The 457,783-nt window shown below is 61.0% G+C and carries 443 protein-coding genes, 5 tRNA genes, 1 other RNA gene and 1 pseudogene (2 of these 450 only partly in view); 233 read left to right on the forward strand and 217 right to left on the reverse strand.

The features are described from left to right. The 6 genes from K3177_RS06895 to K3177_RS06920 form a co-directional block, all read left to right on the forward strand. Positions 1-484, forward strand: partial view of a malonic semialdehyde reductase gene (locus K3177_RS06895; protein WP_221597673.1) — the 3' portion only. The gene continues 125 nt to the left of window position 1, outside the view; 484 of the gene's 609 nt are visible here — the last part of the coding sequence; its start codon lies beyond the left edge, outside the window; its stop codon occupies positions 482-484. A gap of 36 nt (positions 485-520) precedes the next feature. Further along, positions 521-1,129 (forward strand): tRNA (adenosine(37)-N6)-threonylcarbamoyltransferase complex dimerization subunit type 1 TsaB, encoded by a 609-nt coding sequence (gene tsaB, locus K3177_RS06900; RefSeq protein ID WP_221597674.1) that lies wholly within the window; start codon positions 521-523, stop codon positions 1,127-1,129. Then, positions 1,129-1,581: a GNAT family N-acetyltransferase gene (locus K3177_RS06905; RefSeq protein WP_247714320.1), complete on the forward strand. Its 453-nt coding sequence runs from the start codon at positions 1,129-1,131 to the stop codon at positions 1,579-1,581. The genes tsaB and K3177_RS06905 overlap by 1 nt, the downstream gene beginning before the upstream one ends. Positions 1,582-1,698: 117 nt before the next feature. Further along, the gene (locus K3177_RS06910; RefSeq protein WP_196846474.1) at positions 1,699-2,139 is read left to right on the forward strand and encodes a Ros/MucR family transcriptional regulator; all 441 of its coding nucleotides are present in this window, start codon (positions 1,699-1,701) and stop codon (positions 2,137-2,139) included. A 74-nt stretch (positions 2,140-2,213) separates the two neighbouring features. After that, complete coding sequence (locus tag K3177_RS06915) at positions 2,214-2,636, forward strand: Fur family transcriptional regulator (RefSeq protein ID WP_103023122.1); 423 nt, start codon at positions 2,214-2,216, stop codon at positions 2,634-2,636. After that, the gene (locus tag K3177_RS06920) at positions 2,608-3,513 is read left to right on the forward strand and encodes a lysophospholipid acyltransferase family protein (RefSeq protein WP_221597675.1); all 906 of its coding nucleotides are present in this window, start codon (positions 2,608-2,610) and stop codon (positions 3,511-3,513) included. The genes K3177_RS06915 and K3177_RS06920 overlap by 29 nt, the downstream gene beginning before the upstream one ends. On the opposite strand, the gene K3177_RS06925 is transcribed toward K3177_RS06920, so the two are convergent. The 4 genes from K3177_RS06925 to K3177_RS06940 form a co-directional block, all read right to left on the reverse strand. Then, entirely contained in the window at positions 3,510-4,394 is an 885-nt protein-coding gene (locus K3177_RS06925; RefSeq protein WP_103023120.1) for a LysR substrate-binding domain-containing protein, read from the reverse strand. The genes K3177_RS06920 and K3177_RS06925 overlap by 4 nt on opposite strands. Before the next feature lie 68 nt (positions 4,395-4,462). Beyond that, the gene (locus tag K3177_RS06930; RefSeq protein ID WP_234003095.1) at positions 4,463-5,329 is read right to left on the reverse strand and encodes a hemolysin family protein; all 867 of its coding nucleotides are present in this window, start codon (positions 5,327-5,329) and stop codon (positions 4,463-4,465) included. 72 nt (positions 5,330-5,401) lie between these two features. Then, positions 5,402-5,887: an rRNA maturation RNase YbeY gene (gene ybeY, locus K3177_RS06935; RefSeq protein WP_221597676.1), complete on the reverse strand. Its 486-nt coding sequence runs from the start codon at positions 5,885-5,887 to the stop codon at positions 5,402-5,404. A gap of 83 nt (positions 5,888-5,970) precedes the next feature. Next, positions 5,971-7,014 (reverse strand): PhoH family protein, encoded by a 1,044-nt coding sequence (locus tag K3177_RS06940; protein ID WP_221597677.1) that lies wholly within the window; start codon positions 7,012-7,014, stop codon positions 5,971-5,973. Positions 7,015-7,240: 226 nt separating this feature from the next. Here K3177_RS06940 and K3177_RS06945 point away from each other — a divergent pair, with 226 nt between their 5' ends. Continuing rightward, positions 7,241-8,164 carry a hypothetical protein gene (locus K3177_RS06945; protein WP_221597678.1) on the forward strand — a complete coding sequence of 308 codons (924 nt, stop codon included), beginning with the start codon at positions 7,241-7,243 and terminating at the stop codon, positions 8,162-8,164. A gap of 240 nt (positions 8,165-8,404) precedes the next feature. Beyond that, a complete protein-coding gene (locus K3177_RS06950; protein WP_221597679.1) occupies positions 8,405-9,343 on the forward strand; it encodes a hypothetical protein in 939 nt (312 codons plus the stop codon). Here K3177_RS06950 and miaB read toward each other — a convergent pair. Beyond that, positions 9,332-10,681: a tRNA (N6-isopentenyl adenosine(37)-C2)-methylthiotransferase MiaB gene (gene miaB / locus K3177_RS06955; RefSeq protein ID WP_221597680.1), complete on the reverse strand. Its 1,350-nt coding sequence runs from the start codon at positions 10,679-10,681 to the stop codon at positions 9,332-9,334. The genes K3177_RS06950 and miaB overlap by 12 nt on opposite strands. 93 nt (positions 10,682-10,774) lie before the next feature. After that, positions 10,775-11,236 carry a peptidylprolyl isomerase gene (locus tag K3177_RS06960; RefSeq protein WP_221597681.1) on the reverse strand — a complete coding sequence of 154 codons (462 nt, stop codon included), beginning with the start codon at positions 11,234-11,236 and terminating at the stop codon, positions 10,775-10,777. A 101-nt stretch (positions 11,237-11,337) separates the two neighbouring features. Between K3177_RS06960 and mgtE the strand changes: the two genes are divergently transcribed. Beyond that, positions 11,338-12,792, forward strand: a complete 1,455-nt coding sequence (gene mgtE / locus K3177_RS06965) for a magnesium transporter (protein WP_221597682.1) — start codon at positions 11,338-11,340, stop codon at positions 12,790-12,792. A 9-nt stretch (positions 12,793-12,801) separates the two neighbouring features. Here mgtE and K3177_RS06970 read toward each other — a convergent pair whose 3' ends face one another. After that, positions 12,802-14,523: a serine hydrolase gene (locus K3177_RS06970; protein WP_221597683.1), complete on the reverse strand. Its 1,722-nt coding sequence runs from the start codon at positions 14,521-14,523 to the stop codon at positions 12,802-12,804. Positions 14,524-14,653: 130 nt separating this feature from the next. Here K3177_RS06970 and K3177_RS06975 point away from each other — a divergent pair, with 130 nt between their 5' ends. Together K3177_RS06975 and K3177_RS06980 are read left to right on the forward strand one after the other, a co-directional pair. Beyond that, positions 14,654-15,043 (forward strand): DUF1489 family protein, encoded by a 390-nt coding sequence (locus K3177_RS06975; protein ID WP_103023108.1) that lies wholly within the window; start codon positions 14,654-14,656, stop codon positions 15,041-15,043. Between the two features lie 58 nt (positions 15,044-15,101). Further along, the gene (locus tag K3177_RS06980; RefSeq protein WP_221597684.1) at positions 15,102-15,347 is read left to right on the forward strand and encodes a hypothetical protein; all 246 of its coding nucleotides are present in this window, start codon (positions 15,102-15,104) and stop codon (positions 15,345-15,347) included. A 16-nt stretch (positions 15,348-15,363) separates the two neighbouring features. On the opposite strand, the gene K3177_RS06985 is transcribed toward K3177_RS06980, so the two are convergent. From K3177_RS06985 to K3177_RS06995, 3 genes are all read right to left on the reverse strand, one after another. Continuing rightward, on the reverse strand, positions 15,364-16,047 hold the full coding sequence (locus tag K3177_RS06985) for a DsbA family oxidoreductase (RefSeq protein WP_221597685.1): 684 nt from the start codon (positions 16,045-16,047) through the stop codon (positions 15,364-15,366). Next, positions 16,044-16,826 (reverse strand): NAD(+) diphosphatase, encoded by a 783-nt coding sequence (gene nudC, locus K3177_RS06990; RefSeq protein WP_221598096.1) that lies wholly within the window; start codon positions 16,824-16,826, stop codon positions 16,044-16,046. The genes K3177_RS06985 and nudC overlap by 4 nt, the downstream gene beginning before the upstream one ends. Before the next feature lie 78 nt (positions 16,827-16,904). Beyond that, complete coding sequence (locus K3177_RS06995) at positions 16,905-18,215, reverse strand: serine hydrolase domain-containing protein (protein WP_221597686.1); 1,311 nt, start codon at positions 18,213-18,215, stop codon at positions 16,905-16,907. A 111-nt stretch (positions 18,216-18,326) separates the two neighbouring features. Here K3177_RS06995 and K3177_RS07000 point away from each other — a divergent pair, with 111 nt between their 5' ends. After that, entirely contained in the window at positions 18,327-18,548 is a 222-nt protein-coding gene (locus tag K3177_RS07000; RefSeq protein WP_103023102.1) for a hypothetical protein, read from the forward strand. Here K3177_RS07000 and mutY read toward each other — a convergent pair. After that, positions 18,545-19,567: an A/G-specific adenine glycosylase gene (gene mutY / locus K3177_RS07005; RefSeq protein ID WP_221597687.1), complete on the reverse strand. Its 1,023-nt coding sequence runs from the start codon at positions 19,565-19,567 to the stop codon at positions 18,545-18,547. The two genes, K3177_RS07000 and mutY, sit on opposite strands and share 4 nt — an antisense overlap. Positions 19,568-19,581: 14 nt before the next feature. Here mutY and K3177_RS07010 point away from each other — a divergent pair, with 14 nt between their 5' ends. The 6 genes from K3177_RS07010 (at position 19,582) to K3177_RS07035 (ending at position 27,927) form a co-directional block, all read left to right on the forward strand. Then, positions 19,582-20,127, forward strand: a complete 546-nt coding sequence (locus K3177_RS07010; RefSeq protein ID WP_221597688.1) for a DUF721 domain-containing protein — start codon at positions 19,582-19,584, stop codon at positions 20,125-20,127. Beyond that, the gene (locus K3177_RS07015; RefSeq protein WP_103023099.1) at positions 20,124-20,828 is read left to right on the forward strand and encodes a thioredoxin domain-containing protein; all 705 of its coding nucleotides are present in this window, start codon (positions 20,124-20,126) and stop codon (positions 20,826-20,828) included. The genes K3177_RS07010 and K3177_RS07015 overlap by 4 nt, the downstream gene beginning before the upstream one ends. Before the next feature lie 109 nt (positions 20,829-20,937). After that, on the forward strand, positions 20,938-21,678 hold the full coding sequence (locus tag K3177_RS07020) for a thioredoxin domain-containing protein (RefSeq protein ID WP_221597689.1): 741 nt from the start codon (positions 20,938-20,940) through the stop codon (positions 21,676-21,678). 27 nt (positions 21,679-21,705) lie between these two features. Beyond that, positions 21,706-25,128, forward strand: a complete 3,423-nt coding sequence (locus K3177_RS07025; protein ID WP_221597690.1) for an AAA family ATPase — start codon at positions 21,706-21,708, stop codon at positions 25,126-25,128. Between the two features lie 39 nt (positions 25,129-25,167). Further along, positions 25,168-26,535: a M24 family metallopeptidase gene (locus K3177_RS07030; protein WP_247714321.1), complete on the forward strand. Its 1,368-nt coding sequence runs from the start codon at positions 25,168-25,170 to the stop codon at positions 26,533-26,535. Positions 26,536-26,703: 168 nt separating this feature from the next. Continuing rightward, positions 26,704-27,927, forward strand: a complete 1,224-nt coding sequence (locus K3177_RS07035) for a hypothetical protein (protein ID WP_221597691.1) — start codon at positions 26,704-26,706, stop codon at positions 27,925-27,927. A 152-nt stretch (positions 27,928-28,079) separates the two neighbouring features. On the opposite strand, the gene K3177_RS07040 is transcribed toward K3177_RS07035, so the two are convergent. Next, positions 28,080-28,448, reverse strand: a complete 369-nt coding sequence (locus K3177_RS07040; RefSeq protein WP_221597692.1) for a hypothetical protein — start codon at positions 28,446-28,448, stop codon at positions 28,080-28,082. A 194-nt stretch (positions 28,449-28,642) separates the two neighbouring features. Then, positions 28,643-29,158, reverse strand: a complete 516-nt coding sequence (locus tag K3177_RS07045; protein WP_221597693.1) for a hypothetical protein — start codon at positions 29,156-29,158, stop codon at positions 28,643-28,645. 165 nt (positions 29,159-29,323) lie between these two features. On the opposite strand from K3177_RS07045, the gene K3177_RS07050 reads away from it, so the two are divergent. Beyond that, entirely contained in the window at positions 29,324-29,482 is a 159-nt protein-coding gene (locus K3177_RS07050; RefSeq protein ID WP_221597694.1) for a hypothetical protein, read from the forward strand. Between the two features lie 10 nt (positions 29,483-29,492). Here the strand turns inward: K3177_RS07050 and K3177_RS07055 are convergent, their stop codons facing one another. From K3177_RS07055 to rpmF, 5 genes are all read right to left on the reverse strand, one after another. After that, complete coding sequence (locus K3177_RS07055; RefSeq protein ID WP_221597695.1) at positions 29,493-29,861, reverse strand: MerR family transcriptional regulator; 369 nt, start codon at positions 29,859-29,861, stop codon at positions 29,493-29,495. Between the two features lie 10 nt (positions 29,862-29,871). Beyond that, the gene (locus K3177_RS07060; RefSeq protein ID WP_221597696.1) at positions 29,872-30,177 is read right to left on the reverse strand and encodes an integration host factor subunit alpha; all 306 of its coding nucleotides are present in this window, start codon (positions 30,175-30,177) and stop codon (positions 29,872-29,874) included. 120 nt (positions 30,178-30,297) lie between these two features. Continuing rightward, positions 30,298-31,263 (reverse strand): beta-ketoacyl-ACP synthase III, encoded by a 966-nt coding sequence (locus K3177_RS07065; protein WP_345725368.1) that lies wholly within the window; start codon positions 31,261-31,263, stop codon positions 30,298-30,300. Further along, entirely contained in the window at positions 31,260-32,297 is a 1,038-nt protein-coding gene (gene plsX, locus K3177_RS07070; RefSeq protein WP_196846500.1) for a phosphate acyltransferase PlsX, read from the reverse strand. Before plsX ends, K3177_RS07065 begins: the two co-directional genes overlap by 4 nt. Positions 32,298-32,324: 27 nt before the next feature. After that, on the reverse strand, positions 32,325-32,504 hold the full coding sequence (gene rpmF / locus K3177_RS07075; protein ID WP_067464131.1) for a 50S ribosomal protein L32: 180 nt from the start codon (positions 32,502-32,504) through the stop codon (positions 32,325-32,327). Positions 32,505-32,746: 242 nt separating this feature from the next. Here rpmF and K3177_RS07080 point away from each other — a divergent pair, with 242 nt between their 5' ends. Beyond that, the gene (locus K3177_RS07080) at positions 32,747-33,145 is read left to right on the forward strand and encodes an MAPEG family protein (protein WP_221597697.1); all 399 of its coding nucleotides are present in this window, start codon (positions 32,747-32,749) and stop codon (positions 33,143-33,145) included. 40 nt (positions 33,146-33,185) lie between these two features. On the opposite strand, the gene K3177_RS07085 is transcribed toward K3177_RS07080, so the two are convergent. The 3 genes from K3177_RS07085 to K3177_RS07095 form a co-directional block, all read right to left on the reverse strand. Beyond that, complete coding sequence (locus tag K3177_RS07085; protein ID WP_196848128.1) at positions 33,186-33,827, reverse strand: MBL fold metallo-hydrolase; 642 nt, start codon at positions 33,825-33,827, stop codon at positions 33,186-33,188. Between the two features lie 90 nt (positions 33,828-33,917). Next, positions 33,918-34,253 carry a hypothetical protein gene (locus K3177_RS07090; protein ID WP_221597698.1) on the reverse strand — a complete coding sequence of 112 codons (336 nt, stop codon included), beginning with the start codon at positions 34,251-34,253 and terminating at the stop codon, positions 33,918-33,920. Between the two features lie 142 nt (positions 34,254-34,395). Further along, complete coding sequence (locus K3177_RS07095; protein ID WP_221597699.1) at positions 34,396-35,085, reverse strand: LexA family transcriptional regulator; 690 nt, start codon at positions 35,083-35,085, stop codon at positions 34,396-34,398. A 139-nt stretch (positions 35,086-35,224) separates the two neighbouring features. Between K3177_RS07095 and K3177_RS07100 the strand changes: the two genes are divergently transcribed. Both K3177_RS07100 and K3177_RS07105 read left to right on the forward strand, forming a co-directional pair. Then, a complete protein-coding gene (locus K3177_RS07100; protein ID WP_103024814.1) occupies positions 35,225-35,443 on the forward strand; it encodes a hypothetical protein in 219 nt (72 codons plus the stop codon). After that, positions 35,433-35,786 carry a hypothetical protein gene (locus K3177_RS07105; RefSeq protein ID WP_221597700.1) on the forward strand — a complete coding sequence of 118 codons (354 nt, stop codon included), beginning with the start codon at positions 35,433-35,435 and terminating at the stop codon, positions 35,784-35,786. Before K3177_RS07100 ends, K3177_RS07105 begins: the two co-directional genes overlap by 11 nt. 22 nt (positions 35,787-35,808) lie before the next feature. On the opposite strand, the gene K3177_RS07110 is transcribed toward K3177_RS07105, so the two are convergent. From K3177_RS07110 to K3177_RS07150, 9 genes are all read right to left on the reverse strand, one after another. Continuing rightward, the gene (locus K3177_RS07110) at positions 35,809-37,242 is read right to left on the reverse strand and encodes an aldehyde dehydrogenase family protein (protein WP_221597701.1); all 1,434 of its coding nucleotides are present in this window, start codon (positions 37,240-37,242) and stop codon (positions 35,809-35,811) included. Positions 37,243-37,291: 49 nt separating this feature from the next. After that, the gene (locus K3177_RS07115; protein WP_221597702.1) at positions 37,292-38,230 is read right to left on the reverse strand and encodes a D-2-hydroxyacid dehydrogenase; all 939 of its coding nucleotides are present in this window, start codon (positions 38,228-38,230) and stop codon (positions 37,292-37,294) included. A 37-nt stretch (positions 38,231-38,267) separates the two neighbouring features. Further along, positions 38,268-38,588 carry a DUF559 domain-containing protein gene (locus K3177_RS07120; protein WP_158246665.1) on the reverse strand — a complete coding sequence of 107 codons (321 nt, stop codon included), beginning with the start codon at positions 38,586-38,588 and terminating at the stop codon, positions 38,268-38,270. Then, positions 38,576-40,021 carry a cysteine--tRNA ligase gene (cysS, locus tag K3177_RS07125; protein ID WP_221597703.1) on the reverse strand — a complete coding sequence of 482 codons (1,446 nt, stop codon included), beginning with the start codon at positions 40,019-40,021 and terminating at the stop codon, positions 38,576-38,578. Before cysS ends, K3177_RS07120 begins: the two co-directional genes overlap by 13 nt. Positions 40,022-40,047: 26 nt before the next feature. After that, the gene (locus K3177_RS07130) at positions 40,048-40,722 is read right to left on the reverse strand and encodes a nitroreductase (protein WP_221597704.1); all 675 of its coding nucleotides are present in this window, start codon (positions 40,720-40,722) and stop codon (positions 40,048-40,050) included. A 269-nt stretch (positions 40,723-40,991) separates the two neighbouring features. After that, a complete protein-coding gene (cobT, locus tag K3177_RS07135) occupies positions 40,992-42,815 on the reverse strand; it encodes a cobaltochelatase subunit CobT (protein ID WP_221597705.1) in 1,824 nt (607 codons plus the stop codon). Then, entirely contained in the window at positions 42,816-43,475 is a 660-nt protein-coding gene (gene fsa / locus K3177_RS07140) for a fructose-6-phosphate aldolase (RefSeq protein WP_221597706.1), read from the reverse strand. Continuing rightward, complete coding sequence (locus tag K3177_RS07145; protein WP_221597707.1) at positions 43,472-44,317, reverse strand: sugar phosphate isomerase/epimerase family protein; 846 nt, start codon at positions 44,315-44,317, stop codon at positions 43,472-43,474. Before K3177_RS07145 ends, fsa begins: the two co-directional genes overlap by 4 nt. Positions 44,318-44,362: 45 nt before the next feature. Next, positions 44,363-45,058 (reverse strand): DUF4197 domain-containing protein, encoded by a 696-nt coding sequence (locus K3177_RS07150; RefSeq protein ID WP_221597708.1) that lies wholly within the window; start codon positions 45,056-45,058, stop codon positions 44,363-44,365. A gap of 65 nt (positions 45,059-45,123) precedes the next feature. Here K3177_RS07150 and K3177_RS07155 point away from each other — a divergent pair, with 65 nt between their 5' ends. After that, positions 45,124-47,289, forward strand: coding sequence for a primosomal protein N' (locus K3177_RS07155; protein ID WP_221597709.1), 2,166 nt, complete (start codon positions 45,124-45,126; stop codon positions 47,287-47,289). Here K3177_RS07155 and K3177_RS07160 read toward each other — a convergent pair. Further along, a complete protein-coding gene (locus K3177_RS07160) occupies positions 47,286-47,672 on the reverse strand; it encodes a winged helix-turn-helix transcriptional regulator (RefSeq protein ID WP_345725369.1) in 387 nt (128 codons plus the stop codon). The genes K3177_RS07155 and K3177_RS07160 overlap by 4 nt on opposite strands. 80 nt (positions 47,673-47,752) lie before the next feature. On the opposite strand from K3177_RS07160, the gene K3177_RS07165 reads away from it, so the two are divergent. The 3 genes from K3177_RS07165 (at position 47,753) to K3177_RS07175 (ending at position 51,110) form a co-directional block, all read left to right on the forward strand. Further along, positions 47,753-48,349 carry an FMN-dependent NADH-azoreductase gene (locus K3177_RS07165; RefSeq protein WP_221597711.1) on the forward strand — a complete coding sequence of 199 codons (597 nt, stop codon included), beginning with the start codon at positions 47,753-47,755 and terminating at the stop codon, positions 48,347-48,349. Between the two features lie 34 nt (positions 48,350-48,383). Continuing rightward, complete coding sequence (locus K3177_RS07170) at positions 48,384-49,949, forward strand: cryptochrome/photolyase family protein (RefSeq protein ID WP_221597712.1); 1,566 nt, start codon at positions 48,384-48,386, stop codon at positions 49,947-49,949. Positions 49,950-50,204: 255 nt separating this feature from the next. After that, positions 50,205-51,110 carry an OmpA family protein gene (locus K3177_RS07175; RefSeq protein ID WP_221597713.1) on the forward strand — a complete coding sequence of 302 codons (906 nt, stop codon included), beginning with the start codon at positions 50,205-50,207 and terminating at the stop codon, positions 51,108-51,110. Between the two features lie 70 nt (positions 51,111-51,180). Here K3177_RS07175 and K3177_RS07180 read toward each other — a convergent pair whose 3' ends face one another. Both K3177_RS07180 and K3177_RS07185 read right to left on the reverse strand, forming a co-directional pair. Next, complete coding sequence (locus K3177_RS07180; protein ID WP_221597714.1) at positions 51,181-51,942, reverse strand: siderophore-interacting protein; 762 nt, start codon at positions 51,940-51,942, stop codon at positions 51,181-51,183. A gap of 70 nt (positions 51,943-52,012) precedes the next feature. Continuing rightward, positions 52,013-53,056 (reverse strand): bifunctional transcriptional activator/DNA repair enzyme AdaA, encoded by a 1,044-nt coding sequence (locus K3177_RS07185; protein ID WP_221597715.1) that lies wholly within the window; start codon positions 53,054-53,056, stop codon positions 52,013-52,015. 83 nt (positions 53,057-53,139) lie between these two features. On the opposite strand from K3177_RS07185, the gene K3177_RS07190 reads away from it, so the two are divergent. Then, positions 53,140-54,684 carry a S1 family peptidase gene (locus K3177_RS07190; RefSeq protein ID WP_221597716.1) on the forward strand — a complete coding sequence of 515 codons (1,545 nt, stop codon included), beginning with the start codon at positions 53,140-53,142 and terminating at the stop codon, positions 54,682-54,684. A 4-nt stretch (positions 54,685-54,688) separates the two neighbouring features. Here the strand turns inward: K3177_RS07190 and K3177_RS07195 are convergent, their stop codons facing one another. Continuing rightward, entirely contained in the window at positions 54,689-55,519 is an 831-nt protein-coding gene (locus K3177_RS07195) for a TauD/TfdA dioxygenase family protein (RefSeq protein WP_221597717.1), read from the reverse strand. Positions 55,520-55,726: 207 nt separating this feature from the next. Here K3177_RS07195 and K3177_RS07200 point away from each other — a divergent pair, with 207 nt between their 5' ends. From K3177_RS07200 to K3177_RS07235, 8 genes are all read left to right on the forward strand, one after another. After that, positions 55,727-56,281 carry a F0F1 ATP synthase subunit delta gene (locus K3177_RS07200; RefSeq protein WP_103024831.1) on the forward strand — a complete coding sequence of 185 codons (555 nt, stop codon included), beginning with the start codon at positions 55,727-55,729 and terminating at the stop codon, positions 56,279-56,281. A 12-nt stretch (positions 56,282-56,293) separates the two neighbouring features. Further along, positions 56,294-57,823: a F0F1 ATP synthase subunit alpha gene (atpA, locus tag K3177_RS07205; RefSeq protein WP_221597718.1), complete on the forward strand. Its 1,530-nt coding sequence runs from the start codon at positions 56,294-56,296 to the stop codon at positions 57,821-57,823. 30 nt (positions 57,824-57,853) lie between these two features. Continuing rightward, positions 57,854-58,732: a F0F1 ATP synthase subunit gamma gene (locus K3177_RS07210; RefSeq protein ID WP_103024834.1), complete on the forward strand. Its 879-nt coding sequence runs from the start codon at positions 57,854-57,856 to the stop codon at positions 58,730-58,732. 59 nt (positions 58,733-58,791) lie between these two features. After that, complete coding sequence (locus K3177_RS07215; protein WP_103024835.1) at positions 58,792-59,127, forward strand: hypothetical protein; 336 nt, start codon at positions 58,792-58,794, stop codon at positions 59,125-59,127. A gap of 32 nt (positions 59,128-59,159) precedes the next feature. Next, positions 59,160-60,617, forward strand: coding sequence for a F0F1 ATP synthase subunit beta (atpD, locus tag K3177_RS07220; protein ID WP_103024836.1), 1,458 nt, complete (start codon positions 59,160-59,162; stop codon positions 60,615-60,617). Between the two features lie 4 nt (positions 60,618-60,621). Next, positions 60,622-60,879 carry an ATP synthase F1 subunit epsilon gene (locus K3177_RS07225; protein ID WP_196846525.1) on the forward strand — a complete coding sequence of 86 codons (258 nt, stop codon included), beginning with the start codon at positions 60,622-60,624 and terminating at the stop codon, positions 60,877-60,879. Positions 60,880-61,165: 286 nt separating this feature from the next. Next, positions 61,166-62,476 carry an ArnT family glycosyltransferase gene (locus K3177_RS07230; protein ID WP_221597719.1) on the forward strand — a complete coding sequence of 437 codons (1,311 nt, stop codon included), beginning with the start codon at positions 61,166-61,168 and terminating at the stop codon, positions 62,474-62,476. Positions 62,477-62,549: 73 nt separating this feature from the next. Next, positions 62,550-64,667, forward strand: coding sequence for a prolyl oligopeptidase family serine peptidase (locus tag K3177_RS07235; RefSeq protein ID WP_345725370.1), 2,118 nt, complete (start codon positions 62,550-62,552; stop codon positions 64,665-64,667). A gap of 12 nt (positions 64,668-64,679) precedes the next feature. Here K3177_RS07235 and K3177_RS15625 read toward each other — a convergent pair whose 3' ends face one another. The 3 genes and pseudogenes from K3177_RS15625 to glmU form a co-directional block, all read right to left on the reverse strand. Continuing rightward, a complete protein-coding gene (locus K3177_RS15625) occupies positions 64,680-64,973 on the reverse strand; it encodes a methyl-accepting chemotaxis protein (protein WP_255548849.1) in 294 nt (97 codons plus the stop codon). Between the two features lie 54 nt (positions 64,974-65,027). Then, positions 65,028-65,345 (reverse strand): annotated as a pseudogene (locus tag K3177_RS15630) (PAS domain-containing protein); the annotation flags it as partial. Positions 65,346-65,572: 227 nt separating this feature from the next. Then, entirely contained in the window at positions 65,573-66,934 is a 1,362-nt protein-coding gene (glmU, locus tag K3177_RS07245) for a bifunctional UDP-N-acetylglucosamine diphosphorylase/glucosamine-1-phosphate N-acetyltransferase GlmU (protein WP_221597721.1), read from the reverse strand. 61 nt (positions 66,935-66,995) lie between these two features. Between glmU and K3177_RS07250 the strand changes: the two genes are divergently transcribed. Next, positions 66,996-67,667 carry an HAD hydrolase-like protein gene (locus K3177_RS07250; RefSeq protein WP_221597722.1) on the forward strand — a complete coding sequence of 224 codons (672 nt, stop codon included), beginning with the start codon at positions 66,996-66,998 and terminating at the stop codon, positions 67,665-67,667. A gap of 116 nt (positions 67,668-67,783) precedes the next feature. Further along, complete coding sequence (locus K3177_RS07255) at positions 67,784-68,713, forward strand: SDR family NAD(P)-dependent oxidoreductase (RefSeq protein ID WP_103024841.1); 930 nt, start codon at positions 67,784-67,786, stop codon at positions 68,711-68,713. A 56-nt stretch (positions 68,714-68,769) separates the two neighbouring features. On the opposite strand, the gene K3177_RS07260 is transcribed toward K3177_RS07255, so the two are convergent. Genes K3177_RS07260 through K3177_RS07275 form a run of 4 tightly spaced genes read right to left on the reverse strand, consistent with a single transcriptional unit; the run spans position 68,770 to position 71,742 of the window. Further along, a complete protein-coding gene (locus K3177_RS07260) occupies positions 68,770-69,120 on the reverse strand; it encodes a DUF2794 domain-containing protein (protein ID WP_196846529.1) in 351 nt (116 codons plus the stop codon). Further along, entirely contained in the window at positions 69,120-69,821 is a 702-nt protein-coding gene (gene epsC / locus K3177_RS07265) for a serine O-acetyltransferase EpsC (protein ID WP_221597723.1), read from the reverse strand. Before epsC ends, K3177_RS07260 begins: the two co-directional genes overlap by 1 nt. Positions 69,822-69,848: 27 nt before the next feature. Further along, a complete protein-coding gene (locus K3177_RS07270; RefSeq protein WP_103024844.1) occupies positions 69,849-70,463 on the reverse strand; it encodes an HdaA/DnaA family protein in 615 nt (204 codons plus the stop codon). A gap of 10 nt (positions 70,464-70,473) precedes the next feature. Then, the gene (locus K3177_RS07275) at positions 70,474-71,742 is read right to left on the reverse strand and encodes a heavy-metal-associated domain-containing protein (protein WP_221597724.1); all 1,269 of its coding nucleotides are present in this window, start codon (positions 71,740-71,742) and stop codon (positions 70,474-70,476) included. A 69-nt stretch (positions 71,743-71,811) separates the two neighbouring features. On the opposite strand from K3177_RS07275, the gene purM reads away from it, so the two are divergent. The 3 genes from purM to K3177_RS07290 are packed head-to-tail and all read left to right on the forward strand — an operon-like array spanning position 71,812 to position 75,080. Further along, positions 71,812-72,921 (forward strand): phosphoribosylformylglycinamidine cyclo-ligase, encoded by a 1,110-nt coding sequence (purM, locus tag K3177_RS07280; RefSeq protein ID WP_221597725.1) that lies wholly within the window; start codon positions 71,812-71,814, stop codon positions 72,919-72,921. Beyond that, positions 72,914-73,879, forward strand: coding sequence for a phosphoribosylglycinamide formyltransferase (purN, locus tag K3177_RS07285; protein WP_221597726.1), 966 nt, complete (start codon positions 72,914-72,916; stop codon positions 73,877-73,879). The genes purM and purN overlap by 8 nt, the downstream gene beginning before the upstream one ends. A gap of 4 nt (positions 73,880-73,883) precedes the next feature. Next, on the forward strand, positions 73,884-75,080 hold the full coding sequence (locus tag K3177_RS07290) for a sulfotransferase family protein (protein ID WP_221597727.1): 1,197 nt from the start codon (positions 73,884-73,886) through the stop codon (positions 75,078-75,080). 58 nt (positions 75,081-75,138) lie between these two features. Here the strand turns inward: K3177_RS07290 and ndk are convergent, their stop codons facing one another. From ndk to K3177_RS07310, 4 genes are all read right to left on the reverse strand, one after another. After that, positions 75,139-75,561: a nucleoside-diphosphate kinase gene (ndk, locus tag K3177_RS07295; protein ID WP_103024849.1), complete on the reverse strand. Its 423-nt coding sequence runs from the start codon at positions 75,559-75,561 to the stop codon at positions 75,139-75,141. A gap of 82 nt (positions 75,562-75,643) precedes the next feature. Then, on the reverse strand, positions 75,644-76,186 hold the full coding sequence (locus tag K3177_RS07300; protein WP_221597728.1) for a hypothetical protein: 543 nt from the start codon (positions 76,184-76,186) through the stop codon (positions 75,644-75,646). A 31-nt stretch (positions 76,187-76,217) separates the two neighbouring features. Next, positions 76,218-76,667 carry a DNA polymerase III subunit chi gene (locus tag K3177_RS07305; protein WP_221597729.1) on the reverse strand — a complete coding sequence of 150 codons (450 nt, stop codon included), beginning with the start codon at positions 76,665-76,667 and terminating at the stop codon, positions 76,218-76,220. Between the two features lie 63 nt (positions 76,668-76,730). Next, complete coding sequence (locus K3177_RS07310) at positions 76,731-78,191, reverse strand: leucyl aminopeptidase (RefSeq protein ID WP_221597730.1); 1,461 nt, start codon at positions 78,189-78,191, stop codon at positions 76,731-76,733. A gap of 100 nt (positions 78,192-78,291) precedes the next feature. Here K3177_RS07310 and K3177_RS07315 point away from each other — a divergent pair, with 100 nt between their 5' ends. From K3177_RS07315 to rsmA, 4 genes are all read left to right on the forward strand, one after another. After that, positions 78,292-80,679, forward strand: coding sequence for an LPS-assembly protein LptD (locus tag K3177_RS07315; RefSeq protein WP_221597731.1), 2,388 nt, complete (start codon positions 78,292-78,294; stop codon positions 80,677-80,679). Positions 80,680-80,808: 129 nt separating this feature from the next. After that, positions 80,809-82,155, forward strand: coding sequence for a peptidylprolyl isomerase (locus tag K3177_RS07320; RefSeq protein WP_234003259.1), 1,347 nt, complete (start codon positions 80,809-80,811; stop codon positions 82,153-82,155). An 8-nt stretch (positions 82,156-82,163) separates the two neighbouring features. After that, a complete protein-coding gene (pdxA, locus tag K3177_RS07325) occupies positions 82,164-83,171 on the forward strand; it encodes a 4-hydroxythreonine-4-phosphate dehydrogenase PdxA (protein ID WP_221597732.1) in 1,008 nt (335 codons plus the stop codon). 74 nt (positions 83,172-83,245) lie between these two features. Next, a complete protein-coding gene (gene rsmA, locus K3177_RS07330; RefSeq protein ID WP_196846540.1) occupies positions 83,246-84,070 on the forward strand; it encodes a 16S rRNA (adenine(1518)-N(6)/adenine(1519)-N(6))-dimethyltransferase RsmA in 825 nt (274 codons plus the stop codon). 12 nt (positions 84,071-84,082) lie between these two features. Here the strand turns inward: rsmA and K3177_RS07335 are convergent, their stop codons facing one another. Then, positions 84,083-84,676 (reverse strand): DnaJ domain-containing protein, encoded by a 594-nt coding sequence (locus K3177_RS07335; RefSeq protein WP_196846541.1) that lies wholly within the window; start codon positions 84,674-84,676, stop codon positions 84,083-84,085. A gap of 84 nt (positions 84,677-84,760) precedes the next feature. Between K3177_RS07335 and K3177_RS07340 the strand changes: the two genes are divergently transcribed. Genes K3177_RS07340 through K3177_RS07360 form a run of 5 tightly spaced genes read left to right on the forward strand, consistent with a single transcriptional unit; the run spans position 84,761 to position 88,352 of the window. Further along, positions 84,761-85,009, forward strand: coding sequence for a BolA family protein (locus K3177_RS07340; protein ID WP_196848132.1), 249 nt, complete (start codon positions 84,761-84,763; stop codon positions 85,007-85,009). Then, positions 85,006-85,737, forward strand: a complete 732-nt coding sequence (locus K3177_RS07345; RefSeq protein WP_345725371.1) for a glutathione S-transferase — start codon at positions 85,006-85,008, stop codon at positions 85,735-85,737. Before K3177_RS07340 ends, K3177_RS07345 begins: the two co-directional genes overlap by 4 nt. After that, positions 85,734-86,624, forward strand: a complete 891-nt coding sequence (locus K3177_RS07350; protein ID WP_196846542.1) for a pirin family protein — start codon at positions 85,734-85,736, stop codon at positions 86,622-86,624. The genes K3177_RS07345 and K3177_RS07350 overlap by 4 nt, the downstream gene beginning before the upstream one ends. Before the next feature lie 10 nt (positions 86,625-86,634). After that, positions 86,635-87,447 carry an SDR family NAD(P)-dependent oxidoreductase gene (locus K3177_RS07355; RefSeq protein WP_196848134.1) on the forward strand — a complete coding sequence of 271 codons (813 nt, stop codon included), beginning with the start codon at positions 86,635-86,637 and terminating at the stop codon, positions 87,445-87,447. A 2-nt stretch (positions 87,448-87,449) separates the two neighbouring features. Beyond that, positions 87,450-88,352, forward strand: coding sequence for an alpha/beta fold hydrolase (locus K3177_RS07360; protein ID WP_221597733.1), 903 nt, complete (start codon positions 87,450-87,452; stop codon positions 88,350-88,352). A 3-nt stretch (positions 88,353-88,355) separates the two neighbouring features. Here the strand turns inward: K3177_RS07360 and K3177_RS07365 are convergent, their stop codons facing one another. After that, positions 88,356-89,447 carry a DUF2332 domain-containing protein gene (locus K3177_RS07365; protein ID WP_221597734.1) on the reverse strand — a complete coding sequence of 364 codons (1,092 nt, stop codon included), beginning with the start codon at positions 89,445-89,447 and terminating at the stop codon, positions 88,356-88,358. A gap of 36 nt (positions 89,448-89,483) precedes the next feature. Between K3177_RS07365 and hisG the strand changes: the two genes are divergently transcribed. The 9 genes from hisG to K3177_RS07410 all read left to right on the forward strand — a co-directional run bounded on the left by hisG (position 89,484) and on the right by K3177_RS07410 (position 100,480). Beyond that, complete coding sequence (gene hisG / locus K3177_RS07370) at positions 89,484-90,140, forward strand: ATP phosphoribosyltransferase (RefSeq protein ID WP_196846545.1); 657 nt, start codon at positions 89,484-89,486, stop codon at positions 90,138-90,140. After that, on the forward strand, positions 90,140-91,429 hold the full coding sequence (gene hisD, locus K3177_RS07375) for a histidinol dehydrogenase (protein ID WP_221597735.1): 1,290 nt from the start codon (positions 90,140-90,142) through the stop codon (positions 91,427-91,429). The genes hisG and hisD overlap by 1 nt, the downstream gene beginning before the upstream one ends. Beyond that, the gene (gene nusB, locus K3177_RS07380) at positions 91,426-91,878 is read left to right on the forward strand and encodes a transcription antitermination factor NusB (protein WP_103024864.1); all 453 of its coding nucleotides are present in this window, start codon (positions 91,426-91,428) and stop codon (positions 91,876-91,878) included. Before hisD ends, nusB begins: the two co-directional genes overlap by 4 nt. A gap of 23 nt (positions 91,879-91,901) precedes the next feature. Then, positions 91,902-92,735, forward strand: coding sequence for a thiamine-phosphate kinase (thiL, locus tag K3177_RS07385; RefSeq protein ID WP_221598099.1), 834 nt, complete (start codon positions 91,902-91,904; stop codon positions 92,733-92,735). 147 nt (positions 92,736-92,882) lie between these two features. Beyond that, the gene (locus tag K3177_RS07390; RefSeq protein WP_221597736.1) at positions 92,883-95,048 is read left to right on the forward strand and encodes a sodium-translocating pyrophosphatase; all 2,166 of its coding nucleotides are present in this window, start codon (positions 92,883-92,885) and stop codon (positions 95,046-95,048) included. A 198-nt stretch (positions 95,049-95,246) separates the two neighbouring features. Then, positions 95,247-97,316, forward strand: coding sequence for an alpha/beta hydrolase family protein (locus K3177_RS07395; RefSeq protein WP_221597737.1), 2,070 nt, complete (start codon positions 95,247-95,249; stop codon positions 97,314-97,316). 127 nt (positions 97,317-97,443) lie between these two features. After that, positions 97,444-98,619: a GNAT family N-acetyltransferase gene (locus K3177_RS07400; protein WP_221597738.1), complete on the forward strand. Its 1,176-nt coding sequence runs from the start codon at positions 97,444-97,446 to the stop codon at positions 98,617-98,619. Next, the gene (locus K3177_RS07405) at positions 98,616-99,494 is read left to right on the forward strand and encodes a cupin-like domain-containing protein (RefSeq protein WP_221597739.1); all 879 of its coding nucleotides are present in this window, start codon (positions 98,616-98,618) and stop codon (positions 99,492-99,494) included. Before K3177_RS07400 ends, K3177_RS07405 begins: the two co-directional genes overlap by 4 nt. 56 nt (positions 99,495-99,550) lie before the next feature. Then, positions 99,551-100,480, forward strand: coding sequence for an acyl-CoA thioesterase (locus tag K3177_RS07410; protein ID WP_221597740.1), 930 nt, complete (start codon positions 99,551-99,553; stop codon positions 100,478-100,480). 89 nt (positions 100,481-100,569) lie between these two features. Here K3177_RS07410 and K3177_RS07415 read toward each other — a convergent pair whose 3' ends face one another. The 5 genes from K3177_RS07415 to K3177_RS07435 form a co-directional block, all read right to left on the reverse strand. Next, positions 100,570-102,693: a hypothetical protein gene (locus K3177_RS07415; protein WP_221597741.1), complete on the reverse strand. Its 2,124-nt coding sequence runs from the start codon at positions 102,691-102,693 to the stop codon at positions 100,570-100,572. 241 nt (positions 102,694-102,934) lie between these two features. Beyond that, positions 102,935-103,693 (reverse strand): anti-sigma factor, encoded by a 759-nt coding sequence (locus tag K3177_RS07420; RefSeq protein ID WP_221597742.1) that lies wholly within the window; start codon positions 103,691-103,693, stop codon positions 102,935-102,937. Further along, positions 103,686-104,246 carry a sigma-70 family RNA polymerase sigma factor gene (locus tag K3177_RS07425; protein ID WP_221597743.1) on the reverse strand — a complete coding sequence of 187 codons (561 nt, stop codon included), beginning with the start codon at positions 104,244-104,246 and terminating at the stop codon, positions 103,686-103,688. Before K3177_RS07425 ends, K3177_RS07420 begins: the two co-directional genes overlap by 8 nt. An 85-nt stretch (positions 104,247-104,331) precedes the next feature. Continuing rightward, a complete protein-coding gene (locus K3177_RS07430) occupies positions 104,332-105,345 on the reverse strand; it encodes a phytase (RefSeq protein ID WP_221597744.1) in 1,014 nt (337 codons plus the stop codon). Further along, entirely contained in the window at positions 105,345-108,233 is a 2,889-nt protein-coding gene (locus K3177_RS07435; RefSeq protein WP_221597745.1) for a TonB-dependent receptor, read from the reverse strand. The genes K3177_RS07430 and K3177_RS07435 overlap by 1 nt, the downstream gene beginning before the upstream one ends. Positions 108,234-108,500: 267 nt before the next feature. On the opposite strand from K3177_RS07435, the gene K3177_RS07440 reads away from it, so the two are divergent. After that, positions 108,501-110,414 carry a DEAD/DEAH box helicase gene (locus K3177_RS07440; protein ID WP_221597746.1) on the forward strand — a complete coding sequence of 638 codons (1,914 nt, stop codon included), beginning with the start codon at positions 108,501-108,503 and terminating at the stop codon, positions 110,412-110,414. Positions 110,415-110,484: 70 nt separating this feature from the next. Then, entirely contained in the window at positions 110,485-112,161 is a 1,677-nt protein-coding gene (locus tag K3177_RS07445; protein WP_221597747.1) for a M28 family metallopeptidase, read from the forward strand. Positions 112,162-112,233: 72 nt separating this feature from the next. Here the strand turns inward: K3177_RS07445 and K3177_RS07450 are convergent, their stop codons facing one another. Continuing rightward, positions 112,234-112,731 (reverse strand): hypothetical protein, encoded by a 498-nt coding sequence (locus tag K3177_RS07450; RefSeq protein WP_221597748.1) that lies wholly within the window; start codon positions 112,729-112,731, stop codon positions 112,234-112,236. 149 nt (positions 112,732-112,880) lie between these two features. Further along, entirely contained in the window at positions 112,881-113,195 is a 315-nt protein-coding gene (locus K3177_RS07455) for a hypothetical protein (RefSeq protein ID WP_103024879.1), read from the reverse strand. 136 nt (positions 113,196-113,331) lie between these two features. On the opposite strand from K3177_RS07455, the gene K3177_RS07460 reads away from it, so the two are divergent. Next, on the forward strand, positions 113,332-113,949 hold the full coding sequence (locus tag K3177_RS07460) for a hypothetical protein (RefSeq protein WP_221597749.1): 618 nt from the start codon (positions 113,332-113,334) through the stop codon (positions 113,947-113,949). Positions 113,950-114,067: 118 nt separating this feature from the next. Here K3177_RS07460 and K3177_RS07465 read toward each other — a convergent pair whose 3' ends face one another. Then, complete coding sequence (locus K3177_RS07465; protein WP_221597750.1) at positions 114,068-114,583, reverse strand: hypothetical protein; 516 nt, start codon at positions 114,581-114,583, stop codon at positions 114,068-114,070. Positions 114,584-114,660: 77 nt separating this feature from the next. Continuing rightward, entirely contained in the window at positions 114,661-116,619 is a 1,959-nt protein-coding gene (uvrC, locus tag K3177_RS07470; protein WP_221597751.1) for an excinuclease ABC subunit UvrC, read from the reverse strand. 64 nt (positions 116,620-116,683) lie between these two features. Between uvrC and K3177_RS07475 the strand changes: the two genes are divergently transcribed. Beyond that, positions 116,684-117,970 carry an APC family permease gene (locus K3177_RS07475; RefSeq protein ID WP_221597752.1) on the forward strand — a complete coding sequence of 429 codons (1,287 nt, stop codon included), beginning with the start codon at positions 116,684-116,686 and terminating at the stop codon, positions 117,968-117,970. A 1-nt stretch (position 117,971) separates the two neighbouring features. Further along, entirely contained in the window at positions 117,972-119,156 is a 1,185-nt protein-coding gene (locus tag K3177_RS07480; protein WP_221597753.1) for a BaiN/RdsA family NAD(P)/FAD-dependent oxidoreductase, read from the forward strand. 28 nt (positions 119,157-119,184) lie between these two features. Here K3177_RS07480 and K3177_RS07485 read toward each other — a convergent pair whose 3' ends face one another. After that, complete coding sequence (locus K3177_RS07485; RefSeq protein WP_221597754.1) at positions 119,185-122,133, reverse strand: TonB-dependent receptor plug domain-containing protein; 2,949 nt, start codon at positions 122,131-122,133, stop codon at positions 119,185-119,187. Between the two features lie 204 nt (positions 122,134-122,337). Between K3177_RS07485 and infA the strand changes: the two genes are divergently transcribed. The 8 genes from infA to purC all read left to right on the forward strand — a co-directional run bounded on the left by infA (position 122,338) and on the right by purC (position 128,292). Next, entirely contained in the window at positions 122,338-122,583 is a 246-nt protein-coding gene (gene infA, locus K3177_RS07490; RefSeq protein ID WP_007163491.1) for a translation initiation factor IF-1, read from the forward strand. Positions 122,584-122,589: 6 nt separating this feature from the next. After that, on the forward strand, positions 122,590-123,165 hold the full coding sequence (locus K3177_RS07495; protein ID WP_196846561.1) for a Maf family protein: 576 nt from the start codon (positions 122,590-122,592) through the stop codon (positions 123,163-123,165). Beyond that, positions 123,119-124,111 (forward strand): ribonuclease E/G, encoded by a 993-nt coding sequence (locus tag K3177_RS07500; protein WP_345725372.1) that lies wholly within the window; start codon positions 123,119-123,121, stop codon positions 124,109-124,111. The genes K3177_RS07495 and K3177_RS07500 overlap by 47 nt, the downstream gene beginning before the upstream one ends. Continuing rightward, the gene (locus K3177_RS07505; protein WP_221597755.1) at positions 124,101-124,289 is read left to right on the forward strand and encodes a DNA gyrase inhibitor YacG; all 189 of its coding nucleotides are present in this window, start codon (positions 124,101-124,103) and stop codon (positions 124,287-124,289) included. The genes K3177_RS07500 and K3177_RS07505 overlap by 11 nt, the downstream gene beginning before the upstream one ends. 92 nt (positions 124,290-124,381) lie before the next feature. After that, positions 124,382-124,456 (forward strand) — tRNA-Phe (locus K3177_RS07510). A 361-nt stretch (positions 124,457-124,817) separates the two neighbouring features. Then, positions 124,818-125,936, forward strand: a complete 1,119-nt coding sequence (locus K3177_RS07515; RefSeq protein ID WP_247714322.1) for a DUF2279 domain-containing protein — start codon at positions 124,818-124,820, stop codon at positions 125,934-125,936. A gap of 130 nt (positions 125,937-126,066) precedes the next feature. Continuing rightward, the gene (locus tag K3177_RS07520) at positions 126,067-127,374 is read left to right on the forward strand and encodes a cation:proton antiporter (RefSeq protein ID WP_196846562.1); all 1,308 of its coding nucleotides are present in this window, start codon (positions 126,067-126,069) and stop codon (positions 127,372-127,374) included. 114 nt (positions 127,375-127,488) lie between these two features. Further along, entirely contained in the window at positions 127,489-128,292 is an 804-nt protein-coding gene (gene purC / locus K3177_RS07525) for a phosphoribosylaminoimidazolesuccinocarboxamide synthase (RefSeq protein ID WP_103024888.1), read from the forward strand. Here the strand turns inward: purC and K3177_RS07530 are convergent, their stop codons facing one another. After that, the gene (locus K3177_RS07530) at positions 128,293-129,174 is read right to left on the reverse strand and encodes a diacylglycerol/lipid kinase family protein (protein WP_221597756.1); all 882 of its coding nucleotides are present in this window, start codon (positions 129,172-129,174) and stop codon (positions 128,293-128,295) included. 124 nt (positions 129,175-129,298) lie between these two features. Between K3177_RS07530 and K3177_RS07535 the strand changes: the two genes are divergently transcribed. Beyond that, positions 129,299-132,175, forward strand: a complete 2,877-nt coding sequence (locus tag K3177_RS07535; protein ID WP_221597757.1) for a M16 family metallopeptidase — start codon at positions 129,299-129,301, stop codon at positions 132,173-132,175. Positions 132,176-132,232: 57 nt separating this feature from the next. On the opposite strand, the gene K3177_RS07540 is transcribed toward K3177_RS07535, so the two are convergent. Then, positions 132,233-134,443, reverse strand: a complete 2,211-nt coding sequence (locus tag K3177_RS07540) for a TonB-dependent receptor (protein WP_221597758.1) — start codon at positions 134,441-134,443, stop codon at positions 132,233-132,235. Positions 134,444-134,714: 271 nt separating this feature from the next. On the opposite strand from K3177_RS07540, the gene purS reads away from it, so the two are divergent. Further along, on the forward strand, positions 134,715-134,948 hold the full coding sequence (gene purS / locus K3177_RS07545; protein WP_221597759.1) for a phosphoribosylformylglycinamidine synthase subunit PurS: 234 nt from the start codon (positions 134,715-134,717) through the stop codon (positions 134,946-134,948). Continuing rightward, the gene (purQ, locus tag K3177_RS07550) at positions 134,948-135,625 is read left to right on the forward strand and encodes a phosphoribosylformylglycinamidine synthase subunit PurQ (protein WP_221597760.1); all 678 of its coding nucleotides are present in this window, start codon (positions 134,948-134,950) and stop codon (positions 135,623-135,625) included. The genes purS and purQ overlap by 1 nt, the downstream gene beginning before the upstream one ends. A 32-nt stretch (positions 135,626-135,657) precedes the next feature. Here the strand turns inward: purQ and K3177_RS07555 are convergent, their stop codons facing one another. After that, positions 135,658-138,021 carry a putative bifunctional diguanylate cyclase/phosphodiesterase gene (locus tag K3177_RS07555; RefSeq protein ID WP_345725373.1) on the reverse strand — a complete coding sequence of 788 codons (2,364 nt, stop codon included), beginning with the start codon at positions 138,019-138,021 and terminating at the stop codon, positions 135,658-135,660. 70 nt (positions 138,022-138,091) lie between these two features. Next, on the reverse strand, positions 138,092-139,915 hold the full coding sequence (gene glmS / locus K3177_RS07560; protein WP_221597761.1) for a glutamine--fructose-6-phosphate transaminase (isomerizing): 1,824 nt from the start codon (positions 139,913-139,915) through the stop codon (positions 138,092-138,094). A gap of 246 nt (positions 139,916-140,161) precedes the next feature. Here glmS and K3177_RS07565 point away from each other — a divergent pair, with 246 nt between their 5' ends. After that, a complete protein-coding gene (locus tag K3177_RS07565) occupies positions 140,162-141,688 on the forward strand; it encodes a TadA family conjugal transfer-associated ATPase (RefSeq protein ID WP_221597762.1) in 1,527 nt (508 codons plus the stop codon). A 13-nt stretch (positions 141,689-141,701) separates the two neighbouring features. Here the strand turns inward: K3177_RS07565 and K3177_RS07570 are convergent, their stop codons facing one another. After that, positions 141,702-141,932: a hypothetical protein gene (locus K3177_RS07570; protein ID WP_221597763.1), complete on the reverse strand. Its 231-nt coding sequence runs from the start codon at positions 141,930-141,932 to the stop codon at positions 141,702-141,704. A gap of 116 nt (positions 141,933-142,048) precedes the next feature. Between K3177_RS07570 and K3177_RS15460 the strand changes: the two genes are divergently transcribed. Beyond that, positions 142,049-142,177, forward strand: coding sequence for a hypothetical protein (locus K3177_RS15460; RefSeq protein WP_255407954.1), 129 nt, complete (start codon positions 142,049-142,051; stop codon positions 142,175-142,177). 47 nt (positions 142,178-142,224) lie between these two features. Here K3177_RS15460 and K3177_RS07575 read toward each other — a convergent pair whose 3' ends face one another. From K3177_RS07575 to K3177_RS07640, 14 genes are all read right to left on the reverse strand, one after another. Further along, positions 142,225-142,830: a DUF938 domain-containing protein gene (locus K3177_RS07575; protein ID WP_221597764.1), complete on the reverse strand. Its 606-nt coding sequence runs from the start codon at positions 142,828-142,830 to the stop codon at positions 142,225-142,227. Continuing rightward, positions 142,827-144,377 carry a fatty acid--CoA ligase gene (locus tag K3177_RS07580; protein ID WP_221597765.1) on the reverse strand — a complete coding sequence of 517 codons (1,551 nt, stop codon included), beginning with the start codon at positions 144,375-144,377 and terminating at the stop codon, positions 142,827-142,829. The genes K3177_RS07575 and K3177_RS07580 overlap by 4 nt, the downstream gene beginning before the upstream one ends. Positions 144,378-144,448: 71 nt before the next feature. Beyond that, a complete protein-coding gene (locus K3177_RS07585; protein ID WP_221597766.1) occupies positions 144,449-144,898 on the reverse strand; it encodes an ABA4-like family protein in 450 nt (149 codons plus the stop codon). An 18-nt stretch (positions 144,899-144,916) separates the two neighbouring features. Beyond that, complete coding sequence (locus tag K3177_RS07590) at positions 144,917-145,618, reverse strand: NAD(P)H-binding protein (RefSeq protein WP_221597767.1); 702 nt, start codon at positions 145,616-145,618, stop codon at positions 144,917-144,919. Then, positions 145,611-146,771 carry a deoxyguanosinetriphosphate triphosphohydrolase gene (locus K3177_RS07595; protein WP_221597768.1) on the reverse strand — a complete coding sequence of 387 codons (1,161 nt, stop codon included), beginning with the start codon at positions 146,769-146,771 and terminating at the stop codon, positions 145,611-145,613. The genes K3177_RS07590 and K3177_RS07595 overlap by 8 nt, the downstream gene beginning before the upstream one ends. A gap of 114 nt (positions 146,772-146,885) precedes the next feature. Next, positions 146,886-147,575, reverse strand: coding sequence for an aspartate/glutamate racemase family protein (locus tag K3177_RS07600; protein WP_103022664.1), 690 nt, complete (start codon positions 147,573-147,575; stop codon positions 146,886-146,888). A 171-nt stretch (positions 147,576-147,746) separates the two neighbouring features. After that, positions 147,747-148,775, reverse strand: a complete 1,029-nt coding sequence (locus tag K3177_RS07605; RefSeq protein ID WP_221597769.1) for an SO2930 family diheme c-type cytochrome — start codon at positions 148,773-148,775, stop codon at positions 147,747-147,749. Continuing rightward, positions 148,772-149,965: a parallel beta-helix domain-containing protein gene (locus tag K3177_RS07610; protein WP_221597770.1), complete on the reverse strand. Its 1,194-nt coding sequence runs from the start codon at positions 149,963-149,965 to the stop codon at positions 148,772-148,774. The genes K3177_RS07605 and K3177_RS07610 overlap by 4 nt, the downstream gene beginning before the upstream one ends. A gap of 53 nt (positions 149,966-150,018) precedes the next feature. Beyond that, positions 150,019-150,363 (reverse strand): hypothetical protein, encoded by a 345-nt coding sequence (locus K3177_RS07615; protein ID WP_221597771.1) that lies wholly within the window; start codon positions 150,361-150,363, stop codon positions 150,019-150,021. A 1-nt stretch (position 150,364) separates the two neighbouring features. Continuing rightward, entirely contained in the window at positions 150,365-151,915 is a 1,551-nt protein-coding gene (locus tag K3177_RS07620) for an NAD(P)(+) transhydrogenase (Re/Si-specific) subunit beta (RefSeq protein ID WP_221597772.1), read from the reverse strand. Beyond that, positions 151,915-152,199, reverse strand: a complete 285-nt coding sequence (locus K3177_RS07625) for an NAD(P) transhydrogenase subunit alpha part 2 (protein WP_006833497.1) — start codon at positions 152,197-152,199, stop codon at positions 151,915-151,917. Before K3177_RS07625 ends, K3177_RS07620 begins: the two co-directional genes overlap by 1 nt. Before the next feature lie 125 nt (positions 152,200-152,324). Continuing rightward, positions 152,325-152,909 (reverse strand): fasciclin domain-containing protein, encoded by a 585-nt coding sequence (locus K3177_RS07630; RefSeq protein ID WP_221597773.1) that lies wholly within the window; start codon positions 152,907-152,909, stop codon positions 152,325-152,327. 86 nt (positions 152,910-152,995) lie between these two features. Next, entirely contained in the window at positions 152,996-154,123 is a 1,128-nt protein-coding gene (locus K3177_RS07635) for an NAD(P) transhydrogenase subunit alpha (RefSeq protein ID WP_221597774.1), read from the reverse strand. Between the two features lie 4 nt (positions 154,124-154,127). Beyond that, positions 154,128-154,253, reverse strand: a complete 126-nt coding sequence (locus K3177_RS07640) for an aa3-type cytochrome c oxidase subunit IV (RefSeq protein WP_196846581.1) — start codon at positions 154,251-154,253, stop codon at positions 154,128-154,130. A gap of 186 nt (positions 154,254-154,439) precedes the next feature. Between K3177_RS07640 and K3177_RS07645 the strand changes: the two genes are divergently transcribed. Continuing rightward, positions 154,440-155,858 carry a sigma-54-dependent transcriptional regulator gene (locus tag K3177_RS07645; protein WP_103022658.1) on the forward strand — a complete coding sequence of 473 codons (1,419 nt, stop codon included), beginning with the start codon at positions 154,440-154,442 and terminating at the stop codon, positions 155,856-155,858. 19 nt (positions 155,859-155,877) lie between these two features. Here K3177_RS07645 and folP read toward each other — a convergent pair whose 3' ends face one another. The 5 genes from folP to K3177_RS07670 all read right to left on the reverse strand — a co-directional run bounded on the left by folP (position 155,878) and on the right by K3177_RS07670 (position 161,829). Next, a complete protein-coding gene (gene folP, locus K3177_RS07650; protein WP_221597775.1) occupies positions 155,878-156,993 on the reverse strand; it encodes a dihydropteroate synthase in 1,116 nt (371 codons plus the stop codon). A 314-nt stretch (positions 156,994-157,307) separates the two neighbouring features. Continuing rightward, a complete protein-coding gene (locus K3177_RS07655; protein ID WP_247714323.1) occupies positions 157,308-158,630 on the reverse strand; it encodes a chloride channel protein in 1,323 nt (440 codons plus the stop codon). A 133-nt stretch (positions 158,631-158,763) separates the two neighbouring features. Continuing rightward, a complete protein-coding gene (locus tag K3177_RS07660; protein ID WP_221597776.1) occupies positions 158,764-159,753 on the reverse strand; it encodes a GGDEF domain-containing protein in 990 nt (329 codons plus the stop codon). Positions 159,754-159,852: 99 nt separating this feature from the next. After that, positions 159,853-160,992: a site-specific DNA-methyltransferase gene (locus K3177_RS07665; RefSeq protein WP_221597777.1), complete on the reverse strand. Its 1,140-nt coding sequence runs from the start codon at positions 160,990-160,992 to the stop codon at positions 159,853-159,855. A 210-nt stretch (positions 160,993-161,202) separates the two neighbouring features. After that, complete coding sequence (locus K3177_RS07670; RefSeq protein ID WP_103022652.1) at positions 161,203-161,829, reverse strand: ribonuclease HII; 627 nt, start codon at positions 161,827-161,829, stop codon at positions 161,203-161,205. Here K3177_RS07670 and K3177_RS07675 point away from each other — a divergent pair. The 6 genes from K3177_RS07675 (at position 161,828) to K3177_RS07700 (ending at position 166,734) form a co-directional block, all read left to right on the forward strand. Continuing rightward, positions 161,828-163,015: a PQQ-dependent sugar dehydrogenase gene (locus tag K3177_RS07675; RefSeq protein WP_221597778.1), complete on the forward strand. Its 1,188-nt coding sequence runs from the start codon at positions 161,828-161,830 to the stop codon at positions 163,013-163,015. The two genes, K3177_RS07670 and K3177_RS07675, sit on opposite strands and share 2 nt — an antisense overlap. 50 nt (positions 163,016-163,065) lie before the next feature. Next, complete coding sequence (locus tag K3177_RS07680) at positions 163,066-163,593, forward strand: GNAT family N-acetyltransferase (RefSeq protein ID WP_103022650.1); 528 nt, start codon at positions 163,066-163,068, stop codon at positions 163,591-163,593. A 27-nt stretch (positions 163,594-163,620) separates the two neighbouring features. Further along, on the forward strand, positions 163,621-164,169 hold the full coding sequence (locus K3177_RS07685; RefSeq protein WP_221597779.1) for a DUF1285 domain-containing protein: 549 nt from the start codon (positions 163,621-163,623) through the stop codon (positions 164,167-164,169). Further along, on the forward strand, positions 164,166-164,765 hold the full coding sequence (locus K3177_RS07690) for a CoA pyrophosphatase (RefSeq protein ID WP_221597780.1): 600 nt from the start codon (positions 164,166-164,168) through the stop codon (positions 164,763-164,765). The genes K3177_RS07685 and K3177_RS07690 overlap by 4 nt, the downstream gene beginning before the upstream one ends. Beyond that, a complete protein-coding gene (locus tag K3177_RS07695; protein WP_221597781.1) occupies positions 164,765-165,943 on the forward strand; it encodes a CCA tRNA nucleotidyltransferase in 1,179 nt (392 codons plus the stop codon). The genes K3177_RS07690 and K3177_RS07695 overlap by 1 nt, the downstream gene beginning before the upstream one ends. A gap of 230 nt (positions 165,944-166,173) precedes the next feature. Continuing rightward, positions 166,174-166,734 carry a hypothetical protein gene (locus tag K3177_RS07700; RefSeq protein WP_196846591.1) on the forward strand — a complete coding sequence of 187 codons (561 nt, stop codon included), beginning with the start codon at positions 166,174-166,176 and terminating at the stop codon, positions 166,732-166,734. Between the two features lie 124 nt (positions 166,735-166,858). On the opposite strand, the gene parC is transcribed toward K3177_RS07700, so the two are convergent. Further along, positions 166,859-169,159 carry a DNA topoisomerase IV subunit A gene (gene parC, locus K3177_RS07705; RefSeq protein ID WP_221597782.1) on the reverse strand — a complete coding sequence of 767 codons (2,301 nt, stop codon included), beginning with the start codon at positions 169,157-169,159 and terminating at the stop codon, positions 166,859-166,861. Positions 169,160-169,256: 97 nt separating this feature from the next. On the opposite strand from parC, the gene K3177_RS07710 reads away from it, so the two are divergent. Then, complete coding sequence (locus tag K3177_RS07710) at positions 169,257-169,814, forward strand: type 1 glutamine amidotransferase domain-containing protein (protein ID WP_221597783.1); 558 nt, start codon at positions 169,257-169,259, stop codon at positions 169,812-169,814. Positions 169,815-169,911: 97 nt separating this feature from the next. Here K3177_RS07710 and K3177_RS07715 read toward each other — a convergent pair whose 3' ends face one another. The 5 genes from K3177_RS07715 to K3177_RS07735 all read right to left on the reverse strand — a co-directional run bounded on the left by K3177_RS07715 (position 169,912) and on the right by K3177_RS07735 (position 175,417). Further along, positions 169,912-170,544, reverse strand: coding sequence for a hypothetical protein (locus K3177_RS07715; protein WP_221597784.1), 633 nt, complete (start codon positions 170,542-170,544; stop codon positions 169,912-169,914). 331 nt (positions 170,545-170,875) lie between these two features. Further along, positions 170,876-172,732 (reverse strand): DUF885 domain-containing protein, encoded by a 1,857-nt coding sequence (locus tag K3177_RS07720; RefSeq protein WP_221597785.1) that lies wholly within the window; start codon positions 172,730-172,732, stop codon positions 170,876-170,878. A 104-nt stretch (positions 172,733-172,836) separates the two neighbouring features. Beyond that, a complete protein-coding gene (locus K3177_RS07725; protein ID WP_221598104.1) occupies positions 172,837-173,145 on the reverse strand; it encodes a 2Fe-2S iron-sulfur cluster-binding protein in 309 nt (102 codons plus the stop codon). A gap of 14 nt (positions 173,146-173,159) precedes the next feature. Beyond that, on the reverse strand, positions 173,160-174,236 hold the full coding sequence (locus K3177_RS07730) for a cysteine desulfurase family protein (RefSeq protein WP_221597786.1): 1,077 nt from the start codon (positions 174,234-174,236) through the stop codon (positions 173,160-173,162). An 86-nt stretch (positions 174,237-174,322) separates the two neighbouring features. After that, positions 174,323-175,417 carry a cysteine desulfurase family protein gene (locus K3177_RS07735; protein ID WP_282099640.1) on the reverse strand — a complete coding sequence of 365 codons (1,095 nt, stop codon included), beginning with the start codon at positions 175,415-175,417 and terminating at the stop codon, positions 174,323-174,325. Between the two features lie 77 nt (positions 175,418-175,494). Here K3177_RS07735 and K3177_RS07740 point away from each other — a divergent pair, with 77 nt between their 5' ends. After that, positions 175,495-176,151 (forward strand): alpha/beta hydrolase, encoded by a 657-nt coding sequence (locus tag K3177_RS07740; protein WP_103022639.1) that lies wholly within the window; start codon positions 175,495-175,497, stop codon positions 176,149-176,151. A gap of 150 nt (positions 176,152-176,301) precedes the next feature. After that, positions 176,302-176,961 carry an energy transducer TonB gene (locus K3177_RS07745; protein ID WP_221597787.1) on the forward strand — a complete coding sequence of 220 codons (660 nt, stop codon included), beginning with the start codon at positions 176,302-176,304 and terminating at the stop codon, positions 176,959-176,961. A 2-nt stretch (positions 176,962-176,963) separates the two neighbouring features. Here K3177_RS07745 and K3177_RS07750 read toward each other — a convergent pair whose 3' ends face one another. Next, positions 176,964-177,212: a hypothetical protein gene (locus K3177_RS07750; RefSeq protein WP_247714324.1), complete on the reverse strand. Its 249-nt coding sequence runs from the start codon at positions 177,210-177,212 to the stop codon at positions 176,964-176,966. Positions 177,213-177,264: 52 nt separating this feature from the next. Between K3177_RS07750 and K3177_RS07755 the strand changes: the two genes are divergently transcribed. From K3177_RS07755 to K3177_RS07770, 4 genes are all read left to right on the forward strand, one after another. Beyond that, complete coding sequence (locus K3177_RS07755) at positions 177,265-177,666, forward strand: DUF3597 domain-containing protein (protein WP_103022637.1); 402 nt, start codon at positions 177,265-177,267, stop codon at positions 177,664-177,666. A 37-nt stretch (positions 177,667-177,703) separates the two neighbouring features. After that, positions 177,704-179,557 carry a DUF885 domain-containing protein gene (locus K3177_RS07760; protein ID WP_221597788.1) on the forward strand — a complete coding sequence of 618 codons (1,854 nt, stop codon included), beginning with the start codon at positions 177,704-177,706 and terminating at the stop codon, positions 179,555-179,557. 72 nt (positions 179,558-179,629) lie between these two features. Next, positions 179,630-180,562 (forward strand): DUF1570 domain-containing protein, encoded by a 933-nt coding sequence (locus K3177_RS07765; protein WP_221597789.1) that lies wholly within the window; start codon positions 179,630-179,632, stop codon positions 180,560-180,562. Beyond that, positions 180,563-181,189: a hypothetical protein gene (locus tag K3177_RS07770; protein WP_221597790.1), complete on the forward strand. Its 627-nt coding sequence runs from the start codon at positions 180,563-180,565 to the stop codon at positions 181,187-181,189. Positions 181,190-181,220: 31 nt separating this feature from the next. Here K3177_RS07770 and K3177_RS07775 read toward each other — a convergent pair whose 3' ends face one another. Together K3177_RS07775 and K3177_RS07780 are read right to left on the reverse strand one after the other, a co-directional pair. Then, a complete protein-coding gene (locus K3177_RS07775; protein WP_247714325.1) occupies positions 181,221-182,066 on the reverse strand; it encodes a glutaminyl-peptide cyclotransferase in 846 nt (281 codons plus the stop codon). 140 nt (positions 182,067-182,206) lie between these two features. Beyond that, positions 182,207-183,805: a phosphoenolpyruvate carboxykinase gene (locus K3177_RS07780; RefSeq protein WP_272019898.1), complete on the reverse strand. Its 1,599-nt coding sequence runs from the start codon at positions 183,803-183,805 to the stop codon at positions 182,207-182,209. Positions 183,806-183,994: 189 nt separating this feature from the next. Here K3177_RS07780 and K3177_RS07785 point away from each other — a divergent pair, with 189 nt between their 5' ends. The 7 genes from K3177_RS07785 to K3177_RS07815 all read left to right on the forward strand — a co-directional run bounded on the left by K3177_RS07785 (position 183,995) and on the right by K3177_RS07815 (position 189,246). Next, positions 183,995-184,741 (forward strand): response regulator transcription factor, encoded by a 747-nt coding sequence (locus tag K3177_RS07785; protein ID WP_103022743.1) that lies wholly within the window; start codon positions 183,995-183,997, stop codon positions 184,739-184,741. After that, positions 184,741-186,306, forward strand: coding sequence for a sensor histidine kinase (locus K3177_RS07790; RefSeq protein ID WP_221597792.1), 1,566 nt, complete (start codon positions 184,741-184,743; stop codon positions 186,304-186,306). The genes K3177_RS07785 and K3177_RS07790 overlap by 1 nt, the downstream gene beginning before the upstream one ends. After that, the gene (locus K3177_RS07795; RefSeq protein WP_221597793.1) at positions 186,303-186,743 is read left to right on the forward strand and encodes an HPr kinase/phosphorylase; all 441 of its coding nucleotides are present in this window, start codon (positions 186,303-186,305) and stop codon (positions 186,741-186,743) included. The genes K3177_RS07790 and K3177_RS07795 overlap by 4 nt, the downstream gene beginning before the upstream one ends. A gap of 11 nt (positions 186,744-186,754) precedes the next feature. Next, entirely contained in the window at positions 186,755-187,651 is an 897-nt protein-coding gene (gene rapZ, locus K3177_RS07800; protein ID WP_221597794.1) for an RNase adapter RapZ, read from the forward strand. Positions 187,652-187,722: 71 nt separating this feature from the next. Beyond that, the gene (locus K3177_RS07805; RefSeq protein ID WP_103022631.1) at positions 187,723-188,148 is read left to right on the forward strand and encodes a PTS sugar transporter subunit IIA; all 426 of its coding nucleotides are present in this window, start codon (positions 187,723-187,725) and stop codon (positions 188,146-188,148) included. Beyond that, complete coding sequence (locus K3177_RS07810; RefSeq protein ID WP_103022630.1) at positions 188,145-188,423, forward strand: HPr family phosphocarrier protein; 279 nt, start codon at positions 188,145-188,147, stop codon at positions 188,421-188,423. The genes K3177_RS07805 and K3177_RS07810 overlap by 4 nt, the downstream gene beginning before the upstream one ends. Before the next feature lie 19 nt (positions 188,424-188,442). Beyond that, a complete protein-coding gene (locus K3177_RS07815; protein WP_221597795.1) occupies positions 188,443-189,246 on the forward strand; it encodes a TrmH family RNA methyltransferase in 804 nt (267 codons plus the stop codon). 13 nt (positions 189,247-189,259) lie between these two features. Here K3177_RS07815 and K3177_RS07820 read toward each other — a convergent pair whose 3' ends face one another. The 5 genes from K3177_RS07820 to recR all read right to left on the reverse strand — a co-directional run bounded on the left by K3177_RS07820 (position 189,260) and on the right by recR (position 193,698). Beyond that, a complete protein-coding gene (locus K3177_RS07820; RefSeq protein ID WP_103022629.1) occupies positions 189,260-189,622 on the reverse strand; it encodes a response regulator in 363 nt (120 codons plus the stop codon). Next, entirely contained in the window at positions 189,619-190,692 is a 1,074-nt protein-coding gene (locus K3177_RS07825; RefSeq protein ID WP_221597796.1) for a PAS domain-containing protein, read from the reverse strand. Before K3177_RS07825 ends, K3177_RS07820 begins: the two co-directional genes overlap by 4 nt. A 108-nt stretch (positions 190,693-190,800) precedes the next feature. Next, positions 190,801-192,252, reverse strand: a complete 1,452-nt coding sequence (locus tag K3177_RS07830; RefSeq protein WP_221597797.1) for a DNA recombination protein RmuC — start codon at positions 192,250-192,252, stop codon at positions 190,801-190,803. 220 nt (positions 192,253-192,472) lie between these two features. Continuing rightward, a complete protein-coding gene (locus tag K3177_RS07835; protein ID WP_196846607.1) occupies positions 192,473-193,039 on the reverse strand; it encodes a peptide deformylase in 567 nt (188 codons plus the stop codon). Between the two features lie 62 nt (positions 193,040-193,101). Next, on the reverse strand, positions 193,102-193,698 hold the full coding sequence (gene recR, locus K3177_RS07840) for a recombination mediator RecR (RefSeq protein ID WP_221597798.1): 597 nt from the start codon (positions 193,696-193,698) through the stop codon (positions 193,102-193,104). A gap of 53 nt (positions 193,699-193,751) precedes the next feature. Between recR and fmt the strand changes: the two genes are divergently transcribed. The 3 genes from fmt to K3177_RS07855 all read left to right on the forward strand — a co-directional run bounded on the left by fmt (position 193,752) and on the right by K3177_RS07855 (position 196,602). Further along, the gene (gene fmt, locus K3177_RS07845; RefSeq protein ID WP_221597799.1) at positions 193,752-194,660 is read left to right on the forward strand and encodes a methionyl-tRNA formyltransferase; all 909 of its coding nucleotides are present in this window, start codon (positions 193,752-193,754) and stop codon (positions 194,658-194,660) included. Further along, a complete protein-coding gene (gene truA, locus K3177_RS07850) occupies positions 194,657-195,406 on the forward strand; it encodes a tRNA pseudouridine(38-40) synthase TruA (protein WP_221597800.1) in 750 nt (249 codons plus the stop codon). Before fmt ends, truA begins: the two co-directional genes overlap by 4 nt. An 83-nt stretch (positions 195,407-195,489) precedes the next feature. Further along, positions 195,490-196,602, forward strand: a complete 1,113-nt coding sequence (locus K3177_RS07855; RefSeq protein WP_196846610.1) for a zinc-binding dehydrogenase — start codon at positions 195,490-195,492, stop codon at positions 196,600-196,602. Between the two features lies 1 nt (position 196,603). Here the strand turns inward: K3177_RS07855 and K3177_RS07860 are convergent, their stop codons facing one another. Beyond that, positions 196,604-197,581, reverse strand: a complete 978-nt coding sequence (locus tag K3177_RS07860; protein ID WP_221597801.1) for an asparaginase — start codon at positions 197,579-197,581, stop codon at positions 196,604-196,606. Between the two features lie 86 nt (positions 197,582-197,667). On the opposite strand from K3177_RS07860, the gene K3177_RS07865 reads away from it, so the two are divergent. Continuing rightward, positions 197,668-197,743: transfer RNA gene (locus tag K3177_RS07865), tRNA-Val, on the forward strand. Positions 197,744-197,809: 66 nt separating this feature from the next. Next, complete coding sequence (locus K3177_RS07870; protein ID WP_345725381.1) at positions 197,810-199,051, forward strand: FAD-dependent oxidoreductase; 1,242 nt, start codon at positions 197,810-197,812, stop codon at positions 199,049-199,051. On the opposite strand, the gene K3177_RS07875 is transcribed toward K3177_RS07870, so the two are convergent. Continuing rightward, complete coding sequence (locus tag K3177_RS07875) at positions 198,994-199,569, reverse strand: TlpA family protein disulfide reductase (protein ID WP_196846612.1); 576 nt, start codon at positions 199,567-199,569, stop codon at positions 198,994-198,996. The two genes, K3177_RS07870 and K3177_RS07875, sit on opposite strands and share 58 nt — an antisense overlap. Between K3177_RS07875 and argH the strand changes: the two genes are divergently transcribed. From argH to K3177_RS07895, 4 genes are all read left to right on the forward strand, one after another. Beyond that, positions 199,568-200,944, forward strand: coding sequence for an argininosuccinate lyase (gene argH, locus K3177_RS07880; RefSeq protein ID WP_221598109.1), 1,377 nt, complete (start codon positions 199,568-199,570; stop codon positions 200,942-200,944). The genes K3177_RS07875 and argH overlap by 2 nt on opposite strands. Then, positions 200,944-201,180 (forward strand): LPS translocon maturation chaperone LptM, encoded by a 237-nt coding sequence (gene lptM / locus K3177_RS07885; RefSeq protein WP_196846613.1) that lies wholly within the window; start codon positions 200,944-200,946, stop codon positions 201,178-201,180. Before argH ends, lptM begins: the two co-directional genes overlap by 1 nt. Before the next feature lie 62 nt (positions 201,181-201,242). Beyond that, complete coding sequence (lysA, locus tag K3177_RS07890; RefSeq protein ID WP_221597802.1) at positions 201,243-202,505, forward strand: diaminopimelate decarboxylase; 1,263 nt, start codon at positions 201,243-201,245, stop codon at positions 202,503-202,505. Between the two features lie 65 nt (positions 202,506-202,570). Then, positions 202,571-203,275 (forward strand): precorrin-2 dehydrogenase/sirohydrochlorin ferrochelatase family protein, encoded by a 705-nt coding sequence (locus tag K3177_RS07895; RefSeq protein WP_247714327.1) that lies wholly within the window; start codon positions 202,571-202,573, stop codon positions 203,273-203,275. Here K3177_RS07895 and K3177_RS07900 read toward each other — a convergent pair. The 3 genes from K3177_RS07900 to K3177_RS07910 form a co-directional block, all read right to left on the reverse strand. Then, on the reverse strand, positions 203,272-204,243 hold the full coding sequence (locus K3177_RS07900) for a helix-turn-helix domain-containing protein (RefSeq protein WP_221597804.1): 972 nt from the start codon (positions 204,241-204,243) through the stop codon (positions 203,272-203,274). The two genes, K3177_RS07895 and K3177_RS07900, sit on opposite strands and share 4 nt — an antisense overlap. A gap of 130 nt (positions 204,244-204,373) precedes the next feature. Next, positions 204,374-204,907 carry a L,D-transpeptidase family protein gene (locus K3177_RS07905; RefSeq protein ID WP_221597805.1) on the reverse strand — a complete coding sequence of 178 codons (534 nt, stop codon included), beginning with the start codon at positions 204,905-204,907 and terminating at the stop codon, positions 204,374-204,376. Between the two features lie 8 nt (positions 204,908-204,915). Continuing rightward, positions 204,916-206,205: an adenylosuccinate synthase gene (locus K3177_RS07910; protein WP_103022615.1), complete on the reverse strand. Its 1,290-nt coding sequence runs from the start codon at positions 206,203-206,205 to the stop codon at positions 204,916-204,918. 182 nt (positions 206,206-206,387) lie between these two features. On the opposite strand from K3177_RS07910, the gene K3177_RS07915 reads away from it, so the two are divergent. Genes K3177_RS07915 through K3177_RS07925 form a run of 3 tightly spaced genes read left to right on the forward strand, consistent with a single transcriptional unit; the run spans position 206,388 to position 208,824 of the window. Continuing rightward, positions 206,388-207,206 (forward strand): aldo/keto reductase, encoded by an 819-nt coding sequence (locus tag K3177_RS07915; RefSeq protein WP_221597806.1) that lies wholly within the window; start codon positions 206,388-206,390, stop codon positions 207,204-207,206. Positions 207,207-207,260: 54 nt separating this feature from the next. After that, positions 207,261-208,223 (forward strand): oxygen-dependent tRNA uridine(34) hydroxylase TrhO, encoded by a 963-nt coding sequence (gene trhO, locus K3177_RS07920; RefSeq protein WP_345725374.1) that lies wholly within the window; start codon positions 207,261-207,263, stop codon positions 208,221-208,223. Next, the gene (locus tag K3177_RS07925) at positions 208,216-208,824 is read left to right on the forward strand and encodes a glutathione S-transferase (RefSeq protein ID WP_221597808.1); all 609 of its coding nucleotides are present in this window, start codon (positions 208,216-208,218) and stop codon (positions 208,822-208,824) included. Before trhO ends, K3177_RS07925 begins: the two co-directional genes overlap by 8 nt. On the opposite strand, the gene K3177_RS07930 is transcribed toward K3177_RS07925, so the two are convergent. From K3177_RS07930 to K3177_RS07940, 3 genes are all read right to left on the reverse strand, one after another. Beyond that, entirely contained in the window at positions 208,821-209,933 is a 1,113-nt protein-coding gene (locus tag K3177_RS07930) for an ATP phosphoribosyltransferase regulatory subunit (RefSeq protein ID WP_221597809.1), read from the reverse strand. The genes K3177_RS07925 and K3177_RS07930 overlap by 4 nt on opposite strands. A gap of 28 nt (positions 209,934-209,961) precedes the next feature. Next, entirely contained in the window at positions 209,962-211,545 is a 1,584-nt protein-coding gene (serA, locus tag K3177_RS07935) for a phosphoglycerate dehydrogenase (protein WP_221597810.1), read from the reverse strand. A 93-nt stretch (positions 211,546-211,638) separates the two neighbouring features. Continuing rightward, positions 211,639-212,796 (reverse strand): phosphoserine transaminase, encoded by a 1,158-nt coding sequence (locus K3177_RS07940; RefSeq protein ID WP_221597811.1) that lies wholly within the window; start codon positions 212,794-212,796, stop codon positions 211,639-211,641. Positions 212,797-212,970: 174 nt separating this feature from the next. Between K3177_RS07940 and K3177_RS07945 the strand changes: the two genes are divergently transcribed. After that, on the forward strand, positions 212,971-214,137 hold the full coding sequence (locus K3177_RS07945; protein WP_103022607.1) for a glycosyltransferase family 4 protein: 1,167 nt from the start codon (positions 212,971-212,973) through the stop codon (positions 214,135-214,137). Position 214,138: 1 nt separating this feature from the next. On the opposite strand, the gene K3177_RS07950 is transcribed toward K3177_RS07945, so the two are convergent. Both K3177_RS07950 and K3177_RS07955 read right to left on the reverse strand, forming a co-directional pair. Continuing rightward, complete coding sequence (locus K3177_RS07950) at positions 214,139-214,561, reverse strand: hypothetical protein (RefSeq protein WP_221597812.1); 423 nt, start codon at positions 214,559-214,561, stop codon at positions 214,139-214,141. Between the two features lie 73 nt (positions 214,562-214,634). Then, positions 214,635-215,393, reverse strand: a complete 759-nt coding sequence (locus K3177_RS07955; protein ID WP_221597813.1) for a PadR family transcriptional regulator — start codon at positions 215,391-215,393, stop codon at positions 214,635-214,637. Positions 215,394-215,490: 97 nt separating this feature from the next. Here K3177_RS07955 and K3177_RS07960 point away from each other — a divergent pair, with 97 nt between their 5' ends. Further along, positions 215,491-216,813, forward strand: coding sequence for a replication-associated recombination protein A (locus K3177_RS07960; protein WP_221597814.1), 1,323 nt, complete (start codon positions 215,491-215,493; stop codon positions 216,811-216,813). Beyond that, positions 216,800-217,678 (forward strand): hypothetical protein, encoded by an 879-nt coding sequence (locus K3177_RS07965; RefSeq protein ID WP_221597815.1) that lies wholly within the window; start codon positions 216,800-216,802, stop codon positions 217,676-217,678. The genes K3177_RS07960 and K3177_RS07965 overlap by 14 nt, the downstream gene beginning before the upstream one ends. A gap of 17 nt (positions 217,679-217,695) precedes the next feature. Here K3177_RS07965 and K3177_RS07970 read toward each other — a convergent pair. The 25 genes from K3177_RS07970 to K3177_RS08090 all read right to left on the reverse strand — a co-directional run bounded on the left by K3177_RS07970 (position 217,696) and on the right by K3177_RS08090 (position 243,871). Further along, positions 217,696-217,771: transfer RNA gene (locus tag K3177_RS07970), tRNA-Ala, on the reverse strand. Between the two features lie 86 nt (positions 217,772-217,857). Further along, on the reverse strand, positions 217,858-218,757 hold the full coding sequence (locus tag K3177_RS07975; RefSeq protein WP_247714328.1) for a hypothetical protein: 900 nt from the start codon (positions 218,755-218,757) through the stop codon (positions 217,858-217,860). 172 nt (positions 218,758-218,929) lie between these two features. Further along, positions 218,930-219,670 (reverse strand): Bax inhibitor-1/YccA family protein, encoded by a 741-nt coding sequence (locus K3177_RS07980; RefSeq protein ID WP_221597816.1) that lies wholly within the window; start codon positions 219,668-219,670, stop codon positions 218,930-218,932. 134 nt (positions 219,671-219,804) lie between these two features. Beyond that, on the reverse strand, positions 219,805-220,308 hold the full coding sequence (locus tag K3177_RS07985) for a type III secretion system chaperone family protein (RefSeq protein WP_103022601.1): 504 nt from the start codon (positions 220,306-220,308) through the stop codon (positions 219,805-219,807). Positions 220,309-220,455: 147 nt separating this feature from the next. Continuing rightward, on the reverse strand, positions 220,456-222,051 hold the full coding sequence (locus tag K3177_RS07990; RefSeq protein WP_221597817.1) for a tetratricopeptide repeat protein: 1,596 nt from the start codon (positions 222,049-222,051) through the stop codon (positions 220,456-220,458). Positions 222,052-222,100: 49 nt separating this feature from the next. Further along, the gene (gene ftsZ / locus K3177_RS07995) at positions 222,101-223,816 is read right to left on the reverse strand and encodes a cell division protein FtsZ (protein WP_221597818.1); all 1,716 of its coding nucleotides are present in this window, start codon (positions 223,814-223,816) and stop codon (positions 222,101-222,103) included. A gap of 134 nt (positions 223,817-223,950) precedes the next feature. Next, positions 223,951-225,237, reverse strand: a complete 1,287-nt coding sequence (ftsA, locus tag K3177_RS08000; RefSeq protein WP_103022598.1) for a cell division protein FtsA — start codon at positions 225,235-225,237, stop codon at positions 223,951-223,953. Beyond that, positions 225,237-226,145, reverse strand: coding sequence for a cell division protein FtsQ/DivIB (locus K3177_RS08005; RefSeq protein WP_221597819.1), 909 nt, complete (start codon positions 226,143-226,145; stop codon positions 225,237-225,239). Before K3177_RS08005 ends, ftsA begins: the two co-directional genes overlap by 1 nt. Continuing rightward, a complete protein-coding gene (locus tag K3177_RS08010; RefSeq protein WP_221597820.1) occupies positions 226,138-227,112 on the reverse strand; it encodes a D-alanine--D-alanine ligase in 975 nt (324 codons plus the stop codon). The genes K3177_RS08005 and K3177_RS08010 overlap by 8 nt, the downstream gene beginning before the upstream one ends. A gap of 9 nt (positions 227,113-227,121) precedes the next feature. Next, the gene (murB, locus tag K3177_RS08015; RefSeq protein WP_247714388.1) at positions 227,122-228,048 is read right to left on the reverse strand and encodes a UDP-N-acetylmuramate dehydrogenase; all 927 of its coding nucleotides are present in this window, start codon (positions 228,046-228,048) and stop codon (positions 227,122-227,124) included. Between the two features lie 44 nt (positions 228,049-228,092). Next, positions 228,093-229,517, reverse strand: a complete 1,425-nt coding sequence (gene murC, locus K3177_RS08020; protein ID WP_221597821.1) for a UDP-N-acetylmuramate--L-alanine ligase — start codon at positions 229,515-229,517, stop codon at positions 228,093-228,095. Further along, the gene (gene murG, locus K3177_RS08025) at positions 229,514-230,734 is read right to left on the reverse strand and encodes an undecaprenyldiphospho-muramoylpentapeptide beta-N-acetylglucosaminyltransferase (protein ID WP_221597822.1); all 1,221 of its coding nucleotides are present in this window, start codon (positions 230,732-230,734) and stop codon (positions 229,514-229,516) included. Before murG ends, murC begins: the two co-directional genes overlap by 4 nt. Next, positions 230,731-232,008 carry an FtsW/RodA/SpoVE family cell cycle protein gene (locus K3177_RS08030; RefSeq protein WP_234003058.1) on the reverse strand — a complete coding sequence of 426 codons (1,278 nt, stop codon included), beginning with the start codon at positions 232,006-232,008 and terminating at the stop codon, positions 230,731-230,733. The genes murG and K3177_RS08030 overlap by 4 nt, the downstream gene beginning before the upstream one ends. Before the next feature lie 5 nt (positions 232,009-232,013). Next, the gene (gene murD / locus K3177_RS08035; RefSeq protein ID WP_221597823.1) at positions 232,014-233,306 is read right to left on the reverse strand and encodes a UDP-N-acetylmuramoyl-L-alanine--D-glutamate ligase; all 1,293 of its coding nucleotides are present in this window, start codon (positions 233,304-233,306) and stop codon (positions 232,014-232,016) included. Next, a complete protein-coding gene (gene mraY / locus K3177_RS08040; protein ID WP_103022591.1) occupies positions 233,303-234,373 on the reverse strand; it encodes a phospho-N-acetylmuramoyl-pentapeptide-transferase in 1,071 nt (356 codons plus the stop codon). Before mraY ends, murD begins: the two co-directional genes overlap by 4 nt. Before the next feature lie 18 nt (positions 234,374-234,391). Next, positions 234,392-235,858: a UDP-N-acetylmuramoyl-tripeptide--D-alanyl-D-alanine ligase gene (locus K3177_RS08045; protein ID WP_221597824.1), complete on the reverse strand. Its 1,467-nt coding sequence runs from the start codon at positions 235,856-235,858 to the stop codon at positions 234,392-234,394. Beyond that, entirely contained in the window at positions 235,855-237,327 is a 1,473-nt protein-coding gene (locus K3177_RS08050) for a UDP-N-acetylmuramoyl-L-alanyl-D-glutamate--2,6-diaminopimelate ligase (protein ID WP_221597825.1), read from the reverse strand. The genes K3177_RS08045 and K3177_RS08050 overlap by 4 nt, the downstream gene beginning before the upstream one ends. Beyond that, the gene (locus K3177_RS08055; RefSeq protein ID WP_221597826.1) at positions 237,324-239,027 is read right to left on the reverse strand and encodes a peptidoglycan D,D-transpeptidase FtsI family protein; all 1,704 of its coding nucleotides are present in this window, start codon (positions 239,025-239,027) and stop codon (positions 237,324-237,326) included. The genes K3177_RS08050 and K3177_RS08055 overlap by 4 nt, the downstream gene beginning before the upstream one ends. A gap of 62 nt (positions 239,028-239,089) precedes the next feature. Then, positions 239,090-239,599, reverse strand: a complete 510-nt coding sequence (locus tag K3177_RS08060) for a hypothetical protein (RefSeq protein WP_221597827.1) — start codon at positions 239,597-239,599, stop codon at positions 239,090-239,092. Continuing rightward, positions 239,599-240,537: a 16S rRNA (cytosine(1402)-N(4))-methyltransferase RsmH gene (gene rsmH / locus K3177_RS08065; RefSeq protein WP_221597828.1), complete on the reverse strand. Its 939-nt coding sequence runs from the start codon at positions 240,535-240,537 to the stop codon at positions 239,599-239,601. The genes K3177_RS08060 and rsmH overlap by 1 nt, the downstream gene beginning before the upstream one ends. Next, positions 240,534-241,037: a division/cell wall cluster transcriptional repressor MraZ gene (locus K3177_RS08070; RefSeq protein ID WP_221597829.1), complete on the reverse strand. Its 504-nt coding sequence runs from the start codon at positions 241,035-241,037 to the stop codon at positions 240,534-240,536. The genes rsmH and K3177_RS08070 overlap by 4 nt, the downstream gene beginning before the upstream one ends. A gap of 348 nt (positions 241,038-241,385) precedes the next feature. Beyond that, positions 241,386-242,075, reverse strand: coding sequence for a DUF4350 domain-containing protein (locus K3177_RS08075; protein ID WP_221597830.1), 690 nt, complete (start codon positions 242,073-242,075; stop codon positions 241,386-241,388). Positions 242,076-242,097: 22 nt separating this feature from the next. Next, positions 242,098-242,463, reverse strand: coding sequence for a hypothetical protein (locus tag K3177_RS08080; RefSeq protein WP_221597831.1), 366 nt, complete (start codon positions 242,461-242,463; stop codon positions 242,098-242,100). A 31-nt stretch (positions 242,464-242,494) separates the two neighbouring features. Further along, positions 242,495-243,511 carry a cysteine synthase A gene (locus K3177_RS08085; RefSeq protein WP_221597832.1) on the reverse strand — a complete coding sequence of 339 codons (1,017 nt, stop codon included), beginning with the start codon at positions 243,509-243,511 and terminating at the stop codon, positions 242,495-242,497. 42 nt (positions 243,512-243,553) lie between these two features. Then, a complete protein-coding gene (locus K3177_RS08090; RefSeq protein WP_196846691.1) occupies positions 243,554-243,871 on the reverse strand; it encodes a 2Fe-2S iron-sulfur cluster-binding protein in 318 nt (105 codons plus the stop codon). Between the two features lie 92 nt (positions 243,872-243,963). Here K3177_RS08090 and K3177_RS08095 point away from each other — a divergent pair, with 92 nt between their 5' ends. Beyond that, a complete protein-coding gene (locus tag K3177_RS08095; RefSeq protein WP_221597833.1) occupies positions 243,964-244,581 on the forward strand; it encodes a DNA-3-methyladenine glycosylase family protein in 618 nt (205 codons plus the stop codon). Positions 244,582-244,603: 22 nt separating this feature from the next. Continuing rightward, positions 244,604-245,410: an SDR family oxidoreductase gene (locus tag K3177_RS08100; protein ID WP_221597834.1), complete on the forward strand. Its 807-nt coding sequence runs from the start codon at positions 244,604-244,606 to the stop codon at positions 245,408-245,410. Between the two features lie 6 nt (positions 245,411-245,416). Here the strand turns inward: K3177_RS08100 and K3177_RS08105 are convergent, their stop codons facing one another. After that, positions 245,417-245,710, reverse strand: a complete 294-nt coding sequence (locus tag K3177_RS08105) for a 4a-hydroxytetrahydrobiopterin dehydratase (protein WP_221597835.1) — start codon at positions 245,708-245,710, stop codon at positions 245,417-245,419. Positions 245,711-245,768: 58 nt separating this feature from the next. Between K3177_RS08105 and ccmA the strand changes: the two genes are divergently transcribed. Beyond that, positions 245,769-246,350: a heme ABC exporter ATP-binding protein CcmA gene (gene ccmA / locus K3177_RS08110; protein WP_221597836.1), complete on the forward strand. Its 582-nt coding sequence runs from the start codon at positions 245,769-245,771 to the stop codon at positions 246,348-246,350. Beyond that, positions 246,347-247,000 (forward strand): heme exporter protein CcmB, encoded by a 654-nt coding sequence (locus K3177_RS08115; protein WP_221597837.1) that lies wholly within the window; start codon positions 246,347-246,349, stop codon positions 246,998-247,000. The genes ccmA and K3177_RS08115 overlap by 4 nt, the downstream gene beginning before the upstream one ends. Here the strand turns inward: K3177_RS08115 and map are convergent. Beyond that, positions 246,997-247,824 carry a type I methionyl aminopeptidase gene (gene map, locus K3177_RS08120; protein ID WP_221597838.1) on the reverse strand — a complete coding sequence of 276 codons (828 nt, stop codon included), beginning with the start codon at positions 247,822-247,824 and terminating at the stop codon, positions 246,997-246,999. The genes K3177_RS08115 and map overlap by 4 nt on opposite strands. A gap of 40 nt (positions 247,825-247,864) precedes the next feature. Next, positions 247,865-248,692: a DUF3298 and DUF4163 domain-containing protein gene (locus tag K3177_RS08125; protein ID WP_221597839.1), complete on the reverse strand. Its 828-nt coding sequence runs from the start codon at positions 248,690-248,692 to the stop codon at positions 247,865-247,867. A gap of 45 nt (positions 248,693-248,737) precedes the next feature. Here K3177_RS08125 and K3177_RS08130 point away from each other — a divergent pair, with 45 nt between their 5' ends. The 8 genes from K3177_RS08130 (at position 248,738) to K3177_RS08165 (ending at position 255,960) form a co-directional block, all read left to right on the forward strand. Next, positions 248,738-250,126 (forward strand): leucyl aminopeptidase family protein, encoded by a 1,389-nt coding sequence (locus K3177_RS08130; RefSeq protein WP_221597840.1) that lies wholly within the window; start codon positions 248,738-248,740, stop codon positions 250,124-250,126. A 74-nt stretch (positions 250,127-250,200) separates the two neighbouring features. Then, a complete protein-coding gene (locus K3177_RS08135; RefSeq protein ID WP_221597841.1) occupies positions 250,201-250,548 on the forward strand; it encodes an SH3 domain-containing protein in 348 nt (115 codons plus the stop codon). Next, the gene (argC, locus tag K3177_RS08140) at positions 250,545-251,483 is read left to right on the forward strand and encodes an N-acetyl-gamma-glutamyl-phosphate reductase (protein ID WP_221597842.1); all 939 of its coding nucleotides are present in this window, start codon (positions 250,545-250,547) and stop codon (positions 251,481-251,483) included. Before K3177_RS08135 ends, argC begins: the two co-directional genes overlap by 4 nt. A gap of 210 nt (positions 251,484-251,693) precedes the next feature. Further along, positions 251,694-252,032: a P-II family nitrogen regulator gene (locus K3177_RS08145; protein WP_103022570.1), complete on the forward strand. Its 339-nt coding sequence runs from the start codon at positions 251,694-251,696 to the stop codon at positions 252,030-252,032. A 52-nt stretch (positions 252,033-252,084) separates the two neighbouring features. Beyond that, on the forward strand, positions 252,085-253,494 hold the full coding sequence (gene glnA / locus K3177_RS08150; protein ID WP_103022569.1) for a type I glutamate--ammonia ligase: 1,410 nt from the start codon (positions 252,085-252,087) through the stop codon (positions 253,492-253,494). A 134-nt stretch (positions 253,495-253,628) separates the two neighbouring features. Continuing rightward, the gene (locus tag K3177_RS08155; RefSeq protein ID WP_221597843.1) at positions 253,629-254,207 is read left to right on the forward strand and encodes a lysozyme; all 579 of its coding nucleotides are present in this window, start codon (positions 253,629-253,631) and stop codon (positions 254,205-254,207) included. Positions 254,208-254,296: 89 nt separating this feature from the next. Then, a complete protein-coding gene (locus K3177_RS08160) occupies positions 254,297-255,382 on the forward strand; it encodes a hypothetical protein (protein WP_221597844.1) in 1,086 nt (361 codons plus the stop codon). Positions 255,383-255,393: 11 nt separating this feature from the next. Further along, positions 255,394-255,960, forward strand: coding sequence for a fasciclin domain-containing protein (locus tag K3177_RS08165; RefSeq protein ID WP_221597845.1), 567 nt, complete (start codon positions 255,394-255,396; stop codon positions 255,958-255,960). Between the two features lie 9 nt (positions 255,961-255,969). Here K3177_RS08165 and K3177_RS08170 read toward each other — a convergent pair whose 3' ends face one another. The 4 genes from K3177_RS08170 to K3177_RS08185 form a co-directional block, all read right to left on the reverse strand. Next, a complete protein-coding gene (locus K3177_RS08170; RefSeq protein ID WP_221597846.1) occupies positions 255,970-260,181 on the reverse strand; it encodes a translocation/assembly module TamB domain-containing protein in 4,212 nt (1,403 codons plus the stop codon). After that, positions 260,181-262,406: an autotransporter assembly complex protein TamA gene (locus tag K3177_RS08175; RefSeq protein WP_221597847.1), complete on the reverse strand. Its 2,226-nt coding sequence runs from the start codon at positions 262,404-262,406 to the stop codon at positions 260,181-260,183. Before K3177_RS08175 ends, K3177_RS08170 begins: the two co-directional genes overlap by 1 nt. Beyond that, the gene (locus K3177_RS08180; RefSeq protein ID WP_103022735.1) at positions 262,321-263,163 is read right to left on the reverse strand and encodes an arginyltransferase; all 843 of its coding nucleotides are present in this window, start codon (positions 263,161-263,163) and stop codon (positions 262,321-262,323) included. Before K3177_RS08180 ends, K3177_RS08175 begins: the two co-directional genes overlap by 86 nt. Before the next feature lie 173 nt (positions 263,164-263,336). Then, positions 263,337-264,590, reverse strand: a complete 1,254-nt coding sequence (locus K3177_RS08185; protein WP_221597848.1) for a threonine ammonia-lyase — start codon at positions 264,588-264,590, stop codon at positions 263,337-263,339. Between the two features lie 110 nt (positions 264,591-264,700). On the opposite strand from K3177_RS08185, the gene K3177_RS08190 reads away from it, so the two are divergent. After that, a complete protein-coding gene (locus tag K3177_RS08190) occupies positions 264,701-266,350 on the forward strand; it encodes an amidohydrolase (protein ID WP_221597849.1) in 1,650 nt (549 codons plus the stop codon). On the opposite strand, the gene tatC is transcribed toward K3177_RS08190, so the two are convergent. The 9 genes from tatC to K3177_RS08235 all read right to left on the reverse strand — a co-directional run bounded on the left by tatC (position 266,335) and on the right by K3177_RS08235 (position 273,539). Continuing rightward, positions 266,335-267,129, reverse strand: coding sequence for a twin-arginine translocase subunit TatC (tatC, locus tag K3177_RS08195; RefSeq protein WP_173829939.1), 795 nt, complete (start codon positions 267,127-267,129; stop codon positions 266,335-266,337). The genes K3177_RS08190 and tatC overlap by 16 nt on opposite strands. Before the next feature lies 1 nt (position 267,130). Next, positions 267,131-267,565, reverse strand: a complete 435-nt coding sequence (tatB, locus tag K3177_RS08200; protein ID WP_221597850.1) for a Sec-independent protein translocase protein TatB — start codon at positions 267,563-267,565, stop codon at positions 267,131-267,133. A 23-nt stretch (positions 267,566-267,588) separates the two neighbouring features. Then, positions 267,589-267,816 (reverse strand): twin-arginine translocase TatA/TatE family subunit, encoded by a 228-nt coding sequence (gene tatA / locus K3177_RS08205; protein ID WP_103022561.1) that lies wholly within the window; start codon positions 267,814-267,816, stop codon positions 267,589-267,591. A 60-nt stretch (positions 267,817-267,876) separates the two neighbouring features. Further along, positions 267,877-268,494, reverse strand: coding sequence for an SMC-Scp complex subunit ScpB (gene scpB, locus K3177_RS08210; RefSeq protein ID WP_221597851.1), 618 nt, complete (start codon positions 268,492-268,494; stop codon positions 267,877-267,879). Beyond that, entirely contained in the window at positions 268,494-269,303 is an 810-nt protein-coding gene (locus K3177_RS08215) for a segregation and condensation protein A (protein WP_221597852.1), read from the reverse strand. Before K3177_RS08215 ends, scpB begins: the two co-directional genes overlap by 1 nt. Next, positions 269,300-270,322: a beta-N-acetylhexosaminidase gene (nagZ, locus tag K3177_RS08220; RefSeq protein ID WP_221597853.1), complete on the reverse strand. Its 1,023-nt coding sequence runs from the start codon at positions 270,320-270,322 to the stop codon at positions 269,300-269,302. Before nagZ ends, K3177_RS08215 begins: the two co-directional genes overlap by 4 nt. A gap of 80 nt (positions 270,323-270,402) precedes the next feature. Continuing rightward, entirely contained in the window at positions 270,403-271,098 is a 696-nt protein-coding gene (locus tag K3177_RS08225) for an SPOR domain-containing protein (RefSeq protein WP_221597854.1), read from the reverse strand. 2 nt (positions 271,099-271,100) lie between these two features. Continuing rightward, a complete protein-coding gene (gene argS / locus K3177_RS08230; protein ID WP_221597855.1) occupies positions 271,101-272,840 on the reverse strand; it encodes an arginine--tRNA ligase in 1,740 nt (579 codons plus the stop codon). A gap of 45 nt (positions 272,841-272,885) precedes the next feature. Then, positions 272,886-273,539, reverse strand: coding sequence for a hypothetical protein (locus tag K3177_RS08235; RefSeq protein WP_196846714.1), 654 nt, complete (start codon positions 273,537-273,539; stop codon positions 272,886-272,888). Positions 273,540-273,635: 96 nt separating this feature from the next. Here K3177_RS08235 and ispH point away from each other — a divergent pair, with 96 nt between their 5' ends. The 3 genes from ispH to rnhA are packed head-to-tail and all read left to right on the forward strand — an operon-like array spanning position 273,636 to position 276,016. Then, a complete protein-coding gene (ispH, locus tag K3177_RS08240) occupies positions 273,636-274,619 on the forward strand; it encodes a 4-hydroxy-3-methylbut-2-enyl diphosphate reductase (RefSeq protein WP_221597856.1) in 984 nt (327 codons plus the stop codon). Further along, positions 274,620-275,576, forward strand: a complete 957-nt coding sequence (gene thrB / locus K3177_RS08245; RefSeq protein ID WP_221597857.1) for a homoserine kinase — start codon at positions 274,620-274,622, stop codon at positions 275,574-275,576. After that, entirely contained in the window at positions 275,573-276,016 is a 444-nt protein-coding gene (gene rnhA, locus K3177_RS08250) for a ribonuclease HI (RefSeq protein ID WP_221597858.1), read from the forward strand. Before thrB ends, rnhA begins: the two co-directional genes overlap by 4 nt. A 13-nt stretch (positions 276,017-276,029) precedes the next feature. Here rnhA and K3177_RS08255 read toward each other — a convergent pair whose 3' ends face one another. Then, on the reverse strand, positions 276,030-277,130 hold the full coding sequence (locus K3177_RS08255; protein ID WP_221597859.1) for an NAD(P)/FAD-dependent oxidoreductase: 1,101 nt from the start codon (positions 277,128-277,130) through the stop codon (positions 276,030-276,032). Next, positions 277,127-278,092, reverse strand: coding sequence for an alpha/beta fold hydrolase (locus K3177_RS08260; RefSeq protein WP_221597860.1), 966 nt, complete (start codon positions 278,090-278,092; stop codon positions 277,127-277,129). Before K3177_RS08260 ends, K3177_RS08255 begins: the two co-directional genes overlap by 4 nt. Before the next feature lie 85 nt (positions 278,093-278,177). Between K3177_RS08260 and K3177_RS08265 the strand changes: the two genes are divergently transcribed. The 7 genes from K3177_RS08265 to K3177_RS08295 all read left to right on the forward strand — a co-directional run bounded on the left by K3177_RS08265 (position 278,178) and on the right by K3177_RS08295 (position 285,646). Then, entirely contained in the window at positions 278,178-278,894 is a 717-nt protein-coding gene (locus K3177_RS08265; protein WP_221597861.1) for an A24 family peptidase, read from the forward strand. 91 nt (positions 278,895-278,985) lie between these two features. Then, positions 278,986-280,053 carry a Flp pilus assembly protein CpaB gene (cpaB, locus tag K3177_RS08270; RefSeq protein ID WP_103022548.1) on the forward strand — a complete coding sequence of 356 codons (1,068 nt, stop codon included), beginning with the start codon at positions 278,986-278,988 and terminating at the stop codon, positions 280,051-280,053. A 41-nt stretch (positions 280,054-280,094) separates the two neighbouring features. Further along, the gene (locus tag K3177_RS08275; RefSeq protein WP_221597862.1) at positions 280,095-281,639 is read left to right on the forward strand and encodes a type II and III secretion system protein family protein; all 1,545 of its coding nucleotides are present in this window, start codon (positions 280,095-280,097) and stop codon (positions 281,637-281,639) included. A 14-nt stretch (positions 281,640-281,653) separates the two neighbouring features. Then, the gene (locus K3177_RS08280; protein ID WP_221597863.1) at positions 281,654-282,307 is read left to right on the forward strand and encodes a CpaD family pilus assembly protein; all 654 of its coding nucleotides are present in this window, start codon (positions 281,654-281,656) and stop codon (positions 282,305-282,307) included. A gap of 6 nt (positions 282,308-282,313) precedes the next feature. Continuing rightward, positions 282,314-283,606, forward strand: a complete 1,293-nt coding sequence (locus K3177_RS08285; protein ID WP_221597864.1) for a pilus assembly protein CpaE — start codon at positions 282,314-282,316, stop codon at positions 283,604-283,606. Positions 283,607-283,655: 49 nt separating this feature from the next. Continuing rightward, positions 283,656-284,627: a type II secretion system F family protein gene (locus K3177_RS08290; RefSeq protein WP_221597865.1), complete on the forward strand. Its 972-nt coding sequence runs from the start codon at positions 283,656-283,658 to the stop codon at positions 284,625-284,627. A gap of 20 nt (positions 284,628-284,647) precedes the next feature. Continuing rightward, positions 284,648-285,646, forward strand: a complete 999-nt coding sequence (locus tag K3177_RS08295; protein ID WP_221597866.1) for a type II secretion system F family protein — start codon at positions 284,648-284,650, stop codon at positions 285,644-285,646. Positions 285,647-285,688: 42 nt separating this feature from the next. Here K3177_RS08295 and K3177_RS08300 read toward each other — a convergent pair whose 3' ends face one another. From K3177_RS08300 to K3177_RS08315, 4 genes are all read right to left on the reverse strand, one after another. Next, complete coding sequence (locus K3177_RS08300; RefSeq protein WP_103022542.1) at positions 285,689-286,159, reverse strand: MarR family winged helix-turn-helix transcriptional regulator; 471 nt, start codon at positions 286,157-286,159, stop codon at positions 285,689-285,691. 68 nt (positions 286,160-286,227) lie between these two features. After that, on the reverse strand, positions 286,228-287,103 hold the full coding sequence (locus tag K3177_RS08305) for a crotonase/enoyl-CoA hydratase family protein (protein ID WP_221597867.1): 876 nt from the start codon (positions 287,101-287,103) through the stop codon (positions 286,228-286,230). Between the two features lie 179 nt (positions 287,104-287,282). Continuing rightward, on the reverse strand, positions 287,283-288,068 hold the full coding sequence (locus tag K3177_RS08310; protein WP_103022541.1) for an SDR family NAD(P)-dependent oxidoreductase: 786 nt from the start codon (positions 288,066-288,068) through the stop codon (positions 287,283-287,285). A gap of 109 nt (positions 288,069-288,177) precedes the next feature. After that, a complete protein-coding gene (locus K3177_RS08315) occupies positions 288,178-289,350 on the reverse strand; it encodes an acetyl-CoA C-acetyltransferase (RefSeq protein ID WP_221597868.1) in 1,173 nt (390 codons plus the stop codon). Positions 289,351-289,726: 376 nt separating this feature from the next. Between K3177_RS08315 and K3177_RS08320 the strand changes: the two genes are divergently transcribed. The 5 genes from K3177_RS08320 (at position 289,727) to K3177_RS08340 (ending at position 300,572) form a co-directional block, all read left to right on the forward strand. Then, on the forward strand, positions 289,727-292,780 hold the full coding sequence (locus K3177_RS08320; RefSeq protein WP_345725375.1) for a TonB-dependent receptor domain-containing protein: 3,054 nt from the start codon (positions 289,727-289,729) through the stop codon (positions 292,778-292,780). Positions 292,781-292,855: 75 nt separating this feature from the next. Continuing rightward, positions 292,856-294,376 carry a putative 2OG-Fe(II) oxygenase gene (locus tag K3177_RS08325; RefSeq protein ID WP_221597869.1) on the forward strand — a complete coding sequence of 507 codons (1,521 nt, stop codon included), beginning with the start codon at positions 292,856-292,858 and terminating at the stop codon, positions 294,374-294,376. Between the two features lie 143 nt (positions 294,377-294,519). After that, positions 294,520-296,250 carry a tetratricopeptide repeat-containing sulfotransferase family protein gene (locus K3177_RS08330; protein ID WP_221597870.1) on the forward strand — a complete coding sequence of 577 codons (1,731 nt, stop codon included), beginning with the start codon at positions 294,520-294,522 and terminating at the stop codon, positions 296,248-296,250. Between the two features lie 114 nt (positions 296,251-296,364). Continuing rightward, positions 296,365-297,231: a hypothetical protein gene (locus K3177_RS08335; protein WP_221597871.1), complete on the forward strand. Its 867-nt coding sequence runs from the start codon at positions 296,365-296,367 to the stop codon at positions 297,229-297,231. A gap of 155 nt (positions 297,232-297,386) precedes the next feature. After that, a complete protein-coding gene (locus K3177_RS08340) occupies positions 297,387-300,572 on the forward strand; it encodes a TonB-dependent receptor domain-containing protein (protein WP_221597872.1) in 3,186 nt (1,061 codons plus the stop codon). 79 nt (positions 300,573-300,651) lie between these two features. Here the strand turns inward: K3177_RS08340 and clpB are convergent, their stop codons facing one another. From clpB to K3177_RS08355, 3 genes are all read right to left on the reverse strand, one after another. Further along, complete coding sequence (gene clpB, locus K3177_RS08345) at positions 300,652-303,228, reverse strand: ATP-dependent chaperone ClpB (protein WP_221597873.1); 2,577 nt, start codon at positions 303,226-303,228, stop codon at positions 300,652-300,654. 213 nt (positions 303,229-303,441) lie between these two features. Continuing rightward, entirely contained in the window at positions 303,442-303,780 is a 339-nt protein-coding gene (locus tag K3177_RS08350; protein ID WP_221597874.1) for a tRNA-binding protein, read from the reverse strand. 31 nt (positions 303,781-303,811) lie between these two features. Then, entirely contained in the window at positions 303,812-305,257 is a 1,446-nt protein-coding gene (locus tag K3177_RS08355; protein WP_221597875.1) for an ATP-binding protein, read from the reverse strand. Between the two features lie 119 nt (positions 305,258-305,376). Between K3177_RS08355 and K3177_RS08360 the strand changes: the two genes are divergently transcribed. From K3177_RS08360 to K3177_RS08370, 3 genes are all read left to right on the forward strand, one after another. Continuing rightward, positions 305,377-307,605 (forward strand): acylase, encoded by a 2,229-nt coding sequence (locus K3177_RS08360; protein WP_221597876.1) that lies wholly within the window; start codon positions 305,377-305,379, stop codon positions 307,603-307,605. Positions 307,606-307,678: 73 nt separating this feature from the next. Beyond that, positions 307,679-310,543, forward strand: coding sequence for a M16 family metallopeptidase (locus K3177_RS08365; RefSeq protein WP_420493670.1), 2,865 nt, complete (start codon positions 307,679-307,681; stop codon positions 310,541-310,543). A gap of 89 nt (positions 310,544-310,632) precedes the next feature. Next, complete coding sequence (locus K3177_RS08370) at positions 310,633-310,938, forward strand: hypothetical protein (protein WP_103022534.1); 306 nt, start codon at positions 310,633-310,635, stop codon at positions 310,936-310,938. An 87-nt stretch (positions 310,939-311,025) separates the two neighbouring features. Here K3177_RS08370 and K3177_RS08375 read toward each other — a convergent pair whose 3' ends face one another. Together K3177_RS08375 and K3177_RS08380 are read right to left on the reverse strand one after the other, a co-directional pair. Further along, positions 311,026-311,874: a hypothetical protein gene (locus K3177_RS08375; RefSeq protein ID WP_221597878.1), complete on the reverse strand. Its 849-nt coding sequence runs from the start codon at positions 311,872-311,874 to the stop codon at positions 311,026-311,028. 96 nt (positions 311,875-311,970) lie between these two features. Beyond that, on the reverse strand, positions 311,971-314,151 hold the full coding sequence (locus K3177_RS08380; protein ID WP_221597879.1) for a S46 family peptidase: 2,181 nt from the start codon (positions 314,149-314,151) through the stop codon (positions 311,971-311,973). 209 nt (positions 314,152-314,360) lie between these two features. Between K3177_RS08380 and K3177_RS08385 the strand changes: the two genes are divergently transcribed. After that, positions 314,361-314,633, forward strand: a complete 273-nt coding sequence (locus tag K3177_RS08385; RefSeq protein ID WP_196846733.1) for a hypothetical protein — start codon at positions 314,361-314,363, stop codon at positions 314,631-314,633. 32 nt (positions 314,634-314,665) lie between these two features. Here K3177_RS08385 and gatB read toward each other — a convergent pair whose 3' ends face one another. From gatB to rpsU, 7 genes are all read right to left on the reverse strand, one after another. Then, positions 314,666-316,162 (reverse strand): Asp-tRNA(Asn)/Glu-tRNA(Gln) amidotransferase subunit GatB, encoded by a 1,497-nt coding sequence (gene gatB, locus K3177_RS08390; RefSeq protein ID WP_221597880.1) that lies wholly within the window; start codon positions 316,160-316,162, stop codon positions 314,666-314,668. Continuing rightward, positions 316,155-316,295, reverse strand: a complete 141-nt coding sequence (locus K3177_RS08395) for a hypothetical protein (protein ID WP_158246564.1) — start codon at positions 316,293-316,295, stop codon at positions 316,155-316,157. Before K3177_RS08395 ends, gatB begins: the two co-directional genes overlap by 8 nt. Further along, entirely contained in the window at positions 316,292-317,773 is a 1,482-nt protein-coding gene (gene gatA, locus K3177_RS08400; RefSeq protein ID WP_221597881.1) for an Asp-tRNA(Asn)/Glu-tRNA(Gln) amidotransferase subunit GatA, read from the reverse strand. The genes K3177_RS08395 and gatA overlap by 4 nt, the downstream gene beginning before the upstream one ends. After that, entirely contained in the window at positions 317,773-318,075 is a 303-nt protein-coding gene (gene gatC / locus K3177_RS08405) for an Asp-tRNA(Asn)/Glu-tRNA(Gln) amidotransferase subunit GatC (RefSeq protein ID WP_196846737.1), read from the reverse strand. Before gatC ends, gatA begins: the two co-directional genes overlap by 1 nt. Before the next feature lie 49 nt (positions 318,076-318,124). Then, complete coding sequence (locus K3177_RS08410; protein ID WP_221597882.1) at positions 318,125-319,795, reverse strand: DUF4153 domain-containing protein; 1,671 nt, start codon at positions 319,793-319,795, stop codon at positions 318,125-318,127. Between the two features lie 18 nt (positions 319,796-319,813). Then, entirely contained in the window at positions 319,814-320,389 is a 576-nt protein-coding gene (locus tag K3177_RS08415) for an FKBP-type peptidyl-prolyl cis-trans isomerase (RefSeq protein ID WP_103022528.1), read from the reverse strand. A gap of 80 nt (positions 320,390-320,469) precedes the next feature. Then, complete coding sequence (rpsU, locus tag K3177_RS08420; protein WP_011413239.1) at positions 320,470-320,676, reverse strand: 30S ribosomal protein S21; 207 nt, start codon at positions 320,674-320,676, stop codon at positions 320,470-320,472. Between the two features lie 227 nt (positions 320,677-320,903). Here rpsU and crcB point away from each other — a divergent pair, with 227 nt between their 5' ends. From crcB to K3177_RS08450, 6 genes are read left to right on the forward strand one after another with little or no spacing between them, the layout of a single operon-like run. Further along, entirely contained in the window at positions 320,904-321,314 is a 411-nt protein-coding gene (gene crcB, locus K3177_RS08425; RefSeq protein WP_103022527.1) for a fluoride efflux transporter CrcB, read from the forward strand. Further along, positions 321,311-322,432, forward strand: a complete 1,122-nt coding sequence (locus K3177_RS08430; RefSeq protein ID WP_103022526.1) for an RluA family pseudouridine synthase — start codon at positions 321,311-321,313, stop codon at positions 322,430-322,432. The genes crcB and K3177_RS08430 overlap by 4 nt, the downstream gene beginning before the upstream one ends. Continuing rightward, positions 322,432-323,031, forward strand: coding sequence for an FMN-binding negative transcriptional regulator (locus K3177_RS08435; RefSeq protein ID WP_221597883.1), 600 nt, complete (start codon positions 322,432-322,434; stop codon positions 323,029-323,031). The genes K3177_RS08430 and K3177_RS08435 overlap by 1 nt, the downstream gene beginning before the upstream one ends. Further along, a complete protein-coding gene (locus K3177_RS08440; protein WP_221597884.1) occupies positions 323,028-323,687 on the forward strand; it encodes an HAD-IA family hydrolase in 660 nt (219 codons plus the stop codon). The genes K3177_RS08435 and K3177_RS08440 overlap by 4 nt, the downstream gene beginning before the upstream one ends. Beyond that, positions 323,674-323,883: a hypothetical protein gene (locus K3177_RS08445; RefSeq protein WP_103022523.1), complete on the forward strand. Its 210-nt coding sequence runs from the start codon at positions 323,674-323,676 to the stop codon at positions 323,881-323,883. The genes K3177_RS08440 and K3177_RS08445 overlap by 14 nt, the downstream gene beginning before the upstream one ends. Continuing rightward, positions 323,865-324,584 (forward strand): ATP12 family chaperone protein, encoded by a 720-nt coding sequence (locus K3177_RS08450; protein ID WP_345725377.1) that lies wholly within the window; start codon positions 323,865-323,867, stop codon positions 324,582-324,584. Before K3177_RS08445 ends, K3177_RS08450 begins: the two co-directional genes overlap by 19 nt. On the opposite strand, the gene K3177_RS08455 is transcribed toward K3177_RS08450, so the two are convergent. From K3177_RS08455 to K3177_RS08470, 4 genes are read right to left on the reverse strand one after another with little or no spacing between them, the layout of a single operon-like run. Further along, positions 324,581-325,174 carry an ABC-type transport auxiliary lipoprotein family protein gene (locus K3177_RS08455; RefSeq protein ID WP_221597885.1) on the reverse strand — a complete coding sequence of 198 codons (594 nt, stop codon included), beginning with the start codon at positions 325,172-325,174 and terminating at the stop codon, positions 324,581-324,583. The genes K3177_RS08450 and K3177_RS08455 overlap by 4 nt on opposite strands. Before the next feature lie 11 nt (positions 325,175-325,185). After that, a complete protein-coding gene (locus K3177_RS08460; protein WP_103022520.1) occupies positions 325,186-326,136 on the reverse strand; it encodes an MlaD family protein in 951 nt (316 codons plus the stop codon). 10 nt (positions 326,137-326,146) lie between these two features. Continuing rightward, on the reverse strand, positions 326,147-327,049 hold the full coding sequence (locus K3177_RS08465) for an ABC transporter ATP-binding protein (protein WP_103022725.1): 903 nt from the start codon (positions 327,047-327,049) through the stop codon (positions 326,147-326,149). Continuing rightward, entirely contained in the window at positions 327,049-328,161 is a 1,113-nt protein-coding gene (locus K3177_RS08470; protein ID WP_103022519.1) for an MlaE family ABC transporter permease, read from the reverse strand. The genes K3177_RS08465 and K3177_RS08470 overlap by 1 nt, the downstream gene beginning before the upstream one ends. A 102-nt stretch (positions 328,162-328,263) precedes the next feature. Between K3177_RS08470 and K3177_RS08475 the strand changes: the two genes are divergently transcribed. The 3 genes from K3177_RS08475 (at position 328,264) to K3177_RS08485 (ending at position 333,399) form a co-directional block, all read left to right on the forward strand. Beyond that, positions 328,264-330,981 carry a valine--tRNA ligase gene (locus K3177_RS08475; protein ID WP_221597886.1) on the forward strand — a complete coding sequence of 906 codons (2,718 nt, stop codon included), beginning with the start codon at positions 328,264-328,266 and terminating at the stop codon, positions 330,979-330,981. A 238-nt stretch (positions 330,982-331,219) separates the two neighbouring features. Then, the gene (locus tag K3177_RS08480; RefSeq protein ID WP_221597887.1) at positions 331,220-331,954 is read left to right on the forward strand and encodes a 7-carboxy-7-deazaguanine synthase QueE; all 735 of its coding nucleotides are present in this window, start codon (positions 331,220-331,222) and stop codon (positions 331,952-331,954) included. Next, complete coding sequence (locus K3177_RS08485; RefSeq protein WP_247714330.1) at positions 331,951-333,399, forward strand: MATE family efflux transporter; 1,449 nt, start codon at positions 331,951-331,953, stop codon at positions 333,397-333,399. The genes K3177_RS08480 and K3177_RS08485 overlap by 4 nt, the downstream gene beginning before the upstream one ends. Before the next feature lie 15 nt (positions 333,400-333,414). Here the strand turns inward: K3177_RS08485 and K3177_RS08490 are convergent, their stop codons facing one another. The 5 genes from K3177_RS08490 to K3177_RS08510 all read right to left on the reverse strand — a co-directional run bounded on the left by K3177_RS08490 (position 333,415) and on the right by K3177_RS08510 (position 339,666). Next, entirely contained in the window at positions 333,415-335,346 is a 1,932-nt protein-coding gene (locus K3177_RS08490) for an ATP-binding protein (RefSeq protein ID WP_247714331.1), read from the reverse strand. 98 nt (positions 335,347-335,444) lie between these two features. After that, a complete protein-coding gene (locus tag K3177_RS08495; RefSeq protein ID WP_375245302.1) occupies positions 335,445-336,197 on the reverse strand; it encodes a TIGR02186 family protein in 753 nt (250 codons plus the stop codon). Further along, positions 336,194-337,099 (reverse strand): sulfite exporter TauE/SafE family protein, encoded by a 906-nt coding sequence (locus K3177_RS08500; protein WP_196846745.1) that lies wholly within the window; start codon positions 337,097-337,099, stop codon positions 336,194-336,196. Before K3177_RS08500 ends, K3177_RS08495 begins: the two co-directional genes overlap by 4 nt. 46 nt (positions 337,100-337,145) lie before the next feature. Further along, positions 337,146-338,267 carry a hypothetical protein gene (locus K3177_RS08505; RefSeq protein ID WP_221597889.1) on the reverse strand — a complete coding sequence of 374 codons (1,122 nt, stop codon included), beginning with the start codon at positions 338,265-338,267 and terminating at the stop codon, positions 337,146-337,148. Then, positions 338,260-339,666: a glycosyl transferase family protein gene (locus K3177_RS08510; RefSeq protein ID WP_221597890.1), complete on the reverse strand. Its 1,407-nt coding sequence runs from the start codon at positions 339,664-339,666 to the stop codon at positions 338,260-338,262. Before K3177_RS08510 ends, K3177_RS08505 begins: the two co-directional genes overlap by 8 nt. Positions 339,667-339,748: 82 nt before the next feature. Between K3177_RS08510 and nhaA the strand changes: the two genes are divergently transcribed. Beyond that, positions 339,749-340,960, forward strand: coding sequence for a Na+/H+ antiporter NhaA (nhaA, locus tag K3177_RS08515; protein ID WP_103022721.1), 1,212 nt, complete (start codon positions 339,749-339,751; stop codon positions 340,958-340,960). A gap of 6 nt (positions 340,961-340,966) precedes the next feature. Here nhaA and K3177_RS08520 read toward each other — a convergent pair whose 3' ends face one another. Beyond that, positions 340,967-341,404, reverse strand: a complete 438-nt coding sequence (locus K3177_RS08520) for a VOC family protein (RefSeq protein ID WP_221597891.1) — start codon at positions 341,402-341,404, stop codon at positions 340,967-340,969. A gap of 125 nt (positions 341,405-341,529) precedes the next feature. Between K3177_RS08520 and K3177_RS08525 the strand changes: the two genes are divergently transcribed. Continuing rightward, positions 341,530-342,246, forward strand: coding sequence for an SIMPL domain-containing protein (locus K3177_RS08525; RefSeq protein ID WP_247714398.1), 717 nt, complete (start codon positions 341,530-341,532; stop codon positions 342,244-342,246). A 55-nt stretch (positions 342,247-342,301) separates the two neighbouring features. On the opposite strand, the gene K3177_RS08530 is transcribed toward K3177_RS08525, so the two are convergent. Then, the gene (locus K3177_RS08530) at positions 342,302-343,057 is read right to left on the reverse strand and encodes a TorF family putative porin (protein WP_221597893.1); all 756 of its coding nucleotides are present in this window, start codon (positions 343,055-343,057) and stop codon (positions 342,302-342,304) included. 269 nt (positions 343,058-343,326) lie between these two features. On the opposite strand from K3177_RS08530, the gene K3177_RS08535 reads away from it, so the two are divergent. Beyond that, positions 343,327-344,130, forward strand: a complete 804-nt coding sequence (locus K3177_RS08535) for a metallophosphoesterase family protein (RefSeq protein WP_221597894.1) — start codon at positions 343,327-343,329, stop codon at positions 344,128-344,130. A 242-nt stretch (positions 344,131-344,372) separates the two neighbouring features. Here K3177_RS08535 and K3177_RS08540 read toward each other — a convergent pair whose 3' ends face one another. Together K3177_RS08540 and rnpB are read right to left on the reverse strand one after the other, a co-directional pair. Beyond that, entirely contained in the window at positions 344,373-344,576 is a 204-nt protein-coding gene (locus tag K3177_RS08540) for a hypothetical protein (protein ID WP_221597895.1), read from the reverse strand. Between the two features lie 113 nt (positions 344,577-344,689). Further along, positions 344,690-345,099, reverse strand: an RNA gene (gene rnpB, locus K3177_RS08545) — RNase P RNA component class A. 177 nt (positions 345,100-345,276) lie between these two features. Between rnpB and K3177_RS08550 the strand changes: the two genes are divergently transcribed. Next, positions 345,277-345,705: a hypothetical protein gene (locus K3177_RS08550; RefSeq protein ID WP_221597896.1), complete on the forward strand. Its 429-nt coding sequence runs from the start codon at positions 345,277-345,279 to the stop codon at positions 345,703-345,705. Positions 345,706-345,736: 31 nt separating this feature from the next. On the opposite strand, the gene K3177_RS08555 is transcribed toward K3177_RS08550, so the two are convergent. From K3177_RS08555 to K3177_RS08590, 8 genes are all read right to left on the reverse strand, one after another. Then, positions 345,737-346,270, reverse strand: coding sequence for a hypothetical protein (locus K3177_RS08555; protein ID WP_221597897.1), 534 nt, complete (start codon positions 346,268-346,270; stop codon positions 345,737-345,739). Then, positions 346,267-346,836, reverse strand: a complete 570-nt coding sequence (locus K3177_RS08560; RefSeq protein ID WP_221597898.1) for a JAB domain-containing protein — start codon at positions 346,834-346,836, stop codon at positions 346,267-346,269. The genes K3177_RS08555 and K3177_RS08560 overlap by 4 nt, the downstream gene beginning before the upstream one ends. Positions 346,837-346,844: 8 nt before the next feature. Further along, positions 346,845-347,279 carry a hypothetical protein gene (locus tag K3177_RS08565; protein WP_221597899.1) on the reverse strand — a complete coding sequence of 145 codons (435 nt, stop codon included), beginning with the start codon at positions 347,277-347,279 and terminating at the stop codon, positions 346,845-346,847. Between the two features lie 38 nt (positions 347,280-347,317). Continuing rightward, positions 347,318-347,653, reverse strand: a complete 336-nt coding sequence (locus tag K3177_RS08570; protein WP_221597900.1) for a hypothetical protein — start codon at positions 347,651-347,653, stop codon at positions 347,318-347,320. Positions 347,654-347,694: 41 nt separating this feature from the next. Next, a complete protein-coding gene (locus K3177_RS08575) occupies positions 347,695-348,198 on the reverse strand; it encodes a helix-turn-helix domain-containing protein (RefSeq protein WP_221597901.1) in 504 nt (167 codons plus the stop codon). Between the two features lie 118 nt (positions 348,199-348,316). Beyond that, on the reverse strand, positions 348,317-348,955 hold the full coding sequence (locus K3177_RS08580; RefSeq protein WP_103022718.1) for an N-acetylmuramoyl-L-alanine amidase: 639 nt from the start codon (positions 348,953-348,955) through the stop codon (positions 348,317-348,319). A gap of 107 nt (positions 348,956-349,062) precedes the next feature. Beyond that, positions 349,063-349,722, reverse strand: a complete 660-nt coding sequence (locus K3177_RS08585; protein ID WP_103022507.1) for a histidine phosphotransferase family protein — start codon at positions 349,720-349,722, stop codon at positions 349,063-349,065. Between the two features lie 34 nt (positions 349,723-349,756). Further along, complete coding sequence (locus tag K3177_RS08590) at positions 349,757-350,152, reverse strand: M67 family metallopeptidase (protein WP_221597902.1); 396 nt, start codon at positions 350,150-350,152, stop codon at positions 349,757-349,759. A 16-nt stretch (positions 350,153-350,168) separates the two neighbouring features. On the opposite strand from K3177_RS08590, the gene K3177_RS08595 reads away from it, so the two are divergent. After that, complete coding sequence (locus K3177_RS08595; RefSeq protein ID WP_221597903.1) at positions 350,169-351,113, forward strand: RluA family pseudouridine synthase; 945 nt, start codon at positions 350,169-350,171, stop codon at positions 351,111-351,113. Positions 351,114-351,235: 122 nt separating this feature from the next. Continuing rightward, positions 351,236-352,141 (forward strand): RNA polymerase sigma factor RpoH, encoded by a 906-nt coding sequence (rpoH, locus tag K3177_RS08600; protein WP_173829937.1) that lies wholly within the window; start codon positions 351,236-351,238, stop codon positions 352,139-352,141. A gap of 74 nt (positions 352,142-352,215) precedes the next feature. Here the strand turns inward: rpoH and K3177_RS08605 are convergent, their stop codons facing one another. Further along, positions 352,216-352,959, reverse strand: a complete 744-nt coding sequence (locus K3177_RS08605; RefSeq protein ID WP_221597904.1) for an SDR family oxidoreductase — start codon at positions 352,957-352,959, stop codon at positions 352,216-352,218. A 99-nt stretch (positions 352,960-353,058) separates the two neighbouring features. Between K3177_RS08605 and K3177_RS08610 the strand changes: the two genes are divergently transcribed. The 3 genes from K3177_RS08610 (at position 353,059) to K3177_RS08620 (ending at position 355,242) form a co-directional block, all read left to right on the forward strand. Then, the gene (locus tag K3177_RS08610) at positions 353,059-353,439 is read left to right on the forward strand and encodes a winged helix-turn-helix transcriptional regulator (protein WP_103022503.1); all 381 of its coding nucleotides are present in this window, start codon (positions 353,059-353,061) and stop codon (positions 353,437-353,439) included. A 45-nt stretch (positions 353,440-353,484) separates the two neighbouring features. Further along, a complete protein-coding gene (gene mtgA, locus K3177_RS08615) occupies positions 353,485-354,147 on the forward strand; it encodes a monofunctional biosynthetic peptidoglycan transglycosylase (protein ID WP_221597905.1) in 663 nt (220 codons plus the stop codon). Between the two features lie 183 nt (positions 354,148-354,330). After that, on the forward strand, positions 354,331-355,242 hold the full coding sequence (locus K3177_RS08620) for a cation diffusion facilitator family transporter (protein ID WP_221597906.1): 912 nt from the start codon (positions 354,331-354,333) through the stop codon (positions 355,240-355,242). Between the two features lie 71 nt (positions 355,243-355,313). Here K3177_RS08620 and clpX read toward each other — a convergent pair whose 3' ends face one another. Beyond that, a complete protein-coding gene (gene clpX, locus K3177_RS08625; protein WP_221597907.1) occupies positions 355,314-356,585 on the reverse strand; it encodes an ATP-dependent Clp protease ATP-binding subunit ClpX in 1,272 nt (423 codons plus the stop codon). A 190-nt stretch (positions 356,586-356,775) separates the two neighbouring features. Further along, complete coding sequence (locus K3177_RS08630) at positions 356,776-357,483, reverse strand: ATP-dependent Clp protease proteolytic subunit (RefSeq protein ID WP_103022499.1); 708 nt, start codon at positions 357,481-357,483, stop codon at positions 356,776-356,778. 233 nt (positions 357,484-357,716) lie between these two features. Between K3177_RS08630 and K3177_RS08635 the strand changes: the two genes are divergently transcribed. Further along, positions 357,717-359,816, forward strand: coding sequence for a TonB-dependent receptor plug domain-containing protein (locus K3177_RS08635; RefSeq protein WP_247714333.1), 2,100 nt, complete (start codon positions 357,717-357,719; stop codon positions 359,814-359,816). A gap of 42 nt (positions 359,817-359,858) precedes the next feature. Continuing rightward, the gene (locus K3177_RS08640) at positions 359,859-361,349 is read left to right on the forward strand and encodes an amidase (protein ID WP_221597908.1); all 1,491 of its coding nucleotides are present in this window, start codon (positions 359,859-359,861) and stop codon (positions 361,347-361,349) included. Between the two features lie 74 nt (positions 361,350-361,423). Here the strand turns inward: K3177_RS08640 and tig are convergent, their stop codons facing one another. Further along, positions 361,424-362,989 carry a trigger factor gene (tig, locus tag K3177_RS08645; protein ID WP_221597909.1) on the reverse strand — a complete coding sequence of 522 codons (1,566 nt, stop codon included), beginning with the start codon at positions 362,987-362,989 and terminating at the stop codon, positions 361,424-361,426. A gap of 60 nt (positions 362,990-363,049) precedes the next feature. Beyond that, positions 363,050-363,134: transfer RNA gene (locus tag K3177_RS08650), tRNA-Leu, on the reverse strand. A gap of 133 nt (positions 363,135-363,267) precedes the next feature. Between K3177_RS08650 and K3177_RS08655 the strand changes: the two genes are divergently transcribed. Genes K3177_RS08655 through K3177_RS08665 form a run of 3 tightly spaced genes read left to right on the forward strand, consistent with a single transcriptional unit; the run spans position 363,268 to position 363,989 of the window. After that, positions 363,268-363,462 carry a hypothetical protein gene (locus tag K3177_RS08655; RefSeq protein WP_221597910.1) on the forward strand — a complete coding sequence of 65 codons (195 nt, stop codon included), beginning with the start codon at positions 363,268-363,270 and terminating at the stop codon, positions 363,460-363,462. A gap of 23 nt (positions 363,463-363,485) precedes the next feature. After that, positions 363,486-363,665 carry a hypothetical protein gene (locus K3177_RS08660; protein ID WP_221597911.1) on the forward strand — a complete coding sequence of 60 codons (180 nt, stop codon included), beginning with the start codon at positions 363,486-363,488 and terminating at the stop codon, positions 363,663-363,665. A gap of 39 nt (positions 363,666-363,704) precedes the next feature. Further along, the gene (locus K3177_RS08665; RefSeq protein WP_103022494.1) at positions 363,705-363,989 is read left to right on the forward strand and encodes a DUF3297 family protein; all 285 of its coding nucleotides are present in this window, start codon (positions 363,705-363,707) and stop codon (positions 363,987-363,989) included. A gap of 2 nt (positions 363,990-363,991) precedes the next feature. Here K3177_RS08665 and K3177_RS08670 read toward each other — a convergent pair whose 3' ends face one another. Then, positions 363,992-364,570, reverse strand: coding sequence for a CHAP domain-containing protein (locus K3177_RS08670; RefSeq protein ID WP_247714334.1), 579 nt, complete (start codon positions 364,568-364,570; stop codon positions 363,992-363,994). Between the two features lie 113 nt (positions 364,571-364,683). Here K3177_RS08670 and der point away from each other — a divergent pair, with 113 nt between their 5' ends. The 3 genes from der (at position 364,684) to K3177_RS08685 (ending at position 366,912) form a co-directional block, all read left to right on the forward strand. Then, entirely contained in the window at positions 364,684-366,084 is a 1,401-nt protein-coding gene (gene der / locus K3177_RS08675) for a ribosome biogenesis GTPase Der (RefSeq protein WP_221597912.1), read from the forward strand. A gap of 5 nt (positions 366,085-366,089) precedes the next feature. Then, positions 366,090-366,587, forward strand: a complete 498-nt coding sequence (locus tag K3177_RS08680) for a DUF2721 domain-containing protein (protein ID WP_345725378.1) — start codon at positions 366,090-366,092, stop codon at positions 366,585-366,587. A 118-nt stretch (positions 366,588-366,705) separates the two neighbouring features. Continuing rightward, positions 366,706-366,912 (forward strand): hypothetical protein, encoded by a 207-nt coding sequence (locus K3177_RS08685; RefSeq protein WP_196846772.1) that lies wholly within the window; start codon positions 366,706-366,708, stop codon positions 366,910-366,912. 17 nt (positions 366,913-366,929) lie between these two features. On the opposite strand, the gene bfr is transcribed toward K3177_RS08685, so the two are convergent. From bfr to K3177_RS08700, 3 genes are all read right to left on the reverse strand, one after another. Continuing rightward, positions 366,930-367,421 (reverse strand): bacterioferritin, encoded by a 492-nt coding sequence (bfr, locus tag K3177_RS08690; protein WP_103022490.1) that lies wholly within the window; start codon positions 367,419-367,421, stop codon positions 366,930-366,932. Positions 367,422-367,801: 380 nt separating this feature from the next. Beyond that, a complete protein-coding gene (locus K3177_RS08695; RefSeq protein ID WP_247714336.1) occupies positions 367,802-369,091 on the reverse strand; it encodes a DUF418 domain-containing protein in 1,290 nt (429 codons plus the stop codon). A 59-nt stretch (positions 369,092-369,150) separates the two neighbouring features. Next, positions 369,151-370,197 carry an SPOR domain-containing protein gene (locus tag K3177_RS08700; RefSeq protein WP_221597913.1) on the reverse strand — a complete coding sequence of 349 codons (1,047 nt, stop codon included), beginning with the start codon at positions 370,195-370,197 and terminating at the stop codon, positions 369,151-369,153. 239 nt (positions 370,198-370,436) lie between these two features. Here K3177_RS08700 and K3177_RS08705 point away from each other — a divergent pair, with 239 nt between their 5' ends. The 3 genes from K3177_RS08705 to K3177_RS08715 are packed head-to-tail and all read left to right on the forward strand — an operon-like array spanning position 370,437 to position 373,083. Then, on the forward strand, positions 370,437-371,153 hold the full coding sequence (locus K3177_RS08705) for a ParA family protein (RefSeq protein WP_221597914.1): 717 nt from the start codon (positions 370,437-370,439) through the stop codon (positions 371,151-371,153). Positions 371,154-371,177: 24 nt separating this feature from the next. After that, positions 371,178-371,738 carry a hypothetical protein gene (locus tag K3177_RS08710; RefSeq protein WP_196846774.1) on the forward strand — a complete coding sequence of 187 codons (561 nt, stop codon included), beginning with the start codon at positions 371,178-371,180 and terminating at the stop codon, positions 371,736-371,738. A 37-nt stretch (positions 371,739-371,775) separates the two neighbouring features. Then, positions 371,776-373,083, forward strand: a complete 1,308-nt coding sequence (locus K3177_RS08715) for an SPOR domain-containing protein (protein ID WP_221597915.1) — start codon at positions 371,776-371,778, stop codon at positions 373,081-373,083. A 70-nt stretch (positions 373,084-373,153) separates the two neighbouring features. Here K3177_RS08715 and K3177_RS08720 read toward each other — a convergent pair whose 3' ends face one another. Then, entirely contained in the window at positions 373,154-374,383 is a 1,230-nt protein-coding gene (locus K3177_RS08720; protein WP_221597916.1) for a dihydroorotase, read from the reverse strand. Then, positions 374,380-375,405: an aspartate carbamoyltransferase catalytic subunit gene (locus K3177_RS08725; protein ID WP_221597917.1), complete on the reverse strand. Its 1,026-nt coding sequence runs from the start codon at positions 375,403-375,405 to the stop codon at positions 374,380-374,382. The genes K3177_RS08720 and K3177_RS08725 overlap by 4 nt, the downstream gene beginning before the upstream one ends. A gap of 102 nt (positions 375,406-375,507) precedes the next feature. Between K3177_RS08725 and sppA the strand changes: the two genes are divergently transcribed. The 10 genes from sppA (at position 375,508) to K3177_RS08775 (ending at position 386,104) form a co-directional block, all read left to right on the forward strand. Next, a complete protein-coding gene (gene sppA, locus K3177_RS08730; protein ID WP_221597918.1) occupies positions 375,508-377,388 on the forward strand; it encodes a signal peptide peptidase SppA in 1,881 nt (626 codons plus the stop codon). A gap of 81 nt (positions 377,389-377,469) precedes the next feature. Further along, a tRNA-Val gene (locus K3177_RS08735) sits at positions 377,470-377,544 on the forward strand. 211 nt (positions 377,545-377,755) lie between these two features. Next, entirely contained in the window at positions 377,756-378,409 is a 654-nt protein-coding gene (locus tag K3177_RS08740; RefSeq protein WP_221597919.1) for a hypothetical protein, read from the forward strand. 170 nt (positions 378,410-378,579) lie between these two features. Further along, on the forward strand, positions 378,580-378,990 hold the full coding sequence (locus K3177_RS08745) for a DUF2946 family protein (RefSeq protein ID WP_221597920.1): 411 nt from the start codon (positions 378,580-378,582) through the stop codon (positions 378,988-378,990). 74 nt (positions 378,991-379,064) lie between these two features. Further along, the gene (locus K3177_RS08750) at positions 379,065-379,505 is read left to right on the forward strand and encodes a DUF2244 domain-containing protein (RefSeq protein ID WP_221597921.1); all 441 of its coding nucleotides are present in this window, start codon (positions 379,065-379,067) and stop codon (positions 379,503-379,505) included. 271 nt (positions 379,506-379,776) lie between these two features. Next, the gene (locus K3177_RS08755; protein WP_221597922.1) at positions 379,777-380,298 is read left to right on the forward strand and encodes a copper chaperone PCu(A)C; all 522 of its coding nucleotides are present in this window, start codon (positions 379,777-379,779) and stop codon (positions 380,296-380,298) included. Beyond that, on the forward strand, positions 380,291-380,926 hold the full coding sequence (locus tag K3177_RS08760) for an SCO family protein (RefSeq protein WP_247714337.1): 636 nt from the start codon (positions 380,291-380,293) through the stop codon (positions 380,924-380,926). The genes K3177_RS08755 and K3177_RS08760 overlap by 8 nt, the downstream gene beginning before the upstream one ends. Before the next feature lie 19 nt (positions 380,927-380,945). After that, a complete protein-coding gene (locus K3177_RS08765; protein ID WP_221597923.1) occupies positions 380,946-383,063 on the forward strand; it encodes a TonB-dependent siderophore receptor in 2,118 nt (705 codons plus the stop codon). Next, on the forward strand, positions 383,063-384,043 hold the full coding sequence (locus K3177_RS08770; protein WP_221597924.1) for an alpha/beta hydrolase: 981 nt from the start codon (positions 383,063-383,065) through the stop codon (positions 384,041-384,043). Before K3177_RS08765 ends, K3177_RS08770 begins: the two co-directional genes overlap by 1 nt. Before the next feature lie 42 nt (positions 384,044-384,085). Beyond that, positions 384,086-386,104 carry a TonB-dependent receptor family protein gene (locus K3177_RS08775; protein ID WP_221597925.1) on the forward strand — a complete coding sequence of 673 codons (2,019 nt, stop codon included), beginning with the start codon at positions 384,086-384,088 and terminating at the stop codon, positions 386,102-386,104. A 110-nt stretch (positions 386,105-386,214) separates the two neighbouring features. Here K3177_RS08775 and K3177_RS08780 read toward each other — a convergent pair whose 3' ends face one another. Further along, complete coding sequence (locus K3177_RS08780) at positions 386,215-386,967, reverse strand: TorF family putative porin (RefSeq protein ID WP_221597926.1); 753 nt, start codon at positions 386,965-386,967, stop codon at positions 386,215-386,217. A gap of 244 nt (positions 386,968-387,211) precedes the next feature. On the opposite strand from K3177_RS08780, the gene kdpF reads away from it, so the two are divergent. From kdpF to K3177_RS08810, 6 genes are read left to right on the forward strand one after another with little or no spacing between them, the layout of a single operon-like run. Then, positions 387,212-387,301 carry a K(+)-transporting ATPase subunit F gene (gene kdpF, locus K3177_RS08785; protein WP_197635597.1) on the forward strand — a complete coding sequence of 30 codons (90 nt, stop codon included), beginning with the start codon at positions 387,212-387,214 and terminating at the stop codon, positions 387,299-387,301. Beyond that, positions 387,301-389,325, forward strand: a complete 2,025-nt coding sequence (kdpB, locus tag K3177_RS08790; protein ID WP_221597927.1) for a potassium-transporting ATPase subunit KdpB — start codon at positions 387,301-387,303, stop codon at positions 389,323-389,325. The genes kdpF and kdpB overlap by 1 nt, the downstream gene beginning before the upstream one ends. A gap of 20 nt (positions 389,326-389,345) precedes the next feature. After that, positions 389,346-391,004 (forward strand): potassium-transporting ATPase subunit KdpA, encoded by a 1,659-nt coding sequence (kdpA, locus tag K3177_RS08795; protein ID WP_221597928.1) that lies wholly within the window; start codon positions 389,346-389,348, stop codon positions 391,002-391,004. A gap of 28 nt (positions 391,005-391,032) precedes the next feature. Continuing rightward, a complete protein-coding gene (gene kdpC, locus K3177_RS08800; protein ID WP_221597929.1) occupies positions 391,033-391,587 on the forward strand; it encodes a potassium-transporting ATPase subunit KdpC in 555 nt (184 codons plus the stop codon). 12 nt (positions 391,588-391,599) lie between these two features. Next, positions 391,600-394,245 (forward strand): sensor histidine kinase, encoded by a 2,646-nt coding sequence (locus tag K3177_RS08805; protein ID WP_221597930.1) that lies wholly within the window; start codon positions 391,600-391,602, stop codon positions 394,243-394,245. Next, positions 394,238-394,936, forward strand: coding sequence for a response regulator transcription factor (locus K3177_RS08810; protein ID WP_221597931.1), 699 nt, complete (start codon positions 394,238-394,240; stop codon positions 394,934-394,936). The genes K3177_RS08805 and K3177_RS08810 overlap by 8 nt, the downstream gene beginning before the upstream one ends. A 169-nt stretch (positions 394,937-395,105) precedes the next feature. Here the strand turns inward: K3177_RS08810 and K3177_RS08815 are convergent, their stop codons facing one another. Both K3177_RS08815 and K3177_RS08820 read right to left on the reverse strand, forming a co-directional pair. Then, positions 395,106-395,444, reverse strand: coding sequence for an ArsR/SmtB family transcription factor (locus tag K3177_RS08815; RefSeq protein ID WP_221597932.1), 339 nt, complete (start codon positions 395,442-395,444; stop codon positions 395,106-395,108). Next, positions 395,441-396,100 (reverse strand): peroxiredoxin, encoded by a 660-nt coding sequence (locus tag K3177_RS08820; RefSeq protein WP_221597933.1) that lies wholly within the window; start codon positions 396,098-396,100, stop codon positions 395,441-395,443. Before K3177_RS08820 ends, K3177_RS08815 begins: the two co-directional genes overlap by 4 nt. A gap of 83 nt (positions 396,101-396,183) precedes the next feature. Here K3177_RS08820 and K3177_RS08825 point away from each other — a divergent pair, with 83 nt between their 5' ends. The 13 genes from K3177_RS08825 (at position 396,184) to K3177_RS08885 (ending at position 406,521) form a co-directional block, all read left to right on the forward strand. Continuing rightward, positions 396,184-397,113: an MBL fold metallo-hydrolase gene (locus K3177_RS08825; RefSeq protein ID WP_221597934.1), complete on the forward strand. Its 930-nt coding sequence runs from the start codon at positions 396,184-396,186 to the stop codon at positions 397,111-397,113. Further along, complete coding sequence (locus K3177_RS08830) at positions 397,110-397,556, forward strand: YeeE/YedE family protein (RefSeq protein ID WP_221597935.1); 447 nt, start codon at positions 397,110-397,112, stop codon at positions 397,554-397,556. The genes K3177_RS08825 and K3177_RS08830 overlap by 4 nt, the downstream gene beginning before the upstream one ends. After that, positions 397,556-397,975 (forward strand): DUF6691 family protein, encoded by a 420-nt coding sequence (locus K3177_RS08835; protein ID WP_221597936.1) that lies wholly within the window; start codon positions 397,556-397,558, stop codon positions 397,973-397,975. The genes K3177_RS08830 and K3177_RS08835 overlap by 1 nt, the downstream gene beginning before the upstream one ends. Next, positions 397,972-398,385, forward strand: a complete 414-nt coding sequence (locus K3177_RS08840; protein ID WP_221597937.1) for a protein tyrosine phosphatase family protein — start codon at positions 397,972-397,974, stop codon at positions 398,383-398,385. The genes K3177_RS08835 and K3177_RS08840 overlap by 4 nt, the downstream gene beginning before the upstream one ends. Positions 398,386-398,409: 24 nt before the next feature. Next, positions 398,410-399,642, forward strand: coding sequence for an NAD(P)/FAD-dependent oxidoreductase (locus K3177_RS08845; protein WP_221597938.1), 1,233 nt, complete (start codon positions 398,410-398,412; stop codon positions 399,640-399,642). A gap of 6 nt (positions 399,643-399,648) precedes the next feature. Beyond that, positions 399,649-400,425, forward strand: a complete 777-nt coding sequence (locus tag K3177_RS08850; RefSeq protein WP_221597939.1) for a sulfite exporter TauE/SafE family protein — start codon at positions 399,649-399,651, stop codon at positions 400,423-400,425. A 155-nt stretch (positions 400,426-400,580) separates the two neighbouring features. Beyond that, a complete protein-coding gene (locus tag K3177_RS08855) occupies positions 400,581-402,035 on the forward strand; it encodes a cytochrome ubiquinol oxidase subunit I (protein ID WP_221597940.1) in 1,455 nt (484 codons plus the stop codon). Further along, a complete protein-coding gene (gene cydB / locus K3177_RS08860; protein WP_221597941.1) occupies positions 402,025-403,032 on the forward strand; it encodes a cytochrome d ubiquinol oxidase subunit II in 1,008 nt (335 codons plus the stop codon). The genes K3177_RS08855 and cydB overlap by 11 nt, the downstream gene beginning before the upstream one ends. After that, entirely contained in the window at positions 403,032-403,154 is a 123-nt protein-coding gene (locus tag K3177_RS08865; protein ID WP_221597942.1) for a DUF2474 domain-containing protein, read from the forward strand. Before cydB ends, K3177_RS08865 begins: the two co-directional genes overlap by 1 nt. 194 nt (positions 403,155-403,348) lie before the next feature. Then, positions 403,349-403,978, forward strand: coding sequence for a peroxiredoxin (locus K3177_RS08870; protein WP_221597943.1), 630 nt, complete (start codon positions 403,349-403,351; stop codon positions 403,976-403,978). A gap of 89 nt (positions 403,979-404,067) precedes the next feature. Continuing rightward, positions 404,068-404,586, forward strand: a complete 519-nt coding sequence (locus K3177_RS15580) for a GNAT family N-acetyltransferase (RefSeq protein WP_221597944.1) — start codon at positions 404,068-404,070, stop codon at positions 404,584-404,586. An 80-nt stretch (positions 404,587-404,666) separates the two neighbouring features. After that, positions 404,667-406,019 (forward strand): MBL fold metallo-hydrolase, encoded by a 1,353-nt coding sequence (locus tag K3177_RS08880; protein WP_221597945.1) that lies wholly within the window; start codon positions 404,667-404,669, stop codon positions 406,017-406,019. After that, positions 406,012-406,521, forward strand: a complete 510-nt coding sequence (locus K3177_RS08885) for an SAM-dependent methyltransferase (protein WP_221597946.1) — start codon at positions 406,012-406,014, stop codon at positions 406,519-406,521. The genes K3177_RS08880 and K3177_RS08885 overlap by 8 nt, the downstream gene beginning before the upstream one ends. A gap of 79 nt (positions 406,522-406,600) precedes the next feature. Here K3177_RS08885 and K3177_RS15465 read toward each other — a convergent pair whose 3' ends face one another. The 3 genes from K3177_RS15465 to K3177_RS08895 all read right to left on the reverse strand — a co-directional run bounded on the left by K3177_RS15465 (position 406,601) and on the right by K3177_RS08895 (position 407,842). Continuing rightward, a complete protein-coding gene (locus tag K3177_RS15465; RefSeq protein ID WP_282099641.1) occupies positions 406,601-406,729 on the reverse strand; it encodes a hypothetical protein in 129 nt (42 codons plus the stop codon). Positions 406,730-406,892: 163 nt separating this feature from the next. Next, positions 406,893-407,165 (reverse strand): hypothetical protein, encoded by a 273-nt coding sequence (locus K3177_RS08890; RefSeq protein WP_221597947.1) that lies wholly within the window; start codon positions 407,163-407,165, stop codon positions 406,893-406,895. A 53-nt stretch (positions 407,166-407,218) separates the two neighbouring features. Then, positions 407,219-407,842: a TetR/AcrR family transcriptional regulator gene (locus K3177_RS08895; protein ID WP_221597948.1), complete on the reverse strand. Its 624-nt coding sequence runs from the start codon at positions 407,840-407,842 to the stop codon at positions 407,219-407,221. A 126-nt stretch (positions 407,843-407,968) separates the two neighbouring features. Between K3177_RS08895 and K3177_RS08900 the strand changes: the two genes are divergently transcribed. Beyond that, positions 407,969-410,290, forward strand: a complete 2,322-nt coding sequence (locus K3177_RS08900; RefSeq protein WP_221597949.1) for a TonB-dependent receptor — start codon at positions 407,969-407,971, stop codon at positions 410,288-410,290. Positions 410,291-410,351: 61 nt separating this feature from the next. Here the strand turns inward: K3177_RS08900 and K3177_RS08905 are convergent, their stop codons facing one another. Continuing rightward, on the reverse strand, positions 410,352-411,656 hold the full coding sequence (locus K3177_RS08905) for a sulfotransferase family protein (RefSeq protein WP_247714339.1): 1,305 nt from the start codon (positions 411,654-411,656) through the stop codon (positions 410,352-410,354). A gap of 125 nt (positions 411,657-411,781) precedes the next feature. Between K3177_RS08905 and serS the strand changes: the two genes are divergently transcribed. Genes serS through K3177_RS08920 form a run of 3 tightly spaced genes read left to right on the forward strand, consistent with a single transcriptional unit; the run spans position 411,782 to position 414,993 of the window. Next, positions 411,782-413,062 carry a serine--tRNA ligase gene (gene serS, locus K3177_RS08910; protein ID WP_221597951.1) on the forward strand — a complete coding sequence of 427 codons (1,281 nt, stop codon included), beginning with the start codon at positions 411,782-411,784 and terminating at the stop codon, positions 413,060-413,062. Further along, positions 413,062-413,826, forward strand: a complete 765-nt coding sequence (gene surE / locus K3177_RS08915; protein ID WP_221597952.1) for a 5'/3'-nucleotidase SurE — start codon at positions 413,062-413,064, stop codon at positions 413,824-413,826. Before serS ends, surE begins: the two co-directional genes overlap by 1 nt. 48 nt (positions 413,827-413,874) lie before the next feature. Then, positions 413,875-414,993, forward strand: coding sequence for a potassium channel family protein (locus tag K3177_RS08920; protein ID WP_103022462.1), 1,119 nt, complete (start codon positions 413,875-413,877; stop codon positions 414,991-414,993). A gap of 1 nt (position 414,994) precedes the next feature. Here K3177_RS08920 and K3177_RS08925 read toward each other — a convergent pair whose 3' ends face one another. Continuing rightward, positions 414,995-415,393 (reverse strand): DUF1761 domain-containing protein, encoded by a 399-nt coding sequence (locus K3177_RS08925; RefSeq protein ID WP_221597953.1) that lies wholly within the window; start codon positions 415,391-415,393, stop codon positions 414,995-414,997. Between the two features lie 77 nt (positions 415,394-415,470). Here K3177_RS08925 and rimO point away from each other — a divergent pair, with 77 nt between their 5' ends. The 8 genes from rimO (at position 415,471) to K3177_RS08965 (ending at position 426,099) form a co-directional block, all read left to right on the forward strand. Continuing rightward, a complete protein-coding gene (gene rimO, locus K3177_RS08930; RefSeq protein WP_221597954.1) occupies positions 415,471-416,847 on the forward strand; it encodes a 30S ribosomal protein S12 methylthiotransferase RimO in 1,377 nt (458 codons plus the stop codon). Positions 416,848-417,180: 333 nt separating this feature from the next. Further along, positions 417,181-419,451, forward strand: a complete 2,271-nt coding sequence (locus tag K3177_RS08935) for an EAL domain-containing protein (protein ID WP_221597955.1) — start codon at positions 417,181-417,183, stop codon at positions 419,449-419,451. Between the two features lie 196 nt (positions 419,452-419,647). Beyond that, on the forward strand, positions 419,648-420,445 hold the full coding sequence (locus K3177_RS08940; RefSeq protein ID WP_221597956.1) for a transglutaminase-like domain-containing protein: 798 nt from the start codon (positions 419,648-419,650) through the stop codon (positions 420,443-420,445). A gap of 82 nt (positions 420,446-420,527) precedes the next feature. Next, positions 420,528-421,970, forward strand: coding sequence for a glucose-6-phosphate dehydrogenase (zwf, locus tag K3177_RS08945; protein ID WP_221597957.1), 1,443 nt, complete (start codon positions 420,528-420,530; stop codon positions 421,968-421,970). Next, entirely contained in the window at positions 421,960-423,777 is a 1,818-nt protein-coding gene (edd, locus tag K3177_RS08950) for a phosphogluconate dehydratase (RefSeq protein ID WP_196846797.1), read from the forward strand. The genes zwf and edd overlap by 11 nt, the downstream gene beginning before the upstream one ends. Positions 423,778-423,779: 2 nt before the next feature. Continuing rightward, complete coding sequence (glk, locus tag K3177_RS08955) at positions 423,780-424,751, forward strand: glucokinase (RefSeq protein WP_221598119.1); 972 nt, start codon at positions 423,780-423,782, stop codon at positions 424,749-424,751. Continuing rightward, the gene (gene eda, locus K3177_RS08960; protein WP_221597958.1) at positions 424,748-425,359 is read left to right on the forward strand and encodes a bifunctional 4-hydroxy-2-oxoglutarate aldolase/2-dehydro-3-deoxy-phosphogluconate aldolase; all 612 of its coding nucleotides are present in this window, start codon (positions 424,748-424,750) and stop codon (positions 425,357-425,359) included. Before glk ends, eda begins: the two co-directional genes overlap by 4 nt. 83 nt (positions 425,360-425,442) lie before the next feature. Further along, positions 425,443-426,099 (forward strand): L,D-transpeptidase family protein, encoded by a 657-nt coding sequence (locus K3177_RS08965; RefSeq protein WP_221597959.1) that lies wholly within the window; start codon positions 425,443-425,445, stop codon positions 426,097-426,099. 9 nt (positions 426,100-426,108) lie between these two features. On the opposite strand, the gene tilS is transcribed toward K3177_RS08965, so the two are convergent. The 5 genes from tilS to K3177_RS08990 form a co-directional block, all read right to left on the reverse strand. Further along, positions 426,109-427,029 carry a tRNA lysidine(34) synthetase TilS gene (gene tilS / locus K3177_RS08970; RefSeq protein WP_221597960.1) on the reverse strand — a complete coding sequence of 307 codons (921 nt, stop codon included), beginning with the start codon at positions 427,027-427,029 and terminating at the stop codon, positions 426,109-426,111. 64 nt (positions 427,030-427,093) lie between these two features. Continuing rightward, positions 427,094-428,023 (reverse strand): tetratricopeptide repeat protein, encoded by a 930-nt coding sequence (locus K3177_RS08975; protein ID WP_103022451.1) that lies wholly within the window; start codon positions 428,021-428,023, stop codon positions 427,094-427,096. Between the two features lie 104 nt (positions 428,024-428,127). Further along, positions 428,128-428,955: a helix-turn-helix domain-containing protein gene (locus K3177_RS08980; RefSeq protein WP_221597961.1), complete on the reverse strand. Its 828-nt coding sequence runs from the start codon at positions 428,953-428,955 to the stop codon at positions 428,128-428,130. A 142-nt stretch (positions 428,956-429,097) separates the two neighbouring features. Beyond that, positions 429,098-431,368 carry a phosphoenolpyruvate--protein phosphotransferase gene (ptsP, locus tag K3177_RS08985; protein WP_221597962.1) on the reverse strand — a complete coding sequence of 757 codons (2,271 nt, stop codon included), beginning with the start codon at positions 431,366-431,368 and terminating at the stop codon, positions 429,098-429,100. Between the two features lie 71 nt (positions 431,369-431,439). Continuing rightward, positions 431,440-431,595, reverse strand: a complete 156-nt coding sequence (locus K3177_RS08990) for a YdcH family protein (RefSeq protein ID WP_103022448.1) — start codon at positions 431,593-431,595, stop codon at positions 431,440-431,442. A gap of 165 nt (positions 431,596-431,760) precedes the next feature. Between K3177_RS08990 and K3177_RS08995 the strand changes: the two genes are divergently transcribed. Both K3177_RS08995 and K3177_RS09000 read left to right on the forward strand, forming a co-directional pair. Continuing rightward, on the forward strand, positions 431,761-431,970 hold the full coding sequence (locus K3177_RS08995; RefSeq protein ID WP_103022707.1) for a YdcH family protein: 210 nt from the start codon (positions 431,761-431,763) through the stop codon (positions 431,968-431,970). A 94-nt stretch (positions 431,971-432,064) separates the two neighbouring features. Further along, positions 432,065-432,520: a DUF1465 family protein gene (locus K3177_RS09000; RefSeq protein ID WP_221597963.1), complete on the forward strand. Its 456-nt coding sequence runs from the start codon at positions 432,065-432,067 to the stop codon at positions 432,518-432,520. Here K3177_RS09000 and K3177_RS09005 read toward each other — a convergent pair whose 3' ends face one another. Continuing rightward, complete coding sequence (locus K3177_RS09005) at positions 432,521-433,984, reverse strand: glycerol kinase (protein ID WP_221597964.1); 1,464 nt, start codon at positions 433,982-433,984, stop codon at positions 432,521-432,523. A gap of 62 nt (positions 433,985-434,046) precedes the next feature. Between K3177_RS09005 and K3177_RS09010 the strand changes: the two genes are divergently transcribed. From K3177_RS09010 to K3177_RS09035, 6 genes are all read left to right on the forward strand, one after another. Then, complete coding sequence (locus K3177_RS09010; protein ID WP_221597965.1) at positions 434,047-434,919, forward strand: MBL fold metallo-hydrolase; 873 nt, start codon at positions 434,047-434,049, stop codon at positions 434,917-434,919. Beyond that, positions 434,904-435,590, forward strand: coding sequence for a DUF4230 domain-containing protein (locus K3177_RS09015; RefSeq protein ID WP_103022444.1), 687 nt, complete (start codon positions 434,904-434,906; stop codon positions 435,588-435,590). The genes K3177_RS09010 and K3177_RS09015 overlap by 16 nt, the downstream gene beginning before the upstream one ends. A 90-nt stretch (positions 435,591-435,680) precedes the next feature. Next, positions 435,681-436,457, forward strand: a complete 777-nt coding sequence (locus K3177_RS09020; RefSeq protein WP_221597966.1) for a hypothetical protein — start codon at positions 435,681-435,683, stop codon at positions 436,455-436,457. 70 nt (positions 436,458-436,527) lie between these two features. Continuing rightward, positions 436,528-437,514: a quinolinate synthase NadA gene (gene nadA, locus K3177_RS09025; protein ID WP_103022442.1), complete on the forward strand. Its 987-nt coding sequence runs from the start codon at positions 436,528-436,530 to the stop codon at positions 437,512-437,514. Between the two features lie 24 nt (positions 437,515-437,538). After that, entirely contained in the window at positions 437,539-439,656 is a 2,118-nt protein-coding gene (locus K3177_RS09030) for a prolyl oligopeptidase family serine peptidase (protein ID WP_221597967.1), read from the forward strand. A 59-nt stretch (positions 439,657-439,715) separates the two neighbouring features. Continuing rightward, the gene (locus K3177_RS09035) at positions 439,716-441,032 is read left to right on the forward strand and encodes a DUF2254 domain-containing protein (RefSeq protein ID WP_221597968.1); all 1,317 of its coding nucleotides are present in this window, start codon (positions 439,716-439,718) and stop codon (positions 441,030-441,032) included. A 2-nt stretch (positions 441,033-441,034) separates the two neighbouring features. Here the strand turns inward: K3177_RS09035 and K3177_RS09040 are convergent, their stop codons facing one another. Beyond that, positions 441,035-441,943 carry a DMT family transporter gene (locus K3177_RS09040; protein ID WP_221597969.1) on the reverse strand — a complete coding sequence of 303 codons (909 nt, stop codon included), beginning with the start codon at positions 441,941-441,943 and terminating at the stop codon, positions 441,035-441,037. Positions 441,944-441,997: 54 nt separating this feature from the next. On the opposite strand from K3177_RS09040, the gene K3177_RS09045 reads away from it, so the two are divergent. Continuing rightward, the gene (locus K3177_RS09045) at positions 441,998-443,110 is read left to right on the forward strand and encodes an alkene reductase (protein WP_221597970.1); all 1,113 of its coding nucleotides are present in this window, start codon (positions 441,998-442,000) and stop codon (positions 443,108-443,110) included. Positions 443,111-443,132: 22 nt separating this feature from the next. On the opposite strand, the gene K3177_RS09050 is transcribed toward K3177_RS09045, so the two are convergent. Both K3177_RS09050 and lipB read right to left on the reverse strand, forming a co-directional pair. Beyond that, entirely contained in the window at positions 443,133-443,456 is a 324-nt protein-coding gene (locus K3177_RS09050; RefSeq protein WP_221597971.1) for a hypothetical protein, read from the reverse strand. Continuing rightward, complete coding sequence (lipB, locus tag K3177_RS09055; RefSeq protein ID WP_221597972.1) at positions 443,453-444,124, reverse strand: lipoyl(octanoyl) transferase LipB; 672 nt, start codon at positions 444,122-444,124, stop codon at positions 443,453-443,455. Before lipB ends, K3177_RS09050 begins: the two co-directional genes overlap by 4 nt. 58 nt (positions 444,125-444,182) lie before the next feature. Between lipB and K3177_RS09060 the strand changes: the two genes are divergently transcribed. Continuing rightward, positions 444,183-445,007, forward strand: coding sequence for a glycerophosphoryl diester phosphodiesterase membrane domain-containing protein (locus K3177_RS09060; protein ID WP_221597973.1), 825 nt, complete (start codon positions 444,183-444,185; stop codon positions 445,005-445,007). Here the strand turns inward: K3177_RS09060 and K3177_RS09065 are convergent. Beyond that, on the reverse strand, positions 445,004-445,612 hold the full coding sequence (locus tag K3177_RS09065) for a class I SAM-dependent methyltransferase (RefSeq protein ID WP_345725382.1): 609 nt from the start codon (positions 445,610-445,612) through the stop codon (positions 445,004-445,006). The two genes, K3177_RS09060 and K3177_RS09065, sit on opposite strands and share 4 nt — an antisense overlap. A 121-nt stretch (positions 445,613-445,733) precedes the next feature. Between K3177_RS09065 and K3177_RS09070 the strand changes: the two genes are divergently transcribed. Then, entirely contained in the window at positions 445,734-447,098 is a 1,365-nt protein-coding gene (locus tag K3177_RS09070) for an MFS transporter (RefSeq protein WP_221597975.1), read from the forward strand. Here K3177_RS09070 and arsC read toward each other — a convergent pair. The 3 genes from arsC to K3177_RS09085 are packed head-to-tail and all read right to left on the reverse strand — an operon-like array spanning position 447,095 to position 448,797. Then, positions 447,095-447,439 (reverse strand): arsenate reductase (glutaredoxin), encoded by a 345-nt coding sequence (arsC, locus tag K3177_RS09075; protein WP_221597976.1) that lies wholly within the window; start codon positions 447,437-447,439, stop codon positions 447,095-447,097. The genes K3177_RS09070 and arsC overlap by 4 nt on opposite strands. 22 nt (positions 447,440-447,461) lie before the next feature. Beyond that, positions 447,462-448,007, reverse strand: coding sequence for a (2Fe-2S)-binding protein (locus K3177_RS09080; RefSeq protein WP_103022433.1), 546 nt, complete (start codon positions 448,005-448,007; stop codon positions 447,462-447,464). 22 nt (positions 448,008-448,029) lie between these two features. Next, positions 448,030-448,797, reverse strand: coding sequence for a class II aldolase/adducin family protein (locus tag K3177_RS09085; protein ID WP_196846818.1), 768 nt, complete (start codon positions 448,795-448,797; stop codon positions 448,030-448,032). 119 nt (positions 448,798-448,916) lie between these two features. Here K3177_RS09085 and K3177_RS09090 point away from each other — a divergent pair, with 119 nt between their 5' ends. The 8 genes from K3177_RS09090 to K3177_RS15355 form a co-directional block, all read left to right on the forward strand. Beyond that, positions 448,917-450,284 carry an MATE family efflux transporter gene (locus K3177_RS09090; protein ID WP_221597977.1) on the forward strand — a complete coding sequence of 456 codons (1,368 nt, stop codon included), beginning with the start codon at positions 448,917-448,919 and terminating at the stop codon, positions 450,282-450,284. 44 nt (positions 450,285-450,328) lie between these two features. Continuing rightward, complete coding sequence (locus tag K3177_RS09095; RefSeq protein WP_247714341.1) at positions 450,329-452,716, forward strand: chemotaxis protein CheA; 2,388 nt, start codon at positions 450,329-450,331, stop codon at positions 452,714-452,716. Beyond that, a complete protein-coding gene (locus K3177_RS09100; protein ID WP_221597978.1) occupies positions 452,713-453,147 on the forward strand; it encodes a chemotaxis protein CheW in 435 nt (144 codons plus the stop codon). Before K3177_RS09095 ends, K3177_RS09100 begins: the two co-directional genes overlap by 4 nt. 57 nt (positions 453,148-453,204) lie before the next feature. After that, positions 453,205-453,570, forward strand: a complete 366-nt coding sequence (locus K3177_RS09105; RefSeq protein ID WP_103022429.1) for a response regulator — start codon at positions 453,205-453,207, stop codon at positions 453,568-453,570. Between the two features lie 11 nt (positions 453,571-453,581). Beyond that, on the forward strand, positions 453,582-454,676 hold the full coding sequence (cheB, locus tag K3177_RS09110) for a chemotaxis-specific protein-glutamate methyltransferase CheB (protein WP_247714342.1): 1,095 nt from the start codon (positions 453,582-453,584) through the stop codon (positions 454,674-454,676). After that, positions 454,667-455,530 carry a CheR family methyltransferase gene (locus K3177_RS09115; RefSeq protein WP_221597979.1) on the forward strand — a complete coding sequence of 288 codons (864 nt, stop codon included), beginning with the start codon at positions 454,667-454,669 and terminating at the stop codon, positions 455,528-455,530. The genes cheB and K3177_RS09115 overlap by 10 nt, the downstream gene beginning before the upstream one ends. Before the next feature lie 145 nt (positions 455,531-455,675). Beyond that, positions 455,676-457,175 carry a putative bifunctional diguanylate cyclase/phosphodiesterase gene (locus K3177_RS09120; protein ID WP_247714343.1) on the forward strand — a complete coding sequence of 500 codons (1,500 nt, stop codon included), beginning with the start codon at positions 455,676-455,678 and terminating at the stop codon, positions 457,173-457,175. Beyond that, positions 457,172-457,783 carry the 5' portion of a methyl-accepting chemotaxis protein gene (locus K3177_RS15355; protein ID WP_247714344.1) on the forward strand. It continues 1,191 nt past the right edge of the window, so only the first 612 of its 1,803 coding nucleotides appear in the window; its start codon is at positions 457,172-457,174; the stop codon falls past the right edge of the window. Before K3177_RS09120 ends, K3177_RS15355 begins: the two co-directional genes overlap by 4 nt.

Consider the following 457,783-nt stretch of genomic DNA (forward strand, 5'->3'; position numbering starts at 1 on the left):
CGAATTGATGAAGATGGGCCCGACATCGGCCAACATGCAGCCTGCGCGTATCGTTTGGGTGAAGTCGCAGGAAGCCAAAGGCAAGCTTGCCGCGCTGGCGTCCGAAGGAAATCGGGACAAGATCAAGACTGCTCCCGTCACGGCTATCGTTGGCTATGACATCGATTTCCACGAGGAACTGCCGTGGCTGTTTCCTCATACCGACGCCAAAAGCTGGTTCGAAGGTAACGAGAACGGGCGCCAGGAAGGCGCGTTTCGCAATTCCTCCTTGCAGGGCGCCTATCTGATCATCGCTGCCAGAGCTGTTGGGCTGGATTGCGGCCCGATGTCCGGGTTCGACAATAAGGCTGTCGACGAAGAATTCTTCGCCGACGATCCGCGCACTCGCAGCAATTTTATCTGCTCCATCGGGTACGGCGATCCCAGCAGCATCTTCGATCGCAGCCCTCGACCCGATTTCGACAGGTTCAACCGCATCGCCTGACTTGCAGGCCGGCTTTGCCTGAGGCAGTGCGCATTCATGCGCATTCTGGCCATTGAAACTGCAACCGAAGCCTGTTCGATCGCCCTGTTCGATCAGGGGCAATTGATCGACGCCCGCCACGAAGTGCTTGGTCGCGGCCATGCCGAACGGCTCGTTCCGATGATCGCGGAACTGCCGGACAAAGGCCATGCAGAGCAGATCCGCATCTCCTTAGGTCCGGGAAGTTTTACCGGCGTGCGTATTGGCCTAGCCGTGGCTCGTGCCTTGGGTGTGGCCTGGAAAATCCCGGTACGCGGCTACCCTACTCTAGCTCTGGTCGCTGCCATGGCGCGCGCCGGTACGGACCGGGCCGTTACGGTCTGCATGTCCGGGGGCCACGGCGAGTGGTTCGTGCAGGATTTCGGCACTGATGGAATACCATTGGATGATGTCGCCTCGTTGTCTCCAGATACCGCTGCCATGCGCAGGACACAGGACATACTGGCAGGCACGAGAGCGGAGGACCTTGGCGCCTTGATTGGCGTTGCAAGTGCGCCGATCATTCTGCCGAATGCGAGCGATGCCCTTCTTGTGCCCGACGCCCTGCTGTGGGACCAGTTGTCCCCGCTTTATGGCCGGGCGCCCGACGCAAAGCTTCCCACGTAATGACGGACCTCGATCACATTATGAGCGTAATGGATGCTGCGTTCGATCCCCACTGGCGCGAAGCCTGGACGCGGCAGCAGGTCGAAAATTCGCTGGTCATGCCACACACCTATGCAATTATTTTCGATAAACACGCGCGGTTACTCGCACCGGAACGCGAAGCGGCAGGGTTCATTCTGGCGCGGCGCGCGCCTGGCGAAGAAGAACTTCTGCTGATCGGCGTTAGGCCCGAAGTAAGAAATAACGGTGTAGGCCGCGCGCTCATCGAATATTTTTCCGATGTCGCCCGAAAAGAAGGAGCGGAGCGGGTATTCTTGGAGATGCGTGCAAATAATCCAGCTGAGAAATTGTACCTGTCCTGCGGTTTCGAGCCAATCGGCCGTAGAGCGAATTACTACCGCACGCTGGATGGCACGCTGTTGGATGCAATCACCTTCGCACAAAGATTATAGCTAAGCGCCGATAATAAAACCTGGCGAAATACTTGCAATTTTTTGTCGTTTTCATACAATGTCCGGAAGAACGGGTCGCGACGTTCAACGATATCCCTCAAAATAAAAGGGAAAGTAATGGAAAAATTTGAAACAGACATGTCCGAGACACTTATCACTCTCACCTCGGATATCGTCGCAGCGCATGTCAGCAACAACAGCGTATCCGTAGACGACGTCCCGACATTGATCTCGAATGTGTATTCTGCGCTGTCGGGCCTCAACGGGGAAACAGCCACCAGCGAAGCGCCGCTAGAACCTGCCGTACCGATCCGTTCGTCGGTCAAGAAGGATTACATCATCTGCCTCGAAGACGGCAAGAAGATGAAAATGCTCAAGCGCCACCTCAAGACGGCCTACGACATGACGCCTGACGAATACCGGGCGCGTTGGAATCTGCCGTCCGATTATCCTATGGTCGCGCCAAGCTATGCCGAAAAGCGCCGCGAACTGGCCGTGAAGATTGGCCTAGGCCGCAAGCCCGGTCAGAAGCGGGGCCGGAAGAAGAAGACGGCCTGAACGCTCCGGTTCGCCTTGAGCAAAACGTCCCGGCCCGATAAGGGTGCGGGGCGTTTTTCATTCGGGAATCCATCTTGCACCAGAAAATCGATCTTGAACAATTGTGCGCCGACAAGGGCCTGCGCATTACCGAACAGCGGCGCATAATCGCACGCGTGCTGTCGGAAAGCGACGATCACCCCGACGTCGAACTGCTTCACGAACGGGCTAACAAGATCGATTCGGGGATTTCCATTGCCACGGTCTATCGTACCGTCCGGCTGTTCGAAGAGGCGGGCATTCTCGATCGCCATGATTTTGGCGATGGCCGTGCCCGTTACGAAGCCGCGCCGGAAGCCCATCATGATCATCTGATCGACGTGGAAACCGGCAAAGTCGTGGAATTCGTCGACCCGGAAATTGAAGCCCTGCAGAAACAGATCGCTGCCAAGCTCGGTTATCGCCTGGTCGACCACAGGCTGGAACTCTATGGCGTCCGCCTCGACCGCGAAAAGTGAGCGCAAGCTTGCGAAATATACCGCCAAGCGACTGGCGGCAGCGAGAGGCGAGAAAGTACCGCTAACGGTCGCTGGCTGGGTCCGCTTCGCCCTGCGCGCATTCGGCATCCTGCTCCTGCTGTTGGTGTTCGTGCCGCTGCATTACCTCTACCGGATCTTCGCCTACGGATCCCCCTTCCCCATGCTCTTCTTGCGCTTTACCGCATGGATCGTAGGTGCGCGCGTCAAGATCGTCGGAACGCCGTTGCGGCGCGACGTCTTCTTCATCTCTAACCACATCAGTTGGGTCGACATTCTCAGCATGGCTGGCGCCAGCGGTACGGCCTTTGTCGCAAAGCAGGAATTGTCCGAAGTGCCCGTGATCGGGTGGTTATGCGGGCTCAATCGCACCGTGTTCGTCAAACGCGAAAACCGTATGGGCGTGGCCGAGCAGATTAATGCGCTGAGAGAAGCTTTACAGGACAATTGGTCGGTAACGGTTTTTCCCGAAGGCACTGTGACCGACGGCCATTCGCTTCTTCCGTTCAAATCCAGCATGATATCCGTGCTCGAACCGCCTCCTGCGGGCGTGATGGTGCAGCCGGTCGTGCTGAATTACGGACAAAATGCCGAGGATATCGCCTGGATCGGCGAGGAAAGCGGATTGCACAATGCGATGCGGGTCATGGCGCGCGAAGGCAGTTTCCGGCTCTCGCTACACTATCTCGAGCCGTTCAGCCCGGTGGATTACAGAGGTCGCAAGGCGGTGGCCGCAAAGGCTAGAGAAGAGATCGAGCGGCAACTGGTCGCTAACCTCGGCGGACCATTGCGCGACTTCCAGCATCTCGTCGAAGCCGTGCGTTATCGTCCAAAAGCGAGCACCGAAATCTCGGACTAAAGCCCCGCCTTTACCAACCAATCGTGAAACAAACGCACCGGTCTTTCTTCCAGCGCGGTTGGCTTGCACACGAACCAGTAACTATAGGGGCTTTCCACCTCTACCTCGAAAAGTCTGGCTAGCCGGGTATCGGCAGCCCGGCGCATGTGATCGTCATGCATAATCGCAATGCCGAGGCCTTGCGCGGCTGCTTCCAGCATGATCTGCCCCGAATCGAAATGGTCGATCGCGGTGGGTTCAAGATCGCCCATACCAATCTCGCGGCGCCACGCATTGAAGCTCTCCGGAAGCTCGTTATGGATCAGGAATGTCTGCTTCATCAGAAGCGACGCATCGGGAGTGGATCCCAAACGCTCTGCAAGATCGCGGCTGCAGATTGCGTGGACCTTGTTGTAATCGAGCCGAACTGCGTGCAGCCCGCGTGAAGGGCCGCGGGATAAGATGATGGCAGCATCGAGCACGTCGCCGACCCGATCTTCCAGATGCGCCCCGGTATCGATATCGATATGAAGAAGCGGGTGCCGCTCGCGCAATTCTCCAAGCCGCGGGAATAGACGTTGAGTGCCGAACAGCGGCAAGACGCCCAAATGCAAACGCAAGACGGAAAGGTTTTCCGACTGGCTTTCAACAGCGCGGGCCAATGCCTCGAGCTGCGGGTTCACTGCTTCGAAAAATGCGTGGCCGTCATCGGTCAGCTTCATTGACTGACGGGCACGTGTGAACAGCTTCTTTCCCACGAATTCTTCGAGATTGCCGATCCGTCGTGAAAGAGCTGACGGGCTCAGACCGAGTTCGTCGGCCGCCGCGCGCGCAGAGCCGAGCCGAACCGTGCGAACGAAGGCCTCCAGCGCTCGAAGTGGGGGTAATCGCCGTGTTGCCATGATGGTTGCACGCTATTGACGCAAATCACGCCTGTCGAGCGCGAATGTGCAAAAATCTGCAACAGTTGTCACACGGTGGTCGCATCCGGTTCGGGGGCGTGCAGGCGAAGACGCTTCACATGCGTTTCATCGCCATCGGTCACTTCGATGCGCCATCCGCTGGGATGCTCGAGTATACGGCCAACCTCCGGAACCTGCTCTGCCAGCACGAAGGCGAGACCGCCAAGCGTGTCGACAGATTCCTCAACTTCAGCAAGCGCCGGCGAGACGTTCTCGGCCACATCGTCAAGTTCGGCGCGGGCGTCACAATCCCACATTCCCTCGCCGATATCGACAATCCATTCTTCGGGCGCATCATCGTGCTCATCCTCGATATCGCCGACGATTTCCTCCACCAGATCTTCGATGGTGATGAGCCCGTCGGTGCCGGAGAATTCGTCCACCACGATAGCCAGATGCATGCGCTGCGCACGCATATCGGCCAGCACGTCCAGAGCGTTGCGCGTTTGCGGAACATAGAGCGGCTGTCTCATCAACACGGTCCAGTCGCGCGGAGGCTGTTCGCGGCGCGCGAGGATGGGGAACACGTCCTTGATGTGGATCATGCCGATCACGTCGTCGAGCTGATCGCGATATACCGGCATGCGCGAATGGCCGTGCTCGGCGAACGTATCGACCAGTTCGTCCCAGCTCGCCTTGGCATCGATCGCGATGATCTCGCCGCGCGGCACGGCTACGTCGTCCGCATCGTGTTCGGAGAAGTGCAACAGATTGCGTAGCATCTGCCGCTCGACCAGCGACAGATCGCCGGTGCCGCTGTTTTCAGGCGCCTCTTCGCCGTTCTCACCCTCATGCTCGTCGATCGCTTCTTCCAGCTGCGCGCGCAGCGAGCGTTCGCCGTGATCGGGGTCGAAGAATTTCCGGATTGCGAGCATCAGCCCGCTGCTACTCTCCGCGTCTCCCGCGGGTGATGACGAATCGGGCATGGCCCTAACAATGCACTCCAGTCAGTTGCGATCCCCATATGGGTCCGCGATGCCTAATTTTGCAAGCGCTGCGATTTCACGCGCCTCCATCGCTTCGGCCTGTTCGTCGGAATCGACATGATCATGACCGGCAAGATGGAGCAGCCCGTGGACGATCAGATGGGCCGCGTGATCGGAAAGCGATACGTTCTTGTCGCGCGCCTCGCTGGCGCATGTCTCGTAAGACAGCGCGAGATCACCAAGCATTTCCGGCGGCCCATCCTTCGATAGATCGAGCAGATCGTCGCGCTCAAGCATGGGAAATGACAGGACGTTGGTCGGCTTGTCCTTATGGCGCCACTGCTTGTTCAGCGCGTGAACTTCCTCGTCAGTCGTGAAGAGAAGCGATGCGGTCAGGCGTTCGTTGATTAACGTTGGTTCGACCGCTGCAGCAGCCGCACCGGCACGCCCCGCCAAAGCGCGCCAGTCTCCCTCCGGCCAGCCGTCGATCTCGATGTCCAGCTCCATGGTATCCTTCCTCTCATTGCGAGCACGGTGAACCATCCAAGCCCCGTTCCATGGGCTGGTTGAATGGGCTAGCAATGACCGAATTAACTGGTGGGCCCCTCGTAAGCTTCGACAATACGGCCAACTATCGGATGGCGGACAACGTCGGCAGCGGTGAAGCGAATGGTGCCGAAACCATCGACACCTTCCAGCTTACCCACTGCATCGGCGAGGCCGCTCATCCCGTCGCCGCCCGGAATGTCGACCTGCCGTGGGTCTCCGCAAACGACCATGCGGCTATTCTGGCCGAAGCGGGTAAGAAACATCTTCATCTGTTCGCGCGTGGTGTTCTGCGCTTCATCGAGGATGACGAAGGCATCGGCCAGTGTGCGTCCGCGCATGAAGGCGATCGGCGCAATTTCGATCTCACCAGAAGCTAGCCGCCGCTCAACCTGTTCGGGCGGCATGCAGTCGTAAAGCGCGTCGTAGAGCGGACGCAGATAGGGATCGACTTTTTCCTTCATGTCGCCGGGCAGGAAGCCGAGCTTTTCACCGGCTTCCACCGCAGGCCGGGACAGGATCAGGCGCTGGACGCTGCCATTGATCAGTTGCGCCACCGCCTGCGCCACTGCGAGATAGGTCTTGCCTGTTCCTGCAGGCCCGAGAGCGAAGATGATATCGTCGCGCACCAGGCTGCGCATGTAGGTTGCCTGCATTGCGCTGCGCGGCACGATCGTCTTGCGCCGCGTGCGGATCATGATCGGCGGCCCGCCTTTGCCATTGCCCGGTTCGGCATCGACGATCCCATCGAAAGTCGGTTCGTCGGACATTGCGATCAAGGCTTCGATCGCGCCTGTATCGAGGTCCTGACCGATCGATAGCTTGTCGTACATGCCCTTCAGCACGTCGCGTGCACGGGCCACGCTGTCTTCCGGCCCTTCGATATGAAGCTGATTGCCGCGCGCCGAGATGAATACGCCCAGGCGGTTCTCGACTTGTACCAGATTGGCATCGAATTGCCCGAACAAGGCGCCCAGCAAGCTCTGATTATCAAAGCCTATGTCAACCTGGGCGCGGCGCACTTCGCGTTGCGGAGAGGGCGGCGGGGTGAAAGACCGGGTGTCCTTCTGTGCGGGTTTACGGGCCATAGGCTCCTTTCGTCTACGACTCGGAATGTAAGCCTCATCGCTCCGGAGGCAAGCTGTTCGCCGCACGATGACGGTGGAAAGTAATAAGATCGCAATTTATAGCAGCCGATGCGACCATGTGGAGGAACCCAGTCTCCTCTAGTCCTATTTCCTCGAGACTACTAGCTCTGGATTCGAGCCAGATTAAAGCCTTTCCTTCAAATCGCATTCGTGGCAGTAAGATAACATGTTTAGGCATTTGAGTTACTTGCTGGCGTTCAGCGCTTTCACAACCTCTGCGGCACTTTCTGCGCAAGACGATGATACCAATCATTCTGAAGCACCAGAAAATCAGATTGTCGTTACCGGCGAACGAGAGAAAGAAGCGCAGCAACGGGTCAACGAAATGACAAAGGCCATCACGCGGCGTCCGAAAATTGATAAGCCTATCGCGCGACAGTATGGTGATATTTGCGTCGGCGTCTTCGGCATGAGCGCCGATTATGCCAACGGGATTATCGGACAGGTTGAAGAGAACGCGCGCGCTTTAGGCATCCGCGTTTCGCCGGAGGGGTGTCGCGTAAATACATTAATCGCATTTGTACGCGATGGTCACGCCGAGCTGGAGGATTTGCGGAAGAGCGCACCATGGCTTTTCGAATCTTTGCTTGATTACGAGTATAAGCGCATTCTTCGCGGCAGCGGTGGCGCTTTCGCTTGGCATTCGACGAAAGTTAAAGAAGTCGACGGCAAGGAAATGGCAATGATGTCCTTTGGAGATCCACCTCGCGACGTCGTCGTTTCCGATCCTTTCACAGCTTCGAACATTTCACAACAGATCCGCGTTGATATGATCGGTTCGGTAGTGTTGATTGAAAAGTCCTTGGTTCCGGGTAAGACCATCCGTCAATTAGCCGACTACATTTCGATGCGCAGCTTTGCGTCTGTGGATGATATGGCTAGTGATGGCCCCAATACAACGTCAACCATCCTGTCGCTTTTCACAAGTAATGGCCAGGCCGCCGAAGGAATGACCGATTTCGACTGGTCCTATCTCGAAGCGCTCTACAAGCTCCCCAGCACCGCACACGGTTCGACGGTGCATGATGCTGCGTGGTCCGCATATCGTAAGCGTGCTTTGAAAATCGACGACGACCGCACCTCGGACTAAGCCGGGCCACCTTAGACACATTTGGTGATTTCTTTCAGCGATTTTATTTTGACGCCTGTATGATTGAATAATCAATGATCAATGATGATAGAGTGAGGAAAATATCGTAATTGCGGGTTTTAATATCCCAGGACTTTTATAAAGTACTGTTGTTCACAGCCCAGGCTATTTTCTTTTCTTAGAATGATACCGGAGTTCATGGATTAAATTTTTTTGCGCATCTGGGAAAGGGACTTGAATGTGAGCCAATCTATTCGCTTCGCTGTGGCACTGAGCACACTAGCGCTTCCATCGATCCTCGTTGCGCAACCAAACTCTGATGATCGTTTCGACGCAGCTGACGAAAGCATCTTGGTGCTAGGAGAGCGCGAGAAAGAAGCGCGGCAGCGCATTAATCACATAACTGAGGTCATCGTGCGTGACCCGCGCATCGACCAGCCGATCGCCAGACAATACGACGCCATTTGCATCGGCATATTGGGGATGAGTGCGGAATATGCCGAGGCACTCATTTGGCAGATGGAAGACAACGCGCGCGCATTGAAGATCCGCGTTGCGCCTGAAGGATGCCGCGTCAATACCCTGGCAGCATTTGTGGAAAATGGCCAAGCGGAGGTCGAGGGCTTACGAAAGTCTGCTCCGTGGTTATTCGAAACTTTACGAGACTACGAATTCAAGCGCATCCTGAACGGCAACAACGGCACGTATGCCTGGCACTCCACCAAGGTCAAAGAGGTCGATGAAAAAGACTTCACTGTTAAAGTACTTAAATGTTTTCCAAGTTGTCCGCCACGAGAAGTATATACGGCAGACCCCTTCATGGCGACACGCATGGCCCAACAGATCAGGGTCGATATGATTGGTTCGGTGGTGATCATTGAAAAGTCACGTGTCCCTGGAAAGACTGTGCGCCAACTGGCCGACTATGTGTCCATGCGCAGTTTTGCATCCGTGAACGATATACCAGCGGGCGAACCACACACTACGCCGACGATCCTGTCTTTATTCAACAATGGCGGTCTGGCACCGGATGGACTGAGCCAATTTGACTGGTCCTATCTTAAGGCACTGTATAACCTTCCTCGCACTGCGCGAGGTGCACAGATTCATGATGCAACATGGTCTGCCTACCGCAAGCGTGCCTTGAAACTCAACGCAGAACCAAGCTCAGACGAATGATCTTACCTGATTGCGCAGCCTAGCGCTCAGCGAGTTGGGGCCTGCTTCGAGCAATTCCACCTCGACCAGATCGCCGATCGCCACGTCGCCTTCGAACCAGGCGCTTTGCAGCCAGGGGGTTTTGCCGAGCCACTGGCCCGGCAGCTTGCCCTTGCGCTCGACGAGGACCTGGCAGGTCTTTCCAACGCTTGCCTCGTTGAATGCGAGCTGATCACGGTTGAGAGCCGCCTGCAGGCGCTGGAGGCGTTCGTCCATGACCTCTTTTGCCACCTGCCCGTCCATCGTGGCGGCGGGCGTGCCGGGGCGCGGCGAATATTTGAAGCTGAAGGCCTGCGCATATTTGACCTCGTCGACCAGCGCGAGGGTTTCTTCGAACTCTGCGTTGGTTTCGCCGGGGAAGCCTACGATGAAATCGCCCGACAGCGCAATATCGGGGCGCGCGGCGCGCATATCTTCCAGCAGCCGCAGGTAGCTGTCTGCCGTGTGACTGCGGTTCATCGCCTTGAGCACGCGGTCCGATCCGCTCTGCACCGGCAGGTGCAGATAGGGCATCAGCTTTTCGACCTCGGCATGACACCTAACCAGCCCTTTTTCAAAATCGTTGGGATGGCTGGTCGTGTAGCGAATACGCTGCAATTCCGGTATCTTGGCAAGCTCTCTTATCAACCCGTCCAGCCCGCAACTGTCACCTTTCGTATCCACACCGCTCCACGCGTTGACGTTCTGCCCAAGCAGCGTGATTTCACGCGCGCCGCGCTCCGCCAGACGGTGCGCTTCCTTTACCAGATCGGCGAAGGGGCGGGAAATCTCCGCGCCACGCGTATAAGGCACGACGCAATAGGTGCAGAACTTGTCGCAGCCCTCCTGCACCGTGAGGAAGGCTGTAGGAAAGCGTTTTGTCCGCTCCGGCAAGGCCGCGAACTTGGCAATGGCAGGCATGTCCGTATCCGTGGCCCGTTCGCCCTGGACCGCCTTGTCCAGCATGTCGGGCAGGCGGTGATAGGCCTGCGGGCCGACGACCATGCTGACCGCCGGGCTGCGAGCCATGATCTCCTCGCCTTCGGCCTGTGCGACGCAGCCTGCTACCGCGATCAGAGGTTCCTTGCCGACCTTGCGCCCCGCCTTGGTCAGGCGCCCGATGTCCGAATAGACTTTCTCTGCCGCCTTTTCGCGTATGTGGCAGGTGTTGAGGACCACGAGATCGGCTTCCTCGCCCTCAGGCGCCGGCACGATCCCGCGCTTGTCCAGCATGTCGGCAATGCGCTCGCCGTCATAGACGTTCATCTGGCAGCCGAAGCTCTTGACCCTATAGGTCTTGGGGGCGGTAGTCGGTTTCATAGCAGGTGTGCGCCAATAGCGAAGAAGAGGGGTTCCTTCAATGAGAAGGGCGGCACATGGCCGCCCTTCCCGTCTAATTGCTGACCGGAACGGTTACGAGATGGTCGCCTTGACGATCTTGCCCGGTTCACGCGGCGGTTCGCCCTTGGGCAGCGCATCGATATGCTCCATGCCGCTCTCTACCTGGCCCCAGACCGTATACTGGCCATCGAGGAATTCGGCGTCGTCGAAGCAGATGAAGAACTGGCTGTTCGCGCTGTCGGGCACCTGGGTGCGGGCCATCGAGCAAGTGCCGCGAGTGTGCGGTTCGCTGTTGAATTCGGCCTTCAGGTCGGGCTTGTCGCTGCCGCCCATGCCGGTGCCGGTCGGATCGCCGCCCTGCGCCATGAAGCCGGGGATGACGCGGTGAAAAACGACGCCGTCGTAGAATCCTTCACCGACGAGTTCGGTGATCCGCTCGACATGGCCCGGAGCCAGATCGGGGCGCAGCTTGATTACCACGTCCTTGTTTTCGCCGTCGCCGGTGTCGAGTGTGAAGGTCAGCTTGTCAGCCATGTGTCGTGTCTCCTGTAAATCGATCGGCGCCTACATAGGGATTGTGCAGAGCGTGTCACCCTCTGCTTGCAATCCCATGGCGGGTGCCTAGAGCGATGCTCATGTCGGAGAGCGACCGCCCCCTCGATGAAGACGGATTCCTGCTCGCGCACGAGCCGGCCGAGGAAGGCCGTCCAGACGACCGCATCGACGACGAGCGCATGGACGAGGAAAATACGTTCAAGCCGGAGTTCGTCCGGGCCGTCGAGGATGCGCTCGAGGAGGGCGACACCAAGGCGGTCTACGAACTGGTCGAGCCGCTTCACCCGGCCGACATTGCCGACCTTCTCGAGCTTCTCGAACGGCAGGAACGCTACCAGCTAGCCGCCGCCATTACCGATCTGATGACGTCGGAGGTGGTAGCCGAGCTGAACGATTATGTCCGCGAGGACATGATGGAAGCGCTGCCGCCCGAGGCCGTGGCGCAGATCGTCGACCAGCTCGAGACCGACGACGCCGTCCAGCTGATCGAGGATCTGGACGAGGCCGACCAGCGCGCCATTCTGGCCGAGGTCGAGCTGGAGGACCGGATCGCAATCCAGTCCGCCCTGTCATATCCCGAGGAAACCGCCGGCCGTCTGATGAGCCGCGAGTTCGTGGCCGTGCCCGAACATCTGACGGTGGGCGACCTGATCGATTACCTGCGCGACGGGCGCGACCTGCCCGACGAATTCTTCGAAGTGTTCGTGGTCGACGAAAAGCATCATCCGGTCGGAACCTGCGCCCTGTCATGGGTGCTGCGTGCGCCGCGCAATGTGGCGCTGGCGGACGTGATGAAGCGCGATCAGACGCTCATCCCGGTCATGCTCGACCAGGAAGAGGTCGGCCTGATGTTCCAGAAATACAATCTGATCAGCGCTGCCGTGGTCGACGAGAACGATCGGCTTGTCGGCCAGATGACGGTCGACGACGTGGTCCACATCATTTCCGAAGAAGCGGGCGAAGACGCACTGCTGATGTCGGGTGCGGGTGATGGCGACATCAACGAACCGATCCGCGAAGCCTATTCCGCGCGTGTCCGCTGGCTGATCGCCAATCTGGGCACGGCGTTGGTCGCATCGCTCATCATCGCCATGTTCGGCGCAGCGATCGAGCAACTGGTTGCCCTTGCCGTGCTGATGCCGATCGTCGCCAGCATCGGTGGCAATGCGGGCACGCAGACCATGGCAGTGACCGTCCGTGCAATTGCCACCAACCAGCTGACGCGCAGCAACACGCGGCGCATCCTGCTGCGGGAAATGCGCGTGGCAGTACTCAACGGCATGACCATCGCGGTGCTCATCGGGCTGGCAACTGGCGCAATCTTCAGCCCGATGCTGGGCGGCGTCATCGCCCTTGCCATGGTGATCAACGTGGTCATCGCCGGGCTCGCCGGCGTGCTGGTGCCGGTGATCTTCGACAGGCTCGATCAGGACCCGGCAGTCGCCAGCAGCGTCTTCGTGACCATGATCACCGATTCCATGGGCTTCTTCGCGTTTCTCGGTCTTGCGGTGGCCAGCGGCATCGTCGGCAGCTGACCGGCGGCATTATTCTTTCACGAGCGGCGAACTGGCCCCGTCCTGGGTGAAGGTCGCACTCGTGACGATCCCGTTGTCCTCTGCAAACACTACCTCAGCGTTTACGGCTCGCCAGAAGAATTCCGTTTCCGAACGCGGGAAGATCGGCAATGCGCCCTGCCCCGTGATCGCAGCCATAAGCTGATCGCCCTTCCGCGTGACGACGAGGGCAAGATCGGGGTTGAACCGATAGGTGCCGGTGACCCGGTCCAGTTGCTCCTGCGACAATTCCACATCCGTGCGGTCCACGCCCGTAGGCGCTTCGGGAACGGCCTTCGCCTCCGCGATCGGCGCACCGATCAGGACGTGAAGCGCGATATCCTGCGCGGACGGTTCGGCAGCGGAATTGGTCAGAGCCACGACCCCGCGACCGGTGGCCGGCTGCAGACCCATGTAGGAGCGGAAACCACCCGTCCCGCCGCCGTGCCCGATCACTTCGCCCGCCGGGGCCATTGTGATCATCCAGCCAAGACCGGCCTTGAATCCCGGCCACTGCCTCGTCTCGCCCAGCGTCAATTTCATGGCCGGAGCGATGGGAGATTCCGGGTCGAGAGCTGCCTTGAGAAAGATATCCATGTCGTGCGCCGTCGAGCGCAATCCACCAGCCCCGGCGAGAACCGCCAGATTCCAAGCACTGGTGGGCCGCATATATTCGTCGAACCCGCCGATAAACCGAGCCTGCTGATCGGGCGTGAGCGTAATGGCGGTATCCTCCATTCCCAGAGGATCGAGGATGCGGGTTCGCAGCAGGGTTTCGAAATCGCTTTTCGCCGCGCGGGCCAGAACATAACCGAGCAAGCCGACGCCCAGGTTCGAATAGCCATACTGACTGCCGATTTCTCTGGGCAATTCATAGGCGGCGAGAAAACCGAGCAGGTCCGCCTCGGTATAATCCGCATAGGGATCCGTGACATCGGACGGGCTGAGATTGTCGGGCAAGCGCGGCAAACCCGAATCCTGCTGCGACAGATTTCGCAGAGTGATCTGCCTGCCATCACGCCGGGGCATTGTGGCGCCGTCGGGAAGGTAACTCTCGACCGGATCATCGAGGGAAACCGTCCCATCGAGCACCATGTCGGCCAGCAGAAGCCCGGTGAAAACCTTCGTCATCGAGCCGATCTCGAACAAGGTTCGCGCATTCACGCTCGCTTCGTCGCTGGAAATCGTGCGCGCGTTCGCCGCTTCCACCGTACCGACGATCATTCCGGCACCGGGTCTGCCGGCAAGCCGATCGGTTATGGCTGTCCGGATGGCGTCGTCAGCCGGCATTTCCCAATCGTCCGGGAGGGATGGCTGTTTGACCTCGGCGGTCCGTTCGGGAGGCTGGCCGGCGCTCAGGGTCAGCGGAAACTGCATTCCTGCCTGGCTGAACACGCCTTGCCAGGCTTCGGCCTCGGCATCCCACGTGCCCGAATAGGCTGCCCCTATGGCGGGGACGGAGAAGGATAGTGTGTCGGCATCAGCCACCACTTCCGAAAGCGGGATGTCGAAGGCTTTCTGATCCGGACTGTCGAGCGTACCCACTAGGGCCCCGTCCGCCGCTCGCTCGAGAGCGACGCCGATCGTCAGACTGGTGCCGTTGAGGTCGAGATTGCCGCGCCAATAGCCGTCCGCCTGCTGCGCTACTGCCGGCGCTGCAGCGACAAGCGCTGCGACGATACCGGCATTTCCGATGTGGCTTCTGATGTTCAACGCACGCTCCCCTGGCGAAATTGCCCGGGCATTCTTACGCCTGATGCCAATCAGATCAATGTCGCGATGCTTTTGGGACTATCGGCAAAATGCACTTGAGTGCGGCGCCCCATCATCCCATCTGGTCCCCATGCCGCTCAATCTGACCAAGATCGCTTTCGGGGCGCAAAGCTATGGCGATATCGAAAGCTGGTATGCGCAGCGGCGTAGCCCTAACCTGACCACGCGTTATCGCCCGACGAAGTGGGAAGAGTGCATCGGCGGATCGCTTTACTGGATCCATCAGCACAGCATCGTGGCACGCAGCGAAATCATCGGATTTTCCGAGACGGCTGACGGGCGCTGGTCGATCGACCTCAAGCCCGAACTCGTCCGAGTGCATCCCCGCCCGAAGCGCGCGCATCAGGGCTGGCGTTATCTCAAGGGAGACGTGCCGCGCGATCTGGCCGAAGGGGAGGACATTGGCGACGCGCTCCCGGGGAAACTGGCAGGCAAGTTGGAGCGCCTTGGACTGATATAGATGATTTCGGAACAGGCCCCCTCCCTCGCCCATTGATTCGGCAAAGGAGAATGTACCAATGCCCGAACGCCAATCGCGTCATCCCGACAACGAATTTATCGAGGAAATCACCGAAGGCGACACGCCATCGCAGCAGGGTTCCGCTGGCGGTGAAGTCAACCGCCGTGTGGGCAAGCGCGGCGAAGAAAACAGCGCTACCGACCCTGCCAACCGCGAGCCGGAAACAGGCTCGGACAATCCCGATCAGGATGCTCGGAAAGGCGAAAAGACGCTTTCCGCCATGCAGAATTCGCGCAGCAGCTAGATCGGCACAGCAGCGATCAGGCCGGAATCTTCGCCGCCACCCGTCGCAGTGCATCCGCGTAGGCTTCGGGCGGCTGCGCGCCGGGGATCATGAACTTGTTTTCTACGATCATTGCCGGAACCCCGGTGATGTTCAGATCCCAGGCAGCGCTCTCTTCCGCGCGAACCTTGTGGGCCAGGTCTTCGCTCTTTAGCGCAGCTTGCGCTTCGGAACGGTCGAGACCCACGCTTTCGGCGATATCCATCAGGACCTGATGATCCGCAATGCGGCGACGCTCGTTGAAATGCGCCTTGAACAGTGCAAGTTTGAGTTCGGTCTGCTTTTCGGGTCCGAACTGCTCGCCAGCCCATGTCAGCAGCTTGTGCGCATCGAAAGTGTTCCACATCCAGCGCTGCGGCTCGGGATCGGGCCCTTCATAATCCAGCGACACGCCAGCGCCTTGGGCCGCTTCGCGCATTCGGCCCTGTACCGCCTTGGACTGTTCGAGGGTGGAGCCATATTTACGCGCGATATGCGCGGCGCTTTCTTCCCCTTCGGCCGGCATGTCGGGATTGAGTTCAAAGGCGTGCCAGCGCACATCGGCCTCGATCTCGCCGTCGAGCAGTGCCAGCCCTTTCTGAAGCGCGCCCCAACCGACCAGGCACCAGGGGCACATCACGTCGGACCATATGTCGATCCGCAAGGTTCGCGGGCTGTTCATCGATCTATCCACCACTGCATCAGGTGATGCGCTATAGCATGCGGCGGAGGGGCAACGAAGCGGCCGTTTCCCGCCAGTGCCGCCTCAACCTCCTCACGCGTGTACCAGTCGATTTCGGCCATCTCGGTTTCGTCGATGGTAAGTTCCTCGCTATCGGCATGGCTGTGGCAGCCGATCATCAACTGGCTCGGAAACGGCCAGGGCTGGCTCGCGATATAGGTTACATCGCGCACTTGCACGCCCGATTCTTCCAGCACCTCCCGCGCGACAGCCTCTTCAATGCTCTCACCCGGCTCGACAAAACCGGCGAGTGCCGAAAAGCGGCCCTCGGGCCAGCCGAGACCGCGGCCCAGCATCAGCCGTCCTTCGTGTTCGACCAGCATAATCGTGACGGGGTCGGTGCGCGGGAAATGGCTGGCACCGCATTGCCTGCAGTCGCGCTGCCAACCACCCTTGGCCAGTACCGTCTCACCGCCACAGGCGGCACAGAACCGATGGCGCGCATGCCAGTCGATCAGGCTGCGAGCACCGCCATACAGCGCGAGATCGTCGGGCTGCAGTGTCGCCATCAACGACCATAGTTGCGGGTTAGCCATTCGCGGAGCCGCGTCTCCGCGCGGCGGAACCGCCGCGAAACAGGCCTTTCCGTCATCGAGTCCCAGAAAGCACAGCTCCGCATTCTCGGGCGCATCGGCCAATGTGCCGAATGCCAGCCGCCCGTGATCGTCCAGTGACGGCATCAACCCGTCCAGCGCCAGCAACCGCGCTTTCCAGTTCATATAGCCGCTAAGCCGTTCCGGATCGGCGCGGACATGGTCGGCGCGGTCAAGGCGCGAGCCAGTGAAGGAAAGCACGGGCTAGCTCTTCGCTCCCTGCATAACGGCAAGGTCTTCCAGCACCGCCTTTGGAAAGGCGTCGTGGACCGGGTAGGCTTCGGACGGCATGTATTGCGTCATCAGATTGGCGCGCAGACCGACCTTGTAGCTTACCAGGGCGACCGTACCGGCAGCCCCGCCCCAGCCGTAGGCACCGTCGCTTACGCGCCCGCCCGCGCCGAAGCCCTGGCCTTCGATCCACGTACCCTTGGTCGTGGCGGTTTCCGGAAGAAGGTCCGAGGTGCCAAGCTTCACGGCCTTTTCGCTCATCACGCGCCGTCCGTCGATGACGCCGTATCCCAGCAGCATTTCAAGAAAACGATCATAATCGCGCGGGCTCGATACCAGCCCGGCGCCACCGAACGGGAATGGCGGTTTGTCGAGGAAGATCGACGCCCGCGCCGGGTCCATCGGCAGCGGCGAGCCGTTCATGATCCCATAATTCGTCGTCAGACGGCCGATTTCGCTTTCTGGCACGGTGAACCAGGTACTGGTCATGCCGGTGGGTTCGAAAATCTGCGTGCGCAGGAATTCATCGAACTTCATGCCCGATGCCACTTCGATGACGCGGCCCATCAGATCGAGCCCGACAGAATAGCTCCATTTCGAACCCGGCTGCAGCACCAGCGGCATCTTGGCCAGCCGGTCCGCGAAGACATCCAGTCCCTTTACTGCCGTCGCGCGACCGAGGCCGGGAAGCGGAAGACGGCTGACCTGACCCGGGATCAGGCCCTGTTCGGTATAGGCCGCCGCGATCGGGCCTTTCTGCACGATGTTGTAACCAAGGCCTGCAGTGTGGGTAAGCAGCTGGCGCACCGTGATCGGGCGTTCGGCCGGGACAACGTCGGTGATGGAGCCGTCATAGGTCTTCTGCACCATCATGTTGGAATAAGCCGGGAGCAGTTCCGCGATGGGCTGATCGAGCCCGAGCTTGCCTTCGTCAATGAGGATCATCGCTGCCATGCCGGTGATCGGCTTGGTCATGGAATAGATCCGATAGAGACTGTCGGCATCGGCCTTGACCGTTCCGCCCAATGCCAACGTGCCGCGAGCGATATAGAGAGGCTCCTTGTCGCCCCATCCAAGTGTCGCGACCATGTTCGCCACCTTGCGTTCGGTCACGTATTTCTGGACCATCGCGCTGACGTTCTTCCAGTCCGCAGCAGCTTCGCGAGCGAAAGCCATGCGGCCCATCGGAGCACCCGCCAGCGCCGCCCCTGCGGTAAGCCAGGCGCCCCCGCGCAGCAACGCGCGGCGGGACATGCTGGGGGTGTCGAACTCGCGATAGGCCATTCGTCTCTCTCCGATACTCTGTCTACGAAGGTTTGTGCGTGAGCGGCGCAGGGCCGTCAATTGCGAATTGAAACTGTTGCATTGCCCCGGTGCTTTACCCATACCGAACACATGCTGAACCTTCTCTCAATCCTGTTCGGACTCGTGTCCCTCGTCGTCGTCATTCCGGCGACTATTCCTCTTCTCGGCTGGGCCAACTGGTTCGCACTGCCGCTGATCGTGATCGGCGTGGTGCTTGGCCAGTTTTCGTCGAGCAACGGGGGCAGGAATTTCTGCCTCATCGTTCTGCTGATTGCAGCGATCCGGCTGTCGCTTGGCGGCGGGCTTATCTAACCCGACTTCGCCACCCGGGCAGCCTTGGCAAACAAGGTCGGCAGACCTGCTTCGTCGAGGCTGTCGATCGGCCACCATTCGCCTTGGCCTTCAGGCTGGCTCGCCCCGAGGCTGGTGAGGACCGTCAGCTCGAGCGAGAAATGGGTGAAGGTGTGGCGCACGACGCCGGCGCTCTCCCATATCCCCGGTGATGGCGTTTGCATCGAACCGCTGGAGCGGGCGTTCCAGCCATCGTCAGGCAAGGCGCGCATGCCGCCGAGAATGCCGGTGCCGGGACGCCTGACAAGCCACACGGCCCCATCGTTTTCCATCCAGTAGGCCTGCCCCTGTCGCACCGGTTTCGCCTTCTTCGGGGCCTTGACCGGCAATCGTCCCGGATCGCCCTCGGCCCTTGCCTTGCAGGCGTTCGACAAGGGGCACAGGAGGCATCTGGGATCGCGCGCGGTGCAGATCGTCGCGCCCAGGTCCATCATGGCCTGCGCAAAGTCGCCGGCACGCATATCGGGTGTGATGGCATCGGCTGCTGTGCGAATGGCCTTGCGGGCGGCCGGCAGCGGTTCCTCGATAGCGAACAGTCGCGCGACGACGCGCTCGACATTGGCATCGACCACCACGGCACGTTTTTCAAATGCGATCGCTGCGATTGCCGCAGCGGTATAGGCCCCGAGGCCCGGCAATCTGCGAAGGTCGCTTTCCGTTTCGGGAAAGTGCCCCAGTTCGGCCACGACCCGCGCGCATTTCACGAGATTTCGCGCCCGCGAGTAATAGCCCAGCCCCGCCCACGCCGCCATGACGTCTTCTTCGGGCGCTGCCGCAAGCGCCTCCACATTGGGCCAGCGCGCGAGGAACGCTTCGAAATAGGGTTTCACCGCGGCGACAGTGGTCTGTTGGAGCATGACTTCCGACAGCCAGACGCGGTACGGTTCCGGCGAAGGCGTTCCCGGCTGCGCGCGCCATGGCAGTTCGCGAGCATGCGCGTCATACCAGTCGAGCAAATTGTCAGAGACAGTGGCGGCCACCGCCCGCCTATGGCATGGAGCCAGGCGATATGGGAAGCGACAAGACAAAATCCGAGGCGAGACACTACCGGCGTCCACGCGGCGGCGTAGCCAAGCCTATCAGCGACCTCATGCCGCAGATCGGACGCAGCGCGTTTCGCCGTTACGGCTTCGTCCAGAGCTCGGTCGTCAGCCGCTGGCCTGAAATCGTGGGCGAAATACACGCCCGGACATGCACACCCGAAATGATCCGTTTCCCGCCGGGCGAGAAATCCGAAGGCATCATGCATCTGGTGGTCAAACCTGCACATGCGCCGCTGGTCCAGCAGGTCATTCCGGAAATAATCGAACGGGTGAACCGGTTCTTCGGATATTGTGCCGTCGCCCGGATCAAGCTGCGGCAAGGCGAGGTTAAGCCACCACCGGGAAGAGAGGCGCAGAAAGCGCCGCCTTCGCTCAAACCGATTCCGATGGAATTGGGTGACAGTCTGCGCGATATCGGAGACCCGGAATTGCGTACGGTGCTGGAATCGCTGGCGCGCAGCATCGGGTCTCGAGAAGACGGGGATGACATAAAGTGAAAATCAAATCGTTGGCCATGGCAGCGCTCGCGCTGGTCGGTGCGAGCACGCTGGCTCTTGGCGCAAATGCGCAGGAACGCTTGATGAAGCCCGGCGGCAACTGGGCCGGCATGCTGCAGGCATCCGATGGCGGGCATCTTTTCGGCAACCCGGAAGCCGAAAAGAAGCTGATCGAATTCATGAGCTACACCTGCTCTCACTGCGCGGAATTCGCGCGCAAGGGCGATGCGGCAATCAAGCTGTCCTACGTTCCCACCGGCAAGATCAGCTATGAAGTCCGCCACTTGATCCGCGACCCCGTCGATCTGACCGCCGCGTTGCTGACCCACTGCGGCGATGAAAAGAAGTTCGGCGGCAATCACGAAGCGATCATGTATCGTTTCGACGAATGGATGGACAAGGCGCGCAATGCGACGCAGGCGCAGCGTTCGCGCTGGCAGTTCGGCACGAATTCGGCGCGGTTCCAGGCGATCGCCAGCGACCTCGATTTCTACGAAATAATGGAAACCCGTGGCTACCGCCGGGCCGATCTCGACCGGTGCCTGTCCGACGAAGCGAAAGCGAAGGCTCTGGCCGATACTTCGGCAGCCGATGTTGCGAAGTACCAGCTTACGGGCACGCCGAGCTTCGTGCTCGATGGCAAGCTGCTCGAAGCGCATGACTGGCCTTCGCTCGAAAAACGTCTCAAGGACGCAATCTGAAGACCGCTAACCCGTTTTTCGGGGGAAAGCCCTGTGGATACGCATAATAGCGCCTTTCCTTGGGGACATCCCCCGGCATAGCCTCCCCAGCATAGATACGAGGATTTTCATGACCAAGACCTTGCGTTTCGCCCTTGCCGCTCCGCTTGCCCTGGCGCTGGCCGCCTGCGGATCGGGTGCAGAGGAAACCGGTGAAATCAAGGGCGATGCCATTGCCGCCATCCCCGCACCCGCAGGTACGGAATGGCGCAGCACGGCAGTCATGACCGACGATGGCGGCGTACTCGTCGGCAATCCCGACGCCCCGCTCAAATTGATGGAATACGGCTCGCTCACCTGCCCGACCTGCGCACGGTTCGCGGTGGAAGGCAGCGAGCCCTTGATGGAATATATCGACAGCGGCGTCGTCAGCTTCGAACTGCGCCAATACGCCATCCATGGCCCGCTCGACCTGCTGCTTGGCCGGCTGACCCAATGCGGCCCCGTAGAAGCGGTCCTGCCGCTATCGGACCAGGTCTGGATGAATTACGAAACTATCATGCAGCCGATCCAGACCAATCAGGCCGCTTTCGAAGCAGCGATGCAGCGCCCGATGCAGGAACGCTTCGTGGTGGCCGCGGAACAGATGGGCTATCTCGACTTTTTCGCCGCACGCGGGATTAGCGAAGATCAGGGACGTCAGTGCCTGGCCGATACCGCCAAGCTGGAAGAACAGGCGAACTTCACCCAGCGTTACGGCAGCGAATTCGACATTACCGGCACCCCGACCTTCAAGCTGAACGGCCGCGATGTCGATGCCAACACCTGGGCCGGGCTTGAACCGATACTGCAGCGCGCCGGCGCCAGGTAAAGCTGGCAACGGGGGGCCGGGACAGGAATGGAGATCTCGAAGCTCAAGCTGAGTGGCTTCAAGAGCTTCGTCGAGCCCTCCACCTTGCATATCGAACCGGGGCTGACGGGTGTCGTCGGCCCCAACGGTTGCGGCAAATCCAACCTGCTCGAGGCGATCCGCTGGGTGATGGGCGAAAACTCGCCCAAGTCCATGCGCTCGGGCGGGATGGAAGACGTCATTTTCGCCGGTACGCAAAGCCGCCCGCAGCGTGATTTCGCCGAAGTCGTTCTCAACGGCGCGGACGATGACGGCGACGAGATGGAAGTCGTCCGGCGGATCGAACGCGGCGCCGGCAGCGCCTATCGCCTGAACGGGCGCGACGTGCGCGCGAAGGACGTGGCGCTGATCTTCGCGGATGCGGCCACCGGCGCGCACAGCCCTGCCCTCGTCAGCCAGGGCAAGATCGCGCAGGTCATCGCCGCCAGGCCCACCGAACGGCGCCAGATGCTCGAAGAAGCCGCGGGCATCGCGGGCCTCCACGTGCGGCGGCGCGATGCCGAAAGCAAACTGCGGCAAACCGAAACAAACCTCGAACGGCTCGAAGACATCATGGCCGGGCTCGACAGCCAGATCGCCTCGCTGCGGCGGCAGGCCAAGCAGGCGGAACGCTATCGCAAGCTGTCCGACGAGATAAAGACCGCCGAAGCGCGGCTGGTCTTCGCCCGCTGGCGCGACGCGGCGGCGGCTGCGGAAGAGGCGAAGAAAGCGGCGGCGGCTGCCGAAGCCAGGGTAAGTGAAACGCAGAAGGCTGCGGACGAGGCGCAGAAGGCGCAGCGGACGGCCGCCGAAGCGCTGGCGGAAGCGCGCGAGGAACAGGCGGACCGCCGGGACGATGCGAGCGCGCACGGGCACCGCATGGCGGCGCTGAGCACTCAGCTCGAAGCTGCCGAGCAGCGGCTCGCCGATCTCGACCGGCAGAAGGCGCGGCTCGAAGCCGACAAGGGCGATGCAGACCGGCTGACGCGGGATGCCGCAGAGGCGCTTTCGAAGCTGGAGCGCGACCTGGCCGAGAGCGAGAAGGCTCTCTCCACGGACGAGGAACGCCGCCCTGCCCTCGAGCGCGCGCAGGAACAGGCCGAGCGGGACAGCCGCACGGCCGAACTCGCGCTGGCCAAGGCGACAGCGGACAACGCCGGGGTCGAGGCGGAGTGGCGCGTGGCCGAAGCCGAGATCGCCCAGGCGAAAGCCCGCCTCGAACGGGCCGAGGCGGAAGCACGCCGCATGGCGCAGCAGCGCGCCGCGCTGGCCGGTGAAGATCCGGATGCCGATGTCGATGCTGCCAAAGCCGCAGCCGAAGACGCGGGGTCATTGCTTGCGAGCCTTCGCGCACAGCTGGAGGGCATGCAGGCGCGTAAGGCGGAGCTACAGGCCGAGCGCGACGAGGCATCCTCGCACCTCGCCGAAGCCAGGGCCGAGCTGTCGGGCGTGCAGCGCGAGTGGGAAGCGCTGAAGCGCGACCGGGAGGCGCGCGAGCGGGCTATGTCCAAGCGTAGCGGGCGCCAGCAGGCGATCGACGGCGTGCGGGCCGCCAAGGGATACGAGCGCGCCGTCGCCGCGGCGCTGGGCCGCGATGGCAAGGCGCTGCTGGGCGTGCCGGACGGCGATGCGGAGGGGCGGTACTGGACCGGGGCCGATGCGCCGTCGCCCGTGGAGGACAGCCTGTCGGCCCATGTCGAGAGCTGTCCCGCGGAACTGCGCGCTTTGCTGGCACTGGTGCATGTCGCGCAAGAGGACGATGGGCGCGCGCTGAAGCCGGGCCATGCGCTGGTGACGATGGCGGGTCAATTGCGCCGCTGGGACGGTCTGGTGGTGCGCGGCGAAGGTTCCGCGGAGGCCGCGCGGCTGGAGGCGGAGAACCGGTTTGTCGAACTCGAGCAGCGCCTGCCTCCCCTGCAAGACGCTGCGGCACAGGCCAGTGAGACGCTCGATCGGGCTGCCGGGCAGCTGACGGATGTCCAGCGCGATCTGATCGCCGCGGAACGCGAACTGGCCGGCGCCGCCGATGCGGAGCGTCAGGCGCTGCGCGCACTGGATCAGGCCGAAGCCGCGCGCGAGAGACTGGCGGCGCGGCTGGAAGAGCTCGACCGCAGCGAGGCCGAGCATGGCGAAGTGATCGCCTCGGCCAAGGCCGATCTCGCATCTGCCGAGGCCAAGCGCGATGCCCTGCCCGATCCCGCAGCCGGTCGCGCATCGCTGGAAGCCGCACGTGCCAGAAACGAAGCGTCCCGGTCGAACCTGCAGGCCCGCGCGGCAGAACTGGCCGCCCACGACCAGGCGCTGGCCGTGGCGCGCGAGCGGGCATCGGCCCAGCGCAGCGACATGGCTAACTGGCAGGCCCGCAGCGGCGATGCCGCACGGCGCCTGTCCGAGATGGAAATCCGGGCGGAGGAAATCGAGGAAGAACGCGCGATCGTCGCCGCCAAGCCGGAAGGGCTGATACGCGAGATCGAACAGGGCGATCAGGTCCGCGACCGGCTGACCCGCGAACTTGCCGCAGCCGAACAGGCGGTGGCCGAGGCAGGGAGCGCCGCACAGGACGCCGACCGCACCTTTGCCGCAGCGAACGAAGCGCTGGCCGATGCGCGCGAGAACCGCGCTGGCCTTGCCGCCCGCGCGGAAAATCAGGACAGCCGCCGGATCGAGATGACTCGCATCTCGGGCGAGCGGTTCCAGTGCCCGCCGCCGCTGCTGCCCCAGCGCTTCGAATTCGACGAGGACGCCATCCGGGCCGCCGAGGCCGAGAGCGAGGAGATGGACCGCCTGACCGCCAGCCGCGAGCGCATCGGCCCGGTCAATCTCGTCGCCGCGGACGAGCTGGAGCGGATCGAGAGCGAGCATGGCACCAATGCCGCCGATCAGGAGGAACTGCGCGAGGCGGTCAGCCGGCTGCGCGGATCGATCGGCAATCTCAACCGCGAAGGGCGCGAGCGGCTGCGCACGGCGTTCGAGCAGGTCAACGATCACTTCCAGCGCCTGTTCAACCGGCTGTTCGAAGGGGGCGAGGCACATCTTGCGCTGATCGACAGCGACGATCCGCTTGAGGCCGGGCTGGAAATCTTCGCCCAGCCGCCGGGCAAGAAACTGCAATCGCTGACCCTGCTTTCGGGCGGCGAACAGGCGCTGACCGCCACCGCGCTGATCTTCGGCCTGTTCCTCACCAACCCGGCACCGATCTGCGTGCTGGACGAAGTCGACGCGCCGCTGGACGATGCCAATATCGACCGGTTCTGCGACCTGCTGGACGCGATGGTGCGCGAAACGCAGACCCGTTATCTGATCGTCACCCACAACGCCGTGACCATGAGCAGGATGCACCGCCTGTTCGGCGTGACGATGATCGAAAAGGGCGTCAGCCGTCTCGTCAGCGTGGACCTTGGCGGAGCAGAGGAATTGCTGGCCGCGGAATAGGCTGGCCGGCCCGAGGGGAGAATTTTTCCGACAATGTTAATGCGTTTTCCGATCAGGGCCGCCCTGCTGTGCGCCGCCCTTGCCGCATCGCCATCCCATGCGCAGGACGCCGCGCCGCCGCAGATCGCCATGAGCGATAGCGAAGAGGCCGCCCCGGACATGCCGGAACTGCTGTCGATGCGGGAGCGTGCCGAGGTCATCGACCGCATCCTGGCCAAACGGCTCGACACGGTAGTGCCGCAGATCATGCGCGAAGAGGGCATCGACATGTGGGTGCTGATGGCGCGCGAATATTTCGAGGAGCCCGTCATCGCGACCATGCTGGACGGGCAGAGCATGAGCGCGCGGCGCCGCACCATCCTGGTCTTTTACGATCCGGGCGAAGGCCAGCCGGTGGAGCGGCTGACCGTGAGCCGCTACGGGCTCGGCGATCTGTTCGAAGCGGCATGGGAGCCGGGTACGCAACCCGACCAGTGGCAGGCGGTGGCGGATATCGTGGCAGAGCGCGATCCACAGAAGATTGCGATAAACTTTTCCGACCTTAGCGCCTTTGGCGACGGGATGACGCTGAGCCAGTACCGGCTGATGAGCGCGGCGTTGCCGCAAACCTACCGCGATCGCATCGTGTCGGGGGAAACGCTGGCGACACGCTGGCTCGAGCACCGCATTCCGGAAGAGATGGAAATCTATCCCGGCATCGTGCGGACCGCGCATGCGCTGATCGCCCGCGCCTTTTCCCGCGAAGTCATCACGCCCGGAGCCACCACCGCGGCCGATGTCGAATGGTGGTACCGCGACACGTTGGCGTCGCTGGGCCTGACACCCTGGTTCCACCCGTCGGTCGGCATCCAGCGCGAAGGCGCGGAAGTGATGCTGCGCGGCGACACGGTGATCCAGCCGGGCGATCTGCTGTGGACCGACTTCGGCATCACCTATCTGCGGCTGAACACCGATACGCAGCATCTGGCCTATGTGCTGAAACCGGGCGAAACCTCCGCCCCGCAAGGGCTGACAGACGGCCTTGCCGCGACGAACCGCGTGCAGGATGCGCTGCTGGAATCGTTCGAAACCGGGCTGAGCGGAAACGAGATCCTGTCACGCGCGCGCGCCAAGGCGATCGCACAGGGACTGATGCCGTCGATCTATTCGCACCCCATCGGTTTCCACGGACACGGCGCGGGAACGCCCATCGGTTTCTGGGACAATCAGAACGGCGATCCCCGCGGCGAATACGCCCTGCGCCCCGACACCGCCTGGTCGATCGAACTGACCAGTTACAATGCCGTACCCGAATGGGGCGGACAAATGGTGGACTTCCGGTCCGAGGAAGACGCCTGGTTCGACGGTGAAAAGGTGCGGTTTCTGGATGGCAGGCAGACGGAGCTCACGCTGATCCCGTCGGAGTGATGCGAGGAGTAGGGAGTGGTTTTGGCGAGGAAAGGTGGAGCGCCAGAGGGCCGCTGCTGGGTGCATTTTCAAGCGTCGCTATCAGCTGCTTTTGGGGTGGGAAGCTGACTGGCGGCTTTGCGACACGTCTTACTGGAACGTCGTCATTAGTTACGCTAGCTTTATCCCATGCTGAATTTTCGACCTGTGACGTTTGGTGACGTCTTTATCAGCTTGTTGCTGACTGGATGCATGACCACGCAGCCTCAAGGCGGTTCGGCACGGGAGCGGGACGTATCGGTCCGGTCGTCCGAGTTTGTCACACTTCCTCCGGCAAATTCTATGTTGGGATACAAGTTTGCCGCGCTGGGTGAAATCAACCCCTCCAATCCGTTGGCAGAAGAGACGGCGGGGCAGATACTCAGCCTTTTTGGCAGGGAAGATCTGATCGCCGATACCAGCGATGACTATCAGGCAACCGGATGCTCGCCTGCGGCGTCAATGCGCGATGTTTTCGCCGAAATAGAAGATCGAGCGCGCGAGACGTCGATCGTCATTATCAACGAGAGCCATGAGCGCTCAGAGCATCGCGGTTTTACTGCCGAAGTTCTAAAGCGGCTACGCCCACTTGGTTACAACACCCTCGCGATGGAGGCGCTGGCCAATCCACTTCCTGACACGCCCGAGCGGTATTTGCCCTCGTTCTTGAGAACACCAGATTTGCCTTATTTTGAGGATGAAGATGGATACTATCTTTCGGAGGCGGCATTTGGTCGCCTTGGGAGGTTAGCAAAGGCGAAGCAATATCAAGTCCTTCCTTATGAAGCTCGCCACCGAGAGAACGAGGAAACTCTATCTGTGGATGAGCAGATTGCTCTTCGCGAGGAAGGGCAGGCAAGCAATCTCTCAAATTTTTTACGTGACCATCCCGGCACCAAGTTGATCGTGCATGTTGGTTACTCTCACGCGGTAGAAGTTCCAAAGCAAAGCGGCGCGCGTTGGATGGCTGCCCGCCTGAAAGACATGACTGGCATTGACCCGCTTACCATTTCGCAGACAACATGCCGTGGCGGGAGCGAGGGTCTTCGTTTCGCCGAGCTACCTGCAGATCAACCTGTGGGAGGCTTCGATCTTGTGGTCGATCATCCAGATGCGCAATTCGAGGGGAAGCGTCCACTCTGGCGCAAGCAGGCAGGCGATAAGGCTGTCCCCATCCAAGCGAACTTGTATCCTTCAGAAGGTTGGCGAGTAATTGAGGCGCGTCCTGTCGGCGAAAACCTCGCATCAATTCCCGTAGACCGGGTCGCTATCCGCCCCGATGAAGAGGTCGTACTGATGTTGCCACCCGGCCAGTACGACCTGAGAATTATTGACGTGCCATCCACGGTACCACCAAGCACTGGGATAGAGTAACCGTTTCAGGGAAATCTGGCGAAACGCTTCTATGTCCGCAATGGCGTCGTTAGCTAAATTTCCGCTCCTGGCCAAAACAAGCGCGAAGCTGCTAGTCCGCTATGGGGCACAGTCGCCAACAGCTGGAACGGCTGAAATGGGGTGGGGAGCGGTCATTGCGGAGGGATCGTGGGCAAGCCCTTTTCCAGAAGGGCGGCCCGCCGCTTTTCCATGTAACCGTCAAATCCCTCGCCAATCAGCCATGGCGACGTTTGCGTAAGCTGTTCGGGACGAAGCACTACCTTTCCATCCTTGTAGGACAAACGCCCCCTCACCTCGAAGTCGGCAACTGCTAGGTGGCCAGACCAGTCTTCGGAAGCGGAGTAGAGGTTCGGAATTGTGTCAGGATCGAGTTCGATGTTTACGCCACACCTGTAATCGGTGAAGTGTATTCTACCCCCGTGAGGAGGGGCCATGACGTCGATGACCTCGCCGCTCCATGCCACTTCTACTCCCTGCCAGAAGTGCCGGTTCTGTGGCATTGCGCAAATAGAGGAAGGTGCCGGTGAGCATCCGACGCAAGCTACCATTAAGAGAGCAGACGAAGCATGTTTGAGATACCCCACATGCAAAGCTTAGCTGACTGATGGACGTCTGCAATGGGTTCGTTAGCCGATCGTCCACTCTGACCGAAATTGGGGTGGAATGCGGACATGAAGACGAGCCCAATCGGGGGCTAAAATGCGCAATTTAAGAATAAACCTTCGGGGCCGCTTAGCTTGGCGGCAAATTTATGGCCATTTATTATCGTGAAAATCTCATCCACTCCCACTCCCGGTCGGTAGTGATAACCGTTTATGTCGCCAAAGATATTGACGCAGGACACTTCGGATGACGACGTAGTTTGGTCGCGCGACGCCCTGCAATCCAGCCCATTGCCTGTCCATTCTTTCCCTTGAAGCAGGCGAGCGTTGATGGCGCCGTAATTCCGAACGAAGACATCTACTCCACTCCTAGTTGCGTGGAAGAAGAGGTGATCAACATCCGCCGAGTGAATGCCTGGCCCAGATACGGTATATCCATCATCTTCATCGAGTATTGTGATGACAGTGCCAGCCGCATCAACATAATGAAAAGCTTTACCCGTAACATCACAGGCTTCATCACCTAGCGAACGATTATAGCTATGTTCGCAACTGGTCGTCAGGACGACCCCAACCAACGCAACACAAAGCTTCCAAATCGCTTCCATAAAATCCCCCTAGAGAGCGGTAGGCTAGCGATAGACGCCGATAGTCCGCAATCGGGTCGTTTGCTGACTGTCCGCTCTTGGCAAGGTGCTAAACTGTCGCGAATTGAGGTCGGAAGCAGGCATCTTGCTCGACAGCACTTCGCGGTCAAGCGAATGAAAATGTGGATGAACTTGCTTCTTTGTTCCGCCGTTCTCTCGGCAGTGCTCGTTGCAATTCGCGAGCCATCTTCGGTGATCGAAGAAGATCCCGAGGCCCCCTATTCGGGCCGACTTTACCTCGGCACGGCAACCACGGCATCGCGGCCCTACGCTCCGGAGCCGTGAGAAATCGGTTTCAGGCCGCGAGGGCTGCCTTGAGATCGTTGCGGATTGCTTCGAGTTGGCGGAGTAGGTCAGCGGCTGGCGGCGATTCCGGCGCTGCCGCTCCCTGCGGTGCCGCCTGCTGATCGGACGCGCCGCGCAAGGCGGCTTTCGCGCCTTTCAGCGTATAGCCTTCGCGATTGACGAGGCGCTCGATGCGTTCGACCAGTTCGATATCTTCGGGCCGGTAATAGCGCCGCCCGCCGCTGCGGGTGAGCGGCCTGAGCGTGGGGAACTGCTGTTCCCAATAACGCAGCACATGCGGTTTGATGCCGGTGGCCTTGGCGACTTCGCCGATGGTGCGCAGAGCGCCGCTGTCCTTACCGTCGTCGAAACTCGCCATGCGGATATCCTCAGCCGTTCGCGATCCGCTCTTTCAGGAGCTGACTGGCGCGGAAGGTCATCACGCGGCGCGGCGTGATCGGCACTTCGACCCCGGTCTTGGGATTGCGGCCGACCCGTTCCGACTTGTCGCGCAGAACGAAGCTGCCGAAACCGGAGATCTTCACGTTTTCGCCATCGGACAGAGCATCGCAGATCTTGGCCAGGATCGCTTCGACCATGTCGAGCGATTCAGCGCGGCTGAGACCCATCTTGCGGTTGATGGTTTCAGCGAGGTCGGCCCGTGTCAGTGTGCCTACGGAACGCGTAATATTCATTCTTTCTTTCCCCCCAGATGCGACCCTGAGCGAGAATGCGACCCAAATTCAAACTTCGCCAAGCAATATAGAGGTTTGCCGCAGTTCTGGCAAATCGGCTCGGCGTATTTTTGGCCGCACCTACATACGTGCGAGCGATGCGCCCCATGTGAAGCCGCCACCCATCGCTTCGAACATGACGAGATCGCCCTGTTTGATGCGACCGTCCTGCACGGCCGTGTCGAGCGCCAGCGGCACGGACGCGGCCGAGGTGTTGGCGTGACGATCGACGGTGACGACCACCTTTTCGGATGGCAAATCGAGTTTGCGCGCGGTGGCATCGAGAATGCGGGCATTGGCCTGATGCGGCACCACCCAGTCGATGTCCGCGGCATTCATACCGGTTTCTTCGAGCACTTCGCGCAGCACATCGGCCAGATTGACCACGGCGTGGCGGAAAACCTCGCGGCCCTTCATGCGCAGCTTGCCGACGGTACCCGTAGTGGACGGTCCGCCGTCGACATAGAGCATGTCCTTGTGCGCGCCTTCTGCATGGAGGCGGCTGGCGAGGATGCCCGGGCCGTCTTCGGCCACGTCCTTCGCCTCGAGCACGATTGCGCCCGCGCCATCACCGAAGAGTACGCAGGTCGTGCGATCGTCCCAGTCGAGAATGCGGCTGAAAGTTTCGGACCCGATCACCAGCGCCTTCTTCGCCATGCCGGTCCGCAGCAGCGAATCGGCTGTGGCCAGCGCGTAAAGGAAGCCCGAACACACGGCCTGGACGTCGAAGGCGACACCGCCGCCGCAACCCAGAGCCGCCTGAACCTGCGTGGCCGTGGCGGGAAAGGTATGGTCGGGCGTGGCCGTGGCCAGAATGATCAGGCCGATTTCGCCAGCGTCGACCCCTGCCGCAGCAAGCGCCTTGCGCGATGCGTCGATAGCGAGGGTGGAGGTGGTTTCGCCTTCACCAGCGATGTAGCGTTGGCGGATACCCGTGCGCTCGACGATCCAGTCGTCGCTGGTATCCACACGTTCAGCCAGATCGGCATTGCTGACGCAATTGGCCGGCAGCGCCGAGCCGGTTCCCGTGATTACGGAGCGGATCACTTGGCTGCCAATCCTTCTGTGCCGACTGCGGCAAGATCGTGTTTGATGCGGTTGGTAATGTCGTCCTCCAGCAGCCGGGCAGCAACCTCGACAGCGTTGGCGACGCCCTTGGCATTGGCGCTGCCGTGGCTTTTCACCACCACACCGTTGAGGCCGAGGAAGACCGCGCCATTGTGATTGTTGGGATCGAGATGGTGGCGCAGCAATTCGGTGGCAGGGCGCGACACGAGGAAGCCGATCTTGGAACGCACGCTGGAAGTGAATGCCTGGCGCAGCAGATCGGTCACGAACCGTGCCGCCCCTTCGATGGCCTTGAGAGCGATATTGCCGGAAAAACCGTCACACACGACCACATCGCATTCGCCGCGATTGATCTTGTCAGCTTCGACATAGCCTTCGAAGTCCATGGCAAGACCGGTCGCGGCGCGCAGCGCTTCGGCGGCGGCCTGGATATCTTCGGTGCCCTTGGTTTCTTCGGTACCGATGTTGAGCAGGCGCGTGCGCGGCCGTTCACGCCCCGTAACGACGCGGGCATAGGCAGCCCCCATGATGGCGAACTGGACCAGATTGCGCGCATCGCATTCGCGATTGGCGCCAAGGTCCAGCATGACCACATCATTATCGGTAAGCGTCGGGAGCAACGCGGCAAGCGCCGGCCGATCAAGACCGGGCATGGTGCGCAGCGCAAGCTTGCTCATCGCCATCAGCGCGCCGGTATTGCCGGCACTGACCGCAGCGCCGGCATCGCCCTGCTTCACGGCATTGACCGCCAGACCCATGCTGGTGGTCTTTGCGCGGCGCAAGGCGCGGCTCGGCAGCTCGTCGCCGCCGACCACGTCGTCGCTGTGCAGGATCTCGGAGGCCCCAGCCATGCCGGGATGGGATTCGAGCGCGGCCTTGATCCGCGCTTCGTCACCCACCAGCAGGAACTTGAACTTGTCATGGCGGCGCCGCGCAAGCGCAGCCCCTTCGACCATGACGCGCACGCCTTCATCACCGCCCATCGCATCAACGGCGATACGCGGCAGACTCATGCGGATTCTCCGGCTTTGCTGACGGTCTTAAAGACCGACGGCGATGATTTCGCGACCGTTATAGTAGCCGCAGTGCGGGCACAGATTGTGCGGACGCTTGAGTTCACCGCAGTTCGAGCATTCGTGATGCGCTTCAACCTTGAGCGAATCATGCGCACGGCGATTGCCGCGACGGTGGGGCGATACTTTCCTCTTGGGGACGGCCATGGCGGCACCTGTTCCTCAAACAATTTCAATCAATTTCGGTGGCCGCCCTAGGGGATGGTCCGGCACCGCACAAGAGCGCGTGAACCCGAATATCCCGACCGTGGCGGTGAAGGCGCGCGCTATAGCGAAATTCACAGGGGATGCAACCCGTCTCGCTGCCTGATCGGCATTGCGCGGCGCGAACCATCACCCTAGCACCCCAGATGGGTCTCCGGTGGAGAGATCGCAAGGGAAGGACAAACATGGGCGTTATCCTGCCGGTTACACTGACCGCGGCTGCAGCAGCGGCAATCATAAATCTCTGGCTGAGCATTCGCGTAGGCCAGATGCGCATGGCGACGAAGATTTCCGTCGGCGACGATGGCGGCGGCCCGCTGACCGCCCGGATGCGGGCGCAGCTCAACTTCGTGGAGAATACGGCCTTCGTACTGGTGCTGGTCGCGGGCATAGAACTGGCAGGCCGCGGGAATCCCTGGCTGGCCTGGGTGGTTGCCATCTACATGCTGGGCCGTGTCGCCCACGGTTTCGGTATGGACGGAGGGACGCTGGGCAAAGGTCGCTCCATCGGGACGATCATGACGATGGTGACACAGCTCGGACTGGCGGCGGTAGCCGTGCTGATCGTGCTTGGCGTGATGTAGATTCTGCAGGCCGGGACATGCCTCCCGGCCCGGCACAGTATCAGGAGAGCGCGTAGTCGCTGACGAAGGCGTTGGTCTTGCGTTCCTGCCCGAATGTGCTGGTGGGGCCATGACCGGGGATGAAGGTCACATCGTCGCCCAGTGGCCAGAGCTTCTGCGTGATCGCATCGATCAGGTCCTGGTGATTGCCCATGGGGAAATCGGTACGCCCGATGCTGCCCTGGAAGAGAACGTCGCCGACGACGGCAAACTTGCTGGGGCGATGGAAGAAAACCACGTGGCCGGGCGTGTGGCCGGGGCAGTGGATGACCTCCAGCGTCAGATCGCCCACAGTAACGGTGTCGCCATCTTCGAGCCAGCGGTCGGGTTCGAAAACCTGACCGTTCACGCCGTATTTTGCGCCGTCATCATCCAAGCGGCTGATCCAGAAACGATCAGCTTCCTGCGGCCCTTCGATGGGCAGGCCGAGTTCCTTGGCCAGCACCCCGGCTTCGCCGCAGTGGTCGATATGACCATGAGTGATGAGAATCTTTTCCAGTTCGACACCGGTCTTTGCCACGGCGGCCTTCACCTTGTCCAGATCGCCGCCCGGATCGATCAGCGCGCCCTTGTTGGTCGCAGTGCACCAGATCAGCGAGCAATTCTGCTGCAGAGGGGTGACCGGGACGATACCGGCTTTCATCGGGGGCTTGCTTGCAGTGTCGGTCATGCGGGCTGAAATGGCTGCGCGCCTACCCTTTTGCAAGCGCGCATTGCCATTGCCGCCCGCGTATCAGAGGCGACGGAAATCGGTGATCCGACCGCTTCTGTCGAAGGTGCAGCCGAAGCGATCGCGATCGCCACGGCGCGTTTCCATACGCCCGGTGACCACTACCCTATCGCGGCTTTCCTGATTGACAGAGTTGATCGAAACTCGCCCGTAGCGCGAAGCTTCACGCCCGCAGGCGTTGACAGCGGCGCGTTCGAAATCGTCGCGACCATTATAGCCATATCCGTAATCGGAACCGTAGCCATCCGAGCCGCCGCCAATTCCGCCGAGGCCGTAACTTGCGCAACCGGACAGCGACAGTGCGCCGGCGATAGCGATGGGAAGTAGAGCCTTGCGCATACGATGTCTCCTCGTGTGATGTCCCTGCCACATCCACCGGAGCGCCAGGAGTATGGGAGTTACGTCGTCACCCGGCGTTTGTTCCATTTGCGCATGCTCGCCACCCTGGACACCACGATCCACAGAGGAGTTAGGCATAGGGTCAAAGCCTGCCCCCTTTCCACACGACCCGACCGATGACCTCGATTTCGTCGCGCGCCAGTTCGATCGGCGCATAGGCATCGTTGGCGCTGATCAGCGCGATGTCGCCGGGACCGCGGGACTGGACCTGCTTGACGTGAAGCGCATCGCCGATGCGGACCACGAACACTCCCTCCCCGCCCCGCTTGTTGCGATCGACGAAGATCTCGTCACCCGAACGTAGCAGCGGTTCCATGCTGTCGCCTTCGACCCGGATAGCGGTCAGGTCGGCGCCCTCCAGCCCCATCTCGCGCAGCCAGCGGCGGGAGAACTGAAAGGAGTCATAGGAAATTTCCTCTGCACTGAAGGCACCCGGCCCGGCCGAAGCCTCCAACGGCAGGCGCGGCACCTGCACGAAGCCTTCAGTGTCGCCCGAGTCCTGCATTCTCGAGGAGCGGGGCCGGACGATCTCCCGCGTGGCGATCACCTCGTGATCGACGCCCAGGAATTCGGCAATCTTCATCAGGTCCGGCTCGTCCAAATGCCGGGGGCTACCACGACCGACATATTGGTGCAGATAGGCCGGATTACGCCCGATCAGGCGGGCCAGGGCCGACAGACTGTGACCCTTCTCACGGATGATCTCCCGCAACCGTGCGCGGGCATAGCGTTCCTCGGGCTCGTACCGATCGAGCGGTTCGACAAAGTCCATGACCGGCCTCCTTGTTGGTTGGTTCGCGGAAAAATCCTATATCATAGTATTTTTCCTAGACAAGTAGGATTTCGATTGGAACAAATACGGAACACGGCGAGCGATTCGTCTGTCAGACCAGCCTACCGGGAGCCTTCGCATGCTGATCCGATCCGTCGAGAAATTCCTCAGGCAGCACAAAATGCCGGCCACCAAATTCGGCCGACTGGCCATTCAGGACCCGCGATTCGTGCTCGATTTGCGGATGGGTCGCGAACCGCGCGACCGCACCGAGCAACGCATCCGCGGGTTCATGGCAGGCTTCGAAGCTGCCCGCACTGTCACCCCCGCCGCCCAGGAGACTGCCCATGTTGCTTGAGAGTAATTCAGCCAGATCGCCCCGGCCCCGCCGGACGGCTGCGGATCGTGTTCGCAAGGCTCTCGCCGAACTGCATGGCGGCCACGGGGAAGCACTCACCCATATGGAGAAAGCGTGGGCGAGCATCACTTTCGCTGGCACCCGCCATTCGCTCAAGCTTGTGTTCGCGGGAGCGGACGCCGTCGCGACTGGCGAAGTGCTCGTCGCGGAACTGCCAGAACACGAATTTGCCATTCCCGGCCAGATCGTTGCGGACGCAGCGATATTAGAGGTCGAGCATCGGCTGATACCCGAGCCGCGGCTGATGGTGCAGTGCGAACTGCTGTTGCTGGAGGAGAGTTGATTCGTCCGGCAACGCGACGGGGTCAGTTTCGGCGGACGACGAGATTCCTGATTTCGGTCATGTCTTCCATGGCGAATTTGATCCCTTCGCGGCCCAGACCCGAATCCTTCACGCCGCCGTACGGCATGTTGTCCACCCGGTAGCTGGGCACGTCGTTGATAACCACACCGCCCACTTCGAGCCGGTCCCACGCATCGAACATCTTGAACAGGTCCCGCGTGAAGAGGCCCGCCTGCAGACCGAACGTGCTTCGGTTAACCTCTGCCAGCGCATCGTCGAAGTCGGAGAATTTCTGGAGGATGGCAAGCGGGCCAAAGGCTTCTTCGTTGAGCGCCTTGGCATCCTTGTGCACGTTTTCGAGCAGTGTGGCTTCGAGCATGTTGCCCTTGCAGCCGCCGCCGGTCAGCAGGCTGGCGCCGCCATCGATGGCATCGTCAATCCACCCCTTGAGCCGGCTCGCTTCCTTTTCCGAGATCATCGGTCCGATAAAGGTATCGCGGTCCTTGGGATCGCCCGCGACCAGACTCTTGGTCTTCTCGACCATCATATCGCGGAACCGGTCGTACACGTCTTCGTGAATGATGATCCGCTGGACGCCGATGCAGCTCTGCCCGCTCTGATAGAATGCGCCGAAGATGATCCGTTCCAGCGCGTCATCCAAATCGGCATCCCGGTCGACAACGACCGCAGCATTCCCGCCGAGTTCGAGCACCACCTTCTTCTTGCCCGACTTGGCCTTGAGCGCCCAGCCAACGGCAGGCGAGCCAGTGAAGCTGAGCAGCTTCAGCCGCTCGTCTTCGGTAAACATATCGGCGCCGTCGCGATGGGCTGGCAGAATCGAGAAGGCCCCTTCCGGCAAATCCGTTTCCGCCAGAACTTCGCCCATGATGATGGCGCCAAGCGGGGTCATGCTGGCAGGCTTCATCACGAACGGGCAGCCCACGGCGATGGCGGGGGCAACCTTGTGTGCAGCGAGATTCAACGGGAAATTGAACGGCGAGATGAAGCTACAGGGCCCGACCGGAACGCGTTTCCAGATCGCCTGATAGCCCTTCGCCCGTTCTGAAATGTCGAGCGGCATGACTTCGCCATACATCCGCACCGATTCTTCGGCCGCGATACGGAACGTGTCGATCAGGCGCGTGACTTCGCCTTCGCTGTCCTTGATCGGCTTGCCCGCTTCGACGCAAAGGGCATAGGCCAGCTCGTCGAAGCGTTCCTTGAAGCGATCGACACAGTGCTGCAGCACCGCCTGCCGTTGGTAGCTGGCGAGCTTCGCCATCGGTTCCGTGGCCTGCACCGCCCCCGCGATCGCCTGATCGATGATTTCGGGCGTCGCCAGGGCGGTCCGGAAGGCGACCTTGCCGGTGAACTTGTCCGTCACCTCGAGATCGGTGTTCGGCTGCTGCGCCTTGTTGTTCAGATAGAGCGGGTAGGTTTCCTTGAGGCTGGGCATGTGATCTCCTGTTCGGAGCATCAACGGCGCGACAAGCGGGAGCGTTCCGTCAGTAGCCGAGCTCGAGGTCGAGCTGCGGCTGGACGGGTTCGCCCTTGTGCCAGCGTTCGAGGTTTTCGATGAAGCGATCGGCGGACCGCTGGAACATCTTCGTCTGCGCCCTGCCAGACAGGTGCATGGTGACCTGCGCATTGCCAAGTTCCCACAAGGGGTGATCTTCGGGCAGTGGTTCGGGATCCGTCACGTCGAGCAGTGCCGCTTCGATCTTTTCTTCCCTCAGGGCAGCGACCAGTGCTTCCTGATCGACGACATCGCCGCGGGCGATGTTCACCAGCACACCGTTCGGGCGCATTGCAGCAAGTTCCAGCGCGCCGATCATGTGCTTCGTTTCGGGAGTGGATGGCACGGCCAGCACGACCCAGTCGAATTCGCCCAGTTTCTGGCGCCATTCGCCCGGACGAAGCGCACCGTCGGCACCCGAACGGCGCACGGGAACGACCGTCATGTCGAAGGCTTCGAGGCGTGTCTTGATCAGCGAACCGATGGCGCCCATGCCGAGCAGAAGCACACGCTCGCCCGACAATTCCCGCTTGCCCGGACTGTCACGCAGCCATTCATGACGATCCTGCGCCCGCACCACATCGCGATATCCCTTGGCATGGGAGAGCATGAGCATGACGACATATTCGGCGATGGTGATGGCATTGATGCCGACCCCGTTCGTGACGACCACACCGCGTTCTTTCAGAATGTCGAGAGGCATGAAGTCGAGCCCGGCATAGATCGAATTCAACCATTTGAGGTTGGTCGCCGCCCGGGCAATTTCGATCATGGGTTCTTTTTCATTGAGATCGAACCAGCCGATCGCTGCCTGCGGCGCGAAATCCAGCGCCTGTTCCTTGCTGGTGAACCACAGCGGCTCGACCCATTCGGGAAGGCGCGGTTCGACCAGTGGGCGGATCATGGCGGACAGGGCGGCTTTGGTCATCGATTTCTCCTCGACGCCTGTCATTGCCGCTCAGAAACTATTTCGCAAACCGTTCCTTGCGACGGGTAGCGATGTCGAGGATTGCTTCCGCAACTTCGCCGGCATTGCGCAGCACGTGGCTGGGCGGAACCTGCATGATGTCGACCTTGTGCCGATCCTGCCATCGTTCGCGCGCGGCATCGTCCCGTGGGCGGAACGGATCGTCATCCACTTCGATGGCGAGATGCGCCTCTTCGCAATAGAACGGCAGAACGAAATCCTCTGCCGGATGGTCGCGGACGAAAAACAAGCCCTGCGGCGTGTCTTTCAGATGTTGCCACAGGAGTGCTTGCGGATCGGCCTTCGTCAAAGCTTCCATTCCCATCCGAGAGGATCACCATCCATAACCTCTACGCCACCGTCTGCAAGACTTTCCCGAATCGCGTCCGACGCGGCGAAATCCTTGGCTACGCGCGCTTCCTTGCGGCGGAACAGTTCGGCCTCGATCTCGGCTTCGGTAATCCGGGCATCGCTGGGGCGAATGCGAAGATCTGTACGGGTCAGGCCGAACAGGCCCAGTCCCAGGACCCGATCCATCTCTTCGATGACAGCGCGCTTTACACTGGCGTCGACCTTTTTCATCGCCAGCGTCTCTTCCAGAGCGACCAGGGCGACCGCCGTGTTCAGATCATCCGACATGGCGGCTGCGAACTTGTCCCGCACGGCTGCAAATTTCGGGTGCGAAGGATCGCCTGCGGACGCGTCCTGCAGCTTTTCCGCCGCCATGACGATCCGCTTCAACCGCGTGAGGGCGGCCCCAAGCCCCTCCCACGAAAACTCCAGCTCGCTGCGGTAATGCGCCTGGAGGCACATCATGCGGTAGGCGAGCGGGTGGTAGCCCTTGTCGATCAGCAATTGCAGACGCAGGAATTCTCCCGAGCTTTTCGACATCTTCCCCGACCGTTCGACGAGGAAGTTGTTGTGCATCCAGATCTTCGCGCCCGAATGGGTCGCCACGTCGAGCCCGCCACAACCGCAGAAGGCCTGGTTCTGCGCGATCTCGTTGGGGTGATGGATTTCGCGGTGATCGATGCCTCCGGTATGGATATCGAAGGGGAAGCCGAGCAGCTTTTCGCCCATGACCGAGCATTCGAGATGCCAGCCGGGCGCGCCCTTGCCCCACGGACTGTCCCATTCCATCTGCCGTGTCTCGCCCGCAGGTGTCTTGCGCCAGATGGCGAAATCAGCCGCGTTGCGCTTGCCCTCTACTGTTTCGATCCGGCCCTCACCCTCTTCGGTCACCGCGCGAGCAAGCCTCCCGTAATCGGCGACTGTCGACACGTCGAAATAGAGGCCGGTGTCGAGTTCGTAACAATGCTTGTCGGCAATTCCCTTTGCGAAATCGATCATCTCGTCGATGTAATCGGTCGCCACCGACCACTTGGTCGGCTCGCGGATGTTGAGCGCCTTCACGTCCGCCCAATAGGCTTCGGTGTAATGCTTGGCGATGTCCCAGATCGACTCCGCCTTGGCCGCAGCCATCTTTTCCATCTTGTCTTCGCCCGCATCGCCATCATCGGTCAGATGACCCACGTCGGTGATGTTGATGATGTGGGTGAGCTCGTAGCCCTTCCAGCTCAGCGTGCGGCCAAGGACATCGGCAAAGACGTAGGCGCGCATGTTGCCGATATGGGGATAGTTGTAGACCGTCGGCCCGCAGCTGTAGACGCGCGCTTCCCCCTCGTGAACGGGCCGGAATTCCTCCAGTTTGCGGGTGAGCGAATTGAACAGCTTCAGGGGCGCGTCGGTCATGAAACGCGCATTAGGTGGCGGCACGCCTACTGCCAACCCTCCCAGCGCACGCTCTCGTCGGTCCCGGCGCGTTTGACGTCGAAATTGTTCACCGGCGCTTCTGTATCGCGGTAGCCGATTGCCATGCCGCAGAAGAAGATGTGGTCTTCGGGAATGTCGACCACTTCGCGGATCTGCGGCGAATAGACCGCCCAGGCTTCCTGGAAGCAGCAATCGAGCCCTTCCTCGCGCAGCAGCAGGGCGATGGTCTGCAGCCACATACCGATATCACTCCACTGTGGAGGCCCCATGTATTTCGGCGTGTGGACCAGCATCAATACGGGTGCCCCGAAGGCCTGGAAATTGCGTGCGAACCACATCAGGCGCTTGGCCTTCTCCTCACGGGAGATTTCGAGCGCGCCGTACATATCTTCGCCCACCCCGCGGCGGCGTTGTTCGTAGGCGCCATCCAGTTCGGGGGGATAGACGTGATATTCGGGCGCATGCGCCGCGCGGCCCTTGGGAAATTCCTCCGCAATCCGGTCGAACAACTTTTGCAGCGGATCGCCGGTCAGGAGGATGCCGTGCCACGGCTGGGTGTTGCCACCCGACGGTGAACGCTGCGCCTTTTCTAGGATACGTGCCAGCATTTCACGCTCGACAGGCGTGTCGAGAAATGCGCGGACGGAACGGCGCGACTGAACGGCTTCGGTGACGTTCATCTGAATGCTGAAATCACGATCAGTATTGCCCCAATGCTCATACCCACAAGGCTGACAGCACGTAACTTTGTGATTGTTGCATGTTCTGGTGGAGGATACGCCTCCAATTGCCGCCGTTCTTCAAAATAGCTTTCGGACGCACCGGCCTTTAATTCGTTCAGCCTCTTCCGCCACCCTTCTACGCTAGCGACATTTTTCTCAGGCCGCCAAAGACCGGATAAAGACCAAATAATTATTAGCATGCCGGTGAGTGCTAGCGTCCAATCCATTCAGCCGTCCACCTCGAACAAATCCGCCAACTGCTCGATGATGGTCCCGCCAAGCTGCTCCACATCCATGATCGTCACCGAACGCTTGTAGTAACGGGTGACGTCATGGCCGATGCCGATCGCGGCAAGCTGGACGGGGGACTGCTTCTCGATCCAGTCAATGACCTTGCGCAAATGTCCCTCGAGATAACCGGCCTGGTTTACGCTCAACGTGCTGTCGTCGACCGGCGCGCCATCGGAAATGACCATCAGGATGCGGCGGTCCTCGGGGCGGCGCAGCAGGCGATCATGCGCCCACAGCAGCGCTTCGCCGTCGATGTTCTCTTTCAGCAGACCTTCGCGCATCATCAGGCCGAGATTGCGGCGCGCACGGCGCCAAGGCTCATCCGCCTTCTTGTAGAGAATATGCCGTAGATCATTGAGGCGACCGGGATTGGCAGGCCGCCCATCGGCCAGCCACATCTCGCGGCCCTGCCCGCCCTTCCAGGCGCGGGTTGTAAAGCCCAGAATTTCGGTCTTCACGCCGCACCGCTCCAGCGTGCGCGCAAGTATGTCGGCACTGATTGCGGCAATGGAAATCGGCCGACCACGCATCGAACCCGAATTGTCGATCAGCAGCGTGACGACCGTGTCCTTGAACTCGGTATCGCGCTCCATCTTGTAGCTAAGTGCGTGACCGGGGCTGACGACCACCCGCGTCAGACGCGCGGCATCGAGCAGGCCTTCTTCCTGATCGAAATCCCAGCTGCGGTTCTGCTGCGCCATGAGGCGGCGCTGTAGGCGATTGGCAAGACGTGTAACCACGCCCTGCAATCCGGCGAGCTGGCTGTCGAGATAGGTCCGCAACCGGTCGAGTTCTTCGTTATCGCACAGTTCCGGTGCTTCGACGATCTCGTCGAATTTCTCGGTGTAGGCCTTGTATTCGAAAGTATCGGGAAGATCGGTCCATGGCCGATTTGGCCGGACGGGCTGCATGCCTTCTTCGCCGTCGTCCGAAGGGTCGCCGTCGGCCATTTCCTGCTCGCCATCGACTTCCTGATCGGCATCCCCTTCCGCCTCACCGTCGGTGACTTCGCTGCGCGCATCGGCAGCCTGCGGCTCGGCCCCGCCTTCGTCTTCCTCGTCGGCTTCCTGTTCTTCCGGGTTTTCGCCTTCTTCGTCCTCGCCATCTTCGGCATCGGTCGGTTCGGGACTATCGGGAAGGGTAAGGTCGAGATGCCGCAGCATATCGAGCGTCAGATCCTGGAAGGCGCGCTGATCGTCGAGGGCATCGGCGAGCCCGTCCATATCGGTGCCGATCTTTGCAAGAATATCGTCTCGAACCAGATCGACGGCCGCTTGAGCCCGTTCGGGGATCGCCTCGCCGGTCAAAGCCTCGCGCAGCATCAGCGACAGCGCCGTGGGAAGCGGTACGTCTTTCGCTTCGTCCGCGCGCACTATCGGATCCGACGCCGTACGGAGCTTTACTGCCGAATTCAGATTATCGCGAATGCCTGCATAGTGGGTCGAACCGATCGCCTCATAGCGAACTTGTTCGACGGCATCGTAACAAGCGCGTGCGATGGGCTCTGGCGGCGCGCCCTTGTTATGAAGCGCCTCGTTATGATGGCGCAGCTTCAGCGCGAAGCTGTCAGCGAAACCGCGCGCCTCGATCGCCTGATCACGGGGAAGATTTCGGCCAGGCAGCGGGACACGGAAATTCTTACCCGATTGCGCAGGAGCATCCGCGCTCCACGCCACCTCGACCTCAGGCTCGTTCGCGAGCGCGCGCGACGCGCTCGTCAGCGCCTGTTTGAAACGGTCGAGGGGCGTCTGGTCGGTCATTTACTGCGTCGGAATGCTTTGACCGGTCTTCGCCCAGTCGGCGACGAAGCCCTCGATGCCCTTGTCGGTCAGGATATGCTTGAACAGACCCTTGATTACGGCAGGCGGCATGGTGGCGACATCGGCCCCGATCAGCGCGCTCTTGAGCACGTGAACCGGGTTGCGAACCGAGGCGACGAGAATTTCCGTCGCGAAATTGTAGTTGTTATAAATCTGGCGAATATCGGCGATAAGCTCCATGCCGTCGAAGCCATTATCGTCATGCCGCCCCACGAAAGGCGAAACGAAGGTCGCCCCCGCCTTGGCTGCGAGCAGCGCCTGATTGGCCGAGAAACACAGCGTGACGTTGACCTGTGTGCCGTCGCCGGTCAGCTTCTTGCAGGTCTTCAGGCCGTCGATCGTCAGCGGAACCTTGATACAGACATTGTCGGCGATCTTTCGCAGCGTTTCCGCTTCCTTCATCATCGTGTCGTGATCGAGCGCGACGACTTCAGCACTCACCGGCCCATCCACGATGTCGCAGATTTCCTTGGTCACTTCCATGAAATCGCGGCCCGACTTTGCGATCAGCGACGGATTGGTGGTGACGCCATCGAGCAGGCCGGTGTCGGCCATTTCCCTGATGTCGGCGATGTCGGCAGTGTCGACGAAGAATTTCATGGATTCGCGCTCCGGAAGGCGTTTGAAGTTGTGTCCTGCTGCAAGGGCATAGCGCGCAGCGAGTCAAGACTTGCGGCTAGGCTGGCCCACGGATCGGATGCATCGTCGCGCTCGACCAGAAAGTGTCGCACACCCTGTCGCTGCGCCTGAATGATGATTTGAGCCAGCGGCAGCGTGCCTTCGCCCACATCGGCCATGCTTCCGTCACCCGCCATATCCTTGAGATGAAGATGGGTGACCCGATCGGCATGCCGTCGAAGGAAACGCAGAGAATCTTCGCCCGCATAGGCCAGCCAATATGTGTCCAGTTCGAAGCCGATACGCGGATCGAGCTCGTCCATGAGCAGATCGATGGGACGGATCCCGTCTATCTCTGCAAACTCGAAATCATGGGCGTGATACGCGATCCGCACGCCTTCCCGCTCTGCCAGGTCGGCGATCAGGTTCAGTTGTTCCACCCAGTCTCGCCATTGAGCCAAGGTTTGACGCTGATCTTCAGGCAACCAGGCGAGAATGAGTGTATCGCTGCATAGCGCCCTGGTTTCCGCGATTGCAGCCGCCGGATCCGTACGCAGCAACGGCCAATCTGCATGCACAGCCGCAACTCGCAGTTCCAGCGCACGCGTTTGCTGACAAATCGCCTCAGGCTTGGCCCCGAAGGTCCCGGCAATTTCCACCTCGCGATACCCCAGATCGGCAACGCGACGCAGCGTTGCGAGAGGATCGGCCGCCATGCTTTCACGCACCGTGTAAAGCTGCGCGCCGACGATCGGGCCGGGCTCGATCACAGGTGTGCTACAGGCTGTGGTGCCCAGAAGGAAAGCGGCGAGAAGGGTTCGCATGGATGTTCTATGCCATTCCGCGCCCGGCGCGCCCAGCCGTCTAGATCAATATTGCGCAGCGGCTCCAAACACGCCGATGATCAGAGGATCACGTGTCGCCCTCGGATCACGGCGGATCGCCGCTTCCTCCGCACCGATTTCCCGCCAGATCGTGTTGTCCAGACTGGTCGCGAAACGATTGGTCGCCCCAGCGAAATCAACACCCGTCAGCCCCTGGATGAGTTCGCCGACCAGAGGGTCCTGCGAAATGCGTATCGCCTGGCCCAGTTCCGGCACCATCGCTTCCACCAGCGTGGCCCCCATCGAACCGCGCAGGAACGTGGTCGCCGCCGTCGGCCCGCCGCGCACAAGGTCGAGAGCATTGTTGATGCCAATTACACGAACGGCATCGGTAACCAGCGGTGCGGCCCGCGCTGCTCCATCATAGGCGATGTCGCCGAATGCGCGGTCCAGCCGATCCTTGAACAGGGCCGAGGTCAGTATCCGCGACAGGACATCCCCGCGGGCGCCCAGCAGATTATTGAAACCGACCTGTGCAACCTGCTGGTCCCAGAACCCGTCCGCCTGCAGCATGCGTGCGAAGGCCCGCTCGCTCGACAGGAACAGCATACGCTGCACGGCATCGACGAGACTGAAGCGCGGCACCGACGTACAGGCCGGCAGCAAAAGCAGCCCGCCCGATGCCGCCATGCCGCCAAGCAGGGCACGTCGCCCGGTGGGTTTCACGAGAATATCATTCATATTGTTGGTCCTCATTTCATCCCACCCTTGTTTCCATAGCCTTGCGCCGCCCATATGGCCGAGCGATGAACCGCGTGCGCTGCCTTGTCCTCAATGCTGCCTTGGGCCCCCTTGATTACAAGGTGCCGGAAGGCCTTAGGGTCGAACCCGGATCGGTGGTCGAATGCCCGCTCGGACCGCGGACAGTGATCGGAATCGTCTGGGAGGCCGAACGGCTGCCGGGAACCGAGGTTCCGGCCGAAAAGCTGCGACCGCTACGCGGTATACTACCCGTCCCGCCGCTTTCGGCCCCTCTGCGCCGCCTGATCGAATGGACAGCCGATTACTACGTCGCTTCTCTCGCCGGGGTGGCAAGAATGGCGCTGTCGTCCGGGGGCGCGCTGAAGGGCCCGGCGACGATGACCGAATATCGCCTCACCGGCGGCTTGCCGGAACGCATGACGCCCCAGCGCCAGGCAGCCATCGACGCACTGGACGGCGAGCAGGCCAATATCCGCGAACTGTCGGGCATTGCAGGCGTGTCCGAAGGAGTCCTGCGCGGGCTGGTCAATCAGGGCGTGCTCGAACCTGTCGAGGTGGATTGCGACCGGCCTTACGACACTGCACGCCCGGATTTCGTACAGGTCGATCTGAGCGCTGAGCAGCAGGCTGTCTCCGACGTGTTCTCCGCTGCGGTGCGCAAGCGGGACTTCGCACCGTTCCTGCTCGATGGGGTAACCGGATCGGGCAAGACGGAAACCTATTTCGAACCTGTGGCGGAAGCCTTGCGCATGGGGCGGCAGGTGCTTGTGCTGCTGCCCGAAATCGCCTTGACCGAGAACTTCCTCCACCGGTTCGAAGAACGCTTCGGCGCTGCCCCCATCCTGTGGCATTCCTCGCTCAAGTCGACCGAGCGCAGGCGTGCCTATCGCGCGGTTTGCGAAGGCTCGGCGCAGGTGGTGGTCGGCGCGCGTTCTGCCCTGTACCTGCCGTTCGCAAAGCTCGGGCTGATAGTCGTCGACGAAGCGCATGAGACGAGTTTCAAGCAGGAAGACGGCGTGCGCTACAATGCGCGCGATGTCGCCGTTATGCGCGGCCATTTCGAAAAGGTGCCCGTCATTCTCGCAAGCGCCACCCCGGCGCTGGAAAGCCTTCAGATGGCAGAAAGCGGGATTTACGAGAAGGTCGATCTACCCAGCCGCTTTGGCGGCGCGGAATTGCCGGCGATCGAGTTGATCGATCTGACCGAAGAAAAGCCGCCTCATGGCATGTGGCTGGCGCAGCGGCTGGTCGACGGGATCGAGGAACGGCTGGAGCGCGGCGAACAATCGCTGCTGTTCCTGAACCGGCGCGGCTATGCACCGCTGACCTTGTGCCGCAATTGCGGCTTCCGGTATCAATGCCCCAATTGCAGCGCCTGGCTGGTCGAGCATCGCTTCACCCGCCGGCTGGCCTGCCACCATTGCGGGCACGAGGCGCTTGCACCGCAAGCCTGCACCGAATGCGGCGAACCCGATTGCCTCGTCGCCTGCGGCCCGGGCGTGGAACGGATTGCCGACGAAGTGGCCGAACGGCTCTCGCAGGCCCGCGTATTCGTGGCCACGTCGGACACGCTCAATTCACCGGGCCGTGCCGCAGAATTTATCGCTGCGGTCGAAGCGCGTGAAATCGACGTGATCGTCGGCACCCAGCTTGTCACCAAGGGGTTCCATTTCCCCGAGCTGACGCTGGTCGGCGTCGTCGATGCCGATCTGGGGCTGGAAGGTGGCGATCTGCGCGCAGGCGAAAGGACGTATCAGCAGGTGGCCCAAGTCGCCGGGCGTGCCGGACGCGGTTCAAAGCCGGGTGAAGTCCTGATCCAGACGCGCCATCCCGAAGCCCCGGTGATCGCCGCACTCGCTGCGGGGGACCGGGACGCTTTCTATTCTGCCGAAACCGAAATGCGGCGCGAGGCCGGCGCTCCGCCGTTCGGTCGCTGGGCCTCGATCATCATATCGTCGGAAGACGACGGCGAAGCGCGTGAGGCGGCCAATCGCCTTGGTGCTTTCCGGCCGGATGTGGCGGACTGCATGATCCTGGGACCGGCCCCTGCCCCCATGGCCCTGCTGCGCGGGCGCTATCGCTATCGTTTTCTCATCAATGCCCGTCGCAGTGTGCAACTACAGCACGTCATACGGCGGTGGCTGACACAGGTCGATCACCCCGCAGGCGTGCGCGTGGCGGTCGATATCGATCCCTACAGTTTCGTCTAATCCTGTTCGCTGTCGAACACGGCGCGAGCGGCTTCTACCTTGCCGATGTTGGCGATAGCCCAATTGCCGAGCTGGGCGACCGGGTTGCACAAGGATTTGCCGAGCGCGGTCAGCGCGTAATCGACACGGGGCGGCACGGTCGGCGTCACTGCGCGACTGACGAGCCCATCCCGCTCCAACCCGCGCAGCGTCCGGGTCAGCATGCGCTGGGAAATACCGGGAATTTCGCGCCGCAATTCATTGAACCGCCGCGATTCCCCGGTCAGCGCCATCACCACGCGCACGGACCATTTATCCCCGACACGGGCGAGAATGTCGTTCACGGCTGTACATTGCGGCGCGTCGTGAACTTCAAGGGTTACACCGGTGTCCCTATCGGACACAAAAGTGCCTTCTTGTGCAAGTCGGGTTGTAGTTTCCATATAGCCTCCAAGTTATCGATAGTAACTACGGAGTTTCAATAGTGCAAATCCTTCGCATCGACAGTTCGACCACCGGCGATCAATCGATCAGCCGCAAGCTGACCGACGAGCTGGTCGCTCACTTCACGGCCAAACATCCCGATGCCACGCTCGTCACCCGCGACCTCGTCGCAGAACCGCTCGCTCATATCGACCCGATCACCACCAAGGCGATCCGCACTGCGCCCGACACGCATGAAGAAGCCGTTGCGGCTGCCTATCCCGACCAGCGCGCGGTGCTCGACGAATTTCTCGCGAGCGACATCGTCATCGTTGGCGCGCCGATGTACAATTTCACCATCCCCTCGCAGCTCAAGGCATGGCTCGATCGCCTCGGCGTGCCAGGCGTCACGTTCCAATATTCGGAAGCTGGACCGGAAGGCTTGGCGGGCGGTCGCAAGGTCGTGATCGCATCGGCGCGTGGCGGCGAATATTCCAACGATCAGATGGCGGAAAACCAGGAAAGCCTGCTGACGACTTTCTTCGGTTTTATCGGGGTGGACGACCTTCATTTCGTGCGCGTCGAAAAAGCTGGCTTCGGTCCCGAGGCGATCGCCGCTGGAATGGAAGCGGCAAAAGAAACGATCGCGAAACTCTGAGGCACCAAGACGGACGCCGGGCATTGAAACGGCAATGCCCGGCCCCGTTCTCGTTCCCATACTCGGCGATCAGCTGAGTCGCCAAATCGCGTCGATCCGTGGTTGCGCCAAGGACGACACCATCATCCTGATGATGGAGGTCTGGGACGAGGCAACATACGTCAAACATCACAAGCAGAAGATCGCCCTGATCTTTTCAGCCATGCGCCACTTCGCCGACGAGTTGCGCGAAGCCGGCTGGACGGTGGATTACGTCAAGCTCGACGACAAAGACAATGCGGGCAGCTTTACTGGCGAACTGGCCCGCGCGGTCGAAGACCATGCACCGCGCCTGATCAGGGTCGTGGAAGCGGGCGAATGGCGGGTCCGCCAGGACATGGAACAATGGCCCGATAAATTCCCCTGCGACGTGCAGATCCTGCGAGACGACCGCTTCATCTGCCCCCAGCCGGAATTCGATGAATGGGCCGAAGGCCGCACCGAATTGCGGATGGAGTTCTTTTATCGCGAAATGCGCCGAAAGACCGGCCTGCTGATGGATGGGAACAGGCACGAAGGCGGAGAATGGAACTACGATAGCGAAAACCGCCAGCCACCTAAGGAAGGCCTTGCCGCGCCGGAACGCCCGAAGTTCGAACCAGACCAGATCACACAGCAGGTCATCGAACTGGTCGAAGATCGATTTCGCGATCATTTCGGCAGCCTCGAGAAATTCGAATGGCCCGTCACGCGCGAGGAAGCAGAAGACGCTGCCGACGCGTTTTTCGCCGAACGGATCGAATGCTTCGGTCCCTATCAGGATGCAATGGTCGCGGGCGAGGACGACCTGTTTCACTCTATGCTGTCCACCAGCCTCAATCTCGGGCTGCTCGACCCGCTCGATCTCTGCCATCGCGCCGAGCAAGCCTATCGTGACGGCAAGGCGCCGCTCAATTCGGTGGAAGGCTTCATCCGGCAAATCATCGGCTGGCGAGAATACGTGCGCGGCTTCTATTGGAACCAGATGCCGCATTTGCAGACTGCCAATGAACTCAATGCGCAACGGGGGCTGCCCGAATTCTACTGGACAGGCGAAACCGACATGGCCTGTCTTGCCGACTGTATCCGTTCGACGCGCGATAACGCGCATGCGCACCATATCCAGCGCCTGATGGTGCTCGGCAATTTTGCATTGCTAGCGGGTATAATTCCGCGCGACGTACAGGACTGGTTCCTTGTTGTTTATGCCGATGCTTACGAATGGGTCGAACTGCCCAATGTGTCGGCCATGATCCTTTATGCCGATGGTGGGAAGCTCGCGTCCAAACCATACGCCGCCAGCGGAAACTACATCAACAAGATGAGTAATTACTGTGCGGGCTGTGCATACTCGCCGACCAAGAAGACCGGCGACGGCGCATGCCCGTTCAACCCACTATATTGGCACTTTATGCACCGGCACCGTGACCGGCTGGAAAAGAACCGGCGGATCGGCCGGATTTACGCCAATTGGGATCGGATGGGGTCTGAAAAGCAGCGGGACTATCTGCGCAGTGCAGATCGCTTCCTCGACACGCTGACTCAGGCCCGTTCGGGCTGGGCTCGCCGCAAAGATGGTTAACGCTGCGACCTCCTGAACGTCGCTTCACCGCATATTGAGGTCAGATTGACGACTCGTTTGGAGACAAATGGGGGGACGTTCATTTGCGCATAAGGTCGACCTGCACACCGGTGCGGACCCGCGGCCGTGTGCCGCATGTGATTGATGATGGACAAAGGGGGCTCATTTGCCCGCATATGCTTAACGGAGGGGGTGCACCGGACAGGTTTGGTCCGGGCACATGGCACATGCGGTTGACGGTTTAAGGAGAAGATTATGACTGCCATTTCCAAAAGTTCGAAGACATTGGCCATAATTGCCGCACTGACTCTGCCTGTGACCGGTAGTGTCTACGCACAAGAAATCGCACCGCAGGACGGTCAGGACGGTGAAGTTCTAACCACTGTCACCGGCACCACTCCCAGCGATCTGTCCGGCATGCCCGATGGCCCGACCGTCGAAGGCGTCATTTCCGCTCGCACGGACGACAAGATGCAGGTTACCACTGTCGATGGCGCGCGCACCATCGTAGCGATCAGCCCGGCGACTGAAATCCGCAGCAGCGGCGGCTTCCTCGGCCTTAACAAGGATACCCTGCCCCCTGCGGATCTCCTGAATGGTCTGCCTGTCGAAGTGCAGACGGTCGAATGGGCCAATCGCGGTCTGATCGCGACCAAGGTCGCGCTCAAGAGCAAGGACCTCAAGACGGCGCGGATGATTCATAACGGAACGGATCAGCGCTTTGCTTCCAACGAAGCCGCCACCGAGGCTTTGCGTGGCCGGGTCGCCAATATCGACGAATACAACGTGAAGGGCGTCACCAACGTCTATTTCGACACGGGCAAGTACACCCTGTCGGATTCCGCGCGGGCCGAACTGTGTCAGGCCGCTGGCCAGGCAGATGCAACATCGAACGCCCTGCTCCTCGTCGTCGGCTACACCGATTCGACCGGCGATTACGAGTTCAACCAGGAACTCAGCGAAAAGCGCGCGGCGCGCGTCGTCAACTTCCTCCAGCAGGAATGCAAGTGGGCCCCGTATCGCATGATGACGCCGACCGGCATGGCCGAGGCGGATCCGGCGGCGGATAACACGACCGAAGCCGGCAAAGCGCAGAACCGCCGCGTTGCCGTCAACATCCTCGTCAGCAAGAGTGTAGACGGGATGGGTTCCGGGTTCTGATCCGAACCGATCTGTCAGCGAAAAGGGCGGGCCTCACGGTCCGCCCTTTTTCTATCGGTCGTTCATGCAGTCAGGATACCAGCTGAGCATCTGCATCCGCCCGCTTGATCTCTTTGTGTTCGTCTTCGATCAGTCCGTGCTTCCAGTAACTCGAGATATAAAGATCGTCCCCGCCAAGGCCCATCTGACCGCGCAGGTAATCGCGCAGTTTCCGCATCGAGGTGAATTCGCACGCTGCCCACGCGGCGATCTTTCCTTCAGGCTGCCCGATCGATCGCAGCGCGTCGACCAGGAGATCGGGATACCGTCCCGGTTCCGGATTGATAAGCCAACGGATCCGCATCCCTTCGGGAGCGATGATGTCCGGTCGGTCTGCCTCATCCTGTATCTCGATGACGGCTAATCCCCGAGCATTCGCAGGAAGAGCAGAAAGGTTGACGCTGATGGCTGGCAAAGCGGTCATATCACCAGCGACAAGATAGAAGTCGCGATCTTCCGGCAGGGGCTTGGGCAATCCAGGCCCTCCGACCAGGACGGTATCACCCGGCTTTGCCGATAGGGCCCAGCGTGTCGCTGGCCCTGCGGCTTCTCCTCCATGCAATGCGAAATCGACGTCGATGGCATCACTGCGTTGATGGCGGATCGTATAGGTTCGAATCACCGCTTTCGATGTTGCAGTCGGTGGCGACAGAATGAGTTTGACATAACCGCCTGCAAAGCCGGTGGGAAAGTCTCTCAGCTCATCGCCGCCCAGCGTGATGCGGATCATCGATGGGGACAGGCGCTGGCTGGATTGGACTGTAAGGGTTCGCGGGCTTGGTCTCGTGCTCATCGACCTCAGTTAATGCGAATCATTCGCAGTTCAAGCCCGATCGTTCCGCCTGTTCTCAAGGCGACCGCCCTTACCTCCGTTCCCGCTTCAGCAATTCGCGCTTGATATCGGGGCCATAAGCATAGCCGCCCAGGTCGCCGCCCTTGCGCACGACGCGGTGGCACGGGATCAGAACGGCCACATTGTTCTTTGCATTCGCGCTCCCTGCCGCGCGTACGGCCTTGGCATTGCCTGCCGCCGCGGCGATTTCCGAATAAGTGCGCGTTTCGCCGGGAGGGATCGCACGCAGCGCGTCCCAGCACGCCTCCTGAAAAGCGGTTCCTTTCACGTCCAACGGGATATGCGAAAAATCACCCGGTGCCTCGACGCTGGCCACGACCTCGGCGAGCAATTTTGCGAACGCGTCGCCGCCTTCCACAAGCTCGGCCTTCGGGAACCGGTGTGCCAGCTCGCTCTCGTCCTCGCCGAACGACAGGCGGCAGACGCCCTTCTGCGTTGCTGCGACGAGCATCGGCCCCATGCTCGTTTCGACCACCGCCCAGTTGATCGTCACGCCCGCTCCGCCGTTCGCCCATGCACTTGCCGTCATTCCCAGCCGTCCTTTCGTATCTTCGTAAAAGCGCGATGCCGATCCATAGCCGGCCTCATAGATTGCGCCGGTCACGCTTTCACCGGCCGAAAGGGAATTGCGCGCACGTTCTTCGCGCAGGGCCCGGGCGTAGCTCGCCGGCGAAAGACCGATCGCGCGCTTGAAGATGCGCTGGAAATGCGTCGGCGAATAGCCGGTCAACTCGGCCAGAACCGCGAGCGAAGGGACGTCTTGCGCATTGCGGATCTCGTCGATCGCGGCCAGGACGGCTGCCTCGTCCCGCCCGACATCGTCCGGCAGACAGCGCTTGCACGCCCGCAAGCCCGCCGCCCGCGCCGCCGCACAATCGGTAAAGAAGCGCACATTGCCCCGGTCCGGATGTCGCGCGGCGCAGGATGGCCGGCAATAGATACCCGTGGTCAGCACGCCGGTGACGAAGCGCCCGTCATAGGTTCGGTCGCGCCGCATGACGGCGGCCCAGGCAATGTCGTCGGTGATGGTCACGGCAGCCTCCCTATAGCGCATGGAACGCCGATGTGCGCCAGTCCCCCGCGCGATGCATCCCGCATCTTGCGATCAAAGCCAATGATCTTCACAAGGCGGCTCCGATGGGACGCCTTCCACTCCTCCTTGCCGCCTTGCTCACGCTCTTCGCGCCGGCGATGGCCCATGCGGATCCTGCCGATATCGATGCGGCCGCCCGCGGTGTGGTGCGCGTCGTCATCATCGGCGAAGAGGATGGCGAGCTGTTCCCGATCAGCCACGGCACGGGCTTCGCCGTCGCCCCGGACAAGGTCGTGACGAACGCCCATGTCGTGCGCGACGCGCTGCGTGACGAGGTGATGAAGATCGGCATCGTCCCCACTGGCGGGGGCGAGGCGGTCTATGGCCAGCTTATCGCCGTTTCGACGCGCAACGATCTGGCGCTCATACGGATCACGGGCGATCTGCGCCTGCCCCCACTGGCGATTGCCGGCGGGCTGCCGCCCGACAGTGGCGAGGTAACCAGCGTCGGTTATCCGATGAATGTCGACCGCGCCCAGGGGCTCGACATCAGCGACATCTTCCGCAGCCAGCCTCCGGTGAAAAGCCGCGGCTTCATTTCGGGCGCGCGCCCCAGCCGTCAGTTCGACACCATCCTGCACACCGCCCCCATCGCGCGCGGAAATTCCGGCGGCCCCCTGCTCGACGCCTGCGGCCGCGTGGTCGGGGTGAACAGTTTCGGGGCCGACAACGATGGCGGCGATGCGGAATTCTATTTCGCCGTCTCCAATCGCGAGCTTCTTCCCTTCCTGCGCGAAAACGAGGTCGAGCCCCGCGTCAACAATACCACCTGCCGTTCCATGGCCGATCTCGACGCGGCCGAGCGGGAACGCATGCAGAGCGAACAGATGGCGGCGCGCGCCGATCTGGCCGAACGCACCGAAGCCACGCGTGCCAGGCGCGAACGCGCCCAGATCGAAGCGCAGCAGGCCGTCATCATGGAGCGTGAAGACCGGGTATTCCTTGCCTTCGTGCTCCTGCTCGTTGCCTTCGGCCTGGGCCAGTGGGCGCTCGCCCTGTGGCAGCAGGACGCAGGCGAGCGTGACGAGAAGCGTCTGCGTATCGTCGGCGGCGCGACGGCCGTCGTCGTTCTGATCGCCCTCGCCGCCTATCTGACCCGCCCGGGCCTCGATGAAATCGACCGCCGCGTCGCGGCATCTATGCAGGAAGGCGCCGATGGGTCCGATGCGGAACCTGGCGAGGCCAAGGATCTGGCCCTGCTGTGCACGCTCGTGCCCGAACGCAGCCGTATCACCAGTGCGGATACGCAGGACGTGGAATTCGACTGGACCGCCGATGGCTGTGTCAACGAACGCACGCAATATGGCTTTGCCGGCGGTTCGTGGAGCCGCGTGTTCGTACCCAACGACGAGGCGGCGGTATCGGTCAACAGCTTCGATCCCGACCGGCGCATCTTCCGCAGCGAACGGTATCTTCTTCCCCGCAGCGAAATGAGCGAAGCGCGCGAAGCCCGGGCCAAATTCGAAGCGCCCCAGTGCGGCAGCGAAGGTGCTGCCTCCCGGCTCGGCGAACTGCAGAGCGAAGTGCTCGGCAAGCTGCCGCAGCAGGCGAACGAACGCCTGGTCTACGAATGCAAGGCGCGTAACTGACGGATCAGGCTGCCAGCGGTTCACCCGTCAGCGTGATGCGGTGCATTTCGCGGGCATGTCCCTGATAATCGTTCGACGCGAAATGCCAGGTCGTGCGGTTGTCCCAGATCGCCACCGACCCCGCTTCCCACGCAACGCGGCAGACATTGTCGGCCTGCGTCGCGGCTTCGTATAGACGTTGCAGCAACGGCAGGCTTTCCTGCCGTGTCCGGCCCACGATATTGATCGTGAAGGCGCTATTTACATACAGCAGTTTGCGCCCGGTCTGCGGGTGGCGGATTACGATGGGATGGGTCGCACCCGTCTTCAGCCCCTGGCCGCGCAAATCGCTGCCGATGTCGGTCTGCGCGTATAGGCCGCCTTCTTCATATATGTGGTCGGCGGTGTGGAACGCCTCCAGCCCCTCGATCTCCTGCTTCAGTTCGTCGGACAGCGCATCATAAGCCTCGCCCATATGCGCCCACAGCGTATCGCCCCCGCTTGGGGGCAGCGTGCGCGCGACCAGGATCGATCCCATCGCAGGGATCTGGTCGTAGGAATGATCCGTGTGCCATCCGCCGCCGATATTGGTGACCTGATCCGCCCGTTTGCGCACTACTGCGATTTCCGGGTGATCGTCTGTCAGCGGGAAGTAGTTGTTGATGTCGGTACCGCCCCACCTCCTGGCAAAGGCGATATGCGCGTCAGGTGTGAAATCGTCCTGCCCGCGAAACAGGGCGACACCGTGCGTGAAGATCGCCTGCTTTATGCTATCCAGTTCCCGGCCATCCACACTGGCCAGATTCACACCGGTAATTTCGACCCCGCACTTCGGCGCCAGCGGTACGGTCTCCATCGCTTCTCTCCCGTGCGATTGGTTTCTTTGTGCCACGTAATTTACGCTCTTTAACAACGGAGTCCAGATTCCCGGTCCGGAGTCGGCTTGCCATTGACGGGGGGCTTTGCTAGGCGCGCGCCGACCTTGCCGGGGCGACTCCTGTCTGCCCGCGAACGGCTCGGCTCGCACAGACTTTTCTTCCGGACCCGAGAGGACCTCAAGCGCGTGGATATTTCCGCCGGTATTCAGGCTAGCCTGGCAGGGCGTTACGCTTCGGCCCTGTTCGACCTCGCCAGCGAAAACGGGACCGTGACAGCGGTCGAATCGGACCTCGACAAGATCGAGGCCGCGCTCGGCGAATCGCCCGAGCTCGCTGCCGTCACGACCAACCCCAAGGTGTCGCGCGCCAATGCGCAAAAGGCCTTGTGGGGCGTGTCCGCCCTTCTGGGCGTTTCCGAGCTGACACAGAACTTCCTTGGCGTGCTGGCACAGAACCGCCGCCTGTCGCAGCTTCCGCAGGTAATTCGCGCATTCCGCGCCATCGCCGCCGCACAGCGCGGGGAAGTCACTGCAGAAGTGACCAGCGCGCATGCGCTCAGCGATGCGCAGCTCGCCGATCTGAAAGCCAAGCTGACGGCCCGCGAAGGTCGCACCGTAAAACTTTCCACGAACGTCGACCCCGATCTGCTGGGCGGCCTCGTCGTCACCATCGGTTCGAAGCGCCTCGATGCCTCGATCCGCACCCGTCTCAATTCGCTTTCCCAGGCCATGAAGGCTTAAAGGACACACATCATGGATATCCGCGCCGCAGAAATCTCGAAGGTCATCAAGGACCAGATCGCCAATTTCGGTACTGAAGCCGAAGTCAGCGAAGTCGGTACCGTGCTGTCGGTGGGTGACGGTATTGCCCGCATCCACGGCCTCGATAACGTGCAGGCCGGCGAAATGATCGAATTCGCCAATGGCGTTCAGGGCATGGCACTCAACCTCGAAGCCGACAACGTCGGTGCGGTTATCTTCGGTTCCGACCAGGAAATCGGCGAAGGCGACAGCGTAAAGCGCACCAACACCATCGTGGACGTTCCCGTCGGCAAGGCCCTTCTTGGTCGCGTGGTCGATGCTCTCGGCAATCCGATCGATGGCAAGGGGCCGATCGAAACGACCGAGCGTCGTCTGGTCGAACAGAAGGCTCCCGGCATCATCCCGCGTGAATCGGTCAGCGAGCCTGTGCAGTCGGGCCTCAAGGCCATCGACGCCCTCGTCCCGGTTGGCCGTGGCCAGCGCGAACTGATCATCGGCGACCGTCAGACCGGTAAGTCGGCTGTCGCGATCGACACCTTCATCAACCAGAAGGAAGCCAATCAGTCCGACGATGAAGGCAAGAAGCTTTACTGCATCTACGTCGCCGTCGGCCAGAAGCGTTCGACCGTTGCACAGATCGTGAAGCAACTCGAAGAAAACGGCGCGATGGAATACACCATCGTCGTGGCCGCAACCGCTTCGGAACCGGCTCCGCTGCAGTACCTCGCACCCTACACCGGCGCTGCGATGGGCGAATTCTTCCGCGACAACGGCATGCACGCCGTCATCGTGTACGACGACCTTTCCAAGCAGGCCGTTGCCTATCGTCAGATGTCGCTGCTGCTTCGTCGTCCTCCGGGCCGTGAAGCCTATCCGGGCGACGTGTTCTATCTCCACAGCCGCCTGCTCGAACGTGCGGCCAAGATGAACAAGGTTGAAGGCGGCGGCTCGCTGACCGCACTGCCGATCATCGAAACGCAGGCCGGCGACGTCTCGGCCTACATTCCGACCAACGTGATCTCGATCACCGACGGCCAGATCTTCCTCGAAACGGACCTGTTCTATCAGGGTATCCGTCCCGCCATTAACGTGGGTCTGTCGGTTTCGCGTGTGGGCGGTGCCGCTCAGACGAAGGCGATGAAGAAGGTCTCGGGCTCGATGAAGCTCGACCTCGCACAGTACCGCGAAATGGCTGCCTTCGCGCAGTTCGGCTCGGACCTCGACGCCGCAACGCAGAAGCTCCTCAACCGCGGTGCGCGCCTGACCGAACTGCTCAAGCAGCCGCAGTTCTCGCCGATGCCGTTCGAAGAGCAGACCGTGTCGATCTTCGCTGGCACAAACGGCTACATCGATGATGTTCCGGTGGACCGCGTGACCGATTACGAAGCCCAGATGCTGAGCTTCATGCGGTCCGAACATGCTGGCGTGCTCGAAGAAATCCGCACCACCGGCAAGTTCGAAGACGACACCAAGAACAAGGTCGTCGACGCGCTGAAGACCTTCGCCAAGCAGTTCGCCTGAGTCCACGAGACACTAAGATAGGGAGCCGAAATGGCTAGCCTCAAGGAACTCAAGGGTCGGATCAACTCGGTCAAATCGACCCAGAAGATCACCAAGGCCAAACAGATGGTCGCAGCGGCCAAGCTGCGTCGCGCTCAGGCTGCGGCTGAAGCTGCACGCCCCTATGCCGAACGGCTATCGGGTGTCATGGCTTCGCTCGCCGGCAAGGTCAGCGGCGACAGCGCACCCCGGCTGCTGGCCGGCACCGGGAATGACAAGCGTCACCTTCTGGTGGTCGTCAACACCGACAAGGGTCTGTGCGGCGGTCTGAACTCCAACATCGTCAAGGCCGCCAAGATCAAGGCCCGGGCGCTTATTGCCGAAGGCAAGGACGTGAAGTTCTACCTCGTCGGCAAGAAGGGCCGCGCCCCGATCAAGCGCGATTTTGCCAGCAGCATCGAAAAGCATTTCGATACCTCGGCCGTGCGCAATATCGGGTTTGAAGAAGCAGAGGCTATTGCCGATGATCTGATTGCGCGTTTCGAGAATGGCGAATTCGATGTCGCGCACCTCATCTATCCGATCTTCAAGTCTGCACTGGCGCAGGATCCGACGGTCGATCAGCTGATCCCGGTCCCTTCGCCTGCTCCTGCAGCAGCGTCCACCGGCGGCGATGCCGTCGTCGAATACGAACCGGGCGAAGAGGAAATTCTCGAGGAATTGCTTCCACGGTATGTGAAGACCCAGCTGTTCGGTGCGTTGCTGGAACGCGAAGCTTCCGAACAGGGCGCTTCGATGACCGCGATGGACAATGCCACGCGCAATGCCGGCGATCTGATCCAGAAGCTCACCATTCAATACAACCGCAGCCGTCAGGCCGCGATCACGACCGAACTGATCGAAATCATTGCCGGCGCGGAAGCGCTGTAAGATATAAATGGAGAGGATGCCGGAAAGTGTCGCAGAACGCTGACCGGAGCCATACTACGATGATCAAGACTATCCCCGCCCTCGCCGCTCTCGCCCTGCTTGCTGCATGTGGCAACGAACCGGCTGAACAGCCCGTGGCAGAAGTCGCGACGCCCGAACCGGTCGAAACGCTGCCCGCCCCCGATCAGGAACTGTTTTCGGTCAAGTATGCAGAAGCTTGCCCCGACGAAAAGCCCGTCAACACTGCAGTCTGCAAGCGCTCCGGCATGGGTTCTCCGGACGTCGTCTGCGAATTCGGCCTCGGTGACGACGAATACCTGCGTAACAAGGCAACACTCACTGCTGGCGAAGGCGAATGGACCTTTGCCGATCCGGAAAATGTTTGCGTCGGCTAAGACGCGATAAACCCCAAGTCAGGACATAGATCATGGCCACCGCTCCCGTACTCAACCAATCGCCCAATGGCACCATCAGCCAGGTTATCGGCGCCGTCGTCGACGTGCAGTTCGAAGGTGAACTGCCCGGCATCCTGACCGCGCTGGAAACGAAGAACGGCGATAACACGCTGGTTCTCGAAGTCGCGCAGCACCTCGGTGAAAACACCGTTCGCACCATCGCGATGGACGGCACCGACGGCCTCGTTCGTGGCCAGGAAGTCGTCAACACCGGCGCACAGATCACGGTCCCGGTTGGACCGAAGACGCTCGGCCGCATCATGAACGTCATCGGCCAGCCGATCGACGAACGCGGCCCGATCGGCGCAGACCAGACGATGCCGATCCACGCGGAAGCCCCGCTGTTCATCGACCAGTCGACCGAAGCGGCCATTCTTGTCACCGGCATCAAGGTGATCGACCTTCTCGCTCCCTATGCGCGTGGCGGTAAGATCGGCCTGTTCGGCGGTGCCGGCGTTGGCAAGACGGTTCTGATCCAGGAACTGATCAACAACATCGCCAAGGGCCACGGCGGCGTGTCCGTCTTCGCCGGCGTGGGTGAACGTACCCGCGAAGGTAACGATCTCTACCACGAATTCCTCGACGCTGGCGTCATCGCCAAGGACGCGGACGGCAACGCAACGTCCGACGGTTCGAAAGTGGCGCTCGTCTTCGGTCAGATGAACGAACCTCCGGGCGCCCGTGCCCGCGTCGCTCTTTCGGGTCTGACGATGGCGGAATACTTCCGCGACGTGGAAGGCCAGGACGTGCTGTTCTTCGTCGACAACATCTTCCGCTTCACACAGGCGGGTTCGGAAGTGTCGGCTCTGCTCGGCCGTATTCCTTCGGCCGTGGGCTATCAGCCCACCCTGTCGACCGACATGGGCAATCTGCAGGAACGCATCACCTCGACCACCAAGGGCTCGATTACCTCGGTCCAGGCCATCTACGTTCCCGCCGACGACCTTACCGACCCGGCCCCGGCAACCTCGTTCGCCCACTTGGACGCAACGACCACGCTGAGCCGTGCGATCTCGGAACTGGGCATCTACCCGGCCGTCGATCCGCTCGACTCCACCAGCCGCGTGCTCGAACCCCGCGTCGTCGGCCAGGAACACTACGAAACGGCCCGTAAGGTCCAGGAAACACTGCAGAAATACAAGAGCCTGCAGGACATCATCGCCATCCTCGGTATGGACGAACTCAGCGAAGAAGATAAGCTGACCGTCGCCCGTGCCCGCAAGATCCAGCGCTTCCTGTCCCAGCCGTTCCACGTCGCCGAAGTGTTCACCAACATTCCGGGCGTGTTCGTCCAGCTCGAAGACACCATCAAGTCGTTCAAGGCCGTCGTCGAAGGCGAATACGATCACCTGCCGGAAGCCGCTTTCTACATGGTAGGCGGCATCGATCAGGCGGTCGAGAAGGCCAAGAAGCTGGCCGAGGAATCGTAAGCATATGGCCCTCCACTTCGAACTCGTCACACCGGCCAAGCTGGTCCGCTCCGAAAACGTCCACATGGTCGTCGTCCCCGGAGCGGAAGGCGAATTCGGCGTGCTCGAGGGTCACGCGCCCTTCATGTCCACGATCCGCGACGGCGCCGTGCAGGTCTACAAGACCGAAGGGGCCGCACCGGAAAGCATCGAGGTGCGCGGCGGCTTTGCGGAAGTCAGCGAAAAGGGACTGACGGTGCTCGCGGAGCATGTCGAAGGCTGAAGCTCATACGACAGAATAAACAGGAAGGGCGGCCCACGGGTCGCCCTTTTTCGTTTCGGAGCAGACTTGGCACTGAGGAGCGTGGTTACGCGTAATTTAACCATTGCCGGGACATATGCTTGTCATGAGTTCGCTCCCCCAAACCGAGCCGATCAGGAAATCGAGGCGCGCCGATGTCGCCGCGTGTATCGTCCTGCTGCTGGCGGTAATCGCGGTTCGCGCGCCGTGGATCGGGAATGCAAATGCCGACGTCGACGAGCAGCTCTATTCTCTCATCGGCAATGCGATGCTCGACGGCAAACTACCATTTGTCGATCTGTGGGATCGAAAACCGTTCGGCCTGTTTGCACTCTTCGCTCTGGCCCATGCCGTCGGCGGTCCGGCGGCTGCTTCATATCAGGTCCTCGCCGGATTATTCACATTAGCTGGCGCGGTGATGATGTATGTACTGTCCCGTGTTCTCGTCGACCGGGTGACAGCCTCCGGCGCCGGGTTGCTCTATGTGGTGTTGATGTCGACTTACGGCAGCCATTCCGGCCAGTCGGAGGCGTTCTATGTTCCCATGATGCTGGCGATGGCACTGCTGGTACGCGATCCTGCCCATCCTCGGGCCTTTCGCCGCGCGCTCGCAGCGATGCTGATCGGCGGGTTGGCCTTGCAAGTGAAATACACTGTCGTTCCGCAATGTATCTTTTTTGGTATGTGGGCGCTTTGGGGGCAGTACAAACTTGGCGCGCCGGTGCCTAAACTCTGGCGGCCAGGGATTGCATTCGCCGCTCTGGGCCTATTGCCAACAATCGCCGTAGGCGCCTTCTACACTGGCATCGGTCACTTCGATGCTTTCCTGTTCGCCAATTTCACGTCGTTTTTCGATCGCCTGCCTTCTCCAAGTGGCAGACTCGATATAGATCACACCGCATTTGTATCGCCGCTCGTCGTCCTGATCGTTCTCGGCGGTTACGCAGCGATCCGATTAAGTCCACCGCGCGAACGCCAAACCTATATCTTTATTCTTTTCTGGCTTTTCGCGTCTCTTGCGACGGTCTTTCTGCCCTCGACCGTCTATCGGTATTATTACGCGGCATTGGTTCCAAACGCGGTCCTGGTAGCCCTTCCGCTCATCGACTGCCGGACAAAAGCACGCTGGATACCGTTGGCAATCGTCCTTGCAGGTGCAGCAGCTACGCTGTCCTTGCCGCAACAATACGCAAAGTCGCAAGAACAGAGCGCAACGCTGAACAGGCTGTCACGAGCCATAGCGCCGAATGTCGACAATAAGACCGAATGTCTGTGGGTCTTCGACGGACCGACATCGCTCTACACGCTCAGCGGTAGCTGCCTGCCCACCCGCTACATCTACCCTGATCACTTGAATAACGCTCTAGAGCGAAATGCCCTCGGCGTAGAGCAGACCGACGAGGTGGCACGCATTCTTGCGAACCGGCCGCCGATCATCGTGACCGCTGATACAAAATTCACGATCCAAAACGAAGATGCAGGGCAGCTCGTCGAGCGAGCGGTAACAGACCATTATCGCGAATTGACCAATGGCGTCCTCCACGGACGCACAATCAGAGTATGGAAGCGGATCGACTGACAATCGGAAGCTTGAATTTCCGGTGACGAGCCGTCACTCTGAGGTCATTCCAAGCTTCTTCGGAGACATGCCCTTGAAACTCGTATCTGCGCTGGCCATTGCGGCTGCCATGACGTTTGCAACGAACACTCCCGCAATTGCTCAAGATGGCATTCCCGGCCCTGAGGAAGACAGCTACATCTGGCTCGAAGAAGCGCGCAGCGACAGGGCTCTTGATTGGGTGCGGGCGGAAAACGAACGCACTACGGAGTTGCTGGCGGGCGACCCTCGTTTCGACACCGTCAAGGCCGAAGCGCTTGCAATCTACGATAGTGAAGATCGCATTCCCTACGTGTCGATCCGGCCCGACGGACTGTACAATTTCTGGCAGGACAAGCAGAATCCACGCGGGCTTGTCCGCCGCACCACATTGGAAAGCTATCGAACCGACAATCCACAATGGGAAACCGTTCTCGATGTGGATGCACTCGCCAAGGCCGAAGGCCGGGAGTGGGTCTACAAAGGTTACGATTGCCTGCCGCCAGAAGAGCGCCTCTGTATGATCGCGCTATCCGACGGCGGCGAGGACGCCACCGTGCTTCGCGAATTCAATATGTCGACCAAGTCCTTCGTCGATGGAGGCTTCGTCCTGGATCAAAAAAGCCAAGGCGGCATCCAATGGCTGGACAAGGATACACTGCTCGTCAGCCGCGATTTCGGTGAAGGCACACTCACGGAAAGCCAGTATCCACGGACCACACGCGTTTGGAAACGCGGAACGCCCATCGACCAAGCCGAAGAAATCTGGCGCGGCGAGGAAGCGGACGTTTGGTCGGGAGCAACGCTGCTGCGCGATCATACCGGCACTGTACATGGCACGTATGCATTCCGCGCAACCAGCTTCCACGAAACCGAATACTTCTGGCAGAAAGACGGCGAGTGGCTGCGCCTCGACATGCCGCTCAAAGCAGCGCCCTATGGCCTGATAGACGGCCAGTTGCTCTTTTCGACCGATGTGGATTGGGAAACGCAGGGTCAGACATTCCCAGCGGATGCCTTGATTTCCGTCGATCTGGAAGAGTTCAAGGCCAACCCGAATGGCGCGACCAAGGCGCTCGTCTGGGCGCCGGAAGCGAAGCAGACCAAACAAGGCGCGGCGAATACGGCAGAAAGCCTCTATGTAAGCCTTCTCGACAATGTTCGAGGCAGGGTTCTCAAGTTCGACTATGTGGACGGCAAGTGGGTTTCCACAGAAATCGCGCTACCGGATAATTCGACACTCGGGGTAGCGGCGGCTTCCGATGGGTCCGACGAGATCATGTATTCGGTGACCGATTTCCTCACCCCGTCGACCCTCTACTATTCCGACGGCAGTGGCGCGCCCGAAGTGATCAAGACTTCCCCGAGCAACTTCGATGCGACCGGGATGGAAGTCGAGCAGTTCGAAGCGACTAGCGCAGATGGGACGAAGATTCCGTACTTCCTCGTCAAACCCGAGGGCATGGTAATGGATGGCACCAATCCTACCTTGCTGACCGGCTACGGCGGTTTTCAGGTTCCGCGCCTACCGTCTTACCTCGGTTCGATCGGCAAGATCTGGGTTGAGCGTGGCGGAGCCTACATCCTCGGCAACATGCGTGGGGGCGGCGAATTCGGCCCGAACTGGCACCAGTCGGCAATTCGCGAAAACAAGCAGCGCACCTGGGACGATTTCATTGCTATCGCGGAAGACGCGATCGCACGCGGCATCACCAGTCCCGAGCACCTCGGTATCCAGGGTGGCTCGCAGGGCGGATTGCTGGTTGGCACGGCCTTCACCCAGCGACCTGAGCTATTCAACGCGGCAATCGTCCAGATCCCGCTGTTCGACATGCTGCGCTATCACGAGATTGGACGCGGCGCGTCGTGGATCGGCGAATATGGCGATCCACGCATTCCAGAACAGCGCGCCTGGATCGAACCCTATTCTCCCTATCAGAAACTGCTGGAAGGCAAGGATTACCCTGCTCCATTCTTCTGGGCGTCGACTGCGGACGATCGCACCCATCCTGCCCATGCTCGCAAGGGCGCTGCACGGGTTAAGGAACTGGGACAGGATTATTATTATTTCGAAGACACCACCGGTGGCCATTCCGGCGGAGTGGACAACGAACAGCGCGCCAGACTTCAAGCGCTGCAGATGATCTATCTGCTGCAGCGACTGGCCGACTGATAAGCGGGCAGCTTAGGCGACCAATTTAATCCGTCCCTCCGGCCTGGCCGGGGTGGACGGATTTTTGGATTCAAGGGCATTTTTCATCAGACCCTCGGCCTGCCTCGTCGCCTCGCCGATCGTGAGGGACAGTTTCTTGACCTCATCGGCGACGACGGCAAAGCCGCGGCCCGCTTCACCAGCCCGCGCAGCCTCTATCGATGCATTCAGTGCCAGAAGGCGCGTCTGGTCAGCGACAGCCTCGATCGTGCGAACGATCTTGCCGATGTCCGAAATGGTCGCTTCCTTGATGTTGGAAGCCTCCACCAGTTCCTTTCGCAGCCGCTCGCTGTCGCGTAGGCGGTCGTCGAGTTCCAGTTCGAGCTCCGTCTGTCGCGTTATATCGGTCGCGATCTTGAGCACTCGGGCAGGCTTGCCATCGGCATCGAAGATGGGCGTGTAGACTGCCTGAAGCCACAGGGTGCCGCCATTACGATGTTCGCGCTTGAAGCGATTGGCCATCGTCAGACCCTCGCCCAGCTGTGCCCAGAACTTACGATACTCGTGCGACTGCGCATAAGTATGATCGCACAACATGCGGTGGTGAAAACCAACCACCTGCTTTTCGCGATATCCGAAGATCTCGAGAAACTTTTCGTTTGCTGCGGTGATGATCCCGTCGAAGGTCATCTGGACCATACCGAACGATTGCGTTGTCGCAGCCCATACCGCCTTATACTCGGCCAGCTGGCTAGACTTTTCCGTATCCAATGTCGGGGCTCCCGATTAACCTCCACCGCCGGCTAAAGGAACATGGTAAACGAGCTGTAAACGAATAGGGATGGCTGACCGACTTTCGGCCCGCCGCTGCCCGTGATTTTCGAAAAATCGACCCTACAAGAATCGTACGACCAAAGTGGGAAAGCTCAGTCCTTCTTCTCGGCCGCTTTTTTCTTCTTCATCGCATCGTGAAAGCGGTCGGCCCAGCCAGGCTTCACGCTCTGCTCGCCGCGGACCACCCGAAGATCGCCTGCACCGACGTCCCGGCTGACGGCACTTCCCGCGCCGACTATTGCATCCGCGCCGATCGTGACGGGAGCGATGAGAGAACTGTTGGAGCCGATGAAGGCGCGCTCCCCGATCACGGTTTTGTACTTGAAATAGCCATCGTAATTGCAGGTGATCGTGCCCGCGCCGATATTGGCATTAGCGCCTATTTCAGCATCTCCGAGATAGGAGAGGTGGCTTGCCTTGGCACCTTCGCCCAGCACCGCCTTCTTCATTTCGACGAAATTGCCGACAAAACTGTTCTTTCGCATAACGGCGCCGGGCCGCAGGCGCGCGTAGGGCCCAACCGAACAGTCTTCTCCGATAGTTGCCCCTTCGAGGTGGCAAAAGCTCTTGATATGAGCGCCCCTCGCGATGGTCACACCAGGACCGAACACCACGTTCGGGTCGATCGTGACGTCGGCTGCCAGCTTGGTATCGTAACTGAAGAATACGGTTTCCGGAGCCCTCAGAGTGACCCCTTCGCTCATCCAGTAATCGCGCTGATCATCCTGCCATTGCGCTTCCGCCGCCGCCAGTTCAGCCCTGCTGTTGATGCCCGCGACTTCAGCCGCATCGGTTTCCACCACGGCAACCCTATCGCCCCGCGCGATGGCGCCCGTCGCGACATCGGGCAGGTAATATTCACCCTGCGCATTGTCATTGCCGACCCCATCCAGCAGCGCCCACATGTCGTCCGAATGCGCAATGATGAGACCGGAATTGCAAAGGTCGCACGCCCTTTCGTCTTCCGTTGCATCCTTATATTCCACCATCTTCGCCACCCGGCCATCGCGATCGGCAATGATGCGGCCATATTGCAGTGGGTCATCGGGGCGGAAACCGAGCACCGCAACCTTGGCTCCATCGTCCAGCGCAGCGACCAGTTTGCGAACGGTAGCCGCCTTGACCATCGGGCAATCGCCAAAACACACGAGAATGTTACCAGTGAACCCGGCCAACGCTTCGCGCGCCTGTAGCGCAGCGTGGGCCGTGCCAAGCTGGGGTTCCTGAAGAGCGGTCGTGATATCGCGATCCGACAGCGCGGCATCCAGCTGCTCGCGCTTGTCCCCGACCACAACCACGGTGCGCTGGAATTCCAGTTCCGCAAGGCTGTCGAGCAGATGCATCAGCATCGGGCGTCCAGCAATCGGATGAAGCACCTTGTGCAGGGTGCTTTTCATGCGGGTTCCCTTGCCGGCAGCAAGAATTATGGCGGCGAAATCGCGATCGGTTTTCATGATTAAGGCCCTTGCCATCATTCCCTTGCAGTTTGAAGGCGCATACTGCACCGCCCGTCGCATGAGCCAACTGCCATTTCAGATTATCGGTTTCGACCTCGACGGGACACTGCTCGAAACCCACCGGGACCTCGGCGCAGCCGTCAACCACGCCCTCGAGCTTGGCGGGTTTGAGAAGGTCCCCGCCGATCATGCCAGCGACCTCATCGGCGGCGGTGCGAAGATCATGCTGATGCGCGCGGTAGACGAACAGGGCGGCCTGCCCGAAGAGGAATTCCGCAAGCTCTACAAAGCCATGCTGGCTTTCTACGCAGAGAATAACGCAGTCCACACACGGCCGTACCCCCACGCCGCCGAGGTACTGGCCGACCTTGATGATCGTGGCATCGCCATGGTCGTGGTGACGAACAAGTTCGAAAGCTTCGCCTCGCAAATCCTGGAATCGCTAAGTCTGCGCGATCGCTTCGCCGGCGTCATCGGCGGCGATACCATGGGCAAGGGACGATCCAAGCCTGCACCGGACCCGATCTTCGAAGCCATCAGGCGTGGCGGTGGGGGGTCGCTCGCCTTCGTGGGCGACAGTTCATACGACGTGAAAGCGGCTCGCGCGGCCAATGTGCCGGTGATCGGCGCACGCTATGGATATTGCGACAAGCCCCGCGGCGAACTGGGTGCGGATGCGGAAATCGATTCGCTGTCCGAACTCATACCGGCTCTCGCGCGCCTCGGCTGAACAGTCCGCCGCTACGGAATGGCGGTCCGCCATGCCCCCTGTTGCAACTGCGAGGGGATCGTGCCACCTCGCAGCCACATTGACCTTTACGTAAACGACATAGCAGGAGCAGTTCCATGAGCATCGATTTCAAGGACAAGGTAGCAATCGTCACCGGCGCTGGCGGCGGTCTGGGCCGTGAATACGCGCTGGAGCTCGCGCGTCGCGGCGCAAAGGTCGTCGTAAACGATCTGGGAGGCTCACGCGACGGTACCGGCCATTCGGATATGGCTCTGCAGGTAGTCGAGGAAATCGAAAAGGCCGGCGGCGAAGCGGTTTCGAACGGCGGTTCGGTCACCGAATTCGACCAGATGGAAAAAATGATCGCCGACGCGAAGCAGAAGTGGGGCGGCGTGCATGTCGTCATCAACAACGCCGGCGTTCTGCGCGACAAGACCTTCGCCAAAATGACGATGGATGATTTCGAATTCGTCGTTGACGTTCACCTCAACGGTTCGGCCAATGTCGCCAAGGCAGCTTGGGAAACCATGCGCGAGCAGGCCTATGGCCGTATTCTCATGACTGCGTCCTCGACCGGTCTGTTCGGCAATTTCGGCCAGGCGAACTATGGTGCGGCCAAGCTGGGTCTGGCTGGCCTGACCAAAACGCTGCAGCTCGAAGGTGCGAAATACAACATCAAGGTCAACACGATCTCGCCTGTGGCAGGAACGCGCATGACCGAAGATCTCTTCCCCGAAGAAGCTTTCAAGCTGTTCGATCCGGTCAATGTGGTTCCGGCCGCGCTTTTCCTCGTTAGTGAAGATGCGCCGACCAATGCCATCGTCGGCGCCGGCGCTGGTGGTTTCCATTCCGCCTGGACGGTTATGAACGATGCAGTCTGGCTGAAGGACGAAGATCGCACGGTCGAAGGTTTCGCTGCCAACTGGGACAAGATCAGCGAATTTTCGAACCTCAAGGCCCCGCAGTCCGGTAGCGAACAGTCGGGCGCTATCCTGACCGCAATGCAGAAAGTAACCGGTACAGGGCCGAGCAGCGCTCGCAGCTGATACTGACCGACAGCTTACAAAGGGGCTCGCATCAAATGCGGGCCCTTTTTTATGTCCTAATCGTCGATCGCTTTCAGCAAGCGACGTTCGACAGGGGCAATGACGCCGGGCAGTTCGTGTCCGCGTTTCAATATCTGGCCGTGCTCACCGAAGAGCGTCCACATGCCCTGCTTATTGCGCAATGCCGGCCGTTTTTCGATCCGCGCCTGCGGCCTTTCCGCTGCGCGTCGGAAAGCTGCGAAAACGGCTACGTCGCGCGTGAAGTCCATGGCATAATCACGCCACTCCCCCGCAGCGACCATGCGTCCGTAAAGATCGAGTATTCGGGTCAGTTCATCGCGACCGAAGCCCACTTGCTGCGGTTTACGCCCGGGGAAAGCGACCACCGTGTCGCCGAGATAGCTCATCAATCTTCGGTCCCGCTGCGTCGGACCGGTTCCCGTTCGGCACGCAGGGCAGTGACTTCCGCCCGCAGCTGCTTAAGCTCGTTCTCGAGCTTTTCGATGCAATCACGGCCGAGCTCACGCGTGCTTTCGCACGGATCATCGCAGGGGGTGCCATAGGGAATGAATTCCTTCACCCACTCCTCGGCCGGCACCAGTGTGCTGCGGGCCTTCAGACCAATCATGGTCGCACCCTCTGGCACTTCATCCGTGACGACCGCATTGGCACCGATACGCGCGCGCCGACCCACAGTGATCGGGCCGATCACCTGCGCCCCCGAACCGATGATGACATCATCCGAAATGGTCGGGTGACGTTTGCCGCCCTTTCCATTCGTCGGGTTCGTCCCGCCCAATGTGACGCACTGATAGATGGTCACATTGTCGCCAATCTCGGCGGTTTCCCCGATCACCGAAAACCCGTGATCGATGAAGAAGTTCTTTCCGATCTTCGCACCTGGATGAATGTCGATCGCCGTGAACATACGGCTCCAGTGATTCACCAATCGGGCGAGAAAAAACAGTTCCGCCTCGAACAGCCAATGCGCGATGCGGTGATACCCGACGGCCCAGACACCGGGATATGTCAGCACCTCCCAGCGGCTGCGGGGGGCCGGATCGCGTGCCTTCACGCTGTCGAGATAGGCGACAAGCCGTTCCAACATTGGCACTATTCTCCCACTCGCGGGCGGTTAAATCAAGCGGCCCTGTTCGGGGCCCTGCACCGCTTCCAGCGCGTCTCGCCATACAGATAGGGTTGCCGGAACCTGCCGTTCAAGGCTCAGCCGGTCGATTTCCGACACGATTTTCTCAATTGCTGCATAGCTGCGCTCCATCCGGGGGATGAGATAGGCAGGTGCCCCCTCTCCCAGGACGAGGCCGCGCTGCAACGCGTGGTTGCGCATGAGTTCGGCGGCCATATCGTCGTCCGGGGCACCAATCTCGAGTTGCAGGGCAGCCCCCATACGGCTGCGCAAGTCGGGAAGAGTAATCGTCCAGTTTTCGCCATCAACCACAATCAGCAGCGGGAAACCGTCTTCCTGGGCCCTGTTCCAGCTATGGAAGACCTCGGTTTCATCAAGCGCCTCCACGCCGTCGATCACCCCTCCCGCATGCCGGTTGGCAAACCAGCGCGCCAGAAGCGATTTGCCAGAGCGCGGTGGGCCGTGGAGAATGGCGGTGCGAAACGGCCAGTTTTCAGGTGCGGCAAGCGCTTCTGCAACCGCACGGTTGCCGGATCCTATGGCGATGGATGCCGGATCTCTCGCACCTGCCGGAATCAGCGGGAGCGCAATCTGCGACGTCATCGCCTGCGTCTCAGCGACTGATGGCGAGCGCGTTGCTGCCCTGGCTGACGGTAAAGCCCCGTGCGCGTAGGGCATCCGCCAGTTGCGCAATCGTGCCGGAATAGCTGACCGTCATCACCGACGTCCCACCGATAGCGGTGCTACGGATACCCGTATTGCGGACACCGGGCGTGCCCCGCACCGAACTGACGGCTGTATCGAAAGCAGATGCATCGGGGGTCGCGACCTGCACAGTATACAGCGCGACGGAACCTTCGGGCGGAGGCGTGCGGATCGGCGCAGCCGTGATTGCATCGCCGCTCTCGGTCGTCGGCTCTGCAGTTGCTGCGGCCTGATCCTGCGCACGGACCGATCGTCCGAGTTCGAGCAGGCGCTGCAGCGCCGGGCTGAGTTCCGGAGTCCCGATGTTGAGCGTCGGATCGGGTTTGAGCGTGCCATTGGCCAGCGCGGTTTCGAACAGACGATTGAAGCGGACAACGGCCTTATCCAGCATGGCCGGCAGTTCGGCGGGCGACGCTGCCGTCATTTCGAAGCTACCCAGGAAGTAGTCGTCCGGCCCGAACCTTGCGGTGAACGTACCTTCGACGGGACCGCCCGGATAGGTATACCGCAGATTGGCGATGGGCACGAGCACATCGGCGGCGCCGAACTGGTCAAGTGCATTGCGCCACCACGTGCGGCTGCGCCGGCCAGTCTGTCCATAGGTCAGCAAAAGCGAATCGCCGCCGGCGCCTGCGGGCCTCACGTAATCGATCCGGCTCTGGCCCGCCTGGTATTCAGCCCAGGCCCGTTGCCATGGATTGCGCTGCTCGTAGATCATCTGCGTGCCTGCCGAAACGGTTACCGGCAGGAGCAGCATGGGTGCGGAACGGGTCGCCTCGCCTTGCGCCCCAAGATAGCGGGATGCCCGTTGACGATCGAAAACCACGCCGAGCGTGGCGATATACCGCTTGGGACCCAGTCGCTCGCGTTCGATGACGATGGCTGACACGAGCCCTTCGATCTGCGAATCGCTCAATTCGGGTCCGTCGAGACGCTCCCAAGCCTTTCGCTGCGCTTCGACCCAGGCTTTCTCGCGGGCTTCGGTACCGGTGTCGGCATGTACATCCACTTCGACACCCGAAACCTGGATATCGCTGGTCGACGCGACCGGCGCGATACCACGTTCACCCCCGACTTGCGCCCATACGGCGACGCCCAGCGCGCAGAAAGCGGCCAGCATGATCGCCAATATGGCGGGACGGCGAAGGGCGTGCTGAAGGGAGATAGCTTGGCTCATGGGGAAAACAGGGCGCCTTTTGCCCAAAGGCAACTGGAAATCCAAGCGCGAATGCGTAAGGCGGGTGTCATGAGTGACGAACCGCGCCAGAACACCCCGTCTTACACCTACGAACAGGCAGGTGTTTCAATCGAGGCGGGCAATGCTCTCGTCAAGGCCATCGGGCCTCTGGTGAAGGCCACCATGCGCCCGGGTGCCGATGGCGAAATCGGCGGGTTCGGGGGCTTTTTCGATCCCAAGGCTGCGGGCTATAAGGATCCGCTGCTGGTGGCAGGCAACGATGGCGTCGGCACCAAGCTGAAGCTCGCCATCGATAGCGGCAAACATGACACGGTCGGAATCGATCTCGTTGCCATGTGCGTCAACGATCTGATCGTTCAGGGGGCCGAACCGCTTTTCTTCCTGGACTATTTCGCCACCGGCAAGCTCGAGAATGGCGTGGCCGAGCGGGTGATTGCCGGCATTGCCGAAGGCTGCAAGCAGGCAGGTTGCGCGCTGATCGGTGGTGAAACGGCGGAAATGCCGGGCATGTATGCCGCCGGCGATTACGACCTTGCCGGTTTCTGTGTCGGCGCAGTCGAGCGCGGGGAGCAGTTGACGGGCGAGCGTGTCGCGCCGGGACATATCCTTCTCGGTCTCGCGAGTTCGGGAGTGCATTCCAACGGCTATTCGCTGGTTCGCAGGCTCGCAGAAGACAAGCTGTGGAATCTCCACCGCCCTGCCGTATTCGATCGGGACCGGCTGCTTATCGACGCGCTTATCGAGCCGACGCGGATCTATGTGAAGACGCTGCTGCCCTTGGTGCGCGACGGGCTGATCGATGCGATGGCGCATATTACCGGTGGCGGCCTGCTCGAGAACATTCCCCGCGTGCTGCCTGCTGGCGCGCATGCGGAAGTCGATGCGGATGGATGGGAGCAACCGGGACTCATGGCTTTCCTTCAGGCCCAGGGGAATATCGAGCCGGCCGAGATGGCGCGCACGTTCAACTGCGGCGTCGGCATGGTGCTGGCCGTCGAACCCGCCAATGTCGAAATAGTACGCGACCGCCTTGAAAAAGCAGGAGAAACCGTCCTTGCCGTGGGGCGCATCGCCGAAGGTGACAAGGGCTGTACGGTGAAAGGTTCGGCCGGCACCTGGTCGGCGCGCGATAGCTGGTCGGCGACGCATAATGCCTGACAAGGCGCGGGTCGCGGTCTTCGTTTCCGGACGGGGGACGAATATGGCGGCGCTGCTTTATGCGAGCCGGTTGCCGGGGTGTCCTTACGAGATCGGCCTGGTGGCATCGAACGATCCGGAAGCCGAGGCGCTGACGCTGGCTGAGGCCGAAGGCGTTGCGACTTTCGCGCTGTCCCACAAGGGGATGAAGCGCGCCGAGCATGATGCGGCGATGGAACAGGCGGCGTTGGATGCCGGGGCGCAATATATTGTTCTTGCTGGATATATGCGCATCCTGACCCCCGAGTTCGTGAGACGCTGGGAAGGCCGGATGCTCAATATCCACCCGTCCCTGCTACCCAAATATCCGGGTCTCGACACGCATGCGCGGGCCATTGCGGCAGGCGATTCGCATGGCGGAGCGAGCGTGCATCTGGTCACCGAAGAGCTCGATGCGGGCGAGGTACTGGGCCAGATCAAAGTGAAGATACATGTCAATCATACGTATGATTCGCTTGCCGAACACGTCCGACACGCCGAACACCAGCTCTATCCCCGGGTCCTGGCCGATTACGTTTCCCGAGGGAGCGACCCGGAGTGGCTGCTGGGCCGCGTCCGCGAACTGGCGCTGGCCCTGCCCGAAACGCACGAACGCGAAAGCCACGGTTCGCCCGGCTTCCGGGTGGGCACGGAAAAGTCGGGCAAGTTCTTCGCCTATTTTTCCGACCAGCATCACGGCACACCGCATATTTCGCTGCTGGTGAAATGTTCGAGCATGGACGAGCTTGAAGGCCTCGTCGAAGCGCAGCCGCAAGCCTATTACAAACCCGCCTATTACGGCGCGGCAGGATGGATCGGCGTGATCCTGAACCGGCCCGGCGTCGACTGGGAGAGTGTCGCAGACTGGCTTCAGCGAAGCTGGCGTGCTGTCGCGCCCAAGAGCGTGACCCGCCTGCTCGACGTAGCGGACGAATTCTGACCGCATGGCCAGCCCGCCCCGCCCCCACCCGCTCGCCCGCGCAAAGCCTGCCATATGGGCCGACCGGGCGGTCCAGGCACTGTGGGATGGCGGTGTCACGGCGAAACCCCCGCTCGAGCCGGAGTTCCTGTGGTCGGTTGGCAGCCGGGGCTTCGACAGCGAAGACGAGCATGCGGGCCGCAGCGAAGCCGAGGTCGAGGATTTCCGCACCCGGCTGGATCGGCTTTGCACAAGCCTGAGAGGTGAGGCGAATTTGAGCGCGCTGGGTCACACCATGGCATATGGGCAACTGACGTCCGCCATCCGCAAACGCCATGCACTGGGCCGCATCTGGCGCGAGAGCCCCGAGCTTGCCACGACACAGATTGCCCCGCCGATCCTTATCGTGGGGCAGATGCGAACGGGCACGACCCGCATTCACCGGCTGATCGCCGCCGATCCGCGCCATACCGGCACCCGGTTCTGCAACAGCCATTATCCCGTGCCGGCCAAGCCCGACCTGCGCCCACTGAAGGCGGGTGCCGCACTGGCCATCGCGCGGCGCATCAATCCCTGGCTGGACACGCTGCATCCGTTCGGCGCCACGCGCATCGACGAGGAAATCGGCTGGCTTGCCGCCGCCCTGTCACCCGCCACGTTCGAAGCGCAGTGGCACATTCCCGAGTTCGTCCGCTGGAGCGAGGCGCGCGACCCTGGACCGGTCTATGCGGAGTTTGCGCGCATCCTGCGTACCGATGCCGCCACCATGGGCGACGAGGCCCTGCCCCGCGCGATCAAGTGCCCGCAGTTTTCGGAAGACCTGCCTGCCCTGCTGGCGCAGTTTCCCGAGGCGCGCGTGGTCGTGACACATCGCGACAGTCAAGCGGTGCTGGACAGTTCCGTGTCGCTGATCGCCAGTCAGATGGCATTCCAGAGCGGTCAGGCCGACCTTGCCACGATACAGGCCGAATGGGGGCGCAAGCTGGCCCTGCGAGACGAGCGGATCGAGCAGGCGCTGAGCGAGTTCGAGGGGCACGTTGCCCGCGTCGAATTCGATGCGCTGGGCGCAGACTGGCGCCGGGAAATCATCCGTATCTATGCCGCGCTGGAGATCGAACAGCTCCCCGCCGCACTGGCCGAGATCGAGCGCGAATACGAACGGTCGAACACCGGGGCGCATCGCGAGCATCGATCGCAGATCGCCCGCTTCGCCGAAGCCTAGATACGACAAGGCCCCGCCGCATCGCTGCGACGAGGCCTGTCATCGTCCAGCGGAAAAATCAGCCGACGATTTCGTCTTCGTTGAAGAAGAATTCGATTTCGATCTTGGCGTTTTCGTCGCTGTCCGAACCGTGGACCGAGTTTGCTTCGATCGATTCGGCGAAGGCCTTGCGGATGGTGCCTTCGTCGGCATCGGCCGGATTGGTGGCGCCCATCACGTCGCGGTTGCGCTTTACAGCGTCTTCACCTTCGAGAACCTGCACGACGACCGGACCCGAGATCATGAAGTCGACCAGTTCACCGAAGAAGGGGCGTTCCTTGTGGACCGCGTAGAAGCCTTCGGCCTGTTCGCGGGTCATCTGGATGCGCTTCGAAGCGACGACGCGCAGGCCGGCTTCTTCCAGCATCTTGGTGACGGCGCCGGTCAGATTACGACGGGTGGCGTCGGGCTTGATGATCGAAAAGGTGCGGGTAACCGCCATGGGACTGTTCCTTGCGTAGGGATTTTATGGGGAGAGAGTTCTCGCGCGCGCCCCTAGCGCCGCGCGCGCGACCCGGCAAGATTCATTCGAGGCCGCGCCCGATGGACAGTTGCGCCCTGGTGGTATCCCGATCCCGCGTAGCGGTGAGCGAGAAGCTGGTGCCATCCCCGTTTTCGCCGCCGATCATCGTCATCGGTCCGGACTGCAACGAGGTCGCGACGTCGATCCCGGCGGCATCGGCTTCGTTGCGGTAATAGCCCACCAGCTCGTCGAGCGGGGCGTCCGTTTCCAGATTGATGAGGACGAGAAGGCCATCCGCCTGTTCCACCCGGGTGTTGTTGGTGATCGTCGCGTCCGGATAGACGGTGAAGCCGGAAGGCAGGCGAACGGGGACCTTTTCCCCGGAACGCATGGTGGTGGTGGTGCCATCGTTATCGGTGAAACGCGCCCGCGTTTCCCCGGTTTTGCGGTCGATGTCGTAAGACCCGCGCGGCTGGACCGACTGGGCGGCATCGCCGGTTCCTGACGCGCCATCATCGCCCTTCTCGCTGCTGCAGGCGCCCAGCGCCAAGACTGCGAGGATCGTGGCGGCGACGTTCGGGGCATGCGGGAATCGGTTCATCATCAACCGATGCACGACTGGCCGAAGAGTTCCGTCAGCGCCCTTCGCGCCAAGCGCCGTTTTCGTCCTGCTTGTTGATCCGGTTGTCGATCGCATCGTCTTTCGCGAAGCGCCGCCACAGATCCGCCGCCGCATCGCGCTGCGCGGCATCGAACATCAAGAGCACGCGATCGAAGGCCAGCGCTTCGTCACGCCAGCGCCCGTCGACGATCATCGCCATGCGCGCTTCATTGGGAGCATCGCAATTTGCCGAGAGCAGGATCGGCTGGCGCGCCGCATGCGGGCTGTCGGCCATGCCATTGGCGAGAAAGGCCGCGCCCCCCTGCTCCCACAGGACCTTGGACAAGCGGGTGCGCTGGTCTTCGTCTTCACTGACGACGACCAGCCGTTCGCCCGCCTGCAGCACCTTGCGCGCAAGCTTCGCTACGGTCACGTCCACCGGATCGCGGCTGAGCTGGTAGAAATCGACGCGGGTCTGGCTCATCGGGGTCCTGTCGGTTCGATCGGCGGGCGCAATGTGCAGCCGCCGATCGAGGATTGGGCTGTCCTATTTCTCCAGCGTGTCGCGCACGAAGCGGTCGACGAGACGCACGCCATAGCCGGTCGCGCCCTTGTTCCAGATCCGGCCCGGCTTGTCGGACCATACCATGCCCGCAACATCGACATGCGCCCAAGGCGTATCGTCGGAGATGAAGCGCTGGAGGAACTGCGCCGCCGTGATCGATCCGGCCGCGCGGCCACCGATGTTCTTCATGTCGGCAATCGGGGAATTGATCAGCTTGTCGTAAGCGCGGTCGATCGGCATGCGCCAGTTGCGATCGCCGGTGATTTCGCCGGCATCGTGCAGGTCTTTCGCCAGCTTGTCGTCATTCGAGAACACACCGGCAAATTCATTGCCCAGCGCGATGATCATGGCGCCGGTCAGGGTGGCGAAATCGATGATGCGTGCAGGCTGGAATTCTTCCTGCGTCCAGTGCAGCGCATCTGCGAGCACCAGACGGCCTTCGGCATCGGTATTGAGGACTTCGATGGTCTGGCCGCTCATCGAGGTGACGACGTCACCGGGGCGCTGGGCCTTGCCGTCGGGCATATTCTCGACGAGGCCGACGACGCCCACGACATTGGCCTTGGCCTTGCGACCGACGAGAGCGAGCATCGCCCCGGCGACCGCTCCGGCGCCGCCCATGTCCCATTTCATGTCTTCCATACCCGGTCCGGGCTTGATCGAGATACCGCCCGAATCGAAGGTGACGCCCTTGCCGACGAGCGCGGTGGGGGCTTCATTACTTGCGCCGCCATTCCAGCGAATGGCGAGGATGCGCGATTCCCGATCCGAACCGAGACCGACGCCGAGCAGCGAGCCCATGCCGAGCTTTTCCATCTGCGCTTCGTCCAGAACGATCAGTTCCGCGCCGGTGCCTTCGAAGCGCTGCTGGCAACGTTCGACGAAGGTTTCCGGATAGAGGATGTTTGCCGGTTCGGTGATGAGTTCGCGCGTGAATTCAACGCCGGTAGCGACATGAGCCATGTCTTCCCACGCGGCTTGCGTTCCCTCGGGCGCGCCGACCACGGTGACCTTGGCCAGCGTGACCTTCTGGTCGTCCTTCATCTTGGTGCGGTAGATATCGTAGCGCCAGTTGCGCAGGCGCAGGCCGAACAGGACGCTGGCGGCTTCTTCGCCGGAAAGATTGCTGTCCGACAGGTCGAGCACGAGTTCATCGTTGCCGATCGACTGGTATTTGGCTGTCAGCGCGGCGCCGGCCTTTTCGAGATTGGCGAGGCGCGCATCATCCTTGGCGTCGCCCGCACCGGCGATCGCCAGGCGAAAAACCTGACCGTCGCGATCGACGAACCCGTCAAAGACCTGCCCGGTATTGCCCTTGAACCGCGCAGCTTCCATGCCTTCGGTCATCGCCTTATCGAGACCGACAGGAACCTTGCCCTTGTCGGTGACTTGGGCAACAAGGCGCGCGCTCTGCGGACGGGACTGGGTGAACTGAATTTCCATGGGATCTCCCAAAACAATTTCTGGTGGGGCTGGCGCAATTGGCAGCCGGCCTGCAAGGATGGCGATTGCGATTAGGCGTGGGCGGTGCGATAGGCAAGTGATGCTCCCGCCTGCCGAGTCAGCCAAACGAGCCAGCCGGGTGGCCATTCGTCCAGTGACACTGGCGGCGACAGCGCTGATCCTGTGCGCATCGGCACCGCTTGCAGCCCAGGCCGCGGCGGACGATGTCGGCACGGTCGAAGACCCGAAGGGCGAGCCGGGCAGCGAGCAGCCCACTGTCGATACAGCGGAAAATGTCGACGAGCTGCTGACGATACCCGAACCCAATGCCGGCCTCGACACACCCCCGCCCCCCACCGGCGCGGATGGCATCAATGCCGCCGGCGAACGCGAGATCGGGTTCGAGGCGGACATTCTCGAATACAGTTCGGAAAGCGACGTCGTTACGGCCAGCGGCAATGTCGTGCTGCGCAGCGGCGACCGTTCGCTGCGCGCCGATTCGGTCACCTGGAACGAGGATACGGGCGAGATCGTCGCCAACGGACGCGTCCGTTTCGTGGACGAGAACGGCAATCAGCTGTTTTCCGAACGCGTCGAGCTGACCGACGAGTTCGAAGCCGGGGCGATGGACAATCTGCTGCTGGCGCTGCGCCAGGGCGGCCGGCTGGCCGCCAATCGCGGCGTGCGCGAAAACGACGGCACGGTCGCGCTGGAAGATGCCGCCTACAGCGGGTGCGACGTGGTGACGCCCAAGGGTTGCCCCAAGGAACCGAGCTGGCGGATCACCGCAGAACGGGTGGTCTACAACCCCGACGAACAGCGTATCCGTTTTACAGGCGCCTATCTGGAACTGTTCGGGGCGCGCATCCTGCCTCTGCCGGGCCTGGCGCTGCGGACCGATGGCGGGCCGGTTTCCGGCTTCCTCGTGCCCGATCTGCGCGTGTCGCAGAGCAATGGCGTGGAAGTATCGGGCAGCTATTACATCCGGTTCGCGGAGAATCGCGACCTGACGCTGACCACCCATCTCTATACCCAGGCCGCGCCGATGCTGGCCGGGCAATGGCGGCACCTGACCGACCGCGGCGCCTATCAGGTTACCGGTTATGCCACGCACAGCCAGCGCATATCGACGCGCACCGGCGACCTGGTCGGGGAAGAGGAATTCCGCGGCTATCTTTTCGCCAACGGCAAGTTCCAGCTGAGCCCGAACTGGAGCCTGACCGGATCGATCCGCCGCGCGACCGACCGCACCTTCCTGCGCCGGTACGATATCAGCCGCGACGACCGGCTGCGGTCGATGGTCGAGCTGGAGCGGATCGGGAAACACAGCTACATCTCGCTCGCCGGCTGGGCCACGCAGACGCTGCGCCTGGATCAGCCGCAAGGCGAAGTGCCTATCGCGCTGCCGGTGTTCGACGCCCGCTGGCGTCCCGAAACCCCGATCATGGGCGGGCAGCTCGAACTGCAGGCCAACACGCTCGCCATCACGCGCGACATCGGGCAGGACACCCAGCGCGCCTTCGCCCGCGCGCAATGGGACCTGCGCCGCGTGACCGGCATGGGCCAGGTCGTGACGCTGACCGGCATGGTGCGCGGCGACGTCTATCATTCGGACGAGAACTTCCTCACCCAGACGCCGAGCTATCGCGGCAATCCCGGCTGGGAATATCGCGGTGTGGCGCTGGGCGCGGTGGATGTGCAGTGGCCCTTCGTGGGCGAAGCGTTCGGCGGAACGCAGGTCTTCACCCCGCGCGTCCAGTTCGTGGCGACGCCGCCGATCAGGAACCTCGCGATCCCCAACGAAGATGCGCGGGCGATCGATCTGGAAGATTCCAATCTCTTCGCGCTCAACCGCTTCCCGGGATACGACCGGGTGGAGGACGGGGCGCGTGTGACATACGGCGTCGACTGGTCGCTGCGGGTGCCCGACTGGGAAGTGAAGAGCACGATCGGCCAGTCCTACCGGCTCGACAACGATCGGGAGATATTCCCCGACGGGACGGGCCTGTCGGAAAAATTCTCCGATTTCGTCGGCCGGACGGAAGTGCGGTACCAGAATTTCGTCAAGTTTACGCACCGTTTCCGGCTGGACAAGGACAGCTTCGCCATCCGCCGCAACGAAATCGACGCGGCGGTCGGGTCGAGCAAGACCTATGCGGAACTGGGCTATGTCCGCCTCAATCGCGACATCACGCAGGTCGAGGATCTTCAGGATCGCGAGGAATTGCGCGGCGCGGTGCGCGTGGCCTTCGCCAATTACTGGTCGATCTTCGGATCGGGCGTGTTCAATCTGACCGACCGCGAGGAGGACCCGACCTTCGATTCCGACGGGTTCGATCCGATCCGCACCCGGCTCGGCGTCGCCTATCAGGACGACTGCCTCGAAATCGGGGTGACGTGGCGCCGCGACTACATCAGTTCGGGCGATGCGGAACGCGGCGATACCTTCCAGTTCTATTTCAGTCTGAGAAATCTGGGCTTCCGCTAGGCGGCGCTTGTTGGCACCTTGCGCCAAACACGCTATCCGGCGAGCGATTATCAGCTTCCGTTAAGCCGCATCCCTTCATGGCGACCGGCATATTGGCATCCAGACGTTGCCGTTAGATAGGTTCGACACGTGACTGCAAACATAATTTCCCGACTGCTTTCCGCTGCCGCTGCTGCCGGGCTGGCTACCGCGCCGATCGCGGGGCAGGCCCAGGACGCGATGGCGCAGGGCGACCTTCTCGGTCTGCCGAGCGACCTCAGCATGCTCACGAACAGCGACCCGAACAAGCGCGTCGCGACGGCAGTGGTGAACGGTTTCGTGATCACCCAGACCGACATCGACCAGCGCGTCGCGCTGCTCCTCGCCGCGAACGAACGCCCGGTGAGCGAACAGGAAATGATCCGCGTGCGCATGCAGGTGCTGCGCAATCTGATCGACGAAACGCTGCAGATCCAGGCGGCCCTCTCGCAGGAAATCGAAGTCTCGCAGGCCGAGGTCGACCAGACCTATGCCCGCGTTGCCGCCCAGAACTTCGGTCAGGAGCCGGGGAAGATGGACGATTATCTTACATCGATCGGCTCTTCGCCCGCAGCGCTGAAGCGCCAGATCACGGGCGAGCTGGCGTGGAACAATCTGCTGCGCCGCAACGTGGCCCCGTTCGTCAACATTTCGACCGACGAAGTGAACGAAATGATCGAACGCATGGAAGCCTCGCGTGGGACGGAAGAATACCGTCTTGGCGAGATCTACCTGTCGGCGACGCCCGAAACGTCATCCGCGGTTGAGGACAATGCCCGCAAGATCGTGGAACAGCTGCGTCAGGGTGGCAGCTTCGTCGCCTATGCCCGTCAGTTCTCCGAAGCATCGACCGCAGCGGTCGGCGGCGACCTCGGCTGGATCCAGCTGCCTCAGCTGAAGAACGAGCAGCTCGAACAGGTAGCCAGCGAAATGACCCCCGGTCAGCTCGTCGGGCCGATCGCTATTCCGGGCGGCTATTCGATCCTTTACCTGATCGACCGGCGCCAGGTGCTGATGGCCGATCCGCGCGATGCCGTTCTCAGCCTCAAGCAGATCCAGATCGGATTCGATCCGGGTACGACCGAGGCAGCGGCCCAGCAGCGCGTCGCCCGCTTCACCGAAGGCGTGCAGAAAATCCGTGGCTGCGGTGACGCAGAAAACGTCGCCGCCGAACTCGGCGCGAATGTCGTGACCAATGATCAGATCCGCGTCCGTGCCCTGCCGGAGCAGCTGCAGAACATCATCCTGCAACTGCAGGTCGGCCAGTCCACCCCGCCCTTCGGCTCGTTCGAAGAAGGCGTCCGGGTGCTCATGCTGTGCGGCCGGGACGATCCGAAATCGGCTGCCGGTCCGGACTTCAACCAGATCATGGGCCAACTCGAAGAAGATCGCATCGAAAAGCGTGCCCAGCGTTATCTGCGCGACCTGCGCAACGACGCCTACATCGAGTATAACTGACACCGATCATGGCTCCCCTCGCCGTTTCCCTTGGCGATCCGGCGGGGATCGGGCCTGAGATCATAGCGGAAAGCTGGGCGCGGCGTCAGGAATCTGGCATCGCGCCCTTTTTCGTGGTCGGGGGTGCAAGCGTACTGGCCGAGGCAGCCCGAAGGCGTGGCCTCGCTGTCGAAATCGAAGTCATTTCGGATCCTGCGAAGACGGCCCTTGTCTTCAACCGGGCGATACCCGTTCTTGGTACCGAAGATGTGGCTGCCACGCCGGGAAAACCCGACGAGCCTGGTGCCGCGCTGGCGCTGCATTCACTCGCCGAAGCGACGCGATACTGCCTGCTGGGTGCGTCCGCCGGTCTGGTGACAGCTCCCATCGGCAAGGCGCAACTGGCCAAGGTCGGTTTCGAATATCCCGGACAGACCGAATTTCTGGCAGAAGTCTGCGGACTGGCTCCGGATGAAGCCGTGATGATGCTGGCCGGTCCGAGCCTTCGCGCAGCTCCGCTGACCGTCCATTGCGCGCTGGCGGATGTGCCCGGACGGCTGTCGCAGGAACTCATCACGCGCCGCGCCCGGATCGTGGCTGCGGCACTGGCCCATGATTTCGGGATTGCAGACCCTCGGATCGCCGTGTGCGGCCTCAATCCGCATGCGGGCGAAAACGGCCGCTTCGGGGACGAAGAAGCGCGCATAATCGCGCCGGCCATCGAAACGCTGGTGGCAGAAGGTATCGCCATCACCGGCCCTCATCCGGCGGATGCGTTGTTCACGCTCCGTGCGCGCCAGACATTTGACGCGGCGCTGGCCATGTACCACGATCAGGCCCTGGTGCCGCTGAAGGCGCTGGATTTCGACGAGGGGGTCAATGTCACGCTCGGCCTGCCGATCGTGCGCACCAGCCCCGACCATGGCACCGCTTTCGATATTGCCGGTCGCGGCCTGGCCGAGCCGGGCGCGATGATCGCGGCCATGAAGATGGCCGGTGAAATCGCCGCCCGCAGGAAGCATGCGCTCGCAGGCTGAGCTTGTCGAAGGCGGCAGGATGGGGCAAGCGTCCCGGCTATGCTTCCACGAGCTCAGCAGAGCGGATTTAGCGCATGACCGCTCTCCCCCCCCTTCGCGAGGTGATCGCCCGCCACGGACTTTCTGCGTCCAAGGCCTTGGGGCAGAATTTCCTCTTCGACGAGCATCTTCTCGACCGGATCGCGGCCGTTCCCGGCGACCTTTCAGGCAAGCAGGTGCTGGAAGTCGGGCCGGGCCCCGGAGGGCTGACCCGCGCCTTGCTGCGTGCCGGCGCCCGCGTCACGGCGATCGAGATGGATCGTCGTTGCCTGCCCGCGCTTGCCGAACTGGGCGAGGCGTTTCCGGGACAGCTGCGCGTGATCGAAGGCGATGCGCTGAAGCTGGATCATGCGGAGTTGATGGGAGGCGAGCCTTTCGCCGTCCTGTCGAACCTGCCTTATAATGTGGGCACTGCGCTGTTCGTACGCTGGTTGGGCGGGGAACATTGGCCGCCCCTGTGGACCAGCCTCACACTGATGTTCCAGCAGGAGGTCGCCCAGCGGATTGCGGCCGAGCCAGGCGGTTCTGCTTACGGCCGCCTTGCCGTGCTGGCCCAGTGGCGCAGTACGGCAAAGCTGGCGATGAAGGTCCATCGCAGCGCCTTTACCCCGCCGCCGAAGGTGATGAGCGCGATCGTGCATGTCGAACCCACCGCCATGCCCGAAGGGGTGAGCGCGCGCATGCTGGAGCGTCTGACCGAAGCCGCGTTCGGCCAGCGCCGCAAAATGCTGCGTCAGAGTTTGAAATGCGTACCGGGCGCGGTCGAGGCGCTGGAAAAACTGGGCATCGATCCGCAGCGCAGAGCAGAGACGGTAACGGTCGCGGAATTCGTGGAACTCGCCCGGTCGCTGGGGCGCTGAGAGACCTGCAACCTATGCGATAGCGCGCGATTTGCGCAGCAGTTGGTACGCTTCCACCACGCGGCCAAGCCGGCTTTCGTATTGCCGATCCCCGCCATTGCGGTCCGGGTGATAGCGGCGCACCAGTTCCGAATACCGACGGCGCAGACGCCGCCGATCCGTGTTCAGACCCAGACCCATCGTTTCCAGCGCTTCTGCCTCTTCGCGACTGAAGCGGCCGTCCATCGCCATTTCTGCCTCGCGCCGGGCACGGCTCTTGATGCCAGCAGCGCGCGCGGAGATGGCTTCCAGCGGATCGTCGAAATCGGACCAGCGCGGCATCCCATCGACGCCCGCGGTTGGACGAAAACTGGGACTTTCGGTCCGCCAGCCCGCCCCAGGGGCCTGTGCGTTGTAGATTTCTTCGGCGCTCATCCCTTCGAACCAATCGTAGCCCGCATTGAACTCGCGCACATGCTCAAGGCACAGCCAGCGCCATTCACCCGGTCCGTCGAAACCATGCCCTCCGCCGCCCGGAGCGCGGAATTCGCCCGGTTCTTCGCAGGATGGATGGGCGCATACCCGCCCGGTGTCTTCGTATCGTCCGTGAAACTTTGTCTGGCGCATTCGTTCTAGGATGGGGAGCGAAGTGCGCTAAGGAAACCCCCGAAAAGGAGATTCGAACCCGTGGCAGGATCAGTCCAGCAGGAAATGGAAGACCTTCTGAAAGAAGCCTTCAGCCCCACGCGGCTTGAGGTAATCAACGACAGCGCAAAGCATTCCGGCCATGCCGGAGACGATGGTAGCGGCGAATCGCATTTTACCGTGGTCATCGAAGCGCCCGCCTTCGCCGACAAGTCCCGCCTCGAACGCCAGCGCATGGTCAACCGCGCTCTGGGCGACATTCCCGGTGAACGTGTCCATGCCCTCGCCATTCAGGCCTCGGCCCCGGTAACGTGAGCGGGGCCGACTACGATCTGTGGTACTGGCCCTCTATCCAGGGCCGCGGAAAATTCGTTCGCCTGTTGATGGAAGCGGCGGGGATTACCTATCGCGACCGCGCACGAGACGATGGCGTCGAAGCTCTGGTCGACGATATGGAACGACGCAGCAAGTCAGATGAATTTGCACCTTATGCGCCGCCCTATCTGGTCGAACGGGAGAGCGGGTTTGGGATCGCGCAGGTCGCCCATATCGTCACCTGGCTGACCGATCGCCACGGTCTGGGCGCGGGTGACGGGTCGAAGGACCTTCATCTGATCCAGCTGCAGCTGACCATTTCCGACATGGTGGCCGAGGTGCACAATGTGCACCATCCGATTGCAGGCGGCCTGTATTTCGACGATCAGAAGGATGCGGCGATCAGGGCTGCCGAGGCATTTCGTGAGGAGCGCATTCCCAAATTCTTCGATCATTTCGAGACCGCCCTCGGCATTTGCGACGGTCCGTTCGTTGCCGGCACGAAGTGGTCGCATGTCGACACATCGTTATTTCAGCTGGTTGCAGGGCTGCGTTATGCGTTCCCCAATCGGATGGCTGCGGTGGAGAGCGACTACCCCCGTCTGATAGCCTGCAGCAATGCAGTCTCGACTATCGAAGGGATTGCAGCTTATCTGGCAAGCGATCGGCGTATCGCATTCAACGAAGACGGTATCTTCCGTCATTACGAGGACCTCGACCCGGCATGAGCAATTTCGAGCAGACCCTAACCCCGACCACTCACGATCTGGGCCAGTTCGAAGTTCGACGGGTCTTGCCGGCCAAGACCCGCAGCATGGTGGGTCCGTTCATCTTCGTCGACCAGTTCGGCCCGGCGCAGCTCGATCTGGGTTCGGGAATGGATGTCCGGCCCCACCCGCATATCAATCTCGCCACGGTGACCTGGCTGTTTGAAGGCGCCATCGACCACCGTGACAGCATCGGCAGCTTTGCCACGATCCGCCCGGGTCAGGTCAATCTGATGACGGCCGGCAAGGGTATCGTTCATTCCGAACGTTCCCCCGAAGCGGAGCGCAAGGCCGGCCCCAGGCTTTATGGCATGCAGACATGGCTCGCCCTGCCGGACGGGCGCGAGGAAATCGATCCGGCTTTCGAAGCGGTGACCGATCTGCCGGTAATCGAGGACGGACATGCCAAGGCCATCGTTATCATGGGAGAATTGTGGGGCGAACGTGCGCCGACCACGACGCATGCCGACACGATCTACGCCGAAATCATTCTGGAGCCAGGCGGCATGATCCCGCTGGAGGAAGATGCCGACGAACGCGCGGTGATGCTGGTCGGCGGCGAAGCGTCGGTCGATGGGCACGCGCTGACGTTATACCAGCTTGCCGTGTTGCAGCCGGGCCGCGAAATGACTCTGGAGAGCAGGAGCGGCGCGCGCGTCATGCTGATGGGCGGCGAGGCGTTCACCACCAAGCGCCACGCCTGGTGGAACTTCGTCAGTTCAAGCCGCGAACGCATCAACCAGGCCAAGGACGACTGGCGCGAAGGGCGTTTCGGCACGGTGCCGGGCGAAGACGGGGAATTCATTCCCTTGCCTGACGGCGCGCCCAAGACGGTGACCTATCCATAAGGGGGATATGATGAGCTTCGAAGGCAAGACCGCCTGGATTACGGGCGCCAGCAGCGGCATCGGTGCAGCGCTGGCACGTGAATGGGCAAGCCGGGGCGCCAATATCATTCTGTCGGGCCGGGATGAAGCGAGACTGGCCGATGTCGCAGGCACGTTGCAGAACGAATCCCTGGTCCTGCCTTTCGACGTGCGCGACGATACGGCGATGCAGGCCGCGACAGAGCGCGCAATCGCCTGGAAGGGCGTGGACATTTTCGTGGCCAACGCCGGCGTGTCGCAGCGCAGTGCAGCCGTCGACACGGACATGAGCGTCTATCGCGAGATCATCGATATCGACCTGACCGCGCAGATCGCGGCAACACAGGCGCTGCTGCCGCATGTAACCGCGCGTGGCAGCGGGCACCTGCTGTTCATCAGTTCCATTGCGGGCAAGGTCGGCGTGCCCATGCGTACCGCCTATTGCGCGGCAAAGTTCGGGCTGGTCGGCTATGCCGATGCTCTGCGCGCCGAACTGTCGCAATCGGGCATTTCGGTCCACGTGGTCTGCCCGGGTTCCGTCGCCACCGACGTGAGCCGCAATGCGCTGACCGCGGATGGCAGCAAGCGCGGGCGCAGCGACAAGGTGATCGATAACGGCATCGATCCGGCCGAAGCGGCCAGTCGCATCGTCAGCGCAGTCGAGGCGAACCAGCGAGAAATCATCGTGGCGGAAGGCAGGGAAGAAGCGATGGGCGAATTGCGCCGCACGCCCGACCAGTTGCTCGATCAGGTCGCGGGCATGGTTGCCGCCGGTTACATGGAGAAGATGAAAGCGGAGGAGTGACCATGGGGCTGGAACAGAAGCGGATTGCGCTGGGCAATGGAATCGAACTCGATGTGGTCGATGAAGGGCCTCGCGACGCGCCGGTGCTGATCTTCCTGCACGGCTTTCCCGAGAGCCACCGCACCTGGCGCCATCAGATCGCGCATTTTTCCGACCGCTTCCGCTGCATCGCGCCGGACCAGCGCGGCTATCGCGGATCGTCCAAGCCGCAGGCGGTGGCCGACTATTCGCCCGACAAGCTGGTAGGCGACATCTTCCTGCTGGCCGCTGCGCTGGGCGTTAGGGACTTCACCATCGTCGGGCATGACTGGGGCGGCGCGATCGCATGGGGTGTAGCACTGGCCGGCCAGGATACGGGCCGCGTGACCCGCGCGGTAATCGCCAACGCACCGCATCCGCAGGTCTTCCAGAAGCTGCTCTACACCAGCAAGGTTCAGCGCGAAGCCAGCCAGTACATGCGTGGTTTCCGCGATCCGGCGAACGACGCGCTGGTGCGCGAACACGGGCTGGGGGGGATCCTGATGCAGGAAATCAAATGGGATGCGCCCGACCGGATGGAGCCGGAAGAACGCGCGATGCTGCTGGAGGACTGGCAGGACCGTGATGCCGCCTTTGCCATGCTCAACTGGTATCGCGCCAGCCCGATCGACGTGCCCCCGATGGATGCGCCGTTCGGATTGCCCGAAGGCTGGACCGCCCCCGCCCTGCCCAAGTTGCGCCTGCCGACCCTGGTTATCTGGGCGCAGGACGATCTGGCCCTGCCGCCGGAAAATACGGCAGGTATGCGCGAGTGCATTGAAGATTTCACGCTGGTCGAGGTGCCCGACTGCGGCCACTTCGTACCATGGGAAGCGCCGCTCGCCGTCAACGAGGCGATGGAGACGTTCTTGACGCGTACGGCATAGTGGTCAGCCCTCCCACTCAATCCACGATCCATGGGGGTGGGCCGTGGCGAGCTTATGCCACGCCTGCCCGCCGGGCCAATATCGCACGGTCAGTTCATGGCGGTGCGTATCGCGATTGGCTTCCAGGCTGATCCAGGCAAGTGGCTTGTCCTTACCCGCCTCTTGGCCGGCCTGTTCCATCATCTCCACGATCCCTTCCCGCTCTTCTTGCGGGATATACTGCCAGACCACCGAATGCATCAGGACGCGGGTCGTACCCTCCTGCTGAGGCCGGGCAAGGCGATCGCGCAGGAAATCCGCTGCGCGCATTCGTGCCACCTCGGGCGGGAAGGTATTAGCCGCCGCGATTGCAGCGTCCATCCGGGCGAACCGTTCGGTGAATTCGGGCCAGATGAACGCCTTGAGGCGCAGCGCCTGCCTATCATCGGTCAGATCGACCGGTGCAACATCGCAACCTTCGGCGGCGATGATATTGAAATCGCGATCCGGCGGAGGTTCGCCGCGCCACTCCGGCGTCAGGTGAATACGCGAAGACTTCGGTCCTACAGCCACTCCGCCCAGATCGTAGCGATAACGGCGCATCATCAGATTTATTCCCGCGCTCGAACCAATTTCAAGTAGGTCGAACTCGCCGGGAAGCCCGTGATCGACCAACCACAGAAATGCCGCCGCATATCCGGCAGACCGGCCCGCCTCATTGGTCTGCGGGGGCCCATCGAGCCACGGCATCAAATATGGTTCGTGCCGCTCTATGGTATCGGCGATCAATTCAGCCGCATTGTTCGGCCCAAGCCCTTCGTATATCGGCGCAAGACGCGGTTCCTCGCCGCTCAGATGAAGCGCGTGCAACCCGCCAGCCAATCTCAGTGGCAGGGCATCGGCCAGCGCCGGCCCCGCCCATCGTCGCGCTCGGCGCATTACCGCACCGCCGCGTTCGGTGTCGATCAAGTCACGCAAGGCCTGGCATACCGTGGCCGTGATGGCAGCGTTGCTGGACCGGCAATAGGCAACTTGGTTTTCGAAAGCCCGCGCAACCGCATCCGGGCCCGTAGCTTCGGGATCGCTCGCGACATATTCCGCTTTGTCGATCGTCATTGCCCTTTGGCCTCCTGCTGCCTATTTGCGCAGCCCATGAACGACAGCCTGACCTTCGCCGTTCCCAAGGGGCGGATCCTCGACGAGGCCCTGCCTGTCATGGCGCGTGCCGGCGTGGTGCCCGAAGATGCCTTTCACGACAAGGCCAACCGCTCGCTGACTTTCGCGACGACGCGCGACGATATGCGGCTGATCCGCGTGCGCGCATTCGACGTGGCGACTTTCGTCGCGCATGGCGCTGCGCAGATGGGCATCGTCGGGTCGGACGTGATCGAGGAGTTCGATTATGCCGATCTTTATGCGCCGGTCGATCTCGATTTCGGACATTGCCGGCTGTCGGTTGCCGAGCCGAAGGAAGGCGCAGCCAGTGTCGACGGGGCCAGCCACCTGCGTGTCGCGACCAAATACCCAAACCTGACACGCCGTCATTTCGAACGGCAGGGTATCCAGGCCGAATGCGTCAAGCTGAACGGGGCGATGGAAATTGCACCTGCACTGGGGCTGGCGGGGCGGATCGTCGACCTCGTTTCCACCGGAACCACACTGCGCGAAAACGGCCTGGTTGAAACCAGCCGCATTCTGGACATCTCCGCCCGACTTATCGTCAACCGCGCCGCCTTGAAGACCGATCCGCGCGTCGCTGCGCTGGTCGAGGAATTCCGCGCCGACGCTGCCCGGCGCGAGGCCGCCTGATGCAGTTTCTGCGCACCAGCGACGCCGATTTTCCCAAGAAATTCGATCGCGTCGTGCGAGACAGGCGCGAAAGCGACGCTCAGGTCGGGCGGGATGTCGCAACGATGATCAACGAAGTGCGCGAACGCGGCGATAGCGCGCTGGTCGAATACACGACCCGCTTCGATGGGCATCACCTCACACGGGATAGCGACTGGCAGATCCCGCTGGAGGAATGCCGCGCTGCCTACGAAGCGCTCGACGCCGATCTGCGCGACGCGCTCGAACTCGCCGCATCGCGCATCCGCGCCTATCACGAAGGCCAGCTACCTTCTGGCCGCGACTACACCGATGATATCGGCATGCGCCTTGGGGCGCGCTGGCGGCCGGTTGATGCCGCCGGTCTATATGTACCCGGGGGCCGCGCAGCCTATCCGTCTTCCCTTCTGATGAACGCGATCCCTGCAAGGGTTGCCGGGGTGGAGCGCCTCGTCGTCACCACACCCACGCCGAAAGGCGAGGTCAATCCGCTGGTTCTGGCGGCTGCCCATATCGCCGGGGTCGACGACATCTGGCGCGTCGGCGGGGCACAGGCCGTGGCCGCGCTCGCCTACGGTACGAAACGGATCGGCAAGGTCGATGTTATCGCCGGACCGGGCAACACCTGGGTCGCAGAAGCCAAGCGCCAGCTTTATGGCGTGGTCGGCATCGACATGGTGGCAGGGCCGAGCGAAATTCTCGTGATCGCGGATGGCAACAACAACCCTGACTGGATCGCTGCCGATCTGTTGAGTCAGGCGGAGCATGACCCGACGAGCCAATCGATCCTGATTACCGACAGCGAAAACCTTGCCCGTCAGGTCGAGGATGCGGTCGACATCACCCTGATGAAATTGCCGACGGCGAAAACTGCGAAGGCAAGCTGGGACACCCATGGCTTGATCGTACTGGTCGATAGCCTCGACGAAGCCCCTGCCCTGTCCGACCGCCTCGCTGCCGAACATGTCGAGCTTATGGTCGACGAACCGCAATCCCTGTTCGACGCCATGCGCCATGCAGGCAGCGTGTTTTTGGGCCGACACACGCCCGAGGCAGTGGGCGATTATATTGCCGGGCCCAACCACGTCCTTCCCACTGGGCGCCGCGCCCGCTTTGCAAGCGGATTGTCGGTGCTTGATTTCATGAAGCGCACCAGTTTTATCGACGCCTCCGAAGCTGCCCTTGCGGCCATCGGCCCGGCCGCGGTGAAACTGGCGGAGGCAGAAGGTCTCCCCGCGCACGCCCTATCGATTTCGACGAGACTGAAATGAGCCAGAATTCCAGATCCCAGGCCCGCAGCGCCGCTCGCCTCGGCGCCGTTCAGGCGCTCTACCAGCAGCAGATGGAAGGCACGCGCCTTGCCAAGCTGCTTGACGAATTTCACCAGCACCGCCTTGGCCGCGTCATCGAGGACGAGGAATATGCGGAAGCCGATGTCGACTTCTTCGACGACATCGTCGGCGGGGTCGAGGCCCGGCGCGAAGAGATCGACGGCAAATTGACCGCGCGGCTGGCCGAGGGCTGGACGCTGGCAAGGCTCGACAAGACCATGCTGCAGATATTGCGTGCCGGAACCTACGAACTGATCGCCCGGCCAGATGTGCCCAAGGCCAGCGCGATCAGTGAATATGTCGATGTCGCCAAAGCCTTCTTCGACGACCGCGAGGCGAAGTTCGTCAACGGCGTCCTGGATGCTGTGGCCAAGGATGCCGGACGCTGAACGAAGCCGGGTTCATCTCTGCGCTGAAGGCGCTGGCAGATAATTCGGCAGCCCGTGGGCTGGAAGATGACGCCGCAGTTATCGAAATAGGCGGCGAACGCCTTGTCCTGACGCATGATACGCTGGTTCAGGGCGTCCATGCGCGCGAGGATGAAGACCCGGCCGATATCGCGTGGAAACTCATTGCGGTGAACCTTTCCGACCTTGCAGCGAAAGGTGCGCAACCGGTCGGCGTGCTCGTGTCCCATATGCTGGGCGACGATGACGATCGGTTTGCACAGGGCCTTGGCGAAATTCTGGAAGCTTACGACGTACCGCTTCTGGGAGGCGATACGGTTAGGGCCGATGGACGGCGGGTCTGGGGTTGTACCGCGATTGGAAAGGCCAGCAGCGCTACCGTGCCGGACCGGCGCGGCGCGCAGGCGGGTGATGCCATTTACGTCACCGGCGTTCTGGGGCGTGCAATGCTGGGCATGGAGGAGCGTGGCTCCGGCAGTACGAACGATCTCGCCTATCGCCGGCCGCAGCCGCTACTGGCGGAAGGCCAGTCGCTTGCCCCCCTTGTGAGTGCGATGATGGACGTGTCGGACGGGCTTCTCCTCGATAGCTGGCGTATGGCGCAGGCGAGCAGGACATGCTTCGAAATCGAGGCTGGCAGCATTCCTGCAGCCGATCCCGAACGACGCGAGGAATGCATGCGCTGGGGTGACGATTATCAGCTGCTCTTCACCATGTCGGACGGTAACCCATTGCCCGTATGGGCCACCCGCATCGGCACCGTCCTTTCGGGCCCGCCGGGGCTCCTCCTCGATGGTGACATGCTGACACCCGAAGACGGCCTCGGCTACCGACATTGATCGCTTGCGCGCATCATGGCTAGCAGGCGAAGATTGCTGCGCATTTCGGCCTTGTCACGCAACATAGGCCCCTTATACCCCTAGCCCAGATGGTTCTGCGTTTCCCGCGCAGACCGCATATAAAATCAATCGGGAGGGGAAATTTCAGTGGACCTTGTTTTCATAGCAATTGCGCTGGGGCTGCTTGCCGTCGTGTACGGCTTCGTCACCAGCCGCCAGGTGCTCAGTTCCGGCGCCGGCAACGAAAAGATGCAGGAAATCGCCGCGGCCATTCAGGAGGGTGCGCAGGCCTATCTCAAGCGCCAGTATACCACCATTGCCATTGTTGGTGTGGTCGTGGCGGTGCTCGTCTTCATCTTCCTCGGCATTATCCCGGCAACCGGCTTTGTGATCGGCGCGATCCTTTCGGGCGTTGCAGGCTTCATCGGGATGAATATCTCGGTACGCTCGAACGTCCGCACGGCTGCCGCTGCGCAAAGCGGATTGCAGCAGGGTCTCACCATCGCGTTTCGCGCCGGTGCCATCACCGGCATGCTGGTGGCGGGCCTCGCCCTTCTCGCGATCGCGGTTTTCTTCTGGTACCTCGTGGGCCCCAGTGGTCACGCGCCCAACAGCCGTGAGGTGATCGACGGCCTGGTAGGTCTGGCATTCGGCGCCTCGCTCATTTCCATCTTCGCGCGTCTGGGCGGCGGTATCTTCACCAAGGCAGCCGACGTTGGCGCCGATCTGGTCGGCAAGGTGGAAGCCGGCATTCCGGAAGACGATCCGCGCAACCCTGCCGTGATCGCCGACAATGTGGGCGACAATGTCGGTGACTGCGCCGGGATGGCGGCCGACCTGTTCGAAACCTATGTCGTCACCGTCGGTGCGACCATGGTTCTCACCGCACTGCTGCTTAAAGGACTGGGCGATTTGCTGATGCCGATGATGGCGCTACCGCTGCTGATCGGCGGTGCCTGCATCGTGACCAGCATCATCGGAACCTATTTCGTTAAGCTCGGCAAGGGCAGCACGAATGTGATGGGCGCGATGTATAAAGGCTTCCTCGTCACCGCACTGCTCTCGATCCCGCTGATCTGGATCGTAATCAATGTTGCCCTTGGCGGCATGGACACCGTCATCGGAGGCAGCACGGTAACGGAAATCGTTGCTGCAACCGATGGTACCAATCTCGCAGAAGAGGGGCTTTCCGAACAGATCGGCGGTTTCACCGGCTGGTCGCTGTTCTACTGCTCGCTCATCGGTCTTGCGATTACCGGCCTGATCATCTGGATCACCGAATATTATACCGGCACCAACTATCGCCCGGTAAAATCGATCGCCAAGGCATCGGAAACCGGCCACGGCACCAATGTCATCCAGGGTCTGGCCATCAGCCTTGAATCGACCGCATTGCCGACGATCCTGATCGTTGCGGGCATCATCGCCACGTTCCAGCTCGCAGGGCTCATGGGCATTGCCTATGCTGCCACCGCCATGCTGGCCCTGGCGGGCATGGTCGTGGCGCTGGATGCCTATGGCCCTGTCACCGACAATGCCGGAGGCATCGCGGAAATGGCTGGCCTCGACGACAGTGTGCGGGAAAAGACCGACCTGCTCGACGCCGTGGGCAATACTACCAAGGCGGTGACAAAGGGCTATGCTATCGGATCTGCCGGCCTCGCCGCGTTGGTCCTGTTCGCAGCCTACACCACCGATCTTGCCGAATTCTTCCCGAATGCGGACGTCGATTTCAGTCTTGAGAACCCATACGTCATCGTCGGCCTGCTGCTGGGCGCGCTGCTCCCCTACCTGTTCGGTGCAATGGGCATGACCGCAGTAGGCCGCGCCGCGGGCGATGTGGTGAAGGACGTGCGTGAACAGTTCGCCGGCGATCCGGGCATCATGGCCGGCACCAGCAAGCCGAACTATGCCCGCACGGTCGATCTCGTTACCAAAGCGGCGATCAAGGAAATGATCGTGCCTTCCATGCTGCCGGTACTGGCCCCGATCGTGGTCTATTACGTGATCACGCTGATCGCTGGCCAGGAAAACGGCTTCGCTGCGCTCGGTGCACTGCTGCTCGGGGTGATCGTGGGCGGTATCTTCGTCGCATTGTCCATGACCGCCGGTGGCGGCGCATGGGACAATGCGAAAAAGTACATCGAAGACGGCCATCACGGCGGCAAGGGCAGCGAAGCGCACAAGGCTGCAGTGACCGGCGACACCGTGGGCGATCCCTACAAGGATACGGCAGGCCCGGCGGTAAACCCGATGATCAAGATCACCAATATCGTTGCCCTGCTGCTGCTGGCGGCGCTCGCGACTGGCTGATTTTTCGTCGTCTTACGCAGCAAGGATACCCCACTCGGAACCATCCGGGTGGGGTTTTTCCTTGCGGTTCGTCATCACGGCTGCATTATAGAAGCAGGGGCGGGGAATCATTTCCCATTTTACTGCATCTGCGCAACGAGAACGCGTTGATCTCAAGGGTACCGTCCCGCGAGTTTCAAACAGGGACGCAGAATCTAAATGAAAACTTTCAAAATTTCCGTTCTGAGCAAGGCAAGCGCTCTCGCTCTGGGGCTTTCGATGTCAGCTTCGTTTGGCGTGTTTCCGCAGCAGGCGAAGGCACAGCAGTCGCCGCCTCAGGTTCCGGAAACTGTTGAGGGCCGCATACCGGTGGCGGAGTTTGTAAAACAGCCAAATATGGGGCGCGTAAAGATCTCGCCCGATGCGACTAAGCTAGCTTATGTTGCCGGACGGGACGGGCGTGAAATGCTCGTGGTGTTAGACCTCGAGACGATGCAGGAATTGCCAATTCTCGCCGCTAATGAGGCACGCGAAAGCGGTGATCGCACAATGAGCGAATATCGCTGGATCGGAAATGACCATGTAGTGGCCACCGTTATCAGCCGCGAAAATCTGTATGGACAGCTTGCCGACTTTCGGCGCCTCGTTGCTTTCGATGTAAAAACTCGGCAATCAATCCCGCAGGCTTGGCGCGACGCCGGGGGAGACGCTGGCGCGATCCTTCATATCGATCATGATAAAGGCAAGTACCTGCTGCAGCGGGACAGCGTCGCCAACAGCACTGAACGTTGGGGATTTCCAGAGGTTGTCGAAGTGGATGTATCCACGGGCAAGTTCGAAATGGTCCAGCGCACCAATCCGGTGGTGCGTGCGTGGGTCGCCGACAGCGATGGCGAAATTAGAGCAGGTTTCAACAGCAACCCTGACGACGGCAAGTTTCGGATGCTTTATAAAGCGGACGGCGAACGGAATTTTAAAACCGTCTATAACGAGGCGGACGAGACGCGGGTAGGAAGCATCCCTACGCCCGAACTTTTCATACCGGGCACAGACATGGCCTACACCATCTCCAATCACGATGGTGTAGACAAAGTGTACAAAATGAACATGAAAACGATGGAAATCGTTGAGACTGCATTTGAAACCGAAGGGTTCGATGTTCAGGGAATTATTCCCAGCAAGGACGATTCCAAACTTGTCGGCGTTCGCACTTTTGATGGCACGATGCGACTTGTATGGACCAATGAAAACCTGAAAACCGTACAAACCATTCTTGATGAAACTTTCGGTCAGGACAAGGCGACCATTGTCGACTGGTCGAACGATTTCATGACGCAGGTGATTTATGTCGGGGGGTTAGAGCGAAATGGCGGATACTATCTGTACGATCTGAAGAGCGGAAAATTCAGGTTGCTGAACTGGGATCGTACCGCTTTGAAGGATGCACCTCTGAACCCGGTGAAGGCGGAGTGGTATACGGCGAGCGACGGCACCAAAATTCAGGCAGTCGTGACTTATCCTCGCCACCGACTCGGCGAAAAAAACTTGCCGGTAATTGTCATGCCGCACGGTGGTCCGTTTCTTGCACTGTCTGCGACGAACAGTACCGAACCTTGGAACCAGCCTTTGGCTGAGCAAGGCTATGTTGTGATCCAGCCGAATTATCGCGGTTCCGGCGGGTATGGCAAAGAATTCGTCAAGATCGGTCGCCAACCGGGCGGATACGGCAAGCGAATGCAAGATGATCTCAACGATATACTGACCGAGTATGGAAAGAAGGGCATCATCGATCCGACGCGCGCGTGCATAATGGGTTGGTCATATGGCGGCTATGCCGCCGCACGCGGAGCGCAGCGTGACCCCGAGCTTTGGAAGTGCGCAATTGCGGGCGCCGGCGTCTATGATATGCCCATGATGAACAAGTGGGATTCCAAGAACCTTGGTCGTTTTAGCAGTGGTTTCCAAGCGACATCTGAAGACCCTGAAGGTATCAGTTCCGCTCGCAATACTGATGGGCCATGGGCGCCAATTCTGATCGTAACAGCTAAGCGGGACGCTCGCATTCCGATGGAACAGGCGGAAACGCTTGTCGCCAATCTTCGGAAATCAGGGAAGGTCGAAGGCAAGGATTACCGCTACATTGTGCAGGAACAAGGTACGCATAACTTGCCGTATGACGACGTGCATATCCAATGGATCGAGGAGGCCTACGCTTGGCTGGAAAGGTTTAATCCTGCTTATATTCAAACCGACAAGACACCTGAGCCAAGCTTGATGGATTTCAACTGACAAAAATCCTCAGGCAAATTCTTCGAGCGGCGGTATCTCTAGGTACCGCCGCCCTTTGCGTTTGGCGCATTAAGCAAGTTTAAGGCGCTTCGATATATGCTATCGCCCGACAAGGGGACGCCTTCAATTGACGCGGATCGAAGACCTGATCGAAGACGGCTGGCGTGGTGAACCCGCGAGCGTCGGCTCACGTGCCATTGGTCCCGACGGGCTTTCCGTACGGCCCTGGAAAGACTGCGTATCTCCGGAGTTCGTGCAATCGTGGCGCCGTCTTGCCGCGTCCGCAGCCACGTCCAATCCGTTTGGCGAACACTGGTTCGTCCTGCCCTCGCTCGAGCAGTTCGATCCTCGCGGCACCGTTCATCTGGCGACACTGGTCGTGGGTGGCGAACTGGTGGGCCTCATGCCACTTTACCGGGCCCGCGACTATCACGGTCATCCTCTGCCCCACATCGGCAACTGGATGCACCCGAATAGCTTCTGCGGGGAACCGTTGATTGCGGGGGATCATGCAGAAGCGTTCTGGTCGGCCGTACTCGACTGGAGCGACCGCAATTGGCGATCGAGCCTGTTCCTTCATATCGCGTGTCTCCCCACCGACGGGATTGCCGTCGATACCCTAAACCGTGTCTGCAAGGCGAAACGAAGGACTAACCGGGTTGTCCATCGCGTTAGCCGGGCCTGCCTTCGTCATGGTCTGTCTCCCGAAGCTCATCTGGCCTCCATCCTCGGAAAGAAGCGCCGCAAGGAATTGTCTCGCAAGCGGCGGCGGCTGGAGGAAACCGGCCATACGATTTTTACCAGAGCGACGGGGGAGGACGGTCTGGACGAATGGATCGACCAGTTTCTCCAGCTCGAAGATGCAGGCTGGAAAGGACAGGAAAGTTCCTCGCTCGTCAGCGCGCGGCAAACCGCTTGTTTTTTCCGTGAAAGCCTTCACGGCGCGGCCCGGGAGCAAAGGCTGGAGCGGCTGGCGTTTCACGTCGACGGCGAGCCGGTGGCGATGCTCTGCAATTTCGTCACGCCCCCCCTCGCCCACAGCTTCAAGACGGCTTTCGACGAGGATCTTTACAAGCTGTCGCCCGGAATGCTGTTGCAGGTAGAAAACCTCGCCCTGCTGGAGCGTGAAGAAATCGGGATGACCGATAGCTGCGCGGCTGCCGGCCATCCCATGATCGAACAGATCTGGGACGATCGCCGCGAAATCGTTTCCGTGTCCATTCCGGTCGGCGGCGCGATCCGCCGGGGGGGCGGCGACATTCTGACATCAATCGAAGCCCGCAGGTCGGAGAACAACCGATGACCGCACACGATCAGACGCTTACCGCCCGCCGAACACGGGTGTTTTCGGGTGAATCATACGCTCGATTCGCACGTGATTACCCCGAAAGACCGCACGTCCTGCGCCATGACTTGAAGGATGACGACCGCCTCGCGCTCGATGCGCTGGCCGGTCTGGCGGAAGCTCTGCCGCAGCGTTCCGTCGAGTACAACCGCGGAGATCTGCCGGTAGGCGTGGATGGAAAGCCAGGTTCGAATGGCCTCACCATCGGCGAAACAATTCGCCATATCGCCACCAGCAACAGCTGGGCCGTGCTCAAGAATATCGAGCAAATCCCCGAATATAACGCTCTACTGATGGGGCTTCTGGAAGAACTTCGCCCCATGATAGAGGCGACGACCGGCACCATGCTGACACCGCAGGGCTTCATCTTCATATCCAGCCCGAACGCTGTCACGCCCTACCATTTCGATCCGGAACACAACATCTTGCTGCAGCTCAAGGGCAACAAGGTCATGACCCAGTTCCCGGCGGGCAACCCCATCTATGCTCCCGATGAGGTTCATGAAAGCTATCACCTTGGCGGACCGCGCGAACTGCCTTGGAGCAACGATTTGCTGCCCGGCGGCACCGCCTTCGCGATCGATCCTGGAGAGGCCGTTTACGTGCCTGTCATGGCGCCGCATTTCGTGCGCAATGGATCGGCCAGCTCCATCTCGCTTTCCATCACCTGGCGCAGCGAATGGAGTTACGCCGAATCCGACTCCCGCTGCTTCAACGGGATCGTGCGGAAATTGGGCATCAACCCGCGTGCGCCAGGGCGCTGGCCAGCCAGCAATCGTGCAAAGTCACTGGCCTACCGGGTTTGGCGAAGGACCTTCCGCTCCCGCAAGTGACTTGCCGACAAGTCGGGCGCTTGACGGATACGTAAACCCTCCGCAAAGCCATTGGCGTGAGCGAAAAACAGTCCCCTGAACAATTGGTCGCAGAGCTCGTCAGTCTGCTGACTGTGTCCCGCGACGGCGAAGACGCCTTTACCGCCCCGCAGCAAGCTGGCGGGGTCGGGCGCGTATTCGGCGGTCAGGTCATTGCCCAAGCCCTGCAAGCCGCGCAAGCGACCGCGCCCGATGGGCTGGAAGCACATTCGCTGCACGCCTACTTCCTTCGTGGTGGGAAGGAGGGCGTGGATATCGCCTATCGTACCGCGCGCGACTTCGATGGACGCAGTTTTGCCAATCGGCGCGTCGTTGCCAGTCAGGCAGATGATACTGGCGAGCAGCGGGCCATTCTGAACCTCACCGCGAGTTTCCAGCGACCGGAGGACGGCCTGTCGCATGACGATGTGGCCATGCCGGACGTGACAGCGCCCGAAGAACTCAAGAGCGATCAGGAAATGCGCCGCGCCATGGTCGAGCGTGCCGGAGACCGAATGGGCGAACAGCAACGCGCTCTCGTCCTGCGCCCTCGACCTATCGACATGCGCACGGTCGATCAGTTGCACTGGATGAACAGCGAACCGCGCGCGCCCCGAGCGCATACCTGGTTCCGTACCGTCTCCGATCTACCTTCGATCCTTGAGAACCCTGCACTGCATCGTGCGATTATCGCCTACGCCAGCGATTATACCTTGTTGGGGACTAGCGCCCTACCCCACGGGCTCAGCTGGATGCGGGGCGAACTCGTCGGTGCCAGCCTGGATCATGCGATCTGGTTCCATCGCCCCGCTCGCGCCGACGAATGGCTGCTCTACGCCACCGATGCCCCATGGAGCGGTGGCGGGAGGGGTTTCAACCGCGGACGCATCTTTAACCGCGCGGGGGAACTCGTCGCTAGTGTCGCTCAGGAAGGGATGATGCGGAAACGGGTAAAGACGGGCGAATAGCTCGGCCCAGCGGATGCAGACGCAAAAAAGGGCGGGATGCAAGGCACCCCGCCCTTCCTTCCTGGTCCTTCAGGAAGCTGGCAGATGGATTACCAGGAAGCCTGGAACCCGGCGCGTGCGCCCACCTCACCGGAGTCGAAGCCGACCCCAAGGCCACCGGTAAACACGGTGCTGTCGCTTACGCGGAGGCCAACCGAAGCCGAACCTGCGACACGGTCGTTATAATACCCGAAGCCGCCCGCTACGCCGAAGCGCTTACCCGGCATGATGATTGGCGATTCCATGGCCAGCGCCATTGCCACGCCTTCGTTTGCACGGCGGGCCTGCACGCTGTTTTCGGCAGCAAGGTCGAACAGGAGACCGGTTTGGCCCTGCAGATCCATGATAGCGGCGGAGTTGCCGGCGATCGCCACGCTGTTTGCCTGCACGTCGGTGAAGCTGGCAAGATTACTCAGCCCTGCTGACGAACTGACGCCCAGCGTTCCGTTGGCATCGGCTGTTACCACAGCAATGGGTCCGACTTGCGATCCTGTGCTTGTGTCGAGCGAAGCGACCACGACCTGTCCATCGTTGGTCGCGCTAGCGCCATTACCGATGGCGACCGAATTCGCGCCCGTTGCACTGGCCAGATTACCTACGGCAATCGATCCATCGCCAGCCGCAGCGGCAGCTTCACCTACTGCGACCGAGCGAACACCGGAGGCATTTGAAAGGTGGCCGAGCGCCGTGGCACGTTCCGCTCCAGCCGATGACTGCCAACCATAAGCTGTCGCGCCCGGACCTGTCGCAACGCTTTCGCCGCCGACTGCGGTGGTCGAATTGCCCATCGCCATCGCCGTATCGCCAATTGCCAGAGCATCCACTCCATTAGCGATCGCTTCATTGCCGATCGCGGTGCTGAAGTCAGTCTGTGCATCGGCGTTTTCGCCTATCGCGACAGAGCGAACGCCCTGCGCAGTGGCGAGGTGACCGAGCGCAGTGGCTCGCTCTGCACCGGCAGAGGACTGCCAGCCAAAAGCGGACGCGCCCGGCCCGGTGGCAACGCTTTCACCGCCGATAGCCGAGGTCGAATTGCCCATGGCGGTCGCGTCTGCACCAAGAGCAAGTGCATCCACACCGTCAGCTACCGAGCCATCGCCATCACCGTCGCCATCGCTGCCGATGGAAATAGCGCCTACGCCGCGAGCTTCGGCGTCGCCGCCGAGTGCGATGCCAGCGTCATCGGTTGCGAGGGCACCGAATGCGCCACCGTCGGTGTTGCCGCCGATAGCTATGCCGCCACGACCCTGCGCAGCGGCAGCTTCACCTACTGCGACCGACGCGAAGCCATCCGACGTTGCCAGATGGCCCAAGGCGGTAGAACGCTCTGCATTGGCTTGCGCTTGCCAGCCAAAGGCAGACGCGCCAGGTCCGGTCGCGACGCTTTCACCACCGACCGCACTGGTCGAATTGCCCATGGCCATTGCCGTATCGCCAACAGCCAGTGCGTCGATACCGTTGGCGATCGATTCATTGCCAATCGCCGTTGCATTGTCCGTCTGGGCATCGGCGTTCTCACCGATCGCGACGGAGCGAACACCCTGTGCGGTTGCCAGGTGTCCGACAGCAGTTGCGCGTTCAGCGGTCGCGAGTGCTTGCCAGCCGAAGGCCGACGCACCCGGCCCGGTTGCGACGCTTTCGCCGCCAATTGCACTGGTCGAATTGCCCATTGCCATCGCCGTGTCACCAACAGCCAGTGCATCGATGCCATTGGCGATCGATTCATTGCCGATCGCTGTCGCATTGTCTGTCTGTGCATCGGCATTCTCGCCCACCGCGACAGAACGAACCCCTTGCGCCGTCGCAAGATGGCCCAGCGCCGTTGCACGTTCACCGGTGGCCATCGACTGCCAGCCATAAGCGCTTGCGCCAGGGCCGGTAGCGACCGACTCTCCGCCGACCGCGGTGGTTGACGGACCGGTCGCAGTAGCAGGGGCGGCTCCGGCATCGTCACTGCCGATCGCCACTGCATCGGTACCATCGGCTACGGCACCCGTTCCGACGGCAACGCCGCCGTTACCTGTCGCAACCGAATCTACGCCGCACTCGGTAGAATTTGTATTGGCGGCGTTACATTCCGGGGTTCCATCTGCAAGCGCAGGCGTGGCAAATGCCAGGCCTGCAGTACCGGCCAGAAGCGCGGCTGCGATGCGATTTTCGAAAGTCTTGATCATGATGCTTTCTCTTTCCTTTAACGGACCAGAAAGCCGATCGACGCGGGCCATCCTCTCCCACAGCTGGCGGTTATTCCACCTTGTTCTGCACGAAGACCTACGGGTCTCGGCTGCCATCCCGATCGAGATGACGCCAACAGCTACTTGCGTGCAGCCCGATCGGATGCACTCGCGGGCAGAAAAATAAGAATATCTATCTCAACGCCCTGAATAGTATCAGAGAATTATTTTGAGATTTGGCTCAGACTTCCGCCAGCGGACCTGCCAGCAGGATCGGCATGGTAGGCGTTTCATGCCGTTCGCCCGTGTCGTCTTCGAAAGTGACGGCCAGCGTTGCTCCCGCCGCCAGCAACGAGCTTTCCTCGACCGACAGGTCACGAGCGAAATTGCCCTGCTGGGGAATTGCGCCCAAAGATATCGGGGCACCGCCTGCAGGAATGACCCATAATTCGGGGGTCTTGCCCGGCTCCGCTTCCAGACCGGCGATTGCGAGCCTTAGCTGCCCACTTTCGGGATCGATGCGGCTCGCAAGACTGCGATTGGCTTCCGCATCTGTCAGTTGGGCAACAAGTTGATCACCCGCAACTGCGGCAATTTCCGGTGGTGCAACCGGTGATGTCGCGGGAGTGGACAGGAACAGAACCAAGGCCGCTGCGGCCGCGCTCACGCCAACGAGCGCAGCAGCAATGCTCCATCCCGCAGGGCCCCGCCCGTGCACAGGGGCCATCGCTGCTGCGGCCGGCATGTCTCGCTGGGCATCAATTGCGTCGATCCGTGCAACAATACCCTGCCATACAGCATCGGAGGGCAGAGCGCTCTGCGCTCCTTCACTCATCGCGCCGAGCCGGGCCTCCCACCATTCAACCGCCCCCGCGAACGTCACGTCCGAAAGCTGCAACCGGCGAGCGGCCGCCAGGTCACTGCCCTCGAGTACACCCAGAGCGAGTTCGCCCGCGGTCAGGAACGGGTCGTCCGACTGAATTACTTCCTCATCAGCCACCAAGGCAGCCCTTCAAACCGGCAAGGCCGCGCCTGATCCAGCTTTTCAATGTGCCGAGCGGAACGTCGATTTTGAGAGCAAGCTCGGAATATGAATAGCCATCGAAGAACGCGAGCCTGATGGAACGGCGCTGATCACCCGACAGCCTTTTCAAACAGCGCGCCAAAGCCTCGCTCTCTTCCATCGCACACAACCATTCGTCGGCGGGAAGGACATCGGTGTCCTCGACTTCGGGCAACGTCGCTTCCGCCCGCTCGACGATTCGACCGTCACGGCGCAGTTCGTCGAGCGCGGTATTCCGTGCGATCGTGCATAGCCAGGTAATCGGGCTCCCCTTGCGGCTGTCGAAACGCGCGGCACGCCGCCAGACTTTGACATAGACATCCTGAAGGACATCTTCGGCTCGTTCGCGGTCTGGAACGATCCTCGCGATTGTGCCGAAAAGCTTGGCCGATGTCAGGCGGTAGACGGTTTTGAGCGCCCTACGATCTCCGCCAGCAATGCCGGCCATCGCCCCCGTCAATTCCTCGCGCGCAGCCGACATTCGTCTCATCTACCCCCTGACACCGATGTGTCCGCCACCGGAGCATCGATGTCAAGGTAAGGTTCCGTCAGCGAAAACCATGTCCGCGAGGTATTTACTCGGTCGCGAGCGCCTTCTCGATCTCAGCCAGCGGGACCAGTTTGAAATTCTGCGCCTTCCCTTCGTTCATGCCGTCCTGGGCGATGAACAGTCCGCCGGGAAATGCCGGTCCGAAATCGCCTGCCATCGCTTCGATCCCGTCGGTTTCCTCGGCACTGCCGAAAGCACCTTTTGCGATGCGAAACCGCCCTGCAGGTGTCATGTCGGGCAAAGCATAACGCATATAGGTGTTGTCGCCCTGGCTGGACGCGTAGAGCCAGCCGCCATCGGTGCCCTCAGGAACGAGCGCCAATCCTTCGACATCGGCGACAAGCTTGCGCCCGTCCACCTCGGCGACCAGCTCACCCGTCGTTGCATCGGACCGGAAGCGCCAGATGCCGACGTCCTCCTCACCGATGTAGAGCGTACCGTTGCGATGATCGACAACGCAGCCTTCGGGTTGGGTGCGCACCTGCATGGTGCGCAGTTCGCGTGCGGCAGGCGCCGCGTCGAGCGCGATTTCCCATTCCCCGATCCGCCCGCTTTTGGGGGCAGTGTAGACGAAAAGGGTGTTGCCGCGACGTGTACCGCAGATACCGTAAGCCTCGCCCGGACCGGTGGCGACGCGACCTAGCTTCGTCAGTGTGCTATTCGCCGTATCGAGCCGATAAAGCATGATGCCGGCATTTACGGGATCACTCCGGTCACTGGCAAAGACGATCACGCCCATATCGCCCATGTCGACGAGATCGACATTGTTCAGCGCAGGGTGTTCGCTGAAGCTCTTCACCTCGCCGTCGAGGCCATAGACGTAGAGCCCGCCCTTCTTGTCGGTCGCGACGATCAGGCTGTCGCTCGGCGATGCGGCGTTGCGCCAGATCGCAGGATCATCGGCAGCGTCTTCATTCGCCGTCGCTACCGGCACGGTTTCTGCAACGGCATAGACCGGGACGGCTGGATCGCCGGGCATTGGGGTAGTCGCACATGCGGCAAGGCTGATGCTGGCGAGGATGGGAAGTGTGCTGCGCATCAGAAAGTCACCCTCACGCCGCCCTTCATGGTCCAGTTGTATTCCTCGTACTGGAACAGGTTACGCTGGTTGCCGAGCGTGTTGTAAGCAAAATATTTCGCGTTGTTGATGTTCACCCATTCATAGAAGATCTGAATGCCATCGGTGACGCGAAATTTGGCCGACAGGTCGAGCTGGAAGTGGTCGTCGACAAAGCGATCGTATTCGGCCGTCCCAGCCAGTTCGTCGAGGTACTTGTCGCGGTAGGTTCCCGACAGGCGGATATCGACCGGCCCCTTGTCGTAACCGAGCGATAGGTTGGCCGTATGCTTCGATGTCGCGGGGAGCGTGATCTTGCGAGGATCGGCAATGTCGCCATCGGTGAACACCGTGCCCGTTGCATCGGTATAAGTGTAGTTTCCGCTGACGACGAACCCGTCGAACGGTTCGGGCAGGAAGGTGAACGCCTGCGAAACGCCGATTTCCACGCCGAACACCTCGGCCGTATCGCCATTCAGAGGAATGACCGCTTCGTCGAATTCAATCCCGCGGTAGACACCGTTGAACGGCGGATCGTCACCTTCGAAATTGGCATCCACGATGTAATCCTTGATGGATTTGTAGAAGATGCCGGCCGTGATCGCACCCGTGCTGCTCATGTAGTATTCGGCCGAGGCATCGAAATTCCACGCCTTGTACGGCAGAAGGTCGGGGTTGCCGAACTCGCCTTCGCGCTCGTCGTCATCATTCTGTTCGACAGCGAAACGAGGCGCAAGGCGCGACAATTTTGGGCGCACGAGACTGCGGTATCCGGCCAAGCGCAGAACCACGTTGCGGGTCGGCTCGAAGCGGACATTCAGGCTGGGCAGCCAGTTGCCATAGTTCTTGTCGATCGTGGTGGGTTCGACGAGCACGGTATCGTCGGCGGCTTCGCCTCCATCAGGCAAAGTGCCCCCTTCCTCGACGAGAGTGACGAGATTGCCGCGAATGTCGTTGCTGGTGTGTTCATAACGCAGACCGCCGATGACCCGCAGTGTGGAACTGTCCCACCGGCCAAGAAGATAACCAGCCATGATGTCTTCGCCGACCGAATAGTCAGACACCGCTGAATCGAAGGCACTATCGAGTGCAACAAATTCGAAATCGTCACGGTTTGCGCGGAAGAAATCGCTGGCGCCGGTGTTGCTCGCCATCGGTTCGAGGGAAATCAGGCGATAGGTGGCAGAGCCCAGGGCCTGGTCCAGCGTGAAACTGTCGTTCTCGTAAAATTCGATGTTGGAATTGTAACGCTTGTCCCGCCAGCGGCCCTTGGCACCGGCCTGAACCGTGAATTCACCCCCGTCCGTGATGAACCGGCGCCCGAAGTCAACGCGTCCCGCCCATTCCTCGTCACTCGCGTCCGAAAGCGCGGTGTATTCGATATCGGTCAGTTCGTAAGCCGCCGGATCGTAGAAGCTGTCCGGATCGGAATTGACGGTGTAGAGCGGAACGCGCGGATCCGTCAGATCGAAGCCGATTTCGAGGCCGTCGTCCGAGAAGCGCTGGCGGAATTCTGCCGGGTCGACGCTGCCATTCTCCCGTTCGGAAGCGCGGGCATAGCTGGCAGAGTAGTCAGCAAACCAGGTTCCCGTATCGGTTTTTCCGCCTGCAACGACAGACCAGATCCGCTGGCGTTCGAAACGGTCCTTGATATCGCGTTCTACGCCGATCCGCTGGCGCACCGTGTCGGCAGGATCGTCGCTTTCCGGATCTTGAATGGTCGCATCGTTGAACGTTGCGATGCCGTTGGCGAAGCTGGTCGGTCCGTAATCTTCGAAGTCGCCCATGTCGAACGTCAGCCGGCGGCGATATTCCTGATCGTCGAATTGGCTCCACGTTCCCTTAACGTAAAGGTCGGTGGTATCGCTGGCGCGAAAATCGAAACCCAAGGTGCCGCTGATCCGTTCGCGTTCCACGTCATAATCGCGATACTGCAGTTCGAGAGGAACGATGCCGCCCTCGTCGATCCAGTCGTCGGCTTCGATATTGTCGGTCTCAAACTTACGTCGATAATAGGAAACGCCACCGGACACGCCGAAATTGTCGCTAAGAAGCGTGGCGAAATCGAGGCTTGCTTTCGGCGTGAGTGCGTCGGCGTAATCGTTATAACTCCCTTCGAGCTTGACGATCAGCAAGTCCTTCTTGCGATCGAAAGCGCTGGTTGTCTGGATTTCGACCGACGCACCGATTGTGTCGGCATCCATGTCGGGAGTGAGCGATTTCTTAACTTCGATCGATTCGATGATGTCGCTGGAGATAACGTCGAGCGCGACCGAGCGCACATCGCTTTCGGGTGAAGGCAAACGGACCCCGTTGAGCGAGGTCGATACGAGCTCCGGATCGAGGCCGCGCACCGATACGAAGCGCCCCTCCCCCTGATCGTTCAGCACGTTCACGCCGGGCAGGCGGCGCAAGCTTTCGGCGACGTTCTGGTCGGGGAACTGGCCGATCGCATCTCGTGTCAACACATCGGAAATGCCGTCCGCTTCCTTCTTGCGCGAAAGCGCGCTGGACAAGTTGGCAGCCTGACCAACAACCAGGATTTCATCATCCCCGAAACCTGCGAGCGCAACATCCTCGCGCACTGTGCCAGTAGCGGGGACGCTGATCGACCGGGTGGCGGTTTCCGCACCGACATACGTAATTTCCAGTGTGTAATCGCCAGCCGGAACATCGGCAAACAGGAAGGAGCCGTCTCGCGATGTGGCTGTCACTCGGTCGAGTTCCACAATGCGGACCTGCGCACTGCGCAGCGCAATGGTATTGCTGGTATCCGAAACCGTCCCGGCGACCTCGCCAGCATGAGCAAGAACGGGAAGTGACAGGGCTGCGATTGCAGCGCCGGCGAATAGGGAATGTCTGATTTTCATGGTTGCCCTCCGAGTAAGTTGAGGGCCGCCTAGCTTCGGTGTTTGACCGGTTGATTGCCGCACGGAGGCGGTTTGACGACAAATGCGCTATTTTTGCCTTTCATTTGTCACAATGCCGGGCCTTGCGAGCGCTCGACCGACCGTCAGTGCAAATAATGCGGGCCAAACGCGCAATTTGCGTGTAGGGCGCACGCGATTGCGGGCCGTGCCCGCTCCGCGACGAGCCGGCACCCCCTGCCGAGCCCCGCGCCCAAAAGAAAGAATTCAATGTCGTTTTCCCACCTCCCGCCGGTGATCGGCGAGGCTTTGACCGCTCGTGGCTACGAGGCGCTCACCCCCGTTCAGAAGGCCGTGACCGAAGCCGAATCGCATGGTCGCGACCTGATCGTTTCCGCTCAGACCGGCAGCGGGAAGACGGTTGCCTTCGGTCTGGCACTTGCCGACCAGTTGCTGAGCGACCTCGGCGGCTCGCCATTGAGCGAGACCCCCCTCGTGCTCGTAGTGGCTCCAACGCGCGAATTGGCGCTGCAGGTCAGCCGTGAACTCGGGTGGCTTTTTGCAGGTGCAAGCCTGCGCATCGCAACCTGTGTCGGCGGGATGGATGCGAGCAAGGAACGGCGCAACCTGCGTGGCGGACCGGCCATCGTCGTCGGCACCCCGGGGCGCCTGCGCGACCATATCGAGCGCGGCGCATTGGACCTGTCGGGCCTTATCGGCGTGGTACTCGACGAAGCGGACGAAATGCTGGACATGGGTTTTCGCGAAGATCTCGAGGAAATCCTCGACGCGACACCCGAGACACGCCGCACGCTTCTCTTCTCCGCCACCATGCCCCGCCCGATCGAACGGCTGGCCGAACGCTATCAGCGCAACGCCTTGAGACTTTCGCTGGTCGGCGAAACGCGTGGACATGGCGATATCGCCTATCAGGGCGTTGCTGTCGGGCCGTCGGAAATCGAAAACGCGGTCGTCAACCTGCTGCGTTTTCACGAGGCTGAGACGGCAATCTGCTTTTGCGCCACTCGCGAAAGCGTCCGCCGCCTTCACGCGACCTTGCAGAACCGTGGCTTCGGCGTGGTCGCGCTTTCTGGTGAGCATTCGCAGAGCGAACGCAATCAGGCCCTTCAGGCGCTGCGAGACCGCCGCGCACGCGTGTGTGTGGCCACCGACGTTGCGGCTCGCGGTATCGATCTTCCGACCTTGAGCCTGGTCATCCATGTCGAGATACCGCGCGACGCGGAAACGCTGCAGCACCGTTCCGGTCGCACAGGACGTGCGGGTAAAAAGGGTATCGCCGCCATTGTGGTTCCCCACAACCGCCGCCGCCGGGTGGAAGGCATGCTGCGCGGCGCGCAGATCGAAGCCGAATGGATCGATGCGCCGACTCCGGAAGCCATCCGGAAAAAAGACCGTACCCGTCTGATCGAGAACCTCACGGCACCACGCGAAATCGAAGAGTACGATCGCGAACTCGCTGCCGACATCATGACCCGCATGACCCCGGAAGATATCGCCGCTGCACTGGTGCAGGCGCACAGGGCGGAAATGCCCGAGCCGGAAGAACTGCTCGCCAACACGCCCGAAGCGCGTGAAAAGGCCAAGGCCGAACGTCACCGTCCCGGCTTCGAAGATGTCGTGTGGTTCCGCATGGACATCGGACGACGCCAGAATGCCGAGCCACGCTGGATCCTACCGCTGATCTGTCGCCGCGGTCACATCACGCGCAATGAAATCGGTGCGATCCGCATTGGCCAGCATGAAACCTGGTTTCAGGTGCCCCGTCCCATTGCTGCCAAGTTCGCGGATGCTGTGCAGCGCACAGCTAGCCCCGATGACGAACAGGACGCCATTGCCATTGTCGAAGCACCGGAAGGCCCGCGTGTCGAAGCGCGCGAGAACCGCAAGCATGGTGGCGGTGGCAAAGTCCACGCTCGCCCGCTGAACAGGAAGCCCGGCGGCGGCGGCGTCAGAGGGAAGTCCGGCAATGGGAAGCCGGAGGGCAGCGGGTTCCGCGGCAAGACAAGCGACAGCAAATCCGGTGGCGGTTTCCGGGGCAAGTCTGGCGAGGGCAAACCCGGCGGCGGCTTCAGGGGAAAACCCGGCGATAACAAACCTGCCGGCGGCAAACCCTTCAAGAAGGGCAAGCCCTTCAAGGGGAAGGGTAAACCGCCCAAGCCCTGAAGTGGGCCGCTGACCTTGCACCTATGAACACACCGGCTAGGGTAATGCTTTGCCCTAGCCGGAGCGTTCAATGATCCTACGCAGCCTCGCCATAACGACTGCCCTGTTCTTCACCACTTCTGCGATCGCGCAGCAGCCGGAAGGAGAGCCGGCGGGCATCGATCCGGACAAGCTGGAAGAAACCGTGCGCACCATGGCTTCCGACCAGTTTGAGGGACGAGCGCCTGGAACGGTCGGCGAAGAACGGACCATCGGTTACCTCATCGGGCGTTTGCAGGGACTGGGACTGGAACCGGGCGGCGAAGACGGTACGTGGACCCAGAAGGTGCCATTGCTTCACACTCGACTCGGCACCCCGGGGACCCTGTCGTTCAAACATGGCGGCACGACCAAAAATCTGAACTTCCCGAAAGATATTTACGTGTCGACCCTGCAGCCGTCCGATACGGCCGCTATCGACAACGCCCCGCTGGTTTTTGTCGGCTACGGTGTCGATGCGCCAGAACGAGGTTGGGACGATTTCAAGGGTGTCGACCTCAAGGGAAAAGTCGCCGTGTTCCTGGTGAACGATCCGGATTTCCATGCCCAGGATGGTGAAGAAGTCGCGGGCACATTCGGGGGCCGCACGATGACCTATTACGGCCGCTGGACCTACAAATTCGAAGAGGCTGCGCGGCAGGGGGCGATCGGCGCGCTGATCGTCCACGAAACACCGGGTGCTGGTTATGGCTGGAATGTCGTGGAGAGCCCTGGGGGCGAGAATTACGATGTCGTCCGCCCCGAGGATGATATCACCAGCCTCGTGCTGCAGGGCTGGATCTCAGGAGAAACCGCCGAAACGCTGTTCGCTTCTGCCGGGCAGGATCTGGCCGAACTGAGCATCGCTGCGCGGCGCAGGGATTTCAAACCTGTCGATCTTGATACGACGTTTTCCGCATCGTTCCCCGTAAAGAGCGATGTAGTTCAGAGCCAGAATGTACTGGCGAAGATCTCCGGCACATCGAAACCGGACGAGAGCATAATCTACGGCGCTCACTGGGACGCCTATGGTGAAGGTGAACCAGACGAACAGGGCCGCATCTATCGCGCAGGCGCGAATGACGATGCGCTGGGCGTTGCCGGGCTGTTTGAAATCGCCCGCGCATTCAAGAGTGGCCCCGCGCCCAAACGCAGCGTGATCTTCGCCTTCTGGACTGCGGAAGAGCGCGGGTTGCTCGGATCCGAATACTATGCCGCCAATCCGATATATTCGCTGGACAAGACCGTCGCCAATTTCGACCTGGACATATTGCAAACCGCGGGCCTGTCGAAGGATGTGATCCTGGTCGGTAAAGGGCAAAGTACGCTGGAAGACGATCTTGCCCGCTTTGCGCAGGCCCAGGGGCGTACGGTAAGCGAGGAAAGCCTACCCGAACGTGGCCTGTTCTATCGAGCCGACCATTTCAGCCTTGCCAAGCGCGGCGTGCCGGTAATGCTGATGATGGGCATCGCGGGCGCTTCCGATCTGGTCGAAGGCGGTACAGACTCCGGTCAGGCGTGGGTCGATGCCTACACCGGTGATTGCTACCACGCCGCCTGCGACGCTTGGAGCGAAGACTGGAACCTTGCAGGAGCGGTGGAGGACATCGCCCTGTTCCGCGACATGGGCGCCGAATTGGCGAACAACAGTCAATGGCCTGAGTGGAAGGACGGCTCCGAATTCAAATCGGTAAGGGAGGAAAGCGCTGCCGTGAGGGACGTGCGCTGATAACCTGGTGGGCCGAAAACACGGACCTGCGCGGTTGACACGAACCGCCGCGCGCAAAGCCGTGACTTTCCATCATACCATCTCCCCCATTGCGCCCCGCCCGGTGCGAGCGAGCAGTGCAAAAAGTGCAGGATTGTCGGCTTTACGGCGGACGCTGTCATAGCGCCCGGCACACAGGCGGACTTGCCATATACCGGTTTCAACCCGCCAGGTGAGTTGCGCAGTTGTGACCTTCCATGAAGGTTTAAGCGCCTCACGCGCGGCTGCCAAGGCCACCAGCAACCGCGCCCTGCTGGCCTCGCTGCCAAGCCGCGTTAGCGCAAGGTCCCACGCGGCCGCGAAGCCTTGCGCGCCGGGCTTGTCTCGCAAACGATAGGCTGTCTCGCGCGCCATCGACACTTCCCGCGCTGCCCGGGCTACCGAACGCGTGGCCGCCAGATGCCCGATAAACTCCGCCTGGCGCAGCGGTGTCCACCCAGCCGCGCGAAGGCGCAGAGGCACGGCATGAAAGGGCGGGATGGGAATGCTGCGCGCGCGGGAGTGGCGATCGGGTGGAAGATAGTGCTTCATTCGGGAGGGTAAGGCACAGTTGGCGGTGTGTAGGAAAGGGTTTTTCGTGTCTGATTGCGTGCGTGGGATGGACGAGGGAAAACCCAAACCGGGATCAGGTTCGGGCGTAAAGTTATGTCCGAATGGGGGGTGGAAAGCTGCCTTTCGGTTTAACCAACACTCATCACACCTGCGGAGAATGCTGAAATTCCCGCAATAAAACTAAGCCCCGAGCAGGTCGTGCTGAATGTGCGAATAAACGACCTCTTGGCTGTCTTACGACGCAAGAGCAAGCAGGCGAAAACCGTAAAGAAAAACATGGCTGCTGCCGCCCACATTCGAGCGCCGTACTCAAGTGGGGAAACAATCATCATAATTAAAGCAACGGGAAAGCAAGCAAGCCAAACGCCCACAGCCGCATTCCGAAATGCAATATCACTCGTCCGCTTAGCAATGACCCAACTTGGTTCTTCGCTCGTTTTCATGACGAATTCTTATCCGCTTGCAGCAATGTCCGCAACGGGTCGCTAACTACCTGTCGGCTTCTGGCACCTGCGATGCTTCACCTAAGCGTCAAGAACTAGGGTGGGAAGCGGACATCAGTTGTTGTATCGACCGGTAGTGAAACTACTCGTCGCCTGTCTCACTGCCGGCCTGCTCGCAAGTGGGTGCGAACAAATGCAGCCTATGCTCGCGGAAGCAGGTTACACTCATGACCTTGGCGAATTCGAAGTTGAACGGATCGGTTTTGTTCGAGAGATGCCCGGGCTGGGAGATGGATTTGACGGTGGCGGTTACCTAAAGCTTGAACTTGCTTCCGCACACCAACTTCCGGTTGGGTATCCGACCTATTGGATTGGAGTCGCATCAGACTATTGCCCGCTAGTCGATGATCACAAGCTTATCTCATTCGGGGAGTTTGATAACGGGGGTGGAGGCTTCTGGGATCGTTCGAGCAGCCAGCCTATCGAAAAATCCGAAGATGGGGCGTATCGTTACACGATTTATGTAGTGCGCGCCTATCCGCCACCCGGCAAGACCCATGACGATTACGGGACCCCGCAATCGGGTCCAAATGCCCAAAGCGAGTATGACATCATCATCGATGAGAACGATTTGTGCCTACAAGTCTTCGGTGGCGATCACTACAACGTGTTCGCTCGATCGTCGGTCATCAGTGTGAAACATGAAGCCATTCGTGCCGCTGCAATTGAGGCGCGATTAATAGAAGCGCCATAGAGGTTCAACGTCCGCATTAGGGTCGTAAGCGGGAGGTCCGCTTCTCGCTCACTCCACAGGCGACTGGAACGTCACAATCGGGGGGGAATGCGGACATGACGACGAGCCCAATCGGGGGCTAAAATGCGCAATTTAAGAATAAACCTTCGGGGCCGCTTAGCTTGGCGGCAAATTTATGGCCATTTATTATCGTGAAAATCTCATCCACTCCCACTCCCGGTCGGTAGTGATAACCGTTTATGTCGCCAAAGATATTGACGCAGGACACTTCGGATGACGACGTAGTTTGGTCGCGCGACGCCCTGCAATCCAGCCCATTGCCTGTCCATTCTTTCCCTTGAAGCAGGCGAGCGTTGATGGCGCCGTAATTCCGAACGAAGACATCTACTCCACTCCTAGTTGCGTGGAAGAAGAGGTGATCAACATCCGCCGAGTGAATGCCTGGCCCAGATACGGTATATCCATCATCTTCATCGAGTATTGTGATGACAGTGCCAGCCGCATCAACATAATGAAAAGCTTTACCGGTAACATCACAGGCTTCATCACCTACCGAACGATTATAGCTATGTTCGCAACTGGTCGTCAGGACGACCCGAACCAACGCAATACAAAGCTTCCAAATCGCTTCCATAAAATCCCCTAGAGAGCGGTAGGCTAGCGATAGACGCCGATAGTCCGCAATGGGGTCGTTAGCAGCCCCTCCACACCTCACCCGCCCGCGTGGTAGAAATCGTAGATTTGCTGCGCCACGCCTTCGCTGATACCGGGCGCGCGTTTGAGGTCGTCTAGCGCGGCCGCTCTTACTTTTCCCGCCGTACCGAAGTGCAGCAAAAGCGCGCGCTTGCGCGAGGGGCCGATGCCGGGGATCTCGTCCAGCGGTGATGCGGTGATCGCGCGGCTGCGCTTTGCGCGGTGGGCACCGATGGCGTAGCGGTGGACCTCATCGCGCAGGGTCTGTAGATAGAACAGCAGCGGTGAATTCACCGGCAGCGTCTTTTCCCGCCCATCCGGGAAGTGGAACACCTCGCGCCCCTCCCGCCCGTGATGCGGGCCCTTGGCAATCGCGATCAGGGGCACATTCTCGATCCCCATCTCCGCCAGAGTGTCGCGCACCGATGACATCTGGCCCTTGCCTCCGTCGATCAGTACGAGATCGGGCCATACGGTTTCGTGGCTATTCGCCTTCCCCTCCTCGCCATCCGGATTTTCAGCGAGGTTGCGGAAGCGGCGGCTCATCACTTCGCGCATCATGCCGAAGTCGTCATTGGTCTGCGCGCTCTTGATATTGAACTTGCGGTACTGGCCCTTTTCGAACCCTTCCACACTTGCCACGACCATCGCGCCAACCGCCTTCGTGCCCTGGATATGGCTGTTGTCATAAACCTCGATACGCTGCGGGACGTCATCCAGTTCAAGGAATTCGGCCAGTTCGCGCAGAACCTTTGCCTTCGTACCGCTTTCGGCCAGCCGTCGGTCCAATGCCTCCACGGCATTGCGCTGTGCCTGGCTCATCAACTTCCGGCGCGTGCCACGCTGCGGGATCGAGATCGCCACCGAATGTCCCGCCTTTTCAGCCAGCGCTTCTGCAACGAGTTCCTGTTCGGCAAGTTCGCGATCGACCAGTATCGTACGCGGAGGAGGCACTTCCTCGTAAAATTGCAGCAGCACATCGGACAACACCTCGTCCATGTCGAGATCGCCGATATTACACGGATAGAACGTACGGTGCCCCCAGTTCTGCCCACCACGAATGAAGAAAGCCTGCACGCCTACTTGTCCGCCCTTGGCTGCGAGTGCGAAGACATCCGCGTCGCCTACCCCCTGCGCATTGATGGCCTGGCTACCCTGGATGAAGGTTGCTGCACGCAAACGGTCGCGCAGGATGGCCGCGGTCTCGAAATCCAGATCTTCAGCCGCCTTCGCCATCTGTTTCTCGATCTGCGACTGAACGGCGCCCGATTTGCCGCCAAGGAAATCCTTCGCTTCGCGCACGAGGCTGGCGTAGCCCGCTTCGTCGATGCGGCCGACACAGGGGGCCGAACAGCGCTTGATCTGGTAGAGCAGGCAAGGCCGGTCGCGATTGTTAAAAAAGCTGTCGGTGCAGCTGCGGAGCAGGAACAGCTTCTGCAGCGCGTTCAGCGTCTTGTTGACGGAACCGGCACTGGCGAAGGGGCCGTAATAGTTGCCCTTGGCCTTGCGCGCACCGCGATGCTTCATGATCCGCGGATAGGCATGATCGGCGCGCAGCAGGATGAAGGGGAAGCTCTTGTCGTCGCGCAGCAGCACATTGAATGGCGGACGATAACGCTTGATCAACTGGGCTTCGAGCAGCAGCGCTTCTGCTTCGGAATTGGTGGTGACGATTTCCATCGCGCGGCACTGGCTGATCATACGCTGGATGCGATTGGACAGCCCCTTTACCTGCGTGTAATTCGCCACGCGTGCCTTCAGGCTGCGCGCTTTCCCGACATAGAGCACATCCCCTCGTGTATCGAGCATGCGGTAGACGCCGGGCCGGGGCTTCAGTGTTTTCACCGTATCGCGGATTACCGTGATACCGGCTTCGAGATCGGGCTGCGCGCTGGCCACGACCTTGGTCGCGCTTTCCTCGTGAAAACGCTCCTTGCCTCTCGGATCGTGTGGAGAACCGGCTTTCGTACGCGACATGGCGGTGCAGATAGTGCGAGGCGAGTGCTTGTGCAAAGCAGCGTTTGCGGCCATCCACCGCGCGATGGACGGGAAACCACTCGCACCGCCGCGGACCATGGGGCTGTTCGGCGCTTCACTATTGCCGGTGAACGGCATGATCGGTGCGGGCATCTTCGCCCTGCCCGCCACACTGTTCTTGGCTGTGGGCGACTTCGCGCCCTGGATGATACTGCTGGGGGGCCTGCTGTTCCTTCCTCTCACTCTTACCTTTGCCTGGCTGTCGGCGCGGTTCGAACATTCGGGTGGTCCCATACTCTATGGCGAAGCGGCGTTCGGACGGTTCGTCGGTTTTCAGGCGGGCTGGGCGCGTTATGCCAGCGCCATCGTTACCGTGGCGGCAAACACGCATGTCATGGTCTCCTATCTCGCCACGCTCTTTCCGGTGCTTGACGGACCGGTACTGCGCCCGCTGCTGGTTGCAGGCTTCATTGGCTTCATTACCATCGTGAACCTCTTCAGCCTGAGAAGTTCGGTTGCCACGCTGAGCGCCCTCACAGCCGTGAAGCTTCTGCCCCTGTTGGCCTTGATCGTTGCCGGGCTATTCGCCAGCGATCCGCGTGCGGGGCTGGTTCTGCCTGAATTCACCGATGCCGAAAGCGTGGTTCTGCTTACATATTACGCTTTCATCGGCTTCGAATATGTCGTGCTGCCCGCAGGCGAAATGAAGAACCCCAAGCGCGACGTACCGCTGGCGCTGGTCGCGATGCTGGGGGCGGTCACGCTGCTCTACATGCTGGTCATCTGGGCCTATATCGCCATCGATCCCGGCGTGGCTGCGGATTCCGAAAACCCGTTGGCATTGGCAGCCGATGCGGCAATGGGTCCGGCAGGCGCGATCGCCATAGTGATTGCAGCAGCCTTCAGCATTGGAGCGAATAATTTCGCAGGGGGCATCAGCCTTCCGAGGATGACATTCGGCATGGCCGAGCGGGGCATGCTGCCACGCTGGTTTATGGCCGTGTCGCCAAGGCTTGATACTCCGGTCAACTCGATCCTGTTCTATGGCGCCGCGAGCATCGCCTTCGGGCTGTGGGAAGGTTTCCTGGTGCTGGCTTTGGCGGGCACGCTGACCCGCCTCCTCACCTACCTCATCGCAGCCTTCGCTCTGCCGGTGATCGAACATCGCGAAGGAAGGATCGATCCGGTACATGGCTTTGTGTCGATCCTCACGGTGTTGAGCACACTTTGGGTCGGCACCCATGCCGATGCACAGAGCTGGCAGGTTTTCGGCGGTTTGGTCGTGGCGGGAACGCTGCTCTATTTTGTCGCGCGGCAGGAACGACCGACTGAACCGCTCGCCCCGCGCTGACATGGCCAGTTTCGACGCGATAATTCTCGGCGCGGGGGCCGCCGGATTGATGTGCGCGGCGCGTGCCGGCCAACGGGGCAAGCGCGTCTTGGTGCTCGAACGGGCTGAAAAACCGGGTAAGAAAATCCTGATATCGGGCGGCGGTCGATGCAACTTCACCAATATCGGCGCCGGACCAACCAATTACCTCAGTGCCAATCCTCATTTCGCGAAATCGGCGCTGGCGCGTTACACCTCGCGCGACTTTCTCTCGCTTGTAGAAAGCTACGGCATCGCGTGGCATGAAAAGACGCTCGGCCAATTGTTCTGCGATGGATCGGCAAAGCAGATCGTTGCCATGCTGCTGGAGGAATGCGCACGTGCGCGTGAGAGTGGCGGCGACGTGGAAATCCGCTGCGGCGAGGAAATTGCGTCGGTCGAACACGACGGCCTATTTAAGATCACCACTTCGGCTGAAACATCAACCGCGCCCGCTCTTGTCATGGCGACCGGCGGACCATCTATCCCGAAAATGGGCGCCACCAGTTATGCCTACGAATTGGCGCGCCAGTTCGGCTTGAAGCTAGTGGAGCCCCGCCCTGCGCTCGTTCCGTTGACACTCGGCGGTGAAGAGGTCCTGTTTCGCGACATTTCCGGCGTGTCCGCGCCCGTTGTGGCCACTGCCAACAAAGCCTCCTTTGCAGAAGCAGCGTTATTCACCCATCGCGGCTTGTCTGGTCCGGCGATCCTTCAGGCCAGTTCGTACTGGCGACCAGGCGATCCGCTGCTGGTGGATTTCCTGCCCGACCAGACAGCTGAGTGGCTGATGGATGCAAAGCGCACCAGCCCGCGCGTCGGCTTGAAGACTCTCTTGCGTGAAGCTCTCCCGGCACGGCTGGCCGATATCCTGGCCGACAAGATCGGGATCGAAGGCGACCTCGGCAATGTGCCCGACAAGGCTTTACGCAGCGCAGGTGAGCGTTTGAAACGCTGGGCGTTCCATCCGAACGGGACCGAAGGCTTTGCCAAGGCCGAGGTCACCGTCGGCGGTATCTCCACTGCCGAACTGTCCTCCCGCACAATGGAAGCGAAGCGCCTTCCTGGCCTGTTCGCCATTGGTGAGGCAGTGGATGTGACCGGCTGGCTTGGCGGTTATAATTTCCAATGGGCCTGGGCTAGCGGCGTCGCGGCGGGCGACGCACTGTAAACGCTCGCCCGCGCCAACCCGCCAGCAATCAGAAGACCTTCCGCAGTTCGAGCGAAACCACACGTCCCAACGGATCGACGAGGTCAGGCTGATAGCCCAGTGGGACTATTCCGTTCTCATCCGTCACACGCTGCCGGGCATCGAAGATGTTGTCGACCCGGAGCGAGAGGCGCGCTCCCTTGAAAAAGCCCGGTGTCTCACCGGTGAGCCACTTCTGCTCCTCGAGATTCATGAACAGGCGCAGGTCGAAAGTGGCAAGGTCATGGAACGTCAGCGTGTCCACATCGGTGCCGCTGGCATAATTGCCCGACAGGCGCAGACCCATGCCCTTGTGGAACAGCCCGCCTTCCATGGTAAAGTTATGCCGGCTGATGCCCGATCCGCTCAGGGCGTCCCCGTTCAGTAGATCGAGTTCCGGAATGCCAAGCGCGATCAGCGCCGAATTTTCGAGCTCGATCGTGTGATAGAGCGACAGGTTCCAGCGTCCTTGACCGTCACCGCCGCCCCGACCGCCACGACCTCCGCCGCCACCACGGCGGCCGCCTCCTCGCGCCTCACCAGCTCCGGACGAACCGCCAGCACGTGTTTCGGCTCCGTCTTCTCCGGCTTGCGGCGAAGCGCAGACCCGGCTGCGCAACTCGTTCAACCGGGCTTCGTCGATCTGGCCATCGGGGCCCGTCAGGCGCTCGCGAATGCGTTCGGGCAGTGCGGCAAGATCGACCGGGGTGGAGGCGGACGGATCGGCCGCGTTCCAACCTATGCAAAGAGCTTGGCGCATCGCGGCCATTCGCTGCGGATCGGGCGCACCATCCGCGCTGCAGAAGCGTTCGCGCATCTGTGCGACACGGGCCGGATCGATCTGCCCGTCTTCGCCGCGCAGTCGCTGCTGCATCTGTTCCGGCAATTGCGATACATCGGGCTCTGCGCCTTCCTTGCAGAATTGCGCGCGAATTTCGGTGAAGCGCTCGGTGTTGAAGCCGCCACGGCCCTGCCCTGCTCCGCCCTGTCCTGGTGCCGATCCTTGTCCTCCGGCAGCGCCCATGCGCGCCATGAAGCCTCCGCGCCTTCCGCCGCCTCCTTCGCTTTCGGGGGCGGGCTTGCCGACTTTGCCGAAGAAGTTGAAACCGTAGCGGATGCGCGAAGAATTACGTTCGGCAAACGTTACCGGCCGCCGGTCCAGTTCCACCAACTGCCCATCCACGCGCGTCACGCGATCAGGGAATGCCGCCTCGATGGCGGGTGTCAGGACGGGGAAGCTTTCGGTCACGTCGTCCGAACGGTTGCGGAAATATTCGACGCGGAAATTGGACCTGTCGAACAGATCGAAGTCGTAGGATGCGGACAGTTTGATGTCGCGCTGTGTCTCCGCAAGCAGATCCGGATTGCCACCCGTGACGACGTTGGCCAGCACCGTGTCGCCCGTGACAAAGTCGAACACCGGGACGTTGACGTCGACGATCTGCGGCGATCCAAGCTGGGTCAGGCTCGGTGCGGCCTCGCGCACGGTGTAGCTCGCCTGCAGCGACAGGCTTTCCGACGGCCGCCAGTTCAATCCGGCATTCCAGTTGGTCAGCGTCCCGAAATCGGAAAGGTCGTCGATGCCACCGCCCAGATCGAGACTGAGTTCGCCCAACGCGCCGAGGAAATCCTCGCGCGCGCTGGCAAGCGGTATACCCAGATTGACCCCGGCAAGCGCGCGGCGGCGGTTGAGCGATGTTTCCAGCCCGTTCGTACGCGTGTCTGTGCTGTCGATTCCATTGAGTTTGTACCCGACCTTGGCGGTCACATTGACCTCGCCGCTCGGCAGCAGGATCGGCTGCCCCGTGAGCGTCGCGAGTGTATCGATCGTATAGGTCTTGCTGCGCGCCTCATCGAAACCAGCGCTGGGAACGGCCCCCAGATCACCCGTGATGTCGATCTCGCCCGCAGCGGCCGCTGCCACCAGGCCACTCGTATCGCGTCGGCGGTCGATTTCCGACGTGCTCCAGCCGCGCGCTGCATCCAGCGTCAGGGCAAGGTTCCAGTCGCCTACGGGCGCGTTCAACGAACTTCCCAATGAGGCGGTGGTCGAAGATGTCCGGCGCGTGATCGGATCGGCATCGATCGCGCGCAGTTCGGTATTACCGTCGGGATCGGTCAGCAGCACCGTATCCAGCCCGGAAAGCGATCGGGTGACGCTGCGCTCCAGATTGCCGTTGATCGAGAAAGTCGGCGCCCGCGCGCCTTCGCCGAAACTGGTGTTCCAGGTTGTCTCGAGCTCGAACCCTTCGCTGTCGGAGGCAAGGCTGCGAAAGGCGGCAGGATCCGGATCGGATGCCACGGTGGGCACGCTGTTTTCGGTCTGGATAATCCCGCGTTCGGCTTCCGTCAGCATGGATGACGTGTTGAATTCCGCCCCCAGCAACAAACGGTCGCCGCCATTGATAGTCAGCTGCGAATACTCCGCCTCGCCGCTCGACCGGCCTCCTGCCGTCGGCTGCCCGTATTCCAGCTCCACCTCGCGGCTGGAGAAATTGTCCTTCAGGATGAAATTGACCACGCGCTGATCGGCGGGATAGCCATATTGCAGGGCGACCTCCTCCGGGAATACCTCTACCTTGACGATCGCTTCGGGCGGATAGCGGCGGAACTCGCGGAAGCTCGAAACGCGCCGTCCGTTGACCAGGAAGACCGGACGCCCGCTGCCGCGGCCGCTGGCCGATCCGGTCTGGGGTCCCAGTTGCTCGATCAGGTCAGCCAGCGAATCCGCACCGTAGGCGGCAATGTCCGCCTCATCGAGTTCGACCACCGGCGGGACATCGGTCTGCACCTGCCCGCGCACACGTTCGCCGGTCACGATGATGGCATCTTCGGGAAGCGGTTCGTCCTGCGATCCGTCCTGGCTTGTCGCAGGTGCGGGATCGGCATCCTGTGCGAAGGCCGGCGTGGCAAGCGCAATGGTCAGCGCAAGAGCGGAAATACGGGGGAGATAGTGCATGGAAAGCGTTGTGATCCTGTCTCAATTCTCTTCCGTCCCCGGCAGCATGGCTGGACGAGGCGGAGCCGGCAGGCAAGAAATGTCGGGTAACAAAATGTCGCGCCAGCCTTGCGCCGCGCTTAACGACCGAGTCTTCCCTTTTGTCCCTACTGCCGCTATGGGCGCGCGACACAAATCGACCAACGGCACAGTCCAAGGAACTACATGGCGAAAGAAGAACTTCTCGAAATGCGCGGCAGGGTGGTGGAACTGCTGCCCAATGCGATGTTCCGCGTCGAGCTCGAGAACGGCCATGAAGTGCTCGGCCACACCGCCGGCAAGATGCGCAAGAACCGTATCCGCGTGCTCGTCGGCGACGAAGTACTTTGTGAACTGACGCCCTACGATCTCACGAAGGCGCGCATTACTTACCGCTTCATGCCCGGTCGCGGCGGCCCCGGCCCCCAATAAGCGCACGTGGGCCAGCCCACCCTCGTTCTAGCATCGGCCAGTCCCCGCAGGCGCGAGCTTCTCGCCCGTCTCGGGTTGACGCCTGCTGCCATCAATCCCGCGGACATCGATGAAACGCCCCATAAGGGCGAATTGCCGCGCGACTATGCAAAGCGCATGGCGCGCGAAAAGGCGCAGGCTGCCGCATCCGGTGACGGCCACGTACTCGCCGGCGACACGGTCGTCGCCGCGGGCCGCCGCATCCTGCCCAAGGCCGAAGACGAAGCCACGGCCCGCAAATGCCTCGAACTGCTGTCGGGTCGTCGCCACCGCGTCCTTTCCGCCATCGCCCTTCGCGCACCGGACGGCGCCATCCGTGAACGGCTGAGCGAAACGGTGGTAATGTTCAAGCGCCTCTCGTCCGCCGAAATCGACGCCTATCTCGCCAGCGGCGAATGGGAAGGCAAGGCAGGTGGCTATGCCATTCAGGGCATCGCGGAAGGGCTGATCAGCCGTATTCAGGGCAGCCATTCGGGTGTGGTTGGCCTGCCTCTTTATGAAACGCGCACATTGCTGCGCGCCGCTGGGTTCGACATTGCCTGAATGGCAGGTCGAAGAGGGTATCGGCGAACGCCGGGCCCTGCTGCTTGATGGTGAAACACCTCTCGCCGCCGGCCTCCACTGGCCGGGTGAAATCCAGGCGGGCGATGAATTCGAAGGCAAGCTGCTGCGCAAGACAGGCGCACGAGGAACCGCGCAACACCCCTCCGGCCGCGAGGTTCTGGTGGATAAACTTCCGCGCGATGCGAGCGAGGGCGCAAACTATCTTTTCGCCATAACGCGCGGCGCGATGACGGAACGCGGACGCTTCAAGCTCCCAGCCGCCCGGCCGGTTTCGACGATTGCTGTTACACCATCTGATCCGTTGGCCAACGCCAGGTCGGTCCGTCGCTTCCCCGCGGGGGTCTGGGAAGACATCTGGCATGCTGCATCCTCCGGCGAGGTCGAGTTCGCTGGCGGCTCGCTACTCTTTGCGGTGACGCCGGCCATGACGCTGATCGATATCGATGGCGACCTGCCTCCGCGCGAACTGTCCCTCGCCGCAGTTCCGCAAATCGCACGCTGGCTCACGCTCTTCGATCTCGGCGGCTCGATCGGGATCGATTTTCCAACCCTCCAGACGAAATCCGACCGCAAGGCGGTGGATTCGGCGCTCGAAGAGGCGTTGTCGGGTTTTTCCCATGAACGCACGGCAATGAACGGCTTCGGCCTCGTTCAGATTGTTGCCCGGCTCCACGGCCCTTCGCTGCTGCATCGTTTCGCGACCTCGCGCATAGGTATGGCAGCCCGAATGGCGCTACGCCGCGCCGAAATGGTCGAAGGGCCCGGCGCGACATTGTTGACCGTTCATCCCGCGTTGAGGCCACGGCTCGGGCCCGAATGGATCGCCGAACTCGAGCGGCGCACCGCGCGCCCGGTGCGCATTGCGATCGACCCGGGGCTTGCGATCGAAGCGGCCACTGCCCAGATCGTCCCGCATGACGACTAGATCCCGCCCTTGCCCGATCTGCAAACGGGCCCGCAGCGAAGAATACGCGCCGTTCTGTTCCAGCCGCTGCCGCGACCGCGATTTATCGAAATGGTTTGGCGACGGCTATTCCGTGGCCGGGCGGCCCGCCCTGCCCGAAGAAATCGGGGCGGAATTCAGCGGCGGCAAGGAAGAGTAGAAATTCCCCCCTTGCCAAGGCGGACGAGCTTCGCCATAGGCGCGCTCTCACTGCTCACGGGCCCCTTTCGGGCTCCATAGCAGACGCAGTGTGCCCGGGTAGCTCAGTGGTAGAGCAGACGATTGAAAATCGTCGTGTCGGTGGTTCGACTCCGCCCCTGGGCACCACTTCTTCTCCAGCAAATCGAATTCGATGGCCTGACTTCGGTCTAGTCGCCAAACGGGCGCGCGTTCGGGTTGATCCTTGACCGGTGGCGCCCACAACTTCGTCTGCGCTGCGGCAGTCACTTCATTTTTCCCAACGTGGGATGGCGGCGGGAAATGGAGAATGTTTCGCAATTTGCGGATCATCAATTCAATACCCCCTTCGCCGATCTCGACAATAAGCAGAGTTGGGTGGGAGCTGGCGAAATGCCACCGTCTCCCGGCAGGTTTAAGTGCAAATATCTTCCCACATAATCCAATAAGTTATTGCGATCCAAATGAAGCGGCGACAATGCGGTCGTTCTTTGGATTTGGAATCAGATAGATGGCGATGTTTAATAGGGAGAGAGGCGGAACATTTCATCAGCGATTGCATCGTGTCGTTTCATTACTGACCGGCTTTTGGGTCATTACGGCGAGTGCATCTGCTAGTGCCGCAGGGGATGAACTGATCTTTGTGCCTTTATCTACTTTCGCCGAGCTGGATCAGGCATTTTCGACCGAACTCACTGCGTCGAGCGACACAGCTCGAGTGCTCGTCGCGCCAAGCGCCTCTCTTAAGGAAGCCACTATTGCCGGCTTTGATCGCGAGACGGTCGACTATCAGGAGGTTGAGAACCATGTTCCAGTGACGGTTACGACGCGAGACGGCTTCGAAAATCCTGCGCGCCGGAATTACGCGTCGTTCGGCGAGGATGTGAAAGCTATCAAATGGGAATTTGCCGCGGTCGCCGGTTATTACACTGCAATCAATGCGCCCAAGCTATTGAAAGACCCGCAATGGCCGAGCTTTCAAAGCGAGGGCTGGTTTGGCAGATCAACCAACAATGTCGGCGTCGATAAATTGGCTCACGCTTACTCGGCCTACGTGATCAGCGAGTTGCTTTACGGCCGGCTCAAGCGAAATACGAATGACGCTCCCGGTATCGAAATCACGGCTGCGGCTCTTGCTTCGGGCGTCATGCTTTGGACAGAAGCTTTCGACAGCATAGAGCCGACCAGCGGCTGGTCCTGGGAAGACGTGACGTTCAACACGATGGGCGCTGGATTTTCTCTATTGCGCAATTCCGTTCCCGGATTGGATGAGAAGTTGGATTTTCGCCTGATGATCGAACCCAATGACGACATCTACACAATTAGCGGGAAGGAACATTTTCAGCAGCAACGCTATTTCCTGGCGCTCAAGCCGGCCGGCTTCGAAGCCTTCGATAATAGCCCGCTTCGGTACCTCGAACTGCATCTGGGCTACCACGGAGATGATTTCCTCCTGGAAGATAGGGCGGCGGGTATCGTCCCGAAGCGGCATATTTTTGTGGGGTTGGGTATCAATCTACGAGAATTGCTCTTCAAGGATTCAAAAAGTACGGTCGGGAAAGCGGCAGGCGAAGTGCTGGATTATTTCCAGCTCCCCTATACTGCAGTCCATACTCACCTGACCGATTAACGCATTGACGCTGAGGAACCTCGCACGGTTCCGCGAAGATGAACGCATAACTCGGCTTCACCGCTGGTATGCATCCTGGCCCTTACCCGCGACGCTTCCCCTCCACCCCCGCGCAAGCTAGGCACGCTCTATGCATGACACCAGCAGCGCGCTTTCCGCTTTCGACATTGCCGCGATCCTCGTCGTGGCTTCCGCCTTGCTGGGCTGGTTCAACCATCATTTCATCAAACTGCCCCATGTCATCGGATTGACCGTGATGGGCGCATTGACGGCCATCGGCCTGATGATTGCGAATGCCTTCATTCCCGCGATTACGCTGGGCGACTGGGTGGCCGACATCCTGCGGCAGCTGAATTTCACCGAAACGCTGCTGCAGGGGATGCTGAGTTTTCTGCTCTTCGCCGGTGCATTGCATGTCGATCTCGACCGGCTGAAGGTCGCCTGGCTTCCGGTTCTCCTGCTTTCGACCGTGGGCGTAATCGTCTCGACCGTGCTCGTCGGCCTGGCGATGTGGGGCGTCGGCCTGCTGCTTGCCCTGCCCGTCGCACCCATCTGGTACTTCGTCTTCGGGGCGCTGATAGCCCCGACAGATCCGGTGTCCGTGCTCGGTGTGCTCAGGGAAGAGAACGTACCTCAGTCCCTGCAAAGCGCGGTGGCGGGCGAAAGCCTGTTCAACGACGGCGTGGGCATCGTCGTGTTCATCATTCTGCTGGGCGCTGCCATCAGCGGCACAGAATTCTCACTGGCCGAAGGTGCGCGGCTGTTTGCGATAGAGGCAGGCGGCGGCATCCTTGTCGGGCTGGCGGCCGGTTATGTCGGCTACCGCGCTCTGGCGGGAATGGACGAATACGCGCTGGAAGTGCTGGTGACGCTGGCCATCGTCATGGGTGGGTATGCCCTGTGCAGCTATCTGCATGTATCGGGCCCGCTGGCCATGGCTGTCGCGGGCCTGCTGGTTGGCAACCAGGGGGTTACCTATGCGATGAGCGATGTGACCCGCGACTATGTCATCAAGTTCTGGGAGCTTGTGGACGAATTGCTCAATTCGGTGCTGTTCCTTCTCATCGGGCTCGAAATGATTGTCCTGGTCGTCGGCTTCGAGGAAGCCATCCTCGCTCTGGCGGCGATACCGCTTACGCTGGCAGCCCGTGCCATCAGCATCATCGTGTCCACCAGGACGATCCCCGCCGCTCGCCTGCAGGACAAGGGCGCGGGACCGGTGCTGTGGTGGGGCGGTCTGCGCGGCGGCATTTCGATCGCGCTCGCGCTTTCCCTCCCGCCCGGGGAAACGCGCGACCTCATCCTTGCCGCGACATTCGCCGCCGTCCTGTTCAGCGTTCTGGTCCAGCGCGCCACTCTGGGCCGGCTGATCGAAAAGCTGAAGGAAGATCGCGCGCCCGCCGTGGAACGGGAAGCCCGCGGCAGTCCGCCCGCATGATTGCTTTCCCCGCCCCCTTCCGGTAAGCGCGGGATCAATCGCCCCGGGGCGTGCGGATCGCGTCGATTCCACCTGCCGGGGCGCACGCTTTTTTGCGCGAAGGAATGCATGCCCATGGCACGTCGCCGCCAGATCTACGAAGGCAAGGCCAAGATCCTCTACGAAGGCCCCGAACCGGGTACGATCATCCAGTATTTCAAGGATGACGCGACCGCCTTCAATGCGCAGAAGAAGGGCACGATCAACGGCAAGGGCGTGATCAACAATCGCATCAGCGAATATGTGTTCACCCGCTTGTCGCACATCGGCATCCCGACGCATTTCATCCGTCGCCTCAACATGCGCGAACAGCTCGTCCGCCAGGTGGAAATCATTCCGCTCGAAGTCGTGGTGCGCAATGTCGCTGCCGGCACGCTGTCCAAGCGTCTCGGCATCGAAGAAGGCGAAATGCTCCCGCACACGCTGATCGAATATTGCCTCAAGGACGATTCCCTGGGCGACCCCAAGGTCTCGGAAGAAGAAATCGCCTGCTTCAACTGGTGCAGCCATGAAGAACTGCAGGACATGTCCAGCATGGCGATCCGCATCAATGATTTCATGTGCGGCATGTTCGCCGCGATCGATATCCGGCTCGTCGATTTCAAACTCGAATTCGGCCGTATCTGGGATGGCGATTACAGCCGCGTGATCCTCGCCGACGAAATCAGCCCCGACGGCTGCCGCCTGTGGGATATCAACACCGGCGAAAAGCTGGACAAGGACCGGTTCCGCCGCGACCTGGGCGGCGAAAGCGAAGCCTATCAAGAAGTCGCGCGCCGTCTCGGCCTGCTGCAGAACGACGATAGCGGCCCCGGCGAAGTGCTCGACATGAACGCTCACCGTGGCCGGCTGCGGACCCCGACCAAGCCGAAGAAATAATCAGACGACGTAGCTGAGCGTCAGCCCGCTCGGCGCAATGGCGAAAGCGCATTCGGGCATGTGATCGCCGTCGACCTGCACCGGCGTCACGCAGCGATCGAACTCGATCCTGCGGCAGGTGCGGATGTCGGCGATCCCCATCCGCGCCAGCGGCAGGCGCAGCAGCACGCCCAGGCTTAGCGCGATCGTGCCCAGCCGCGTCGCGCGTTTCACCGTGATCAGTTCGACCGAATCCGCGCCCAGCCTGGCTCCCGGGCTGACCTGGAACGGCCCGGCATAAAGCGCGGCGTGGCTCACGATGGCCGCTTCCGCTTCATATTCGAATCGCTCCCCATCGGCGAGTTCGCCGCGAATGGTCATCGTGTCGCGGGGCCACTCGCGCATCTGCTGCGCCAGCGCGACGACATAGGCATAGCGCCCAATGCGCTGCTTCAGCCCACTGTCCACGCGCGCAACGGCGTGGCTGTCCGGCCCGATGGAAACGCAGGACACGATCGGCATGTCACCCAGCCGGTAGAGCGGGGATTGCACCCAGCTCTCCGGCCCGCGGTCCCACGCCGCGCGCACGGCCTCGGCAAAGCGCCGGGGCGACCGCGGATAGCCCAGTTCGCGCGCGACCAGATTGATCGTGCCCGAAGGTGCCACGCAGATCGGCATGCTCCCGGCCCGCTCGCCCAGCGCCTGCACCGTATCGCGCAATGTGCCGTCGCCGCCATGGACGCAGACCAGATCGGCCTGGCCGGAAAGGCGCGCGCCTGCTGCCGTTGTCGGCATCGGCGTAACGCGAAAACCCGCCTCGATCAGCGCATCGCGCAGGGCCTCCAGATGGTCGTCGCTGAAACTGCCCGAAACGGGATTGTAGACGAGGTCGAGCGCAGGCATCCCCCTCCCCTATCGCAGGGCCATGCCGGTGCAAACACGCAGTTGGTGGAACCGGCGATGACGCCAGCAGAATTTGGTCGCAAGCCGCTTGGCTTTGCCCCCTCGCCCCCATAGCGTGATCTGCATGAAGTCGACCGTTTTTCGCCGCGCGATCGCCGCGCTGCCGCTCCTTGCCCTGACCCAGCCCATCGCAGCACAGGATGATCCCCCCGCCCCTCCGGCCGACACGGTGCAGTCGACGACCGGCTGGGGTCATCCGGTTTACGATATCGCGCCCGATCCAGCGGTCCGCTTCGGCGTGCTCGAAAACGGCATGCGCTATGCGATCCTCAGGAACGGTACGCCGCAGGGTACCGCCGTCATCCGGTTCGGCTTCGACGTGGGCTGGATCGATGAAGGCGAGCAGGAACTCGGTCTTGCCCACATGCTCGAACACATGGCCTTCAATGGGTCGACCAATGTGCCCGAAGGCGAGATGATCAAGCTGCTCGAACGGCTCGGTCTTGCCTTCGGCGCGGACACCAATGCCTCGACCGGGTTCGAAGATACGATCTACAAGCTGGACCTGCCCCGGACCGACCCCGATCTGGTCGATACCGCGCTGATGCTGATGCGCGAAACGGCCAGCGAACTGACCATTGCCGACGAAGCGGTCGACCGGGAACGCGGCATCATCCAGTCGGAAACCCGCACCCGCAACAATTTCTCGATCCGGCGGATCAAGGACTATTTCCAGTTCATCGCGCCCGGCACCCGCTATGCCACGCGTTTTCGCGCCGATGGCACGGATGCGATCATCGACACGGCCCCGGGCGCGATCGTACGCGACCTCTACTCCCGCTTCTATCGTCCCGACAACGCGGCCCTCGTCATCGTTGGCGATCTCGATCCCGACGCGGTCGAAGCCAGCATCAAGGACCGCTTCGGCGACTGGCAGGCCCCGGCAACGCCCCGGGTCGAGGTGGACAAGGGCACTCTCGATCTTTCGCGCGGACCCGCTGCGGCGAATTTCGTCGATCCCGACGTGCAGTATCTGGTCACCATCGACCGCTTCGCCCCCTATCAGGACCGCAAGCCCACCGTGGCGGAAACGGACCAGTCGCGCCTGATCAGCCTCGGCACGGCGATCCTCAACCGCCGTTTGCAGACGATCGCCAACGGCACAGAGGCCTCGATCATCGGCGCCAGCGCGTCCTCCTCGGATTTCTTCGACATCCAGCGTCAGGCACAGCTCGTGGTGCAGGCCCGCGAAGGCGAATGGCAGCGCGCACTCGAAGTGGGCGAACAGGAATGGCGGCGCGCCGTGGAATACGGTTTTACGGATGCAGAACTGGCCGAACAGTTGGCCAATTTCGAACAGCGCTACCGCGATGCGGCAAGCCAGCAGGATACGCGCCGCAACAGCCAGCTGGCAGACGGTATTCTCTCGACCGCACGGCGCGAACGGATTTTCGTCAGCCCTCAGACGACCTACGACCTGTTCCTCGCGCAAAAGCCGTCCATCACCGCGGCTGCGGTCTCGCAGGCTTTCGCGCAGCATTATGCCCTCACCGATCCGCTGATCCACGTATCGACCAAACAGGCGATTCCCGACGCACAGGAAACGATCCTCGATGTCTGGCGGGCCTCGCAAACGCAGCCGGTCGCCGCCCCGCTCGACACCAGCGGGCTGGAATTCGCCTACACCGATTTCGGGCCGCCCTCCGCAATCGCGGACGATACGGTGATCGAAGATCTGGGTATGCGCACCATCCGCTTTGCCAACAATGTCCGGTTGAACCTCAAGCCAACCGATTTCGAAAAGGGACGCCTGCGCTTCGCCATCCGCGTCGGTTCGGGCCAGCTGTCCATCCCGGAAAACGAAATCGCGCAGGCTGTCTTCCTGTCTGCCGTCAGTGCGCTGGGCGGGCTCGGCCAGCATGGCTACGACGAACTACGCCAGATCCTTGCCGGTCGCAGGGTCACCTACGGTTTCGATGCGGGCGCAGACATGTTTACCGTGCGCGGCATCGGCACCATGGCCGACCTGCCGCTGCAGATGCAGCTCAGTGCCGCCTATCTCAGCGATCCCGGCCTGCGCCCTGAAATGCTGACCCGCTGGCAGGCTCTCATCCCGCCCTATATCGCCCAGCTGGATGCGACCCCGCAGGCCGTTGCGCGGTCGCAGGTCCCCCAGATCCTGTCCGATGGCAATCCGCGCTTCGGCGTTCCATCGGAAGACAGGCTGGAAGCGGTGACGCTCGAAGACGCGCGCCGTATCGTCAGCGATCGGATCGGGACCGCCCCTGTCGAAATATCGGTCGTCGGCGATTTCGACAGCGATGCCGTGATCGATGCGGTCGCGTCCAGCTTCGGGGCGCTTCCTCCGCGCGCTGCAACGCTCGACAGCCATGAAAGCGAACGGATCGCGCATTTTGCCGATGACCGCAGGGAACGGGTGCTGACCCATGCCGGCGCGCCGGATCAGGCCCTGGCCATGACCTACTGGCCCACGACCGACGACGACGATGCCCAGGAAGAAGCGACCATGCAGATGCTCGCCACCGTCATGCGCCTCGAAATGCTCGACCGCATCCGCGAAGAACTGGGTGCTTCCTATTCTCCCTCGGCGGGATCGAGCATGTCGCACATCTACCGCGACTTCGGCACTTTCTCGACCTCGGTCGTGGTCGAACCGGGGCAGGCGGACGAAGTCTTCGAAGTCGTCGATGAAATCGCGCAGGACTTCCGCAGCGCGCCCGTCGACGCCGATCTTCTGGAACGTGCCCGCAAGCCGCTGCTGGAAAAGATTGCCCTGAGCAGGCGCGAAAATGGCTGGTGGCTCGGTATCATCGACGAAGCGCAATTGCGCGCCGAACGCCTCGATCGCGTGCGCAGCTACGAAGACCGAATACGCGCGATTACCCCTGAAATGCTTCAGCAGGCGGCCCTGCGGTATCTCGATCCGGCACAGGAACTGCGCATCCGCATCGTCCACGAAAGTCTGGTGGATGCCGAATGAAAAAAGGGCCGGAAGGATCGCTCCTCCCGGCCCTTTTTCGATCGATTCGATGTGCCTTTAGTAATTGATACGGGCAGATACGCCGAACACGCGCGGGTCGTTGACGAAAGCGGTATTGTTGTTGAAGTCGATCCCGCCTTTTACATTGTCGGCATCGGTGATGTTGCGCACGAAGGCTGCCAGTTCGAACGTACCATCGGCCTTGGCATAGCCAGCCCGCAAACCGCCTTCGATCTGGTTGTTCGAATTGAATTCCTCGCTTTCATACAGGAAGAAGTTGGTCTTCCCCTGATATGCCCAGTCGGTGAAGAAAAAGATCTCTCCGGCATTGCCGATCGGGAACGCATAGCGCGCCGTCAGATCCGCAATCCATTCCGGGGCATTGGGGAACGGATTACCGTCCACCAAGGCCCGGGTGCTGCCCGATAGCACGACCGTGGGATCCACAATCGTGCACTGGGCGCAGATGCCGACCGCCAGCGTATTGTCCTCGATCTCGGTGTGGTTCCAGCTCACCCCGGCCGTGATCAGGAAGTTGGGCGTAGCCTGGAACGCGCTGTCCAGTTCGAACCCGTATCCGCGTCCCTTGTCGGCATTGACCAGCTGGACCAGATTGTCCGCCCCGCCGACGGCGGTGAACTGCGGGTCCTTGATCGTGTAGTAATAGACCGCGCCGTTCAGACGAATGCGGCGATCCGCCAGCTCCGATTTCAGACCGGCTTCATAGCTCATGATCTTTTCCGACGTGGCGACCGAGGGTGCCGAACCGAAAGCGACGTCGCGCCCCTGGATGGTCGGCGCACGGAAACCGCTGGCTACGCGCGCATAGATGCTGGCGTCGCCGCTCAGATCGTAGAATGCTGCCAGGTCCCAGCTCAGCCGCTCGTCGGAAACAGTCGTGAACTGCGGTGCCGCACCCGCTACGACGATGAAATCCTTGTCATCTTCGGTATAGCGCAGGCCGCCCGTCAGCTTCAGCGCATCGGTCACTTGCGAACTGACCTGGCCGAATACCGCCCAGCTTTCGTTCGTGTGGTTTACGGTAACGGGCGGCGGGAAGTCGAAACCGACGGTCGTGACGTCGAAATCGCTGTCGAAATAGAACCCGCCGACCTGCCATTCGAACGGGCCGTTCGAATTGGACGCAAGCCTGACTTCCTGGGTGAACTGGTTCAGATCGATCGAATCCTGCGTATCGCTGGGAAACGGAATGAAACCCGGCCCGGTGACCAGGTTGCCGCCATCGATGTCGCCGCGGCTGCGGCCCTCGGTATCGGCCCAGCTGGTGATGCTGGTCAGCGTGGCGAAGTCGGCGTCGTAATCGACCTTCGCCGTCGCGATCTGCGCCTTGTAGGCCGCTTCGTTACGCCCGCCCGCATCGTAGAAAACGGTGTCGCGGTCGTAATTGTCGTTCAGGTCGTTGTTACCCGGACCAAGGATGTTCGCCCGGAACAGGGTGGACTGACCGTCGAGGTCGCGCACGGCATAGCTGCCGAGGATCGACAGGCGGTCACTCGGGGTGACCAGCAGCTGCGCTCGACCGGCGATCTCGCTGTAGCCGCCGTACACGTCCTTTTCGCCGGTGAAGCCGTTGTCGACCCAGTTGTCGCGCTGCTGCCACAGGCCGGATACTCGCAGCGAAGCCAGACCCGGTACTAGCGGTACCGTCACGCCGCCATCGATGGATACGGTGTTGAAGGTGCCGTAGCTCAGCGAACCGTTGACGGCGAACTCGTCGCCCGGCTTCACGGTGTCGATCTTTACGATACCGGCCGGCGTGTTACGCCCGAACAGGGTGCCCTGCGGGCCGCGAAGAACCTCGATCCGTTCGACGTCGAAAATCGGGAAGGACTTCAGCGTCACGTTTTCCATCACCACATCGTCCATGACGACGGATACGGGCTGCGATGCTGCCAGATCGAAATCGGTATTGCCCAGACCGCGGATATAGAACCGCGGCGCAGCGCGTCCGTTCGAGCTTTCGATGAACAGACCCGGGACGCGGGCCGAAAGCGCGGTGATTTCGGCGCCTGCATCGAAGATCGTGCGGACCGTGCTCGCATCCAGGGTCGCAGCCGACACCGGCACGTCCTGGAGATTCTCCTCACGGCGGTTCGCGGTCACGATAATCGTGTTGAGCTGCCCGTCCGCGGCTGCTTCCGTGCCCGCCTGATCGGCGGTCTGCGCCATGGCGGGCTGCGCAGCGAAGGCTGCAAAAGCGATAGTGCTCGCCCCGAAAAGATGGGCAGCGGTGGTCCGGATCGTCATTTTGAAGAGGTGTCCTGCTTGAGCGCGCAACTGGGATAGGCGGGCATTTGGAGGGGAACGGCAATCTTCGCCGCACATGCACAATAGCAGGTTGCGAGATGAAATGGAGTTCCTCACCATCCCATAAGGCAGAATCGTGACAATTGTTGCAGTGGCGCTACAGCCGTCGCGGATATGTCACGCCCCGCGCCATCACCATGCGATCGTTGCGAGGTGCTTGAACGCTCGGCGACGGTGCGCCATAGGCGCGCCAACACGAAAGGCTTGCTCGATGAAAATCCGCGTCCATGTCTCGCTAAAGCCCGGCGTTCTCGATCCGCAGGGTCGCGCCGTCCACCATGCGCTCGAAGGGCTCGGCTTTGCCGGGGTCGAAGATGTGCGTATCGGCAGGCTGATCGAACTCGATGTGGCCGACGACACCGATGATGCGGCGCTCGCCGACATGTGCGAAAAGCTGCTCGCCAACACGGTGATCGAAAACTACCGCATCGAGAAGGTCGACTGATGGCTTTCCGCGCCGCCGTCATCACCTTCCCCGGGTCGAATTGCGATCGCGACATGGCTGTCGCCATCGAACGGGTTTCGCGCACTGCGCCGATCCGCGTGTGGCATGGCGATGCCCATTTGCCCGAAGATCTCGATTTCATCGCTCTGCCCGGCGGTTTCTCCTACGGCGACTATCTGCGCTCGGGCGCGATGGCGGCGAACAGCCCGATCATGCAAAGCGTGAAGCGCCGGGCCGAACGCGGCGTGCCGGTCCTCGGTGTCTGCAACGGCTTTCAGGTCCTCACAGAAGCCGGTCTCCTGCCGGGCGCACTGATGCGCAACGCCAGCCAGAATTTCATCTGCCGCACCGTTGCGCTCAAGGTGGAAAACGACCGCTCGCTGTTCACCAGCGGTTACGCAGCGGGGCAGACCATCGATATTCCCGTTGCGCACCATGACGGCAATTATTTCGCCGACGACGAAACGCTCGACATGCTCGAAGGCGAAGGGCGTGTCGCCTTCCGCTACGTCGAAAACTGCAACGGCTCGCAGCGCGACATCGCCGGTGTTCTGAACGCCGAAGGCAATGTGCTCGGCATGATGCCGCACCCCGAACGCGCCGTCGAACAAGCGCATGGCGGAACCGACGGTCTCGCCCTGTTCGAAAATGCCATCAAGACACTTGTTTCGGCCTGATCATACGCATGATTGACATGCGTATCGTCTGATTACGCGCTGATGAGGCGCTCGCCGCCTTGCCGGTCGAACAGGCGATGGACATCCTCGGCGGGCATCGGCCGGCCGAAGTAATAGCCCTGTATCTTGCTGCAACCCAGGTGCTGGATCAGCGCCGCTTCCTCAGCGTTTTCAACGCCTTCTGCGGTCGTCGTCATGCCCAGGCTATCCGCCATGGCTACCACCGCGCGGATGATCGCCAGCGATTCCGGGCTCTTCTGCGCGGCCCCCTGCACGAAGCTCCGGTCGACCTTGATCGTCGAGAACTTGAGCTTCCGCAAATACCCCAGCGACGAATATCCAGTTCCGAAATCGTCCAGCGCAATCGAGCATCCAAGCGCCATGCACTGCTCGAGCGCCTTGCGCGCCACGCCGCCGTCGCGCATGAAAATGCTTTCCGTAACCTCGATTTCCAGCCGGTGCGGCTCGAGCCCGCTATGCGACAGCGCACGCACGACCGTGGCGGCAAAGTCCGGTTCGAGCAGCTGCTCGGGCGACACGTTGACGTTGACCTTCACGTCCTTGGGCCATTCCGCCGCCGCTTCCCTGCACGCCTCCTGCAAGACCCACGTACCGATCGGCACGATCAGGCGCGTGTCTTCGGCGAGCGGAATGAATTTAACCGGGCTGACAAAGCCGTGCTCCGCGCTGTTCCAGCGGATCAGGGCCTCGAAGCTGACTATCTCCTCCGAATTGGCATCGACCACGGGCTGGTAATGCAACTGCATCTCGTTGCGTTCGAGCGCGTGGCGCAGCGAATGTTCGAGCTGCCGCTTCTCCTCCGCATTCGCATGCAGCGACGGTTCGTACTCGCAGTGAATCCCGCCACCTTCATCCTTGGCGCGATATAGCGCCAGATCGGCATTGCGCAGCAGTTCTTCCACGGTGCGTCCATCGCGGGGGCCACAGGCGGAGCCGACGCTTGCGCCGACATAAAGAACCTGGTTCTCGATCTTGTATGGCTCGGACAGCCGTTCGATAATCGCACGAGCCAGCCATTCGATACGGCTCCTGTCGGACGCATCCCGGATCACGACTGCAAATTCATCTCCGCCCAATCGGCCGCAAACCTCGCCTTCTCTAGTCAGAGGCTTCAAGCGTGCCGCAACCTCAGCCAGCATCTGATCGCCGACCAGATGTCCGAGCGAATCGTTGATGGCCTTGAAGCGGTCCAGGTCGATCATCAAACAGGCACAGCGGGACCGCCAGTCCGCCGAATACTTCAAGGCATCGCCCAAGGCTTCGTTGAGCATGCGTCGATTGGGCAGCTGCGTGAGCGTGTCGTAGCGGGCGAGATAGGCGATCTTCTCCGACGATTCCCGCTGTTCGGTCACATCGGAGCCGACACCGCGGAACCCCTGGTAATTGCCGACATCATCCACAATGGGCGTACCTGACAATTCCCACCAGCGGTCCTGCCCTTCGATCGACACACGGATGGTGAAGTTCGAGAAATTTTCCCGCCGCTTCAGCTTCTCGGCAAGCTCGTGAAGACTCTCCGGAAATGATCCCGTCTTCCAGCCACTGCCGGAAATGAGTTGCAGAAAGGATTGCCCCTCTACATCGCGAGGTTCCTTCCCGAGCGCAAAGGCAAAGCGTGGTGATACAGCCTTGAGCCGCCGGCGCGTGTCGATCTGCCAAAGCCAGTCCGCCTGGCCTTCCTCGAATTCGCGCAGCAGCATGGACACCACTTCGCTCTTTTCCTGCATCGCCGTTTCCGCAATTCGAGCAGCTACCGCCACACGGGCGCTCTCGATCACCCCGAAGGTCGCCAGTAACGTCGAAATGAGGACGATGGCAGCCAGACTGAACTGGAAAGTCACGATACTCGCAATGAAACCGCCGACGCCGGCTGCAAGGGCAAAGGCGATTGCACTGAGCGGAACGCTGAAGCGGCTTACCGTCGTGCCAAGGATCAGCATCGCGACCACGGCCCACACGATTTCCGTTTGAGCCGGATCCGCAATGAAAGCGCATGTGATCGTACCCAACGACCACACTGCCCCTTTCGCCGCCGCCGCAAAAGCATGAGACTTCATTTCAGCGACGGCCACGTACCGACTCTCGGCATCAGCCAGACGCATATCTGCGCGAGCGGAGAAAACGACGGCTGCTAGCAAGGCACCAGCCCAGGCAACGATCACAAGAGCATTGACCGAGCTGAATAGCCCGGCTGCGATCAGGATAAATCCCGTGATGTGAAGTATAGCCCGCGCTCTTACACGCTCTCTGAGTAGGGCGTATTGCCGCCCATGAATGAGCGCCCAATCGCTGCCTTCGGGCGATTCGAGCCCGATGGCCTGGCGGATAGAGAGTGCCGTAGCACTTGTGTCCTGTCTGTTGGGCTGCTCGCTCACACGAGCACGGTTAGCCGCAAAACCTTATTACCGGGTAAAAACGCAAGCAGTACGATCAGATGTCGATAAGTCACTCCACCGTCACGGATTTTGCAAGGTTGCGTGGTTGATCGACATCCGTGCCTTTGACGCAAGCGACATGGTAGGCGAGCAACTGGACCGGGATGGCGTATACCAGCGGTGCGATCAGGGGGTGAACCTGCGGCATTTCGATCGTTGCAAGGCATCCCTCCCCGGCTTCTTCCAAACCCTTGGCATCTGAAATCAGAACGATTTGCCCTCCCCGGGCGCGAACCTCCTCCATATTCGAGACTGTCTTTTCAAACAGGGGCCCCGACGGCGCGAGAACGATAACGGGCACTTCGCTGTCGATCAGCGCGATCGGCCCATGTTTCATTTCGCCGCTGGCATAGCCTTCGGCGTGAATGTAACTGATTTCTTTAAGTTTCAAGGCGCCTTCCATCGCGAGTGGAAAGTCCGGGCCACGTCCGAGATAAAGTACATCGCGTGCCGGCGCGATCAGGTGAGCCATGCTGGCGATATCATCATCGTGATCGAGCGCGGCATTAAGCGCAGCAGGGGCCTCCAGCAGATGACCGACGACTGCTTGCTCTTCTTGCCGGCTCATCAAGCCCTTCTTGACCGCCATATGTGCAGCCAGAGCTGCCAGGACAGCCAATTGACAACTGAAGGCCTTCGTCGATGCGACACCGATTTCCGGTCCGGCATGGGTCGGCAAAAGGAGATCGGCCTCGCGCGCCATCGAACTTGTCGGCACATTCACGATCACGCCGATTGTCTGACCGGTTTCCTTGCAATGCCGCAGAGCCGCAAGCGTGTCGGCCGTTTCTCCGCTCTGGGAAATGAACAGCGCTAGGCCGCCTTCCTCAAGCACCGGTTCGCGATAGCGGAACTCGGAAGCCACATCGATGTCGACCGGAACCCGCGCGAACTGCTCGAACCAGTATTTCGCAACCATCCCTGCATAATAGGATGTTCCGCAGGCGACGATGGTGATGCGCTTGATACGCGAAATATCGAAATCGAATTGTGGCAGGGCGACCGAATTATCCGATTGGCGTAGATAGGAACCGAGCGTCTGGGCCACCACCGTCGGCTGCTCGAAGATCTCTTTCTGCATGAAATGGCGATAATTGCCTTTTTCCACGGCTGCGGCCGACGCACCCGAGTTGCGAATTTCACGTGTCACCGCAGTATTTTCCGCATTGTAAATCGACGCGCCATCACGCGTGACCACAACCCAGTCACCTTCTTCGAGATAGCTGATTTCCTGCGTGAGCGGCGCAAGCGCCAGCGCGTCGGAACCGATGTAGGTCTCGTTTACGCCATACCCAACGACGAGCGGGGATCCTCTACGGGCACCAATCAGAATGTCTGGATGATCGCGGAATGCTATCGCGAGCGCAAAGGCTCCACGCAGACGGGGCAGAACATCTGCAACAGCTTCCTGAGGGCTGTGGCCGGTTTCAACGAGCCTTGAAACAAGATGCGCCACCACCTCACTATCGGTGTCGCTCTCCAGAGTACGACCTGCATCGCGCAGTTCGGCGCGCAGTTCCTTGAAGTTTTCGATGATCCCGTTGTGAACGAGCGCTACGTGCTCGGTAGCATGTGGATGGGCGTTCTTCGCGGTCGGCGCCCCGTGCGTTGCCCAGCGAGTATGAGCAATTCCGATCTCGCCCGGGGCCGGATTGTCCGCCAATTCCGCAATGAGGTTGTTGAGCTTGCCTTCGGCTCTACGGCGAACGAGCGCGCCCTCATGTATCGTGCATATCCCGGCGCTATCGTATCCGCGGTATTCCATCCTGCGCAAACCATCGACGAGGCGCTCCGCCACGGGTTTGTTGCCGACAATACCGATAATTCCGCACATGGATCGCATTCTCCGATAAGCGCTGCCGGGGCAGACTTAGCGGTTCTCACTGTGCAATCAATCGGCGCAGTCGATGTTTCGCCCGCAGGGCACTTTGGTGCAGGTGAGACACCGCGTTGCAACGATCAGACATTAGGGAAAAATCAAGGTTTCCATTTTATTCACCAAGCTTCGAGACACGGGCTTTGCCGCGAATGGGCAGGGTTGCGCCAGGCGAATCAAGAGATACCTCGGGGGTTACCGACAATGAGCGCATTCGGACGGAAAAACGGACCGGCAGGAATGGGTGCCGGTGCGCGTCCGCAATTTGGCGTAGCGAAACCCATGCGTGGAGGTACAGCCACGCCTGAGCAGTCGAAGGATGCCGGATCTTCGGGCGGCGAACAATTCCCGCCCCTTCCTGCAAACGCGCCAACGGCTTCGGGCATGTCAGCCGGCAGTAGCGACGCGATGTCCCGCCTGGACGAGCGCATGAACACCACCCACTCTGGCGAGAGTCAGGTCGGGGGGTTCGAAGCAAGCGTTCACAAGATCAAAGAGCAGGTCCTCCCGCGCCTGCTCGAACGAGTAGACCCGGAAGCCGCCGCCACCTTGTCCAAGGATGAACTGTCGGAAGAATTTCGTCCGATCATCATGGAGGTGCTGGCCGAGCTGAAGGTAACGCTAAACCGCCGCGAACAATTTGCGCTCGAAAAAGTGCTGGTCGACGAGCTTCTGGGATTTGGCCCGCTCGAAGAGTTGCTGAATGATCCCGACGTGTCGGACATCATGGTGAACGGACCCGACCAGACCTATATCGAGAAGAAGGGCAAACTGATCATCGCGCCGATCAAGTTCCGCGATGAAACCCACCTCTTCCAGATTGCCCAGCGTATTGTGAACCAGGTCGGCCGCCGCGTCGATCAGACCACGCCTCTGGCCGACGCGCGCCTCAAGGATGGATCGCGCGTCAACGTCATCGTGCCACCGCTCAGTCTGCGCGGCACGGCCATTTCCATTCGTAAATTCTCCGAAAAGCCGATCACGCTCGACATGCTCAAGGACTTCGGTTCGATGAGCGAAAAGATGTGTACCGCCCTGAAGATTGCTGGCGCGTGCCGGATGAACATCGTCATTTCGGGCGGTACCGGTTCGGGTAAGACGACCATGCTCAACGCCCTGTCGAAGATGATCGACCCAGGCGAGCGCGTTCTCACTATCGAGGACGCGGCCGAGTTGCGCCTGCAGCAGCCGCACTGGCTGCCACTTGAAACCCGCCCCCCGAACCTTGAGGGGCAAGGCGCCATCACCATCGGCGATCTCGTGAAGAACGCCCTGCGTATGCGTCCGGACCGTATCATTCTCGGCGAAATCCGCGGCGCGGAATGTTTCGACCTCCTCGCCGCCATGAACACCGGCCACGACGGTTCGATGTGTACGCTCCACGCGAACAGTCCACGCGAATGTCTCGGCCGTATGGAAAACATGATCCTGATGGGTGACATCAAGATTCCGAAAGAAGCCATCTCGCGCCAGATTGCGGAATCTGTCGACCTCATCGTGCAGGTGAAGCGCCTTCGCGATGGTTCGCGCCGCACAACCAACATCACCGAGGTGATCGGGATGGAAGGCGATGTGATCGTTACCCAGGAACTGTTCAAATTCGAATATTTGGACGAGAGCGAAGATGGCAAGATCTTGGGCGAATTTCGCTCGTCGGGCCTGCGCCCCTATACGCTCGAAAAAGCGCGGCAATTCGGCTTCGACCAGGCTTATCTCGAAGCCTGTCTGTAACGGGTACTGATCACTATCCACGCAAGATTACCGGCACGGATAGTGCCAGCAGACCACCTCCGAACACGGCAAAAACCAGGAAAAGCCCTGTCCATGGCATCCAGCCGACGCGGTTGATTTCGCGGCGCCTGGACCTGCGCCGTTCCATCAACATGCAGATCAATGCGATGAGCAGGAATACACCGCCCCAGAACGCGGCGAGTTCCGCATCGCTGGCAAAAAGAAGAAAGTCGGGCTCGGCCATGGCGCGAGCATATGGACATGCTGCGGCTCAGGTTCAATCGCACCGGGAACCGGTAGCTTCATCTCCCGTTCTGTACCCGGAACCCAATCAGGGCGCCTTTTCGGGAAGGAAGAACCATGATCAAGAAAATCCTGCTTGCACTCGGCATCACTTCGATGACGCTGACCGCCGCAGCCTGCAACACCGTTCGCGGTGCCGGTGACGATCTCGAATCCGCCGCAAACACGGTGGACGACGAAATCTGAAGGTCTGACCACCTCACATCGAGAGCGCCCGCCACTGGCGGGCGTTTTCATTTGGGGTGGGGAGTGGGCCTGTAGACCAGCATCAGGTTGTTCGCGGGCATTGGGTGCCGCGCGGTACGGTGAAGGCGTTCGGCGCGTGCCAGATCATCCATATCCGAGAACTGCCGGAGACCCCATTCGGGGTTACGGGCTTTGAGGCTGGCGTCGAATTCGAGGTTCGATGGCGCCGTGTCGATGTCGCTCTCGATATAGGGGCCATAGAGGATCAGGGGGGCGTTGCCGGTCAGGATACGGCTTGCTCCGGCAAAGAGGCCTTCTGTCGCTCTCCATGGGCTGATGTGAACCATATTCACGCATAGGATGGCGTCTGCATTTCCAACAGGCCAGGGGGGCTGGGATGCGTCGAGTTGGATTGCGGGCCGCAGGTTGGCGAGCTTTGCTTCGCTGGCCCACGCGTCGATCGAGGCCACCGCTTCCTGATCGAAATCGCTCGGCTGCCAGGTCAGGTCGGGAAAGCGGCTGGCCATAAACAGGGCGTGTTCGCCCGTGCCGCTGGCGATTTCGAGGACCAGTCCGCTGGCGGGCAGTTCCTGCGCCAGCACGTCGGCAATCGGTCCCGAGTTGCGGGCCGTAGCGGGTGCATGACGTTTCAATTGACCTGCCTGTCCCGCCCTTGCCAGTAAGGGGCCCGCAGCTCGCGCCGCAGGATCTTGCCGCTGGCATTGCGCGGCATTTCCGGAATGAGATCCACGGTCTTGGGCACCTTGAAACCGGCCAGCCGCTCGCGCGTGAAGGCAATGACGTCGTCGGGATCCAGCACCTGGCCCGGCTTCGGCACCACACAGGCCTTGACCGCTTCGCCCCAGGTTTCGTCGGGCACGCCGATCACCGCGACCTCTCCCACCGCCGGATGACCGTAGATCGCGCTTTCCACCTGCGCCGGATAGACGTTCTCGCCGCCCGATATGATCATGTCCTTCATGCGGTCCTGGATGTACACATAGCCATCCCGGTCCATATAGGCGGCATCCCCTGTATGCATCCAGCCGTCCTTGAGCGCCGCCGTCGTCGCGTCCGGAAGGTTCCAGTAGCCAGCCATGTTCGAGGGGCTTTTGCAGATCAGCTCGCCCACCTCGCCGATGGGTAGTTCCTCGCCGTCGTCACCCACCACCTTGAGCTCTGCGCCCGGAACCGCCCTGCCCGCCGATTTCATGCGCTCGTTGCCTTCGAGACAATGGTCCTCCGGTGGCAGCATCGCGATCGTGCCGGTTGTTTCCGTCATGCCATAGCATTGCAGAAAGCCCGCATTCGGAATGGTCTGGACGGCTTCGCGTAGAAGATCGAGGGGGATCGGTGCAGCGCCATACATGACGTATTTGACCCCCGACATATCGGTGTTCCTGGCGCGCGGATGGTGAACGACCATCTGCAGTGCGGCCGGGACGATGAAGAGCCGGGTGATACCCTGTTCGAACCCGTCCAGCACGCCATCGGGTGTGAATTCGGCCTGCACAATTCCGCGTATGCCGGCAGCCAGCGCCATGATCCCCAAACCGGTTCCGCCGATGTGCGCGCATGGCATGCAGATGAGGATCGCTTCATCATCATCCCAGCTTGACCATGGCTGGGCCGCCTCTTCCGCTGGCTGGCGTAGCGAAAAGAGATTGGCATTCGTCAGGACCGCGCCCTTGGGATTCCCTGTGGTGCCAGACGTGTAGAGCTGGAGGACTGCGTCCTGAGGCCCGGCTCCTGTAAAATGGTCGGCGGGTGCAGAAGCAATTTCGGCCTGCGCACCGACCGTATCGATTACCTGGGGTGGGCGTTCGATCTGGCTGCAAGCCAGGGCCGCAAGATCATCGAACCCTTCCCCGGTAAACAGCAGCCGCGCCCCGGTGTCTTCGAGGATATAGGCGATCTCCGGTGCAGCCAGTCGCCAGCCGATCGGGACCATTACCACGCCCATGCGCGCAGCCGAATAGAACAGTTCGAAATAATGGCGCGCATTCTTGCCCAGCCAGGCAATCCTGTCGCCCTTCGCCAGCCCGTGCGTTCGCAGCATGGAAACAATTCTGCGCGAGCGCTCCTCGAGCTGAGAAAAGGTCAGCGCATCGCCATCCTGTTCGAGCGCAACCTGATCCGGTTTTTCAAGCGCCCAGTGGTGGATGAGCTCATCGAATGTGAGCTTTTGCGTTTCAGTCATGAAGCCTCTCCGCTTTTGACAGCTTTTGCAGCATCATGCCATCTCGGTTGCTTCGTGCAACCTGTTTCGCGTCACTTCCAGCGACCGGCCGACCGGGCGCGCTTTTCCCGAATTACGAGCCATAGAAACAGCCCCACCGGCCCGGCCATGAAGGTGGCCACCAGGATCGGTGCCTGGACAAGCCGGGAGAAGTTCTTCGCGTCGGCATCGCGCGCGATCCACAAGCCGGCGAAGAGGTCGAAGGCGAGGTAATGTATCCACCCGATGGTTACACCTCCATCGCTGGCAAAAATCGCGCGTACGCCTTCGATCGTCGAAAAGCCGGCCGAGCCGCTTGAGCCACCCGGATCGAACGTTCCAGTAAGGATGCCAACGAGCCCGACGAGATACGCAAAGCTCAACAGGCCGACCCCTACGTAAAGGACAGCAGCCAGCAATGCCGGCCAGCGCGGAAGCAGTATCAATCCCGCCCACATGGCCATGGCGAGCAGGTTCGCAGTGCTGAAAACCGTATCCCACATGCCGGATCTCCTCAGGGTCTAAGTCGCGTCGTGTTCGATCTGCGGTAACGTCTTCGCTGCGCGCAGTATGCCGTCATTGTCATGGACGAACCGGCCCCTCGCCGCCCGTTTGGCAAGCGCAAGCGCAGCCTGGGCGACACTGTCGGCCCTGATTGCGCGGAACCGGCGGTAGCTGCCGTGCAGCAGGAGGTTGCCCAAAGGCGCCGCAGCGATACCAAACCGTTCCGCTGGACGGCGATCGCCTTCGCGCTTTCCGACCAGAAGTCCGGGCCGCAGTATGTCCAAGCGGCCGAAACGCATCTTGGTCAGTTCCCGTTCGACCTCACCCTTCACTTTCAGATAGAACTTGCTCGACATTGGATCTGCGCCTGCAGAGCTGACATGGATGAAACGTTCTACATCCAGTTTCTTCGCAGCCTGCGCAGTTTCCAGAACCAGATCATGATCGACGGCGCGGAACGCCGCTTCTTCCTCGCCAGCTTTCTTCCACGTCGTACCCAGCGCACAAATCAGAGCCGTGGGCCGTATCGCCTCGATTACTTCGCCCCACTTGGCAGGTTCAGCGACGAAAAGTTCCATGCGAATACCGCGAGGCAACTTCATTTCGCGCCGCGCAATGCCCGTCAGGCGAACATCCTCGCGCCCGATGCATTGACCGATAACCGTCGTGCCGATCAGCCCCGTTGCGCCGATCAACGCGATGCGGATCGTATCAGACATTGCTCAGTCCCTCAGGGGCACGACCGTAAATGCGCCGACACTGATCGATGGCGTAGCGATCGGTCATACCGGCGATGAAATCGGCGATATGGCGGCTGCGCTCCGGTTCCTGTTTCGGCAGCGATGCAAGCCACGGTGAAGGCAGATTGGTCTCATCCTGATGGTAGGCTGCAAACAGGCGCGCAATAACGTCCCGCGCATGTTCAGCCGTCGCGATCTGTTCATCGTGATAATACAGCCGATCGTACATGAACCGCTTGAGCCTGCGCTCGTGCTCGCGCATCGCCGGAGTGAAAGTGGCCAGTTGGCGCCCTGCTGCGCGCACTTCGTCGACGCTCATGATCCCGCTGGTCTGCGCGCTGGTATGCGTGATCACGTCGTTTACCATCAACCCGATCTGCGTCCTGACGAGCTCGCGCTGCTGGCGATCACGCGGGGCGTGGGGAAACCGCCGTTCGACTTCGCGCCATTGATCGGCAAGCCAATCGAGCGAGAGCAGATCGTCGAGCGAGAGGAAACCTGCGCGCAGACCATCGTCTATGTCGTGATTGTCATAGGCGATATCGTCCGCAACAGCGGCGACCTGCGCTTCGAGCGAGGGCCAGGTCGACAGTTCGAGCGAAAAGGCCTGATCGATTTCAGCAAGCGCCCAGCTGGGAGCCGCCACGGGGCCGTTGTGCTTGGCCAGACCTTCAAGCGTTTCCCACGTCAGGTTCAAGCCATCATGGTCGCAATAGGGACCTTCGAGCCGGGCCAGAGTGCGCAGGCCCTGAGCATTGTGATCATAACCGCCCGCATGGACCATCGCCTGTTCGAGCGCCTTTTCGCCTGCATGTCCGAACGGCGGATGTCCGATATCATGCCCGAGACAAAGCGCCTCCGTCAGATCTTCGTTAAGGCCCAGTTCGCGTGCGATTACCCGACCGACCTGGGCCACTTCCAGACTGTGTGTCAGGCGGGTGCGGTAGTGGTCACCATCCGGTGCGATGAAGACCTGCGTCTTCGATCGCAGGCGCCGGAATGCGATGGAATGGACAATCCGGTCGCGGTCACGCTGGAATTCGCTGCGGGGGCCGCGCGAACCTGCTCGTTCCTCGGGAAATTCGCGCCCGCGACTTGCGGCGGGATCGGATGCGTAGGGTGCTGTGTGCATGCGCGGCGACGCTTAGGTCAGCGGCAGGGGGGCGACAACGTGAACGAAAAGCGAACCCGGCGGATTTTCGGCAGGTTGTGCGGCGCAGAGGCCGGGTTCGTCGTCCGGATCAGGTCAGGACAGAATCCAATCCGCCGCAGCCCGGCAGTGAATATCGGTGGAATTGTAGACCGGGAGTACGTTGGCGTCGGTATCGACGACGAGTTCGAGTTCGGTGCAGGCGAGCACGATGGCTTCCGCCCCTTCTTTTTCCTTCATCGTAATGATGGTCTTGAGCGCGCGTTCGGCATCGCGTGTGACGCGGCCGAGCATGAGTTCCTTGTAAATGATCCCGTCGACGAGTTCGACATCACCCTGATCGGGCGCGAGCAGGTCCACGCCATGCGAAACGAGACGCTGGCGATAGAAGCTTTCCGTCATCACGAAGCGGGTACCCAGAAGCGCGGCGTTCTTGCAGTCGTCTTCCTCCATCGCCTTGCCAACGCAATCGGCGATGTGGAGCACCGGAATGGAAACGGCTTCGGTCAGGCGATCATAGACCTTGTGCATCGTATTGGCTGCCATGACGAGCCCTTCGGCTCCGCCAGCTTCCAGCCGCCGGGCGGATTCCACCAGCGTCGAGGCGATGCTGTCCCAATCGTCGGCGTTCTTGGCCGCCGCGATTGGTGCATAGTCCAGACTTTCGATCAGCATCGGAGGGCTCGCCATCGGCGGCGCCTTCTTCTGCACGATTTTATTGATCCGTTCGTAATATGCCCGAGTGGAAATCCAACTCATGCCCCCGATAATGCCGAGTTTCCGCAACCGTCCGTCCTTTTCCGCCCTGAAATCAACCTGATCGCAGTTTGCCCACGTATCAGGGGGTTAGAACGGGTTGCGCCAGAGGCGGTTCCATCGCTTTTCCATGCTTCTGCGCCAGTGTGCCCAAGAAGACCCGAAACGAGGTATTCCCGCCCGCAGACAAGCGTGCACGCATCACGGTATCATCTGCGCGATCCAGCGTCGTACTATATCCAGCCCGTCGTCATCGACTGTGGATTTGCCAAGCTCCGGCATCGCAACACCGGGCTCGGCGCTGGCCATGCGATAGGTCAGGATGGATGTGTCGGGCGAACCCGGCACGATATCGAACATGTGGCCGCCAGCCCCGCGACCGGCGGCAACCGGGCGTTTGCCGATCCCGATCGCATCGGGTGACTTCTGTTCCCAACGCAGGTCCAGCCCGCTGTTGGAAGCTGTCGCATCGGGCTGATGGCAATGCGCGCAATTGACGTCCAGATAGCCACGCGCGGCATCGGCCAGATCCGCGCTCTGGCGCAATTCCCAGATCGGCAACTGGTCCGATCCATCCGGGACCGCATCGAGATGGGCCGAGGCGACCATTTTGCCGAGCCATTCGCGCGACAGGTTTCGCGCTTTGGGTCCGATCGGCGTAACCGCACCCCCGAGGCCATGGCATTCCTTGCACTGGTTCTTGTTCGGAACGCGGTAGCTGATAGCTTCCCCGGCCGGTGTCGTGACATCGACACGCGCACCTGCAATGGCCAGCCGCGCCTCGGTCTGTTCGTCATTCCAGACGTAAGGCAGTGCCAGCCAGCCATCCGCGCGATGCAGCAGCACACGCGTTTCGATCAGGCGGCGCCCGCCATCCTGATCGAATGCGAAAGTCTTGATCAGCGCCCCTCCTACCGGAATGTCGAGCAGCCCTTCGCCTTGCGCCTTCATCGCCGCGCCACCGGGCACATAGACGAAACGCAATTTCTCGGCGCCGTCCGAATAAAGGGGTGTATTGAGCCGGTAAGGCGTGACCCCCTGCCCCGGTTGCTGTTCAGTCTGGTTTTCGAAGAAGCCGAAGTCGGACAAGTTCTGCGGCAAACCCTGCAGCACCGCCGCATCGTTCACCTGTGCGCGCGAGTTTCCCGGCTGGAGAAGTTCCGCCCGCACGGCAACGGACCCGGCCAGCGCCAAGCATGCGCTCGCAAGCAGGGCGACAGCCGGTTTCATGCCCCCAACCGGTCGTCCAGTTCGGCGGGCGCGCCAATGCCGTTTCTGTCGAATTCGCCAGTCGGCGCTGGAACGGTCAACGGCGCGGGCTTCGCCGCATCGAGCCCCTTGCCCACTTCGGTGAGATTGAGGCTCCAGCCGGAGGTATCCTCGACCGCGGTCACGGAGCCAAGCCCATCCCACAGCACCGGCGGCAACTCGCCCCCGAAGGCACCGAGCAACATGTCCGCCCCATCGAGCTGGGGGTCGTAACCCCCGCCGTCATAGAGGTTTTCGCCGATCACGACATCGCGCGGAAGCGGGTTGTACCGCTCGTCGTCGAAGCTCTGGGTATAAGCGATGACCATGATCGGAGCGGTCGGATTTCTCGAAAGGATGTTGTTTTCGATAAGGACCTTGTCATTGGCCATGATCAGGATGCCGGTGCCCCGGCGCACGCTCGCGACGATATTGCCGGGAGGCGCGAAATTGGGCGTGTCGTTCGCGACCACGAGATTGTTCGCCACGATCACATTGCCGCCGCCCATGACCGGTAACGCCGGCAGGTCGAACACCAGAATGCCGCCGGTATTGCGCGTCGCGACGTTATGTTCGACCAGGGCATTGCGGCTGTTCTCGATCTCGATTCCGGCAACATTCGCTTCGGCGATCGAATTGCGCACCGTGATGCCGTTCGATTGGCCCACATAGATGCCGGCATCGGATGCCCCGGTGACCTTCACACCGTCGATCAAGACCCCGCTGCTTTCGACGGGATAAATGCCGTATGCACCGTTTTCCGCGTGTGGGCCGCGCGTCCATGTGACGCGGATGCGGTGGTAGACGATGTTGTCGGCGCCCTTGGACTTGACGCCGTCGCCCTTGGGGTTTTCCAGCGCGAAATCGCGCAGGGTTACGTTGTCGCTGGTGACCAGCAGCCCTTCGCCCGAACCCTGCTGGCCGGTGAAATCGAGAACCGTGCCGTCCATTCCCGCACCGCGGACGGTGACATTGTCGACATCGAGGCTGAGGCCATCGGTGACGGTATAGCGGCCCGCCGCAAGGACGATCTCGTCGCCCGGCTCGGCAAGGATCAGCGCCTCCTGCAAGGCCTTCTGAGCGTCTTCGCCCGGGGCGACATTATGCGTCGCGGCGAATGCGGGCATTGCACAAGCGAGCAATGCAGCGGCAAGCGGCAGTCTGATGGTCATGAGTCTCTCCCTTGCAACGCATTGTGGCGCAAGGTCGAACGATTGCAAGCGTCTCAGCCGGCCCCGAAGGCGCATATGGCAGCAGACGTGGCGGAAACTTCCAGCACTTCGGGGTCGTCCACGCGGCGTACCCGCTCGAGAAATTCGGCGATGTTCAGCGGAATATCCGCTTCGCCTTCCTCGGGCCGGAGGCTTTCGAGCTTGCGCAGCTGGCCGATCGAAAGCCGGTCCGCCATGCGGCCTGCCATGCACTCTGCCATGGGCTGGGGCAGTCCGGCAGCCACCATTTCATCCTCGAGCCTATCTTCCACCGAGCCCTGGAAACCGCCGCCAACGGTGGCCCACAGGATCAGCCCGGCGATGACCAGAACGGCAAGAATAATCGCGACCCGTTTCATGTCAGTCGAGCGCCTTCACGATTTCTTCGACCATCTTCTTGGCATCGGACAGCAGCATCATCGTCTGGTCCATGTAGAACACATCATTATCGACCCCGGCATAGCCGACGCCGCCCATCGACCGCTTGATGAAGAAGACCTGCTTGGCCTTGTCAACGTCGAAGACGGGCATGCCATAGATGGGCGAAGATTTGTCGGTCTTGGCCGCCGGATTGACCACGTCGTTGGCCCCGATGATGAAAGCCACATCGGCCTGCGAAAATTCGCTGTTGATGTCCTCCAGCTCGAACACCTTGTCGTAATCCACGCTGGCTTCGGCCAGCAGCACGTTCATGTGACCCGGCATGCGGCCGGCGACGGGGTGGATGGCGAACTTCACCTCGACGCCCTTTTCCTCCAGCACGTCGGTCATTTCGCGCAGCGCGTGCTGCGCCTGCGCAACCGCCATGCCGTAACCCGGAATGATGATGACCTTTTCCGCCTGTTCCAGCATGAAGGCGGCATCGGCCGCGCTGCCCTGTTTGTACGGGCGCTGTTCGCGCGGCTCGCCGGAAGCGCCGCCGCCGTCATCCGCGCCGAACCCGCCTGCAATCACGCTGATGAAGCTGCGGTTCATCGCGCGACACATGATGTAGCTGAGGATCGCGCCCGACGATCCGACCAGCGCGCCGGTGATGATCATCGCCGTATTGCCGAGCGTAAAGCCCATCGCCGCTGCCGCCCAGCCCGAATAGCTGTTCAGCATCGACACCACGACCGGCATGTCCGCCCCGCCGATGGGGATGATCAGCAGGAAGCCGATGATGAAGGCGAGAACGGTCAGCGCTATGATAAGCGGCATGGTCGCGGCAGGCCCGGCCAAGGCGAAGAGCGCGGTCAGAACGATGATCGCCGCGAGTACACCAAGATTGATCACGTGGCGCGCGGGCAGCAGGATTGGCGAACCGCTCATACGGCCCGACAGCTTGGCAAACGCAATGACCGAACCTGAAAAAGTGATGGCGCCTATGGCGATGCCGAGACCCATCTCGATCTTGCTGACCGGCGAAATGCCCATGCGGATCGTTTCGACATCGAGATCGACAATTCGATCGACTTCGGCAAGCAATCCAAAGGCTTCAGGGTTCAGATAGGCCGCCCAGCCCACGAGCACAGCGGCAAGGCCAACGAGCGAGTGAAAGGCGGCCACCAGTTCCGGCATCGCGGTCATCGCGATGCGGCGAGCGATCACAAGGCCGATGATCGCGCCAATAGCGATAGCTGCTGCGATTTCCAGGAAGCCATAGAGGCTCGGCACCATGTAATTGCTCAGGGGCTCGCTAGGAAAATGCGTCACCAGCGTCGTCACGACCGCGATCAGCATCCCAACCATGCCAAAGCGATTGCCCGTCCGGCTCGTTGCGGGCGACGACAGGCCGCGCAGGGCGAGGATGAAGAACACACCCGAAATGAGGTAAGCCAGCGCTACCCAAGGGTTCACCGGCTCGCCAGTCGAGGCGGCTGCGGGGGTCGCGAGTAGCGCAAAGGGTGTGGCTAGGAGAAGGTGGCGCATCACTTCTTCTCCTTCTTCTTGTACATCGCCAGCATTCTGGCCGTTACCGCGAAGCCGCCAAAGATATTGACGCTGGCGAGCACGATGCCGAGCAGTCCCAGCCATTTCGCGCCCGGCACATCCGCCGCCGCCGCCGCGATCAGCGCGCCCACGATAATGACTGAGGAAATTGCGTTGGTTACCGCCATCAGGGGCGTGTGCAGCGCGGGCGTGACCGACCAGACGACGTAATAGCCGACGAAGCATGCCAGCACGAAGATCGACAGGATGCTTATGAAATCCAAGGCGACGTCCCCTTCCCTCTTTGTCCCTGCCTTATTGCAAGCAGGGCATGGCAAGTCGAGCGCCAAACGAAATGGGCCGCGAATGCTCGATGCATCCGCGGCCCCGCTATTCGATACAGGTCAAATTACATAGAGGGCGTCAGCACGCCGTTGACGACGTGGATCACGCCATTCGACTGCATTACGTCGGCTTGCGTTACCGTAGCCGAACTGTTGTTCATGCCTTTGATCATCACATTTCCGCCCTGCATGGTGAAGGTGAGCGGCTCCCCTTCGACCGTGGTCAGCGTTGCCGTGCCGTTACCAGCGCGGATCCGCTGCATGAGATCGGCAGCCGTGATGCGCCCGGGTACGACATGATAGGTCAGTACCTTCTGCAAGGCAGCACGGTTGCTGTCCATCATGAGCGAATTGAGCATGGATTGAGGAACGCGCGAGAAGGCTTCGTCGGTGGGTGCGAATACGGTGAACGGTCCGGGCCCGGAAAGCGTATCGACCAACTGCGCCTGCTTCACTGCAGCGACCAATGTCGTGTGAATTGGCGAATTTACCGCGTTTTCGATGATGTTCATCGTGGGGTACATTGTCGCACCGTCCACGTAAGCCACCTGTTCGTCCATCGCCATGTTATCGCCCATGCTCATGCAGCCGGCCGTGGCGACGCTCATCGTTGCGAGAGCGGCGAAGGCGAATTTTTTAGGATAGTTCATAGTGGGATGCTCCTGTTTCTACAGGAACAGTTACGCGGCCATATGCAGATCGGATGCACTCTTATTTTGAAGGGGCCGCAGGAGGCTCAGCCTGCCAGTCTGGAGTTCACGACCTTGTTGTCTTTTGTCAGCCGAACGGCATCGCCAATTTCTTCGTCCAGCACGGGACGTCCCGTCTCCTTGTCCCAGAAAGCGGAGAGGAAATTGTAGAGGTTGCGCGCGAATAACGCCGAGGCATCGGCAGCGAGATGATTGGCGGTGTTCGCGTAGCCAACGATTTTCACACCGTGCTTCTCTACCGTCTGGTCAGGCACCGAACCTTCCACATTGCCGCCCTGTGCCACGGCGAGATCGAAGATCACGCTGCCCGGTTTCATGCTGGCGATCTGTCCGTCCGAGATCAATCGCGGTGCAGGCCTGCCCGGGATAAGGGCAGTCGTAATGACGATGTCCTGCTTCGCGATGTGTGCAGAAACCAGTTCGGCCTGAGCTTTCTGGTATTCTTCGCTCATCTCGGTGGCATAACCGCCCGAACCTTCGCCCTCGATACCGGCGACATTTTCGACGAAGATCGGTTTCGCACCCAGCGATTGAATCTGCTCCCTGGTCGCGGAGCGTACGTCGGTTGCACTTACCTGTGCGCCGAGCCGCTTCGCCGTAGCGATTGCCTGCAAACCGGCCACCCCCACACCCATTACGAAAACCTTGGCCGCCTGAACGGTACCGGCAGCGGTCATCATCATAGGAAATGCACGGCCATAGGTATTCGCGGCAGTAAGCACTGCCTTGTATCCGGCGAGGTTCGACTGGCTCGACAAAACGTCCATGCTCTGCGCACGCGTGATGCGCGGCATGAATTCCATGCTCAAGGCTTCCAGCCCCGCCGCAGCATAGGCCGCAACCAGCTCGCCATTACGGAACGGATCGAACGTCGCTGCAACCCACGCACCGGGTTTCGCACCCGTCAGCTGCGTCGGATCAGGGGCCTGAACGCCGAGGACAATATCGGCCCCGCTAATAACATCGGCCGAGGTGCCGACTTTGGCCCCCGCCTCGCGATACGCGTCGTCGGTGATCGAGGCGCCGAGCCCGGCACCTTGTTCGATTGCGACCGTGGCCCCGAGCGCAGCGAACTTCTTCGCCGTTTCGGGCGTCAGCGCCACCCGGTTTTCACCGGGAGCGCGTTCTTTCATCACCGCGATGCGTAGCGCCATGCGCCTAGTCTGAAATCAGAATGACGACGAACAGGGCAATCAGGGCAATCAGCGGCACGGACCATTTGAGCGTACCAATAAAGGAGCCGTAAGTCCTGCTGTGCGCCTTCATGTCGTTGGCGGAGTCCATCTTTCGTATTCCCATCATGGAGTTTGATATTGAAGTCGATCTATCGCGGTGGTGCGCGCTGCTCAACCCCGCTGTTGCCAAATACCGCTTGGAACAGCCTTAATTGGCAATTAACCCGCCGCGCGTAAGACATATGCGAACGGATATGTACCATGTCCGGGGACCGAGGGAGCATTGCGAACCAAGATGGCAACACAGGAACCACGCCTGCTGATGCTGATCAACGACGAACCGGCGCAAAACCGGCTCGTCGCAACCCTCGCCGCACGCGCAGGCTGGCGCGTCGTCAGTTTCACGAGTGGCGAAGAAGCGCTCGAAATGCTGGCGTCTCCGGAATCTGATCAGGTCCACGCAATACTGTTCGACAAATGGACCGACGGAAATGCGCCGCGCGACCTGATCCGCGAATTGCGCGATGCGCGGCCCGATACGCCGCTTCTGGCGCTGACGGCCGACAATTCACCGCTGTTCGCGGTCGAGGCCATGCGGGCGGGCGCGACCGATTTTCTGGTCAAACCGCTCGGCCCCAATCGCCTGCTGCAGGCGCTCGACAGGGCGGATCATTCCGAACTACCCGACGCCGAGCTTCAACCCCTGGCTGAGAAACTGCCGCACCCGGTCGATTTCGATGCCATGGTCGGTTCGGCGGCACCGTTCCGTACCGCGCTGGCCAAGGCAGCCACTGCTTCGCGCGGCCACGCCCATGTGCTGGTCGAGGGCGAGCGCGGTACCGGCAAGGACATGCTGACACGGGCAATGCACGCCGCCAGTACCCGCGCCAAGGCGATCATGCGGGTGGTCCATTGCGGAGGAATGCCTCCCGCATCACTCGAATCGCTGCTGTTCGGACACGAAAAGGGAGCCTTTGCGGGAGCGTTCGACCGCCAGACCGGGCTTATCGAATATTGCGATGGCGGAACACTGATCCTGGTCGATGTCGATCGCCTCCCCGCAGACCAGCAACAACGGCTTGCCGGGGTGCTTGCCAGCGGCATCGTTCGCCCGACGGGCGCCTCCCATGGGTTCAAGATCGATCTGCGTATCTTTGCCACCTCCACGCTTCCACTCGACAAGCTGACGGCGAATGGCGAATTTTCCAAGGAACTGTTCGAACAGCTTTCCGCCACGCGCATCCGCCTGCCGGCGCTGCGCGAACGGCTGGGCGACATACCGGCGCTGACCCGTTACTTCCTCAGCCTCATCGGTGAGCGGCCCGGCCTCAAACATCATTCTATCGCAGACAGCGCGCTCAGCCTGCTCGAAGCCTATGACTGGCCGGGAAATATCCGCCAGTTTCAGGCCGTGCTGTTCCGGGCCTGCGTCTTCGAACAGCGCGAAGCCCTGACCGCGCACAGTTTCCAGAAGCTGGCCGCCCTGATCGGCGACAAGGCCGACCGCGGCGAGAGCCGGGCCCGGGGCCTGGGTGTCCTGCTGTACACCGAAGACGGGCATGTCAGGCCGCTGGAAGAGATCGAGGCCGATATCATCCGTCTTGCCATCGGCCATTATCGCGGGCGCATGACCGAGGTGGCTCGCAGGCTCGGCATCGGCCGCTCGACATTGTATCGCAAACTCGCCGAACTCGGGATCGACGACGCCGCCTGATCGCCGCGTAAGAGAGCTATCAGCCGGGCAGGTCGGCGAAATCGGTCAGCGCCGCATCGCGCAGGCCCCGCCACACATTGCGCGCCTGAACCGTTTCGACGACGTCGTGCACGCGCATGATCTGAACGCCTGCATCCATGCCCTTCACCGCCAGCGCGACGCTGCCGCCAAGTCGTTCGCCAGCCTCTGCCTCGTTCGAAAGTGCGCCGATCATTCGCTTGCGGCTGACGCCGAGCAGGAGTGGGTGCCCGAGCGCGTGGAACAGGGGCAATGCGTTCATCAGGGCGAGGTTGTCCGCCAGGCTCTTGCCGAAGCCGATGCCCGGATCGAGCAGGATATTGCGGGCCTCGATCCCCGCGGACAGCGCCGCATCGCGCCGCTCGCGCAAGGCGTCGAACACGTCGAAGACGACGTTGGAATATTCCCCGCCGTGGTGAGGATCGTCCCCGCCCGCACCCGGCGCGTGCATAAGGACGACGGGACAACCGGCCTGAGCCACGACCTCCGCGCTGCGCGGATCATACGCGAGGCCGGATACGTCGTTGACCAGATGCGCGCCAGCCTCCAGCGCCGCCTCCATCACGGCAGCCTTGCGCGTGTCGATGCTGACCGCAGCGCCCATGCCGACACAGGCTTCGATGGCCGGCACGATGCGCTCGATCTCGTCCCCTTCCCAAAGAGCCTTTGCACCCGGGCGGGTACTTTCGCCGCCGATATCGATGATCGCAGCGCCCGCCTCGACCATAGTGGCCGCGTGATCGCGCCCCGCCTCGCGGTCATCGAGGAACCGGCCCCCGTCGCTGAAGCTGTCGGGTGTCGCGTTGAGGATGCCCATAATCTGCGGCTGGTCGAGCCGGATCGTTCGTGCGCCAAGCTCCAAGGGCGGCTGCGCAAGCGCGAGATTGGACCACTGCGTTTCGGCCTCCGCCGCGCACTCATCCGGCAACCGACCCAGTATTTCGGCCATGCTATCGGGAGCTGCCAGCCAGCGCTCCACCACAACGCCATCGCGGCGCAGAATGACGGCAAAGCGACTGGCATACACCATGCTGCCCGCAAGCCGGATCGCATTGCCATGCTCGCTCTGCGGACCCGAGACGAGGCCGATGGGCCGGATATAGACAGTGTCACTCATTCAGCTTCGTCCCTCAAAACCTGAGACATGGACCGGGTGTTACACCGTTCAGGAGCTAAAATTTGTCGCTGTGGGCAGTATGATGTCTTTTTGCTCAGAAAACCGTCAGCTCGCTCGGAAAACATGAATGTTCGCGATGGAATACTGTCTGTTTGCGCTCCGATCCCGTTGGTTTGCATAAATTGCTGCGTCAGATTGGGCGTGTAGCGGCGAGCAGAAACGCATTGAGAGGCGGGTAACATAAAATTGGCCATGGATGTACGTCGTAGCGCGCGAAGGCTCTGTAGGACAGTGGGTCGCGGTGAAACAAGAGGTCAGTCTGGCCGATCTTCGCGCGGTTGCTGCGGCAGGAAGCCGCGTGCCAGGACGATGTAGAGTTTTTCGCGGCACACCATGCTGCCGGCCCAGTCTCCGATCAGTGCAGTGGCAAAGAGTGGCAGGATGACGTGGCTGCTGCCGGTCGCTTCGCCAAGAATGATCACCGCCGTCAGAGGTGCGCGGACCACGCCAGTGAAATATCCCGCCATGCCGAGCAGCACGATCAGCCCAGCCTGTTCGCTTGGGAAAAGCGGGGTCAGCCACTGTCCGAACCCGGCACCCGCCGCCAGCGAGGGCGCGAAAATCCCGCCCGGAATTCCGCTCGCGCTGGTCGCCAGCGCAGCGAAGAATTTGGCCGGGCCGAACCAGAAGTCGCCATCCCGCCCCTCGAGCAGAGCGGTCGTCGGCTCATAGCCGGTTCCGGCTGCATCACCATCGGTTACGAAGATGAGCAGTCCTACTACGATGCCACAGACCAGCGCGGTGATCATCGGCTTGCGGTCGAGCAAGGCAGCCCAGCGCCCATCCGGGCCGCGCAGCATCAGGAAAAGACGAGAGAACAATCCTCCCAAGAGCCCGCCCAGCAGGCCCGCCAGCGGCGCAGCGACCAGCACTGTGGTGATGGGAAGGCTGCCCTCCAGTTCGCCGAAGTAGATGTAGTCACCCGCCAGCCCCTGTGCCGTGAGCCCCGCGATCATGACCGCGCCCATGACCAGAATTGCAACGCGTTGTTCGTAGGCGACGGCCAGCTCTTCTATTGCGAAGGCGATTCCGGCCAGCGGCGTATTGAACGCGGCCGCAACGCCGGCAGCACCGCCCGCAATCACCACGCCGGGCGTCACGCGCAGGCGAAACAGCCGATGGACCTGTACCATTATCGCACCGGCGAGCTGCACCGTCGGCCCCTCGCGCCCAACCGATGCGCCGCCCAGCAATGCGACGACTGTCAGGACGATCTTTGCCAGTGCAGCGCGCAAGGAAAGCAATGCGCGAGCGATACGCCCCATCGGTTGGCGGCTGGCGGCCATGACCTGCGGTATGCCGGACCCGCGCGCCTCACGGGCGAAACGACGGGTCAGCACGGACACGAGCAGGAACGTCAGCGGGGTCAGGACCAGCGGAAGATAGACGTAATCACGCCGCAGCGAGGCGAACATCGCCTGCGCGCCATCGCCCAGTTTGGCAAAGAGCAGCGCGGCCAAGCCGATCAATATCGCCGAAACCAGCATGGCGATACGCCGGTGCCAATCGTCCGCACCGACCAGTTCCTGCGGCATCTTGCCTGTCAGAAACCGGGGTCTGCGGGGAATGAGCGCCATCGAAACGCTCTCTATGGGCGGCGGCGCAATTAGTCCAGCGGGCCCCGCGCTGTGCCTTCAACGCCGTCGATGTGCAGTTGGGCGGTCTAGCCAGTTATCGAAGGATGCCGAAAGTCTTGTTCCCGAGCCACCGTCAAGCGTCTCCTACGCGTCCTATCTCCGGCGCGATCAGTACTGTGTTGCGGCCGCTTTGCTTCGCTTTGTACAGCGCATTGTCGGCGCGCCGCAGGGTTTGTTCGCTGGTGCTCGAGCAGCCTGCCACGCCGGCAGAGAAGGTGATCGGATTCATCGGCTCGTCGGTTTCGCGCAGCCTCAGTTTGCGAAAGGCCAGGTCATCCTTGGCAGCCTGCACTTTTTCGACCATCCTCGCAGGGTCGGGGATTTCGGCGATCACCAGGAATTCCTCCCCGCCCCAGCGTGCCACCGGCCAGGGCGCGAGCGATTCCTCCAGCGCGGTCGCGACCAGTTTCAGAGCCCGGTCGCCGACCGTATGGCCATAGGTATCGTTGATCGACTTGAAATGATCGACATCGATGATCGCGATGCAATAGCGAACCTTGCGCGTTTCGAGATCCTGAATGGTCGTGCGGGCGGCGCGGCGGTTGGCGATGCCGGTCAGTTCATCGACCAGCGCCTTGTTGCGCGCTTCTTCGAGATCGCGCTGCAGCCTGTCGATCCGGTTGGATGAATTGGCCAATTCGCGTTCGGCCTGGGCCGCCCGATCGACGATGCGACCGATTGCGCTGGTCAGATCTTCGCCCTCTGCCCCTTCGCGGATCACTTGGCTTTCCTCGGCAATGTCGCGGCCCACGTCGCCCGCCTGACGCTGCGTTTCACGCGCCAGTTCACCTGCGGCGTCGAGAAACAAGTCGAGCGCCTCGTCACGTGCGGCGATCCGTTCTGCCGGATCTTCCGAAGCCTGGGCGAATTTCTGCATGATTTCGGCAACAGCTTCCTGCGTCATGCGCATGCCGCTATCGATATAGGTGTCGGTTTCCTCGACGATCACCTTGCTGGTCCGGTTGAGATAAAGATAGCCGAAGCGATAGTTGAACGGAGTGGGATCGAGCAGATTGCCTGCGAGAAACGCCAGGACTTTGCTGCCGATAGTGTCCTGTTTCATCTGCCTGCCATTACAGTTTGCCTGCCCGGCCTGCGTGAGGCCGGGTGCGGCAATACAGTCGATTGGTAAATTCTTGCAAAAAACCGCGCGGATCGTGCGTCAGTCTTCCACAGCCAGCAGATACAGCTGACGGGCCGCATCGATGGGCTTTACCTCGCCGCCATTTTCATAATGCCAGAAGGTCCACCCATTGCAGCTGGGTGCGCCTTGCAGGTCTTTGCCCAGCCCGTGGATGCTACCGGTCTGCTTTTCATAAGCCAGCGAGCCGTCGGCGCGGACTTTTGCGACCCAGCGGCGTTTCTTGTCGAACACCTGCGTGCCCGGTTTGATGAAGCCGTTTTCGACCAGTGCCCCGAAAGCGACCTTTGGCGCGGCTTTCGCGCTCTGCATCGTGGTCAGCGCGCTTTCGTCGAGTGGGAGTTCCTTCTCGATCCGCTTGAGGGCCGCATCGCGATAATTGCCCTCGCGTTCGCAGCCGATCCATTCGCGCCCCAGACGCTTGGCCACGGCGCCCGTAGTGCCGGTGCCGAAGAACGGGTCGAGCACCACGTCCCCGCGTTCGGTCGTGGACAGCAGCACACGATAGAGCAATGCCTCGGGTTTCTGCGTCGGGTGGACCTTGTGGCCGCCTTCCTTCAACCGCTCCCCACCATTGCAGATCGGCAGAACCCAGTCGCTGCGCATCTGCAATTCATCGTTCAGCGTTTTCATGGCGCGATAGTTGAAGTGGTATTTGGCCTTTTCGCCCTGGCTGCACCACAGCAGCGTTTCATGCGCATTCGTGAACCGCGTGCCCTTGAAATTGGGCATGGGGTTCGACTTGCGCCAGACGATGTCGTTGAGGATCCAGAAGCCCAGATCCTGCAGGATCGCACCGACGCGGTAAATGTTGTGATAGCTACCGATGACCCACAGCGCCCCATCGGGCTTGAGCACGCGCTTCGCTTCCGTCAGCCATTCGCGCGTGAAATCGTCGTAGATCTTGAAGCTGTCGAACTGGTCCCAGTGATCGGTCACCGCATCGACATGGCTGCCATCGGGCCGGTTCAGATCGCCGCCCAGCTGGAGATTGTAAGGCGGATCGGCAAAGACGAGGTCCACGGACGCATCGGGTAGCGAACGCATCGCTTCCACGCAGTCACCGTCCAAGATGCGCCCCAAGGGCAGCAATTCCTTCGGTACATCCGCAATTTTAACCGCCGCGTTTACGCGACTCTTCGTGGTCTCGATGACCCCCATGATATTCGTCCCTGTCCTTAGTTATCCACAGGGTGAGTCCAAGCGGACTCCGCGTCAAGCACGAAAAACCTAAGCCACGATGGTTAAGGTTGGGTTTCTTACAGAGAACAGAAGGTGTCCGTCACAAGATATTGAGTCCATGCGAAATATGCGGACTCAATATTGTGGGGTGTGGCACGCAGGACTCAATCTGGCCCGATACGGCAGATGTCAGAGCAGCGCCATCTGCGACACCGGCGCGAAGCTGCGCCGGTGCAGCGGCGTGGGCCCGTGCATGCGCAGCGCTTCCATATGTTCGGCGGTGCCATATCCGGCATTGCGGTCCCAGCCGTAATGCGGGTGGGTTTCGGCGGCTTCGCGCATCAGACGGTCGCGATGTTCCTTGGCGAGGATGCTGGCGGCGCCGATGCACTTCTCCTTGCCATCCCCGCCCACGATGGGCCGCGCCCCTGCCCAGCGCCATTCGGGATGGCGACCGTGCGGCGTCATGTTGCCATCGATCAGAACCTCTTCCGGCTCGCAGCCCATGGCGTCGACCAGCCGGCTTACCGCCAGCGTCATCGCCAGCATGGTGGCCTGAAAAATGTTGATCCGGTCGATCTCTTCGGGCTCGACCACGGCAAGCCCCCAGACGCATCGTGTACGAATTTGCGGCTCGAGCAGGGAACGGCGCTTGGCCGAAAGCTTTTTAGAATCGTCGAGACCCGGAGGTGCCGGGTTGCACAATACCACCGCGGCCGCCACCACCGGCCCTGCCAGCGGCCCGCGGCCCGCCTCGTCCACACCGACGATCAGCGGCGCAGCACCAAGGCCACAATCGGGAGTTGAATGATACATGCGCCAGTTCGTCCTCGCTGCCACCCTATCGCCTATGGCTCTGCTCGCAAGTTGCGGCAACGCTGCTTCCGGGGATAGCGCGCAGACCCAATCAACGCCCATGCCATCGGAAACCATCTCCGTTTCCAGCGGCCAGGATTTGAACGCGCAGGATTACGGCACCTTCGACGAGCCGTGGGCGGCTGAATTTGCGCCAGGTACCGACACGCTGTTCATTACGGAACGTGGGGGCACGATCAAATTCGTAGATACGGCAAACGGTACGCAGGGGACCGTAACAGGCGCGCCCGAGGTCGATTATGGCGGCCAGGGCGGGCTTGGGGACATAGCTTTCCTCCCATCCGAATCCTCGAGCAGCCTGGATCGCCGCACGATCTATCTGAGCTGGGCCGAAGCGGGCGAAGGCGATACGCGCGGGGCCGTGGTCGGCCGTGGCACTGTGGAATGCGCGCAGGCGAATGCCTGTGCAATCGAGGGGCTGGAGGTAATCTGGCGGCAGGCGCCGAAGGTAACGGGCCGCGGGCACTATTCGCACCGCCTCGCCTTCAGCCCGGACGAACGCTACCTCTTCGTAGCCAGCGGCGACCGCCAGCAAATGCAGCCTGCACAGGATACGTCGAATAATCTGGGCTCCATCGTTCGCCTCAACCTCGACGGATCGACCGCTGCCGGTAATCCGCTTGCCGGCGAAGGCGGTATCAGCGCGCAGCTGTGGTCGTGGGGACACCGCAACATCCTCGGCCTGCAGTTCGATGGCCAGGGTCGCCTGTGGGATCTGGAACACGGCCCCGCTGGCGGTGACGAGCTGAACCTCGTGCAATCGGGCGGGAATTACGGCTGGCCCGAGGTCTCTGGCGGCGATCACTACGATGGCAAACCGATACCCCGCAATTCCACAAGAGACGATTTCATCAAGCCGGCAGTCAACTGGACACCGGTAATCGCGCCGGGCGATTTCATCTTCTATTCCGGTGATCAGTTTGCCGGCTGGAAGGGCGCGGCGGTGATCGCGGCCATGAAGCCTTCCGCTCTCGTCGTCGTGACGATCGACGGTGAAAGCGCGCGCGAAACGCAGCGCATACCGTTTGAAAAACGTCTGCGTGAAATCGTACAGGGTCCAGACGGCGCGATCTGGGTGCTCGAAGACAAGGAAGGCGGGCGGCTGCTCAAACTAACACCGGGCTAAGGCGAATTTGATCGACTTGGCCTGCGGCGCGCCCTAATCGGCGCGCCCTTATGGCGACGCTCGTTCCCCTTTCCGCTATCGACCCGCAGATGGTCGAAGAATTGCTCGATGCCTCCTTCGGCGAGGGGCGACATGCCCGCACGGCCTATCGCATCCGCGAAGGGACCGACTGGCTTGACGCGCTGAGCTTTGCCGCGCTCGACGATGACGATTATCTGGCCGGCACGATCCAGCTCTGGCCGGTCGCGCTGACGGACCCGCGCGGACGCGCGCACCCGATGATCATGGTGGGTCCGGTTGCAGTCATGCCGGGACGGCAGGGCGAAGGTTTCGGAAAGGCGCTGATGGCCGCAAGCCTTGGCGCGATCGACGCCGGTTTCGAAGACGGCGCCTCGCCCCTGCCTCAGGTGATGATCGGTGATCCCGACTATTACGATCGCTGGCAGTTCACCGCTGCGCACACGCAGGGCTGGCACTGCCCGGGTCCATTCGAAAAACACCGCTTGCTGGCGCGCAGCGGCAATCCGGCAATCCTGCCCGCAGAAGGAATGCTGGGCCCGTGGAGCTTGGCGAACTAGTCGCTATCTGGCATCGGCAGTTCCACGATGCCCTATACCCCGCCCCCAGAACTCGCCGGCATGTCGCTGGCACAGATTGCCGAGGCCGTTGCGGAGCGAAAGCTTCCCCCGGTCGAACAATGGTCGCCTGACAATATCGATGACAGTCACATGCGCATTGGTGCCGACGGAACCTGGTATCACGAGGGTTCGGCGATCAAGCGCCCCGGCATGGTGCGCGCCTTTGCGGGCCTGCTGAACCGTGAAGAAGACGGCAGCTACTGGCTCGTCGTGCCTTATCAGAAACTGTCGATAGAGGTGGAAGATGCCTGCTTCATCGCCACCGATGTCAGCGAGACCGAAGGCGACCTCGCCTTCCGGCTGAACACCGACGAACTGGTGGTGGCTGGGCTTGATCATCCGATACGCGCGGCCGGCGATGGCGACAGTCCATCGCTCTATATTCACGTTCGTCGCGGTTGCGAGGCGCGGCTAAACCGTTCGACCTATGAACAGCTCGCCCGCATCGCGCTCGAGCGCGGTGACGACTGGACCGTGAAGAGCGGCGGCGAGACTTTTTCGCTTCTGCCTGCATGAGCGAAATCTTCGACCGTCTTACCCAGTTGTTCGAACAGGGCCATGCGCGTGATGTCGGCGAACTCATGTCGGACAGCCGCTTCGCCGACCTTGATCGCACCGCCGACGCAGCCGTCCTGATCGCGGTGACCGAGCGACCCGATCCCACAGTCATCCTGACGCAAAGACCGCGGACCATGCGCGATCATCCCGGACAGGTCGCGTTCCCCGGGGGCAAGGTCGAAGACGGCGAAAACGCAGTGGACGCGGCGTTACGCGAAGCATGGGAAGAATTGGCGATCGAGCCAGAGAACGTCCGGCTGATCGGCACGACCGACCGCTATCAAACCGGTACAGGGTTCGATATCACCCCAGTCCTTGCCACAGTGCCGCGCGATCTTTCCATCCGCCCGGACCCGCGTGAAGTCGAAAGCTGGTTCGAATGCCCCCTCGAAAAGCTCATGGACGCTTCGCAATGGAACCACGATTCGGTCTTCTGGAAAGGGGCTACGCGGGAATATCTGGAAATGAATCATGATGGTTACCGGATCTGGGGTGTGACGGCAGCCATCTGCTGGAACCTGTCCCGTCGGATAGCGTGGCTGGAGGCGCATTGATGACGGCACATCTGCCAAAGGCCGAATGGACGCAGCGCGCGAGCCTGGCCAAGCTCGTCGAAACGCTGGGCGCTGACGATATTCGCTGGGTCGGCGGCTGCGTACGCGACACGATGCTGGACTATCGCGCGCATGATATCGACGCGGCGACGCGGCATCTGCCCGCCACCGTCATCGATCGCTGCAAGGATGCCGGTATCCGCACTATTCCCACCGGTATCGACCATGGCACCGTGACCGCGATCTTCGACGACGGAAATGTGGAGATCACCACGCTGCGGCGCGATGTCGCGACCGACGGCAGGCGCGCCACGATCGCCTTCTCCCACGAATGGAAAGACGATGCGGCGCGGCGCGATTTCACCATCAATGCGCTGTATGCCCACCCGGAAACCCTCGAAATCTCGGATTATTTCGGCGGCCTTACCGATCTTTCCGCCAGGCGTGTGCGCTTCATCGGCGATGCCGAAACGCGCATACAGGAAGATCACCTGCGCATATTGCGCTATTTCCGCTTCGCCACGCGCTTCGGTGATGGCTGGGATGAAGAGGCCACGGCCGCATGCAGCGCCCTCGCCCCGACCCTGAAGGGCCTGAGCCGCGAACGCGTGGGCTGGGAAATGCAGAACCTGCTCGCCCTTCCCGATCCGTCCGCGACAATTGCTAAGATGCGCACCCTTGGGGTGTTGCAGGAAGTGCTGCCCGAATGCGGCAGGCGCGAGGTGGATCAGCTGGGTCGCCTGATCGAGGCGGAAAGGGCCGCCGACATAGAACCCGATGCCATGCGGCGGATGGCTGCGCTTTTGCCGGCCGTGCCGCCGGTTGCAGAGGCTGTATCGGCCCGCCTGCGTCTGTCCCGCAGCCAGCGCGATCGCCTGATGTGCGTGGCCCGCCGCGATCCCCGCGACGGTGATCGTCCTCGCGGACTGGCTTATGAGGTCGGCAAGGATTGCGCGCTTGATCGCCTGTTGATCGCAGGAAAAGACCCGTCGTCGATCCTCGGCTGGGAAGCGCCCCGCTTTCCGCTGAAAGGAGGGGAGATCGTGGCACGCGGCGTCGGCAGGGGGCCCGAAGTCGCGCGCATACTGCAGCGGATCGAAAAGCGCTGGGTGGATGAACAATTCCCGCCGCGCACCAGGGTTGAAGAATTGCTCGACGAGGAACTCGCCGCTCGCTGAACATCCACCCTTTGTGCGCTTCAGCGTCGCTTAAGGTGCACTGCAGCATAAAGGCCTCGCGGTTGCAAAAAAACGCAGTCCGTGACATACAGTACCCGTTCTCCCGTGGGGGGACTTGCGGGTGTCGGGAACCACACTCTCGCCCGCTCTTTCCATTCTTGATCGGCTCGATCGCGCGTTTCGCGTGTGGGGGAGCCGCGTATTTCGAATAACAAGCCTTGGAGTTTTATATGAAAATCGCGAAGCTGGCGCTTGCCGCCGTCGCCCTCACCACCACCGCAGCCGTTGCCCCCGGCGTTGCCGTCGCGCAGGAAGCAACCGCTTCCGTCGCAGCTGGCGCAACAGTCTATGGCAATGACGGCGCCGAAATCGGCACTATCGAAGCCGTTCAGGGCGACACCGTGATCCTCGTGGTCGACGACATGCGCGCTCCGGTTCCGGCCAATGCGTTCGGCACGAACGACAACGGAACCTCGCTCAACGCCACCAAGGCGCAGATCGTCAGCATGCTGCAGGCGGCCCATCAGGAAGCCGTTGCCAAGCGTGACGCTGCCCTGGTCGTCGGTGCCAATGCCGTCACTGCCAAGAACGCGCCGCTCGGCACCGTTCTCGAAATCGACGGTGACAATGTGATCATCGCCCGGGGCGGTGACGAGACCAAGAAGGTCACCCTGCTGCGCGAACATTTCGCTGCCAGCCCGACCGGCACCCTGATGGCGCTGCTGACCAACGCGCAGATCGATGCGGCCATGGGCGCCTCGGCACCCGCAGCCGAAAGCGCCGGCGAGTAATCGTCTAGCAAATAATCCCTGAGCCTGTTTCAGGGTCGCGAAAGGCCGGGAGTGCGCAAGCGCTTCCGGCCTTTTCTCATGCGGTCAATCCACCTCTGCCGCGGCAGTCATCGGAACGGCTGCGTCAGGTGAACTTGTTATCGCGCGGGAAACCTTGCGGCGGCATGCGCCCTGCCCCGCCGCGGGCCACCTTCCATTGCCACATCTCGCCTTCCGTGCGTGTGCGGCCTTCCTTGCCGCCCATCGTCCAGCTCAACCCCTCTGCCAGAGTGAAGGTGGTCGCATCGGAAAGGCCCCCGTCGCGATAACGCTGCAAGGTCACGCCCTGGCCGCGGGCAAGTTCGGGCAGTTCCTCGAGATTGAAGACCACCAGCTTGCGATTGTCCCCCACGCAGGCGACGTGGTCGTGACCTTCTTCTATTGTCCGCGCCACAACCATCTTCGCATCACCCTTGAGGTTGACGACCTGCCGCCCCTTGCGGGTTTCGGCGAGCAGATCGTCGGTGGTCGTACCGAAGCCCTTGCCCGTGTCCGCCACCAGCAGCAGGCGCTGCTTCGGCTTGTGGACGATCAGCGCCACGATATGCGCGCTGGCATCGATATCCAGCGTATTGCGCACCGGTTCGCCAAAGCCGCGCGCGCCGGGCAGCTTGTCCGCGCCGATCGTGAAGAACCGCCCCTTGTCGGTCGCCAGCAGCAGCTTGTCGGTAGTCTGCGCATGGATCACGAAGGCCGGACCATCGCCTTCCTTGTATTTGAAATCCTGATCCAGCGGCAGATGTCCCTTTGCACCGCGGATCCAGCCCTTCTGCGACAGGATCACCGTTACCGGCTCCTTCTCGATCATCGCGTCCATGCTGAATTCGACCGCGGGCGCCGCTTCCCGAATGCTGGTGCGGCGGGCCCCCAATGCAGTGTCTTCGCCATATTCCTTGCGCAGCGCATTGAGATCGCGCTTCAGCCGCGTGCGCTGGCGTGCTGGCGAGCCGAGCAGCTTTTCCAGTTCATCCTGTTCCTTGAGCAGATCGTCCTTTTCCTGGCGAAGCTGCATTTCCTCAAGCTTGCGCAAACTGCGCAGCCGCATGTTCAGGATCGCTTCGGCCTGCCGGTCGGTCAGGCTGAACTCCTCCATCATCACCGCCTTGGGCTCATCCTCGTAACGGATGATTTCGATCACCCGGTCGAGGTTGAGGAAGGCGATGATGTAGCCTTCGACCAGCTCCAGCCGCCGCGCGATCTGGTCCAGCCGGTGCTGGCTGCGGCGCTGCAGAATATCGATCTGGCTGGCGATCCAGTTGTTCAGCAGTTCCTTCAGCCCCATCACCATCGGCGTGCGGCTGGCGTCGAGCACGTTCAGGTTGAGCCCGAACCGGGTTTCCATATCGGTCAGCTTGTACAGGCTTTCCTTGAGCAGCTCAGGGTCGACATTGCGGCTGCGCGGGACCAGCACGATGCGGATCTTTTCATCGCTCTCGTCGCGCACGTCTTCGAGGATCGGCAGCTTCCGGTCGGCGATTGCCTGCGCGATCTGTTCGATCAGCTTGCCCTTGGCCACCTGATAGGGGATCTCGCTGATCACGAGCTGCCATTGCCCGCCACCCATCCGCTCGATCCCCGCTTCGCGATCCTCCGCGCTGGCTGCTTCTGCCGCGTGAAAACGCCCGCGCACACGGAATGACCCGCGGCCGGTCTCATACGCCGCAGCAACAAGCTCCGCGCTTTCGGCCACAATGCCTCCGGTGGCGAAGTCCGGGCCCTTGAACAGCTCCATCAGCCGCGCATGTTCGACATGCGGGTTGTCGATTACTTCAAGCGTCGCGTCGACGATCTCTGCGACATTGTGGCTGGGTATGTTGGTTGCCATGCCCACCGCGATGCCGCTCGCACCGTTGGCAAGCAGATTGGGGAACAGGCCGGGGAATATCTCCGGCTCCTGCTCTTCCCCATTGTACGTAGGAATGAACTCGACCGTGCCTTCGTCGAGCCCCTCCATCAGCCGTAACGCGGTCTTCGTCAGGCGCGCTTCGGTGTACCGATAGGCGGCGGCGTTATCACCATCGATATTGCCGAAATTGCCCTGGCCTTCAACCAGCGGATATCGCAGCGCGAAATCCTGCGCGAGGCGGACCATCGCATCGTAGACGCTGGCATCGCCGTGGGGGTGATACTTGCCGATCACGTCGCCAACCACGCGTGCGGATTTCTTGAACGCGCTGGAAGGGTCGAGCTTCAGCTGGCGCATCGCCCACAGCAGGCGGCGATGCACGGGCTTCAACCCGTCGCGCAGGTCCGGCAGCGAACGCGCGGTGATCGTGCTCAGCGCATAGACCAGATACCGTTCGGACAGAGCGCTGTCGAACGGGGCGTCGACGATCGCGTCGAACGGGTCTTTGTCACTGTCGAGCGTGGTTTCATTGGCGGCCATGACACTCGCCCTACCACCGCCACGCCCCGCCTAGAAGAACGGAACAACCCGCTTTCCCCACGCATTGCATGAGTAACAGCAAATCAAGGAGTTTCCCATGAGCAAGCGCGTAATGATCCTCGCCACCGATGGCTTCGAACAGTCCGAACTCGAAAAGCCAAAGGCGAACCTCGAAAAGGCCGGTATCGAAACCGTCGTCGTCAGCCTCGAAAGCGGTGAAATCAAGGGTTGGGACCAGGATGACTGGGGCAACAGCGTCAAGGTCGACAAGGTTATCGATGATGTATCAGACTGTTCCGATTTCGATGCATTGCTGATCCCCGGGGGCCAGATCAATCCCGACCTTCTCCGCGTGAACGATCGCGCAGTCGCGATCGTGCGTGAATTCAATGATGCGGGTAAGCCGATCGCAGCCATCTGCCATGCCCCGTGGATGCTGATTGAAGCCGGCATCGTCGAAGGCAAGACGGCAACCTGCTACAAATCGATCCGCACCGATCTGAAGAATGCCGGCGCCAACGTGGTCGATCAGGAAGTTGCCCAGGACGGCAACCTGATCACCAGCCGTAACCCCGATGACATCCCCGCCTTCAGCAAAGCGCTGATCGAAATGCTCGGCGAAACAGCCGACAAGGCAGAGCTCGAAGCCGCCTGAACCTAAGTACCCAGTAACAACGAGAGCCCCGCCGCATCACTGCGGCGGGGCTTTTGCTATTTTACCCAACCGTTGAATATACAAGAATGCGCTTGTGCTATTCCGCGTCGTCCGCGGTAGACTTCTCTTTGCGGGCTACATCTTGAGCGACCTGACGGGTCTTTTGCGCATAGGTAAAGCCATTGCCCCCGCGGTAGATCGAGCTGAGATACTCGCGGTCGAACGAGGTAAGACCTTCTGTCGGCTTTCCGTCACCGAAAAGATTGAGAATACTTTCGAAGCCGAACTTACCGCTTTGTCCATCGCGGGTTTGCGCAAGGCCACGCATCACGGCGAATTCCGCAATTTGCTTGAGTGTGAAACCGTCGATCGATTCTAGATCTAGGACTACGAAGCCTCCGTTGATCTCTTTTCTGACTGGTGAGCTCAAGCGAGACATCACTGCCCCCCTGACGATAACAGCCCTCCCTACCTCGCCCTCGGAGACCGGGCCACCATCGGCACGTTTCGTCTGCGTATTGTGCCACGACCACACAGGTCCGGGGTTTTCGCGGAGTTTGCTCATCTCCTGTGCGGTCAGTCTTTCGAACAGTCTCGCATTCGCTTTGGCCATTCCCGCGATTAGCGCGCGCCCGTCATCGGTGACAATCAATGTCAGGTTGGGCGCACAGTTTTCCGGGGCCAGATCGACATCTGCGTCACGAACTGCATCTCGCATCAGTTCGACCACAGTCAGAGCAAAATTAGCTGGGAGGCCAGCCACAGCCGGGCAAACGTCCACCTCGAACCTGGCGAGATTACCACTTTCCGCTTCGGTGATCGCCCGTACCGACTGCGTCACGCTTGGCGGTTTTTCGCGGTTCCCTTCAACTATGATCGATTGCTCATCATCCTGAGCTTGCGCCTGTGCTTGTGCAGCGCAGAGCAAAACGGCGCCAGCGAAGAGGACCGAACAGTATTTCATAAGCTAAGTGTAAGCAAAACGGGATAAATGTCACGCGGCACATTCATCCGGCGTTTGGCCGGGCTCCCTCACGTCTTTTCGTGAGGGAGCCGATGGGTCATGCGGCTTTGCGTTCAGCGATCCAGGCATCGACGCGGCGTTCCAGCAGCGAAAGCGGCAGAGCGCCGTCGCCCAGCACCACATCGTGGAACCCGCGAATGTCGAATTTATCGCCGAGTTCGGTTTCCGCTTTGGCACGCAGATCGAGGATCTTGTTCATCCCGATCTTATAGCTTGTCGCCTGCCCGGGCATGACCAGATAGCGTCGCACCTCGTTGCGGATCGTTTCCGCATTCTGGGGGGAATTCTCGGTGAAATAGGCAATGGCCTGATCTTCGGTCCAGCCCTTGGAATGCAGCCCTGTGTCCACGACCAGCCTGATCGCGCGCCACAGTTCCGAACTCAGCCGCCCGAAGTCCGAATATGGGTCCTGATACGTGCCCGGAATTTCCTTGGCAAAACGCTCCGAATACAGGCCCCACCCTTCCGTGTAGGCACCGTAGAATTGCTGGGTCTGGAATTTCGGTACGCCGGTCAGTTCCTGTGCGATGGAGATTTGCATGTGATGGCCTGGCAGGCCTTCGTGATAGGCGATCACCTCCAGCATGTTCTTCGGCATCGCGCTCATGTCGGACAGGTGAGCGTAATAGATCCCCGGCCGCGATCCGTCGGGCGTGCCAGAATTGTAATGCTGCGCCCCGCCATCCTGCTCGCGGAACGGCTCCACCCTCCGCACTTCCAGCCCGGCCTTGGGCAGCAGACCGAAATACTGGGGCAGCTTGGATTCGATGTTGTCCAGCGCCGCCGTCGCAGCGTCGATGTACATCTGTGCGCCTTCGTCGCCCTGCGGGAAGTAATTGTCCTTGTCTTCCTTGATATAGGTGAAGAATGACTGGAGATCGCCGTCGAAGCCCACCTGGTCCTTGATCGCTTCCATTTCGGCATGAATGCGCTTCACATCGTCAAGACCGATCTGGTGCACCTGCTCTGCGGTCAGATCGGTGGTCGTGCTGTTCGACAGACGATGGGCGTAATACCCGTCCCCATTGGGCAGCACCCCGACACCGACACCGATCTCGGGGGCATTGGGGCGGTCTGCGGTCATGAACGTGATCAGCCTGTCGTAGCCTGCCTTGTACCCGCCCTTCAGCGCAGCTTCGAGCTCGCCCTGCATCGTTTCGCCATCGGCAGCGGTGATCGTGCCAGCTTCGACCAGAGCGGCGATCTTCTTCTTGCCGTCCTCCCACAATGCGTTGTCGGCAGTATCATCGAACGGCGCACCGGAAATCAGCTTCTTCGATTCGTCGATCACGAAGTCATACGCGAAATAGGGCGGACGTACGCCAGCGGCTGCACGGGGTTCCGCGATGTCGACCAGCTGGCCCAGAGCACGCCCGATTTCCGACACGCGCGAAATATAATCGCGCATGTCCTGCGCCGTATCCACGCGGTGCTGCGAAATCAGTAGCGTCGGGAGATAGGTATGCGCCCCGTGCATCTGGGTAAAGACATAGCCATCGTCGCGCCATTTGGCCGATTCCGCCGCCTGCTCGTACTCGTATTTCCAGAGGTCGTAGGACAGCTTGTCGGCACTGCTCAGGCTATCGTAATCGAAGGTACGCTCCATCTCCTCGACGGTAGCCTTCTTCCACGCCAGATCCTTGTCCTGCGCGGCGAGCGAAAAATCATCGATTTCGCCGTAGCGTTCCTTGCGACCCAGCGAGGTAAGCCACAGGGGGCTGTCCATCACCTGCTCTTCGTATTTCGCATCGAACCAGGCGCGCAATTCGGCATTGTGATTTTCGCTGGACGCTTCGCTCGTCTCGGCTGGGGCGGTTTGCGCAAAGGCAGGCGCAGTGACCGCGAACAGTGCGACAGGTGCTGCGGCGAGCAGCAGAGTATTCTTGAAACGCATGACAATCCCTCAAAAGTCCCGGTGTTTGGTGGCGACATCGCTACATGGCAGCGGGACCGGGGCAAAGGCCAATCGACCAAGGGCAATCGAAAAGGGACCGGCGGTCAACGCCGCATGTCATAACTTTCAGCCGGAATGGTAACAGTCAGGCCGTCCATCTCTTCGGTCAGGTCGATCTGGCACGACAGGCGGCTGGTGCGCGCAACACCTGCTGCAAGGTCCAGCATGTCCTCTTCCTCTTCGCTCGCTTCTTCGAGGCGGTCGAACCATTCGCCCGCAACGATGACATGACATGTGGAACAGGCCATCTGCCCTTCGCAGGTCCCTTCCAGCGGCAGGCCCGCCGCCTGCGCCACACGCAGGAGGTTGTCGCCCACTTCGGCGTGTGCGCTGACGGTGTCCCCGTTCGACATGACGAATTCGATTTTCACAATCCTTGCGCCTCCGCAGCAGCATTGATCTTGGCAGCGGCCTCCTCGATCTCGTCGAGCGTGGTATAGCGCCCGAAGCCTAGCCGGATCGAGGATTTCGCCTGCTTGTCCGATAGGCCGATGGCCTTCAGCACATGGCTCGGGCGACCCGATCCGCTGGCACAGGCGCTGCCGGCGGAAAACATCACATCGCGCACATCGCTCATCAACCTGCCCACATCCAGTCCTTCTCGGCGGATGTTGAGATTGCCGTGCCAGCGCGCTTCGGCGCTGCCGTTGAGCGTCCAGTCATCAAACAGTTCGCGGGCACTGTTCCACAATGTTCGGACGTGTTCGGCGTCCTGATCAAACGTCTCATTCGCACGTTGTGCCGCCGCCCCCATGCCGGCGATCAATGCTGGCGACAGCGTTCCCGACCGCAGACCGAACTCCTGCCCGCCGCCGGTTTGCACCTCTTCGAGGTCCAGCCCGTCGCGCACCCACAGCGCGCCAACGCCTTTGGGTCCATGGAACTTGTGGGCCGAAATGGCGATCATGTCTGCGCCGGTCAGCTCGATCCGCCCATAGGCCTGAACTGCATCACACAGGAACAACGCATTGTTTTCCTTGGCCTTGCGATACCATTCGATGGTCGGCTGGATCGTGCCGATCTCGTTATTGACCTGCATAACGCAGATCAGCCGCGTATCGTCTGGCACGTCCTGCCGCGTGTTGCACTGGCCATCCTTTGCGACGTTCAAGATATGGCTCGGCCCCGCTGCCCTTGCGGTATCGCCCACAGCAGAATGCTCGATCGCCGAATAGGACACGGTGCCGCCCCGCCCCGACCCTCGGATCGCCAGATTGAGCGCCTCGGTCGCCCCACTCGTGAACACGATCTTCCCACCGGCCGGAAACAGCGCAGCCACCTGATCTCGAGCGAGTTCCACCGCGGCTTTCGCCTGGCGTCCCATGCGGTGCGCGCTGTGCGGATTACCGAAGCCGGTACCGCCGGGCCCGTCGAGCCACCGCAGCATCGCATCACGCGCCTCGGGCGCGAGCGGGGTAGTGGCCTGATAGTCGAGATAGATCACTTCACCCTCATACAGTCATTACCAGCGAAGCGAAGGGTGCATGGCGAAGTTCCACCCCACACCCACCTTTGGCCGCAAAAGGAGGACTAGGCGCCTGCCAGATCGAGCCAGACTTCGCAGAAGCGTTCAACTTCCTCGCGGGAGGTATTCCAGCCGATCGAGACCCGGATGGTGTTTGACGCAATCTCGGGCTGGACCTGCATCGCCTCGAGCACGCGGCTGGTCTTCATCGTCCCGCTGGAACAGGCCGATCCCTGCGATACTGCGATACCCGCCATGTCGAAGCGCATGACCTGTGCTGTCGCGCTCATGCTGGGCATCGCGATGGCCCGTATTAACGGCGTTGGTTCCGCAAGACTATCGGACAGCCATGTGCCGCCGATCTTGCGACATTCACGTGCCAGCGCATCGAGCGGTTCGAGAACGTCCGGGGTGAGGTGAGGATCACCACAGGCTTCGAGGGCTGCCGCCATGCCGAGCACGCCAGGCAGGTTTTCTGTCCCGCGCCGATAACCACGCTCCTGCCCGCCCAATGGTTCGATAAGGGCGTAATCGGTTACCAGCAGCGCACCCACTCCGATGGGGCCGCCGAATTTATGCGCCGACACGATCGCCATATCGCAGGGCGGCAGCATCATCTTGCCAGCGCTTTGCGCGCAGTCGGCCAACAGCAGTCCGCCGGCGTTTCGGACGATGTCGGCAACGGCGGGCAGGGCCTGGCGGTTGCCCGTCTCCGAATTGACATGCTGCACAGCGACCAGTGGGCGTTCGCGCTCCACCGCTTCGATCAGCACGTCGAGATCGAGCGCACCATCGCTGCGAACCGGCAGCCTTTCCGCCTCCGGCGCGGCTTGCAGCAGGCAATCGTGCTCCACTGTCGATACCAGGCGCGCACCTGCCTTTGCATGGCGAAGCGCCATGATCGCAGCCTCGCTCGCGCCGCTGGTGAAGATTACTTCGCCACTCCAATCCAGCCGAGCTTTCACCCGCTCACGAGCGTCCTCGAGGAGACTGCGCGCCTTGCGCCCCTCGGCATGGGGACTGGACGGATTGGCCCACAGCGCGAAGCCTTCATCCATCGCCGCACGCGCTTCGGGGCGCAGCGGCGTGGTGGCGGCATGGTCGAGATAGATGCGTTTCGGGATGATACGTGCTCGAAATGATTGCGATTTGGACGACAAACCCTATATAGCGCGCCACTTCGCGCAAAGCCCTGTCCGGTGCAAGCGCTTCGACTTTTGCTTAGGGTACCCCTCCCATGCCGACCGTGATCTTTCCCGGCCCCGAAGGCCGCCTCGAAGGCCGTTTCTCTCCCGCCCCGCGCCCCCGGGCGCCCGTGGCCATGATCCTGCACCCGCATCCGCAGGGCGGCGGCACCATGAACGAGCAGATGACGCAGCGTCTTTACAAGACCTTCGTCAACCGCGGTTTCGCGACGCTTCGCTTCAATTTCCGCGGCGTCGGTCGCAGCCAGGGCAGCTTCGACAACGGCGTCGGCGAATTGTCGGACGCTGCAAGCGCGCTCGACTGGGTGCAGCAGATCCATCCGGAAGCGCAGGTGACCTGGGTCGCAGGGGTCAGCTTCGGTGCCCTGATCGGCATGCAGCTCCTGATGCGTCGCCCCGAAATCCGCGGCTGGATCAGCATCGGCGCACCGGCGAGCATGTACGACTTCTCCTTCCTCGCTCCGTGCCCCGCTAGCGGCATTTTCATCCACGGTGCACAGGATACGGTGGTGCAGCCGCAGGCGGTTACCAAGCTGGTCGAAAAGCTACGTACGCAGAAGCATATCACCGTGCATCACGAAGAAATCCCGCGCGCCAATCACTTCTTCGAAAACGAGCAGGAAGAACTGATGAAGTCGGTCGACAATTACCTCGACTTCCGCCTCGATCCGAGCTGCCCGATCAAGTGATCTGATCGGGCCGACAGCCCGTTCCCGAATTGCACATCCAGTCGGCAGCCATATGCTGTACGATACCGCTTGCCTCTTTTTTGTTACGTTGTAACATTGCCAGTCGAAGACTCGCAAAAGCGACTTCGATTTGGAAGAGGAGCAACACTCATGTCCTTCGTTGACCAGTCCCGCCGACCCTCCCCCGCCAGTATGGCAGCGGTGATCGGGGTTCATGCAGCTATCGGTGCCGCTCTTGTCGCCGGCCTGACCGTCAGCGGCGCAATGCCGGAAATCGTGAACAAGATCGGGGCGACCAACATACCGATCCCGCCGCCACCCCCGCCGGCCGATCCGGTCGAACCAAGCACCAGCGAATCCACGCCAACCATTGTTCAGGCGCCGCCGACCCAGATCGACATCAATCCCATCGACACGCCATTCGATACCACGCCGATCCCTGTTCCGAACCTGCCAACCGTCCCGTCCGGAACAACCTTTGAATTACCGACCCCGACGCCGCAGCCAAGTTTCGACCCCGTAAGCGCAAAGCCGCGCAACGATCCGGCGCGCTGGCTGACCGATAACGATTACCGCCCAAGCTGGGCCCGGCGCGAATTGACCGGCACGGCCCGGTTCAGGCTGGAAATTGCGGCTACCGGCAAGGTCACCAGTTGCACTGTAACTGGGTCGACAGGCCATTCGGAGCTCGACACGGCGACCTGTGCGCTGGTTACAAAAAGAGCGCGGTTCGAACCTGCACGCGGATCGAACGGCGAGCCGGTTGCCGGTACCTTCTCCAGCGCGGTGAAGTGGGAATTGCCTAACTAGGCTTATCGGGTGCCCTGCTCGAGCTTGTCGAGCGGGGCACTGCCCCCTGCGTCGGGAACGGTCCATACCGCCACATTCATCAGCGCGATGGCGGCCAGCACGACCATCAGCAGCGCGTTTTTCACGTTCCCGGTTCGACGCCACATGAAATAGGCGCCCGCGACCAACAGGATTGCAGCGAGAACGGTGATGGAGAGCACGGCGTCGAGCATGGCCTTGCCATAACTTCCCCGGCTTTCATCGCAAGCCATCAATGCGGAACGCGCTCACCCCTTGCCCGTTCGAAGATGCAAGGAGACGACCATGAGCATTTTCGGAAAGATCAAGGACTCGATTTTCGGCAAGAAGCCGAAGCCGCAGGAAACACCTGCGACCGCACCGGCCACCAAGGCAGCGCCGCAACCCACCGGTAACGCCTGGGCCGATGCTCCGGTCGTGGAACAGCAGGCCAGACCCGTCATCGATATCGAGAACAATCTCGACAACATGCCCGGCGCCGACCGGCTGAACTGGCGCACATCGATCGTCGACCTGATGAAGCTGATCGGCGTCGACAGCGATTACGACAGCCGCAAGGCGCTCGCGGTAGAGTTGGGGCGCGAGGATTATTCGGGCAGTGCGGAAGACAATATGTGGCTGCACCGGCGTGTCATGAAGGAACTGGCCGCAAGCGGCGGCAGGGTTCCAGCCGAATTCCTCGACTGATTTGACAGACTTGCACGCGGGCCGCACACCCGCGTGCATGAACCAGACACGCTTCGACATCACCCGCCGACAGGCTCTTTCAGGCCTCGGCGCAACCTCTGCCCTCGCTTTGACCGGATGTGCCACCACGGGACGCACCGGAGCGGTTACCCAGGCCCAGTCCATGGGCGTGGGACGGCTGCTCGAGATCGTCGGGTACAATCTGCTCGAACATGAGCCGGAGCGGGCGACATCGCTGGGTGTCGATACGGGCCGACATTACGACCTGCGCAGCAAGCTCGAAGATCAGTCGATTGCTGGGCAGGAAGCCTATGCCGCAACCCTTCGCAGAGACCTCGAACTGGTCCGGTCCGTTCCGCGGAACGGGCTCGACAGCGAAAATCTGACCAACCTGGAAGTCGTCGAAAGCGCTTACGAATTGGCGCTCGATGGATTTGCCCTGCCCTATGGCGATACGCCGGTCGGCAACTGGCGCACGGCGCCCTACGTCGTGATCCAGAATGTCGGCCAGTACCTCGCCTTGCCGCGCTTCATGCAATCGGATCACAAGGTCGAAAATGGCAATGATGCCGACGCCTATATCGAACGCATGGAACAGATGCCCGCCGTCTTCGATGGCGAGCTGGAACGGATCAAGGCTGCCCGAGGCATGGGCGTGGTTCCGCCCGATTTCCTGCTCGACAAGGCAATCGGTCAGATGGAACAGACCATCGCCAGTGCAGGCAAGGGCGAACTGTTTGCCGACGATCTGCGTGCCAAACTCACCGCCATGGGCATGCCTGAAAGTCACGCGAACCGGGCAAAGATTCTCGAAACCGGGCCGATCGCAGAAGCGCTCGATCGACAGCTTCAGGAACTGCGCGCGGAACGGGCCGTGGCGACGGCGGAGCCCGGCATTTCCGCCCGGCCGCAGGGCGATGCATTCTACACTTGGGCGTTACGATCCAGCACGACGACCCGGCTTACACCCGAAGAGGTCCACCAGCAGGGCCTCGAAGAACTCGAAGAGCTTCATGCCCGCATGGATCCGATCCTTCGCGAGATCGGCTATACCTCCGGTTCGGTTGGGGATCGCATGCAGGCATTGTCGCAAGATCCGCGGTACAAATTTGCCGAAGGCGATCCTGGCCGCAAGCAGATCATGGACTTCATCGCAGAGCGGCTGGACTGGATCCGCGGCCAGATGCCGCGCGCTTTCCACACGCTTGTCGATCCCAACATGGAAGTACGCCGCATCCCGCCGGCGGAAGAGGTCGGGGCACCCGGCGCCTATGGCGGGGCAGGCAGCAAGGATGGCACGATCCCCGGCCGTTTCTGGATCAACCTGAGGACCACCGACCTCCATCGCAAATACGATCTCGCCGACCTGACCTATCACGAAGCCATCCCTGGTCATGTGTGGGAAGGCGAATACTCCAACCGCCTGCCGCTGATCCGCTCGGTGCTGGCCTTCAATCCCTTCAGCGAAGGCTGGGCTCTTTACGGCGAACAGCTGGCCGATGAACTGGGGGCCTATGACGAATTTGTCGTTGGCCGCCTCGGCTATCTCCAGAGCCTCGCTTTCCGGGCCTGCCGCATGGTGGTCGACACTGGCCTCCATGCCAAGGGCTGGAGCCGCGCTCAGGCGGTCAACTTCTTTGTCGAACGCAACGGCAGCAAACCGGCAGAAGTCGAAAGCGAAGTGGATCGATACTGCAGCTGGCCCGGACAGGCCACCGGCTACAAGCTCGGCCACAGCCGCATCGTCGATCAACGTGCCAGGGCGGAAACAACCATGGGCACCGCTTACGATTTCAAGGCCTTCAACGACGCGGTCGTTCTCGGCGGCAACGTGCCGATGGATGTGCTGGAAAAGAATGTCGGCCGGTACATCGCATCTGGATCCAGGTAACGGCTTTTCCTTTTCCATCTCCTTGCTTTCCCATGTAATACTATGAACTGCTGAATACACGGGGGTCGTTTCATGCGTTTCATTCTTAGCTTGTTCGTCATTGCTTTTTCCGTACCTGCCCATGCCGACTGGCATGTTGCCGAATCCGACAATTTCGTGATCTATGCCGATGATCAGGCCAAGGATTTGCAAGCATTCGGCGAAGCGCTCGAGAGCTACAATGCCGCCCTCAATCTACTGAGCAAGCGCGAAGCGACCAAGCCTAGCCCATCGAACCGACTAACCATATTCGTCGTCGGCAGTCAGAACGAAATCGGGAAGCTTGCGGACGACAAGTCAAAGACAATCGCAGGATTCTATATTCCGCGCGCAGGTTCATCCGTCGCGTTCGTGCCGGACATTCGCATGCGCGGACGCGAAACCGATTGGTCGATGACCGTCCTGCTGCATGAATATGCTCACCACTATTTCATCTCGAATACGACGATCGCGATGCCGCGGTGGGTGGACGAAGGCGCAGCAGAATTCTTCGCCTCTGCCAAGTTTGAAAGGGATGGAGGCCTTTCCATAGGACGCCCAGCCCGTCACCGCGCAGCAGAACTGGCCTATGCGCGGGATGTGAGCGTAGAAGAGTTGGTCGACCCAAAGCTTTACGAAGAGAAGAAAGGCAAGCGCTACGACGCCTTTTATGGTCGGGCATGGGCGCTTTACCACTATCTGTATTTTTCCGAGAGTCGAACCGGGCAGCTTCACAAGTATCTGGAGGGCATGTCCAACGGGGTCGACCAGGTCGAAGCGGCCGAGCAAGCTTTCGGCGACCTTGGCGACCTTCAGAAGGACCTTGATCGCTACCTCGATCAGCGCCGTATCAAAGTTTGGAATCTAGGCGCGGACGTCCTGACCAGCAACCCTGTCGGCGTTAGTAAACTGTCGCAGGGTGAGGCAGATGTCATGCCATTGCGCATTCGATCGCAGCGGGGCGTTTCGCGCGAACAGGCACTTTAATTGCTGCCACAAGTTCAGAAGGTCGCTGCCGAATTTCCGCGTAACGCGGCCGTGCTCGCGGCGCTCGCCGAAGCGGAACATGATGCTGGCAACTTTGACCAGGCAATCGCCGCTGCGGATGCAGCTCTGGCAATCGACCCGACCGCCAAGAATGCACTTGTCCAGAAAGGCTTTGCGCTTTTCACCAAGGCAGCGGAGGCCGATGACGAAGACGCTGCCTACAGCGCAGCCATGAAGCCTTTCTCAGCACTAAACCGGCTTGAGAATGATCATCCTCTCCCGCTGATATACTACTACCTCAGCTTCGAGCAGCGAGGCGTCGAGCCGGACGAGACGGCTCGCCATGCACTGGAACGAGCTGCACAGCTTTCACCCTTCGATCGCAGCCTTGCGATGAGGGCGGGGCTTATGCAGGCGCGCGAGGGAAAAATCGAACTTGCCCGTCATACATTGGGTCCTGTCGCTACCAATCCGCATGGCGGCAACATGGCTAGCGAGGCCCAGCGTTTCATCGACCAGATGGAAGGTGTGCCCGAAGGAACAGAATGGTCACCGCGGCCCGTGCTCGATCTGGCCGAGGCAATCGTAGCCAGCACGAGCGATGACAATGCTGAAGACGATTTCTAGGGCCGCACTAACTTTGAATATTCGATGTGCTCTAGCGGACCTGCGCTTCGGTTTCGACCAGGTTGATTTCGAATAGGCTCGGCCATCGTTTTCCGGTCACGAAAAGACGTCGCTTCTTCGGGTCCCAGGCGATGCCGTTGAGCACCGTGTCGCGGTCCGTCATTGGGATGCTATCGACGATCGCTCGCAAGTCGACGAGGCGCTTGATCACGCCATCGGCCGGGTCGATGGCGACGATGAAGGGGGATTGCCACACATTGGCGTAGACCAGACCGTCAATCATCTCGAGTTCGTTGAGGTTTGGCAGGGGCTGGCCATTCATCGTGACCGGGATCATGCGCAGAACCTCGAAGCTCTCTGGGTCCAGAACGCGCAAGGTAGCAGTGCCATCGGAGTGAATGAGACCTTCATCCGACGTCGTAAGGCCCCACCCTTCGAAGGGGACTCCATCTTTCGAGCCTGCGGGCTTGAGGGTTTTTGCATTCCAGCGGTGGATCACACCGTTTCGCCAGGTCAGGCTGATGAATTCCCGCCCCGACAGGGCCAGCCCCTCTCCGAACTGGTCTGCGGAGATAGCACTTCTGTTAAGGACCTTGCCCGTTTCGAGATCGACCTTGCGGACTTCGGACTGCCCTTCCTGTCCGGTGCTTTCGAACAGATGCCCGTCGTGCCAGACGAGGCCTTGGGTGAACGCTGCGGTATCGTGCGGATATGTCGCGACGATTTCGGCGCGATAGACTGCCGGCCCGCTATAAACCTCAGGGGCTGGCGTTCTCTCTGCTGACGGGGCAGCGTCCTGAGCTGTCGCCACGGGAGCCATGGCCGGGGTTAGCCACGTGAAAGCGGCGGCAATGAACAGGATGGCACGGTGCGTCATGATCTCTCCCATCCGTTTCCGGGGCTTAGCCTTGCATGAATTGATCGGCGCCCGGAATCAACGGCCCCCGGTCCGCTTTTCAGCGGCCGGGGGTCTCCTCTCCAACGCTTGGGTTCCGCTGGACAGCGGAACCGATCTCATCAGGCTGCGACAGCCGTGTTCGGCGCTGCATCGCGCACGCCTTGGTCGACATGAGCCGCGAAGGGCTCGAAATTGTCGACGAAGAGCTGCACCAGCTTGCGCGCGGTACGGTCGTATTCGTCTTTGTCGGTCCAGGTCGAACGGGGGTCGAGGATGCCATCATCTACGCCCGCGACGCTGACCGGGACTTCGAAACCGAAATTGGGATCCTTGCGGAATTCCACATTGTTAAGGCTGCCGTCGAGCGCGGCGTTGAGCAGTGCACGCGTGGCCTTGATCGGCATGCGGCTACCGGTGCCGTATTTTCCGCCAGTCCAGCCGGTGTTGACCAGCCAGCAGGCGACTTCGCCCTTCGCGATCCGCTCTTTCAAAAGATTGCCGTAGACGCTGGGATGGCGAGGCATGAAAGGCGCGCCGAAGCAGGTACTGAAAGTCGCTTCGGGTTCCGTCACGCCGATTTCGGTACCGGCAACCTTGGCCGTATAGCCCGACAGGAAGTGATACATGGCCTGATCGGGGGTCAACCGCGCGATCGGGGGGAGAACGCCGAACGCATCGGCGGTCAACATGATCACGTTGCTGGGCGGAGGCCCCATGTTCTCAGCGGAGGTATTGGGAATTGACGACAGCGGATAGGCACCGCGGGTATTTTCCGCGAGGCTGTTGTCGTCGAGGTCGATTTCACCCGCATCGTTCATCACGACGTTTTCGAGCACGGTTCCTTCCATCTTGGTGGTGGCGTAGATTTCGGGCTCTGCCTCCGGGTTCAGGCGGATCATCTTTGCATAACAGCCGCCTTCGAAATTGAAGACTGCAGTATCCGACCAGCCATGCTCGTCATCGCCGATCAGCGTGCGGCTGGCATCGGCGGAAAGCGTGGTCTTTCCGGTGCCCGACAGGCCGAAGAACACGGCGCTCTTGCCGTCCTGTCCGATATTCGCCGAGCAATGCATCGGCATGACGCCCTTCACCGGCAGCAGATAATTGAGAATGCCGAAGACACTCTTCTTCATTTCTCCGGCATAGCGCGTGCCGCCAATGAGGATCAGCTTTTCGCTGAGATTGACCGCGATCACGGTTTCGCTGCGCGTGCCATGGCGTTCCGGATCGGCGCGGAAGCTCGGCAGGTCGATGATCGTGTATTCGGGCACGAACCCGTCCAGTTCAGCCTCGGTAGGGCGCACCAGCAGCGTGCGAATGAACTGGTTGTGCCAGGCGAGTTCGTTGACGACGCGCACGTTGACGCGATATTCCGGCTGCGAGCCGCCGAACAGGTCGGCAACGTAGAGGTCGCCCTTCTCGGCAACGGCCTTGAGAAAATCTTCCTTGAGTGCCGCGAAATGGTCCGGCGACATCGAAGCGTTGTTGTCCCACCATACGGTATCTTCGGTTTCGCCATCGCGAACGATGAACTTGTCCTTTGCGCTGCGGCCTGTGTGCTTGCCCGTTTCCACGACCAGCGGGCCATGCTTGGCTTTGCGGCCTTCACCATTTTCCAGTGCAGCGGCGGTCAGCTCTTCCGACGTGAGGTTCGGGTGAATGGTTGCGGAAGTCTCGATGCCCTGCGCGGCAAGCGAGTGGGAAAGCGAAAAGGTCACTGAATTCTCCGGCGCGTGTGCGGGTTCGTTCTGGAATCGCCGGCGCATACGAATGCGTGGCTTTCTCAGACGCCAATAGTCCTGCCGTAACGCGGCGTCAAATCGCCATCGAACAATATGTTGTGGCGTATGCGCGGGCCACGTTGTTTTGCCCTTTCAATGTCGCTAGTCACTCTCCTTATGGAGAGCATGACAGCAGATGCCGCGCCGCAGGGCGAGAGCAACCGGACGGTCATCGCGCTGGTCGATGACGATCGCAATATTCTGACCACCGTCTCGATCGCGCTGCAGGGCGAAGGCTTTGCCACGCGCGTCTATTCAGACGGCGAGGCGGCTCTTGGCGCGCTGCTGTCCAATCCGCCCGACCTAGCCATCTTCGACATCAAGATGCCCAAGATGGACGGGATGGAACTTTTGCGCCGCCTGCGCGAAAAATCGCCACTCCCGGTCATTTTCCTGACCAGCAAGGATGACGAAACCGACGAGGAAGCCGGCTTCGAAATGGGCGCGGATGATTACATCGCCAAGCCTTTCAGCCTGCGCCTGCTGCTGGCACGCATCCGCGCCATCCTCCGGCGCAGCGGCAGCGACCATCCGCTGATCCTGTCCGAACAGTTCGACGAAAAGCCGGGTGAAGTGCTCGAACGTGGTCGCCTGTACATGGACCCTGCCCGGCACCACGTCACATGGGAGGGGGAAGCCGTTTCGCTGACGGTGACCGAATTCCTCCTGCTCGAGGCGCTGGCCACGCGCCCCGGCGTGATCAAGAGCCGCAACCAGTTGATGGATGCCGCCTATCCCGACGATGTCTTCGTCGACGATCGAACGGTCGACAGCCACATCAAGCGCATGCGGCGCAAGTTCCGCGCCGTCGACAAGACCTTTTCCGCCATCGAAACGCTTTACGGCGCAGGCTACAGTTTCAACGAAGGCTGATGTCGGAAATCGGTAGCGTATTGAAAGGCGATCCGCGGCTGGAAAAGCTGCGCTGGTCGCGGCGGCTCTCGCTCACCAGCCGCATCCTGTTCGTGAACATTCTGCCGCTGGTCCTGCTGGGCGGCGGCGTCATCTATGTCGACGCCTATCGCAAGCAGCTTCTCGACGAACGCTTCAAGCTCGCCCTCGTCGAAGCGCAGATCACGGCAGAAGCGCTGGCCGGCGCATCGCCCAAGCGCCAGGAGGCCCTGCTGATCCAGATCGGCAAGGAACAGCGCCTGCGCCTGCGGGTCTACAGCCCCGACGGTTCGCTCGAGGCCGACAGTTTCAAGCTTGCCCCGCCCAGCTTTGCACTGGCGCGCAAGGAAGATGTCGATCCCAACGCCTTCGCGCTGCGGATGGACCGCTGGTTCGACCGGGTGGTCGGCGCGCCGGCCGTCCCCGACTACCGCGAGCCGGAGACGGACGACATCAACGACTGGCCCGAACTGCTGCGGGCCCGCGGCGAAAGCCTGACCCAGATCGTCCTGCGCGATGCGCCCGACGGCACGCATGTCATCAACGCCGCGGCCCCTGTCGGGCTCGATGGCGACACGCTCCTGCTCACCCGCAATCCGGTCGACATCACCGCCCGGGTGCGGACGGCGCGCTCCACGGTCGCGCTCGTGGTCTTCGTCGCGCTCGTCATTTCCACGCTGCTGTCGCTGTTTCTGGCGCAGACCATCGTGCGCCCCTTGCGCGAGCTGGTCCAGGCCGCCGTGCGCGTGCGGCAGGGGCGCGACCGCCAGGTGGAGGTTCCGCGCCTGCCCCAGCGCCGCGACGAGATCGGCATGCTCGCCCGCTCGATCTCCGACATGACCGCGGCCCTGCGCCAGCGTATCGACGCGGTCGAACATTTCGCGGCGGATGTCGCGCACGAGATAAAGAACCCCCTCGCGTCCCTGCGCAGTGCGACCGAATCGCTCGCCAAGGTGGAAGACCCCAAGCTGCGCGGGCAACTGATCGATATCGCCATCCACGACGTGCGCCGGATCGATCGTCTCGTGACCGAGATTTCCGACGCCAGCCGGATCGATGCGGAAATGTCGCGGACCGAATTCGAGCCGGTGGACCTTGCGCAGCTGCTCCGCACCATCGTCGACAATCGCGAGACGCGCGACGAGAACGAGGGCCGCATGGTCGTCATCACCGGTGACGACCGGGCCGTGCCGATCATGGGCGTCCCCGCGCGGCTGGAACGCGTCATCCAGAACCTGCTCGACAACGCCGTATCCTTTTCGCCGCCAGCCGGCAGGATCGTGGCCGAAATCACTCGCAGCGACAATCGCATCACCCTCTCCATTTCCGACGAAGGGCCGGGCATTCCGGAAGAAAAGCGCGAACGGGTGTTCCAGCGCTTCCACTCCGACCGTCCCGAGGAAGAGGATTTCGGCAACCATTCCGGGCTCGGCCTCGCCATCGCCCGCACCATTGCGGAAGCGCATGATGGCACGCTGGTCGCGACATCGCGCGCCGACGGCGAAGAAGGCGCCTGCCTCCAGCTCAGTCTCCCGGCCAAGCGGTGACGGTCCTTGCCAATGTCACGGCTGTCGCGATCGGTGGCCGTGCCTTGCTGATCGAAGGTCCGCCGGGATCGGGCAAGTCCTCCCTCGCCCTCGCCCTGATCGATCGCGGCGCCCTGCTGATCGGCGACGATGCGGCGCATCTGGCGCATGACGGCGCGGCGCTGATCGCCTCCCCGCCCCCCAATACCTGCGGCCTCATCGAAATCCGCAACGTCGGTATCGTCGAATTGCCCGTGTCGAGCGCCCCTCTGGCGCTCGTCCTTACGCTCGATCCCGATGCGCCCCGCTTCCCGCTCGATCCGGCAATGCGAACGATCGCGGGGGTCGATATTCCGTCCCTGCCCTTCGCGCCGGGCGATGCCGTGCAGGCCCTGCGCGCGGAATATGCACTGGCACATCACGGTCTCCCCTTCCCCAATTCGGGTGCAACACAATAGACATGCCGTACATGCCCGACGAATCGCCCTCTCCGCAGCGTATCCTGCTCGTCACCGGCCTTTCGGGTGCGGGCAAGTCGACCGCGCTTCAGGTGCTCGAAGATCTCGGCTGGGAAGCGCTCGACAATTTCCCGATCCGCATGCTCGGCAGCCTCGTCGATAGCGGGGACAACACCTTGCCAGTGGCCATCGGTTTCGATTCGCGGACCCGCGGCTTCGTCCCGGCGGAAATCATCGCGCTGTGCAAACAACTCGAGGCGCGCGACGATGTCGAACTGACCACCCTGTTCATCGATTGCGGCAGTATGGAACTCGAACGGCGCTACAATGAAACGCGCCGGCTTCACCCCATGGCTCGCGGTCGCCCCGTGCTGGACGGCATTAAGGCCGAACGCGAACTGCTCGAACCGCTACGGCGCTGGGCCGATATCGTCGTCGACACCACCACCTATGCAACCAATCAGTTGCAGCAGGTCGTGCGCGAACGCTTTGCCGACGACACCGAACGCCACATGACGATCACGATTTCCAGTTTCGGCTTTGCCCGCGGCATGCCGCCTCTGGCCGATCTGCTGTTTGACATGCGGTTTCTCGACAATCCGCACTGGGTCCCCGGCCTGCGCGAACTGACCGGCCTCGATGCGCAGGTGGCCGAACATATCGCCGCCGACCCCGCCTTTACCCCCGCATTCGACCGCATCATCGATCTGCTGCGCGAAGTCATGCCGCGCTATGCCGCCCAGGGGCGCAGCTATCTCAATATCGCTTTCGGGTGTACCGGAGGGAGACACCGCTCGGTTTACAGTGCGGAACGGGCGGCAGAGGTCTTGCGCGAAGATGGATTTTCGCCCACGGTTCTGCATCGCAACCTTGGGTCGCGTCCCGCCGACCGGCTGGAGCGCCGCTAGACCCAAGGGCAAGGAATGGTTAAGGGCCACGCAGGCACACTCTTCGGGCATCGCAACGGAACTGAAGCTGCATGATCGGCATGATCCTCGTCACCCACGGCAAATTGGCCGAACATTTCATCGACGCTATGGAGCATGTCGTTGGCAAGCAGGAGCATGTGGCCACCATATGCATCGGCCCGAACGATGACATGGAACAGCGTCGCGCCGATATCGCCAATGCGATCAAAGAGGTCGATAGCGGTAAGGGCGCCATCATTCTGACCGATCTGTTCGGCGGTACCCCGTCCAATCTGGCAATCTCGCTGCTCGATACGGGGCGGGTGGAAGTCATCGCCGGGATCAACCTGCCCATGCTGATCCGCCTGGCTGGCGCCCGCAAAAGCATGGATGTGGTCGATGCAGTGCACGCGGCGCAGACCGCCGGGCGCAATTACATCACCGTGGCCAGCGAATTTCTCGGCCAGGATATCCAGAGCGCGCGGAAAGCCTCTTGAGCGAGCTGCGCCGGTCAATCGAGGTCGTCAACCAGCGGGGCCTGCATGCACGGGCCAGCGCCAAATTCGTCAACGCGGTTGCCGAACTCCCGGACACGTGCACCGTTCGTGTTGCCAAGGGCGACAACGAAGCGGCCGGCGGCTCGATTTTGGGCCTGATGATGCTGGGTGCGGCCAAAGGCGACACGATCGAAATCATCGTGGCAGGCGATAATGCCGAAGCCGTGATGGCCGAACTGTCCGCCATGGTCGAGGATGGCTTCGGAGAGCCGTAGGATTATGGCTTCAAGCGAGATGAACCGCCGTCACATCACCGGTTTTTCCAATCCCACCGTCAAGGCTCTGCGCGCCTTGCGGGAAAAGAAACACCGCAAGGCTTCGGGCCGGTTCCTGGCCGAAGGGCTGCGGTTGCTGACCGATGCACGCGAATGCGGGCATGTGCCCGAAACACTCGTTCTCGCCGATCGGCGCGATCCGCATCCCTTGCTCAGCGCACTGGAAGACGCAGTTGAATCAGGTGGCGGCGAGGTGATCGAAACCACGCCGGACATCCTTTCCAAGATTACGGGCAAGGACAATCCGCAGGCGGTAGCCGGTGTATTTGCAGAATTCGATACCTCGCTCGGCGCGCTCGACCGGTCACGGAGCGATATCTGGCTCGTCGCGCAGGCCCTTCGCGATCCCGGCAATCTGGGCACGATGTTGCGGACCGGCGATGCCATTGGCGCAGGCGGGGTCATCCTGATCGACGATTGCGCCGATCCCTTCAGTGTTGAAGCGGTGCGCGCCAGCATGGGCGCGGTGTTTACGCAATCCATCGCACTGGCTCGCTGGGATGAATTCGAAAGCTGGCTGCGGGCAGGCACGGGTCAGCTGGTTGCGGCCAGCCTTCGTGATGCCCAACCCTATCGCAGCGCATCTTACGCCGCGCCCTGCTTCGTCATGGTCGGGAATGAAAGTCGCGGCCTTCCGGAAGAATACGAAATGGCCTGCGATCTGCGAGTGACCATGCCGATGAAAGGGCGCGCAGACAGCCTCAATGCTGCGGTAGCCGCGGCTGTTCTGGGATACGAAGTTCTGGCAGCGCTCGACGCCTGAGGCGCCGGCGCAATCAGGCTGGCTGAAGCTGGCCGTTCAGGCCGAACAGACGCGACACGACATCGTCGGCACCACTGGGCTTGGCCAGTATCGGGGCATCCAGATCGCGCAATGCTTCTCCGGCCCGGTCGAGATCGCCGGTGTGCAGCAGGAACGGCACGCCGCGTGCGCGTAGTTCGACCGCCACCGGCTCGCAGGTTTCCCCCTTGCCCAGATTGACGTCGAGCACCGCGCCGTCGAACTCCGCTCCGTCCATGGCTTCGAAGGCTTCATCGCAGGATACCGTCACGACCGCCTCGGCCCCTGCATCTTCGAATGCAAGTTGCAGGTCCATCGCGATCAATGGCTCATCTTCAAGTATCAGAATGCACTTCATGATTTCAGCGGCAGCGAGATTTTGGCCCGCAACCCGTCTTCCTCCCATGTCCGGTCGAGCGTTCCGCGCGAGTAGGCCAGTAATCTTTCTGCGATGTCGAACCCCGTACCGGTGATTTCCGGCTCGCCCGAAATGCGGGGACCGCCGGTTTCCTTCCAGTCGATCACCAGCGCCTGGCGTTCGTGCCGGTCCTCCGTGTGATGCCAGGATACGGTGATCTTGCCGTCCTCATTGGACAGCGCGCCATATTTCGACGCATTGGTCGCAAGTTCGTGCAGCGTCAGCCCCATGGCGGAAACTGCATTCGGCTCGGTCCGGGCGCCATTGCCTTCGAACAGGATGCGATCGCCTTCGGGATCGTAGGGATTCAAGACCGACCGGATTGCCTGCCCGACCTCAATCGTGCCCAGTGCAGCATCGTCCAGCGTCGGCTCATACGCGCGGCCCAATGCCTGGACGCGTTCGTTGATCTTGCTCGATACGTTGCGCGCATTCATCGCGCGCCCGGTTATGTTCACGATCCCGCCGATTACGGCAAAGACGTTTTTCAGCCGGTGCGAAACTTCGCGAGCCATCGCCTTGGCGTGCTTTTCTTCCGCACGGGCCAGATGGATGTCGGTGACGTCCCACTGGCTGCCGAAGAAATACCGCAGCTTGCCCTCTTCGTCGTAAATCGGACCGAGATGGAGAGCATTCCAGAATGTCGAACCATCCTTGCGGTAATTCAGCAGCTCGACGACCAGCACTTCTTCGGTGCGTATGGCATCGCGGATTTTCGCGACCTGCGACTGGTCGGTCTTGGGGCCCTGCAGGAAACGGCAGTTTCTGCCGACGATCTCGCCCTGCTTGTAACCGGTAAGTTTTTCGAACGCCTTGTTACAGAAGACGATGGGGTCGTCTTCCAGGCGTGGGTCCGTCAGGCAAACCGCCATGCGGGTCTGCGCCATTGCCTGTTCGAAAAGCAGGCCTGACGAGCCGGGGAAGTTGTCCTCCTCGGCATTGAAAGGCCGCCCGGTATGTTGGGCCTGTTCGAAAGTTTTGCGCGACCCATCGCCGTTGCCGCGATGCATGTAAGGGTTTCCTGCTACTTCAACCTGTCTGTTAACCCGGCATATGCCGGTAACTATTGCAGTAGCAACGCCAAAAACGCCGGTGGGGTCCCGGTTTTTTCCCCTTGGCTATTCCGCAGCTTCGCGATCCGGCTGTCCGTCATTGCCGATCAGGGCAGCATCTTCGGCGTTATAGCGCGGTGTCGCCTCGACTATCGGCACCTCGTCAATCTCGCGCTTGCCGATCTCGATGCCCTTGTCGTGCAGCCGGCGTCCGGCAGACAGCACATTGCGCTCGAAACTGCCGACGAACTTGTTGTAATTGTTGACGGCTGTCTCCAGCCCGCCACCCACGCGCTTCATATGTTCGGCAGCCACTGCCAGGCGATCGTACAGTTCCGCCCCCGCCTTGCCGATCTCTACCGCTTCACGCGCGATGGTGTCCTGCCGCCAGACCTGCGCGACGGTGCGTGCGATCGCGACGAGGTTGGTCGGGGTCGCCAGCAACACCTTGTTGCGGAACGCGAAATCCCACAATTCGGGATCGTGCTCGAGCGCTGCGGCCACGAAATGCTCGCCCGGGACGAACATGACCACGTAATCCGGCGTATCGTCGAACTGGCTCTGATAGCTTTTGGAACCCAGCGTCTGGACGTGATTGCGCATGGACTTCGCATGCAGATCGAGGTTTCTGATACGCTCGTTCTCGTCATCGGCCTCGAATGCGGCCTGATAGGCGTTCAGCGATACCTTGGCATCGATCACCAGCTTCTTCTGGCCCGGAACGTGGACCACCGCGTCGGGCCGCAGGCGGCCTTCGTCGGTTTCGATCGAATGCTCCAGATTGAAATCGGTATGTTCCGACAGGCCGCATTGCTCCAGCACGTTCTGCAATGCTCGCTCGCCCCAGCGCCCGCGCGCCTTGGGGGCATTGGTCAGGGAATTGCCGAGCCGCTGCGCCTCGCGCCGTACTTCCTCCTGTCCGCGCTGCATTTCGGTGATCTGCTGGTAAAGCCGTCCGAATGCATCGGTGCGCTTTTCCTCCAGCGCCGCGACCTGTTTTTCATAAGCTTCCAGCCGCTTGCCCACCGGGTCGAGCAATGCGCGCAGCTTTTCCTCGCTGGTCTTTTCCGAATGGCCGAGCCGCTCGTTCGCCCGCTCGAGGAAGGCTTCCTGCGCCTTCGACAGCACGGCCGAGCCGGTGTTCTGGAATTCCTTGAGCAATTCTTCGCGTGCTTCGATCAGCAGCCGTTTCTGCTCGTTGAAATTGGCGGTCTTTTCCTTCAGCGTCGCGAGTTCGGCGCCCAGTTCGCCATTGCTGCGCCGCAGATTGTCAAGCGCCGCCTCATGGTTCCTGCGCGTATCGCGCAATTCGGCGTCGAGCGCATCGGCCCGCCCTGCCCGCACGGTCGCATTTTCCAGATCGACGATCGCCTTGCGAAACTTCTCTTCCGTCTCGCGCGCTTCCGCATCGCGCTCCCCATGGCGCGCCTTCCATTCGGCCACGGGCCGCGATCCCAAAAACCATCCCAGGCCCGCTCCTGCGAGCAGCGCCACGATTGCAATGACTGCCATTTCCATGGGCGCAGGCTAGGCGGAACACATGCGGAACACCAGCCCTTTCCTACAGCAATCCCCGACGCTATGTTCGCATCGGGTCCCTCTATTCCAAAGGCACGTCCACGCGCCCGTTTTTCTCGAATAAAGCGGTGCCAGCGAATGTACTTCATCAACCAGCCCAGCAAAAAGGCGACCCGCTACCGCGAATCGCCTCTTCGAAATCCGTGATTGTGTAGGAAGCCTACGCCGCCTCGCGCAGCTTCTTCAGCTTCTTGAGTGCCATGTTCCGCTTCAACCGCGAAAGATGGTCGATGAACAGGATACCTTCGAGATGGTCCATCTCATGCTGAATGCAGGTCGCCATGAGGCCTTCAAGATCCTCTTCATGCGTTTCGCCTTCGAGGTCCTGGTACCGCACACGGCAGGTGGCCGGACGATCGACATCCGCGAAGATGTCGGGCACCGACAAGCACCCTTCCTGATAGCTCGCCAGCTCTTCCGCCGGGTCGAGGATTTCCGGATTGATGAAGACCCGCGGCTCTTTGACAGTCGGGTAATGGACATGTTCGTGGCCGCCGTGATTGCAGACCTCGCCCTCGGCTTCCTCGTCTTCCGGCTGAAGGTCGATCACCAGTACACGCTTGGGAACGCCGACCTGGATCGCCGCCAGCCCGATGCCGGGTGCCGCATACATCGTTTCGAACATGTCCGCGACGAGCTCGTTCAGCTCGTCGTTGAATTCGGTAACCGGTTCGGACACGGTTTTGAGCCGGGGATCCGGCACTTCGAGAATCTGTCTTATCGCCATGGCCGCAAGATATGCGCGTCGCGCCGTTTATTCAATCTGAATAGGGCGCATACTGTGATCGGTCAGCCCATCGGTCTGCGCGCCCGTAGCGCCTGAGCAAGCGTGCCTTCATCCAGATAATCGAGTTCGCCGCCGACCGGCAATCCATGGGCCAACTGCGTGATGCGCACGGGAAAAGTGTCCAGCCTTTCCGCAAGATAATGGGCGGTAGTCTGGCCTTCCAGAGTGGCGTTCATGGCAAGGACGATTTCGTCCACCCCGCCTTCTTCCACACGCGCCAGTAGCGATGCGATGTTGAGATCTTCGGGTCGCACCCCGTCGAGCGCGGACAGCTTTCCGCCGAGTACGTGATACTTCCCGGTAAACAGCTTCGCCCGGTCGAGAGCCCACAAGTCGGCCACGTCCTCGACCACACAGAGCGATTTCACATCGCGCCGCGGATCGGCGCAAATCGCGCACGGATTGGTCGTGTCGACATTGCCGCAGGTGTCGCATTCGACGAGCGCCTCGCCCACGGTCGCGAGCGCTTCGAGCAGTGCCGGCAGCGCGCTTTCCCTGCGTTTGACCAGCCACAACACCGCCCGGCGTGCACTACGTGGGCCAAGGCCGGGCAGCCGTGCCAGCACGGAAGCCAGCGTCTCGATCTCTTGCGATGCCATAGCTGCACAGATAGGGGCGCGATAAGAACAGAGAAAGACCACAAGAGCCGTTCATGCGCACAATCTTTATGGGATCGCCGGAATTCGCAGTGCCAACGCTTCAGGCGCTGGTCGATGCCGCGCATGAGGTGGTCTGCGTCTATACCCAGCCGCCGCGTCCGGGCGGTCGGCGGGGAAAAGAACTGACCAAAACACCCGTGCACCAGCGCGCAAGCGATCTCGGGATCGAGGTGCGCCATCCCAAATCGCTCAAGTCTGCAGAGGAGCAGGAGGCCTTTGCCGCCCTGAAGGCCGACGTGGCAATCGTCGCAGCCTATGGCCTGATACTGCCCCAACCGATACTCGATGCGCCCGCACATGGCTGTCTCAACGTACATGCGTCGATCCTGCCGCGCTGGCGCGGTGCCGCGCCGATTCACCGGGCGGTCATGGCGGGCGATCCGGTAACGGGGGTCACGATCATGCAGATGGAGGCGGGCCTCGATACCGGCCCGATGATTACATTCGCGCGGACCCCTATCGACGACAAGACGACCGGCGAACTCACTGACGAACTTGCCGAGATCGGGGCGCAACTGATGGTCGGCACGTTGATCGATCTGACCGCGCTGCATCCGCTGGAGCAGGACGACAAGGACGCGACGTACGCCGACAAGATCGACAAGGCAGAGGCGCGGATCGACTGGAACCGTCCCGCCGGGGATGTGGTCCGGCACATCCATGGTCTGTCACCTTTCCCTGGCGCATGGTTCGAGCTCGATGAAACGCGTGTCAAAGTGCTGCGTGCCGAATGTGTCGAAGCCGCCGGTTCGCCCGGCGAAGTGACCGACGATCGCCTGACGATCGCTTGTAGCGAAGGCGCTATTCGTCCGGTCGAACTACAACGTGCTGGCAAACCGAAAATGGATCTCGACACCTTTCTGCGCGGCAAATCTGTTGCCAAAGGAACCCGCCTCGCTTGACCCGTTTTGCTCTGACCCTCGAATTCGACGGAACCCCGTTTTTCGGCCTCCAGCGGCAGAAGGACGGGCCGAGCGTGCAGCAGGCAGTAGAGGAAGCGGCCTATCGCGTTCTTGGTGAAGAAGTCCGGCTGCACAGCGCCGGCCGCACGGACACCGGTGTTCATGCACTCGCCATGCGCAGTCATTTCGACATCGAGAAGCATATAGAGCCTTTCCGACTGATGGAGGCGCTCAACGCTCATTTACGGCCCGATCCCATAGCGGTGACGCATTGCGAAGTGGTGGCGGACGATTGGCATTCACGCTTTTCCTGCTCTGGCCGCGCATATGTCTATCGCATTGCAAATCGCCGCGCGCCGCTGACCTTGGAGAAAGATCGACTCTGGCAGATCCCGCAGGATCTGGACCACGAAGCCATGCACCGGGCGGCGCAAGCGCTGGTCGGTTTACATGATTTCACCACGTTCCGTTCCGTGCACTGTCAGGCGGAAAGCCCGATAAAAACTCTCGACCGGCTAGACGTTGAGCGGGATGGTGATGAAGTCCGCATTCATGCAGCAGCGCGCAGTTTCCTTCATCATCAGGTACGTTCGATGGTCGGCTGTCTGGCGCTTGTGGGAATGGGCCGGTGGCGCGAAACACGAGTGGCCGAAGCGCTGCAAGCGCGCGATAGACAAGCGCTTGGGCTCAATGCTCCTCCGCATGGCCTTTATTTCGTTCGGGCCGTCTATCCCGACGATACTTGACCTAACGTCACCCTAGCCAAGGCCGATTTCGCGGCGTAGCGACACCCCCAATACGTTTCGTATCGCAACGAAAGGGCACGAGGATGACGACTACAGGCAAACAACTTTTCACCACGCTGACGAGCGATGGCACCCTCACCGTCGAGATCGCAAATAGCGAGTTTCCCGATCCCACCGGCAATCAGGTGCTGGTGAAAATGGAGGCCGCGCCGATCAATCCGAGCGACCTCGCAATTCTGACCGGCGCTGCGGATTTCGAGAATGCCGAATATTCGCCGGGCAAGGTCGTCGCAAAGATGCCCGAGCCGTTCAACAGCGGGCAGAAAGCGCGCCATGGCCAGCGCCTGCCAGCCGGTAACGAAGGTGCGGGCACGGTGGTCGCCACGGGCGATTCCGACATGGCCAAGGCGTTGATGGGCCAGCGCGTCGCCTGCGTGCCGGGCACGGCCTACAGCCAGTATGCAATCGCCGACGCTTCGATGTGCCTGCCGCTGGGCGATCACAGTGCAGAGGACGGCGCATCGAGCTTCGTTAATCCCATGACCGCCCTCGGTTTTGCGGAGAACGCGAAGATGGATGGTCAGGAAGCAATCCTTCACACTGTCGGCGCCTCCAATCTGGGTCAGATGCTCGTGAAAATCTGCCAGGAAGATGGCCTTGGTTTGGTCAATATCGTGCGGAAGAGCGATCAGGTCGACTTGCTGAAGGATCTCGGCGCGAAGCACATCGTCAATTCTGCGGATGGCGATTTCATGGATCAGCTAAAATCCGCGATCGATGAAACCAACGCCTTCTACGGCTTCGACCCTATCGGTGGCGGCAAGATGGTCGACAGCTGTTTCAAGGCGATGGAGCAGGTCGCTTCGAAAAAGATGAGCGAGTATTCGCGCTATGGTTCGAACCAGCAGAAGCGGATGTTCATTTATGGCCGGCTGGACATGGGGCCCACCACCCTCACCCCCTCCTATGGTTTCGGGTGGACCCTGTCGGGATGGCTGCTGACGCCATTCCTGCAGATGGCGGGGGGCGAGACTGTCGCCCGAATGCGCAAGCGCGTGCTGGACAATCTGACCACCACCTTTGCCAGCAGCTACAAGTCGAAGGTCGACCTTGAAGGCATGCTGACAAAGGAAGCGATTCTGGATTACCGCCAGATGAAAACCGGCGAGAAATATCTGGTTATGCCCAACGGCTGACTTAGCGTCCGTCGAAAGCGCGCTGGATGGCGGCGGGCTCGGTCTCGCCGCCCGCCAGCAGCAATTGCAGCAGAATGCGTGCCTTCTGCGGGTTCAGCGCACGAGCAGCAACAAAAGCGTTCGTATTGTCGTCGGGTTCGCGATCGACCATGCCCTCGTCCGCGCGACTGGCGCGCACGACCAGTGTGCCCTCTCTTGCGAGCTTGACCAGTTCCTGGCGCACACATTCCGGCAAATTTCCTTCACCCACGCCCGCCACCACGACGCCGCGCGTTGCGCTGCCTAGCTGGCGGGATACGCTTTGCGCATCCAGCCCGGCGTAAACATACACGATCGCAACTTCCGGCAGATCTTTCGGCAGGCCGCACCGAGCCGGCGTATCGCTGCGCCAAGGCGCTCCGAACCACTCAAGCGAGGCGGGTGTCACCATGCCTACCGATTCGCGAGGGAAGCCGCGAAACGCTTCGGTGCCGCGTGTGCGGACCTTGTAGACATCTCGCGCTGCGAAGATGCGATCGCCCATGACTACCAGCACCCCTCGCCCCGCAGCCTGCGCATCACTGGCCACGCGCACGGCATTGGCGAAGTTTCGCAAACCGTCGTAGCCGACAGCATCGGCAGGCCGCATCGCACCCACCACCACGACCGGTTTGTTCGCCGGCAAAGTCAGATCGAGCAGGAAAGCGGTTTCTTCCAGCGTATCGGTACCGTGCGTAACGATAAGCCCGTCACATTCCTCATCAGCCAGGGCTTCCATCGCGCGCGCATGCAGCGGGTGCCACACGGCGGGTCCGACATCGGCCGAATCGATATTCGCGATCTGCGTTCCTGAAAGCTCAGCTTCAAGACCGAGCCCCCCGACCCGCTCGAGGTAATCCTCGATTCCGATCTCTCCCGCGCGATAATCCTTCGCGATGGCACTGCCAGCTATCCCGGCAATCGTGCCACCGGTAGCCAATACGGTGAGCTTGCTCTTCATATGCAGCCGCGTAGCGGCGCCCATGCAATCTCGGCAATTGATTTTGAAGATTTGGACGCTATTAGCAGCACCTCCGCACATGGAGCGGGCGCTTAGCTCAGTTGGTAGAGCATCTCGTTTACACCGAGAGGGTCGGCGGTTCGAGCCCGTCAGCGCCCACCATTCCCCGACAGGGGCCACACAGGCGGTAGCGCGGGAGAGGGTATCCGCCAGACTTACGACATCGCGATCATTGGATGTGGTCCGGCAGGCCTTGCCGCGGCCATCCTGTTGCATGTCGATGGTCACCAAGTGACGCTTTTCGAGCGATTCGATCAGCCTCAACCTCTGGGTTCAGGCCTGATGCTGCAACCTTCGGGCATGGCCGTTCTCGACCGAATGGGCCTGTCGAATGAAATCGCTGCCCGCGGCGCGCGGATCGACGCACTGTTCGGTCTCGACGAACACGGCCGAACGGCATTGGACGCCCCCTATTCCAAGCTCGGGTCAGGTGAGGCGTTCGGAATCGGTATCCACCGGGCAAGCCTGTTCGCGGTGCTGTATGCGCGGGCAATCGCAGCGGGCATATCCATTCGCACCGGGTCGGAAATCCACAACAGCGTATTGGAAGGGCGAAGACGTCACATTATCGCGCGTAACGGCACCCGTGCGGGACCCTTCGATCTGGTCGTAGACGCAAGCGGATGGGCGTCACGTATCGAGTTCGGCGAGCAGCGGGGCCTGCTCCCGTTCGGCGCACTATGGGCGGCAATTCCTGTCGAACCAAGTGACCGGCACGCGAAAAACCTCCTCGAACAGCGCTATCGCCGCGCCTCCCAGATGATCGGCATACTGCCAATCGGCTCGCGCAGCCCGGGCTTGCCCGACGAGGTGGCTCTGTTCTGGTCGTTGAAGCGTGACGAGTATTCTCAGTGGCGGTCCTCACCCCTCGCTGTATGGAAAAGCCAGGTCCGCACTCTGTGGCCCGAGGCCGATTTCCTCCTGGACAGAATTTCCTGTCACGACGACCTTACCTTTGCAAGCTACGCCCATCGCAGCTCGCATCGCCCGTATCGTGAACGTCTGGTACGAATCGGGGATGCCTGGCATTCAGCAAGTCCGCAACTCGGCCAGGGAGCGAACATGGCCTTGCTCGATGCATGGGGGCTCGCAGCAGGTCTGCGCGAAGGACGCACTCTAACCGAAGGATTACGACTGTCCGCCAGCTGGCGGCGCGATCATGTCGCGCTGTATCAGGCGGTAACGGCCGCGTTCACGCCCCTGTTTCAATCGAGCGATGACTTATGGCCATGGATCCGCGACCGCATCGTCGCGCCGCTTTCCCGTTTTGGTCCGGTGACGCGGATACAGGCACAGCTGATGAGCGGATTGTTCGGATTTCCGCTCCCCATGCTCGGCCTGGAAGTGCCCGACTATTCGGCGATCGCCGCGTCGATGGCTGCGCGTGCGTCCTCGCTGGACCAATCGTAATCGCCCTGTACGCGCCAGATTTCCTGACCGGCACCATCGTACAGGACGGTCGTCGGCATGACCCCGCCCCCAATCGCAAAGCTGAGTTCGTTTTCCGGGTCCATCCAAGGTTCGAGCCGGGCGTAACCCTTTTCTGCGAAGAATGGCGCGACTTTCTCGGCGCCTTGCATGTCCTGGCTCGCCGTCACCACCCTGAGCCGGCCGTCGTACTCGCTCGCCAGATCGTCCAGCAGCGGCATTTCCTTCACACACGGGGCACACCAGGTTGCCCAGAGGTTGAGCAGGACCGGCGTGCCCTGCAACGCCCCGAGATTGAGCGTGCGCCCATCCGGGTTGCTCAGGTTGACCGCGGGCATCAGCGCGCCGGCCTCACTGGTATCGATTTCTCCGGTAGGCACGGATGAAGCGCTGCTTTCTTGCGCGTCTTCCGACGTGCCCCTATCGCAGGCCGCGACAGCAAGACCGAGGACGATGGCTAGCGTGAACGACGTACGGGACACGAAAAACTCCAACAGCATGTGGGGAGGCAGGTTCGCCGAAGGGCCTAGCGCGATCATGCGCGAAATCAATGCCTCAATCCCTTTCGACAAGGCGCTCTGGCGCGAGGATATCGCGGGAAGCCGGGCGCATGTGGCCATGCTGGCCCAGCAAGGCATTGTGAGCGAGGCTGACGCGAAGGCGATCGATGAAGGCTTGCAGCAAGTCGCGGCCGAATATGAACGTGACGGCGTACCCGAGGATTGGGACCTCGAGGACATCCACATGACCGCCGAAGCCCGCCTGACCGAAATCGTCGGCCCCGCTGCCGGGCGCTTGCACACGGCCCGCAGCCGCAACGATCAGGTGGCGACGGATTTCCGCATGTGGGTGCGTAGCGCCATGCAGCGCTCCATTGCGGGTATCGATGCCCTGCTTTCCGCGCTGGTCGTCAGAGCCGAACAGCATGCCGATAGCATCATGCCCGGATTCACGCACTTGCAGACGGCGCAGCCGGTGACCCTGGGACATCATCTGCTCGCCTATTTCGAAATGCTGATCCGTGATCGCTCGCGCTTTGCCGATGCCTTGGTACGGATGGATGAATGTCCGCTCGGCTCGGCAGCACTGGCCGGAACGGGGTTCGATATCGATCGCGACATGACGGCAAGCGCGCTCGGCTTCGCGCAACCGACCCGCAATAGTCTCGATGCCGTGTCCGACCGCGATTTCGCGCTCGATTACCTGATGGCTGCGAGCCAGTGCTCGCTTCACCTCAGCCGCCTTGCGGAAGAATTCATCATCTGGGCCAGCCAGCCCTTCGGTTTCGTCAAGCTGCCCGATACGCTGTCGACCGGCAGTTCGATCATGCCGCAGAAGCGCAATCCCGATGCAGCCGAACTGGTGCGCGGTCACGCTGGCCGGATCATCGGCTGTGCGACCAGTCTGATGATCACCATGAAGGGCCTCCCTCTCGCCTATTCGAAAGACATGCAGGACGACAAGCCGCCGGTATTCGAAGCTGCCGGTCTGCTCGATCTCAGCCTGGCGGCAATGGCGGGGATGGTGGCGGACAGCCGCTTCGAAACGGCTCGCATGCGCCAGGCGGCCGAAGCGGGACATGCGACCGCCACCGATCTTGCCGACTGGCTGGTCCGGCAGGCCGACATTCCGTTTCGCGAGGCCCATCATATCACGGGCGCGGCGGTAAAGCTGGCCGACGAAAAAGGCGTGGCGCTGGACGGTCTGTCCATCGGCGATCTTAAGGCGATCGATGCCCGGATCGACGAGCGCGTGTTCAATGCGCTGTCGGTCGATGCTTCTGTCGCGGCACGCGCGTCCTATGGCGGCACCGCCCCTGTTCGCGTAAGGGAACAGGTAGCCGCGGCGAAAAAGCGCCTCGGGCTGGAGGATTGATGCGTAACTGGGTTGTACTTGCCGCTTTGCTCATGCTCGGTGCTTGCGGGCAGAAATCCGCACTGGAACCGGTTGAAGGATCGTCGCTTCCGCCCGCACCCTATGGCGCGCAGGTTCAGCCGACTGCGGACGAACTCCTTGAACTGGATCCGGAAGCGGCGCCCGATCGTAACGTCGAACTGCGCACTCGCTCGGAGGAACGCGAGGACGATCCGTTCGACCTCCCTCCCCAGTAATTTCAGCGCCCGAAGCAAGGCTTGCTCGACAGTGACCCGCGCTTTCGGCACAGGCGTCAGCCATGGACTATTTCCAGCTTAAAGACGGCGTCCTCCACGCCGAAGACGTTGCCCTGTCCCGTATCGCGGAAGAGGTGGGCACACCGGTTTACGTCTATTCGCGCGCTACTCTCGAACGCCATGCTCGCGTCTTCCGGGATGCGCTTTCCGGCCTCCATGATCCGCATATCGCCTTTGCGGTTAAGGCGAATCCGAACCTTGCAGTTCTCAAGGTCTTGGCCAACGAAGGCTATGGCGCGGACGTAGTTTCCAGCGGCGAACTCGCGCGCGCGTTGGCAGCCGGCATGAAACCTGCGGACATCGTTTTTTCAGGGGTCGGAAAAACCCATGCGGAACTCCTGCATGGACTGGAAGCAGGCATCGGCCAGTTCAATATCGAGAGCGAGGAAGAGGGATACGAACTGGCTGCAATCGCTGAACGGCATGGCAGCCGCGCAGCCTGCGCCCTGCGCGTCAATCCCGATGTGGATGCCCGCACCCATGAAAAAATCTCGACCGGCAAGCGGGAGAACAAGTTCGGTGTCCCGCTGGATCGAGCTGCCGAAATCTATACCCGGCTTGCGCAGGAAGACGGCCTGGATATGCGGGGCGTGGCCGTCCACATCGGCAGCCAGCTTTCAACTCTCGAACCCTTGGAAACCGCCTTCGAGAAAGTCGGCACGCTCATTGCGGAACTGCGGGATAAGGGCTGCGCCGTCACGCATGCCGACCTCGGTGGCGGTCTGGGTGTTCCTTACAAGGCGGGAGAAAAAATGCCCTCGCCCGAAGAATACGGCGCGATGGTCGCCCGGGTCACTGCGAAATGGGATGTCCGCCTGATGTTCGAGCCAGGCCGCGTCATCGCGGGCAATGCCGGCGTCCTGCTAACGCGGGTCATCCGATCCAAGCGCAGCGGGAACGGGCCGCCTTTCGTAGTGGTCGATGCTGCAATGAACGATCTTGCGCGACCAGCAATGTATGGCGCCTGGCATGATTTCGATGCAGTCGCGCCGACCGGTGATCGCATGACCGCACATATCGTGGGTCCGATCTGCGAGACCGGCGACACCTTTGCGATGGACCGCGAATGCGACGCGCTGGTGGCGGGCGATCTCGCCGTCTTCCGAACGGCGGGCGCATACGGTGCGACCATGGCGTCTTCGTATAATTCCCGCGGTTTCGTGGCCGAAGTGCTGGTAGACGGCGATCGCTTTGCCGTGGTCGCGGACCGCATTGCGGCGGCTGCCATAATGGATGCCGAACGCGTACCGGACTGGCTCGGCTGATGCATTCGCTCCCGCTTTTCCATCGCATTTCGGGGAAGCGCGTCGTCGTGGTGGGCGTAGGTGACATGGCCGACGCCAAAGCCCGGCTAGTCGAACGGGCGGGCGGCATTCCATGCGCTGAAACCGAAGCGCATCATGCGCAGCTTGCCTTCGTTGCGCTGGAGGACAAGCGGACTGCCGAGAGCGCGGCCCGCCGGCTTAAGCAGGCCGGTTTGCTGGTGAATGTCGCCGACCGGCCCGACCTTTGCGATTTTACTTTGCCCAGCGTGCTCGACCGCGATCCAGTACTGGTCGCAGTAAGTACGGGCGGGGCGTCTGCCGGCCTTGCCAAGCACCTTCGCCTCCGTCTCGAAGCGGTACTGCCCCAGACCCTCGGTACACTGGCTACGGCTTTGTTCACTGCCCGTGACAGGATCCGCACCCGCTTTCCCGAAAGCAATGCGCGCAGGCGAGCGATCGATGCAGCACTCCAGGAACATGGCGTGCTGGATCCGTTCGAAGAAGCGAGCGCCGCTTCAGTTGAAAACTGGCTGGATGGCGCACAAGAAAACGCGAGTTTACAGATCGTTGAATTTACTATTGCGAGCGACGACCCCGAAGATTTGACGCTGCGTCAGGCACGCGCTCTGGGAAAGGCCGACATCATTCTGCATGATGCACACATTCCGGATACCATTCTGGCGCGCGCTCGCGCCGACGCTGTTAGGAAAGCACTGCCCGCCGACCCGCCGGCCGAGGGATTGACTGTAATTCTACGCCGTAAGGGCTAGACGCTCGCCAGTTCCGCAGCGCCTACTTCCGCAAGATAGCTGGCCATCGCGTCGGCCGTTGTATCTGCAAGAGCGATATAAGCGCGGCGGCGATCGTGGGGATCGGAAACACGCATCAGTAGATCGGCATCGACCATCTGGCCAATCCAGCGCAGGGCCGTGGTCGCTGGCACGCCCGCTGCGATACAAAGCGAAGTGACGCTAACCCGTCGCCGCTCTGATCGGGCAGCCGCCAGGTCGAGCAGAATATCCCAGGCCGGGTCGGCAAACAAACCGGCATCGAAATACTGCACGCGCAATTGCCGGGCCTTTATCAGCCTGCGGATAATGGAAGAGTCAGGCAACTGGACCCGCTCGGCCCGTTTTCGAGAGCCCGAGTGATCGTCTTCCTCACCTCGCCATCCGGGAGACGGAGATTCAAATCGAAACGCGCCGCCCCCGGCTCGCTGTCCCGGCGACATTAATTCCAGCCTTTCGGCAATACGGCCCACCTGTTCGGTGAGACGGAGCAGCATCAAGCGGTCGTCTTCCCCCATTTCCCGCAAACGCAGATTTGGAAGAAGCGCAAGCACGCGGCCAATTGCAATCACGCGTTCTGCACGGGCCGGATCAACGAGAATCTGTACTGCGGACATCGAAAGACATCCAAAGACGCTGTCGAGCGCCCCCATCGTTGTGGAAATGACCAGATGGGCACCGGCCTTGCCGCCGCGCATATCCAGCAGGGATAAGAGCGCCATCGCATCCGCAGTGGCTTCAGAACAATCGACGAGCACCAGATCCCCCAGCGCCGTCAGAGGCCCTTGTGCGTATTCTTCCAGACTGCAGCTATCGAGCACGCGGAAACCGGCAGAAGATGCATCCGCACACATCTCTTCCCGCAGATAATCGCGATCAGCCAGCACCGTTACGGTCAGCTGGCATCCAGCAGCATTGCATATCGGCTCGTACAGAAAATCCTGCTGCATCGAATCGCGCTCCATTTCCTTGACGCGAACAGAATGAGAACAAAGCGAGGTTGAGTCAAGAATGTGGTAGATGCTATTTGCAATCCAGCAGCGATATGGGGCGGAGGAGTGGCCGGATTGCTTTGTCGAACTACGGCCGGATTTCGATCGGTGTGCCATCAGGCACGAGGCTCCACACCTCCGCTATTTCCGCGTTGGACATTGCGATGCAACCATCGGTCCAGTCACCTCGCACGCGCGCATCGAACGGCAGGCCGTTGGGTTGTCCGTGAATAAAGATCAGCCCGCCCGGAGACCGCCCGCGGGCATTTGCGAAGGCCCTGTCCTGCGCATTGGGATAATCGATATACAGGCTGAGATAATAGCTCGACTGTTCGTTACCGTAGCTGATCGTATAACGCCCTTCCGGCGTTCGCTCGTCACCTTCGAACTGTTTGTGACCCACTGGCGCATCGCCATATTGCAGACCTGAATAAGCGCGAATGACCTTGCCGTCCTGATAGAGCCATAACTTGCGGTCGGACTTGTCGATCAGAACGAAATCGGCTCGCTCCCCCGCTCGGGCCTCCTGGGCTTGAACAAGCGGCGCGGGAAGCAGCAGGGCCGCGGCTAGCAGGCAAAACGAGATGGCGGCGAAGCGCATGGCTTCGCCACCATAGCGCATTTTCGGCCTCAATCCATGAACGGATCGCGCATCAGTATGGTATCGTCGCGCTCCGGACTGGTCGACACCAGCGAGACGGGGGTTTCGATCAATTCCTGTATGCGTTGGATATACTTCACGGCGTTGGCCGGAAGGTCGGCAAAGCTACGCGCGCCGGCAGTGGACTCCGTCCAGCCATCCATGGTTTCATAGATCGGCTCGAGTGCCGCCTGGTCGGCCGAATGGCTTGGGAAGTAATCGTATACCTGGCCGCGCAGGCGATAACCCGTACAGATTTTCACCTCGTCCAGCCCATCCAGCACGTCGATTTTAGTCAAGGCGATTCCAGTGACACCGCTAATCGCGCAGCTCTGACGCACGAGCACCGCATCGAACCAACCCACACGGCGCTGGCGCCCGGTAACGGTGCCGAACTCGTGACCACGCTCCCCGATGCCCTGGCCAATTTCGTCTTCCAGCTCGGTCGGAAACGGCCCACTACCTACGCGAGTGGTATAAGCCTTGACGATACCGAGCACATAACCGGTCGCATTGGGCCCGAGGCCGCTACCCGCTGCCGCAGTGCCGCTGACAGTATTTGAGCTGGTAACGAACGGATAGGTTCCGTGATCGATATCGAGCAGTACGCCCTGCGCCCCCTCGAACAGAATTTTGGCTCCTGCCTTGCGAACCTTCTTGAGCCGCTTCCACACCGGTTGGGCGAACTGGAGCACAAACGGAGCGATTTCGCGCAATTGCGAAAGCAGTTCCTCCCGATCGATGGGTGGTTGGTCGAAACCCGCACGAAGCGCATCGTGATGGGCGCAGAGACGGTCCAGTTGAGGGTCGAGATCGTCGAGATGCGCAAGGTCGCATACCCGAATGGCTCGGCGGCCAACCTTGTCCTCGTAAGCCGGCCCGATCCCGCGACCGGTGGTCCCGATCTTGCCCGATCCGGCAGCAGTTTCCCGCAATCCGTCGAGGTCGCGATGAAACGGCAGGATCAGCGGGCAGTTGTCTGCGACAGCGAAGTTGTCGGGATTGATCTCGACGCCCTGCCCCTCGAGCTTTTCTACCTCGGCCTTGAGATGCCAGGGATCCAGCACCACGCCATTGCCGACAATGCTCAACGTACCGGTGACGATACCGCTCGGCAATAACGAGAGTTTGTACGTCGTATCGCCAACCACGAGCGTGTGGCCCGCGTTGTGGCCACCCTGAAAACGCACGACGGCATCGGCCCGACTGGCAAGCCAATCGACGATTTTCCCTTTGCCCTCATCGCCCCACTGGGCACCGATTACGGTCACATTTGCCATGATTACGCCTTTTCCCCTGCCAGGGGATCCACGAGGTCCTTCGACAGGACTCGACCAAGGGATGGGATGGAGAAGCAGAAACCCGCTTCAAATGCGGTGCGCGACCTAGGGGGCCATGGGTTTCCCGTCAAGCCGCGGAAACTTTGCTGCGCTCTACCATTGACTGAACACAAGGAGATTTCATGACAGACTATCCCATGCTCACCCTGAACGATGGCCGCCAGCTTCCGCAGATCGGCTTCGGTACGTATCAGATCGATAATGACAAAGCCGCAGAAGCTGTGCGGACGGCCGTCGATGTTGGCTATAAAATGGTCGATACGGCAGCCGTTTATCAGAATGAAGACGGCGTCGGTAACGGCCTGACCGAAACTCCGGACATCTTCCTGCAGACGAAAATCTGGAACGCGAGCCAAGGGTACGACAGGACTCTGAAAGCGGCAGATAAGTGCCTGGACCGCCTCGGGCGTGATCACGTCGACATGCTGCTCATTCACTGGCCCTGTCCGGAGAAAGGGTTGTTCGTCGAAACGTGGAAGGCAATGATCGAGCTTCGCGATCAGGGAAAAGCCAAATCCATCGGCGTGTCGAACTTCAGGACGGAAGATCTGAAGCGGATCGCGGACGACACTGGAGTAACGCCTGCCCTCAATCAGATAGAACTGCATCCGTCTTTTCAGCAACGCGAACTACGCCAGCAGCATAGCGATATGGGTATCGTCACGCAAAGCTGGTCCCCCCTTGGACAAGGCGCGGGAATGGAAAATTCAACGATTGCGAGCATTGCCGAAGAAAGTGGACACTCAGCCAGTGCAGTGATCTTGCGGTGGCATCTGCAGCACGGGCTTTGCCCAATTCCCAAGGCTTCCAGCCGTGACCATATCGAAGCAAACTTCTCAGCGATCTCTTTCACCCTGTCGGATGAACAGATGGAACGGATCGACGCATTGGACGATGCTGGTGGCCGGATAGGTCCAGAGCCGAGCAAACTGAACGAGTGAGGTTGGAGAAAGCCGGGGATGCAGCCTGCTAAAGAGACTGCTAAAGGCGGCGCCGTGAAAACCGAACCCGCCCCTCTACCGATCCGCATTGCCGCGCTCTACCAGTTCGCGAGATTTGACGATCCCGCGTCCATCAAGCCCGATTTGTCGGCGTGTATGGAAAAGGCCGGCGTGCGCGGCACGCTGCTTCTGGCCCGCGAAGGTATCAATGGCACCATCGCAGGCTCGGACGAAAGTATCGACGCCGTTCTCGCTCATGTCCGCAACTTGCCCGGCTGCTCCAACATCGAGGTCAAGGAATCGCGTTCCGACACGATGCCCTTCCATCGCACCAAAGTGCGGCTGAAGAAGGAGATCGTGACAATGGGCCAGCCCGATCTCGATCCGTTGTCCGGAGTGGGTACCTATGTCGATCCACAAGACTGGAACGCGCTGATCGCCGATCCCGACGTGATTGTGATCGATACTCGCAACGATTACGAAGTGCAGATTGGCACCTTCGAAGGGGCGATCGACCCTGAAACGAAAAGCTTCGGAGAGTTCCCGGATTGGTTCCGAGCCAAGCGGGCGGAGATCGAACACACAGGTCGCTCACCAAAGATCGCCATGTTCTGCACAGGCGGCATCCGCTGCGAAAAGTCGACCGCATTCGCTCGTTCCGAAGGGGTGGAGGAAGTCTACCACCTCAAAGGCGGCATACTGAATTACCTCGAACATGTTCCGGAACAGGAAAGCCTGTGGCGCGGCGAATGCTTCGTCTTCGATGAACGGGTCAGCGTGGGGCATGGTCTCAAGCTTGGCGATCATTCACTATGTCGTGCGTGCAGGCGGCCTTTAAGCAGGGAAGATAGGGCGCACGAGCATTTCGTCGAAGGCGTATCGTGCCACCGCTGCCATGATGAACGCAGCGAAGAACAGCGAGCTCGTTATAGCGAGCGGCACCGGCAGGCGGCGTTGGCCGACGCGCGCGGACAGGATCATATCGGTCGCAAGGATGATATCGAAACGGATGACTGAGGTGATCATCTACAGTTTCCGTCGTTGTCCCTATGCGATGCGCGCCCGCATGGCGTTGAGCGTGAGCGGTGCCAGTTACGAACACCGCGAAGTGGTGTTGCGCGACAAGCCGCCCGAGATGCTGGAGGTGTCGCCCAAGGGAACGGTCCCTGTTCTGGTCGTGCCGGGTGCCCCGCCTTTGGAAGAAAGCCTGGACATCATGCACTGGGCCTTGGGACAAAACGATCCGGAAGGCTGGCTCGATCGAAGTGATCCGCACTTGATCGAGACCAATGATGGCCCCTTCAAGCACCATCTGGATCGCTACAAATACGCGACCCGCTATGATGACGTGGACCCTCAAGAGCACCGGGCGGCAGCGTTCGATATTCTCGAACAACTCGACGAGCGGCTGGCCGGTACCGCCTATTTATGCGGAGCTCGGCGCGGCTTGGCAGACATCGCAATCTTTCCCTTCATCCGTCAGTTTGCCAATGCCGACCGTGCTTGGTTCGACGTGTTGGACCTGCCCGCTCTCCAAAAGTGGCTGGAAGGACTCCTCGCCTCGGACCTTTTCGCCGGGGTGATGCAGAAACATCCGCAATGGAAGTCAGCGGATTAGAGTGTTTGGGGGGCGTCCCCATCCAGAACATGCGAACATCCCAGCTGCTGCGGGTCGTCGGTCGGTTCAACCGCCGCCACCGTGCGCCAGCCGATCGCTCGCAGCCGGGCTGCCGTCCCACGATCATGGCCGAGCGGGAGAAAAAGCTTCTTCCCGTCATCGCCATTCGTGGCACCTAGCGCATCGAGCAACGGGTCCATGTAGAGCGAAAAACCTGTCGCAGCTTCTTCGCTCCCGCGAATAGTATAAGTCCCACCTCGCCCAAGCGCGCCGCGCGCTCCGTCGCCATAAAGGGTGAAGCCGAACCAGCTCTGGTATTCGAAACCATGCCGTTCCGTGGGATCGAGCGTTACCCTTGCTCGCTCACCGATCGTCGCCGCAATCGTCCTCAAACCCTCGATCCTGCTGGCCAGCGCGCCGCCCGCATCAAGCGCGGCGAGCTTGTCGATGGCCGTAGCGAAGTCACCGGTGGCATAGAGTAGCGGAAGGTAGGCATCGCCGCCCGCTTCCCGCAGACCGCCTGCATCTTTCGTGTCGAGTTCGCGCCGCACCGCCTCGCGCTGGTCCGGTGCCAGTGGCATGGCATCCTGCGCCAGAGCATCGACCAGATCTGGCAAGGTAAAATCGACCGAGATATTGGTAACGCCCGCAGCCGCTAGCGCGTCGATCGCGACCGAGACGATTTCGCTGGCCGCTGCCACGCTGTCCGTTCCGATCAACTCCGCGCCCATTTGCAGCCGCTGGCGTGCCGGATCCAGCTGGCTCGCGCTGACGAAGGCGACGTCACCTGCATAACAGAGGCGCAAGGGACGAGGCGCATGTGCCATACCCGTCGCCGCGATACGTCCGATCTGCACCGTGATGTCGCTGCGAAGCGCGAGTGTTCGCAAACTGTCAGGATCGGTAAAACGCACCATCCGGCGCGTCGCCACGCCATCCATGCGGCCGGCCAGCGATTGTTCGAACTCGACCAGTGGAGGGCGGACGCGGTCATAGCCGTGGCCATCCATAGCATCGAGTACTGAGCGCATCGCAGAAGTGATCTTGCGGGCGCGATCCGGCAGAGCGTCTTCGAGACCGACAGGCAGGAGGTCGTCAGCTGTTGTCATAATGACGCGCCCCCTGCCCTATCGTTTGTCAGAACGCCAGCGGCATCACGGTCTTCACGCCTTCCAGCGCGCAGGCCGCCTTTACGACGTCGTCCGGGATCGGCTGGTCGACACTCAGCAGAAGCACCGCTTCCCCTCCTGCCGCGCGGCGGCCAAGGTTGAACGTGCCGATGTTGATGCCGTTCTCGCCCAGAAGAGAACCGATCCGACCGATGAAACCGGGCGCGTCCTCATTCACGATATAGAGCATATGGCCATCGAGTTCGGCTTCGATCCGGACGCCGAAGATTTCCGTCAGACGCGGCGCATCGGCACCGAACAGCGTACCGGCGACCGAACGGTCGCCAGCCTCGGTGCCCACCGTGACACGCAGCAGCGTGTTATAGGCGCCTTCCTTCTCGTGGCGAATGGACCGGATGTCGAGGCCACGTTCCTTGGCCAGGAAAGGCGCATTGACCATGTTCACCGTGTCCGAATACTGCCGCATCAGGCCGGCCAGAACCGCGCCCTCGATCGGCTTACCGGAAAGTTCTGCAGCGGCACCCTCGCGCTCGATGCTGATCTTGGTCAGATTTCCATGTGCAAGCTGACCCACGAGACTGCCGAGGTTTTCCGCCAGCTTCATATAGGGTTTTAGCTTGGGCGCTTCTTCGGCGCTCAGCGATGGCATGTTGAGGGCATTGGTAACGCCGCCGCTGACCAGATAATCAGCCATCTGTTCCGCCACCTGCAGCGCGACGTTGACCTGCGCTTCGGTCGTGCTCGCACCAAGATGCGGGGTACAGATGAAATTGGATTTGCCGAACAGTGGGCTATCCTTGGCCGGCTCCGTCTGGAACACGTCCAGGGCCGCCCCGGCGACCTGCCCACTGTCGAGGGCTTCTGCCAGCGCTGCTTCGTCGATCAACCCACCTCGTGCGCAATTGACGATCCGGACACCGGGCTTCGTTTTCGCAAGATTTTCCTTCGACAGTATATTGCGCGTTTCGTCGGTCAGCGGCGTGTGGAGCGTAATGAAATCCGCCTTGCCAAGCAGCGTGTCGAGGTCTGCTTTCTCCACACCGATTTCTACTGCGCGCTCTTCGGTGAGGAAGGGATCGTACGCCACGACCTTCATCCGCAATCCCAAAGCGCGCGCAGCGACGATCGATCCGATATTGCCCGCACCGATAAGGCCCAGCGTCTTGCCAGTAACCTCGACGCCCATGAAGTCGTTCTTGGGCCATTCGCCGGCCTGCGTCCGCGCGTTTGCGGCCGGGATCTGGCGCGCAAGTGCGAACATCATGGCGATGGCATGCTCGGCCGTGGTGATCGAATTGCCGAAAGGCGTGTTCATCACCACCACGCCCTTGGCGCTGGCGGCGGGAATATCGACATTGTCGACCCCGATGCCTGCACGCCCGACAACCTTCAGATTGTCCGCGGCACCGATGATATCCTTGGTAACCTTGGTGGCCGAACGGATGGCGAGGCCATCATACTGGCCGATGACCGCCTTCAGTTCATCGGGCGTCATGCCCGGCTTCACATCGACGTCGCAGCCACGTTCTTCGAAAATGCGGGCGGCGTTCGGGTCCATCTTGTCCGAAATGAGGACTTTGGGCTTGCTCATGACAGATACTCCTGTCGTTGCCCCCGGCCATGAGGCCGGGTCATGAATTGGAAATAGGGCTGGTGGCGGCAGGGGTCCCTGCCACCCACCGGATCAACCGTTCTTGACCTGCTCGTAGGCCCACTCGATCCACGGCAGCAGGCGCTTGAGGTCTTCCTGCTCGACCGTGCCGCCGCACCAGATGCGCAGGGACGGCGGGGCATCGCGATAGCCGTTGAAGTCGTACCCGACGTCGCGGTCTTCCAGCAGTTTGACGATCTTTTTCGGAACGCCAGCCTTATCCTCTTCGGAGAGACTGTCGTACCAGTCGCCCTGGAAGACGAAGCAAACGCCGGTATTGGTCTGCTTGGCCGGATCGGCGACCATATTGCGCAGCCACGGCGTCGCCTCGATCCAGTCCTTGACCAGCTTCGCATTGGCATCGGCCCGCTCGAACATTGCCTTGCGGCCGCCGATCGACTGCGCCCATTCGAGTGCGTCGATGTAATCCTCGGTCGCGAGCATCGATGGCGTATTGATCGTCGCGCCTTCGAAGATGCCGGTGTTGATCTTTCCGCCCTTCTTGAGACGGAAGAGCTTGGGGAGCGGCCATTCGGGATCGTATTCCTCGATCCGGGCCACGGCCTTGGGGCTGAGGATCAGCATGCCGTGCTGGGCTTCCGAGCCCATCACCTTCTGCCAGCTGTACGTGGTGGCATCGAGCTTCGCCCAGTCCATCTCCATGGCGAAGATGGCACTGGTGGCATCGTTGATCGTCACGCCTTCGCGATCCTTCGCGAGCCAGTCCGTGTCCGGTATCTTCGCACCCGAAGTGGTCCCGTTCCAGGTAAAGACGACGTCGTTATCCTGCGGGATGGATGCCAGGTCCGGGATCTCGCCGTAATCGGCATCCAGCGTGGTCAGCTTGGGCAGCTTGAGCTGCTTGACCGCGTCTTGGATCCAGACGTTGCCGAAGCTTTCCCATGCCGCGACAGTCGCCGGGCGATCGGGCTTCAGCATCGTCCACATTGCGCATTCCAGCGCCCCGGTGTCCGAGGCAGGCATGATGCCGACCAGATAGTCTTCGGGAACGCCCAGCATTTCCTTGGACAGGTCGATGGCATGTTTCAGCCGTGACTTGCCAAGCGCGCTGCGATGCGAGCGGCCGAGCGATTCGGTTTTGAGATTGGCGGCAGACCAGCCCTTGTGCTTGGCGGTCGGTCCGGACGAAAAGAAAGGGCGCTCGGGTTTGAGCGTCGGTTCGGCAGTCATGTATTCTCTCCTTGCAGAGAGCTCGCGCGGCGTTGGGACCGCGTGGCCCGTCGGCGGCAATATAGTTGCGCGTGAGCAAGTCAATGCGAAATGCTGGACAAGCGGCAAACCGGGTCTGTGTATCGACAAGCGACCACTCGCCAAAACCCTCGTGCCGGACTATGGCCGCCCGCAATGGACGTGACCGATCTTCGCATCGCGCTGTTTAGCGGAAACTACAATTATACCCGCGACGGCTGCAATCAGGCGCTCAATCGCCTCGCCGACTACCTGCTGCGGCAGGGAGCGGCCTTGCGAGTGTATTCGCCGGTAGTTGAAAAGCCGGATTTCCCACCGACGGGCGATCTGGTGGACGTGCCGAATATGCGGATGCCGGTGCCCCGTCGGGGGGAATACCGCCTTGGCCTGCCTCTCGATTCAAAAGCGCGAGCGGACTTGGCGGCCTTCGCTCCCAATATGGTGCATCTTTCCGCTCCCGATTTTACCGGCCATTCGGCGTTGAAATGGTCGCGAAAGCGGGACATTCCCGTTCTCGCATCGGTGCATACCCGGTTCGAAACCTATCCGCGTTATTACAACGTCGGGTTCCTGGAGCCAGTGGTCGAATCCTTCCTTCGTCGCTTCTACCACCGTTGCGATGCTCTGGTTGCGCCTTCGCAGAGCCAGATCGAAGAGCTCAAGGCGCAGGACATGCACGACGACATTTCCCTTTGGTCGCGCGGCGTGGATCGGACCGTATTCGATCCGTCGAAGCGCGATCTCGAATGGAGAAGGGCCAATGGCCTGGCCGACGACGATGTAGCCATCGTGTTCCTTGGCCGACTTGTGATGGAAAAAGGTCTCGACGTTTTCGCCGAGACCATTGTCCAGTTACGCAGGCGCCAGATACCTCACAAGGTATTGGTCATTGGCGATGGTCCCGCTCGCAGCTGGTTCGAAAAGGCTTTACCCGGGGGAACCTTCGTCGGTTTCAGAACCGGCGCCGATCTCAGCCAGGCGCTCGCCAGCGGAGACATTTTCTTCAACCCTTCGATTACCGAGACCTTCGGCAATGTCACTCTGGAAGCCATGGCCAGCGGTCTGCCGGTCGTTGCGGCTGGGGCGACAGGCGCGGCCAGTCTCGTGAACGATGGCGAAACCGGACGGCTCGTTGAACCCGACAAGCCCGATGCCTTCGCGCAAGCCTGTGCGGAAGCACTTGCCCCCTACTGCATGGACGACGCCTTGCGCCTCGAACACGGCGCGAATGGCGAAAAAGCCTCACGCGCCTACTCCTGGGACGCCATCAATCAATCTGTCGTCGACACATACCTTCGCCTGCAAAGGCAGCGCGGACGCTGATCTAGCTGAGGACGCCCCGCGCGCGCATCCTGATCGCGTACCACAAGGTGAAAAACGTGATGATCCAGATTGCCGCGTCGAGCGCCGGATTGTTCATGTCTTCCGGCAGATCGATTGCGACGCGCTGAAAATACGTCGTCCCAACTAGGCCGACAATCGAAATTGCCAGCGAATGGATCGCAAATCTCGACCGGGCCAGAAGCAGGATCGAACCTAGAAACGCCCCCCAGACGCCCAATGCCCAGAAGCCGGTCGCCCAAGCCGGAAAAGTATCGAAATAGGCGATCTGGCTGGACGACATTCCCAATGCGTCGAGCTGCCCCAGTTCGGTCATCAGGTAACTTGTGATCCCAAGCCCGTTCCAAAGTAGCGTGACTATGCCAACTGCCCACAAGTGCCACGGCGTCGTGATGGATGTATTCATGACTGAACCCTCCCCTCGCGACCCGGTGCAGCAGAATATCACGTGCGGCACCGGGAGCAAAGAGAGACGCCGGTCAGAGGCGTTCGATCTTCTTGGCGAGGTCGTCGACCAGATCGACGATTTCGCGCATCGTCTCTTCATCTAACTTGCCCGACCGTGCACGATTTTTCAGTACGGTCGCCAGATTCCCGATCGCGCGGAACATTTCCGGCGTCGCAAAGGCCTTCCCCGATTTGGCGCGCCGCTCCCGCTGCCCCTCGATGCGCTCGATCAGTCCATCGGTCTCGTCTTTCCTGTCGGTCAACTCGCCGCGGCCCTTTTCTGTGGCGCGGTAGGCCTTGCGCGGTTCGTCGCCTTCGACCTCGCGGATAAGTCCCTCGTCTTCGAGCAGCGACAGGGTGGGATAGACCGTGCCGGGACTCGGCGAATAGCTGCCGCCTGTCATATCTTCGACCGCCTTGATCAGCTCGTAACCATGACGCGGCTCCTGTGCGATCAGGTGTAGAAGCAGCAACCGCAATTCTCCGGGAGCAAACATGCGCCGCCCGCGTGTACGCTGCTTCTTGTCCCGGCGGTGGCCGGTTGAGAATGGGCCACCCGCGCCGAACGGCCCACTGGGTCCGAACGGTCCGTCGGGCCCGAAGGGACCTTTCGGACCGAAGATGCCGTCGGGCCCGAAAAAGCTGTTCGTACTGAACGACTTCCTGAACCTTCCATCCCGATCATCGTCGGCATCGATGTCTATTTCGACATCCACATCGAAGTCACGGCCCTCGGGATATTCGGGAATATGTCCTTCATCGGGTTCATCTCTGCGCTTGTCATTAGTCATATCGAGTCTTCTATAAGATATGCCTACGATATATCTTATGAAGCTCCCGTAAGAGAGTCATGCAAAACCCGGATGAAGACACTATGTCAGTCGACCAATGGCCGACCTGTTTCCCGATAGCCTTCCCGCCCCCACACCGGACGATGCTCCGCGCGAAGATGCGCCGCTGGCCGATCGCCTGCGCCCGCGCTCGCTTGATGAGGTAGTCGGTCAACACCATCTGACTGGTCCCGAAGGCGCGATCGGGCGCATGGTCGCGGCAGGGCGCCTTTCCAGTATGATCCTGTGGGGCCCGCCCGGGACGGGCAAGACGACTATTGCCCGGCTACTCGCGGACAGCGTCGGTATGCGCTTCGAAAGCGTCAGTGCGGTCTTTAGCGGTGTCGCCGATCTGAAGAAGGCTTTCGCCGCCGCAGACAAGGCCGCCGAGGCGGGCCAACGCACGCTGCTGTTTGTTGACGAGATTCACCGTTTCAACCGCGCGCAGCAGGACGGCTTCCTGCCATTCGTCGAACGCGGCACCGTTACATTGGTCGGCGCGACCACCGAAAATCCCAGCTTCGCGCTCAACGCCGCATTGCTCAGCCGCGCGCAGGTACTGATACTGCAACGGCTCGACCACGAAGCGCTCGGCACGCTGCTCGACAAGGCTGAAGAGTTGGAAGGCCCCCTTCCCCTCACCGCCGAGGCGCGTAACGCCCTTGTCGCCAGCGCCGACGGTGACGGCCGCTTTCTGCTCAACCAAGCGGAAACGCTATACAATGCGAAGATCGAAGAACCGCTAGATCCCGCCGCGCTCGGCCAGTTTCTCCAGCGGCGCGTCGCGGTTTACGACAAGGATCGCGAAGGTCACTACAACCTCATCTCCGCGCTTCACAAGGCGGTGCGCGGCAGTGACGTCCAGGCAAGCCTCTACTACCTCGCCCGGATGCTGACTGCCGGGGAAGAACCGCGCTTTCTCGCGCGCCGCCTCATCCGGATGGCGGTCGAGGATATCGGCATGGCCGATCCGCAGGCGCTGGTCCAGTGCATGGCAGCCAAGGACGCGTTCGAATTTCTCGGCAGTCCGGAAGGCGAGCTCGCTCTGGTTCAGGCCTGCACCTATCTTGCCACGGCGCCCAAATCGAACGCGGTCTACAAGGCTCAGAAGGCCTCCTTCAAATCCGCGCGAGAGACGGGCAGCCTGATGCCGCCGCAGAACATCCTCAATGCCCCTACCAAGCTGATGAAGGACATCGGCTATGGTTCAGGCTACACCTACGATCACGACGCGCAGGAAGGCTTCTCGGGCGACAATTACTGGCCCGATGAAATGGAACCCCAGCACTATTATCAACCCGTCGAACGCGGGTTCGAGCGCGAGGTAAAGAAGCGGCTCGACTATTGGGAGAATCTACGGCGCGATCGTGGCGAGGTTTAGTCATTTTCTCGCCATCGACTGGTCCGGTGCCAAGGGGCCTGTTCAGAAAGGCATAGCGCTCGCGCTTTCTCACACAGATGGCGGGCCGCCGGTTCTGGTTGAACCCGGCCGCGGGTGGTCGCGCGAAGACGTCCTCGCCCTTCTTCGCAACGATTTGCCGGACGATACGCTGGTCGGCCTGGACCTAGGCATCGCGCTGCCCTTTGCCGATTGCGGTGCCTATTTTCCCAGCCGCGGTTCGGCCCTGCCCGATGCACCGTCGCTATGGGCGCTGATCGACGACATCTGTGCAGGCGATTCCAATCTGGGAGCCCAGTCTTTCGTCGACCACCCCGAATTCAAACCGTACTTTCGCGACGGCGTTCATACCGGAATGCATTTCGGGTGCGATGGGGCGGCGCATGGCCGCGGGCGCTTCCGCGTCACCGAACATGCGCAGGCGGCTATGGGATGCAAACCCTATTCAAACTTCAACCTCGTCGGCGCCGCACAGGTGGGCAAGTCGAGCCTAACCGGTATGCGCATGCTGCACAGGCTTCGCGGCCATCTTCCGGTGTGGCCGATAGATAGCCTGCCTTCGAACGGCTCGGTTGTTGCGGAGATCTACACCAGCCTTGCCGCGCTGGAGGCCGGGCGCAGCGCGTCAAAGGCCAAGATGCGCAGTTTCGAGGCTCTGAATGAAGCATTGGCATCGCTGGGCAGCGCCCAGGTCGCAGGCACCGGGCCGATCGACGATCACTCGTCAGACGCTCTGTTGACGGCCGCATGGCTGCGCAAGGCAGGCAATGACAGCGCGCGATGGAAGCCCGCCAGTCTTACCCCGGACCTAGCCCGAACCGAAGGCTGGACCTTCGGCGCGATCTGACACTCTGGCGGATTTCCTGGTGGAGCCGAGCGGGATCGAACCGCTGACCTCGTCATTGCGAACGACGCGCTCTCCCAACTGAGCTACGGCCCCGTTCCAGGTTTGCGGCACCGCGACATAAAGCGATGCTAGACGCGCCGTCTAGCGGATGACGGCGCGCCTGAAAAGCATCGTTGAGATCAGTTCTGCGGCGTGTCGTCGTCACCCGCATCATTGGGAATGGGCTGCACGATCGGCACGGAAGACCGCGTTTCGTCAACCGGTGCCACCGGTATCTGCGCTCCGGTATTCGGATCGATAACCTTGGTTTCGGCCACAGGGGCCGCGCTCAGCGTAGAGGGATCGGCCCCCGGCTGCGGCCGGTCGAACGCCCGTGCGTTCTTGACGGCAACATAACCGGGCTGCGAGGCACCATAACGTTCGCCATATTTCGCATCCCAGGCAGCGGCGTCTTTCTCATACTGCTCGTACGCCACGAAGAATCGTTCGAACGGTCCTTCGAGCGCCGCAAAATTCGCCAGGGCAAAGGCCTGCGCATCCAGATCTTCGGCTGCCGCATATTGCTGGGAAATGCCCAGCGCCGTGCGACAGAGATCCGCGCGTGCCGGCGGCAGGGCGAAATAGTTGTAGACCATCGTCATCTGGCCTTCGCGAGCCTGGATGGCGGGACGGCCCTTGCCATATTCCTTGCGATACTGGGCATCGATGCGGTCGTTGACCTGCTTCAGCGTCCGCGCGTGATCCTTTATATAGCTGCTGTAGCTATCGAGTACGCTTTGATACTGCGGATCGAGGCAGTTCAGCGCCGCAACGTTCCATGCCGACCGGAAATGCCAGACCTTTTCGTCGTCCGAAATGCCGAGATTGACCGTCTCGCGCATGCCCAGCGCGTTCACCTGCGGAATATCCATGACGTAGGACGCCTGGCTCGGCGGCAGCGGCCTGATGGGCACTGCTTCGACCGGCGGCGGGGGCGGCGGTGGGGGCGGTGGAGGAGGAGGCGTGGCGCAGGCAGCCAGAGCGGATATTCCGACAGCCACGGCTGCCATACGAATGGTGATATTTGAACCGCGGCTCATGGCGCGCTGACCCTCCTCGATAAAGCTGACATTCACCCTGCGCCGTCACGCCTTGACGGGGGATGAAGCGGTTCTTTCCGTAGACGGTTGTTCGGACAAAGAAAATGCCCGGAGTGTCGATTACACCCCGGGCACGTTCAAGCGATTCCTGTGTGCGACGAGTAGGTTAACTCTATTCGCGATTGCCCATGAACTGCAGCAGGAACATGAACATGTTGATGAAATCGAGGTACAGGCTCAGCGCGCCCATGATGATCGCCTTACCGGCGAATTCGGTACCGCGCAGATACTGATATTCCATCTTCAGGCGCTGCGTATCGTAAGCCGTAAGACCCGCGAAGATCAGCACGCCGATGAAGCTGATTGCCATCGCCATTGTGTTCGACTGCAGGAAGATATTGATCACCATCGCAATCAGCAGGCCGATCACACCCATCACCAAGAAGGTGCCAAAGCCCTGAAGGTTCTTCTTCGTGGTATAGCCGTACAGGCTGAGACCGGCGAAGGCACCCGCGGTTGCAAAGAAGGTGGCGGCGATCGATTCACCCGTAAAGCGCAGGAAAATCGTGGACATGGACAGACCCATGACGATCGCGAACGACCAGAACAAAATCTGCAGCGTTCCCTTGCTCATCTTGTTCAGGCCGAAGCTCATGGCCAGAACGAAGCCGAGCGGTGCGAGTGCGACGATCCACATCAGCGGCCCGCTGGCGAAGGACACTGCCAGCCCGCTTTGCGCGGCCAGCAAGGCCACGACGCCGGTCAGCAAAACGCCCGAAGTCATGTAGTTGTAGATCGACAGCATGTGCTTGCGCAGCCCAGCGTCGAAGGTCTGCTGCCTGGCAACGGCGTCGCCAGCGCGCGGCACCGAGCCGAAGCCCTGCCTCTGGTCGGTGTCGTTCCAATTGGCCATCTGTTTAAAACTCCTTCTGGCAGAGCGGAAATACGCCCTACTCCTCAACGGGAATATCGACATTTAGCTCCCCGATTTCAAGCGAAACCGGACATTCCAGTCTTAATTCCAGTTAACGGTTACTGGGAATATTCTCAGGCTTCGCCTGCCGCATCCACCATGGCATCTTCCAGCGCCTCTTCCGGCGTGCGCCCGCCCCATAGAATGAACTGGAATGCGGGGTAGAACCGGTCACACTCGTCGACCGCAATTTCCACCAGCGCCTGCGCCTGGCCCAGGCTCAGCAATCCGTCATCTCCCAGCATGGTGCCGTTCCGATACAGCAGCACCCCGCCGTTGGACCAGATGTCGAAGTGTCCCAGCCACATCTGTTCGTTGACCAGCGACACCAGTTCATGCGCCGACGCCATCTTGTCCTTGGAAATGCGAATGTCCGGCAGGCACAGGATCTGGAGGACCATGTCGTCCGGTCGCCAGATTCCGCGCAGCTGATATTTGGTCCAGCTTCCCTGGATTTCGCCGCTCATTTCGGTTTGAGTCGATTCGCAGGGCCAGCCCCGGGCCTCGAACAAGGCGATGAGCATTTCGAGAGGTGCCGCGCCCTGGTCTACCTCGTAGCGTTCTTCCGACGGTCTCATCGAAACTGTTCCATCCAAGTCATGACGGCTGGATGCAGAAGCGATGGGCACCTTGGCAATGGAACCGGGCGTCGACGCTGGGGAGAACCGTTAAGGCCTGTGCAAAGCCTGTGAACAAATCTTCGCGCGGCCCCTGCCGCGCCCGTGTCACAGCTTTTCGATCGCTTCGCCGGCCGCGCTGGTAAACGTAAAGGAATCGACCCCCAAATCCTTGAGTTCCTTCACCATTTCACGGGCCTTGGCAGCACTGTCATAGGGACCGGATAAGAGGCGGTTCGCTTCGCCCCACGGGGTCACGAACGGCCCTTTGCCCTCGAGCTTGCCTTCCGCCTTGCGTGAAATGCGCCGCCAGTCGAACCCCAGGGCATCGGTATCCTTGCCAGTGGCAACCTGAACCCAATGTCGCGAAGGATGCGCAGGCGGGGGTGGTGGCTTGGGTTCGTCCCGCTCACGTGGGATCTTGATCTTCGTGATGTCGACCGCACCGTTTGCCGCAGGCACCCTGCTTTCGGGCGCCAGCGAAAAGCTGCTGAAAGCCTCTTCGACCGAAGCGAGATCGGGCTCCTCCTGCGCGGATGGCAAGGGCGAAGCGGATTGCGAATTGGGGAACGCCCCGGCCTCGCCTGCACGCGCCAAACCAGCCGCCTCTTCCATTGCGCGGGGCGGATCACGTTCGGTTACCGTCGTCGCCAGCGAAGGCCGCTGTCCGCTCAGGGTTGCTGTTGCCGGTTGCGGCGAAAGTGCAGGAGCCAATTCACCCGACGGCGTTGGGGTGGGCGCAGGACCTGGCGTCGGCGTGGGTGCCGGTGAAGGCACGAACCTTGGTGTCGGTACCGGCGTTGGCGTGGGCGTGGGCGCAGGCGCCGTAAGTGATGCCGTCGCCGGACGCATATCGGCCTGCGCCACTCTGGCCGGTTGCGGCGCAGGCTGCGCCGTTTGTGCCGATGTACCGGAATAGTTCGCGATACGCCTGTCGTCCGTGCCGATGGCAGCAGCGCGCGGGAATATGCCGAGATTGCCCGCCGCAGCCTGCTGGGCTTTGGTAAGGCGCGGCATATACTCGAAATAGGCCGCCATTCGCGCCCCCATGCCGGATGACAGCATGGTGTTCGCGATTTCCTTCGCTTCGCGCGCCTTGCCCATGATTGCCAGGCCGAAAGCACGTGTGCGATATGCGGATACATCGCGTTTTTGGAGCAGCGGCAGCAAAGTCGCCTCGAATCCCTCCCGATCGCCCGAAATTGCCTGACTCAAGGCGAGGCGCCGAGTGATTTCGTCGCCCGCACCATTGGCCAGCGCGACGCGATAAAGCTGCTGCGCACTGGGTGCGTCGCCCACAAGATCGAAAGCGAGCCCACGGTCTTCGGCCATCTGCGCCGTCGTCACGCCCGCCTGTTCGGCTTCTGCGAAGAGCCGCAAGGCTTCGACCGGTCTGCGCGAGCGGGTATAGGCTTTTGCCAGCCCCAGCTTCATACGCGCATTGTTGGGCGACAGATCGTTGGCACGGCCGAAAAAGCCGATTGCGGCTTCTATGTCCCCCAACTCCAGCGACGCCTCGCCCGCATCGAGCAGGGCGGACACGTCCGTGGCGTCCCGCGCAAGGCGGGACAGCGCATCACCCAGCCGACCTTCGGCAGGAGCCGGAAGCGGCTGGACGATCTCGCGCTGAGCGGACACGCGCTCTGACTGCGCTGCCAATGCCAGCAGCGCCACAGCAGCACCGAATTGCCCTTTCGAAATCATGTCCTGTCCTTGGCAGCCCGGGCGTTAACCAGCGCTGACGCGGTCGCAATTACTGATTGTTCTGGCGACCGAGAAAACGCGGGATGTTGAGCCCCGAACCATTGCCATCGTCGTCATCGTCGTCGCTATCGTCTTCGGGACGCGTTGCTCCGCGCGACAGATTGGCCATGCGTTCGAACAGCGTATTGCCCGGCAGCGAGCCGCCGCCACGTTCGCCGGAGCCGGAACCGCCGCCCGAACCGCCTTCTTCGTTCCCGCCGGATTCGCCGGGCACCAGCGGACGACGGCGTCCCGGCTTGGTTGCCAACGGGCTTTCGCCCGCGACATGTTCGTCACCGAGTTCGAATTCGTCCTGCGAATTGCCCGCCGGGTCGGAAAGGTTGAGCGGTTCGCGCTCGTCGCCCCAGCCATCGTCGGTCGGCGCACCGCCGAAGCCGCTGTCGTCTGCCGGTGCAGGGACGGAATCTTCGTCGTCGAAACGCTCGGTCCGTTCGTTACGCAGCCCGGCGAGAGGATCGACGATATCGTCGACATCGTCATATTCGTCTTCGGCGTCGTCGTTCAGCGAGCGCGACGTGGCGGGCGACAGGCCGAATGGCTGTGCACTATCGTCATCGGCCTCGTCAGTGAGGTCGAAAGCATCGGCTTCGGCCGGCTCCAGATCGGCGGACAGGCCTTCGTTCAGTTCGAACGGTTCGTCTTCCGGTTCGCTGCGGTTCGGCAGGTCGAGCACGGGGCGCTTCGGCGCACTGCTTTCGCGCATCGAGAACGAACGCGACGGGGCCGCCGCGATCGAACCGTCATGTTCGATACCTGTCGCAACGACCGATACGCGGATCTTGCCATCGAGATCGGGATTGAACGCCGAACCCCAGATGATGTTCGCATCTTCGTCGACCAGTTCGCGGATGTGATTGGCCGCCTCGTCGACTTCGAGCAGCTTCATGTCCTCGCCGCCGATGATCGAGATGATGACGCCCTTGGCGCCGGTCATCGACACGCCGTCGAGCAGCGGATTGGCGATGGCGCGCTCGGCGGCTTCGAGAGCGCGGTTGTCGCCTTCGCCTTCGCCGGTGCCCATCATCGCCTTGCCCATTTCGCTCATCACCGAACGCACGTCGGCAAAGTCGAGGTTGATGAGCCCCGGCATGACCATGAGGTCGGTAATCGACCGTACGCCCTGCTGCAGCACCTCGTCGGCAAGCATGAACGCTTCCTTGAAGGTCGTTTCGGCCTTGGCCACCAGGAACAGGTTCTGGTTGGGAATGACGATCAGCGTATCGACGTGCTTCTGCAGCTCGTCGATGCCCGCTTCGGCCGCGCGCATGCGGCGCGTGCCTTCGAACAGAAACGGCTTGGTCACGACGCCGACCGTCAGCACGCCCTTCTTGCGCGCCGCCTCTGCGATGACGGGTGCGGCACCGGTCCCGGTGCCGCCGCCCATGCCGGCTGCGATGAAGACCATGTTGACGCCGTCCATTGCGTCTTCGATCTCTTCGACCGTTTCTTCAGCCGCGGCCTTCCCCACCTCGGGCCGCGCGCCTGCGCCAAGGCCGCCCGTGATGTCGGGACCTAGCTGGATCCGCTTGTCGGAAGGCGAGGTACTCAGAGCCTGCGCGTCGGTATTGGCGACGATGAACTCGACGCCTTCGATCTGTGCCTGCATCATGTTGGCGATCGCGTTGCCGCCGGCACCACCGACGCCCACGACCATGATCTTGGGACGAAGGTCGTCGTCCGATGCCGGTCCGATATTGATGCTCATTCAAGAGTCCCCGTAGAATTCAAAAGTCGCCCGTGGGCGTTATGTCACAACTCTGGCATAAAGCTAATCGCAGGTCGAAGCGATACTTGCCTTATCCACAAGGGCTAATGGCGCAGTAACGCTGTGATACAACCTTAAAAATACTCACGCACCGCTTGAAACACACGGTTGACCAGACCGATGCCGCGATAGCGGTTGGTCGGCTGATAGCGCGGGCCGACCGATCGGATGTCGACCGGGTCGTCCGCGGCATAAAGGCACAGGCCCGCCAGCGTGGCGAATCCGGGCGTTGCATGCGCTTCGGGCAGGCCCTGCAATGCCGGCGGCTTGCCGATCCGGACCGGTCGCCCCAGCGCGCCCTGCATGAATTCGGCGACGCCGTGCAATTCCGCACCGCCGCCGGTCAGCACCACCTGTCCGCCTTGCGCGCCGGTAAAGCCCATCGACTTGAGCGCCTTGCCGATTTCCGTCGTGATGATGCCCAGCCTGTCGGTGACGATCGACACCAGTTCCGCCCTGGCGATCCGGTTGTGTTCGTCCGCGCCGCGCGCCAGCCGCCCGCCGGGGTCCTCGCCGGGGCCGTTCACAGGGATCATCTCGCGGTGATCGGTCGGCGTCGCGATGGCCGAACCCGATACGCATTTCAGCCGTTCCGCCTGGCTGCGCCGGATGCCCAGCGACGATGCGATCGCATCGGTGATGTCGTTCGAACCGATCGGAATGGATTTCAGCCCCAGCAGCATGCCTGCCGCATGCACCGACACATTGGTGACCTGCGCCCCGATCTCGACCAGCGCCACGCCCAGATCGCGCTCTTCGCGGGTCAGGCAGGCATAGGCCGCGGCAAGCGGGCTCGCCACCACGCCCTCGACATCGAGATGCGCGGTCTGCACCGCCTCGATCAGATTGCGCACCGGCGCGCCTTCGGCCAGCGTCACATGGACATCCACGCCCAGCGCTTCGGCGTGCAGTCCCTTGGGGTTTGCCACGCCATGCGCCCCGTCCAGCGTATAATGCGCCGGCTGCGCGTGCAGCACCATGCGCCCGTCGGGATGCAGATGGTCGCGCGCGGCATACAGCAGGTGCTCGATATCGTCTTCTTCGATGCGCCGCCCGCCGATGGCGATCTCGACGCTGGATATCTTGCTCGACAGGCCCGCGCCCGCACAGCCGATCCACACGCTCTGGACCGATGTGTTGGCATTGGCTTCCGCCTTCTCGACCGCGGTGCGGATCGCATGGCTTGCCGCGCGCATGTCGGCGACATAGCCGCGCTTGATGCCTTCGCTGGCCCGGTGGCTGGAGCCGAGCACGACCATCTCGCCGCCCTCCGCCTGCCCCATGATCATGGCCGAAACCCTGAACGAACCGATATTCACCGCCCCGAAGACCCGGGTAATGCGCGGCTGCTGGGTTGCCACTATTGAGCCCTTCCGTTCAACGCCATCTGCTTCGGGCACGGCCCGTCCGCACAGCGCAGATAGGCCCGGTCGGGAACGCGCATGTCGATCGCGATGGGCTTGCCCCCGATCAGGCGGTGCATCCCGTCGAGCTGGGCGAATTTCACCAGCGCCGGCGCGCCGAGATCGCCTTCGGGAAGTGCGAGCAACTGCCCGGTCTTGAACGTCAGGTTCCAGCGCCGGTTACCGACCCATTGGGCAGACGCGATCTGCGGCTTCAGCGCGGGCGCTGCATCGAGCAGCCGGCCCAGTTCCTGCACCTGGCGCGCCGCGCCCGGCCCTTCGATCAGCAGCTTGCCTTCGGCGGCCTTCGCGCTGATCGGCTCGAGCTCGTGGCCCTCGGCATCGATCAGCACCAGCCGGTCGGGCTTGCGCAGCACCGCATGCGGCACGCGCTCGACGATATCCACCTTCAGCGTATCGGGCAGCTGGCGCGAAACCCGCGCGTCCTCGACCCAGGGAAGCTCCAGCAGGCGCGCGCGCACATCTTCCAGATCGACCAGCGGCATCGGGCGGTCCTGTTCCGCCAGTACCCGCTCGTAGACCAGCTGCTCATTCATGCGCTCCACGCCCGAAACCCGCACGCGGCTGACCTCGAAACCGGATCGCGCGGCCGATTTGGACAGTTCCGCCTTGGCCAGTTCCGGCACGCCGGCATAGCTGGCGATGGTCCAGGCAATCGCCAGCCCGGCGACGATGATCGCGCCCAGAAAGAACCTGTGCCACTGCTCTTCGGTAAACGGCAGCGCGGCCATGGCGCGATCGAACAGCCCGCTGGTGTGGCTGCGCGCAGCGCGGGCTTTCTGGCTGCGGTTGCGCGCCGCTGCGGAACGGCGCACCCCGGTGGGTTTGCGCGTGACCTTAGCCATCGCCGCCCCCGGGCTTCACCGCGTGATCGCGCAATGCAGCGGCAACCACCAGTTCGCACAATTCGCCATATTCGATGCCGGCAAAGCGCGCCTGTTCGGGCACCAGGCTCAGCGGCGTCATGCCGGGCTGCGTATTGGTTTCCAGGACGAACAGGCCCTCTTCGCCCTGCTCCTCGTCCCAGCGGAAATCGGTCCGGCTGGTCCCCCGGCACCCCAGCGCCTTGTGCGCCTTCAGCGCATATTCGAGGCACAGATCGGTAATGTGCTGGGGGATTTCCGCCGGGCAGATGTGATCGGTCATCCCATCGGTATATTTGGCTTCGAAATCGTAGAACCCGCTCTTGGGTTTCAGCTCGGTCACGCCCAGCGCGCGCGGCCCGCCCTCGAAATCGACCACGGCCGACGTCAGCTCGCGCCCCTTGATATAGGGTTCGGCCAGCAGTTCGGCGAATTCCTGCCACGGGCCCTTGGCATCGGGCATGATCGGATTGCCGTAATTGCCTTCATCTGTGACGATGGCGACACCCACCGAACTGCCTTCGTTGACGGGCTTCAGCACATAGGGGCGCGGCATGGGGTCGCGCTCGTGCAGTTCCGCACTTTTCACGATCCGCCCGCCGGGCATGGGGATGCCATGCGGCACCAGTGCCTGCTTGGTCAGCTGCTTGTCGATCGCGATGACCGATGTCGTCAGGCCCGAATGCGTATACGGCACGCCCATCAGGTCGAGCATGCCCTGCACCGTCCCGTCTTCGCCCGGCACGCCGTGCAGCGCGTTGAAGACGACGTCCGGCGCCACCTCGGCGATGCGCGCGGCCACCTTGCGATCCATGTCGATGCGCGTGACCGTGTTGCCGCGCTCTTCCAGTGCCTTGGCCACGCCTTCGCCCGACATCAGGCTGACCGGCCGTTCATTGGCCCAGCCACCCATCAGAACCGCAATATGAAGTTTGGGGAGATCGCTCATGTCTATTCCTTACGGTCGCCCCACTCGTTGAATTTCCCATTCCAGCAGCACGCCCGAATGTTCGTAGACGCGGCGCTTCACCAGTTCGCCCAGCCCTTCGATGTCGGCGCTGGTGGCATTGTCGACATTGAGCAGGAAGTTGGTGTGCTTCTCGCTCACCTGTGCGCCGCCCAGCCTCAGCCCGCGGCACCCGGCTGCATCGACCAGCTCCCACGCCTTCTTTCCCGGCGGGTTCTTGAAAGTGGATCCGCCGGTCTTGGTGCGCAGCGGCTGCGAATTTTCGCGCGCTTCGCCGATTTCGTCCATCTTCGCGCCGATTGTCGCAGGATCGCCGGGCTCGCCCTGGAACCGCGCGCGGACAACCACAGCCGCGTCGGGCAAGGCCGAATGACGATAGGTATAGCGCAGGTCGGCTGCGGGAAGCGTCACCAGCCGGCCGCCCGGCAGTATCACGTCGCAATCGATCAGCACGTCGCTGACTTCGCGGCCATAGGCGCCGCCGTTCATGCGCACGAACCCGCCGACGGTACCGGGAATACCGCGCATGAACTCGACGCCTGCAATCCCTCCATCGCGGGCGGTGGAAGCGACGAGTATGCCGTGCGCGCCAGCCCCGCAGGTCAGCGTATGGTCCTCGCCCACTTCGATACTGGCAAAGGGCTTGCCCAGCTTTACGACCACGCCCGGCACGCCGCCGTCGCGCACGATCAGGTTCGACCCCAGCCCCAGCGCCATCACCGGAAGATCGCCGTCCAGCCGTTCCAGGAACAGCTTCAGATCGTCCGTATCGGCCGGCTCGAACAGCCAGTCGGCGTGGCCACCCGCCTTGAACCAGACCAGCTTGGCCAGCGGCGCATCGGGCGTCAGCTTGCCGCGCAGACCGTAGGTGTCGATGGGCGCGATGACGCTGCCTTCGACTTCGCAGTCGGGCGCCATGCCGCTATCCCAGTTCCACACATCGTCGGGCTGCTCCATCTCGCTCACGATGTCGTCACCTTCGCGATGCCATTGGCAAGTCCGGCCGCCCACTGGGTGATATCGCCTGCACCAAGGCAGACCACGAAATCGCCGGCACGCAGATCCTCGACCAGCTTTTCCGCCAGATCGGTCTCGTCCGTCACCGTGCGGGCCGCCCGGTGGCCGCGTGCCTTCAACCCTGCGACAAGTGCGTCGGCATCGACGCCGTCGATCGGGTCCTCGCCCGCGGCATAGACCGGGGTGACATAGACTTCGTCCGCCGCATTGAAGCAGCTCTGGAAGTCATCCATCAGATCGCGCAGGCGGGTGTAACGGTGCGGCTGGACCACCGCGATGACGCGGCCTTCGCCTGCGCTCTCGCGTGCGGCGGCCAGCACGGCCTTGATCTCCACCGGGTGGTGGCCGTAATCGTCGATGATCGTCGCAACGCCGCCGCCGCTGGGAACTTCGCCCACCTTGGTGAACCGCCGACGGACACCGCCGAATGCGGAAAAGCCATTGCAGATGATCTCGTCGGGGCAGCCCATTTCGATCGACACGGCAATCGCGGCCAGTGCATTCTGGACATTGTGGCGCCCGGGCATCGGCAGTCGCACGCCTTCGATCCGGCGGTCTTCCTTGCCGCGCCGGCGCACGATGACGTCGAACACATTGCCTCCGGCATCCGGGCGCACGTTCACACCGCAGATATCGGCCTGCAGATTGAAGCCATAGGTCACGACGTTACGGTCGCGGACCTTGCCGATCACGGCCTGCACTTCCTCGTGATCGATGCACAGGATCGCCGCGCCATAGAAGGGGACATTGTGGATGAACTCCACGAACGCGTCCTTTACCCCGTCGAAATCGCCGTAATGGTCCAGATGCTCGGGATCGATATTGGTGACTACCGCGATGGTGCCGTCCAGCCGCAGGAAGCTGCCATCGCTCTCATCGGCCTCGACCACCATCCATTCGCTGTCGCCCAGCCGTGCATTCGAACCATATTGTTCGATGATCCCGCCATTGATGACGGTCGGATCGATATTGCCTGCATCCAGCAGGGCAGCGATCATGCTGGTCGTGGTCGTCTTGCCATGCGTACCGGCCACGGCCACGGTCGATTTCAACCGCATCAGTTCGGCCAGCATTTCCGCACGGCGCACTACGGGAATACGGTTTTCCAGCGCAAAGGCGACTTCGGGGTTGGTACGCTTCACCGCGGTAGATGTTACGACGACCGCAGCGCCTTCGACGTTTTCGGGGGCATGGCCGATGGCGATCTTTACGCCGCGCTGGCGCAGCCGTTCGACGGTCGCGCTCTCCTTCATGTCGGAACCCTGCACCGTATAGCCCAGGTTCGCCATCACCTCGGCGATGCCGGACATGCCGATGCCGCCGATGCCGACGAAGTGGATCGTGCCGATATCTGTCGGGACGCCTCTCATTCCGACATCTCCCGTGCCGCACGCTTGCCATGGGCCTGCCTCATCGCCTGACCGGCAGCGATGCCTTGCGATGCGCCGCGCGCATTGTTTCCGCCCACGCGGATGACATCCATCATCTCTGCCCCGCCGAAGCTTTCGACCAGATCGGCCAGGTCTTCGACGGCCTTGGGCCGTCCGCAATTCCAGGCCGCATGCGCGGCATTGGCCAGCCCCTGCGGATTTTCGGCCAGCGCCTTGATCTGCTTGGCCAGTTCCTTGCCCGTAAAGCGTTCCTGGCGGATCATCCGTGCCCCGCCCGATTTGGACAGTTCGCGCGCATTGGCCGCCTGATGATCGTCGGTCGCGATTGGCAGTGGCACCAGTATGGCAGGCCGTCCCACAGCGGTCAGTTCCGCGATGGTCGATGCCCCGGCCCGGCCGATAAACAGATGTGTATCGGCAAGCCGCGCGGCCATGTCCTCGAAATAGGTCGCCAGTTCGGCCGGTATGCCATGATTGCGATAGCGTTCGCGTACGGCATCGAGATCTTCCGGGCGGCACTGCTGCGTCACCTGCAACCGCTGGCGCAGCGCGGGCGGAAGCATGGACAACCCATCGGGCACCACTTCGGACAGCACACGCGCCCCCTGGCTTCCGCCGGTCACCAGTACGCGCAGCAGGCCGTCTTCACCGAATGCCGGAAAGGGTTCTTCGCGCAGCGACAGTACGCCAGCGCGTACCGGATTGCCCACCAGATGCACTTTCTCGGCGTGCTTGGCGTCCAGCCGCTGCACTTCGGGATAGGCCGTGGCGATCGCATTGACCCGCCGAGCAAAGAGGCGGTTCACCCTGCCCAGAACGGCATTCTGTTCATGCACCACGATAGGCACGTCTGCACTGCTCGCGGCAAGGATGGTCGGCAGCGAAGGATAACCGCCGAAGCCAACGACGGCGCTCGGCGCGAAGCTTTCGAACAGGCGCAGCGCCATGCGCCGCCCTTCCAGTACCGCCTTGATCCCTTTGATCCAGGTCAGCGGGTTCTTGCCGAACCGGCCGGCCGGGATGACATGGGCGGGCAGGAAATCGGGCTTGCCGGGAATCTCCGCTCCGCGCGTATCGGTGATCAGCGCGACGTGGTGGCCGCGCCGTTCCAGTTCGGTGGCAAGTGCGAAGGCGGGCAGCAGATGCCCGCCGGTCCCGCCCGCGGCAAGGACGTAATGGCGATTGGCGCCGGTCATGGGTGGATCTCCCGGCGAACACTGCCCGTCTGGCTTCTGATCGGGTTCGTCTGGTCTTTCATCGGGGCCGTCTGCCCCATGCCGAACAAATCGCCAAGCCCCTTGGTCCGGCTTTTCAGGAACGGATTTCGCCGCGTGATTGCCAGAAGCAATCCGATGTTGAGACAGATGGCGATCGTGGAAGACCCGCCATAGCTCACCAGCGGCAGCGTCATCCCCTTCGACGGAAACAGCTGCAGATTGACCAGTATGTTGATGAACGCCTGCCCGCCCAGCAGGGCCGTCAGGCCCGCTCCGGCCAGAAGCGCGAACAGGTCTTCCTCGTCGATCAGGCGCAGCAGCACCCGCGCCACGATCGCCAGATACAGCAAGACGATCAGTCCGCAGGCGATCAGGCCGAATTCTTCGCCGATGACGCTGAAGATATAGTCGGTATGCGCCTCGGGCAGGCTCATCTTGCGGATGCCCAGCCCATAACCCGCGCCCAGCCAGCCGCCCGCCACGATCGTGCGCGCGCCCAGGTCCACCTGATCGTATGCGGTTCCGCCGCCGATGAAGCTGTCGATACGGTGGCGCGCATTGTCATAGAGGAAATAGGTCGCCGTCAGCACGGCCAGCACGCCGCCGATGACCGCGCCCAGCCGCTTCACGTCGATCCCGGCGAGGATCATGGCGACGAACCAGACGCCGCCGAACAGGATCGTGCCGCCGAAATCGGGTTGCATCATCATCAGCGCTGCGATCAGCGCCACATATCCCGTCGCGATGCCGGCCACCGGCATGTTCGGATCGCGCATCCGCCATGACAGGATCCACGCGGTCGCAATGGCGAAGCCGGGCTTGAGGAACTCGGACGGCTGGAACTGCATGCCCAGGCTTATCCAGCGCCGCGCGCCATTTATCTCGACCCCGACGAAAGGGACGATGAACAGCAGCGCCGTCATCCCCGCGGCCAGCAGCAGGCCGAAGCGCCGCGCATTCTCCCGCGTCAGCATCGATATGCCCAGCATGGTCCCGATGGCCAGCACCTGCCAGGCCAGATGGCGATAGAAGAAATACAGCGGGTTCAGCGTCTCGCTGCTGGTCGACAGCCGGTTGGCGCTCGCCGGGCTCGCCGCGGCAACGGCCACTGTGCCCAGCCCCATCAGCAGCAGCACGAGCAGCAGCAGCACGCGATCAATCTCGCGCCACCAGATCTTCAGTTCGGACCAGCGCGACAACTTGCCTTTCGGCATATGCGCCGGTTGACGCTTGCCGGGAACATAGGGCTGCATGGTGCTCATCTGAGCGCCTCCACCAGTTCGCGGAAATGGTCGCCGCGCGCTTCGAAGTCGCGATACTGGTCGAAACTGGCGCAGGCGGGCGACAGCAGGACGGTGTCGCCCGACACAGCTGCGTTCGATGCGTCGAACAACGCTTGTTCGAGCGTAACTGAACGTTTGATCGACACCCTTTTTTCCAACAGTCGGGCGAACTCGTCGCCCGATTTGCCGATGGTATAGGCGGCCTTCACATGGCCCAGTTCGGCCTCGCACTCGCCCAGGCCCGGCTCTTTCGCGAGCCCGCCAACGATCCAGTGAATGTTCTCGAAAGCCGCCAGCGCCGGGGCGGAAGCGGCCGTATTCGTGCCCTTGCTGTCGTTGACATACGCCACCCCGCCGATCTCCGCGACCCGCTCCATACGGTGCGGAAGGCCCGGATACGTGCGCAAGGCTTCGCGAATCTGATCGATCGGAATGCCAAGGATGTCGCACGCCTCGATCGCGGCCGCCGCGTTCTCGCGGTTGTGGGATCCTGTCAGGGATTTCCAACCATTCTGCTCGTCCGGCGCAATCCCTCTATGCTGGAAGACGTCCTCCAGAATGCTGGCGATCGATCCTTCCGCGAACTGTCCGAGCGAGCGCGCATCGGTAAAGCGCGCGATGGAATGCTGGCCTCGCTTCTGCATCGCAAACAGCCGTGACTTGCTCGCCGCATAGGCGTCGAAACCGTCATACCGGTCCAGATGATCCGGCGTGATATTCAGCAGTATCGCCACATCGCAAGCGAGCGAAAAGGTCAGGTCGATCTGATAGCTCGAAAGCTCCAGCACATAGACCCCGCCTTCGAGCAACGGCTCCTGCTCGAGGATCGGCAGACCGATATTCCCCCCCATCGTCGTGGGCACGCCCGCCGCCTTCAAAATGTGATGAACCAGCGCGGTGGTGGTCGATTTACCGTTCGTACCGGTAATGCCGACAACCTTGTGCGGCGGCAATTCCGACCGCGCCTGCGCGAATAATTCGATGTCGCCGATGACCGGCACGCCATATCCATCCGCATGCGGCTTGATCGGGTGCGTGTTTAGCGGAACGCCCGGACTGACGACGACGCCCGCGTAACCGGTTAGGTCCGCCTCCAGCGGATCCCCGATGGCGCAGCGCCCGGCAAAAGGCTCGCGCGCCTCTATGCGGTCGTCCCATACCAGCACCTCGGCTCCTGCCGCCAGCAGCGCCTCGACCGTGGCCCGGCCGGAACGCGCCAGTCCGAGAACGGCGTACTTCTTGTCCTTCCAGGCGGATGAAGTGATCATCGCAGCTTGAGCGTCGCCAGCCCCATGAGTGCAAGCACGATCGCCACGATCCAGAACCGGATCACGACCTTGCTCTCCGACCAGCCAAGCTGCTCGAAATGATGATGGATCGGCGCCATGCGGAAGACCCGCTTGCCGGTCCGCTTGAACCAGAAGACCTGGATGATGACGCTCAGCGCCTCGAACACGAACAGCCCGCCGACCACCGCGAGAACGATTTCGTGATGTGTGGAGACCGCAACTGCCCCGAGTGCGCCGCCAAGCGCCAGAGACCCGGTATCACCCATGAAAACGGCAGCCGGAGGCGCATTGAACCAGAGAAACGCAAGCCCTGCCCCCATGATAGCGGCACAGAAGATCGCCAACTCACCCGCACCGGGAACATGCGGGATGCCGAGATAGCTCGAAAAATCGACACGCCCGACAAGGTAGGAAATGAGCGCGAATGTGCCTGCCGCGATAATGACCGGCATCGTCGCCAACCCATCCAGACCGTCAGTCAGATTGACCGCATTGCCCGCCCCCACGATCACGATGGCCGCGAAGACATAGTAGAACGGGCCCATTTCCAGGCCGAGATTATTGAAGAACGGGACGTACAGAAACGTGTTGATCTGGCTGACGGCGAGATAGCTCGCCACGCCCGCAACCGCGAATTCCATCAATAGCCGGACCCGGGCCGAAACCCCCTTGTGGCTCGACTTCGTCACCTTGTCGTAATCGTCGAGGAATCCGATCAGGCCGAAGCCTAGCGTCACCGCGAGCACGGCCCAGATGAACGGATTGCGCAGATCCATCCATATCAGAACGGCCAGCGACAGGCTGATCAGGATCATCAAGCCGCCCATTGTCGGCGTACCGCGCTTGGCCAGATGGCTCTGCGGGCCATCTTCGCGGATAGGCTGCCCTTTGCCCTGCCGCACCCGAAGCATATCGATGAAGCGCGGGCCGATGACGAGCCCGATGACGAGCGCGGTCATCAGCGTCGCCCCGGCGCGGAACGTCTGGTAGCGCACGAGGTTGAAGATGCCTTCGAAATTCAACCATTCGGCGAGGAGGTAAAGCAAATCGGCCTCTCGTCGCGCCTAGCGGGCGCGGATGAAATGATCCACGAGCCGGCCAAGACCGACCGAGTTGGAGCCCTTGACCAGCACGGCATCGCCAGCGACGACACCGAAGTCTTCGAGCAGCTCGATCGCCTCGTCGGCAGTTCGGCAGTGCGCCCACGCAATGGGCTTGCCAAGGACGGAACTCTCCGGTTTCCCCAGTTCGCGTGCGAGGGCGGACATCTCTTCGCCAACCAGAATGGCATAATCGACATCGGCAGCCAGCACCGGCTCGGACAGAGCGGCGTGAAACTGGGGACCGAAATCGCCCAGTTCCTTCATCGCGCCAAGCACGGCGATGCGGCGCCCCGACGGCGTCTGGCCTAGCTGCGCCAAAGTGGCGCGCATACTGGCCGGGTTGGCGTTGTAACTTTCGTCAATCAGCAGCGCTTTGCCGCCGGGCACATCAATGCCGTGACGCGCACCCCGCCCCTTCAGCCCACCCATCTCGGCAAGCGCCAAGCCGGCGGCCGCCATATCGCCGCCCGCAGCGCGTACAGCAGCCATCACGGCCAGCGAGTTCACGACCCAGTGATCGCCGGGTTCGGCAACGGTGTAACACAGCCGTCCTTCGGGGAATTCGCACGTCACGAGGCTGCCGCCGTTGGCGCTGGGAATGGCATCCAGCAAGCGAACGTCGGCAAAACGTGCCCTTCCGAAGCTGACGACCTTTGCGCCCGCGCGCAGGGCGGCCAGCTTGAGTTGTTCGTAATGTTCGGTGTCGGCCGGGATGACGGCCGTGCCGCCTGGCTCCAGACCTGCAAAGATCTCGGCCTTGGCTGCAGCGATCGCCTCCATGCTGCCGAGATTTTCGATATGTGCCGGGGCTATCGTGGTGATAACCGCTACATGCGGGCGAACCTGAGCAGTCAGCCCTTCGATCTCGCCAGCATGGTTCATGCCCATTTCGAAAATGCCGAAGCGGCTGCGCGCAGGCATACGCGTCAGGCTCAGCGGCACACCGACGTGGTTGTTGTAGCTGCGGGTAGAACGATGGGCCGCACCGCGGCTCGCGCGTTCGAGACTTGCGAAGATGGCTTCCTTCACGCCGGTCTTGCCGACCGATCCGGTCACGCCGATAATCTTCGCTTCCACACGGCTGCGCGCTGCACGGGCAAGCGCCTTCAGCGCTTCAGTCGTGTCATCGACCAGGATGTGGGGCCAGTCGATCGGGCGATCGACGATCGCGCCCGCAGCGCCGTTGGCGAAGGCTTTCTCAAGGAAGCGATGGCCATCCATCGCTTCGCCCCTGAGCGCGACGAACAGATCGCCATTGACCACGTCCCGGCTGTCCATTTCGACCCCGGCAACCTGAAAGTCATGGCTGGCCATACCACCTACAGCGTCGGCAATATCCTTTGCCGTCCACAGCGTCAGCGGTAGGCGGTCGCGCGGATCGGCAGGCCACTCAATATAGGCGGGATGTCGCAGGATTGCCGCGCTCATGCATCACCTCTGGCGATCTGCGCAGCGCACTCGCGCGCAACCTCGACATCGTCGAAAGGCAGGACCCGCATATTTTCTCCCGATCCGATGATCTGACCCGTTTCATGTCCCTTGCCGGCGATGAGGACGATATCGTCCGCACCTGCTTCGGCGATGGCTGCAAGGATGGCTTCGCGACGGTCGCCTATTTCGCGTGCCTGCGGCGCTCCCTCAAGCACCTGGCGGCGGATATCCGCAGGATCCTCACCGCGGGGGTTGTCGTCGGTCACGATTACGACGTGGCTTGCCTTGGCCGCCGCTTCACCCATGGGTGCCCGCTTTCCGTGATCCCGATCCCCGCCGGCGCCGAACACAGTGATGAGGCGGCCCGAAACATGCGGCTCGAGCGCCTGGATCGCCGCTTCGAGCGCATCGGCGGTATGAGCGTAATCGACATATACCGGCGCGCCCGACGGCGCGATGACCGCGCGTTCGAGCCTGCCACGCACGGGTTGCAGACGGGCAACGGCATCCCAAACCAACCCCGCATCGAGACCGGACGCGAGTGCAAGTCCTGCTGCGGTGAGCGCGTTGGAAACCTGATAAGCGCCGATCAGCGGGAGGTTGATCGTCCGGCTCTTACCCTCATGCTCAACGCTCAGCGATTGCCCAAGCTGGGTCGGTTCTCTTTTCGTGAGGCGGATCGTTTCGCCCTGCTCACCGACAGTCATTATTTTCAAACCGCGCGCCCCGGCATGCTTCACCACGCGGGCATTCCAGCCGCTATCGCCAGACCCCATCCACACGACTGCGGTCGCATCGTCCGCCACAACCTCGTCGAAGAGCCGCATCTTGGCGGCGAAATAGTCTTCCATATCCGCGTGGTAATCGAGATGATCGCGGCTGAAATTGGTGAAGCCCGCTGCTTCGACGGACACGCCCTCGTTGCGGAATTGCGAGAGACCATGGCTCGACGCTTCAAAAGCCACGTGTGTCACACCTTCACGCGCCAGGCCGCTCAAGTTCGACAGAAAGGTGACAATATCCGGCGTCGTCAGGCCAGTGGAGACGCTACCGTCGGGGGTGGTGACACCCAACGTACCGATGCTCGCGGCCCGTTCCCCTGCCATACGCCAGATCTGGCGAGTCATTTCGACAGTCGAGGTTTTGCCGTTCGTACCTGTTACCGCGACGATATGCTGCGGCACCGGGGTGAAGTACCGGGCCGCCAGCGCTGCAAAGGCACGGCGGGGGGTGTCGTCGGCAATGTGGATGGCACCATTCACGACAGCTTCGGGCCGAGCCACAATGGCGACCGCACCGCTTTCTATCGCTGCGGCAATGAAATCCTCGCCATTGACCTGCGCGCCTTGAAACGCACCGAAAACCGTTCCCGGGGCAACCTTGCGATTGTCGATCGCGAAACCCGTCACATTGACGTCGGCATCGCACGCGATCCCCGCAGCAGCACAGAGCTTGGACAGCTTCACTGGTTGGCCTCCGGGATAAGCGGCTTGATGTCGGAGATGTCGACATCGCGCGTATCGTCGGGGCGCACGCCAATGAGAGGTCCGATACGCGGCACCAGACGGCCCACGATCGGCGCGGCGTTCCATGCGGCGGTGCGCTGATAGGAGCTAGCGACCGTCCCGCGCGGTTCGTCGAGCATGGCGATGACCACGTAGCGCGGACGATCCATCGGGAACGCGGCCGCAAAGGTCGAAACCAGTGCAGTGCGACGATAGCCCGCCGAACCGCCCGGCTTTTCAGCCGAACCCGTTTTGCCGCCGACGCGGTAGCCGGGTGCATCCGCATTGCGTCCCGTGCCGTAGATCGAGATAGCGCGCAGCAACTGGCGCATGCGGCTGGACGTGGACGCCTTGAACACGCGGCGACCCTTCGGCGCCTCGCCCGGGCCCAGTTTCTTCAGCGTGGCCGGGCGCCAGATGCCGCCGTTGACCATTGCCGCATAGGCACTGGCCAGATGAAGGGGGGTCACAGCGATGCCATGCCCATATCCCACGGTCATCGACCGCAGACGTGGCCATTTCTCACCGGGCCAGATCGGAAAGCCCTTTGCCGGCAGTTCGATATAGGGCCGTTCGTTCATGCCCAGATCCATCATGTAACGACGCATCCGCTCCGGACCGAGCTCGTCGACGACGCGGGCCGTTACGGTGTTCGACGAATGGATCAGCGTTTCCACGACATTCAGGGTCGCGCCCATGTCGTGGCTGTCTTTGATGCGGAAGCGTCCCGCTTTGACCGGGGTTGCATCCCACCGTCGGCCAAGGTCACGGACCACGCCAGCGTCGATCGCCGCGGCGACCGACAGCGGCTTGAATGTCGATCCGAGTTCGTAGACCTGGTTTGTAACGCGGTTGAACATCAGCTTTTCGCCCCGCGCGTCGATCTTGTTGGGATCGAATTCGGGCAGCGATGCGAGTGCCAGCACCTCGCCGGTATTCACATCCAGAACGATGCCGGCGCCGCCTTGCGCCTGTACGAGCTTCATCCCGCGGCGCAGTTCATCTTCGAGTGCGCCCTGAACACGGGAATCGATCGACAGGGCGATGGGCGTGCCGCGCGTAGCCGGATCGGACAGATGTTTGTTGAAGACCTGTTCCATCCCCACGCGCCCGTCGCCGTCGGCGGCAACATAGCCGAGGACGTGAGCCGCCATCGATCCTTGCGGGTAATGGCGATCGGTTTCCGTCGGCATTTCGAGCGCCAGCTCGCCGATTTCCTGAACCCGGTTCGCCTCTTCGGGCAGCACGCGACGGCGAATGTAGCCCTGCTTGCCGGCTGCAAATTGCGCGGCGACGGCCTTTTCGTTCAGATCCGGGAAAATCGCCTTGAGTTTCGCAGCAACGACCGCCGGCTCGCGCACCAGCGGCGTACCGCCCTCGCCAAGCGCTTCGGGATTGAACCACAAAGCGTAAGCCGGAAATGCGCGCGCCAGCGGAATACCGTTGCGGTCCGTAATCTCGCCCCGCGGCGGAAGGAGCGCTTCTTCAAGCGACGTGCCTCTGAGGCCTTCATCCGACATGCCGAGATAAGCGATGCGGACCAGCGCAAGCATCGCGATGAAGGCGAACCCCAGAACGACCCACAAGACCCGCCAGCGCGCGAGTGTGAGCGATTGTTGGCGAATGGTGACAAGCTGGACCCGGCCGGAGGCCACCGCCATGCTGACTGCACCATGCCCGCTTTTCCCCGCGGCAATAGCGGGGCCAAAGCCGGAAAAGGCGTTCACTGGCTGACCTCCGCCACGGCGCCGATGCCAACCGCCGGGCTGGACAGGCGCTCGGCGAGCCCCCCGGCTGTTACGGCTGCCAGTTCGCGCCGGTCCGGACGATGGGCGGCGCTGTCCTCGTCATCGTCGATCCAGTCGGCGAAGAGGCTTTCCGATTCAGGTTCCGGTCGGTTCAAGGCCACGCGCACCGGAGAAGGCGCGTTGATACCGCGCGGAGTGCCCAAAGCCGCAAGCTGGCGTTCACTCTCGAGATATTGGTCGGCACGTGGAGCGGAATACCCGAACTCGACCGCGTTCCAATCCGACAACTGCTGCTGGCTGGCGCGGGTTTCGAATTCGGTTTCGAGCATAAGCTTGGCCTGCTGTGCGGCGATGATCTGGCGTTCGGCGAGGCGCACGTCGCTCTTCACGGCGTTCACCTTGAACGTCAACGCCAGTAGCAGGGCAAAACAAACGGCGAGAACAAGCGCCCAGCCGATCTGACGAATACGCGATCCACCGACCATCACGCGGCCTCCCGTGCGGACGTTGCGGTCCGCGTCGCAGCGCGCAGGACAGACGAACGGGCGCGCGGATTGCGTTCGATCTCGGCCTCACCCGGCTTGATGGCCTTGCTGACTTTCGAAAAAACCGGATCGTCCTGCGCTGCCAAAGGGACATGACGCGAGGCGCTCGGGGTTGAGGACGCCTCGCGCAGGAAGCGCTTGACGATCCGGTCTTCAAGGCTGTGGAAGCTGACCACCACGAGGCGGCCCCCTTCACGCAGCACGTGCTCGGCGGCGGACAGTGCTTGGGACAGTTCGTCCAACTCGCCGTTCACGTGAATTCTGATGGCTTGAAAAGTGCGGGTCGCCGGATCTTTCTTATCGTGCGGTTTGTGGCCCAGCGCCTTGCGTACGACACGCGCCAGTTCGCCGGTCGTTTCGAGCGGACGTGCGGCGACGATGGCGCGGGCAACCCGGCGGGACTGGCGTTCTTCTCCATATGTATAGAGAACATCGGCGATCGCCTTCTCGTCGGCACCGTTGAGAAAATCCGCCGCGCTCGCCCCTTCCTGGCTCATGCGCATGTCCAGCGGACCATCCGACGAGAAGGCAAATCCGCGATGCGCCTGGTCGAGCTGCATCGATGATACGCCAATATCCATCACCACACCGTCGACCCGCGCGATACCCGCCGCCGCCATGACGTCGACCATTTCGGAAAAGCGATGGGGATGCAGAACCAGACGGGGGGGATTTTCTTCCGCTTCGCTCCAGCCGCGGCCTGCGGCGATTGCGTCGGGATCCCGGTCGAACGCATGGACGATGGCACCGCGTTCCAGCAGCGCGCGCGTATAACCGCCCGCCCCGAAGGTCGCGTCGATCACGACGTCGCCCGGCTGCGGGTCAAGCGCTTCGATTACTTCGTCGAGAAGGACGGGGATGTGCGGCGCCCCGGTCACTTGCCAGCACCTTTGGCAGCGCCCTTATCCTTCGCATCGGCCAGAAAGCTTTCGCATGCCGCCTTGGCGCCGGCCCAGTCGTCGCCCATCTGGGCAAGCTCTTCCGGATTCCACAATGTGAAGAAGCGCCCGCCACCCTGGAAATAGAGGCCATCGTCGATGTTGCCGAGTGTGCGCAGGTGATCGGGCATGACGAAGCGACCGCTGTCGTCGAACGGCATTTCGATGAAGCCGAAGAGCTGGCTGGACCGGGTATCGCGATCGAATTCCTTGCCAAGCCGAACCGCAAGTTCTTCTTCGCGATCGAGCTGGGCCTCGAGCTCGGGCTTGCGCGACAGGCCGAAGCCGACGAGGCAGTTCCATGACGGATGCTTCATCAGGCACAGGACGCGCCCGTCGCTCGATTCCTTAACAGCCTTACGGAAAAGGGGGGGGAGCACGAAGCGGCCCTTGTCGCCCGCGGGCGAATAGGCCTGTCCGCTATACCCTCCGAAAGACACTGTCCCCAAACCCCAAATACGGTTTCGATTACCTCCCCATCAGGCCACACTTCCCCGTCCGCCCACACAGGTGGGCGAGGCGCCCGCCCCGTTGACCGAGCGCGAATAGACAGTGCTTGTCCGATGTGTGTTTGGTTTATCGCGGGCAGAGCCGGGATGGAAGGGAAAATTGCGGGATTTTACGGGATAAGCTCGTAAGGCATTGAATTACTTATATATAATTCGTTCGGGCAGAATTGATCTCATTACCGAGCGTCCCATTGGATATCAGCAAAAACACGGATTTGCGCGAGTCCATCGATGGACTCGCGTCATGATCCCGAATCTTTCCCGTAAAATCCCGTGGGATCAGTTCAGTGCATCGCCGATCAGGGTCGCCAGCAAGACTTGCCTTTGCGCTGAGGTCGCCGCCGTCTCTTCACTATCCAATATCGCTGCATCCGCCATCAATGTGACCCGCCCGTTCCCGACACTGCACCAAGCGAAAAGCCCCGCTTCCGAAATTGTGCATTTGCCATCTCCCGTCGCGACGAACTGGCCCGCAAGATTGACGGGATACTGATTGCCGGAAGCAGATATCAGGCGCTCCTCGCTTGGCTGGGCATCGTCGAAGCGCAGCTCGAGTCCCCAGCGGGTGAGGATGGGAGAAAGAAGCACCACATCTTGCGGTCGGCGACGATCGCCGAGCGCAAAATCGCTGTGACGTGTCAGAAGTGGATCGGCGAAAATCAGCAACCGACCTCCCGCGCGCACCCAATTGTCCAGTGCCACATTTTCGGACGGAGCAAGCGGTCGCGGTTGCGCCATAATTATGCGATCGAGCCCGTCGATCGCATCGGGCTCCACAGTGTCGAGCGGCTCGATGTCAAATCGCTGTTCGATAAGGTCGCGGACCCAGTCGCTGTGGTTTGAGCCATCGAGTATTGCCGCCATGTCGCCCTCGCCCCAATAGATCGGCAGGGTCGAGAACAGACCGACAGGGTGTTTGGGAGCAGCCTCTTCGCTGATCTTGCCTGTGGAACAGGCTGCAAGCAGCACCGCAAGCAATGTAAGAACACCTTTAGTTCTCGGCAGGCGAAGCATTGCTCTCAACCCGTGGCGGCGGCGTCAATACGGTATCTGGAACGGCCGTCGGCTCGACTGCGAGATCGGGAACCACACCGGCCTCTACCAACGGATCGTTCCGCGGAGCTGTCTGCGTCGGCTCGGTAGTAGGGGCAGCCTCGGGCACCGTCGTCGCATCCGTTTCGGCAGCGCGGTTTTGGATGATGCTAGCCAGCCCGACGAGCAGGATCATCATGACGATCCCGGTCGCGCCGATCTGCAGACGTTGCACCGTACGCTCGCGGCGCGCGTCTACGCCCCCGTTGATGTCGGGCAGCTCGCGCACCGATGGCTTGCGGCTCATGTCGAAAAATTGCGGCACGCGCATTAGCCTAGGCACCCCTGCCTGCCAGTCAATCGCCGGATTGCAACCAATCGAAAACCGACAACTTTTTGGACGCCAGCCATTCGGCATTGTAGAGCGTGGAGAGGTAGCGGAAGCCGGTATCGCACAATATCGTGGCCACCCGCGGATTTTCGCGCCCCTCTGCGACCAGTTGCTTGCCCAGGGCGATGGCGCCGGCAACGTTGATGCCGCTCGACAGACCGAGGCACAGCCCTTCTTCGCGCAGCAGGCGGGCCACCCATTCTAGACCTTCTTCATCCGAAACGCGGAACTGCGTATCGATCGGCGCGCCTTCCAGATTTCCGGTTATACGCCCCTGCCCGATCCCTTCGGCGACAGAGGACCCTTCAGCCTTGAGCTCGCCATTGGCGAAATAGTTGTACAGAGCTGCGCCGTGTGGGTCGGTCAGCGCGATGACGATGTGTTCGTCGAACTCTTTCAGGCCCATACCGACGCCGGCGATGGTCCCGCCGGTTCCTGCGGCACAGGTAAAGCCGTCGATCCGGCCTTCGAGTTGCTCCCACAGTTCCTTCGCCGTCGTTTCGATGTGCGCCTTGCGATTGGCGGTGTTGTCGAACTGGCCTGCCCAGATCGCACCGTCGATTTCCTCCGCCATCCGGCGCGACACGTGCTGGAAATGGTTGCAGTCGGCATATTTGGTCGGCGGCACGGTGACCAGTTCCGCCCCAAGCGCGCGGATCGTGTCCATCTTCTCGTGGCTCTGGTTGTCGGGCATCACGATGATGGTCCGATAGCCCAGCGCATTGGCCACCAGCGCGATACCGATGCCGGTATTGCCCGCGGTTCCTTCGACCACAGTGCCGCCCGGCTTAAGGTCTCCACGCGCTTCCGCATCGCGAATGATATACAGGGCAGCCCGGTCCTTCACGCTTGCGCCTGGATTGGCGAATTCGCATTTCCCGAAGATGTCGCAGCCGGCTTCCGCGCTCGGCCCTTCGAGGCGGACGAGCGGCGTGTTGCCGATGAGATCGAGCGTGTGCTCGCGTACTGGAATTGAAGTCATGTCTGGCGAGGTAGGCGCAGCCACCTTAACTCGCAAACAACATCAATCTTCAGGCGCGATAGTAACCTTCAATCCGTCGAGTTCCGGCGTGAACGGTATCTGGCAGGAAAGGCGCGATGTCGGGCTGCGATGATCGGTCGATTCCAGCAGATCGTCTTCGTCCTCGCTCATTTCCGGCAATTTGCCGGCAAAGGATTCGTCGACGTGAACATGGCAGGTTGCGCAGGAACAACAGCCACCACACAAGGCCAGGAGTTCGTCGAAACCGTTATCGCGGATCGCTTCCATCACGGTCAGGCCGTCGGATACGTCGATTTCGCTGGTCTCGCCTTCGCGTGTGGTGACGATCAGTTTCGGCATTTTACGTCTTTCCTCGGTTGCAAAGGGCCACTGGCCCAACCTATGCGTCGCGCTGCTATTCAATCGGGAAAGGGAAGGCAAGCACACTCGCCATGGGCCTGACCAACGCACAATTGCGCAAACATCTCGACGCTGTGGCCGCAGATGACGCCATCGTCGCCGCCGCAATCGAGCGGTGCGGCTATCCCGAAGAGCGCATTCGCTCCACGGGTTACCGCACGCTCCTGCGCACAATCGTAGGCCAGCAGGTGAGCGTCGCGTCCGCTGCAGCAGTCTGGAACAAGCTTGAGGCGGAACTTGGCGAGGACATGCTTCCACAGGATCTGCTGGCCCGCGACTTCGATACATTGCGCGCCTGCGGACTGTCCCGTCAGAAACAGGGCTACGCCCGCAGCCTGTGCGAATTGGTGGCGAGTGGAGAACTGGCCTTCGACAACCTGCCCGAAGACGATGAAGCGGCCATTGCCGAACTCACCAGGATCAAGGGTATTGGCCGCTGGTCGGCGGAAATATATTTGCTGTTTGCAGAAGGGCGTCAGGACATCTGGCCTGCAGGCGACCTGGCGGTGCAGGAGGCCGTCGGACGCATGCTCGAATTGCCGGCAAGACCGGGCGAGAGGGAAACGCGTGAGTTGGGGGAAAGATGGCGGCCCCATCGCGGCGCAATGGCCATCTTCACCTGGCACACATATAATAACGCCGCGCTTTAGACGCGCGTGAGGGAGAGACAGCATGGGTGATCGCAGGGCCATTTTCATCACTGGCGGTGGATCCGGAATCGGACGCGCAGTTGCCGTTTATTTCGGCCAGCGCGGCTGGTTTGTCGGCCTTGGCGATATCGACAAGGCGGGCATGCGCGAAACCGAAGAAATGATCGCAAACGGCTTCGTCTATTCGCACCCCCTCGATGTGCGTGACCGCTCCGCTTGGGACGAAGCGCTGGATGCATTTTGCGTGGCTGCCGGCGGGCGCATCGATGTGCTGTTCAACAATGCAGGCGTACCGCTGGGCGGATCGCTGACCGAAAACAGCGCCGAGGAAATCGAACGCACGCTCGACATCAATCTCAAGGGCGTTCTGTTCGGCGCACAGGCGGCCTATCCCTACCTCAAGCAGACTGCCCCCGGCTCGTGCCTGCTTAATACCGCGAGTGCAGCGGGCTTGTACGGAACACCCGGAGCAAGCGTCTATTCGGCGACCAAGTTCGGGGTTCGTGCCGTGACGGAAAGCCTGGATGGGGAATGGGCTGTGGATGGGATCAATGTCCGCTCTCTCATGCCCAGTTTCATCGACACCCCCCTGCTCGATCACAATCCCAATGCGCGATCGAACGAGGATATTCGCCAGCGGGTGACGGGTGCAGGGCTCGAAATCACACCGGTCGCGGATGTCGCTGCTGCGGCATGGGCCGCCATCCACGGCGACAAATTGCATACCGTCGTTGGCAAGACCGCTAAGACACTGGCGTTCGGCGCACGCTGGCTGCCTGGCCGGGTTCGCAAGCAGACGCGCGCGCTGACCAGGCCGATGGGCGAATAACGAAGGTCAGGCCAGCAGCGCGTCGATCTTGCGCGCCATTTTCACATCGCGCAGGCTCAACCCGCCTGCATCATGCGTCGTCAGTGTGATTTCGACCCGATTATAGACATTGAACCATTCGGGGTGGTGATCGCGCGTTTCGGCAATCATGGCCACCCGCGTCATGAACGAAAACGCTTCAGAGAAATCGGAGAATTCGAACTTGCGCTCGATCGCAGCGCCATCGCGGCACGACAACCACTTCGGCAGCGCCCTCAGCCAGCTATCGCGTTCTTCCTCGCTCAACTGTTCTACTGCCATAACGCACGAATCTCCTCTCGCTTGTCGCGTGGGCGCCTTTTGCCTATCGCTCCCGCCCATGCAAGCTCGCCTCGCCGCAAAGGACATTGCCTGCCGTCGGGGCGAAAGACTGCTTTTCCGCAAGCTCTCGATAGACTGCGTCGCCGGCGATGCCGTGCATGTTATGGGGCCTAACGGCGTCGGCAAGTCCAGCTTGATCCGGATCCTTGCCGGCTTGCTCCGTCCCTATGCAGGGGATGTACAGCATGACGGCGGAAGGGGCCTGGTCGATGAACGGTTGGCACTCGACGCCAATCTGCCGCTGGGCAAGGCCCTGGCTTTTTGGGAACGACTGGATGGTAATGCCGATATGGGACGCGCGGGCGACCTTCTCCAGCTCGCGCCGCTACTGGACATTCCGGTTCGATATCTCTCGACCGGGCAGAAAAAGCGCGCCGCCCTTGCCCGCCTGATCAACTCCAATTGCCCGATCTGGCTACTGGACGAACCGCTGAACGGGCTGGACCATCATGCGCAAACGGTTTTCGAAGCTCTGATAGATCAGCATTGCCGCGCCGGTGGGATCGCCATTGCCGCATCGCACCAGCCAATAGCGCTACCCGCGCCGCAAGCCGTCGCTCTGGCGGACTTTGCCGCATGATCGCTGCGCTGCTCAGACGGGATCTGGCCACCTTGCTTCCGGGCGGACGCGGCGGCAGCGGGCTGCTACCGCTGCTGTTCTTTCTTGCCGTCGCCATGCTGTATCCCTTTGCCGTCGGCCCCGACGCGCAATTGCTCGCACGGACCGGCGGAGGCATAATCTGGATCGCAGCGCTCCTCGCCGCGATCCTGCCGCTGGAAAAGCTGGTGAGCGGCGATCTCGACGCCGGGATATTCGATCAGCTGCGTCTGCGCGGTATCAGCGAAGAAACGGCCATGGCCGTCAGATTGCTCGCACACTGGCTGGCCTTTGCGCCGCTCCTTCTGCTCGCAACCTTACCGGCAGCCGCTTTGCTTGGCCTTGATGGCAAGACCACACAGACCGTGCTCCTCGGCCTGGTAGCAGGCACGCCCGGACTGGCTGCGGTTGGCCTTATCGTCGCAGCGCTTACCGCAAGCATGCGCGGCGGCGCGGCGCTGGCAGGATTGATGGTCATCCCCCTGGCGGTGCCGATCCTCATTTTCGGCGCTGGCGCCATCGCACGCCACGATCCCGGTGGTCTATTGTTCGCCGGAGCGATCAGTCTGGGGTTGTGCGCTGTCGCACCCTTCGGCGCCGGGGCTGCGCTGAAGGCAGCCCGCGAAACCTAATATGGCGGCTTGTGCAGTCCCTTGGGACTTTCGGTAAAGATTTCCACACCATCGTCGGTGACTGCGATGGAATGTTCGAACTGCGCCGATAGCGACTTGTCGCGCGTCACTGCAGTCCAGCCGTCGCGCAGGATCTTGGCGTGTGGTCGGCCCGCATTGATCATCGGTTCGATAGTGAAGAACATGCCGGGTTTCAGTTCCGGCCCCGTTCCGGCGCGCGCCGCATGGATCACCTCCGGCGCATCATGGAACAACCGACCAAGGCCGTGACCGCAGAACTCCTGCACGACGCCATAACGGAACTGGCGCGCATGTTCCTCGATTGCCGCCCCGATATCGCCAAGGCGTGCGCCCGGTTTCGACGCAGCATCGATCCCCAACATCAGGCATTCATAGGTCACATCGACCAGCTTGCGCGCCTTGAGCGAAGGTTCGCCGGCAAAATACATCCGGCTTGTATCGCCATGCCAGCCATCCAGCAGCGGCGTGACGTCGATATTGACGATGTCGCCGTCCTTGAGAGCCTTGTCGGACGGTATGCCATGACAGATCACATGATTGATCGACGTGCAGCAGCTATGCGCATAACCGCGATAACCCATGGTTGCAGGCACAGCACCTGCATCCAGCATCATGGTGCGCGCCTTGTCGTCTATCTCGCCGGTCGTCACACCTGGCTGGACGAAAGTGGTCAGCTCGTCGAGGATTTCCGCCGCAAGACGCCCTGCCTTGCGCATGCCTTCATACCCGTCCGGGCCATGCAGCTTGATTGTCCCATCGCGATAGACGGTCTCGTCCGCCTCGATTACCTGATATTCCGTCATGCCATGCACATAGTGTGTTTGGGCCGGAATTGCGAGATGCCTATCGGCGAACGCTGAACGCACCCGCATATGCAGGCTTCACCGCATCGATCACGCTGGCTGTCACATCGAAATCCAGCTCATAGGCGCCTTCTGCATAGGGTCCGGCAACATACGGGCCGAAATAAATCCCGATCCGATCGAAGGTGTTGCCATTTGACGATCCGACCAGCACCGTGGCTTCGTCGAGCCCGGGGCAATTATCGAACATGCTGTCGCTATCGGGTTGGACCGCCGTGCCTCGCCGCTTTTCCCGCTCCTTGTTGAGCGCATCGCAAAGCCGCGCGCCAAGCCCCTGCTCCAGGGCAACCGGCGAATTGAACATTTCGACCCCGGCAAGAGACGCCTTGGCCTGCTTGTCCCATACCAGTGACTGCTTGCCATACATACCGTGCGCGCCGCCGGTATAATCGGAATAGTCGGCCGACAGACTGAGGAAATCGGGCAGGCTGGCGACGACCTTCCATTCCTTGGCGAAGCTGCGGCTACGGCAACCACCGCAATCGCCGTCACCGGCGAGTTCGGTCAGCGTTGCATCCCATTCGGCGCGGTCTTCCTTCTCGCGCTGATCACGCTCTGCCCCCAACTGCTTTGCGAGTTCTGGAATGGCGCTTACTGCAGCGGGCCATTTGTAGGAAAACTCCCAGGTTCCGCCATCTTTCTCGGCGGTTTTCGCGATGTTGACCGCTTCCGCCTTGGTGCTTGAACTGGCCGAAGCACTCGCCTGCGCGGACGGAATCGACGTCCCCGTCTTGTCGGCGTACTCGGCTCCGTCGGAGCAGGCTGCACTCGACAGGGCGAGGGAAATCAGGAACAGGGGCGCGCGCATCACGGTTTCCTTTGCGACAACGATAGTCAGGGGTACGTCTAGAATATGGCCGACAAGCAAACGCTTATCCAGCCCGACCAGGGACAGGAAGCGATTTCCATTCATCTCGTCAACCGCGACGGATACTCGGACTGGCGCAAAAAACTTTCGACCAGCCAACGCGCGGCTCTGGAAGGCCAGAAATTCGACGGGAGCGGCTATCAGGTCGGCATCGTACCGGATGGTAACGGCTGGTTCGCCGTCGGCGGGGTTGCTGATCCGAAGGAACTTTCCAGCTGGTGCATGGCCAAGCTCGCGGAAAACCTTCCCGAAGGTACTTATCGCAGGGCTGAAGGCGAACCGGGCCCCGCCCTGCATGGATGGCAGACGGCGCAGCATATATTCGATCGTTACAAGAAACCCGAACGGCCTACGGGCCCCCGGGTGCTCCTGACCAAAGACGTGAAAGCGATCGATAGCGCCGTCGCAGAAGCGCAGGCCGTGTGCCTGGTGCGCGATCTGGTCAATACGCCGGCAGAAGACATGGGGCCGGCAGCGCTTGAAGAGCAATGCGAAAAGCTGGCGAAGCAGCATTCCGCCAAATTGAGCGTCACTAAGGGCGATGCACTCGAACAGGAGTATCCCATGGTCCATGCCGTGGGACGCGCCGCCGCGCGCCATCATGCACCGCGTATCATGCATCTTACATGGGGCAAGGAAAGCGATCCGGTCCTGGCCATCGTCGGAAAGGGCGTGTGTTTCGACAGCGGCGGCCTAGATGTAAAAAGCTCCACCGGCATGCTCCTCATGAAAAAGGATATGGGCGGCGCCGCGCACGCTATCGCGTTGGCAGGCCTCGTTATGAATGCAGGTCTTCCTGTCCGTTTGCACCTGCTTGTCCCAGCAGTCGAAAATGCCATAAGTTCCAACAGCTTCCGGCCTGGAGATGTTCTCAAGAGCCGCAAGGGACTGACTGTCGAAATCGGCAATACAGACGCCGAAGGCCGGCTCATCCTGGGCGACGCGCTGCAGCGGGCAAGCGAAGAGAAGCCCGACCTTATTATCGATTTCGCTACGCTCACAGGCGCTGCGCGGGTGGCGCTCGGGCCTGAATATCCAGCGCTCATGACGCGCAGGGATGCAACCGCGGAAGCGCTGATCGCTGCAGGCAAGGCTCATGACGACGAACCCTGGCGCCTGCCCCTTCCCGATGCCTATCGTGAATGGCTGGTCTCGGAAATTGCGGACACCAACAATGCCCACGGCAATGCCTTTGCAGGGGCGAGTGTCGCGGGCCTGTTTCTCGACAAGTTCGTCGGCGAAGGGATCGACTGGGCGCATTTCGATACCTTTGCTTGGCGCCCGCAAGCAAAACCGGGACGTCCGAAGGGCGGTGATGCCTATGGGTTGAGGGCAGCATGGCACATGTTGCAGGCGCGTTTCGGTGGAGGCTGAGGCTCGCCGCCTTGCCTGAAGTGAGCCGCGGCGTTAAGCGCGCGCAACGTTCATTTCCGGATTCTGCCCTCAGCGTGACTGCTCAAGCCAGCTACTCTCTTCCCGAAGGTATCGTCGGACTTACCGGTCCGGTGGAAAAGCCCGCGCCCGGCACTCTGCCGTTGCGCGGCGATCTCGCGCATATTGCCTTGGCGAAACATTATCTGGCCGCCCATTATGTCATCCCCCAGCTCCGCAATATCGGAGATACGCCTGCAACGCTGATGCTCGCCATGCGCGACGATGCCGAAGTGGGCGCTACACTGGATGCCGGACAGGAAGTCGAGGTGCTGGACTGCGCGGGCGACTGGGCGTGGGTGGCGTGCGGGCCGGAAGGGCCGAGCGGATATATCCGGCTGGGCATGCTGGCTGCGAGCGAGTGACGCATAAAATCTTCATCGACGGGGCTGCAGGCACGACTGGCCTGGAGATTGCCGACCGGCTGGCCGAGCGCAGCGAGTTCGAGCTGCTGAGGCTGGACGATGCGAAGCGCAAGGACCCTGCCGCGCGGCGCGAAGCGCTGAACGAGGCGGATATCGCCATCCTGTGCCTGCCCGACGATGCGGCGCGCGAAGCGGTTGAAATGATTGACACTTCCGGCGGCACGAGAGTGATCGACGCATCCAGCGCGCACCGCACGAGCGAGGGCTGGTGCTATGGTTTTCCCGAGCTGATCGGTAGCGAGCGGGTGGCCGATGCGCGGCGGGTGAGCAACCCCGGATGCTACCCCACAGGCTTCCTCGCGCTGGTCGCGCCGCTGGTGCGGGCGGGGCTGTTGCCAGCCGACTGGCCGTACACGGTCAACGCCGTGAGCGGATATTCCGGCGGCGGAAGCATGCTAATCAAACGTATGATCGAGGAGCCGAACATAGCGTTTCGGACATATGCGCTCGATCTGGCGCACAAACACCTGCCGGAAATGCAGGCGCATGCCAAACTGGAACACCCCGTGCTGTTCGCACCGTCGGTCGTCCCGGCCTATCGCGGCATGATCGTCGAAGTTCCGCTGCATCTCGGCGCTATGGACGGCGAGCGGCATGCGGACGACCTGCGAACGGCCCTAGCCGAATTCTACGCGGGATCGGACGTCGTCGCCGTTCATGATGCCACCCCGGTGAGCGAGCTCCTGCTCGACACCGATGCCGCACCGTCCGACGGGCTGGAACTGTTCGTGTTCGGAAACGAAGGCGGATGGAATGCGCGACTGATCGCCCGGCTCGACAATCTGGGCAAAGGCGCGAGCGGTGCAGCCGTGCAGAACCTCAACCTGATGTGCGGCCTGCCCGAGACCGCCGGCCTCATCCTGCCCAAAAATTAGGCAAGTCGTGACTGCCGTGTAAGCAGCACTCTGCGATCCTATCGAGGCAGTTGCGCCGATTGCGCACCAATCATCGCAAAAATTGCGCCAACTCAGTTTGGCGCGCATCGATTCTTCGGTTAGGCCCCTCCGCCAAGGCCTTGGCACGATTCTTGGAAAGAAACGCGCGAAGGGTGGAGCGACACCATTCCTCAGGGGTTCGGAGACGACGTGAAAAAGATCGAAGCGATCATCAAGCCATTCAAGCTCGACGAGGTGAAGGAAGCCCTGCACGAAATCGGCGTGTCGGGAATCACCGTGACCGAGGCTAAAGGCTTCGGGCGGCAGAAAGGCCATACCGAGCTGTATCGCGGCGCCGAATACGTCGTCGATTTCCTACCCAAGGTGAAGCTGGAGGTCGTGGTGGCAGACGGCATCGCGGACCGCACGGTGGAAGCCATCGCCGCCGCCGCCCAGACGGGCCGCATCGGGGATGGCAAGATTTTCATTTCGTCGATCGAAGGCGCCCTGCGCATCCGCACAGGCGAGCGCGACGACGACGCAATCTGAGTTAGCGCGGGAAAACCCGCAGGAATTTTCAGTTCAAACGGAGGCAATACCAATGGCAAGTGCAAGCGACGTCCTGAAACAAATCAAGGACGAAAGCATCGAGTGGGTCGATCTGCGCTTCACCGATCCCAAGGGCAAGTGGCAGCACCTGACGATGGTGGCCGGGATCCTGACCGAAGACGAACTCGATGACGGCCTGATGTTCGACGGATCGTCGATCGCCGGCTGGAAGGTCATCAACGAAAGCGACATGATCCTGAAGCCCGACCTGGAACGGGTCTATATCGATCCGTTCAGCGCCGAGCCGATGATGATCCTGTTCTGCGACATCGTCGAACCTTCGACGGGCGAATGGTATGCGCGCGACCCGCGCACGACCGCCAAGCGCGCCGAAGCCTTCCTGAAGTCGACGGGCATCGGCGACACGATCTATGTCGGTCCCGAAGCCGAATTCTTCATGTTCGACGATGTGCGTTTCGAAGACGGTTATGCCGGTTCGGGATACGCGATCGACGACATCGAACTGCCGACCAACAGCGGCAAGGAATACGAAAGCGGCAACATGGCGCACCGCCCCCGCGCCAAGGGCGGATATTTCCCTGTCGCCCCTGTCGACAGCGCCGTCGACATCCGCGGCGAAATGGTTTCGACCATGATCGAAATGGGATTGAACTGCGACAAGCACCACCACGAAGTGGCCGCGGCGCAGCACGAACTGGGCCTGACCTTCGGCACGCTGGTCGAAACCGCCGACAACATGCAGATCTACAAGTATGTCGTGCATCAGGTGGCCCACATCTACGGCAAGACCGCGACCTTCATGCCCAAGCCGATCAAGGCGGATAACGGCAGCGGCATGCACACGCATATGTCGATCTGGGACGACGGCAAGCCGACCTTCGCCGGCAACCAGTACGGCGGCCTGAGCGAGAACTGCCTCTATTACATCGGCGGTGTCATCAAACATGCCAAGGCCCTGAACGCCTTCACCAACCCGACGACCAACAGCTACAAGCGGCTGGTCCCCGGCTTCGAGGCACCGGTTCTGCTGGCCTATTCGGCGCGCAACCGTTCCGCTTCGTGCCGCATCCCCTACGGTGCGGGCGACAAGGCGAAGCGCGTGGAATTCCGTTTCCCCGACGCCATGGCCAACCCCTACCTTGCCTATGCCGCCTTGCTGATGGCCGGTCTCGACGGGATCCAGAACAAGATCCACCCGGGCGAAGCCATGGACAAGAACCTGTACGACCTGCCGCCGGCAGAGCTGGCCGAGGTCCCGACGGTTTGCGGATCGCTGCGCGAAGCACTGGAAGCACTGGAAGCCGATCACGAGTTCCTGCTGAAGGGCGACGTCTTCACCAAGGACCAGATCGAGGCCTATACCGAACTGAAATGGGAAGAAGTCCTGCGCGTCGACACGACGCCCTGCCCCGCCGAATTCGACATGTATTACAGCGCCTGATCGGCCCTGTTATTTCACCGAGGAAAGGCCGTCCGGGCGACCGAGCGGCCTTTTTCGCGCGCCCGGTGAAAAACCATTTTCCTACACGCCCATTCGATGCCTAATCAGGTTGCCTCGTTTTCATGGAGGCCCTGATGAACCGCAAACCCCTGTTCGACATCGTGAGAAACCTGCTTGGCCGAGGCCTGCGCCAATCGGAGGTCGACACGCTGGACAAGGCGATCGACACGATGACCGGCGTGGCCGGGGCATCGCGTGAGGTCAGCCCGGCAGGCATACGCCTGATTCAGGAGTTCGAAGGCTGTGCGCGCGTGCGGGGCGACGGCATGGTCGAGGCCTATCCCGATCCCGGCAGCGGCGGCGATCCGTGGACGATCGGATGGGGGGCAACGGGATCCGATATCGGCCCCGGCACGGTGTGGACCCGGGAGGAATGCGACCGGCGCCTTGCTGCCGATATCGAGCGCCATGCCCGCGATGTGGTGCAGGCCATTGGCGATGCGCCGACCAGCCAGGCGCAATTCGATGCGCTGGTGAGCTTCCATTACAACACCGGCGCGATTGCCCGTTCGACACTGCTCAAACGGCACCTGGCGGGCGATCATGCAGACGCGGCTAAAGAATTCCACCGCTGGGTTTACGCGGCCGGGCGAGTGCTGAAAGGCCTGATCCGCCGCCGGCGCGCCGAGGCTGCGCTTTATGGGGCAGCTTGAAAACCGCAGAGTTCTGCCAATTCTTGCGCGTAGGTTAACCGGAACCGGAAGCCTCCATCCCCCGTTAGCCCGGCAAAGGAGTTCTAATGATGCGTATCCTGTTAGCAGGAGCAGCCGCGATCGCCTTGGTGGCAAGTGGCGCCTATGCCCAACCGGGCAAGAACGGAGACAATGGCAACGGCCCGGGTAACGGCAAGGGCAATATTGCCGCCAAGGTCGAGCGTGGTCCGCCGGATCGTGGCCCCAAGCGTACCGGCAACGGCAACAGGGATGCCAGGCCTGATAAACGCATGGCCCAGCAGCCCGAAAGACGAGATGCCCGCCAGAATGTCCCCCGTGAAATCGAACGCCGGATCAGTCAGCGACCTCAAGAGCGCGCTGTCGAACGTCGGGTGGACCGGCGCGATGACCGCAGGGACCTGTCGCAGCGGGCCGAGCGTCGCATCGAGCGATCCGTCGAACGACGCGTGGACCGAAGGGACGGACGCCGCGATGTCCGGCGGGGCGATCGCAACCTTATCAGTTATGTCGATCGCGTGCGGTACGACCAAGACCGGACCTTCCTCGTGCGCGACAGGGACCGGCGAGCGATCGCCGGCTGTCCGCCGGGTCTGGCGAAGAAGTACAATGGCTGCATGCCGCCGGGACAGGCCAAGAAGCGGTACGAAAATTACCGCACCTGGAACGGGTACGATTATCGACCCCGCCTGTTCGGCCTGAAGAATTACAGTTCGGGCCGCTATTATTACGACGACGGCTATCTTCTGCGTCCAGCGAGCGATGGCGGAATAGCTGGATACATCCCCCTGCTCGGAGGAGCGCTGGCAATCGGCAATCAGTGGCCGTCGAGCTATTCGAGTCATTCGGTGCCCGACTATTACGTCGATTATTACGATCTGGGGCCGAGAGATACCTACCGCTATGCCGACAACGTCATTTACCGGGTGAACCCGAGCGATTCAGCGATCCAGTCGGTGGTTGCCCTGCTGACCGGTGACGATTTCTCCATCGGTGAGCCGATGCCAGCGGGTTATGACGTCTATAACGTGCCCTACCCGTATCGGGATCGGTACGCCGACAGTGACGACGCGTGGTATCGATATTCGGATGGCTATGTCTATCAGATCGACCCGCAGACCCAGTTGATTTCCGCCGCCATCGACCTGCTGGTCTGAAGGAACAGAACATGACCGACGCATGGAAAAGCGGCCTTGCCGCAATCGCTCTCTTCTCCCTTCCCCTGGTTGCAGCATGCAGCGATACGGAAGAACATACTGCACAAGGCGCCACGCGGGACGATGGAACCCTTACGCTGGCAGCCGCCCTGGGGGCCGAGAAGGATCTCGATATCGTGCGCGAGGCGATGGACGAATCCGAACTGTCCGGCGTGCTCGACGGCCCGGCCAGCTACACAATTCTGGCACCCGACGACGCGGCATTCGAAGCGTTGGGCGAGGAAGGCGAAACGCTGCTCGAAGACGAGCAACGCCCGGTTCTGGTGGCGCTATTGCGCGACCATCTGCTGCCCGGCCATATGACGCCGGAATCGATTGCGGAAGCCATTGACCGCAAGGGCGGCCCGGTGACGATGGCCACGCTCGGCGAGACGGATGTCATCTTCTCCCGGGAAGGCGACGGCATCAAGGCGGAGCTGGAAGATGGCGGCAGCGCCAATTTCGCCGGGACGGCGACCGCCACCAACAACGGTGTCGTCATACCGATCAGCCAGGTGCTGATGCCGCCGAAGGACTGACCGCGCGGGTCAGTAATCGCGGCTGATTTCGGCGACGACGCTTTCGCGCCCGACCGTCGACACGGCAGCGAGTAGCGACAGCCAGCTGGTCACACGGAATTCCACTTCCGTAGCGCTGTAGCCGCGTCCATCCGTGATGATTTCCGCGTAGAAGCGGCGCCCGAAATTCTTGCCCAATGCGACGCCCGTGCCGCGGCCCAGTGCGGGATCGGCGCTTACGATACGCAGGCGATCGAGCCCGATCGCCGAGCGCAACTGGTTGATCGGGTCCATGCCGCCCCCGCCGCGCAGACTGGCCACGGCCGCGCCAAGCTGCAGAGCGTCGGTCGCCGAGAGGCTGGTGACCGAACCACCGAAGAGCAGGCGGGCCAGCAGTTCCTCTTCCGGCAGGGAGGGGTTGGACGTGAAGGTGATTTCGGGCTGCGTCGCGCTGCCCCGGACGTTCGCTTCGACGTTCAGGCCATCCCGGTCCGTTTCCGCACGAATGTCGAGCAGGGGATCGATCGGCGCGTCCACATCGAATTCGATCTCGCCGCGGGTCAGTTCGAAGCGGGTTCCGGCAAAGGTGTAGTTGCCGCGAACCACTTCCGCCCGCCCGCCGATGCGCGGATCGGACGTATTGCCGCGCAGGACGATGTCCGCAGCCCATTCGCTGTCCAGTCCCATGCCATCGACATCGATCCGGCTGCTCGCCTTGGCATTGATGAGGTATTGCCAGGGCCGGCCGGCCGCCACCTGCGGATCGCGGTTGGCGGGCGTATTGATTTCGCGCGTGGCGATTTGCGGGACACGCAGATCGTCGGCCGCCGTGCCCAGCGTCCAGCTGGCCCGGTTGACGCGGACCTTGCCTGCAATCGTCCCGCCGAGCCCGTCCGATACGATCCGCAGCGGTCCGGTGACCGTGGCGCTGAGGCCGCCCGTATCGAGCAGGCGCGCATTCTTGGCCGAGGCGCGCAGATCGATGATCGGCCCGCGGATTTCCAGTACCCTGCCCTGAACCGTCTCGCCCAAAGTCCGCAGATCGACGATGCCGCTGCCGCTGACGCTGCCGCCGTTGACCGCCGTACCGGCAAAGCGCGTAAGCTGGAGGCGCGACCCCTGGAACCGGCCGCGCATGGCAATATCGCGAATGTCGGTGCCCGACAGCGAACTGCGCAATTGCAGGCTGTCGCCCGAGATGGAGCCGCGCACCGTGGGATCGCGCAACGTGCCGGTTGCATTTGCGGCGATGGCGATGGGGCCGGTTATGTCGAACGTATCTAGAGCGGCGAGCCGCCACAGGCTTTCCGCAGCACCGCGATAGCGTAGCTGGCCCGACAGGCGGCCTGCCCGCAGCCGTTCGGTGAGGATACCCTGCTGCGGCAGGCCGGTGATCCGCGCCTGCACACGCCCGCGCTGGATATCCTCGTTCTGCAACAGGGCACGCGCCTGAAGATCGCTCTCGGTCAGTTCCGCCACCAGCGAGACGTTTACCGGGCGCGACGTCAGCACGAGGCCGGAGCGCGTCAGCCCTTCGATCTTCACCTTGGCTTCGCCCACCGGCACCATGTCGGCACCGGTGCGATAATGGACCGTGCCCGAAATCGTCCCGCCAAGGCCGGTATCGGCTTTCGCGACATCGATCAGGGAGAGCGGCATGCGGGCGAGCTTGAAATCGAAATCGAGATCCCTGCCGCCGAAATCGCCGGACACGATCATCCCGCCATCGCCATAGGAGAATTGCGTCGGCGCGAGGCGCCAGCCCCCGCCGTCCAGACTTGTGAGCACGGCGCGGCGCGGCATGGAAATGCGGCGACCGGCAAACCGACCCTGTGCGGCGAGCGCGATGCGATCGGGCCGGATGGTCGCATTCGCATCCAGCACGAAGCGCCCGCTGCGCCTGCCCGAGAGCGAGGCATCCACCCGCCCGACGCCGTTCTCGACCTCGCCGCGGGCTGCAAGCTGGGAAATGAACAGCGTGCCGTAAGACAATCCGGCTGCCGTGCCTGAGCCGGAAAAGCTCGTGTTGCCATCGCGAATGAGACCCGTCGCATCGATATCCGCCCGGGTGATGCGCAAGGGCGTATCGCCGCCAAAACGCGCATTGCGGGCTCGCAGGTCGACCTTGAGGCCCTGTCCGCCGCCGCGCGGCGTCAGCGCCACGGTCCCGTCGAGGCCGCCACCGGCGAAAGCGAGCGTGCCGTCCGCGCCGCCATCCACCAGCGCAATGGCGCCGGTGACACTGGTGTCGGACACGCGCATGGTCTCGATCGCGATGCGGGTCGGACCGCCGGACGGTGCGATAAGGCCAAGCTGGCCGGCAAAGGGTCCGAGCACCGAATTGCCTTCGGTATCAATGGCGAAGCCCTCGTCTGACGGAGCGATCGCCACGCGGACATTGTCGAGTCCGGTCGCAGGCCGTGCGAAAACCAGAGCGGCGCTCGGCCCGGCGTCGGTGAGGCTGGCTTCTACGGTGAAGGAGCCGAAATCGGTATGCGTGCCCTCCCCTGCAAGCTGGGTAGTCCCGTCGCGAACGCTGCCGTCGAGCGCCATCTGCACCTTGCTTGCATCGATACGCAGACGGTTGAAATCGAGCGGGGCATTGCCGCCCAACGCAACCCCGCCGCGCACGCGAATGGGTGTGCCCGCGAGGTTGGCCAGCGTCGCGTTGGTAACAGGGGCAATGCGCGCATCGAGATCGGCCGAGAGCCGCCACGGTGATTGCGGTGCGAGGGCAAGCTGGATGACCGCGGTCCCGTTCAACGTGCCTACGTTGTCGAGCGCCAGCCGTTCTGCGCGGATCGGCCCGCGGATCTGGTATCGTCCCGCGGACAGATCACCGCGAAGAGCCAGATTGGCCGAGGTGCCGGGGAACACAAGACGCAGATCGTCCGACAGAAGGGTCGACCCGCTCAGCACAAGCGTGCCGCGCCCGGTGCCGTTCACCAGGCGCGGATCGAGCATGGCATTGCCGCTCGTCACCCGCGAAACCGCAAGCCCCAGGGGCAGCGTCCACCGTGTGCCATCGTACCGGGCAGTGCCCTGCTGCCGGAGGCCAGCCAACTTCGTACCGCCGATGTCGACTTCGCCCACCGTCAGATCGTGGCGGATCGCGAGATCCGAAAAGGCCCCGTCGACCGTCGCATCGATCCGCCCGTTGCGCAGGCCGATACCTTCGCCGAGCAGGTTCGGGTCGCGCACGGAAGCGGCGAGTTCGATATTTTCTGCCCTGTTGTCCGCAAGGTCGAGCAGGCCATTGGCATCCAGGATCAATCCACGCCCGGCCATCATCACACGGCCATCGAAGCGGCGCTGGTCTATCGCGATGTCCGCTTTAAGTGCGACATCATCGCCCAGCGCACGCGCGGGGATACCGCTGAGGAAATCCGACGGATCGAACTTTCCAAGGAGGCCCAGACGTCCCGATGCATTGGTAATCCGCATTGCGGCGATGCGAGCGTCCTCGCTACGGACCAGCAGGCTGCCGGACCATTGCGACCATGTGCCATCCCCGCGAATGCGTGCGGTGTAGGGGGCATCGAGACCGGCCATGGCTGTGATCGGACCATTTGCCGATGCATCGACATCCAGGGACAGGTCGAAGGTATCGCCGTCCGGTTCGGCATCCAGCAGCAGCGCGAGCCGGTCCCGTTCGCCCAGACGGCCGTCGATATCGACCATGAGGCGACTGTCGGTGACATTGGCACTGCCGGTGATATCGACGCGCTGCGGACGGTTGCCGGCGATACCGGGAGCAAGGGTCAGATTGTCTATTTCGAGCCGGTCGATCGAGATATCGAACCCGGGGAGTACGGGATTGTCTTCTTCGCTTGGCAAGAATTCCGGAGTGCGCGCGAGAGTAGCCCGGCGAGCGGCGAAGCTGTCGATTTCCAGCCGGTTGGAAAGCCAGCCCCCCGGATTCCAGTCGATTTCGGCGCGAGGTATGGTGAGAAAGACGCCTTTGGGATCGGACAGGCGCACATCGTGAAGGACCGCCGCCCCGTAGAGATTACCCTCTATTCGTCCGATCCGGATGTTGAGGCCGTTGGGGAAAGTGCGTTCCGCAATGCGGCTGGCGATGAAGCGTTCACCAAGCGGCGTATTGAGAACGACAAGCGCCCCAACGATCAGAAGTACGAAAGCGGCCGCAATGCCGAGCAGCCACTTGCCAACGCGCCCAACGCGAAGGCGCCGCCGGGCCGGACGTTCCTCGATGTCAGCGGCCGGTTGATCGGTGGCCATCAGAAAGCCTGACCCAGCGAAATGTAGACCCCAACGGGCGAATCTTCTGGTTCTGGGTTTAGCGGAATGCCCACATCGAGCCGGATCGGGCCGAAACCGGTGGTGTATCGCACACCTACACCGGCGCCGAACTTGATGAAGCGGAAGTCGGGCACTGTGTCGATCGAGACGCTACCGGCATCGATGAAGGGCACGACGGAGAGCGCGCCGTCGAACAGACCGGTGCCGACACGCGCTTCCAGGGATGCTTCGACGAGGCTGCGCCCGCCCGTCGGTTCGAGCAGATCGTTCTTCGGTCCGATCGCCTGGAAACCATAGCCACGGACAGAACCGCCGCCACCTGCGTAAAGCCTGCGTGACGGTGCGATGCCAGCCAGTTCGGCACCCTGAATGCTGGCAAATCTTGCGCGAGCGGCGATCACCGTCCTCTGGCCTACGGACTGATAGAAGGACGCGTCCGCCTGATTCCTCAGATAATAATATTGCTGGCCGCCCGTGCGGGAGGTTTCCGGACCGAGGAATCCGGTCAGGCGAAAGCCACGCGTTGGATCGAGGAGTGAATCGCTGGTGTCGATGGTGGCCCTGCCAAAAAGCGAGGCGATGAAATAGGTCTGACGGGGGCGCGGAATGCCGCCAATCACCCGGTTGCGTTCATCGGTCGCGAGGATTTCCATGCCGATGCCCCAAGCCAGCGGCTTCTGGAACAACAGGGTGGATGTGCGTTCGTATGTGCCGGTCAGCGCCACCGTGTCGGCATCGTAAGCAATGGTGTCGATACTCGATGCATAGACGTCCGCGGTAAGAACCTTGTCCCTGCCACCCAGATTGTTCCTGCGGAAGGTTACACCGGCGAGCTGTTCGCGCGTTCCGATAATCCCGCGCAATCGCAGAGAACCTTCAGGCGGGAACAGGTTGCGATGTTCCCAACTTGCCTGAAGCCGGATACCTTCTTCCGAACCGTAGCCGACGGCGCCCGATATGGTGCGCAGTTTGGCCCGCTCCATCGTGACATCCATAGCGACCACACCGGGCTCGTCACCACGGGGAGGCACGACTTCGCGGGCCTGCACATCGACGGTGGAGACCAGGCTGGTAGCCGTAATTGCACGGCGCAGGTCGAGCTCGATACTGCGCTTGTACACATCCCCCGGGTCGAAACGGGCGATCGTGGCAAGGTGGCGGCCGGAAAGGAATTCCTCGTCGTTGCTGACTACATCCCCGAACACATACTTGCCCTTGGGCCGCACATGCATGGTCAGGTCGCCTTGCACCCGTTCGTGATCGATCAGCAGTTCGGGTTCGTCGATTTCGGCAAAGGCGTATCCGCTTTCGCCCAATGCCCGATCGAGGTTGAAACGCTGCGTGACGATCGTGTCCGACTGGAGATAGTCGCCAACCTTGATATCGAAAGACTGACGCAGAGTTCCGGCATCTACTGCCGTGTCGAGATCGCCGAGATCGATCGCACCATATGTATATCGTGCACCCGGAATGACATCGAACCGCACGCGAGGCCGCCGATCCGCCGAATCCTCTCCGGCCCGGCGGGTACCGATCGTGCGGATGACCTCGCCTTCGTAGTAGCCATAGACCCGAAGCAGCGTTTCGAGGAGTTCTTCGTCCTTTCGGGCACGGGCGGCAAGCTGCGCGACATTTTCGTCGCCGTCGCCCAGTTCCTCGATGGTTGAAAGAGCTTCGAACCTGTCGACGAAATCCTCGCGCTCGCTGAAGGGCGGCTCCTTCTGCGGGAATCCCAGCACCAGCGAGCCCGACAGTTCCTCGACATCGGTTTCGTCGAATGCCAGCCGCGGTGCATCGTCGAGCAACTGAACGAATTCGATATCCTCTTCCGGCTCGAGCGGAACGAGCGGATCGAGATCGACATCTTCCGGCCAGGCGATCGACATGTCGGGCGCTTCGGAAATCGGAGTTTCCGCATCGAGCTGAGATCCTGCCTCGGCTTGCGAGATGACCTGTTCGTCCGTGCCCTGCTGCGCCCAGTCATCGGGGCTTTCGACGGCGCTGTCCGGTATGAGCTCATCGAGCGAAGAGGTGGCAGGACTATCCTGCGCAGCCAAGGGAGTGGCGCCCGCCAGCGCGATTGCTGCCAGACAGGTTCCGATAACGGACCCCGCAATATCAGTCGGTAATGCGATATTCCGCTGCGAGCCCGTCCTTTGCGGGGAGAGCTTCTTCGCGGCGCCGGCCCCGTGGAGCGGTTGCATTGGCGATAAGACGCTTCTGCTCCCTTTCGGGCATGCGTTCCCATCCACCGCGGGTAAGGCGTTCGAGCGGCCGATAACGGACCTTGTACTGCATCCGCTCTGCCCCTTCGACCCAATAGCCCAGATAGACATAGGGCAGGTCTCGTTCCGCCGCTCTGCGGATGTGGTCGAGAATGATGTAGTTCCCAAGCCCGGCGCGTCCCTCGTGGTCAGGATCGTAGAAGCTGTAGATCATCGACAGCCCGTCACCCTGATAATCCGTGAGGCAAGCTCCGACCAAGCGCCCCTGCTCGGCACCGATCCCCGGCTCACGATATTCGATCACATAGCTAGATACGCTGGTGTGTTCCACCATATCTGCGAAATCGGTTTCTTCCATCTGCGTCATCCCGCCACCGGGGTGACGTGCAGCGAGATATTTCTGCAGCAGTTCGAACTGTTCCGCGGTGGCCCATGGGCGGCATTCCGTGGCGATCAGATCGTCATGGGCTTTCAGCGTGCGTTTCTGTGTCGACGATGGCTGGAATTCATCCGCCACGACACGCACCGAGACGCAAGCCTGGCAATCGAGACAGGATGGGCGATAGGCAACCGTCTGACTGCGGCGAAAACCGATGCGGCCCAGCGCTTCGTTCAGTTCGTCGGCATTGTCGCCGCGCAGTTCGGTGAACACCTTGCGTTCGCTCTTGCCCGGCAGATACGGACACGGCGCAGGGCTGGTCACGAAAAAGCGCGGGAAGCGAATCGGTGCGGTCACTTTCGGCTGCATCCTTTCAGAGGTTAAGAAATCCTTACCTGTTAGACGCATCAATGCCAGACGCGATCCAGCGTTAAAACCCTCTTAACCATGAAAAGCGCAGGTCATCCGTCGAATTACTCGAAACGGAGGGAAAAATGGTAGGCTCGGATGGGCGGCATGCCGCCCGCCAGTCAGGCCAGTTCGGCCATTTCGACTACATATCCCTTGTCGCGCAGCGAGTTCACGAGCCGGTCGATCTGTTCACCGTCGCGCGCTTCGCATTCGATTTCCGCCGTCAGGCCTTTGGCCGGTAATGTGGTGAAAATGCGCTGGTGATAGATTTCGATGATGTTGACGTTGTGTTCGTTGAACTCGCGCATGACCTTGAACAATGCGCCTGGTCGGTCCTGCAACACGATCTGCAAGCGAGCAAGACGCCCGGATCGCGCAAGGTCGCGCAGGAGCACATTGGCGAGCAGGCGCGTGTCGATATTGCCGCCGCACAGGACGAGGCCGACGGTCTTTCCCCTGAACTTGTCCGGGTTCGACAGGATAGCTGCAAGGCCCGCAGCCCCCGCACCTTCGACAACGGTCTTTTCGATCTGCAGCAGAAGCGCGACCGCATGTTCGAGGGCCGCTTCTGGCACCAGAAGCACATCATCGACCAGTTCGGCGATAATCTGGCGGGTGAACTGCCCGGGCGCCTTCACGGCAATGCCTTCCGCCAGCGTATCGCCGCCACAGGGACGCTCGTCACCCGTTACTGCCGAATACATCGATGGGTAGAGTTCGGCCTGAACACCGACCATTTCGATATCGGGCTTGAGCGCTCTGGCCACGGTGGCCATCCCGCTCATCAATCCGCCGCCGCCGATCGGCACGACAAGACAATCGAAATCGTCCTTGTCCTCGATCATCTCCAGCGCGACCGTGCCCTGCCCGGCCGCAACCAGAGGATCATCGAACGGGTGGACAAAGGTTAGGCCGCGTTCCTTTTCCAGTTCGCGCGCATGGGCATAGGCCTCGTCGAAGGTCTCGCCGAAGAGCGTGACATTCCCGCCCACGCTTTCGGTCTGCATGACCTTAACGCTGGGTGTGGTCTGCGGCATTACGATGGTGACCGGAACGCCCAGACGCCGGCCGTGATAGCTCAACCCCTGGGAGTGATTCCCGGCGGATGCCGCGATCACGCCCCGCGCGCGCTGTTCCTCGTTGAGATGGAGCAGCGCATTGAGCGCGCCGCGTTCCTTGTATGCGGCTGTGAACTGGTGATTTTCGAACTTGAGCCAGATGTCGGCCCCGGAAATTTCCGACAGGGTCTGCGAGCGCAACATCGGCGTCCGGACCACGGCACCTTCGATACGCGCAGCGGCAGCGCGCACATCGTCGAGGGTAAGGAGCTCGGTCGCCTTGGCGGCAGCACGGACGGAAGATGCTTCGTTCATGTTAGCGGCCCTACGGCTAGGCGCCATGCGACGCAACGTCCGAAAGGGTTTGCCTGCAGCAAGCTATGCCTTATCGGATGCCGCTGGAAACGAGCACTGGATCGCCTGAAATGAAGTTCAAACTCCTTGCCACCACCTTTGCTTTTGCACTCGCCATGCCAGCCGCGGCCGACGTGCTGGTCGACAATGTGGAAGGGATTACCTTCGACGAAGATGGCAAGATCAAACGGTTCAATGCGCTGGTCATCGATGATGACGGCAAGGTCGCGCAGATCCTGTCATCGAAAGACAAGAAACCCCAGACCGATTACCGCGAGAACGGCAGGGGCGCGGTCATGATCCCCGGACTGATCGATGCTCACGCGCATGTGATGGGCATCGGCATCGGTGCGCTGACGCTGGATCTGTCGGAAACCAATTCGCTTGAGGAAGCACTGGACAAGATCCGCCGCTTTGCTGCCGAGAACGAGTCGCGGCCGTGGATTCTCGGACGTGGCTGGAACCAGGAGAAATGGGGCCTTGGCAGATTTCCAACGGCTGCCGAACTCGACAGTGCGGTCTCCGACCGGCCAGTTTATCTGCAGCGCGTGGACGGCCATGCCGGCTGGGCGAACAGCATAGCCATGCAGGCTGCTGGCATCACTGCAGAAACGAAGAGTCCGGAAGGTGGCCGCGTGGAGCGGATGGCGGGATCACAGCAGCCCTCGGGCGTGTTCGTCGATGCCGCAGAAGAACTGATGACGCGCGCCATTCCGGCGCCGCGCCCGAACGAGCGCGACCTTGCCTTCGCAGAAGCACAAAAAGTCCTGAACAGTTACGGGATCACTGCTGTCGCGGACATGGGAACGACCATCGAGGACTGGCAGGCATATCGCAGGGCAGGCGACAAAGGCGCCCTTACCGTGAGGATCATGTCCTATGCCGCCGGTCCCGAGCAGATGGAACTTATTGCTGGCGCCCGGCCTTCGCCCTGGCTTTATGACGACAAGCTGCGGATGAACGGGATCAAGATCTATCTCGACGGCGCACTCGGCAGCAGGGGCGCGTGGCTGAAGCAGCCCTATGCCGACGATCCGGGCAATACCGGACTTCCGCTCACTGGCCCCGCCAAACTGCGCAACGTACTGGTGCGCGCCGCCCAGGGGAATTTCCAGCCCGCGATCCACGCCATCGGGACCGCGGCGAATGAGGATGCACTGGACGCGATCATAGAGATTGCCGAAAGCTTCCCGGGTGATCGGCGCTGGCGCATCGAGCATGCGCAGATCGTCGATCCGGTCGACCTGCCCAAGTTCGGTCAGGACGGCATTATCGCGTCCATGCAACCTGTTCATCAGACGAGCGATCGCGTCATGGCAGAAGCCCGGCTCGGCCCCGACCGTCTCGCCGGCGCCTATGCATGGAACTCGATCCTGAAGGCGGGTGGACGGCTGGCTTTCGGGTCCGATGCTCCGGTCGAATCGCCTGACCCGTTTGCAGCACTGGCCGCTGCGACGACGCGCATGGATGCGAACGGCGAGCCATTTGGCGGCTGGCACCCCGAAGAACGCGTGAACCGTGAACAGGCGCTGGCGGCCTTCACCAGCGAAGCCGCCTACGCAGGGTTTGCAGAGGGCCGCTTCGGCAAGCTGCTACCCGGCGAACGCGCCGATTTCGTTCTCATCGATCGCGATCCCCTGATCTCCAGTCCGGGAGAGTTACGGGCCACCAAGGTGATCGAAACCTGGGTGGGTGGACGGAAGGTCTACGACGCGGACTGAGGCTCTTCGGGCTTTTCGACGACTGCTTTCCGGCGTTTCTCGGTCAGACGCATCAGCACCAGCGAGCCTTCGAACAAGAGCAGAAGCGGAATTGCGAGCAGCAATTGCGAGCCGGGATCGGGCGGTGTGATGATGGCCGCGACCGCAACCACGAGCACGACCACATACCGCCTTGCCGCCACAAGCTGGTCGCGGGTTACGATCCCTGCCCGATGTAATAGCAAAAGCAAGACGGGCAGGAGGAAGCTCATTCCGAAAGCGAGAATGAACTGCATGACCAGACCGAGATACTCGTTTGCGGTCGGAAGCGCCTGAATTTCGAGACCGCCCGCCGTCCCCTGGAAGCCCAGAAACCAGCGAAACGCGGTGGGCATGACGACGAAATAGGCGAGCGACGCTCCCATCAGGAAAAGGATGGGCGTGGCCAGAATAAATGGCAGGAAAGCCTTCTTCTCGCGCGCATAAAGCCCTGGGGCAACGAACGCCCAAAGCTGATTGGCGATAACCGGGAAGCTCAGACAGAACCCGGCGAACAGCGCCACCTTCAGCTCGACAAAGAACACTTCGTAGAGCTTCGTGAAGATGAGCTGGCCTTCCCCTTCGGGAAAGGCATTCTTGAGCGGCTGGATCAGAAACCCGAGAATGGGATCGGCGAAGTACAGGCACACCCCGAAGGCCACCACCAACGCGAGCACGCATTTTACGAGCCGCGAGCGTAGTTCGATCAGATGATCGAGAAGCGGTGCCTGGCTTTCGTCGATGTCTCTTATCACCGCCATGTCAGCTGTCCTTCCCCGAACCGGGAGGATCGAGAGGCAGTGGCGGTTCGTTCGAATGCTCCGGCGCCTTCACCGGTGCAGCGCGCCTGATCGCAGCTTCCGCCGCGGCATCGGCATCGGGGACTTCACCTGCCGCCGACAGAGGCTCCATCTCATTCGGCAATAGATTTTCGGGCCCACCACCTTCCGGTTGCGCGCCGTCGGGATACTTTGCCATGATTTCCTTGTTCCGTGCCGCCCATTTCTCCTCCATTTCCTCAATCTCGGCCTGACGAACGACTTCGTCGATCCCGGCACGGAAATGGTTGGACATGCGGCGCAGCTTGCCGATCCAGCGACCAGCCGTACGAAGCGCCCTGGGCATGTCTTTTGGCCCAATCACCAAGATCGCCACAATGACGATCACCAGCAATTCGCTGGCACCGATATCGAACATGGCTGCCTCCGCCCGCTAGCGGATTATTTCGGGTCGGTGGTCTGCTTGACCTGATCTGCGGTCAGGCCTTCGTCCGCAGGCTTTGCGTCATGAGATATCTGCTTGGCGGGCTTTTCTTCTTCATTCATGCCCTGCTTGAAGCTTTTGATACCTTTTCCGAAATCGCCCATCATCTCGGAGATACGGCCACGGCCGAACAGGACGAGGATGACGACGGCGATGATGGCGAGTTGCCAGACACTGAGACCCATGGGACCTTCTTTCTCGGTTATGCAGTTTCGATTATAGGCGTTGTGGGACGTTTGTACCAGTCAGTCCTCACCGGCAGGGTCGCGATTCCCATCTGCGTTATCGCCTTGTTGGTCGGCATCGCTCTCGCCAACCAGCTCATCATAAGCATCTTCGACAGGATCGAGCAGACCCGTAGCCCGCAATTCGGCAATTCCCGGTAAATCCCGACGGCTCGACAGGCCGAAATGTTCGAGGAATTCCGTTGTGGTGGCGTATATCGTCGGCCGCCCGGGCAGCTCACGCCGTCCCGCGATTTTGACCCAACCGGCTTCCATCAGCACATCCAGCGTACCGCCGCTGGTCTGTACTCCGCGAATTGATTCGATCTCGGCGCGGCTTACCGGCTCGTGGTAGGCAATTATCGCCAAGACCTCCGTGGCCGCGCGGCTGAGCCTGCGAACCTGTTCTTTCTCACGCCGCAAGAGATGCGCCAGGTCGGGCGCGGTTTCGAAGTGCCAGCGCTTGCCCCGCTCGACCAGATGCACGCCTCTCTTCTCGTAATGATCGGCGACGCTCCGCAATGCGTCGCGGACATCGCCTACCGCAGCGCCGCCGAGAAAGCCTGCAAGCGCTTCTGCAGTCATCGGTTCCTCTGCTGCAAACAAGGCAGCTTCTACAGCACGGTCCAACTCCGCCATCAGGTGGAAACCCGGCGAAGGTGAAGCGGACCGAACGTATCTTCCTGCTGCAATTCGGCCTTGCCGAGCCTGGCCAGTTCGAGCGCGGCAACGAAACTGGATGCAAGCGCCGATCGTTTGAGGCGTGGCTCTGCATGGGGAGGAAGGAATTCGCGCAGCTCCATCCAGTCGAGCGTAACACCCAGCATGTTCGAAACCCGGTCGAGTGCCGATTCCAGCGTCATGACGGGACGTTCGCGGACCATGTGAATGGCAGGTGCAGTACGCGCCTTCACCCTGCCGTACGCTTCTATCAACGAGAATTGATCGCACTGCCAAAGGTTCTTGCGCGCTATTTCCAACCCCTCCGGACTGCCGCGCAGGAAGACATCGCGTCCGATCCGGTCACCCCCCATCAGGCGCGCCGCCGCATCGCGCATTGCGCCAAGGCGCTGGAGCCGCAACTGAAGCTTCAGAGCCAGTTCCTCGGGGCTAGGATCCTCCTGCTCTTCCTTGGGCAGGAGCACCGCCGATTTAAGGTATGCCAGCCATGCCGCCATCACGAGGTAGTCGGCGGCAAGTTCCAGCTTCAGTGCTTCGGCTGAATCGATGTAATCAAGATACTGGTCGACCAGCGAAAGTATCGAAATCGAACGCAAGTCGACCTTTTGCCGCCGCGCCAGATCGAGCAGCAGATCGAGTGGTCCTTCCCACCCATCGAGTTCCAGATACAGGGCATTTTCGTCGGCAGCATTTTCGCTGGCAATGCCTTCCCACCCATCATGGTCGGCGGCCTCATTTTCGCTGAAGAGCAGGCCGTTTGCGCTCATGCCGGCTGTTCTTGGGCGATAGCCAGCAAGGCATCCCGTTTCGCCAGCAATTCCGCCGTTTCCGGCCCATCATCTGGCTCGTGCATTGCCACAAGCACCCGGTCGAGCCGTTCGATCGTCTTCTGCCCCATGGCCTTGCCGCTTTCAGCTATCGCGACTTGGTCGTCCATTTTGGCCCAGCAGTTGAGTACGATATCGCATCCTGCATCGAGCGCGCGGATAGATCGCTCCACGATGGTCCCATCCAGCGCCTGCATGTCGATATCGTCGGTTAGCAACAGGCCATCGAAACCGATCCGGCCACGGATGATCTCGCGAATAACGTTTGCCGACAATGTTGCCGGGTGGTCCGCGTCCCAGGCTTCGAACACCATGTGCGCACTCATGCCGAGTGGGTGCGACGACAAGGTGCGAAAAGGCTCGATATCGACTTCGAGCTCCTCATCGCTGGCGTCGACGCGCGGAAGTTCCTTGTGCGAATCGCTGGTCGCACGGCCGTGGCCCGGCATATGTTTCAGGCACCCGACGATACCTGCCCGGCCCAATCCATCCAGCACCGCCCGGCCGAGTGCGGCCACCTGTATCGGTTCGGTCCCGAGAGCACGGTCGCCAATTACATCGTCGGTCTCGGGCCGGCGCACGTCGAAGGGCGCATGGTAATCGACCGAAATTCCCATTTCTGCGAGTTCGCGGCCCATGGCTTCTGCATTCGCGCGCGCTGCCTCGATCGCAGAAGCCGGCGCGACATTCCATAGCGCAGCGAAGGCCTCTCCTGCAGGATAGCGTTGCCATACCGGCGGCTTCATCCGGGCGACCCGCCCGCCTTCCTGATCGATCGAGACGATCAATCGTTCGCGACCATGAATTTCGCGAAGGTCGTCCGTCAGTTTGCGCAACTGATCCTTGCTGTCGCAATTGCGCCCGAAAAGGATGTATCCAGCGGGATCGGCATCCTTGAAGAAGGCGCGTTCGTCGGCCGTCAATTCGAGGCCGGAAATGCCGAAGATGGCGGGTGTCATGGCTGGAAAGTGAGGCCTTTGCAGATTTCCCGCAAGATCGGTGCCGTCGGCGGGTGTGGAAATTGAGCCTTACTGCGCGCCTATTTGACGAAGCATGCCAGCCCATCAGCCTTCAGTGCGTTGCATAGCCTGTTGGCGGCGGCGCGGTCCCCGGTCATAGCCTGCAACCGGAAAACTCGCCCGATATCGACCTGCGCTTCGACGACGCGATGCCGCACTCCATTCAACGCCTCCGTCTGGCGGATAAGGTTAGACCATGCAGCTTCCGCGTCCTCGCGCCGCGGGAAAGCACCGACCTGGACAGCCCCTGCGGAAGACTGCGTCGTTTCGACCGGCGGCTCACTGACCGTGGATGCAATGGATGGGCTCGCGGCCACGCTGTCCATGGGTGCCGAAGCGGGGCGATCGGCCAGCTTGCCTTCACGCGTTTGCCCTTCGCCCACGGCGAAACTGGTATCACCGGTCCCGGCGAAGGTCTTGCCACCGGGATTTTCGGGTCTTGTCTTGTACGGTCCGTCAGGCGCTTCGATCAGGCTGCCATCCGCTTCGGGCTCGTTGGAAACCTGACTGGTCACGAACCATATTCCCCCGACCACCGCGGCCAGCAATGTAATCGCCAGTGTTCCGAGCATGATAAGCCGGGACGTATCGAACCCCGCGGCATCGCCTTCATCGTCCGCCGCCTCGAGCCACGGCAGGCTCTCATCGTCGGCGAGATCGAGTTCGCCCTCGCTCTCCCAATCTTCGTCCGTATCGTACGGCGTGGACCCCATCATGCTCACATCTCCTCGACCGCCTCGACCCCCAGAATGGCGAGGCCGTTGCGGATCACCTGCCCGACCTGCGCCACCAGAAACAGGCGCGCGGCGGTCAATTCGGGATCGCTATCCTGAATGATCCGCTTCGAGGGATCGTCATTACCCGCATTCCAAAAGCTGTGAAAGGCCGCAGCCAGATCGCCCAGGAAGAATGCGATGCGATGCGGTTCGCGCGCCTTCGCGGCGGCTTCTACCACGCGCGGGAATTGCGCCGCTTCGCGCACCAGCGCCAACTCGCTGTCGTCCAACCGGTCCAGATGCGCATCGTCCGGCTCCACCCCGGCCTTGCGAAGCGTCGAGCGCATTCGTGCATGGGCATATTGGAGATAAAAAACCGGATTGTCCTTGGACGCCTCAACGACCTTGGCGAAATCGAATTCCATCTGCGCATCGGGTTTGCGGGTAAGCATGGTAAAACGCACCACGTCCTTGCCCACTTCGTTGACGACATCCGCCAGCGTGACGAAGGTGCCCGAACGCTTCGACATCTTGACCGGCTCGCCGTCGCGCAAGAGCTTGACCATCTGCACCAGCTTGACGTCGAAAGGTACATTGCGCCCGGCGCCTTTGGTGAGCGCTGCGACTGCGGCCTTGATACGCTTGACGGTGCCTGCATGGTCCGCACCCCAGATATCGATAAGCGCATCCGCCTTCTCCGCCTTCTGAAAGTGATAGGCGAGATCGGCGCCGAAATAGGTCCATGCCCCATTCGATTTCTTGATCGGGCGATCCTGATCATCGCCGAATTCTGTCGAACGGAACAGAGGTAGTTCAACAGGTTCCCAATCCTCCGGCGGAGCCTTGCCCTTGGGTGCCTCGAGCACGCCATCGTAGACGAAACCATGTTCGCGCAGCCATGCTTCCGCTGCTTCGGGCTTCTTCGCCGCCTGCAACTCCGCTTCCGATGAAAAGAGGTCGTGATGAATGCCCAGAAGCGACAGGTCTTCGCGAATCATTTCCATCATCGCGGCGACCGAACGCTGGCGGAACAGCGCAAGCCATTCGCTTTCATCACCATCCCTATACGCCGGGCCGAATTCCTGTGCGAGTCGTTCCCCGACCGGCTTCAGATAGTCGCCGGGATACAGCCCTTCGGGAATTTCCCCGATGTCTTCACCCAATGCTTCCTGATAACGCAGGTGCGCGGACCGGGCGAGCACGTCCACCTGCCCGCCGGCATCGTTGACGTAATATTCGCGGGTGACCCGATAACCTGCCCATTCGAGCAGGCCGCAAAGCGCGTCGCCTACCACCGCACCGCGGCAGTGACCCATATGCATGGGGCCGGTAGGGTTTGCAGAAACATATTCGACGTTGACCGTGAGGCCCTTGCCCATGTCCGATCTTCCGTAATCGGCGCCCAGCGAAGCAATCGCCTGGATTTCACGCCGCCATACGTCGCTTTCCAACCGCAGGTTGATGAAGCCGGGACCGGCAATCTCGGCCTCGGCAATGGCCGGATCACGCTGAAGATGTTCGACGATCTTTTCCGCCAGTGCGCGCGGATTGCTTTTCGCCTGCTTGGCAAGAACCATCGCCGCGTTTGTCGCGAGATCGCCATGGGACGGGTCTCGCGGCGGTTCCACAGTAACATTGCCGCGTGCCGCGTCGGCAGGCAGCGAGCCCTCCATTTCGAGAGCATCCAATACCGCGTCGATCCGGGCCGCGAAGGCCGCGTGAAGTGTCTGCATTTCAGCCATGGCGCGCGCCTAGCCTATCGACGCGAAATGGCAAGATAGCAGCGACTATCGCGTAGCGTTGTAACGCAGCTGATCTTCGGTCAGTTGGAACCCCACCAGCAGTTCGAAGGTAGCCCGTTGGAGTGCAGCGCGCACCGTCGGATCGGCCAGTGGATCAAGCGCAGCGTCGGGATCGCCAGCTTCGCGTTTGCGGGTGATCTGGTCGCGAATTTCAGCAGGAAGCGTGGCTTCGGCGCGATTTACATAAGCGCCAGCCGTGCCGCGTGCCTGAGCGCGTTCCTGCCCATCGGCAAACTGAAGGGTCACGCTGCCGATGCGCTTGGTCACAACCGAAGAACCGCCACGCAGGACGGTGGAGAAATAAGGCAGCGTAACGGTCCGGCTGCCACTGGTGTCCGCACGACGTGCCACGACATCGAAGGTCGCTTCGGTGTAAACCCGATCATCTGCGCTTTCATTGCAGGTCGAACGCAGGTTCGTGATCGCTGCCGTCACGTCCAGATCGGCGCTGGTGGTCGAACCGGGAGTACGGAACGTCGTGATATCGCCCGTGTAATCGGGAATCCCAACGGCAGGACAGGTACTCCTCACCGCGGTAATGCCGACACCCTGATCGATCACCAGGTCCCCTTCCTTGGCGCATCCGGCCAACGCTAGGCCCAAGGCGAGCGCGGGAAGAAGGCGGGTACGGATGGTCATGCGGCTAGTTTCCCTTTTACGGTCATTCGAATTCGTCGCCCCTCGGGACTGCGCTTGCCCTAGCTTGGCCTGCACGAAAGCGCTAGAGGGCGGGACATGAACGCCCCCTTTCCATCCACGCCTGCCATACCCGGACGCGATCCGCGTCTGCCTTTGAAGCTCATTGTCGCAGCGCCTCGCGGATTCTGTGCCGGCGTCGATCGTGCGATCGAGATAGTCGAGAGGGCGCTGCTCAAGTTCGGCGCGCCCGTCTATGTGCGTCACGAAATCGTGCACAATCAGTACGTGGTCGACAGTCTCAAAGCCAAGGGGGCCATATTTGTCGAGGAGCTGGACGAGGTTCCCGACGATGCGCCGGTGGTCTTCAGTGCTCACGGCGTCCCCAAGACGGTGCCTGCCGAAGCCGAACGCCGCAACATGTTGTATGTCGATGCGACCTGTCCCCTCGTCAGCAAGGTTCACCGGCAGGCGGAGCGGCAGGTCGAAAAGGGCCAGCACATCCTGTTTATCGGGCATGCCGCACACCCCGAAGTCATTGGGACGATGGGCCAGGTACCGCCGGGTCAGATCACTCTGGTCGAGACGGTCGAGGACGTTGCCGATCTCGATTTCACACCAGAAGACAATTTGTCCTATCTGTCGCAGACCACCCTTTCGGTCGACGATACCCACGATATCATCGCCGCGCTGCAAGAACGCTTCCCGCAGATCGTCGCCCCGAAGGCAGAAGACATCTGCTACGCGACAAGCAACAGGCAGGCGGCCGTTAAACAGATTGCAGCAAGCTGCGACCTGGTACTGGTTATCGGCGCACCGAATTCCTCCAATTCCCTTCGCCTGGTCGAAGTATCGGAAAGGATGGGGACTGACGCCCGTTTGATCCAGCGCGCCGATGAAATCGACCCTAGCTGGCTGGAGGGCGTCGGTACGGTCGGGCTGACGGCCGGTGCATCCGCACCTGAAAAACTGGTTCGCGAAGTCGTCGACCGGCTGTCCGACTGGCGCGCCGTGGAAGAGGATATTGTCACGGCAGCTGAAGAAAACATGATCTTCAAGCTGCCGCGTCAGCTAACCGAATAGGTGGCGGTCTACACCCATCTGGGCGCCGAGGACCTGGCGCGCCTGATCGCGGAATACGATGCCGGTCGACTGGTTTCGGCCAAAGGTATTGCCGAAGGCGTTTCGAATTCGAACTGGCTGATCGAAACGACCCAGGCACGTTATATTCTGACGATGTACGAACGCCGGATCGAACTTGCCGATCTGCCGTTTTTCCTCGCCCTGCTTGACCACCTTTCCGAAACGGGCTGCCCCGTGCCGCGCACCATACATGATCGTAGCGGAGCGCCTTTCCGCATGGTGGGTGAAAAAGCCGCGGCGCTGATTGAATTTCTCCCCGGCGTGTCGCCGACCACTCCCGATCCCCACCAGGCGCGTGCGGTCGGTTCTGCGCTCGCGCAGATACATCTCGCCGCCGGGAATTTCGCGATGAGCCGGCCGAACGATCTCGGCCCCCAACAGACCTCAGCCATCCTGCATGAGTGCGGTGCCGATGCGCTCGCTTCGATCGATCCCAGTCTTCCCGGCATCCTCGATATTGCCACTGGCATCGGCCGAAGCTGGCCGAACGATCTGCCGCTTTCCATTATCCATTCGGACCTGTTTCCCGACAATGTTCTGATGCTGGGTGACCGGGTCACGGGCATGATCGATTTCTATTTCGCTTGCACCGGCGCGATGGCCTACGACCTTGCAGTTACGCATACAGCCTGGTGTTTCGACCAGTCGGGCAAGCACCTGAACCAGGCGCTCGGCGCTGCGCTGCTAGAAGGATACGATTCGGTCCGGCCCTTGAATAAGAGCGAGCGCGATCACCTGCCGTTGCTCGCGCAGGGAGCTTGCCTGCGCTTTATTGCCAGCCGCGCTCAGGATTGGCTGGACACGCCCGCCGACGCCCTCGTCCGCCGCAAGGACCCGATGGATTTCGTGCACCGACTGGAATTCTATCGCGACAAGGGGCACAGCGCCTTCTCATGAAGAAAGTCGAACTTTTTACCGACGGAGCCTGCAAGGGAAACCCTGGGCCCGGCGGCTGGGGCGCGCTCCTGCGCATGGGGGCGCATGAGAAGGAACTGTCGGGAAGCGAAGCCGATACGACCAACAACCGGATGGAGATGACGGCTGCGATCAAGGGCCTGAGTGCTCTCATCGAACCGTGCGAGGTCGATCTCTATACCGACAGCAAGTATCTGATCGATGGTATTACGAAGTGGGTGCACGGCTGGAAGAAACGCGGTTGGGTCAACGCCAGCAAGAAGCCGGTACGCAATGCCGAACTATGGCATGAACTGATCGACCTGACCGCGCGGCACAAGGTGGATTGGCACTGGGTCAAGGGCCATTCCGGTCACGTGGAAAACGAACGGGTCGATCGCTTGGCAAGTGACGAGGCCGACCGGATAGCCGGGCGGAACTAAGCTCGTAAGAAGTTCAGCCGAAACGATCCGGCGAGTACAGATCGGCATCGAGATCGGCTGTCATCTCGTCCCTGCCTTCGCCCAGCAACAATTGCCGCGTTAACCGTGCCGCAGCGGGGGATGTTTGTATCCCGAAGCCACCTTGCCCCGCAAACCACGCGAATCCCTCGATCTTCGGGTCGAATCCGTAAACAGGCCTCCGGTCGACGGCAAAGCTGCGCAAGCCAGCCCATTTGTGTTCGACCGCCTCGATCTGCCAGTCGACGACTTGTTCAAGCCGCGCAATCGCTTGTGCAACTGCCAATTCCTCCGGTGCCGCATCGCAAGGCACGCTCGGTTCTTCGTCTTGGGGACTCACCCAGAGCCGCCCTCCCGCTTCGGGCTTGAAATAGAACTTGCCCTCAATATCGAGCACGAGAGGCAAATCTTCCGCCACGTTTCTGCCGAGGCGAAGCTGAGCCACCGTACGGCGATAGGGCGTAATTCCCGCTTGCCGTGCACCAGCCATCGCGGCCAGCCCGTCTGCCCAGGCCCCGGCAGTGTTTACCACGCAATCGGCGCGATATTCTTCCCCGCTGACATCGGTGATACGCCAGCACCCCGATATCCGCTGGAGACCGGTCACCCGCGCCCGGCATTGCAGCTTCACGCCGGTATCGAGCGCTTGACGAAGGTAATGGGCGTGGAGCGCTGCTACATCGATATCAGCGCAGGCCGGTTCCCAAACCGCAGCCGACCATGCCGGACATATCCCCGGAACGCGGCGCTGCACCTCGGCGGCCCCCAGCCGCTCCAGCACCGCCCCCGTTGCCTGGAACCGCTCGAGAAAATCACTGACAAGTGCCGCATCCTCATCGCGCGCAACGTACAAGGCCCCCCGTTGCTGCAGAAAGCCGCCGCTGCGCAGATATTCCCCGGATGCCAGCGTAAGCGGAACGATGTCCGGGCCGCCATAGCACTCCTCCCAGAATGCAGCAGAACGCCCCGTGGCATGATATCCCGGCCGGTCCTCCGCTTCCAGCAGCAGGACCCGTGCACCGCCTAGCGAGAGTTCGGCGGCCAAACTGGCGCCTGCAATTCCGGCGCCGATCAATGCGAAATCGTATGTGCTCACGAAACCTCTGGCGGAGCCACCCGGTCGAGGAATTCGGCGATGCCGGCCATCGCACGCCCTCGTACGGGCTGAACTTCCCGCAGGATTTCATGGCGCGCTTCATTGCCGAACGCCAGCAACTCTCCATTGGGAAATCGCTGTGCGGCGCGCACCGCGGACGGATGACGAACGAGCTTGTCTGCAGACGTGCTGATGATGAGGACAGGCACCTCCACGTTCTCCATCGCGCCGCGCCTTTCCAACTGGCGCGTCGAGGCATAGGCCCGCTCGACCCAGCCCCAGCTTCCCGGCCCCATGACCAGTTCGGGTCGCCTCTCCCGCCACCATAATTCGTCCACATACCGACCGGCATCGTGCGTCAGCAGGTCGGAGCGATTCGCCGGCATTTCGCCGGGTTTCTCGCTCCACTTCCATGCGGGCCGCGTGGGCTTGCCGATCTTGGTCATGAACCAAGCGACGAAGTGCGATACTCCCAACGGCAGCGGAGGCCCCGACATGCCGAGCATCGGCGCGCTGAGTATCGCTGCGTCGGGATCGATCTCTCCATCCACCAGCGCACGCGTGACGAGGTGCCCCCCCATCGAGTGGCCGACGACTATATGCGGCCCGCGCGTCTCTGTTTTCCAAGTCTTCCAGAGTAAGGCCAGGTCATCGACCCAGTCGGAAAAGTCCCCGACATGTCCTGTGATTGCATCGTCGCCCAAACGCCCTGATCCAGCCTGCCCGCGCCAGTCCGCCGCGGTCACGTGCCAGCCAGCGCGACTCCACTCGACGAGGGTTTCGAGATACTTTTCGTAGAAGTCGCCGCGGCCGGGCATGAATAGGATCGACCCGCGCTTGCCCCCATCCTGAGCCGGTAAATCGATCCGGCGGATTTCATGGCCATCCGCTAACGCAAACCTGCTTTCTACGGCCCCGGCCGGTATCGCGCGCCGATCGATGGATTGCCTTTCTGCCTGCATAACGGTGACCGGACATCCTCGTATGGTTACTGTTTGGTAAGCACGTTCCTGTAGCACCGGGCCCGAAGAAAGCCTCGGGGGCGACATGCAAAGCGAAATTTCCACCTACGTATTGCTCGCCGGATTGGCAATCGCACTGCTCTGGGTAATCGTAACGGATCTGAAGAGCCGTACGATCAGCAACCGGCTGACGATGGCGGTCGCCTTGGGCGCGCCGGTATTCTGGCTATCGACTGGTTTGCCGCTCTGGCCGGGCGTCGCCCTTCAGATCGGTTTGGCCGCCATTGTGTTCGCCGTGTGCTGCGTATTGTTCGCTATCCGTCAGATGGGTGGCGGCGATGTGAAGCTTCTCTCGGCGCTCGCATTGTGGGTGCCGCCCTCGCAGTTCACTCTGCTGCTGGTTGCCATGGCGATGCTCGGCTGGGTGCTGACCATGGCGATTGGCGCCTGGCGCGTAGCCCATTCCACGACCGTCCGGACCCGCCCTTTGCGCGATGCCATACTGTTGGGTCTGGGCACGGCCATTGCCGCGTTATTCGCCAGTGCCGTTCTGGGTGGACCACGCCTTTCAGTTCCGACCGATCTGCTCGGCGCCGTAACGACCAGCCCTATCGCGGTCATCGGCCTGATGCTGGCACCCTTCATCATCCTGCTTGTCGTAACGCTTGGTTCGATCCGCATCATCCGGCGGCACGATCGCGATTTATGGGTGCCTTACGGTCCCGCGATTTCGCTCGCCGCTCTGTGGGTAATGGCAAGCGGCCAGATGTTCCGCCCGGTCGGCGCGATAGCCGCTGGCTGACAACGCGATTTTAACCAATTCGCCCGTAAAGCTTGAAACCATACTTGCCCGCACTGGGATTTCGCGGGCTGAACTAGGGGGCTACAAAGCCATGGATAGGAAGAAGCTGGTTCTGCTGGTTGCTGCACTGATCATCGCGGTCGGTACGGCACTTGTCGCACGGAGCATGTTTGCCGGTGCAGGCGCACCGCAGGCCGAGGCTGCCGCGCAGGTCGAACCGCAGGGACCCAAGGTCCTTGTTGCACAACGTGCGCTCCCGGTCGGGACGATCATCACCGCCGATGCCATCGGCTTTCAAGCGTGGCCTGCCGAACTGGTCCAGGATGCGTATTTCCTCGACGGCGAAGCCGACATCACGAAGCTTCTCGGCACTGTCGTCCGCCATCCGATCACGGCTGGCGAACCTGTGACGCAGGGCTCTCTGGTTGCCCCCGGCGATCGGGGTTTTCTCGCTGCTGCTCTGACGCCGGGCATGCGCGCCATAACGGTTCCGGTTACCGCCCAGTCGGGTGTAGCCGGGTTCGTTTTCCCAGGCGACCGCGTGGACATGGTTCTGACCCAGCAGGTCGAAGGGAGCGAAGAGTCCAGCCTGAAGGCATCGGAAACCATTCTTCGTAACCTTCGTGTTCTGGCAACGGACCAGTCGACCGTTTCGGAAAAGGCGGAAGACGGGTCGACCGTGGTCAAGGCATTCAGCACTGTCACGCTTGAAGTAACCCCGGTCATTGCCGAGAAGGTCGCCGTGGCGCAGACGATCGGCACGCTCAGTTTGTCGCTGCGCTCACTCGCCGACAATCAGAGCGAACTCGAACGGGCCATCGCTTCGGGTGACGTCTCCATTCCGGATAATGCCACCCCCGAGCAGGAAGAACGGCTCCTGCGCGAAGCCATGGCGCGTCCCGATGACGGCAAGAGCACCTACGTGACCGGCGGCGACGTATCGCGCTTCCAGCGCCGTACGGCTCCTGCGCAGGGCACCAGCGCACCGCAAGCCGCTTACGGCGACGGACAACCGGTTCGCAGTGGTCCCAGCGTGCGGGTCACCCGTGGCAAACAGACCGAGGATGTATCGATTGGTGCAGTCGGATCGAGCACGGCGCGCGGTGCCGCAAGTGCCGCACAGACATTGCCTGCCGCCCAAGCTGTAGGTGTGAGATGAGCAGGAAAAAGCAACAGGAACGCCATTCAGGGGGCAATTCCATGACACGTCGCCTTACAACGAAACTCCTGCTCTCCAGCCTGGCGTTGACGCCGCTGGCGGCAGCCCCGGTTACCACTGCCACTGCCCAGTCTGTGGTTCGTCCCAACTCCGAGATCGTTCTGTCCATCGGTCGCGGTGAACTGGTCAATGTACCGGGCAATATGGCCGATGTCTTTGTCGCCGACGACGATATCGCCGACGTCCAGGTCAAATCGCAACGTCAGCTCTATGTCTTCGGCAAGGCCGGTGGCGAAACGACGATCTACGCCAGCAATAATGCCGGCGATATCGTGTGGTCCGCCAATGTCCGCGTCGGGTCGAATATCGGCAGTATCGACCAGCTACTCGCCCTCGCCATGCCCGAAGCCAACATTTCGGTCGCCACCATGGGGTCGAATGTCATCCTGCTCACCGGGACGGTCGCCGCTCCGGAGGATGCCGAAGAAGCGCAGCGTCTTGTCGAAGCCTTCGTCGGCACGGAATCGAATGTCATCAGCCGCCTGCGTATGGCGACTCCGCTGCAGGTCAATCTGCAAGTGCGTATTGCCGAAGTCAGCCGCAGCTTCGTGCGTGCGATTGGGGTCAATCTCGCATCTGTCGATCGTTCGAGCGGCTTCAAGTTCGGTATCGGCCAGGGGCGCGGTGCCTTTGCACAGATTACCCCCGGCGGTCCGGTCGCTGTAGGCGGAAACCTTGAGGGTCAAGGCTACAACATCGTCGATCAGATCACGCCCGGCACGACGCTGAGCGGATTTGGCAGGTTCCTTGGCTTGGATATCGCATCTGCGCTGGACCTCGCTGAAAACGAAGGGCTCGTGACGACGCTCTCGCAGCCAAACCTGACCGCTCTTTCCGGCGAAACGGCAGAATTCCTCGCGGGCGGTGAGTTTCCGATCCCCCTTAGTCAGGGTCTCGGCACTACCACCATCGAGTACAAGAACTACGGCGTAAGCCTCGCCTATACGCCCACCGTGCTCGCCAATGGGCGCATCTCGATGCGGGTACGTCCGGAAGTATCGGAGCTTTCCAGCCAGGGTGCTGTTGTCTTCGAAGGCTTCCAGATTCCGGCACTCGTAACGCGGCGTGCAGAAACGACGGTGGAACTTGGTTCGGGCCAGAGCTTCATGATTGCGGGCCTGTTGTCCAACAATGCCACGAACACGATCGACAAGGCCCCGGGCCTCGGAAACATTCCGATCCTTGGCAACCTGTTCCGTTCGACCACCTACCGCAAAGGCGAAACCGAACTGGTGATCGTGGTGACACCGTATCTCGTGAAGCCCGTCGATGCGAACGACATCCATCTGCCGACCGATGGCTTCCGCAAACCGGACGAATTTCAGCGTTTGCTCGGCTTCCAGCAGAGCGATGGCGTTTCGGGCGGTGAACGGCCGAAGCCGCGGGCGGTCGAAACCGCGCCGGGCGAGCCCAGCATCTCTGGCGGCCAGCCTATGAACAATGGCGAACCGCAGGCGGCCCTCCAGCCCGATGCGCGCCGCAATGAGCGCACGGCGTCGGCCAAGCCCGGCTTCAGCTTCGACTAAGGGAGACCAGTACAATGGCAAAGGCAACCAATCGCAAGCTCGCCGGATCTCTGGCCGTCTCGCTCAGCCTCGTGCTTGGCGCATGCGGAGGCATGGGGACTGAAAATCGCACGCTGTACAGCGTGCACCAACCGGTAGTCGAACGCACCAATTTCACTCTGGATGCCAGTGCCGGTGGCGATGGCCTGGCGGTTAGCGAGCAGCAGCGCATCGCGGACTGGTTCGATGCAATGAATTTGGGTTACGGCGACCGCGTCTCGATCGACGATCCGAGCGTCAACCCGGCTGTGAAGCGTGACTTGGCTGCGCTTGCGGGTCGGCACGGCGTACTAATGAGCGAAGAAGCACCCGTGACGGCAGGGTATGTGAACCCTGGTCAGGTCAGAATTGTCGTTACCCGCTCGACCGCCAGTGTTCCGGGATGCCCTGACTGGTCGGCCAATGGCGAACACAACCCGACGAATGCGACATCACCGGGTTATGGCTGCGGTGTGAACGGTAATCTCGCGGCAATGGTCGCCAATCCGGAAGACCTCATCACCGGCCAGAAAGGCACCGGCGAAACGGTCGTCAGCACCTCTACCAAGGCCATCAAGGCGTATCGCGATCTGGCGCCGACCGGAGCAACCGGCGGACTGGCCGAAGTCAACACCCAAGAAGGAGGCTAACCAGCCATGAGCGCTTCACTGAAACCCGGTCTGGCCGGAAACCGCGATCCTTTTGCGGCCTATATCTGTGATGAAAACGCCCTCGACGTCCTTCGTCCGGTGGTGATCGAACTCGGCTGGCAACCTGAAAAATGCAACAAGGGCGGACTGCGCAACGCAATCCAGTCCTTGTCGGTATCGGCCAGCCCGAACATCCTGATGGTCGATCTTTCCGAAAGTGGCGACCCGCTGAACGACATCAATGCGCTTGCAGAAGTCTGCGAGCCGGGAACCGTCGTTATCGCGATCGGACAGGTCAACGATGTCCGTCTGTATCGGGATCTGCTCGCCAGCGGCATTCATGACTACCTGCTCAAGCCGCTATCCGCCGGCATGCTGCGGGATTCCCTCAACCAGGCGCAGGCCGTCTTCATGGCTCCGCGCGGGGGCGAAGAAGAAGGTGTGAAGCATCACGTTTCCACTGCCGTCATCGGCACACGCGGCGGCGTCGGCGCATCGACAATCGTAACGTCGCTCGCCTGGATCTTCTCGTCCGAGAAGCGCATGCCGACAGCGTTGCTCGATCTGGACGTCCACTTCGGCACCGGTGCGCTTACGCTGGATCTCGAACCGGGACGCGGACTGACCGATGCAATCGACAATCCCAGTCGTATCGATGGCCTGTTCATTGAACGCGCCATGATCCGGGCGAATGACAACCTGGCCATTCTCTCCGCGGAAGCTCCGATCAACCAGCCGCTCATGACGGATGGCTCGGCCTTCATGCAACTGCAGGAAGAATTCAAGCACACGTTCGAAATGACCGTGCTCGACATGCCGCGCAACATGATGATCAATTTCCCGCACCTGCTCAACGACGTGAACGTCGTCGTACTGGCAACGGAAATGTCACTCGCATCGGCACGCGATACCATCCGTATCCTTTCGTGGCTCAAGAACAACGCACCGCATTCGCAGGTCGTGATCGTCGCCAACAAGGTTCAGCCGGGTGTCGCCGAAATCAGCAAGGCCGACTTCGAAGCGTCGATCGAACGCAAGATCGACGTGATGGTGCCCTTCGATCAGAAGGCCGCCGCCAATGCCGCGAAACTGGGCAAGACGTTCGTCGATGCGAACAATGGATCGAAAGCGACGGCCGCGATCAAGCAGCTTTCCGCTCAGGTCATTGGTGCCGGTGACGAGAATATCGCAGGGGCCGGCAATGGCGGCGGCGCCAAGAAATCGCTTCTCGGCAATCTCGATCTCAAGAGCCTTCTGGCGAAGAAGAAAGACACGCGGGTCAAGGAACCCGTGCAGTAACGACGCGCAGTTTTTGGCTCGCGCGCATTAGGTTTGGACGGAGTTTGGCATGAACATAATCCAGCTGACATTGATGGCAGGGGGTATCCTCGCCCTACTGGCGATCGGCTATGTTCTGTTCTCCGGCCCTGACGCAGGAAAGGCCAGCCAACGGCGTTTGCAGCAGGTGCGATACCGCCATTCGGACAGCACGGATACAAAGGTCGAATCGCAGCTGAAGAAGGCCATCGCTGCCCGCCGCCCGACGGCCTATAAAGTAGCCGGGTCGGGGTCGCGCATCGAAGCTCTGGCCAACCGCCTTGACCGTACCGGCAAGGGCTGGACGCTTAGCCAATATGCCTACGCCTCGCTTGGCCTGGGATTTGTGGTCGCCCTGCTACTTTTCTTGCGGAGCGGGTCCTTGCCGCTTTCGCTCGGCGTAGGGATACTGGTCGGTGCAGGGCTTCCCCATTTCATCGTCAATCGCGCAATCAAAAAGCGGACCAACAACTTCAACAAGAAGTTCCCCGATGCCATCGAACTGCTGGTTCGCGGTCTGCGCTCGGGCCTGCCCGTCACCGAAACGCTTTCGGTTGTCGCACAGGAAGTGCCAGGTCCGGTGGGTGAAGAGTTTAAGGGCATCGTCGAACGGACCAAGATCGGCCGGACGATGGAGGAATCGCTGCAGGCGACCGCCGATCGCCTGGGCATTGCGGAGTTCAATTTCTTCTGCATTACCCTCGCCATTCAGCGCGAAACCGGCGGTAACCTTGCAGAAACGCTTTCCAACCTCTCGGACGTGCTGCGCAAGCGCGCGCAGATGAAGCTGAAGATCAAGGCGATGAGCTCTGAATCCAAGGCGTCTGCCTACATTGTCGGATCGCTGCCCTTCATCGTCTTCGTTCTGATCTACTGGGTGAATCCAACATATATCGGCGGCTTCTTCGAAGACGATCGCCTGATCGTCACCGGACTGGGCGGCCTCGTATGGATGAGTATCGGTGGCTTCATCATGGCCAAGATGGTCAGTTTCGAAATCTGAGTTGAGGAAAGACTAGAGCAATGGACCCCGTGACCGGCCCCACCCTCCTCGGCTTCGACGTCTATGTCGTCGGCTCGATCCTTGTCGGCATTGCTGCCGCGGCAGTCGTCTTTGCGATCTACACCGCGGTGACCATCAAGGATCCGATGGCCAAGCGGGTCAGAGCCCTCGAGGGTCGTCGCGAAGAACTCAAGATTGGCCTCGTCACGTCGAGCGCCAAGAAACGGCAAAGCCTGGTTCGCAAGACGGACACGACCGAGAGAATCAAGGACACGCTGGGCAGCATGAAGGTGCTGCAGCAAAGCCAGATCGAAGGCGTACAGCAGAAACTCGCCCATGCCGGGATCCGCAACAAGGAACTGGCGATCGTCGTCATCGGCCTGCGTGCCGTTCTTCCGATCCTGCTGGGCGGTTTTGCCTTTGTCATGCTCTATCTGGTTGAGGTCTATCCCGACTGGCAGATGAAGCGCGTCGCAGCGCTCGGCCTGGCCCTTTTCCTGGGTTACAAGGGTCCCGAAATCTATCTCAGCAACATCGCCAAGAAACGCGAAGATGCCATTCGCAAAGGGCTGCCCGACGCGCTCGACCTTCTGGTTATCTGTGCCGAAGCCGGGCTGACCGTTGATGCGGCGTTCAACCGCGTCGCTCGCGAACTGGGCCGCGCCTATCCCGAACTCGGCGAAGAGTTTACGCTGACCGCGATCGAACTGTCCTTCCTCAACGAACGAAAGAAGGCCTTCGACAACCTTGCCTACCGCGTGAACCTCGACGCGGTGAAGGGCGTGGTCACGACCATGATCCAGACAGAGCGCTATGGTACACCGCTGGCCTCCGCGCTGCGTGTCTTGTCGGCCGAGTTCCGCAACGAACGTATGATGCGCGCAGAAGAGAAGGCCGCGCGCCTTCCTGCCATCATGACCGTACCGCTGATCATGTTCATTCTGCCGGTGCTGTTTATCGTCATTCTCGGCCCGGCGGCTTGTTCGATTGCCGACGCTTTCAGCGGCGGCATTGGCTAGCCGGTCAACTCGTAACTGATCTGAAAGCCCTGGTCGACAGCCTTAGTCGGCCAGGCTTTCCGCGTCGAAGTCTCCGGCCTGGTCGCGCACGCGCCCGAGCATATCGAGTAGATCCACTCGTTCTTGCTCGCTCAGCACGGAAAACAGCTCCTCCTCGATCTTCAGGGCCAATGGCATGATGCCGGCGTGCACGGCCCGCCCTTCACTGGTCAGTTCGAGCAGATGCGAGCGGCCATCGCTGGCGTTTGGAGAGCGCTGGGCGAGACCGCGCTGCTCCAGTCGCTTGCATGCTCGATTGACCGGCACCTTGTCCATGAGCGTCTGCTGCGAAAGCTCGCGCTGGGTCAGCGCGCCATGATCACCCAGCACCGCCATGATGCGCCACTCGGTCGTCTTCAGCGCGAACCGTTTGCGATATTGTTCCGCGATGCGCGTCGATACGGCATTCGAAGCGATGGACAATTGATAAGGCAGGAACTCTGCAAGGCGCTGGGCAGGCTGGTGTTTCGACATGCCGACGACCTTGGATTCCCGCGTTCGCCTTGGCAAGGCCGTTACGACTGTGACCGTCTCAAGCGAAACTATTCGTACCCTGGTTCGTCCCACCACGGATAGAAATCTGGCATATTTGCGCTGACCGTGTCCGGATAGGCAGGAGCGCGCTTTTCCAGGAAGCTACGGACACCTTCCTTGCTGTCCTCGCTCTTGCCGAGCCGGTAGATCGAGCGGCTGTCGATCCGGTGGGCCATCATCGGATGGTCCGTCGCGGAAAGTCGCCACAGCATCGCCCGCGTCATGGCTACAGACACGGCGGATGTGTTGTCAGCAATCTCGCGCGCCAGGCTCACCGCCGCATCCATCAGTTCGCCCTGGGGATGTACCGAACGGACAAGACCGCGCTCACGCGCTTCCCCGGCATCGAAGATACGCCCGGTCATGCACCATTCCAGCGCCGTCTGCATGCCCACGAGCCGCGGCAGGAACCAGCTCGAACAGGCTTCCGGCGTGATCCCGCGCCGTGCAAAGACGAAGCCGAAGCGCGCATTGTCGCTGCACAAGCGCATGTCGAAGGGAAGCTGCATTGTCGCGCCCACGCCCACCGCGACACCATTGCAGGCACCGATCAGCGGCTTTTGCGAATTGAACAGGCGAAGGACGAGGCGGCCGCCGCCGTCGCGAACGCGGGTATCCGAAAGATCGTCGACCGGATCGTGACGCGCGAATACATTGCCCGCACCTTCGTCAGGCGTCAGGTCGGCACCGGCGCAAAATGCACGATCACCCTCGCCCGTCACGATCACGGCGCGCACGCTGTCGTCCGCATCGGTGATGTCGATGGCATCGATCATCTCCTGCATCATGACGCCGGTGAAAGCGTTCATCTTTTCGGGGCGGGAGAGCGTGAGGGTGGCGATACCGTCGGCAGTATCGAGCTTGATCTGGGTGAATTCGGTCATCGATTCGGCGCTCCGTTCGTCGTCGTCACAGAACACATGGACCGCATGTTACACAGTCCAGGCGCAAAAAATCCGCCGTTCCCGAAATCGCTGTCGAAGCACGCGAAAGAGGAACGGCGGACCATCATCAGCTGAACCCAATCAGAGATCGGGCGAGTAGGAAAGTCCGATGGCGCGGATCACCGCGGCGCCATCCGGATCGCGCCGTCGAGGCGGACATCTTCACCGTTGAAATAGCCGCATTCGATCATGGTCATGGCCAGCCGGGCATATTCGTCGGGATTGCCGAGGCGCTTTGGGAACGGGACGCTGGCCGCCAGCGCTTCCTTCACCTGCGGAGGTGCCGCGTTCATCAGCGGGGTGTTGAAGATGCCGGGCAGGATCGTGTTCACCCGAATGCCTTCGCTCATCAGATCGCGTGCGATCGGCAGGGTCATGCCGATGACGCCGCCTTTCGACGCGGAATAGGCGGCCTGACCCATCTGGCCATCTTCGCCCGCAACCGATGCGGTATTGACGATCGCCCCGCGATCACCGTCTTCCGACAGCGGATCGAGCGTCATCATGCCGGCCGCCGACTTGGCGATGCAACGAAAGGTGCCGACGAGATTCACCTGGATGACAAAATCGAAGGCGGACAGGGGGAAATGGCTGATCTCGCCACTCTGCTTGTCGCGCTTGGCGGTCTTGATCGCGTTACCGATACCGGCGCAATTGACGAGGATGCGTTCTTGGCCGTGCGCCTCGCGCGCCTTGGCAAAACCCGCATCGACATCTTCATCGCTGGTGACGTTGACCTTGCAGAAGATGCCACCGATGTCCTTGGCAACCGCCTCGCCCTTTTCTTCGTTCATGTCGAAGATGGCGACCTTCGCACCCTTCGCGGCAATTGCGCGGGCGGTGGCTTCGCCGAGGCCGGAGGCCCCACCGGTGACGACTGCGGGGGTATTGCTACTGACTTCCATGAATATTCCTCTCAATCACTCTATAGGATCCGGCCATGGCCGGTATCATTCTCGCACGGGTTCGAAACTGAATTTCGCTTTCCGGCTTTGGCCGGATTGGCGCGCTTCGTCAAAGCGCCTCGACGATAGTGACATTGGCAACGCCGCCACCTTCACACATCGTCTGCAGGCCATACTTCTTGCCCCGCGCTTTCAGCGCATGAACGAGCGTGGCCATCAATTTCGTGCCAGACGCCCCTAGCGGATGGCCCAGCGCAATCGCACCGCCATTGACGTTGAGCTTGTCCGGATCGGCTCCGGTATGCTTAAGCCAGGCGAGCGGGACAGGGGCGAATGCCTCGTTCACCTCGTAGAGATCGATGTCGCCGATCTTCATACCGGCGCGCTGAAGGGCGCGATCGGTCGCAAACAGCGGTTCTTCGAGCATGATGACAGGGTCGCCGGCAGTGACTGTAAGGTTGTGAATCCGCGCCATCGGCGTCAGGCCGTAGTCCTTCAGCGCCTGTTCCGACACGACGAGAACCGCGCTGGAGCCGTCGCATATCTGGCTGCTGGTGGCCGCGGTAATCTTACCCTCCGGGCTGAGCAGCTTGACTCCCGCGATGCCATCGAGCGTCGCATCGAAGCGGATGCCCTCATCGACCGTGTGACATTCCTCGCCCTCGGCCGTATCGATCTCGACACCGACGATTTCCCGGTCGAATGCGCCCGACTTGGTGGCCTCAATCGCTTTCTGATGACTGGCAAAGGCGAAGCGATCAAGATCGTCCTTCGAAAAACCGTGCTTCTGCGCAATCATCTCGGCACCCATGAACTGGCTCCACTGGATGCCGGGATATTTCTCCTCCAGACCCGGCGACTTGTAGTTACCCAGGCCCTCCTTCATGTGGAACATGGCGGTCGAACCCATCGGCACCCGGCTCATGCTTTCGACGCCTGCTGCGATCACGACATCCTGCGTACCGCTCATCACCGCCTGCGCGGCGAACTGGATCGCCTGCTGGCTGGAGCCGCACTGGCGATCGATCGTGACCGCAGGAACACCCTCGCCCAGATGCTTTGACGCGAGCACCGCGTTGCGCCCGACCTGCATCGCCTGCTCGCCGCCCTGGCTGACGCAGCCCATCACCACATCGTCGATGGCCGTGGCCTCGAGACCGCTGCGCTCCATGATCGCGTCCAGCGATTTCGCAGCGAGATCAACCGGGTGCACCCCGGCAAGACGACCCCCGCGGCGCCCCCCGGCGGTACGGACGGCTTCGACTATGTAGGCTTGGGGCATTGTCATCCTCTCGTCATACAACTGTAACAGCGTTAGGTTTCGATTAGGAACCGGTTTCCTAGGGCCGCCTTACGTGAACGTCAACCGGCGCACTGGTCAACTTATCGAGTCTTGCGCAACGGCTTATTTCGGCGAAATTTTCGACCAAAACGCCCATTGGACCGTGTGTGACATCGGCGTCACACCCTTGGCGCCAAACCGCCCTGAATGTAACAAAACCTTTGCATTCGGCGCGACCATAAAGGCACATGGCGCAATCCGCTGGAGGGAGTGGATATACGTAGGAGCGCTGCTCTGACGTGTTCTAATTTCCTCGCAGGGGTTCCTTGGAGATCCGACACTCAGGGGTCGGTCGATCAATAGAGGGATTATCAGAGTGAAACTCCAAACCTATTTCAAAGCCAGTGCGGCACCCGCCGTTCTCGGTCTTGCGCTTCTTGCGCAGCCGGCGATGGCGCAGGACAGCGACGATCAGACCGTCGTCGGTCCGGTCGAAGGCGCCGAAGTTACCGGAGACGGTGCAGTTGGAAACCAGATTCTCGTAACCGGTACGCGCATCAAGCAGCCCAACTTGGAATCGGCTAGCCCGGTGACTGTGGTTGGCGCTGCTGAAGTCGCCCAGACGGGTACCACCCGCGTGGAAGACCTCGTTAACTCGTTGCCGCAGGTTTTCGCCGGCCAGGGCTCAACGGTTTCGAACGGCTCAACGGGTACCGCAACGCTGAACCTTCGCGGACTCGGCGCCGAGCGTACGCTGGTTCTCGTCAACGGTCGTCGCCTCGTCCCGGGTGACCCGTCCACGTCGGCTGCCGACATCAACGTCATCCCGGCTGCAATGATCCAGCGAGTAGACGTACTGACCGGCGGTGCATCATCGGTTTACGGTGCGGACGCTGTTGCCGGCGTTGTGAACTTCGTTCTCGATACCGAATTCGAAGGCTTCAAGTTCGACACGCAATATTCGTTCTACAATCACAACAACCGTGCCGGTTCGGACGTCACAAATGCGCTTGACGCACGCGGCTTCCCGTATCCGCGCGGCATGGGCGCTGACGGCGGCACCTTCGACGCAACTCTGGCTTTTGGCTCGAGCTTCGACGATGGTCGTGGCCATGCGATGGGCTATGTCGGCTACCGTAAGATCAACCCGGTCACGCAGAACAAGCGCGACTATTCCGCTTGCGCTTTGTCCGGTGCAGCGGCAGGTGGCTACACCTGTGGTGGCTCGGCAACATCGCCGAACGGCAGCGTGTTCTATTTCGACAGCCCAACGGGTCTTCCTGGCGATCCGGACTTCACGTCTACAGCCGGTCAGTTCGGTCCCAACCGCACGCTGCTCCCTGGCACGACCGCTTATAACTTCGCTCCGCGCAATTATTATCAGCGTCCGGACGAACGTTACACGGCAGGCGTGTTTGCAGATTACGAAATCTCGCCCGCCCTGCATCCGTACATGGAATTCATGTTCATGGATGACCGTACGGTAGCGCAGATTGCCGAATCCGGTAACTTCGGCAACACGACTTCGATCAACTGCGACAATCCGCTTCTTTCGGCTGAGCAACTGGGTGTATTCTGCGACACCGAAAACCTGCTCGTCAGCCCCGATCCGGACCGTGCGTTCGACGTCGTTGGCAATACGGGTGAAGCGCCGTTCACATTCGTGGACGCGACTGGCACTGCCTACCAGCGCGGTGCGGCACAGATCCTGCGTCGTAACGTCGAAGGTGGCCCGCGTCAGGACGATCTCCAGCACACCAGCTACCGCGCCGTCCTTGGTCTGCGTGGTGATCTCGATCCGGTATGGTCGTATGATGCCTATTACCTCTACGGCCGGACCAATTTCGCTCAGACCTATCTGAACGACTTCTCGGTGTCGCGCCTCCAGCGCGCTCTCGACGTCGTGGATGATGGTGCTGGCAATGCAGTTTGTCGTTCTGTCGTTGATGGGACCGATCCCAACTGCGTACCCTACGACATCTTCTCGCCTGGCACTTCCGCTCCGTCGGCAGATGCAATCAACTATCTGGCAGTCCCGGGCTTCTCGCGCGGTATCGTCAGTGAACAGGTTGCGTCGGCCTATGTTTCGGGTGCTCTCGGAAACTATGGCATTCAGTCGCCGTGGGCATCGGAAGGCGTCGGGATTGTTTTGGGTGCGGAATACCGCAAGGAAAGCCTAGACTTCCAGTCCGACATCTCCTTCCAGACTGGCGATCTCGCTGGCCAGGGTGCACCGACGCTTCCCGTGTCCGGATCGTTCGACGTGAAGGAATTCTTCACCGAAGTTCGTCTGCCGATCGTTCAGGACAGCTGGTTGTCGGAATTCTATCTGACTGGTGGTTATCGCTATTCGGACTACAGCACCGGAGCCACGACCGACACCTATAAGATCGAAGGTGAACTTGCCCCAATCCGCGACATCCGTTTCCGCGCCGGCTACAACCGTGCGGTGCGTGCGCCGACGGTGCAGGATCTGTTCGCTCCGCAGCGTGTCGCTCTGGACGGTTCGACCGATCCGTGCTCGGGCGCTCCGATTGCGGCCGGAGACATCGGCTGTCTTGCCTCCGGCTTGGAAGTTGGTGATATCGTTGCCCCGAACCCTGCCAGCCAGTACAACGGCCTGATCGGTGGTAACCCTGACCTCGTTCCGGAAATCGCTGATACCTACACCGTAGGTGTGGTTGTCGAGCCGACCTTCCTGCCGGGTTTCAGTGCCTCGGTCGACTACTTCAACATCAAGGTTGAAGGCGCGATCCAGGGCATCGGTGCCGACACGATCCTTGAACAGTGCGACCGCGACACTGCTGACCCGTTCTTCTGCGGACTGGTAGTTCGTGACGGTTCGGGATCGCTATGGCGCTCGTCGAACGGTTATGTGGAAGACCTTTCGCAGAACATTGGTAAGCTCGCCACTTCGGGCATCGACGTTCAGGCCGGTTATAACCGTCAGATCGGTAGCGCTGGTCGTCTGTCGTTCTCGTTCGTTGGCACCTGGCTGGATTCGAACCGGTTCAATCCGGGCGTGCCCGGTCTCGAAGACACCGAATGCGTTGGTCTGTACGGCAACATCTGCGGTACGCCGACCCCGGAATGGCGCCATCAGGCCCGCGTTGGGTTCGATTTCACCAACGGTGTAGGCGCTTCGGTTCGCTGGAGGCACTTCGGAGCTGTCGATCTGGACAACCTGAGCGCTACGACGCCTCCGGGCATCGCTGGGTTCGATGCTCAGAACTACTTCGACTTGGCGTTCACCTTCGAAGTTGGCGACAACTACAACTTCCGTCTTGGTGCGAACAACATCCTCGACAAGTCGCCGCCGCTTACCGGTCAGCAGGCCTGCCCAGCTGGTTTCTGTAACGGCAACACTTTCTCGCAGGTGTATGACGCCCTCGGACGTTACATCTACGCAGGCGTTACGCTTGATTTCTAAGCGTACCGACATCTAGAAAAGGAATGGCGGGCCTTCGGGTCCGCCATTTTCTTTTGGGCTTAGGAAGCAAGTGCGATGACCAAGCAGGAAGCAATGGATATCGTCAGCCAATTTCCAAACTCCGACCCAGACGCGGCCTTCTCCACCGGCGTTCGTTTATTGAAGGCAGACTTCCCCGAGTTGTTGCTGCCGATTGCTCAAAAACTCTCGAAGAATTTTGCGAACGACCCACGCATGCATCAGCTGTTAGGCTTGGCCGCTCGCGCCTGCGGGGATAGCGATATTGCGTTATCTGCGTTCAGGGACGCCTGTCGGATATCGCCCAGCAATGCGCTGATGGCGCATTCATATGCTCGAGCTGCCTTGGAGGCCGGTAATCCTGCGATATCCCTATTTGAGCGAGCCAGCCAACTTGCACCGCAAGACGGAACCGTCCTTCAAGGGTTGGCATCAGCCCTTTTTCACGAAGGCCGCTCCTCAGAAGCGATTGCCCTTCTGGAGCGAATAACTGACGCAAACCCGCTTTGGTCAGAGGGGCAACGCGACTTGGCCCATTTGCGCGGTCAGATGGGCCTCCCGCCGCTTCATCGGCTTGCTCAAAAAAGTACTGAACTGCGGCAGTCCCGCGAACTCACACGTTTATTCATCACTCTCTCCCTGGAAGCGCGTGACCTTGAGCTCGCTTCGGCAACAGTTGCCGAAGCAGCTGCGAACTTCGGAGAGGAAGATTGGCTAGTGATCCTTTCCGGCCATATTCAATCTGAACTGGGTTGGATCGCCGAGGCGGATGCGAATTTTAGCAAACGCAATCTAGCAACGAATATCGAAGATGCGTCGCTCTATGCGCGACATCTGATAAGGGCCTCGCGCCCTCGAGAAGCCGCATCACTGCTTGAACCTCTAGTCGGCATGGACCGCGATCACATGCTCTGGCCTTATCTGTCGCTTGCCTGGCGTCTGTTGAATGACGAGCGCTGGCAGTGGCTGGAAGGAGATCCCAGGCTGATAGGGACCTACAACATCGCGAAAAAGTTTGGCGACATGAACGGTCTCGCAAAGCGACTGCGCGAACTACACGTAAGCAAGGCCGAACCGCTCGACCAGTCAGTCCGGGGCGGCACGCAAACGGATGGCAATCTTCTCCTCCGGACAGAGCCAGTGTTTCGCCGCTTGCGCCGCGCTTTGATGGCAGCCGTCGACGAACATGTTCGGCAGCTCCCGGCCTTCCAAGCCAATCACCCAACCTTACTGAAAAATCGTGAGCCACGGCGAATTTCGGGTTCTTGGTCAGTCCGATTGAGTCAGACTGGGCATCATGTGGATCATGTTCACAGCCAAGGTTGGCTAAGCTCCGCTTTTTATGTCGCGTTGCCCCCGAAATCGACCACCGCTGATCAGCATGACGGTTGGCTTACCCTCGGAGAATGCCGCGAACTTGCGCCTTCGCTTGCGCCATACAAGCTCGTCGAGCCGAAAGTTGGGCAATTGGTACTGTTCCCCTCCACCATGTGGCATGGTACGCGGCCCTTCCCGAGCGGCGAACGCATGAGTGTGGCGTTCGACGTTGCTCGCCCAAGACAGAGTAAAGCAGGATGACCCAAACCAGGCGACAGCCGTCTTCGCAAATGATGGCAGTGATGATGAAGCTTCGCCAAGGTGACAATGACGGTGTCCTGTCCCTTATCGATCGCGGCCCCAGGCCAGTTGGCGAAGAAGGTCCGTGGCACGCGGTCGCTGCGATGGCTGCGCAAAGGCTGGAAGATCACGACAAAGCGATTCCGCACCTCGAGCAATTGCTGAAGATCGACCCAGGCGATATCGCCACAAGAGTCAACTTGGCTAACGCGCTGGTATCCACGGGGGATCTCGACGCTGCGCTTGCCCTCTCAAAGGATCAGAGCGATCCGCGGTTAACGCGCGTGGAAGCGTTCGTGCTTCAGAAAAAAGGTCACTTGGCAGAAGCAGCTGCTGCATACCGTCGATGCGTCGAGGCAGATGAGAACGATCTCGCAGCGCATAACAATCTCGGTAATGTGCTGGCAAACCTGGGCGAAGTCGAGGAAGCGATTGCGGCATTTGAACGCGCGATCACCCTGGCTCCTGCCGACATCCCGATTTATCTCAATCTAGCAGAGGTCTTGCGCAACGCCGACCGCCGCGAGCCCCATTTAAAGGTCCTGACGGATGCACGCGAAATCGCCCCGGACAACCCGATTGTCCTAACGGAACTCGGGATTGCCTATGCCCGCGTCGAAGATTTCGATTCCGCGATCACCACGCTAAAGAGAGCCATTGAACTGTCGCCAGACTTTGGCCCCGCGCAGATCGAACTCGGTTTGATTTACGAATCGCTTAATCTTCTCGAAGATCTGGCGGAGTTGGTAGAGGCCGACAATACGGCGGACGCTCCAGCTGAAGCAGAGTTTCTCTGGGCCTGGAAAGCTCGTCGCGATGGTCGATTTGACGAAGCAGCACGGCATGCCACCGCGATTCCGGAGACCGTTCATCCCATCGCTCGCTTTCACCTCATTGCCGGGATCGAAGATCGTTTGGGCAATTCGTCTGCGGCTTTCGATGCATTCGCTCGCATGAATGCGGAATCACTCAAAGCTTACCCTCCTCCTACGGGCCCCAGCTTCCGGCAGAAGGTTCAAGCCGAACTTGAGAAATGGACATCGGACTGGGCTGAGAACTTCACAGAGATTACCGGCCTAGAAGACGGATTGCGAGATCCCATCTTTATAGTTGGCTTCCCGCGTTCGGGCACCACGCTTCTCGACACCATGCTAATGGGAATTGAAGAGCTTTCAGTTCTGGAGGAACGCCCCATGATGGCCGGTGTAGTCCGCAACATGGGCGATCATCATCCGGGTCATTTGGAAGCTTCGACCATAGCCGAACTGCGTCAGAACTATTTTGCGGACGCCCGCCGGTTTGGCGCGGACACAGATAGATGGATCGTCGACAAGCATCCGCTGAACATGGTTCGTTTGCCCGCTATCCATCGTTTATTCCCAAATGCTCGCATCATTCTGGCTGAACGGCACCCATATGACGTCGTACTCAGCACCTTCATGGCAAATTTCAATCTCAACCACGCAATGCGCAGCTTCACGGACCTCGAGGAAGCGGCGAAAACCTATGATGCAGCTTTTTCGTCATGGACGCGAGCCATCGAACTTTTTCCGATCGACTGGACGTCGGTACGATACGAGAGGCTTGTTGAAAATCCTCGCAAAGAACTCGAGCCTTTGATCGATTGGCTCGGTCTCGAATGGGATGACCGGCTTCTGGCCCATACCGAAACAGCGCGTCAGCGAGGTAGAGTTCGCACGGCCAGCTATTCGCAAATAGGCGAAGAGCTCTATACCCGTGCTACAGGACGGTGGAAACGATATAATGAGCAGTTGCGGCCGGTCATGCCAATCCTGAAACCTTGGGTAGATAAAATGGGCTATGCCGACACATAACCCATATATCCGAAGGGTTAACCGCCGGCGGAAGCAGTACGTTGGTTCTGTCCGCGTTCGACATGCTCACGCTGCAATTGCCTCTCGCGTTGCCACTCCTGGGCCGTCTTGCAAATGCGTTCAGACTTCAGACGCGAGCCAACAACCTTATCACGTCTGCAAATTACCTTCTCTTTGTTCGACCCAACAGTCAGTTCCTCAGTCGAGCTACTAACCTTATTGGTATCCTGTGCGAAAAGCGCATTAGGCGCTGCAATTGATATTGCGATGGCTGAAAATGCTGCGGCAAACTTCATCTTGCGATCCTCCAAATTGCAATACCTTGATATCACGACTTTTCAGAAAACCCTAATCGGCCTTCCCGAGCAACGCCGTCTTGGGCTAGAGCCTCGCGAAACGGTAGGGAGAAAACAAATGACTACCAACGACCGCACCGCCTGGAAACTTTCGGCAGCCAGAGGCGGCGTTGCTGCAATGGCACTTGCCCTTACGCTTGTCTCGGTGCCGGCCAATGCTCAGGATAGCGAGGCTGACAATCCTTTTCTGCAATCATTGAGAGCGTGTCAGGCCGAAACCGACTCGTCTGCCCGGTTGGTGTGTTTCGACCGCGCTGCAAATGAGATATTGAGTGCAGAGGCGGCAGGAGACCTTCGGGTCGTCGATCGCGAGGCTGTCCGCAAAACGCGCCGCGGTCTCTTCGGCTTCTCCCTCCCCGATCTGGGGATATTTGAGAAAGGGGATGGCGAAAAAGAGGAAGAGATCAATGAGATCGAAACGACGATCGCAGCGGTGAGCGGCACTTACGGCACCAGTTATACGATCCGCACGGCTGAAGGCGCAGTTTGGCGAATCTCCGATGTACCACGCCGCCTCCTCGAGCCGAAGGCGGGTGACAAGCTGACAATCAAAAGCGGGGCCCTGTCTGCTTATTATCTACGGATTGGCGACCAGAGTGGCGTGAAAGGAAGCAGGGTACGATAATTGGCCACGGCCTAATGTGACATTTTTGATACGGCGACCATGTAACTGCGACAATTGCGTTAATTCTGCCGCTCCATGTCTTGCTCAAAAGGGCTGTCCTTGCTTCAACCCCCCTATGAGCCGGTTCCTCCGGTTCTAGTAGGGGACTAAATCAGATGAAAAAGACCTTTTCCGCCTTTGGTGGACGGGCCGCACTGTTCAGCAGCGCAGGGCTCGCCGCTCTCGCTTTTGCCTCGCCAGTGCTGGCGCAAGATACCGATACCGATCCGAGCGACGACGTTTTGGAAGAGCAGGCTGAAGACGCTGCGCCCGCCGGGGATATGATCCTGGTAACCGGCAGCCGTATTTCGCGTCCGAACCTTGATTCGCCGGTCCCCGTGACTTCCGTGAACGTAGGTGAGCTTACCAATCAGGGTGAACTTTCCCTCGGTGACGCGCTCAACGATCTGCCCTCGTTGCGCACGACCTACAGCCAAGGCAACTCCACTCGCTTTATCGGTACAGCCGGGCTCAACCTGCTCGACCTCCGGGGCTTGGGCGTCAGCCGCACCCTCGTGCTGGTCAACGGCAAGCGGCACGTTACGACCTTACCAGGCGATTATCTCGTCGACACCAACACTATTCCCGTCGATCTGCTCGAGCGCGTAGATATCGTTACCGGTGGTAATTCGGCTGTTTACGGCTCTGACGCTGTGGCGGGTGTCGTGAACTTCGTCTTGAAGCGCGATTTCGAAGGTCTTTCTCTTCGTGGCCAAGCCGGGATTTCCGAGCGCGGAGACCGCGCTGGCCGCTTCATTGCCGGCGTTTACGGCAAGAACTTCGGAGACGGTCGCGGCAATATCTCGGTCGCTGCCGAATATGCGAAGACCGATCCGCTGTTTTTCAATCAGCGTGACGAACTGACCGGCGCATATAGCGGTCGCTGTCAGTATAACCTGGTCGAACCCACTGCTGGCGAACCTTTCGGCACGGACGGTATCACCGACAACGGCGAACTCTGTGGGGTTCGCAACAATTCGATTTCAGATGGCGGCACGCTGGGCGTGTTCGCTGACCGAAGCGCATTGCGTTTTGATCGTAACGGCAACATTTTCCGCGACGTTCCGGATGATCCGCTTGGTAGCTATACCGGCAACGTTATCGGCGGCACCGGCTCAACGCTACGCAACACAGGTCAGTTGGCGGCAGGCCTTGAGCGGTACAACATTAACCTTCTCGCGCACTACGACGTCAGCGATGCGTTTCGCCCGTTTGTCGAAGCGAAATACGTTCACGTTGAAGCACTCCAGGAAGGTCAGCCCAGCTTCTTCCAAGGCTCGCTCAAGAACCTAGCCAACACGCAAGAACAGTTCGATGCCATTCAAAATCTGCGTTGCGACAATCCGTTCTTGAATCCACAGGCATTCGGCCAGTTAACGGCCGTAGGCTTCTGCGGAGCAACTCCGGATGGCAGAACGTTCAATATTTCACGCTTCAATGTCGACTTCGGCGGACGCGGCGAACTACAAACTCGTGAAACCTACCGCATCGTCGGTGGTGTCGAGGGTACCTTCAACGGTGACTGGAATTACGAACTGTCGTTGAACTACGGTCGCTTCGAGTCCAATCTGAATTCGCTGAACAACCTCGTTCTTTTCGACACTCAGGGCAACCTTGACGGGTTCCTTCTCGCCATCGATGCGCGTCGTAACGCAGCCGGCCAGATCGTCTGCGGTGTGAACGCTGATGCCGATCCCACCAATGATCGCCCGGACTGCGTACCGATCAACGTTTTCGGTAATGGTGCGCCGAGCCGAGAGGCGCTCGACTTTGTCAACACCACCACGACCCGCGAGGAACGGGCTGAACAGTTCGTAGCGTTGGCATCGGTTGCCGGTGACCTGTCGCAGCTTTTCGAACTTCCAGGTGGTCCGGTAGGCTTTGCGATCGGCGCCGAGTATCGCGAAGAAACTGCTTACAGTGCGTATGATGAACTCGTTCAGTCAGGCGGCACGTTCCTGAATGCCATCCAGCCGTTCGCGCCGCCCAAGTTCACGGTTAAGGAAGCATTCGGCGAGTTGAACATTCCTGTTCTGGCCAATATGCCGTTTGCGGATGAGTTGACCTTCAGCGCAGCCGGTCGCGTGTCCGATTACAACACCAATGTCGGCACGACGTTTTCGTACAATCTGAACGGTTATTACGCACCAATTCCGGATATTCGTTTCCGTGCGAGCTACGCCACCTCGGTTCGTGCTCCGACCCAGAGCGACCTTTTCTCGACTCCGTCGGAAAACTTCGCGCAGTTGGCCGATCCGTGCGATTCGCAGAACATCACGAACAATCCAAACCGCGCTGCCAACTGCGCCGCGGCCGGTGTTCCGACGACTGTAAATCAGGCTGTGTTTGAAGCTTGTAACGGAACCGCATTCAATGGCGCGGTGGGCACGCCGTTCCAGAACTGCCTCGCTCGCTCGGCGTCGACCGGCTATCTTTCTGGCGGCAACCCTGAACTGACGGAAGAAAAAGGTAAGTCGCTCACGCTGGGGGTAATATTCCAGCCGCGGTTTGTCCCTGGCCTGACGTTCACGGTCGATTATTACGATATCGAGATCGAAAACCAGATTGCCGTACTGGGCGCCCAGACGATCCTGAACAACTGCTATGACAACCCGAACGGTGTGAACAATGTCTTTTGCGCTACTGTACAGCGCGATCCGGCAACCGGACTGTTCATCGAACCAGCTGTGCTTTCCAGCGGGATCAACTTCGCTAGCCGTGAAACCCGCGGTATCGATTTCGATCTTCAGTATGCGCATACGTTCGACAACAACCACCGCTTGACGCTTCGGGCGATTGCGACCCATCTGCTGGATCTCAATTTCTACGAAGATCCAACCGATGGTGAAGTCCCGAACCGCGTAAAGAGCGAACTGGGCGATCCTGCATGGGCAGCCTCGTTCAACGCCAACTACGATTTCGGTCCTGTCGATTTGACCTGGTCGGTGCGCTTCTTGGATAAGATGACCAAGAGCGCATATGAGAACGCTTTCCCGTATACGGGCCGTTGCCCCACATCGGGTGTAACCGGGTTTACCGAACGGGCCTGTACTCCGGGAGAGCTCACCACTCTCGATCCGGCGAACGTGGATCAGTTCGATGACCCGTACTTCCCGAACAGGTTCTATCATAACGTACGCGTGAACTTCACGGTCGATGAAGAACGCGCGTTCAACATGTATGTCGGTGTCGACAACCTGTTCGATACTAAGCCTCCGTTTGGTCAGTTGGGCGTTGGGGCAGGTGATCCGTACGATACGTTCGGGCGTTACTTCTACGCCGGCGCTCGGATCGACTTCTAATCCGAACATACCTAGCGTAAAAATAAAGGGCCCCGGGAAACCGGGGCCCTTTTGTGTGTCGTTCGAAAACGATGAAGCGTTAGACGACCACCATCTCCAGTTCCCCATCCCCTTCGTCAATCTGCACGGTCGACCCGTCCGGCACCTTGCCCGAAAGGATCATGTCGGCCAGCGGGTCCTGAACGTAACGCTGCACGGCGCGCTTTAGCGGGCGGGCGCCGTAAACAGGATCATAGCCGACACGGCCGAGCCATTTCTTTGCCGCATCGCTCAGCTCGAGCGTGACCTTGCGATCCCTGAGCAGCTTCTGCACGCGCTCGACCTGGATATCTACGATTGGCGCCATGTGTTCTTGCGCCAAGCGATGGAACAGGATGATCTCGTCCAGCCGGTTGAGAAACTCGGGCCGGAAATGGCCGCGTACGACATCCATCACCTGCGGTTCGACATCCGCAACTTTCTGATTGTCATCCATATTCGCCAGGTACTGGCTGCCCAGATTGCTGGTCAGGATGATGAGCGTGTTGGAAAAGTCGACCACCCTGCCCTGCCCATCGGTCAGACGTCCATCGTCGAGAACCTGCAGCAGCACATTGAACACGTCTGAGTGCGCCTTTTCGACTTCGTCGAACAGGACCACCTGGTACGGTCGCCGACGGACGGCTTCGGTCAGGACGCCGCCTTCCTCATAGCCGACGTAGCCTGGAGGCGCGCCAATCAGACGGGCGACCGCATGCTTCTCCATGAATTCGCTCATGTCGATGCGCACCATGGCGCTGTCGTCGTCGAACAGGAAGCCCGCCAATGCCTTTGTGAGCTCAGTCTTGCCAACGCCGGTCGGGCCGAGAAACAGGAAGCTGCCCAGCGGGCGCCCGGGGTCCTGCAAGCCCGCCCGAGCGCGGCGTACGGCCTTCGATACGGCGTCGATCGCCTGGGACTGCCCGATGACCCGCTGCGATAGGATGTTCTCCATGTCGAGCAGCTTCTCGCGCTCGCCTTCCATCATCCGATCGACAGGGATACCCGTCCAGCGCGAGACCACGCCAGCGATATCGTCTTCAGTCACCTCCTCCTTGAGCAGAGCGTTGTCGGTCTGCCCGGACGCTTCGGCGAGCTTCTTCTCCAGTTCCGGAATCCTGCCGTATTGCAGCTCGCCGGCTTTCTGCAGATCGCCGCCGCGTTGTGCCTGTTCGAGTTCGATACGCGCCTGGTCGAGGTCTTCCTTGATCCGGGCTTCGGCATGGATCTTGTCGCGTTCGTTCTGCCAACGTGTCGTCAGTTCGCTCGACTGCTGTTCGAGTTCGGACAGTTCCTTGCGCAGATTTTCGAGACGGTCCTTCGAAGCGTCGTCGGTTTCCTTCTGCAACGCCTGCTCTTCGATCCGCAGTTGGATGATCCGGCGGTCGAGCCCCTCGATTTCTTCGGGCTTGCTTTCGACCTCCATGCGGATGCGGCTGGCAGCCTCATCCATCAGATCGATCGCCTTGTCGGGCAGGAAGCGGTTCTGGATATAGCGGTTTGATAATTGCGCCGCTGCCACGATTGCGCCGTCGGTAATGCGCACGCCGTGGTGCAGTTCGTATTTGTCCTTGATCCCGCGCAATATGCTGATCGTGTCTTCAACGCTCGGCTCATCGATATAAACCGGCTGGAACCGACGCTGGAGCGCGGGATCCTTCTCGACATACTTTTGGTATTCGTCGAGCGTGGTCGCACCGATGCAATGCAATTCGCCCCGCGAAAGCGCAGGCTTGAGCAGGTTGCCGGCATCCATGCTGCCTTCCGATGCGCCAGCCCCGATCAGCGTGTGCATTTCATCGATGAACAGGATGATCTGCCCTTCGGCGCCTTTGACCTCGTCGAGTACCGACTTCAGCCGCTCTTCGAATTCGCCGCGATATTTTGCGCCCGCAATCAATGCACCCAGGTCGAGCGCCATCAATGTTCGGCCTTTAAGGCTGTCGGGCACGTCGCCATTGGCGATACGCAGGGCAAGGCCTTCGGCAATCGCAGTCTTGCCCGTTCCAGGTTCGCCGATAAGAGCGGGGTTGTTCTTGGTACGGCGGGCGAGGATCTGGACCGTCCGGCGAATTTCCTCGTCTCGGCCGATCACCGGGTCGAGCTTGCCGTCGCGCGCCGCCTGCGTGAGGTCGCGCGCATACTTCTTCATGGCGTCGTAACTTTCCTCCGCGCCCGCGCTGTGAGCGGCTCGCCCCTTGGTCACGTCCTGGATCGCCGCTTCCAGTGATTTGACATCGATCCCAGCAGATTTCAGCGCTCTGCCCGCATCGTTATCGGCCATCGTCAGCGCTTGGAGAACCCGCTGGACCGGGACGAAACTGTCGCCCGCCTTTTCAGCCAGTTGTTCGGCCTGATCGAGTGCACGAACCGCATCGTTATCGAGCCCGGGCGTCTGCTGCGCCCCGCCGCCCGAGACGGCCGGCACCTTGGCCAGAGCGTTATCGACCTCGGTAATCGCCACACCGGGATTGCCCCCGGCACGCTGAATCAACTGGGCAGCCATGCCCTCGCTATCGTCCAGCAACGCCTTCAGCAGATGCGAAGGCGAGATGCGCTGGTGGTTCATGCGGATGGCAACCGTCTGCGCAGCCTGCAGAAAGCCTTTCGCCCGGTCGGTGAACTTTTCGAGATTCATGGATATCCCCGTGTGATTACCAACGCGATATGGTGTGACGTATATACAACACAATAGTTCGAGGTCGTTATTTTCGACGAAGTCCTCTTTTGACGGTCGCGGTGTAAAACGACCGGGCTGAGATCGCGCCGTTCGTCAGTGTCATCCCATCTCCGAAGTTAAACGTCGGCGAACGGTTGACCGGCGCGTGTAGCTTTACAGTTTTGTACGCAATCAAGCCAGACGAGCACCGTTGGCTACGTTGGCTTCAGGCCGTGCGAGGAGGATCGCGCCGTTTGCGTCCGGGAAGCCGAGCACGAGTATCTCCGACATGAAAGGCCCGATCTGGCGCGGGGCGAAATTGACCACTGCCATGACCCGTTGCCCGACGAGACTTTCAGGGGCGTAGTGTTCGGTGATCTGTGCCGAGCTTTTACGCTCGCCGATGTCGGGCCCCAGATCGACCCACAGTTTGATAGCGGGGCGGCGGGCTTCCGGGAAGGGCTCGGCACGCGTTACCGTGCCGGCGCGAATGTCGAGCGCTGCGAAGTGCGTAAAGTCTGCATAGTCCATCGCGCGGACTTATGCAGCACCGTGAGGGTCATCAACCCTGGGTGAGCGGTTCCAGTCCCGGCACCATGATCGTCCGGTCGCCGCCAAAATCTTCGCGCACTACGACCAGCCCCTGCCGTTCGAGGTGATCGAGCAGGCGCCGGATGCGGCCGGGCGAACTGGTGCCATAGGCCCGTGCAAGCGCATGTTCGTCAACCTGCGTTTCACCGGCATGCGCAGCCTTGGCGATGACCAGGAAGGGCCCGAGCAAATCCTCTTCGACGGTCCCGGCGAGTTGCATGATCCTCGCCTGCACGGATTCTTCCAGTTCGCCGAGCCCCGCCCCGGCAACTGCGAACCGGCGGCGGAAACCGCGCATGTCGGGCATGGGCCCAATCAGGCGTTCACGGCGGCACCGGGTGAGAAACGTCTGGTACTGTGCGCTGGCAGACTGGAATGCGATGCCCTCTTCCCCGGCAAGCTCTGCGATAATCTCCGCGATCCGTGTCGCAACGGCAGACGTATCGATCGGTTCCGGTGCGGCGACCTGCCGTTCTTCTGCATGAGCGATGCTGTCTTCCATTTCGTCGATCCGCGGCGCGGGTGGCGGCGCGGGCGGCGGGGGCGCCTTGGCCACCTCGCTCGCGAGATCGGTGGTGAGCAGCGCCGCCATATCCTCGGGCGCCGTGTCAGGCAGCGCCATCAGGCCTTCGCTGCGAACTGTATGACCGGTTTTCACCGGGCCAATCTTCACCGCCTGCGGGACCCTGGTGATGGCAGGCCCGAGCGCGAGGAAATGGCCACGCTGCAGTTCACGAATACGCTCCGCCTGCCGACGCTCCATCCCGAGCAGGTCGGCTGCACGGATCATGTCGATGTCGAGAAAGGTTCGCCCCATCAGAAAGTTCGAAGCTTCGGCAGCAACGTTTTTGGCGAGCTTCGCCAGTCGCTGGGTCGCGACTACCCCGGCCAGTCCGCGCTTGCGGCCGCGGCACATGAGATTGGTCATCGCCGACAGCGTCATGCGGCGCGTATCCTCAGCCATCTCGCCCGCCGCCGCAGGGGCGAACATCTGCGCCTCGTCCACCACGACCAGGGCGGGATACCAATGTTCGCGCGGGGCATCGAACAGAGCAGTGAGAAACTGTGCGGCGCAGCGGATCTGCTGTTCCACTTCCAAGCCATCGAGATCGAGCACCACGCTGGCACGATGTTCACGGATACGACGGGCAAGCGCTTCGATTTCGGGCGGCGAATAGGCCGCGCCGTCGATGACTACATGGCCGAACTTGTCCGCGAGCGAGGGAAAGTCGCCTTCGGGATCGATGACAACCTGCTGCACCATGCCGGCGCTCTCTTCGAGCAGGCGACGCAGCAGGTGTGATTTGCCGCTTCCCGAATTGCCTTGCACGAGCAAACGGGTTGCGAGGAGTTCCTCGATGTCGAACTCGACCGGTTTGCCGGAAGATTCGTGGCCGATGGTGATCTGCGCTGTCACTGCTGGCGGGTTAGACAGCCGAATCCGGATCGGGAAACAGCTGCCGAAGGGTTTTGCCCAATCGCATTGCGAGTTCGGCCCGGTGCCGCTAACCCCGTTGCAAGAGAGGACGGGATTTCATGAAGAAATGGTTGGGGCGCATCGGCTTTGCGCTGCTGGTGCTTGTGCTGGCAACATTCATCGTGCTGGCCACGTGGGAGCCCTTCTGGGCGAAACGCGACGACATCGTCCTGCCCGATCGGGATTACACTGCTGAAATAAGTCGTGACGAATTCGGCGTACCGCACATCTACGGCAAGACCGATGCCGATGTCGCCTATGGCGTCGCCATCGCCCATTCGGAGGACGATTTCTTCACCCTTCAGGATGTGGTTGCGATGAGCCGTGGGCGATACAGCGCGATCGCCGGGCAGGACGGTGCGGCATTCGATTATGCGTATCACCTGCTCGATGCGCGCGGCACGGCGGAGAAAAATTACCCGCGGCTGCCCGAAGACACGCGCGCGCTGTTCGATGCCTATGCGACGGGCCTGAACGATTATGCTCTTCAACATCCGGACGAGGTCAAGCTCGGCAATCTGTTTCCCGTCGACGGTGTCGACGTGGCCGCGGGTTTCGCGCTCCGCCAACCGTTCTTCTTCGGCCTTGGGGACGTCATCGGGCCTTTGGTAGACGGCAAGGAACTGCGCCCCGAGCATGGCCCTGCGATCCCGCCCAGCAGCCGTGAAGCCACGCCGGCGACGGATGCCGTCGAAGTCATCCGAGACGATGAAGTTGCGCCGCCAAGGCAGACGAAAGCGCGCCCCCTGCCATGGGGCGAGGACGGGGCGCTGGCCGGATCGAATGCCTTTGCCGTAATGCCCGAAAAATCAGGCGGGCCGACCATTCTGGTATCGAATAGCCACCAGCCATGGCGCGGCGGCGTCGCCTGGTACGAACTGGTGGTCGAAAGCGACGAGGGCTGGCATTATGCCGGTGCCAACTTCCCGGGTAGCCCCTTCCCTTTCCTGGGCCACAATGAACATCTAGGCTGGACCAATACGGTCAACACGCCTGACATGGTGGACATCTACAGGCTGGTCATGAACGATGACGGGACACAGTACCGCATCGGTGACCAGTGGCGCGATCTGGAAAAGCAGACTGTGACCCTGCCGGTAAAACTGGGGCCCATCACACTGCCGATCCGTCGCACGATCTATCGAAGTGTTCACGGCCCGGTGATCAAGAACGACAATGGCTATTTCGCCGTCCGCTATGGCGGGATGGGAAATCTGGGGCAACTCGACGCCTATTATCGCCTTAACAAGGCAACCGATCTGGACGAATTCCAGGCCATTCTTGCGCGGATGGACATTCCGTCCACTAATTTCATCTATGGCGATAAGGAAGGCAACATCGCCTTCATTTACAATGCTGCCCTGCCCGACCGTGCGAAGGGTTACGACTGGCGCAAGATCCTGCCGGGCGACGATCCGCGCGCGATCTGGTCTGGCCCGGTGCCCTATCAGTCACTACCCAAATATGTGAACCCGGCGAGCGGCTGGCTCTATAATGCGAACAATGCGCCCTACACGGCCGCAGGGGAAGGCAGCGATCTGTCGCCTGACGATTTTGCCCCCGAACTCGGCGTCGAACTCAAGCAGACCAACCGTTCCCGCAGGGCGTGGAAGCTCATGAGCGAGGCAGAGTTGCTCGACCGGGCGACGCTGGAGAAGATCAAATACGATACCGCCTACGAACGCGAAGGCTACGTCGCGCGTCTGTGGGACGATCTGGCTGCACTTGATCTTTCGGATGACGCCGAGTTTGCGCGCGCGCGCGACATGCTGATGAACTGGGATTTTACCGCCAACAACGTCGGCGAAGCCGATGCGCTGGCACTGCTGATGATCCGTGAGTTCATGGCTTCCAGCTATCAGAACAAGCCCTGGCCCGATGTCCGCGAAGAGCTGGCGAAACAGGTCGCTCATCTCAAGGACCATTTCGGCCGCATCGATCCGCCGATGAGCGAATTGCTGCGTCTGCGCCAGGGCGATGTGGATCTGCCGCTGGATGGTGGGTCGGATACGCTGCGTGCCTCGACCCTATGGGATGTCGACGACGATGGCCGTCTGTCGGTTCGACATGGCGACAGTTTCATCCAGTGGGTGGAATGGCTTCCCGGCCAGCGGGTTTCCTCACGCTCCATCCAGCCATTCGGCGCGGCCACGACGCGGCCTGCGTCGCCGCATTACACCGACCAAGCGACGTTATTCGTCCAGCACCGCCTGAAGCCGGTCCATTTCTGGCGTGAAGACGTGCTTGCCAATTCCGCGTCCCGAAAGGTCGTGACGCATTCTCGATGACGGGTTAGCCTGCCATCTGTCTGTTATATCGAGTCGAATCGAACGACTTGATCGAAGGGGGTTTTACATGAAAATGAAATCGGTACTTGCTGCGGGCGTCGCCTCGCTCGTTCTGGCAGCATGCACGACAACGCCGAATGGCCAGTCCATGGCCAATGCATCAGCGCCCGTTGCCGAAGCTGGCACTCTGGACGAGCCCGCAGCGCTCGCAACGCTGATCGACGAAGTCCAGATTCCCTATGAAAAATTCACCTTGGACAATGGCCTCGATGTCATTGTGCATACCGATAAAAAGGCGCCCATCGTCGCGCTGGCCGTGTGGTACAATGTCGGCTCCAAGGACGAACCGAAGGGCCAGACCGGTTTCGCCCATTTGTTCGAACACCTCATGTTCAACGGATCCGAAAACGCACCGGAAGACTACTTCCAGTATCTGCAGGAAATGGGTGCGACGGATTACAACGGCACGACCAATTTCGACCGTACGAATTATTTCCAGACCGTTCCCAAGCCGGCGCTTGAACGCGCTCTTTGGCTGGAAAGCGACCGCATGGGTTATCTGCTGGGCGCGATCACGCAGGAAAAACTCGATAACCAGCGCGGCGTTGTCCAGAACGAAAAACGGCAGGGCGACAATCAGCCAGGCGGTCTGGTCTTCTATGAAATCGTGAAGACGCTGTTCCCTGCTCCGCACCCTTATGATCATACGCCGATCGGTTCTATGGCCGACCTCGATCAGGCCAGCATGGCCGACGTCCAGAACTGGTTCCGCGACAATTACGGTCCGAACAATGCGACGGTAGTGCTTGCCGGCGACGTAACTGCCGCCGAAGCCCGTACGCTGGTGGAAAAGTATTTTGGCCCGATTTCCCGCGGACCGGTCAACGATCCTGCTCAGGCGAACGTCCCCGAACTGGCGCAGGATGTGCGCACGGTGATGAAGGATCAGGTCGCAGCCACCAATATTTCGAAATACTGGAGCGCTCCCGGGATTACCGACCGTGAGCTTACCGCACTGACGGTAGGAACGCAGATCCTCGGTGGCCTGTCTTCCAGCCGTCTCGACAAGACCCTCGTCCGTGACGAGCAGTTAGCCGTCGGCGTTTCAGCCGGCAATTATTCGTGGCAGCGCGTCGGCGTGTTGAACGTGGGCGCAACCGCGCGGCCTGGTGTCGACCCCGCCGTGGTCGAAGCCCGGCTCAATGAACTCGTTGCACAGTTCATTGCCGAGGGCCCGACAGAGGACGAGGTGCGCCGCGCAGCCACGTCGACCGTCTCCCAGACGATCCGTGGGCTTGAGCAGGTAGGCGGCTTCGGCGGCAAGGCTGTGACGCTCGCCTCAGGGGAAGTGCTAGCCGCCGATCCGGATTTCTACGCCCGCCAGCTCGAAATCCTTGCCACGCTGACGCCTCGCGAAGTTCAGTCCGCAATGCAGCGCTGGATGACCCGGCCGGCCCTGACGCTGGTTCTCGAACCGGGCGAGCGCGAAGGCGAGTATGAAGAAGCGGCATCGGTTGCCTCTGCCACCGCGGCCACTGACGAAGCCCCAGGGGCGAGCGAGATCACGGTAACGAAGGAACGGCCAAAGCCGCCCATCGCGACGACCGCTACGCTCGATTTCCCCGACGTCCAGCATACCAGGCTCGCAAATGGGATGGAGCTTCATTACGCTATGCGGGACGCGGTCCCCGCGACGTATATAACGATGTCGTTCGACGCCGGCACCGCTTCCGACCCGGTGGACAAACGCGGTCTAGAAGCGCTGGCTCTCGGCCTGTTCGACGAAGGCACCACGACGATGGACTCGCAGGAAATCGCCGAAGCCAGCGAACGGCTCGGCGCATCGATCTCCGTTGGCGGCGGTTTCGACCGGTCCAGCTTCACCCTGTCGACACTGTCGGCCAATCTCACGCCGTCGCTTGAGTTGATGTCTGACATCGTACGCAACCCTGCATTCGCACCTGCTGAAATCGAGCGCGTGCGTGCACAGCAGATCACCGGTATCGAGCAGGAATTGCGCACGCCGCAGTCGATCGCGGCGCGGACGCTCGCTCCGATCATTTACGGGGAAGACAGCCCCTACGGCGGTGCCGACAGTGGCACAGTGGCTTCGGTCACTGCCTTGACCCGTGACGACATCACCGGCTTCAAGGATCGCTGGATCCGCCCCGACAATGGTCAGATCTTCGTCGTTTCGGATCGCCCGATCGGTGAAATCACTGCCGCGCTGAACAAGGTGTTCGGCGACTGGCAGGCCCCTACAGTAGCAAAGGGAACCAAGAGTTTCGGCGACATGGCCGCCGTGCCGGAAAAAGCTCGTATCGTTCTGGTCAATCGACCGAACTCGCCGCAGAGCTTTATTCTCGGTGGACAGCGGACGCCGGTGGATGCGCGTGATGAAACCTACGTCGATTTCCTCAATGGGAATAATGCGCTGGGTGGCAATTTCCTCGCACGCCTCAACATGAACCTGCGCGAGACAAAGGGGTGGAGCTATGGCGTAAGCGGCTTTCCGCAGACACGCGAGAAGGCCGTCGCTTACAACATTGCGGCTCCAGTCCAGGCCGATCGTACCGGCGATGCGCTGGCCGAGCTGATCCGCGAGACCGGGGAATTCCTCGACACCCGCGGCGTCAGCGAAGCGGAGCTGGACCGGATCGTCACTGCAGAAATCGGCGAATTGCCTGGCCAGTTCGAAACCTCCGGCGCCGTGCTCGGAGCCATGCAGAACAACGCCATGTATGGCCGCCCGGACAATTACTACGAATTGCTCGCAGACCGGTATCGCTCGCAGACCCGCAGCAGTCTGGACGAAGCGGTGCGCGCCGCAATCGATGCCGACCGGTTTGTCTGGGTCGTCGTCGGCGATGCAACTGTCGTGGAGCCGCAGCTCGAAAAGCTCGGCCTCGATGTCGAAGTCGTACAGATGGGTCAGTGACTGCTATCGAGATCGCCCTTGTTGACATTGATGTCAGCAAGGGCGATCTAGCGGCCACTCCAGATTGCTAACCGAAGAGAGGAATTTTCATGTCCGTAGCAGGTACTTATGACACCGTCGTCAAGAGCCCGATGGGCGAACAGAAGGGCACCTTCACCGTAGTCCCCGGCGACGACGGGAACACCTTTACCGGATCGATGGCTGGCGGCATGGGCTCCATGGACGTCAAGGACGGCAAGATCGATGGCGACACGCTTACCTGGGCGATGGACATGACCGTCCCCATGCCGATGACCCTCAACTGCACCGCCAACGTGAACGGCGACCAGCTGACTGGCACGGTAAATGCAGGCGCCTTCGGCGACATGCCGCTGACCGGCCAGCGCCAGGGCTGAGCGCAAACCGATAAATGGCAAAGGCGCCGGGAGGATTTCCCGGCGCCTTTTATTGTACCTGCCGCGAACCGGGTCCTTCGGCGTAACCTACTCGCCCACGCCGAAGGCGAAAACGCGCGCGCCGGCTGTACCCGCACTACCGGCGAGGCCGGGGCCGGCCCCTCCGCCAACAGCGAAGATGAAGCCATACTGGCCCTTCTCCAGCGCAGTCTCCGGCGTCAGTTTGTACACTCCCTGCGCCACCTGCTCGTAGGTGAAAGGGATCTGGTCCTTGTCCATCACGCCCGCCTTGGCACCGGCGATGTTCATACTGCCGATACGCGCTTCGCGGCGGCCTTTCTTCTGCTCCAGTTCCACGAGCGAGAACTCGTTCGGCGACTGGACCGATGCGCCGAACCCCGTCGAAAACGTTCCGCTCCCCTCGCCGTTGGCATTGCCGAGATAGACATAAAATACCGGGTTGGATTTGGGAGAAACAAATCGTGCTTCCTCCCCCGGAATGACCGCCTTCACGCTCGCGCTCGCGATTCCGCCCGTCAGCGCATATCCGAAAATGCCGCCCGTTTTTGTCTGTGTGGAAGATGTCGGGTCGATCTTCCACATCCGCGGCTCAGCCGACCAGTCGTCGTACAGATAGACGCCGGGAAAATGTGGAGCCAGCGGATCGGCTGCGCTGTCCGACATGGCCGGTGCGACGGATGTCTTCTTGACCATCGCCGCGATCACGGCGCTGGACACTCCCTTGGTTCTCAATTCCAGCAAGGTCGCCGTATCGGTGGCGTAACTGCCTTGATCGGTTTCGATCTTGGCGATGACGGCTTCGTCCCCCAGCCCCGCATCGAGCAGAGTGAGGACATCGGCATTGGTAAGCGTTTCAGCGCAAAGCGGCGCCGACATTGCCAGCGCGCACGGTATCAAGACTGTCCAGAACTTCATATTGCTCCCCCCGGTGCAAATCATGTGTGTAATCGCGAGACGAACGAACGAGACCGTGAAGTCCCATCCGTTCGTTCCCTCATACTTCTCAATGCGTTAACGCACTACGTCCATTTCTTCGATCAGTGCCTGTGCACCATCGACCTTGTCCATCACCCACAGCATGTAACGGGTATCGACATGGATCGTGCGCGTGGTGCGCGGATCGAAATACCAGTCCGAATTGACGCTTTCGAAGGTCCCGTCGAACAACAGGCCTACGAGTTCGGCACGTGAGTTGAGTGTTGCGGAGCCGCTGTTGCCGCCGGTGCTGTCGAGGTCCGACAGGAAGTTGACCGGCACCGATCCGATACTGTCGAGCGCATAGTCGCCATAATCGCCCGCACGGATTTCGGTCAGTTGCTTGGCCGGCGCATTGAACGGGTCTTCGCCCGTGTCCTTTTCGAGTATGCCTTCCAGCGTGGTGAACGGCAGGTAGGCCATGCCATCACGCGGACTACCGCCAAGAACCTTGCCATATGTGACGCGGAGCGTGCTGTTGGCATCAGGGTAGGTGGCGATGCCTTGAGAGCGCTGCCATTGCGTGATTGCCTGCATATAGGCCGGACGCAGCACCAGCGCGCGCCCTGCCCGTTCCTCGCTCTGCTGTTCCAGATCGATCCCGTAGTCGTAAAGAGCGACCGCGAGCTGCATGAACGGGTCTTTGCTCGCTTCCAGATCGGCTACACTTGCATCCATCAGCGCGAGGCGCGTTTCAGTATCGCCCAGCGTGGTGTTGGCGTAATACCGATCGACGATCGGCTCGGCCTGCGCGGCACCGGTCACGCCTGCCAGACCTGTCGCCTGATCGAAGACGGCAACACGTTCGGCCGCAGGCTGAGCCAGATAACCGTTCAGGAACAGGAGCCATTCAGCCTTGTCGACCGAAGCATCGTACCGCCGGTCAAGCGCCTGCAATCCCTGCCGGAAGAACGCCATGTCGCGTTCCTGATACCCGCTCTCGCGCTTGGCATCGGGCTTCTCCTTTTCCTTCGCAAGGCGATAGAGACGCTGCGCGGTGCCGAGCAACTGTGGGTTGGTCACATTACCATACCAGAAATTGGTGCGGGCCGCCGTGGCGCTTTCTTCCGACAGTTCATCGAGGGCCGCGATCGCTTCGCCATAGCCGCTGCGCGAAGGATCGGCAGCAATCCAGGCATCGAGCTCAGCTTCGCGTTCTGCGCGCAGCCCGACGAGATTGACCCGGCGCGCGCCGTCGATCTGGCCGCGCAGGTTCTTTTCGTAGTTGTTGAGACCGGCGAGGCGCGATTCATACTTCACGCGCGCGTCCGAACCTTCGGGCGCGGCTTCCTCGATCGTGTCGATCCAGTTGTTCAGCAGTGTGACGAATGTCGGATAGGTCCACTCGAACGTGTTCTTCACTTCGCCGAGCCGCGTGTAGCGATTGGTCGATCCCGGATAGCCTGCAGCCATAACGAAATCGCCGTCATCGAGACCGGCAGCACTCACCTTGAGATGATGCTTGGGACGGTACGGGACATTGTCTTCCGAATATTCGGCAGAGGTCCCATCCGGCGCGACATACGCGCGATAGAATGAAAAATCGCCAGTGTGACGCGGCCACATCCAGTTATCGATATCGCCGCCATATTTGCCGATAGAATCGGCCGGCGCGTAAACCAGCCGTACGTCCTTCACCTCGAGCCGCTTGATCAGCGTGTATTCCTCGCCGCCATAGAAACTGGCGACCAGGCAACGATATCCAGCGTCCTGTTCGCATTCCGCGGTGATATCCTTCACCCGCTGATCGACGGTATCGTAACGCTCATTTGGCGAAAGGGCGTCGATGCCTTCGCGGACGCGCGCCGTCACATCGCTGATATCGGTGGTGACATACACACGCGATCCGGGTGCGGCGGGCAATTCTTCGCTCTTCGCCTTGGCGAGGAAGCCGTTTTCGAGATAATTGTTTTCAGCCGTTGAATTGTACTGAACCGATCCACGGGCGCAGTGGTGATTGGTAACCACCAGCCCCTCGTCCGAAACGAAGCTTGCCGAACAACCCTGCAACTGGACAATGGCGCCCATCGGAAAGCCCGTCAGGTCCGACAAGGCTTCGGGCGATACTTCCAGGCCGGTTTTGCGCAGATCGTCTGCGATCTCGGGCAGTTGTCCGGGCGTGAACATCCCTTCCTTGGCAGCGAGCGGCGCTGCCAGCGACAGAGTGGATGTGGCCGCGCCGGCGAGCAGCGCCGCAGCAAAAACAGATTTTGACATGATAGGTACGATCCCTTCCAGCGCGCCGAACGCGCGTCCCGCCGATATCGCTAGTCCGCTTGGCTGCACCGTTCAAGCGAGGCCATGGCTTTGACCACACACAAAGTTTAGCCGCAGAACGGTGCAAGCAGGACGAGCGGCTTCTGGGAAGGGATCAGACGAATGTGGCTGCCTTGAAATGAACAAAACAGGCGCGCACCTTCCGCAACATGCTGGGTAAACACACAGCCATATGCTTTCTGCTCGTCGCCGGACTGGCCGGTTGCTCGCTCGCGGACGACGGCAGCGACGGCCCTTCAGCCGTCGAGCCCAGTCCGGACCTAGCGCTGGAAAGCCGGGTCCTTGCCGTAGTCTGCGACAACGACCGTCCGGATACTCAGGAACAACTGGTTCAACTTGCTCGCTATGCGCGGGAACGCGACGGACGATCGGACCGCATCTGGGAAGTCGCGGACAATCCGGACTGTCCGCAAACGTCCTGAAACAGCGCCCATGACGCGCTTCGACGTTCGCGTCAGCCCAGCTTGTCTTTCAGGATCTGGTTGACCACCGCAGGATTGGCCTTGCCCTGCATCGCCTTCATGGTCTGACCGACGAAGAAACCGAAGAGCTTGTCCTTGCCGCCGCGATATTCGGCGACCTTGTCCTCGTTGTCTGCGATGATCTTGTCGATCGCGGCTTCGATCGCACCGGTATCGCTGACCTGCTTGAGGCCTTCGGCATCGGCGATCTCTTCCGGATCGCGGCCAGTCTTAAGGACGATTTCGTAGATTTCCTTGGCCTGGCCACCCGATATCTCGCCCTTGTCCTGCATGGCGAGGATGCCGGCCTGCGCCTGTGCGGTTGCATTGGCTGGATCGGCTTCGTCACCGAGCGATTTCATCACCCCCGGCGCAACCGAGAGTGCCCAATTCGCCACCTGCGTTGCGACCTGCGCCTCGCTTTTGCCGATCTTCGTTGCTGCTGCGGCCAGCAAGGTCTCGAACCGGGCGAAAGTCTCAACCTCCGCCGTCAGTTCGCGCGCGTTGTACGGCGTCAGACCGAGCTCATTCTCATACCTCTTGCGCTTGGCATCGGGCAGTTCGGGCAGGCTCGCACGGCATTCGTCGAGGAAGCCGTCTTCCAGCTCCAGCGGGAGCAGGTCCGGATCGGGGAAGTAGCGGTAGTCATGCGCATCTTCCTTGCTGCGCATGGTCCGCGTGGTGCCGCTCGCCACGTCGAACAGGCGCGTCTCCTGGTCGACCGTACCGCCGTTCTCCAGCACATCCACCTGTCGGTTCGCCTCGTATTCGATGACCTGCATGACGAAGCGCACCGAATTGACGTTCTTCGTTTCGGTCCGCGTGCCGAATTCCTCGCCCGGCTTGCGCACGCTGACGTTCACGTCGGCGCGCATCGAACCTTCTTCCATATTGCCATCGCATGAGCCGACATAGCGCAGGATCGAACGCAGCTTGCGCACGTAGGCGCCAGCTTCGGCCGGGCTGCGCATGTCGGGCTTGGACACGATCTCCATCAAGGCCACGCCGCTGCGGTTGAGATCGACATAGGACATGGTGGGGTGCTGATCGTGCATCAGCTTGCCGGCGTCCTGCTCGACATGGATGCGCTCGATCCCGATGACCTTGTCTTCCGGGATGCCGGCCTTTTCATCTGCATCGATCAGCAGCTGCCCTTCACCCACGATCGGATGGTAGAGCTGGCTGATCTGATAGCCTTGCGGAAGATCGGCATAAAAGTAGTTCTTGCGATCGAACCGGCTGTATTTGTTGATCTGCGCCTCGATTGCCATGCCGGTACGCACGGCCTGGCGGATGCATTCGCGGTTGGGAACCGGAAGCATGCCGGGCATCGCAGCATCGACGAGGCTGACCTGCGAGTTGGGCTCGGCACCGAAAGCCGTGCTGGCACCGCTGAACAGCTTGGCGTTGGACGTGACCTGCGCGTGGACTTCCAGGCCGATCACGACTTCCCATTCGCCCGTTGCGCCCTGAATACGATAATCAGTCATCGTCTTTCGACTTTCCATTGTCGCTCTTGAAACGTGCCTCGCCGTGGCTGATGCGCCTCGAAAGGATTGCGGGCACCGCCATCACGCCGAGAACCGCCACGGCGGCTACGAGTGTGAAGATCGCCTCGTTCACCACCACTTCTCCGGCTTTGCCTCGAACCCGGCGCGCTGCTGAATCGCCAGCCCGGCATTCAGCACACCCTGTTCGTCGAAGGGCTTGCCAACGATCTGCAGGCCAAGCGGAAGACCGTCGGCGTTCAGCATGGCCGGAACGCTCATCGCGGGCAGACCGGCGAGACTGGCCGGGACCGCGAACACATCGTTCAGGTACATCGCCAGCGGATCGTCCTGGTTTTCGCCCAGCGGAAAACTGGCCGTCGGCGTGGTCGGTGCAAGGATCGCGTCGCATTCGCCGAACGCTGCGGAGAAATCCTGGCTGATGAGCGTACGGATCTTCTGCGCCTGCGTGTAATAGGCATCGTAGAAGCCGGCGCTCAGCACATAGGTGCCGATCAGGATGCGGCGCTTGACCTCATCTCCGAAACCGGCGGCGCGGGTGGCGGCGTACATATCCTGCAACCCCGCCCCGTCGGGGAGATCGCGCAGTCCATAACGGACGCCGTCATAGCGAGCCAGATTGCTCGACGCTTCGGCGGGTGCGACGATGTAATAGGCAGGCAGCGCATATTTGGTGTGCGGCAAAGAGATATCGACGATCTCGGCACCCGCATCGCGCAGCCATTCCTTGCCCTGCTCCCAGCTCTTCAGGATTTCTTCGTCGGTGCCATCCATGCGGTATTCCTTGGGAATACCGATCTTCTTGCCCTTCAGGTCGGCATCGAGGCCCGCCTCCCAGCCTGGCACATCCATTTGCAGGCTAGTCGAATCCTTGGGATCGAAACCGGCCATTGCCTCGAGCATGATTGCGCAATCTTCGACGCTGCGCGCCATGGGGCCGGCCTGGTCGAGGCTGCTGGCGAAGGCCACGACGCCCCAGCGGCTGCATCGGCCATAGGTCGGCTTGATGCCGCAGATGCCGGTAAATGCAGCAGGCTGTCGGATGGATCCGCCGGTGTCAGTGCCAGTCGCCGCCGGTGCGATGCGAGCGGAGACGGCGCTGGACGATCCGCCGGACGACCCGCCCGGGCTCATCGCGGCATTGGTGCCGTCTTTCTTCCAAGGAGACGAGACATTGCCGAAATAGGAGGTCTCGTTCGAGCTACCCATGGCGAACTGGTCGAGATTGAGCTTGCCCAGCATGCCCGCGCCCGCATCCCAGAGGTTCTGCGACACAGTGCTTTCATATTGCGGGGTGAAGCCTTCGAGGATGTGGCTTGCCGCGGTGGTCTGTACGCCCTTGGTGGCGAACAGGTCCTTCATGCCGATCGGCACGCCGCCCATCTTGCCGAGATCTTCGCCCTTTTCGCGCCGCGCATCGACCGCGTCGGCGGCCGCCGTGGCGTGGTCGGGCGTCGTCACGATGAATGCGTTGAGTTCGCTCGCGGCAGCGACGGCGGTATTGAAAGCATCTGCCACTTCGCGCGCGGTGAAGTCGCCCTTGACCACCCCGTCGCGGATGTCCTTGACGCCTAAGTCGATAATATCGCTCATTATTCGATCACCTTGGGCACGCCGAAGAAGCCGTGTTCCGCAGCAGGGGCGTTGGCGAGCACATCGTCGCGGCGCCCGCCTGCGGTCTTCGGATCGGCATCGACCACATCGTCGCGCAGGCGCAACGTATTGGGGATGACCGCGGTCATCGGTTCGACGCCGGAGCAATCGACCTCGCCCAGCTGTTCGACCCAGGCAAGGATCCCGTTGAGTTCGGGCACCATGCGTTCGAGTTCATCCTCGCCCATCTTGATGCGGGCGAGCGAGGCGATCTTGGCCACTTCTTCGCGTGTAACTGACATACCGCGCGCGTTAGCGGTGCGGGGGGCCTGCTTCAAGCGGCATCGCGCATCAGTCCAGCGGCGGGCCGAAAGGCTGGCCGTCAACGACGATGTAGCGGCGCTCGACCGGGCGCACTTCCACCGCGGAATCGGCGGAAATCGGGGGCGTCGGCGCGGGAGGCGGCGCTTCGGTGAGGGGACCGGAAGCGGGCACGATGAGGCGGGTATAGGTGGAGCCTTGGAGCAGGGCGACCTGCCGCATTCCGCCGATTTCGCCCAAATCGACACCGATACACATGTCAAAACAACTGTATGAATGGTCCCGAACATACGCTTGGAGGCGCGACTCAAGCGCTGGATCGTCGAAAGTCATGCGAAGTTCGGGGTCTGGATCGGCCCGCCCGTAAGAGCGGGTCTGGCGAGCGGCAGCGGCCTGCGCCAGTTCCCCCACCTGCCCGCTGCGTTTGGCAAGGCGAGCCAGCGCCTGTCGGCCAGCGTCACCGAAATCCCAGCGCAAGGCAGCGAAATCGAAGTCGTCCACGGCGACCGCCCCCGATTCGAGCCGGGCGAGCTGGTTGCGCGTGGAGATCGCCCCGAAATCGAACAGCGGCAGGGCAAGGATGAAGGCGAGCACGCAGGTGCCGACCGCAAGGTGCATATTGGCGGTTCGCACGCCGTCCATCCAGCCAGCCAGGGCCCCCGCCATCCGGCCGCGGATCGGAGCGATGAAATAGGCGACACCGTAAGCCACCGCCACCGCCACCGCGATGACACCCCACAGCCGTTCCGGGCTGAGGCCGTATTCGGAGATACGCGTGCCGGTCGAGATCGCAGCGAGCAGCGCCAGCGGAAGGATCGCCAGCGCGAGGACCAGCGCCGCCCAGCGCAGCACGCGGTTACCGCTCGCTTCGGCATCGCCATTGCGGACCACGGCATTGACCAGCACGAAGCAGGCCGCGGCGAATGAGAGCAGAAGCGGCGTGGGGCTTTCGGTCGCATTCCACAGCACCGAAATGCCGCTGGCCACGACGGCCAGCAGGAATATGACGAGTGCGACCGCCAGCGGCACGGCGATGATCGAGAAGACCAGCATCACGACCGATTGCAGCGTGCCGATGATCCTGAGCTGATTGCGCAGAACGCCGAGCGCGGCGCCGAATGCAGCGCCCGAAAACATCCAGCCGAACCAGCCCTGATCGACGAGCGTCTTCAGGACATCGATCTTGATGGCAGCAAAGAGCTGAGCGAGGAGAAACAGCAGCAGCCACGAAAGCCCGACGAAGGCGAGAGCCCCTGCCACGCAAATGGCATCGGTCCAGACGTGGAAATGCGTTTCATCGTAGGAGGTGCGCCAGCGCCGGCGATGAAAACCGGCCTGGAACAGCGGCAGCGCAAGCGCGATGGCAACGATCCCGGCAGCGAACCAGAACGGCGCATCGACATGGGTTTCGCTGGCCAGCGCGACGCGCCAGGCGATCCCGCCCATGATCAGCGCCACGATGGCGGCAAAGGCGAGCGGCTGTTTCCAGCGGCCGCGATCGACGGTGAAAGCGAGAGCGAGCGACCCGAAAGCCAAAGCAGCGGTCAGCGCGGCACGCCACGGCGCCCACACATCCGCATTCCATTCGGCAAGGAAATACACGCCGAGGCCCGCCAGCCCCAGGAGGGCGGCAAGGCCCCACGGGCGAAGCGGCCAGTCGGAATGGAGGGAGGACGTATGCGGATCGCTGGGCTGGCTCATGCGACCTCCCCGTATCGGCTATTCGGCGGGCGGCGGCACCGGCTGGCCGGGTTCGCCCGGCTGGCCCTGCTGCTGCTGGCCCATCATCTGCTGGAGCGCATTGGCACGCGCCTGGAAATCGTCCCGGCTCATGAAATCGACGACTTCGACATCGAAGGTCAGATCGGCATTGGGCGGGATCGGCGAACCGGGAGGCGGTTCGGCGCCATAGGCCTGTTCCGCCGGAATGGTGAGGACGTAGCTGCCGCCCTTCTGCATCTGCGTCAGCCCTTCGATGAAGCCATCGATGATCGCCCCTTCTTCGAGCAGCAGCGGATTACCTTCCGGAAACAGGCCGGGCGGGATCGGCAGCGGCTGCGAGCGATCGAATTCTGTCCCGTCGGCGAGCTTGCCGACATACTTCACGAACACCACGTCGCCCATTTTCGGCGAATCGCCCGTGCCAGCGGTTACCGTTTCGACATCCAGCCCCTTGGGAATGGCGGCCCAGGCAAGGCCTGCACCCAGCAAAACGGCCACCGCGACGCCGAGCCAGAGCTTGGTCAGCGAGCCTTTCTTGATGGGCTGGAGGGGAACGCGGGTAATCTCGGTCATGAAAAAGTGTCCTGATACGCAAAGGGCGCGGATTTCTCCGCGCCCTCATGGCTTAGCTTCGTGGCAGCCGCAATAGCGACTTACTTGATGCCGTCGCGTTCCATGCGCTTACGTTCCATCTTGCGGGCGCGGCGAACGGCGGCAGCCTTTTCGCGGGCGCGCTTTTCGCTGGGCTTTTCGTAGTGGCGGCGCAGCTTCATTTCGCGATATACGCCTTCACGCTGCAGCTTCTTCTTGAGCGCACGGAGAGCTTGGTCGACATTGTTATCGCGAACCATGATCTGCATAAACTTCAATACCTCAACTTGCGGGCCAGAGCCCGCGCAGCGGGTTTTGCCTCCTTGAAACGGTTTCGCCAATAGAACGAAATACGCGCCGAATCCGTTCCGGATCGGCTCGAACGGGTGCGCACATACGGATTCGCTCCGTAAATGGCAAGTCTTTGTAGCAATCGCAGATGCGGGCGCGCGCATCGGGATGACGAACGCGCAAATGGCGGCTAAGGGCACCGGCGATGTCCTCCTTTTCTCCCTTCGTCGCAGCGCTGCACGTCTTTCTGGGCGGCGGGGTCGGTGCGGTGCTCCGCTGGCAGCTTGGCCGTGCCATGACCAGCTGGCTGGGCGCCCCGATCATCAGCGTTTTCCCGTTCGCTACGCTTGCCGCCAATGCCGCGGGCAGCCTGTTCATGGGCCTGCTGGCCGGATGGCTGGCGCGTCACGGATCGGGCGGGAGCGAACAGCTGCGCCTGCTGCTGGGCGTGGGCCTGCTGGGCGGCTTCACGACTTTCAGCGCCTTCAGCCTTGAAATGGTGCTGCTGATCGAACGCGGTCAGTACCTGTTCGCCCTGCTTTACGCCTTCCTGTCGATCGCGCTTGGCATCACCGGACTGATGGTAGGCCTTGGTGTAATGAGGATGGCAGGATGAAGACTTCCGACGAAGTGCGCAGTTTCACGGTCGAGGCCGATGACGATGGCATCCGGGTGGACCGCTGGTTCAAGCGCCACCTGCCGCAGGTCGGCTTCGGCACGGTCAGCAAATGGGCCCGCACCGGGCAGGTGCGCGTCGACGGCAAGCGGGTGAAGCCCGACGACCGGCTGGAACAGGGCCAGCAGATCCGCGTGCCCCCGGGCGGCGATGCGCCGCACAAGAAGGAAAAGACCAAGCGCGAGCTGAAGCCTGCCGAAATCGAGCAGGCCGAAGGCATGGTCATCACCAAGACCAAGGGCGCGCTGGTGCTGAACAAGCCGCCGGGCCTTGCCACGCAGGGCGGAACCAACACGTTCAACCACGTCGATGGCCTGCTGGATGCCTATGCGCCGGGTGAGGACGAGGTGCGCCCGCGGCTGGTCCACCGGCTGGACAAGGACACCAGCGGCGTGCTGCTGGTGGCGCGCACACCGGGCAGCGCATCGTTCTTTTCCAAGCGGTTTTCGGGCCGTTCTGCCAAGAAGGTCTATTGGGCGCTGGTGATCGGCGTGCCCGATATCCGCGAAGGTGTGATCGAGGCCCCGCTGGCCAAGCAGCCCGGTTCGGGCGGCGAGAAGATGCATGTCGACCACGAAGATGGGCAGGCTGCGAAGACCAAATATCGCGTGGTCGACAGCGCGGGCAAGAAAGCGGCCTGGCTGGAACTGCAGCCGATGACCGGGCGAACCCACCAGCTGCGCGTCCATTGCGCGGCCATGGGCCATCCGATCGTGGGCGACGGGAAATACGGCGGCAAGGATGCGTTCCTTACCGGGACCATCAGCCGCAAGATGCACCTGCATGCGCGGCGCCTGATCATCGACAGTCCCGATGGCGGCAAGCTGGACGTCACGGCCGAACTGCCCGAACATTTCGCCGCATCGCTCGAACAGCTGGGTTTCGATGTGAACGCCAGCGACGCCACCCCCATGCGCGACGATCCGCCGCCCAAGAGCCGCGAGGAAAAGAAGCAGCAGGCGCGCCAGCACGCGAAAAACTTCCGCAAGTCGCAGCGTTCGCCGCGGCGCGCACGTGGTGCAGCCAGCGGCAAGCCGAAGCCCAAGGGCAAGCGCTGATGCATCCCAACCCGCTTTTCAGAAGCGAGGATCAGGCGCTGATGCGCGAATGGATCGGCCGGGCGGCGTTCGGCATGGTGTTTCTGACCACACCCGAAGGGCCGCGGGTTGCCCATACCCCCTTCATCATGCGCGACGAGAACCGGCTGCAGTTTCACCTTGCCCGCGGCAATGACCTGACGCGTTCGCTGGAGGGAGCAACCGCCCTCGCCGTGGTCAACGGGCCAGACGGGTATGTTTCGCCGAGATGGTACGACAACCGCGATACAGTGCCGACCTGGGATTATGTCGCGATTGAGATGGAAGGCCCGGTGCGGCGCATCGCGGATGACGAACTCGACACGCTGCTTTACGATCTGATCGACATGCACGAACGCCGTATCGAAGGCGAACGCTGGAGCGCCGGGGAGGCGAGCGAACCGATGTGGAACGGGTTGTTCAAGGCCATCGTCGGTTTCGAAATGGAGGTGCGCGAATGGCGCCCGACCTTCAAACTATCGCAGAAGCGCACCCCGGCAGAGCGCGAGACGATCGTCGCCGGTCTTGCCGGGAATGGTAACGAAGCGCTGGCCGCAGCCATTGGCGGGACTGCCGTATGAGCAGGCTGGTGGTGTTCGATTGCGACGGGACGCTGGTGGATGGCCAGGCCGCAATCTGCGAGACGATGGAACTGGCCTTTACCAGCAATGGACTGGCCGCACCCGACCGGCACCATGTGCGCCGGATGGTCGGGCTGAGCCTGCCCTATGCGCTGCGCGAACTGGCGCCGAATGTCAGCGACGAACAGCGCCATGCGGTGGTGGAAGCATACAAGACCGGCTTTCGCGACCTGCGCCAGTCGGGCGGACTGCGCGAGCCGCTTTTTGCCGGAATTGCCGAACTGATCGAGGAACTGGCGGCCGAAGACTGGCTGCTGGCCGTGGCGACGGGCAAGAGCGATCGCGGCCTGCATTCATGCCTCGACACGCATGGCATTCGCCATCGCTTCATTTCATTGCAGACGGCCGACCGCCATCCATCCAAGCCCCACCCGGCGATGCTGGAAGCCGCCCTGGTCGAAGCGGGAGTGGCGCCGGGCGAGGCCGTGATGATCGGCGATACGAGTTTCGACATGGAAATGGCAGTGGCCGCGGGCGTGCGCGCGATCGGCGTTTCGTGGGGCTATCACGAAGCGCAGGAACTGCTCGACACCGGGGCCAGCGCAGTGGCCGATACGGCAGCGCAATTAGGAGAGATGATCCGTGGACCAGCATGACCCCGCCAAAACCCGGTTCCTTGCGATTCAGGCCATGCGCCTGTCCGGCCTGTTGCTGGGCGTGGTCGGGGCCCTGATCCTGGGCGAAGTCCTGCCGTTCCCTGAAATGCTCGGTTACCTGTTCATGGCGCTGGGGCTGGTGGGCGTTTTCATCGTGCCGACCACGCTCGCCAAGCGGTGGAGCAGCCGCAAGTGAAGCGGTTCTACAAGGACGTTTCCGTCGACGAAGTAGCTGATGGCTGGCAGGTTTCGCTGGATGGCCGGGCCATCCGGACGCAGGGCAGCAAGCAGCCGCAGATCGTGCCGAGCCGCGTTCTGGCGGATGCGCTGGCGAGCGAATGGCAGGATCAGGGCGACAAGATCGACCCCGGGCTGTTCCTGTTTCGCGACCACGCGGATTTCGCGATCGACATCGTCCGGGCGGACCGGGACGCGGCGATCGACAAGCTGATCGGTTATGCCGAGACCGACACGCTGTGTTACCGCGCCGATCCCGAAGATGCGCTGTATCGCCATCAGCAGGACCGGTGGGAGCCGCTGGTCGAACATCTGGAAGACCGGTTCGGCATGCGGTTCCAGCGCGTGAGCGGAATCGTCCATCGCCCGCAGGCGGAAGAAACGCTGGCGGCGCTGCGCCATCATCTGGAAACGCTGGACGATTTCGCGCTGGCAGGCGTGACGGCCATGGCCTCGCTTGCCGCGTCGCTGTGCATTGCGCTGCTGGCGAGCGAGGAAGCCGTCAACGATCCCATGAGTTTGTGGCGGGACGCCAACCTCGAGGAAGAATGGCAGGCCGACAGATGGGGCCGGGACGAGGAGGCGGAAGCCGTCCGCAAACGCCGGGCCGACGATTTCTCGGCCGCGCAGGCTTTTACGACGCTGGCCGCGACGCGTTAGGCGCCCTGGCCGACCCAGTCGGCGATCTGCCCGGCGACATCGTTGGCCGCCTGATTGAGCGCCGGACCGACGAAGGCCGTTTCCGGCGCTGCAACGGGAACGCGCGATTCGAACCGCCGCGTCGTCACATTGGACGAAGCGCCGTTGCGGACCGCATCGAACACGACCACCACATCCCTGCTGCGCGCGTCATAGCCGAAGCTGCGCAGCGTGCCGTGCAGCCTGTCGATCGCGCCGACGCCGGGATCGTCGCCATCGACGACCATGCGGCCGGTACGCGAACGGATGGTTTCGGCAACCAGCTGACCGAACAGGCGCGCGGGCCGATCGACCCAGACGGCATCCTGCAGATAGGCCAGTTCGGTGTCGGTCACCTGGACCGGAACGCGGGTAACGTCGATCGCCTTGGTCGATCCGAATTCGACCAGCGCGATGGCGTTGCTTTGCGACATGGGCGCGCCTGCCCCGGCCGGAACCATAGCGGTGGGCGTCAGCGTCAACAGGCTGTCGGGCGCTTCGCCGCCGAAGCTGAGGCAGCCGCCCAGCAGCAGCGCCGGAGCCAGCGCGGCAAGTTTAATGGTGCTTTTCATGCTCAGGCCCCTCACGGCTTGTAATCAGGCAATGGCTGGCTCGACAGCAGCGAACCTGCACCCTTTTCGTCGATCTTCTCGGTCACGTCGCGCAGCGCCTTGCTGGTGGCGCGCAGATCGCGCAGCGTCGCTTCTGCCGCGGGCAGCGTGCTTTCGGTCAGCTGCTTGGTCGCGGGGCGGGCATCGTTCAACGTGTCTTCCAGCGCCTTGGCCGCACCGCTGGCGGATTCCAGCGTCGAGCGAAGATCGCGCGCGATCGCCTCGCCTTCCTGGTTGATGATGCGATCGGTCGAACGGGTGACCGTTTCGAACTGGTCGAGCGCTTCCGCCGCTTCGCGCAGCGTCACCTGGAGTTCCGCCATCGTGCGTTCCATCTGCGGGGCCGCATCGGCGAAGCCGGCGCTGGCGGCATTGGCATTGGCGAGAATCTGCGAAATCTGTTCCTGGTTGCGATCGCTGAGCAGGACGGTCAGCCGCTCGGTCAGCGTGGCCAGCCGTTCCAGCAGCAGCGGCGCGCTGGCAAGCACGGCGCCGAAGCCACCGCCGGCCGTGGGCGGAATGATCGGCACGCCTTCGGTGCAGGCGGTCGTCTCGCACGAAATCGGCGGCGCACCGGTGCGCGCGCCATCGAGCGTGATGGTCGATACGCCGGTGAAGCTGCCCTGGATCGTGGCGGTGGTGCCCACGAGAATGGGCACGGTGTCCTTCACCTTGATGCGGACGCGGACGAATTCGGGGTCCTTGTCCCACAGTTCGATCTGGGTGACCTGGCCGACCGGCACGCCCGAAAAATCGACGCCGCTGCCATTGGCCAGCCCCGATACCGACTGCTTGAAGAAGATGTCGTATTCGTCCTGCGCGCCGCCGCCCAGCCTGGCGAGCCAGACGATGAACAGCGCGAGCGCGCCGAGGATCAGCAGCGACACCGCCCCCACCCAAACGTGATTTGCCCGCGTTTCCATTGGTTTCGCCCTATGCCTTGCCCGCAGGCGGTTTGTCCAACGCTTTGACCACGTTCGCCGCGAGCGGCTTGTCCATGTGACTGCGCAGTTCGTCGAGCGCCTGCGCCGTCAGCGCCGCGCGGCCGCGTGGCCCGTTGAAATATTCCTGTATCCAGGGGTGGTCCAGTTCCATCAGATTGGGAACGGTATCGACCGCGATCACCTTCTTGTCCGCCAGCACCGCCACGCGGTCGCAGATTTCGTGCAGCGTATCGAGATCGTGGGTGATGAGGAAAACGGTGAGACCCAGCGTTTCCTTCAGTTCGCGCGTAAGGTTGTCGAACGCCGCCGCGCCGATGGGGTCGAGCCCCGCGGTCGGTTCGTCCAGGAACAGCAGTTCGGGATCGAGCGCCAGCGCGCGGGCCAGACCGGCGCGCTTCTTCATCCCGCCCGACAGTTCGCTGGGATATTTGCTCACCGCTTCTTCCGGCAGGCCCGAAAGGATCGTCTTGTAGCGCGCGATTTCATGGCGGAGCTCGGCATCGATTTCGGGATAGAACTGCTTCAGCGGCACTTCGACGTTTTCGCCCACGGTCAGCGTGCTGAACAGCGCCCCGCCCTGGAACAGCACGCCCCAGCGGTTGCGGATGCCGATATCCTGTTCGGGATCGGTGCCGACCACGGAACGGCCGAACACACGGATGTCCCCTTCCGCAGGGTGCTGCAACCCGATGATGGAGCGCATCAGCACCGACTTGCCGGTACCCGAGCCGCCGACCACGCCGAGGATTTCGCCCCGCCTGACCTTCAGATCGAGATCCTGGTGAATGACCTGATCGCCGAAGCGGTTGGTAAGCCCTTCCACCTCGATCGGATATTCGCCGCGAAAACGCTCGTGGCGCTCGAGCTGCCGGCCGGTTTCGTCCTGTGCCATCAGGCCCACCCGACCTTGGTAAAGAACACCGCGAAGAAGGCGTCGATCACGATCACGGCAAAGATGCCGGTAACCACCGCCATGGTGGTACGCAGGCCGACGTCTTCGGAATTCCCCTTCACCTGCATGCCGTGATAGCACCCAGCCAGCGCCACGATCAGGCCGAAGACGGGCGCCTTGAGCAGGCCGACCCACAAATCATAGATCGGGACGACATCCTGAATGCGGCTCAGGAAGGTCCAGAACGGTATGCCCAGCATGAACTGGCCGACCACGGCGCCGCCGATGATGGCGACGGCTGCGGCGTAGAAGCCCAGCAGCGGCATCATCAGCACCGCGGCCATGATTCGCGGCACGACCAGCGCTTCCATCGGGGATATGCCGATGGTCTGCATGGCGTCGACTTCCTCGGTCAGGCGCATGGTGCCGATCTGCGCGGCAAAGGCGCTGCCCGAACGGCCCGCGACCATGATCGCGGTCATCAGCACGCCCAGTTCGCGCAGGGTAATCCTGCCGACGAGGTTCACGGTCAGCGTTTCCGCCCCGAACTGCGCCAGCTGCACTGCCCCCTGCTGCGCGATGACGATCCCGATCAGGAAGCTCATCAGGCCCACGATCGGCAGGGCCGAAATACCCACCAGTTCCAGCTGGCGGACCAGCGCCAGCCAGCGGAACCGCTTGGGATGGCGGATCAGGCTGCCGATGGACAGCAGCAGCGCGCCCAGAAAGCCGACCACGCCGTAAACGCCCTTGCGGGCATTGAGCATCTTCTGGCCGATGGCTTCGGGTACGCGTTCGAACACCGGCAGGCGCGGAGCACCGATTTCTTCCTTCGAGCCGGTGTCTTTCAGCGCTTCGATCAGGCGTTCCGCCCGCGGGCTCGCCCCGGTCAGGTCGGCGTTGAATTCTCTGGAAATGCTGCAGGCGACCCAGGCGCCGACCGTGTCGATTTCGCTGATTGCGGACAGGTCGACCTTGGTTATCTGGCCGTCCAGCGCGCGCAGATCGTGATCGACCTGGCCGATCGTGGACACCAGGAAGGGGCCCGACAGGACGAGCACATTGCCCCCGTCATCCCCTTCGACCAGCTCATATTCGGCAATACCACCCATTGCGGGCGGGTATGAGGGGAAATGAGTCGCTTGCCAAGCGACTATCGCCGCACATCACCTGCAGCGTTGCATCGCAACAAGGGCGCTGGCAAAGGCGACGCCATGAGCACCGAGCTACCGAAAACATTCGATCCCGCCGAAATCGAGGCGCGTTGGTACGCGCATTGGGAGGGAGAGGGCCTGTTCCGCCCCGACCGCCCGCAGGCCGAACCCTATACCATGGTAAACCCGCCGCCCAATGTGACCGGCAGCCTGCATATCGGCCACGCGCTCGACAACACCCTGCAGGACGTGATGATCCGGTACGAACGGCTGCGCGGCAAGGATGCGCTGTGGGTGGTCGGCACCGATCACGCAGGCATCGCCACGCAGATGGTGGTGGAACGCCAGCTCGAGGCCAATCAGGACAAACGCACCAATTATTCGCGCGAGGATTTCATCGCGAAGGTGTGGGAGTGGAAGGAAGAAAGCGGCGGCACGATCACCCGCCAGCTGCGCCGTCTGGGTTGTTCGATGGACTGGAGCCGCGAACAGTTCACGATGGACGACCATTTTTCGCAGGCCGTGCTCAAGACCTTCGTCGACCTGCACAAGGACGGGCTGATCTATCGCGACAAGCGGCTGGTCAATTGGGACCCCAAGCTGAAGACCGCGATTTCCGATCTCGAGGTCGAGACGCAGGATGTGAAGGGCAGTTTCTGGCACTTCAGATATCCGCTCGAAGACGGTGTGACGCTGGCGGACGGGCGCGATTACATCGAAGTCGCCACCACGCGGCCCGAAACCATGCTGGCCGACATGGCGGTTGCCGTGCATCCCGACGACGCGCGTTACGCGTCGGTCGTGGGCAAGCATGTCGTGCTGCCCATCACCGGGCGCCGCGTGCCCATCGTCGCGGACGAACATGCAGATCCCGAGCTGGGGTCGGGCGCGGTGAAGATCACGCCGGGCCACGACTTCAACGATTTCGAAGTCGGCAAGCGCGCCGGGTTCAAGCCGGGCGACATGCTCAACATGCTCGATGGCGAAGCCAATGTCTGCCAGACAGCCGACGGGCTGGTGCCGGAGGAATTCCTCGGCCTTCACCGCTTCAAGCGCGACGGCGTGGACGGCGCCCGCGAACTGGTCGTCCGGCGACTGAAGGAACTGGATTGCCTCATTCCGCATGTCACGAAGGACAAGGAAGGCAACGCAGTCGAGCACGATGCCGAACCGCGCACCATCGCGACGCCGTTCGGCGACCGCGGCGGCGTGGTGATCGAACCCTGGCTGACCGACCAGTGGTATGTCGATGCCGAAACGCTGGCGAAGAAGCCGATCGAGGCCGTGAAGAGCGGCGCAGTCGAAATCGTGCCGAAGAGCTGGGAGAAGACCTTCTTCAACTGGATGGAAAACATCCAGCCCTGGTGCGTCAGCCGCCAGCTCTGGTGGGGTCACCGGATCCCGGCGTGGTATGACGCCGACGGCAAAGCCTATGTCGCGATGACGCAAGAAGAGGCGCAGGCACAGGCTGGCGACGGCATCGCGCTGACCCGCGACGAAGACGTCCTCGACACTTGGTTCTCTTCCGCGCTGTGGCCGTCCGCCACCCTCGGCTGGCCGGACAAGACCGATCTCGTCGAAAAGCACTACCCCAACAGCCTGCTGATCTCCGGCTTCGACATCCTGTTCTTCTGGGATGCCCGGATGATGATGATGGGGCAGTACAACACCGGCCAGAACCCCTGGCCCAAGCTCTATCTCCACGGCCTTGTCCGCGCGGCAGACGGGCAGAAGATGTCCAAGTCCAAGGGCAATGTCGTCGATCCGCTGGGCCTGATCGACCAGTACGGCGCCGATGCGCTGCGCTTCTTCATGGCGGCGATGGAAAGCCAGGGCCGCGACATCAAGATGGATGACAAGCGGATCGAGGGATACCGCAATTTCGCGACCAAGCTGTGGAATGCCACGCGCTTCTGCCAGTCCAACGGGATCGTCGGCGGCATCGGCGATCATACCGGCCCAGGGCTATCCCCCAAGCTGGCGGTCAATCGCTGGATCATCGGCGAGGTCATCGAAACCAGAGACGCGCTCGACAAGGCGCTGGCCGAACTGCGCTTCGATGCGGCCGCGAATACCATCTATCACTTCGTATGGGACCGGTTCTGCGACTGGTATATCGAACTGATCAAGGGCAATTTCGATGACGAGACCAAGGCCGTCGCCGGCTGGGCGCTCGACCAGATTTTGGTCATGCTGCACCCCTTCATGCCCTTCATCACCGAAGAGCTGTGGTCCAAGCAGGCCGCGCGTCCCGATTACCCGCTGATCACCGCGCAATGGCCCGATCCGCAGGCCGAGATCGATGCGGCGGCCAAGGCGGAAATCGACTGGCTGATCGCGCTGACCAGCGCAGTGCGGACCGCCAAGAACGAATTGGGCATTCCGCCGGGCGCCAAGCTCGAAGCTTTCTGCCCGGCGCCCAGCGCGCTGGCGAAATCGGTAGTCGAGGCCAATGGCGCCGCGATCGAGCGGCTTGCCCGCCTGACCCCGATCCACATGGCCGATGCCCCCGCCGGTGCCGCCATGCAGATCGCAGCCGGCGAGGATGCCTTCGTGATCCCGCTTGAAGGTGTGATCGACATTGCGTCCGAGAAAGCCCGCCTTTCCAAGGCGCTCGAAGCGTCCACCAAGGAAGCCAAGTCGCTCGAAGGGCGTTTGTCCAACGCGAACTTCGTCGATCGCGCCAAGCCCGAAGCGGTCGAAAAGGCCCGCGCCGATCACGCCCATCACACCGCAGAGGTCGAACGCCTGACTGCTGCGCTGGCGCGGCTGGGGTAAGGTAGCTCTTTCCTACACGGGGACATTTTGCCTATGCCGGGGATATGAATCCCCGGCCCATCAGTATCTGCGCGAAACGCATGTGGGAAATCATCGTGACGGGGCCTGCGCGAAAGGTGACACCTTCGAATTGGGAAAAGCCAACTTTCCTGTTTTCTCACAATAGTTTGAGCGCAGCGTCGCGGCCTGCCGGAGTTTCTATTTTGCATGGGGTCGGTGTAAACCCGTCAGGACTGGCATGGCGCTGATACTCGCGACCGACGACGAAGGCGGGCCGGAAATTTTCGCGTCGGTTCAGGGCGAAGGGCCGAGCATGGGCATGCCGGTCGCCTTCATGCGCCTGTCGCGCTGCAACCTTGCCTGCGTGTGGTGCGACACCGCCTATACCTGGCATTTCCAGGGCGACGAACGCCCGCATCGCGGCGGCGTGGAATACGACCGCAAGGCCAACCAGCTCTCGCTGCCGGAAGATGAAGTCGCCGCGCGCATCATGGCGCTGGGGCAAAGCCGCCTCGTGATAACCGGGGGCGAACCCTTGCTGCAGGCCCCTGCCCTTGGCCGCCTGCTCGAGCTGCTGCCCGATGTGTCGGTCGAGATCGAAACCAACGGGACGACCAAGGCACCTGCCCCGCTCGATATCCGCATCGACCAGTTCAACGTCAGCCCCAAGCTCGCGCATAGCGGCAATCCCGCCGAACTGGCGCTGCTGCCCGAACGGCTCGATGCCTATGCCACCGATCCGCGCGCGTGGTTCAAATTCGTGATCGCTGAACCTGCAGACGTCGACGAGGTCCTGGCGCTGCGCGACCGGTACCGCTTCAGGCCCGGCCATGTGTTCCTGATGGCCGAAGGCACCGATAGCGAGACCTTGCGCGAGCGCGAGAAATGGCTCGCGCCGCTCTGCGTGCGCCATGGATTCCGGTTGAGCGACCGCCTGCACATCCACCTGTTCGGAGACACACGGGCCACATGAGACCTCCGACGCCAGCCAAGCCGCGCGATCTGACCAGCGGACCGGTTCTCAAGACACTGGTCCTGTTCAGCCTGCCCACGCTCGCATCCAATCTGCTCCAGTCGCTTAACGGCTCGGTCAATTCGATCTGGGTCGGGCGGCTGCTGGGTGAAGCCGCACTGGCTGCAACCGCCAATGCCAATATCATCATGTTCCTCACCTTCGCCGCCGTCTTCGGTTTCGGCATGGCGGCAACGGTCAAGATGGGGCAGGCGTTCGGTGCATCCGATACCGATCAGGCGCGGCGCACATTCGGCACGGCCATGGGGTTCTGCCTTACGCTCGCGCTGATCGTGGCGATTGCGGGCTGGCTGGCATCGCCCGCCCTGCTGCAGGCGCTGGGCACACCGGAAGAGGCCTACGCGCTCGCTTTGTCATATCTGCGCGTCATCTTCATCGCGATCCCCGGTTCCATGGCCACGATGATGATCGCCATGGGCCTGCGCGGTTCGGGGGATGCACGAACGCCCTTCATCTTCATGGCGCTGACGGTCGTGCTCGATATCGTGCTCAACCCGCTGCTGATTGCCGGGATCGGCCCTTTCCCGCGGCTTGGGATTGCCGGGTCGGCGCTGTCCACCGCGATTGCGGGCTATGTCTCGCTCGCCGGGCTGGTCGCCTATGTCTACTGGCGCGATCTGCCGCTGCGGCTGCGCGGCAGGGAAATCGGCTATCTCATCCCGCGGCGGGCCGAAATGGGCTATATCCTGGGCAAGGGTCTGCCGATGGGGGCACAGATGCTGCTGGTGTCTTCGGCGGGGATCGTCTTCATCGGCCTCGTCAACCGCGAAGGGCTGCTTGCGGCGGCCGCCTACAGCGCGTCGCTGCAATTATGGACCTATCTCCAAATGCCGGCGATGGCGATCGGGGCCGGGGCCAGTGCCATGGCGGCGCAGGCCATCGGGGCGGGCAAGCTGGACCGGCTGGATCAGATCAGCCGCGCCGGGGTGAGCACGAACCTGGTGCTGACCGGCGTCATGACCGCGCTGCTGCTGCTGTTCGACCGCGCGGCGCTGGTTCTGTTCCTTGGTCCCGAAAGTCCTGCCGTGGCGCTGGCCCGCCACATCCAGTTCCTGGCGAGCTGGAGCTTCATCATCTTCGGGGTGACGATCGTGCTGTTCGGCACCATGCGCGCTGGCGGCGTCGTCTATGCGCCGCTGATCGTGCTGGGGATCGCGCTGTTCCCGGCGCGGCTCGGCTTCTACTACGCCCTGGTCGGGACGCTGGGACAGGATGCCCTGTGGCTGAGCTTCCCCTTCGGCTCCTTCGTCGGCGTTGCGCTGGCGATCGTCGCCTATCGCCGCAAGGGCTGGCGCCTCAAGGCACGCGCCATCTCGCCGGAACGCGCGGCGGAGGAGGTCAATACGAATGGCGAAGCGGTCGGGCGGTTCAAGCCCGACATGTAACGCCGCGAGGTCGGATCAGCCCTGCGAACGCCAGCGCAACACGGTGCGCTGGACGGTTTCCTCTTCGCCGCCGGTCTTGTTCCACAGCTCGACGAAGCTCGGGTCTTCCGATGCCGGGCGCCGCGATTCCTCGAGATTGTCGAAGCTGACGCGCATCGGGATGGCCACGCCCTCGCCGCAGATGATGCATTCGCGATTGCGCAGGGCCGGGATCGCATCGAGGAACCCGCGCGCGCCTTCCGGCATGGCGGCCCGCACGAATTCCTGATCGCGGTCGTTGTTGAGGCGCATCGAAATGATCGTGCCGCATTGCGACAGCACGCCTTCGGCAAGGTCGGACGGGCGCTGCGTGATCAGGCCGAGCGAGATGCCGTATTTGCGGCCCTCCTTGGCGATCCGGCTAAGGATGGTGCCGACCGAATTGCCATCGGCATTCTTCTCGTTCGGAACGTAGCGATGCGCTTCCTCGCACACGAGCAGGATGGGCGATGTACGCTCCTCGCGGCCCCAGATGGCGAAGTCGAAGACCAGTCGGCTGAGCACGGCCACCACCGTCGCGGTAATGTCCGAGGGGACGCCCGACACGTCGATGATCGAAATCGGCTTGCCGTTGGATGGCATGCGGAAGATCTTGGCGATGAAATCGGCCATCGTGTCGGCCACCAGCATGCCGGAGAACATGAACTGGTACCGCGGGTCGCCCTTGATCTCGTCGAGCTTGTTCTTGATCCGCATGTAAGGGGCGGAGTTGGTCGATTTGTCGAGCTTGCCCATCCCGTCCTGAATCTCGTTCGAGAGGTCGGACAGGAGATAGGGAATGGGGGAATCGACCGTGATCTTGCCCATGCTTTCGGCAAGGCGGCTTTTCTGGCGGGCCTTGAGCAGACAGCGCGCCAGAATGTCGGCATCGACCTGGCGCTCATTGCCGTTGCTGGTGAGCAGCACTTCGCAGTGCTCCTCGAAATTCATGATCCAGTACGGCATCTGCAAGTTCGAGACGTCGAGGATAACGCCGGTATGGCGGAACGCCGCCGAATATTCGCCATGCGGATCGATCATGACGATATGCCCCTCGGGCGCCGCCTCGCAGATACGGTGCAGCAACAGGGCCGCGCTGGTCGATTTGCCGGTGCCGGTCGAACCCAGCAGCGCAAAGTGCTTCCCGAGCATGGCATCGATATAGATGCCCGCACGGATGTCCTTCGTGGGATAGACCTTGCCGATCGTTACCGCGCTGCGTCCGTCGCTCGCATAGACCTGTTTGAGGTCCTGCGTCGACGCGGGATAGACCATCCCGCCCGGAACGGGATAGCGCGTCACACCGCGGCGGAAGCCATGGAGCTTTCCGGTCAGCTTCTCTTCGATCCCTTCGCCGAGAAAATCGATATTCGCGAGGATGGACCCTGCCTTGCGATCCTGGCGCTGATTGCGAACGCTGGCGAGAAGCCAGCTGTTGCCGACGCGGATCTTGACCTGCGAACCGACCTGTCCGGCCATGGCGATCGATGGATCGTCATCTTCGGTGCACTCGTTGAGGCGTTGCAGGTCGATGGCAATCATCGAACCCGAGCCGGCGATCTCCAGCACCACGCCAATGGGTTGGGTGGCATTCTCGCTGACCGGTTCTTCTTCTGCGGGGCCTTCAACCGCATTCGCAGGCTCGCGCTGCGGCGCAAGGTCCGACGGGCGCGGCGGTGCGTCTCCCAGCGTTGGTGTAAAGCGTTCGGCAGGCGCAATCGGTTCGACAGATACCGGTTGGTCAGATGTCACATCCGCGCAAGGCTGCGGCTGGTGAACATATCCTGACGGGGACACATATGGAGCGGATTGTTCGGCGCTGCGCCTGATCCGGTCACGTAGCGAATTGCTGCGCGGCTGCGGCGGCTCTGCGCCATCTTCCATCGCCGGGTCGAAGGTACGGTAGTTGGGATTGCCCATTTCGGTCATCGGTCAGCTGTGCCCCACGTATGACGCCCCATTTGCGCCAGCGTATCGCCTGCCCGAAACTGCTTAAGATGTGGTCAACGCCGCCGCGCCAGAAAGGATCACATCAACGCGAACAACCGGCCTGCTGCCCAGCCCATTCCCACGGCAAGAGCGACCGCCATCAGGCCGTAGGCCAGCGACCATTCCTGAGAATATTCCGCTACGAGCCGTTCGAAGCCGACCTTCTTCACTTCGACTTCCGCCTGAGCCGATGCAATGACCCGCCCATCGCGAACAGCGAATGTTTCCGCCGTATATGTGCCGGTAGAGACGCTGGACGGCAGCGATATGCGCGACTGGTAGAGCACCTGTTCGCTGATCTGAACGCCTTCGAAATCCTGCTTGTAGAGCTGCTGGCGCGTCTTGAGATCGACAAGCCCGGCCTTGAAGCGCGCCTGTTCTTCCGGATCGATCACGCCGCTCGGTGACAACTGGATGTAGTCGGTTCCGAACTCGTAGATCGCGGCGGTCTTCTCATCGACGATCTCCGATACAGGGCGCGAAGAGGCGACGGCGAAGAAGGACGGGACAGAGCGGAAATCGCTGCTCGCCGCGTTGACCCACACGCCGACGAAACGCTCCTTCTCGCGCAGTCGAACCGGTTCGGACGGGCCCTTGAGAACCACGACGATATCGTAGTCACTGCCGGCCGCCCTGCCCAGCGGATCGAGCACCGCGCCGAAAAGCAGCAGCTCGGTTCCGGTAAAGCCCTGCCGTACGCGCACTTCATGCTGACTCACTTCGGGCACGAGGATGGGATCCCGCTGACCCATCAGCGCAAAAGCGAAGAGGATGAGAAGAAGCGCCCTCACAACGGATACAGCGTGTAGATTTCGTCCGGCTGATAGAACAGGCCGAGGAACATGCGGAACGCCACAAGCAGGACGATCGCAGCGAGGATGAGGCGCAATATCTCGGGCTTTGCCTTGACCGCGATCTGCGAGCCGATCTGCGCGCCCGTCACCGAACCCACCAGCAACAGGAACACCAGCACGATATCGACCGCCTTGGTGGTCAGCGAATGCATGAGAGTCGTGGCCATGGTCACGAACAAAATATTGTAGAGCGAGGTGCCGACGACGACATTTGCGCTCATGCCCAGAATATAGAGCATGGCAGGAACAAGGATGAACCCGCCACCCACGCCCATCAGCATGGTCAGGACACCGACCGCCACGCCCACAACCAGCGGCGCGATCGGGGAAATGTAGAGGCCCGAACGGTAAAAACGCCAGCGCATGGGCAGGCTCGCGATAATGGGGTGGTGCCGCCTTCGAGCCGCCTGCGAACTGCCGGTGCCACGCAGCGTCTGCACCGCTTCGCGTGCCATCAACATGCCGATCGTGCCAAGCAGAATCACGTAGAGCGCACTGATGACCACGTCGATCTGGCCGATCGAGCGCAGAAACCGGAACAGGAGCGCGCCGAATCCGGATCCGACGATACCCCCGGCCACCATGACCATCCCCATGCGATAATCGACACCGCCGCGCCCGCCATGCGCCAGCACGCCGGTGACACTCGCACCGGTGACCTGCGTCGATGCCGATGCGGCCGCCACGGTCGGTGGGATGCCATAGAAGATCAGCAACGGAGTGGTCAGGAACCCGCCGCCCACACCGAACAATCCGGAAAGAATGCCCGTCAAAGCTCCCAACGCGACGATCCACAGTCCATTTACGGACAGGTTCGCGATTGGGAGATAGACATCCATGCCCTCGCCCTATCGCAGCGGGGGGACGGTTGGAAGCCGGACTATGTCAGAAGCCGGTCGAAAGCGTCAGAACGCCACCATTTCCCGGCGCTGCATTGCCAGCAACGCGCACGCGGTAGCCTGCTTCCAGACGAACAGGCGCGCCCCCGGCGGAGAGATTGAGGGTCACTGCGGGTCCCACATCGACCCGGGACGCCCCTTTCTGGGCGCCGCCCCAGGCGCCCGCTCCGAGCGACAGACCACCCGAATCAAAAGTCACCGCGCGGCGTTCCGCGACGAGAGCGCCATCTGCGAATGGGGTTGCGAAATCGCCGCCGACATAGCCAGCCTGCCCATAGGCTCGCGCCGTCACCTCCATCGGCAGCCTCCCCTGCTCGAATCCCCCCGCAACGAAGGCTGCAGGCCTCAATTCGGTTGATCCATCGCGATGCGTCGCCCGCGCTTCAGCGTGAAGATCGATCGGTATCTTCGCGAGAGGGCGGACACGCAGGCCAAGGGCTGTATCCGTCTGTCCGTCGCTGCCGAGATCGCGGTTGGCGCGGAAATATGCCGCCGGTCGGCGGGCGCTGGATCGATCGAGACTATACGCCAGCACAGCGCCGGCCTGACTACCCCCGTAACTGGCCGGCCGCGATCCGCCTTCCGTCGGCAAGGATCTACCCTCTCGCGCGACCAGCCAGGCGTCGATCCGCCAGGCCGAGCCCGCCGGTCGAGTATCCTCTCGCACAGAAGAAACTGGTCGATCGGTTGGCTCGGGCAATTGGTCTCGAGTGCTGGCGACCGCCAACTCGCCAAGCGATTCTCCAAGTCGCGGAGCCACCGCCTGCTCAAGATGAAGGCTACCAGCCCCCGATCCAGCTTTCCCGCTGCGCACCAGTGCGGCAAATCCAATCTGCTTTAGGCGCCCGGTTTTACGAGCGACGCGGGGAGCGCCGGTGCCACCATTTCCCGCTGGAATGCTCGGCGGACCGAAATTGCCGGTTCGATGATCCGTGTGTCCGGGTGCGCTTTCGATCTTGTCGAGCCCCATCATTACCAGGTCAGGCGTAATGGCTGGTGGCAGCAACGGATTTTCCCACGTCGCCGCGCGCAGTAAAAGCCATCCAGCCGTCAGCAGGCATAGGAAAAGAACCGGTTGCCCCTGACGTTGCGCGATCAGATTATGCACCGGCTTTATCGACCGTTTTCAGCAGCGCCGGGTGATCCCAATGTTCCGTCTTGTCCCATATCACCGGGGCACCGCGAAGGGTCTTGATGTAGGCTATCAAAGCGCGCCGCCCAGCCATGATCGCAATGATGTTCGATACGAAAGTTCGCGGGATGGCGATCAATCCCTGACGCCAGCCATATTCGCGCGCAGTGAAGCAGGCACGCATCAGAAAGCGCATCGCCACCCCGAACAGATTGAGCCAGAGCAATGCTGAAAGTAGTGGTGAAACAGCAGGAAGTGCCACAATATTCAGTTCACTCAGCATCATGGATATCGCGGCGCCCACCAGCAGCGAGTAGGCTAGCACCAGAAGTATGGCGGTGAGCGGCCCGCGCCGGTCGCGAAGTTGCATCCAGAGATCGACCGGCTTCCGGTCCCAGCCCAGCCGGTCCCACCCCTGCAAGGCGATGCCGTGCATCCAGCGCGTCTTCTGACGTACCGATTCGTCGCGGCCGGTTGGGAAAAACGCGCGCGTCGCAATCAAGCGGCCATCGCAGCCGCGTACGCGAATGAACCGGCCTCTTCCTCCAGCCTGGGCGATCTTGAGACCCAGTTCGTAGTCTTCGGTAAGGGATTCTCGCGCAAAAGGGCTGCCGCCTTCCCGCGTCGCCAAGGCTGCCAAGGCATTGCGCGCGATCCCGCAGCCGACACCGGCACCTGGAATGGCTGCCCCCAATGCGTCTCTGACAACCAGAGCCTTGCCATGCGATTCTGCAAATTCATCCGAATAATGCGAGCCGATCCAAGGTGAACGATGCTGCGGGAGAGCGAGTACCGGAAGCTGGACGAACTGTGCGTGCCATAACGCCTGATCCAGAAGGGAAAGCGCGGCGGGATCGACCATGTCTTCCGCATCGTGCAGCACGACCATGGAGGCTTTCTGTCCCGATCGCGCCTCATCCTCTTCCAGCGCCCGGTACAGACGGTTGAGACAGTCAGCCTTCGATGTCGGTCCATCTTCACCGTGGATTACCAGCCGTACGCGCGGATCGCCCCGCGTCGCGGCGATAACGGCCGCCATGGTATAGGGATCGTTGCGATAACAGCCGACATAGATAGTCACTTCCGGCTGCGGCCAGACGTCCAGCATATGCACGAGCGTAGGGCCGATGACAGCTTCTTCGCGCCAGGTCGGAATGAATACGGCAGCAGGGCCGGCCAGGCTTGTAATAGCCTCTGGATCGCCTTCTTTCAGGCGAGGTGTCGCGATACGTCCGGTGAGACGCATCCAGACATAAGTACAGTCGAGAGCGAACTCGTCGATCATGCCGAGTGCAAAGAATGCTGCCGCGAACAGCAGTAATTCGTGCTGCACGAGCACGAACCATTCCGCGAAAGTAAACGACCCCAGTACCATACGGCACCCCCTGCCTATTTCGTTAACCTCCGCTTTCAAGACTTGCAACATGGGACGCTTTACGGGAGAGAGCGTCGCCAAGATGAACCAACGTCCTTCAGGAATCCGCCTCGTATTTGCCCCCGTTCGCGCGCTTTTCGTCAGCGACGCATCGGCCGGCATCCTGCTCATCCTCGTGGCGATCGCCGCGATGCTGGCGGCCAACTCGCCGCTTGCAGGGGAATACGAGCAGCTTTTCTACGGGGAATTGCCCTGGACGCCGATCCCAAAACTCTACGACATGCATTTGTGGATCAACGACGGACTCATGGCGCTGTTCTTCTTCGTCGTCGGACTCGAAGTTAAGCGCGAATGGATAGAAGGACAGCTATCGACCGCTGAATCCCGCCGCCTGCCAATTCTAGCAGCGGTTGCGGGCATGGCAGTCCCTGCCCTGGTCTATGTCGGCGTGGTCGGCGGCGATGCCGAACTGATGCGCGGCTGGGCAATTCCGGCGGCGACGGACATTGCCTTTGCCATGGGCGTACTGGGTCTGCTGGGGAATCGCTGCCCGGCATCGCTGCGCCTGTTCCTCCTCACCGTTGCGATCGTCGACGATATCGGTGCCGTGATGGTCATTGCTCTGTTCTATACCGCGCAGATCAAACTCGGCTGGCTCGCTGCTGCCGGCGCGGTAGTCGTGGCCATGATGGTCCTGAACAAGATGCGCGTGGCACGATATTGGCCGTATATCCTGCTCGCGCTGGTCCTGTGGTACTTCGTCCTCAATTCGGGGATCCATGCCACCATCGCGGGCGTCGTCGCGGCGCTGTGCATTCCCATGGTCGGCCCCGACGACCAGACCATGGTCGAACGTATGGAACACGGGCTTGCCCCGTGGAGCGCCTACCTGATCGTTCCGGTATTCGGTTTTGCCAATGCCGGGGTGCCGCTCGCCGGCATGGGTCTGGAACAGGTCTTCGCCCCGCTCCCGCTTGCGATCGCGGCCGGCCTGTTCGTCGGCAAGCAGATCGGGATATTCTCGGCGATCTTCGTTGCCGACAAAATCGGCTTCGCGCCACGGCCGGATCAAGCCAGCTGGCCCGAAATATGGGGAGTTTCCATCCTGTGCGGGATCGGCTTCACCATGTCGCTGTTCATCAGCGGGCTTGCCTTTACCGGCCAGCAATTGCTGATCAACGAGGCGAAGATCGGCATCCTCCTCGGCTCGCTGATCTCGGCAATAGTCGGCTACACCATCCTGCGCATGTCCGCGCAGCATCCCGACGATATGCGCTCCCCATATATCGACTGACGCGGCCTACCAGCTCCCGGTATTTTCCATGCTTGCCCAAGGCTCGCATGGCTCGAGAGATCCTTCCTGCAGCAGCTCGATCGAAATGCCGTCGGGCGTCCTGACAAAGGCCATGTGCCCGTCACGCGGGGGGCGGTTGATGACATGGCCGGCATCCATGATGGCCTGGCAGGTCTCGTAAATATTCTCGACCCGATAGGCGAGATGGCCGAAATTGCGGCCGCCCGAATAGGTTTCCGGATCGCTGCCGTCCTGTGGGGGCCAGTTGTAGGTAAGTTCCACTTCCGCGACGCCCTCCTGACCCGGGGCCGCCAGAAAAATGAGCGTGAAGCGACCTGCTTCGTTATCGAAACGGCGCGTTTCTTCCACCCCGATCAGCTTGAAAAACGCGATAGTGGCCTCCGGGTCGGTCACGCGGATCATCGTGTGAAGATATTTGGTCAATTCGAACTCCATTCATCTATATTAAAGCACGGTTCACCGAGCACGGTTTAGATTACGCTCCGCCAGACTGGCCAGAGAGGAACGCGATCATGTGCGACGAACCCAAAACGGTAGCGCCAAGTGCCATGCACAGGCGCGGGGATGCAACTTTCAAACGCTGGATTGCGAGCGCCGGCATACTTTCGGCCGGTCTGATCATCGGCGGATTCGTCCTCGGCGATGGGCTCGTGCGCATGAAGGCGGCCGAGCGCACAGTGACTGTTCGCGGACTTGCCGAACGCGAAGTGACCGCAGACCTGGCAACATGGACTTTGTCCTTCGCGTCGACCGCCACAAACTTGCAGAGTGCGCAGGCAAGCACCGATAAAGACGCCGTGGCGGTGCGCGAGTTTTTCGAGCGCATGGGTTTTCCTGCAGAAGCGCTCACGCCTGCCGGGATAAATGTCTCGAACTACACCGACAACGGGACGGTCTTTTACACCGTGCGGCAACGTATCGTTCTTCGGACCGAAGATATCAATCGCGCTCAGCGCGCCGTGCGAAATCAGGCCGAACTGGTCCGTAACGGGGTCGTTCTCGAAGACGGATCGGGTATCAGTTACACCTTTACCGGCCTCAATTCGATCAAGCCCGCAATGGTCGCCGAGGCGACGAAAGATGCTCGCGCCTCTGCCGAACAGTTTGCCCAGGACAGCGGTGCGGATGTTGGGGGCATTCGCAAAGCAACGCAGGGATATTTTTCAATCGAGGCGCGCGATGGCGAAGCGGGTGGCTGGGGCGTGGGCGACACGCCGTTCAAGAAGGTGCGCGTCGTGACGACTGTTGATTTCGCCCTCGATTAGGGGGAAAAAGGGGGCGCACCGACCGGTGCGCCCCGTACTTCCTTGGCGCCCGCCGTTAGAAGCTGGCCGACAGGGTCGCCACGATAGCATCGTCGGTATAGCCGTCGATCGAAGGACCCTCCACGCCCACATAGGCCACGCCGAGTTCGAAATTGCCTTTCGCCACGCTCGCACCAAGCGACCAGTCGAAGCCCGTATCGTCCAGAGTACCCGCCACGAAGGGAGGTGCCAGCACGCCATCGGTATATCCAAGATGGCCGTTTATGCTGATCGGCGTGTTCGGAATGCCGAAGCCGAGATCGGTGTAGAGATATAGGTTGTCCTGTCCGCTCAGCGAATCCTGCTTGGGCGCGTAGGCCACTCCAAAGGTCGCCGCGGCAGGCCCGAGCGTGGTGCTGACCGACGCGTAAGGTTCCCAATAGTCCGTATCAAGGCCGAGATCTTCCGTGGGATAGATGTAGTACAAGACCCCCAGATCAACGCTCACCGCTTCGGTCAGATTGCCGCTCCACCCGGCATAGATGTCGAGTTCAAGATCGCCATAGGATGGCCCGCCCTTGATCGAAGATGCCCAGGTTCCAACATAAAACCCGCTGTCGTGGGCGACATCGAACCCGCCCTGAAGAGCCGGGTCTCCCCCGGACTGGGAAATGCCGCGGAACCGGTAGTCGGTCGTCAGCGCAACATTGGCCGACGCGGTAATCGAACTGCTGGCGGCTTCATCTTCCGATTGAGCCATTGCCGGCGTTGCGAGAGAGATGCTCGCCATAGCGAGCGATGCGGCCATTAGGCCGCGAAAGGACGTTAGCATCACAAACTCCTGTACGAGTGTCGCTTCGTCCCACCTGCGAATCCGGCGGAGCCATTTTATTAGGCTTCTCGTCCAGATACGCTCATAAACCTGCCCAAAAGCGAAGCATTGCGCAAGATCGAGTCAAAAACGTTTCGCATACGCAGCAATAGGTGTGCTTTTTCCGCAACTGCGAAGATGAGCGCCCCGCGCCGTCAGTTGCTCCTTGCGAGACAAGGGCGTATCTCCCGAACACTCAATTTGCGCTACCCGGGTCTCTTTCAGGTACCATGTTCAATCTTGCGAAGCTTTTTGGTCGGCGTGGCGAGCCCACACGTCGGCCGAGCGTCCCCGACGGCGAACGCTATTACGTTATTGGCGACATACACGGACGCTGCGACCTGCTGGACCAGTTGATCGAGGCTATCGAGCGGGATGACGCTGCATCGGGAGCTGCCGACAGTACGGTGATCCTGTTGGGAGATCTTATCGACCGCGGTCCGGAAAGTGCAAGGGTGGTCGAAACTGCGCGCAAATGGGGAAAGCGCCGACGCGTTCACTGTATCGCCGGAAACCACGAAGAGATGTTTCTCGAGAGTTTCACGGACCGCGAGATGCTACGCCATTTCCTCAAGCATGGTGGGCGCGAGACAGTGCTGAGTTACGGTATCAAACGTAAACGCTATAACGAACTCACCATGAAGGAACTTCAGGTCGAGCTGAACGATCTGGTCCCGAAGAAGCACCGCAAGTTTCTGGAACGCATGGAGAATATGGTCGTCGCCGGCGACTATGTTTTTGTCCATGCGGGCATCAATCCCAAACGCGCGATCGACGATCAGAAACAGTCGGATCTGCGCTGGATCCGCGAACGGTTTCTCAAGCATGACGAACCCTTCAGCCATGTAATTGTCCACGGGCATACGATCTTCGAAGAGATCGAACATACGGATCACCGGATCGGCATAGACACGGGCGCCTTTCGCACCGGGAATCTCACCGCACTGGTTCTGGAAGGCGACACCCGCCGTGTCATTCAGGCGCGGGACGTGAACGGAGATATGACTACCGTGCACTCGGAATTTTCCTGGTGAAGAACCCTTTTCGACACTCGAAGCGATCGGATCGGGACCGATCATGCCCCAGCGAGCGTTTCCCAACCTGTTTTTCCGTAGGAGTATGACCTTTGTCGCTCGATCATTCTGAAGGTTTGGATAACCCGGCCGCAAAGTGGACCGTGGTCGTTACCATGGTGGCGCTGGTCCTGTTGATCGGCATTTCGATCTGGGCGGCCTTCTCCATCCGGCTCGACACCTTCGCTCGTATCGACGAAGGATCAGAGCGCATCCATATACGCGGCACGGAAACCAAGTTCATCGGCCACGCGACAGGCAGCTATTCGGGACACGAGGTTCTGATCGAAGGCTTGCCCACCATCGAACAGCTGCAGGAACTGCCGATCGCCTGGCGCGCCCTGTGCGTGGTCCGCGACGATCCCCACACCGATTGGAGCACGGCCGACCCCATGATGAAGGTTCATCTTCATTCTGACGAAATGAACGAAGCCTGCCGGCCGTTCGAAGGGCTCGAAGTCGACGGACAACTCGTTCCGGAGAAGGCGCCCCAGCCTTCGCTGTTACCGGGTGCGACAGGTTTGCCAGGGAGCCTGTAAGCCGGGTTCTGTCCCGCCCGCGGTATGCTTGCACACCTGCCGCGCGGGGGCAGCCATTCGTCTAGGCCACGGATTGCTCCGCAGCTCGAGCAGCCAACCCGGGCGGTCGATGCGAAACGCACCTGCTGTTTCCAGCGCGCCGCCCCTATTCGGCCTTGCTCCGGGTGGGGTTTGCCATGCGGGCCGCGTTACCGAAGCCCCGGTGCGCTCTTACCGCACCCTTTCACCCTTGCCTGATCCTGTCCTTGGCGAACCTCGGCAGGCCATCGGCGGTATGCTCTCTGTGGCACTTTCCCTGTGGTTGCCCACGGCGGGCGTTACCCGCCACCCTTGTTTCGTGGAGCCCGGACTTTCCTCGTACCATGCGGCACGCGGCTGCCCAGCCCCCTGGCGCCTGTCGCGATAGATCAGGCGCCGCACATTGCCAAGCCGGCAATCGAGAAGGCCAAATTCTCCCTTAGTGAGACAGATTGTTTGATCCGAAACCGATTCATCTGCTCCAACTGGAACTGCGTATTACTTGACTCCAGCCGCGCGCTACCCTCTCCTGTCGTCAAGGAGATAGAGCTTGGACACGCCACTACCCCCAACGCTGCGGCAGGAAGAGCTCGATGAATTCCTGCGCGCCTGCGCTATGGTGACTGCTCCTACCCGCGACATATCGCGGGCACTGGTGCAGCAGCTATGCGAACTGCTTCAAAAAGCACCGCAATTTCTCAAGCGTTATTTCACACCGCCTATCAAGTCCGTTGCCGATCCCTTGTTCAATGCGGATGCTCTCGAGCAGATACTTTTGCTGACGACGCAACAAGCCGGTATTTTGACCTCACGCTCCCAATTGGGCAATTCCATCGCCACCGTCGCTTTGCCCGAACTCGACATCGAGCGGACGTTTGCGAGCCCCACCTGCCTCGCCGTGGCCATGGCCGGTGCCATTGCGGCTGGCGCACACGCAGCGATCCTGGCCCAACCCGGAGAAGGACTGAAAGAAGCTTAGACTGTCGCAAATTGGCGGATGTCTAGAGGGGCTACTCCCTGAAATTGGCCAGATGCCGCTCAACTGCGCTTGAGCTGACATTCAGACTGCGTGCGATGTCATTCTTGATAAATTCATCCGGCAAGTGCCACGCAGAGGCGGCAAGGATGCCACCAGGTCTTTCGCTATCGGCTGCCCATATTGCCTCCTCGACAATCTCCCTGCCTCGCGGCGATAGCTGCAGATTAAAGTCATCGGAATCGGATCGATCGGGTGTGCAGAGCACAAACCTCTGTTCGACCAATCCATTCAAATGCGCCAGGAAACGCTCGCGCGGCACACGGGCGGACTGACAACATTCGGGGAAAAAAATTGACCTGTCGTTCGCCCTCATGACGAAGAGGTAAGCGAGAATATCCCAAATCTCCTCGTTCATTGCTCCACTGAATTGGTAATTTGCGAACGACTCGTCACCGTGTGGGGCGTTCCCCCTATCGCCTAGAAAAAGGAGGGCACGCTGCCAATCGGCTATGGAGATTACATGCCCCGCAATACTGCGCCGCACAGCGTCTTCGATCGGCGTCATATCAGGCGGCTTTCGCGCATGCTGGTCACGCGCCTGCGCCCTACGACCAGATGATCGATGAGAGTAACGCCAAGGCATTTTGCTTGTGCCAGAAGCTCCTTGGTTTGCCGTATGTCGGAATTACTAGGCGTAGCATCCCCAGAAGGGTGATTGTGGGCGATCAGCATCTGTCGGGCATCCAGTGCGAGCGCGCGTCCGAACAACCGACGCGCCGACAGCACAACCTGCCCTTCCTGACCTTCGGCAATAGTCTCTTCTGAGATCACGAACCCCGCCTCGTCCGCCAATATCGCGATCATCCGCTCGTGCCGCAGCCCGCCGATGCTTTGGATCAGGTAGCGATCGAGTGAGGAGCGATCGTCACCGAGACGTGTCCGTACGATCTCTTCGCGGCTCCCGTCATGAAGCAGTTGGCGAACCGCCAGAAGAGCTTCGACCCAGTGCTCACCATGCACGGCACATTCGCGCAGGTCCGCTTCATCGGCATTGGAAATGGCGCTGATCGAACCGAAGCGATGCAAGAGCCGGTCCGCAAGTTCGTTCGGCTCCGCAGATAGCGGAGTCATGAGCGCGGTCAGGTGGTGGTGCGCTGCATCCGTCGGGAATGGGCCATTGTGCCGATGCCTGTAATGATTAACGCCAGCCAGACCGGCCACCGCTCCATTATTGCATAGACGAGCGGCTCGATGGGCGCATGCGCTGCGCGCAGCAGGTGGGAAACCACGGCGATGGTTTGCGCCGAGCTCACCCATAAGGTCCACCAACGATCGGATGAAAGCGCCACGGCTGTAACCGCAACCAGAGCACAGACGTCAATAAGGAAGCGAAAGGTTTGCAGTGAGCCGTAGCCGTCCTGACTCCACGTACCCGTGGCCAGCCACCGGGCAATCCCGGCAAAGACCAGCACGAAATAGACTGTAGCGACATATTTCTCAGGCTTTCCGCCCCTGCTCCAAGCAAAAGCGAGGACTGCGAGCGTGAGCGCTACCTGGATCAGAAACCGGGTCATCGCTCATGCAATTGCGCCCTCGCTCTTGCTTAGGCAAGTCAGGCAGCGATCGTCGTTACATGCTCGGCAGAGGTGAACGATTTATCCGGGCAGGTTGGTTCTTCTCCTGCGCCGGTTTCAACGGCAATCTTGCGAAGCTGATCGTGGACCCTAGCCGCCTCGCCGCGAGCTTCGATAAGCCCGCCGACAATCTTTTGAAGGCGAAGCAACGCGCGCTGACTTTCCAGTTCAGGAGCGCCGGGCACATCGCGGCCGGCCATCGCCGCACTATGAAGGAGAGCAGTTGTTTTCGCCAACGCATCGGCGATGGCGACTTCGGACTCGCCCAGTTCACGAGCAATACGGGCAGTAGCAGTAGTAAGATCAAGCGACATTGATTTCTCCTCAGGCGTTTCAGCCGAGGAGAGGTTGCAACCTAGACCATGGTGCCCAGCGCGTTTGCGAAGGCCATCGACAGCACGGCGACCATCATGATTGCCACCGCGCCGACGAGCATCAGCAGCAATTTGCCACCGATTCCAAGATCCGAAGGTTTAATCCCCGGCTGCAGCCCTTGAGGCATCCGGTCCCAAGCCGCTCTTCCATCGAATGTGAGCGAATCTTCGAACGTATAGGATTGCCCGGGTGGCTGCGGGATCGTTGGTGCAGCATTGGGTGGAGAATTGGTTAGTATCGCCGGATCGTCTATGATTTGATCATACTGTTCTGCCCATGCCCGATAATGGCGTAGCACTTCGACGCGGGGCATGTGGCCAAGTTTTGCTCGCACCGCATCGATGCGCTTGTCGATCGTGACTGGCGCAAGGCCCAGTTCTTTTGCAATTTCCTTGGACGTCAGATGCTGGCAAGCCAGCCGCAAGACCTCGTCCTGCTTATCGGTCAAACGACCGAACACGGTATGGATGTCGTACTGATCCATAGCTGATCTGTACGCCATCAAAGTGGCAGGGGCAATTCCAACCGCCCACCCTTAGGTCGGCTGCGTCCATGTGCGTGCTTCCGGATCGGGAAGCTGCATCGACTTGCGACCGGTGCGACTACCGAGTGTGTCCGCGATCGCGATCCAGGAGTAACTGGAACAGGATGGCGCGAACTTCACCGTCGATTTCGCCGTTGATCTTTTCCGGACGCCAGCGGCGCTGGAACGCCTCGACCGCCTTGCGACCGTCGGTGATGTCGTAACCGAAACGTTCGAGCGCGAGGTAGAAGGCTGCATCGTTGTCGAACGGATCGCCGCGTTCGAGCTTTTCCGGGCGTGGCAGGCACAGGCCGTATTCGGCCAGGCGGTCCCAGGGGAAAAGCTCACCCGGATCGATCTTGCGCGCAGGTGCCACATCCGAATGTCCGACGACATTTGCGCGCGGGATGTCATATTCCTTCACGATGCGCGCAACAAGGGGCACCAGCGCTTCGAACTGTGCATCGTTGAATTCGCGATAGCCATATCTGTGGCCGGGATGATCGAGCTCGATACCGATGCTGGCCGAATTCACATCCTTGTGTCCGCGCCAGTAGGATACGCCTGCATGCCAGGCGCGCTTTTCCTCGGGAACCAGTCGCACGACCTCACCCTGTTCGCCGATGAGGTAGTGCGCCGAAACCTTGGCTTCCGGATCGCACAACCGTTCGATTGCGAACCCCTTGTCCTCCATTTCGGTGTAATGGATGACCAGCATGGAAATGGGCGAGCTGCGTTCGTCATGGTTCGGCGAAAGGACCTCCCGGTCGACGAGTTCGTCCTTGCTGGCTGGCAGCCCGTCGCCGACCTTGCCGAAATCGGAGTTCAACCGATCATTCCTTCACCCTGCGGCAGAACCGCGCCAAGCACCAATGCGTCGGCGCCTTTATGATACTGCAAACCGCCGCCGTTTTCCGACGCCAGAAGATGTATCATATGCGCTGCCGCCGTGCGGCTGGTCAGATCCGACCGGTCGAGCGAACCGTCCAGTGCCTTACCAATCGTCTCGTCGAAGGCGATCTTGGGACCCGCGGCACGAACCACGATTTCGCACGCGCCATCGCGCACTTCCGCACCGATATCGAGCGTCCCGCCGCGCACCAGCGCATCGATGGCCAGTTGCGCAAAATTCAGCAGCACCTTGACCGCCGGCTTGGCGAGGGTCCGTTCGGCGAGCGCCCAGTTGATCGACACGCTGGGTTTGTCGGCAACCAGTGCTTCGATCAGAGTCTTCGGTTCGGTGATTTCCACCTGCTCGCCGAAGCCGCCCGCTGCGCCGAAAGCGAGGCGAAAGAACTTCAGCTTGTTCGTGCTGATGAGCGCACTTTGTTCGAGCAGCTCCATCACATTGGCACGCATTTCAGGATCGGTTTCCATGGCCAATAGCTCGAGCCCGTTTGACAGGGCCCCTACTGGGCTGAGCATGTCGTGGCACAGGCGCGAACAAAGCATCGCGGCAAGATCGATCGATTGGCGGTCGTCCATTTGGGTCCCGAATAGTGAAGATTGGTTTTGTGTCTTAGCGAGGGGCGACCTCATAGGGAAGCGCTTCGAACCCTGCATCCCCCGAACGCCAGAAGCTGATTCGCTCCGCCGCGATTATCGCCCAGACCGACCCATCCGGTGCTGCAATAGCTCGATCGGTCGCAGATGGCTCGGCCAGACCATTGGGGTGTGAATGGTAATAGCCCAGAACCTGCAGATCGCCATCGCGCGCGGCGCGGTGCGCATCGATGAGCGCCTGCGGATCGATCTCGAAATGCTGTCGCGCATCCGGGTGGACGTTCGCCGCAGCCCTGGCCTGCACTATCTCTTCGCCATGTCCCAGGAGTATGCCGCAACATTCCAGCGGATGGGCGCGCCTCGCTTCGAATAACAGGCGCTCGATTACATTGCTTGAGACTTCGGTTGCCATCGCGCATGGCTCTAGCATGCCCGATGGTGAAATCATCACTGGAACAATCACGATCGCCGGGCGCCTGGATAAGGCGCTGGCAGGTGCAGCAGATCTATCGCGGGAGCGGGTAAAGAATTTGATTGCCGCCGGGGCTGTCCAGATCGACGGTACGACCGCACGAAACGGTTCGGCAAAGGTGAAGGAAGGGGCCGCTTATTCCATCAGCCTTCCCCCTCCCGAAATGCTGGCAGCCGAACCGCAAGACATTCCGCTGAATGTCGTCTTCGAAGATCAGCACCTGATCGTCATAAACAAGCCTGCGGGGATGGTAGTCCATCCTGCAGCGGGCAATCCGGACGGTACGCTGGTCAACGCCGTGCTGTTTCACTGCAAGGGGCAATTGTCCGGCATCAATGGCGTGGCGCGCCCCGGGATCGTTCACCGGATCGACAAGGATACGTCCGGTCTCCTGGTCGTCGCCAAATCGGACGCAGCCCACGAAGGATTGGCGAAGCAGTTTGCCGACCATTCGATCATCCGTCGCTACCTCGCCGTGTGTGCCGGACATCCCAACCCGGCTTCCGGCACGATTGCGGGCCGCATCGGCCGGTCCGATCGCGATCGCAAGAAAATGGCGGTGCTTCCCGACGATGCGACGCGCGGCAAGCATGCCGTCACGCATTACGAGGTTCGCCAACGCCTGAACCACGCCTCGCTCATCGAATGCCGACTGGAAACCGGGCGCACGCACCAGGTACGCGTTCACTGCGCGTCAATCGGTCATGCGCTATTGGGAGACCCTGTCTACGGACGCACTCCAAAGTGCCTCCGGGCTCTTCTCGAGGACCTCGGTTTTCGGCGTCAGGCACTTCATGCGGCACGGTTGGGATTCAGACATCCTATCAGCGCTGAAACCTTGGATTTCTGCGCCGAACTGCCCTCCGATATGCGGGAACTGATCGACGAAACCGCACGTTGAAATCGATGAAACGCGTGTGCATTTTCGCCGGCGTCAGCTATACGTAACCGACGTGGCCCGAGAGTCGGATGCCCAGCAGGGGTCCGCCATATGTGGTCGACGCTAGAAAGGTCAGGGTACAAGTGAGCAATACCAAAACTTTGAGCGTTCCAGCGCTCGGCGGGGAGCAAAGCCTCAACCGCTATCTTTCCGAAATAAAGAAGTTTCCCGTACTGACGCAAGAGCAGGAATATATGCTCGCCAAGCGCTACGAGGAACATGACGATACCGAAGCTGCCGCGCAGCTTGTGACGTCGCACCTGCGGCTCGTGGCCAAGATTGCCATGGGCTACCGCGGTTACGGCCTGCCGGTGTCTGACCTTATCTCCGAAGGCAATGTCGGTCTCATGCAGGGCGTGAAGAAGTTCGAAGCCGACCGCGGCTTCCGCCTCGCGACCTATGCCATGTGGTGGATCAAGGCGAGCATCCAGGAATATATCCTTCGCTCGTGGAGCCTCGTGAAAATGGGGACCACTGCGGCACAGAAGAAGCTGTTCTTCAATCTGCGCAGAATGAAGAAGAACCTCGATGCCTACGAGGATACCGACCTTCATCCTGACGATGTGACGAAGATCGCCACCGATCTCGGCGTGCCCGAGCAGGAAGTGATCAACATGAACCGCCGCATGATCATGGGCGGCGACGGTTCGCTGAACACTCCGATGCGCAATGGCGAAGAAGGCTCCGGCGAATGGCAGGACTGGCTTAGCGATGACGGTCCGTTGCAGGACGAACTGGTCGCCGATGCGCAGGAATCGGAAGTGCGTCACGATATGCTGGTCGAGGCGATGGATAGCCTCAATGACCGCGAAAAGCATATTCTGACCGAACGCCGCCTGACGGAAAATCCGCAGACTCTGGAAGAACTTTCGCAGGTCTACGATGTCAGCCGCGAACGCATCCGCCAGATCGAAGTGCGCGCATTCGAAAAGCTGCAAAAGGCAATGAAAACCATCGCCGGGGAAAAGCTGCTGCCAGGCGTCGCCTGAAGCCTAAGCTCTGAACGAAGAAAAGGGGCGCATCCTTAACTGGATGCGCCCCTTGTTCATTGCGGCGGCTTCGATCAGAACTTGCTGGTCATTTCCAGCGCCTTGTCGAAACGCCCCTCAGCCTCGGCGTTACGTAGGAAGAGGACATTCTGGGTCAGCACCTCCTGAGGCGTTTCTTCTGCGGTGAAACCAAGCATCGTCTCTTCGATGAACTGGTCTAGCGGCATATAACCTTCACGCGTGGACTGGCCGGGCGTCAGTTCGGTCTGAACCGCAGGCGGCGCAAGCTCGATCACCTCGATCTTACCCTCAAGCTTGGCGCGCAGCGACACCGTATAGCTGTGCATGGCGGCCTTGGTTGCCGAATAGGTCGCCGTGCGCGGCATCGGCACGAAGGCGAGTCCCGACGTCACATTGATGATCGCCGCGTTCTCCTGTGCCTTCAGATGCTCGATAAGCCCGTCGATCAGCCGGATGGGCCCCAGTAGATTTGTGGCTATCGTTGCCTCCGCGTCGCCTAGCTCACGCTCCTCGGTAATATCTTCGAACCGCATGATCCCGGCGTTGTTCACCAACACATTGATCGCCGGATGCACTTCAACAACTTTCTTGGCGAAGCGAGCAATATCTTCGGCATCACCGACGTCGACGATCATCGTATGGATATTGTCATGTCCCGCGGCAGTCTCATCCAGCGAGGCCCGTGTCCGCCCTGCTACGATGACTGTATTGCCAAGGTCATGCCATTTACGCGCCAGTTCGCGCCCGATACCGCTTCCACCACCGGTGATGAGGATCGTGTTTCCGCTCGTCTGCATGTCGTGTCTCCTTCTGGCTGGACATGCAATCCAGTTAGTGGCTTGCTTTCATTTCGGAAGAAGGCACTTTTTCGTGCGGTACTTACCCAAAGGTTAGAAATGGCGAATCCTGCAGTCACCAGTTATGCAGACGACGAGAAAATCGACCAATTGGTTAACGAAACCATCGCACGGGTGGCGGACAAGTGGACGTTCCTCTTGATCGAAGCACTCGAAGACCGCGCCCCGAAGCGGTTCAGTCAGCTCTCCCGCGAAGTGCCGGGGATCAGCCAGAAGATGCTGACCCAGACCCTTCGCCGTATGGAGCGTGAAGGTCTGGTGCTGAGGACTGTCTTCCCGGAAGTCCCGCCCCGCGTCGAATATGCCTTGTCCGACCTCGGCTTCGAGTTGGGCGAGGCATTTTGCGGCGTATGGCATTGGGCGGAAGCGAACATCGACAAGATCGAAGAAGCGCGAGCGAGTTATGATGCCCGACGCTGACCCGCCGATTGCGAACGGCTCCTTCCATCCGTAGAGGCGTCCGTCATGCAACGATTGATCATGTTTTTGCTGAAGGCAGTAGTCGGCTTTATCGGCCTAAGTCTTACACTCGTGGTGCTGTTCAAGTTCGTGCCGGTTCCAGTGACGGCGACCATGGTGATGGATGCCAATGGAATCACCAAGGACTGGACTTCGCTCTCGAACATCGATCGCAGCATGGTTCGCGCAGTCATTGCCGCGGAGGATGGAAAATTCTGCACACACGATGGCTTCGACCGGGAAGCCATCGAGAAGGCGATCGAAAGCAACGCCCGCGGCGGACGTATTCGTGGTGGTTCGACCATAAGTCAGCAGACCGCCAAGAACGTTTTTCTATGGCAAGGCGGCGGTTACGTTCGGAAAGGCTTTGAAGCCTGGTTCACTTTCCTGATCGAAAAGATCTGGGGCAAGCGGCGGATCATGGAAGTGTACCTCAACGTCGCAGAAACGGGCATTGGCACGTATGGCGTGGAAGCCGGAGCGCAGCGCTATTTCGGCAAGTCGGCGGCATCCCTCAGCCCGATCGAAGCCGCGCGCATGGCGGCGGCTCTGCCTTTGCCCAAAGAAAGATCAGTAAAGAATCCTCGCGGGTGGCTGGCCCGGCACGGCAATACGATCGCGGCACGTATCGGCGCCGTCCGTCGCGATGGGCTGGATAGCTGTATCTGACCCGCAGCGCCTGGCGCTACATATCCTGTAATGAGGCGCCGACCACTGACGATCCGGCAGGTGAACGATGCACGCTATGATATTGCATATCCTGCTGTTTTTCATCGTTTTTCTTGTGTTTTGACAGATCTGTACGGTACTCTGCTTCGCATAGGGACCTGACTCAGGGCAACGGGCGAAGACATGAGCGTAAGTCACAAGCACAGTCATGATGGCGGCCATGGGCACAGCCATGCTCCAGCCGATTTCGGCAATGCGTTTCTGATCGGCATCTTGCTCAATACTGGGTTCGTAATTGTCGAGGCGGTCTATGGCTGGATGTCCGGATCGATGGCGCTGATCGCGGATGCAGGCCACAATCTTTCCGATGTCCTTGCTCTGCTTTTGGCCTGGGGGGCGAGCGTTGCTGCCAAGCGCCCGGCATCGGTACGCTTCACCTATGGCTTTAAGAGTTCAACGATTCTTGCAGCCCTGCTCAATGCCGGCCTCCTGTTGATAGCCATCGGTGCGATCCTGTTCGAAACGCTCAATCGTATGGCCGAGCCCCCCGCGGTACAGGGCGAAACGATGGCCATCGTCGCAGGGATCGGCATAGTCATTAACGCGGGGACTGCCGCGCTGTTCATGCGGGGGCAGCACGATATCAACATACGTGGCGCTTTCCTGCACATGGCTGCGGACGCGCTTGTCAGTGCCGGAGTGGTTATTGCCGGATTGGCAATCATGTGGACTGGGGAAAGCTGGATCGACCCGGCTGTCAGCTTCGCCATCGTTTTGGTCATCGCTTGGGGGACGTGGGGCCTTTTGAAAGACAGCGTGGCAATGAGCATGCTCGCGGTGCCCAAGGGGATTTCTGAAAGCGGCGTTCGCGAATATCTCGAAAGCCTGTCCGGCGTCGAAGCGGTCCACGACCTTCACATCTGGCCGATGAGCACCACCGAAACGGCGCTTACTGCGCACCTGATAATCCCCACCGGTCATCCCGGCGACCAGTTCCTGCGCGATGTCGCTCACGATCTTGAACACCATCATCGCATCGGCCACACGACACTTCAGATAGAACTAACCTTCTCCGCATGCGCTGCAGGCTGCTGATCGCGGAACGAAAAAGCCCGCCGGTGACGGCGGGCTTGATCTCTTAATCCGTTACCGAAGAAACTCGCGCTTCAGGCAGCTTCTTCCTTGTCCTCGGCCTTCTTCCCGCCGTGGACCTGGATTGGTTCTTTCTTACCTTCGACCACATCCTTATCGATCACGATTTCCGTCACCGCGTCCATGTCGGGCAGGTCGAACATCGTGTCGAGCAGGATCGCTTCGACGATCGAACGCAGACCACGTGCACCGGTCTTGCGCTTGATCGCGCGCTCGGCAATCGCCCGCAGCGCTTCATCGGTGAAGGTCAACTCAACGTCTTCGAGCTCGAACAGCTTATGGTACTGTTTGGCGATCGCGTTCTTCGGTTCCTGCAGGATCGTCACGAGTGCATCGACATCGAGATCGTGGAGCGTGGCAATGACCGGCAATCGGCCGACGAATTCCGGAATAAGGCCGAATTTCAGAAGATCTTCCGGCTCGCTCTTTTCCAGCAACTCGCCAACGCGGCGCTTGTCCGGATCGGCGACATGCGCGCCAAAGCCGATGGAACGCTTTTGCAAGCGATCGGCAATGATCTTGTCGAGGCCGGCAAAGGCGCCGCCGCAGATAAACAGGATATTGGTCGTATCGACCTGGAGGAATTCCTGCTGCGGATGCTTGCGTCCGCCCTGGGGCGGGACGCTGGCCGTTGTACCTTCCATCAGCTTGAGGAGAGCCTGCTGCACACCTTCGCCGCTCACATCGCGCGTGATCGACGGGTTTTCCGCCTTGCGCGTGATCTTGTCGATCTCGTCGATGTAGACGATCCCGTGCTGCGCCTTCTCGACATTGTAGTCGGAAGCCTGAAGCAGCTTGAGAATGATGTTTTCAACGTCCTCGCCCACATAACCGGCTTCGGTCAGCGTGGTGGCATCGGCCATGGTGAAAGGAACATCGAAGGTGCGGGCGAGCGTCTGAGCCAGCAGCGTCTTGCCCGAGCCGGTGGGCCCGACAAGCAGGATGTTCGACTTGGCGAGTTCGACATCGCCGGCCTTCGCCCCGTGCTTGAGCCGCTTGTAATGGTTGTGAACCGCAACGGAAAGAACGCGCTTGGCACGCTCCTGGCCGATGACATAATCCGCAAGAGTGGCGCAAATCTCGGCCGGCGTCGGGACGTCGCCTTCCTTCTTGCCGGTCAGACCCGCCTTGGTTTCTTCCCGAATGATGTCATTGCACAGCTCGACACATTCGTCGCAGATGAACACGGTGGGGCCCGCGATGAGCTTCCTCACCTCGTGCTGCGACTTGCCACAGAAACTGCAATATAGGGTCGATTTGCTGTCGGTTCCGCTCAACTTGGTCATATCCTAAACGTCTTCCCCGCGCGCCCCTTGGGAGAATTCCGACTCTAGGGGACACGTGGTTTGGGTCAATATCCTAGGTAGCGAGCTGCCCTTGCCATAAGCTGAAGCGGCAAGGTTGCTCAAATCCTACGACATTCTTGCAACAGTCCCGCGCAGGAACACTTTCCGGCGCGGGCAGCTGCCGTTCTACTTACTCTGGCGCACCACCGCTGCCTTCGGCGTCACTGCCATCGGCTTCGGGACGGGTCTCGAAAACCTTGTCGACGATTCCGAATTTCATCGCTTCGTCGGCTTCAAGGAATGTGTCGCGGTCCATCGCCTTCTCGATCTCATCGAGGCTCTGACCGGTATATTTCACATACAGATCGTTCATCCGCTTCTTGATCCGCAGGATTTCACGCGCCTGGATTTCGATGTCGCTGGCCATGCCACGCGCACCGCCTGATGGTTGGTGAACCATGATGCGAGCGTTGGGCAGAGCAATACGCATTCCGGGCTCGCCCGCCGCGAGCAGGAAGGACCCCATGCTTGCAGCCTGGCCCATGCAGACGGTGGACACGCGCGGCTTGATGTACTGCATCGTATCGTGGATCGCCATACCGGCTGTCACCACGCCACCGGGCGAATTGATATACATGCTGATCGGCTTGCTGGGATTTTCGCTTTCCAGAAACAGCAGCTGCGCAGTGATAAGCGAAGCCATGCCATCTTCCACCTGACCGGTGACGAATACAATGCGTTCACGCAGCAAGCGGCTGAAGATGTCGAAGCTACGTTCACCGCGGCTGGTCTGTTCTACGACCACCGGCACAAGCGCGCCGGTTATGGGATCGGTGGTGAACTGGCCCTGGGCACCAAAGCGGGTCTCTGGCGCATCGCTGCCGAACAGGTCGATCATGAAAAGTCCTCTCGTCGGATCGGTTGGCCGCCTATGTCGCCATGGAACGAGCGATGTTCAAGAGGCATCGCTTGGTAATGCGGGGGATACTTTCGGCAACAGTCGTTCGTCCGGTCGGGTTGTCGATCAAATTCGTTGATCGGCAGTTAAACGACGTCGGTCGAACCGGCGTAGGCCGTTTCGCCTACAGATGTAAACGCAAAGTCCAACTTTAGAGGGATTGGACAATCTTCATGCGTTTGCACGGACTGCTGCTTACTAGTGCCACCATCGTCATCGCCGGCAGCATCGCATCGCCCGCCCTCGCCCAGGATGCGGCTACGGCAGAGGATGCGACGCCTGTCGCGAACGCTCCTGGCGGCTCCGCGCGGACCTTCGATCCTGCATATTTCGCACAGTTCGCCCCGCGCAATGCGCTCGACATGGTTACGCGTATTCCGGGCTTCATAATAACGGGCGGCAATGATCAGGGCCAGCGAGGTCTCGGCCAGGCAACGCAGAACGTCGTTGTAAACGGCGAGCGCCTGTCCAGCAAATCTGACAGCGTAGCGGACCAGCTTCGTCGCATCCCGGCAAGCGACGTCGTGCGTATCGAGCTGGTCGACGGCAACACGCTCGATATTCCCGGGTTGACCGGGGTGGTCGCCAATGTCGTTTACGAAAGCGATGCGGCTTCCGGCCAGTTCCGCTGGACGACCGGCTTCAGGCCTCACAACACGGCGGCTGAACTCTTCGGCGGCGAAATCTCGGTCACCGGCAAGACCGGCAAACTGAATTACACCGTCGCGCTGTCCAATCCCAACAATCGCTTCGGCGCCGACGGCCCCATAACGATCACCGATGGGGCTGGGGAATTGATCGAAACGCAATATTCGGTCTTCTCCGGCAAATCGGACGAACCCAAGCTGGCTACCACCCTCGCCTACGATTTCGGCGGCGGCGTACAGGCCAACCTCAACCTGAATTATGCGGAAGATTTCTATTATCGCAGGGAGCCGGAAATCGGCATTCCCGTCGTTGGTCCTATCCGCACACGCCAGGTGCGTACCCACGAAGACGGCCCGCAATACGAAATTGGCGGCGATATTCAGTTTCCGCTTGGCCCCGGAACGCTCAAGCTGATCGGCCTCGAAAATTACGAACGGGACAATTTCACCCAGACGCTGGTCGATCGCTTCGACGACGGCAGCGCCGCTACCGGAGTTCGTTTTGATCAAACCAACGGCTACGGCGAACGCATCGGGAGAGCGGAGTATAGCTGGAAACTGTGGCAGGCCGACTGGCAATTGTCCGGGGAAGCTGCGTTCAACCGGCTGGATCGCAGTTCGGCCCTGTTCGATCTTGCACCCGATGGGGAATTTGTCTCGCTGCCTTTTCCTGGAGGAACGGGCGGGGTGCGCGAAGATCGCTATGAAACGAGCCTGAGCTTGTCGCGTGCCGTCTCGCCCACCTTATCGGTCCAGGCCATCGGGACGATGGAATTTTCGAAGATCGAGCAAACCGGTGCGATGCCCAATTCGCGAAGCTTCAAGCGCCCCAAGGGATCGTTGGCGGCGACGTGGAAACCCACGAGCGACTTCGATGTCTCGCTGACTTTGGCCCGGCGCGTCAGCCAGTTGTCGTTCGGCGATTTTCTCGCCAGCGTCTCGCTCAACAACGATAACGAAAATGGCGGCAACAATGAACTGGTGCCCTATCAGAGCTGGAACGTCGAGCTGGAAGCGAACAAGACGTTCGGCCCCTGGGGTTCGCTGAAGCTGGAAGCCCGACAGGCATGGTTCGAGGACTTCATCGATTTCTTCCCGCTACCTGACGGCGGAGAAGCCCGCGGAAATATCGGCGATGCACGGCGCCTTCATCTGGAGGCCAACGCCACATTGAAAATGGACCCAATTGGATGGAAGGGCGCACGTTTCGACATCGTCGCGGTCAAGCGTTACATGTATGTCGACGATCCCTTCACCGGTATCACGCGCGGCTTTTCCTACGATCAGGAGGGCGCCCTGCAGATCGACTTTCGCCACGATATTCCCTCGACCGACTGGGCCTGGGGCGCAACCGTGGAGCATTTCGACAATGCGCCCTACGCCAGGCGATACGAGGAGGGGCGTGAATGGGAAGGACCGTTCTTCGATGCCTTCTTCATCGAACACAAGGATGTCTTCGGTCTCACTGTCAGGGCGCAGGCCGTCAACACATTGCTGGGCGCACGTAATTACTTTCGAAGAACGGTATACGACGGTCCGCGCCCGGATGGCGAGGTGTCGTTCCACGAGTTTGCGGACCGCCGCATCGGACCGATCTTTCGCCTGACGATCAGCGGAGATTTCTGAACGGGGACTTGTAATGCGGCCGCAAGCTGGCACTCTGCGTCGATGATAAAGCCAAGCCTCGCCTTCGCGGCCATCGCCTTGGGGGCAACCCCCGCAACGCCGCTCTCGGCACAGGAAGCGCAGAACGATGCGCGCGCCTATCTCGACCGGATAGCCGCAATCGACGATGCAGGGCCCGAACTGAATGCGGTCATTGCGGTCAATCGCAATGCGCCGGACGAAGCGAGAGTGGCGGAAGCGGCCGGACTGCCACTGGCGGGCCGGACCGTTTTGGTAAAAGACAATATCGAAACCCGCGAATTGCCTACCACGGCAGGTAGCCTCGCACTGGCCGGCAATAACACCGGGCGGGACGCTCCGCTGATCGCCAATCTTCGCGCGGCAGGCGGCGTGGTTCTGGGTAAGGCCAACCTTTCCGAATGGGCCAACATCCGCTCGAACAATTCGACCAGCGGGTGGAGCGCGGTCGGCGGGTTGACCCGCAATCCGCACGCCACCGACCGTAATAGCTGTGGGTCATCCGCCGGCAGTGGTGCGGCTGTCGCAGCGCATCTCGCCTGGGCAGCCATCGGCACCGAAACCGACGGATCGATCACGTGTCCCGCCAGCATCAATGGTGTCGTCGGGTTCAAGCCCACGGTCGGCTTGATCAGCCGCACGCATGTCGTCCCGATCAGCCATTCGCAGGATACCGCGGGCCCCATGGCGCGAAGCGTGGCCGATGCGGCATTGTTGCTCAACGCGATAGCCGGCAGCGATCCTGCCGATCCCGCCACGGCCGAAGCCGATGCTCATGTCACCGATTTCACTACGGGCTTGGCTGATGCATCTCTGAAGGGCGTACGTATCGGCGTGCTCGTCAACCAGATTGGCGATCGCGAAGATGTGCGCGCGATTTTTGAAACCGCGCTTGACGATCTGCGCCGTGCAGGCGCCGATTTGGTCGAAATCGCATTCGAGCCGAACGACGAGATGGGTCGCGACGAGTTCGCGACGCTGCTTTACGAACTGCGCACCGACATGAATGCCTATCTCGCCACACTTCCGGGAAAGGATATGCCGCGCAGCCTTGCCGATCTTATCGCCTTCAACAGAGCGAACGCGGCTGAAGAAATGCGCTGGTTCGACCAGGGCCTGTTTGAAATGGCAGTCGAGCGTACCGACGAGCAGGCTTACCGCGCAGCGCGCGAGAACGCGCTGCGTCTCGCCGCAGATCGCGGCATCGATCGCCTGCTAGAAGAAAACCAGGTCGCTCTATTGGTGGTCCCTACCCGTGGGCCGGCATGGACAAGCGACCTTGTGAACGGCGATAACTTCGACGGCAGCATTGGCGCGGGCTCGCTCGCTGCCATCGCAGGTTACCCTCACCTGACCGTGCCAATGGGCTCGGTGGAGCGCCTGCCTGTGGGGATAAGCTTTATGGGACCGAAATGGTCGGACCACCTGGTGCTGAAAGCAGGGGCAGCATACGAAAGCGCTCGTACTGCGACGATCCCAGAGCCGTCACTGCAACCATGGTCACCTGGCGACTGATGCGTCTGCCGAAATCGAAAAAGGGGCGGCGAACCTGAGTTCGCCGCCCCTTTTCGCTACTCGTCCAGCGAGCGTTACTTCTTCGGTGCGGCTTTCTTGGCCGGAGCTTTTTTGGCGGCGGGCTTTTTAGCGGCCGGCTTGTCGTCGGCCTTCTCCGCAGCAGGCTTCTTCGCCGCCGTCTTTTTGGCGGGGGCCTTTTTCGCAGCGGGCTTTTCGTCGCCGTCCTTATCGTCGGCCTTCTTCGCCGGAGCTTTCTTGGCAGCAGGCTTTTTCTTGGCCGCGGCCTTCTTCTTCGGCTTCTCTTCGGTCGTCTCTTCCGCCTCGATTGCAGCTTCGAGTTCCTCGCGCGTTACTTCGCGGTCGGTAATTTCGGCCTTGTCGAAGAGGAAATCGACAACCTTGTCTTCGTACAGCGGTGCGCGCAGCTGGGCAGCGGCCATCGGTTCCTGCTGCACGTACTGAATGAACCGCTCACGGTCTTCGGCGCGATATTGCTGTGCAGCCTGCTGGATGAGCATGTTCATCTCATTGGCATTCACTTCGACACCGTTCTTCTGTCCGATTTCCGACAGCAGCAGTCCAAGGCGAACGCGACGTTCGGCGATCTTGCGATAATCGTCCTTTTCGTCTTCCATTTCCTTGAGCATGGTTTCGGCATCGTCCGAACGCGCTGCTTCCTGCTGGAGCTGGGCCCAGATCTGTTCGAATTCGGCATCGACCATACCCTGCGGCACTGCGAAATCGTGTCCGGCGGCGAGCGTGTCGAGAAGCTGACGCTTCATCTGCGTACGGGTAAGGCCCGACGTTTCCTGTTCAAGCTGTCCGCGCAGGAGTTCCTTCAGCTTGTCGAGGCCTTCGAGGCCGAGGTTCTTCGCGAACTCGTCGTCGATCTTGGTGTCGGTCGGGACCTTGACCTGCTGAACAGTGACGTCGAACTCCGCTTCCTTCCCCTTGAGGTTTTCAGCGGGATAATCTTCGGGGAATGTGACGGTGATCGTCTTCTTGTCGCCCGTCTTCACGCCGGTAAGCTGTTCTTCGAACCCTGGGATGAACTGGCCCGAACCGATCGTAAGCGGAGTGTTTTCCGCTTTGCCGCCCTCGAATTCGGTTCCATCGACCCGGCCCACGAAATCGATGATCAGCTGATCACCATCGGCCGCCTTCTTGGTCTTGGCGGCATCCTTGTAGCTCTTGTTGTTCGACGCAATGCGCTCAACAGCTTCGTCGACCTGCTCGTCGGTCACCGGAACGGTCAGCCGTTCAAGTGCCAGACCGTCTACTTCCGGTGCATCGATTTCCGGCAGGATTTCGAGTTGGACGGACAGTGATGCGTCCTTGCCTTCCTCATATCCCTCATCGAGCTCGACGCTGGGCTGCATTGCAGGGCGCAGCTTGTTGTCGGCCATCACCTTGTCGACCGATTCGCGGATCATGTCGTTAAGGGTCTGCGCATGCAGCTGTTCGCCATGCATCTTGCGGACGAGGTTGGCAGGAACCTTGCCTGGGCGGAAGCCCGGCATCTTCACCTGCGGTGCGATCTTCTTGACTTCGCTGTTGACGCGCTCGTCAATTTCCTTGGCCGGAATGGTGACGGTGTAGGCGCGCTTGAGGCCCTCGTTGGTGGTCTCTTTGATCTGCATGGATGAACTCGTGACTTTCCAAAAGCGATATATGCGATTGGGCCTTACGCCGGGCGAAACTGGTGCGGGCGAAGGGACTCGAACCCCCACATCTTGCGATACTGGTACCTAAAACCAGCGCGTCTACCAGTTCCGCCACGCCCGCAAACCCGAACGAAGCTGCGCGAAAGGCGCTAGTCCTCCGCGTGTAGGCGCGTGCCTCTAGTAGGATGCGATCAAATGCGCAAGCGCGGCGACAGGTGAAGGAACAGCTTCGCGGTGCGAACCGTTCTTTTGCCATGCGTGATTATGATGAACCAGCCACTCCGGCCGACACCCCGCCCGTCATCGATCCGAAAACGACGGCACAGGGCGGTACGAAAGGCCAGAACCGTCCTTCGGACGAGGCCGACGAGAAAGTCGAACAATCATTGAGCGCCGCTCAGGACGGCGGCGAACAAGGTGCCGGCGAAGCAGCGCTGGATAAATCCTGATCAAACCGAGAGGAATTCACAACATGGCTACCCAACCAGATATCATTCCCGACACCATCAATCCCGGGTCACCCGATGAAATGCCGCCCGACAGCCGTCCTGACGAGGCGCCGATGCAGGAGCCGCCAGGGTTCGAACCGCCCCAGCCGGATTATGACGATCCTGATCGCGGTCCCATGGAAACTCCCCCACCGCCCGATTGAACTTGCCCGCACCCATCCTCCGCATTATCGGCGCGCGGCATGAGCGAAGAAACAAAAAGTCAGACGCCGCCCGATCACCTCTCGGTCAACCCGAAGAGCGAGCATTTCCAGATGGAGGTGCTTCAGCGCGGGGTCGGCATCCGTTTCAAGGGGAAGCAGCGTACAGACATCGAAGAGTATTCGATTTCGGAAGGCTGGGTGCGTGTGCAAGCAGGCAAGACCGTGGATCGCCGCGGCAACCCGCTAACGCTCAAGCTGAATGGGCCAGTCGAAGCCTGGTTTGAGGACCTTGGCGACAACCCACCCATCGCCAAGGCTGACTGAAACTATTCCGCAAAATCCGCGAATGCATGCGCGAAGCGCTTCGATGCCTTTGCGCGCTGCGGAGCAACGGCTATTTGCGCCGCTATCTGAGGTGGTCCGTCCGCGTAAATGAAACCGTCGATGGGCCAGCGGGTGGTGCCCACCTTACCCAAGGGGGCATACCAGACCTGCACCTCACTCCAATCGTTCGACGGCGATGCATCGATAGCAAGCACTTCCCGCTCGACCTGTCCGCGGCGACCATCAACCGGCGACCAATTGGCATGGTCTAACAACACTCGCCGCGAATCGAGCACTCGACTGACGGTGGCTACGTGACCGGATTGCATTCCCCTATGTGGGTGAAAGGCCATGACCGCGCCCGGTTTGGGCCGCGAACCGGTCGCATAGCGGCCCTGGGCCTGCTCCCACCATGTGCGCGCTTCCCCGAATAACTGAATACCGGAAACCTGCCGCGCATAAGGCGCACACTGAATGTATGGTGCGAGTTCTTCGTTTCCGGGACGATCAAGGGCTTGGCCACTATCGGCTGCCGCCGGAACGGACGCTGCAAGTATCAGCATGGCGAGTGCTGTCTTCATACGTTCCACGCTAAAAAGAGAGGGTTAATTTTTTACAAACGCGCCTGCCTGCTTACGCGGCAAACCGCATCCGCTTGCAATGCGACGCGCAAAGCGCCACTTGCCGAGCCATCATGCACCCCTCATCTTCCAAACCGACAGTGATCATCATTGGCCGGCCCAATGTCGGTAAGTCGACGCTGTTCAACCGCCTTGTAGGTAAGCGGCTGGCGCTGGTCGACGATCAACCTGGCGTTACGCGCGATCGCCGGTTCGGCGATGCGACGATTGCGGGACTGGATTTCCAGATCGTCGATACGGCCGGGTGGGAAGATGACGATCCCGACACCTTGCCCGGTCGCATGCGCAAGCAAACCGAAGTGAGCCTGGAAGGTGCGGATGCGGCGCTTTTCGTATTCGATTCGCGTGTCGGGCTGACGCCACTGGATGAAGAAATCGCGCGCTGGTTGCGCGGACAGAGAGTGCCTGTTGTGCTGGTCGCCAACAAGGCTGAAGGCAGCCAGGGCGATGCCGGGATCTATGAAAGCTTCTCCCTCGGTTTTGGTGAACCGGCTGGAATCAGCGCCGAACACGGCGAGGGCATTGCGGACCTATTCGATCGGCTGTGGCCAATCATAGGAGCAAAGTCCGAAGCGAACGAGATCGAGGCCGAGATCAATGAAGAAGACGAAGAGGCTCTGCTCGCTGGTCCGCTTAAGTTGGCGATCGTCGGGCGCCCGAATGCCGGCAAATCGACGCTGATCAATCGCCTGCTCGGAGAAGACCGCCTGCTTACCGGTCCTGAAGCGGGCATTACTCGCGATTCCATTGCGATCGATTGGGACTGGACCGACCCGAGGGACGGTGAGAGCCGCGAGATACGGCTGATCGATACCGCCGGCATGCGCAAGAAGGCGCAAGTCGTCGATAAGCTCGAACGGCTGTCGGTGGCAGATGCCCGTCGCGCCGTGGATTTTGCGGAAGTCGTCGTGCTGCTGCTGGACGCGACGCGCGGGCTTGAAGCACAGGATCTCAAGATTGCCAGTATGGTGCTCGAGGAAGGGCGCGCGCTGATGATCGCCATCAACAAATGGGATGTTGCGGAAGATGCCAGCGCGCTTTTCAACGGCATTCGGGCTGCGTTGAACGAAGGTCTTGCACAGGTCCGCGGGGTGCCGCTGATCGCAGTGAGCGCCAAGACCGGCAAGGGCCTGGACCAAATGATCAGCGCGGCATTCGAGTTGCGGGAGATATGGAGCCGCCGGGTTCCAACAGCAGCGCTCAACCGTTGGTTCGACGACGCGCTTGAGGCCAATCCGCCTCCAGCTCCCAAGGGCAAGCGCATCAAACTGCGCTACATTACTCAGGCAAGCATCCGTCCTCCGCGTTTCGTCGTGTTCGGCACGCGGCTCGACATGCTTCCCAAAAGCTACGAGCGGTATCTGGTGAATGGTATTCGTGACAAGCTTGGCTTCGATGCCGTGCCTGTGCGTGTGGTGCTGAAAAGTCCCAAGAATCCGTATCAAAAGGACTGAACGCAGTGCTGCTGGACGTCTTGATTACTCTTCCCGGAAGCGAACTGCTCGAACGGACCAGTTCGAGCCTGCGCGTCCAGCAGGTCGTCCAGCTCAGCTTGGCACCGGCCTTCCTGCTTGCTGGTATCGGCGCCGTCATGAATGTCATGACCAATCGACTGATCTGGGTCGCGAACAAGATCGAACGCATCCTCGATGCAGGCGAGGATGGAGATGTCACCGCAATGCGCTGGGAACTGCCTGCACTGGAAAAACGGCGTGTATTCGCCCAGCGCGCCGTGATGTTCAGCACGGCATCGGCGCTGGCAATCAGCGTCGTCATCGTCTTGCTGTTCATCAGTGCCTTCGTTTATGCGCCGCTCGGTACACTCGTTGCGATGACCTGGATTATTTCAATGGGGTTGCTGGTCGCCGGCCTTGGATCTTTCCTGATGGAGACGCGGACGGCCGCCCGTCGCAACCTTGAGCGTATGCGGGAACGGCGCGATTCCGTAGCGTCCTGACGCTTTTTTCTTGAGGTTGCGACCAACCGAAGCCGATTCTGCGACAATCGGTAGAAAACCGTCTGCCAGTGTTCATATGCGTATGGCATAGCTGCCCTTGGTGGGCAGGAGACAAGATATGACCAAGCTCCGTGTAGCTATCCATGCGAAGACTGATTTCCGTAACGAGGACTTTGCCCTCGAAGCTCCCGATATCGCGACCGCTCTCACGATCGCCGATATCAATGTCGGAAATGGGGACGCCGAAATCTGGGATGGAGAGCAGCGTCTTGCGAAGCTGTCCAAACATGGCGGTGTCTACGCAACCTTCTGGCGAGTGAACTAACCCACCGGGGCTTCCACTCAGCCTTCTTCGCCTTCCCCTGCCGGCTTGCTGTTAAGCTGGACGTAGTTTTCGAGGCCCATCCGCGCAATCATGTCGAACTGGGTTTCCAGGAAGTCGACGTGCTCTTCTTCGCTTTCGAGGATGCGTTCGAAAATTTCGCGCGTCGTAAAATCGCGAACTTCCTCGCAGTGCGCGATGGCATCCTTGAGAAGCGGGATGGCTTCCATTTCGACCGCCAAATCGGCCTTGAGGATTTCCTCGACCGTTTCGCCGACCTTCAGCTTGTGGATCGCCTGAAAGTTGGGAAGGCCGTTAAGAAACAGGATCCGTTCGGCCAGCACATCCGCGTGCTTCATCTCGTCGATTGATTCGTGCCGCTCATACTCGGCAAGTTTGCTCACGCCCCAATCTGCCAGGACGCGATAATGGAGCCAATACTGATTGATCGCGGTCAATTCGTTTGTGAGTGCCTTGTTCAGGAACTCGATGACCTTTTCATCGCCCTTCATCGCGGTGGCTCCATTGCATTAACGTGTTGCAGGCCTATGCCCACGCCAACAGCCGATTAGCAAGTGAAAAGCCAAAAAAATGGCAGAATTCCGCCACTTGCGAGCGATTTGCGTTAGCGGAGATTCAGGCTGCCGCCGGCACGTAGCCGAGTTCGCGCTCATCTTCGAGAATGCAGTCCGCCTCATCGAGGCAGCAGCCGCAGCATGGTGACTTTCCCATGGCAGCATAACAGGCTTCGGCGTCGCCGGACACATGACGAGCGGCGCGTCTTAGTTCGCTTTCCCGGATGGCATTGCATATGCAAATGTACACTAGAAGGCTCCTGCGACTGACTCGCAAACTCATTTCTAGTGAGAGTCGTTCGCATTAGCAAGGGCATTCATCGTCTCATCGGAAAAGGCCGCCGATAGGTTAAGCATCGCCATAACCACTCGAGCGGGCCGAACCGATAGCGATCGAGCCACGGCTTCGACCACAAGAGCATCAGCACCCAGCCTGCAAACATGACGAGATAAAGTTCGCTGCGGCCCAGTCTTCCGAACAAACCGCCGGCCCACCCGTGGAACACAAACAGCATCACGATCGAAGTGCCGAGATAGTTGCTAAAGGCTGCGCGCCCGGCAGCCGACACACGTGTTGCCAGCCAGCCTCCAGCGCTCCGGCCCCAGAGCGCGAGCAAGGCGACCAGGCCCAATACGCACAGCAGGCGCGGGCCCATGGACCAGCCAACCATAGCCGCCAACGTCCCGTAATACGTCAGTCCGGTGCTTTTCGCCCACAACGCTACTGGAAAGGTGAATACAGCGCCGGTCAACAGCAGCCCCCAACCCCATCTGCGCTGCTGTCGCCTTGCAATCCGACCATCGAAAAGTCCGTAGCGATACGCCGCCATACCGATCAGCATCAGCGGCAACGTTTCGAACCAGAACAGAAAGAGGGAAGAAGGTAGCCCGTCGGCGTGGGCAGTCAGATTATGATGCACCCATTCTGCGTAACGGCCAGCTGAGATGAGGTCTGTCTCAAGTCGGCCATCGGCGAGTTCGTCCTGCTTGGATTGTTCGAGTTCATTCGCCAATTGGGCGTACCCTGCTTGAGCGCCCATGTCCGTGTCGGCGACAAGCGGCAGAAACCCCACCGAAGCTGTATACAGTAGCGCGCCGCCGAAATAACCGAGCAGACCGAAGACCAATTGCTTGCGTCGCGATAGGCCGACAAACAGCAACGCAGCCAGCCCCGCACAGGCGTAGAGGAACAGGATGTCCCCGCGCCATATGAAGAAGAAATGGATCAGCCCGAAAAGGCCGAGCCAGAAAAGCCTTTGTACCTGCAGCCAGATGCCCGCCCCGCGTGCCCAGGCTTTTTCCAAGAACAGGTACATGCCCGCCCCGAATAGCAGGGAAAACAGGCCGCGCATCTTCCCGTCGATCAGAACGAACTGCGCCACCCACATCCAGTTTTCCGCCTCGCTGTGCGGAACGGTGAACGCGCCGGGGAACATGTAGGCAGTCATCGGCTGGCCGAAAGCCACGATATTCGCTGCGAGAATTCCCATGACCGCGATGCCGCGAATGAAATCCAGGCTGGCGATCCTGCCCGATCCGACATCTGGCGTCGGCGCCGCGCGCGCACCTCCGCCCATATCCGGCGCCAATTCCTGATTATCCTGCATCACGGCTCCCTGTTCAGGACCGCATTAACAGTGCCAGTTCGGTTGCCAAGCTGCGCGGCTTAACGCGCAACGAGGCAATCCTGTCCGGCACGCTTGAGAGCGCTACAAGCTGCCTCAGCCTCGCTTCGGGATTGATATCCCCCAGCCGACAGGACCGTAAGTCTGCCGGATTTGACCAGCAGACGGGATCGGCCCTTGATTTCCGCTCGGTCAGAGAGTTTTTCCCACAGTCGCTCTGCATTTCCAGCCACACCGAAGGCACCCAATTGCACCTTCCATGGTCCGTCCTGCGGCTTTACCGAAGCGGCCGTCGCCGATGCTCGTCCAGCAGCAGCGGGGGCAGTTGTACTTTCCGATGACGCCACTGCTCCACGATAAGGCGCATCTTTGGATGGCCTCGGTACACTTGCAGGCGGCAACGCCGCTACGGTGTAATCCACGCCTGGCTTTGAGGGTCGGGAAGGTGTGCTCGCTACCGACGGATTGTCGGTTCCCAACGCGAGATCGACCGCCGCCAGTTCGCGGGCCCGGGCAGCTTCAGCCTCCGCCTTCAAAGTGGCGGCAAGCGACTGTGCTTCCTGCCTTTCTTCCAGCGAAATATATTCATCCATCTGTGCAATTGCCGCGCGGGCTTGTGGCAGGCCGGTAGAGTTGGCCAGCGTCAGCAGGGCATAGGCCCGGCGCCAGTCCTTTTCGGCCAGATCGCCGTTGAAATGTGCAATGCCGAGCAGATATTGAGCGCGCGGATCACCCCGCCGCGCCGCTGCCGTCACATATGGCATTGCTTCCTCGCGTGCGCCCCGCTGGAACAGAAGCAGCCCGTAATTATCGGCAGCTCTCACGTGTCCTTTCGCTGCCGCCTTTGCGTAAAGTGCCTCTGCCTGCACGACATCCTGATCCACACCGCGTCCCAGCCGATAGGCTTGGGCCATGTTGAACTGTGCGTCGGGATCACCCTGTTCGGCTGGCCCTGCCCATTCGCGTACGGCATTGGCGAAATTGCCATCGGTCCAGGCATCGACGCCCGCCTTGACATCGGCGTTTGCTGCTACGGAAAATCCGATTGCAGCGGCTGCCACGCTGGCGAACCAGATCGTCTTTGCCATATGCACTATGAAACCTCTCGATAGTCGTCGGCGCGCCGGAGCACACCTTATCCGAGGCATCCTATAGTAAATCACCTATTAGCAAAGTGTTGCCAGGCAAACATCCAGTTCTCGGCCGGCATTGATGTCGCCCGGTTAACTTAAAATTAGGGCTGGTCTGCGATTGCCATGCCAAGGCCGCTGCAGATGTTTGCGGCAAAGGTAAATTGGATACAGGCGCAAACCAGGGGGACCAAGTCTTGCGTGTACTGGCATTGGCATCGCAGAAGGGTGGATCGGGGAAGACCACACTCTCGGGACATCTGGCCGTTCAGGCCCAACGCGCCGGAGCAGGGCCGGTCGTTCTGATCGATATCGACCCCCAGGGCTCGCTGGCAGACTGGTGGAACGAACGTGAGGATGAATATCCCGCCTTCGCCCAGACCACGGTTGCACGGCTTGCCACTGATCTTGCCATTTTGCGGCAGCAGGGCTTCAAACTGGCCGTGCTCGATACGCCGCCGGCAATCACCATGGCGATCCAGTCGGTCATATCCGTTGCCGAACTTATCGTCGTGCCGACCCGCCCCAGCCCGCACGATCTACGCGCCGTTGGCGCCACGGTCGATCTGTGCGAACGGGCCGGAAAGCCTCTGGTATTCGTAGTCAACGCCGCGACGCCCAAGGCCAAGATCACTTCCGAAGCCGCTGTCGCCTTGTCGCAGCACGGCACGGTCGCGCCGATAACCTTGCACCATCGCACGGATTTCGCCGCCTCGATGATCGACGGTCGTACAGTGATGGAAGTCGATCCGGAAAGCCGTTCGGCGGCCGAGGTTACCGCCCTGTGGAAGTACATCGCCGACCGTCTGGAAAAGAATTTCCGTCGCACGATCTTCGCCGCGCCGAACGCACAGAACGTGATGCCCGGTACCCATCGTCCCGCCGGCGGCTTCGGCCGCCGCGTGGCACAGTAAGAGCCTTGGGGCGGAGACTGCCGTATGTCTGACGCCAATTTCGCCTCTCTCTCCTCCACCCTGCTGGCACGCAAGGGCGGCGCGAAGCCTGCCATGCGTCCTCAGTCTGGAATTCCGGGACCGGTCGACGGCAAAGAAGCTGCGGCCAATCTCGAAGATCTGGGCTGGAACGATATGGGCGAGGAAGAACTCGCGGCGCATTCACCTCTTCAGGAAAAGACCACGGCGGCCGCGCCTCTGCAGGACAAGGTTGTGGCCATTGCCCCGCAGCCAAGCGCACGCCGCCCTGTCGGTGAAGACAACGCACCAAACCAGGTGCGCGAATCCTTGGATCGCATCCAGGCACATCTGGAAAAGCCGGAGCGGGCCAGCAAGACCGTCGTACGCAAGTCGGCCAAATTACAGGGCAAGCGAGCAGCTTTCACGCTCCGGCTCGATCAGGAACGCCATTTGATGCTGCGACTGGCCTGTACCGTGCGCGGCCGCAGTGCGCAGCAGTTGGTGACCGATGCGCTCGACGCACTGCTCGCCGAAATGCCGGAAATCGCAAGCCTCGCTGCCCAGGTGCAGCACGGTAACAAGTAAAAACCGACGTCGTGGGATCGCCGTCAAGGGGGTAAGAATGAGCATCGAGACGAAAGCCACGAGCAAGCGGTTCGTAAAGCTCGCCGTCACAACGGCGCTGGCTACCACCGCACTGACCGGATGCACGGGGAAGGTAGCGCCAAGCCATGCATATTCGGCGGAACATGCCGAAACGGCACTGTTGAAGGGCAAGGCATCCAAGGCCGTCGAGTATGCCGAAGCCGCTGTGCTTGCCGCGCCCCGCGATGCCAATACCCGTACTCTCCTGGGCAACGCCTATCTCGAAGACGGACGCTTCGTTTCGGCAGCGACCACTTTTGCAGAAGCGATCGAATTGGGTGACACCGCGCCCCGGACGATTATCAGTTATGCGCTCTCGCAGATTGCTATCGGCGACCAGGCTGGAGCGCTTGGCACGCTTCAGCAATTCGACAGCATGCTCGATCCGGCCGATTTCGGTCTAGCCGCTGCGCTCGCCGGTCGTCCTGATCACGGGGTCAACGTGCTGAGCAATGCACTGCGTTCGGGCCAGAATACCCCGAAGGTGCGCCAGAATCTTGCTTATGCCTATGCCTTGCAAGGCAATTGGCGCGCAGCGCGCGTAATGGTTTCGGAAGACGTACCGGCAAACGAGGTGGGCGATCGGATCTCTCAATGGGCCGCGATGATCCAACCCGAAGCTTTCACGACCCGCATCGCGAGCTTGATCGGCGTGCGCCCGCAGGCCGATCCCGGCCAACCGCAGATGCTCGCCCTCGCCAATCATCCGAGCGTGGACATGCTCGCCGCGGCCGAAATGGAAGAACCGGTCGCGAGCGCCGCACAGCGCGATTTTGCATTTGCCTCCGAGCTCCCGCCAGTAGGCTCAGCCAGCGTCAGTATGGACAGAGCGGATGCAAGTCTTGCAGATGCCGGCCTCGTACCGACCGCGGGGGGTATCCGCTTCGTAAGCAACGAGGTTGTGCAAGCCATGCCGATTGCAGACAGCAAACCGGCAGTGTCCCGCATGAAACAGAGTACCGCCCCTGCCAGCCTCGCTCGCGGTGGCGATTACAACGTACAGCTCGGTTCGTATTTTTCCATGTCCGACGCCAATGAAGCGTGGAAGCAGTTTCGCAAGCGCTACCCCGAACTCGGCGATGCCGAACGTGTGATCACAAAGGCTCGCGTAAACGGTAAGATCTATTATCGCGTTGCGGCGGCCGGCTTTGCCAAGGCTTCCGCTCAGTCCATGTGCAACAGCGTCAAAGGCAAAGGTGGCGGTTGCATCGCCTACGCGTCGAGCCGTCCGTTGCCGGGCGCAATCGATGTAGTCGGCGGTGACGTGCGGGTCGCAGCTCGCTGATCCGCAACCCTTTCTAACCAGACCCTCGATGGACCCCGCTCGGAGCGATCCGGGCGGGGTCTTTCGTGCCTTAAATATCTATCTCGACGCCGCCCTTGTACATTGCGGTTACGCGCCCCTGCGTTGGCTGACCGTCGAAAGGCGTGTTGCCTGCCGTCGCTTCCATCCGAGCGCTCTGGATAACCCAAGGTTTATCCGGATCGACCAGAACGATGTCGGCTTCGTACCCTTCCATGATGACGCCGGCATCTACGCCCAGGATACCGGCCGGCGTGACGGCAACCAGTTCGAAAGCGCGTCCCATGTCGATAACGTCGTCCCGCACCAGCGAGAGAGTCATGGCGAGCAATGTTTCCGCCCCTGCCATGCCCGGTTCCGCATCGGAAAACGGCAGCCGCTTGTCTTCCGGGCCGCGCGGGTCATGGCCACTGGCAATCACATCGATCGTCCCATCGGCAATCGCCTCGCGCACGGCATGCCGATCATCCTCGCTGCGCAATGGAGGGGATAGCCGTGCGAAAGTTCTAAAGTCGACCGTCGCAAGGTCGGACAACATGAAATGTGCGGGGGTGATACCGCAGGTGACCTTCGCCCCGCGTGCCTTTGCTGCGCGCACGATCTCCAGACCATCGCGCGTGGTGACCTGTCGGAAATGAATTCGCGCATTGGCCAGCTCAGCCAGCGCAATATCGCGGGCCAAGGCGATGGACTCCGCTGCTGCTGGGGCGCTTGGCAAACCGCGCCGCGTTGCGATCTCGCCAGCCGTTGCGACAGCGCCGCCAACCAGTGCCGCATCTTCGGCATGGACGATGACGACCATGTCCAGCATAGCCGCATATTGCAGCAGTCGCAGCATAACGCCCGAATCCGGTATCCACTGGCGTCCAGTCGCAACCCCACGCGCTCCGGCATCGCGCATCAGTGCCAGTTCGGCGATCTCTCGCCCTTCCATACCCCTGCTAGCCGCTGCGAGCGGGTGCACCCAAAAATCGGGTTTGCCGCTTTTCGCGATGTAGGAAATCCGGCTGGGCAGATCCAAGGGCGGCGACTGATCGGGCATCAGAGCGGCCCGCGTGATACCGCCGAAGTGAAACGCCGGCTTGTCGATGGCGAAAACACCAAGATCGACAAGGCCGGGTGCAACGAGCAGCCCTTTCGCATCTACAGTCAGATCGCCATCATACGCCTCACCGCCGATCTCGACGATATTGCCATCCACGAACCGAATAGCGGCGTCGCGCACACCATCGGGCGTGACCAGCTTTCCTCCAGTAATGGTAATCGGGCGCTGCTGTCTCATGCCGCTGCTCCCCATCCATCGACGCAGCGTGAACGGCGGGTCAGCACGTCAAGCGCTGCCATGCGAATGGCGACCCCCATTTCCACCTGTCTGGTGATGATCGAGCGATCGATCATGTCGGCTACCTCGCTGTCGATTTCCACGCCCCGGTTCATCGGTCCCGGATGCATGACCAAGGCATCTTCGGCCGCTTGCGCCAGGCGTTTCTTGGTCAGGCCGTAAAGGTGATGATATTCCCGGGCGGAAGGGATGAACTGCCCACTCATGCGCTCGGTCTGAAGTCGAAGCATCATGACCACGTCCGCGCCGTCCAATGCAGCATCGAAATCGTGATAAACCTCGGCCCCCATCGCCTCGATACCCGCAGGCATCAGTGCAGGGGGTGCGCATAGGCGGACGCTCGCTCCCAATGCATGCAGGCACAGCAGGTTCGAACGCGCCACGCGGCTATGCAAAATGTCACCGCAAATGACGATCTTCAATCCGGTGAAATCTTCGGATGCTTCGCCCCGATCCCGCAGGGCGTGCCTCAAGGCCAGCGCGTCGAGCAAGGCCTGTGTTGGATGTTCGTGTTGACCGTCACCGGCATTGAGGACCGGGCAGTCCACCTTATCGGCGATCAATTGTGTCGCTCCGCTCGATCCATGCCGGATGACGATGGCGTCGGCATGCATGGCGTTCAGCGTTATCGCCGTGTCGATCAGCGTTTCGCCCTTCTTCACGCTCGATTGCGCAGCGTGCATGTTGACGACGTCCGCGCCAAGACGTTTGCCCGCGATTTCAAAGCTTAGCAGGGTGCGGGTCGAGTTCTCGAAGAAGGCGTTGATTACGGTCAGGCCGGATAGCAGATTTTCGTGCTTGGATGCCTGACGGTTCAATCTCACCCACTGCTCCGCCTCATCGAGCAGGAACAGGATTTCGTGCCGTTCCAGCTGGCCGATACCGATAAGGTCCCGGTGCGGAAATGCGAGCGCGCCCGCTGGATAGCGGGCCGCGTGCGGCGAGTTTGGCGTCGATGTCATTGAGACCACGCCCTTAGTCGAGGCCTATCGCCCGCTCAAGCGCTTTCCAGTGGCAATGCACGGCAGGGTTCCCTAATCCCCCCGACAACAGGAGATTCATGGATGCGATTTGCCGGAAAAGTGTGGCGCCTGCTGGTAGGCATAAAGGACGGGCTCGTGCTCGTTTTCATGCTGTTGTTCTTTTCTGCGCTCTTCGCCGTCCTCACCGCCCGGCCGAGCCCGGCTTCCGTTCGTGACGGGGCACTTCTTCTCGCACTCGACGGCGCCATCGTGGAAGAACGTACCGAAGTCGATCCGTTCGCCGCGCTTCTTTCCGGACAGGCACCGATGGGCGAATATCAGGCCCGCGACCTGGTCCACGCTCTGGACAAGGCGGCCGAGGATGACCGAATCGATGCTGTAGTGCTTGATCTCGACCGTTTTGTCGGCGGCGGGCAGGTGCATCTGCAGGAAGTCGGCGAAGCGCTCGACCGTGTGCGGGCAGCGCAAAAGCCGGTCCTTACTTATGCGACGGCCTATACGGACGATTCGATGCTGCTCGCGGCCCATGCAAGCGAAGTCTGGGTCAATCCATTGGGCGGCGCGGTGGTCGCAGGTCCTGGCGGCGAACGGCTCTATTATGCCGGCCTCCTCGACAAGCTGAAGGTCAATGCGCGGGTCTACAAGGTGGGCGAATACAAGAGCGCAGTTGAACCGTACAACAGCACCGGCATGTCCGAACCGGCCCGCGAAAATGCCCGCGCGCTCTATGCTACGCTCTGGGAAGAGTACCGTGCCAATATGAAGAAGGCGCGTCCCGGCGCCGACATCGAACGCGTCACGACCCAGCCAGTCGAATGGGTGACTGCAGCTCGCGGCGATCTCGCGACGGCAGCGCTGCAAGCGGGATTGGTGGACAAGCTGGGAAGTCGTGCGGACTTTGAAAAACGCGTCGTCGAACTGGTCGGTGACGACGAATGGGGTGAAGGACCCAATGCCTATCCCCACACTACGCTTGCGACGTGGCTGTCGGATAACCCCCTGCCGACCAAGGGCAAGTCGATCGGTGTGATCACCGTGGCCGGGGAAATTGTTGATGGCGATGCGGGTCCCGGCGTGGCCGGCGGCGACAGGATCGCAGCCCTTCTGGACGACGCGCTCGATGACGATCTCGCCGGGCTGGTCGTGCGCGTGGATTCCCCCGGGGGCTCGGTGCTCGCTAGCGAAGTCATACGCGAAGCGATCCTGCGTCAGAAGGCGCGCAAGATCCCAGTGGCGGTGTCCATGGCCAATGTTGCGGCCAGCGGTGGCTACTGGGTATCAACACCTGCCGATCGCATCTTTGCAGAACCCGAAACCATCACCGGCTCGATTGGCATCTTTGCGGTCGTCCCCACATTCGAAGAAACCGCTGCCATGATCGGCGTGACGACCGATGGCGTGCGCACCACGCCCCTGTCGGGCCAGCCGGACTTCATCGGCGGGTTCACGCCGGAGGCTGACGCCATGATGCAGGCCTTCATCGAAAACGGATACGAAGACTTCCTCAGCCGCGTCGGCGCCGCACGCGGCATGACGCGCGACCAGGTCGATGCGGTAGGCCAGGGCCGCGTCTGGGACGGCGGCACGGCACGTCAGTTGCGCCTGGTGGATGAATATGGCGGTATGGAAGAAGCCCTCGCTTGGACTGCAGCTAAGGCCAAGCTCGGTGACGACTGGCACGTGCAATATCTCGGTACGCAGCCTTCAACCTATGACACTCTACTGCGCCAGATGCTGGTCGGCGGTAGCGAAGATGCCGATATGGGCGGTGATGTATTCGCCCGCATGGCGCGCGGTCAGACGGCAATCGTCTCGCAGATTGCCGCCGACGGGGATCGTCTGCTGGGCGCGCGCGGCGCACAGGCCTATTGTCTGGCGTGCCCTCCGACCAAGGCGACCCAACCCCGGTCGACCATCTCGGAAAGCTGGCTTGCGCGGATCCTGGCATCCGTGACCGGCTAAGGGGCGGCTTGCCACGCATCGATTCGCACAGTAAAGGCGCGCCCCTGCCCTGCGGCTGCCATAAAAGCCGCTCTTGCGGGCGGGCGCGTAGCTCAGTGGTAGAGCACACCCTTCACACGGGTGGGGTCGCAAGTTCAATCCTTGCCGCGCCCACCATCTTTTCAAAGACTTAGAAGAGATGGGCTGCGCTTCCATGAAAAAAAACATGAAAAACTTGGGTGGACATCCGCGAACATCGGCGGTGGTTTTCGTGTGTTAAACTTACGCTTTTTGGCTGAGCCTATTTCATTCGATTTAGGGCCGGATCCAACGAGTTACCCCTATTTCACGTTTCGCTGGCAGGTCTGATCGCCAAAGAGCGAGAAGAATGATGTCATTTCACCGACCTATCCTCCCCGGCAAGGCCATCGAACTTGTCAAATCCCGCCACTTCGATGGGCCAGAGGAACTTCTGGCCGATTACGCGGCTGCTGGACTGATCAAGACTTATGCGCTGATGCGCGAGATAAGGCCTGTGGGTGGGCCGACGAAGACAGTCAGGGATTCCCAGATTCCGCAAGACGAATGGGCTCGTATCGTCGCTTCAAACAATATAATGGCAGCTTTGAACGGTGGCACAATTCAACTGGACGGGTCCAAGCTGCCGGGGGGACTACCGGCAATCCGGATAACCGGTATAAGCTTCTCCGAAGCGTCGCTGATCAAAATACTAGATCGCTATTGCGCGGATTCGTCCGTTCGCAGCCCAGCTGCCCCACCTAAGGCTAGCCCGACAACTCAAGAGAAGCCCCTTAAACCATCGTCGGAAGATCAGAAACGGACTCAGGAGGCAGTGCTTCCAATCAAAGCTGGGGACCTAACGGCTTCAATTGCACAGACCATGCAATCCACGGGTTTGGGTCGCACCAAGGTTGATCAATTGATGCGGGAAGGCGACCTAGTCAGAACCAAAGTCGGCTCCCGTGCGCTAATTACAGTTGAAAGCATAGAGCGCTTGGTCGGAGCGAAAGTGGCCAGATAAAAGTATGCGTTGACGGTCGAAGGCGCTCCTCTGGCGGATGCAACAGTAGCCCGTTACTACGTCGGCTTTAAAGCGGACATTCGTTGGCGGAGCGGGTGCATGAAGCCAAGTAGCGTTTCACGCGTAACCGGCTGACAACTGCGAAGACGATGTTTAAGGCGCTCGCAGACATGCAACCTTTGCGCGCCTTGATTCGAGACCACCGCCATCTCGCTCTTGCGCTGCTCCTGCTGGCGTTCTGCATCAAGGCAGCCATTCCTTCGGGCTTCATGGTATCGGCGTCGCCGGACACCGTGCTGACGGTCACAATTTGTGCCGATGGATCCGATGGTCTCAAGCAGGCGCAGATAGTGCTTCCATCAAAGGATCGAGGCAGCAAACATCACGACGGGGCAAAGAAAGGCGAACACTGTGCTTTTTCTGGTCTCGCCAAGGTTGCTGTAGCTGGCGCCGATGTCATCCTGCTTGCGCTGGCCTTCGCCTTCATACTCGAACTCGGACTTGCGACGATATCGCGCCTGCCTTTTCGAGAGTTTTCGTATCTTCGCCCGCCGCTTCGCGGGCCACCGGCAGTAACCTGACAATCCACGCCTGATTTGTCGGCCCAGCTGGCTCGCGCCTTCTTTGCGCGCGCCGGTCTGTCGGAGTTTCAACAATGTATTCGATTCATGGCTGCCCGGATGGGCAGCCTAATGCGGACCTGTCCATCCGCCACCAGTGCCATGCGAACCTGATCCTGCATTTGCAGGAAAACCGCTCGTACCTTCCACAGGAAGCGCGCGTCGCTTTCACCGCCCTCATCGGCCTGTTTATGGCCATGGCGATCCTGCCCGCAATCAAGGGCGAGCTGCTCGTTCCGATCTTCGCGCTCGGCACCATGACGTTGTTGATTGGTGCCATCGAATGGCACCAGCGCTCGCAGCCAGCTGCCGAGTGGCTGGCGATCGAGAAGAACCGTCTGCTTTGGACCAGCAATCGCGGCGATCCTGTCGATCTGCCTGTGCGGGCAACGCGCTTGGTTCAGGATGAGGCCGTCCCGGCTCGCATGCGGCTTTTTCTGGAGACCCAGTGGCAGCGGATCGAGATCGGGCGCTGACTCAGCCTCGAAGAGAAGCGCGCGGTCGCCGCATTGATCCACCACGAATTGGCGGCCCTCCGTCCATGATCAGCGCTAGCCTCACTCACCAACAAGCAGGGACGTTGCTGCGCATCCGCTGGCTAACCTGGGGTGCGATAGCGGCTATGCTCGCTACGCATCTCGCGCTCGCGATTGCGCAACCATTCCAAACCGAAATCTTGTTGCTCAAACAAACCGCTGCCCATGCCAGCGGAGCTTGCGGGTGCACACACTGTGCGGAGACGATCTAATGACCATTCGTAACATTTTCACCGCTACAGCCCTTGCCGGCTCGATTCTGCTTGCGGGCTGCGATTCCGCGACCGAAGCGGAGGCGCCTACCGAAGTGGAAGCGGTCACTAGCCAGATCGCCGTCACAGACGGATGGTCGCGTGAAACCGCCGTGGGCCAGGATGCGGGCGGCGCCTTCATGATGCTCTCCAACAGCGGAACCTCCGCCGACCGTCTGACCGGCGGATCAACACCTGTCGCGGGCGAAGTTCAGGTTCACACCGTCGATATGACGGGCGGCGTCATGCGTATGCGCCAGCTGACTGATGGGCTGGAAATCCCCGCTGGCGCCACTGTCGCACTAAAGCCGGGCAGCTTTCACATCATGCTGATGAAGCTCAAGCGCCCGCTTCAGCACGGAGAGAGATACCCGGTCACTCTGACATTCGAAAAGGCTGAACCAATCGAGGTCGAGCTGACGGTTCAACCGGTTGGCTCGCAAGGTCCGGTGGCGAAACCGAAGGGAGCAGATGATGTCTAATTCTACCGAAGCCGCGCAGGCGCGTTCGCGTCTAAAGCATATTCGCCTGGCTCTCTGGCTATTAGTGGCCCTGCTGGCAGGATTTGCGCTGTTTTACTTGGTCGGGCCCGAACCGGAAGCGGCGCTAGATGAACCGGTAGATTATGGCGATACTGTCGGTGGCGCCTTCTCGTTGACAGCGCCTGATGGCTCTACGGTCACAGACCAAACCCTCAAGGGCCAGCCCTTCGCGATCTTTTTCGGGTTTACCCGCTGTCCTGACGTGTGCCCGACGACGCTATCCAGGCTGGCCCAGTTGCGCAAGCGAATGGGAGAGGACGGAGAGAAGTTCCAGATCGTCTTCGTCTCGGTCGATCCCGGATACGACAGCCCCGAGGACATCGGGCGCTATGTCGACCTGTTCGGCACGCCGATCATCGGCCTGACCGGCTCGGATGAGGCCATCGCCAATATCGCAGACGCCTACCACGCCTTTTATGAAAAGGTGCCGGTCGAAGGCGGCGACTATACCATCGACCACACCGCTGCCGTCTACCTGATGGGTGCCGACGGCAAGCTCCAGTCCATCATTGATTACCACGAAAGCCCGGCCGCTTCGCTCGCGAAGCTTGAGCGGCTGGTCGGCTGAACCTGAAAGACAAGTTTACATGAAAAACACTATCATAGCATCGCTACTCACCACCAGCTTTCTGGCTGCGCCAGTATCAGCACAGGATGTCGCAGGAGATAATAAGGAACAGGCCGGTAGCTGGCTCGCCGACACAATCGTCGTAACGGGCGCGCGTGAAAGATATGCCGTTCCATCTTCGTCGGCATCGACGCGCACGGAAACCCCGCTCATCGAGGTCCCTCAATCGGTCCAGGTTATCACGGACACGTTGCTGAAGGAGCAGGATCGCCGCCAGTTGAACGAGGCGCTGATCAATGTGTCCGGGGTGACGCCGACCCGGTCCGAAGAGAACGTATTCATCTCGCCGATCGTGCGGGGCTTTCCGGCCGAAGTCTATCTCGACGGCTTGCCGATCTTTGCCGGAAACCAGCAGGCCTACGATCCCAGCAGTCTGGTCGGTGTTCGCCGGATCGAAGTGCTCAAGGGGCCGACCGCGACTTTGTATGGAGGCGGCTTGGGAACGCCGCTCGGCGGGCTGATCAACGTCGTCACGGCGCGGCCCGACGATGAGATGGGCGGATATGTCGCGCTGCGAGCCGGCAGCTTTTCGACCATCAATCCCTATGGCGAACTCAATCTGCCGCTCGGCGAAGGCATCGCCGCGCGGATAGCGGGTGAATACCAGAGCAATGACAGCTGGATCGATCTTGTCGATGGAGAGCGCTGGTCGGTGCAGCCCAGCGTCTCGTTCCGGCCCGGGCCGGATACCGAGCTTGTGCTGCAGGGCCAGCTCAACCATCGCAGCAGTCTCGAGTATTCGGGCATTCCCGCAGGGCAAGCACTGGCGGGCGAGATCGATCGCAATGCCTTTCCTGGCTCGCCGGTCGGGCAGCCGCGAACCGAGAACGACAACCGGATGGGCACCGCCAGCCTGCGCTATGCCTTTTCGGACGGTCTCGTGCTGAATGTCACCGGACGATATTACTCCGGCGAGATCGACGAATTCGGCAGTTTCGTTTCGCCCTCTTTCTTCCCGGCCGATCCGGCGAGCCCCACGGTCTACCCGGTCGCCCCGGTGACGATGGACACGCGCACGAAGGAAGCGACTTTCGACGCGAACCTGATGCTGCGCACCCAGGTTCTCGGCGGGGAACACACGCTCCTGTTCGGCGCGAGCTATGACTGGACGAGCTTTTACAGTGCCATGGGCCTGTTCGTCAGCAACACGCCTTCGGGGACGATCGATTTGGCCGATTCCGAATACGATCTGATCTATACGCCGCAGGTTCCGGTGAATTCCTTCACCGACGACCGGTTCGAGACATTCGCGGTCTATCTGCAGGACCAGGCGACCTACGGCCCGCTGCACCTCACAGGCGGCGTGCGGCTCACGTCGCTCAAGTTCATCGAGGACAGCAATATCGGAGTGGACAATGATTCCACCTATACGCGGCTGTCTCCGCGGATTGGGGCAACGCTCGACGTCGCTGCCGGGATCGCCCTCTACGCGGGCTACGCCACTGCCTTCCGGGCGCCGTTCGGCTTCCTCGGCTTCGACAGTCCGCGTCCCGAAACCTCGAACAATATCGAGGGCGGGATCAAGCTGGCGCTTTCCGGAGCAGGCGTGTCCGGCACAATCGCCGCCTTCCGCCAGGTTCGCGAGAACGTGACCATTTCCGATCCCGACAATCTCGGTTTCTTCATCCAAAGTGGGCGGCAGCGCGCCAGCGGCCTTGAGGTCGATCTGGTCTGGGAGCCGAGCCCGGCGTTCTCGTTGCTGGCGAACTATGCCTATACCGACACCCGCGACGATGGCGCGGCTCCGGGCGATGGGCTGACCCGCGTGCCCGAAAGCAGCGGGCGCATCGCTGCCCGATATCGTGTGCTCGATGGCCCCCTCTCCGGCCTCTCGTTCGGTGCCGGCATCACTGCTTTCACGTCGCGTGAACTCACATTGCCCAACACCATCGCGGTGCCGGGCTATGCCGCGATCGACGCGCAGGCGTCCTACGATCTGGGTCGCTTTTCGCTCGGCGTGTCGGTCATCAATCTCGGCGGACGCGAGGCATTCGATCCCTTCTCCTATTTCGGCGATGCTATCGTTGCGCCCAATCAGCCGCGCTCGGCCTTCGTCACGCTCAAGGCGGAGATCTGATGATGGTTGGCAGGATTGAGGCGGTGATGGCACGGTTGGCCATCGTCGTCGCCATGGCAGTGGTGTATTCGACAGCTTTGTCAGCGCAAGAGACCGGAAGGGTGATCCCCCTCTACGAAGAGGAATACATGGCCCCCCTCAGCGTGCCCGAAACGCAGGTGCGGGTCGAAGAAATGGGCGAAACGCTGATCTTCAACGTCAGCACCCCGACGCTGGAGCTGTTTCGCCCCGCGCCGGAGAAATCCAACGGCGCGGCGGTGATCGTCGCGCCCGGCGGTGGCTTCGTCGCTATCGGATACGAACAGGGCGGGACGGCGATCGCTCGCAGGCTAGCAGAGCTCGGGATCACAGCGCTGATCCTGAAATATCGCACCATCGAGAGCTCGGGCGACCCTCAAGACATTCCGCAAGTCCACCTCGACGAGATGACCGCGCTGATGGCGCGTGCGGAATCCGGGAGTCCGCAGGCGATCCCGGCGTTCGCAGGCGAGGCAGCCGGTGTCGAGGATGGCTCCCGGGCCGTGCGCTTCGTTCGAGACCACGCTGCGCGATGGGGCGTAGATCCGAAGCGAGTTGGCATGCTCGGTCTGTCGGCAGGAGCATTCATCGCAGCGGACCTGGCCACGGGTCGTGAGCACAGCCGCCCCGATTTTGTCGGCATGCTCTACGGCGGGCTGCGAAATCCAGTCCCTGCCGATGCGCCACCTGCGTTCATCGCGGCGGCTGCCGACGACGAGCTTTTGCCCGACGGCAGCCTTCGCGCCTTCAGTGCCTGGGCTGCTGCCGACGTGCCCGCAGAACTGCACATCTACGAAAAGGGCGGGCATGGCTTCGATCTACGGCCGACGGGGGCAACCAGCGATGCCTGGTTCAATCAGTTCGTAGGGTGGATGAAGGCTCGGGATTTCCTGGAGCCGTCGCATTCGAAGCCAGCGCCGCCACCTGCCGGCATCTCGCGCAAACAAAACGGTTCTCGCTAGACTTTTCAGTCAGATCGCGACTTTCAGGAACAGGGTAATAACATGAGAATAGCATTTCTACTTTCCGCGGCTTCTCTCGTCGCGATTACATCGCCGGCCATCGCTCAAGAGCATGCTACAAAGGCCTCCAAATCCGATATCGTCGTGACCGGCACCCTCACAGTCGAAGCGGCAAAGAAGGATATCGAGCAAACGCCTGGCGGCGTCGCGCTCGTTTCCGCTGCGGACTTCCGTGATACGCCAGTCAAGAACATCAAAGATATTCTCGAATACGTTCCGGGCGTCATTGTGCAGCCACGTATGGGCGATGACGCGCGTGTATCTGTTCGCGGTTCTGGCCTATCGCGCGCATACGGCAATCGCGGGATCGCGATGTATATCGATGGTATCCCACTCAATACCTCCGACGGTCTGCTCGATTTCTTCGAGATTGATCCAAGCGCCTATCAATATGTTGAGGTTTACAAGGGGGCCAATGCGCTACGTTACGGTGCAAACGCTCTTGGTGGAGCAATCAATCTTGTCACGCCGACAGGACGCGATGCTTCGGCGCTGGCCGGACGGTTCGACACTGGTAGCTTCGGTTATGTGAAGGGCCAGGTTAGCACTGGCGGCGTTTCAGGCAGTTTGGATTACTTCGCAACCGTATCTGCGCAGTCCATTGATGGTTATCGCGAGCATAGTGATGGCAACGCGCTCCGCGGGAATATCAACATCGGCTATCGTGTATCGCCGGATGCTGACACGCGCTTCTATGCCTATGCAACCTCGACCAACCAGCGAATTCCGGGCGAAGTTACGAAGGATCAGGCTCTTAACTCACCGCGATCGGCCAACCCGGTCTGGGTCGCACAGGACCAGCAGCGAAATGTCGATTCCATACGGCTCGCCAATAAGACAACTTTACGTTTCGGTCCGACGAAGGTCGAGTTTGGGGCCTTCTACAACAATCGCACTGTCGACCATCCGATCTTCCAATATCTCGACTTTACCGTGGACGACTTTGGCGGGTTTGCGCGCGCGATGGACGATCGGGAAATCGGCGGAATTCGCAATCGTCTGACGCTTGGCGCGAGTTTACATAACGGCACCATCGATACCGAACAGTTCGTAAACGTGGCCGCTGAAAAAGGTGCCATTGTTGGATCGACCCTCGATAAATCGAAGAACTTCTCGATCTACGGCAACAATGCCTTGTTCGTGCAGCCGGACGTCGCACTTATCATTGAGCTACAGTATCTCCATGCCAGCCGTGACCGGCGTGACCGTTTTCTTTCGGACGGGGATCAATCGGGCAAAGAAACTTACGATCTATGGAGCCCCAAAGCCGGGGTATTATGGACCGTAAAACCCGAATGGCAGGTCTTTGCCAATATATCACGCAGCGTCGAGGTCCCAAGTTATGACGTGAATATCTTCACCAATCCGACGCAGCTCAAACCACAACGCGCGACGACCTACGAAATCGGAACGCGTGGTAAGGTTTCCGCGATCGAATGGGACTTGTCGCTCTATCGATCGGAGATCGAGGACGAACTACAGTGCCTGACGACGGGTCCGTTCAGCGCTTGTAGCGCAATCAACGCTGACAGGACGGTGCATCAAGGTGTAGAAGCTGGCTTAGGCGGGTCTATTCCACTGGCAGGTTCGGGCGACGCAGTCGCGTTCAACTTTGCGTATACCTTCAGCGACTTCCATTTCGATGCGGACACGCTTTACGGCGATAACGAGCTTCCCGGCGTGCCACGCCACTTATTGCGCGGAGAAATGCTCTTTCAACATCGCTCGGGTTTCTATGCCGGGCCAAACGTCGAATGGGTACCCACACGTTACTTCGCAGATAACGCGAACAGCCTCACCGTCGACGCTTACGCTTTGCTCAACTTCAAGGCAGGGTTCGACGTCGGAGGTAACTGGTCGGCTTATATCGACGGGCGCAATCTGACCGATGAGGCCTACATTTCGACGGTGGCCATTGCGGGTGTTGCCGACGAGAATTCGGCAATCTTCAACCCTGGAACGGGCCGATCGATCTTCGGCGGCGTCCGTTTCTCTTTCTGAGCAATTATCTTAACGGGCGGCGCCCCTCTCAGCGCTGCCCGTTAAGTTTAAAGTGTGTTCATTATTTAGAATAGCGACGGCAGCTTTCGGGGATGGTGCACGGGTCGAATTCAGAAGGCGGCCGTGAGCGAGACAACCACGGCGTCGTCAACGATCTCGGGTGTCGCGCCAGCTGCAAGCGCGCTGAAATCGGAGATGTCAGTGTCGAAATAGGCGACGCGCGCGGTCAGGCCTTTCCAGCTTGCGCTCGCGCCGAGCGACCAGTCGGTATAGCCCCCTCCACGGGTGAGCGTGGTCTCGCCTTCCGATCGGCCGACGTGTGCGTCCAGCGCAAACGGAGTGCCCTCGATAGGCAGCGCGGCATCGGCGGAGACATAGAGATTGTTCTTGCCGCCGATCGCATCCTGGGGGGGTGCGTAGGCGACGCCGAGCGTAACAGCGGCGAAGCCTGCTGCCAGACCGAGCTTGGCATACGGCTCGAAGAACTCGTATTCTCCGCCGGTCGAGTCCGGATAGGCATAGTAGATTACGCCACCATCGAACGTGACTTCATCGGCGACCTCGACCTTGTAGCCGGCGTAGATATCGAGCTCGAGATTGGAGCCGCCAAGCTCGCCGAACCCGTCGATGCTCGAAGCCCAAGTACCAGCATAGAGGCCGCTTTGGTGCGTGATGCTGGCCCAGCCCTGCACCGCCACTTTCTTGTCCGACAGGTCGATCCCGCGAAACCGGTAGGAGGAGACCAGCGCCGTTCCGCCCGAGACTGTGACAGTGTCGACCACGGTCTGGTCGGTTTCCTCCTGTACATCCTGGGCGAAAGTAGCCGTGGCGAGCGAGGCCGCAAGCGCGGCTAGACAGATCATGCGCATCGGAAAGATTATCCTTGAGGAAAGGGCGGCAACCGTCGCCGCGCCATGCGCAAGGTCTATCCTCCCACTGCCAGTTAAATCGCCATGCGGATCGCGGGGGTGGCTTGTGAAATCTGCGTGAAAGCGGGGCATGCCAAGCCCGATTTCATGCGGATTTAATGCGCCGGTAGACAATCCCCCGGCGAATTTTCATGCGAGCTAGGTCCAGAGCGGCTGCCGAACAAGGGAGCTGTTTCGCATGACATTCGATCTCATTCTCGTGGGGCTCGTGGCGCTCGGCCTGCTGGCCTATCTCACCGCGGTCCTCCTGCGGCCGGAGCGGTTCTGATGGAGCGAGCTGCCTCTGGCCAAACCGGGCTGTTCCAGCGCGAGCTGATCGTCCCTGCGATCCGCGATTCCTTCGTGAAGCTCGATCCGCGCACGCTGGTGCGCAATCCCGTGATGTTCGTCACGGGAATCGTCGCGGCGACCGCGACCGTAATCCTGCTGCGGGGGATCGTCAGCGGAGCGGGGGATATCGGCTTCCAGGCGCAGCTGGTGTTCTGGCTGTGGCTGACCGTGCTGTTCGGCAATTTCGCCGAAGCGCTCGCCGAAGGGCGCGGCAAAGCGCAGGCCAAGGCACTGCGCGACACCAAGGAAAGTCTCGTCGCGCTCAGGGTCGGCAAGAATGGTGCTACCGAGAAGATCCCCGCAACGCAGCTACGATACGGCGACATCGTGCTGGTCTGCGAAGGTCAGCAGATACCCGCCGATGGTGAAGTCGTGGCCGGGGTCGCGTCGGTCAACGAAGCGGCGATCACCGGCGAAAGCGCGCCGGTGATCCGCGAGGCAGGCGGCGACCGCTCGGCAGTAACCGCGGGCACGACCGTGATCTCGGACGAAATCCGGGTGAAGGTGACCGCCGAGCCGGGCAGCGGCTTTCTCGAAAGGATGATCGCGCTGGTCGAAGGCGCGAGCCGTCAGAAGACGCCGAACGAGATCGCGCTGACGATCCTGCTGACGGGCCTTACGCTGATCTTCCTCGTCGCGGTCGGCACGCTGCCAGCCTTCGCCAAGTTCGCCGGAGGTGCGATTACGGTGCCGGTGCTGATCGCACTGTTCGTGGCGCTGATCCCGACGACCATTTCCGCGCTTCTCTCCGCCATTGGGATCGCGGGAATGGACCGGCTGATCCGCTTCAACGTCCTCGCCAAGTCGGGCCGCGCGGTGGAGGCGGCGGGCGATGTCGGCACGCTGCTGCTCGACAAGACGGGGACGATCACGATCGGCGACCGGCAGGCGAGCGAGTTCGTCACCCTGCCCGGTATCGCCGAGGCCGACTTGGTCGAGGCTGCGCGGCTTTCCAGTCTCGCCGATACGACGCCCGAGGGTCGTTCCATCGTGGCGCTGGCGGGGGGCGACGCGCTGCTGCCAAGCGACGCGGAACCGGTCGCCTTTACTGCACAGACCCGTGTGAGCGGGGTCGACCTACCTAGCCGCAGCATCCGCAAGGGCGCGGTCGATGCGGTCCTCAAGCTTGGCGACTATCCCGAAAACACCGTGCCGGCGCTGAAGAAGATCACCGATCGGATCGCGCAGGCCGGGGGCACGCCGCTGGCGGTGGTCGAGAACGGCCGCCTGCTCGGCGCGATACATCTGAAGGATATCATCAAGGCGGGCATTCGCGAGCGCTTCGTCGAACTGCGCCGGATGGGCATTCGCACGGTGATGATCACCGGCGACAACCCGCTGACCGCTGCGGCCATCGCCGCCGAGGCGGGCGTTGACGATTTCCTCGCCGAGGCGACTCCCGAAGACAAGCTCGCCTACATCCGCAAGGAACAGGCCGAGGGCAAGCTGGTGGCAATGTGCGGCGACGGGACCAATGATGCCCCCGCGCTCGCTCAATCCGATGTGGGCGTGGCGATGAACACAGGCACGCAGGCAGCGCGCGAAGCGGGCAACATGGTCGATCTCGACAGCGATCCGACCAAGCTGATCGAGGTCGTCGGCATCGGCAAGCAGTTGCTGATGACGCGCGGCAGCCTCACCACCTTTTCAATCGCCAATGACGTTGCGAAGTATTTCGCGATCCTCCCGGCGATCTTCGTGGTGCTCTACCCCGCGCTGGGTGCGCTCAACGTGATGGGGCTCGCAAGCCCGCAGAGCGCGATCCTGTCCGCGATCATCTTCAACGCGATCATCATTCCGCTGCTGGTGCCGCTGGCGCTGAAAGGCGTCGCGTATCGCCCGATGCCCGCTGCCAGCCAGCTGCTGCGCAATCTCGGCATCTACGGCGTGGGCGGCGTGATCGCTCCCTTCGTCGGCATCAAGCTCATCGATCTCGCCGTCGCAGGCCTCGGCCTCGCGTAAGCCTGCGAAAGGACATATCCATGCTTTCCGCCATTCTCACAATCATTCTGATCGTCGGCGGCACCGCGCTGCTGGCGTGGCCGCTCGGCAAATATATGGCCGGGCTATTCTCGGGCCGCTTCGCGCGCACCGACGGGCTGTTTGCCCGCACGGTCGGCGGGGCGCCCGAACAGGACTGGAAGCAGTATTCGCTCGCCCTGATCGCCTTCAACATCGTGATGTTCGGGTTCGTCTTTACGCTGCTGGCGACCCAGCACATGCTGCCGCTCAATCCCGACGGTCAGAGAGCGGCAACGCTGGATCTGGTGTTCAACACTGCGGCCAGCTTTACCACCAACACCAATCTGCAACACTATTCGGGCGAGAGCACCTGGAGCTACCTCGCCCAGATCGGCGGGCTGATGTGGCTCCAATTCGTTTCGGCGGCGACCGGCATCGCGGCCCTTGCCGCGCTGGCCCGGGGCATCGGCGGGAAGCCTACCATGGGCAATTTCTTCGTCGATTTGCAGCGCGCCTCGTTCTTCGTGCTGCTGCCGCTGGCAATTATCGTCGCCGCTGGGATTGCACTTAACGGTGTGCCGATGACGCTGCAGGGCGCGGCGCAGGTCACCACGCTCGAAGGGGTGGCGCAGACCATCGCGCGCGGCCCGGCGGCTGCCTTTGTAGCGATCAAGCAGCTCGGGACCAATGGCGGGGGCTTCTTCGGCCCCAACTCGGCCCATCCGCTGGAGAACCCCACCTTCTGGTCGAACGCGTTCGAAATGGTCGCGATCATCCTGATCCCGATGGCCTGTGTATGGATGTTCGGCCGGATCATCGGCAGGCCAAGGCATGCCATCGTCGTGTTCGGCGTGATGGCGGCGCTGCTGCTGATCAAGATTACCGCGTCGGCCGGGTTCGAGACTGCACCGACCCAAGCGTTCCTGAACCTGCCCGTGGCGCAGGATGTCGGCAATCTTGAAGGCAAGGAGCTGCGGCTCGGTGCCACCACCGGCCCGCTATGGGCGGTGCTTACCACCTCGACCAGCAATGGTTCGGTCGGCGCGATGCACGACAGCCTCAACCCGCTGACCGGCCTCGTGCCCATGGCAGGCATGTGGCTCAACGAGACCTTCGGCGGCGTCGGCGTCGGCATGATCAACATGTTCCTCTACATCCTCGTCGCGGTGTTCGTCGCGGGCATGATGGTCGGCCGCACGCCCGAATATCTCGGCCACCGGATCGAGGGGCGCGAGATGCGGCTCGCGGTGCTGGCGCTCATCAGCCACCCGGTGCTCATCCTCGGCGGCACGGCGCTGTTCGCGGCCACTGCCTGGGGGCAGGACACGCTCAACAATATCGGCGCGCACGGCTTCTCCGAGATCCTCTACGAGTTCAGTTCGGCCGCGGCCAACAACGGCTCCGGCTTCGAAGGATTGGGCGACAACACCGTGCCGTGGAACATCGCCACCGGCCTCGTGATGCTGATCGGTCGCTACCTGCCGATCATCGTCCCGCTGGCCATCGTCGGTTCGCTGATGGCCAAGCGCCGCAGCGCGGAAAGCGCGGGCACGCTGAGCGTGGAAAGCAGCACCTACGGCGTGATGCTGCTGATCACCATCCTGATCTTCGGCGCGCTGACCTTCTTCCCCGCCGCCGCGCTCGGCCCCGTAGCCGAACACCTGACCTTCATGCGCTGACCGCAGCCGTAACCAAGGATCCGATACGATGAACTATGTCCTCCCTTCGCTCCGCCTGTGGCTGGTAACGATCCTCGTCTGCGTGGTTGGCTATACTGGTCTGGTGCTCGCCTTCGCTCAGACCTTCGCGCCCTACCAAGCCAACGGCTCCATCATCGAAATGAATGGCCGCGCCGTAGGTAGCAAACTGATCGCGCAGGAATTTGCCGGCCCGCGCTACTTCTGGCCGCGCCCCTCGGCCGCCGGTTACGACGGTATGGGCGCGACGGGGAGCAACCTGTCGCCAACCAGCGCGGAACTCGCCGCGCGCGCTGCAGAGACCGTCGCCCGTTACGGCGCCACTGACGGGAACCCGGTTCCGGCGGACCTAGTGGCGGCATCGGGTGGCGGGCTCGACCCGCACATCTCGCTCGACGGTGCGCTCTATCAGGCCGACCGGGTCGCAGTTGCGCGCGGGCTTGATCCGGTCCGCGTGCGCGACCTCATCGAGCAGCAGGCTGCCGCGCCGGGCGCAATCTTCGCGCCCGAGCGTATCGTGAACGTGCTGCAACTCAATCTGGCGCTCGACCGCCTGGAAGAATAGGCGAGACAGGCAATGGTCGAAGATCAGCCAACCAGCGATGCGACTCGGTTCCTTCGGCTCGCTCGCGCCGAAGAACGCGGTCGCCTGACCGTCTACCTCGGCGCGGCACCCGGCGTCGGCAAGACCTATCGCATGCTGCAGGACGCGGCCCGGCAGCGGACCGACGGCATCGATGTGGTCGTCGGCGTCGCCGAAACTCACGGACGGAGCGAGACCGCGCTGCTGCTCGACCCGCTGGAGGTGATGCCGCGCCGCCATTACGCCCACGAAGGCCACCGGCTGGAAGAGTTCGACATCGATGCCGCGCTGGCGCGGCATCCACAGCTCATTCTGGTTGACGAACTCGCGCACACCAACGCACCCGGGTGCCGCCACCCCAAACGCTGGCAGGATGTCGCCGAACTGCTCGTCTCGGGCATCGACGTTGCGACCACCATCAATATCCAGCATCTCGAGAGCCTCAACGATATCGTGGCCGGAATCACCCACGTCCGCGTGCGCGAGACGGTGCCCGACAACATCCTCGAACATGCCGAGATCATCGCTGTCGACCTACCGCCCGAAGCGCTGATCGAGCGGCTCGAGGCTGGGAAAATCTACCTGCCGGAGACCGCCGGACGCGCGCTGTCAAACTTCTTCACACCAACCAAGCTCGCCGCCTTGCGCGAGCTCGCGCTGCGCTATGCCGCGAGCAATGTAGATCGACGGTTAAGCGACCAGCTCGAACTCAGCGGCGAAGCGCGCGCATTCGTTTCCGGCGACCGGCTGATGGTGGCGGTAAGCCCCGGCAAGGGCGGAGCTCAGGTCGTTCGCGAGGCCAAGCGGCTGGCCGACATGCTGCACGCCCCGTGGATCGCGGTGGTGATCGAAAGTGGCAGCGCGCGCGCGGTATACGGCGCGCAGCGCGAGCAATTGGCGGACAATCTCGCGCTCGCATCGTCGCTCGGCGCCTCGCTGATGACGGTCGCGGCGACCGACGTTGGCCAGGCGCTGGTCGATCAGGCGCGCGAATTGCGAGCGAGCCAGATCGTGATCGGCAAAAGCCGCCGCAGCCGCTGGTTCGAGTGGCGGCACGGCTCGATCGCGCAGGAAGTCATCCGTAAGGCCAAGGGCGTTTCGGTCCACGTCGTCCCCGTCGACGAAGCGGACGAAAAGCCGCAGCGAGCGGTCGATCCGCATCCTTATCGTGATCCCATGCTGGCGCTGGTCCTCGTGGGCGGGACCGTCGGACTGATCGAGGTGGCTCTGCCGTGGATCTCGCCGAGCGCGGTCGATCTGCTGTTGCTAATGCCAGTGATATTCTCTGCCACGCTACTGCGCATGGGCGGGGCCATCTGGTCGGCGGTCTGGGCGGCGCTAGCGTTCAACTTCTTCTTTACCGAGCCTTATCACACGCTCACGATCTACAGCCCCGCCGACGTCATCACCTTCGGCGTGCTGGCGCTGGTGGCGAGCGTTGTGGGCGCGCTGGCCGGGCGAGTGCGCCGCCAGGCGCAGACTAGCGCGGGGGTTGCCCGGCTCAACGCCTCGCTTGCGCGCTTCGCAGGGCTGATGGGCGGGCTCTCAGACCGGGACGAGACTGCGCGCGTCGCGTGCAGCGAGATCGGCGGCCTGCTCGATGTAGAGGCGATCATCGTTTCGATCGAGGATGACGGGCTGGTGGTGCGCGGCAACGAGCACTATCGCAAGCTCGACATGGTCGATGAGGCGGCTGCGAAGTGGACGCTCGAAAACGGCGATCCGGCTGGCCGCGATACCGGCACGCTGAATGCGGCCGACTGGCAGTTCCACCCGCTCAAGACCGCGCTTGGAATGATGGGTGTGCTGGGCATCGCACGTCCGTCGCAACAGCGCGTAATCCGCCCCGACGACGCCACGTTGCTCGCCTCGCTGGTCGATCAAACCGCCTTGGCGCACGAGCGTCTGGTGCTGGAAGGGCGTGCGCGCGAGGTCGATGCCCTGCAGCAGCGCGACCAGCTTCGCGGCGCCTTGCTGGGCAGTATCGCGCACGATCTACGCACGCCGCTCACCGCAGTGATCGCCGCGACCGAGGCGATCCCCTCTGAGGGATCGTTTGCCAGTGAAGTGCTGATCGCGCGCGAGGAATCACGACGGTTGCAGCGTTTCCTGAACGATCTGCTCGAAGCCTCGCGAATCGAGCATGGCGCGATCCGGCCCAGCATGGAGAGCGTGGACATGACCGATGTGATCGCCGCAGTCCTGCGCGATCTGCGGCAGACCGGCCCCGATACGCGGGTCGTGACCGCGATCGATGCCGATTGCCCGCTGGTGCGCACGGACCCCTTGCTTGTCCGACATGTGCTGATCAACCTGATCGACAACGCGCTCAAATTCTCGCCGCAGTCGAGCAAGATTCTGGTCGAGCTCGATTGCAGAGACGATGACGTGGCGCTGCGAGTGCTCGACCGGGGACCGGGCCTGCCGCCGGACGCTGCCGCGCTGTTCGACCGGTTCGAGCGGCTCGAAGGAACCGATCGCGTGGGCGGCTCGGGCCTTGGTCTGTGGATCGCGAAGAACTTCATTGAGGCCGTGGGTGGCTCCATCGCCGCGGAGAATCGCGAGGGCGGCGGCGCAGTGTTCGCTATCGGGCTGCCACAGGCTACGGTCGTGTCCGGGGAGACCGCCGACCATGCGTAGTGACGTGCTGATCATCGACGACGAGCCCGCGATCCGGCGTTTGCTGGTCGGCGCGCTCGACCGCAGCGGTATCAGCCATGCCGAGGCGGCGAGCGCGGGGGAAGCGCTGCGATTGGCAAAGGCTCAGCCGGCACCGTTGGTCGCGCTCCTTGACCTTGGCCTGCCCGATCGCGACGGGCTCGAGATCGTCCCGCAGCTTGCCGCGTTGGGCCTCGCGGTGATCGTCCTGACCGCGCGCGACGCGACCGAGGAAAAGGTTGCCGCGCTTGATCTGGGGGCCGACGATTTCGTGACCAAGCCGTTCGACAGCGAAGAGCTGCTCGCCCGTGTCCGCTCCGCGCTGCGACGCAAGGCAGGCCCGCTCGCCGACACCGCTTTGCGCGAATTCGCCGATGGCACGATCGACCGCGAGGCGCATGCCGTCAGTCTACGCGGCGAGAAAGTCGAACTGACGCCGCGCGAGTTCAATCTGCTCTGGGCGCTGGCCGACCGCCCAGGATGCGTAGTCACCCATGAGGGCCTACTAGACGCGGTCTGGGGGCCTGCACACCGACACGATCTGGATTATCTGCGGGTCGCGATCCGCTCGCTCCGGCGGAAGATGGAGCAAGATCCGAGTAATCCTCGGCTAATCGTGAACGAACCAGGCGTGGGCTATCGTGTAGCTGTGAACCTAGGGCGGAGTGTCTGATGCGATCCGGTATGTAAGACAGAGTGGACTGTCCGCTAACGGCCCAGTTTCGGTCGACACGCACTTCACTACGGCCGCGAAGGATCTACCCGTCTCAAGCACGACGGGCTGGCAGGATTTATCATGCCATTAGAGGGCACCAACAACCTCCACCCTATGTCGGCCGGCCTCACCCCAGCTTGGCGAAATTGGCTACCCCAGTGGCTGGCTGGCGCGAATGGCGAACTGTTCTACCGGACAGTCCGCCAAGTTCACCCGTGGCATCCACGATTTGCGCCAGCGTGCCTTCGTCGATCCGATAATAAACGAGCTTTGCGTCCTTGCGCGTCTTCACAAGGCGCGCATTTCGAAGGACCGCCAGCTGCTGCGAAAGCGTAGGCTGCCCAATCTGCGCTGCGTCGTCGATCTCACCGACATTGCGCTCCATACCAGTAAGTGCCTGCATAATGCGAAGACGCACGGGATGCGCGAGGGCTTTCAAAGCATCGACGAGCTCTTCGTCGGTCATTTGCGAGATCCTCGCTTGGTTTCCTTCATGAACCAATCGGCCTGACCCTTGGCGGAGAAAACAGTATCCAGCGATGCGTCGGGCTGAGCCAGCAGCGCTTCTCCAAGTGCCCAATTTGCAGGGGCGAGAACAGGCCCACCATCGACTGCCTGAAGAGCATCGAGAGTCCGCAGCATTTCGGGCGTCGAACGGCCCACGTTCGCGGGATAGCAGGTCATCGCGCGGATCACGCCCTGCGGATCAATAAAGAACGTCGTCCGAACGGTCGCGCTGTCGCTGTCATTTGGCGCCACCATTCCGTATGCCCGCCCGATCACGAGTGTCGGATCCTCAACGATCGGGAAGCGCACCTCGATGTCGTAGCGATCGCGGATCAGCCGCAGCCAAGCGAAGTGCGAAAACAGGCTGTCGACAGAAAGCGCCATTAGCGCGCAGTCGCGCTGCTCGAACTCACTGGCCGCTTGGGCAAGTGCGACAAACTCGGTCGTGCACACAGGCGTGAAGTCCGCAGGGTGCGAGAACAGGATCAGCCACCGCCCCCGGTAATCCGAAAGGCGGACATCCCCTGTGGTGCTGCGTGCGGAAAAGTCCGGGGCGACATCTCCGATGCGCAGTCCGGCGCAGGGCGCTGCACGCTCGGCATCAGCTTTGATCATCTCTGTCATACGTTCCTCATACCACTTGACAGACCAATAGCAACACATATAAACAGTTTATGTAATTTAATGGAGATCAATCCATGGCCGACGATCAAACCCTCACCAGCGCCACCGCACAGATCGCACGCGCGCAGGCCGACAAATGCTTGCGCCCCTCGATTGCAGGATTTTTCGATGAAGCGACGAATACGGTATCGTATGTCGTGCACGACCCCAAGACGGACGAAGCGGCAATCATCGACTCGGTGCTGGACTTTGAGGCGGCCTCCGGGCGGACTTCGAATGGCTCAGCCGATCGCATGATCGAGTATGTCACTTCGAATAATCTTAAAGTGACGTGGCTGATTGAGACGCATGCCCATGCCGATCACATCTCCGCCGCACCCTACCTGCAGGAACGGCTCGGCGGGAAGCTAGCCATCGGTCGCGATATCATTCGCGTGCAGGAGGTGTTCGGCAAGCTCTTCAATGCGGGCACTGATTTCGAACGCGACGGCTCGCAGTTCGACAAGCTGTTCGATGATGGCGAGACCTTCAAGATCGGCGAATTGGAAGGCATCGCCCTGCACGTGCCTGGCCATACGCCGGCTGATGTAGCTTTCATCATCGGCGATGCAGCATTCGTGGGCGACACGATTTTCATGCCCGATTTCGGGACCGCGCGGGCCGACTTCCCCGGCGGCGATGCGCACCAACTCTATCAGTCCATTCGCCGACTGCTCTCGCTTCCGGACGAGACCCGCCTGTTTCTGTGTCACGATTACAAGGCGCCGGGCCGCGACGAGTATGCCTGGGAGACTACCGTCAAGCAGCAGCGCGAAGAGAACGTGCATGTGAAGGATGGCGTCACCGAAGAGGACTTCGTGGCCATGCGGACCGACCGCGACAAGACGCTCTCCATGCCCAAGCTGATCATGCCTTCGGTGCAGGTGAATATTCGTGGCGGCCGGCTGCCTGACCCGGAAGAGAACGGCGTCAGCTACATCAAGATTCCGGTCAACGCGGTATGACGCTGCCCGGGTTTCCTGAAGCCGCACCGCTTGCCGGGCTGGCGGGCGGAGTCCTGATCGGGCTTGCCGCGGCAATCATGCTGCTCGTCCTCGGCAGGATCGCTGGCGTTTCCGGCCTAGCTGCAAAGGCAGTCGGGCTTGGCGGCAGCGGCATTGCACGGGGCGGTGCGTGGATGTTCATCGTCGGTCTGCCGCTGGGTGCGCTGATCGTGATGCTGGCATCGGGTGGAATTGACGCCACCTTCGCCAGCCCGATCCCGCTTGCGATAGCCGGACTGATTGTGGGCGTCGGCACGCGCCTCGGCAGCGGCTGCACCAGCGGGCACGGGGTTTGCGGCGTCAGCCGCCTGTCGGCGCGATCGATCGCCGCCACTGTGACCTTCATGGCCACGGGTATTGCGACCGTCGCGATCCTGAACGCCTTCGGACTGGAGGTGTTGTGATGCGGATCGCTCTCACCTCGATCGTCTCCGGCGTCCTCTTCGGCGCTGGGCTGGCCCTAGGCGGTATGACCGACCCAGCCCGCGTGCGCGGCTTCCTCGACATCTTCGGAGACTGGGATCCCACGCTGGCCTTCGTGATGGGCGGAGCCGTTATCGTCATGGCGATCGCGTGGCGGATCGTGCCGCGCCTGGCCGAACCAATTTTTGCCGAAGAGTTTCACCTGCCGACCAAATCCGATCTCACCCCTCGTCTTATAGGCGGGGCAGCCCTGTTCGGTATTGGCTGGGGAATTGCCGGACTGTGTCCGGGCCCTGGAATTGCTGCTCTTGTGATCGAACCTGCGGCGGCCGCGATATTCGTTGTTGCGATGCTTGCAGGCATGGCTGTTGTCCGGCTTTTTGAAGGAGCATCGTCATGAAGCTCGCACATGTAAGCGAGACGTTCGCCGTCTCTCCTCAACTTAAACCCAGCGACATGCGCGGGCTTGCCGATGCTGGATTTAAGGGTGTGATCTGCAACAGGCCGGACGGCGAAGAGCCGAACCAGCCCACGGTCGCATCATTGCAAGACGCCGCCGAAGCCACCGGATTGGACTTCCATCATATCCCGGTCTCGGGGGGCGAGTTTCCGCCGGTTGCGATCAAGGCTTTCGCCAAGATCCGCGGAGAAGCGGACGGCAAGGTGCTTGCCTTCTGCCGGACCGGCACGCGCTCCATCACGCTCGATGCACTCGCCAACATCGAGAATGAAAGTGCCGAAGAGCGCATCGAGCGCGCACAGCGCGCCGGCTATGATCTGTCCGGCTTGCGCGATCGGCTCGGCGAATAACGAAGAGATATTGGAGAGTTTGTCATGGCCCGAAGCCTAAACCACGAAGTCGTTATCATCGGAGGCGGTTCGGCAGGGATCGCAACTGCATCGTCGATGCTCAAGCGGCGTCCATCGCTCGACATCGCCATCGTCGAGCCGAGCGAGGATCATTATTACCAACCCGGCTGGACGATGGTTGGTGGAGGCGTTTTCGATGCTCCCGCCACGCGCCGCACCACGGCGAGCGTGATGCCGAAGCAGGCAAAATGGCTCAAGCAAGCCGCCGCTTCCTTCCAGCCCGAAAGCAACCAAGTCACTCTCGCGGACGGAACGACGATCACCTACCGGGTTCTGATCGTCGCTCCGGGAATCCGGCTTGCCTGGGAAAAGATCGACGGTCTGGAGGAGACGCTCGGCAAAAACGGCGTCACGTCCAATTATCGCTATGACCTTGCACCTTACACCTGGGAGCTGGTGCGTAACCTGAAATCGGGCCGCGCGATCTTCAGCCAACCGCCTATGCCCATCAAGTGTGCAGGCGCGCCGCAGAAGGCCATGTATCTGTCGTGTGATGCATGGATGGAACGCGGCGTCCTCGGCGATATCGATGTCGAGTTCCGCAATGCCGGTGGTGGTCTGTTCGGCGTGAAGGAATACGTCCCGGCGCTGATGGAATACATCGAGAAATATGGCGTCGACATGAAGCTGAACCAGACACTGGTTGCGGTGGATGGTCCGGGCCAGAAAGCCGTCTTCAAGACCGAGGGCGGAGAAGAAACGGTCGAATTCGATATGCTTCACGCGGTTCCTCCGCAGGTCGCACCGCAGTTCGTTGCAGACAGCCCACTCGCGAATGCCGAAAGCGGTTTTGTCGATGTCGACAAGTTCACACTCCAGCATGTGCGTTACCCGAACGTGTTCGGCATAGGCGACGCAGGATCTACTCCTAATGCGAAGACAATGGCCGCCGCGCGCAAGCAGGCGCCAATCGTTGCCGTCAATGCGCTTGCCCAGCTCAATGCGAAGCAACCGGTGGCAGATTACGACGGCTACGGCTCCTGCCCACTGACCGTGGAACGCGGCAAGATCGTGCTCGCCGAATTCGGATATGACGGAAAGCTTCTGCCAAGTTTCCCGAAATGGGTGATCGACGGCACGAAACCGCGCAAGCTGAGCTGGGTCCTGAAATCGGAAGCGCTTCCGTGGATCTACTGGAACGGCATGCTCAGGGGCCACGAATGGTTGGCCAAGCCGCATACCAAGAAGGCAGCGTAACAGGACATGATCGACGCTCTGCATTTGGGACTTGGCGCACTGTCTGGCGGACTTGTTGGATTTACCCTTGGCCTGGTAGGCGGTGGGGGCTCAATCCTTGCCGTTCCATTGATGGTCTATCTGGTGGGTGTGAACAGCCCGCATGTCGCCATCGGCACAAGTGCGCTGGCTGTCGCTGCCAATGCCGCAACTGGCCTTTTGCAGCATGCCCGCGACCATAATGTACGGTGGCGGTGCGGCTTCATGTATGCAGGCGCAGGCATCCTCGGCGCTTTGGCAGGATCGACACTGGGGAAGAACTTCGACGGCCAGAAACTGCTGTTCCTGTTCGCTCTCCTGATGATCGTGGTCGGTGCGCTCATGCTCCGCAGCCGCAAAGCGGAAGGCACGCCGGGGGCTGCGTGCAATCGCCGCAACGCGCCCAAGGTTCTCGGCTACGGTCTCGGCACAGGTGCTTTCAGCGGCTTTTTCGGCATTGGCGGTGGCTTCCTGATCGTGCCGGGCCTGATTGCCTCGACCGACATGGTAATGATCAATGCGGTTGGCACCAGCTTGATCGCGGTAACCGCTTTTGGACTTACCACGGCGGCGAATTATGCGCTGTCGGGTCTTGTCGACTGGGCGCTCGCGGCGGTCTTCATTCTCGGCGGTATCGGTGGCGGATATTTCGGCACCCGACTCGCCAAACGATTGTCGGGTGGAGGCCAGCTCAAGACAGTGTTCGCTGGCCTGATATTCGTGGTCGCGCTCTACATGCTCTGGAAGAGCTGGAACGCGCTGTGACGCAGATCCCCGACAAGGACGCGAAATGTCGGAAGATCGAGGCGTTTATCGCGAGCGGCCGGGGCGTCTGCGAAAGCTGCCGCGAGGTCGGGATATCCGAGAAAACCTTTTACCACTGGCGCAAGGCGTGCGCTGCAAATCTATTCAGGTAGAGTATGTTCGAACATTTCGATGCGCTGGTGCTCGCCCGTATCCAGTTCGCCTTCACAGTCAGCTTTCACTTCATCTTCCCGTCCTTCTCGATCGGCCTGGCGAGCTACCTCGCGGTGCTTGAAGGATTGTGGCTCAAGACCGGCAAGTCGATCTATCTCGATCTGTTTAAATACTGGATCAAGATCTTCGCCATCGCCTTCGCAATGGGTGTCGTTTCCGGCATCGTGATGAGCTACCAGTTCGGCACCAACTGGGCTGTATTCAGCGACAAGACCGGTCCCGTAGTAGGGCCGCTAATGGCCTACGAAGTGCTGACCGCCTTCTTCCTCGAAGCGGGGTTCCTGGGTGTGATGCTTTTCGGCATGAACAAGGTCGGCAAGGGCCTGCACTTTGCGGCCACTTGCATGGTTGCTCTAGGCACGTTGATTTCCGCGACCTGGATTCTTTCGGTCAACAGCTGGATGCAAACGCCAGCGGGCTTCGAATTGGGCGCCAACGGACAATTCCTCCCCGGTCCCAGCTGGTGGGCGATCGTGTTCAACCCGAGCTTTCCTATCCGGTTGATGCATACGGTCACTGCGTCCTACCTCACTGTCGCATTCGTGGTCGGCGGCGTCGGCGCTTGGCATCTGCTGCGCGATCGAATGAACCCGCATGCCCGCAAGATGTTTTCCATGGCAATGTGGATGGCGACGGTGGTTGCACCCGTGCAGATATTCCTCGGCGACACGCACGGTCTCAACACTCTCGAGCATCAGCCGCAGAAGGTAATGGCAATGGAAGGTCACTTCCAAAGCCACCCGGATGGCGCCCCGCTTATCCTGTTCGGTATCCCGAACAGCGAGGAAAAGCGTGTCGATTATGCAATCGAGATTCCCAAGGCGTCTTCGCTGATCTTGAAGCACGACCCTGATGCCCCACTCGCTGGACTGGATACGATCCCGGACGACGAGGAACCGCCTGTGGGTATTGTCTTCTGGTCGTTCCGCATCATGGTCGGGATCGGTTTCGCGATGTTGGGGCTTGGCCTTTGGAGTTTGACCGCGCGCGTTCGCGGCAGACTCTACGACTGGCCCCTGCTTTATCGAGCAGCGCTGGTCATGGCCCCGAGCGGATTTGTCGCTGTCATCGCTGGCTGGATAACCACCGAGGTCGGTCGCCAGCCCTATGTCGTCTACAATCTTCTGAGAACGGCAGATGCGGCGAGCCCGTTAGACGCTCCCGCAGTTGCCGCCTCGCTGCTGGCCTTCGTAGTGGTCTATTTCGCAGTCTTCGGCGCGGGCGTATGGTATATCCTCCACCTGATGCACAAGCCGCCACACGCAGGCGAATACGGCGTCAAGCGCGGGGACACCGGGCCGATCCGGACCGCCGGCATTACACCTGGTCCGTCGCAGAACCCGGGCGATCCCGAAACAATGCCGCGCGATCATGAGGAGGCGATCGATGGCCGTTAACGTTGACCTGACGACGATCTGGGCGTTCATAATCGCCTTCGCCGTCTTCGCCTATGTGGTGATGGACGGGTTCGACCTGGGTATCGGTATCCTCTTCCCAACTTTCGATGTCGGCCCGGAGCGCGACCGGGCCATGAACTCGATTGCGCCCGTGTGGGATGGCAACGAGACATGGCTCGTTTTGGGCGGCGGCGGCCTGTTCGCAGCTTTCCCGATGGCCTATGCTGTCATCCTGCCAGCTACTTATCCGCTTATCATCGCCATGCTGCTCGGGCTGGTATTTCGGGGCGTCGCATTCGAGTATCGCTGGCGCGATCCGGGGCATCGTCGATACTGGGACGCGGCCTTTACCGGCGGCTCGTTGGTCGCAGCGATGGCGCAGGGCATGACGCTCGGTGCGCTTCTCCAAGGCATCGAAGTCGTGAATCGATCCTATGCGGGTAGCTGGTTCGACTGGCTTACGCCCTACACCCTGCTGACCGGCCTCGGCACGGTTGCCGGCTACGCTCTGCTTGGCGCGACCTGGCTGGTGTGGAAGCTGGACGGGGAGAGTCAGCACCATGCCCGAAAGCTGGGCAAGCGGGCGGCATGGGCAACGCTGGTGCTGATGGGCGGCGTTAGCCTCTACAATGTGTTCCTGAACGCCGAATATGCCGAGCGCTGGTTGACGGCGCCGGAGATCTACTTCGCGGCGCCGGTCCCGATCCTCACGGCGGTGATTGCCGTCATGCTGCTGAAAGCTCTTTCGGTCGACCGGCACAGCAAGCCGTTCTGGCTGAGCCTTGCGCTGTTCTTCTTCGGCATGGCCGGCCTGGGCGTCACGATGTGGCCTTATGTCGTTCCGCCAGGCCTCACGATATGGGACGCCGCCGCGCCCGAACGTAGCCAGATCTTTATGCTAGTCGGCGTCGCGATCACCATGCCGCTCATCATCGCTTATACCGCCTGGGCCTACTGGGTATTCCGCGGCAAGGTGGCGGACGAAGGATATCATTGATGGACGAGCCGCAGGATCGCCCGCTTTGGCAGCGGTTAGGCTGGATGTTCGCGATCTGGCTCGCCAGCATAACCGTGCTGGGCCTCGTCGCTTCGGTCATCAAGTTCTGGCTCAAAGGGTGATTGACGCTATCAATACTTCACGCATTTATGGCATTTCATTAAGTGATGACGCCATCATAAGGCGGAAGAGTCCGCTTTCCGGCTCTAAACTCCGTCATTTTGGTTTATCACTTAGCGCAATCGATAATTTGAATTGGGTGAAGTGTCTGGATCTCTCTACGAAGGATGCATCCACACGGAACAAGGAAATTGAAATGAGCCTGCACATTGGTGACACCGCCCCCGATTTCACCGTCGACACTCAGAACGGCGAAATCAGCCTGCACGACTGGGCTGGCAACAGCTGGGTGTTCTTCTTCAGCCACCCGGCAGACTTTACCCCCGTCTGCACCACGGAGATGGGCCGCACCGCGCAGCTCGCCAGCGAGTTCGACAAGCGCGATGTGAAGCCACTCGGCCTGTCGACCGACACAGCGGAAGAACACGCCAAGTGGATCGAAGATGTCAACGACACACATAACACCAACCTGATGTTTCCGATCGTCGCCGACGCCGACCTCAAGATCGCCAAGCTCTATGACATGATCCATCCGGATCAGAGTGAGACGGCGGCCGTGCGGTCGGTGTTCATCATCGATCCGGACAAGAAAATCCGCCTGACGATGACCTATCCCATGAGCGTGGGACGGAACTTCGACGAGATCCTGCGCGCCATCGACGCGCTCCAGTTCAGCGACAAGCATGGTGTGGCCACTCCCGCCGATTGGCGCGAAGGTAAGGATGCGATCATTCCGCCGTCGGTTTCCGACGAGGATGCAAAAGCACGCTTCCCGCAGGGCTTCACCACGCTTCGCCCCTACCTGCGCACAGTAAAAATCGACTAGCATAATACTCGGCCTGCCCCTCGAAGAATAATCTTGGGGCGGGTTAAGTTGCGAAAAGCGACGCCTGAACGAATTTAAACGGAGAGAAGATGAAGTTAGTTTCAGGAGCGAAAGGTCAGGAAAAGCCTGTCGAGCAGCTATTTACCGCTACTTTCACGCAATCCGAGGGCGTCGAAGAAGGTCGCGTTATAGGCGATCTTGTCCGTGATCTTCTGAGCAATACGCCCTCTGGCGATCTTCGCACTTTCTACGCGTATCACGGCAATCGCATAGTCGGCGCAGCTATCTTTACGCGCTTGACCTACCAAGACGATGATCAGGTGGTCTTCCTTCTTTCCCCCATGGCAGTAGATCCCGACTGTCAACGCCAAGGTATTGGACAGGAATTGATCCTGGCCGCCCTGGATCAGCTTAGAGATGAGGGTGTCGACATCGCAATCACTTACGGCGACCCGGAATACTACAAGCGAGTTGGCTTTCTCCCGATCTCCCAAGAACAGGCTCGACCTCCGCTCCAGCTTTCGATGCCCTATGGCTGGATCGGTCAATCGTTATCCGGTTCCCAAACGATAAGCTTGGCCGGGCCTTCATCTGCGTGCCAGCCTTAGACAAAAGCGACGTTTGGTGAGGAAACCACGTGCACGTGCTCAAGTTCGCGCAACCGCCCTAAATTAGGTGAAACAGATTTATGCTGCTCGAGAAAATCAAGACACCCGGCCTTTCCCACCTGTCCTACCTGATCGGTTCGGGCGGGAATGCGGCCGTCATCGATCCACGCCGCGACTGCGAATGCTATGTCGAAATGGCACGCGCCGAAGGGCTGGAAATCACCCATATCTTCGAGACGCACCGCAACGAGGATCTGGTGTCGGGAGCGCCGATCCTGAAAGTATTGACCGGCGCGCGCGTCCTGCACGGTCCCAATCCTGCCGGTACAGTCGAATATGCCGAAACGGCGCACGAGGGTGACGAATTCGAAATCGGCCAGCTCAAAATCAGGGTGCTGGAAACGCCGGGGCACACGGACGATCACCTCGCCTTTGTGTTGCACGACACTGCCTATCCCGATGGGCCGGTCGGCGTTTTCACGGGAGACGCACTGTTCGTCGGCGACGTCGGTCGCACGGACTTCTATCCTGATCGTAAGCGCGAGGTCGCAGGCCTTCTCTACGATTCCCTCCAGAAGATCCTCGATCTTGGGGATCAGGTCATCCTCTATCCTGCGCACGGAGCGGGGTCTGTTTGCGGGTCGGGAATGGCGGAACGCGAGTTCTCGACCCTCGGCCACGAACGATCGAACAATCCGCGCCTGCAGTTCGAAAGCCGCGATGCCTTCATCGACTTCAAGGTGGAGGAAAACCACTACCAGCCGCCCTATTTCCGGCTGATGGAGCGCCTTAACCTCGAAGGCGGTGAGGCTGCGCCTCGTGTGATGCAACCCAAGCGCCTGTCGCTGTCCGAATTGGGCGACATCGAGGTCGACCACTTGGTGGATGTGCGCGAACCGCTTGCCTTTGCCTCAGGCCACATTCCCGGTTCCATGAACCTGCCGGTTGGCATGATCTCAGCATTCGCGGGATGGTTCATCCGCGAAGGCGAGAGTGTCGTTCTCGTTGCTTCCGATGAAGACCAACTCGAAGCCGCCATGACGCATCTCGTGCGGATCGCACTCGACAATATCGAAGGCGGTTATGTCGGCATCGTTCCTGCCGCTGCGCAGGGCAAGGCGATGCGGACCATTCCGATGGTCGGAACGGACGAAGTCGAGCGTCGCCTGGAAGGCGGCGAGGATGGCTGGACGCTGCTCGACGTCAGGGATGCGGACGAACGCGCGCAAAACGCGATCGAGGGTTCCGAGCATATCTATGTGGGCGAGCTCAACGAGCGTTATCGCGATCTCGATCCGGCGCGGCACTACACGATAATGTGCGCAAGCGGCATGCGCGCCACCGTGGCTGCCGGCTGGCTCGCGAGCCGCGGCTTCAAAAAGCTGGACGTCTATCTCGGCTCCATGGGTGCGTGGAAAGCGGCACATGGCTGAACCGGATCAGGCAGCATTCTGGGATGAGCGCTATGCGACGGGCGAATATCTGTTCGGGACTGCACCGAACGCATTCCTAGCGCGTGAGGTGCATGGCTTGGCTCCCGGGTCGAAAGTCTTGGCGATCGCCGATGGCGAAGGGCGAAACAGCGTGTTCCTGGCCCAGCATGGACATCGGGTCGTCGCGACCGACGTTTCGGCAAGGGCGCTCGATAAAGCGCGAGCTCTCGCGAAGCGGCGCGGGGTCGAAGTCGAATATTGGCAGGTAAATTTGGCCGAATGGGAATGGCCGGCGGAAGCTTTCGATGCGGTCGTCGGCATCTTCAGACAATTTGCTGGTCCCGGACTGCGTGAGGACATCTTCGATGGCATCCATCGTTCGCTGAAGCGCGGTGGCCTGCTACTGCTCGAAGGCTATCGCGAAGAACAGCTGGCCTTTCAAACAGGCGGTCCGCCTAGTATCTGTGGGGACGACATTGGTCATCATCAGCATAATTGCTGACAGCAGCAGCACTAAGCAGCGCTTCTGAGTTGGCGATTGTCGTCGCATGTGCCCCGCCTAACGCCTGGGAAAGCGTGCCTCAAGCACCAGCCATTTCACTACTGCCGATCAAACTCCGCCCTTCAACGGTTTTCAGGACGTAGTTTGCCGTCAGCAGTCTGTCAGCAAGCGGCCCAAATTCTGCCATTGGCGCGAGTTTGCCGACCATAGGTTCCATCTTTGTCTGACTGACTCCGCGGTGACCGCTGTTAGAATAGAAAGCTACCACGCGATCTGCTCAACATATGGCTGATTAGCATTTTAAATTAATTCGGCTCAGCAGTCTGCGCATCACGAAGCTGGACATACCGCCGCATCGCGTCGTCGATAGATCAGGCGACTTTCGCGGACTTTGCGGACTTGGTCTTGTGAGGGGCTGTCGATGTCGCAGGAGGCGTAGTTGCTTCGTTCTCCGCAGTCCGCTTGTCGAAATGCTTCTTCGCGAAATAGCCGCCTGCGCCCAGTACCACCATTGCAGGCAGGCTGAGACGGCGGATGGCCGTGGCGGCCACTACACCGAGCGCAGCACCTGCCGGTCCTCCGACACCGCGGGTTTGCTTGGCGACCCTGTCGCCGACGACTGCTCCGATAATCTTGCCGATCATGTCGATTTCTCCTTTGGGCACTGAACGGTCTGGCCCGTCGGGAGTTCCGCGGATCAATCCCCGGATGAAGCGATGCCATGCGCCAGCAAATCGTTGGCGCGCCGCGCGATTTCTTCGAAAGCCGGGTCGCCCTCTCGCGCCCATATCGCATAGCGTAACCCCAGAAATACGTTCATCCCCATAACCGCCCAGGCTTCCGGCGCGCCGAGACCGGATATGAACTCGCCGCTATCGTCGCCTGCCTTCAGCCGCTCTTCAATACGCGTGCCGATGGTTTCGTAGTGTGCGCGGTAGCTGTCGGGATCGACGAATTCCGCCTCGTCGATAATGCGGTAGATTTCCTTGTTCTCCGACGCGAAGGAAAGAAACGCGTGCAGCGCCGCATGTTCGATTTCCAGCGCCCCCATCGAAGGCGAGAGCGCCTGGCGCGCGGCCCGGCCCACGCCTTCGCTCATGTCCGAAACCAGCGCCCGGAAAATCGCGTCCTTGCTATCGAAATAGGTGTAGAAACTTCCCAGCGCCACCCCCGCACGGCGGGTAATGCCGCTGATCGACGCATCGTGAAATCCGTGATCTGCGAACTCCCTCGTCGCTGCATCGAGCAGTTTGCGCAGCGTCTTTCGCCCACGTTCCGTACGGGGCGCCTTGGCTTGGTCTGGCCCCTGCTCAGCCTTCATTTCGATCCCCCTCGCATGGCTCGACGCTACCGATGCCATCCACTCGACGCAACAACAAACTTGAAAGGTGGTTCAGGTTTCAGTATCAGGGAGGCATATAAAGAAATTGGGAGGGAGATCCACATTATGAAAGCCACCAGATTCCTCGTTGCGGGCCTGCTTGGCAGCGCCGCAACCGCCGCGTTCCTTACAGCGCCCGCGTCTGCCCAGACCACGGACGCACACCAGGCGGCCCCTGTCGTGGATGACGATAACGTTATCGTGGTGACAGCGCGCCGGCGTGAGGAGAGCATCCAGGACGTACCGCTTTCCATCACTGCCATCTCCGGCGAAGCACTGGCCAAAAATGGCACGCTCGAGATCACCGAGATAGCGCAGGAAGTGCCCAACCTCACGCTCGAGGTCAGCCGCGGCACCAATACAACCTTGACCGCATTCATTCGCGGCGTCGGTCAGCAGGATCCTGTGGCTGGCTTCGAAGCCGGAGTGGGGCTCTATGTCGACGACATCTACCTGAACCGCCCGCAAGGCGCCGTGCTCGATATCTACGATGTCGAGCGGATTGAAGTTCTACGCGGACCGCAGGGCACTCTGTACGGCCGCAACACGATTGGCGGCGCGATCAAATACGTCACGGCCGCCCTGCCCGACGAGACCGAGATCAAAGTCCGTGGGACCTACGGATCTTATAATCAGGCAGATCTGATCGTCACCGCATCGACACCAGTGTCCGATAGCCTGAAGGTGGGCGTCAGCGGTGCCCGGCTGTCGCGCGGCGGTTTCGGCGACAATCTGGTTCAGGAAGGTGTCGAAAACTACAACAAGGATGTCTGGGGGGCCCGCGGCACGATCGAATTCGACAATGGCCCTCTCTTCATCCGCGTGTCTGGCGATTATGTGAAAGACAATTCGGACCCCCGCCAGGGCCACCGCCTGCTGCCAAGTGCATTTTCCGGCGCCCCCGTCCTCGACGATGTCTATGATACTCGCGCCGGGCTTGATGTCGTGGATCAGGAGGTCGAAGCCTATGGCGGCGGCCTGACCATCGCGTATGAACTGAATGACACCATGACGGTCAAGTCGATCACGGGCTATCGCAAGGATCATTCGACCACTCCCATCGATTTCGACAGCCTGCCCCAGGCCGATCTCGATGTGCCCGCCATCTACCGCAACAAGCAATTCAGCCAGGAACTCCAGTTCCTTTACGAAGGTGATCGCCTGTCGGGCGTCCTTGGTGCCTACTATCTCGATGCCAGTGCCTTCACTGCTTTCGATGTCGCACTGTTCACGACGGGCGCTCTTCCGGCGGTTGGACTACCCGGCCTCAATGCGCAGACGCTGGGTGATGTCGACACCAAGACCTGGTCGATATTCGGCGATTTCACCTACGATCTGACCGATCAGTTCAGTCTCTCGGTCGGAGGCCGCTATACATGGGACAAGCGGACCAGTCGCATTCTGCGCACCACATTCGTCGGCGGGTATTCCGATCTCTTCCCGCCGACTGACGCGGTCCCGATTGCCGTCACGAGCGACTTCAACGGCAGTGCTACGTTCAAGGAATTCACCCCGCGCGCCTCGCTCTCTTTCAAACCGAACGCTAATCACACTTTCTACGCCACCTATTCGAAAGGCTTCAAGGGCGGCGGTTTCGATCCGCGCGGCCAGACCAGCCAGGCGCCGGACCTCGATGGCGATGGCGATATCGACTATGCGGACCAGTATGAATTTCTCAGCTTCGCGCCCGAAACGGTCGACAGCTACGAAATCGGCTGGAAAGCCTCCCTGCTCGACGACAGTCTGTTCATCAGCCTGGCCGCTTTCAAAGGCGATTACACCGACGTGCAGATCCCTGGCTCGGTCGGCGTCGACAGCAACGGCGATGGCATCAGCGACAGCTTCGTGGGCATCACATCCAATGCGGGCGATGCGGACGTCAACGGCGTCGAATTCGAAGGGCGGGCCGTTGTCGGCCGCAATTTTGCCGGACCCGGCAGCCGCCTGACCTTCAACTGGGCGCTGGGCGTGCTGGATGCCAAATACAACACATTCATCGACGCTCTCGGCAATGACGTTGCGGATCAGCGCGTATTCCAGAACACCCCCGATGTGACCGTAAATACCGGGTTCGATCTGGGCATTCCCGTGGCCAGCGGGATCGTGGATTTCCTCGGTTCGGTCTCGCTGCGCTCAGACGCGAGCCAGTTCGAACTGCCCGGGCCGCTTGACCAGGATGGTTATGCATTGGTCGATGCCAGCATCGTCTACACCGACGACAGTGATCGCTGGTCCATCGGGATCCATGGGAAAAACCTCTTCGATCAGCGCTACATCGTGTCCGGATACGATTTCGTCACCGGATCCGTCCTTGGGCTGGAGGGGAACCTGACTGCCTTCTACGGCGATCCGCGCCGCGTATTCGTGACTGGACAGGTCAAATTCTGACCACACGAGAATTCAGCGGGATGTAAATGCAAGGGGTGGAGCGATTGCTCCGCCCCTTTCGTCATGCGCCTAACCGAAGACGCTTCGTATCGCTGATCGGCGTGCCGGTCGAAATACCATAAGTCTCGGTATAATCGGCGAACCGTTCGCTCACCTCATTTTCCCTTAGCCCGAACTGCTCCAGACTGTAGCGGTGCGGTCGGCGCTTGAGCCTCGCCGAACGGTCGAGATAGCGCTGCATGGCGGGGATTGCCGGCGCCATATCGAGTCCGAGGAAGCGGTAGACACGTTCCATCGTTCCGCGCCAGTCCCTTTCCATATCCTCGTACTGGATGTCGATCATGCGGTTGGCCGGAATCAGGTCGCGCGAAGATCGCATCCGTTCGATCATGGTGGCGGTCTTGCCCAGCCATTCCCGGCCCGTACGCGCAGCGTCGCAGTGATCCGAATAGATGATCTGCTGATTCCAGGCCAGCGAGGCTGCGCTGGCCACGAACTGCTTTGGATCGCGATGAGTGAATATCAACCGTGCATCGGGAAACACTTCGAGCAAGGCTGGCAGGTCGAGCATATGCTGTGGCGTTTTCAGGATCCACGGGCGCAGGGAACTTTCTTGCTGTGACCAGCCGATCAGACGCAGAAGGTTCGCCATGTGACGATATGCGGGGACCGGGTCTTCGTCTTCGCACCACTGCGCATAGGAGGGCACGTGCCACTGGGCATCGTGCTTCATGCTCCACATGCTCGCCACCAGCAGACCGAGTTCCTCTTCAGGTTCATACGGGCCGGTGGGATGGATGGAGAGAGTGCGCGGATTGGCCAGCCGCGCAACCTTCATGATCCGGCTGGCCAGCTTCGGGCGGAAATCCTTTTTTTCTCCGGCCAGCACCTGTTCGAACTCCGGACGTGGTACCGGGCTGATCGTCTCGAAACTGCGCAGATGCGCGAAACGTTTGTCTCCCGCCAACAGACGATGAAGGCGCGTCGTTCCGGATCGCATGGGCCCGACGATAACGACCGGGTTCCTCAATGGCCGAGCCAGAATTTCAGGGTGCCGTTTGAACCACATCTGCGCATACAGCCGATCGCGCAAAATATGGTGAAATTGCTTCATCGCGGACAGGTCGCCCGCCGCGTTGAGCCGCGCTTCGCCCTTCACGCTGTCCAGTAGCGCATCGAAGGGCCGCTCGAACCAATCATCGCCGAAATCATCGAGACCGGTTGCCTGCATCGCACCGTCCAGAAGTGCATTCTTATCCAGTCGGGCAGGATCTATTGCCCCTAGCTTGCGACCCGCTCTTATCACGCCATCCGCCACGTCGATGAAATGCGTACGTCGCGGCGGCTGGATTGGCTGGTCGATCAAGGTGGGGCCTCTCGAACTTTGGTAGGTGCCCCTCAACGTATTCTTCGACAAGTCGTGCCCGCAAAAGGAGGTCCACGCGGGAAGTGGCTGGCCAATCATGGTACGAAAAGGCATAGGCCGCGACCATGCACGACATCGCTTATATCAGAGCCAATCCGCAAGCTTTCGACGCCGCTCTTGCACGTCGCGGCGCCGATCCTGTGGCGGATCGCATTATCGCCCTCGACGCGAAAAAGCGCGAAGCGAGCACCAAGGTCCAGCAGGCGCAGAGCCGCCGAAATGATGCCTCCAAGGCGATCGGACAGGCCATGGGCCAGGGCGACAAGGACAAGGCCGAAGCGCTCAAGGCCGAAGTTGCCGACATCAAGGCCAGCATGCCGCAATGGGAAGATGCCGCCAGTGCCGCCAGCAGCGAACTCGACGATCTGCTCGCCACGCTTCCCAACCTTCCCGCCGACGACGTGCCCGATGGGAAGGACGAGGCTGACAATGTCGAAGTCCATCAATGGGGCAAAAAGCGCGCATTCGATTTCGAACCGAAGGAACATGCCGATCTCGGCCCTGCGCTGGGTATGGACTTCGAAACCGGGGCCAAGCTGTCGGGCGCCCGCTTCACTTTCCTGCGCGGCGACATGGCGCGGCTCCACCGCGCGCTGGCGCAGTTCATGCTGGATACGCAGACCCGCAAGAACGGCTATACCGAGTGCAACCCGCCGGTCCTGGTCAATGACGACGCCATGTACGGCACCGACAAACTGCCCAAGTTTGCCGAAGACAGCTTCCGCACGACCGATGACCGCTGGCTGATACCGACGTCGGAAGTTTCGCTGACGGCTTCCGTTGCGGGTGAGATCCTGCCCGATCTCACCCAACCGATCCGCCTGACGGCGCACACCTTGTGCTTCCGCTCGGAAGCAGGCGCCGCGGGCCGCGATACGCGCGGCTTCATCCGCCAGCATCAGTTCGAAAAGGTGGAGATGGTCAGTATCTGCCGCCCTGAAGACAGCGCTGCCGAACACGAGCGTATGACAGAGTGTGCCGAACAGCTACTTCAAACGCTTGATCTGCCATACCGTCGCATACTGTTGTGCACCGGCGACATGGGTTTCGGCGCGAGAAAGACATATGATCTGGAAGTCTGGCTGCCTGGCCAGGGCGCCTGGCGCGAGATCTCCTCCTGTTCGAATACGGGAGATTTCCAGGCTCGCCGCATGAACGCACGCTATCGCCCGGAAGGTGAAAAGAAGACCGCTTTCGTCCACACTCTCAACGGCTCTGGGCTTGCAGTCGGGCGCACCTTGGTGGCTGTGATGGAAAATTACCAAAACGCCAATGGCAGCGTTACCGTGCCGGATGCGCTCACGCCCTATATGGGCGGAGTGGACAGGCTGGAGGCGATATCCTGATGCGTATCCTCCTCACCAATGATGATGGCATTCACGCTCCTGGCCTCAGGGTTCTGGAAGGCATCGCACGCCAGTTCAGCGACGATATCTGGATTTGCGCCCCGGACGAAGAACAGTCGGGTATGGGACACGCCCTTACGCTCGCGCGCCCCGTGCGGCTCCGCAAGCACGACGATCGCCGCTTTTCCGTGACCGGGACACCCACCGACGCAGTGACCATGGGCATGCGCAAGGTCATGGACGCGCAACCTGATGTGATTTTGTCAGGCGTCAATCGCGGTGCCAATCTGGCTGACGACATCACCTATTCCGGCACTGTCTCGGCCGCGATTGAAGGAGCACTAGCCGGCATCCGCTCAATCGCGCTCAGTCAGGTTTATGCGAAAGAAGGCATGGGCGCGGACGTCCCGTTCAGCGCCGCCATCGAATGGGGTGCCAAGGTGCTGGCGCCGCTGCTCGACACACCGCTGCCGCAGCGCACCCTCGTCAATGTCAACTTCCCACCCCTTCCCCCAGCGGAAGTCAAAGGTATCCGCGCAGTTCGGCAAGGGTTCCATGACTATTCGCGCGGGACCGTAGTCGAGGGCCGCGACCCCCGAGGGTTCAAATACTACTGGTTTGGCCTGGAAGCGATTGAACACACGCTGGATCATGGCACTGATCTGGAGGCGATCGACGAAGGTTATATTTCGGTCACCCCCCTCCAGCTGGACCTGACCCACCACTCGTCGCTCGGCGCGCTCGCAGACCGTTTTACTTCCTAAGCGCGATTATGTTGACCTTGCACCGTTCCCCGCCCACCTAGCGTAAGCATGAGCAGCAATAAGCAGGTCGACCGGATTGCCGCCAGCACCACGGTGCGCACCTATCGCGGTCCGCGCTTTCAACCGCTAAGGCGCGCGTTAAAGATACCGGTGTGGGGGGACCTTGGTATCCGCCTCGGTCTCGCGCTGTTCCTCATCTTCGTGGTCGTCATGATCCACTGGTGGGACCGTGAAGGGCTGGTCGACAATCTCGACGGCGAGGTAAGCTTTCTCGACGTCATCTATTTCACGATGATCTCCATTACCACGACCGGTTTTGGCGACATCGCCCCCATTTCAGATCGCGCGCGACTGGTCGAGGCGGTGATCGTCACGCCAATTCGCTTCGCGGTTTTCTTCATTTTTGTGGGTACGGCCTACAATTTCATCATCAAGCGCAGCTGGGAGAAATGGCGCATGGCCCGCATTCAGGAACAGCTTTCCAACCACATCGTGGTGCTCGGCTACGGCATTTCGGGTTCCGAGGCGGTCGGTGAACTGATCGAGCGTGGAACCGACCCGTCGTGCATCGTCGTTATCGATCCAAGCGAGGAAAGGCTTCACGAGGCAGAAGCCCTGGGTTGCAACATCATGGCCGCCGATGCGACGCGCGATCAGACGCTGAAGGCCGTCCGCATCAGCGAAGCTCAGAACGTTCTGGTATCCGCGGGTCGCGATGATACGACGATACTGATCACATTGACCGTGCGCGCCCTTGCGCCGCATGTGCCCATCAGCGCGGTTGTGCGGGCGGACGATAACGAATCCCTGGCCAGGCAGGCTGGCGCAAACAATGTGATCAACCCCGTTCGTTTTACCGGACTGCTTCTCGCCGGAAGCGCAAAGGGCGAACATATCGCTGAATATCTTGCCGACCTCGCCAGCGTTTCGGGCCGCGTGCAGCTTGTCGAACGCCGGATTACCGATGAAGAGTGCGGCCTGGCCATCAGCGAGCTAAAAACAGGCGGCCGCGGTTTGCGCGTTTATCGCAACGGGCGGGCGCTCGGTTTCTGGGAAGACGAATGCCAAACTCTTCAGAGCGGCGATGTGGTGGTGGAAATCATACCCACGCCTAATGGCGAAACCAATGGCGATGGGCGGGATCGCGACGATCTGATCGACGCATAGGCTAACGAAACAGCAGAAAAACTCCGCCCATCGCTGCCATGCCGACAATGAAGTGCCCGGCATCGATAAGAAAGAGCGTCAGCGTTTTGCGCAGAAAAAGATAGTTGATGCCGATCGCCGGCACCATGATTGTGGCGCCGAAGCCAACAGCCATCATCATCACAGCACGATCACTGGCCGCGCTACGCGCAATCGAATGTCCGAGTGTCAATGCGATCATCAGTTCGGCGATGAAGGCGAGACCGAAAATCAGGCCCATGTTGCCGCGCTTTAACTGTTCATCGGAAAGGCCTGCCGCTTTCTGCCAAGCCTTTCCGAACACCATTCCATACCAGATGACGCCGACCAGAAAGAACGCCACGGCACCGAGCACCACCGCCAACCAGTTGATTTCGCCCATTTCCCATCCTTCCGCTAATGCGCAATACGCACGACGCTAGCGCAATGGCGCATAGAGGTGTAGAGGCGCGCGCAATCATGACCACCACTACCACCCCGATCCCCGACCAAAAGAAGGTCGGTATGGTTTCCCTCGGCTGCCCGAAAGCGCTGGTCGACAGCGAACGCATTCTTACCCGTCTACGCGCGGACGGTTATGCGATGAGCCCGGATTACGCCGGTGCCGATGTGGTCCTTGTGAATACATGCGGCTTTCTCGATTCGGCCAAGGAAGAAAGCCTTGCTGCCATCGGCGAAGCAATCGCGGAAAATGGTCGTGTGATCGTGACCGGCTGCATGGGCGAGGAGGCCGACGCCATCCGCGCTGCACATCCGCAGGTCCTCGCTGTGACAGGTGCGCATCAGTACGAACAGGTGGTGGACGCGGTCCATACCTATGCCCCGCCCTCCCAAGGTCCGTATGTCGACCTGATCCCCCAGCCGGATATCAAACTGACGCCGCGCCATTACAGCTATCTGAAGATCTCCGAGGGCTGCAACCACTCCTGCGCCTTCTGCATCATCCCGGATCTGCGTGGCAAGCTCGCCAGCCGCAGGATCGATGCGGTACTGCGCGAAGCTGAGAAGCTGGTTGCCGCAGGAACGAAGGAACTGCTGGTCATCAGTCAGGATACCAGCGCCTACGGCGTCGACACACGCCACGAAACCCGCAGTTGGAAGGGTCGTGATGTTCGTGCGCATATGACCGATCTTGCGCGGGAACTGGGACAGCTCGACATTGGAGGCGGCACCCCTCCTTGGGTTCGGCTGCATTACGTGTACCCCTACCCCCATGTCGATGCGGTCATTCCGCTCATGACCGAAGGGTTGCTGACGCCTTATCTCGACATACCCTTTCAACATGCGAGCCCCAAGGTCCTTCGCGCAATGAAGCGTCCTGCAAATGAGGCAAAGGTGCTGGAACGCTTGAAGGGCTGGCGGGAAATTTGTCCTGAAATCGCTATTCGTTCTAGCTTTGTCGTCGGCTTCCCCGGAGAAACCGAAGAGGATTTCCAGTACCTGCTCGACTGGCTGGAAGAGGCTCAACTGGACCGTGTAGGCGCATTCCGCTTCGAACCGGTCGATGGTGCACAGGCCAACAATCTGCCTGATCCGGTGCCGGAATCCGTCAAGGAAGACCGCTATGCCCGCATCATGGAAGTGACCGAGCGCATCAGCGCCGCGAAGCTTCGCGACAAGATCGGCAAATCGATCCCCGTGATTATCGACGAGGTAGGCGAGCCCGACGAAGATGGTGACATTGGCGCAACCGGTCGCAGCCAGGCCGACGCGCCAGAAATCGACGGCGCGGTTTACCTTCGCAACGTACGCCCAGACCTGTCGGCAGGCGACATCGTGGATGTTCTGATCGAAGATAGCGATGCGCATGATCTTTTCGGAGCAGCCTGCGGCTGATGCGGATTTAGGGCGTCGCCCGAATGCGCTCCTTCGACACCGCAACCCTTATACCGTTCAGCAACAAGGGTAATTTGCCGCCGCGTTCGCAACCGCTTTTCAACGGATCAAGGTTCTTTACCGGTAATTCCTAAAGCCAAATTTACCACTGAAACCCACAGCTTGCTGCGAACCCGGTGGATTCTCTCACCCTTCGTCAAACCTTTTTTAAACTTAAGACCTCCATAAGGGTAATCGATGGGCGAAACACGCACCTCGAACCCTGCCAGGCATCTCCTTGCCCGGACACGTTCGCTTTTTAGCGGGCGCCTGTTAGAGCGTCTGCGACACGTGATGTGGGCCGGTTTCATAAGCCTCGCATTGTTTGCCGTCTTACTGCTCGAACCGGTCGATCAGTTCTTGTGGCTGGTGCAATCGCGAATAGCTGAACGCAGCCCATCGGGTGATGTGGTTTTCATATCTTCAGATGAGGCCTTGAATGATCCGGACGAGCCCCAAGCGCGGTATGAAGTAGCCGAGGCCCTGGATGAGCTAGATCGTCGCGGAGTTGGGAAAGTATTTCTCGATGTGACCTTTGCCAAATCAAATGATCCCAATGCCGATGCTCGTCTAGCCCGCGCGATTGCCGACTTGGGCGCTCGGATCACCGTTGTGGATAGAGTTGCATTTGCCTCCGGTGTCAACAAAACGCATCGGGCCACCGACAAATCTATTTCCGGTTCAGCCGAACGAGTAATCTCCGACCAGACGGATCGAAACTGGTTTGGCTTTGCTTGGGAACTTCACCATACATATAAGTATAATGGCACTGATTATCGTGCATTTGGGTCGGCTATAGCTGGCACAATTGGAGAGCGCTCGTCCAAATACCCTGTCGATTATGGCTTTGGACATTTTAAAATCCCGACCATTTCAATCGGTGATCTCATCAACTCTCGAGGGACGCTCGATTCCTCGAGAGTCGATGTCACTGGCAAGGTGGCCATTCTTGGCCATAGCAACCGGGTTGCCGGGGCACAGCAACCCATACCTATGATGATTGATGCTCCATTGAGCTTCGTAGATATATACGCCGGCGAGACTCTTAAATCCGGGCATACAAACTATCTTCGAGGAGCGGTTGTCTTATTTATCTTTGCCGCGCTACTCTGTATTATAATAATACTCGGAAACTCCCGCAAAAGACGCTGGGTCGGGTATACCGCAATTGCAATATTTGCTCCAATATTGCTGTTTTTTACTTCAAAATTGGCAGTACGTGTAGACCTATCGTACGCCCTGACCTTGCTTGCAACTTTCGCCGCATTCAGATCACGTAGTCGCTGGAAGCGCCGTGTCGAGATGGTTAACACTGAAACTGGGCTACCCAAGCTCCGTGCTCTTGAAGCTCGCCTGGGCAAGGAGAACGTCGGGACGGGCCATATAGTGGTTGCCAAGATACAAAATTATGAGCGCGTTCTAAAAACCCTCAAATCGGACGACAAAGGAATTTACGTACTCAAATTGGTAGATCGTTTGCGCGCCGCAGACTCAAAACTAGCTATCTACAGTGAAGGTCACCATCTTGGCTGGCACGTAGCAAATGATGATGCAGAAAGCGTCATTGAGCATCTCGAGGGCCTAAGGGCGATTTTCGCAGCACCCATACAAGTGGGCGGTTTCTCAGTTGATGTCGGGATAACCTTCGGCGTCGCCGCGGTTGAGGGGGACCCCCCTGTTAGATTAGCAGCGGCTGTCGCAGCAGCGGAAGAAACCTCGGAAGCCCATGATCCAATAACTTTTGCAGAGACTGGATCGCAAAACGATCTTCTCTGGGATATTTCCTTACGTGCACGCATCGATCAGGCTATGGACGTCGGCGAAATTTATTGCGTTTACCAACCGAAAATCTGCCTAGCGTCTAAGAATTTAGCGGGCGTTGAAGCGTTAGTTCGCTGGCACGACCCGGCGCGCGGATTCATATCGCCTGTCCACTTTATCCAGCAGTGCGAGAAGGCTGGAAGAATGGAACATCTCACTCGATACGTTTTGCACACTGCTTGCTCAGCCGGAAAGCTACTTCATTTTCGTGGGAGTAAAATCACGATGTCGGTCAACATCTCGGCCACTTTGCTCGGGGATATGAGAATAGTCGGGATCATCCAACATGCACTTCAATCGACAGGCTTCGATCCGGAATATCTGGTACTAGAAATTACCGAAACATCCCGCATTTCGGATTATGCCGTTGCGGCAAGTATTCTAGATGAAATCAAATTGGTTGGCGTAAAGGTCTCGATGGACGATTTCGGGATTGGCTCAGCGAGCTACGAAGCATTCTACGAGTTGCCGTTTGACGAAATTAAAATTGACCGCCTTTTCGTATCGAACATGGCGAAAGATCCAAAAGCCCGGGCCATCGTCTCAAGCGTCGCCGCGATGGGTCGAGAGGCCCGAATCAATGTCGTAGCCGAAGGTCTGGAAAACCCTAACGATATCGACATGCTGGAGCTGATTGGGTGCCAACAGGTTCAAGGCTTCGCTTTTTCGCGTCCGATTTCATTAACTAACTTACTGGAACTAAACAGTTCAGACCAAACCAGAGGCGCCGCAAACATGGTTTAGGCTTTACAAACAAGTATGGTTAATGGCACTTAACTCCTGCACCAACAGGAGGTATCACCATGTGGAGCATTTGGAAGTGGCTGTTCACGGCTGACTAAGTGTCTGACTAACGAGTTTCAAAGGGCTCCCTTGCGGAGCCCTTTATCGTTTCTGGGCCCGGTGAAACGAACGCCCCCGTGCAGCGTTCACCACGCATATGCCGATCATCATAGAAACCCGCTTCGCCTTTCACCTCGGCGCCCCGACAGATGTCTTGCTGCAATTCGAAGCGGCGCAAATTCCGGAACAGAGAATACTTTCGACCGAAACTCGACTGGGAAGCAGTGTCCATTGCGCGCGCGTCCCTGCGAAAGACGACATCGGTGAGAGGATCTGGATTCGTACCGAAGGCGACTTCGAAGTCGCGTATCGGGCCGAGGTCGAACTCGACCGACAGCTATCCCCGCTGGAAGATCTCTCGCGCCTTTCCCCGCATGAAATGCCCGGAGATGTGGTCGAGTATCTGTTCGATAGCCGTTATTGCCCAGCTGACGACTTTCAGACATTCGTGGAATCGCGCTTTGCCGATACAACCGGTGGAGCAAGGATCGCGGCAATCCGTGACTGGATTAACCAACATTTCAGCTACGTTCCTGGCAGTTCGACGACCAAGACCGGTGCAGCCGAAAGCTTCATCGCTCGCCAAGGCATCTGTCGCGACTACGCGCATATGCTCGTAACGCTTGCGCGCGCGAGCACCATTCCTGCCCGCTATGTCGCGTGTTACGCGCCTGGCGTCGATCCGCCAGACTTTCACGCGGTAGCGGAAGTTTTCCTGGCCGATCCGTTTACGCGCGATGGGGGCACATGGCAGCTTGTGGATGCTACGGGCATGGCCGACCCCGCCGAAACCATAAAGATCGGCGTAGGCAGGGACGCCGCCGATGTCAGCTTTCTGACAAGCTTCGGCGCCAATGATTTCCGTTCAAGTTCGGTTCGCGTTACGAAAGAATAGGAATGCAGCCGACTGGCATGCATTGCGTGCCCCTGATAACCGCCGCTCGAGGGAGAAAAGATGTGAGTGGGTGGCCCTAGGCATGACCTTGACCGCAGATCGACTGCTTTTGTTCGGCGCGACTGGCGATTTGTCGCAGCGCATGCTGCTTCCATCCTTATGCGCTCTCGACGCCGATGGGCTGCTCGAACCCGACCTCAAGATCGTAGGGACGGCTCGATCGGAAATGTCCACGAAGGAGTTTCGGGATTTCGCGCGGGAGGCGCTCGAAAAATACCTGCCGGATCACCGACGCGGCGGCGTAGCCGAATTCCTCAATCGCCTAAGCTACGTGCCGGTCGATGCTACCACGCTCGAAGGCTATGACGAACTTGCCCGCGAGGTGGGCGAGTACGTGAAGGGGTTGGCGATCTTCCTTTCGACCGCACCAAGCTTGTTCGAAGCGACGATCGACGGTCTTGTTCACGCAGGGCTGACCAAAGGCAATGTTCGTATCGGTCTGGAAAAGCCTCTCGGCATCGATCTGTCATCGAGCGAAGAAATAAACGATGCAGTCGCCAAGGCGTTCAGCGAAGACCGCATTTTTCGCATCGATCACTATCTTGGCAAGGAGACGGTCCAGAACCTTCTCGCATTACGGTTTGCCAACATACTGCTCGAGCCGGTGTGGAACTCGAACTATATCGATCACGTCCAGATCACCGTAGCGGAAACCGTCGGCCTGGAATCGCGCGTAGCCTATTATGACGATAGCGGTGCGTTGCGTGACATGGTTCAGAACCACATGCTGCAGCTGCTGGCGCTGGTGGCGATGGAGCCTCCGACGAGCTTTGGCTCTACCGCAGTGCGCGACGAAAAGGTCAAGGTTTTACGCGCCCTTCGTCCAGTAGCTGCCGATGAAACCGTTACCGGCCAATACAGGGCAGGCGCAGTCAATGGCAGCCCGGTCCCCGGCTATGATGAAGAGCTAGGCAGGGACAGCGATACCGAGACGTTCGTTGCGCTGAAGGCGCATGTCGACAACTGGCGCTGGAAGGGAGTCCCTTTCTACCTACGAACCGGCAAACGGTTGCCCGAGCGGGTAACCGAGATCGTCGTGCAGTTTCGGTGTGTCCCGCATTCGATTTTCGAAGGCCGGGGTGCGACCACTCAGCCCAACCGCCTCGTCATCGGAATCCAGCCGGAAGAGAATGTCCAGCTTTCCATGATGGCAAAGGTCCCCGGGCTCGATCGCGAAGGGATCAGGCTGCGCCAGATTCCGCTCGATATTGCCATGCCGGATGCTTTTTCCGGGACCGTGAGGCGCATCGCCTATGAACGTTTGCTGCTCGACCTCATCGAGGGCGACCAGACCTTGTTTGTGCGGCGTGACGAGATCGAGGCGCAGTGGGAATGGATCGATGCCATCCGCCAATTGTGGGCAGACAAAGGCATAAAGCCAAAAACCTATGGGGCGGGCAGTTGGGGACCAAATGCCGCCATCGCTCTTGCAGAACGGGACGGGGTGAGCTGGCATGACGAATAAAACGCTCAACGATACTATTCATCGCGTTACCCAGCGCGTGATCGAGAATTCCAGGGACAGCCGGGCCGACTATCTCGACTTGATGGATCGAGAGGGTGAGCGGCAGGTCAATCGCGGCTCCCTGTCTTGCTCCAACCTCGCCCATGCCTTTGCCGGGGCGGAGGAGGATCAGGAAGCCATACGTGCTGCGCGCGGCCCCAATCTGGGCATCGTGACCGCCTACAACGACATGCTGTCGGCGCATCAGCCCTATTATCGCTATCCTGAGCGGATGAAGATCTGGGCGCGCGAAGTCGGCGCGACGGTGCAGGTGGCCGGCGGGACCCCGGCGATGTGCGACGGCGTCACTCAGGGCGAGGCCGGCATGGAGCTCTCGCTCTTCAGCCGCGACACGATCGCGCTGTCGACGACGATCGCCCTCAGCCATGCAATGTACGATGGCATGGCGCTGCTGGGCATTTGCGACAAGATCGTTCCGGGGCTCCTCATGGGGGCGCTGCGTTTCGGGCACTTGCCAGCGATCTTCGTGCCCTCTGGACCGATGGGCACAGGCATTTCCAACAAGGAAAAGCAGCGCACCCGCCAGCTCTACGCAGAGGGCAAGGCCACCCGCGATGAATTGCTGGCGAGCGAAATGGGCAGCTATCATTCGCCGGGCACATGCACGTTCTATGGAACCGCCAATTCCAACCAGATGATGATGGAAATGATGGGCCTGCATGTCCCGGGCGCAGCATTTGTGCAGCCTGGCGCCAAATTGCGGCAGGAGCTGAGCCGCGCAGCTACCCATCGCCTCGCCGCAATCGGGAAATCGAGCGAAGACTTCCGTCCGCTGGCGCGAGTGGTGGATGAAAAGGCCATCGTGAACGCGGCCATCGGCTTGCTGGCGACGGGCGGGTCGACCAATCATGCGATCCACATACCGGCAATGGCACGCGCGGCAGGCATTCGGTTCGACTGGAACGATCTGTCGGAGCTGTCCAGCGCCGTGCCGTTGGTAGCGCGCGTTTACCCCAATGGGTCGGGCGACGTGAACCATTTCCATGAGGCTGGCGGCATGGGCTATGTGATTGGCACGCTGCTCGATGAAGGATTGGCGCACCGCGATATCCTTACCATCTGGGACGGCGGCTTCGAAAGCTACAGCAAAGAACCCGGCATGAACGGCGACGATCTGACGTGGCGCGACCCGGGGCCGTCGGGGGATACGGAGATGCTGCGGCCGGCATCGGACCCGTTCCAGGCAGACGGCGGCATGCGTCTCGTGCAGGGGAATTTAGGAAGGGCCTGCTTCAAATCCTCCGCCGTGAAACGCGAGCGCTGGACCATCGAGGCGCCCTGCCGGGTTTTCGAAACGCAAAAGGATGTCAATCAAGCGTTTGAATTGGGCGAACTACAGTGTGATGTAGTGGTTGTAGTGCGTTTTCAGGGGCCGAGAGCAAACGGTATGCCCGAATTGCACAAGCTGACCCCTGCCCTCGGCGTTCTGCAGGACCGTGGGTACAAGGTCGCGCTGGTAACGGACGGTCGCATGTCGGGCGCATCGGGCAAGGTGCCCGCGGCAATCCACTGCACGCCCGAGGCGCTGGGCGGCGGGCCGCTGTCGAAACTGCGCGACGGCGATATCGTACGTGTTTGCGCAGCTACGGGTGAGCTTTCGACCGATGCCGATCTCGATGCACGCGAGCCGGCCCCTGCGCCCGAACCCGAAACGGGAATGGGCCGCGAACTGTTCGCCATGTTCCGCAGCAATGCCGACGGTGCCGAACAGGGAGCGTCTTCGATGATGGCGATGGCAGGCCTGTGACGATGGAACTGGTCAGCGTCGACATCGGGGGCACACACGCTCGCTTCGCCATCGCGACCGTTGCCGATGACGGCACGATCAGCCTGAGCGAACCGGAAACGCTGCATACCGAGGATCATGCCAGCTTCCAGACGGCGTGGGAGGATTTTCGCGGGCGGATGGGCGGATCCCTGCCGCCGCGCGTGTCGATGGCGATCGCGGGCCCCGTCGGCGGCGAAGTCATCCGCTTTACCAACAATCCCTGGATCATTCGCCCGGCACTGGTGAGGGAAAAGCTGGGCGTCGAAGAATACTGCATCGTCAACGATTTCGAAGCGGTCGCCCATGCGGTCGCGCGTGTGGACGAGGACCAGTTCATCCACCTGACCGGCCCCGACAAACCGCTGGCACCGACGGGCCGGCTGAGTGTGCTCGGCCCCGGTACCGGCCTGGGGGTGGCGCATCTCTATCGCGAAGCTGACGGCACATACCGCGTGTCGGCGACCGAAGGCGGCCATATCGATTTCGCCCCGCTCGACCAGATCGACGATGCCATCCTGGCTCGTCTGCGCAAACGGCACGTACGGGTATCGGTCGAGCGCGTGGTGGCGGGCCCGGCCATCTCAGATATCTATCAGGCGCTGGCATCCATGGAAGGCCGGCCGGTCGCCGAGGAAGACGACATCGCGATCTGGAAGCGCGGGCAGGACGGCAGCGACAGCCTTGCTGCTGCGGCAGTCGATCGTTTCTGCATGTCGCTGGGCAGTGTCGCGGGCGACATCGCCCTTGCCCAAGGCGGTTTCGGCGGTGTCGTGATCGCGGGCGGTCTTGGTTATCGCATCCGGGACACGCTGCTCAAATCGGGCTTTTCCGAAAGGTTCAAGTCCAAGGGACGCTTCCAGGAGCTGATGGCCTCGATCCCGGTCAAGCTCATCGTTCATCCGCAGCCCGGCCTTTTCGGGGCTGCCGCAGCCTTCGTCAGGGAACACCCATGACCATAGCCGACATCATGCAGACCGCCCCGGTAATCCCGGTGATCGTGGTCGACGATCTGGAACATGCCAAGCCGCTGGCACGGGCGCTGGTCGCTGGTGGCCTGCCCATCCTGGAAGTAACCTTGCGGACACCTGTCGCGCTGGATGCGATCCGTGCGATGAGCGAGGTCGAAGGTGCTATCGTGGGTGCAGGCACTGTGACCAATGAGCGCGACCTTGCCAGCGCGGTCGATGCGGGAAGCCAGTTCATCGTTTCGCCGGGCCTGACCAAGCCGCTGGGCAAGGCGGCAATCCGCGACGACATTCCGTTTCTACCGGGCATCGCCAATGCCGGAGACATCATGCGCGGGCTCGATCTGGGGCTGACGCATTTCAAGTTTTTCCCCGCGATGGCGGCTGGCGGATTGCCGGCCCTCAAAGCCTTGGCAGCGCCCTTCGGCCAGTGTCGCTTCTGCCCGACCGGCGGCGTTTCGCTGGACAATGCGGCAGAATGGCTGGCGTTCGATCCCGTGCTCTGCGTGGGTGGCAGCTGGGTCGCGCCGCGCGGAGCGGTAGATGAAGCCAAAGTCGAACAGCTTGCCCGTGAGGCTTGCGCGCTGCGCGGTTAGCGCGACCGCTTTCCATCGTGCCCCAATGGGACGGCTTTTTGCGCAAAGTGGAACATTAAGCGTTTTGCGGGCATAACCTGTCCATGGATGTGATTCTGAAGTGGATCGGCGGCGGAACCGTCGCGGCTGCGCTCGTTCTGGCGGGCGTTGCGATCGGTAGCGGAGCGTCCGCCGAAAACCCGCTTGCCGGGGCATCCGTATCCAAGGCGCCTGTCGCGGCGAAACCGGTTCATGCCCATGGTGCGATCGCTGCAAAGGCCATTGCCGATGCAAAGCGGCTTTATACCGTGCGCCGCATCCTTCCGATCGAAGGGCCGATCAAATACGGCGAATGGCACTGGGACGACGAAGGCGTGCCAGACGGCCCGTTGCTGGTCACGGTGGATCTGGAAGCGCGGGTCATCTCGATCTTCCGGGGCGGTTATGAAATCGGCGCGGCTGCAGTCATGCTGGGCACGGACGACCATCCGACCCCCACTGGCGTATTCCCGATCCTGTGGAAGCAGCGGCACAATGTGTCCGAGAAATACGGTAATGCCCCCATGCCATGGAGCATGTTCCTGACATCCGACGGCGTTGCCATTCATGGCGGTAGCGAAGTCCAGAACGGCTATGCCAGCCACGGCTGCGTCGGCGTGCCGGACGAGATCGCCGAGCGGCTGTTCGCCATTGCCAAGAAGGGCGACAAGGTCGTGATTACCAATGGCCAGCGGATGAGCCACGGCGACAGCATCATCTAGCGATGCGGGTCATCCGGTCCGGCGCGGGACTTCCGCGCGGAAGACCCACAGACGTTCGCCCCCACGGTCCTCCACATGGGCCTGCAAGCCGCCGACATTCGATTTTCTGCCGGCGACCAGACTGTCCGCCAGTTCCGCCGCCTCGCCCTGCCCGATGCTTTTGCCGAACCGGCGGTAGATCGTGCGGATCACGCCTGCCCTGATCAGGCCATGCGGTACGCCGGTGCGCAGGGCCGCATAGCAAACCGCGTCGTCGACCGGGGTCACGCATTCGGCATATTCGCGCCCAACCATCCATTCGATCGCGTTGCTGGCTTCGGCAAGATAGCCGGCACTTTTCTCGATCGCCGAAATGTCGAGCCAGTCGCATTCAGCCAGCGCATGGCGCATGCGCACCCTGTCGTATCGATCGTCATGGTTCGACGGGTCATCGACAGCCGACCATCCGAACCGTTCGACGATGGCCGCCAGTTCATCGCGGCGCCAACGCAGCAAGGGACGGACAAGCCCGACCGGAGCCGAGGGTACCGAGCCGAGGGCCCGGATTGCCGACAGCCCGGCCAGACCGCTGCCGCGATTGAGCCTCATCAGGAATGTTTCGGCCTGGTCATCCATCTGATGAGCCGTCGCCAAGGCGTCGAGATCGTTTTCTTCGGCCCAATCGCCGAGCGCCCCGTAACGGGCCTTGCGCGCCTGTTCCTGCGTATTGCCGCGCGTAACGGATACGGTGAGCGTCGTGTGTGCCACGCCGAGTTCGGCACAATAGCGGGCGACCCCGTCCGCTTCATCGGCGCTTTCCGGACGCAAGCCGTGATCGACCGTTGCCGCCTTTATCCTGCCGGGCAGTGCCGCATGGGCGAGCAGGAGCAGGGCGAGGCTGTCCCCGCCCCCTGAAACAGCGAGGCCCAATGCGGCCCCGGGGCTGTCCATTCCCGGCCAGAGGGGAGCGAGGTCGCCCCGAAAACGCTCGATCAGCGGCGGATCGAGCGATCCGTCAATTGCACTTCACCTTGCCGCGATTGGCATCGTACTGGCCTTGCAGGCGGCCAGAGGCGAGCGCGGGATATGTTTCTGCAAATTCCGCCAGGGCGATACATGCACGGCGCGTATCGTTCAGCGCGATCATCGATTCCGCCAGATACAGCAAGCTGTCACCAGCGCGCGCACCCGTCTTGTCGTCCTGATAATTCTTAAGGAACCAAGGGGCCGCTTCCTTGGCCTTCCCATCGTCGAGATAGGCACGGCCCAGGAGGTTGCGGCCATAGGTAGCGCGCCAGTGATTGGGGTTCTGTTCCACGAACATGGTCAGCTGCTGCTGCGCTTCGGGATAAAGCTTCGCTTCCCACAGGCGGAAGCCATAGGAATATTCATCGTCGAGCGGATCGTCCGTCTGGGGTTTGGCGATGGCCTGAACCTTCGCCAGTCGTTCCTGCGTCGGCCCGGCCTGGGCCGCAGGGGCTGGAGCAGGCGCGGGCGTCGCACCGGCACTGGACGACGAGGTCGAGGTGGGCACCGGAGTGAAAGTCGACGAAGGCGCCGGCATGCTGCCCGAGCGAGCCGCTTCGAGGGCTTCGACCCGTTCCGCCAGCAGACGGATGGTATTGCCGTTTTCTTCGTTCAGGGCAGTCTGGCGTTGGAGCTGCGTTTCCAGCGCATCGAGCCGGGCCAGAATATCCGTGACCGCAGTGGTGGATGTCGACGGAGCAGTCGGCCGCGCTGTGGGCTGTGCGCTGATTTCCGGTTCGAAGAAGCGCCCGTCGGCGCCGGGGAATACCTTGCGCTGAAGCGCGCGAACTTCCGATTCGAGACGGCGCAGGCGCGCTTCGTCATTGCCGTCCTGCGGCAAGGCAGGCGTCGAAGTGGCCAGCAGGGCAAAACCCGCACCCACGAAGGAGAGGTGACGGGCGAACGATCCGAAAGTCATCGGGAGAAGCTCCACACGAGTATTTATAGTAACCAAAACTGCACTAGGGCCGCGAAGCTGTCGAGGCCATGAAGGGGCTTATCCCCTTTCGACAGAAGGGCGATTCAGCCGCCGCTGGGCGCCGGTGTCGCAGGGCCAGCAGGCTGATCGGCGCGCGCCAGCAATGCCTCTGCCGTCACCGGAACATCCTTGATGATCTCGTCCTCTTCAGAAAGCTTGGGAACAGCGCGGCCGCCGACCGTAATTGCGAGGGCATAGGGACGCCCGGTCCAGACCTGCGGCCCTTCGGCATCGGCGGGAATGGTGAAACTGTCACCCTTGGCCATCTGCGCTTCGAACAGCCGATCACCCTTGCTGTCGTAGAACTTGACCCAGGTATCGTCCATTTCGCTGGTGAAGACCACGGGCCCGGTCGCGGCCGGAGTCTGCGCCGGGGCAGGCGTGGCAGCGCCTTGGGCATTCGCCGCCACCTGTTCTTCGGGCCCCTTCAGCGGTGCAGGGCCGAGGCCCGGCGCGAAATAGCTGCTGTAGAAGGCGTAGATGCCGCCCATCAGAAGCACGGCGGCGAACAGCGCAAACCATGCAAGACCACGGCCGGGTACGCGCGCAGGATCGCCCGGTTCGAACTTGGCCGGGGTGACGCTGCGATCGTTGCCCTGCGCCAGCTCTTCGCGCACCTGATCGACTATTTCGCGTTCATCCAGCCCGACAAGCCGGGCATATGTACGCGAGAAGCCGACGGCATAGGTGCGCGCCGGCAGATCTGTCAGGGCGCCTTCTTCTATCGTCAGCAGGTGCCGCTGCGGAATGCGCGTTTCGGCGGCGACCTGTTCGAGATCGAGCCCGGCCTGTTCGCGCGCGCGCTTGAGCCGCGCACCGACGCCGCCAGCCTCTGGCACCGCTTCGTGTTCAAGAGTTTCTTCGTCGCTCATGCGATCCCCGATTTATCCGATCCTGCGGTTGTTCCGCATGTAGTCCTGTTGCCACGCAAAGCGAACCTGCCGGGCAACTGTCAAGCATGCTTAATAACACATATCCGAACGACCGACCAAAAGAGGCGCATTCGAGACGAAATCAGTCGAACTCGATATCCCGCTCGTTCGCCCACTGCTGCAGTTCGGCGCGCATGTTGGGGGGCGGCGATGCCAGCAGACGATTCATGAATTCGGTGATCTCGCCAAGGTCGACCTTGCGGACCAGTTCCTTGATCGGGCCGACCGCAGCCGGAGTGATCGACAGGCGCCGGTAGCCGATGCCGAGCAGCGCCAGTGCTTCCAGCCGCCGGCCACCCATTTCGCCGCACACGCCCAGCCTGACGTTCTGGCCGATCAGCGATTGCGAGACGCGCGCCAGATACCGCAGGATCGCGGGGCTCAGCCAGTCGTAACGCTCCGCCAGTTTGGGATTGGCGCGGTCGGCCGCAAAGAGGAACTGGGTGAGGTCGTTGGTCCCGACCGAGATGAAGGACAGCTTGGGCGCAAGCAGATCGAGCACGTCCGCGAGCGCGGGTACTTCGAGCATGCAGCCGTATTCGATCGTTTCGGGTACCACCTTGCGGCGATCGCGCAGGAATTTCAGCTGGTCTTCGAAGACCTGGCGGCCGGCGTCGAATTCCCACGGTTCGCTGACCATGGGGAACATCACGGACAGCGTGCGCCCGGCTGCCGCTTCGAGCAGGGCGCGGGCCTGTGCCTTCAGCAGGCCTTCGCGTTCGAGCGAGAGACGCAGGGCGCGCCAGCCCATGGCCGGGTTCTCGTCACGCTCGGCCACGGCATTGTCGAGATAGGGCACCGCCTTGTCGCCGCCGATGTCGACGGTCCGGAACACGACCGGCTTGTCGCCGGCGGCGTCGAGCACGTCGCGATAGAGGCGCATCTGCCGGTCCCGCTGGGGAAGGGTCGAAGAGACGAGGAACTGGAATTCGGTGCGGAACAGGCCGACGCCGTCGGCACCGCTCATCGCCAGCGCGCTCATATCGTCGCGCAGGCCGGCATTCATCATGACGGTTATGCGCGTCCCGTCGCGGGTGAACGGCTCCACCTCGCGCAATTCGGCATAGGCGGCCTGTTTCTCGCGCGTCTTGGCGAAGCGTGTTTCGAACGCTTCGAGGACCTGCTGGTTCGGGCGCAGGGTGACCATGCCGCGGTCGGCATCGAGTATCACCTCGTCCCCTTCGGCGACGCGCGAGCGGATCCCGGTGACGCGCCCGAGCACCGGCACGCCCATGGCGCGTGCCACGATCACCACATGGGCAGTGAGTGACCCTTCATCCAGCACCACACCCTTGAGGCGGCGCCGGTCGTATTCGAGCAGTTCCGCCGGGCCGAGGTTGCGCGCAAACAGGATCGCATCGCGCCGCAGACCTTGCGTCGCGGCGGTGCCGAGCTGGCCCGAGACGATGCGCAGCAAGCGGTTCGACAAATCCTCCAGATCGTGCATGCGATCGGCCAGCAGCGGGTCGTCGATTTCACGCATGCGCATCCGGGTGCGTTGCTGGACGCGCTCGATCGCCGCTTCGGCGGTGAGGCCGCTGTCGATCGCCTCGTTGATCCGGCGGCTCCACCCTTCGTCGTAAGCGAACATCTTGTAGGTTTCGAGAACCTCGATGTGTTCGCCGCCCTTGCCGAATTCGGCTTCCCTGCCGAGCGTGTCGATCTGGTCGCGCATCTTGTCGAACGCGCGGTAGACGCGCTGGCGTTCGGCCTCGATATCCTCGGCCACGACCTGATCGATCTCGATCCGGGGCTGGTGGAAGACCGCCTTGCCCGCCGCCAGACCTTTCACCAGGGTCAGCCCTTCGAGCACGTCGTTTTCGACATGCGCGATTTCGAGGTCGATCTGCTCCTCGTCATCGACCAGTTCCTTGTGGGCAATAAGCTCCGACAGCACCATGGCGGTGGTCTGCAACGCCTCGATCTCGACCTCTTCGTAGCGGCGCGGGTCGACATGCTGGACGCACAGCACACCCACGGCGCGTTCCCGGTAGACGATCGGCACACCGGCGAAGGAATGGAATTTCTCCTCGCCCGTTTCGGGGCGATAGGCAAAATCGGGGTGCGCCTTGGCTTCTGCCAGGTTCAGCGTCTCGATATTCTTCGCGATCGTACCGGTCAGGCCTTCGCCGATTGCAAGGCGCGTGACGTGGACGGCTTCGGGATTGAGGCCCTGCGTGGCATAAAGTTCGAGAGCGCCTTCACGAAGCAGGTAAATCGAGCAGACTTCGCTCAACAGGCTTTCGGCGATGATTTCGACGACCCGGTCGAGCTTGTGCTGCGCGTGGGTACGCCCAGCCATGATCTCGTGAAGGCGCGTGAGGATCTGGCGGGCGGATGCTGCAGCTGACATGGCTACAGCCTATAGCAAATATACCGAAAGGCGGAAGCGGGACGCATGGCCCCGCTTCGTTTTGGTCAAAGTCAGCAGGAAGCGATTTCTTCCTTGATGCGCAGCTTCTGTTTTTTGATCTGCTGCATCATCGCAATGTCGGGCGAAGGCCTGATCTGTTCTTCGTGCAGGCGAGCCTCGAGCCCGGCGTGCTTGGCTTTGAGCGCGTCGACATGGGATGATTGCATCGGGTTGTCTCCTTGACGTTTGTGCGACCCTAGGAACGACTCGTTTGCTTGTGCGGAACGAGCCGCCGGGAGAGCATGAAACCATAGGATTGCCAATTTACAAAGGGTCATCTTGCGGGCATGCGGCAAGGCGGTCGATTGGGGCGATTGTCCGGGAAGGTCGTGGTGAACGAACAGGAACTGCGCAAGAGGCTCGCATTGCTCCGTAGCGAGCATCGCGACCTCGACGTGGCAATAGCCGCACTGACCGAAGCCGGCGACCAGCGCGGCTTCGTGGACCAGTTGCAAATGGCGCGACTGAAGAAGCGCAAGCTGGTCCTGAAGGATCGCATCGCCGCGATCGAAGACGTTCTCCTGCCCGATATCATCGCGTAGACGGATCGGCGCACGCCGCCGGAGTGCGTCAGGCCGGGACAACAAAGATTAATCCGCTGGAGCCTTCGACTGGTTGGGTTTATCGGCCCCCACCATGTCGGCACGTAATATCAATCACGAAATCATCGAAGAACTGTATTCGGAAGCGCTGATCCTAGCGGACGACGCACGGGCAGCCTTCGACCTCCGCTTTCAGGACAATGCAGCCGACTGCAATGATCTGACGCGCGTTGCACTTTCAATCGAAGGTCTGCGCACCACCACGCGCCTGATGCATGTACTGGCGTGGCTTCTCAATCACCGCGCCTACATGGCCGGCGAATTGTCCGATACGCAGCTTGAGCATTGCGGCACCTTGCCGGAAGAACGACAGGCCGATGCCGACAATCTTGCCCGGCTGGAGCCGGAAACGCGCGCGTTGATCGAGGAGAGCGAACGGCTGCATGCCCGGGTCGCGCGACTCGATCGCGAAAGGCGCGCAGATATTGCCGTAAAGATGCCCGTGGCCTCCCTACAGGGCCGCATTGCCAAGGCGTTTGCCACAGGCTGATCAGGCCGCACTGAGCGCTTTCGAGTAGCGGGCAAGGCGCGACGTTCTCACATCGCCATCCATCTTCGGCGAAAATGTAGTCGTTTCACTGCGCATGGTGAGAGCTGCCGTTTCGAGGTCGGCGTGGAGACCGCATCCGACCGCGGCCAGAATGGCAGCCCCGAGAGCTGTGGTTTCGATAAAGTCCGGTCGTTCGACTTCTATTTCGAGAATATCTGCAAGGTCCTGCGCCATCCAGTCGTTGGCGCTCATCCCGCCATCGATTCTCAAATGCGTCCAGGGAGCACCATCGGCAGCGAAGGCCGATGCGAGATCGTGCGTCTGATGGGCCATTGCCTCCAGCGCGGCCCGGGCGATCTGCGCGCGTCCGCTGGCAAAACTGAGCCCGGAGATGACCCCCCGCGCATCGGGCAGCCAGTGCGGCGCACCGAGCCCCGCCAGAGCCGGAACAATAACCACCTCCCCGCTATCGGATATCGAGCGCGCGAGTTCTTCCGTTTCCGCTGCGCTGCCAATAAGGTTCAGTTGATCGCGCAGATACTGGATCAGGCTGCCCGCAACAAAACACGCCCCTTCGATCGCATAGGTCCTCTCACCATTTTCCTGATAGAGCACGGTGCCCAGCAGGCGGTTATCCGAATGCGGAATCTCCCGTCCCTTGTTGGTGAGAACGAAAGCACCGGTACCATATGTCGCCTTGGTTTCCCCGAAGGATAGACAACCCTGCCCGATTGTCGCCGACTGCTGATCGCCGGCGAGACCGCAAATGGGAACGGCGGCGCCCAGCCATTGCGGATCGCAATCGGCGAGCCTCCCATGCGTATCCACCACTTCGGGCAAGGCAGCAGGCGGGACCCCGAACAATTCGCATAGATCGCCATCGAACTGCGCCCCATCGAGCGAGAGCAGCAACGATCGACTGGCATTGCTGGCATCGCTGATATGTGCCCCGCCGGATAGCTTGTAGACCAGCCAGCTCTCTATCGTGCCGAAGGCGAGCGAACCATTTTGTGCGGCAGCCTGCACCGCAGCGTCGTGATCCAGCATCCATCGCATCTTGGTGCCGGAAAAGTACGGATCGAGTAACAGGCCGGTTCGCTTTTGGACCATCACTTCGTGGCCATCGGCTTTCATGGTAGCGCAGAAATCCGCCGTACGCCGGTCCTGCCATACAATCGCGCGAGCGAGCGGTTCGCCCGAATTGCGGTCCCAGGCCACAACTGTTTCGCGCTGATTGGTGATCCCGATGGCGGCGATCCGCGGAGCATCCTGGCCGATGACCTCTCGCGCGCATTTCAGGGTCTTGTCCCAGATTTCGCCTGCATCGTGCTCTACCCAGCCCGGCCGCGGGTAGTGCTGGGTCAATTCGGCCTGTGCGACTGCCTCCATCGTTCCATCGCCCGCGAAAACCATTGCACGGGTGGAAGTGGTCCCGGCGTCCAGGACGAGGATACAGTCGGCCATGCTCTCTCCCTTGCATCAGGCTGGACGTGACATGGCGCACCCCAGCCCCCATATGCAAGACCATGGCTGGACCTCCTCCCAAACCGTGGCCCACAGGCAAGGCAATGCAGCTCGAGCCGCTGGTGCGCCGCGTACTCGCGCCGAACCCGTCGCCCTATACCTATACCGGCACCCAGACCTACATTGTCGGCATGGGCGATGGATGCGCGGTTATCGATCCCGGACCGGATGAGGAAGCGCACCTCCTTGCACTGGAGGCGGCCATTGGCGATGAGCATGTCTGCGCGATCATGTGCACGCATACGCATCGCGATCATTCGCCCGCCGCCAGAACACTCGCAGCACGGACCGGTGCGCCCATCGTAGGTTGTGCCCCCCTGGTGCTGGACGATAGCGGCCCGCGTGCCGACGCCGCCTTCGACCGGACGTACGAACCCGATCGCGTGATGGAAGATGGCGAACAGATGACCGGCCCGGGCTGGACGCTTTCCGCCGTCGCAACGCCGGGGCATGTATCCAACCATTTGTGCTTTGCGCTGGAGGAGAGTGGCGCACTGTTTACGGGCGATCACGTCATGGGCTGGTCGACCAGCGTGGTCATTCCGCCGGATGGCGACATGAACGACTATATGAAGAGCCTTGAAAAGCTCTACGCCCGTAGCGACACGGTTTTCTATCCTGCCCATGGCGAAGCGGTCGAAAAGCCTCGTCAGCTGGTACGCGGCATGATCGGTCATCGTCGCCAGCGGGAGAATCAGATTGTTCGGCATCTTGCCGAAGGGCCACACCGGGCGGCCGATTTCATACCCAAGATGTACAAGGGTCTCGATCCCAAACTGTTCAAGGCAGCAGAGATGTCGGTGACGGCCCATCTCATCGATCTGGAACAGCGTGGCCTAGTCGCTCGTTCGGGCGATATATGGCAGACGATCTGAAGACCCGCAAAACCACCGTAGAGCCGCAAGTCAGGCGCGAACAGTCACTCGCTCGCACGCAGGCGGTGCCGTGGCTGATCGTCATCGTGCTGCTCGCAGCGGCAGCCTGGCTCGGCTGGCGTGCCTTTTTCTATCACGAGGAAGGCGATCCGGTGGGTAGCGCCATGCTGGCCTTCGAGAAGCAGAATTCGCTGACCGTCTTCTCCAGCCGCTTCGAAGTCGTGGCGGAAAGCGAGGATCGACGCGGCATCATGGGAGTGGATCTGCTGAAGAGCAGGCAAGCGGCCATCATACCCGCAACAGTCGAATATCGGCTCGATCTTTCGACCATGGACCGCGACAGGTTCGAATGGAATGACAGCAACGACACAATGACGGTGGTGTTGCCGCAGTTGCGCATTTCGCGCCCCAATCTCGACGAGGCCGAGCAGAAGACCTTCACCGAGGGCACCTATGTGAGCCGCGATGCCAGCGCCGATCTAGCACGGAACAATTCCCGTCAGGCCGAACGCAAGGCGGCGGAGTTTGCCAAGAATCCAGAGGTGCTCGCCCTGGCACGCCAGGCGGCCAAGGACGCGGTGCGCCAGAACCTCGCCATTCCACTCGAAGTGGCAGGGTATGGCAATGTCACCGTGAATGTGCGGTTCGATGGCGAGAAGCAGCCGGGCTGATCCATCCCGGATTGACGCACTGGCACCTCTGGGAGTAAATCTGCGCACACAGAACAAGGTCGCTCGGTTCATCGCCTGAGGATTTCGAGTATGGCCACTGCTGCAGCGCCGCAGGTTCTTGTCGATCGCGGCAATACGCGTTTTTTCACCACAATGGCTTTCGCAATGGCGGCGGTCATTGTTGCCGGTTTCTCGCTCAATCTGGCGATGGGCCGATCAACCTTCGCATCGCCTATCGTTTTTCATGTGCATGCCATGATCTTCATGGGTTGGGTCGGCCTGTATGTAGCCCAACACGTCACTGCCTCGCGTGGACAATGGGCCTTGCACAGATCGCTGGGCAAACTCTCCTATTTCTGGGTGCCTGCCATGGTGGCAGCGGGCTGTACGATCATGATATTCGTCGCTCGGCGTACCGGTGGGCCATTCTTCTTCAATGTCAGCGAATTTCTGATTGGCAATCTCGTTGGAGTGATGACCTTTGGCGGTCTGGCGTGGTGGGCGCTCAGAATCCAACGCTACACGGGATGGCACCGACGGCTGATGCTGGTCGCGATGAGCATTCTGACCGGCCCGGGTATCGGGCGGCTTTTGCCCATGCCCCTCCTGATACCCAATGCGTGGACAATTTCCTTTTGCGTGACGCTGACCTTTCCCGTGATCGGCATGGTGGCCGACAAGCGCAAGTTCGGGCGCGTCCATCCTGCCTATTGGTGGGGCATGGGGATTCTCGTCGGAAGTTTCGCCGCATCGATGGTTCTGGCTTTCTCTCCGGCCGGTTATGCCATCACCAATTGGGTGATTGCAGGCACGCCCGGAGCCGAACGCCCGATCGAGGCTTATCTTCCGCCTGGCTTTACCATGTGAAACCCGGAACGCCCTCGCCTTCCGGCCCGTTCGGTCTATAGAGGCCACAATTGGACCAACGGGACACGCAATGACCGCACAGACCGACCTGCCCACCGGACAGGATTTGCTTGCCGAGATCGACCGCCTCCGCAAGGAGAAGAACGCGATCATCCTCGCGCATTATTACCAGACCGCCGATATTCAGGATATTGCCGACTTCGTCGGCGACAGCCTCGAACTGTCGCGCAAGGCTGCCGATACCGATGCGGACGTGATCGTTTTTTGCGGCGTGAAGTTCATGGCCGATACGGCCAAAATCCTCAGCCCTGAAAAGATCGTGGTTCTGCCGGACATGGACGCCGGTTGCAGTCTTGAAGACAGCTGCCCGCCCGAAAAGTTCAAAGCCTTCCGCGAAGCGCATCCGGATCACATCGCGCTCACTTACATCAACTGTTCGACGGAAGTGAAAGCGCTGAGCGACGTTATCGTCACCAGTTCGAGCGCAGAAACGATTATCAGCCAGATACCTGAAGACCAGAAAATCATCTTCGGCCCCGATCGGCATCTGGGCGGCTATATGAGCCGCAAGTTCAACCGCGAAATGCTGTTGTGGCCGGGCGTGTGCATCGTGCACGAAGCCTTCAGCGAAACTGAACTGCTGAAGCTCAAGGCGCAGCATCCCGGCGCCCCGGTTGCCGCCCACCCCGAATGCCCGCCGACGATCGTCGATCATGCCGATTATGTCGGTTCGACCAGCGGCATCCTGCAGTTCGCGCAGACCTTCGAAGGCGATACGCTGATCGTCGCGACCGAACCGCACATCATCCATCAAATGGAAAAGGCGCTGCCTGAAAAGAATTTCATCGGCGCCCCCGGTGCGGACGGAAACTGCAGCTGCAACATCTGCCCCTATATGGCGCTGAACACGATGGAGAAGATGTACGCCTGCCTGCGGGATCTGGAACCGCGCATCGAGATCGAGGAAGGCCTGCGCCTGAAAGCCAAGCAGAGCCTCGACCGCATGCTGGAAATGGCCAGCGGAACGATCGGCAAAGGCGATCTGGGCAAAGTCTGAACTGAGTACGAGGGGAATTACATCATGGTCGCACGCTGGGCGCTGGCCGCCGCACTTGCATTCGCTCCCACGGCGATAGCCGCACAGGATACGGACGCAGACGATCCGTATATCTGGCTTGAGGAAATTCAGGGCGAACGGGCCCTGGCAAAGGTCGATCAGTGGAACGCCGATACCGAAGCCGTCCTGACGGATCAGCCGGAATATCCGCTTGCCAAGGCATGGGCGAAGCAGATCCTCGACGATACGCGCCAGATCGCCCTGCCCGATGCCATCCAGGGCGACATGGTGACCAACCTGTGGCGCGATGCGGATAACCCCCGCGGGCTGTGGCGGATCGCCAGCCTGGAAAGCTATATGACCGGGGCCCCCGAGTGGCGCGTTCTGATCGACGTCGATAAATTGGGCGAAGACGAAGGACAGAGCTGGGTCTGGCACGGAGCCAATTGCCTTGCCCCCGAATACGCCCGCTGCCTTATCGCGCTCAGCCCCGGTGGCACCGACGCTGATGTCGTCCGTGAATTCGATGTCACCACCGGCCGCTTTGTCGATGGCGGCTTCACCTTGCCGGAAGCGAAGTCGAACGTCGCGTGGTTCGATGAGGATACGCTGTTCGTCGGCACGGACGAAGGCGACGGATCGCTGACGGATTCGGGTTATCCGCGCCTGGTCAAACTTTGGGATCGTGGCACGGATTTCTCCGCTGCGCGCCAGATTGCGGAAGGCGAGCAGGCCGATATCAGCGCTTCGGGCTTTTCGGTGCTCGACGGGGATACACGCTGGCGCTTCGTCAATCGCAGCCCGAGCTTCTGGACCAACCAGATCTCCCTCGTAAAAGAGGATGGCAGCACGGTTCCCCTGCCCTTGCCCGAGGATGCCGAATTCGAGGCGGTGCTAAACGGCCTTGTCATTGCAAAGCTCAATTCCGCGCTCGAGACGACGGGCGGCACCGAGGAGCCGGGAGCCTTGGTTGCATGGTCGCTCCAAAGCGTTCTCGACGGCTCCGACCCTGCGCCGTTCGCCGTTTTCCGGCCGAGCGACACGCAGGCGATCGAAGAAGTGGCCGCTTCGGAAACAAAGCTGTGGGTCAAGGTTCTCGATGACGTTTCAGGAAAGCTGATCGAACTTTCGCCCGGCCAGTCTGGATGGACGGCGCGCGACATGGAACTGCCTGCGAACAGCACGGTCCAGATTGCCGAAACCAGCGGCACGGGCGATACCGCCTTCGTCAAGGTAGAGAGCATGCTCACGCCTCCCACGCTCTACGCCGTTCCCAGCGAAGGCGAAGCGGTCGCCATTGCCAGCGAGCCCGCCCAGTTCGACGCAAGTAAGTTCACGGTCGAACAGAAATTCGCCACTTCGAAGGATGGCACCAAGGTCCCCTATTACCTCGTTCGGCCGAAAGATGCGCAAGGACCGCTGCCCACGTTAATCCATGCCTATGGCGGCTTCCGCGCGGCGCAGACACCCAAGTACCTCACGGCGGAACCCTATCGAAGCGGGCCGCTGGGGCTGTTCTGGGTTGAAAGCGGCAATGCCTATGTGCTCGCCAATATCCGGGGCGGCGGCGAATACGGGCCACGCTGGCATGAAGACGCGCTGCGCGAAAAGCGGCAGAACAGTTTCGATGATTTCCATGCAGTGGCCGACGATCTCGTGGCGAGCCGTCTGACGACGCCGGGCCACATCGCTGCGAGCGGCCGGTCGAACGGCGGTGTGCTGGTGGGCGCCGTCGCCAACCAGCGGCCCGACCTTTACGGCGCCATCATCAGCGGAAGCCCGTTGATCGATATGCGCCGTTACAACAAGCTTCTCGCGGGTGCGTCCTGGATGGCGGAATACGGCAATCCCGATGTTCCCGAGGATTGGGCCTTCATGAAGGAATGGTCCCCCTACCAGAATATGTCGGACGGGCCCGACGTACCGGCCGCCTTTTACTATCTGTCCACATTGGATGACCGGGTGCATCCCGGCCATGCTCGCAAGGCTGCCGCCAAGCACGAAGCGTACGGGCAGACATTCTATTATCACGAATACCGCGAGGGTGGGCATTCGGTCGGTTCCGACCATGAAGAAGACGCAAAGCGCGCGGCGCTGCTGCTCTCCTATTTGAACCGGGAAATCGGCAAGGATGTGGATTAAGGCACGCAATTGCAGGTGAAGCGTTCATCCCCTGATCAACATTGCCAGGGGATGGCCGCTTGACCGCCGACATACGTTTTTTCTGGGCACGGCTTAACGCGAATTACTGGTTCTATCCGGCGTTGTTTTCCATCGTCGCGGGAGTGCTGGCTTTCGTTATGGTCGCCCTCGACCGCGCAGGCTTCGCGGAGTTTCTGAACGACATAAGCTGGATCGTCCCTGCGCGTCCCAAGGGCGCGTCCGACATGCTCACGGTCATGGCTGGCAGCATGATCGGCGTCGCTTCGACCGTATTTTCGATTACAATCGCTGCAGTGGCCTATGCCAGTGGCAATTACGGTCCGCGGCTGCTCACGAATTTCATGGAAGATCGTGGCAACCAACTGAGTCTGGCGACCTTCATCGGCAGTTTCGTTTATGCTCTCGTCGTTCTGCGCGCTGTTAGGACAGAAGACGAAACGCCGACGAATGCCCTCGATGCAGCAACCACGGCCCTTCCCGGTTTCGTACCGCAATTATCACTGCTCGTTGCATATGCCCTCATGGGCATGTGCGTGGCCGTCCTCGTTTATTTCCTCAATCACATCCCTTCCAGCATTCGCATCAACAAGGTTCTCGAGGGGATCGGAGAGAGATTACTCAAGGCAATTCGGGAAACATATCCTGTCGAGGAAGAGTTTCGCGACGCGGTTGAACAGAAAGGCGGCGAGCCGCTGAGAGCTTGGCATACTGGGTATGTGCAGCTGATCGATTTCGAAGATCTGGAAAAAATCGCCAAAGAATGCGGCTGTACCTTTTCGCTACGCATACGTACCGGCGATTTCGTCCATTGCGAGATGCCCTTCATCGATGTCGACGGATGCAACCCGGACGACGTCGAGGAGCGGGTTCGCAAATGCTTTACCCTGGGCCCATCACGCACTCCCGAGCAGGATCCGCAATTCCTGATCGACGAGCTGGTAGAGATCGGGCTGCGGGCCTTATCGCCGGGGATTAACGATCCCTTCACCGCCATAACAGCCCTGCATTGGCTGGGGGCAGCCACAGCAGAAATCGGGCGACGGGATCTCCGTAAGGACATCTGTGGTAAGGATGCGGACGCTTGCCCGGTCATCCCCCTGCCCGACGATTTCGCCCATTATGTTAGTCGCGGTTTCGGAGCGATCCGCAGCGCGGTTGCGGATTCCCCGATTGCAGCAGAAGTGATGCTCGATACGCTCGCCAACGCAGCCATCCCGGTTCAGGATGAGCGCCGTCGCGCCCTTCTGAAAGACCAGGCGGAAAAGCTTGCAGGTCAGGCTCGCCTATCTTTGGTCGGGCCCGACCTCGACCGTTTCGAACGCCACGTAAGCACTTTCAACAAGGCCTTCTGGTAATCCTATCGAACGCGCCCAGCCTTGCCCGGGGCTCGTGCCAAGACAAGTGCTGCGCCGACCAGCACCATACCAAAAATATCGAGCGGTTCGAGCAATTCGCCGAATGCCAGCCATCCCACGGTGGCCGCGATCGCAGGCTGGGTCAGCAGCGCCATGCCGATGACCAGCGGTGAGAAATTTCGAAGAGAGAATACCAGCAACCCCTGGCCAATGACCTGGCTGCTCAGGGCGAGCACCAGAATGGGTGTCCATCCAGCGGCACCGGGCCAAACTGGTTCGCCTGTCGCGACGGCCATGCCCAGCAATATCGGCGCTGCAGTCAGGCTGACCAGCAACAGGACAAACCAGGATCCGAGGACCGCTCGCGCCCGTTGGGCAGGCAACAGATAGAACGCATAGAATATGCCGGCCGCTAGACAGAACAGGTCGCCGATAAAGGTCGTTGCCGATATCTCCATGCTACGGCCCAGCAGGATCCCTGCTCCTGTAATGGCAGCAATCACTCCCACTCCCTCCCCTCCCGAAGGAGCGCGACGGGCGGCGATCAGACCCCAGATCATCAATATGATGCTGCCCGCATTTCCGAACAATGTGGCATTTGCCAAGCGGGTTCGCTCGATCCCGATGTGCCAGCTTGCCAGATCGACCGCGAAGAAACCTCCGGCGATCAGGCAAAGCACTGTCAGCTTCTTGTCCAAGGGCCCAGGCGAACGAGACCTCCAGGCCAAAAAAGCCAGTATCGGGACCGGCAGGATGAGACGCCAGAACCCTGCCGATACCGGTCCGGTATCGGACAGACGAACCAGCCATGGGCCGAGCGCCAATGCCGCATTTCCCGCCAGCAACGCTGCAAAGTGCCATGCACTTGCCTGAAAGCCATTCTTGTCCGGCCGGCTGCTTGTCTCGTCCATGACGCGCCCCTAGCTCAAAGGCCAAGTCGCGCCAGCAAAAAGGATTTGCCCCGCATGCACGAAAGTCTGTTTCAACCACTCACCATGGGCTCGCTCGAGGCCGCTAATCGCATATTCATGGCCCCGCTGACCCGCGGTCGATCGACCCAGCCCGGATCCATCCCCAACGACATGATGACAACGTATTACCGTCAACGTGCCGGCGCAGGGCTCATCATCACCGAGGCTACTGGTATCAGCGTCGAAGGCCTTGGCTGGCCCGCTGCGCCTGGTATCTGGAGCGATGAGCAGGTTGAAGGCTGGAAGCAGGTCACCAGTGCCGTTCATGAAGAAGGCGGTCTGATCGTCCTGCAAATGTGGCACATGGGCCGACTGGTGCACCCCCTGTTCCTCGGCGGGAATCCGCCAGTTTCCGCCAGCGCAACCAAAGCGCCCGGCCACGCGCATACTTTCGAAGGACGTAAGGATTACGAACAGGCGCGCGAAGCCACGAAGGAAGACATCGCGCGTATCGTGGAAGATTATCGCCACGCCGCAGAAAACGCCAAAAAGGCCGGGTTCGATGGAGTGCAACTGCACGGAGCGAATGGCTATCTCGTCGACCAGTTCCTGCGGGACAGCACCAATCTGCGGACCGATGAATACGGCGGCAGTGCCGAAAACCGCACTCGATTCCTGCGCGAAGTGCTGACCGCCCTTGTCGATGTGTGGGGTGCCGATCGCGTCGGCGTCCGTCTGTCGCCCAATGGCGAAACGCAAGGCTGCGACGACAGCGATCCCGCGACGACTTTCGGTGCGGCTGCCAAGGTCGTAGAAGAGCTCGGTCTCGCGTTCCTGGAACTTCGCGAGCCGGGTCCAGACGGCACCTTTGGTAGCACCGACGTGCCAAAGCAGAGCCCGCTCATTCGCAAAATCTATTCCGGCGCGCTTATCCTCAACAGCGACTATTCGCCCGAGGAAGCGACTGCCGATATCGATGCCGGACGTGCCGATGCGGTAAGCTGGGGCCGGGACTTCATTTCGAACCCCGACTTACCGACACGCTTCCGGATCGGCGCGGAAATCAGCCCCAATGTGAACGTACCGCATAGCTGGTATGGTCGCGGGCCTGAAGGATATGTCGATTATCCGGCGTTGAGCGAAGCGGAGCAGACCGCCGCAGAATGATCTCCGTTGCCGGTCGGGGATCTCAATCCTCGGCCGGCTCGGCAGCCTCATCCGGTTCGATCGACGCCGATGCGGCATCCGTTTCCGGATCGACACCCGGTTCTGTAGACTCGCTCGCTTCAGCCGCTGTCTCTCCACTTGAGCGTGACGGAGTTTCCGGCATGGGCGGCGATTGAGAACGCAGTTGATCGAGCGGGATCATAGCGTCGCTGATCGTTCCGCCGAGTACTTCCCCTTTCGCACCTCGTCCGGCTTCCGCCTCGGTTTCCTCAGGTGGCGCATCGTCGCCGCAGGCGGACAGCAAGATCGCACCTGCGACGAGACAAAGTGTCGAACGATAATTCATGGCTGCGCACAGGCCTTTCCATCGAGCGCTCCGAGAAAATCCGCGAAGCGCGCCCGCAATGCCTCATCGAAGGCTGCGGGTGCAAGATCGATTCCAAGCCGCTGCAGACTGGTCACACCAAACTCCTCAATGCCGCACGGGACGATCCCCGTGAAATGCGACAGGTCCGGGGCGAGATTGACGGAAAAGCCGTGCATGGTGACCCATCGGCGGACACGCACGCCGATGGCACCGATCTTGGCCTCGCGCCCATCAATGTCACGCGTCCAGATGCCGATCCGCCCTTCACTGCGCCAGCTTTCGACACCGATGTCGGCGAGCGTGTCGATCACCCATCCTTCAACCGCATGAACGAAGCGGCGCACGTCACGCCCGCGCTCCTTCAGGTCAAGCATGACATACCCAACCCGCTGACCGGGCCCGTGATAGGTGTAGCGCCCCCCGCGGCCCGCTTCGACAACTTCAAATCTGGGATCGAGCAGTTCGGAACCGGTCGCGCTTGTTCCTGCCGTATAAACGGGCGGATGCTCTAACAGCCACACCATTTCCCGCGCCTCCCCTTCGGCAATGGCGCGGTTGCGTACAGTCATTTGGTTTAGCGCTTCACGATAGCCTACAGGCGCTATCTCGCTCCGCCATTCGACGTTTTCGGGGGCTATGGTCGACATGTGCGATTGCGTGGCGACTGACGAAGCGCTTATCAAGGGGCAAACAGAGGGAAGCTGCATGAAATTCGATCTCGACACCGCTTGGAAAGACACCACCAGCCTGTTGACCCGGAACCTCGGGCTTCTGGCAGTCATAGCCGGGGTCTTCTTCTTCATTCCCTATGCTGGGATCGCCATCGCGCTACCCGGGATGGGCGAACTCGAAACGGCACAGGCGAGCGGAAATGTCGATGCCATGATGGCTGCTGTCACCGACCTCTATAAAACCTACTGGTGGGCATTCCTGATCATCGCGATTCTTCAGGGGATCGGACTTCTTTCAATGCTCGCGCTGGTGCGACGCCGCGCCAATCCGACCGTGGGAGAGGCACTCTCCACCGGTTTGCGATCGGTGCCGAGTTATATCGCTGCGCAGCTTCTGCAGACGGCCCTGATCGCCATCATAGCCGCATTGCTCGTTGGTATCGGGGCGGTGACGGGCGTCTCTGCGCTCGCGGCGCTGGGCGGCATAATCGCCTTTGTCGTGATCTGTTACGTCGTGGTCAAACTGTCGCTAGCGGCACCGATCATTGCAATCGAAGGGGAATTGAACCCGGTCAAGGTGCTGAAGCGATCCTGGGTGCTGACACGCGGCAACAGCGTTCGCCTGTTTTTCTTCTATCTGCTGCTTCTGGTCGCGTTCATCGTTCTCTCGGCGGTCATTTCGCTCGTACTGGGGCTGGCCTTCGCATTTGCGGGCGAGCAGGCGGCCCTGTTCGGCGACGCCGTAGTTTCGGGCATTGTAAACGCGGCGATGATCATCGCCATGGTTTGCGTCATGGCGGCGGTGCACACCCAGCTGTCGAGATTTGCCAGCCATGGTCCGGCAGGCGCGGAGGACTAGTCCTTAGCGTCTTTCCAGCCCCAGAAGAGCTGGCAGGGGAGCACGTTCCAAAGCTCGAAACCGCGGTCGATCCTGCGAAAGTGTTTCGCCATGAAATCGCGCGCCTTGGCCGAGAACTGGTAAACCAGGAATGCGCCGCCCGGACGCAGGACTTCGTGTGTCGCTTCGGCGATGGCGGGGCCTACGCCATCGGGGAGCGTCGAAAAAGGTAGGCCGGACAGGACGTAATCCGCGCCGTCATGACCATGCGCCTTCACGATGTCGATTACATCGGCAGCAGAGCCATGTACGGCATGAAACCGGCTGTCGCGGAAATGCTTCTTCAGATAGTCGATATAGAGCGGGTTTGTGTCGATGACGATCAGCGACCCATCCCGCCGAAGCCGGTCGAGCACAGGTTGGCAGAACGTTCCGACACCAGGGCCGTATTCGACGAACACCTCGCAGCGTTGCCAATCCACCGGCGCCAGCATCTTGTTGATCGTAAAGCGCGAGGATGGGATAATTGAACCCACCATCCGCGGTTCTTCGACGAACCCGCGAAAAAATACGCCCCACTGCCCGAAAAGCCGCGAAGCCCGCTTGCGCAAACTCGGCCGTGCGATGGCACCAGCACCGTGATGTCCGGTCAAAATTGCGTACCCTGTGACTGTTTCATCGAACCCCGCCTGTGCCAGCCTGTCCAACCCATTGCAAGGTCGCTGACGGCGGCGTACCGCCGGTACCATGGCCGACTTCGACCCCGTGAAAACCAGGACCGCGCCTCCAGCGTCGCGTTCGCACGCTATCCCGCGTTCGCGCATGGCGCTGCTATTCATGGTCATGCTGACGACGGCAGCGGGTAATACCGCCATGCAATCCGTCATGCCTTCGATCGGCACCTCGCTCGGCGTGGACGATGTGTGGATCAGTCTGGCTTACAGCTGGTCGGCGCTGCTTTGGGTGGTCTGCGCTCCGATCTGGGCGGAACGTTCGGACAGAAGGGGACGCAAGGCGATGATGGCGCTCGGCATATCGGGCTTCATTGCCAGTTTCCTGCTGTGCGGGCTGATGCTGTGGCTGGGTCTTGCCGGCATTCTCCCCGCGTTCTGGGCGCTGCTGCTGTTTGCCGCAGCGCGCAGTTTGTACGGCGGTTTCGGCAGTGCTGCGCCGCCTGCGGTCCAGGCCTATGTGGCTAGCCGTACGCCGAGGTCGGAACGCACGCAGGCGCTTTCCCTTATCGCCTCCAGCTTCGGCCTTGGAACGGTGATCGGGCCCGCGCTCGCGCCCCTGATGGTCATGCCGGTGCTTGGCCTTGCCGGGCCGTTTCTCGTTTTTGCCCTGATCGGGGCAATCACCCTGATCGCACTGAGGCTGCGCCTTCCGAACGACGAACCCCAGTTCGCCGCTCGCGGCAGCGCGTATGAATCGCCCTATTCCGGCAGCCCTACATCCGAAGTTACGGAGGAAACCCGCGATGAAGACGAGGATGAGGATTACGGGCCTGAACCAGGCAAATTACGCTGGTTCGAGCCGCGGCTGCGCCCTTGGGTCATCTGCGGTCTTCTTGGCGGACATGCCCAGGCAATGGTTTTGGGCATTGCAGGGTTTCTGGTTCTCGACAGGTTGGGCCTCCGCAGCGATCCCATGGCGGGCGCGGGTCCGGTAGGTCTGGTCCTCATGGCCGGCGCGATCGCCACGCTTCTTGCCCAATGGGGTCTGATACCGCGCCTCAATCTCGGCCCCCGGGCAGCTTCGCTTTCGGGCATCGCCATTGCCGCGGTCGGCACGATCGTTCTCGCCCTGGGACAGAACCTGCACACGATCGCGCTCGGCTATTCCATCGCTTCCTTGGGCTTCGGACTTTTTCGCCCAGGTACCACATCCGGAACATCCTTGGCCCTGACCCGTGCGGAGCAGGGTCGAGCGGGCGGCATTACGGCGTCGGTCGCCGGTGCGAGCTTCATCTACGCGCCGGCTCTAGGGGTCTGGCTCTACAACCATTCCGACTGGCTCGGCTTTGGCTTGATCGTAGCGCTCTGTAGCATCGTACTGGTTTACGGCTGGACCGCTCTGCAGGCCGACAGCACGCTGACACAGGATCGCCGCTAGAGGATTTCGAGCACCAGATCCTGCGGACGGCACAGACGCGCACCCTTTTCCGTTTCCACCAGTGGCCTTTCGATCAGGATCGGATCGCTCGCCATTGCCGCCAGGATTTCCTCGTCCGAAGCATCGGGAAGTCCGCGTTCTTCGGCATCGGTCCCGCGCATTCGCAAACCGTCTCTCGGTGCGATCCCTGCATCCCGGTACAGCTGTGCTAGCTTTTCCGCGCTGGGCGGGTCTTTCAGATACTCCACCACTTCGACATCGATTGAAGACAGGTTTTCAAGAATGGCCAGCGTCTTCCGCGATGTGCCACACTTCGGATTATGCCAGATGGTCGCTTTCACGCGTTGATCTCCATGGTTCTGTTCAGTTCTCGCTTGGGTCCGACAATGCCGGAATCTCGCGTGCCGCGTCGCTCGCGCTTATTCCAGGCGCCGGTGCCGCGCTGATGATCTCCTGCCTCCGGGCGACCCGTCCCGCGCGCTGGATGGACCGGACTAACCGCGGATAGACTCCGCAACGGCATAGGTTGGGGATTGCAGCCTTTATCTCTGCCTCCGACGGAGAACCGTTCTTCGCCAGCAGAGCGCTGGCCGCCATGACTATCCCCGGCGTGCAATATCCGCATTGGATCGCCTGCTCTGCCACCATAGCCTGCTGGACAGGGTGCGATCGGTCGCGGCTGAGTCCTTCGATCGTCGTGATGAAGCGACCTTCGGCTTCGGCGATGGTGATCAGGCAGGAACGCAGCGCTTCGCCATCGACGTGTACCATGCAGGCACCGCAATCACCCTCTCCGCATCCATATTTGGTGCCGGTCAGGTTTGCCGCATCACGCAGCGCCCATAGGAGCGGGGTATCCGGTTCCAGTAGGAAACGCACCGGTTTCCCATTGACAGTCATGCTGGTCATGAAACCGGCTTAGCTCAGCAAATCAATATTTCCAGCTATCGTCGATCTTCGACACGCGGCGTTTCCACGCTTCGAAATCGAACACGCCAGCTCCGCCCTGCGATGCCATGACCGAAAGGTCGCGTTGATGAACATCGACAACGTCCTGCGAGATGATGTTCGCCTCGCCCTGGCTGAGCGTAGCCACCTGGATTTCGCAGGCCCGCTGCAATGCCCACATTTTCACGAACATACCTGGAATGGTCTTGTCCATGACTACCGGGCCATGATTGCGCAGCATCAAGATCGAATGATCGCCGAGGTTTTCGACAAGTCGCTCGCCTTCCTCTGCGCGCACCGTGACACCTTCGAAATCGTGATAACCGATCTGGTTCTGAAAGTTGCAGGCATAGAAATTCGTCGGAACCAGTCCGTCTTTATGGCTGCAGACCGCCATGGTCGCTGTAGTGTGCACGTGGCAGATCGCGTCTGCGCGGCGGCCCAGATGTTTATGGAAATAGGCGTGCTGCGTGAAGCCGGCCTTGTTGACCATATATTGCGACTGGCCGACGTTGTTTCCTTCCACGTCGATCTTGACGAGGTTCGAAGCCGTCACTTCGTCATACAGCAGGCCGAACGGGTTGATCAGAAACACGTCTTCTTCGCCAGGCACGGCAACCGAAATGTGATTGTAGATGCTCTCGCCCCAGCCGAGATGGTCGAAGATGCGATAGCAGGCCGCAAGGTCCTGACGCGCCTGCCATTCCGCATCGCTGCATTCGAAATCGCGTGTCTTCATCTGGGTTGCCATGGCGCTCTCTCCATAAGAGGTTTTGTTTCGGGACCTGTATCGCATGGCGCCGCACCTTTGCGCAAGCGAGCCGACTTCGCGCTAGGCAAGCCTGGCGCACCCCGCTAACGCCCCGACCGATGAGCGAGACGGCCAAACTCACCCGCGGGAGTATTCGCGGCCATCTCGTGGGACAGACCTTGCCGATGATATTCGGCGTTGCCGCCATCATGTCGGTCGGGCTCATCGACGCGTATTTCATCGGCAAGCTGGGCGCGCGCGAACTTGCAGCCGTCAGCTTTATCTTTCCTATAACCATTGCGCTCTCCAGTCTTGGCGTCGGCGTAATGGTCGGAATCAACTCGGTCATTGCCCGGGCGCTCGGCGAAGGCGATGTCGCGCGCGCGGAGCGACGGGCGAACTTCGGAGCAATCTTTTCACTCGCTACCGGCGTCGTCCTGGGGCTGGTTCTGTATGTATTGCTCGATCCGCTATTCCGATTGATGCAAGCATCCGACGCGCTGTTGCCACTGATCGGGGACTATATGCGCCCCTATGCCCTTGGCCTCCCTGTCCTTCTTCTCCAGATGGGCCTCAACGGTGTCCTTCGCGGACAGGGTGAAGCAAGGAAAACGAGTTACGTTTCGCTGACCTACTCGGTCGCCAACTGGATACTGGACCCGATCCTGATTACTGGTGCATTCGGTTTCGAAGGCTTCGGCGTGGCTGGCGCAGCCTATGCCACGATTATCGGCTTCTTCATCGCCATCCTAGTGGCTCTGTGGTTGATCAAGGGCGCTCAGCTTCAGATCCATCCAGGCACGATCCGCGAATGTGATATGCGCGCTTCGAGCAAGGCGATCTTGGCAGTCGCGGGCCCCGCCGCCTTCTCCAACGCCATCAACCCGGTCGGCCTGTCCGTACTCACCGCCCTGCTTGCAAGTCAGGGAGAAGCCGCAGTTGCGGGGTTTGGCGCTGCCGGTCGTCTGCAAAGCTTCGCTGTCGTGCCGCTACTGGCGCTCTCTGGCTCGATTGGCGCAATCGTTGGGCAGAACTGGGGCGCGAACCGACCGGACCGCGCGCGAAGAGCCATGTGGTGGGCGGGCCTGTTTTGCGTCGTATACGGGCTGGCAACGGCCATCGTTCTGTTTCTAACCGGTAATTGGTTCGCCGATTTCTTTACCGACAATCCAGCCGTCATTAAGGAATTCGATCGCTATCTCGTAATCTCGGTTTGGGGCTATGCTGGCTTCGGCTTGCTCATAGTAGCCAACGGTGCACTAAATGCAGTCGACAAGGCAGGTTTCGCCCTCGCGCAGAGCGCGGCACGCGTCTTTCTCGTAATGCTGCCCTTCGGCTGGCTGTTGAGAGCGAGCTATGGTTCCGACGCGATCTATGCCGCCGAACTGATCGCCAATCTCGCAGGCGGCGCACTGGCCGCCTTCATCGTTTGGCGCATTCTTCGCGCCGGACCCGAAAAGGTCGGGCAGCGCCAAACCAAACGTTAACCATCGTCGTCCATAGCTTCTCCCGATCGTACGAGGGGCGTTACATGATGGATGACCTGCTGGCGGATTTCGTAGCAGAAACCCGCGAGATGCTGGAAGCGAGCGGCGGCGAGATCGTCGCATGGGAAGCCGATCCCACGGATCGGACGCGGCTCGATACAATTTTTCGTTTCGTTCACACCGTGAAGGGCAATTGCGGCTTCTTCGATTTTCCTCGTCTGGAGAGGCTCAGCCACGCTGCCGAGGATGCTTTGGCCGAATGTCGCGCCGAGCGCCGCGAACCGGACAGCACGCTCGTTTCGGCAGTCCTCGCCATCATCGATCGCATCAGCGAGATGACCGATGCGATCGGGGCCGGCGAAGAGTTTCCCGAAGGCGGCGACGATGCGCTGATCAACGCACTGCAGCCTAGGGAAACCATCGACATCGTAGGTGATCTTGCCTCAGCAAAAACGGATCACCTGACCGCCGAGATCAGCGACGATCCATCCACGCCCAAGACTGCGCGCACATCCGTTCAGCGTTCCATACGCCTTTCGACCGAATTGCTCGACGAGGTGATGAAGGGCGTTTCCGACATGGTCCTAGCAAGAAACGACCTCGCCCGCCGGTTGCGCGAAGCGGGCGAACAGCCTGGCATCGATGGACCGTTCGATCGCCTCAGCGCCATCCTGGCCGATGTTCGAGCATCGATCACTCGCATGCGCATGCAGCGACTGGAGCATCTGTTCACCACCTTCCCGCGACTGGTGCGGGATTTGTCGACCGAACTCGGCAAGCAAGTCATGGTGGATTTCGAAGGTGGCGAGGTCGAACTCGACCGCGAGATGGTGGAAATGGTGCGCGATCCATTGACGCACATTATCCGCAACGCAATCGATCACGGACTGGAAGGTCCGGGCGAACGCCTGAAAACCGGCAAGCGGGAAATCGGTCTGTTGAAATTTGCCGCGCGCCAGGCAGGTAATCAGATAACGATCGTCATCACCGATGACGGTCGCGGTATCGATACAGACCGCCTTGCGGCCAAGGCCGTCGCGGCAGGAATCTACACCCAGTCCGAAGTCGACGAAATGTCCGAGCGCCGTCGACATTATCTGATCTTCGAACCGGGCCTCTCCACAGCCGAACAGGTCAGTTCCGTGTCGGGCCGCGGCGTGGGCATGGATGTCGTACGAGCGAATATCGAGCGCGTCGGCGGCTCGATCGCCGTGTCGAGCAAGCCGGACGAAGGGACGAGCTTCTTTTTGAGGCTGCCCCTCACCCTCAGCATTATTGCCGCCCTGACCGTCGCCAGTGGCGGTCAGCGCTATGCCATCCCACGCAGTTACATTGAGGAAATCGTCTTTGGATCGAGCGACCACGTCGATTTTGCCGATGCAGGAGACCGTCGTCTGGTGACCTTCCGCGGCAAACGCGTGCCGTGTCTGTCGCTTGGCCATATTCTTGGCACCGCAGCGAACGATGAGGTCGATTGGAAGAACACCACACTCGTCCTCATTCGGCTTGCCACCGATGATGTCTTCGCCCTCGCCGTCGACAGGGTTTACGATCACGAAGACGTAGTGGTTAAGCCCATCGCACCGGCCATCATGGAAACCGGTCTCTACGCCGGCACGACCCTGCTAGACGATGGACGGCCGATGATGCTTCTCGACCTGCCGAATATCGCCCAGACGCATCGCCTTGTGAACGAGATGCGAAGCACGGCGCGAGTGGCCGAGCAGGATCAGGTCGAGCAGCGCAAGACGCTCCCGGTCATGCTCTTCCTTGGCCTTGACGGACGGCGGCGCGCCGTTCGCCTGGAACTTGTGCGGCGAATAGACACTGTCTCGCGAGATGCTCTCGATATCGAAGGCGCACGTGCACAGGCCGTCATCGACGGCTCGATCTTTACGCTGGTCGGGCATGAATTTGGCGCGTTACCAGAGGAAAAATGCCGTTTGCTGCGCCTGTCGGACGCTGAATGCGAAATCGCCTATATCGTGCGCGAAGTGCTGGACGCAGCGAACATTAATGGCGAGATCGTTCCCTCGAACGACGAGCCGCTGATCGAAGGAACGACCCTTATCGATAACGGGCTGGTTCCCGTGATCGATGGGCACGCCCTTTTTTCCGTTCATCGGCCCACCGACTGTGTTTGCCAGCCGCTGTCATGCCGACTTCCGACCGACAGCGAATGGGTACGCACCATTCTTGAACCCCTGGTCGAAGCAGCCGGATACCGCATCTCGACCGACGAGAGCGAGGAAACGGACGTGGCGATCCGTCTGGCGGAGAACACTGCAGAAGTGTTCGGACCGGCACGCCGCGTGATCCATTTGCGACCAGAGCCCGAGGTTGGCGAAAATGACCTCGGCAGCATCTATCGCTATGATCGCGATGCTCTGCTGGCCGCGCTTAAACAAGCTCGCACGGGGACCAGAGCATGAGCGAACTTTTGTTGATGTGCATCATCGGCGGGCATCGCGCAGCGATCCCTGCCATCCGCGTGCAATCCGTCATCGAAATCGAAGAGATCACTCCGATCCCCGGCGTGCCGTCGTTTATTCTCGGGCTTACGGCCCTGCGCAGCCAGGCTCTGACTGTGATCGACTGCTCGGCAGCGCTCGGATTCGAAAGCTGCGGCGATATCACCGAAAGGCGCGCCGCAGTCGTCGATGTCGAAGGGCATCTTTATGCGCTGCTGGTGGACGAGGCCTATGATGTCGGCGAAGCGCGCAGCGAACCAGTCAATGTTCCTGGCGGCTTCGGCCCGGGCTGGCAGGCCGCAGCACGCGGCATGGTCGAAACCGATGGAGGCCCGGCCGTGCTTATCGATGTGGAAGTGCTCGTGAAGGGGCGCGTCGCACAGGCAGCTTAAGCGAATAGTTACCTCCCGAAAGTACGAATCGCGTGAAAGCACCAGAGGTCATTTGAAATGAAAACCTGCCTTATCGTCGATGACTCGCGCGTAATCCGCAAGGTATCGAGACACATTCTCGAAACGCTTGGGTTCCAGGTCGAGGAAGCGGAGAACGGACAGGAAGGGCTCGATCGCTGCACCGAAGCGATGCCCGATGTGGTTCTGCTGGACTGGAACATGCCGGTCATGACAGGCATCGAGTTCATCACGCAGCTGCGTGTGCGCGAAGGCGGCGACAAGCCCAAGGTGGTTTTCTGCACTACCGAGAACGACGTCGCTCATATTCGGGAAGCCATCAGTGCCGGCGCCGACGAATATGTCATGAAGCCGTTTGATCATGAGACTCTGCAGATCAAGCTTCAGCTTGTCGGCATGGCCTGAGGTAGCGTGACATGGGCGTGCTTCTCCACTCCGATCACGTAATGGCGGATCCATCTTCCCGGCCTGGCGCCGACCCGGTGCGGGTCATGATCGTCGACGATTCGCTGACTGTGCGCACCGTATTTTCTCGCATGATTAAGCTGGCAGACGATATGATTGTCGTCGGGACCGCCAGCACTGCGGAAAGCGGCATTGCAGAGCTGGCCGCAACCAGCCCGCACGTCATGCTCCTCGATCTCGAAATGCCGGGCATGGGCGGTATCGAGGCACTCCCCAAGATCATGGAAGCGGCACCCGATACCAAGGTGCTCGTAATATCGTCGCTCACTGCTGATGGAGCCGAAGCGACCATAAAGGCGCTTTCGCTTGGCGCAGCCGACACGATGCTCAAGCCGCGCCCCGGCGGCTTCGACGATGATTACAAGGCGAGCCTGCTTGGCAAGATACGCGCGCTGAAAGGGATCAGGCCAGCAGAGGCAGCTACGGCTGCACGCAAGCCTCTCTCCACTCGCGCAACCAAATCGCCCCAGGTCGTCGCCATAGGCGCGTCGACCGGCGGCATTCATGCCCTGAACCTGTTCCTGCGCAACGTGCCGAAGAATTTCGATCTCCCGATCCTGATCACTCAGCATCTTCCTTCGAGTTTTATTCCGGTCTTCGCCAAGCAGATGGAGATGGCCGCAGGTCGAGAAGCGATCCTGACCGACGAGGGCGTCGAACTACTGCGCGGCAAGATTTATATCGCTCCGGGCCACGGCCATATGGTCGTACGCAAATCCGCCGGGCGACACGTACTCGGGCTCGCCTATCACCCCGTCAAAAGCGGCTGCATGCCCTCGGTCGATCCCATGTTCGAAACCATTGCCGAATCGTTCGATGGCAAAGTCGCCGGGGTGCTTCTTTCGGGAATGGGCCGCGATGGATCAGATGGCGCCCAGTCGATCGTAAACGCAGGCGGCTCGATGTATGCCCAGGATGCGGAAACCTGCGCTGTCTGGGGAATGCCGCGAGCGGTAACGGAGCTGGGACTTGCGACGGCCGTCTTGCCGCCTGCGGAACTGGCCGATGCGCTCGTGGACAACGCAGGAGCCGGAGCGTGGAAATAAATGATGCTTCGCACCGCATCATCGGCGAACTTCTTACCCAGCGCACCGGTCAGCAACTGACGGAAGGCCGTCGCTGGCGCGTGTCGAGCGCCTTGTCCGGCCTCTTCCGCGAACTGGGTATCGAGAATGTGGACCAGCTCGCCTGCATGCTCGAACGACCTGGCGAACAGCGTCTGGCGACGAAGGTCGTCGAATCGCTTTTGAATAACGAGACCTATTTTTTCCGCGATCAGGCCTATTTCTCGCAGCTTTCCAATCATGTCCTGCCTGATCTGGCGCGTAGCCGGGCCGAGTCGAAGCGACTATCGATTTGGTCTGCCGGTTGCTCGACCGGGCAGGAGGCGCTCAGCCTCGCGATGATATTTGCCGAACAGTCGCCCCGTTGGAAAAACTGGACGATAGAAATCCTTGGTACCGACGTTTCGGGGAAGGCCGTCGAGACTGCTCGCAGCGGCCTTTACACCCAATTCGAAATTCAACGCGGCATCAGCGTGGCGCAGATGCTGAACTTCTTCGCGGATTGCGGAGGCCAATGGCAGGCGTCCGACAAGATCCGTTCGATGACGCGTTTCCAGCAGCACAATATCCTCGACTATCCGCCATCGCCTGGCCGGTTCGATCTGGTCATGTGCCGCAACGTATTGCTGTACTTCGATCCTGCGACACGGTCCGCTGCGTTTGACCGCGTGGCCACTGGTATCGCAAGCGATGGCTGGCTGATGCTTGGGGCCGGCGAAACGGTTGTCGGCCAGACCGAACGCTTCAGGCCGGCCAATTGTGGTTCGTCCCTATACCGGCCCGTTCACGTCGATCTGTCGATGGCGCAGCCAAGTCTGCGGGCAGCCGTGCGATGAGGGACCGGCGGAACAACGGTTAGCCTTAAGTCTTGTTTTACCGTTCCTTAGCGAATGCACTCTAGCCCCTTCGAAAAGGTCGCAAATGTGGGGCGCATAGCGGAAAATGACTGCGGGTTCGCAAACTTCTGTCCATAGAGCAGGCTTGCGGACCGTCATCTTCGGTCCGATCGCAGCGCTAGCCAGCATATTCGTCCTGACTTGGGCGGTTGCTGTTGCCAACTGGCTTTACGGCTTCACTTCGCCCTATGCCGTACTTGGGGTCGGTACCGTTCTGTTTGCTGCAACGACAGCGCTCAGCACCTGTTTCGGTCTTCGCCAGTTGCGCGCTATCGACCAACTTGCGCGAAGTGACAGCCTCACCCAGCTGCCCAACAGGCGGGCGCTGCATAGCGATATTCAGGATGAAATCCGCCAGGGGCACGAAGTCGCGCTCGCGATGATCGACCTCGACGGCTTCAAGCTGACCAACGATCATTACGGGCATTTCGTCGGCGATGCCGCCCTCCGGCAATGCGCGGAAATCTTCAAGCAAATCAGCGATGGCGAAGCTCGCGTCTACCGCTTGGGCGGTGACGAATACGCCATGATGATCGGGGGGGCAGTCGCCGGCACCTTGCTGGAAGGCTTGAGCCGCCGGATCATCGAACGGCTGGCCAAGCCGATCCACGTCGAAGACAGGCGTCTGACGATCGGCGCCAGTATCGGGCTGGCCCGCCGCGCTCCGCAGGATGATGCCACGTCGTCGGAACTGCTACGCCGCGCGGATATCGCAATGTATGCCTCCAAACGTGGCGGCAAGATGCGTTGTACGTGGTTCAACCCGGCGTTCGACCAGAGCCGTGAACAGCTCAAGGAAATGGACGACGAGTTACGTAGCGCGCTCGTCAACAAGGAATTCCGGCTTCACTATCAACCGCTGGTGGATAGCACGACGCGCATGATCGTGTCCGCCGAATGCCTGATGCGCTGGGACAGGCCGGACGGCAAACGCATCGGGCCGAATGTCTTCATTCCCGTTGCGGAAGAAAGCGGTCTGATCAATTCGATCGGCCTTTGGGTGCTGCGGCAGGCATGTTGCGACGCGCTCGAATGGGATGGCATCTCGCTGTCGGTCAATATTTCGGCAGCACAGCTACGCAATCCCGAATTCCCAATTCAACTTGGCCACATTCTCGAAGAAACCGGCTTTCCTGCTGGTCGATTGGAACTCGAAATCACGGAAACGTGCCTGGTTCTGGATCCGGTTGTCGCAGAGCGCAGCCTGGCCGTCATACGGGGCTTTGGGGTGCGCATAGCGCTCGACGATTTCGGAACCGGCTATGCATCGTTCGGCTTCTTGCGCCAGTTCCGGTTCGAAAAGCTTAAACTCGATCGCAGCCTGGTCGTTCAGGCAGGTCAGGACGATGGCAGCCGCGCGATGATGCTGTCCAGTATAACGGTAGCTCGCGCGATGAAGATGGGGGTCACCGCCGAGGGGGTCGAGACCGAAGAGCAGGCCGATATGGTCCGTGCCGCCGGGTGCGACCAGATCCAGGGTTGGCTCTATTTCAAAGCGATGCCGTCAGAGGAAATCACGCAACATCTGGGCAAGCCAATCGGCCTTCCGCTCAAGACGAATGACAGGGAAAGCAAAGTCGCATGAGTGCGCTTCAGGATATGGCAAATGGCTTTGTGGCCGAACGCAGCGTTCGGTCCGAAGAGCACGTGCCTGAAATTGCGACAATTGGTGTGCCCCCGAACACCTCAGAAAGATCCGATCCTGGCAGGGCAGGTGGCGTTGCTGCATGGCTGAACCGACAATCGGTAGGGGAGAAGCTGCGAGCCATTTCGTTCATCAACGCCGGAATCGTTCTGGCTACCCTCCTTGTGGTGCTGGTCTGCGCGTACTTCGCAATCAGTGCCCGCATCGAACGCATGGCGTTGTCTTCGGCGGCCATTGCTGCTGAGCGGCTCGTGGCCGACACCAATGAAGGAAGGCTCTTCGTCCAGCGTTACGCCATTTCCGGTGACCGGGACGATCTGACCTCGGCCCTGCGATCGCTCGACCGCGCTGATCGCGATGTCGAACTCTTCGAAGATCGAGCCATCAGTCACGCTCCCACGGTTCTGCCGAAATTGCGGGAACAGGGCGCGATGCTTGAACGACTGCGGGTTCGGATCACGGGGGCGCAGAGCCTGCGCTTCTCGGACGCTAGCCGGCATGCCTTCGCTGATGCAATTGACGCCGATGGCCAGAAGATCGTCGATCTG

The organism is Qipengyuania pacifica (assembly GCF_019711555.1).
Taxonomy (GTDB): Bacteria; Pseudomonadota; Alphaproteobacteria; order Sphingomonadales; family Sphingomonadaceae; genus Qipengyuania; species Qipengyuania pacifica.

Excerpts from the sequence above, each read along its gene's own strand:
- tsaB (WP_221597674.1), top strand. The coding sequence starts at position 521 with ATGCGCATTCTGGCCATTGAAACTGCAACCGAAGCCTGTTCGATCGCC.
- K3177_RS06905 (WP_247714320.1), top strand. The coding sequence starts at position 1,129 with ATGACGGACCTCGATCACATTATGAGCGTAATGGATGCTGCGTTCGAT.
- K3177_RS06910 (WP_196846474.1), top strand. The coding sequence starts at position 1,699 with ATGGAAAAATTTGAAACAGACATGTCCGAGACACTTATCACTCTCACC.
- K3177_RS06920 (WP_221597675.1), top strand. The coding sequence starts at position 2,608 with ATGGCGTCCGCCTCGACCGCGAAAAGTGAGCGCAAGCTTGCGAAATAT.
- K3177_RS06925 (WP_103023120.1), bottom strand. The coding sequence starts at position 4,394 with ATGGCAACACGGCGATTACCCCCACTTCGAGCGCTGGAGGCCTTCGTT.
- K3177_RS06930 (WP_234003095.1), bottom strand. The coding sequence starts at position 5,329 with ATGCTCGCAATCCGGAAATTCTTCGACCCCGATCACGGCGAACGCTCG.
- ybeY (WP_221597676.1), bottom strand. The coding sequence starts at position 5,887 with ATGGAGCTGGACATCGAGATCGACGGCTGGCCGGAGGGAGACTGGCGC.
- K3177_RS06940 (WP_221597677.1), bottom strand. The coding sequence starts at position 7,014 with ATGGCCCGTAAACCCGCACAGAAGGACACCCGGTCTTTCACCCCGCCG.
- K3177_RS06945 (WP_221597678.1), top strand. The coding sequence starts at position 7,241 with ATGTTTAGGCATTTGAGTTACTTGCTGGCGTTCAGCGCTTTCACAACC.
- miaB (WP_221597680.1), bottom strand. The coding sequence starts at position 10,681 with ATGAAACCGACTACCGCCCCCAAGACCTATAGGGTCAAGAGCTTCGGC.
- K3177_RS06960 (WP_221597681.1), bottom strand. The coding sequence starts at position 11,236 with ATGGCTGACAAGCTGACCTTCACACTCGACACCGGCGACGGCGAAAAC.
- mgtE (WP_221597682.1), top strand. The coding sequence starts at position 11,338 with ATGTCGGAGAGCGACCGCCCCCTCGATGAAGACGGATTCCTGCTCGCG.
- K3177_RS06975 (WP_103023108.1), top strand. The coding sequence starts at position 14,654 with ATGCCGCTCAATCTGACCAAGATCGCTTTCGGGGCGCAAAGCTATGGC.
- K3177_RS06980 (WP_221597684.1), top strand. The coding sequence starts at position 15,102 with ATGCCCGAACGCCAATCGCGTCATCCCGACAACGAATTTATCGAGGAA.
- K3177_RS06985 (WP_221597685.1), bottom strand. The coding sequence starts at position 16,047 with ATGAACAGCCCGCGAACCTTGCGGATCGACATATGGTCCGACGTGATG.
- nudC (WP_221598096.1), bottom strand. The coding sequence starts at position 16,826 with ATGAACTGGAAAGCGCGGTTGCTGGCGCTGGACGGGTTGATGCCGTCA.
- K3177_RS06995 (WP_221597686.1), bottom strand. The coding sequence starts at position 18,215 with ATGGCCTATCGCGAGTTCGACACCCCCAGCATGTCCCGCCGCGCGTTG.
- K3177_RS07000 (WP_103023102.1), top strand. The coding sequence starts at position 18,327 with ATGCTGAACCTTCTCTCAATCCTGTTCGGACTCGTGTCCCTCGTCGTC.
- K3177_RS07010 (WP_221597688.1), top strand. The coding sequence starts at position 19,582 with ATGGAGCCAGGCGATATGGGAAGCGACAAGACAAAATCCGAGGCGAGA.
- K3177_RS07020 (WP_221597689.1), top strand. The coding sequence starts at position 20,938 with ATGACCAAGACCTTGCGTTTCGCCCTTGCCGCTCCGCTTGCCCTGGCG.
- K3177_RS07025 (WP_221597690.1), top strand. The coding sequence starts at position 21,706 with ATGGAGATCTCGAAGCTCAAGCTGAGTGGCTTCAAGAGCTTCGTCGAG.
- K3177_RS07030 (WP_247714321.1), top strand. The coding sequence starts at position 25,168 with ATGCGTTTTCCGATCAGGGCCGCCCTGCTGTGCGCCGCCCTTGCCGCA.
- K3177_RS07035 (WP_221597691.1), top strand. The coding sequence starts at position 26,704 with ATGCTGAATTTTCGACCTGTGACGTTTGGTGACGTCTTTATCAGCTTG.
- K3177_RS07040 (WP_221597692.1), bottom strand. The coding sequence starts at position 28,448 with ATGCCACAGAACCGGCACTTCTGGCAGGGAGTAGAAGTGGCATGGAGC.
- K3177_RS07045 (WP_221597693.1), bottom strand. The coding sequence starts at position 29,158 with ATGGAAGCGATTTGGAAGCTTTGTGTTGCGTTGGTTGGGGTCGTCCTG.
- K3177_RS07050 (WP_221597694.1), top strand. The coding sequence starts at position 29,324 with ATGAACTTGCTTCTTTGTTCCGCCGTTCTCTCGGCAGTGCTCGTTGCA.
- K3177_RS07055 (WP_221597695.1), bottom strand. The coding sequence starts at position 29,861 with ATGGCGAGTTTCGACGACGGTAAGGACAGCGGCGCTCTGCGCACCATC.
- K3177_RS07060 (WP_221597696.1), bottom strand. The coding sequence starts at position 30,177 with ATGAATATTACGCGTTCCGTAGGCACACTGACACGGGCCGACCTCGCT.
- plsX (WP_196846500.1), bottom strand. The coding sequence starts at position 32,297 with ATGAGTCTGCCGCGTATCGCCGTTGATGCGATGGGCGGTGATGAAGGC.
- rpmF (WP_067464131.1), bottom strand. The coding sequence starts at position 32,504 with ATGGCCGTCCCCAAGAGGAAAGTATCGCCCCACCGTCGCGGCAATCGC.
- K3177_RS07080 (WP_221597697.1), top strand. The coding sequence starts at position 32,747 with ATGGGCGTTATCCTGCCGGTTACACTGACCGCGGCTGCAGCAGCGGCA.
- K3177_RS07085 (WP_196848128.1), bottom strand. The coding sequence starts at position 33,827 with ATGAAAGCCGGTATCGTCCCGGTCACCCCTCTGCAGCAGAATTGCTCG.
- K3177_RS07090 (WP_221597698.1), bottom strand. The coding sequence starts at position 34,253 with ATGCGCAAGGCTCTACTTCCCATCGCTATCGCCGGCGCACTGTCGCTG.
- K3177_RS07095 (WP_221597699.1), bottom strand. The coding sequence starts at position 35,085 with ATGGACTTTGTCGAACCGCTCGATCGGTACGAGCCCGAGGAACGCTAT.
- K3177_RS07100 (WP_103024814.1), top strand. The coding sequence starts at position 35,225 with ATGCTGATCCGATCCGTCGAGAAATTCCTCAGGCAGCACAAAATGCCG.
- K3177_RS07105 (WP_221597700.1), top strand. The coding sequence starts at position 35,433 with ATGTTGCTTGAGAGTAATTCAGCCAGATCGCCCCGGCCCCGCCGGACG.
- K3177_RS07110 (WP_221597701.1), bottom strand. The coding sequence starts at position 37,242 with ATGCCCAGCCTCAAGGAAACCTACCCGCTCTATCTGAACAACAAGGCG.
- K3177_RS07115 (WP_221597702.1), bottom strand. The coding sequence starts at position 38,230 with ATGACCAAAGCCGCCCTGTCCGCCATGATCCGCCCACTGGTCGAACCG.
- K3177_RS07120 (WP_158246665.1), bottom strand. The coding sequence starts at position 38,588 with ATGGAAGCTTTGACGAAGGCCGATCCGCAAGCACTCCTGTGGCAACAT.
- cysS (WP_221597703.1), bottom strand. The coding sequence starts at position 40,021 with ATGACCGACGCGCCCCTGAAGCTGTTCAATTCGCTCACCCGCAAACTG.
- K3177_RS07130 (WP_221597704.1), bottom strand. The coding sequence starts at position 40,722 with ATGAACGTCACCGAAGCCGTTCAGTCGCGCCGTTCCGTCCGCGCATTT.
- cobT (WP_221597705.1), bottom strand. The coding sequence starts at position 42,815 with ATGACCGACCAGACGCCCCTCGACCGTTTCAAACAGGCGCTGACGAGC.
- fsa (WP_221597706.1), bottom strand. The coding sequence starts at position 43,475 with ATGAAATTCTTCGTCGACACTGCCGACATCGCCGACATCAGGGAAATG.
- K3177_RS07145 (WP_221597707.1), bottom strand. The coding sequence starts at position 44,317 with ATGCGAACCCTTCTCGCCGCTTTCCTTCTGGGCACCACAGCCTGTAGC.
- K3177_RS07150 (WP_221597708.1), bottom strand. The coding sequence starts at position 45,058 with ATGAATGATATTCTCGTGAAACCCACCGGGCGACGTGCCCTGCTTGGC.
- K3177_RS07155 (WP_221597709.1), top strand. The coding sequence starts at position 45,124 with ATGAACCGCGTGCGCTGCCTTGTCCTCAATGCTGCCTTGGGCCCCCTT.
- K3177_RS07170 (WP_221597712.1), top strand. The coding sequence starts at position 48,384 with ATGCCCGGCCCCGTTCTCGTTCCCATACTCGGCGATCAGCTGAGTCGC.
- K3177_RS07175 (WP_221597713.1), top strand. The coding sequence starts at position 50,205 with ATGACTGCCATTTCCAAAAGTTCGAAGACATTGGCCATAATTGCCGCA.
- K3177_RS07180 (WP_221597714.1), bottom strand. The coding sequence starts at position 51,942 with ATGAGCACGAGACCAAGCCCGCGAACCCTTACAGTCCAATCCAGCCAG.
- K3177_RS07185 (WP_221597715.1), bottom strand. The coding sequence starts at position 53,056 with ATGCGCTATAGGGAGGCTGCCGTGACCATCACCGACGACATTGCCTGG.
- K3177_RS07190 (WP_221597716.1), top strand. The coding sequence starts at position 53,140 with ATGGGACGCCTTCCACTCCTCCTTGCCGCCTTGCTCACGCTCTTCGCG.
- K3177_RS07195 (WP_221597717.1), bottom strand. The coding sequence starts at position 55,519 with ATGGAGACCGTACCGCTGGCGCCGAAGTGCGGGGTCGAAATTACCGGT.
- atpA (WP_221597718.1), top strand. The coding sequence starts at position 56,294 with ATGGATATCCGCGCCGCAGAAATCTCGAAGGTCATCAAGGACCAGATC.
- K3177_RS07210 (WP_103024834.1), top strand. The coding sequence starts at position 57,854 with ATGGCTAGCCTCAAGGAACTCAAGGGTCGGATCAACTCGGTCAAATCG.
- K3177_RS07215 (WP_103024835.1), top strand. The coding sequence starts at position 58,792 with ATGATCAAGACTATCCCCGCCCTCGCCGCTCTCGCCCTGCTTGCTGCA.
- atpD (WP_103024836.1), top strand. The coding sequence starts at position 59,160 with ATGGCCACCGCTCCCGTACTCAACCAATCGCCCAATGGCACCATCAGC.
- K3177_RS07225 (WP_196846525.1), top strand. The coding sequence starts at position 60,622 with ATGGCCCTCCACTTCGAACTCGTCACACCGGCCAAGCTGGTCCGCTCC.
- K3177_RS07230 (WP_221597719.1), top strand. The coding sequence starts at position 61,166 with ATGCTCGACGGCAAACTACCATTTGTCGATCTGTGGGATCGAAAACCG.
- glmU (WP_221597721.1), bottom strand. The coding sequence starts at position 66,934 with ATGAAAACCGATCGCGATTTCGCCGCCATAATTCTTGCTGCCGGCAAG.
- K3177_RS07250 (WP_221597722.1), top strand. The coding sequence starts at position 66,996 with ATGAGCCAACTGCCATTTCAGATTATCGGTTTCGACCTCGACGGGACA.
- K3177_RS07255 (WP_103024841.1), top strand. The coding sequence starts at position 67,784 with ATGAGCATCGATTTCAAGGACAAGGTAGCAATCGTCACCGGCGCTGGC.
- K3177_RS07260 (WP_196846529.1), bottom strand. The coding sequence starts at position 69,120 with ATGAGCTATCTCGGCGACACGGTGGTCGCTTTCCCCGGGCGTAAACCG.
- epsC (WP_221597723.1), bottom strand. The coding sequence starts at position 69,821 with ATGTTGGAACGGCTTGTCGCCTATCTCGACAGCGTGAAGGCACGCGAT.
- K3177_RS07270 (WP_103024844.1), bottom strand. The coding sequence starts at position 70,463 with ATGACGTCGCAGATTGCGCTCCCGCTGATTCCGGCAGGTGCGAGAGAT.
- K3177_RS07275 (WP_221597724.1), bottom strand. The coding sequence starts at position 71,742 with ATGAGCCAAGCTATCTCCCTTCAGCACGCCCTTCGCCGTCCCGCCATA.
- purM (WP_221597725.1), top strand. The coding sequence starts at position 71,812 with ATGAGTGACGAACCGCGCCAGAACACCCCGTCTTACACCTACGAACAG.
- purN (WP_221597726.1), top strand. The coding sequence starts at position 72,914 with ATGCCTGACAAGGCGCGGGTCGCGGTCTTCGTTTCCGGACGGGGGACG.
- K3177_RS07290 (WP_221597727.1), top strand. The coding sequence starts at position 73,884 with ATGGCCAGCCCGCCCCGCCCCCACCCGCTCGCCCGCGCAAAGCCTGCC.
- ndk (WP_103024849.1), bottom strand. The coding sequence starts at position 75,561 with ATGGCGGTTACCCGCACCTTTTCGATCATCAAGCCCGACGCCACCCGT.
- K3177_RS07300 (WP_221597728.1), bottom strand. The coding sequence starts at position 76,186 with ATGATGAACCGATTCCCGCATGCCCCGAACGTCGCCGCCACGATCCTC.
- K3177_RS07305 (WP_221597729.1), bottom strand. The coding sequence starts at position 76,667 with ATGAGCCAGACCCGCGTCGATTTCTACCAGCTCAGCCGCGATCCGGTG.
- K3177_RS07310 (WP_221597730.1), bottom strand. The coding sequence starts at position 78,191 with ATGGAAATTCAGTTCACCCAGTCCCGTCCGCAGAGCGCGCGCCTTGTT.
- K3177_RS07315 (WP_221597731.1), top strand. The coding sequence starts at position 78,292 with ATGCTCCCGCCTGCCGAGTCAGCCAAACGAGCCAGCCGGGTGGCCATT.
- pdxA (WP_221597732.1), top strand. The coding sequence starts at position 82,164 with ATGGCTCCCCTCGCCGTTTCCCTTGGCGATCCGGCGGGGATCGGGCCT.
- rsmA (WP_196846540.1), top strand. The coding sequence starts at position 83,246 with ATGACCGCTCTCCCCCCCCTTCGCGAGGTGATCGCCCGCCACGGACTT.
- K3177_RS07335 (WP_196846541.1), bottom strand. The coding sequence starts at position 84,676 with ATGCGCCAGACAAAGTTTCACGGACGATACGAAGACACCGGGCGGGTA.
- K3177_RS07340 (WP_196848132.1), top strand. The coding sequence starts at position 84,761 with ATGGAAGACCTTCTGAAAGAAGCCTTCAGCCCCACGCGGCTTGAGGTA.
- K3177_RS07350 (WP_196846542.1), top strand. The coding sequence starts at position 85,734 with ATGAGCAATTTCGAGCAGACCCTAACCCCGACCACTCACGATCTGGGC.
- K3177_RS07355 (WP_196848134.1), top strand. The coding sequence starts at position 86,635 with ATGAGCTTCGAAGGCAAGACCGCCTGGATTACGGGCGCCAGCAGCGGC.
- K3177_RS07360 (WP_221597733.1), top strand. The coding sequence starts at position 87,450 with ATGGGGCTGGAACAGAAGCGGATTGCGCTGGGCAATGGAATCGAACTC.
- K3177_RS07365 (WP_221597734.1), bottom strand. The coding sequence starts at position 89,447 with ATGACGATCGACAAAGCGGAATATGTCGCGAGCGATCCCGAAGCTACG.
- hisG (WP_196846545.1), top strand. The coding sequence starts at position 89,484 with ATGAACGACAGCCTGACCTTCGCCGTTCCCAAGGGGCGGATCCTCGAC.
- hisD (WP_221597735.1), top strand. The coding sequence starts at position 90,140 with ATGCAGTTTCTGCGCACCAGCGACGCCGATTTTCCCAAGAAATTCGAT.
- nusB (WP_103024864.1), top strand. The coding sequence starts at position 91,426 with ATGAGCCAGAATTCCAGATCCCAGGCCCGCAGCGCCGCTCGCCTCGGC.
- K3177_RS07395 (WP_221597737.1), top strand. The coding sequence starts at position 95,247 with ATGAAAACTTTCAAAATTTCCGTTCTGAGCAAGGCAAGCGCTCTCGCT.
- K3177_RS07405 (WP_221597739.1), top strand. The coding sequence starts at position 98,616 with ATGACCGCACACGATCAGACGCTTACCGCCCGCCGAACACGGGTGTTT.
- K3177_RS07415 (WP_221597741.1), bottom strand. The coding sequence starts at position 102,693 with ATGATCAAGACTTTCGAAAATCGCATCGCAGCCGCGCTTCTGGCCGGT.
- K3177_RS07425 (WP_221597743.1), bottom strand. The coding sequence starts at position 104,246 with ATGAGACGAATGTCGGCTGCGCGCGAGGAATTGACGGGGGCGATGGCC.
- K3177_RS07430 (WP_221597744.1), bottom strand. The coding sequence starts at position 105,345 with ATGCGCAGCACACTTCCCATCCTCGCCAGCATCAGCCTTGCCGCATGT.
- K3177_RS07435 (WP_221597745.1), bottom strand. The coding sequence starts at position 108,233 with ATGAAAATCAGACATTCCCTATTCGCCGGCGCTGCAATCGCAGCCCTG.
- K3177_RS07440 (WP_221597746.1), top strand. The coding sequence starts at position 108,501 with ATGTCGTTTTCCCACCTCCCGCCGGTGATCGGCGAGGCTTTGACCGCT.
- K3177_RS07445 (WP_221597747.1), top strand. The coding sequence starts at position 110,485 with ATGATCCTACGCAGCCTCGCCATAACGACTGCCCTGTTCTTCACCACT.
- K3177_RS07450 (WP_221597748.1), bottom strand. The coding sequence starts at position 112,731 with ATGAAGCACTATCTTCCACCCGATCGCCACTCCCGCGCGCGCAGCATT.
- K3177_RS07455 (WP_103024879.1), bottom strand. The coding sequence starts at position 113,195 with ATGAAAACGAGCGAAGAACCAAGTTGGGTCATTGCTAAGCGGACGAGT.
- K3177_RS07465 (WP_221597750.1), bottom strand. The coding sequence starts at position 114,583 with ATGGAAGCGATTTGGAAGCTTTGTATTGCGTTGGTTCGGGTCGTCCTG.
- uvrC (WP_221597751.1), bottom strand. The coding sequence starts at position 116,619 with ATGTCGCGTACGAAAGCCGGTTCTCCACACGATCCGAGAGGCAAGGAG.
- K3177_RS07475 (WP_221597752.1), top strand. The coding sequence starts at position 116,684 with ATGGACGGGAAACCACTCGCACCGCCGCGGACCATGGGGCTGTTCGGC.
- K3177_RS07480 (WP_221597753.1), top strand. The coding sequence starts at position 117,972 with ATGGCCAGTTTCGACGCGATAATTCTCGGCGCGGGGGCCGCCGGATTG.
- K3177_RS07485 (WP_221597754.1), bottom strand. The coding sequence starts at position 122,133 with ATGCACTATCTCCCCCGTATTTCCGCTCTTGCGCTGACCATTGCGCTT.
- infA (WP_007163491.1), top strand. The coding sequence starts at position 122,338 with ATGGCGAAAGAAGAACTTCTCGAAATGCGCGGCAGGGTGGTGGAACTG.
- K3177_RS07500 (WP_345725372.1), top strand. The coding sequence starts at position 123,119 with ATGAAACGCGCACATTGCTGCGCGCCGCTGGGTTCGACATTGCCTGAA.
- K3177_RS07505 (WP_221597755.1), top strand. The coding sequence starts at position 124,101 with ATGACGACTAGATCCCGCCCTTGCCCGATCTGCAAACGGGCCCGCAGC.
- K3177_RS07515 (WP_247714322.1), top strand. The coding sequence starts at position 124,818 with ATGGCGATGTTTAATAGGGAGAGAGGCGGAACATTTCATCAGCGATTG.
- K3177_RS07520 (WP_196846562.1), top strand. The coding sequence starts at position 126,067 with ATGCATGACACCAGCAGCGCGCTTTCCGCTTTCGACATTGCCGCGATC.
- purC (WP_103024888.1), top strand. The coding sequence starts at position 127,489 with ATGGCACGTCGCCGCCAGATCTACGAAGGCAAGGCCAAGATCCTCTAC.
- K3177_RS07530 (WP_221597756.1), bottom strand. The coding sequence starts at position 129,174 with ATGCCTGCGCTCGACCTCGTCTACAATCCCGTTTCGGGCAGTTTCAGC.
- K3177_RS07535 (WP_221597757.1), top strand. The coding sequence starts at position 129,299 with ATGAAGTCGACCGTTTTTCGCCGCGCGATCGCCGCGCTGCCGCTCCTT.
- K3177_RS07540 (WP_221597758.1), bottom strand. The coding sequence starts at position 134,443 with ATGACGATCCGGACCACCGCTGCCCATCTTTTCGGGGCGAGCACTATC.
- purS (WP_221597759.1), top strand. The coding sequence starts at position 134,715 with ATGAAAATCCGCGTCCATGTCTCGCTAAAGCCCGGCGTTCTCGATCCG.
- purQ (WP_221597760.1), top strand. The coding sequence starts at position 134,948 with ATGGCTTTCCGCGCCGCCGTCATCACCTTCCCCGGGTCGAATTGCGAT.
- glmS (WP_221597761.1), bottom strand. The coding sequence starts at position 139,915 with ATGTGCGGAATTATCGGTATTGTCGGCAACAAACCCGTGGCGGAGCGC.
- K3177_RS07565 (WP_221597762.1), top strand. The coding sequence starts at position 140,162 with ATGAGCGCATTCGGACGGAAAAACGGACCGGCAGGAATGGGTGCCGGT.
- K3177_RS07570 (WP_221597763.1), bottom strand. The coding sequence starts at position 141,932 with ATGGCCGAGCCCGACTTTCTTCTTTTTGCCAGCGATGCGGAACTCGCC.
- K3177_RS15460 (WP_255407954.1), top strand. The coding sequence starts at position 142,049 with ATGATCAAGAAAATCCTGCTTGCACTCGGCATCACTTCGATGACGCTG.
- K3177_RS07580 (WP_221597765.1), bottom strand. The coding sequence starts at position 144,377 with ATGACTGAAACGCAAAAGCTCACATTCGATGAGCTCATCCACCACTGG.
- K3177_RS07585 (WP_221597766.1), bottom strand. The coding sequence starts at position 144,898 with ATGTGGGATACGGTTTTCAGCACTGCGAACCTGCTCGCCATGGCCATG.
- K3177_RS07590 (WP_221597767.1), bottom strand. The coding sequence starts at position 145,618 with ATGTCTGATACGATCCGCATCGCGTTGATCGGCGCAACGGGGCTGATC.
- K3177_RS07595 (WP_221597768.1), bottom strand. The coding sequence starts at position 146,771 with ATGCACACAGCACCCTACGCATCCGATCCCGCCGCAAGTCGCGGGCGC.
- K3177_RS07605 (WP_221597769.1), bottom strand. The coding sequence starts at position 148,775 with ATGAAACCGGCTGTCGCCCTGCTTGCGAGCGCATGCTTGGCGCTGGCC.
- K3177_RS07610 (WP_221597770.1), bottom strand. The coding sequence starts at position 149,965 with ATGACCATCAGACTGCCGCTTGCCGCTGCATTGCTCGCTTGTGCAATG.
- K3177_RS07615 (WP_221597771.1), bottom strand. The coding sequence starts at position 150,363 with ATGAAACGGGTCGCGATTATTCTTGCCGTTCTGGTCATCGCCGGGCTG.
- K3177_RS07620 (WP_221597772.1), bottom strand. The coding sequence starts at position 151,915 with ATGCGCCACCTTCTCCTAGCCACACCCTTTGCGCTACTCGCGACCCCC.
- K3177_RS07630 (WP_221597773.1), bottom strand. The coding sequence starts at position 152,909 with ATGAACTATCCTAAAAAATTCGCCTTCGCCGCTCTCGCAACGATGAGC.
- K3177_RS07635 (WP_221597774.1), bottom strand. The coding sequence starts at position 154,123 with ATGGCGCTACGCATCGCGGTGATGAAAGAACGCGCTCCCGGTGAAAAC.
- K3177_RS07640 (WP_196846581.1), bottom strand. The coding sequence starts at position 154,253 with ATGGACTCCGCCAACGACATGAAGGCGCACAGCAGGACTTACGGCTCC.
- K3177_RS07645 (WP_103022658.1), top strand. The coding sequence starts at position 154,440 with ATGGCAACACAGGAACCACGCCTGCTGATGCTGATCAACGACGAACCG.
- folP (WP_221597775.1), bottom strand. The coding sequence starts at position 156,993 with ATGAGTGACACTGTCTATATCCGGCCCATCGGCCTCGTCTCGGGTCCG.
- K3177_RS07655 (WP_247714323.1), bottom strand. The coding sequence starts at position 158,630 with ATGGCGCTCATTCCCCGCAGACCCCGGTTTCTGACAGGCAAGATGCCG.
- K3177_RS07660 (WP_221597776.1), bottom strand. The coding sequence starts at position 159,753 with ATGAAACAGGACACTATCGGCAGCAAAGTCCTGGCGTTTCTCGCAGGC.
- K3177_RS07665 (WP_221597777.1), bottom strand. The coding sequence starts at position 160,992 with ATGGGGGTCATCGAGACCACGAAGAGTCGCGTAAACGCGGCGGTTAAA.
- K3177_RS07675 (WP_221597778.1), top strand. The coding sequence starts at position 161,828 with ATGCGCCAGTTCGTCCTCGCTGCCACCCTATCGCCTATGGCTCTGCTC.
- K3177_RS07670 (WP_103022652.1), bottom strand. The coding sequence starts at position 161,829 with ATGTATCATTCAACTCCCGATTGTGGCCTTGGTGCTGCGCCGCTGATC.
- K3177_RS07680 (WP_103022650.1), top strand. The coding sequence starts at position 163,066 with ATGGCGACGCTCGTTCCCCTTTCCGCTATCGACCCGCAGATGGTCGAA.
- K3177_RS07685 (WP_221597779.1), top strand. The coding sequence starts at position 163,621 with ATGCCCTATACCCCGCCCCCAGAACTCGCCGGCATGTCGCTGGCACAG.
- K3177_RS07690 (WP_221597780.1), top strand. The coding sequence starts at position 164,166 with ATGAGCGAAATCTTCGACCGTCTTACCCAGTTGTTCGAACAGGGCCAT.
- K3177_RS07695 (WP_221597781.1), top strand. The coding sequence starts at position 164,765 with ATGACGGCACATCTGCCAAAGGCCGAATGGACGCAGCGCGCGAGCCTG.
- K3177_RS07700 (WP_196846591.1), top strand. The coding sequence starts at position 166,174 with ATGAAAATCGCGAAGCTGGCGCTTGCCGCCGTCGCCCTCACCACCACC.
- parC (WP_221597782.1), bottom strand. The coding sequence starts at position 169,159 with ATGGCCGCCAATGAAACCACGCTCGACAGTGACAAAGACCCGTTCGAC.
- K3177_RS07710 (WP_221597783.1), top strand. The coding sequence starts at position 169,257 with ATGAGCAAGCGCGTAATGATCCTCGCCACCGATGGCTTCGAACAGTCC.
- K3177_RS07720 (WP_221597785.1), bottom strand. The coding sequence starts at position 172,732 with ATGCGTTTCAAGAATACTCTGCTGCTCGCCGCAGCACCTGTCGCACTG.
- K3177_RS07725 (WP_221598104.1), bottom strand. The coding sequence starts at position 173,145 with ATGTCGAACGGGGACACCGTCAGCGCACACGCCGAAGTGGGCGACAAC.
- K3177_RS07740 (WP_103022639.1), top strand. The coding sequence starts at position 175,495 with ATGCCGACCGTGATCTTTCCCGGCCCCGAAGGCCGCCTCGAAGGCCGT.
- K3177_RS07745 (WP_221597787.1), top strand. The coding sequence starts at position 176,302 with ATGTCCTTCGTTGACCAGTCCCGCCGACCCTCCCCCGCCAGTATGGCA.
- K3177_RS07750 (WP_247714324.1), bottom strand. The coding sequence starts at position 177,212 with ATGGCTTGCGATGAAAGCCGGGGAAGTTATGGCAAGGCCATGCTCGAC.
- K3177_RS07755 (WP_103022637.1), top strand. The coding sequence starts at position 177,265 with ATGAGCATTTTCGGAAAGATCAAGGACTCGATTTTCGGCAAGAAGCCG.
- K3177_RS07760 (WP_221597788.1), top strand. The coding sequence starts at position 177,704 with ATGAACCAGACACGCTTCGACATCACCCGCCGACAGGCTCTTTCAGGC.
- K3177_RS07765 (WP_221597789.1), top strand. The coding sequence starts at position 179,630 with ATGCGTTTCATTCTTAGCTTGTTCGTCATTGCTTTTTCCGTACCTGCC.
- K3177_RS07775 (WP_247714325.1), bottom strand. The coding sequence starts at position 182,066 with ATGACGCACCGTGCCATCCTGTTCATTGCCGCCGCTTTCACGTGGCTA.
- K3177_RS07785 (WP_103022743.1), top strand. The coding sequence starts at position 183,995 with ATGACAGCAGATGCCGCGCCGCAGGGCGAGAGCAACCGGACGGTCATC.
- K3177_RS07790 (WP_221597792.1), top strand. The coding sequence starts at position 184,741 with ATGTCGGAAATCGGTAGCGTATTGAAAGGCGATCCGCGGCTGGAAAAG.
- rapZ (WP_221597794.1), top strand. The coding sequence starts at position 186,755 with ATGCCCGACGAATCGCCCTCTCCGCAGCGTATCCTGCTCGTCACCGGC.
- K3177_RS07805 (WP_103022631.1), top strand. The coding sequence starts at position 187,723 with ATGATCGGCATGATCCTCGTCACCCACGGCAAATTGGCCGAACATTTC.
- K3177_RS07815 (WP_221597795.1), top strand. The coding sequence starts at position 188,443 with ATGAACCGCCGTCACATCACCGGTTTTTCCAATCCCACCGTCAAGGCT.
- K3177_RS07820 (WP_103022629.1), bottom strand. The coding sequence starts at position 189,622 with ATGAAGTGCATTCTGATACTTGAAGATGAGCCATTGATCGCGATGGAC.
- K3177_RS07825 (WP_221597796.1), bottom strand. The coding sequence starts at position 190,692 with ATGCATCGCGGCAACGGCGATGGGTCGCGCAAAACTTTCGAACAGGCC.
- K3177_RS07830 (WP_221597797.1), bottom strand. The coding sequence starts at position 192,252 with ATGGAAATGGCAGTCATTGCAATCGTGGCGCTGCTCGCAGGAGCGGGC.
- K3177_RS07835 (WP_196846607.1), bottom strand. The coding sequence starts at position 193,039 with ATGGCGATAAGACAGATTCTCGAAGTGCCGGATCCCCGGCTCAAAACC.
- recR (WP_221597798.1), bottom strand. The coding sequence starts at position 193,698 with ATGGCATCGCAAGAGATCGAGACGCTGGCTTCCGTGCTGGCACGGCTG.
- fmt (WP_221597799.1), top strand. The coding sequence starts at position 193,752 with ATGCGCACAATCTTTATGGGATCGCCGGAATTCGCAGTGCCAACGCTT.
- K3177_RS07855 (WP_196846610.1), top strand. The coding sequence starts at position 195,490 with ATGACGACTACAGGCAAACAACTTTTCACCACGCTGACGAGCGATGGC.
- K3177_RS07860 (WP_221597801.1), bottom strand. The coding sequence starts at position 197,581 with ATGAAGAGCAAGCTCACCGTATTGGCTACCGGTGGCACGATTGCCGGG.
- argH (WP_221598109.1), top strand. The coding sequence starts at position 199,568 with ATGTGGGGAGGCAGGTTCGCCGAAGGGCCTAGCGCGATCATGCGCGAA.
- K3177_RS07875 (WP_196846612.1), bottom strand. The coding sequence starts at position 199,569 with ATGCTGTTGGAGTTTTTCGTGTCCCGTACGTCGTTCACGCTAGCCATC.
- lptM (WP_196846613.1), top strand. The coding sequence starts at position 200,944 with ATGCGTAACTGGGTTGTACTTGCCGCTTTGCTCATGCTCGGTGCTTGC.
- lysA (WP_221597802.1), top strand. The coding sequence starts at position 201,243 with ATGGACTATTTCCAGCTTAAAGACGGCGTCCTCCACGCCGAAGACGTT.
- K3177_RS07895 (WP_247714327.1), top strand. The coding sequence starts at position 202,571 with ATGGCCGACGCCAAAGCCCGGCTAGTCGAACGGGCGGGCGGCATTCCA.
- K3177_RS07900 (WP_221597804.1), bottom strand. The coding sequence starts at position 204,243 with ATGCAGCAGGATTTTCTGTACGAGCCGATATGCAATGCTGCTGGATGC.
- K3177_RS07905 (WP_221597805.1), bottom strand. The coding sequence starts at position 204,907 with ATGCGCTATGGTGGCGAAGCCATGCGCTTCGCCGCCATCTCGTTTTGC.
- K3177_RS07910 (WP_103022615.1), bottom strand. The coding sequence starts at position 206,205 with ATGGCAAATGTGACCGTAATCGGTGCCCAGTGGGGCGATGAGGGCAAA.
- K3177_RS07915 (WP_221597806.1), top strand. The coding sequence starts at position 206,388 with ATGACAGACTATCCCATGCTCACCCTGAACGATGGCCGCCAGCTTCCG.
- K3177_RS07925 (WP_221597808.1), top strand. The coding sequence starts at position 208,216 with ATGACTGAGGTGATCATCTACAGTTTCCGTCGTTGTCCCTATGCGATG.
- K3177_RS07930 (WP_221597809.1), bottom strand. The coding sequence starts at position 209,933 with ATGACAACAGCTGACGACCTCCTGCCTGTCGGTCTCGAAGACGCTCTG.
- serA (WP_221597810.1), bottom strand. The coding sequence starts at position 211,545 with ATGAGCAAGCCCAAAGTCCTCATTTCGGACAAGATGGACCCGAACGCC.
- K3177_RS07940 (WP_221597811.1), bottom strand. The coding sequence starts at position 212,796 with ATGACTGCCGAACCGACGCTCAAACCCGAGCGCCCTTTCTTTTCGTCC.
- K3177_RS07945 (WP_103022607.1), top strand. The coding sequence starts at position 212,971 with ATGGACGTGACCGATCTTCGCATCGCGCTGTTTAGCGGAAACTACAAT.
- K3177_RS07950 (WP_221597812.1), bottom strand. The coding sequence starts at position 214,561 with ATGAATACATCCATCACGACGCCGTGGCACTTGTGGGCAGTTGGCATA.
- K3177_RS07955 (WP_221597813.1), bottom strand. The coding sequence starts at position 215,393 with ATGACTAATGACAAGCGCAGAGATGAACCCGATGAAGGACATATTCCC.
- K3177_RS07960 (WP_221597814.1), top strand. The coding sequence starts at position 215,491 with ATGGCCGACCTGTTTCCCGATAGCCTTCCCGCCCCCACACCGGACGAT.
- K3177_RS07975 (WP_247714328.1), bottom strand. The coding sequence starts at position 218,757 with ATGAGCCGCGGTTCAAATATCACCATTCGTATGGCAGCCGTGGCTGTC.
- K3177_RS07980 (WP_221597816.1), bottom strand. The coding sequence starts at position 219,670 with ATGGCCAATTGGAACGACACCGACCAGAGGCAGGGCTTCGGCTCGGTG.
- K3177_RS07985 (WP_103022601.1), bottom strand. The coding sequence starts at position 220,308 with ATGAGACCGTCGGAAGAACGCTACGAGGTAGACCAGGGCGCGGCACCT.
- K3177_RS07990 (WP_221597817.1), bottom strand. The coding sequence starts at position 222,051 with ATGATTTCGAAAGGGCAATTCGGTGCTGCTGTGGCGCTGCTGGCATTG.
- ftsZ (WP_221597818.1), bottom strand. The coding sequence starts at position 223,816 with ATGAGCATCAATATCGGACCGGCATCGGACGACGACCTTCGTCCCAAG.
- K3177_RS08005 (WP_221597819.1), bottom strand. The coding sequence starts at position 226,145 with ATGGCTAAGGTCACGCGCAAACCCACCGGGGTGCGCCGTTCCGCAGCG.
- K3177_RS08010 (WP_221597820.1), bottom strand. The coding sequence starts at position 227,112 with ATGAGCGATCTCCCCAAACTTCATATTGCGGTTCTGATGGGTGGCTGG.
- murB (WP_247714388.1), bottom strand. The coding sequence starts at position 228,048 with ATGGCGCCCGACTGCGAAGTCGAAGGCAGCGTCATCGCGCCCATCGAC.
- murC (WP_221597821.1), bottom strand. The coding sequence starts at position 229,517 with ATGAGAGGCGTCCCGACAGATATCGGCACGATCCACTTCGTCGGCATC.
- murG (WP_221597822.1), bottom strand. The coding sequence starts at position 230,734 with ATGACCGGCGCCAATCGCCATTACGTCCTTGCCGCGGGCGGGACCGGC.
- K3177_RS08030 (WP_234003058.1), bottom strand. The coding sequence starts at position 232,008 with ATGCAGCCCTATGTTCCCGGCAAGCGTCAACCGGCGCATATGCCGAAA.
- murD (WP_221597823.1), bottom strand. The coding sequence starts at position 233,306 with ATGATCACTTCATCCGCCTGGAAGGACAAGAAGTACGCCGTTCTCGGA.
- K3177_RS08045 (WP_221597824.1), bottom strand. The coding sequence starts at position 235,858 with ATGAGCGCGGCAATCCTGCGACATCCCGCCTATATTGAGTGGCCTGCC.
- K3177_RS08055 (WP_221597826.1), bottom strand. The coding sequence starts at position 239,027 with ATGGCGGTGGCCTCCGGCCGGGTCCAGCTTGTCACCATTCGCCAACAA.
- K3177_RS08060 (WP_221597827.1), bottom strand. The coding sequence starts at position 239,599 with ATGGTCGGTGGATCGCGTATTCGTCAGATCGGCTGGGCGCTTGTTCTC.
- K3177_RS08085 (WP_221597832.1), bottom strand. The coding sequence starts at position 243,511 with ATGACTTCAATTCCAGTACGCGAGCACACGCTCGATCTCATCGGCAAC.
- K3177_RS08090 (WP_196846691.1), bottom strand. The coding sequence starts at position 243,871 with ATGCCGAAACTGATCGTCACCACACGCGAAGGCGAGACCAGCGAAATC.
- K3177_RS08095 (WP_221597833.1), top strand. The coding sequence starts at position 243,964 with ATGGGCCTGACCAACGCACAATTGCGCAAACATCTCGACGCTGTGGCC.
- K3177_RS08100 (WP_221597834.1), top strand. The coding sequence starts at position 244,604 with ATGGGTGATCGCAGGGCCATTTTCATCACTGGCGGTGGATCCGGAATC.
- K3177_RS08105 (WP_221597835.1), bottom strand. The coding sequence starts at position 245,710 with ATGGCAGTAGAACAGTTGAGCGAGGAAGAACGCGATAGCTGGCTGAGG.
- ccmA (WP_221597836.1), top strand. The coding sequence starts at position 245,769 with ATGCAAGCTCGCCTCGCCGCAAAGGACATTGCCTGCCGTCGGGGCGAA.
- K3177_RS08115 (WP_221597837.1), top strand. The coding sequence starts at position 246,347 with ATGATCGCTGCGCTGCTCAGACGGGATCTGGCCACCTTGCTTCCGGGC.
- map (WP_221597838.1), bottom strand. The coding sequence starts at position 247,824 with ATGACGGAATATCAGGTAATCGAGGCGGACGAGACCGTCTATCGCGAT.
- K3177_RS08125 (WP_221597839.1), bottom strand. The coding sequence starts at position 248,692 with ATGCGCGCGCCCCTGTTCCTGATTTCCCTCGCCCTGTCGAGTGCAGCC.
- K3177_RS08130 (WP_221597840.1), top strand. The coding sequence starts at position 248,738 with ATGGCCGACAAGCAAACGCTTATCCAGCCCGACCAGGGACAGGAAGCG.
- glnA (WP_103022569.1), top strand. The coding sequence starts at position 252,085 with ATGGCAAGTGCAAGCGACGTCCTGAAACAAATCAAGGACGAAAGCATC.
- K3177_RS08155 (WP_221597843.1), top strand. The coding sequence starts at position 253,629 with ATGAACCGCAAACCCCTGTTCGACATCGTGAGAAACCTGCTTGGCCGA.
- K3177_RS08160 (WP_221597844.1), top strand. The coding sequence starts at position 254,297 with ATGCGTATCCTGTTAGCAGGAGCAGCCGCGATCGCCTTGGTGGCAAGT.
- K3177_RS08165 (WP_221597845.1), top strand. The coding sequence starts at position 255,394 with ATGACCGACGCATGGAAAAGCGGCCTTGCCGCAATCGCTCTCTTCTCC.
- K3177_RS08170 (WP_221597846.1), bottom strand. The coding sequence starts at position 260,181 with ATGGCCACCGATCAACCGGCCGCTGACATCGAGGAACGTCCGGCCCGG.
- K3177_RS08175 (WP_221597847.1), bottom strand. The coding sequence starts at position 262,406 with ATGCAACCGCTCCACGGGGCCGGCGCCGCGAAGAAGCTCTCCCCGCAA.
- K3177_RS08185 (WP_221597848.1), bottom strand. The coding sequence starts at position 264,590 with ATGAACGAAGCATCTTCCGTCCGTGCTGCCGCCAAGGCGACCGAGCTC.
- K3177_RS08190 (WP_221597849.1), top strand. The coding sequence starts at position 264,701 with ATGAAGTTCAAACTCCTTGCCACCACCTTTGCTTTTGCACTCGCCATG.
- tatC (WP_173829939.1), bottom strand. The coding sequence starts at position 267,129 with ATGGCGGTGATAAGAGACATCGACGAAAGCCAGGCACCGCTTCTCGAT.
- tatB (WP_221597850.1), bottom strand. The coding sequence starts at position 267,565 with ATGTTCGATATCGGTGCCAGCGAATTGCTGGTGATCGTCATTGTGGCG.
- tatA (WP_103022561.1), bottom strand. The coding sequence starts at position 267,816 with ATGGGTCTCAGTGTCTGGCAACTCGCCATCATCGCCGTCGTCATCCTC.
- scpB (WP_221597851.1), bottom strand. The coding sequence starts at position 268,494 with ATGGCGGAGTTGGACCGTGCTGTAGAAGCTGCCTTGTTTGCAGCAGAG.
- K3177_RS08215 (WP_221597852.1), bottom strand. The coding sequence starts at position 269,303 with ATGAGCGCAAACGGCCTGCTCTTCAGCGAAAATGAGGCCGCCGACCAT.
- nagZ (WP_221597853.1), bottom strand. The coding sequence starts at position 270,322 with ATGACACCCGCCATCTTCGGCATTTCCGGCCTCGAATTGACGGCCGAC.
- K3177_RS08225 (WP_221597854.1), bottom strand. The coding sequence starts at position 271,098 with ATGATGGGGTCCACGCCGTACGATACGGACGAAGATTGGGAGAGCGAG.
- argS (WP_221597855.1), bottom strand. The coding sequence starts at position 272,840 with ATGGCTGAAATGCAGACACTTCACGCGGCCTTCGCGGCCCGGATCGAC.
- K3177_RS08235 (WP_196846714.1), bottom strand. The coding sequence starts at position 273,539 with ATGACCATCCGTACCCGCCTTCTTCCCGCGCTCGCCTTGGGCCTAGCG.
- ispH (WP_221597856.1), top strand. The coding sequence starts at position 273,636 with ATGAACGCCCCCTTTCCATCCACGCCTGCCATACCCGGACGCGATCCG.
- rnhA (WP_221597858.1), top strand. The coding sequence starts at position 275,573 with ATGAAGAAAGTCGAACTTTTTACCGACGGAGCCTGCAAGGGAAACCCT.
- K3177_RS08260 (WP_221597860.1), bottom strand. The coding sequence starts at position 278,092 with ATGCAGGCAGAAAGGCAATCCATCGATCGGCGCGCGATACCGGCCGGG.
- K3177_RS08265 (WP_221597861.1), top strand. The coding sequence starts at position 278,178 with ATGCAAAGCGAAATTTCCACCTACGTATTGCTCGCCGGATTGGCAATC.
- cpaB (WP_103022548.1), top strand. The coding sequence starts at position 278,986 with ATGGATAGGAAGAAGCTGGTTCTGCTGGTTGCTGCACTGATCATCGCG.
- K3177_RS08275 (WP_221597862.1), top strand. The coding sequence starts at position 280,095 with ATGACACGTCGCCTTACAACGAAACTCCTGCTCTCCAGCCTGGCGTTG.
- K3177_RS08280 (WP_221597863.1), top strand. The coding sequence starts at position 281,654 with ATGGCAAAGGCAACCAATCGCAAGCTCGCCGGATCTCTGGCCGTCTCG.
- K3177_RS08285 (WP_221597864.1), top strand. The coding sequence starts at position 282,314 with ATGAGCGCTTCACTGAAACCCGGTCTGGCCGGAAACCGCGATCCTTTT.
- K3177_RS08290 (WP_221597865.1), top strand. The coding sequence starts at position 283,656 with ATGAACATAATCCAGCTGACATTGATGGCAGGGGGTATCCTCGCCCTA.
- K3177_RS08295 (WP_221597866.1), top strand. The coding sequence starts at position 284,648 with ATGGACCCCGTGACCGGCCCCACCCTCCTCGGCTTCGACGTCTATGTC.
- K3177_RS08300 (WP_103022542.1), bottom strand. The coding sequence starts at position 286,159 with ATGTCGAAACACCAGCCTGCCCAGCGCCTTGCAGAGTTCCTGCCTTAT.
- K3177_RS08305 (WP_221597867.1), bottom strand. The coding sequence starts at position 287,103 with ATGACCGAATTCACCCAGATCAAGCTCGATACTGCCGACGGTATCGCC.
- K3177_RS08310 (WP_103022541.1), bottom strand. The coding sequence starts at position 288,068 with ATGGAAGTCAGTAGCAATACCCCCGCAGTCGTCACCGGTGGGGCCTCC.
- K3177_RS08315 (WP_221597868.1), bottom strand. The coding sequence starts at position 289,350 with ATGCCCCAAGCCTACATAGTCGAAGCCGTCCGTACCGCCGGGGGGCGC.
- K3177_RS08325 (WP_221597869.1), top strand. The coding sequence starts at position 292,856 with ATGACCAAGCAGGAAGCAATGGATATCGTCAGCCAATTTCCAAACTCC.
- K3177_RS08330 (WP_221597870.1), top strand. The coding sequence starts at position 294,520 with ATGGCTGCGCAAAGGCTGGAAGATCACGACAAAGCGATTCCGCACCTC.
- K3177_RS08335 (WP_221597871.1), top strand. The coding sequence starts at position 296,365 with ATGCGTTCAGACTTCAGACGCGAGCCAACAACCTTATCACGTCTGCAA.
- K3177_RS08340 (WP_221597872.1), top strand. The coding sequence starts at position 297,387 with ATGAAAAAGACCTTTTCCGCCTTTGGTGGACGGGCCGCACTGTTCAGC.
- clpB (WP_221597873.1), bottom strand. The coding sequence starts at position 303,228 with ATGAATCTCGAAAAGTTCACCGACCGGGCGAAAGGCTTTCTGCAGGCT.
- K3177_RS08350 (WP_221597874.1), bottom strand. The coding sequence starts at position 303,780 with ATGGACTATGCAGACTTTACGCACTTCGCAGCGCTCGACATTCGCGCC.
- K3177_RS08360 (WP_221597876.1), top strand. The coding sequence starts at position 305,377 with ATGAAGAAATGGTTGGGGCGCATCGGCTTTGCGCTGCTGGTGCTTGTG.
- K3177_RS08365 (WP_420493670.1), top strand. The coding sequence starts at position 307,679 with ATGAAATCGGTACTTGCTGCGGGCGTCGCCTCGCTCGTTCTGGCAGCA.
- K3177_RS08370 (WP_103022534.1), top strand. The coding sequence starts at position 310,633 with ATGTCCGTAGCAGGTACTTATGACACCGTCGTCAAGAGCCCGATGGGC.
- K3177_RS08375 (WP_221597878.1), bottom strand. The coding sequence starts at position 311,874 with ATGAAGTTCTGGACAGTCTTGATACCGTGCGCGCTGGCAATGTCGGCG.
- K3177_RS08380 (WP_221597879.1), bottom strand. The coding sequence starts at position 314,151 with ATGTCAAAATCTGTTTTTGCTGCGGCGCTGCTCGCCGGCGCGGCCACA.
- K3177_RS08385 (WP_196846733.1), top strand. The coding sequence starts at position 314,361 with ATGCTGGGTAAACACACAGCCATATGCTTTCTGCTCGTCGCCGGACTG.
- gatB (WP_221597880.1), bottom strand. The coding sequence starts at position 316,162 with ATGACTGATTATCGTATTCAGGGCGCAACGGGCGAATGGGAAGTCGTG.
- gatA (WP_221597881.1), bottom strand. The coding sequence starts at position 317,773 with ATGAGCGATATTATCGACTTAGGCGTCAAGGACATCCGCGACGGGGTG.
- gatC (WP_196846737.1), bottom strand. The coding sequence starts at position 318,075 with ATGTCAGTTACACGCGAAGAAGTGGCCAAGATCGCCTCGCTCGCCCGC.
- K3177_RS08410 (WP_221597882.1), bottom strand. The coding sequence starts at position 319,795 with ATGAGCCAGCCCAGCGATCCGCATACGTCCTCCCTCCATTCCGACTGG.
- K3177_RS08415 (WP_103022528.1), bottom strand. The coding sequence starts at position 320,389 with ATGACCGAGATTACCCGCGTTCCCCTCCAGCCCATCAAGAAAGGCTCG.
- rpsU (WP_011413239.1), bottom strand. The coding sequence starts at position 320,676 with ATGCAGATCATGGTTCGCGATAACAATGTCGACCAAGCTCTCCGTGCG.
- crcB (WP_103022527.1), top strand. The coding sequence starts at position 320,904 with ATGTCCTCCTTTTCTCCCTTCGTCGCAGCGCTGCACGTCTTTCTGGGC.
- K3177_RS08430 (WP_103022526.1), top strand. The coding sequence starts at position 321,311 with ATGAAGACTTCCGACGAAGTGCGCAGTTTCACGGTCGAGGCCGATGAC.
- K3177_RS08435 (WP_221597883.1), top strand. The coding sequence starts at position 322,432 with ATGCATCCCAACCCGCTTTTCAGAAGCGAGGATCAGGCGCTGATGCGC.
- K3177_RS08440 (WP_221597884.1), top strand. The coding sequence starts at position 323,028 with ATGAGCAGGCTGGTGGTGTTCGATTGCGACGGGACGCTGGTGGATGGC.
- K3177_RS08455 (WP_221597885.1), bottom strand. The coding sequence starts at position 325,174 with ATGAAAAGCACCATTAAACTTGCCGCGCTGGCTCCGGCGCTGCTGCTG.
- K3177_RS08460 (WP_103022520.1), bottom strand. The coding sequence starts at position 326,136 with ATGGAAACGCGGGCAAATCACGTTTGGGTGGGGGCGGTGTCGCTGCTG.
- K3177_RS08465 (WP_103022725.1), bottom strand. The coding sequence starts at position 327,049 with ATGGCACAGGACGAAACCGGCCGGCAGCTCGAGCGCCACGAGCGTTTT.
- K3177_RS08470 (WP_103022519.1), bottom strand. The coding sequence starts at position 328,161 with ATGGGTGGTATTGCCGAATATGAGCTGGTCGAAGGGGATGACGGGGGC.
- K3177_RS08475 (WP_221597886.1), top strand. The coding sequence starts at position 328,264 with ATGAGCACCGAGCTACCGAAAACATTCGATCCCGCCGAAATCGAGGCG.
- K3177_RS08480 (WP_221597887.1), top strand. The coding sequence starts at position 331,220 with ATGGCGCTGATACTCGCGACCGACGACGAAGGCGGGCCGGAAATTTTC.
- K3177_RS08485 (WP_247714330.1), top strand. The coding sequence starts at position 331,951 with ATGAGACCTCCGACGCCAGCCAAGCCGCGCGATCTGACCAGCGGACCG.
- K3177_RS08490 (WP_247714331.1), bottom strand. The coding sequence starts at position 335,346 with ATGACCGAAATGGGCAATCCCAACTACCGTACCTTCGACCCGGCGATG.
- K3177_RS08500 (WP_196846745.1), bottom strand. The coding sequence starts at position 337,099 with ATGGATGTCTATCTCCCAATCGCGAACCTGTCCGTAAATGGACTGTGG.
- K3177_RS08510 (WP_221597890.1), bottom strand. The coding sequence starts at position 339,666 with ATGGTACTGGGGTCGTTTACTTTCGCGGAATGGTTCGTGCTCGTGCAG.
- nhaA (WP_103022721.1), top strand. The coding sequence starts at position 339,749 with ATGAACCAACGTCCTTCAGGAATCCGCCTCGTATTTGCCCCCGTTCGC.
- K3177_RS08525 (WP_247714398.1), top strand. The coding sequence starts at position 341,530 with ATGCACAGGCGCGGGGATGCAACTTTCAAACGCTGGATTGCGAGCGCC.
- K3177_RS08530 (WP_221597893.1), bottom strand. The coding sequence starts at position 343,057 with ATGCTAACGTCCTTTCGCGGCCTAATGGCCGCATCGCTCGCTATGGCG.
- K3177_RS08535 (WP_221597894.1), top strand. The coding sequence starts at position 343,327 with ATGTTCAATCTTGCGAAGCTTTTTGGTCGGCGTGGCGAGCCCACACGT.
- K3177_RS08540 (WP_221597895.1), bottom strand. The coding sequence starts at position 344,576 with ATGAACCTTCATCATGGGGTCGGCCGTGCTCCAATCGGTGTGGGGATC.
- K3177_RS08555 (WP_221597897.1), bottom strand. The coding sequence starts at position 346,270 with ATGACGCCGATCGAAGACGCTGTGCGGCGCAGTATTGCGGGGCATGTA.
- K3177_RS08560 (WP_221597898.1), bottom strand. The coding sequence starts at position 346,836 with ATGACTCCGCTATCTGCGGAGCCGAACGAACTTGCGGACCGGCTCTTG.
- K3177_RS08565 (WP_221597899.1), bottom strand. The coding sequence starts at position 347,279 with ATGACCCGGTTTCTGATCCAGGTAGCGCTCACGCTCGCAGTCCTCGCT.
- K3177_RS08570 (WP_221597900.1), bottom strand. The coding sequence starts at position 347,653 with ATGTCGCTTGATCTTACTACTGCTACTGCCCGTATTGCTCGTGAACTG.
- K3177_RS08575 (WP_221597901.1), bottom strand. The coding sequence starts at position 348,198 with ATGGATCAGTACGACATCCATACCGTGTTCGGTCGTTTGACCGATAAG.
- K3177_RS08580 (WP_103022718.1), bottom strand. The coding sequence starts at position 348,955 with ATGCTGGTCATCCATTACACCGAAATGGAGGACAAGGGGTTCGCAATC.
- K3177_RS08585 (WP_103022507.1), bottom strand. The coding sequence starts at position 349,722 with ATGGACGACCGCCAATCGATCGATCTTGCCGCGATGCTTTGTTCGCGC.
- K3177_RS08590 (WP_221597902.1), bottom strand. The coding sequence starts at position 350,152 with ATGGCAACCGAAGTCTCAAGCAATGTAATCGAGCGCCTGTTATTCGAA.
- K3177_RS08595 (WP_221597903.1), top strand. The coding sequence starts at position 350,169 with ATGCCCGATGGTGAAATCATCACTGGAACAATCACGATCGCCGGGCGC.
- K3177_RS08605 (WP_221597904.1), bottom strand. The coding sequence starts at position 352,959 with ATGCAGACGAGCGGAAACACGATCCTCATCACCGGTGGTGGAAGCGGT.
- K3177_RS08610 (WP_103022503.1), top strand. The coding sequence starts at position 353,059 with ATGGCGAATCCTGCAGTCACCAGTTATGCAGACGACGAGAAAATCGAC.
- mtgA (WP_221597905.1), top strand. The coding sequence starts at position 353,485 with ATGCAACGATTGATCATGTTTTTGCTGAAGGCAGTAGTCGGCTTTATC.
- K3177_RS08620 (WP_221597906.1), top strand. The coding sequence starts at position 354,331 with ATGAGCGTAAGTCACAAGCACAGTCATGATGGCGGCCATGGGCACAGC.
- clpX (WP_221597907.1), bottom strand. The coding sequence starts at position 356,585 with ATGACCAAGTTGAGCGGAACCGACAGCAAATCGACCCTATATTGCAGT.
- K3177_RS08630 (WP_103022499.1), bottom strand. The coding sequence starts at position 357,483 with ATGATCGACCTGTTCGGCAGCGATGCGCCAGAGACCCGCTTTGGTGCC.
- K3177_RS08635 (WP_247714333.1), top strand. The coding sequence starts at position 357,717 with ATGCGTTTGCACGGACTGCTGCTTACTAGTGCCACCATCGTCATCGCC.
- K3177_RS08640 (WP_221597908.1), top strand. The coding sequence starts at position 359,859 with ATGATAAAGCCAAGCCTCGCCTTCGCGGCCATCGCCTTGGGGGCAACC.
- tig (WP_221597909.1), bottom strand. The coding sequence starts at position 362,989 with ATGCAGATCAAAGAGACCACCAACGAGGGCCTCAAGCGCGCCTACACC.
- K3177_RS08655 (WP_221597910.1), top strand. The coding sequence starts at position 363,268 with ATGCGTGATTATGATGAACCAGCCACTCCGGCCGACACCCCGCCCGTC.
- K3177_RS08660 (WP_221597911.1), top strand. The coding sequence starts at position 363,486 with ATGGCTACCCAACCAGATATCATTCCCGACACCATCAATCCCGGGTCA.
- K3177_RS08665 (WP_103022494.1), top strand. The coding sequence starts at position 363,705 with ATGAGCGAAGAAACAAAAAGTCAGACGCCGCCCGATCACCTCTCGGTC.
- K3177_RS08670 (WP_247714334.1), bottom strand. The coding sequence starts at position 364,570 with ATGAAGACAGCACTCGCCATGCTGATACTTGCAGCGTCCGTTCCGGCG.
- der (WP_221597912.1), top strand. The coding sequence starts at position 364,684 with ATGCACCCCTCATCTTCCAAACCGACAGTGATCATCATTGGCCGGCCC.
- K3177_RS08685 (WP_196846772.1), top strand. The coding sequence starts at position 366,706 with ATGACCAAGCTCCGTGTAGCTATCCATGCGAAGACTGATTTCCGTAAC.
- bfr (WP_103022490.1), bottom strand. The coding sequence starts at position 367,421 with ATGAAGGGCGATGAAAAGGTCATCGAGTTCCTGAACAAGGCACTCACA.
- K3177_RS08695 (WP_247714336.1), bottom strand. The coding sequence starts at position 369,091 with ATGCAGGATAATCAGGAATTGGCGCCGGATATGGGCGGAGGTGCGCGC.
- K3177_RS08700 (WP_221597913.1), bottom strand. The coding sequence starts at position 370,197 with ATGGCAAAGACGATCTGGTTCGCCAGCGTGGCAGCCGCTGCAATCGGA.
- K3177_RS08710 (WP_196846774.1), top strand. The coding sequence starts at position 371,178 with ATGTCTGACGCCAATTTCGCCTCTCTCTCCTCCACCCTGCTGGCACGC.
- K3177_RS08715 (WP_221597915.1), top strand. The coding sequence starts at position 371,776 with ATGAGCATCGAGACGAAAGCCACGAGCAAGCGGTTCGTAAAGCTCGCC.
- K3177_RS08720 (WP_221597916.1), bottom strand. The coding sequence starts at position 374,383 with ATGAGACAGCAGCGCCCGATTACCATTACTGGAGGAAAGCTGGTCACG.
- K3177_RS08725 (WP_221597917.1), bottom strand. The coding sequence starts at position 375,405 with ATGACATCGACGCCAAACTCGCCGCACGCGGCCCGCTATCCAGCGGGC.
- sppA (WP_221597918.1), top strand. The coding sequence starts at position 375,508 with ATGCGATTTGCCGGAAAAGTGTGGCGCCTGCTGGTAGGCATAAAGGAC.
- K3177_RS08740 (WP_221597919.1), top strand. The coding sequence starts at position 377,756 with ATGATGTCATTTCACCGACCTATCCTCCCCGGCAAGGCCATCGAACTT.
- K3177_RS08745 (WP_221597920.1), top strand. The coding sequence starts at position 378,580 with ATGCAACCTTTGCGCGCCTTGATTCGAGACCACCGCCATCTCGCTCTT.
- K3177_RS08750 (WP_221597921.1), top strand. The coding sequence starts at position 379,065 with ATGTATTCGATTCATGGCTGCCCGGATGGGCAGCCTAATGCGGACCTG.
- K3177_RS08755 (WP_221597922.1), top strand. The coding sequence starts at position 379,777 with ATGACCATTCGTAACATTTTCACCGCTACAGCCCTTGCCGGCTCGATT.
- K3177_RS08760 (WP_247714337.1), top strand. The coding sequence starts at position 380,291 with ATGTCTAATTCTACCGAAGCCGCGCAGGCGCGTTCGCGTCTAAAGCAT.
- K3177_RS08765 (WP_221597923.1), top strand. The coding sequence starts at position 380,946 with ATGAAAAACACTATCATAGCATCGCTACTCACCACCAGCTTTCTGGCT.
- K3177_RS08770 (WP_221597924.1), top strand. The coding sequence starts at position 383,063 with ATGATGGTTGGCAGGATTGAGGCGGTGATGGCACGGTTGGCCATCGTC.
- K3177_RS08775 (WP_221597925.1), top strand. The coding sequence starts at position 384,086 with ATGAGAATAGCATTTCTACTTTCCGCGGCTTCTCTCGTCGCGATTACA.
- K3177_RS08780 (WP_221597926.1), bottom strand. The coding sequence starts at position 386,967 with ATGATCTGTCTAGCCGCGCTTGCGGCCTCGCTCGCCACGGCTACTTTC.
- kdpF (WP_197635597.1), top strand. The coding sequence starts at position 387,212 with ATGACATTCGATCTCATTCTCGTGGGGCTCGTGGCGCTCGGCCTGCTG.
- kdpB (WP_221597927.1), top strand. The coding sequence starts at position 387,301 with ATGGAGCGAGCTGCCTCTGGCCAAACCGGGCTGTTCCAGCGCGAGCTG.
- kdpA (WP_221597928.1), top strand. The coding sequence starts at position 389,346 with ATGCTTTCCGCCATTCTCACAATCATTCTGATCGTCGGCGGCACCGCG.
- kdpC (WP_221597929.1), top strand. The coding sequence starts at position 391,033 with ATGAACTATGTCCTCCCTTCGCTCCGCCTGTGGCTGGTAACGATCCTC.
- K3177_RS08805 (WP_221597930.1), top strand. The coding sequence starts at position 391,600 with ATGGTCGAAGATCAGCCAACCAGCGATGCGACTCGGTTCCTTCGGCTC.
- K3177_RS08810 (WP_221597931.1), top strand. The coding sequence starts at position 394,238 with ATGCGTAGTGACGTGCTGATCATCGACGACGAGCCCGCGATCCGGCGT.
- K3177_RS08815 (WP_221597932.1), bottom strand. The coding sequence starts at position 395,444 with ATGACCGACGAAGAGCTCGTCGATGCTTTGAAAGCCCTCGCGCATCCC.
- K3177_RS08820 (WP_221597933.1), bottom strand. The coding sequence starts at position 396,100 with ATGATCAAAGCTGATGCCGAGCGTGCAGCGCCCTGCGCCGGACTGCGC.
- K3177_RS08825 (WP_221597934.1), top strand. The coding sequence starts at position 396,184 with ATGGCCGACGATCAAACCCTCACCAGCGCCACCGCACAGATCGCACGC.
- K3177_RS08830 (WP_221597935.1), top strand. The coding sequence starts at position 397,110 with ATGACGCTGCCCGGGTTTCCTGAAGCCGCACCGCTTGCCGGGCTGGCG.
- K3177_RS08835 (WP_221597936.1), top strand. The coding sequence starts at position 397,556 with ATGCGGATCGCTCTCACCTCGATCGTCTCCGGCGTCCTCTTCGGCGCT.
- K3177_RS08840 (WP_221597937.1), top strand. The coding sequence starts at position 397,972 with ATGAAGCTCGCACATGTAAGCGAGACGTTCGCCGTCTCTCCTCAACTT.
- K3177_RS08845 (WP_221597938.1), top strand. The coding sequence starts at position 398,410 with ATGGCCCGAAGCCTAAACCACGAAGTCGTTATCATCGGAGGCGGTTCG.
- K3177_RS08850 (WP_221597939.1), top strand. The coding sequence starts at position 399,649 with ATGATCGACGCTCTGCATTTGGGACTTGGCGCACTGTCTGGCGGACTT.
- K3177_RS08855 (WP_221597940.1), top strand. The coding sequence starts at position 400,581 with ATGTTCGAACATTTCGATGCGCTGGTGCTCGCCCGTATCCAGTTCGCC.
- cydB (WP_221597941.1), top strand. The coding sequence starts at position 402,025 with ATGGCCGTTAACGTTGACCTGACGACGATCTGGGCGTTCATAATCGCC.
- K3177_RS08865 (WP_221597942.1), top strand. The coding sequence starts at position 403,032 with ATGGACGAGCCGCAGGATCGCCCGCTTTGGCAGCGGTTAGGCTGGATG.
- K3177_RS08870 (WP_221597943.1), top strand. The coding sequence starts at position 403,349 with ATGAGCCTGCACATTGGTGACACCGCCCCCGATTTCACCGTCGACACT.
- K3177_RS15580 (WP_221597944.1), top strand. The coding sequence starts at position 404,068 with ATGAAGTTAGTTTCAGGAGCGAAAGGTCAGGAAAAGCCTGTCGAGCAG.
- K3177_RS08880 (WP_221597945.1), top strand. The coding sequence starts at position 404,667 with ATGCTGCTCGAGAAAATCAAGACACCCGGCCTTTCCCACCTGTCCTAC.
- K3177_RS08885 (WP_221597946.1), top strand. The coding sequence starts at position 406,012 with ATGGCTGAACCGGATCAGGCAGCATTCTGGGATGAGCGCTATGCGACG.
- K3177_RS15465 (WP_282099641.1), bottom strand. The coding sequence starts at position 406,729 with ATGGTCGGCAAACTCGCGCCAATGGCAGAATTTGGGCCGCTTGCTGAC.
- K3177_RS08890 (WP_221597947.1), bottom strand. The coding sequence starts at position 407,165 with ATGATCGGCAAGATTATCGGAGCAGTCGTCGGCGACAGGGTCGCCAAG.
- K3177_RS08895 (WP_221597948.1), bottom strand. The coding sequence starts at position 407,842 with ATGAAGGCTGAGCAGGGGCCAGACCAAGCCAAGGCGCCCCGTACGGAA.
- K3177_RS08900 (WP_221597949.1), top strand. The coding sequence starts at position 407,969 with ATGAAAGCCACCAGATTCCTCGTTGCGGGCCTGCTTGGCAGCGCCGCA.
- serS (WP_221597951.1), top strand. The coding sequence starts at position 411,782 with ATGCACGACATCGCTTATATCAGAGCCAATCCGCAAGCTTTCGACGCC.
- surE (WP_221597952.1), top strand. The coding sequence starts at position 413,062 with ATGCGTATCCTCCTCACCAATGATGATGGCATTCACGCTCCTGGCCTC.
- K3177_RS08920 (WP_103022462.1), top strand. The coding sequence starts at position 413,875 with ATGAGCAGCAATAAGCAGGTCGACCGGATTGCCGCCAGCACCACGGTG.
- K3177_RS08925 (WP_221597953.1), bottom strand. The coding sequence starts at position 415,393 with ATGGGCGAAATCAACTGGTTGGCGGTGGTGCTCGGTGCCGTGGCGTTC.
- rimO (WP_221597954.1), top strand. The coding sequence starts at position 415,471 with ATGACCACCACTACCACCCCGATCCCCGACCAAAAGAAGGTCGGTATG.
- K3177_RS08935 (WP_221597955.1), top strand. The coding sequence starts at position 417,181 with ATGTGGGCCGGTTTCATAAGCCTCGCATTGTTTGCCGTCTTACTGCTC.
- K3177_RS08940 (WP_221597956.1), top strand. The coding sequence starts at position 419,648 with ATGCCGATCATCATAGAAACCCGCTTCGCCTTTCACCTCGGCGCCCCG.
- zwf (WP_221597957.1), top strand. The coding sequence starts at position 420,528 with ATGACCTTGACCGCAGATCGACTGCTTTTGTTCGGCGCGACTGGCGAT.
- edd (WP_196846797.1), top strand. The coding sequence starts at position 421,960 with ATGACGAATAAAACGCTCAACGATACTATTCATCGCGTTACCCAGCGC.
- glk (WP_221598119.1), top strand. The coding sequence starts at position 423,780 with ATGGAACTGGTCAGCGTCGACATCGGGGGCACACACGCTCGCTTCGCC.
- eda (WP_221597958.1), top strand. The coding sequence starts at position 424,748 with ATGACCATAGCCGACATCATGCAGACCGCCCCGGTAATCCCGGTGATC.
- K3177_RS08965 (WP_221597959.1), top strand. The coding sequence starts at position 425,443 with ATGGATGTGATTCTGAAGTGGATCGGCGGCGGAACCGTCGCGGCTGCG.
- tilS (WP_221597960.1), bottom strand. The coding sequence starts at position 427,029 with ATGGACAGCCCCGGGGCCGCATTGGGCCTCGCTGTTTCAGGGGGCGGG.
- K3177_RS08975 (WP_103022451.1), bottom strand. The coding sequence starts at position 428,023 with ATGACTTTCGGATCGTTCGCCCGTCACCTCTCCTTCGTGGGTGCGGGT.
- K3177_RS08980 (WP_221597961.1), bottom strand. The coding sequence starts at position 428,955 with ATGAGCGACGAAGAAACTCTTGAACACGAAGCGGTGCCAGAGGCTGGC.
- ptsP (WP_221597962.1), bottom strand. The coding sequence starts at position 431,368 with ATGTCAGCTGCAGCATCCGCCCGCCAGATCCTCACGCGCCTTCACGAG.
- K3177_RS08990 (WP_103022448.1), bottom strand. The coding sequence starts at position 431,595 with ATGCAATCATCCCATGTCGACGCGCTCAAAGCCAAGCACGCCGGGCTC.
- K3177_RS09000 (WP_221597963.1), top strand. The coding sequence starts at position 432,065 with ATGTCGGCACGTAATATCAATCACGAAATCATCGAAGAACTGTATTCG.
- K3177_RS09005 (WP_221597964.1), bottom strand. The coding sequence starts at position 433,984 with ATGGCCGACTGTATCCTCGTCCTGGACGCCGGGACCACTTCCACCCGT.
- K3177_RS09010 (WP_221597965.1), top strand. The coding sequence starts at position 434,047 with ATGGCTGGACCTCCTCCCAAACCGTGGCCCACAGGCAAGGCAATGCAG.
- K3177_RS09015 (WP_103022444.1), top strand. The coding sequence starts at position 434,904 with ATGGCAGACGATCTGAAGACCCGCAAAACCACCGTAGAGCCGCAAGTC.
- K3177_RS09020 (WP_221597966.1), top strand. The coding sequence starts at position 435,681 with ATGGCCACTGCTGCAGCGCCGCAGGTTCTTGTCGATCGCGGCAATACG.
- nadA (WP_103022442.1), top strand. The coding sequence starts at position 436,528 with ATGACCGCACAGACCGACCTGCCCACCGGACAGGATTTGCTTGCCGAG.
- K3177_RS09030 (WP_221597967.1), top strand. The coding sequence starts at position 437,539 with ATGGTCGCACGCTGGGCGCTGGCCGCCGCACTTGCATTCGCTCCCACG.
- K3177_RS09040 (WP_221597969.1), bottom strand. The coding sequence starts at position 441,943 with ATGGACGAGACAAGCAGCCGGCCGGACAAGAATGGCTTTCAGGCAAGT.
- K3177_RS09045 (WP_221597970.1), top strand. The coding sequence starts at position 441,998 with ATGCACGAAAGTCTGTTTCAACCACTCACCATGGGCTCGCTCGAGGCC.
- K3177_RS09050 (WP_221597971.1), bottom strand. The coding sequence starts at position 443,456 with ATGAATTATCGTTCGACACTTTGTCTCGTCGCAGGTGCGATCTTGCTG.
- lipB (WP_221597972.1), bottom strand. The coding sequence starts at position 444,124 with ATGTCGACCATAGCCCCCGAAAACGTCGAATGGCGGAGCGAGATAGCG.
- K3177_RS09060 (WP_221597973.1), top strand. The coding sequence starts at position 444,183 with ATGAAATTCGATCTCGACACCGCTTGGAAAGACACCACCAGCCTGTTG.
- K3177_RS09070 (WP_221597975.1), top strand. The coding sequence starts at position 445,734 with ATGGCCGACTTCGACCCCGTGAAAACCAGGACCGCGCCTCCAGCGTCG.
- K3177_RS09080 (WP_103022433.1), bottom strand. The coding sequence starts at position 448,007 with ATGACCAGCATGACTGTCAATGGGAAACCGGTGCGTTTCCTACTGGAA.
- K3177_RS09085 (WP_196846818.1), bottom strand. The coding sequence starts at position 448,797 with ATGGCAACCCAGATGAAGACACGCGATTTCGAATGCAGCGATGCGGAA.
- K3177_RS09090 (WP_221597977.1), top strand. The coding sequence starts at position 448,917 with ATGAGCGAGACGGCCAAACTCACCCGCGGGAGTATTCGCGGCCATCTC.
- K3177_RS09095 (WP_247714341.1), top strand. The coding sequence starts at position 450,329 with ATGATGGATGACCTGCTGGCGGATTTCGTAGCAGAAACCCGCGAGATG.
- K3177_RS09100 (WP_221597978.1), top strand. The coding sequence starts at position 452,713 with ATGAGCGAACTTTTGTTGATGTGCATCATCGGCGGGCATCGCGCAGCG.
- K3177_RS09105 (WP_103022429.1), top strand. The coding sequence starts at position 453,205 with ATGAAAACCTGCCTTATCGTCGATGACTCGCGCGTAATCCGCAAGGTA.
- cheB (WP_247714342.1), top strand. The coding sequence starts at position 453,582 with ATGGGCGTGCTTCTCCACTCCGATCACGTAATGGCGGATCCATCTTCC.